Here is a 324736-nt window from a genome sequence, read left to right as displayed (position 1 = left end):
TTCGGCTTTCCGGCGGTTCCGACTCTATCAGATCCTTTCGGGCCTGACTCCCAGTCAGCGGGATTTGTCTTTCCGGCTGTTGGGCCGTTCCGACGAGTGAGACTTTAGCGGAATCCTGGCCCCCGACGCTAATCGGGGTTGCGCCCATTCGAACGCGGATTCCTCATTTCACAAAAGCGCACAGAAAGCCGGGCGACGGAGTGTCGCTCGCTTGTAGTGGGTCTTGCGGAATGGCTGTCCGGGGACCGGCCGAAGTCGGTGCTCACGTCGGACAACTCGGAGAACACTACGGATGCCCGTATGTGCTGTCAACCTCGGGCCCGGCGGCGTACTCTCGAGCGCATGACAACGCGTACGTGCTTCCTTCAGTGGTGGGCCGCCTGACGGCGGCCGGCACTTACGTATGCACTCAACGGCCGCCGCTTCGGCGGCCGTTCTCGTTACTCCCTCCGGGAGTCCGGCCGCTCGACGCGGCGGCTCCCATCAGGAGACGGAGAGCGGGATGACACGGATCTTCAGCGGTATCAAGCCGACAGGGCACCTGACGCTGGGCAACTACCTCGGAGCCCTGCGCAGGTGGGTCGAGGTCGATCAGCATCAGTCGGACGCACTGTTCAGTGTGGTCGATCTCCATGCGCTGACCATGGAGCACGATCCGGCGCGGGTGCGCAGACTCAGTCGGCAGGCCGCGACGCTCATGCTGGCGGCGGGCCTGGATCCGGAGCGGTGCACCGTATTCGTACAGAGTCATGTGGACGAGCACGCGCGGCTCTCCTATCTGCTGGAGTGCACGGCGACGGACGGCGAGCTGCGGCGCATGATCCAGTACAAGGAGAAGGGCGCGCAGGCACGGGCCACCGGACAGAGTGTGCGGATGTCGCTGCTGACGTATCCGGTGCTGATGGCGGCGGACATCCTGGCGTACGGGGCCGATGAGGTGCCGGTGGGTGACGACCAGGCCCAGCATGTGGAGCTGACCCGCGATCTGGCCGTGCGGTTCAACCAGAGGTACGGGCATACGTTCACCGTGCCGAAGGCAACGCATCCGCCGGTGGCGGCGCGCGTCATGGATCTGCAGGACCCCGCCTCGAAGATGGGGAAGTCTCGCGAGTCCGGGGCCGGGATCGTCTATCTGCTCGATGACGCGGACATGGTGCGCAAGAAGATCATGCGAGCGGTCACGGACAGCGGGCGCGAGGTCGAGTACGACCGGGAGAGCAGGCCGGGGATCGCGAATCTGCTCGAAATTCTGGCGTCTTGCGAGGGTGGGAACCCGAACGAGTTTGCCGGTGTATATGAGTCGTACGGAGCGTTGAAGAAGGACACGGCCGAGGCGGTGGTGGAGCTGCTCAGGCCGGTCAGGGAGCGGCATGCCGAGCTGGCGGCGGATCCGGGACACGTCGATGACGTACTGAGGAAGGGGGCCGAGCGGGCCAGGGGGATGGCGCGACCGAGGGTCGATGCCGCCTATCGGGCGATCGGGCTGCTGCCCGCGTAGCCGCAGACGGGAGACAGGGGGTGCGGCTGCTCCCGCCGCCGTGGCGCCACGGCGGCGGGGTAGCGGCGATCGTCAGCCGTTGCCCGAGGCGAGCTCACGGCTGCGGTCGCGAGCCGCTTCGAGGGCGGCGATGAGGGCGGCGCGTACACCGTGGTTCTCGAGTTCACGGATGGCGCTGATCGTGGTTCCTGCGGGGGAGGTGACTGCTTCACGGAGCTTGACGGGGTGCTCGCCGCTGTCGCGGAGCATCACGGCGGCGCCGATGGCGGCCTGGACGATCAGGTCGTGGGCCTGGGCGCGGGGGAGGCCGAGGAGGATGCCGGCATCGGTCATGGCCTCGACGAGGAAGTAGAAGTACGCCGGACCCGAGCCGGACAGGGCGGTGGCCGCGTCCTGCTGGGACTCGGGGACGCGGAGGGTCTTGCCGACGCCGCCGAAGATCTCCTCGGTATGGGCGAGGTGTTCGCTGGTGGCGTGGCTGCCGGCGGAGATCACGGACATGCCCTCGTCGACGAGGACGGGGGTGTTGGGCATGACACGGACTACGGGGGTGCCTGCGGTCAGGCGCTCCTCGATGAAGGAGGTGGTGATGCCGGCCGCGGCGCTGATGACGAGGCGGTCGGCGGTGATGTGTGGGGCGAGCTCGTCGAGGAGCTTGCCCATGTCCTGGGGCTTGACGGCCAGGATGAGGGTGTCGGCGCGCTTGGCGGCTTCGGCGTTGTTGACGGGCTCGACGCCGTAGCGGGTGCGGAGCTCTTCGGCGCGGTCGGCGCGGCGGGTGGTGACCAGTAGATCGGCGGGGCGCCAGCCGGCGCGGATCATGCCGCTGAGCAGGGCTTCGCCGATCTTGCCCGTGCCGAGGACTGCGACTGTCTGGGTCATGGCTCTGTTCACCTCGCCGGTGGGGATACGTGCCGTCATCCTCGCACCGGGGGCGTGGCTGTGCCGGGCTGTCCGAGGGGCGGTACGGGTGAGCACCGGTCCGCGCCCTCGGACGCCAGGGCCCCGACGGGAGCCGTCGGGGCTGACAAGAGCCGCTGGGACTAAAGGGCGCTGCGGGAGCGCCATTCGGACCAGGAGAGGTTCCAGTCGCCGTAGCCATTGCCGGAGGCGACCTGGTCCTTGGAGTTGGTGACGCGGATGACGTCGCCCGGAATGATCTGCTCGTAGAAGCGGCGGGCGGTGCCGTCGGAGGGGAGGCCGATGCAGCCGTGAGTGACGTTGCTGCGGCCGGCGTAGGTGTTGGCCTTCGGGTTCTCGTGGAGGTAGGTGCCCGAAGTGGTGAGGTGGACGGCGTAGCTGTAGTAGCCGGCATAGGCGTCGCCGAGGTTCACAGTTCGGGAGTCCATGAATACGCGGCGCTGCTTGTCCGAGACGACCATCGTGCCGTTCCAGGTATCCAGGCCTGGACGGCCCGCGGTGATGGGGATGGTCTGGGTGGCGCCGTCCTTGACCACGGTCATCCGGTGGGTGCGGACGTCGACCGTGGCCACCAGGGAGCGGGCGATGGTGAGGGAACGGGAGAGGGAGTCGCCGGCCTTGACGGTGACCCGGGTACCCGGCTTCCAGTAGGTCCGGGGGCGGAAGTCGACGCGCTGGCCGTCGTGGAGATTGCGGTCCTTGATCCAGGCCCAGGCGCCGGTGACTCCAGGGTTGGCGGTGACCTTGAGTTGGCGCTCCACGTCGGCGCGCTGGGACTTGGGTATCGGGTGCTTGAAGGTCACCGATATCGGCAGGCCGACGCCGACGTGCTGGCCGTCGGTGATGTTGATGGTGGCGTCGGCCAGGTGGCCGAGGGTGGCGGCGGACGGTGGGGTGGCCGTGGGCCGTGGTGCTTCAGAGCTGGAGTTGGCGGCGGGCCGGCGCGGTGGCGCCGCGACGGCGTCCGGTGTCCCGCCCGCGCCGGAGCAGCCGGTGATCGACAGTGCGCAGATCAGGCCGAGTACGGCGGCCCTGATGTGTCGTGGCATTGAGTTCCCCCCCCCTGGGTCAGCTGATGGTCAGCTGTGTTGGTCCGGCTTCTGTACGCATGGGAAGGGAGGCAGGTTGCACGTGGGGGCGGGGATGGTTTTCCGTGGAACCGGCGAGGCACCGGGGCTGTCCTACCGCTCGTGACGGAGGAGGAATTCGACGCCTTCTACGCGAGCGCCTTCCCCCGGCTTGTGGGGCAGCTGTACGCGTTGACGGGCGATCACGGCGAGGCGCAGGACGTGGTCCAGGAGGCGTTCGTTCGGGCCTGGGACCGGCGTGCCTCATTTCTGGCGGAGTCGGCTCCCGAGGCGTGGATCCGTACGGTCGCGATGCGGCTCGCGGTGAGTCGCTGGCGGCGGGCGCGGCGGTGGCTGGAGCTGGTGCGGCACCATCCGCCGACGGACCGTACGCCGGGGCCCGGGCCCGAACACACGGTGCTTGTGGAGGCGTTGCGGAAGCTGCCCGAGGCGCAGCGGCAGGCGGTGGTGCTGCATCATCTCTGCGATCTGAGCATTGAGCAGATCGCCGCGGAGACGGGTTCACCGGCCGGTACGGTCAAGGCGAGGCTGTCGCGCGGTCGGGCCGCCCTCGCCAGGTTGTTGTCTCCCGGGGAGTCTGCCGACGAGGACGAGAGGGAGGGCAGCCATGTCTGAGACCGGTCGTGAGCGGAACGGACTCGACTCCGCGCTGCGTGTCCTCGCTGCCGGTGCGGAGGCGCAGCCGTCACTGTCGGGTGGTCAGATCCGGCGGCGCGGCGAGGCGCGTGGACGTCGTCGGCGGGTGGTCGGGACGACGGCGACGGCCGTTGCGCTGATCGCCGGTGTCGCGGTCGGGGTGCCGCAGCTGATGAGGGCGGACGAAGCGCGGCAGTCGCCTGCGGCGGTGCCGCCGAGCCCGTCCGTGTCGGTGCGGGCGCCGGCAGCCACCATCGAGCGCGGCACGGGGACGCTGACGGTCACCAAGGACGGCGTGCAGCCCCGTTCGGTGGTCGTGTTCCTGGGCAAGGTCGCCCCTGGCCGGTTGACAGTTGTGTCCAAGTCCCCGAAGCGCAAGGTGCCCGCGGAGATGATCGGCATGGGCGACTACACGCTCAACGCGAGCTGGGTGGTGGAGCTGTCCAGGCCTGATGGCACCACCTTGTTCGTCACCCAGTCCCCTGCGGACAAGAACTTCTCCAAAAGCGTGATCGGAGTGGGTTCCCTGGATGCCAAGTGGCTCTACGACCAGCTCGCGGTCGGGGACGTCATCGCCTTGAACTAGGCGGTACGGCGGCGGAGCGTCGCCGCACCCAGCGCCAGGACCAGGACCGCGCAGGCCGCGACGATCAGGACGTCGCGGGTGAAGTCTGCGGTGGCGTCGGGGTGGCCGAGGACCTGGGTCATGGCGTCGACGGCGTACGACATGGGCAGGACGTTCGAGATGCCTTCCAGGACGGGCTGCATCTTCTCGCGCTGAATGAACAGGCCGCAGAGCAGCAGCTGCGGGAAAATCACGGCCGGCATGAACTGGACGGCCTGGAACTCGGAGGCCGCGAAGGCCGAGACGAAGAGGCCGAGCGCCGTACCGAGCAGGGCGTCGAGAAGTGCGACGAGCAGCAGCAGCCAGGGCGAGCCGATGACGTCCAGGCCCAGCGCCCAGAGCGCGAGGCCGGAGGCGAGGAGGGACTGGACGACGGCGACGAGGCCGAATGCCAGGGCGTAGCCGCCGATCAGGTCGCCTTTGCCGAGCGGCATGGCGAGCAGTCGTTCCAGAGTGCCTGAGGTGCGTTCGCGCAGGGTCGCGATGGATGCCACCAGGAACATCGTGATCAGCGGGAAGATGCCGAGCAGCGAGGCGCCAATGGAGTCGAAGGTCTGCGGGCTGCCGTCGAACACATAGCGCAGCAGGAAGAGCATCACGCACGGCACCAAGATCATCAGTGCGATGGAGCGCGGGTCGTGGCGCAGCTGGCGCAGGACGCGGGTGGCGGTGGCGAGGGTGCGTGCGGTGCTCATCGGGCGTTCTCCTGAAGTGCGTCGGCCTCATCGGTGCCGGCCTGACGGGTCTTGGCCTGACGGGCGTTGGCCTCGTCGACCAGGTGGAGGAAGGCTCCCTCGACCGTTGCGGAGCGGGTGCGGGAGCGCAGGAAGTCCGGGCTGTCCTCGGCGAGGATCTCGCCTTCCCGCATCAGGAGCAGGCGGTGGCAGCGCTCGGCCTCGTCCATGACGTGGGAGGAGACAAGGATCGCCGCGCCGCGTTCGTCGGCGAGGCGGTGGAAGAGGTCCCACAGATCGCGGCGCAGAACGGGATCGAGGCCGACGGTCGGTTCGTCGAGGACGAGGAGTTCGGGTGTGCCGAGCAGGGCGACGGCGAGGGAGACGCGGGTGCGCTGGCCGCCGGAGAGCCGGCCGGCGAGTGCGTCGGCGTGCGACGTGAGGTCGACGTCGGCGATGGCGCGGGCGACGTGTTCGCGCCGGGCGTCGCGGTGGCGACGGCCCGGCTGCAGCACGGCGGCGAAGTAGTCGAGGTTCTGGCGGACCGTCAGGTCGTCATAGACGGACGGGTCCTGGGTGACGTAGCCGATACGGGAGCGGAGTGCGGCATCGCCCGCCGGTTTGCCGAGGATTTCGAGGGTCCCGGTGACCTTGGCCTGGGTGCCGACGATTGCGCGCATGAGGGTCGACTTGCCACAGCCGGACGGTCCGAGCAGGCCGGTGATCCGGCCGGGCGGGACGGTGAAGTCGATGCCGCGCAGGACGGTGCGGTCTCCTCGTACGACAGTGAGGCCGCGGGCCAGGACGGCAACCCCGGAAGAATTCATCATGTGATGAATAATGCTCCTGGAGCTCTGCTGCGTCAAGAGATGGGGGGTGCGTCAGGGGCATCCCCCATGGCGTTCCCGGGGATGGGCGACGGACCGTGGACATATGAGCCACAACAGTGAGATCTCGAAGGCCGAGCGGCGGCGGCTCGCCGTCGCCTCGGCGACGCTCGGGCCGTGGCGCGCCGCCGCGGCAGTCGGTGCGCTGGGCGGCGGCGTCACCCTCGCACTCGGCACGATCGGCGACGGAATCGGACTCGGCGTGCTGGCCGGTGCGTTGTCGGTCGCACTGATGCTGTTCTTCATGGTCGGCGGCGCGGGTGCGGTGCTCGGCGACCGGCCGGGCGCGGGCGCCGGTGACGACCGCCGGATACGGCGGTGGGCCGCGGCCCACCCGTGGCGGGTCGCGGCCGTGCCCGGCGCCCTGATGGTCGCCACCGATGTGGTGGTACAGCAGGCGCTGACCGCGCGGGGGCTGTTCGGCAGCCTGTGGGACGGGCTGTGGCTCGGGGCGCTGGTCGTCGGTGTCGTGGGGCTGGTCGGGCGGTTCTCCCGTAAGCGGGCCTGAGCCGCCGGTGCTCAGCCCGCGCCCGGGATCAGCGGGATCGCACCCGGGCGGCAGGCCGCCGGCCGCAGGAAGCGATGCGGCTCTACAGGGTGGATGTCCCGGGCGCGCGGAATGTGACCGTCAGGTCGACGGCGTACGCCTCCTCGACGACACCGTCCGGGAAGACCGCGAGCAGCTCGGCACGCTCCCGGGCGAGGAAGGCGGCCGTGGCCTCCTTGCCCAGCACCAGGAAGAGGGAGTGGCTGCCGAGGTTGTCGAGATGGGTGTCGAGCGAGACCTGACGGCTCCAGCGCACCCGGCGTGTCACGGAGTCCAGTCCGTCCGGCAGGCGCCGGCCGCGGCCGGCTGCGCCATGGGCCGCGCCGCGTGCCTGGCGACGGATGCGCTCGTCCTGTGCGGCAATCCAGGAGACGTCGGGGTCCGAAACGTTCCACCACAGGGCGAGCGCGCCGCCCGGCCGCAGCACGCGCAGGGCCTCGGGGGCGGAACGGGCCGGGTCGGTCCAGTGCCAGGACTGCGCGTACGTGATGAGGTCGGCGCAGCCGTCGGCCAGCGGCAGCGCGTCACCGAGGCCCCGGACGAGCGGGATGTCAGGGAGGCCGCGGTGCAGCTGGTCGGCCATGCCGGGTCCCGGTTCCACGGCGGTGACGCGGGCGCCGCGGTCACGCAACAGCCGCGTTGCTATACCGGTGCCCGCGCCGACGTCGATCACACGGGAGCCCTTGAGCGGACGGCCGGTCAGCTCCTCGACCGTGTCGAAGAGGGCGGGCGGGTAACCGGGGCGGGCTGCGTCGTACTGAGCGGCGGCCGAGTCGAAGGAGAGTGCGCGCAGCGTGTGATCCGTCATGCGCCCATCCTCACCGGGACGCGCCTACGTACGCTTGGCCTTGGCGCCCTTTCCCTTACGGGCGGCAGGGTTGCCGGTGCGCTTGCCACGGCGCTTCTCGTACTGGCTGCGGGCCGTCTCGTACTCCTCGCGCCGCAGCTTCTCGCCCGGCGCCTCGGCGAGGGAACGAAAGAAGTACGCGAGGAGCGCGCCGACGAAGCCGATCGCCTTGAGGCTGCGCAGCGCGTCCTCGGTGGCGGTGCCGGTGGGGCGGCGCGTGAAGCCCTCCCAGGTCTTGCGGAAGGCGACGGCGCTGCAGATGGCGAACATGACGATGACCAGCATGTTGACGAAGCCGCCGACGGCGGCGATCTCCAGGCCCTGGTAGCCGAGGCGCAGGACCAGACAGCCGGCGCCGGCGGCGGTGAGCGAACCGACGGCGGCGCCGGCGCGGCGCAGCCCGTAGCCCCCGTCGCGGCCGACCCAGGTCGTGCCGAAGAAACGGATGGGCTCGGGCTGCGGGCCGGTGCCAATGACGCCGCTGCCGCTGCCGGTGTGGCTACCGCTGTTCTCGCTCTGGTTGCTCTGCTCGCTCTGCTCGCTCACGGGGTCGATTATCCCCGGGCGAGGCCACCGTCCCGTCAGGAGCAGCGGATGGTGACATAGCCGTCGCTGCCGGTCTGCACATAGGCGTCCGAGACGAACTGCCCGTTGGCGATGTTGTCCCAGATGTTGGTGGTGCCGTACGGACCGCTCACCGACTCGCCCGGCTTCTGGCAGTTGATCGGCACCCGGGCTCCGAGCGGGAGCACCTTGATGAGCCGGTAGTTGGTGCCGGGGCCGCTGCGGACGTTCAGCTGGCACCCCGGTGCGACCGGATAGCGCTTCGCCCCCAGCGACTCGTCCGCAGCGGCCCCGGCCGCCGCCGCGACCTCGACGCCCTCGACGCCCTCGACCCCGTTCTGTACTTCTTCAACAGCCATCCGACTCTCCCCCGTTGAAACGTGCTCTCTGTACGCCGCGCAGGCTAGCAAGCCACCCCTGCATCGCACGCATCATCGACTAGGCTCCGAGCGTCGCGCTTGCGCACGAACAACACGGGGGTGGGAGATGCCACCGCTGCGCAGCACCGGGCAGTTCCCGGAAGCGGAGCATCCGGAATATGCCGGGCAGTACCGGCTCGAGGCATGCCTGGGCACAGGCGGCATGGGGGTCGTCCATCTGGCCACATCCGCCTCGGGGTTGCGCCTGGCAGTCAAGGTCATCCATGCCGACCATGCCTCGGATCCGGAGTTCAGAGCCCGTTTCCAGCAGGAGGTCACGGCTGCCCGTCGGGTCAGCGGGGCCTTCACCGCGCCCGTCGTCGACGCCGACCCCGAGGCCGAACGGCCCTGGATGGCCACGCTGTTCATCGAGGGCCCGACGCTCGCGGAGCGCGTGAAGCGGAACGGGCCGCTGGATGCGGCGGAGCTGCGCAAGGCCGGCGCGGGACTGGCCGAGGCGCTGCGCGACATCCACCGTGCCGGCGTGGTGCACCGCGATCTCAAGCCGAGCAATGTGCTGCTGGCGCCCGACGGGCCCAAGGTCATCGACTTCGGGATCTCCCGTCCGGCGGACAGTGATCTGCGTACGGAGACGGGCAAGCTGATCGGTACGCCGCCGTTCATGGCGCCCGAGCAGTTCCAGCGTCCGCGCGAGGTAGGACCGGCCGCCGATGTGTTCGCGATGGGCGCGGTGCTGGTCCACGCGGCAACCGGACGCGGGCCCTTCGACTCGGACAGCCCGTACATCGTGGCGTACCAAGTGGTCCACAACGAACCGGACTTGGCAGGTGTGCCGGAGGATCTCGTACCGCTGTTCCGGCGCTGCCTCGCGAAGGACCCGGTGGACCGGCCGACACCGTACGAGCTGATGATCGCGCTGCGTGCCTCGTCGCCGTCGGCCTCGTACGACACCCAGGCCTACATACCTGCACAGCGGACGCCGGACCCCCGGGAAAGCGCGCCGCGTGGTCTCGCGGCCGGAATCCGGACCGCCCCCCGGGCCTGGCGCGGCAAGAAGATCCGGTGGGTGGCCGCCGCGCTCGCGGTGCTGGTCACGGCCGGAATTGTGACCGTACGCGCGGTGGCGGACGGCGACAGCGCGGGATCCGCGCCCGCCTCACCGCGCGCGGAGCAGCGCTTCCACCCCTGGAGCGTCCCGCTGCGCGGCGGGCACGCGGAGAACAGGACTCCGGTCTGCGCTTCCGCGGGCCCGGCGCTGTACTGCACGGCGCCCGGGATCAAAGCCGCCCGGCTGAGCCCGAACGACGGCAGGATGCTCTGGGAGGCGAAGGCGGGCGGCAGCGCGACGCAGACCGACGCGGGCATGACACCCTTGCTCTCCGGAGGGCTGCTGCAGGTCGTGACGCCCGGCGGGGACCGCCTTGAGGCGCTCGACCCTAAGTCGGGCGGGGTGCGCTGGGACCTGGACATCTCGCCGTACTCGACCGTCCGGCACGCCGCCGATGCGGTGCTGTTGGTGACGGACGGCGGACTCGTGCGGGCCGTCGACGCCACGACGGGCAAGGAGCGCTGGACCCGCCAGCGCGGCGGACGCGGCACCCAGTGGGTCTCCTCCCCCGGCGGCGACGGACCGGCCCTCGCCGCGACACCCGCCACGAACGGGGCGTCCACGCTGGTCAGTGCGGTCGACCTGACCAGTGGCGACCTGCTCTGGGAGAAGCGCGTCAAGGGGTCGCTGAACCCGGTGCAGCTCGCGGGCGGCGCCCTGTATCTGCTCTCCGCCAACATCGACGGCTTCACGGACGCCGTCGTACGGCTCGACACGGCCGGCAAGTCCCGTACCGTCCGCCGCATTCCGCTGTCCGCACCGGTCGACCAGGCCCAGGCGGCGGTGGCCGGTGACACCGTCTATCTGTCCGGCTCCGGAGGCTCCGTCCTCGCCGTCGACACCCGTGCCACCACCAGCACGAAGGCCGCTCAGCTCTGGCGGCTCGAAACCTCGGTCACCCATCTCTCGCGCCCCGCGGCCGACGGCCGCGCGGTCTATGTGACGGCCGGGGACGGCCGGCTGCTGGCCGTGGACGCCACCCGCGGCATGCTGCTCGGCCAGTCGAAGCCCCGTATGGACGACGGGCGTTACACCTTCGCGTCCGTACTGCCCACCCCTGTCACCACCGACGGCAGGGTCGTCGCCGGCGCCCCGGACGGCTCGGTCTTCGCGCTCGATGCGCGGGACCCGGCGAAATGGTGAGCCAGGTCGAAAAGACAGCTGCCCGCCGCCCCTTCGGGCGACGGGCACCACTGAACAAGCACCACTATTGGTGAGGCCGACAGTTAAGCCGTAGTCAGCCGAGTCGGGACACGTCCCGGACCGCGCCCTTGTCCGCGCTCGTCGCCATCGCCGCGTACGCCCGCAGCGCCGCCGACACCTTGCGCTCACGCGACTTGGGGGCGTACACGCCGCCCAGCGCCTCGCGGCGGGTGGCCAGCTCGGCCTCGGAGACAAGGAGGTCGATCGAACGGTTCGGGATGTCGATACGGATGCGGTCGCCGTCCTCGACGAGCGCGATGGTCCCGCCCGAGGCCGCCTCCGGCGAGGCGTGGCCGATCGACAGGCCCGACGTGCCGCCGGAGAAGCGGCCGTCCGTCACCAGCGCGCAGGCCTTGCCGAGCCCGCGGCCCTTCAGGAAGGACGTCGGGTAGAGCATCTCCTGCATACCGGGGCCGCCCTTGGGGCCCTCGTAGCGGATGACGACGACGTCGCCCTCCTTGATCTCCTTGCGGAGGATCTTGTCGACCGCCTCTTCCTGCGATTCGCAGACGACGGCCGCACCCTCGAAGGTCCAGATCGACTCGTCGACGCCGGCCGTCTTCACGACACAGCCGTCGACCGCCAGATTCCCCTTGAGGACGGCCAGTCCGCCGTCCTTGGAGTATGCGTGCGCCGCGTCGCGGATGCAGCCGCCGGCCGCGTCCGTGTCCAGGCTCTCCCAGCGCTCGGACTGCGAGAAGGCGGTCGCGGACCGCACACAGCCCGGCGCCGCGTGCCACAGCTCGACGGCCGTCTCGGACGGCGAGCCACCCCGGACGTCCCACGTTTCCAGCCAGTCCTTGATGCTGGGCGAGTGGACGCTGTGCACGTCCTCGTCGAGCATCCCGGCGCGGTAGAGCTCGCCGAGGATGGCGGGGATGCCGCCGGCGCGGTGCACATCCTCCATGTAGTACGTGCCGCCGGGGGCGACGTTCGGGGCGACCTTCGCCAGACACGGGACACGGCGCGAGACCGCGTCGATGTCCTTGAGGTCGTAGTCGAGCCCGGCCTCCTGCGCGGCGGCAAGCAGGTGCAGGATCGTGTTGGTCGAGCCGCCCATGGCGATGTCGAGTGCCATGGCGTTGTCGAAGGCGGCGCGGGTGGCGATATTGCGCGGCAGGACGGACTCGTCGTCCTGCTCGTAGTAGCGCTTGGTGATCTCGACGACGGTGCGGCCTGCGTTCTCGTACAGCGCCTTGCGGGCGGTGTGCGTGGCCAGCACCGAGCCGTTGCCCGGCAGCGAGAGGCCCATGGCCTCGGTCAGGCAGTTCATCGAGTTGGCGGTGAACATGCCGGAACAGGAGCCGCAGGTCGGGCAGGCGTTCTCCTCGATACGGAGCACATCCTCGTCCGAGACGTTCTCGTTGACCGCGTCCACGATGGCGTTGATCAGGTCGAGCTTGCGGACCGTGCCGTCGACGAGCGTGGCCTGGCCGGCCTCCATCGGGCCGCCGGAGACGAAGACGACCGGGATGTTGAGGCGCAGCGCGGCCATCAGCATGCCCGGCGTGATCTTGTCGCAGTTGGAGATGCAGATCAGCGCGTCCGCGCAGTGCGCCTCGACCATGTACTCGACGGAGTCGGCGATCAGGTCGCGGGACGGCAGCGAGTACAGCATTCCGGCATGGCCCATCGCGATGCCGTCGTCGACCGCGATCGTGTTGAACTCGCGCGGCACCGCGCCCGCCGCCAGGATCGCGTCGGAGACGATCCGGCCCACCGGTGCGAGGTGGGTGTGTCCGGGCACGAACTCGGTGAAGGAGTTGGCGACCGCGATGATCGGCTTGCCGATGTCCGAGCTCGCTACGCCCGACGCCCGCATAAGGGCGCGGGCGCCCGCCATATTGCGGCCGTGGGTGACAGTGCGGGACCTCAGCTCGGGCATCGTCGCTCGCTCCTCAATAGGGTTAGAACTCATTCGAGCGTACGCCGCCACTCCAAGATCTGGACAGCGCGTCCGTTATACGGGACGCCCGGCTCACGCTTCGGTCAGGTACCGCTGGAGCGTCGGGGCCACCATCGCCACGATCTCCTCCGGGTCCGCCGAGGCCAGCGGCTCCACCTTGATCACATACCGCAGGATCGCGATGCCGATCATGTGCGAGGCCGCCAGCTCCGCCCGGAACTTCGGATCCGGTACGTCCAGGTCCCCCGCCAGCCGTTCGAGCAGCCGCCGCAGTACGAAGCCGCGCAGCACCTTGGCCGCCGCCTCGTGGGTGAGCGCGGAACGGACGATCGCCAGCAGCGGGCCCCGGGTCGCCGGGTTCTCCCACACGCCGATGAAGTAGCGGGCGAGCCGCTCGCCGATGCCGTCGGTGCCCTGCCCCAGGATCGCCGGGATGACCAGCGCCGGCTCGAAGGAAACCTCGATGGCGGCCGCGAAGACCTCGTCCTTCGTACCGAAGTAGTGGTGGACGAGGGCCGGGTCGACGCCCGCCGCCTTGGCGATACCGCGGACGGTCGTCTTGTCGTAGCCACGCTCGGCGAACTCCGTACGGGCCGCCTCGAGGATCCGCTCCCGGGCGCCGGGGCCCTCGTCCGCCTCCGTACGGGCCGGGCGCCCGCGCCGCCGCGGAGCCGCAGCGCCCGTCATGATCGGCTGATCCCCGACGCGGCCGAGGCGAGATGCAGCCGGGTGAAGGCGAGCGCCTCCGCCAGATCGGCTTCGCGTTCGGCGGCGGACATCGCGCGCCTGGTGTTGACCTCGATGACGACATGGCCGTCGAAGCCGGTACCGGCGAGGTGCTCGAGCAGCTCGGCACAGGGCTGGTTGCCGCGGCCCGGGACCAGGTGCTCGTCCTTCGCGGACCCCTTGCCGTCGGCGAGATGGACATGGCCGAGGCGGTCACCCATCCGGTCGACCATGGCCATGGTTTCGGTGCGGGACGTCGCCGTGTGCGAAAGGTCGATCGTGAAGTGGCGGTAGTCCTCCTTCGTGACGTCCCAGTCGGGGGCGTACGCGAGCATCTCGCGGTCCCGGTAGCGCCACGGGTACATGTTCTCGACGGCGAATCGGACGTCCGTCTCGTTCGCCATCCGCCAGATCCCGCTCACGAAGTCACGCGCGTACTGCCGCTGCCAGCGGAACGGCGGGTGCACGACGACCGTCGACGCGCCCAGCTTCTCGGCCGCCGCCTGCGCGCGCTGGAGCTTCACCCAGGGGTCGGTGGACCAGACCCGCTGGGTGATCAGCAGACAGGGCGCGTGGACGGCGTGGATCGGCACCTGGTGGTAGTCGGAGAGCCGGCGCAGGGCCTCGATGTCCTGGCTGACGGGATCGGTCCAGACCATGACCTCGACACCGTCGTAGCCCAGGCGCGCGGCAATCTCGAAGGCCGTCGCCGTGGACTCCGGGTAGACGGAAGCCGTCGACAGGACAACTTTCGCATCCGGGATACGCACCACTGGTTCTGCCACGGGAGACAGGGTACGGGCCCGCGCTAGCGGCTCGGGAGCTGGTCCAGGCGGGGCGGGAGCTGGTCCAGGGGAGGCGGGAGGTGGTCCAGCCGACGCAGAATCACGCCCTCACGCAGCGCCCAGGGGCAGATCTCGAGCGTCTCGATGTCGAACAGATCCATCGCACCCTCCGCGACCAGCGCCCCTGCCAGCAGCTGGCGGGCGCGGCCCTCCGAAACGCCGGGGAGTGCGGCGCGCTGCTCGACCGTCATGGCGGCGAGTTTGGGGACCCACTCCTGCAGTGACTTACGACTCAGTTCCCGCTGCACGTACAGGCCCTCCGTGGAGCGGGCGGCGCCCGCGATACGGGCCAGCTGCCTGAAGGTCTTGGACGTCGCCACGACATGGTCCGGCTTCCCGAACCGGCGGAACTCGCCGACCCAACGGGCGATTTCGGTCCGCACATGGCGGCGCAGCGCCTTCACGTCCTGGGGGTCGGGCGGGTCGCCGGGCAGCATTGCCGCGGTCAGCCGGCCCGCGCCGAGCGGCAGCGACACCGCGGCGTCCGGCTCCTCGTCGATCCCGTACGCGATCTCCAGCGAACCGCCGCCGATGTCCAGGACCTGCAGCCTGCCGGCGGACCAGCCGAACCAGCGGCGGGCGGCGAGGAAGGTGAGCCGGGCCTCCTCCTCGCCGGTCAGCACGGCCAGATCCACGCCGGTCTCGGCCTTGACCCTGGCCAGCACCTCGTCGGCGTTCCCGGCGTCCCGTACCGCCGAGGTCGCGAACGGCAGCACCTGCTCGCAGCCCTGGTCCTCGGCGGCCTGCACCGCGCGCCCGATCGTCTCGATCAGGCGGGCGACGCCCTTGGGTCCGATCGCCCCGTCCCTGTTGAGAAGTTCGGCGAGGCGTAGCTCCGCCTTGTGCGAATGGGCGGGCAGCGGTCGGGCACCAGGGTGCGCATCCACCACCAGCAGGTGCACTGTGTTCGAACCGACGTCGAGGACTCCGAGTCTCATGGACCGAACGCTACTGCCGTCGCACGCATACCCTGGTGCTGTGCCAAAGACGAAAAAGGCGAAACCGGGCAAAGCCAAGCCCCCGCAGAAGCTCAAGCACGACGAGAAGGGTCTGGATTTCGCGCGCGCGTGGGTCGAGTTTCCCGACCCCACCGACGACGAACAGGTCTTCCGCTGCGATCTGACCTGGCTGACCTCGCGCTGGAGCTGCATCTTCGGCAGCGGCTGCCAGGGCATCGAGGCGGGCCGCGCGGACGACGGCTGCTGCACGCTGGGCGCGCACTTCTCGGACGAGGACGACGAGAAGCGGGTCGCCGAGCATGTTGCCCGCCTCACTCCGGAGCTGTGGCAGTTCCACGACGTGGGTACGGAGTCGGGCTGGGTCCAGACCGACGAGAACGACGGCGAACGCCAGACGCGCCGCTGGGAGGGCTCCTGCATCTTCCAGAACCGTCCGGGGTTCGCGGGCGGGGCGGGCTGCTCCCTGCACATCCTGGCGCTGCGCGAGGGCAAGGAGCCGCTGGAGACGAAGCCGGACGTGTGCTGGCAGCTGCCGGTGCGGCGTACGTACGACTGGATCGAGCGCCCCGACGACACGAAGGTGCTGCAGGTCACGATCGGTGAGTACGACCGGCGGGGGTGGGGCGCGGGCGGCCACGACCTGCACTGGTGGTGCACGTCGGCGACGTCGGCGCACGGGGCGGGGGAGCCGGTGTATGTGACATACCGCCCGGAGCTGACGGAGCTGATGGGCAAGGAGGCGTACGGCGTGCTGGTGGAGCTGTGCGAGGCGCGCTTGTCATCGCAGCTCCCACTGGTGGCGCCGCACCCGGCGGACCCGAAGAGGTAGCGAGGTTGCCGCCGACGGGGTGCGGGGTGCTTGTTGCCTGGGCGTGAGGTCGTCCGGTCCTGCCGGGTGCGGGTTGCCTCCGGCGGGGCGCGGGGTCTTGTTGCCCGGGCTTGGGGTCGTCCGGTCTTGTCCGGTGCGGGTTGCCTCCGGCGGGGTGCGGGTGCGGGTTGCCTCCGGCGGGGCGCGGGTTCTTGTCCGGTGCGGGCTCCGGTGCCCCTCCGGGCTCGACTCCTCGGGGTCGGCGGCGTACAGGCTCTTGGTGCGTGACCCCGGTTTTGCCGCCAATCCCCTGCGGGGCCGACCCTGCACGGCCCCTCCCCACCCGGACGAGACAAGACCACTCGCCGCGGGGGTTCAGCGGTTCGCCGGAGGAAACCACCCATGGACAGCAACCATCAACGCCACCGGCCCACCCTCACCACATGACCGAGCAACTGACAGTTTCGGAAAGGGGCGGGGAGGGGGAACGAACAGGCCCCGCGTCCGGCTCGCCGCAGCGGCACAGGGGCTCAGCCCGAGGGCGGAGGCGCGGATGCGGAGTCCGACTCCGTGGGGGACGGGTCCGGCGAGGTGGGAGCCGGCGTCGGGTCCGAAGGGGGCGGGGTCGAAGGCGGCGGGGTCGGGTCCGACGGGGGCGGCGTCGGGTGAGACGGCGGCGACGGCGTCGCGCCCCAGCCGTCGATCTCCACCACCGCTCCAGACGGGTCAACCCCCACCCGCGCGCTCCACGACCCCGCCGGCTCCCGCGCGTGGTCCACGGTGACGTGGATCGTGACCGACTCGCCCGGGCTCAGCGTGCCCGAGGAGTGGCTCATGTACAGCCACGGCGCGTCCGTCCAGGCCGACCACGTCACCGGGGTGCCGCCGGACGCCGTGAGCGTGATCCGCGTGGTGTCGCCGGATGGCTGCGCCTCGACCGTGAGACGGCCCGGGCCCGCCGCGCCGGGGCGGGTCGGTGGCGCGGGCGTGCCCGCGCTGATGACCTCGACCGAGACGTCCGAGCGGCTGCCCGGCGTGAACCTCGTGTCCGCTTCCGCACGCGCGTTGCCCGCGTTCTCGTAGTGGTCGTACGGGCCGCCGTCGAGCCCACTCCGCCGGTCCGCCGCGCTTGCGGTGACCGACGCCCCGTCGTGCCCCTCCCCCGTCAGTGGCGCGCCCCGGTACGCCGCCCACAGGGCGAGCACGGGCGCCGCCACGACCGTCGCCACGACCGTGGTGGTCACCGCCCGCGCCCGCAGCCGGTCCCGTCGGGCCGCGTGGTCCTTCGGGTCCAGCGGGAAGCCGTCTGAGCCGAAGCGCGGCGCACCCGTACGGGCGCGCGGGACGTGCAGCATCGCGACGTACGCGGCGGCCCGCGGCGCCGCGACCAGCGGCAGCACGGCCGGGGTGACGGCCGACCCCGGCCACAGCCCGCCCGCGCCGGCGCGCTCGGCAACGCGGCGGCAGCGCGGGCAGTCGTCGACGTGCCGGACCAGTTCCTGGCGGAGTGCGGCGGAGAGCAGCACCCGGTGGTCGTCGGTGAGCCGGGCGACGGCCGGGCAGTTGCCGGTCTCGACCACGGCGAGCGCGGCACGGGTGCGCTCCACCTCACAGGCCGCGGCGGCCAGCAGCTCGCGCGCCGCCAGAGCGTCCAGGCCGAGAACCGCGGCGACCTGGCGCACGCCGAGGCCGTGCCGTACGGCCAGTTCGAGGGCCTCGCGCTGTTCCGGGGTCGTACCGGCCGCCTCCGGCCAGGCCAGCAGCGCCAGTTCACTGCGGCGGCGCTCCGCGGCCTCCTCGGAGACCCGCGGCCCGGCCTCCTCGGGGACGGCGGGGCGTCCGGTGTGCGTCCCCTGCCGCGTGCGCCGCTGCTCGGTCAGTCGGCGCAGACAGGCCCACCGCGCGAGCGCGTACAGCCATGCCTTCCGCTCGGCCTCGCCGGCCGGGCAGCGCCCGTACTGCCGCTCGGCGATGGCGAGTACGTCGCCGAGGAGCCCCGTCGCCGCGTCGTGGTCGCAGAGCACGGAGAGGCAGTAGGTGAACAGGCCGTCGAGATACGGCTCATAGCGCGCGGGCGGGCGCTGCGCCGACGAACGGGGCGCGCGCCGGTGCGCCCGATGTGCGCCGGTGGTGTGCGTGGGTGGTTCCAGCCTGCTGCTCGTCACGTCGTGACCGTAGGCGCGGGACCGGATCCCGTTCATACCTCTTGAACACTTTTAATCCTTACGGGTGAACAGTTCGCCCGAAGGGGGACAGGAATCGTTAATTCCATCCCTAGTGGACCACCGGCGTTCGCCGGATGGCGACGACCCGTCATGACCAGAGACCGCGGCGACCGCGTTGTCAGTGGTCCCCGCTACGGTTTCCGCATGGCTGCCCGTACGAAATCCGCGAAGGACCGGCCGTCCTACCGCTGCACCGACTGCGGCTGGACGACCGCCAAGTGGCTCGGCCGCTGCCCCGAGTGCCAGGCCTGGGGCACAGTCGAGGAGTACGGCGCGCCCGCTGTCCGTACGACCGCGGCAGGCCGCGTCTCCACCGCCGCCGTCCCCATCGGCCAGGTCGACGGTCGGCAGGCGACCGCCCGCTCCACCGGTGTGGACGAGCTCGACCGGGTCCTCGGCGGTGGTCTGGTGCCCGGCGCGGTCGTGCTGCTCGCGGGCGAGCCGGGCGTCGGCAAGTCCACACTGCTGCTCGACGTCGCCGCCAAGGCCGCGAGCGACGACCACCGGACGCTGTACGTCACGGGCGAGGAGTCCGCGAGCCAGGTCCGCCTCCGCGCGGACCGGATCAACGCCCTGCACGACCATCTCTACCTGGCCGCCGAGACCGATCTTTCCGCGGTCCTCGGCCACTTGGACGCGGTCAAGCCGTCCCTGCTGATCCTCGACTCCGTACAGACCGTCGCATCGCCGGAGATCGACGGTGCGCCCGGCGGCATGGCGCAGGTCCGCGAGGTCGCCGGCGCCCTGATCCGCGTCTCCAAGGAGCGCGGGATGTCCACACTGCTGGTCGGCCATGTCACCAAGGACGGTGCGATCGCCGGACCGCGGCTGCTCGAGCATCTGGTGGACGTCGTGCTGTCCTTCGAGGGCGACCGGCACGCCCGCCTTCGTCTCGTACGGGGTGTCAAGAACCGCTACGGCGCGACGGACGAGGTCGGCTGCTTCGAGCTGCACGACGAAGGCATCACCGGCCTCGCCGACCCGTCGGGCCTCTTCCTCACCCGCCGTGCCGAGGCAGTCCCCGGCACCTGTCTGACGGTCACCCTGGAAGGCCGCCGCCCGCTCGTCGCCGAGGTGCAGGCGCTGACCGTCGACTCGCAGATCCCTTCGCCCCGGCGCACCACCTCCGGCCTGGAGACCTCACGGGTGTCGATGATGCTCGCGGTACTCGAGCAGCGCGGCCGGATCACCGCGCTCGGCAAGCGCGACATCTACAGCGCGACCGTCGGCGGCGTGAAGCTCTCCGAACCCGCCGCGGACCTGGCGATCGCGCTCGCGCTGGCCTCGGCCGCCAGCGACACTCCGCTGCCCAAGAACCTCGTCGCGATCGGCGAGGTGGGCCTTGCGGGCGAGGTCAGACGGGTCACGGGCGTCCAGCGCCGGCTCGCCGAGGCCCACCGGCTCGGCTTCACGCACGCGCTTGTACCGTCCGATCCCGGCAAGGTCCCGACCGGTATGAAGGTCACGGAAGTAGCCGATATGGGGGATGCGCTGAGGGTGCTCCCGCGCGGGCGGCAGAAGGCCTCCGGCGGGGCTCCTGACGTCGCCCCGAGGAGAGAGCGGCCGGAGGCCCCACGGGAGGCCGACACGCGCCGGTAGACTTTGCCCTGGTCTCGCCCATCCGTACGAGCCGGAGGAGTGCAGTGGCAGCCAACGACCGGGCAGCAGCACCCGGAAAGTCCGGCGGAGGCTCCGGCAACGAAGCACTGATCCGCGCCGCCCTGAGCGCGGTCGCGCCCGGCACCGCCCTGCGCGACGGCCTGGAGCGGATCCTCCGCGGCAACACCGGCGGCCTGATCGTCCTCGGCATGGACAAAACGGTCGAGTCGATGTGTACCGGCGGATTTGTGCTGGACGTGGAGTTCACCGCAACGCGGCTGCGCGAGCTGTGCAAGCTCGACGGCGCGCTCATCCTCGACAAGGACATCGGCAAGATCCACCGGGCCGGTGTGCAGCTGGTTCCGGACGCGTCCATCCCCACCGAGGAGACCGGCACCCGCCACCGCACCGCGGACCGGGTATCGCGGCAGTGCGGCTTCCCGGTCGTCTCCGTATCGCAGTCGATGCGGCTGATCGCGCTGTACGTGGACGGGGAGCGCCGCGTGCTGGAGGAGTCGGCCGCGATCCTCTCCCGCGCCAACCAGGCCCTCGCGACCCTGGAGCGGTACAAGCTCCGACTCGACGAGGTGGCGGGCACGCTCTCCGCCCTCGAGATCGAGGACCTGGTGACGGTCCGGGACGTGGGGGCGGTGGCGCAGCGTCTGGAGATGGTGCGCCGGATCGCCACCGAGATCGCCGAGTACGTGGTGGAGTTGGGCACCGACGGCCGACTTCTCTCCCTGCAGCTCGACGAGTTGATCGCGGGCGTGGAGCCGGAGCGTGAGCTGGTCGTCCGTGACTATGTGCCGGAGCCGACCGCGAAGCGGTCCCGTACGGTCGACGAGGCGCTCACCGAGCTGAACGAGCTCACCCATGCCGAGCTGCTCGAACTGCCCATAGTCGCACGGGCGTTGGGATACAGCGGCGCCCCCGAAACGCTCGACTCCGCGGTCTCGCCCCGGGGTTACCGGCTGCTGGCGAAGGTGCCGCGGCTGCCCGGCGCGATCATCGAGCGGCTCGTCGAGCACTTCGGCGGACTGCAGAAGCTTCTCGCGGCCAGCGTCGACGATCTGCAGACGGTCGACGGCGTGGGCGAGGCGCGGGCCCGCAGCGTGCGCGAGGGGCTTTCACGGCTCGCCGAGTCCTCGATCCTCGAGCGGTACGTCTAACGAGCGGTACGTCCAGCGAGCGGTACGTCCAGCGATCGCTACGTCCGGCCCGTCCGGTGATTGAGGACGGGGGACGGGGGACGGGGACCGGCCCCTGCTCAGTCCTTCTCCAGGCGGAACGACGCCGGCAGCACCGTCACGCCCGGGATCTCCGCCTCCAGCAGGTACGTACCGGGCGGGACGGCCCCCGCGGGCGGCGTGGCGCACTCCGGCGCGCTCCGCCTGCGGTCCCACTCCACGGTGTGCGTGATGCTCGCGCCCGCCGGGACCCTCAGCAGCAGACTCCCCGCCGTGCGCGGGCAGTCCTTGGAGGACCACACCTCGTCGTCCTTGTCGTCGGCGACTTTCAGCACCGCCGCCTTGGGCCCGAAGTCCGCCTTGCAGGTCGTCGCCGACGAGTTGGCGGCGACCAGCTGGAACGTGGGCTTCACCCCCGACTCGTACGAGACTTTGAGACTGCGCAGCGTGAACTTCAGCGCGCCGGGAGCGCAGTCGGGGAGGCTCGAGCCTGCAGGGACCTGCTGACCGCCCGTGCCGCCGCTGGAAGCACCGCCCGTTCCGGTGTCGCCGTTCTTGCCCGGGTCGGCGCTCGAGCCCGCGTCCGTACCGCCGGTCGCGCCACTGCCGGTGTCGCCACCGGTGTCGCCCGACTCGTCGCGCCCGCCCGGCTGTTCACTGATCGCGGGCCCGGACTGGGCGGGTCCGGGCGTGATGGAGGGCGCGGGAGTAGAGCCGTTGGCGCTGTCGTCGTGCTCGTTCCCCTTGCCGCCACCGGAACTGAGAGCCCAGGCGATCAGCAGCGCGAGGAGCGCGATCAAAGACGCCGCGACTGCCCTCCGTCGCCAGTAGATGGAGGAGGGGAGCGGCCCGATCGGATTGCGCAGAGATCCCACGGCCCAAACTCTACGAGAGATCCGCGGCAACTCCCGCCCCACCCGCCGCCCGACTTGGCAAGTTCCACGGATCATCATCACGGGCGGAGCGGCCCGCACCCCCAACTTTCGTCAAGGTGTGCTCCGGTCGATCGCTATGGGTGACCGTCCGCGCGCGACAGGTACGGTCCGTGACCATGGAACGCAGGTCCGTACGGGCTTCGTGGTCCGGTTCGCCGGACCGGGCCGCGGCCGACAGGCAACGGCCTCCCGGAGCGTATGCACCGTCCGATCGCCATGACGTGCCAGGATCGGAGTGCCATGACTGACACCACCACAGACCCCGCCATCGCCATGCCTGACGCGGCCTCCCTCCACGCCCCCGTCATCGCCTGGTTCGACAAGCACGCCCGCGATCTCCCCTGGCGCCGCCCCGAGGCCGGCGCCTGGGGTGTGATGGTCAGCGAGTTCATGCTCCAGCAGACCCCGGTCAGCCGGGTGCTCCCGGTGTACGAGCAGTGGCTGGCCCGCTGGCCGCGCCCCGCCGATCTCGCGGCCGAGGCGCCCGGCGAGGCCGTCCGCGCCTGGGGCCGGCTCGGCTATCCGCGGCGCGCGCTGCGGCTGCACGGGGCCGCGCAGGCGATAACGGAGCGGCACGGCGGCGATGTACCCAGCGACCATGGGCAGTTGCTCTCGCTGCCCGGCATCGGTGAGTACACGGCGGCCGCGGTGGCCTCCTTCGCGTACGGGCAGCGGCATGCCGTCCTCGACACCAATGTCCGGCGGGTCTTCGCCCGCGCCGCGACCGGCATCCAGTACCCGCCGACCGCGACGACAGCGGCCGAGCGCAAGCTGGCCCGCGCACTGCTCCCGGAGGAGGAGACGACCGCGGCCCGCTGGGCGGCGGCCTCCATGGAGCTGGGCGCGCTGGTGTGCACCGCGAAGAACGAGGACTGCGCGCGCTGCCCGATCTCCGGACGGTGCGCCTGGCGGCTGGCCGGGAAACCCGCGTACGAAGGTCCGGCGCGCCGCGGCCAGACATACGCGGGCACCGACCGTCAGGTGCGCGGCAAGCTCCTCGCCGTACTGCGTGAGGCGGTGGCGCCGGTCGAACAGGCGGCGCTGGACGCGGTTTGGCACGAGCCGGTGCAGCGGGCGCGGGCGCTGGACGGACTGGTCGCCGACGGCCTCGTCGAGCCCCTGGAGGACGGTGTCTACCGCCTCCCTCTCGGCTGAACCCACGCCGGTCCGCACCCGGTCCGCATCCGGCCCCGATGCCGTTTCCCACCCGAACCACACCTGAAACATTCGCTGTTACACAACCGATGGACGGCCGTGCGCCCGCCGACGGCTGCTCCGCACAGTGCCGTGACAAGTCCTCCGTAGCTTCTTGGGACGTAGGGCAAGGGCAATGCTTGTCACGGGGACGGAGGCGGTTGGAATGGCGCACGGCGAGGTGCTCGAATTCGAAGAGTACGTACGCACTCGGCAGGAGGCGCTGCTGCGCAGCGCCCGGCGTCTCGTCCCCGACCCGATCGACGCGCAGGACCTGCTGCAGACCGCTCTGGTCCGTACGTACGGCCGCTGGGACGGCATCGCGGACAAGTCGCTCGCCGACGCGTACCTGCGCCGCGTGATGATCAATACGCGTACGGAGTGGTGGCGCGCCCGCAAGCTCGAGGAGGTCCCGACCGAGCAACTGCCCGACGCGAGTGTCGAGGACGGAAGTGAGCAGCGCGCGGACCGCGCTCTGCTGATGGACATTCTGAAGGTGCTGGCGCCCAAGCAGCGCAGCGTCGTGGTGCTGCGACACTGGGAGCAGATGAGCACGGAAGAGACTGCTGCCGCACTCGGTATGTCGGCCGGTACGGTGAAGAGCACGCTGCACCGGGCACTCGCCCGGCTCCGCCAGGAGCTGGAGAGCCGGGATCTGGATGCCCGTGCCCTTGAGCGTGCCGAAGGACGGCGTGAGCGTGACGAACGGGGGCAGGAGCGGTGCGCGGCCTGACAGGCAGAGGCGGCATCAGGACACGAGCGGCGGGCGGCGCGGCGGTGGCCGGGCTCGCCGCTGTCGGCCTGTTCAGCGTCGCCTGCTCCACAGGAGGCGCCGGAGTGCAGGACGAGGGCGCGGCCCATGCCGATACCTCGGACAAGGCAACCCCCTCCCAGGTCACGCCCTCCAGCAGCACCGCGCGGAAGTCCCAGAGCGTCAACGCGGTGAAGCTGATCATGAGCGACCCGAAGGTCAGCGAGCGGGTCAAGGCCGATCTCAAACCGTGCGGCCGGGACTCGTATCCTGTGGACACCTCGTACGGGAACCTCACCGGCGGGACCTCGCCCGATGTCGTCGTCAATGTGCTGACGTGCGGCGACGCGGTCGGCATGGGCACGTACGTGTACCGCGAGAACGGCGACAAGTACGAGAATGTCTTTGCCGCCGAGGAACCGGCGGTGTACTCCGCGATCGACCGGGGCGACCTGGTGGTGACCAAGCAGGTGTACACCAAGGGTGACCCCGGAACCGGGCCGTCCGGCGAGGAAGTGACCACCTGGCGCTGGTCGGGCGGCAAGTTCACCCAGCAGTACTGGGTACGCAACGATTTCAGCAAAGCGGTCGGTGCGGGCGAGCCAGCCGCACCGGACGCAGCCCCAACGAGCGAGAACTGAGGCACCAGCAGGATGGCCGAGACCCATGTCCTGTTCGTCGAGGACGACGACGTCATCCGTGAGGCGACCCAGCTCGCGCTGGAGCGTGACGGCTTTGTGGTCACCGCGATGCCCGACGGGCTGCTCGGCCTGGAGGCATTCCGCGCGAACCGGCCGGACATAGCGCTGCTCGATGTGATGGTGCCGGGTCTGGACGGGGTGAGCCTGTGCCGCCGTATCCGGGACGAGTCGACCGTACCCGTGATCATGCTGTCGGCGCGTGCCGACTCGATCGATGTGGTGCTCGGCCTGGAGGCCGGCGCCGACGACTACGTGACGAAGCCCTTCGACGGCGCTGTGCTGGTGGCCCGTATCCGCGCGGTTCTGCGCCGCTTCGGGCACGCGGGCGGACCGGCGGGCGGCGAGTCCGACCCGGCCGGGCAGCAGGAGCAGGGCGCGCTGTCCTTCGGTGACCTGGAGATCGACACGGAGGGCATGGAGGTGCGCAAGGCCGGTGAGCCCGTGGCCCTGACGCCGACCGAGATGCGGCTGCTGCTGGAGTTCTCCTCCACGCCGGGCACCGTGCTCTCGCGCGACAAGCTGCTGGAGCGGGTCTGGGACTACGGCTGGGGCGGCGACACCCGGGTCGTGGACGTCCATGTCCAGCGGCTGCGCACCAAGATCGGGCAGGACCGGATCGAAACGGTCCGCGGCTTCGGCTACAAGCTCAAGGCATGAAGCGGCTCGTACTGCGCACCGGCGTCCGCTGGAAGATCAGCATCGCGATCGCGGCCGTCGGCGCGCTGATCGCCCTGGCGCTGAGCCTTGTCGTGCACAACGCCGCGCGGGTCTCGATGCTGTCCAACGCGCGCGATGTCCAGATGGACCGGGTGCTCCTCGCGCAGCGCTGGTACGAGACGTCCAAGAACAAGGACCCGCGCTCGCGCTTCAACGCCAAGATCAACGATCCCTCGCTGCCCAGGGACCTGCAGAAGCTGATGCGCGAGAAGCGGCGCGGCAGCTATGTGGCAGAGACCCACGGCGGCACGCCCGACATCTGGGCAGCCGTGCCGCTGGCAAACGGCGACGTCCTCTCCCTGCACAGCCAGTTGGCCGGCCGCAGCGCCACCGTCATGAAGGACCTCGACCGGGCGCTGATCATCGGCTCGGTCTCGGTGGTGTTCGGCGGCTGCGCGCTCGGCGTGCTGATCGGCGGACAGCTCTCGCGCAGACTGCGCAAGGCCGCCGCGGCCGCCCGCAATGTCGCGCAGGGCAATACGGACGTACGGGTCAGGCACGCCATCAGTGGTGTCGTACGCGACGAGACCGACGATCTCGCCCGTGCCGTCGACGCACTGACCGACGCACTGAACGAACGCATCGAGGCGGAGCGCCGGGTCACCGCGGACATCGCGCACGAACTGCGCACTCCGGTGACCGGGCTGCTCACGGCGGCCGAACTGCTGCCGCCGGGCCGTCCCAGTGAGCTCGTACGGGACCGGGCGCAGGCCATGCGCACGCTCGTCGAAGACGTACTGGAGGTGGCCAGGCTCGACAGCGCGTCGGAGCGGGCCGAGCTTCAGGAGATCGCGCTCGGAGAGTTCGTCAGCCGCCGGATCGCGCTGCTGAACCCCGATGTGGTGGTCCGAGTTGTGCACGAGTCGTGGGTCAGCACCGATCCGCGGCGGCTCGAGCGGATCCTTTTCAATCTGCTGGCCAACGCCGCCAAGTACGGCGGAGCGCCGATCGAGGTGGCGGTCGAGGGCCGCGTGGTGCGGGTCCGGGACCACGGCCGCGGCTTCCCCGAGGAGCTGCTGCGCGAGGGCCCGAGCCGCTTCCGTACGGGCGCCAGCGACCGCGCGGGCACCGGCCACGGCCTGGGGCTGACGATCGCGGCGGGCCAGGCCCGCGTCCTCGGCGCCCGGCTGACCTTCCGCAACGCCGCACCGGAAGGCACCGAGACGCCGCTGGGCCAGTCCGGCGGTGCGATCGCGGTGCTCTGGCTGCCCGAGCACGCCCCGACCAACACCGGCAGCTTCCCGATGATGCAGCTACCGGACTAGACCGCTACTGGCCCAGGCCACGCCCGGGGACCAAGGCCACTACCGGACTAGCAGGACCAGTCCTTGTCGAGGTCGAGCCCGCCCTCGCGCTGCTGGGTGAAGGAGTACCAGTTGCCCGAGTCGTCACGCAGGATCGCCTCCGTGCCGTACGGACGCTCCTGCGGCGGCTGGAGGAACTCCACGCCGCGCGCCTTGAGCTTCTCGTAGTCCCCGTGGACGTCGTCGGTGGCCAGCACCCCGGCGCCCATGACCCCCTTGCTGATGAGCGTCTTCATCGCCTCGGCCGCCTCCGGGTCCATCGCCGGCGCGCCCGGCACCATCAGCGTCAGCTCCAGCTCCACATCCGGCTGGTCCTTGGCGCCGACAGTCAGCCAGCGCATCCCGCCGTCGCCGAGGGTCATGTCGGTGCGGACCTCGAGGCCGAGCTTCTCGGTGTAGAACTCCTTCGCCCGGTCCTGGTCCAGGACCCAGACGGTGCCGCTTTGAAGGCGCGTACGAAGTGGTAGCGCGAGTAACCGGCATGGGCGGCCACCGCGTCCAGGTCGAGCGGCTCGGCCCAGTCGCGGTCCATGGCGTCCTTGGCGAGGCGCAGCTGCCGCAGACGGGCGAGGCGCGCCGGCGCCGCGGTGGTGCTCTCCACACACCTGATGCCGGCACGCACCACTGACAACGGCCCCCGGTGTGCACAGCGGGTGTGCACACCGGGGGCCGTCGGCCGGGGAAGCGGTACGAATCGCGAGGGTGGACCGAGGGGCAGACCGAGGGTCGAACCGCGAGGGGTCAGTGCGGTGCGGGTCGGACCGTGCGGGTCAGACGGTCTCCGCCACCTTGTCCTTGGCGGCGCCGGAAGCGTCCTCCGCGGGCGCCGGTCCCGCGCCGCGCAGCGGCACCTCCTTGACGAAGAAGGCCGCGAGGAAGCCGATCACCGCGACCGCCGCCCCCAGCAGGAAGGCCGCGTGCGTGCCGGACGCCACCGCCGACTCGTAGGCCTCACGCACCTGGTCCGGCAGCTTCGCCAGGCTCGCGGCGTCCAGCTGCGCGGAGCGCGCAGTGACCTGCGATCCGCCCCGGGCCGCCATCTCGTCCTGGACCCGGCCGGTGAAGAGCGCGCCCATGATGGCGACACCGAAGGAGCTGCCGAGCGTACGGAAGAGGGTGGCTCCGGAGGACGCGACGCCCATGTCCTTCAGCTCGACGCTGTTCTGCGCGACCAGCATGGTGATCTGCATCAGGAAGCCCATGCCGGCGCCGAGCACCGCCATGTAGATCCCGGAGCTCAGCCGCGAGGTCTCGGTGTCCATGGTGGAGAGCAGGAACAGGCCCGACATCATCAGGCCGCCGCCGATGATCGGGAAGATCCGGTACTTGCCGGTGCTGGTGGTGACCCGGCCCGCGATCATCGAGACGACGAGCATCGAGAGGAGCATCGGCAGCAGGAGCAGACCGGAGTTGGTCGCCGAAGCACCCTGTACGGACTGCTGGAACAGCGGCAGGAAGAGCACCGCGCCGAACATCACGAAGCCGGTCAAGAAGCCGATCACCGACATGAGAGTGAAGTTGCGGCTGCGGAAGATGTGCAGCGGAATGATCGGCTCGGCGACCTTGGTCTGGGAGAAGACGAAGCCGGTGAGCGCAGCCACGCCGATCGCGATCAGCTCCATGATCACGGCCGAGTCCCAGTCGTACTCCGTGCCGCCCCAGGTCGTGACCAGCACGATCGAGGTGATGCCCACGGTCAGCAGCCCGGCGCCCAGATAGTCGATCCGCGCGTCGGTCCGCTTCTTCGGCAGGTGGAGCACGGCAGTGACCATCGCGAGCGCGACGGCGCCCAGCGGCAGGTTGATGTAGAAGCTCCAGCGCCAGCCGAGGTGGTCGGTGATGGTTCCGCCGACCAGCGGTCCGCCGATCATGGCGACGGCCATCACGGCGGCCATCATGCCCTGGTACTTGCCGCGCTCCCGCGGCGGTACGAGATCTCCGATGATCGCCATCACGCCGACCATCAGGCCGCCCGCGCCCAGTCCCTGGACGGCGCGGAAGCCGATCAGCTGCCCCATGTCCTGGGCCATGCCGCTCAGTACCGAGCCGATCAGGAAGATCACTATGGAGGTGAGGAAGATGCCCTTCCGCCCGTACATGTCGCCGAGCTTCCCCCAGATCGGGGTGGAGGCGGCGGTGGCCAGGGTGTACGCAGTCACCACCCAGGACAGATGCTCGAGCCCGCCGAGATCGCCGACAATGGTCGGCATCGCGGTTCCGACGATCATGTTGTCGAGCATGGCCAGCAGCATCGCGATCATGAGCGCGAGGATCACGACCCGCACACTGCGCGGCTGGGGCTGTGAATCAGCGCCCTGCTGTTTCTCGACGTTCGCTCTACCGGCCATCGTTCCCACTCCCCGACACTTACTTGCCGCCCGGCTAGTTGACTACACTGGGGAAGGTAGACCCGTAACTAGCCGGGCGTCAAGTAAGTTTTCTCAGGAGTGCCCATGGCCAGAGGCAACACCCGCCAGCGCATCCAGGACGTGGCCCTGGAGCTCTTCGCCGAGCAGGGCTACGAGAAGACGTCGCTGCGCGAGATCGCCGAGACCCTCGAGGTCACCAAGGCGGCCCTGTACTACCACTTCAAGACCAAGGAAGACATCCTGATCAGCCTCTTCCAGGACCTCACCAGGCCGATGGACGAGCTGATCGAGTGGGCGCAGACACAGCCGCACACACTGGAGACGAAGCAGGAGATCCTGCGCCGCTACAGCGAGGCCCTCGTCGGCGCGGCCCCGCTCTTCCGCTTCATGCAGGAGAACCAGGCGACGATGCGCGATCTGAGCATCGGCGAGACCTTCAAGGACCGCATGCTGGTGATGCTGGAGCTCATCAAGGACCCGGAGGCGGCCCTGTCCGACCAGGTCCGCTGCATCAGCGCGCTCTTCACGATGCACGCCGGGATGTTCGTACTCAAGGACGTCGAAGGCGACCCGGAGGACAAGCGCAAGGCCGTCCTCGAGGTCGCCATCGATCTGGTGAGCCAGGCTCACGGCGTCACAGGCTGACGCCGGGTACTGCAGGTGCAGCGCTCCGCGGTACGCCGCGGTGCGGTGCGGTGCGGTGCGGTGCGGTGCGGTGCGTCAGACGGTGACGCCCGCGGCACGCAGGAAGGCCATCGGGTTGACCGCGGAGCCGTAGTTCGGGGTCGTACGGATCTCGAAGTGCAGGTGCGGGCCGGACGAGTTGCCGGTGTTGCCGGACCGGGCGATGTCCTGGCCCGTCTTCACCGTCTGGCCGACGCCGACGTCGATCTTCGACAGGTGGGCGTACTGCGAGTACTGGCCGTTGGCGTGCTCGATCACTATGGCGTTGCCGTACGCGGAACCGTCGCCGCCGCCGTTCGGGCCGGCCTTCACGACGACACCGCCGTGGGCGGCCTTGACCTGGGTGCCGACCGGGACGGCGAAGTCCTGACCGGAGTGCTTGTGCGACCACATGGCGCCGCCCTGGTTGAAGCTCGCGGACAGCGTGTAGCCGGTGACGGGCTTGACCCAGGCGACGGCCTTCTTGGCGGGCTTGGCCTTGGCGGCCTTCGCCGCGGCGGCCTTCACGGCCTTCACCTGCGTGGTGGCCTGGGCGGCCACAGCGGTGGCGGGATTCGCGACTGCCGTCTTGCCCGCATCGGCGGAGGCGACACCCGCACCGGCTCCGACGACCACCACGGCGCCGATTCCGGCAGCCACGACGGCACCACGGGTACGGAGCACGGACGGGCGGAGACGGTGGTTGATGACGCGCTTCGACATACGGGGTGAACCTCCGGGCATGAACGGACCCGGCGCACTCGCACCGGGCTGGCCATCCCTTGGTAGCCGATACGTCCACTTCCGCTCAAACCCCCCATCTACGACATTGCGTCGTAGCCATAGCGTCGCAAATCAGACTCTTGACACCTTCCGGGATGGATCGGAAACCCCGCCGGAGAGCGGTTGAAATATCCCCAGAGGAAGAGGTTTAACCGCATATAGGGGCCTAGCGGGGCCGCCCTCAGGCCGGGATGAGCGCCACTCCCCCACCTGCGCCCCAGAGGCCCCGCCGCACCCCGGACCGAAGGCCCCCGACAAGGGTCGAGCGGTACTCCTATTCCGGCTAGTAGGGCCGGATGGGCATGTGTGCCTTGTCACGAGCCCGGAGCCGACCGGGGCCCGGGGGTGTTGCCCACGACACACCAACACCCAGGTCACATATGCCCTATTCGCCCCGAAATGGACACCTGCAAGCCGGACTCACACGGCCGATCTGCGACCTTCCCGCCCGCACAGCCCTCCGGGATGCTCCTGTGCCATGAGTAGACCCGTGATTCGCACTCACCGGCGCCTGAAGCGCCACGGCTGGATCTGGCCCGCCGTCATCGGGCTCGTCTGCACACTCACCTGGAGCGCGCCCGCCGGGGCGGGCCCCTCCGACACCGGGCTCAAGGGCGCCATCGACAGGATCCTCGCGGACGCCCGTATGGACGGCGGAGCCGCGAGCGTGGTGATCGCCGACGCCGCCACCGGGGAGCGGCTCTACCAACGGGACGGCACCGACCGTCTGATGCCCGCCTCCAACACCAAACTCGCCACCTCCACCGCCGCCATGGCGCTGCTCGGCCCCGACCACCGCTTCCGTACCGACGTCCTGTCCACCGGCAGCCGCCACGGTTCCGTCCTCCGCGGCGACCTCTATCTGCGCGGCGGCGGTGACCCCACCACCCTCGCCAAGGACTACGAGCAGCTCGCCGCCGATCTCGCCGCTTCGGGCATCACACGCGTCACCGGCCGCCTCGTCGCCGACGACACCCGCTTCGACACCCAGCGCCTGGGCCGTTCCTGGGCCGCCGACGACGAGTCCTCGTACTACTCCGCGCAGATCTCGCCGCTCACCGTCGCGCCCGACACCGACTACGACTCCGGCACGGTCGTCGTCGAGGCCACTCCCGGGGCCAAGGCCGGTGACAAGCCGCGTGTGAAGCTCACCCCGCCCACCGACTACATACGCCTCGACATCCGCGGAACCACCGTCCCCTCCGGGCAGAGCGACACCCTCACCGTCGAGCGGGAGCACGGCACCAACACCATCACCGTCAGCGGGAACATCCCCGTCGGCGCGAGCGCCACCAAGGAGTGGGTGACCGTCTGGGAGCCGACCGGCTACGCCGCCGCCGTGTTCTCCGACGCACTCGGCCGGTATGGCGTACGCGTCACCGGCAGCCCCCGCCTGGGTCGCCCCACCCCGCCCGGCGCCAAGCCCCTCGCCTCGCACAACTCCATGCCGCTCAAGGAGCTGATGCTCCCGTTCATGAAGCTCTCCAACAACATGCACGCCGAGACGCTGACCAAGACGATCGGCTACGAGACATCGGGCCGCGGCACCTGGGACGCCGGACTGGCGGCCATCAGCGGCTACTTGCAGAAGCAGGGCGTGAAGACCTCCACCCTCCGCCAGCTCGACGGCTCGGGCCTGACCCGGATGAACCTCTTCCCGGCCGAACAGCTCGCCACGCTGCTGCTGTCCGTACGGGACGCCTCCTGGTACGCCGACTGGTACGCGTCCCTGCCGGTGGCCTGCAACCCGGACCGCGCCATGGGCGGCACCCTCCGCTCCCGGATGTGCGCAACGCCGGCGGCCCTCAACGCCCGTGGCAAGACAGGGTCCTTGACGGGAGCGTCGGCTCTCTCCGGTTACGTCACCGACGCGCGCGGGCGGGAGCTGGTCTACAGCATCGTCCTCAACAACTACCTGGCCTCTTCGGTGAAGAGCATCGAGGACGCGATCGTCGTCACGCTCGCCTCGTCCGACACGGCACACGGCACCATCACCGCCGTACCACCGAAGGCCGCGCGCAGCACCGAGCCGACGGCCGACCTCGAATGCTCCTGGCAGAAGCCGAAGTTCTGCTGAACGGCAGCCGGACGACCGGGAAAAGGGGCTGCCCCGGACCGTACGAGTCGTACGGTCCGGGGCAGCCCCTCTGATCAGCTGCTCAGAACGCTTACGCGTCCTTCGACAGGTTCGGACCGGCTCCACCGGCCGCCTGCTCGATCGGCGGAACGTCCGGCAGTGCCGACTTCTCCTCGCCGCGGAAGGTGAACTTCTTCTCCTCACCCTCGCCCTCGGTGTCCACGACCACGATGTGACCGGGGCGCAGCTCGCCGAAGAGGATCTTCTCCGACAGGATGTCCTCGATCTCGCGCTGGATCGTCCGGCGCAGCGGCCGGGCGCCCAGGACCGGGTCGTAGCCCTTCTTGGCGAGGAGCGACTTGGCCGTGGGGCTGAGCTCGAGGCCCATGTCACGGTCCTTCAGGCGCTCATCCACCTTGGCGATCATGAGGTCGACGATCTGGATGATGTCTTCCTCGGTGAGCTGGTGGAAGACCACCGTGTCGTCGACACGGTTCAGGAACTCAGGCCGGAAGTGCTGCTTCAGCTCTTCGTTGACCTTGACCTTCATCCGCTCGTAGTTCGACTTGACGTCGCCCTGAGCCGCGAAGCCCAGGTTGAAGCCCTTCGAGATGTCCCGGGTCCCGAGGTTGGTCGTCATGATGATGACCGTGTTCTTGAAGTCCACGACGCGGCCCTGGGAGTCGGTCAGACGACCGTCCTCCAGGATCTGCAGCAGGGAATTGAAGATATCGGGGTGGGCCTTCTCGACCTCGTCGAAGAGGACGACGGAGAACGGCTTCCGGCGCACCTTCTCGGTGAGCTGGCCGCCCTCTTCGTAACCCACATATCCGGGCGGGGAACCGAAGAGACGGGAAACCGTGTGCTTCTCGCTGAACTCCGACATGTCGAGGGAGATCAGCGCGTCCTCGTCGCCGAAGAGGAATTCGGCGAGCGTCTTGGACAGCTCGGTCTTACCGACACCGGACGGGCCGGCGAAGATGAACGAGCCACCGGGGCGCTTCGGGTCCTTCAGACCGGCTCGCGTACGGCGGATCGCCTGCGAAAGGGCCTTGATGGCGTCCTTCTGCCCGATGACGCGCTTGTGGAGCTCGTCTTCCATGCGGAGGAGCCGCGAGGACTCTTCCTCGGTGAGCTTGAAGACGGGAATGCCGGTGGCCGTCGCGAGGACCTCGGCGATCAGCTCGCCGTCGACCTCGGCGACGACGTCCATGTCGCCGGCCTTCCACTCCTTCTCCCGCTTGGCCTTCGCCGCCAGCAGCTGCTTCTCCTTGTCGCGGAGCGAAGCTGCCTTCTCGAAGTCCTGGGAGTCGATCGCCGACTCCTTGTCGCGGCGGACGCCCGCGATCTTCTCGTCGAACTCGCGGAGGTCCGGCGGCGCGGTCATCCGGCGGATGCGCATCCGGGATCCGGCCTCGTCGATCAGGTCGATCGCCTTGTCCGGCAGGAAGCGGTCCGAGATGTACCGGTCGGCCAGGGTGGCGGCCTGGACCAGCGCCTCGTCCGTGATGGAGACCCGGTGGTGCGCCTCGTAACGGTCGCGCAGACCCTTGAGGATCTCGATGGTGTGCGGCAGGGACGGCTCCGCGACCTGGATGGGCTGGAAGCGGCGCTCGAGGGCCGCGTCCTTCTCCAGGTGCTTGCGGTACTCGTCGAGCGTCGTCGCACCGATGGTCTGCAGCTCGCCACGGGCCAGCATCGGCTTGAGGATGCTGGCGGCGTCGATCGCGCCCTCGGCGGCGCCCGCACCCACCAGGGTGTGGAGCTCGTCGATGAACAGGATGATGTCGCCGCGGGTGCGGATCTCCTTGAGCACCTTCTTCAGGCGCTCCTCGAAGTCACCGCGGTAGCGGGAGCCTGCGACCAGCGCACCGAGGTCGAGGGTGTAGAGGTGCTTGTCCTTGAGGGTCTCGGGCACCTCGCCCTTGACGATGGCCTGCGCCAGGCCTTCGACGACCGCCGTCTTGCCGACGCCGGGCTCGCCGATGAGGACCGGGTTGTTCTTCGTACGGCGGGACAGCACCTGCATGACCCGCTCGATCTCCTTCTCGCGCCCGATGACCGGGTCGAGCTTGGACTCACGAGCGGCCTGGGTGAGATTCCGGCCGAACTGGTCCAGGACGAGCGAGGTCGAGGGGGTGCCCTCGGCCGGGCCGCCTGCAGTGGCGGCTTCCTTGCCCTGGTAACCGGAGAGCAGCTGGATGACCTGCTGCCGCACCCGGTTGAGATCGGCGCCCAGCTTCACGAGGACCTGGGCGGCGACGCCCTCGCCCTCGCGGATCAGGCCGAGCAGGATGTGCTCGGTGCCGATGTAGTTGTGGCCGAGCTGGAGGGCCTCGCGGAGCGACAGCTCCAGGACCTTCTTGGCACGAGGGGTGAAGGGGATGTGCCCGGACGGAGCCTGCTGGCCCTGCCCGATGATTTCCTCCACCTGCTGGCGGACCGCCTCGAGCGAAATCCCGAGGCTCTCCAGGGCCTTAGCGGCGACACCCTCACCCTCGTGGATAAGGCCCAGGAGGATGTGCTCGGTGCCGATGTAGTTGTGGTTGAGCATCCGGGCTTCTTCCTGAGCCAGGACGACAACCCGCCGCGCGCGGTCGGTGAACCTCTCGAACATCGTTAATCGCTCCTCAGAGCGGTCAGGCAGTAAGGGGTCGGTCCCCTCCCTGTCCTTCCGCAGCTTAGTCCCGCAAGCGGGGACCGCTCATTCCAACTGCCGACACCCGTCTGTGGCCTCCTGACCGCTGAACGCCGACAACTGCTCCAACCCGATGGTGCGAGACGATGTTCCCGCAGGCCAGGCAGTTACCCTCGCCATCGCTACGCCGATGGCGAACGCAAGGCGGCCAAACAGGCGTGTCGCCCCTCCCCACTAGGAATGTCTTACCCGTAAGGACTGACAGTCCATGCAGCGCGCACCGGTTCCCTCAGCTACGGGCGAACAACTTTGCGCCCTCGAATGGGCTGGTACGCCCGCAACTCGGACACCGTGTGCAATCATCCGTCGACTCTGCGTAACTCTCGAGCCGCCTCAGGAGTTCCGGGGGGTATGGCTCTCACCGTCCCGCTCCCCCGTGCGCCCTTCGACGGCGGCACCGCGCAGTGGTACGAGAACGAACTCGGCTGGGCCGTGGCGGACTGCGATCCGGTGCAGCTGCTCACCGGTCTGCGCTTCGACGTACTGGAGCTGCCGGCGGACGCAGGCGCGGCTGTGCTGCGCCGAACGGGGGCTGCCGGGCCAGTGGCCCTCATGGGGCAGCGAATGCGGCTTCTGGTGGCCGTAGGGAGCGCGGACGAGCTGCCTGGGCTGCTCGACTGGCTGGAGTGGGGCGGGATCGCTCTCGATCTGACCGCCATCGGCGCGGGCGGACGGATGACCGCCCCGCCGCCGCCCGGATGGTCCGGCTCGCGGGAGGCCGCCGTATGGCTGCGGCCCCCCGTGCCGGGACGCGAGGTGGAACCGACGTTGCCGGCGCTTGCCCCATTCGGGCGCAGCGCCGGTTCCGGTGGGGGAATCAGCCCCGATCTCGTACGACTCGTGGACACAGCGGCGACCGAGTGCCACCGGGCCCGTTTGCTGCGTACGAATACGCCGCAAACAAATACTCAGCCGTTGGCCTTCTCGTAAGCCTCGCGAACCGTGGCCGGGACGCGGCCGCGGTCGTTGACCTCGAAGCCGTTCGCCTTGGCCCAGGCGCGGATTTCGGCGGTGTCCTTGTTGCCACCGGCCGCGGCGCGGCCCTTGCCCCGACCGGCCGCAGCGCGGCCACCAGTACGCCGGCCACTCTTTGCGTACGGCTCGAGCAGACCACGGAGCTTGTCCGCATTGGCGGTGGTGAGGTCGATCTCGTAGGTCTTGCCGTCCAGAGCGAACGTCACGGTCTCGTCCGCCTCGCCGCCGTCGAGGTCATCGACAAGAAGGACCTGAACCTTCTGTGCCACCGGATTTCCTTTCATCGAAAATGCAGTACGCGGAAAGGAAACCGCTTTTCCCTGGAAAACACAAACCCTTGGCAGAGGTTCAGAACCTCAAGAACGCGGGAAACGTGCGCGATTCGGACATAGGGATCCGCCTCTTGTGGTGATCACAGGTGCAGAAGCATCCGGCTGTTGCCCAAGGTGTTCGGCTTCACTCGTTCGAGCCCGAGGAACTCGGCGACGCCCTCGTCATAGGAACGCAGCAGCTCGCTGTAGACATCTCCGTCGACCGGCGTCTCACCGATCTCCACGAAGCCGTGCTTCCCGAAGAAGTCGACTTCGAAGGTGAGACAGAAAACCTTGAGCACTCCGAGCCGACGGGCGGTCTGCAACAGCTTGTCGAGCACGTGATGACCGATGCCGGTGCCCTTGAACGCGGGATCCACTGCAAGAGTGCGCACTTCGGCGAGGTCTTCCCAGATGACATGGAGTGCACCGCAGCCGACCACCTGGGCATCCTCGTCGCGTTCCGCGACCCAGAACTCCTGGATGGCTTCGTAAAGCGTCACCGTCGCTTTGTCGAGCAGGATGCCTTCACTCACGTACGGGTCGACGAGTCGGCGGACCGACGGCACATCGCTGGTCCTGGCCCGCCGGACGGTGATGGCATTTGCTGCGGCATAAGGCATGGCCCGACGCTATCGCTCCGGCGTGGTCCCACCGTCGGCGGCCTCGTCGCCCTGAACGATGCGGACGGCGGCTAGGAGAGCCTCACGCTGCTCGGGCGACATCATGCCGAAGAAGGCCACAAGTGCGGCCGCGGGGTTGTCGCTCTTGGACCACGCTTCGTTCATGAGTGCGGCCGAGTAGGCGGCGCGGGTGGAGACCGCCGTATATCGATAGGCGCGGCCTTCGACTTCCCTGCGCACCCAGCCCTTCTGATGGAGATTGTCCATTACCGTCATGACGGTGGTGTAGGCGATGGACCGTTCCTGCTGAAGATCTTCGAGGACTTCCCGGACCGTGACCGGCCGGTTCCATTGCCAGACGCGTGTCATGACGGCGTCTTCCAGCTCTCCCAATTGGCGGGGCACAGCGCCACCATAGTCGGAGATGTCGGAATGGCTGGTTATTGACGTAACAAAAAGGACGTACGGGCATAAAACGTCCGTACGTCCTCGATGCTGAGGAACGCGTCAGTCGCCGCGGACGACCTGCTGTGTGGCCTCCGCGCGAGCGACCGCGGCGTCCACGATCGCGTCCTCCTTGGCCTTGTTCGGGCCGCCCTGGCTCTTGACGATCGTCACGACCAAGAAAGTGAAGAAGACAGCCATCACCACGGGGGGCAGGAGCGCGGATACGTAGTCCATGGCTCCCAGAGTAGCTATCCGGCGGCCAGCTGTTCCGGTGGGGGCACGGGCTTGCGGCGCGGCGGGAATGCCTCGGAGGGCTTCGGGACCGGGCGATCGGTGGGCACCGGCGCCTTGGGCTGCGGTTTCTCCTGCGGTTTCTGCTGGGGCTTCTGCTGCGGTTTCTGCTGCGGCTTCGGCTCGTCGGCGGCGGCGCGGCCGCCGGGGAGCGCGAGCAGGCGGGTGCGCGGGCCCGCGGCGGCGGGTGGGGGCACGGCCTCGACCCGGCGGCCCGCCAGCCGGGCCCGTACCGACGCTTCGGCGAGCGTCTGGCAGCGGTGCAGCACAGCGGCACCGGCCGCAGTACCGCGCAGGGTGCGCAGCGCGGCCAGATCCTCCGGGCGGGGGTCGTACCCGGCGGCCAGGGCGTCCTGGAGTAGCTCCAGATAGCCGGCGGCGGAGCCCGGGAGCGCTTCGCGGTAGCGGGCGAGATCGGCATGGAGGAACGCTCGCAGCCGGCCGGCCTCGCGGACCGCCTCGTCCAGGGAATCGGCCAGACGCAGACAGTCCTGGATGTCCTCGTCGGCGAGAGGGGCAGGATGGAGGGCGACGGCGAGGGCACGTCGGAGCACACGCAGCTCGTCTGCGCCGAACGCCATTCCGCCGCGGGATCCGTATGGCGTGGGCATGGGCCGACGATACGCGCCAAAGGGACAAAATCTGGTTAATGCGATGAGTCCCGGCGCGGCGGAATACCGCGCCGGGCTCACATACGGGAGACGTTCCGCTCGTAGACCAGACGCAGGCCGATCAGGGTCAGCCACGGCTCGTGCTCATCGATCGCCGAGGACTCGCCGAGCACCATCGGGGCCAGACCGCCGGTCGCGATCACGGTGACCTCGTCCGGGTCGTCGGCGAGCTCGACCTTCATACGCGCGACAACGCCGTCGACCTGGCCCGCGAACCCGTACACGATGCCGGACTGCATGGCCTCGACAGTGTTCTTGCCGATGACACTGCGCGGACGGGCCAGCTCGATCTTGCGGAGCTGGGCGCCCTTGACGCCGAGCGCCTCGACGGAGATCTCGATGCCGGGCGCGATCACACCGCCCGCGTACTCGCCGCGCGCGCTGACCGCGTCGAAGGTCGTCGCCGTACCGAAGTCGACGACGATCGCCGGGCCGCCGTAGAGATCGACGGCGGCGACCGCGTTGATGATGCGGTCCGCGCCCACCTCCTTGGGGTTGTCCATCAGGATCGGCACGCCGGTCTTGATACCGGGCTCGACGAGGACGGCCGGGACGTCGCCGTAGTAGCGGCGGGTCACCTCGCGCAGCTCGTGCAGGACGGAAGGGACGGTGGAGCAGATCGCGATGCCCTCGATACCGTCGCCCAGCTCGTCGCCGAGCAGCGGGTGCATGCCCATCAGGCCCTGCAGCAGGACGGCGAGTTCGTCGGCGGTGCGGCGGGCGTCGGTGGAGATGCGCCAGTGCTCGACGATCTCCTCACCGTCGAACAGGCCGAGGACGGTGTGGGTGTTGCCGACGTCGATCGTGAGCAGCATCAGAGGCCTGCCTCGCGCAGGTCGAGGCCGATGTCGAGGATCGGGGAGGAGTGCGTCAGCGCGCCCACCGCGAGGTAGTCGACGCCCGTCTCGGCGTAGGCGCGGGCGTTCTCGAGGGTGAGGCGGCCGGAGGACTCGAGGGCTGCGCGGCTCGCGACGAGCGCCACGGCCTCCTCGGTCTCGGCCGGGGTGAAGTTGTCCAGCAGGATCAGGTCCGCGCCCGCGTCGATAACTTCGCGGACCTGGTGCATGGTGTCCACCTCGACCTCGATCGCGAGGTCCGGGAACTGCTCCCGTACGGCCTTGAAGGCCTGCGCGACGCCGCCCGCCGCCACCACGTGGTTGTCCTTGACGAGCGCGGCGTCGGACAGCGACATGCGGTGGTTGACGCCGCCGCCGCAGCGCACCGCGTACTTCTCCAGCGCGCGCAGGCCCGGGGTGGTCTTGCGGGTGTCGCGGACCCTGGCCTTGGTGCCTTCGAGCAGGTCGGCCCAGGCGCGGGTCGCGGTCGCGATACCGGAGAGGCGGCACAGCAGGTTGAGCGCGCTGCGCTCGCCGGTGAGCAGGTCACGGGTGTTGGTGGTGACGGACAGCAGCTTCTGGCCGGCCTCGACGCGGTCACCGTCCTCGACGTGCCGCTCGACCTCGAACTCGTCGGTGCAGACGATGGACAGGATGGCCTCGGCGATCTGCAGACCGGCGACCGTGCCCGCCTCGCGGGCGGTGAAGTCGCCGGTGGCGACGGCGTCCTCGGGGACGGTCGCCACGGTCGTCACGTCCACGCCGCCGTCGAGGTCCTCGCTGATGGCGAGATGGGCGATGTCCTCGACCTGTACGGGGTCGAGGCCCGCGTCGAGCAGAAGCTGGGCGAGGCCGGGGTCGAGGCCGCACTCCAGCTCGTCGTACCCCTCCTCGTCGGCGGAGCAGCCGCAGGCGTCTCCGCAGCCGCCCGTCGAGGCCGCTGCGGGTGCGCCGATCTGGATCAGCGGTACGTCCACGGGACGCGGACGTTCTTCGGGCGTGCTCACGGTTACGGCTCCCTGGGGGCGTCGGGGACTGTGGGGGCGAATGCGGTGTTCTCGGTGCGGCGGACGACCAGGCTGCGGTCCGGCGCGAGGCGTACGACGAGATGGCGGCGCCAGTCGGCGTCGTCGCGCTCGGGGCGGTCCTCGCGCCAGTGGCAGCCGCGGGTCTCCTCGCGCTCCAGCGCGGCGGCGGTCAGCACACGGGCCACGCACAGGAGGTTGGAGGTCTCCCAGGACTCGACTCCGGGCTCGGCCGTCTTGCCCGAACCTTCCTGGTCCTGCACGGCGTTGCGGTGTACGGCGCCGAGCGCGGCCGCCGCCTCGGTCAGGCTCTGCGCGGAGCGGAGCACACCCGCGCCGTCGGACATGATCCGCTGGATCTCGGCCCGCGTCTCGGGCGCGATGAGCGGCAGCACGGAGGGGGTCGCGGGCACGGCAGGCCGGCCGGCCCGGAGCGGGGCGCGGGAGGCGATGTCGGCGGCGATGCGCTCGGCGAAGACCAGGCCCTCCAGGAGGGAGTTGGAGGCGAGGCGGTTCGCGCCGTGGACTCCGGTGCAGGCGACCTCGCCGCAGGCGTACAGGCCCGGGACGGTGGTGCGGCCGTGCAGGTCGGTGCGTACGCCGCCGGAGGCGTAGTGGGCGGCCGGAGCGACCGGGATGGGCTCGGTGACCGGGTCGATGCCGTGGGCCCGGCAGGCCGCGAGGATGGTGGGAAAGCGCTGCTCCCACATCTCGGCGCCGAAATGGCGGGCGTCGAGGTACATGTGTGCGGCGCCCTGCTCCTCCATCCGGCGCATGATGCCCTTGGCGACGATGTCGCGGGGGGCGAGCTCGGCCAGTTCGTGCTGCCCGAGCATGAAGCGGGTGCCGGACGCGTCGACGAGATGGGCGCCCTCTCCTCGTACCGCCTCGGAGACCAGCGGCTGCTGGCCCTCGGAGTCCGCGCCGAGGAAGAGCACCGTCGGGTGGAACTGCACGAATTCGAGGTCGGAGATCTCCGCGCCGGCACGGAGCGCGAGCGCGACGCCGTCGCCGGTGGAGACCGCGGGGTTGGTGGTGGCGGAGAAGACCTGGCCCATGCCACCGGTGGCCAGCACGACGGTGGGGGCGTGGACGGCACCGACGCCGTCGTGCTGGCCCTCACCCATGACATGGAGGGTGATTCCGGCCGTACGGCCGTCGGCGTCCGTCAACAGGTCCAGAACCAGGGCGTTTTCGATGGCGCGCAGCTTGCTGGCGTGTACGGCCTCGACGAGCGCGCGGGAGATCTCGGCGCCCGTCGCATCGCCTCCCGCGTGCGCGATACGGCGCCGGTGGTGGCCGCCCTCGCGGGTGAGCTCGATCTCGCCGGCCTCGGAGGTGTCGAAGTGCGCGCCGGTGGCGATCAGCCGGCGTACGGCGTCGGGGCCCTCGGTGACCAGGGTGCGGACCGCCTCCTCGTCGCACAGGCCCGCGCCCGCGACCAGGGTGTCGTCCAGATGCTGCTCCGGGGTGTCGCCGTCGCCGAGCGCGGCGGCGATGCCGCCCTGCGCCCAGCGCGTGGAGCCGTCGTCCAGGCGGGCCTTGGTGACCACGACCGTGCTCAGCCCGGCGGCCGTGCAGCGCAGCGCGGCGGTCAGACCCGCGACTCCGGAGCCGACCACGACGACGTCGGCCTCGATGGCCCAGCCGGGAGCGGGGGCGTTCAGCCGTATTCCGGTCATGCTGGGGCTCCGAAGGTCAGGGGGATGTTGTCGATCAGGCGCGTCGCACCGATCCGCGCGGCGACGGCGAGGATCGCCTCGCCGGTGTAGTCGTCGGGGACCTCGGTGAAGGTGGCCGGATCGACGAGGGCCAGATAGTCGAGGACGAGAGGCGGTTGGGCGCGCGCGGCCTCGTCGAGGACAGCGCGGGCCGCGGCGCGGACGGCGGCTACGCAGCCCGGTCCCGCCTGGGCCACCGCGTGCGCGTCGGCCGCCGCTCGGGCCTCACCGATCGCGGACAGCGCGGCGGCGCGGGCGACGGTGCCGTGGGTGGCCTCGGCGCGGGCGTGCAGGGCGTGTTCGGCGGCGAGGCGGTCGTGCGCCGCGAAGAGGGACCTGGACAGGGCAAGGGCGGTACGGCGCTCGTCGGCCGACAGGTAGCGGTTGCGGCTGGAGAGCGCGAGGCCGTCGGCCTCACGGACGGTCGGTACGCCGACGATCTCGACCGGGAAGTTCAGATCGAGGGCCATACGGCGGATCAGCGCGAGCTGCTGTGCGTCCTTCTGACCGAAGAAGGCGACATCGGGGCGGGTGAGGTGGAGGAGCTTGGCAACGACGGTGAGCATGCCGTCGAAGTGGCCGGGGCGGGCGGCCCCTTCGAGCCGCTCGCCCATCGGGCCCGCGGTGATGCGGACCTGCGGCCGGCCACCCGGGTAGACCTCGCCGGCCGAGGGCGCGAACACGACGTCCGCGCCTGCCTCTTCGGCCGTCCTGAGGTCGGCGTCGAGCGTACGGGGGTACCGGTCGAGGTCTTCGCCCGCACCGAACTGGAGCGGGTTGACGAAGACCGTGACGACGACGAAGCCCTTGCGGCCGACATGCTCGCGGGCGGCGCCGATCAGGGTGGCGTGGCCCTCGTGGAGGGCGCCCATGGTCATGACGACGGCGGTGCGGCCGGGGACGGCGTGGTGGTCGAGGACGTGGCCCAAGTCGTCCAGAGTCGGCACGAGTTCGAAATCGTGGCTCATCGGACGTCCCCCTCGGCGAGGACGCCCAGCAGGTCCTCGGCGAGCTCCGGTTTGAGCATTCCGTGTGCGAGCGCCCGGTCGGCGGTGGTGCGGGCCATCGCCAGATACCCGGCGACCGTCGCGGGCGCGTGCTTGCGCAGCTCCGCGACATGCGCCGCGACAGTGCCCGCGTCGCCGCGTGCGACGGGTCCGGTGAGCGCGGCGTCGCCGGAGCGCAGGGCATTGTCGAGGGCGGCGCCGAGCAACGGGCCGAGCATCCGGTCCGGGGCGGAGACCCCCGCCGTACGCAGCAGCTCCATCGACTGGGCGACCAGGGTGACGAGGTGGTTCGCGCCGAGGGCGAGGGCCGCGTGGTAGAGCGGGCGGGCCTCCTCCTCGATCCACTCGGGCTCGCCGCCCATCTCGATGACAAGCGCCTCGGCGGCCAGCCGCAGCTCTTCGGGGGCGGTCACTCCGAAGGAACAGCCGGCCAGCCGCTGAACGTCGACGCTGGTCCCGGTGAACGTCATCGCGGGGTGCAGGGCCAGCGGCAGCGCGCCGGCCCTCGTGGCGGGGTCGAGCACCTTGACGCCGTACCGCCCGGAGGTGTGCACAAGCAGCTGTCCGGGTCGTACGGCACCGGTCTCGACCAGCCCGTCGACCAGCGCGGGCAGCGCGTCGTCGGGGACGGTCAGCAGCACCAGCTCGGCGCGTGCGAGGACCTCTGCGGGGGGCACCAGCGGTACGTCGGGGAGCAGTGCGGCAGCCCGTCGTACGGACGCGTCGGAGACGCCGGAGACGGCGACCGGGCGGTGTCCGGCGAGCTGGAGCGATGCGGCGAGGGCCGGGCCGACCCGGCCTGCTCCGACGACGCCGACGGTGAGTCGGGCGGGGCGGTCCCGCGGGTCGAGCGGTTCCTGTGGTGCTGTGGCATTCACGCGGCGGGGCCTTCCGTTCCAGTCCGCGGGGGGTACCGGACGATTTCTCGTCATGCTACGCCAGCGTTTCCCGAGGCCTTCGAGTTGTCCACAGGCTGTGGGCGGCGATCGGCCGTCGGTGCATGATCGGTGCATGGCTGACACGACGGAGCAGGACGAGCGGCACCGCAGGCTCGCCGCATGGCGGGCGTCGGACCGGGTGCTGTGGCGAGCCTCCGCGGACCACCGGCTCGGGGACCGGCTTGCGGCGCTGGCGGCGCACGCGGGCGAGGTGTACGACCTCGACGAATGGACGGATGTATACGGCAACGGGGTCGTCGCGGAGCTGGAGGAGCGGGCGGCGCAGCTGCTCGGGTTCCCGGCCGCGGCGTTCTTCCCGACCGGGACGATGGCGCAGCAGGTGGCACTGCGGTGCTGGGCGGGGCGTACCGGGAATCCGACGGTCGCGCTGCATCCGACGGCGCATCCGGAGGTGCATGAGCGGGGCGCGTTCGGCGTGGTGAGCGGGTTGCGGACGGTGCATCCGACGCACGAGCCGCGGCTGCCGACGGCGGCGGAGATACGTGACTTCGACGAGCCCTTCGGCGCGCTGATGCTGGAACTGCCGCTGCGGGACTCGGGTTTCGTACTGCCGTCGTGGGACGAACTGGTGGAGGTCGTGGAAGCGGCGCGGGAACGCGATGCAGTGGTGCACTTCGACGGCGCGCGCCTGTGGGAGTGCGCCCCGCACTTCGGCCGCCCCCTGGACGAGATCGCGTCCCTCGCGGACAGCGTGTACGTGTCCTTCTACAAGTCCCTGGACGCACTTTCCGGCGCGGTGCTGGCGGGCCCGGAGGACCTGGTGGCCGAGGCCAGGACCTGGCGGCACCGGTACGGCGGCCAGGTCTTCCAGCAGTACCCGGCGGCGCTGTCCGCGCTGCTGGGCCTGGAGCGGGAGCTGCCGCGGCTGCCGTCGTACGTGGCCCACGCGAAGGTGGTGGCCGCGGCGCTGCGCGAGGCCTTCGCGGAGGCTGGCGTCCCGTGGTTCCGGGTCCACCCGGAGGAGCCGCACACGCACCAGTTCCAGGTCTGGCTGGCCCACGAGGCGGAAGCTCTGAACGAGGCGGCGGTGCGCCAGGCGGAGGAGACGGGCGTGACGCTCTTCAGGAGGTGGTTCACGGAGGGCTGCCCGCCGGGGGTGTCGGTGACGGAGCTGACGGTGGCGTCTGAGGGGCTGGAGTGGACGGGTGATGACGTGAGAGCGGCGGTGGCGGAGTTCATGCGGAGGGTGGGGTAAGCGGGGGGCCTGGGGTAGCCGGGGGCCTGGGCTAGCCGGGCGCCTGGGGTAGCCGGGCGCCTGGGGTAGCCGGGCGCCTGGGGGCCGGGGCTAACCGGGCGCCTGGGGCAAGCCCGGCGCCCTCGACCCGGGCTCAGCCGCAGTTCGCCGAGTTCGCCGCGCGCGGGTGCAGCAGGCGGGTCAGCGCCGCACGAATGCGGCCGTGGGAGCGGTGGCCGGCGAGCACCGTCTGGAAGCGGCGGTAGTCGCGGAGCTCTCGGATCACCTGCCAGTCGTTCAGGCCCGGCTGTGGCGGCGCCTGCTCGCCCCGCTGCGCCGCGCGGTAATTGTCGATCATGTACTGATGCATGGCGTTCATGCGTTTACGCTGCGCCCGCCCCGCCCACCCCGTCGCGTCGATTGACGAGCCGCGTCAAATGGCGCGAGACCCGCCCCGCGCACCCGCACCATGGAGGCGTGAGCGTGACCATCGATATCGCGGGGCTGCCCCCCGAGCGCATCGTCTTCGAGATTTCTCCCCTCGCCGAGCTGGGCGTGGCGCTGCATGCGCTTGCCGAACCCGGGCACCATCCAGGGCTGCACGGCTGGGCCACCGCGACCGCCGCCGGGCTCAAGCCGGACCTTGCGGACCGGCTGCACGAGACCGACTTCCTGTGGCGGTCCACCTTCTCGGACGTCTTCATGCCGTTCGCCGGGCTGCCCGCGACCCTGGGCGCGGCCGGCGGTCGGACCGGCGCCAACCTCGCCGAAGAGCTGGACATGCTCGACCGGCTCGACGACGAGCGCTTCGTCTCCGCCGCTCTGGAGTTCACCTGCGCCAGTACGTACGGGACCGCCGGCCCGTCCGCCCTCACCGACCCCGCCAGGCGCGAGCGCGCACTCGAACTCGCCGCCACCCGCGGGCCCAAGCAGCTCGACTTCACCCGCCGGCTGCTGGACGACCCCGCCTCCGTACGCGCCTGGGTGCGGCGCCTCTTCGAGGACTGCGACCAGTCCTTCTTCGCCGACACCTGGCGGCGCGTCTCCACCCAGCTCGCCGCCGACGCCCGCCACAAGACCGAGCTGCTGCGCCGCAAGGGCCTCGCCGAGGCGCTGCACGCCGTCTCCCCCGCACTCTCGGTGGACGAGGGCCGGACCCGTATCAGCGCCGACAAACTCGCGGAAGGGCGGACGACCGCCGTCGACCCCGCCGTCGGCGCCGGGCTCTCCCTCGTCCCGTCGAGCTTCGGCTGGCCGCATCTCATGGTGCTGCACGCACCCGGCTGGCGGCCGGTGATCCACTACCCCGTCGGCTCACCCGAACTGCCGGGCCCCGCCCCCGTGGAGCTGTTGAAGCTGCGGATGGAGGCGCTGGCGCACCCCATGCGCATGCGGCTGTGCCGCAACCTCGCCCGCGCGCCGTACACGACCAGCGAACTGGCGGACGCGTACGGGATCACTGCGCCCGAGGTCTCCCGCCATCTGGCCGTGCTGAAGAAGGCCGGGCTGATCTCCACCCGGCGGCGCGGCCGGTACGTACTGCACCAGCTGGACGTCTCCGCCGTCGCCCGGCTCGGCAGCGACTTCCTGGAGACAGTGCTGCGTTAGCCGCGTGAGACCTGCGTGAGCCGCGTGAGACCTGCGTGAGCCGCGTGAGACCTGCGTGAGCCGCGTGAGACCTGCGTGAGCCGCGTGAGAGCTGCGTGAGCAGGGTGAGAGCTTCGTCAGCTGCGTCAGCCGTGTGGGACCCGTGAGCCCGCGTCAGTCGAAGCGGATGTGCTTGACGCCCGTCCACGCCTTGCGCAGCCGGTGCCGCAGCGGCCCGTCCCGGTTCGGCTCCAGCGTCAGCCCCGCCGACGCCGCGATCCGGTCCGCCACCTGCGGCACGGCCACCAGGTCCGTACGGATGTGCTCCGCGAACCGCGGCTCGTTCAGCCGCTCCAGGCAGTGGTCCAACTGCCGTACCGCGAAGCTCTCCCGCTTGAGTCCGCGCCCCAGCCCCCGCTCCGTCAGCCGGCGCAGCACCGTCTCGCGCTCCGCGAGCAGCGCGAAATGGTGCACCTCGTGGCCGGCTTCGCGCAGCCGCCCCACGGTCTCCTCGAAGTACGCCGGTTCGACCAGCGTCATCGGGGCGATCACCACGCCTTCGTACGTCCGCAGCGTCAGGTCCAGCACCTCGTACACTCCCTGCCGCCAGGCCTGCAGATCCTGGAAGTCCGCGCGCAGTCCGGGCGGCATCATCCGGTGCAGCCCGAAGCCGACATGCTCCGGATCGCAGACGGCGCTGCCGGGCAGCCGCCGATTCAGCTCGTACGCGGTCTGGGTCTTGCCGCCCCCGAAGGGACCGTTGATCCACAGCAGCATGGGGCCACCTTATGAGCGCCATGCCCCACGTCGTCAGGAAGAGCTCGCCTGTCCGCCGCCCGCCCGCACCAGCCCGGACTCATACGCGAGCACCACGACCTGCACCCGGTCGCGCAGGCCCAGCTTGGTGAGGATGCGGCCGACATGGGTCTTGACCGTGGCCTCGGAGAGAACAAGACGCGCGGCGATCTCGCCGTTCGACAGGCCCTGTGCGACCAGCAGCATCACCTCACGCTCGCGCTCGGTGAGCCGCTCCAGCTCCTTGTGCCGCGGCTCGTGGGAGCTGCTCGGCAGCATCGGCGAGAAGCGGTCCAGCAGCCGGCGCGTGGTGGACGGCGCGACAACCGCGTCGCCGCTGTGCACCGAACGGATCGCGCCGAGCAGCTCGGCGGGCGGCACATCCTTGAGCATGAAGCCGCTGGCGCCCGCCTTCAGCCCGGAGAACGCGTACTCGTCCAGGTCGAAGGTGGTCAGGATCAGCACCTTGGGGGCGTCCGGCTCGGCGCAGATCCGCCGCGTCGCCTCTACGCCGTCCAGCCTCGGCATGCGTACATCCATCAGCACCACGTCCACGGCGGTGGAGCGGAGGTTCTCGATCGCCTCCGCGCCGTCGCCCGCCTCCGCGACGACCTCCATGTCCGGCTGGGCGGCGAGCACCATCCGGAACCCGGTGCGGAGCAGCACCTGATCGTCGACGAGCATCACGCGGATGGACATGTCAGTTAGGCCTCGATCTGTCGTGGGATCCGGTGGGATCCCTAGTGGGCGGGCTTGAGGGGAAGCAGTGCGCTGATCCGGAAGCCGCCGCCGGGCCGCGGCCCCGTGTCGAGCGTTCCGCCGACCATACCGACGCGCTCGCGCATACCGATGAGCCCGTGGCCCCGGCCGTCGGCGCCGCCGTCCTCGTACAGCTCGTGCGCCGAACCGCGGCCGTCGTCCTCCACCAGCAGTCCGAGGCCGTCGTCGAAGTAGACGAGCCGCACGCTGGCCCCGGCCTCCGGACCGCCGTGCTTGCGCGTGTTGGTCAGCGCCTCCTGGACGATGCGGTACGCGGTGAGCTCGACGCCGCTCGGCAGCGGCCGCGGCGTTCCTTCGATCTTGAAGTCCACCGTCAGGCCCGAGCCGCGCACCTGCTCGACCAGGTCCTCGATCTGCTCGACATCGGGCTGCGGGACGTACTCACCGCTCTCCGGGGCATCGCCGGTACGCAGTACGCCGAGCAGCCTGCGCATCTCCGCGAGTGCCTGGCGGCCGGTGCTCGAGATGGTCTCCAGCGCCTGCTTGGCCTGGTCGGGGGCGGCATCCAGGACATACGCGGCGCCGTCGGCCTGCACCACCATCACCGAGACGTTGTGCGCGACGACGTCGTGCAGCTCGCGGGCGATCCGCGCCCGTTCCGCCGCGACCGCGACCTTCGCCTGCGCCTCGCGCTCCTTCTCCAGGCGGGTGGCTCGCTCCTCGAGCTGAGCGAAGTACGCCCGCCGGGTGCGTATCGAGTCGCCGAGCACCCAGGCGAGGGCGAACGGCACACTCATGAAGATCGTGAAGAAGATCTTGCCGCCGACGCCGGTGTTCGCCTCCGGCCAGCGCAGCTGCGCCAGCGTGCCCGCGGACAGCCCGCCGACCAGCGCCAGCCGGGAGGCCCAGCGTGCCCCGTCGTGCGCGGCGACGGTGTAGATGATCACCAGCATCGCGAAGTCGCCCGGGTTGACCTCGACGTCCAGCACGAGCTGGGCGACGCCCAGCGCTGCGGCGAGTACCAGCATCTTCTCCGGCATACGGCGGCGCAGCGCCACGACCAGACTCAGCAGCAGAACGATCAGAACCGCGGTGATACGGGGCTCGATACCGACCGGTACCTGGATCACCCACAGCATGGAGAACCCGAAGAGGATGACAGCCCAGAAGCTGTCGACGCCCGTCGGGTGTCTGCGGAGGAAGTCGTAGAGGCGCTGCACGTAACCCAGCGTAGGGAAAGGAGATAGGTGCAAGGGTCAACCGGAGGAGCGATCCGGTCGGCGGAAGCGTACTCCGCAAGGTGGAGACTTGTGCGCGTGATGGATGAGTCGTGTCAGTGGCGAGGATGGCGGGAAGCGACGGAAGCCGCGCTGTACGGGCCCGACGGCTTCTATCTGCGGCCCGAGGGACCGGCCGGGCACTTCCGTACGTCGGTGCACGCGTCGTCGCTGTTCGCTTCGGCGATCGCCCGGCTGCTGATCACCACGGCGGAGCCGCTCGGTCTCGACGAGGTGGCACTGGTCGATGTCGGCGCGGGCCGCGGCGAGCTTCTCGCCGGCGTGCTGGCGGCGCTGCCGTCCGGTTTCCCGGTACGGGCGTACGCCGTCGAGCGGGCGGCCCGTCCCGCCGGCCTGGACCCCCGCATCGAATGGACCGCCGAGCCCCCGGCCGGTGTGAGCGGACTGCTCTTCGCCAACGAATGGCTGGACAACGTCCCGGTGGATGTCGCGGAGGCCGACCCGGACGGCGTCGCACGGTACGTCCTCGTACGCGGGGACGGCACCGAACGGCTCGGCTCCCCGGTCTCCGGAGCGGACGCCGAGTGGCTGGAGCGCTGGTGGCCGCTGCCCGAGCCGGGAATGCGGGCGGAGATCGGCCGCCCGCGGGACGAGGCTTGGGCACGGGTGGTGGGCACGCTCGAGGCGGGCCTCGCGGTCGCCGTCGACTATGCACACGCCCTTCAGGCGCGGCCGCCGTTCGGCACGCTGACGGGTTTCCGGGCGGGCCGCGAGGTACGCCCGTTCCCGGACGGCAGCTGCGACATCACCGCACATGTGGCCCTGGACGCGTGCGCGCTGCCCGGTGCGGAACTGCTCACCCAGCGAGAGGCGCTGCGGAACCTGGGCGTCACGGGCGAACGCCCCCCGCTGTCGCTGGCGACGTCCGACCCCGCGGCGTACGTCCGCGCACTCGCCTCCGCCGGGGAGGCGGCCGAACTGACTGCGCGGGGCGGCCTCGGCGACTTCGGCTGGTTGCTGCAGCGGCAACCCGGCCCGTCCGGCGTCTGAGGACCGGGGTCCGGGTCGGCCCCCAGGTGTTCCACGTACTCGGCGCCCCAGGTGTTGCACGCACAGGGGATACTGTCGCCATGACGGAGACGACGGTCGGCATCGGCGGCGCGGCGGAGAGCACCGACATGGTGCTCAACATCGGCCCCCAGCACCCCTCCACGCACGGCGTGCTCCGCCTCCGTCTCGTACTGGACGGAGAGCGCATCCAGCACGCCGAGCCGGTCATCGGCTATATGCACCGCGGCGCCGAGAAGCTCTTCGAGGCGCGCGACTACCGCCAGATCGTGATGCTGGCCAACCGCCACGACTGGCTCTCCGCGTTCTCCAACGAGCTCGGCGTCGTCATGGCCGTCGAGCGGATGCTCGGTATGGAGGTCCCGGAGCGCGCGGTATGGACCCGTACGCTCCTCGCCGAGCTCAACCGGGTCCTCAACCACCTCATGTTCCTCGGGTCGTACCCGCTCGAACTGGGCGGCATCACGCCGATCTTCCACGCGTTCCGCGAGCGCGAGGATCTCCAGCATGTGATGGAGGAGGTCTCCGGCGGCCGGATGCACTACATGTTCAACCGGGTCGGCGGGCTCAAGGAGGACCTCCCGGCGGGCTGGCTCGGCCGCGCCCGCGAGGCCGTCGCCGCCCTCCGCTCGCGAATGGACATCTACGACAAGCTGGTCCTCGGCAACGAGATCTTCCGCGGTCGTACGCGCGACGTGGGTGTGCTCTCGGCCGAGACGGTCCACGCGTACGGAGTGAGCGGCCCGATCGCCCGCGCCTCGGGTGTCGACTTCGATCTGCGGCGCGACGAGCCATATCTGGCGTACGGAGAGCTGCAGGACACGCTCAAGGTCATCACCCGCACGGAGGGCGACTGCCTGGCCCGCTTCGAGGTCCTCCTCCACCAGACGCACAACGCGCTGGACCTGGCGGACGCGTGTCTGGACAGGATGGCCGAGCTGCCGCCGGGCCCGATCAACCAGCGGCTGCCGAAGGTCCTGAAGGCACCCGAGGGCCATACGTACGCCTGGACCGAGAACCCGCTCGGCATCAACGGCTACTACCTGGTCTCCAAGGGCGAGAAGACCCCGTACCGGCTGAAGCTGCGCTCGGCGTCGTACAACAACATCCAGGCGCTGACAGAGCTGCTGCCGGGGACGCTGGTGGCCGACATGGTGGCGATCCTGGGCTCGCTGTTCTTCGTCGTCGGCGACATCGACAAATAGACAAGTAGTCGACAGGACGACACGACAACGAGCAGTGCCCGCGACGCTCACGACGTCCGCGACATCGGGGACGTAGGCGACGTTCGAGACGTCCGCGGTCAGGAAATCGCGCTGCGCAGCTCGGCGACGTCCAGCTGCTCCGTCTCGTCGTGCGCCGTCAGATCGATCACCTTGCCGACCGCGCGGTCGTCCGTCGCGTCCGTCGCGTCCTGTGCGGCCAGGGCCTCCTCGCCCACCACATCGGCGAGGTCCTCGTTCTGCGCGGCCTCGATCGCCTTCTGCGCACCCGCGTCGGCGGCCGTGCCGAAGAAGTCGAAGCCGCCCTCGGGGCGTGCGCGACGGCGCTGCGGACCGTACGGAACGATCGCTGCCGCGGCCGGGACAGGACGCCTGGCCGGGACGGGGCGAGGGGCGGGGACGGCGGACGACGGGCGGGTGTGCTGCTCTCCCCCGGCGGCCGCCGCGTGCTTCCCCTGCGGCTCGTCCGCCTCCTTGGCCCGCTCGGCGAGATCGCGTAGACGGGCTTCTTCGACGGTGCGCTTCGCCTCCTGCGCGGCGGCGTTGCGCGACAGGTCGTCCAGCGCCTTGGACGCGCGGAGGTACGTGGACGGGGTGGGCGTGGAACCGGCCGGGGGCAGCGCCCTGACCGGCGCCGCCGCTTCGAGCGCGAGCTGCCTGCGGCCCTCGAGTGCGCTGGCCCGCTCGGTCTCGGCCGTCGCGTACCGCCGCAGCAGCGCGGCGTGTTCGTTGCGCAGCGCGGCGAGCTCGACCCGCTTGGCACGCAGCTTCGCGTCGAGCTTGGCGCGCAGCTCACGCGATTCCTCGAGATCCGTCTCGAGCTCGGCCAGGCGTTCCTCGGTCTTCCACTCGTCGCTCGCGCGGGCACGCGTGAGTTCCGCGACGCGGCGGCCGGCGTTCCGGTCCCAACTGCGCATCAGGACCGCGCCGGTGACAGCCGCCACCGCCGCGGCTCCGACCAGGGAACGGAGCACGATTGGCTCCGCCAGAAACCACGCGCCGGCGGCACACAAAACCGACGCTCCGGCTACCGCCGAAGGCGGCAGCAGCCTGTGCAGGGGTGGGGAATGGCGGTGGCGTCCACGTGGCATGGCCTGAAATTTACCGTGCGGAGTCGCCGAATGGGGTGTCGGCCCGGCAAATCTCTGGATGAAGAACGCCGGGCCGACCGTTCTCTACTTCTTGAGGAGGCCCTTGGACTCGAGATAAGCCTTCGCCGCGTCCTGAGGCTTCGCGCGCTCGGCGTCCACCTTGCGGTTCAACTCGGCAAGATCCTCGGTCGTCAGCACCTTGGTGAGCTTGTCGAGCGCGTCGGCTATCTCCTTGGCGCCCGCGTCCTTGGCATTGACCACCGGAAGGACGTTGTCGGCGTTCTGGAGCTTCTTGTCGTCCTCCAGGAAGACCAGGCCGTCCAGCACCGCGTCCGTGGTGGTGGTCAGCACGAGCTGGTCGTCACCGTCCTTGACGGCCTGCTTGGACTGCGGGGTGCCGACTCCCTTGGGGTCGATGCCCGAGACGTCTATGCCGTACGTCTTCTTCAGACCCGGCGCGCAGAACGGCCGCACCTCGCACTCGTCGCCTGCCGCGATCTTCACCTTCAGCTTCGACTTCCCAAGATCGGAAAGCGTCTTGAGCTTGTTCTTCTCCGCGAATTCCTTGCTCACCGCGAAGGCGTTCTGGTCGACGGCGGCACCGGCGGGAAACACCTTGAGTCCGCGCGGCTCGGCGAGCTTCGTGAGCGCCGCCACGGTGGCGGTGACATCGCCGGATGCCACCGGCTTCTCGTCGGGCGCCTTCGGCCCGTTCGCCTTCGCGTTGAGGAATTCGGCGACCGTCGCGGCGTATTCCGGTACGACGTCGATCTCACCCTTCTCCAGCGAGGGTTCGTACAGCTCACGGTTTTTCACCGTGGTGACGGACGTCTTGTAGCCGGCGTCGGCCAGGATCTGCGCATACAGCTCGGCGAGCACCTTGGACTCGGTGAAGGACGCGGCACCGATGACGAGCGCGCCCTTCTTGCCCGCCCCGCCGCCCGATTCGGAGCCGCCCTTCTCCTTCTCCAGGCTGTCGCCACCGCATGCGGCGAGAGAACCCGTCAGGGCCACCACACCGAGAATTGCGCCCGCGATGCGCGAGGTCTTGCTCATCAGGTTCTCCGTCCACAGCAAAGGGTTGGGCGTCGTCACACGGACGACACGGACGACACGGTCTTACGGAGGGGGCTCAGCAGCCGGTCGGCCGCCACCAGAACCCCTTCCACCAGCAGCGCGAGCAGCGCCGCGAGGAGCGCGCCCGCGACGACCTGCGGGGTGTTGTAGGTGTTGAAGCCGGCGGTGATGATCCGGCCCAGGCCGCCCTGGCCCACCATCGAAGCGATGGTGGCCGTGGCCACCACCTGGACTGCGGCCGACCTCAGGCCGGTCATGAGCAGCGGGTAGGCGAGGGGAAGTTCGACGCGCAGGAAGAGCTGGCCGCCGGACATCCCCATCCCGCGTGCTGCCTCCACCACCGCCCGGTCGACTTCCCGCATACCGACGTAGGCGTTGGTCAGCAGCGGGGGCACGGCGAACAGCACCAGGGCGATGATCGTCGGCAGATAACCGGCGCTGCGCAGCGGTGTGAGCATGAAGAGGGCGAGGACCGCGAAGACCGGGATCGCCCGGCCCGCGTTGGAGATGTTGACCGCGAGTGCGCCTCCCTTGCCGAGGTGCCCCAGCCAGAGTGCGACGGGCAGGGCGATCGCGCAGGCCAGTGCGAGGGACACCCCGCTGACGTACACATGCTCGCCCAGGCGGTGCCAGGCACCGCTCTCCCCCGACCAGTTGGAGCCGGTGGTGAGCCAGGTCCACGCGTCGGCCACTACCCCCATCAGCCCGTCCCCTTCGCCGTGCCCACCCGGTTCGCCGGACGTATTCGCCTCGCCGGACGTATTCGCCTCGCCGGGCGTAGGCGGGTCCAGGGCGTCAGCAGCCGCTGTGCGCCGAGCAGCAGCAGATCGGCGACGGCCGCCAGCAGCACACAGAGCACGGATGCGGTCAGCACCTGCGCCTTGAAGGTGGTCTGCACGCCGTCGTCGATGAGATTGCCGAGACCGCCCTTGCCGACCAGCGCGCCGACCGTCGTCAGCGCGATTGTCGAAACGGTCGCGATGCGAAGGCCCGCCATCAACGCGGGCAGCGCGAGGGGAAGTTCGACCTCCCAGAGCAGCCGGCCCGATCCGTACCCCATGCCGCGCGCGGCCTCCCGCGCCTCGTCGGGCACCGCGTCGAGTCCGGCCATGATGTTCCGTACGAGGATGGTGAGCGAGTACAGCACCAGGCCGGTCACCACCAGCGCCGCCGACAGCCCGAAGACCGGCAGCAGCAGAGAGAACATCGCCAGCGACGGGATGGTGTAGAGCAGCGTCGTGAGTCCGAGGACCGGGCCCGCGAACCGCGGTTTGGCGCGGGCGAGCAGCGCCAGCGGAAATGCGACGGCGAGACCGATCAGAACCGACACCACGGTGATCCAGACATGCTGAACCGTGGCATCGGTCAATTCCTGGCTGCGGGTGCGGAGGTACTCCCCGCAGATCCAGTCATTGGCCGCCAGACAGCTCTGCGCAGCCTGCTGCGTACTCATGCCCCCACCTCCCCAGCAGTGCCGAACGTATGTCTGGCGACCATATCCCTGACCACTGACAATCGCCGAGGGCCGCCACATTGCAGCAACATGGCCTTCACACAACACCCGTCACAATGGGGAACCATGATCCGTTTCGAGCACGTCACCAAGCGGTACCCGGACGGGACGACAGCGGTCGACGACCTGTCGTTCGAGGTCGCCGAGGGCGAACTGGTCACGCTCGTCGGACCGTCCGGCTGCGGAAAGACCACGACCATGAAGATGGTCAATCGCCTTATCGAGCCCAGCAACGGCCGGATATTCCTGGACGGGGACGACATATCCGCCATCGATCCGGTTCAACTGCGGCGCCGTATCGGCTATGTGATCCAGCAGGTCGGTCTTTTCCCGCACAAAACGGTCCTGGAGAACACCGCGACCGTTCCCCATCTCCTCGGCTGGAAGCGCGGCAAGGGCCGTGAGCGCGCCGCCGAACTCCTCGACCTGGTCGGCCTCGACCCGTCCGTCTACGGTGACCGCTACCCCGAGCAGCTCTCCGGCGGTCAGCGCCAGCGCGTCGGCGTGGCCCGGGCGCTGGCGGCCGACCCGCCCGTACTGCTGATGGACGAGCCGTTCGGCGCGGTGGACCCGGTGGTGCGCGAGCATCTGCAGAACGAGTTCCTGAGGCTCCAGTCCCAGGTCCGTAAGACCGTGCTCTTCGTCACCCATGACATCGAGGAGGCCGTCCGCCTCGGTGACCGTATCGCCGTCTACGGACAGGGTCGCATCGAGCAGTTCGACGCACCGGCCGCGGTGCTCGGCACCCCCGCCAACCCGTATGTCGCGGACTTCGTCGGCGCCGACCGCGGCCTCAAGCGCCTCTCGGTCACCCCTATCGAGGAGGGCGATCTGGAGCAGCCGCCGGTCGTCCACCTCGACGACCCGCTGCCCCGGAAGCTCGGCTCCCGCTGGGCCGTCGTCCTGGACGCCGAGGACAATCTGCACGGCTGGATCTCGGCCGAGCAGACCGCCGCGTCGGGATCCGTACGCGAACGCGCCCGCCGGATGGAGGCGTGGCTGCCGGTCGGCGCCTCGCTCAAGCAGGCGTTCTCCACCATGCTCCAGCACGACGCGGGCTGGATCGCGGTCATCGACAAGGAGGAGACCGGGCGCTTCCTCGGCGTCCTCACGCCGGCCCGGCTGCACGAGGCGCTGCGCCGCTCCATCGACGCGGACGCGCAGGACATCCCGCGTACCCAAGTCGCGCTGGAAACGATCGAAACGGTGAAGACGCCCTGAGCCCCACGACGGTCTGAGCCCCGCGAGGCAGTCGGCCCTGCGAGTCGCTCGGCCCCGCGAAACGCCGAGGCCTACGAAGCGCTGAGCCTGCCGCTGATCCAGGTCAGCGCCGGCGGAATCTCGCGCCGCCAGGTGTTGAAGTTGTGCCCGCCGCTGTCGAGCGTGATCGACGAGACGCGCGCGGGCGACTTCACCTTCTTTATGAAGGCCAGCGTCGCCTTGAGGTTGGCCTCGCCCGCCTTCGAAGTCGTAACCAGGAAGGACGACTTCCCCTGCGGCAGGTGGTCCAGGCTCCACAGCAGATTGGCCCGGCTCTTCTGCTTCTTGCTGCCGTGGAAGAGGTCACCGGTCGTCGGGTCGTCGGCGGCCTTGTAGTACGCGGAGAGGCCCGCGCTCGCCCCGAACTGCTCCGGGTGGTGCATCGCGATCTTCAGGGCGCAGTATCCACCGGTGGAATTCCCCATGAAGCCCCAGTTCTGCGGTTTGGTCCCGACCCGGTACGTCTCCGAGATCGCCTTCGGCAGATCCTTGGCGAAGAAGGTCTCGGTCTGCGGCCCGCCCGGTATGTCCACGCACTCGGTGTCCCGCGGCGGCGCGACGGTCGGCCGCATCATCACCAGGATCATCGGCTGCATCTTGCCGTCCTTGGCCTGCATGAAGGCCGTCCTCGGGTACTTCAGGCCCTTGAGCAGGTTCTCCGCGGTTCCCGGATATCCGGTCAGCACGATGGATGCCGGAAATGTTCTCTTCTCGTATTTGGCCTGGAAATACTCCGGCGGCAGATAGACATACGCCGGGCTGTCGATCTTCGACTTCTCGCCCACCACGACGATCTTCTGTATCTGACCGCCCGTCGCGGGCCGCGAGCCGCCCGGCACATCCAGCGTCTGCTTGCCGACGACCTTGACGCGCTTGCCGGAGGCCGAGTGGTCCACCACCACTCCCATGTCCTGTTCCTGGCCGAAGAGGTCCGACCAGGAGCCGTAGAAGAGGAAGGAGTTGTTGGCCGCGAGGCCAACGGCGGAGAAGAGCGCGAGCTGAGTCGCCAGCAGCAGCCCGATCCTGCCCGTCACGGCACGCCATCCGCGACGCGAGAGCCGCGGCCAGAGCCAGACGGTGGCGGCGAACAGCAGCACGGCCACCATGATCGCCAAGGCCAGGACTTTGTTACTGGTCAGACCCATGAGTCGCGTGAGCTTTCTTCCTTGAGAATTTCCTGTGAATGAGTGAACCCGCCTCCCGGAAGTCCCGTCCTAGAGAGAGCAAATCGTCCGGAGCCACACACCTGAGGCTCGGGACACAGGATCTCTCGCGGAATCACGGGAAGCGATGTCTGCAACGGTAGATGGGGACAAATCAGGATTGGTTCCGGATCGGGTGCGTCGCATATTGCGCGGCCCCCGCCCGGAGGCGGTCCCTGCGCTGGTCGGCACGGCCTCCACGCTCGTCGGCCTGATCGACGTTGCCGCCGGGGTCTTCCCCCGATTCCGGCACAGTCGGATGCACTCGATCGCCGAGGTGCTGCCGGGATCCACCGGCCCCTTCGCCGCGGCGCTCTCGCTCTGCGCCGGCGTACTGCTGCTGCTGCTCGCCCACGGGCTCAAGCGCCACAAGCGCCGCGCCTGGCGGGCCGCGGTGATCCTGCTGCCCGTCGGGGCGGTGGGGCAGTTCGTCTACCGCCACTCGGTGATCGGCGCGCTGGTCTCGCTGGTGCTGCTGACGCTGCTGCTGCGCCACCGGAGTGAATTCGCCGCGCTGCCCGACCCGCGCAGCCGCTGGAAGGCGCTCGCCAACTTCATCCTCATGGGCGCCGGTTCCCTCGGCCTCGGCCTGGTCATCGTCAGCGTGCACCCCGGCAACGAGGTTGGCAGCCCCAGCCTCACCGACCGCCTGGAGCACGTCCTGTTCGGGCTCTTCGGCTTCGAGGGTCCCGTCGACTACGCCGACGGGGTGTCCTGGACGGTCGGCTACTCCCTCGGTGCGCTCGGTCTGCTGACCGCCGTCACCACCATCTATCTCGCCTTCCGCCCCGAGCACCCGGCCGCGCGCCTCACCGAGGACGACGAGCGCCGGCTGCGCGACCTGCTCACCCGGCACGGCAGGCGGGACTCGCTGGGGCACTTCGCGCTCCGCCGCGACAAGGCCGTTGTCTTCTCGCCGAGCGGCAAGGCCGCGGTCACCTACCGCGTGGTCTCCGGCGTCATGCTCGCCAGCGGCGACCCGATCGGCGATGTCGAGGCCTGGCCCGGCGCCATCGAGCGCTTCATGGACGAGGCCAAGGCGCACTCCTGGACCCCGGCTGTGATGGGCTGCTCGGAGACCGGCGGCGAGGTCTGGACCCGGGAGACCGGTCTGGACGCGCTGGAGCTGGGTGACGAGGCGGTGGTGGACGTCGCGGATTTCTCCCTCACCGGGCGCGCGATGCGCAACGTACGCCAGATGGTGAAGCGCATCGAGCGCAATGGCTACGAAACCCGGGTACGGCGCGCTCGTGACCTCTCCGACGAGGAGCTGGAGGCGATCCGCCTGGCCGCGGCGGCCTGGCGCGGCACCGACACCGAGCGCGGCTTCTCGATGGCACTGGGCCGGATAGGCGACCCGGCCGACGGCGACGCCGTGATCGCCACGGCGCACAAGGAGGACCCCGATTCTCCGTACGGCGACCTCAAGGCGATCATCCACTTCGTCCCGTGGGGTGCGGACGGGATGTCCCTGGAACTGATGCGCCGCGACCGCTCGGCCGACCCGGGCATGAACGAACTGCTGATCGTCGCGGCGCTGCAGGCCTCGCCGGGGCTGAAGATCGAGCGCGTCTCGCTCAACTTCGCGATGTTCCGCTCGGCGCTGGCGCGCGGCGAGAAGATCGGCGCGGGCCCGGTGCTCCGGATGTGGCGCGGCCTGCTGGTCTTCCTGTCCCGCTGGTTCCAGATCGAGTCGCTGTACAAGTTCAACGCAAAGTTCCAGCCGCGCTGGGAGCCGCGCTTCGTGGTCTTCCGCAACACGCGTGACCTGCCGCGTATCGGCTTCGCCGCGATGCAGGCGGAGGGCTTTGTGAACGTCGCGCTCCCCCGCCTCTTCCCGCGCCGCCGCCCGGCCCGCCAGCCGCGCCCCTGCGCACACATGACCGTCAAGGCGGAACACGAGGTCCGCGCGGCGTGACAGCCGAGCCCTTGGCTGTGGGGTATCCCGTACCCCCACAGCCGAGGGCGGGCGGGTGCGGCTGACCCTCCCGGGCCCACCGGCGTGACCTCCGCCCCGCCCGGCGGGCCTAGGCTGGGCGTATGAGTACGTTGCGTGGACGGGGCACGGCCGACGGCCTGCCGGAGTGGGATCGCTGTGCGGTCATGGGAGTCGTCAATGTGACGCCCGACTCCTTCTCCGACGGCGGCCGCTGGTTCAACACCACGGCCGCGGTCAAGCGTGGCCTCGACCTCGTCACCGAGGGCGCCGACCTCGTCGACGTCGGCGGTGAGTCCACCAGGCCCGGCGCCAGCCGGGTCGACGAGGACGAGGAGCTGCGGCGGGTCGTGCCCGTCGTACGCGGCCTGGCGGCCGAAGGCGTCACCGTCTCCGTGGACACCATGCGCGCCACCGTCGCCGAGCAGGCCGTCGCGGCCGGCGCGGTGCTCGTCAACGACGTGAGCGGCGGCCTCGCCGACCCCCGTATGGTCCCGGCGGTCGCCGCGACCGGCGTCCCCTTCGTGGTCATGCACTGGCGCGGCTTCAGCCAGGACATGAACAGCCGTGCCGTATACGGAGACGTCGTCGCCGAGGTCGTCGCCGAGCTGCGCGAGCGTATGGAGGCCGTCGTCGCGGGCGGCATCCCGCCCGAACGCCTCGTCATCGACCCCGGCCTCGGCTTCGCCAAGCAGGCCGAGCACGACCTCGCCCTCGTCGCCCACCTCTCCGAACTGCGCGCGCTGGGCCGCCCCGTGCTGGTCGCCGCCTCCCGCAAGCGGTTCCTCGGCCACGTACTGGCGAAGGAGGGCGCAGCGCCGCCGGCCCGGGAGCGCGACGCCGCCACGGCCGCGGTCTCCGCGATCGCGGCGCACGAGGGCGCGTGGGCGGTACGGGTCCATGAAGTACGAGCGACGGCCGACGCCGTCCGAGTCGCGCGGGCCGTCGAGGCCGCCCGGTGAGCCGTACCGACGTAGAACTGGTCGAAGAGGCCAACACCGCGTTCTACGAGACGATGGAGCGCGGAGACTTCGAGGAGCTCTCCGGGCTGTGGCTCGAGGACGACATCTCGTGCATCCATCCCGGATGGCCGGTGCTCTCGGGCCGCGGCGAGGTGCTCCGCTCGTACGCGCTGATCATGGCGAACACCGAGTACATCCAGTTCTTCCTCACCGATGTGACGGTGAGCCTGGCCGGCGACACCGCGCTGGTGACCTGTACCGAGAACATCCTCAGCGGCGGCCCGGCCGAGGAGAGCGGCGCGCTCGGACCGCTCGTCGGGCAGCTCGTCGTGGCCACCAATGTGTTCCGCCGCACATCGGACGGATGGAAGATGTGGTCACACCACGGTTCACCCGTCCTGACGGAAAGCGACGACGAAGAGGACAACGAGACCCCCTCGTAAGTGGGTAGGCGCACTTTTGGGGGTTGGAAATCCGGGTCCCGGGTAGGGCGGCTACCAGCCTCGCGGCATGCCCGTCCACAACCCGTGGGCGAGCACTGTCGGTGCTCGCAGGTAGATTCGAATCTGGACACCGAGCCGCCCGCACGTGGCTGTGTGCCCGCAAGACCAACGACAGCAGGAGTGATTCGCGTGGATCGTGTCGCGCTGCGCGGCCTCAAGGCCCGCGGGCACCATGGCGTCTTCCCCCGGGAGCGCGAGGAGGGGCAGACCTTCATCGTGGATCTGGTGCTGAGCCTCGACACCCGCCCCGCGGCGGTCAGCGACGACCTGGCGAAGACGGTGCACTACGGCATTGTCGCGGAGGAGGTCGTCGCGGTCGTCGAGGGCGAGCCCGTCGACCTCATCGAGACGCTGGCCGAGCGGATCGCCCAACAGTGCCTCAAGCACGACGGCGTGGAGGAGGTCGAGGTGGTCGTGCACAAGCCGGACGCCCCGATCACCGTGCCCTTCGACGACGTGACCATCACGATCACCCGGAGCCGAGTATGACCGTATCTTCGTCGTTCCCTTCGGACTGGACGCAGAGCGACCCGACCGTGCAGCCGGTGCCCGCCTCCGTGGTGGAACAGGTCGACGCGGCCGATGTCACACTGTCCAATCCGAAACGGGCCGTGATCTCTCTCGGATCCAACCTGGGCAACCGCCTGGAGACGCTTCAGGGCGCGATCGACGCGCTCGAGGACACGCCCGGCCTGCGGGTCAAGGCGGTCTCTCCGGTGTACGAGACGGAGCCGTGGGGCGTCGCGCCCGGCAGCCAGCCCTCGTACTTCAACGCGGTGGTCGTGATCAAGACCACACTGCCCCCGTCCTCCCTGCTGGAGCGCGGCCAGGCCATCGAAGAGGCCTTCGAGCGGGTCCGTGAGGAGCGCTGGGGCCCACGCACGATCGACGTCGACATCGTGGCGTACGCGGATGTCGTCTCGGACGACCCGATTCTCACCCTTCCCCACCCGCGGGCCCATCAGCGCGCCTTTGTGCTCGCCCCGTGGCGCGACGTCGAGCCGGAGGCCCAGCTGCCGGGCCGCGGCCCGGTTGTTGAACTGCTGGCCGGAATCGGCCAGGACGGTGTGCTTGCCCGGGCCGACCTGGAACTCCGTCTGCCCGAGTAGTCGTTAGGCTCTTCGGATCCGTACGGCACACGACAAACAGATGAGGGGCGCTGGGTGAAGCAACTGCGGCTCGGGGTACTGGCCGGTCTCTTCATCGTGGCCGGAGTACTGAGCTGGGGCGGCGCCCGGCTCTGGGAATCGTTCGGCACACTGCCGAGCGTGCCGCTGGCCGCGCCGATCGTGCTGGCGGTGATCGCGGTCGTCCTCACCGCGACCGCGCTCTCGCTCCGCGCCCGCCTGAAGGCTCAGCGCGAGCGGCGCCCCGGCGCGAAGGGCGTGGAGCCGCTGATGGCGGCGCGCGCGGTGGTCTTCGGCCAGGCGAGCGCACTGGTGGCGGCGCTGGTCTGCGGGATGTACGGCGGCACGGGCGTGTTCCTGCTGGGCTCCCTCGACATCCCGGCCCGCCGGGACCAGGCGATCTACGCGGGCTTCTCGGTGGTGGCGGGCATCGGCGTGATCGCGGCGGCGTTCTTCTTGGAGCGGGTCTGCAAACTCCCGGAGGACGACGACGAAAACGCGGCCCCGGTGTAAGCGGCGCGCATAGCCCGTACCCCATCGCGATCCCCCTTGATCACCGATCAACTCCGCTGATCAAGGACCGGATCGGGCACCACCGACAATCCAGCTATCGCGCCAGTATCAGGCTCATCGCCTCGGAGCGCGTGGTGGAGTCACGCAGCTGGCCGCGCACCGCCGACGTGGTCGTCTTGGCGCCGGGCTTGCGGATGCCTCGGACCGACATGCACATGTGCTCCGCCTCGATGACCACGATCGCGCCACGCGCCTCGAGGATGCGCATCAGCGAGTCCGCGATCTGCGTGGTGAGTCGCTCCTGCACCTGCGGCCGACGGGCAAACACGTCGACGAGGCGGGCCAGCTTCGACAGGCCCGTGATCTTGCCCGTGTCGGCCGGGATGTAGCCGACGTGGGCAACTCCATGGAACGGCAGCAGGTGATGTTCGCACAGAGATACGATTTCAATGTCCTTCACCAGGACCATCTCGTCGTGCCCCAGGTCGAACGTCGTCGTCAGGACCTCTTCGGGCTCCTGCCACAGGCCGGCCAGGAGCTCCCTGTACGCGCGCGCCACGCGGCCCGGCGTCTCTCGCAGGCCCTCGCGGTCCGGGTCTTCCCCGACCGCGATGAGGAGCTCGCGTACGGCGTTCTCGGCCCGCTTCTCGTCGAATTCGCCGATCGTGCCTTCGCCGTCCAGCGTCACCGGGTCGGTCATCTGTGCCTCGTTCCTGTGCTTTCGCGTGCGTGCATACAAGAATGCCGCGCCCCCCAGGCTAAAACCTGGGGGGCGCGGCATTCATTCCGGGCCCCGTGTGACCGGAGCGACGGCAGGGTCAGCCTTCCGGACGCTCCTCCGGGACCGCCTCGACGGCCGGAGCGGCATCCGTCGGCTGCGCGCCGTTGGAGCCGTTGGAGCCGACGGCGCCGTTGGTCAGCGCCAGCTCCTTCGGCGAGAGCACCGGTGGCCGCGTGGACGGCGTACGCCGCGAGGAGCCGGTCCACGCAGGGCGGGCCGGGCGCCGCACGATGGGCGCGAAGATCTCGGCGATCTGCTCCTTGCCGAGAGTCTCCTTCTCCAGCAGCTGGAGGACCAGGTTGTCGAGAACGTCGCGGTTCTCGACGAGGATCTCCCAGGCCTCGTTGTGCGCGGTCTCGATGAGCTTCTTGACCTCTTCGTCGACCAGCGCGGCGACCTCTTCCGAGTAGTCGCGCTGGTGACCCATCTCACGGCCCAGGAACGGCTCGGTGTTGTCGCCACCGAACTTGATCGCGCCCAGCCGCTCGGTCATGCCGTACTGCGTGACCATCGCACGGGCGGTGGTCGTGGCCTTCTCGATGTCGTTGGCCGCACCGGTGGTCGGGTCGTGGAAGACGAGCTCCTCGGCCGCGCGCCCGCCCAGCATGTACGCCAGTTGATCGAGCATTTCGTTGCGCGTGGTGGAGTACTTGTCCTCGTCCGGCAGGACCATGGTGTAGCCGAGCGCGCGGCCACGGGAGAGGATCGTGATCTTGTGGACCGGGTCGGAGTTCGGTGAGGCCGCCGCGACCAGGGCGTGACCGCCCTCGTGGTACGCGGTGATCTTCTTTTCCTTGTCCGACATGATCCGGGTCCGCTTCTGCGGGCCCGCCACGACGCGGTCGATCGCCTCGTCCAGGGCGTGGTTGTCGACCAGCTTCTTGTCGCCGCGTGCGGTGAGCAGCGCGGCTTCGTTCAGCACGTTCGACAGGTCCGCGCCGGTGAAGCCGGGCGTACGACGGGCGACAGCGCCCAGGTCGACGTCCGGGGCGACCGGCTTGCCCTTCTGGTGAACCTTGAGGATCTCCAGACGGCCTTGCATATCGGGACGGTCTACGGCGATCTGCCGGTCGAACCGGCCCGGGCGCAGCAGCGCCGGGTCGAGGATGTCCGGCCGGTTGGTGGCGGCGATCAGGATGACGCCGCCCTTCACGTCGAAGCCGTCCATCTCGACGAGCAGCTGGTTCAGCGTCTGCTCGCGCTCGTCGTGGCCACCGCCGAGACCCGCACCGCGGTGCCGGCCGACGGCGTCGATCTCGTCGACGAAGACGATCGCCGGGGCGTTCGCCTTGGCCTGCTCGAAGAGGTCACGCACTCGGGAGGCACCGACGCCGACGAACATCTCGACGAAGTCGGAACCCGAGATCGAGTAGAAGGGGACGCCCGCCTCGCCCGCGACGGCGCGAGCGAGCAGCGTCTTGCCCGTACCGGGCGGGCCGTACAGCAGCACACCCTTCGGGATCTTGGCGCCGACCGCCTGGAACTTGGCCGGCTCCTGCAGGAACTCCTTGATCTCGTGGAGCTCCTCGACGGCCTCGTCGGCCCCCGCCACATCGGCGAAGGTCGTCTTCGGAGTGTCCTTGGTGATCAGCTTGGCCTTGGACTTCCCGAAGTTCATGACTCGGGAGCCGCCGCCCTGCATCTGATTCATCAGGAACAGGAAGACCACGACGATCAGGACGAAGGGCAGCAGCGAGAGCAGCACCGAGACGAACGGGCTCTGCTTCGACGGCGAGACGGTGTAACCCTTCCCGATGTCGCCCGCTTCGTACTTCTTCTGCAGAGTGGTCGCAAGATCAGCACCCTGGGTGCCGATATAGCTGGCCTGGATCTTGTCGCTGCCCTTGACCTTCTGGCCGTCCTTCAGATCCACCTTGATGATCTGTTCGTCGCCGGTGGTCAGCTTGACCTGGTCGACCTGGTTCTTGTCGATCGCCTGGACGACCTCGCCAGTGTCCACCGTCTTGTAGCCGCCGGACGAGCCGACGACCTGCATCAACACGACCACGGCGAGGACGGCCAGCACGATCCACATGACCGGCCCACGGAAGTATCGCTTCACGTCCATCCATACGGAGCGAAATCGCCCCGTCCCTCCTGCCCGTAGGTAAATGCTGCTGTGAGAAAAGACTGTTCTTCGGACGGTACCCCAGCATCGTCACCGCGACCGCACGGTACGGCTGACAAACCCGCCCTCCCATGCTCCAACGGCGAGAAGGGGGCTGAGGTTCCCGGCGGGGTCAGCCGCCGTAGACGTGCGGCGCGAGTGTGCCGACGAATGGCAGATTGCGGTACTTCTCTGCGTAATCCAGCCCATACCCGATAACGAACTCATTCGGGATGTCGAAGCCGATCCACTTCACGTCGATCGCCACCTTTGCGGCATCCGGCTTACGCAGCAGAGTGCAGACCTCGAGCGAGGCCGGCTCGCGCGAACCGAGGTTCGACAACAGCCACGAGAGCGTGAGGCCGGAGTCGATGATGTCCTCGACGATGAGGACGTGCTTGCCCTTGATGTCGGTGTCCAGGTCCTTGAGGATCCGGACCACGCCCGAGGACTGGGTGCCCGCGCCGTAGGACGACACCGCCATCCAGTCCATCGTGACGGGGGTGGACAGCGCACGCGCCAGGTCCGCCATCACCATCACGGCGCCCTTGAGGACACCGACGATGAGCAGGTCCTTGCCCGCGTACTCCGCGTCGATCTTCGCAGCCAGTTCAGCCAGCTTCGCGTCGATCTCTTCCTTGGTGATGAGCACCGACTGGAGGTCGATGCCCATGTCCTTCTCGTTCACCCGGGTCACTTTCGTTGTGCATTCGCTGCAGCTGCGTCAGCCTTGCCGGATGACCAGTCTGCCACCCTGCCGCCGCGCCTCGACGCGCCCCGGCAGATTGATGGCTCCCTGACCGCGCCAGCTCGTGATCAGCCGGTCGACTTCCTCGACGTGCCGGGCGAAGAGCGAACCGGCCGGCGCACCGGCCTCGATGGCGGCCCGGCGCAGCACCCGGCGGCGGACGGCGGGCGGCAGCGCGTAGAGCTTCGCGCACTCGAGCCGCCCGGCGTCGTCGCGTACGGAGGAGTCCACGTCGGCGGCCCAGGTGTCCAGGGCGTCCGCATCGTCGCGGGAGAGCTGAGCGGTACGGGCCAGGGCCTCGACGACGCCCTTGCCGAGCGCCTTCTCCAGGGCGGGCAGGCCCTCGTGGCGCAGCCGCGAGCGGGTGTAGGCCGGGTCGGCGTTGTGCGGGTCGTCCCAGACGGGCAGCGACTGGACCATGCAGGCCTTGCGGGCGGTCTGCCGGTCGAGCTGGAGGAAGGGGCGACGGTAACGGCCCGCCGCCCCCGAGACGGCCGCCATTCCGGAGAGCGAACGGATGCCGGAGCCGCGGGCGAGGCCCAGCAGGACGGTTTCAGCTTGATCATCGCGGGTGTGGCCGAGCAGAACGGCCGCGGCGCCGTGGCACTCTGCGGCGTCGTCGAGGGCGGCGTAGCGGGCATCGCGGGCCGCGGCCTCGGGGCCGCCCTCGCGGCCGACTCGTACGGCGATGGCTTCGACGGGGTCGAGCTGCATCGCGGTGAGCCGTGCGGCGACTTCGGCGGCGCGGAGGTCGGAGCCGTCCTGGAGGCCGTGGTCGACGGTGATGCCGCCGGCCCGGACGGAGAGTTTGCGGGCCTCGAAGGCGAGGGCGGAGGCGAGGGCCATGGAGTCGGCGCCGCCTGAGCACGCCACAAGGACGAGCGGCTGCTCGCCTGAGGGCGCGGTGTGGAGGGGGGAGGTCGCGGAGGAGGAGTGCGCGGGAGCCGCGTGGCCCACGGAGCGCGAGACACGTTCGCAGTGTTCGGTGAGTACGTCGTGGAGTACGCGGCGGACCGCCAGGCGTATCGCCGCGACCGCAGGATGGGGACCCATGTCCGGTGCCCTTCGTGAAAGTTGGGGGGTGCCTCGGTCGGAGTCGGGACGGAAGATTCAGTCACTCAGAGTGCGTTGATGGTGACAGAACCGGGCCGATACCCGAGCATTGCACGCCTACCCATTGCCTACGGTCCCTCGGATGGGTGATTAGGGGGGCGTCCTTCTGCCGTCGGACGCCTCCCGCTCACGACTCTGTTTTACGGTGCACCCTCGCGACCCAGTCCGCCGGTTTGGCGATCTCCGCCTTGGTGGGGAGGGTGTTCGGGGACGTCCAGACCCGGTTGAATCCATCCATACCGACCTCATCGACCACGGAGCGAACAAAGCGCTCGCCGTCGCGGTACTGACGCAGCTTGGCGTCGAGCCCCAGGAGCTTGCGCAACGCCTGGTCGAGACGGCTCGCGCCACGGGCCCTGCGCTGCTGGAACTTCTCCCGGATCTCGGCGACGGACGGCACGACATCAGGTCCGACGCCGTCCATCACGAAGTCCGCATGGCCTTCCAGCAGCGACATCACGGCGGTCAGCCGACTGAGGATCTCGCGCTGGGCGGGGGTCTGCACCAGCTCGACGATGGAGCGGCCGCCCTCGTCCTCCTCGCCCTCGGGGCGGGCGCCGGAGAGCGACTGGGCGGCCTCCCGGAACCGCTCCAGAACGGTCATCGGGTCGACCTCGGTCTCGCCGAGAAATGACTGGATCTCGCCCTCGAGATGGTCCCGAAGCCACGGCACGCCGGTGAACTGCGTGCGGTGGGTCTCCTCGTGCAGGCAGACCCAGAGCCTGAAGTCGTGCGGTTCGACCTCGAGTTCACGCTCGACATGGACGATGTTCGGGGCGACAAGGAGCAGCCGCCCGCCACCGTCCTGACCGGCGGGCAGCTCGCGGGTGGCGGGGGCGAAGGTCTCGTACTGTCCGAGGACCCGCGAGGCCAGGAACGACAGCAGCATGCCCAGCTCGACGCCGGTCACCTTGCCGCCGACCGCGCCGACCAGTGCGCCTCCCGGGCTGCCGGAGCGGCGCTCCTGCATCTTGTCCAGCAGCGGCTTCAGCAGCTCGCGGAAGCCCGCGACGTTCGCCTTGACCCAGCCCGCCCGGTCCACGACGAGGACGGGGGTGTCCTGCGGCTCATGGCCTTCGGGGATCATCCGGGTGAAGGCCCGCACATGCTCTTCAGAGGATTTGGCATGCCTGCGCAGCTCGGCGACGACGGCACGCGCCTCGTCCCGGCTCACGTCGGGGCCCGGCCGCACGAAGCGGGTTGCGGTCGCCACAGCGAGGTTCCAGTCGACCATCTCGACACCACCGATGCTCGTCATGCGTCAACCGTACGTTGTCGGCTCCGGCGGCGGTCAGGTGTTGGAACCGGCCGATTCGCCGGGTACGTCACGAAGCCAGTGCGGCGGCCAGCCGGTCCAGAGCGGGCTGGGCGGCCTCCGCGGACGGGGTGCTCCCTGCCAGGAAAGCGAAGGCGAGGAGGCGTCCGTCCGGGGCGACGACCGTGCCTGCCAGGGCGTTGACGCCCCTCAGGGTGCCGGTCTTGGCGCGCACCAGGCCGGTGCCGGGCGAGGTGGCGCCGTAGCGGGTCTGCAGCGTGCCGCTGAAGCCGGCGACCGGGAGGCCGGTCAGGACCGGGCGCAATTCGGGGTGGGCCGGGTCGGCGGCGCGGGTCAGCAGCGCGGTCAGCAGGCTCGCGGAGAGTTTGTCGTCGCGGCTCAGACCGCTGCCGTCGGCGAAGTGCGCGCCGGTCAACGGGAGCTTCAGTTTGGCGAGTTGCTTGGTGACGGCACGCGCGGCCCCGTCGAAGCTCACCTCCTCGCCCGTCGCGATCGCGGTCTGGCGGGCAAGTGCTTCGGCGATGTCGTTGTCGCTGTTGGTCAGCGCCCGCTCGACCAGCGCCGAGAGCGGTCCGGAGAGGACCTTGGCGAGAGGGACCGAACCGGCGGCGGGCCGGCCGGAAGCGGGCTCCGCGGAGGTGTTGATGCCGCGCTCGGACAGCAGGCGCCCGAAGGCGCGGGCCGCGTCACCCGCCGGGTCCCCGGTGCGCCCGGCGTTGCCGGTGGTCCTGTCGTCGATCCGGCCCTCGCCGACCATCAGCGCGCTGACCTGGGCGATGTTCCCGTTGGGGCCGATGGGGTGCTGCCCGGGGCCCGCGTAGAGCGAAGTGTCGTACGTGAGGCGGACCGTGGTGGTCCCACGGTCGCGCAGGGCACGTGCCGTCCGGTCGGCGAGCCTGCCCAGACCGGCCCTGTCGAGGCTCGCGTCGCCGCCGCCGACCAAGGTGAGCGTCTTGCCGTCCTTGGACGCGACGACCGTGGTGGGGATGCGGTGGTCGGGGCCGAGCGCCGACAGCGCCGCGACCGAGGTGGCGATCTTGATGGTGGAGGCCGGTGTCATCGGATCCGCGGCCCCCTTCCCGTACAGCTGCCTGCCGGTCGCCACATCAACGACCGAGGCCGTATGGACCGCTCCGAGGCCGGGGTCGCCGAGGAGCGGCGCGAGCAGCTTCGCGAGCCCGGCGGGTGCGGTCGCCGGGGCCGTCGCGGGCGCGGTCGCCGGAGCGCCGAGCGCGGCGAGCACTCCGGGGGCGCTGGGCGCGGGCGCCGGCCGCTTCGGCCTGCGGACCTCGTGATGTGCGCCACCCGCGTCGCTCTGGGCAGCCACCCGCTGCCTCTCGGCCTTACGCTGGCCGGAGTCCCAAGGACCGGCCGCGGCCACCGCCCCGGCAGCGAGGGCGAGGCCGACCACGGCGGCGCCCGCAGCGAACTGCCACGTCCTGACCTCTGGCACCTCGCACCAGCCCCTTTCGCGATCACACACCTGCGTGAGGGACACTTAACCACCAGACGTATGTGTTGATCATGGAGGAGCCACCCGTGGAGTTCGACGTCACCATCGAGATCCCGAAGGGTTCGCGGAACAAGTACGAGGTGGACCACGAGACCGGTCGGATCCGCCTGGACCGTCGACTCTTCACCTCGACCAGCTACCCGGCCGACTACGGCTTCGTCGAGAACACTCTCGGCGAGGACGGCGACCCGCTGGACGCGCTGGTCATCCTTGACGAGCCGACCTTCCCCGGCTGCCTCATCAAGTGCCGCGCCATCGGAATGTTCCGGATGACGGACGAGGCAGGCGGCGACGACAAGCTGCTGTGCGTGCCGGCCTCCGACCCGCGAGTGGAGCACCTGCGCGACATCCACCACGTGTCCGAGTTCGACCGCCTGGAGATCCAGCACTTCTTCGAGGTCTACAAGGACCTGGAGCCCGGCAAGTCCGTCGAGGGTGCGAACTGGGTCGGCCGCACCGAGGCCGAGGCGGAGATCGAGGCCTCCTACAAGCGCCTCGAGGCGCAGGGCGGGGCTCACTGAGCTCCCGCTGGACGGGCTCACTGAGCCGGCGCTGAGCGCGTACTGATACGCCGCTGAGCTGCTCGTACGGGCGGTACACCCTCCGGGGTGTACCGCCCGTCGTTCGTGTGGCCAGGTGTCCGTGCCCATACTGAGCTGACACGGCGACACGAGAGGGAGCGAGGACAGCACGTGGTGGCGGAGCCGGAGGGTCCGGAAGACCGGAAGCCTCAGTCCGACGAGGCGCACAGCGCCTTCACCCCACCGGCGGGGGTGGGACAGCCGGAAGCGCCCGAGGAGGACCATCCATCCTCGGAGTTCGCCGTTCCGGCCGGGATCGGCACCGAAGCTCCGGCCGAGCCGGAGGGTTCTGCCTTCGCCCCGCCCCGCACCTACAGCGCCAAGGACTCACCGCCCGCCTTCACCCCCGCGCACGGCGTCCCCGCGGTCCGGCTCACCAAGGACGGGCCCTGGCAGGACCGGATGCGGGCGATGCTGCGGATGCCGGTGGGCGAACGGCCGGTTCCCGAGGCGGTGCAGAAGCACGACGAGGGCGGTCCCGCCGTTCCCCGCGTGCTGGACCTGACGCTCCGTATCGGCGAACTGCTGCTCGCGGGAGGCGAGGGCGCGGAGGACGTCGAGGCCGCCATGTTCGCCATCTCGCGTTCGTACGGCCTGGACCGCTGCGAGCCGACCGTCACCTTCACCCTGCTGTCGATCACGTACCAGCCCTCGCTGGTCGACGATCCGGTGACGGCGAACCGGACGGTGCGGCGGCGTGGCACCGACTACACCCGGCTGGCGGCCGTCTACCGCCTCGTCCACGACATCAGCTCCGAGGAGATGGAGATCTCCCTGGAGGAGGCCTACCGGCGGCTTGCGGAGATCCGGCGTAACCGGCACCCGTATCCGGGCTGGGCGCTCACCGCGTCCGGCGGTCTGCTGGCCGGCGCGGCATCCGTGCTGGTCGGCGGTGATGTGGTGGTGTTCCTGGCGGCGGCGATCGGCGCGGTGCTCGGCGACCGGCTGGCCTGGCTGTGCGCGGGACGCGGGCTGCCGGAGTTCTACCAGTTCGTCGTCGCGGCCATGCCGCCGGCCGCGATGGGTGTTGCCCTGACGCTCTCGCCGCTGGAGGTACGCGCCTCCGCGGTGATCACCGGTGGACTCTTCGCGCTGATCCCGGGAAGGGCTCTCGTCGCCGGTGTGCAGGACGGTCTGACGGGCTTCTACATCACCGCGGCCGCCCGGCTGCTCGAGGTCGGCTATCTCGTCGTCGGCATCGTCGTCGGCGTGCTGATGGTGCTCTATCTGGGCGTCGCGCTGGACGCGGGCCTCAACCCGGAGACCGCCATCCACAGCGTGGAGCGGCCGGAGATCCAGACGCTGGCGGCGATGGCGCTGTCGCTCTGCTTCGCCGTACTGCTGCAGCAGGAGCGCAACACAGTGCTGCTGGCGGCGCTCAACGGTGGAGTGGCCTGGGTGGTGTACGGGGCGCTGGCGGACACCGCGGGTGCACCGCCGGTCGCCGCGACGGCCGTCGCGGCCGGTCTGGTGGGCCTGTTCGGGCAGATGCTCTCGCGCTACCGGTTCGCGTCCGCGCTGCCGTACGTCACCGCTGCGATCGGGCCGCTGCTGCCGGGTAGCGCGACGTACTTCGGGCTGCTGGAGATTGCCAGGAACGACCTCAACGCGGGCCTCGCCTCACTGTCCAAGGCGGCGGCGCTGGCGCTGGCCATCGCGATCGGGGTGAACCTGGGTGGGGAGATCTCCCGGCTGTTCCTGCGGGTACCGGTCACCGAGGGGCCGGCCGGGCGCCGCGCGGCCAAGCGGACACGCGGCTTCTAGACCTCCGGCGGGAACTTCGGGACCCGCCGGCGGAACTGCTGGACCCTCCGGAGGGAACTGCCGGACCTTCCCGGCGGGAAGGGGTCAGCGCTTGGCGTGGCGGCCGCGCTGGGCCGACGGCACCTCGGCGGCCGGTCCGGCAGCGGCGGCTTCCTTCTTGTTCTTGGAGCGGGCCCGCAGGAACTCGATCCCGATCGGGACGACCGAGAGCAGCACGATCAGGATCAGCATCGCTTCGATGTTCTTGTGGACGAACTCGACGTTGCCGAGCGCGGCGCCGAGCAGGGTGACACCCGCGCCCCAGAGCGTGCCGCCGATGATGTTGAAGGTGATGAACGAGCGGTAGTTCATCCGGCTCACACCGGCGATGATCGGCGTGAAGGTCCGCACGATGGGCACGAAGCGGGCCAGCACCAGCGACTTGGGGCCGTACTTCTCGAAGAATTCGTGCGCCTTCTCCACGTTCTCCTGCTTGAAGAGCTTGGAGTCGGGGCGCTTGAAGAGAGAGGGGCCGACCTTTCGGCCGAAGAGATAGCCGACTTGGTCACCGACGACCGCGGCAAGCACCACCAAGGCGCACACCGCCCACAGCGGAAGGCTGTTCAGGCTCCCGGTCGTCACCAGCAGGCCGGTGGTGAACAGCAGCGAGTCACCTGGCAGGAAGAAGCCGATGAGCAGGCCGGACTCGGCGAAGACGATGACCAGGACACCGATGAGGCCGAAAGTCCCGATCAGATAGTCCGGGTCCAGCCAGCTCGGTCCGAGCGCAAGGGTGGTCACGAGGTCCGGGCTCCTGAGTCGATAGTCGGTCGATCGGCGATCGGCGTGGTCGGCCGCCCAAAGGTATCAACGCCTTCGGGCACCTCCACGTTCCATCTGCCTGTTCAGGATGCACTGTGCGCGGACTGGGACAAAGCTGTGCGTCACAAGCCCCGGACGGCAGCGGTACGGAAGGTGGACGCAGATGGGTATCGAGGATTACGGCGGCGGACAGGGCCTGCAGTCCGACGTGCTGGTCGTCACCACGAACGACGTACCCGGATTCCAGGTGCAGAAGGTCATCGGCGAGGTATTCGGTCTGACGGTGCGCTCGCGGCATCTGGGCAGCCAGATCGGCGCGGGCCTCAAGTCGATGATCGGCGGCGAGCTGAAGGGGCTGACCAAGACCTTGGTCGAGACCCGCAACCAGGCGATGGAGCGGCTCGTCGAGCAGGCGCGGTCGCGCGGCGCGAACGCGGTGCTGATGTTCCGCTTCGATGTGACGGAAGCGGCGGATGTGGGCACGGAGGTCTGTGCATACGGTACGGCGGTGATCCTGGCCCGTACCTGAGCCCTGGAGGGACCCGAATCCGGACCGGACGGGCCCGAATCCGGACCAGGAATCACCCACCTACAGGAATCACTCAGCTGTTGCGCACCGCGTTGGCGAGGATCGCGTCACGCAGATGGACGGCGAGACCGGGCCGGGTGGAGTCGTAGAAGGCGCGGAACCGTTCGTCCGACACATACATCTCGCCGAGGCACGTGTGGAACTCGTAGGTGCACTCGTAGAACCACTTGGTGATGTGCTGCCGGTGCTCCTCGGCCAGGTCCATGGCCCGCTCACCGGTCGACGGCTCGCCGTCCGCCATCAGGGCGTCGTAGCGCGCGCCCCAGTCGGCCACCTCGGCCTGCATGCGCTTCCAGTCGTCCTTGGTGTAGCCCGCGGCCCGCCGCTGCGACTCGGCGTAGGCCGCGGTGCCGCCCCAGCGCTGCTCGGCCTCCTCCGCGTACTGCTCGGGGTCCTTGTCCCCGAAGACCTCGAACCTCTCCTCGGGCGTGAGGTTGATGCCCATCTTCTTCGCCTCCATGGCTTGTTCGACGGCGGCGGCCATCTGCTGCAACTTGGTGATCCGGGCGGACAGCAGCTCGTGCTGCCGGCGCAGGTGTTCCTGCGGGTCCGCATCCGGGTCGTCGAGCAGCGCCGCGACCTCCTCGAGCGGGAAGCCGAGCTCCCGGTAGAACAGGATCTGCTGCAGCCGGTCGAGGTCGGCGTCGTCGTAACGCCGGTGGCCCGCAGTGCTGCGGCCGCTCGGGGAGAGCAGTCCGATCTCGTCGTAGTGATGCAGTGTGCGCACCGTCACTCCGGCGAAACCGGCGACCTGTCCCACGGAGTAGCCCATCGCTTTCCGCTCCCTTCGTTTCTCGGTACGCGCCTCAGCCTGAGTCCTCACGTCACGTGAGGTGCAAGCCCAAAAGTGCGACGCAGCCTCATCGCCGCCCGACGAGCTATCAGTCCGCTTTGTCCGTATCCTCGCGCTTGAACTCAGCGCGGCACGTGAACTCATCGCGCGAGAACTCATACGGACCGATGAACTCATACGGACCGAGGAAGGCAGAGCGACGGATGCCACTCCACAAGGGCGCAAGCGACTCCCCCGACGAGCAGGAGCGGCGCCGGCTCGCGCTCAACCCGTTCTTCGGGGAGGCCGACCCGGTCAGTGGAATGACCCTGGCCCCGCCCAGGCACCGGCTTCCCGACGGTCCGATGCCGCCGTCGACCGCGTACCGGCTGGTCCATGACGAGCTGATGCTCGACGGCAACTCCCGGCTCAACCTCGCCACCTTCGTCACCACCTGGATGGAGCCGCAGGCCGGGGTGCTGATGGGAGAGTGCCGGGACAAGAACATGATCGACAAGGACGAGTATCCCCGCACGGCCGAACTGGAGCGGCGCTGTGTGGCCATGCTCGCCGACCTCTGGTGCGCCCCGGACCCCGGTGCCGTGGTCGGCTGCTCGACCACCGGCTCCAGCGAGGCCTGCATGCTCGCCGGGATGGCCCTCAAGCGCCGCTGGACGCAGCGCAACAGCGACCGCTACCCCGCCACCGCCCGGCCGAATCTCGTCATGGGCATCAACGTCCAGGTCTGCTGGGACAAGTTCTGCAACTTCTGGGAGGTCGAGCCGCGGCTCGTGCCCATGGAGGGCGACCGCTTCCACCTCGACCCGCAGGCCGCCGCCGATCTCTGCGACGAGAACACCATCGGCGTCGTGACCGTGCTCGGCTCGACCTTCGACGGGTCGTACGAACCGGTCGCCGAGGTCTGCGCGGCCCTGGACGCCCTCCAGGAGCGCACCGGCCTGGACATCCCCGTCCATGTCGACGGCGCGTCCGGCGCGATGATCGCGCCCTTCATCGACGAGGAGCTGGTCTGGGACTTCCGGCTGCCGCGGGTCTCCTCCATCAACACCTCCGGGCACAAGTACGGCCTGGTCTATCCCGGCGTCGGCTGGGCGCTGTGGCGCTCGTCAGCCGAGCTGCCCGAGGAGCTGGTCTTCCGGGTCAACTATCTGGGCGGCGACATGCCCACCTTCGCCCTCAACTTCTCCCGGCCCGGCGCGCAGGTCGTGGCGCAGTACTACACGTTCCTGCGGCTGGGGCGCGAGGGTTACCGGGCCGTCCAGCAGACGACCCGCGATGTCGCCCTCGGGCTCGCGGACGAGATCGCGGCCCTGGGTGATTTCCAACTCCTCACCCGTGGCGACCAGTTGCCCGTGTTCGCCCTGACCACCGCACCGGACGTGCAGAACTTCGATGTCTTCGACGTCTCGCGACGGCTGCGCGAGCACGGCTGGCTGGTGCCCGCGTACACCTTCCCGGCGAACCGCGAGGATCTCTCGGTGCTGCGGATGGTTTGCCGCAACGGCTTCTCGGCCGACCTCAGCGAGCTGCTGCTCGAAGACCTGCGGACGCTGATGCCGGAACTGCGCCGCCAGCCCCACCCCATGAGCAAGTACACGGCGGCGGCGACAGCCTTCCACCACTGACTTCCGCCGGTTTTGGTGTCAGCGGCCGAGCCGGCCGGGCGACGCGCCCAGGTCCACGACGGGACGAAGGTCCACGACGGGACGAAGGTCCACGACGGGACGAGGGTCCCGATGGAGCAGACCTGATCAGCTCTGATCCTCCTCATGCGGCTCGCCCGTCGCGTACGGGTTCTCCTCGCCCTCGGCGAGCACCCCCACAAACGGCTCGCCCTCCCCCGCGAAGGTGTACGCCCCGCCCTCGATCCGCCGGATCAGGCCCTGCGTCCACTCCGCACCCGAGTCCGCCGAGGAGACCCACATATTCATGATCTCGCCGATGTGCCCGATCGACTCGGGGCCGTCCTCGGGTGTGTAGTAGTCCGTCACGGAGGACCGCCACTCCTGGAGTCCGCGCACGCGCTCCTTGAGCAGCGCCACGGCCTCCTCCCGCTTCAGATCGACGATGAAGCCGATCCCCGCCGAGAGCACGTCCATCTTCTGGTCGTAGGACGTCAGCGACTCGCGCAGCAGCGCGAAGTACTCCTCGGCGCCCTTCTCGGTGATCTCGTACTCGGTACGCGGCGGCCCGCCGGCCGTGGACGGAGCGATCTCATGAGCGTGCAGCAGCCCTTGCTTCGCCATCTGCTTCAGCGCGTGATAGATCGAGCCGGGCTTGGCGTTGGACCACTCATGCGCGCCCCAGTACTCCAGGTCGTTGCGGACCTGGTAACCGTGCGCCCGCCCGTGCTGGCGTACGGCTCCGAGGACGAGCAGCCGGATCGCAGACATCCGCGTACCTTTCTATTCAACTTTGACTAGAGTAGCTGGCATGGCCGAGAAGACGATTCCGATCCTGCCGTGCCAGACCCTCCAGCCGGTGCTCGACTTCTACACCGCGCTCGGCTTCGAGGTGACCTTCCAGCAGAAGAGCCCCAATCCGTACGCCGTCGTCGAGCGCGGCGGCATCCAGCTGCAGTTCTTCGGGATGAAGAAGTACGACCCCGCCGGATCTTTCAGCACCTGCTACGTCGCCACGGACGAGGTGGACGCGCTGTACGAGTCCTTCCGCGCCGGTCTGAAGGCAGCGTACGGAAAGATCCCGACGCGCGGTCTGCCGCGCATCGGGACGCTCAAGGACATGAGCTACGGGGTGCGCCAGTTTCTGATGACCGACCCTGGCGGCAACTGCATCCGCGTCGGGAAGCAGATCACCGAGGACCAGCACCACCGGCCGGCTCCCCGGGAGACCTTCGCGCGTGCTCTGCACATGGCGACACTCTTCGCCGACTCCAAGGACGATCCGGCGGGCGCCGCGAAGATCCTGGACCGAGTGCTGGGCCTGGAGGACGAGCAGCCCACCGCCGTACAGCTCGTCCAACTCCTCGCGCTGCGGGCGGACGTCGCCGAACAGCTCCACGACGACGACACGGCGGCCCGTCTGCGTGCACGGGCCGCCACGGTGGAAGCCGGGGAGTCCTAACCCCAGTCCTGGCCACTCTCCAGGGCCACCAGCTCGAAGGCGGTCTTGCCGTCCAGCGACTCACGGACGATGTCCGCGTGGCCCGCGTGCCGGCCGATCTCCTCCACCAGGTGCAGCAGCAGCCAGCGCATCGACACCGCACCGTCCTTGGGGAACCAGGGCTGCGGGGGCAGCGGGAAGGTGTCGTTCAGACTGGGCACGGAGTGGATGAACTCGGCGGTCTCCTTGGCCACTTCGGCCCAGAAGGCCAGCATCCCGGGAACCGTCTCGTCCTCGACGAGACGGAAGCTGTCGCCCCAGGTCTCCTCGGTGCGCTGCTTCTCGTTCGGCTTCTGCTGCGCCAGCCGCAGCCAGTTCAGCTCCGTCTCCGCGACATGCTTGAGCAGTCCGGAGAGCGAGAGCTCGCCGGCGCTCGGGCGGCTCGCCGCCTGCCCCTCGGTCAGTCCGAGTACGGAGCGGCGGATCGCGCCGCGCTGCGCCTCGACGAAGGAGAGGAGCGCGCCTCGCTCGTCGCCGTGGGCCTCTGCGGGAACGTGAGTGACCATGATGTCCGCCCTTCCGGGTGCTTCACGGAGAGGCTGTCCGCCCTCCTTCTGACACCACTCACGCTACGGACCCTTGCGGTCAGGTTCTGTCCGCAAGGGTCCGTGGGCGCAAAGTCGAAGCAGGGTCGGACAGAGGGGCTGGGCAGAGGGGTTGGACAGAGGGGTTGGACACCAGGGTCAGAACGGGAACTGCGAGCGGCCGTGCTGCACCGAGATCCACTTCTGGGTGGTGAACGCCTCGATCATCGATTCACCGTTCAGCCGCCCACTGCCGGAGTGCTTCTCGCCGCCGAACGGGACGATGGGCTCGTCGTGAACAGTGCTGTCATTGATGTGGATCATGCCGGTGTTGATCCGATGCGCGATCCGTACCCCGCGCTCGACATCACCGGTGTGCACGGCGCCGCTCAAGCCGTACGGAGTGTCGTTGGCGATCCTGACCGCCTCGTCCTCCCCGTCGAACGGCACGATGAGCGCCACCGGGCCGAATATCTCCTGCGACAGGATCGGCGAGTCGTCCGCCAGGTCGGTCAGCACCGAGGGACCCACCAGATTGCCCTCGGCGGTCCCGCGCAGCAGCGCGGTCGCGCCGCCCTCCACCGTCTGCTCGACGAGCGAGGTCACCGCGTCGGCCTGCGTGGAGTTGATGAGCGGGCCGATGTGGGTCTGCGGGTCCGCCGGGTCGCCGACCTTCAGTGTCTTGACCTTGGCGACGAACTTCTCGGTGAACTCCTTCTCCACCGTCCGGTCCACCAGGATGCGGTTGGCCGCCATGCAGACCTGGCCCTGGTGCACGAAGCGGCTGAAGACCGCGGCGTCCACCGCGTAGTCGAGATCGGCGTCGTCGAGCACGATCAGCGCGCTGTTGCCGCCGAGTTCGAGGATGGCTCGCTTGAAGTTCGCCGCGCAGACGGTGGCGACATGCTGCCCCACCTTGTCGGAGCCGGTGAAGGAGATCGCCTTCGGCACCGGGTGCGCGATCAGCGCGTCCCCAATCTCCGCTATATCGGTGATGACGACATTCAGCAGACCGGCCGGCAGGCCCGCCTCCTCGAACACCTTGGCCACCAGGGATCCGCCGCAGATCGGGGTGTTCTGATGCGGCTTGAGCACCACGGCGTTGCCGAGCGCCAGCGCCGGCGCGACCGACTTGATCGACAGCAGGAAGGGGAAGTTGAAGGGGCTGATGACTCCCACGACGCCGACCGGCAGGCGGTAGACGCGGTTCTCCTTGCCATCGGTCGGCGAAGGAAGGATCCGGCCCTCGGGCCGCAGCGCCAGCTGCACCGCCTCGCGCAGGAACTCCTTGGCGAGGTGCAGCTCGAAGGCCGCCTTCAGACGGGTGCCGCCGAGCTCCGCGATGATCGTCTCGGCGATCTCCTGCTCGCGGTCCTCGATGACCCGCAGAGCACGCTCGAAGACCAGTCGGCGGGTGTACGGATTGGTCGCGGCCCAGCCCTCCTGCGCGCGCTCGGCGGCGCGGTAGGCCTGGTCCACCTCCACCGCGGTGGCGACCGGGATCGAGGCCAGCTTCTCGCCGTCGTACGGGTTGAAATCGATGATGTCCCAGGAGCCGCTTCCCGGCCTCCACTCGCCATCGATGTACTGGTGGGCCAGCTCGGTGAAGAAGGACATGTGATCCGATTCCTAACCTCAGAAGACTGCAGAGGCAGATGCCTGATGTGACGTCATCGTACTGACGTTTCAGGTGAGTTGGAGAAGACCACGGAGAAGGTCACGGCTCTCGGCCGGATCCGGACTGTCCTCCTGCAGCCGCCGCATGACCCGTTCGTACTGAGCGACCTCCTCGCGCTTGTCGAGATACAGGGCGCTGGTGAGCTGCTCCAGATAGACGATGTCGGAGAGGTCCGACTCCGGGAAGCGCAGCATGGTGAAGGCTCCGCTCTCGCCCGCGTGCCCGCCGAAGCTGAAGGGCATCACCTGCAGTGTGATGTTCGGCTGTTCGGAGATCTCGATGAGATGCCTCAACTGGCCCTGCATCACGGCCCGGTCGCCGTACGGACGGCGCAGCGCGGCCTCGTCGAGCACGGCATGGAAACGCGGCGCGCGCTCGGAGACGAGAACCTTCTGGCGCTCGAGGCGTAGCGAGACCCGGCGGTCGATCTCGGCCCGGGGCGCGTCGGGGATGCCGCGGGTGACGACGGCATGGGCGTACGCCTCGGTCTGCAACAGGCCGTGCACGAACTGCACTTCATAGATGCGGATGAGTGAGGCGGCGCCTTCCAGCCCCACATATGTCTGAAACCAGCCGGGCAGCACATCGCCGTAGCTGTGCCACCAGCCGGCGACATTGGCCTCCTTCGCAAGGCCGAGCAGGGATCCTCGTTCTGCTTCGTCGGCGACTCCGTAGAGCGTCAGCAGATCCTCGACGTCCCTCGCCTTGAAGCTCACCCGTCCCAACTCCATGCGGCTGATCTTGGATTCGGATGCGCGAATGGAGTACCCAGCCGCCTCACGGGTGATGCCACGCGATTCGCGCAGCCGCCTCAACTGTGAGCCCAACAGGATGCGCCGTACCACGGAACCGCTCGACTCGCCTGCGGTCACGACCCCAACCCTCCCCATCGCCTCATAGGTATGCCTGACGGAGCACCCCCGAACCCCGAGACCCGGGATTCTGCCACCAAAACGCTTCAGCCCGTACTCATTCGATTACGGAGATGAGAAGGCTTCGGGAAGGGGGCGAAAGAGATTGGAGGAAGAAATGAGCAAGAACCGGCACGGGAGCGGACAGGTCCGGCGCGTGCACGTGCATCTGCCCTTGCATCTGCTCTACGCATTCGGAACCATGGTCCTCGCGCACCTGCGTGCTCGTTCGTCTTGTAGCGTCACAGCCGCGATTCCCGGGAGTGCCTCGCATGGGGATGAATGGATCGACCATGCTCGAGCCGTTACGGCAGGGGCTTCCCCCCATCGATCCCGCAGCGGTTTCCAGCTCAGCCTCGTGCGCCCTGCCCGCCCGCTATGAAGCGGTGCGCGGAGCGCGGCAGTTCACCAAGGCGACGCTCGGCCAGTGGGATCTGAGCGACAGATTCGACGATGTCGCGCTGGTCGTCTCCGAACTCGTCACCAACGCCCTGCGGCACGCGCTGCCCGCGGACACTCCGCGGGAGGTTCAGGAACCGCCCGTACGGCTGCACTTGATGCGCTGGACGAGCCGGCTGGTGTGTGCGGTGCGCGACCCCAGCCATGCCAGTCCCGGGACCGGCGAGAGCGACGACATCCCTTTTCCCGACCCCAGTGGTGCGGCCGAGTCGGGCCGCGGTCTGTTCCTGGTGGACTCCTTCAGCGACAGCTGGGGCTGGCACCCGCTCGCCGGGGCGCTGCACGGAAAGGTTGTCTGGGCGCTGTTCCTGCTGGGCTAGCGCCGGGTTGAGCGGGCCCGCCTTCGGGCGGGCTAGCTCCCCACGATCAGGTGATCGAACTCCCCGTCTTTGACTCCCAGAAGCAACGCTTCTATCTCCGCAGGCGTGTATACGAGTGCGGGGCCGTCGGGGTGCCGTGAGTTGCGCATCGCCACGTCTCCGCCCGGCAACTTGGCGAACTCCACGCACGAGCCCTGGGAGTTGCTGTGTCTGCTCTTCTGCCAGACGACCCCGTGGAGCTCCGTGGCCGCGATGCCGTTGTACGCGTGGTGCACGAGTCGCTCCCGGGGACAAGGTGCATAGGTCAACTGTCCCGGATCATAGCTCTGTTCATATGCCAATGCATGAGCAGATGCACGTGCACGCGGGGTGGTCCCTCGGTTACAGCTTCTCCAGCGTCTCCCGCAGCGCCGAATCCTTCGTACACAAGGAAGAGACGTGTGCCGCGCCGTTCCGGCTCCCATGTTCAGGTAATCGATCGACCCGACATCCCCGGAGGCCGGCCGTCCGGCCCCCGGGGATGTCGTCGTCGACCCGTCAGCGGGCGGAGGAGTACGGCAGCAGTGCCATCTCCCGGGCATTCTTGATCGCCAGCGCCAGTTGGCGCTGCTGCTGGGCACTCACCCGCGTCACCCGGCGGCTGCGGATCTTGCCGCGGTCCGAGATGAACTTTCTGAGCAGGTCGGTGTCCTTGTAGTCGATATAGGTGATCCCCGCGTGGTCCAGCGGGTTGGGGCGGGACTTGACGGGCTTGCGCGGCTCGGGGCGGCGCGGGGACATCAGACCTCCAGGAGGGAGTCGAAGGCGGGCGGCAGCCGCTTCCAGGCCTCGCGGCCCGCGGCGTACTCGGCATCGGTCAACAGGCAGGATTCGAGAAGTTGTGCCAGGCCGTCGCGGTCCAGGCCCGGTGAGGTGAAGACCAGGTGCTGGCAGCAGTCACCGTGCTCGGGGTGCCAGTCCAGCGCGGCCGCGGCCCGGCGGACCGGCGGCACCAGCTCCCAGGCGGCGTCCGGCAGCGAGGCGAGCCAGGGGCCCGCGTTCTCCACGCAGAGCGCGCCGCCCGCCGCATCCCAGGCCAGCAGAGTGTCCGGGCGGTCGGCCAGCCAGAACCGGCCTCGGCTGCGGGCCGCCGCGCAGGTCAGGTCCTCCAGCGCCCGGTAGAGCCGCTCCGGGTGGAAGGGGCGGCTGCGGTGCCAGACATACGTACCGACGCCACAGTCGTCCGCGTCCTGCGGCAGCAGCGCACAGGCCGGATGCTGCGCGGCCGCGGCCGCCTCGACGTCGAAGCCGGCCAGCGCGGCGGCGGCCAATTCCGGCCCTTCGACGGCCACTTGGCGGGCGGTCGGATGCAGCTGCGCCAGCAGGGCGCGGTCCTCGTCGGAAGCACCCTCGGGGCCTTCACTGTCGACGACGGCGAGCACCGGCGCGTACTCCAGCTGGCGGGCCCAGGTGTCGGCGACGGTGCGCTGGTCGGTGGTGGCGGCTGCGAGTCCGGCGTCCATCAGGTCGTCGCCGTTGCCGAGGTACGGCAGCAGCAGCGCCGGATCGACGGCGGTGATCACCGCGGTGACGACCAGCCGTTCGCCGCCGTGCGCCGCGACGACCTCGGCCATCGCCTTGGGCTCGACCGAGTCCCAGAGCTCCACAACCGCGAGCCGGGTGGCCCCGTCGTCCGCGAGCCGTTCCAGCTCGGGCACCAGGTCCTCGCGCAGTGCGCAGCAGGCACAGTCGTTGACCAGCGGCGCCTCTCCGGTGTCGCGGACGCCGCGCGCGTCGCGGACGGTTCGGACGACCGTGCCCTGTACGGCGGTCGAGAGGTCGTGGTGGAGCGCGACACTGCCCGGCACGGTGGCCAGCAGCCGCTCCACGGCGGCCTTGCGGGCGTCGGAGTGCAGCCCGCCGACGAGCGCGACGGCCAGCTGCATCATCCCCGGCCTCCGTAACGGCGCTCGAAGCGCTCCACGCGGCCGGCCGTGTCGAGCACGCGCGCGGTCCCCGTATAGAAGGGGTGGCTCGCCGAGGAGATCTCGACATCGATGACGGGATAGGTGTTGCCGTCCGCCCACTCGACCGTCTTCTCGCCGGTGGCGGTCGAGCGGGTGAGGAACGCGAAGTCGGCCGCCTTGTCGCGGAAGACGACGGGGCCGTACGCGGGATGGATTCCGGGCTTCATGGTCGTGGGCCTCCTCGGCGGGTCAGCGCTCTTCGCGGAAATCGACGTGCCGGCCGACGACCGGGTCGTACTTGCGCAGCGTCATGCGGTCGGGGTCGTTACGGCGGTTCTTACGGGTCACATAGGTGAAGCCGGTGCCTGCCGTGGAGCGGAGCTTGATGATCGGGCGGAGTTCGTTGCGGGCCATGAGGGCTAGTATATGGAAATGGTTTCCATTACCAAATGGGGGCCAGTCAACGAGAGGTGAATCACCCGTGTCCGCGCACTGCCAGCTGACCGGCGCCCAGCCGGGCTTCGGCAACAACATCTCCCACTCGCACCGGCGCACGTCCCGCCGCTTCGACCCCAACATCCAGCGCAAGCGCTACTGGCTGCCGAGCGAGGGTCGCCATGTCCGGCTGACGCTGAGCGCCCGTGCGATCAAGACCGTCGACACCATCGGCATCGAGGCGGCCGTGGCCCGGATCCGTGCCCGCGGGGTGAAGGTCTGATGGCGAAGAAGAGCAAGATTGTCCGTAATGAGCGGCGCAAGGTGATCGTGGAGCGATACGCGGCGCGGCGGGCGGAGTTGAAGGAGATCATCCGCCGTCCGGGCACGAGCGAGTCCGAACGGCTTTCCGCGCACGCGGAGTTGCGGCGTCAGCCGCGCGACGCGAGCGCCACGCGGGTGCGGAACCGGGACAGTGTGGACGGCCGACCCCGCGGGCATCTGCGGAAGTTCGGTCTTTCCCGGGTGCGGCTTCGTGAGCAGGCGCACGCCGGATTCCTTCCAGGGGTGCGCAAGTCCTCCTGGTAGCTTGGCGCGGTCTTGCAAACCGACATGGGGGACCGATAAGTGCACAAGCTCGTACGTAGGTCAGTCGCCGCGGCGGGACTTGTCGCCGCTCTCGCGCTGACCGGCTGTGGCAGCAGCGACGACGCGGCCAAGGACAAGCCCTCCACCACGCCGACGCAGGCCGGCGGGGGAGGCGACGCCGCGAGCGGGAACATTGAGGGCGCCTGGGCAGGCGTGACCGAGAGCAAGGCCGTGTCCCTGGCCGTCACCGGTACGAAGGCGGTGCTGCTGGCCGACGGGCACGCCTGCACCGGCGAGGTGTCGGACATGGGCAAGCAGATGCTGTCGCTGAAGTGCGCGGACGGGAACACCGACCGCACGATGGGGACGATCGAGTCCAACGACGGCAAGACGCTGGTCATCTCGTGGGACGCGGGCGCGAAGGACACGCTGTCCAAGTCGGCGGCGGGCAAGCTGCCGACGGGGCTGCCGACAGGCATCCCGACACCCTGACGTACGACGTCGGTTACGGGCCTCGGACCTTCACGGGTCCGAGGTCCGTCGTCGTGCGGCCACTCTCCAGCGCGCGGCCACGACGGCGCAGGGTCGGCCGGCCCGGGACCACCGCGGAGGACGAACTTCTGCCGGCGGCGACCAAACGGTCGGCACTCGATCCAGTGCACTCCCTCACTCGTGCGAGCGAGATCGCGTGACTACCCGGATCGACTGGCGCAATGGTCTCCAGGTGCACGAGTGATCAGTACTCGGGCATCGCGTTCTCAAGAAGGAGACTTCCCATGCGTGTTCGCCGTTCCCTGTTGGCCGCTGTCGGCGCTGCAGCTCTTGTCCTCGGTCTGCCCACTGCGGCATCCGCCGCTCCCGGCCCAGTGGCCGCGATGAACCCCTGCGGGTTCTACAAGACCAGCAGCGACGCCCACTACAACCACTGCACGAGCGACGGCTCACGCGTAGTCATCGAGGTCGAGGTGTTCGGGCCCAACTACGAGCGGTGCGTGGCCCCCGGCGACACCTGGCTGGGATCGGCCGACAAGATCCAAGGTGCGTATTACGTCGGGCGCACCTGCTGACCTCGGCATGACTACGGGCCCGGGGTGCAGCGTCCCGGGCCCGTCCCGATCTTCATGCGCGTGATCACCACCCTAGCCAGGGGGGCAGCCGGCGCCGGGCGGGGCTTCTTCCGCCCGCACTGCGCCGGTTGCTCAGCCCCGGGAGGCGGCATCCGCGGCTCCTGCCGCTGCCGCTGCACAGAATTCCTCACGGGCCAAGCCGACGCAGCCGCCTGTTTTACCGTCAACTACAACTTTGCCTCCTCTTGGTGTGGCTGCGGAGGCTGTTGGGACAGCCTCGCATGCACAGGCGGTGAGCACGGAAGCGCTCCGGGGCCCTCAACTCCCGTACGGAGTCGTCCGGTTCACCGGCCCCCCAATGCACAATGCGAAAGGCACCAAGATGACGATGAACCGCGCCATGCGGCACGGCGGCCGGCTACTGGCCATAGCAGTGGCAGCATGCGGGATAGCGGCGGCGGCCGCGCCGTCCGCGGCCGCCGAGGAGCAGCCGACACGGCAGCAGCTCACGGCGGACTGCGCCTCGGGCGAGGGCAAGTGCACCTTCAACTCCCCCCAGCTCGGCGAGGCGTACCTGGGTGGGTTCCGCCAGGTCTCCGACTCGCTCTTCAACTGCAGTACGTCGGACGCCACTCAGTCCATGACCTGGAGCGACACCGTCGGCTCCACCGACTCGGTCGGCGTCTCGGTCACCGCGGGCGGCAAGATCGCGGGCATCATCGACCTGAGTGTGACGGCGAGCTACAGCCACAGCTGGTCGAGCACGCACTCGGAGAGCAGCTCCCTGGGCATGACGGTCAAACCCGGTGAAGTGGGCTGGATCTCCCGCGCCCAGGTGATGCAGCAGGTCTCCGGCACCTGGCAGACCCACTACGACAGCCCCAAGTGGGATCACTACTACTGGTTCTGGCAGGACACCGTCACCGGCCCGGCCCCGAACGGCACGGACGGCAAGAGCAACGCGGTGGTCGTCAAGAGCCGCAAGATGACCGCAGCGGAGAAGAAGTCCTGCTCCGCCGACGCCCACGACGGCCGGGCGTTCGTCCAGCAGCGCTGATCCACGGCCCCCTGCCCTGTCTCAGGTCGGGGCAGGGGGTGCGCCGTTGGACTACGCGTCGCCCAGCTCGCACCACACCGTCTTGCTGTCCGCGCCCCGGACCACACCCCAGCGCAGGGAGACCGCGTCCAGGAGGGCGAGGCCGCGTCCCGACTCGTCGTAGTCGGCAGCCCGAGCGGGCACGGGTATGGCGCCCGGGTCGGGGTCGGTGACCTCGACCCGGGTGAGCCCGCCATCAGCGCCGCTGACACGGAGGGTGACCGGGGTGCCCTCGCCGAGGTGCAGGATCACATTGCTGAGCAGTTCACTGACGCAGAGCTGTACGTCGACACACTCCTTGCCAAGATGCTGCCGCACTTTCTGTCGCAGAGCGGCCACCGCCTGCGGGACGGCGAGCAGTTCGAGCTCGAGCCGACGCCCCAGCCTCACTGCGCGGCCGCCTTCTGCAGGGCGGCGGCCAGCTCGCGGGCGGTGGCCGTGTTGCAGTTGCCGAGGGACACGAGGCTCGGTGGGCTGCTGCCGGCGAAGGTCAGGGGGTCGACGCCGAGTGAGGGCAGGGTGATGCCGAGGGCCGCCAGTGCGGTACGGAGTTGCTCAACGCAGTCGTGTACGTCGTGCGGGGCGGGATCGTTCATGCCCGTATGCCTTTCCAGTGCACTGTGTGACGAACCGCTTACACAGTGACGCGGTTCGTCGTGCCGTGAAAGGGGTCAGGGCTCGACAGAGCGAGCCGTGGAACGGTGAACCATGGCCGCACGCAAGGACATTGACGGCTCGGCGAGCATCCCCGCGCTGATCCCCGCCCGCATCTGGGCCGCCTTCATCGCGGGCATCAAGTAAGCGGAGGGTGCGCCTTCGGCATCTGCGCGCTGTCCGCCGCCGTTGTGCCGTGCTCCCAGCCCGCCAGGTCCGTCACCCCGCGCACCCGGGTGCTCGTCGTCTGCGGGAACATCCGGTCCGTGTGATCCGTGACCGCCACGTCCCGGGACGCCAGTACGGGCAGCAGGTCCTCCGCGGCGGTCACGCTCTTGGTCGCCGCCGCCAGCCGCTCCCCCAGCCGGCTCGCGTACGCCATCAGGAACGACTGCCGGAAAGTCTTCGTCCGCTTGCGACCACCGGCGCGCTGGCCCGCCTCCGCCCGCGTCATCGCCGCCGTCCCCTGCACCAGCAGCGAGGTGTACAGCAGCTCGACACCCTCCAGATCGGCCTCGAAGCCGACGACCGTCGAGAAGCCGAAGCCGCTGTTCCACACCGCGCGGCAGCGGTTCGCAGAGGCGACCGCGTCGAGCAGGATCGCCTTGGCCGTCTCGTACGGCGCGTCCACGCCGATCCGGCAGGCCGCGGGCGCATCGGCCCGGTGGGTCTGCGCGGCGAGCACCGCCTCGTCGATGCTGTGCCGCGCCATCAGCTCCTGTGCCTTGGCAGTGAGCGCCTCCGCCTCCTCCGGATAACCCGTCGCCTCCGCCTTGGCGAGCAGCGCGCGGATCCGGGTGAGCATGCGCGGTTCCCCGGCCGACGGGACCACGTGCAGGGCGGAAGCACCCGGCACCGGGCCGACGGGCTCGATCGAGGGCAGCCGGGCCAGCAACCGGTACAGCTCCAGCACCGCCGTCGCGTACGAGAAGCGGTCGACGCGCCACTCCCCCGCCTCAAGATCGGCTAGCTGCGCGGACCAGCGGGGCGGGAGCCGCTCCCCGTACCGCTTCGTCTCCGCGGCGATCAGGCCGCAGACGAGCCGGACATGGTGTTCGTCCAGGTCGCGCCGGACGATCCGTACGACATCGGCCGGCTGCCAGCCCCGCTCCCACGCCCGGCGGACAAACTCCTCGCCGCGCAGCCGCAGTTCCGCATCGGCCGCCCGGTCCGCCGCGAGCAGCGAGGCCGCGGTGTCCAGCGCCGAGTCGTCCGCCACGTACAGCGCACCTGCCAGCGCCTTCTCGACCGTACTCACGTACCGATGATCCCAGGTGGTTCGGCCGGCCCCACCCCGAGGCCCGAGTCACCCGACCCCGACAGTCACCCGACCCCGACAGTCACCCGACCCCGACCGGCATCGGTTGCGGCATCGGCGGAGCGGTATGTACGGCCTAGCTGTCCCCGCCCTCGTCGATCAGTCGCCGCACCTCGCGGTCGATCAGCCCGAGGCGCGCCTCCGCCACCAGCGGCACGGCCCTCCGCTGGCGGCGCGCCTCGTGGACGTCGATGTCGACGGTGACCAGGCCTGGCTCCCACTTGGGAGCCTGGGCCACCACGGCTCCGCGCGGGTCCACGACGCGGGACCCGCCCCAGAACGACGCGCCGTTCTCGCTCCCCACCCGGTTCACGAAGACGACCCAGCACTGGAGCATCCGTGCCGTGTAGGACAGCAGCGTGTCCCAGTACAGGCCTGTGTCCATCGCCTCCGGATCGAGGCTGGCCGCGCTGTTCGTGGGCACGATGATGACCTCGGCGCCGTCCTGCACGGCCAGCCACGGCAGCACCGGCTGCCAGGCGTCGTTGCAGACGAGGGTCGCGGCCCGGCCCTGGCCGCGCGGCAGGTCGTACGCGCGCACCGACTGGCCCGGACTGACGTGCTTGCGCTCCTCCCACGCCAGATAGTTGGGGAGGTACAACTTCCGGTGCGCGTGCAGCAGTTCACCACCGCTGTAGTACGCGGAGGTGTTGTACGCCCGCAGCCGGGTGTGCTCGTGGAGTCCGGCCACCACATCCGGGCCGAGCGTCCCCAGCTCCAGCAGCCGCGGATCGCGCGCCTCCACCGAGGTGTCCCGCTTCAGCGCGCCCAGGTGGTAGCCGTGCAGGCTCAGCTCCGGGAAGACGACGAGGTCCGCGCCCTGGGCGGCGGCCTGCTCGATCTGCTCGCGAGCCGTCCGGAGATTCTGGTCCACCTCACCCAGTGCGCAGTCGGTCTGTGCCAGTGCCACTCGCATGGACCAAGCCTCGCAGCGCCGCGACGATCGGGCACTTCGGGCGGGACCGTACGGATACGGGCCCGCCCCGGGAAGAGCGCGGCCCGTCAGGCGCTGCGCACGCTCTGCTTCGCCAGCTCGTAGGCCGGGAGCATCTGCTCGTGCTCCTCCGAGTCCAGTCCGCCGAGGTGCAGGACGACCACACCGCGCGGTGTCGTGAAGGCGAGCGCCCGCTCCTTCTTGGGCGCGTCCAGGAACTCGTTGGTGTTGAGGTAGGTCACCTCGGCGGCGGCGTACTGGCCCGCCTTCGTCGCGCTGTACGCGACCTTGTCACGGCTCTTGGCCTCCGCCGCGACAAACGCTTCGAGCGCCTTGCGCGCATCGTCGCCGCTGCCGCCGCCGGTCCAGACACGGAGAAAGCCGATGTTCCCGGCCGGCTTCGCGTCGATCTCGCAGACGAGAGTGACGAGGCCCTGCTTCGGCAGCCCGAACTCCGGGTCGTCCTTGACGGCCTTCGGCTTCCAGTCCGCCGCGAGGTCGAACGAGACGGGCAGTGCGCACGGCGAACCCGCGGCTCCGACCGCGCCGCCCTTCGCGGCACTCTTCGTCCCGCCCTTCGCGGCTGTCTTCGCCCCGCCCTTCGCGGCTGTCTTCGCCCCGCCCGCCGGCCCGTCCGGCTCGGGCTCCGACGAACAGCCGGTCAGCACCACCATCGCCAGCACCGCCGGGACCAGTCCCGCAGCTGTGCCGCGCATCAGACCTCGTACCACGATTCCCCACCCCTGGGTCAGTTCGAACACGCATGATCGATCCTAGAGAGGCCGACCGCCGTGGAGGGACGTGGGATGGGCGAGAACAAGGACCGCATGCTGGCCGGCGAGTGGTACCTCCCGGACGACCCCGAGCTGGGCGCGGACACCGAGCGGCGCTCCGCGCTCTGCGCCGCGTACAACGCGAACGGCGGCGCGGCCCCCGGCCGGCGCGCGGAGATCCTCGCCGAGCTGCTCGGCTCGGTGGGCGAGGACGTACGCATCCGGCCGCCGTTCCAGTGCGACTACGGCCGCTGCATCTCCATCGGCGACCGTACGTTCATCAACTTCAACGCGGTCTTCCTGGACGCCGCTCCGATCACGGTCGGCGCGGACGTACAGATCGGACCGAACGTCCAACTCCTGACCCCCGCACATGAGTTGGACACCGAACGACGCCGGGCAGGCTGGGAGAGGGCCTCCCCCATCACCATCGGCGACAACGTCTGGCTGGGCGGCGGGGTGATCGTCTGCCCCGGCGTGACCATCGGCGAGAACACCGTGGTCGGCGCCGGCTCCGTGGTCACCAAGGACCTGCCGGCCGGGGTGCTCGCAGTGGGCAACCCGGCCCGCGTCGTCCGTACGCTCACCCCCACAGTCACCCCTCGGACGGAGTGATCACCAGCTTTCCGCGCACATGGCCCGTCTCGCTCAGCGCGTGGGCCTTGGCCGCCTCGGCAAGCGGGAAGACCTCCGCGACCGGAATCCGGATCCTGCCGTCGGCCGCCAGCCGGACGTGCTCCGCCAGAGCGATCTCCGGCGACTCCGTGCCGCCCGCCGAGAAGTGGACTCCGTGCGCGGCCGCGTCCGGGTCCGCGATCGTGATGATCCGGTCCGTGGTGCCGCCACGCAGCTCGACCGAGGCCGGCAGCGCGTCCTTGCCCGCCGCGTCGAAGACGGCGTCCACACCCTGGGGAGCGGCCGCGCGGACGCGCTCGACGAGACCGTCGCCGTACGCGACCGGAGTCGCGCCCAGCTCCCGCAGAGGGTCGTGGTTGGCCGGGGATGCCGTGCCGATGACCGTCACACCGGCTGCCACGGCGAGCTGGACGGCCACCACGCCGACCACCCCCGCGGCCCCGTGCAGCAGCAGCGTCTCGCCGCTGCGCACGCCGAGCAGATCGAGCACCCGCTGGGCGGTCTCGGTCGCGACCGGCAGGGCCGCGGCCTCCGCCCAGCCCAGTCCGGCCGGTTTGGGGACGAAGGACTCGGCCAGGGCGTACTGCGCATACGCACCGGTGGTGGTCCAGCCCAGCACCTCGTCGCCGACCGCGGCGGCCGTCACGCCCTCGCCGACCTCGTCGACGATCCCGGCGAACTCCAGGCCCGGGATCGCGGGAAGGGCCGTCGGGAACTGCTGCTCCATCCAGCCGTAACGGATCTTGTAGTCGAGCGGGTTGACCCCCGCGGCCATGACCTTCACCCGCACCTGGCCGGGACCGGCGTGCGGCTCATCGGCCTGCGCCGGGCTCAGTACCTCGGGTCCACCGAACTCTTCGAAGACGATCGCTTCCATGTCTGGCTCCTTCCGCCGGGATCAACCCTCGGTCTCCGGCGGGCCAGGACCGGCCAGTCTTTCGGATGGTTCGACCTGGCTGAAGGGACAGCCGCCCGCGCCGCTCGCGGCCGTACGCTGGCCGTCATGGAACTCACCGGATCCGTGCCCGCCGCGCCCGCCCTGGCCGCCGCCTACGAGGTGATCCGGCAGCCGCTGGGCCAGATCCTGCCGCGGCTGTCCGCGACCCTGGGCACGATCGTCCCGCATCTGGCCGCCGCCGAGCTGTCGACGAACTGCGCGCACTCGCCGTTCAAGACGTACGGCGACAGCGGTTCGCCGGCCGGACGGATCACCGCCGCCGAACTGCATCCGCTGGTCGCCTCGGTGCCCGCCGGGCAGCCCTGGCAGGGCACGGCCGGCATCGGCGGGGCCGAGCATCCGGTGCTCGCGGTGGCCAGCGACGCGACGCCGCGAGGGGCGCTGCTGGTCCTCGTACGGAGCGAGGACAGCGTCCTCGCCGCGTCCGACACCGCCGTCGTACAGGCCATGTGGGACCTGGTGACCAGCCATCGCGACCGGCTCGCCACCGAGGCCACGCCGGGCACGCTCGCCCAGTCGCGGGCCTCCGCCGGGGAGCGGGCCAGGGTGATCGCCGAGCTGACCGAGACACATGCGACGGCGCTGTCCGGGCTGCTCGGCGTGTTGCGCAGCCGGGGTATGGACGACGCGGCCGCCCGCACCACGGCCGTCGAGCTGGCCGTCACCGCGCTGGTCGAACTGCGCGCCGAGACGGAACGGGACCAGGCGGTCGCCGAGGAACCCGCCGGGCAGGCCTTCGCCCGGCTCGCGGACTCGCTGCGGCCGATGCTGCGCTACAGCCCCGTCCGACTGGAGCTGGGCGCGCCCGACAGCAGCCGGCCGCTGGCCGCCGATGTCGCGCACGCGGCGCGCGCGGTCGTACGGGCGGTGCTGCTGACCGTCCTCGAGCAGGACGATGTGAACCGGATCCATGTCGGCTGGCATCTCACCGAGAACGAGCTGCGCGCGACGGTACGGGACGACGGCCCCGGCGAGCTCTCCACCTGCACGCTCGGCCCGCACCGGGTCGGCGAGCGGCTCGAAGTGCTGGGCGGGCGGCTGGACGTCGACGCGGTGCCGGGCTGGGGCACCACGGTCACGGCGACGATCCCGCTCGGAGCGCCGGAGACCCCGCGCGCCGATCCGCTCGCCTCGCTGGGGGCCCGGGAGCTGGAGGTGCTGACGCATCTGGCCCGCGGGCACCGCAATCGCCGGATCGCGCAGGAGCTGCACATCAGCGAGTCGACGGTGAAGTTCCACGTCGCGAACATCCTGACCAAGCTGGGGGTGGCGTCGCGCGGCGAGGCGTCGGCGGTCTTCCACGCGGTGGCCTGACACTCCGCGCTCTGCGTTGTCGGCTCCGCCGCGTTGTCAGACCCGGCTGCCACACTCGCATCCATGAGCGAACGATGGGCTCTGGCGGCGGCGGAGGGTGACGGGGCGCGGCTCGTCCCCCTCGGCCCCGACGGCCTGCCCGCCGGGCCCGTCCAGGAGGAGCCCGACCTGGTCGAGGCCGTCCGCTCCCGGCCGGAGGTCGGCAGGTGGGTCTGGCGCTCCACCGCCGAGATCTATCCGCGGCTGCTGGCGGCCGGGGTCCGGGTCGAGCGGTGTTACGACATCGAGGACGCGGAGCTGCTGCTGCTCGGCCACGAGGGCCGGCTCGGGGAGCCCCGTTCGGCGGCGGCAGCCTGGGCGCGGCTGCGCAACGCTCCCGTACCGCCCGATCCGCCGCAGCGCGCGGCCGAACCGGGCTCGCAGTCCTCGCTCTTCGAGCCGCAGCCCGTCTCCGTACCGCTGGAGGCTCTCCTCGAGGTCTACGCCGATCAGCAGCGAAGACACGATGCCGCCGAGCATCCGGGGCGGATGCGGCTGCTGACCGCGGCCGAGTCGGCCGGGATGCTGGTGGCCGCCGAGATGAACCGCTCGGGGCTCCCGTGGCGGGCGGACGTGCACCGGGCGCTGCTGCACGAGCTGCTGGGCGAGCGGTACGCGGGCGGCGGCGAGCCGCGCCGGCTTGCGGAACTCGCGGACGAGGTGTCGGCCGCGTTCGGCCGTCGGGTGCGGCCGGATCTGCCGGCGGATGTGGTCAAGGCGTTCGCGCAGGCCGGGATCAGGCTGAAGTCCACGCGGCGCTGGGAGCTGGAGGAGCTCGACCATCCGGCCGTGAAGCCGCTGATCGAGTACAAGAAGCTGTACCGGATCTGGACGGCGCACGGCTGGGGCTGGCTCCAGGACTGGGTCCGTGACGGGCGGTTCCGGCCCGAGTATCTGCCCGGCGGCACGGTCTCGGGCCGCTGGACGACCAATGGCGGCGGGGCACTTCAGATCCCGAAGGTCATCCGGCGGGCGGTGGTCGCCGACGAGGGCTGGCGGCTGGTGGTCGCGGACGCCGATCAGATGGAGCCGCGCGTGCTGGCCGCGATCTCCCGCGACCCCGGCCTGATGGATGTGGCGGGACACGAGGGCGATCTGTACGCGGCCCTGTCCCACCGGGCGTTCTCCGGCGACCGCGACCACGCCAAGGTCGCGCTGCTCGGCGCGATCTACGGCCAGACGTCGGGCGACGGCCTGAAGAACCTGGCCATGCTGCGGCGCAGATTCCCGAAGGCCGTGGCATACGTCGACGAGGCGGCGCGGGCCGGCGAGGAGGGCCGGCTCGTACGGACCTGGCTGGGCCGGACCAGCCCGCGGGCGGCGGGCTCGGGCGACGACGACGAGGCGGGGATCCCGCAGGCGAGTGAGGAACTCCCGTCCCCAGAAAGCGAGTTCACGCCCGGATACGCCTCGTCGAACGCGCGGGCGCGGGGCCGCTTCACCCGTAACTTCGTGGTGCAGGGCAGTGCGGCGGACTGGGCGCTGCTGATGCTGGCGGCGCTGCGGCAGTCCACTGCGGAGATACGGGCCGAGTTGGTGTTCTTCCAGCACGACGAGGTGATCGTGCACTGCCCGGCGGAGGAGGCGGAGGACGTCGCGAAGGCGATCCGGGCGGCCGGGGAGCTGGCCGGGCGGATCGCCTTCGGGGAGACGCCGGTGCGGTTTCCGTTCACGACGGCGGTGGTTCAGTGCTACGCGGATGCGAAGTGAGGGATCTTGTGGCTTGAGGCACCTTGCGGCTTGAGAGATGCCCTGCGGCTTGAGGCACCTTGCTGCTAGCGGGCCGCGAGCCACGCCGGGTCCGTGGCGATGGCCTTCATCTCCGCCATCGTGATCAGGGGCTTTTTGCCGCTCTTGAGCGAGTTGGGGGTGGGGGAGTTGTAGGCGGAGACCTGCATCGTCAGACCGTTCGGCCGGAAGGTGTCGACCTGTCGGTGCAGGACGCCCGGATGCGCGCCCGCCTTCTCCACGGCGGCCAACTTCAGACCGTCCGGGCGGGTCTCCGTCCAGACGGCCTCCCCGCCGGCCGTCCGCACCGCCTCGATGTAGGTGCGGTCCCCGGTGTTCCTGTCGATCACGACGACGTGACCGTCGGCACCGTTGGCTCCCTCGGAGACAACCTCGAGGCGCTTGGGCAGCAGGAACTTGAGGATGGGCAGTATGTCGCCATGTTCATCCCAGGAACCCGGCTTCACATCACCGAACGGGTTCGGCTCACCGGCTGTGGTGAACGAGCCTTCCACGAACAGCGCGAGATGGCGCAACTTGCCGGGGGTCATCCGCGGATTGCGGCCCGCCGGCGACTCCCCCTGCTCCCCCTTCAGATTGTTGGTGGCGAGCTCGATGAGGTACCCGCTGGACGAGACCGTCGTGACCGCCCACTTCTTGACGCCGCCCGCCTTGCCCGCATCGGTGTACCCCTTCACGGCCCTGTTGCCGGGCTGCACCGTGCACTCCTCGTACGGCGATCCCTTCTGGGGCGGGCACGTGATCAGCTTCTTGAGCTTCGGGTCCCCCGGTTCGACACGGCGGACCGACAGCGTCACGGTCGCACCGCCCCAGCCGTCCTCGAAGACGATGGACGAAGTCGCGGCCTTGGCCGCTTCGGAGCTTCCGCTGCCCTGCAGCTTCGGACGGGCCACGATGATCCCCGCCCTTTCCATACCGTTCTGCAGGATGTTCTTCATCTCGTCGGCCGTGACCTTGAAGTGCCCCGAGCCCGCCGGCGGCGCCGGGTCGGTGGCCCGGTCCGCCGTGTCACCGTCGAACGATCCCCCCAGGTACAGCGCAGTCGAGGCCACGACAGCCACGGTCAGCGCGCTTCCGGCCACCGCGGAGACACGGCGGCGGGCGAGCCTGCGGCGGCCGCGGGCCAGGCCGCCGTCCACCAGAGCGCTGCCGCCCGCCGACCGGAAGGCCTCTCCGGTACGGCGCAGCGCATCGCCCAGTTCGTCTTCAAAGGGCATGATGAACCACCACTTCTGGGTCGATAAGGGAACAGAGAGCCTTAGTGGGCGGCGAACTCGGCAAGACTTCCACCCAGTTGCTCCCGGAGCTTCCCGAGCGCGCGCGTCGTTCTGGTGCGTACGGCGGCAGAGCTGACTTTCATGGCAGCGGCGGTCTCCTCGACGCTGCGATCCTCCCAGTACCGCAGCACCACCACCGCCCGGTCCTTGGGCGCGAGCCGCCCGAGCGCACCGAGCAGGGCGAGGCGCAACGCCGGGTCGTCACCGGATTGCAGAGCATTGTCGGGGACTTCGCCGATGGGGCGTTCCGTGGCGGAGCGCCGCCGCTGATGGGTGAGGAAGGTGCGGACAAGAACGGTCTGGGCGTAGCCGGCCGGATTGTCTATCCGCGACACACGGCCCCACAGCGTGTACATCCGGCCCAGCGTCTCCTGCACAAGGTCCTCGGCGAGATGGGTGTCACCACTGGTCAGGAGGCACGCTGAGCGGAAGAGGTGACTGGCGCGCCCGGCCGCGAACTCCCTGAAGTCGTCCGTGCGGGACCGTCTCATGTCTCTCCGTTCTCGTGACCGACCTTCACCCCTTTGACGCAATGACCCCCGCGGAATGTTTCACGCGGGCACGGACCGGTCGCCCAGCAACTCCCGCAGCTCCTCCAGGAGCCGCGCATGCTCCCCGTCCAGCGCCTGAAGCGCGGTGAAGGCCCGGCGCCACCGCTCTCGCGCCTCGCTCTCGCGGCCCTCCGCGTGCAGCAGCAGTCCACGCTGATGGTGGACGAGCGCCTGCATATGCGTGTCCGCCCGTGACTCGGCCCGCTCCAGCAGCAGCCCGCACTCCCGGTGGGCGTCCTCGGCGCGGCCCAGTTCGCGCAGGGCACGGACCCGGCCGATGCGGGACTGGGACTGGCCGTGCCAGTCGCCGTCCTCGCCGAGGATGGCCAGCGACTCGTCGAAGTGCCGTGCGGCTTCGGCCGGTTCGCCGAGGGTGAGATGGGCGAAGCCGATATTGCAGTGGGCGGTCTGCCGCAGGATCTCGCTGTCCAGCCGTACGCCGGCCGCCAGGCTGCGCTCGTGGTAGCCGATCGCTGCGCGGGCGTCGGTGTGCTCGTACAGATTGCCCAGATGGCTGAGGACGACCGCTTCACCGTGATCGTCGCCGAGCCTGCGGGCGTACTCGATCGCGGACTCCAGCGCACCGGCCGCCTCCTCGTACCGGCCGAGGCCCTCGAGCAGCATGCCGCGGTTGCCGAGGCCGCGCTGGATGCGGCGGTCCTCGCCGAGGGCGCGCCAGATCGTGACGGCCTGCTCGTTCAGGGAGAGGGCACGCTCGGGCCTGCCGCTGAGGAAGTTCCTGCCCGCGAGGTCGGTGAGGGCATGCGCCTCGGCCTCGGCGTCGCCTGCCGCGCGGGCGGCGGCCAGGGCCAGTTCGCCGAGGACGGCCAGTTCCTGAAGCCTGCCACGGCGCTGGAGATAGATGAAGCAGGACCGCACGAGCAGCAGCGCTGTCGGGGACACGGCCGCGTACCGCTCGGTCAGCGCCACCAGGTTGGCCAGTTCGAGATCTCCCCAGGCCAGGGCCTGTTCGGCGGTGTCGAACGGCGCGGCGTCGCCGATCGGCGGCGGCAGCCGCAGCTCGGCCTCCCGGCCGGACGGGAGCAGCGCGACACCGGTCTGGCGGGCGGACTCGGCGTACCAGCGCAGCACGCGCTCGGCGATCTGCGGCCGGTCGCCGTCCCGGTCGGCCAGTTCGCGGGCGAAGTCCCGTACCAGGTCGTGCGGGACGAACCTGCCGTACGAGACCTCCTCGAGGAGCGACACATCGACGAGCCGGTCCAGGGCGGCCGCCGCGCGCCGTTCATCGGTCTCCATCAGCCGGGCGACGGCGGGCGCACCGTACTCGGGCAGGTCCACCGCGCCGAGACGGCGCAGCGCGAGCGCCGCGTCCGGGTCGAGGCCGTCGTGCGCGACGGCGAGCGAACCGCGCACGCTCAGGTCGTCGTACTCGAGATGGTCGAGACGACCCGCCTCGGCATCCAGCAGCCCGGCGAGTACATCGGGGGTGAGCGCGCGGCGGGCGGCGAGGCGGGCGGCGACGACGCGCAGTGCGAGCGGCAGCCGCCCGCACCGTTCGACGAGCCGCTCCAGACCCTCGTCGAAGCCGCGTCCTGAGACGGATCGCAGCAGCGTCCCACTGTCCTCGGCCGACAGCGGCGCGAGCGGGAAGCGGGCAGCGCCGTCGAGCGCGGTCAGCGGGGAGCGGCTGGTGACGACGACCGCGCAGCCGCTCCCGGCCGGCAGCAGCGGCCGCACCTGCGCGGCGGACGCCGCGTCGTCGAGCACGAGCAGGGTCCGGGTGGGCGCGAGGGTGGAGCGCAGCAGGGTCGATGCCGCGTCCATGTCGTCGGGGATCTGCCGCGGGTCGACGCCGAGGTCGCGCAGCAGCGCGGCGAGTGCGTGACCGGGGTCGAGCGGGGCGCCGGGGATGGCGCCGTGCAGGTTGAAGTACAGCTGCCCGTCGGGGAATTCGTCGCGCAGCGCGTGGGCGACATGCACGGCGAGGGCGGACTTGCCGACTCCGGCCATCCCGGAGACGACGGCGGGGCTGCCGGCGCGACGCGTGAGGACAGCGCTCAGCTCGGCGACGAGCGTGTCGCGACCGGTGAAGTGGCCGGGCGCGGGCGGCAGCTGGGCGGGCCGCGGCGGCCGTGGCTCGGGCGCCGCCGCGGGTCTACGGAGCACCTCCCGGTGCGCCTCCTGGACGGCCGGGCCCGGTTCGACGCCCAGCTCCTCCACGAGCGTGCGACGCAGCGACCCGTAGGCGGCCAGCGCCTCCGCCTGGCGTCCCGTACGGTGCAGGATCAGCATCAGCTGCCGGTGGAAGGCCTCCCGCAGCGGGAACTCCGCGACCAGTGCGGCCAGTTCGGGTACGAGCACGTCATAGCGGCCCAGCTGCATCTCGGCGTCGTACCGCCACTCCAGCATCAGCAGCCGCGACTCCCGCAGCCGCTGGACAAGTGCCGGGGTGCCCTCGTCAGGGTCGTACAGACCGGCCAGCGGGCTGCCGCGCCACAGCGCGAGCCCCGCGCGGGCGGCCTCGGCCACGGCGGTCCAGTCGCCCTCGGCGTACGCGGCACGGGCGGTGCGCACGCGTGCCTCGAAGACGTCGGTGTCCAGCTCGCCCGGCTCGACCCGCAGCAGATAGCCGGGCGGTACGGCCCGCAGCCGGTCCGCCTCGGCGAGCAGCCGGCGCAGCCGCGTCACATGGTTGTGCAAGGAGGCATGGGCGGAGGCGGGCGGCTCGTCGCCCCACATGGCCGCCTTCAACTCGTCCACCGGGACTACCCGGTTGGGCCGCAGCAGCAGCGTGGCGAGCAGGGCGCGGAGCTTGGCGCTGCCGAGGGGGTGCGGCTCGCCCGCGGCATCGTGCACTGCCGGCGGACCCAGCAGGCCGAACCGCATCAGCATCCTCCACTTTCCAGCCACCGGTATGACTGTTGGCCATATGTTAGCGATCCGTTGGAGAGGACTGTTTGGATCGATACATCGGATCCGGCCCGCCGGTGCTCGGCGTGGACAGCCACACTCGGGGGAGTGTCGCCGCCGTGGCCGGATCCGCTGATTCCCCGGTACTCCACAGACCTGGTACCACCTGGTACTCCTGCGGACGTACCGGTGGTGTCTCCGCCCGGACGATGCGGTCGCACCCCGTCCGGGCGGATGCTTCCCCCATGACCAGCGCAGACCTCAGGCACCGGCTCAGGCACCGGTTCCGGGACCGGCTCAGGCAGCAGCTCGGGGACCAGCTCGACCAGCCCCGGCACCAGCACCGGCTCGAAGAGCGCCGTCGGCCGCGCGTGGTCGAGCGCCTCTGCTACGTCACCGGCGCCGTCCTGATCGCGGCAGGCCTCTTCCACCTGGGCGTCTTCTTCGTCGACGGCGGCCCGTGGACCGGCCCGGTCTCCTGGCGCAAGCCGTTCACCTTCGGGGTCTCCTTCGGCCTGACACTGATCGCCGTCGCGTGGGTGACGTCGTATCTGCGCATCGGCGCCCGCGCCCGCTCCGTACTGCTGGGCCTATTCGCCGCCGACTGCGTGCTCGAGGTCGGCGGCATCACCCTCCAGGCATGGCGGGGCGTACCGTCGCACTTCAACCGTGAGACGCCCTTCGACAGCGCGGTCGCCACGGCGCTCGCGGTCGGCGGCGTGCTGCTGGTCGTGGTCCTCTCCACGTTCGCGATCGCCTCGTTCAGGCACCGCCCCGAGGGCCCGGCGGGTATGTCCCTCGCTCTGCGTACGGGCTTCGCCGTACTGCTCGTTGGTCTTCTCTCGGGCGCGGCGATGATCGCGTACGGCGTCGTGGTCACCCGCACCGACAGCCAGGAGGCGGCATACCATTCCACCGAGGCGCTGAAGCCCCTGCACGGAGTGGCCCTGCACGCGGTCCTGATCCTGCCGGCCCCGCGCCGGAGTGTGCTTCGGCCCCACCTGGGTCTCCACCCTCGACGAGTGCGTCCAGATCGACGGGGAGGGGGTGGTGTTCGCCGCCTCCGACGGGATGCGGCTGGTCTACCCGGTGCCGCAGCCGGGCGAGCCGGTCCTGCCGGTGAAGGGTGCGCGCTGGCCGCTGGAGTGGGACGGCAAGCCCGACGGCGTCATGACCATCACCGACCCCGCCTCCGGAGTCGTCCGCACCTTCAGCACCCCCATGCCGTCCGGCGCCTTCGGCGTCTTCCACCTCCCCCTGGACAGCTGGCACGACCGCAACGGCGCCCGCATCGACATCGAACGCACCGACCAGGGCACCCCCACCGCACTCCGCCACTCCGGCGGCTACTACCTGGCCATCGACACCCAGGGCCCGCGCATCACCGCCCTGCGCCTGCTCGACACGGCCCCGTCACGATACGAGCCGTCCCAGCGCGATGCCGCCGGTACGGTCGTGATGCGGTACGGCTACGACGCGGCCGGCAACCTCACCGAGGTCATCAACTCCAGCGGCGAGCCCCTGCGTTACACCTACGACGCGGAGGGCCGGGTCACCTCCTGGACGGACCGCAACGGCACCTCGTTCGCGTACTTCTACGATGCCCGCGGCCGCGTCGAGCGCACGGAAGGCAGCGACGGCTTCCTGTCCGGGGCCCTCGCCTACGACGACGAGTCGCGCACCACCACGTACACCGACTCACTCGGCCACCGGTCCACGCACCGCTACAACTCCGAGGGCCAGGTCATCGAGGAGACCGACCCGCTCGGCCACACCACCCGCACCGAGTGGGCAGCGCGGGGTGCCAAACCCATCTCTGTCACGGACCCGCTGGGCCGTACGACCCGCTACACGTACGATGACGCAGGCAACCTCACCGCGCTGACCCTGCCGGACGGGAACGATGCCCGGGCCGTGTACAACACGCTCGGCCAACCGATCGAGGTCATCGAGCCCGGCGGCGCCATCTGGCGACACACATACGACGAGCTCGGCAATCTGCTCACCACGACCGATCCTCTCGGCACCGAAACGCACTACTGTTACGACGAGTCGGGCCATCTGGCCACTGTCACCGACGCCCTGGGCCACACGCGCAGGGTCACGTCGGACGCGGCCGGACTGCCCATCGCCGTCACCGACGAACTCGGACACACCACGGTGGCGCGCCGCGACACCTTCGGCCGCGTCGTCGAAGTAGTCGATCCACTGGGCCAGGCCACCCGCATGGGCTGGACGACCGAAGGCAAGCCGACCTGGCGCGAGTACGCGGACGGCGCCCGGGAAACCTGGACCTGGGACGGCGAGGGCAACCTCCTCACGCACACCGACCCGGCAGGCAATCTCACCCTCCACACCGCAACGCACTTCGACGTCCCCGCCACCCGGACGGACCCGGACGGGACGACATACGCCTTTGCGTACGACACCGAACTGCGCCTGACCGAAGTCACCAACCCGCAGGGCTTGACCTGGTCATACGCGTACGACGACGCGGGCCGTCTGATCGCGGAGACCGACTTCAACGGCCGGACGCTGGCATACACGCAAGACGCGGCGGGCGGCCTGGCGTCCCGTACGAACGGCGCGGGCGAGACCATCCGATTCACGCGGGATGCGCTCGGCCGCATCACAGAGCAGCGCACCAACGAAGGTGACATCACCACGTACGCGTACGGCACGACCGGTGGATTGATCCACACGGCCAACGCGGACGCACAGGTCGCTATCGAACGTGACGCGCTCGGCCGCACGCTCACCGAAACCGTCAACGGCCGTACGACCACCTACGCGTACGACGTCCTCGGCCGCGTGAGCCGGCGAACCACCCCATCCGGGCTGTGCTCGGAATGGTCCTACGACCCGACGGGCCGCCCCACCGGGATCGGCACCGAAGCCGGCTCGTTGACCCTCGCATACGACGCCGCGGGTCGCGAGATCGAGCGCCGCCTCGGGGCCTGCGTCTCGCTCACCCAGGCCTGGGACGCGGCTCACCGCCTCACCGAGCAGACTCTTTCGGGCCGTTCGAACGAGGCGGACCGCCTCCTCCAGCACCGCATCTACGCCTACCGCGAGGACGGCTACCTCACCGAGTACCGCGAACTGACCTCGGGCACACGCTGGTTCGACCTCGACAGCATGGGCCGTGTCACGGGCGTACGGGCCCACGGCTGGACCGAGACGTACGCCTACGACGCGGCGGGCAACCTCACCCATGCCACGGCCCCTGCGCATGAGTCTTCCGGCGACCGTGAATTCGTCGGCACCCTCATCCGCCGCGCCGGCCGAACGACGTACGAACACGACGCGCAGGGCCGCCTGATCCGCAAGACCCGCAAGCTCCTCAACGGGCAGCAGCGCATCTGGACGTACACCTGGAACGCGGAAGACCGCCTGACCGAGGCGGTCACGCCCGACGGCGAGTGCTGGCGCTACGCCTACGACCCACTGGGCCGCCGAATATCCAAGCACCGCCTGGCAGACGACGGCTCGGCCGCCGACCGCACGGACTTCACCTGGGACGACACCCGCCTGGCCGAACGAAAGACGTCCGACGGCAGGGTCACCACCTGGGACTACGCCCCGGGCACCCATCGCCCACTCACCCAGACCGACCACAAGCCCCTGGTCCGCGAGCCGGGCGCGTCCCTGCTCTCCCAGCTGGCCGAGGACACGTCGGTCGACTACGGCACCCGCTTCCACGCCATCATCACGGACGCCGTAGGTACCCCGACCGAACTGGTCAGCCCCGACGGCGAATTGATTTGGCAACGCCGCACAACCCTCTGGGGCACAGCCTTCCCCGCCCCGACGGACGCGGCGTCCGTGGACTGCCCACTCCGCTTCCCGGGCCAATACGCAGACCCCGAAACCGGCCTGAACTACAACTACTTCCGCTACTACGACCCCGAAACCGCCCGCAACATCAGCCCGGACCCGCTGGGCCTGGAACCGGCAGACAACCACCACGCCTACGTCTTGAACGCCTTGGGCTGGACAGATCCGCTCGGCCTGGCGCCCAAGTGCGGGATAGACCTTTCGAATGCGACTCCCCACAGCGGGCGTTTCCCCAAGTCGGCCGATCCGGGCGAAGTCCTGGTACGCCGCAAAGAGGACGGGAGCGTGACTGCCTACGCTGTGTACGACGAGGATGGGCTTCCGCTGAAGCGGGTCGATGTGGACCCCGACTCCAAGCCGCACGGAGGGGTACCAGCACCCCACGTACTGGAAACACATAAGAACGTGAACCCCAAAACCGGCCAGGTATTTCTCACTTGGGATAAAATGCCGAGAGCAGCCAGGCCTGACGAATTGCCACAATAAGGGAAACTCGATGGACCCCATGAAGGACCCGCAGATCAAGAGATGGACAGAAAGCGCGGGTGTCGACCTCGATTACCTGGACTTCCTCTCCCAGCACGTAGGGCTGTCCGAATGGATCGCCGTGTCGCGCGTGTTCCTGCCGCAGTTCGTCGAGGTGGAGGGGTGTGTGTTGTGGGATCGTTCGTACGATCCCGACAATTTTCGGATGTGGCACAACGTATTGAAGGGGGATGTTGTCTCGATCGAAGCGACTCTGAATCAATTCAAGCTGTGGCAACACATCGATATCGACGAAGACGCCGAATCCGAGGCCAATGCCTTCGCACTGGCTCAGGAGATCGCGACATCGTGGCGTCTCTCTCTCGGGCAGGCATTTCCGCAACGGAGCTTTGACGTACAGGCGACCGATACGGTGGACGGTCCGATCGTGTCTTTCACAAGCCTGGCGTAGGAGTCGCGTCCCTCCTGCTTGCGTTACTCCCGGCCTCGCGTCCTGCCTGCGCTGCTCCGCCTCGCGCTTATGGACCAGCCGTGCTGGTGCAGGCCGGCACGGCGCGCGGTTTCAGGCGGGCTTGTATGCCAGGTCGGACCTCATAGGCGACACCGTGACGTCCCGCCCCGGCGTCCCCGGGGCGTCAAGAGGTGTCCAGAAGAACGCCGATGCCGACGACGGATCAACGCCCGCGCAGTCGTCGATGCCTCCAGCAACCTGGACCACCTCAGCCCCCTGCAGTCGGCTGGGGCCACGGCTGCTTCGAGCCGTCGCAGGACCCCGCGACTTACGCCGGTCGCCCCACGGCGGCCATCCACGATCATCCGAATGCGGTGCGCCACCCGGAAGCAGAACGGGTAGACCAGCCGCGCGACGGTCGGCGCGACAAGCACGCACCGTGGCCACACTCTGCACGCGCGCTGCGCACATGGCCACCCGAGGGTCACCCCTTGCTCACGCAGCCCATGACACGGTGTTCGGACCCGCCCGGTGGATCCAGACATGGAAAAAGCCCAGGTCACGGCGAGTGAGTCCTGGGCCTTCCGGAGCCGCCTTCGGGATTCGAACCCGAGACCTACGCACTACGAGAAGATCGGTTCTCGTCCACCCTTGTCCACTGAAGGATGATCCGTACACAGCGCAGCAGGTCACGGCACTGGATGGGGTGCAACGGACGCACACGGACCGCCCTGAATTGCGCCACCACTGAGACTAGGTCCGAGCCTGGAGCGCAGACACGACCTACGGGACGGTGCAGACGACCCAGGCCCTCGCAGAAGCGCTAAAGGTGGCGGTGTTCTTCACACCGACCGTCCAGCCCCCGCTGGTTGGGGTGGAGTCCGTGAGGAAGGTGAGCGTGCTGCTGGTCGTGCCGCCTCCCCCGGTGGGCACCCTGCCCGATGGACAGTCCACATGCGCGAAGGCGAAACCTCCAGCCGGGATGGACACGCTGGGGCCTTGGTACTGGGGGTGCGCGCTCAGCGGCGCCACGACACCGGTGTCGACGGGGAAATCGGTCTTGCGCGGATCGTCGCTGGCGTCCAGCGCGCTGGCGGAGGTCACGCCGCCGGCGAGGAGCACGACGGCGGCCATGGCGGCCACGGCGAGGGGGCGGATGGGTTTCATGCTGGCCTTCCTTACGTATTCGGGTTCCGGACAGCCCTGGTTTTCCCGAATCCCGCAAGGTGATCCGCTCGGCCACTCGTTCGGCTCAGGAAGAAACGTATGTGCGCATGCCGAAAGAGTGACCCCTCGGCGACTTTGACGAGGATCTCGTCGGCGGTGCTGAGGCCCTCCTCGGCGACGTCGTCTCCGACAACTTCCATTTCGCCGACCTCGGCGCGGTCACCCGCACCGAGAGCCAGGAGGCGGCGGCATACCACTCCACCGAGTCGCTGAAGCCCCTGCACGGAGTGGCGCGGGCGTGTGGGCGGGCATCCAGCGCCAGGTCCCGCCGCCAACTGCTCGCGGCTTCCGGGGTGTCCGCGTCGACACGCCACTTCGGCAGCACGCACGGGAAAGCTTCTCAGGCTGAGACATTGCCACGAAAAGGCAAAAGCCCCAGGTCACGGCGAGTGAGTCCTGGGGCTTTCACGGAGCCGCCTTCGGGATTCGAACCCGAGACCTACGCATTACGAGCTGTCCGGGCTGGTTCCGCCGTGGTCCAGGGACGTCCAAAAGCGGGCTCACATCGCAGGTCAAACGGCCTGCCGGACGTTCGTGGACGCGTGCAGACCCATGCCGGACTAGGCAGCAATCGAGACTAGAACTGAGACTAGCCCCAGCCATCCGACCGCTGCGAGAACAGTGGAGCATCCGGCTAGGCCAACCCTATACGGGCTCTCTGGTCTTCAGCGCCGCACCCCGGCAGGATTCGAACCTGCAACCTTCTGATCCGTAGGCGCGTTCCCCCTCACGCCAAGTCCCTTGACCTGACGCTCCGCAGCAATCATTCCCCGACGCATCGACGCGCGAGTGCTCGACTGTCCGTCGGCGTGCGTGACTGTTGATGTCAGTCGTTATGGTCGCGGGATGGCGCAGCACCGCCCTGCGGCGAGGTGAGCACCTCGGGCGACGGCGCGAATGTCGGGTTGGCGCCAGCGTTCCTAGAGTCTGACGGGTATTTCACCCCGGCATTCCCTGCTGGAGCAGATCCAGGCGTTGAACGGGCTGCTCTCCAAACTGACGAGGGTGCTGGTGGCGGTCGCGTTCGTCGCACTGGTCTTCACCGCGTCGAACGTGACGATGTTCGCCATCGATCACCACGTCTCGCCGTGGATCGCGTGGATGCTCGACCCGATGGTGGCCGTCGCGCTCGGCGCGGTCCTCATCTTCGACGGCCGCCTGTCCGAGTACCGGCTCACATCCTCCGGTTGGGCTGGCGTACTGCGCTGGTTCGCCGGCACCTGGGTGATGAACTGCTGGAGCTCGCTCTGACGCCAGGACACACCGTTCGGTTTCCCCCGCGCGATGGAACCGGTAGACGTTACGGGTCAGTCCTTACAACGTCTGGCCGAGTAGCTCCCGGCTCCGGAGTGCGTGGCGTTCGCGTTGCGATTGCCCTCTGCCCTGGGACCTTCTCCCGTTCCCCTCGCGAGACGGAGTGCGTCGGAGATGTGTCGGGTGACGACTCAACGTCCAGCAACGCTGGACCCGATCGGCCTCGGAGCCGGAGCGACGTACAGGCCGGCCCTGCGACGTTGCGCTGCTGCCGCAAGGCGAATCGACTGGACGCGATGAGTCGATATCGCGATCCGCTCCTGTGGTCTGCCTTTGACTTGCAGGCCCGTATCTATAACCTGGCAGGCGGTGCATCATCAACCGGAATCCGATTCCTCGCCCAATTCCACGAGGGTGGTTCACCCCGACAGCGTCGATATTCCCTCTACAGCACGCTGCACAGAGTGGCTGAGTACATGGGCTGGGTAGAGATCATGCGCACGCACATCCAGTTCCTGGACCTTGGGACCCATGAAGACAATCGAGTCATCATGAACCATATCTTCACCATCTCATCCGTTTTCACTTCGGGTGACTACGAAGATGAGCACCTGCGAATATTCCGCAGCGATCAACGAGCGCTCGGTGAACTAATGATTCGCCGTGAAGGTGACGCTGTCGATTGCATTGGATATGCCGAGTTCTGCGCCCGAATGGAGCAAGATGAGACGTTCCAAGCCTGGTTTGAAGAACTTTCCCAGAACCTGCAGGAACTCGCGGGCCACGATGGGCCATTGCCGCGACTCCTGGATCTGCGCGATGCCCTGCTGGCATTGATCAACCACTTGGATCCGGAGCACGAGCGCTTCCCCGCGAGATTCAAGAGCTCGCTTCCACCAGATGTCCAGGCCCGAGCCGACTCCCGCAGCGGCACCGGTGACTCGTAGGACACCTTCTTCTCCCAGCCGTTGTCCTGCGCCCTTCGGTTGCTGTGCCGAAGTTGCCCTGGGCCAGGGCCCCGGCAGAGTCGTGCGCACGCGTGCGGGGCGCGCCTGCATCGCTTCGAGCCCTGCCCGCCGGACTGCGCCACGCACAAGGGCTACAAGCGCGGTTGCCCGAAGCCGTGCACCAAGACGGGCGTCAAGCACGCGAGCATCTGCCCGGATCGCAAAGGCGGAGGTCTGACCTTCACCCGTCCCAAGACCAAGAAGAGCACGAACCCGGTGCCGATCCCGCCGGCGTTCATTCCGTACCTGCTCGCCCACAAGGCTCAGCAGGACGAACTGCGGGAGGCGGCCGGCGAACTCTGGCAGGAGCACCAGGCCGTGTTCACCCGGGCCGACGGACGCCCCATCGACCCCCGCGACGACTGGGAGGAGTTCAAAGAGCTACTGGCAGAAGCGGGCATTGCCGACCGTCGCCTCTACGACGGGAGCCGCCACACGGCGGGAACAATCCTGAACGAACACGTTCCACCGTCTACGAGTTGATGGCTTCGGGCGTTCTGAAGTTCATCAAACTGGGCCGCTGTCGCCGCATCCGGCGTGACGACCTCGAAGCGTTCGTATCGAGCCTGACTCCCGAGACTCACTGACCAGAACCCGAACCCCCTGAGGGCGGACCGGATTGCATCCGGTCCGCCCTTTCACATGGAGGAAGACCATGAGCTCGCGCAAGCCCAACATGGAGTCGTCGATCTACTTCGGGAATGACGGTCAGTGGCACGGCCGCATCACGATGGGCATCAAGAGCGACGGCAGCCCTGACCGCCGACACCGGATGGCCGCGACCGAGTCCGAAGTGAAGAAGAAGATCAGGGATCTCGCCAAGCTGCGAGACGCCAACCGCGCCCCAAAGGCTGGGCGCATCCCCACAGTCGAGCAGTGGATGCACACGTACCTGACCACCATCGCCAGTCTGAAGCTCAAGCCAAGGTCCCTCGCGGACTACTGGTCAAAGACGCGCAACGACATCGTCCCGGGCGTCGGCAAGCACCGTCTAGACCGGCTGCGCCCCGAGCACCTCGACCAGATGTACGCCGGCCTCCTCGCTGCTGGCCGCGCTCCCTCGCACGTCCCGAAGGTGCACCGCATCCTGTCGCGTGCCCTCAAGATTGCCCACCGTCGGGAACTGGTAGGGCGGAACGTTGCCACCCTCGTGGACCCACCGACAGTGGACGAGGGCGAGATTGATCCCTTCACGCAGGAGGAGGCTCGAAGGTTCCTCCAGGCTGCGGCTGACCACCCCACCGCGCTTCGATGGGCTATCGGCGTAGGCCTCGGAATCCGCCAGGGTGAAGCCCTCGGGCTGCGTTGGGAGTACGTCGACCTCACGGCAGGGACGCTCAAAACGTGGTGGCAGCTCCAGCGCCTGACATGGCAGCACGGATGCTCTGACGCTCACCTTTGTGGCGAACGGCTGCACCGATTCGAGCCCTGCCCGGATGACTGCCAGACACACAGGAAGTACAAGCGCGGATGCCCGCCCCCGTGCCCCAAAGGGTGCGTCAGGCACGCGAGCGCGTGCCCGGTGCGAAAAGGCGGCGGAATCGTCTTCACTCGGCCCAAGACCAAGAAGAGTCAGCGGGTGATTCCCATCCCTCCCCCGCTCATTCCGCACCTCGAAGCCCACCGCGCCAGGCAGGACGAGGAACGGGCCGCTGCCGACGAACTGTGGGAGGACCACGACGTGGTGTTCTCACGGACTGACGGACAACCCATCGACCCTCGGCAGGACTGGCAGGAGTTCAAAGACCTGCTCGCCGAGGCCGGCATTCGAGACCTGCGGCCGCATGACAGCCGTCACACCGCGGGCACGATCCTGAACGAGCTGGGGGTGGACATCCGAACCATCATGGAAATCCTCGGGCACTCCCAATTGAGCGTGACCCGACGGTACGTGCGCCGGATGGGGAACGCCCTCTGGCCGCAGACTGAGACTAGGACTGAGACTGCGAGCACCAAGGACGCTCACGGACGTCGCCGTAGGCGTATCCGACAAAAGCAAAAGCCCCAGGTCACGGCGAGTGAGTCCTGGGGCTTTCACAGAGCCGCCTTCGGGATTCGAACCCGAGACCTACGCATTACGAGTGCGTTGCTCTGGCCAACTGAGCTAAGGCGGCAAGCTGCGGATATACCCGTCCTCGCGAGAACACGTTCGCATCAGCAGCGGCGCCAAGTCTACAGGGTTGTTTTGGGTGCCCCGAACCAGGTCCGGGGCACCCCGCAGCCCCGCCCTCAGCGGCAGCGCTTGTTGTCCGCCGGGGCCGTGCCTTCCAGCAGGTACGTGTTGATCGCCGTGTCGATGCAGTCGCTGCCGCGCCCGTACGCCGTGTGGCCGTCGCCGTCGTACGTGAGCAGGCGCCCGGAGGAGAGCTGCCCGGCCAGCCCCTGCGCCCACTTGTAGGGCGTGGCCGGGTCCCGGGTGGTGCCGACGACCACGATCGGGGCGGCGCCCTTCGCCTCGATGCGGTGCGGCGCCCCGGTGGCGGGGGTGGGCCAGTACGCGCAGTTCAGGGAGGCCCAGGCGAAGCCCTTGCCGAAGACCGGTGAGGCTTTCTCGAACTCGGGCAGGGCCGACTGCACGTCCTTGGGGGCGGTGAAGGCGGGCGGCAGGTCCAGGCAGTTCACGGCCGCATTGGCGTACATCAGGTTCTCGTACGTGCCGTCGCCCTCGCGCTCGTAGTAGCTGTCGGCCAGCGAGAGCAGCGGCGCGCCGTCACCGTTCATGGCTTGGGCCAGGGCCTTGCGGAGCTGTGGCCAGGCGGCTTCGTCGTACATCGCGGCGATCACTGCGGTGGTGGCCAGGGACTCGCCGAGTTCGCGGCTCTCGCCGGTGGGGACGGGCTTGGCGTCGAGCGCGGCGAAGAAGGCCTTGAGGCGGTTGGAGGCGTCGGCGGCCGACTCCGTGCCGAGCGGGCAGTCCTTCTCCTTGACGCAGTCGGCGGCGAAGGACTGGAACGCGGTTTCGAAGCCCGCGGTCTGGTCACGGTTCATCTGCTGGGACGCCAGCGACGGGTCCATCGCGCCGTCGAGGACGAGGCGGCCGACGCGGTCGGGGAAGAGCTCGGCGTACGTCGCGCCGAGGAAGGTGCCGTACGAAGCTCCGACGTACGTCAGCTTCTCGTCGCCCAGCACGGCGCGCAGGATGTCCATGTCACGGGCCGCCTCGACGGTGGAGACATGGGGCAGGATCGTGCCGGAACGCTTCTCGCAGCCCACCGCGAAGCCCTTGAGGGACGTGGCGAGACGGGTCGTCTCGGCTGCGTCGTCGGGGGTCTGGTCGACCTGGGTGTACGCGTCCATCTCCTTGCCGCTGAGGCATTCGACGGGCTCGCTGCGGGCGACGCCGCGCGGGTCGACGGACACCATGTCGTAGCGGGCACGGACGGGCTCGGGGTAGCCGATGCCCGCGTACCCCTGGAGATAGCTGACGCCCGAGCCTCCGGGGCCACCCGGATTGACGACCAGGGAGCCGAGGCGCTTGCCGGGGCCGGTGGCCTTCTTGCGGGCGACGGCCAGCTTGACCGAATCGCCGTCGGGCTTGGCGTAGTCGAGCGGAGCCTTCATCGTGGCGCAGTCGAAACCGGGGACGCCGCAGGGACGCCACTTCAGCTGCTGTGCGTAGTACGGCTTGAGGGCGGCGGTCGGGGCGGCTCCTCCGCCACCGCCGGAGGAGGCGGACTCGGAGGCGCTGGGTGACGAACTCCCGCCGGTGCAGCCGGAGATGAGCAGGCCGGCTGTGGCCAGCACGAGTGCGGAGGTACGGAGCAGGCGCCTGGTGTCCATCCATGGAGCGTAATCGCAGGTTGACCGCTGCCGCCTTTCCGCGCTCTTACGGGTGAGCCGGTCAACCGATCGGCGGCAGGCCGGACGGCCTGGCGGTGCAAATTCGATGGCCAGGAGATAGCCAGGAGGCAGGCCGGACGTCAGCCGGCGCGGAGAGCGACCGCCATCGCCTCCACGGCCAGCAGCGGCGCGACATTGCGGTCCAGCGCCTGGCGGCAGGCGACCACCGCCTCTATCCGGCGCAGGGTGCCCTCCGGGGTCGAACCATGGGCGATCCGGTCGAGGGAGTCCCGGACGTCGTGATTGGCGAGCGCGACCTCCGAGCCCATCTGGAGGGCCAGCACATCGCGGTAGAAGCCCGTCAGATCGGTGAGCGCCAGGTCGAGGCTGTCGCGCTGGCTACGGGTCTTGCGGCGCTTCTGCTTGTCCTCGAGCTCCTTCATCGCCCCTGCCGTGCCCCGCGGCATCCGGCCGCCGGCGGACGCGCCGAGGGCCGCCTTGAGGTCTTCGGTCTCCTTGACGTCGATCTCCTCGGCAACCTGCTTGGCGTCCTCGGCCGCGGCGTCGACCAGCTCCTGGGCGGCCTTGAGGCAGCCGCCGATGTCCTCCACGCGCAGCGGCAGCTTGAGCACCGTGGCCCGGCGGGCACGGGCACGCTCGTCAGTGGCCAGCCGGCGGGCACGGCCGATGTGGCCCTGGGTGGCACGGGCGGCGTTGACGGCGACCTCGGGTTCGATGCCGTCCCGCCGGATCAGGACGTCGGCGACTGCGGCGACCGGCGGCGTACGGAGGGTGAGGTGGCGGCAGCGGGAGCGGATGGTGGGGAGTACGTCCTCGAGGGAGGGCGCGCAGAGCAGCCATACGGTGCGGGAGGCGGGCTCCTCGACGGCCTTCAGCAGGACATTGCCCGCGCCTTCGGTGAGCCGGTCGGCATCTTCCAGGATGATCACCTGCCAGCGGCCGCCGGCCGGGGAAAGCTGGGCGCGGCGGACGAGCTCGCGGGTCTCCTTGACGCCGATGGAGAGCAGGTCCGTACGGATCACCTCGACGTCGGCGTGCGTACCGACGAGGGTGGTGTGACAGCCGTCGCAGAATCCGCAGCCGGGCTCACCGCCGAGGGCGCGGTCGGGGCTGGTGCACTGCAGCGCGGCGGCGAAGGCCCGGGCGGCGGTGGACCGTCCGGAGCCGGGCGGGCCGGTGAACAGCCAGGCGTGCGTCATCTTGGACGCGTCGGGGGCGGGGGCGCCGTGGGCCTGGGCGGTGACGCGGGTGTCGGCGTCCCGGGCGGCGGCGGAGAGCTGCGCCTGGACGCGCTCCTGGCCGACCACGTCGTCCCATACGGTCATGGGCCGTCACCGCCTTTCGTGCTGGGGGTTCCATTGTGGGGCAGGGGTCTGACAGCACGGACGCGGTGGCAGGGACTCGCCACCCCGAACCGGCACCAGGACAAACCCCTGCACCGCAAACGGGCGCCGAAGCGCCGAACCGTCAGCGCCCGCCCCGCCGCCCGTTCTCGTCCTCGTCGTGCGGGCCGAGCAGTTCGTCCGCCAGCGTCGGGAGGTCGTCCAAGGGGGTCTCCTCCGCCCAGTCCGAGCGGCGGCGGGGACGGCCCGAGTCCGGGTCGACCTGCGGGAGCTCGCGGGTGCGCTCGTTCGTACCCTCACTCCCGGCCTCGTCGCGGAAGATGCCCGGCGGGACCCGGTCAGCCGGATCCGTATCCCGTACCGGCTCGCGTACCGGTTTGCGTGCGGACTCCCGTACCGGCGGAAGCACCGTCGTCTCGTCCACGTCCCCCGACACCGGCGGAAGCACCGTCGTCTCGTCCACGTCCGCCGGCACCTTCGGAAGCACCGTCGTCTCGGCCACATCCTGAACCGCAGGCACCTCCTGCGTCACCTCTTCCGGCGTGACCACCGGCGTCGGCACGGTCACCTCATGAGCCGAGGTCGGAGCTGCAGTCGAGGCCGCGGCTGAGGCCGACGCCGCAGAAGCGGCAGCCGCCGCCTCCGCCACCCGCCGCGCCTCCTCCGCCCGCAGCAGCGCCTCCTCCGCCTTGCGCTGCTTCTCCAGGCGTCGCTCCTCCGCCTCCGCCCGGAGCCGCGCCTCCTCCTCGGCCTGCTTGCGGAGCCGTTCCTGCTCCGCCGCGGCCGCCCTCTCCTCGGCGAGCCGCCGCGCCCGCTCCTCGTCCGCCCGCCGCCGCGCGTCCTCGGCCCGCAGCCGGGCCTCCTCCGCCTGCCGCTCGGCCTCGCGCTGCCGCGCCTCCTCCAGCTCGCGGCGCTTGCGCTCCTCCTCCTCGGCGCGGAGCTTGGCCAGCTGTTCCTGCCGCTCGCGCTCGACCCGCTCCTCCTCCGCCCTGCGCGCGGCTTCCGCCTCCGCGCGCCGACGGGCTTCCTCCTCGGCCGCCTTCCGCGCCTCCTCCTGCGCCTTCACCTCGGCATCGGAGAGCGGAAGCAGCTGGTCGAGCCGGTGCCGTACGACGGTGGTGACCGACCCCGGGTCCTGGCCCGCGTCCACGACCAGATACCGGCCCGGATCCGCCGCGGCCAGCGTGAGGAAACCGGAACGCACCCGCTGGTGGAACTCCGCCGGCTCCGACTCCAGCCGGTCCGGCGCCTCCGTGAAGCGTTCGCGCGCGGCCTCCGGCGACACGTCGAGCAGCACCGTGAGATGCGGTACGAGTCCGTCCGTCGCCCACCGCGAGATACGGGCGATCTCGGTCGGCGACAGATCGCGCCCGGCACCCTGATAGGCAACCGAGGAGTCGATGTAGCGGTCGGAGATGACGATCGCGCCGCGCTCCAGTGCGGGCCGTACGACCGAATCGACGTGCTCGGCCCGGTCCGCGGCGTACAACAGCGCCTCCGCCCGGTTCGAGAGACCGTCCGACGACACATCCAGCAGGATCGAACGCAGCCGCTTGCCGATCGGCGTCGCACCCGGCTCACGCGTCACCACAACCTCGTGGCCCTTCGCCCGGATCCACTCCGCGAGCGCCTCGACCTGCGTGGACTTCCCGGCCCCGTCGCCGCCCTCGATGGCGATGAAGAAACCGTTCGTCGCCGGCGCCTGCGCCGGATCGGCCCCGCGGCGCAGCGCGTCACCAAGATCGCGGCGCAGCGGTACGCCCGAACGGTCGTCCGTCTTGGCGAGGACGATGGCCGCGACGGGCAGCAGCAGCGCGCCGACCAACATCAGCGTGAACGCCGCGCCACCGTGCGCGAAGACGAAGTCGCCGCTCGCGAGCCGGTGCGGCCCGATCGCGGCAGCGAGCAGCGGGGCTGCGATCGCGCCGAGGGCGATCGCGACCCGTACGACCGCCTGCAGGTGCTCGGTGATCCGGGCCCGCCGGAACTCCTCGGCCTCCTGGTCGATGAGCGCGTGCCCGGTGCTCGCGGCGACACCGGCCGCGAGTCCGGCGAGCAGCGCGATGAAAAGCACGGTCGCCGTGTCCGGCACCAACCCCATGGCAAGCAGTGCGACACCGGTGACCGCGAGCGCGAGGGCGAGCAGCCGGCGGCGGGAGAGCGTGGGCAGTACGGCGCCGGCACCGCGGATACCGAGCCCGGCTCCGCCGGTCAGCGCGAGCACCAGCAGCGCGAAGGCCACGGGCCCGCCGCCGAGGTCGAAGGCGTGCAGTACGGAGACGGCAACGGCGGACGAGATCGCGCCCGCGACCGCCGCGCAGCCGACTACGAACAGCGGTATGGCGCCCGTACGCCCCCTGTCCAGGCCATTGCCGGTGGACGGACGGCGCAGGCCCTCCAGCGGCGAGCGCGGCCTCGGGGTCAGCGAGCCGGGCAGCTCCAGGAAGTACAGCGTCGATACGGATGCGGCGAAGAGACCAGCCGCGAGGTACGAACCGAGGGCCGCCTGGTGCAGCGAGAACCACGCGATGCCCGAGCCGAGCAGATTGCCGATCAGCGTGCCGAGGAGCAGCACCGCGGCTCCGGCGGGGATGGCGGCGAAGCTCGTACGCAGCCAGAGCCTGCGCAGTGCGTCGAGGTGGTCCGGCAGCGGACGGACCGCCGCGCCTTCCAGCGGCGGGGCCGGCAGCAGTGCGGGTGCGGCGCCGTCGCGGGCGACCGTCCAGAAGCGCTCGGCGACGCCGGTGACGAAGACGGTGATCAGCAGGAGCGCCGGCGCGTTGCCGGGGGTCCAGTCGATCCACAGCGGCGCCACGATCAGCAGCGCAAGACGCAGCACATCCGCGCCGATCATCGTCCAGCGGCGGTCCAGCGGGCCGTTCGGCGAGGTGAGCGTCGTCAGCGGGCCGAGTAGCACGGCGCCGAAGAGCAGCGTGGCCAGGACACGGGTGCCGAGCACCGTGGCGACGGCGAAGGCCGCCCCGCGGTAGCCGGCCCCGAACGCGCCCTCCAGTACCGCCGCTTGCAGTGTCAGCAGCAGAAGCACAAGAACGGCGACGGCATCCCCGACACCTCCGACGACCTGGGCGCTCCACAGCCGCCTGAGCGGCGGGAAGCGCAGCAGGGCCCGCACCGCGCGCTCGCGTGAGTCCGCGGCAAGCGCTTCGGATGCGTCGGAGTCTGAGGCAGTCTCTGAGGCGGTGCTCACGACCGCCTGCTGCTCGGCTGGCTGCTCGGCTCGCGTCATCCGCCCAGCCTATCCGGAGCGCGCCGCTCCCCGGAGACCTGACCGAACATACGGGCGCTTTGTGCGGAGGGTGGGAAAACTCCCCGAACACACTCTTCGCACAAAGCGCCGGTGATGATCTCGCTACTCGTCCGTCGACGCCTTCGCCGACGCGGCCGTCTTCTTCGCCGCGGCCGCCGTCGTCTTGGCCGCGGCCGTCGTCTTCTTGGCTGCCGTCTTCTTGGCCGTCGTCTTCTTGGCTGCCGTCTTCTTGGCCGCGGTCTTCTTCGCCGGTGCCTTCTTGGCCGCAGCCTTCTTCGCCGTCTTCTTGGCGGGGCCCTTGGCGCGCTTCTCGGCGAGCAGCTCGTAGCCGCGCTCCGGCGTGATGTCCTCGACGCTGTCGCCCGTGCGGAGGGTCGCGTTCGTCTCGCCGTCCGTGACGTACGGGCCGAAGCGGCCGTCCTTGACGACCACCGGACGCTCGCTGACCGGGTCCGTGCCCAGCTCCTTCAGCGGCGGCTTGGCAGCTGCCCGGCCCCGCTGCTTCGGCTGCGCGTAGATCGCCAGGGCCTCGTCGAGCGTGATGCTGAAGAGCTGGTCCTCGGTCTCGAGCGAACGCGAGTCCGTGCCCTTCTTCAAATACGGGCCGTACCGGCCGTTCTGCGCGGTGATCTCGACGCCTTCCGCGTCGACGCCGACCACCCGCGGCAGCGACATCAGCTTCAGCGCGTCCTCGAGCGTGACCGTGTCGAGCGACATCGACTTGAAGAGCGAGGCGGTACGCGGCTTGACCGCGTTCTTGCCGGTCTTCGGCGTGCCCTCGGGCAGCACCTCCGTGACGTACGGGCCGTAACGACCGTCCCGCGCGATGATCTGGTGCCCGGTGGCCGGGTCGGCGCCCAGCTCGAAGTCACCGCTCGGCTTGGCCAGCAGCTCCTCCGCGTACTCCACGGTCAGCTCGTCCGGCGCGAGGTCCTCGGGAACGTCGGCGCGCTGGTGGCCCTCCGCGTCCTTCTCACCGCGCTCGATGTACGGGCCGTAGCGGCCGACGCGCAGCACGATCCCCTCGCCGACCGGGAAGCTGGAGATCTCCCGGGCGTCGATCGCGCCGAGGTCGGTCACCAGCTCCTTCAGACCGCCGAGGTGGTCGCCGTCGCCGTTGCCCGCCGCGGAGGCCACACCGGCGTCCGCGTCGCCCTCGCCGAAGTAGAACCGCTTCAGCCACGGCACGGCCTGCGCCTCGCCCCGCGCGATGCGGTCGAGGTCGTCCTCCATGCGTGCGGTGAAGTCGTAGTCGACCAGCCGGCCGAAGTGCTTCTCGAGCAGGTTGACCACGGCGAAGCTCAAGAACGACGGCACGAGCGCCGTCCCCTTCTTGAACACATACCCGCGATCGAGGATGGTGCCGATGATCGAGGCATACGTCGACGGGCGGCCGATCTCGCGCTCTTCCAGCTCCTTGACCAGCGAGGCCTCGGTGTAGCGGGCCGGCGGCTTGGTCGCGTGGCCGTCGACCGAGATCTCCTCGGAGGAGAGCGCGTCGCCCTCGGCGACCTGCGGCAGACGCCGCTCACGGTCGTCGAGCTCGGCGTTCGGGTCGTCGGCCCCCTCCACGTACGCCTTCATGAAGCCGTGGAAGGTGATCGTCTTGCCGGACGCGGTGAACTCAGCGTCCCGGCCGTCGCTCGCCCGGCCGCCGATCCTGACGGTGACGCTGTTGCCGACCGCGTCCTTCATCTGGGAGGCGACGGTCCGCTTCCAGATCAGCTCGTAGAGCCGGAACTGGTCGCCACTCAGACCCGTCTCGGCCGGAGTGCGGAAACGATCACCCGAAGGACGAATCGCCTCGTGCGCCTCCTGCGCGTTCTTGACCTTGCCGGCGTAGACGCGCGGCTTCTCCGGCAGATAGTTGGCGCCGTACAGCTGCGTGACCTGCGCCCGCGCCGCCGAGACGGCGGTGTCGGAGAGCGTGGTGGAGTCCGTACGCATATAGGTGATGAAGCCGTTCTCGTACAGCTTCTGCGCGACCTGCATGGTGGCCTTGGCCCCGAAGCCCAGCTTGCGGGAGGCCTCCTGCTGCAGCGTCGTCGTACGGAATGGTGCGTACGGAGAACGGCGGTACGGCTTCGACTCGACCGCGCGGACGGCGAACGAGGCGTCCTGGAGCGCAGCGGCGAGCGCGCGAGCGTTCGCCTCGTCCAGGTGGAGAACCTGGTCGGACTTGAGCTGCCCGTCCGAGCCGAAGTCACGACCCTGGGCGACGCGCCGTCCGTCGACAGTGTTCAGGCGGGCCGTGAGGGTCGAGGGGTCGGAGGCGTCCCCGGCGCGGCCGGTGGAGAAGGTGCCGGTCAGGTCCCAGTACTCGGCGGAGCGGAAGGCGATGCGCTCGCGCTCACGCTCGACGACGAGACGGGTGGCGACGGACTGCACACGACCGGCGGACAGCCGCGGCATGACCTTCTTCCACAGGACCGGCGAGACCTCGTAGCCGTAGAGACGGTCGAGGATACGGCGGGTTTCCTGGGCGTCGACCATGCGCGTGTTGAGCTCGCGCGGGTTCTCGACGGCCTCGCGGATCGCGTCCTTGGTGATCTCGTGGAAGACCATCCGGTGGACGGGGACCTTGGGCTTGAGGACCTCGAGCAGGTGCCAGGCAATCGCCTCGCCCTCGCGGTCCTCATCGGTGGCGAGGAAGAGTTCGTCGGACTGGGCGAGCTGTTCCTTGAGCTTCCTGACCTGGGCCTTCTTGTCGGCGTTGACGACGTAGATCGGCTGGAAGTCATTGTCGACGTCGACACCGAGGCGGCGGACCTCGCCGGTGTACTTCTCCGGCACCTCGGCGGCGCCGTTCGGGAGGTCGCGGATGTGCCCGACGCTCGCCTCGACGACGTATCCAGGGCCGAGATAGCCCTTGATCGTCTTAGCCTTGGCAGGAGACTCGACGATCACGAGTCGGCGGCCGCCCTTTGCGGTCTCGCTGGTCGGGGACAACTTCGCTCTTCTCTCCGGTCGACGCTCGATGGGCACAAACGGCAGTAGAACCGCGTGGTCACGGTTCTGCCGCTGCTGTCGCTGCGGAGTGTGACGGTACAACCCGCCCTCGTGTCAAACGGCAAAAGCCCGCAACGGCCACTCGAACGGTAACCCGACTCCGGCCATTCCTGCCGCCCGGACCGGCAGGTCGGCGGCTCCGGCCCCAGATCAGACGCGGCCGAAGCACCACACCCCGAGGGCCAGGGACGCCGCGCCGAAGAGTGTCGAGAGGGCGACGGCCGTGGCGGGGCTCACTCCGTGCGCGACGGGGGCACGGTGCAGCACGCGTGCTCCTGTCCACAGCAGCAGCCCGGCCCCGAACAGCGCGAACGCCGTCCCGGCGAAGATCGCTGGCCCGCTCTCCATACCCGTACCCCGTTCTTCCCCGATGTCCGGACTTCCCGGCGGCCCGAGGCTGACAGCTCGGGGCGTCAGGGGCACGAATTCCTGGTGAACGCCGCGTGGGTTCACCCGCCCGGTCGCGGTGACAGATCGGGAGCCGGGCGGAGCGCGGGGTACGGGGCGGGGCGAAGGGGCGGGCCGGGAAGGTCGAGGAGGCGCAGCGGAGGCGCAGCGGAGGCGGCAGCTCCTCTTCCTCTTGTTTCTCTTGTTCTTCCTGCTCCTGCTGTTCTGCTTGCTGTTCTGCTTGCGGATGTTGGCCGATTTCACCTCATGGACGGACCGGTTCCAGGAAGCCCTCCTCGACCAGGAGCCGTACGGCCTGCGGCGTGCGGTCGCGGAGCACCACTGGGTCCTCGTCGATGAGCTGGGCGATCGCGTCCAGGATCCGCCCGGCGCTCAGCGTGCCGTCGCACACCCCGGCGAAGCCCGCGCCGACCGTGTCCACCTTGGTGGCGCGCCGCATACCGCGGTGCTGACGGAGCACCACATGCTCGGGGTCCTCCGCGCCCGGCAGCCCGACCTGCTCCTGCACGACCTCCGCCGCCAGCCTGAAGTGACCGGCGAGCAGGGCCGCGTCGTCGTGCGTACGCAGGTAGTCCTGCCGCGCGAAATGCGCCAGCACGCTCTCGCCGAGCGGCTGCTCGACGGGGTGCGGCCACTCCTCGGCGACGATCGACGGGCGCTCGGAACCGGACTTCCTCAGCGTGATCCAGCCAAAGCCGACCGCCTTGGTCTTACGCGCCTCGAACTCGTCCAGCCATGCGTCGTACCGCGCCGCGTACTCGGCCGGGTCGCTGCGATGGTCTCCGCTGTCGCGCAGCCACAGCTCGGCGTACTGCGTCACGTCCTGCACCTCGCGCTGCACGATCCACGCGTCGCAGCCGCGTGGCACCCAGGAACGCAGCCGCTCCTGCCACTCCTGCCCCTCCACGTGCTGCCAGTTGGCGAGGAACTGCGCGTATCCCCCGTCGTTCAGCCTGGCTCCCGCCTGCTGAACGAGCGTGCGGCACAGATCGTCCCCGCCCATCCCGCCGTCCCGGTAGGTCAGCCGGGCGCCGGGCGAGATCACGAACGGCGGGTTCGACACGATCAGGTCGTATGTGTCCTGCCCGACCGGCTCGAAGAGCGAGCCCTCGCGCAGATCGGCCTCCGGCGCCCCGGAGAGCGCGAGGGTCAGCCGTGCGAAGTGCAGGGCGCGCGGGTTCAGATCGGTGGCCGTGACCCGCGTCGCGTGCTGTGCGGCATGCAGCGCCTGGATGCCGCAACCGGTACCCAGATCGAGCGCGGAGGAGACCGGTGTACAGACGGTGATCCCCGCGAGCGTGGTGGACGCCCCGCCGACGCCGAGCACCACCTCCTCGCCATGGCCGCTCGCGCCGCCCGCACCGCCGACCGCGCATCCCAGGTCGGAGACGATGAACCAGTCCTGTCCCTCGGGTCCGCCGTACGGCCGCACATCCACCGTGGCCCGGACCTCCCCGCCGTCGCGCAGCAGCCAGCCGTCGGCCAGGCACTCCTCAAGGGGCAGTGCGGCTCGCGCCCGCTCGTACGCGACGGGACGCTGGAGCAGGAACAGCCGTACGAGCGTGTCCAGGACGCCGTCGCCGCGGGTGGCCCGCAGGGCGGGCACCGTCTCGCTGCGGGCGAGCGCGGCATACGCGGGCGCACCGAGCAGGTCGAGCAGCCCGTCGGCGGTGAAAGCGGCGGCGAGGAGGGCTTCACGCAGCCGGGTCGAGTGGTCGGGCGAAGGAAGGCCTGCGGGAAGGCTGGTCGTACTCACCCGCCCATTGTGGCCGCCGCCACTGACAAACGCCGCACGGCCCGGCCCCCGTGGTGCGGGGGACCGGGCCGTGCACGCGTGCCGAGCCGTACAGCGGGGCTGAGCCGGGCGCGCGGGCGGAGGCGGGCAGGGGCGGGTTATGCCTTGCTGGACGCCTTGCTCGAGGGGGTCGCTCCGGCCTTCGCGGGGCTCGAGGGCGTCGCTCCGGTCTTCGCGGGCGCCGAGGAGGATGAGACTGCCGGTTCGGACGGGGCGTCGGGAGCGGGCGCGGGGCTCGAGGTCTTCTTCGCCTGGCAGCCGGGCTGCTTCGCCATCGCCTTGCCCAGTTCGCCGGACTGCAGCTTCTTCAGCGCGTCCTGGTCCATGTTCTCGATCTTCTTCAGCCCGTCGGCGACGCCCTGCAGGCCGTCCGCGAACTTCTGCTGGTCCTTCGCGTTGAGAGCGTCGACCTGCTTCTTCAGGTCGAGATACGCCTTGGCCGTGCCGTTGAGTTCGTTGACCGCGTCCGTCTGAAGCTTCTCGCCGTTGTCGACGGGCGGCGTGCCGGCCGCCTTCACGGCGGCGGCGAGCGCACTGTCCGCGGCGGCGATGTCCTGGAAGGCCTTCGAGTCCGCTGCCTGGATGTCGGCCGGCTTGCCGTCGGCTGCGGTCGAGATGATGGTCTGCTGGGCGTTGGCCCTCTTCTGGATCTGCGGCTGTGCCTGGTCGCAGACCTTCTTGGCCCAGGCATTCACCTTGCTGTCACCGCTGTCGTTGCTGCAGCCCGACAGCGCCAGTACCAGTACCGCACCGCCGGACAGTGCGGCCGCAAGCTTCTTGTTCACCGGATTGGTCCCTTCCAAGGCTCTCGGCCCCGGAACATACACGCCATGTGGGCGACAACCGCGTGTCGTACACCCGATCCATAACCTATTGCAGCCATTTGCACCAAGGGAGACAAGGCTCACCCGCGCATGCAAACGGGCGGACGACGCGTCAAAATGCGCCGTCCGCCCGCCTTTTGAGCTGGTGTTACGAAACCACCGCTGGATCAGGTGACTTCGAGCTCCGCTCCGCGGAGTTGCCTTCGTCACCGACCGCGATGCCTCGCCGCTTGGAGACGTACACCGCGCCGGTGATGACGAGGATGGCGAGTACCGCCACCAGCGCCCGCACTCCGGCGTTGGAGTCGTCCCCGTAGCTGAACTGCACCACCGCGGGCGCGATGAGCAGTGCCACCAGGTTCATCACCTTCAGCAGCGGGTTGATGGCGGGCCCGGCGGTGTCCTTGAACGGGTCGCCGACGGTGTCGCCGATGACGGTCGCGGCGTGGGCCTCACTGCCCTTGCCGCCGTGATGGCCGTCCTCGACGAGCTTCTTGGCGTTGTCCCACGCGCCACCGGAGTTGGCCAGGAAGACGGCCATCAAGGTGCCGGTGCCGATAGCGCCCGCGAGGAAGGAGCCGAGGGCTCCGACGCCGAGCGAGAAGCCGACCGCGATCGGGGTCAGTACGGCGAGCAGACCTGGTGTGGCCAGCTCGCGCAGCGCGTCCTTGGTGCAGATGTCGACGACGCGCCCGTACTCCGGTGTCTCGGTGTAGTCCATGATCCCGGGGTGCTCGCGGAACTGCCGCCGCACCTCGTAGACCACCGCGCCCGCCGACCGGGACACCGCGTTGATCGCAAGCCCCGAGAAGAGGAAGACGACCGCGGCGCCGAGGATGAGACCCACCAGGTTGTTGGGCTGCGAGATGTCCATGACCAGGTTCATCGGGGCGCCGTCGCCGACCTTCTCGCCGACGTCCCGTGCGGCGTTCGCGATGGCTTCGCGGTACGAGCCGAAAAGCGCGGCCGCCGCCAGTACAGCCGTGGCGATGGCGATGCCCTTGGTGATGGCCTTGGTGGTGTTGCCGACGGCGTCGAGGTCGGTGAGGACCTGCGCACCCGCGCCCGTGACGTCCCCGGACATCTCGGCGATGCCCTGGGCGTTGTCGGAGACGGGACCGAAGGTGTCCATGGCGACGATGACGCCGACGGTGGTGAGCAGGCCGGTACCGGCCAGTGCCACCGCGAAGAGCGCGAGCATGATCGACGTACCGCCGAGCAGGAACGCCCCGTATACGGCCAGGCCGATCAACAGCGCGGTGTACACGGCGGATTCCAGACCGATGGAGATACCGGCCAGCACCACCGTCGCGGGTCCGGTCAGCGAGGATTTGCCGATGTCCCTGACGGGACGCCGGGTGGTCTCGGTGAAGTACCCCGTCAGCTGCTGGATCAGGGCCGCCAGCACGATGCCGATGGCCACGGCGACGACCGCCAGAACCCGCGGGTCCCCGCTGTGCGTCTTGATGGCTGCCTCGGTGACGCCGTCCAACTCGGCGTACGAAGAGGGCAGATAGACGAAGACCGCCGCGGCCACCAGGGCCAGCGAGATCAGTGCGGAGATGAAGAATCCGCGGTTGATGGCAGTCATCCCGCTGCGGTCGGCGCGCCGCGGGGCGACCGCGAAGATGCCGATCATCGCGGTGACCACGCCGATCGCCGGGACGATCAGCGGAAAGGCGAGTCCGGCGTCGCCGAATGCCGCCTTGCCGAGGATGAGTGCCGCGACGAGCGTGACGGCGTACGACTCGAAGAGGTCGGCCGCCATACCCGCGCAGTCACCGACGTTGTCGCCCACGTTGTCGGCGATGGTGGCGGCGTTGCGCGGGTCATCCTCCGGGATGCCCTGCTCGACCTTGCCGACGAGGTCGGCGCCGACGTCGGCGGCCTTGGTGAAGATGCCGCCGCCGACACGCATGAACATGGCGATCAGCGCGGCGCCGAGGCCGAAGCCCTCGAGCACCTTGGGGGCGTCGGCCGCGTAGACGAGAACCACGCAGGAGGCACCGAGCAGGCCGAGGCCCACCGTGAACATGCCGACCACGCCTCCCGTGCGGAAAGCGATCTTCATGGCCTTGTGCGAGACGGCCGTCAGATCCTTTTCCGGCTCGCCCTCCGCCGGTGTCGCTTCACGCGCGGCCGCGGCCACGCGCACATTTGCTCGTACGGCAAGACGCATGCCGATGTATCCGGTGGCCGCCGAGAAGATCGCCCCCACCAGGAAGAACACCGAACGTCCGGCTCGCTGTGACCAGTCGTCGGCCGGCAACAGCAGCAGTAGGAAGAACACAACGACGGCGAAGACGCCGAGGGTTCGCAACTGCCGTGTCAGATAGGCATTCGCGCCTTCCTGAACGGCTGCCGCGATCTTCTTCATGGAATCGGTGCCCTCGCCGGCGGCCAGCACCTGGCGCACCAGCAGCTGGGCGACGACCAGTGCCGCCAGGGCGACTGCCGCGATGACGATCACGATCAGCCGGTTGTTGTCGGTGAGTACCGCGGCTGCGAGAGAAGTGGGTTGATCGGACAGTTCTGAGTTGACGAGCCCCGCCATTCGTCCTCCTTGACGCTCAGAGCTCAAGATGTGGACGGATTGTAGGGAGCGGAACCTGATCAAAACAGGGCGCGACAAATGTAATTGACCTTCACTTGCTACTCAGCAAATGATCGCGTTCCCAAAGTGCCCCCGAAAGAGGTAATGGGGCAAAGGCATTGACGCTTGATCGATGATCTACGGAAAAGGAAAAAGGCCCTGCTCAAGCAGGGCCTCTTCACTTCCCGGAACTACAAAACGATCAGCAAACTGTCCGCACGGTCGGGCCGCACGATCAGGGCGCTATGGTGGCCGGCGTCGTGGGCCAGCTCATCCGGATCACGCCACCGTCCTCGGTGGAGGTGACCTCCACGTCGTCGACGAGGCCGCTGATGACCGCGAGGCCCATCATCTCGTCCTCGCCGTCGGAGTCCGGGTCCTCGTCCGCGGCCTCGCGGGCGCCTGGGGCCGCATGGGACCCACCGCCGCCCGCAGCCGGGACCTCGTCCGCCACCTCGATGGAGAAGGCTTTCTCCTCCTCGGACAGCGCCACCCGAACGGGGGCGGTGATGCCATGGCTGCGGTGCAGCCCGACGGCACGACTGCATGCCTCGCCGACCGCGAGCCGGACCTCGTCCAGCACGGCCTCGTCGACCCCGGCCCGGCGAGCCACGGCAGCGGCCACCAGACGGGCGGTCCTGACATGCTCGGGCTGGGCGCTGAAGCGGAGTTCAACGGTCGCCATGCAATCCCCCTCAGACGTACGGGCGTGCATCTCAGGGGCCCGGGCTGGATGCCCGGTGCCCCTTCCTTCTTCCGGCAGTCCTCGCCGACCGTCAGTCGGTCGCCGCGACAGCTTCGTCGACCGTGGTGTGGATGGGGAACACCTTGGTCAGACCTGTGATCCGGAAGATCTTGAGAATGCGTTCCTGGTTGCAGACCAGGCGTAGCGAGCCTTCATGCGCACGCACACGCTTCAGGCCGCCCACGAGTACGCCGAGGCCGGTGGAGTCGAGGAAATCCACGCCCTCCATGTCGACAACCAGGTGGTAGCTGCCGTCGTTCACCAACTCGACCAACTGCTCGCGCAGCTTGGGCGCGGTATACACATCAATCTCGCCACCGACCTCGACGACCGTACGGTCGCCACCAGGGCCGGACACATTGCGAGTCGACAGGGACAGGTCCACGGATCCTCCAGCACCTTGCTATCGAGCGGCCGCCCCATGAGGTCTCCCCGGCGGAGCCGGAGGACGGTCGCCAGCCGCGATGGCATTCAATCACTTACCAGCAGCCATGCACGACGCCTTGGGACCATTGTCCGTCACTCCGGTGACACACTCGGTGCCGATGGCCAAGAATCACCGTCCCAGACGACCTCCCGAGAGCGGGGAAACCCGCCCCTCCCCCGGTACGGTCCTCGACCGGCTCACCGCAGGGGCGAGCCGAGCTGCGCGCATCACTCATACGGAGCACTTGCCCCCCAGGCCCGGCCGCCATGCCGTCTGGCCCGACCGCATCCGCCCGGAAGTGATCAACGCCATTCAGCAGGCCGGCATCGAGCACCCCTGGACCCACCAGGCGGCCGCCGCCGAGCACGCCCTGGACGGCGAATCCGTCGTCATCGCCACCGGTACCGCGTCGGGCAAGTCCCTGGCCTACCTCGCGCCCGTACTCACCGCCCTGCTCGACGGCTCCGAGGCCGCCAACGGTCGCGGTACGACCGCCCTCTACCTGGCCCCCACCAAGGCCCTGGCCGCCGACCAGCGTCGCGCGGTGAAGGAGCTCGGCGCGCCGCTCGGCAACCGCATCCGCCCCGCGGTCTACGACGGCGACACGCCCGTCGAGGAACGCGAATGGGTCCGGCAGTACGCCAATTACGTCCTCACCAACCCCGACATGCTGCACCGCGGGATACTTCCCTCACATCCCCGCTGGTCCTCCTTCCTGCGCTCGCTGCGCTACGTGGTGATCGACGAGTGCCACACCTACCGGGGCGTCTTCGGCTCGCACGTCGCCCAGGTGCTGCGCCGTCTTCGCCGTGTATGCGCCCGCTACGGTGCGAACCCCGTCTTCCTCCTCGCCTCCGCCACCGCCGCGGAACCTGCCCTGGCCGCCGGCCGGCTCACCGGCCTGCCCGTCCAGGAGGTCGCCGACGACGCCTCACCGCGCGGCGAACTTGTGTTCGCCCTCTGGGAGCCCCCGCTCACCGAGCTCCACGGCGAGAAAGGCGCTCCGGTGCGCCGCACCGCCACCGCCGAGACCGCCGACCTCCTCACCGATCTGACCGTCCAGGGAGTCCGTACGGTCGCCTTTGTACGCTCCCGTCGCGGGGCCGAGCTCATCTCCGTCATCGCCAAGGAACGCCTCGCGGAGATCGACCGCTCCCTGCCGCCGCGGGTCGCCGCCTACCGCGGCGGCTACCTCCCCGAGGAGCGCCGCGCCCTGGAGCGGGCCCTGCACTCCGGCGAGCTCCTCGGCCTCGCCGCCACCACCGCCCTGGAACTCGGCGTCGACGTCTCGGGCCTCGATGCCGTCGTCATCGCCGGCTACCCCGGGACACGGGCGTCACTGTGGCAGCAGGCGGGCCGCGCGGGCCGCTCCGGCCAGGGCGCCCTGGCCATCCTCGTCGCCCGCGACGACCCGCTGGACACCTTCCTCGTCCACCACCCCGAGGCGCTGTTCCAGCAGCCGGTGGAGTCCACCGTCCTCGACCCGGACAACCCGTACGTCCTCGCCCCCCATCTGTGCGCTGCCGCCGCCGAGCTCCCGCTCACGGAAGACGATCTTGAGCTCTTCGGCCCGGCGACCGTGGAGCTCATGCCCCAGCTGGAAGCCGCCAAGCTGCTCCGCCGCCGGGCCACCGCCTGGCACTGGACGCGCCGCGAGCGGGCCGCCGACCTCACCGATATCCGGGGCGAGGGCGGCCGCCCCGTCCAGATCGTCGAGGCCGCGACCGGCCGGCTGCTGGGCACGGTCGACGAGTCGGCCGCCCACACCGCCGTCCACGACGGTGCCGTCCATCTTCACCAGGGCCGTACGTACCTGGTGAAGCATCTGGACCTGGAGGACTCCGCAGCCCTCGTCGAGGAGGCCAACCCGCCGTACTCCACCACCGCCCGCGACACCACCTCCATCTCCGTACTCGAAACCGACACCGAGATCCCGTGGGGCGACGGTCGCCTCTGCTACGGCTCCGTCGAGGTCACCAACCAGGTCGTCTCCTTCCTGCGCCGCAAACTCATCACCGGTGAGGTGCTCGGCGAGACCAAACTCGATCTGCCGCCGCGCACCCTGCGCACCCGGGCCGTGTGGTGGACGGTCACCGAGGACCAGCTGGACGCCGCCCGGGTCAACCCGGAGCAGCTGGGCGGGGCCCTGCACGCCGCCGAGCACGCCTCGATCGGGATGCTGCCGCTCTTCGCCACCTGCGACCGCTGGGACATCGGCGGGGTCTCCGTGCCGCTCCACCCGGACACGCTGCTGCCGACGGTCTTCGTGTACGACGGCCATCCGGGTGGCGCGGGCTTCGCCGAGCGGGCCTTCCACACCGCCCGTGAGTGGCTCACCGCGACCCGTGAGGCGATCGCCTCCTGCGAGTGCGAGGCGGGCTGCCCGTCCTGCATCCAGTCCCCCAAATGCGGCAACGGCAACGATCCGCTGCACAAGCGCGGCGCGGTCCGCCTCCTCACGGAACTGCTCCGGGTAGCCCCGTCGGGCCAGGAGGTCCCGGCGGTCCCGCCCGCGACCTGATCGTCGGGGCGTACGGGCCGAAGCGGGCCTGCGCCGTCACATCGGCGATCTCGCCCCGCACGGCGCAGCGCACCACCGTCGCGCCCTGCGCCCGGGCCACGTCGGCCGCCTTCGCACAGGCTGCGGCGGTGCCGCTCAGGGCGTGGTCCGCCGCGGCGAGTGCCGCCAAGTCCGCGGCGGAGCCCGCCCGGTGTCGGGCGACCACGGCCTGGCCCATGGCCAGGACGGCCGCGAAGACCGCACACAGCACGGTCGTGGCCATGGCGAGCCAGACGGTCGCCGACCCGCGCTCGCGGTTCACTGGGCCGCCTCTGCGGTGTCTCCTGGGCCTGCGGCTGCTCGGCCGACGGCTCCCGTGCTCTGGGCGGTGTCCTGGGCCGCGGTGTCCTGGCCCACCGTGTCCTCGGCGAGGGCCGCGGCGTCCGCGCTCAGCGTCAGCGCCAGCCCGCCCGGCCCTGGAGCCTTCGCCTCGACCCGCACCCGCCACAGGGCCCCTGACCGCCCCAGCGTGACCCGGGCACCACCCGGGGCCGCCGAGCGGGCGGCGGCCAGCGCGGCCGCCCGTGGCTCTGACCTGGCCGCGGCCCGGGCGCCGGCCCGGGCCGCGTCGACGCACTGGATCTGCGCTGCGGCAGCCATCAGCGCCCAGACCAGGGCCATGGCGAAGACCACCAGAGCGGGCACCGCGACGGCCGCCTCCGCCGTCACGGACCCCCTGTCGCCCACCTGGCCGCGCATTTCAGAACCGCGCACCTCAAAACCGGGCGCGTCAAAACCGGGCGCGTCAGAACTGCGCATTGAGAGCCTTCCCGATCACCGACTGCAGCGCCGCCGAGACAGCCCCGCTGGTCACGACCTTGTACAGGACGGCCGCGAAGGCACACGCGGCGATCGTCCCCATTGCGTACTCGGACGTGGTCATCCCCTCGTCCCTGCGCATCCTGCGCGTCAACCCGCGCACCCATCCCCGCAACGGATTCCACATACCAACCAACCCCCAAGAGATTTCGTTCAGTTGCCGTTCAACAATCCGTCCGCCAGGCCGATCACCACCGGGGCCACCCCGACCGCCAGGAAGGCGGGCAGGAAGCAGAGCCCCACTGGAGCGGTGATCAGGACCTGCGCCTTCCGGCCCTGCGCCGCGGCGGCCCGCGCCTGGTCCGCCCGGAAGCGCTCGGCCAGTCGGGACACCGGCTCCGCCGCCGGTGCCCCGGTGGAATCGGCCCGCTCCAGACAGCGGGCCAGCGCCGCCGCGCCCGGTATCTGTCCGAACCAACCCCAGGCCTGTGCCGGCTCACCGCCGAGCCGCAGTTCGGCGGCCGCCCGCGCCAGCCGTTCTCCGACCGGCCCACCGAGCGACTCCCCGACCGCCTCCGCCGCCTCGCGCGGACCAGCCCCTGCGGAGATGCAGGCCGCCAGCAGATCGGCGGCGAGCGGTAGTTGACGACCCGACACACGGTCCCCGACGTCCGCAGCAGGCTTACGGCTCCGCTGCCAACGCCACACGCCATACGCCCCGGCGAGCCCGACAACGGCGCCGATCACCCCGCCGACCAGGAGATAGCCGGTGATCACCGCGCCCAGCGGAGCCACCCCGCGCCTCGCCCAGACGCCGCGGTCGGGCCGCCACCGCCGACGTTCGTACTCCACCGCCAGCAGCGCCTCGATCCGCCTGCGCACTCTGCGCTCGCGCCGTCGTCCCGCGACCACCAAGCCCAGGCAGGCCGCTGCGGCCAGAAGCCACACCGCTGCCCCCAGCCTGTGGACGGCGTCCCCGGTCATGTCTCCTCCCTGCCCCGTACGATCCGCATGGCCCAGCAGAACCCGGCCGCCTCCAGCAGCCCGCCGACCACCAGGCACACCAGGCCCGGTGCGGTGTGCAGCAGCACCCCGAGGGGATCGGCGCCCAGTGCCCAGCCCATCGCCAGGCCGACCAGCGGAAGCACCGCCAGCAGGACGACGGTCGACCACGCACCCGCCAACTGGGCCCGCAGCTCCTGCCGCTGGTCCCATTCGGCCCGCAGAGCCGCCTCCAGCCGGTCGAGCCCAGCGGCCAGACCCGCCCCGCTGTCCACGGCCACCCGCCAGCAGGCCGCGACGCCGGCAAGACCGTCCGCTCCCGGCTGCCTGGCCGCCTCCCGAAGCGCCTGAGGCACATCGCCCCCGAACCGCGCCGCCGCCAGCACCGCGGCCTCCGCTCCGCCCAGCACCCCGGTGGATCTGGCGGCGAACAGCAGCGCCTGCCCCGGCTGCAACCCCGCCCGCAGCTCGCCCGCGACCGCACCGCACAACGCGATGACGCCCTCAGCCCGCCGCTCCCGCTCCCGCCTCCGCTCCCGGGCCCGCAACCGCCTCCTCACGAGCGGCACAGCCACCGCTCCCGCGACCAACGGCAGCACCGACTTGCCCAGCACCGCGAGCACCAGCGCCGCCGGCAGGCACAGCCACTCCCGCCGCAGCCGGACCACCGTCAGCAACCGCTGCCACGACCACCTCGGCGGCAACTCCACCGGCCCGCCGCCCGCGAGGAGCAGCCGCGCCCGCCGCAGCCCCTGCTCCCTGCCGACCGTCAGCCACGCCGCCGCACCCGCACACACCGCGGCCGCGTACATCGGATCGCCCGCCATCACAGCGAACCCCCGATCAGGGACCGCAGCCGCTCCCAGCCCCGCTCGTACGCGAACGCCTCCGCGCCCCAGCGCAGCGCGGGCACCGTCAGCACCAGCCCCGCCGGGTCCCGCTCCAGCACATGCACCTCAGCGATCCGCCGCTGCCCGCCCCTGTCCCGTACGAGATGGACCACCACCGAGAGGGCCGCGGCCAACTGGCTGTGCAGCGCCGCCCGGTCGAGCCCCGCGGCCGTCCCCAGCGCCTCCAGCCGCGCCGGCACATCCGCCGCCGCATTGGCGTGCACAGTCCCGCAGCCGCCCTCGTGACCGGTGTTCAAAGCGGCCAGGAGCTCAGTGACCTCGGCTCCTCGCACCTCCCCCACCACCAGCCGGTCGGGCCGCATTCGCAACGCCTGCCGCACCAGATCCCGCAGCGTCACCCGGCCGGCGCCCTCCTGGTTCGGCGTACGCGACTCCAGCCGCACCACATGCGGGTGGTCCGGCCTGAGCTCCGCCGAGTCCTCGGCCAGCACGATCCGCTCGCGCTCCCCCACCAGCCCCAGCAGGCTCGAGAGCAAGGTTGTCTTGCCTGATCCCGTGCCACCGCTGATGAGGAAGGACAGCCGGGCCTCGATCAGCGCCCGCAGCACCCGCTCCCCGCCCGGCGGCACCGTCCCCGCCGTAACCAGCTCGCCCACCGAAAACGCCCTGAGCCGCACCACCCGCAGCGAGAGACACGTCGAGCCGACCGCCACCGGCGGGATCACGGCATGCATCCGTGTGCCGTCCGGCAGCCTGGCGTCCACCCACGGCCTGGCATCATCCAGTCGCCGCTCGGCAACCGCCGCAAGCCGCTGTGCCAGCCTGCGCACCGACGCCGCATCCGCGAAGGTCACCTCGGTGAGCTCGAGCCCGCGGCCCCGGTCCACCCACACCCGGTCGGGCGCGGACACCAGCACGTCCGTCACCGACGGATCGGCCAGCAGCGGCTCCAGCGGCCCCGTCCCCACCAGCTCGCATCGCAACTCCTGGGTGCCGCCCAGCACTTCAGCGTCCCCCAGCAGCCGCCCCTGTGCCCGCAGGGCGGCCGCCACCCTGGCCGGCGTCGGCTCGGCCCCGCTCTCCGCGAGCCGCTGTCGTACCGCGTCCAGCAGCCCGGCGCTCATGAGACCTCACCCCCGGCCAGCGCCCGCTCCCAGAAGGCCGTACAGAACCTCGCCAGCGGCCCGCGCCCACTGCCTCCCGGCGGAGCGCCCCCGTCCTGCGCCACCAACAGTCCGGCCTCCACGGGTAGTTCACCCGCCAGCGGCAGCCCGAGGGCGTCCGCCACCCACTGCTCGTCCAGCCCGGCGGCGTACGGCCCGCGCACGACCGCCCGCAGGTCCTGGAGCACCATGCCCACTGTCGACGCCACCCGATTCGCCGCGGCGACGGCTCGTAGCTCGCCCGGCACCACCAGCAGTCCGAGATCCAGCTGGGCCAGGGCCTCCGCCACGCCTTCGTCGACCCGCCGCGGCAGATCCACGACCACCACCCCACCGCGCCTGCGCGCCGCGGCCAGGACCGACCGCATCGCCTCCGGCGGAATCACCACCGAATCACCGCGGTCCCAGCTGAGCACCCGCAGCGCGTGCAGCTCGGGCAGCGACTCCTCGAGTGCCCCGCCGGCGACCCGTCCCTTGGACGCGGCGAAATCCGGCCATCGTCTGCCGTCCGCTTGCTCTCCGCCGAGCAGCACGTCGAGCCCTCCGCCCAGCGGGTCGCCGTCGACGAGCATGGTGCGACGGCCGTCCCGGGCCGCGGTCACCGCCAGCGCGCAGGCCAGCGTTGATGCACCGGCGCCGCCCCGTCCGCCGATCACTCCGACGGTCAGCGCCTGCCGCCCGACCCCTTCGACCACATCGGCGATCCGGTCGACGAGCCAGCTCTCCGCATCGGGCAGCCGCAGCACGCAGTCCGCCCCGATCTCGACCGCCCGTCGCCAGACGTCCGGGTCGTCCTGGTCGTGCCCGACGAGCAGCACACCGCGTCTGCGGGTTGCTCCACGGCAGCGCGCGGCCGCGTCGTCGCCGACCAGGACCAGTGGCGCGCCCTCCCAGCTTCCCCGTCGCTCCGGCACCGAATGGTGGACGTCAGGCTCGGCCCCGGCCGCGGCGCACAGCCGCAGCAGATCGTCGAGCAGTTCCAGGTCTTCAGTGACGATCAGCGGCCCGTCCCGGCGCCCTTCGGCGACCGGCGGCCGTTGCGATGTGATAGATCCAGCCACGATCTCCACGCCCCTCTTACTTCGATCTCACTTGAAGGCGAGATCTGCGATTCCTTCGGTCCGCGAACTACGCGGGTGGAATCACCGTGCAGCGCACCGGAAAATCGTGTGGATCTTGCTGAAAAACTGTGGACAACTAGCCACTTGTGAATATCCCCGTAGCCCATACCGGTGACTCTCGGAGAGCAGCGCAACCGCTACGCTCAGTGACGAGTCGGGGTATGCGGAACCCAGCAGCGGACACGGCCCGCGGAGGGGAGGAATGATCGGAGTCGATCGCAGAAGGCGGACGAAAGGCGTCCGGACATGCGACGACCCCCGCCGGGGGGGAGAGCGGGGGTCGTCTCTCCGGCCGACTCGGGGGGGAGGAGCCGGACCGGGTTAGCACGGTCGCGAACGATCCGTGACTTCCATGGTGTACCCGAGAGCCTTCTCAGGCAAACCCACACGCCCGAGCGTACGCCGAATGGCGGGCACCTATGCTCAGGCTCGTGGAAAACCACTCCTTGCCTCGCGCAGCTGCCTTCTTTGACCTGGACAAGACGGTCATTGCGAAGTCATCGACTCTGACCTTCAGCAAGTCCTTCTACCAAGGCGGGCTGATCAACCGGCGCGCCGTACTACGCACCGCCTATGCCCAGTTCGTTTTTCTCGCGGGCGGCGCCGATCACGACCAGATGGAGCGGATGCGCCAGTACCTCTCCGCGCTCTGCAAGGGCTGGAACGTCCAGCAGGTCAAGGAGATCGTCGCCGAGACCCTCCATGACCTGATCGACCCGATCATTTACGACGAGGCCGCATCGCTCATCGAGGAGCACCACACGGCCGGCTGCGACGTTGTCATCGTCTCCACCTCCGGCGCGGAGGTCGTCGAGCCGATCGGCGAGCTCCTCGGCGCGGACCGGGTGGTGGCCACCCGCATGGTGGTCGGCGACGACGGCTGCTTCACGGGCGAAGTGGAGTACTACGCGTACGGGCCGACCAAAGCGGAAGCGGTCAAGGAGCTGGCCGCGTCCGAGGGATACGACCTGGCCCGCTGTTATGCATACAGCGACTCGGCCACCGATGTCCCGATGCTGGCGTCTGTCGGCCATCCGTACGCCGTAAATCCGGACCGCGCACTGCGCCGCGAGGCGACCGCGCGCGGCTGGCCGATTCTCGCCTTCAATCGCCCGGTGCAACTGAAGCAGCGGCTGCCCGCGTTCTCCATGCCGGCACGTCCCGCTCTGGTCGCGGCGGCCGCGGTGGGTGCGGCCGCCGCCACGGCCGGACTGGTCTGGTACGCCAGCCGTCGGCGCACCGCAGCCGCGCAGGCCACCGCCGTATAGTAATTCGCCCGTATTTGAACCTAAAAGTAAAGATGCGCAGCCAGGGGTTCCGCTTCACCGCGAGCAGGAGTAGAAAGGACTTAACGGCCCGCGAGACCAAGGACATCCGAAAGGATCACCTTTAACGCATGAAGGCCCACGGACCGAAGCATGAAAACTGAGCACCCACGCGACGTCGACCCGTCGATTACGGGCCAGCCGCACCAGGTGACGGGCAGAAGTTCCCGACCTGATGGGCAAATATTCGAGGACGCATGGTAACTCGGCGGACGTGCCAGCGGCGGTACCACCCATTGGTACCGCCGCAACCCTGTTCAGGGGCTTTTTCAGAGGCAGTTCAGGCAGCGCCGCGCTGCAGCGCCTCGCACACCGCCGTCGACTCCCTGACTCCCAGCTCGACCGCACGCCCGCAGTGCGCGATCCAGGCGGCCATGCCCTCCGGCGTTCCGGAGCGATAGCCCTCGAAGGCCGCGACGTACGCCGCCCGTCCCTGCTCCGCGTGGCCGACCTCCGCCGGGCAGATCGACTTGGGGTCGAGTCCGCTGCCGATCAGCACAATGCGCTCGGCCGCCCGCGCGACCAGGCCGTTGTACGAGCCGAAGGGGCGCAGCGCCAGCAGCTCGCCGTGCACCACGGCCGCCGTCACCAGCGCCGGCGCGGAACTTCCCACGATGATCAGCTCCGCCAGGCCGTCCAGTCGGCCGGCCACCTCGCTCGCGTCCGGCAGCGGCGCCTCGATCAGCGGCTCGTCGACCGTCTCGCCCGCCAGGCGCGGACGGCCCACCGTCTCGTCGTCACCGGCGCCGCCTGCCGCGACCAGGTGCAGCCGGGCCAGCACCCGGAGCGGCGACTGCCGCCAGATCGAGAGCAGTTGACCGGCCTCGGCGGTCAGCCGCAGCGCCGCGCCGACCGTACGTGCCTCGGCCTCGACGCCGAAGTCGGTGCGCCTGCGTACTTCCTCCAGGGCCCAGTCCGCTTCGGACAGCGCGGCGGAACCGCGCGCTCCGCGCAGTGCCGCCTCCGAGGTGACCTCATTACTGCGGCGCCGCATGACCCGGTGCCCGTAGACGCGGTCGACGGCTTTGCGTACGGAGTCCACGGAGTCGGCGACGCCCGGCAGGGAGCCGAGAGTGGCGAGGGGGTCGACCGACGAGGCATTCGTACTCATAGGTAGCGAGGCTACGCGCCCGCGGGGCGCGTCCCACATTGGAGTGGTCTTGTTCACGCACCTCGACCACACCGTGCACACATGCCGCTACCCTAGGTGAACATGAAGATCGCTTTCGTAGGGAAGGGCGGCAGCGGCAAGACCACGCTGTCCTCGCTCTTCATCCGCCACCTGGCCGCCAATGAAGCCCCCGTCGTCGCGGTGGACGCCGACATCAACCAGCACCTGGGGGCCGCGCTCGGTCTCGACGAGGCGGAGACCGCCGCGCTGCCCGCGATGGGAGCGCATCTGCCGCTCATCAAGGACTACCTGCGTGGCTCCAACCCCCGGGTCGCCTCCGCCGAGACGATGATCAAGACCACGCCGCCGGGCGAGGGCTCGCGGCTGCTGCGCGTCAATGAGGACAACCCGGTCTACGAGGCCTGTGCCCGCACCGTCCGCCTCGACGACGGGGACATCCGGCTGATGGCGACGGGCCCCTTCACCGAGTCCGATCTGGGGGTGTCCTGCTACCACTCCAAGGTCGGAGCGGTCGAGCTCTGCCTCAACCATCTGATCGACGGCCCGGACGAGTATGTGGTCGTCGACATGACCGCGGGCTCGGACTCCTTCGCCTCCGGGATGTTCACGCGTTTCGACATGACGTTCCTGGTGGCCGAACCGACTCGCAAGGGCGTCTCCGTCTATCGCCAGTACAAGGAGTACGCACGGGACTTCGGCGTCGCACTGAAGGTCGTCGGCAACAAGGTGCAGGGCCGGGACGACGTGGACTTCCTGCGCGAGGAGGTGGGCGACGACCTGCTCGTCACCGTCGGACACTCCGACTGGGTCAGGGCGATGGAGAAGGGCCGGCCGCCGCGCTTCGAGCTGCTGGAGGCGGAGAACCGCATGTCGCTGCAGGCCCTGCAGAACGCCGCGGAGGACTCGTACGAGAACCGCGACTGGGAGCGCTACATGCGCCAGATGGTGCACTTCCACCTGAAGAACGCGGAGAGCTGGGGGAACGCGAAGACCGGCGCCAACCTGGCGGCGCAGGTCGACCCCGGCTTCGTGCTGGGCGAGCATTCGGCAGTACCCCAGCCCAGCTGAGGAAACCGCCCCCCAGGACCGGCATACTCCCCGGGCGTGTGGCGGATGTCAGTGCTACTCAGCCCACTTCGCCGCGGGCTGGGCGGCGAGGAAGCTCGTCCAGCCGCCCGGCGGGGCCTGGCCGACCTCCAGGCCGTGCATCTTCTGGAGGACCGCCGGGTCCTGCGCGTCCAGCCAGTCGGCGAGCTGCCGGAAGGACACGCACTTCACATCGCGCTTCACACAGACCGTCGCGATCGTCTCCTCGACGGCGCGCATATACGTGCCGCCGTTCCAGGATTCGAAGTGGTTGCCGATGATCAGCGGGGCGCGATTGCCCTTGTACGCGCGGTTGAAGGCCTGCACCAGGCCGTCGCGCATCTGGTTGCCCCAGTACTTGCGCTCCGCCGGGTCGCCGTTGACCGTCCCCGACTGGTTGACCATGAAGTTGTAGTCCATGGAGAGCGTCTCAAAGGCGCGACCCGGTACCGGGACCAACTGCATCGACAGGTCCCACAGGCCCAGTTCCTTCTTGGGCCAGATCTGGTCATTGACGCCGCTGGTGTCATAGCGGAAGCCCAACTCGCTCGCGGCACGGAGAAAGTTCGGGCGGCCCTCGAGGCAGGGCGTGCGGGCGCCGATGAGCTCCTTCTCGTAGTCGAAGGGCAGCGGCTGCTCGGCCTCCAGGCCGGCGTTCGTCCTCCAGTTCTCCACAAAGGACTTGGCCTGACTGATCTCGCTCTTCCACTCGTCGACGGACCAGTTGCCGACCCCTCCGTCCTTGCCGCAGAAGTGGCCGTTGAAGTGGGTACCCACCTCATTGCCCTCCTGCCAGGCGCCGCGCAGCTCACGCACGGTATCCCTGATGCCCTGGATGTCATTGAAGCCGATTTCGGAGCTTCCGGCCGAGTGCTGGGGCGGGTCGTAGAGGTTCGCCTTCGCCTCGGGGAGCAGATAGACGCCGCTGAGGAAGTAGGTCATCGTCGCGTCGTACTTCCTGCCGACATTGCGGAAGTGCGAGAAGAGCTTCTGACTGTCCTCGCTGGCCCCGTCCCAGGAGAACACCACGAACTGCGGTGGCGCCTGACCGGGCTTCAGACGCTGTGGCTTCATCAGGCCGGGCTGAGCTCCGGTGAACGCCGTCGAGCCGTCGCCGATGAGACGTACCGCACTCTGGGGCCCCGCAGCACCGTGCTTTGCTCCGGGGGCGCCGTGCTTCGCCCGGGGGGCGTCCTGCTTGCGGGCGGACGGGGCCTCCGTACCGGAACAGCCGGCGAGCCCCGCGACCAGCGCCGTTGCGACTGCGGCGACAGCGATCCTCTTCGTAGCGGCCTTCATCCGCCCACCCTCTTTCCTGGGCTGTATGCCTATACGTCTGTACGACGACCTACTTACGGCGCCGACAAACTCGCATCGCGGTGGTGAGAGGGAAGCGCGACGAGCCGCGTTCAAATCATTAATCACTGGATCGGGTGAAAGACTGCCCTATTTGCCCTGAAATTAATGCCAGACTCTTTACTCTGCATTACGATCCATTTACCGAGAGTTGAGAATCCCGCCGCTGCACGCCGTGACCCACGGCCGCGTCCCCCATTCCGCGACCGCGCTGCCCCGGAGGAGACGGGAACCATGCCTTCCTGCGTCCCCACTCGCACCGACGACCCCTCACGCAAGACCAAGCACAACAAGTCCCGTACCAAGTCCCGTACGAAGTCCCGCACGTTTCTCGCCTCGCGCTTCCAGCGCCCGCACAGTCCGCCGTCGCCCGACGGCTGCGGCAATGGCGGTGGCCGTCGATTCCGTATCGCGGGCGCCGACTTCTCCGCCTCGATCTCCGTCTTTCTGATCGCGCTGCCGCTCTCCCTCGGCATCGCACTCGCCACCGGCGCACCACTCCAGGCCGGGCTGGTGGCCGCCGCCGTCGGCGGCATCGTCGTCGGCCGGATCGGCGGGTCACCGCTGCAAGTCAGCGGCCCCGCGGCCGGACTGACCGTCGTCACCGCCGATCTGATCCAGCGGTACGGCTGGCGCACCACCTGCGCCATCACCGTTCTCGCCGGACTCGCCCAACTCGGGCTGTCCGCCCTGCGGGTGGCCCGTTCGGCCCTCGCCGTCAGCCCGGCGATCGTGCACGGCATGCTGGCCGGCATCGGCGTCACGATCGCCCTCGCCCAACTCCATATCGTTCTCGGCAGCACCCCGCAGAGCTCGGCGGTCGACAACGTCCGTGCTCTTCCGGCCCAGTTGGCCGGCCTCCACCCGGCCGCACTCTCGGCCAGCGTCCTGACCGTCGCCGTACTGCTGCTGTGGCCACGGATTCCGGGGCGTACGGGCCGGATCGCACGAAAGCTCCCGGCCGCGCTCGCCGCGGTGGCTGGCGCGACCGTCTTCGCCACGCTCGCCGGGCTGAACCTGACGCGCGTCGATCTGCCGTCCTGGAGCAGCCACGCCCTGCCCCAGCTGCCCGAGGGTCCGGTGCTGGGCATACTCGCCGCCGTGCTCACCATCACGTTGGTGGGCAGCGTGGAGTCACTGCTGTCGGCGGTCGCCGTCGACAAGCTGGTGGCCGCCCGCAAGGAGCCGGCCGTTCGCATTCCGCGCGCTCATCTCGACCGCGAGCTGGCCGGGCAGGGGGCGGCGAATGTCGTCTCCGGCGCACTCGGCGGGCTGCCCGTCACCGGGGTCGCCGTACGCAGCGCCGCGAATGTGTCCGCGGGCGCTGTGAGCCGTAACGCCACGATGCTGCACGGCATGTGGATCGCGGTCGCCGCGCTGCTGCTGGTGCCCGTGCTCGATCTGATCCCGCTGGCGGCCCTCGCCGCGCTGGTGATGGTCGTGGGCGTCCAGATGGTCAGCATCACGCATCTGCGCAACGTGAAGCGGAACCGCGAAATGCTGGTGTACACGGTGACGCTGGCCTCGGTCGTCATCACCGGCGTACTGGAAGGCGTGGCGATCGGGATCGCGGTGGCGGTCGCCGTCGCGCTGCACCGGCTGACCAGGACCCGGATCACCTCCGCCGAGCAGGAGGGGGTCCACCGGGTGCGGGCGCGCGGTCAGCTGACCTTCCTCGCCGTGCCTCGGCTGAGCCGGATGCTGAGCCAGATCCCCCAGGAGGCCGACTGCGTCATCGAGCTGGACGGGTCGTTCATGGACCATGCCGCGTACGAAGCGCTGCACGACTGGCAGATCTCGCATGTCGCGCAGGGCGGGACGGTGGAGTTCACCGGCCGGGCAGGGGGCCGGATCAGCGAGCCCGCCTCCGAAACACACGGCTGCTGCCGCCCCTGGACGCCCTGGCGCAACCACCACTGCGACGAGCGCCCACCGCGCGCCAAGCCACATCAACTGGCCAACGGGCTCAGCTCGTTCCAGCGCAATACCGCTCCACTGGTGCGCGACGAGCTGGCGCGGCTGGCCCGCGAGGGGCAGCGGCCCTCGCAGCTCTTCCTCACCTGCGCCGACTCCCGCCTGGTCACCAGCATGATCACGGCCAGCGGTCCGGGCGATCTGTTCACCGTACGGAATGTGGGCAATCTGGTGCCCCTCCCCGGCGCGGAGAGCAGCGACGACTCGGTGGCGGCCGCGATCGAGTACGCCGTCGATGTACTGGAGGTGGACTCGATCACCATCTGCGGGCACTCCGGGTGCGGGGCGATGCAGGCCCTGCTGAACGCTCCGCCCGGGGGCGCCCAGACCCCGCTGCGGCGCTGGCTGCGTCACGGGCTGCCGAGTCTGGAGCGGATGAAGAGCCGGCACCGTTCCTGGGCCAGGATCTCCGGGCGGCTGCCGACCGACGCTGTCGAGCAGCTGTGTCTGACGAATGTGGTCCAGCAGTTGGAGCATCTGCGCGCCCATGAGGCGGTGGCCAGGCGGCTCGCCGAGGGCACACTGGAGCTGCACGGCATGTACTTCCATGTCGGCGAGGCCCAGGCGTATCTGCTCGCGAGCAGCGACGAGCATGAGATCGACGAGGTCTTCGACCGAGTCGCCCCCACCCCATCGGTCCTCCAGAAGTCGCGCGCCTGAACCGCCTCCCGGAAACCATGCGTCCTCAAAACCACGCGCCCTGAACCACGCGCCTGAAACCACACGCCCTGAATCCACGCGCCTGAACCGCTCACCCTTCCTGTCCGTGAGAACGTATGGCCCCTCTTTCCCGCCGCCCGGGGAGGAGGGGCCACCTATAGGTCTAAACCAATTTCCGGCAGGCTCTTGTGTCCCGGCCCGTCGGCTGATGAGCTATGGCCTGGGACACATAGGCACATAGGACGCCCTGGGAAAGGGAGATGTCGTGAGCAACGAAAGCCTGGCCAACCTGCTCAAGGAGGAGCGGCGGTTCGCGCCGCCGGCCGAGCTGGCCGCGAACGCCAACGTGACGGCGGAGGCGTATGAGCAGGCCGAGGCGGACAGGCTTGGCTTCTGGGCCGAGCAGGCACGCCGGCTCACCTGGGCCACCGAACCGACCGAGACCCTCGACTGGACCAACCCGCCGTTCGCGAAGTGGTTTGCCGACGGCAAGCTCAACGTCGCGTACAACTGCGTGGACCGCCATGTCGAAGCGGGCAACGGCGACCGCGTCGCCCTCCACTTCGAGGGTGAGCCCGGCGACAGCCGGGCCATCACCTACGCCGAGCTCAAGGACGAGGTCTCGCGCGCCGCGAACGCCCTCACCGAGCTGGGAGTCGTCAAGGGCGACCGGGTCGCCGTCTACCTCCCGATGATCCCCGAAGCCGTTGTGGCGATGCTGGCCTGCGCCCGTATCGGCGCCGCCCACTCGGTGGTCTTCGGTGGCTTCTCGGCCGAGGCCGTCGCCTCCCGTATCCAGGACGCCGACGCCAAGCTGGTCATCACCGCGGACGGCGGCTACCGCCGCGGCAAGCCGAGCGCGCTCAAGCCCGCGATCGACGAGGCCGTCGCCAAGTGCCCGCAGGTCGAGCATGTCCTGGTAGTACGGCGTACCGGCCAGGACACAGCGATCACCGAGGGCCGTGACGTGTGGTGGCACGACATCGTCGCCCGCCAGTCCACCGAGCACACCCAGGAGGCCTTCGACGCGGAGCACCCGCTCTTCATCCTCTACACCTCCGGCACGACGGGTAAGCCGAAGGGCATCCTGCACACCTCCGGCGGCTATCTCACCCAGGCGGCCTACACCCACCACGCCGTCTTCGACCTCAAGCCGGAGACGGACGTCTTCTGGTGCACCGCCGACATCGGCTGGGTGACCGGCCACTCGTACATCGTGTACGGGCCGCTGGCCAACGGCGCGACCCAGGTGATGTACGAGGGCACGCCCGACACCCCGCACCAGGGCCGCTTCTGGGAGATCATCCAGAAGTACGGCGTCACGATCCTCTACACGGCGCCGACCGCGATCCGTACGTTCATGAAGTGGGGAGACGACATCCCCACCAAGTTCGACCTGAGCAGTCTGCGGATCCTCGGGTCGGTCGGTGAGCCCATCAACCCCGAGGCGTGGATGTGGTACCGGGAGCACATCGGCGCCGGCAAGACCCCGATCGTCGACACCTGGTGGCAGACCGAGACCGGCGCGATGATGATCTCGCCGCTGCCCGGTGTCACCGAGACCAAGCCCGGATCCGCGCAGCGCGCGCTGCCCGGGATCTCGGCGACCGTCGTGGACGACGAGGCGAACGAGGTGCCCAACGGTGGCGGCGGCTATCTCGTCCTCACCGAGCCGTGGCCGGCGATGCTGCGCACCATCTGGGGCGACGACCAGCGCTTCATCGACACGTACTGGTCGCGCTTCGAGGGCAAGTACTTCGCGGGCGACGGCGCCAAGAAGGACGACGACGGCGATATCTGGCTGCTGGGCCGGGTCGACGACGTGATGCTGGTGTCCGGCCACAACATCTCGACCACCGAGGTGGAGTCGGCCCTGGTCTCGCACCCGAAGGTCGCGGAGGCGGCGGTCGTGGGCGCGAAGGACGAGACGACCGGTCAGGCGATTGTTGCCTTTGTGATCCTGCGCGGTACGGCGAGCGAGGACGAGAACCTCGTGAACGACCTGCGCAACCACGTGGGCGCGACGCTCGGTCCGATCGCCAAGCCGAAGCGCGTGCTGCCGGTGGCGGAGCTGCCGAAGACGCGCTCCGGCAAGATCATGCGCCGGCTGCTGCGTGATGTTGCCGAGAATCGTCAGCTGGGCGATGTCACCACGCTCACAGACTCGTCGGTGATGGACCTGATCCAGGCGAAGCTGCCGAGCGCGGCCAGCGAGGACTGAGACCCGGCGTTGGGCGAAGGGGTCCGGCCGCCGCGCGGCGGCCGGACCCCTTCGTCATGGACGGGTTGGCGCCCTATGGGTTGCGGCACGGGTTGGAGCTGGACCCGGCGCCCCGAGGCGGCGGTTCGCGCGGCAGGCATACGCACCCGGCGGCATCGCGCCACGTGCCCCCTATGCACCTAAAGTGAGGATCACCGGATACGCCCTTGCGCTCTTAGGTAAGCTAATGACCGCGTCAATGGCGCGATAAGAAACTAGGTGCGCCGGGAAGTCTGGTCGGCATGTGTTCCGCCCTGCCTACCCGACCGGAGGTCCCACGACGTGGCCGCGCCGCCCACCCCCACCGACCGCAAGTTCCTCGGACGTCTTTCGCTTCCCGAGCGGACATACGTGGCGGACGCGCTGCGCGCCGAGACCGTCGGTGGCGTACTCCTCCTGATAGCCACGATCGCCGCGCTGATCTGGGCGAACACCCCGCTGAGCGACAGCTACGAATCCGTACGCAACTTCCATATGGGCCCGGCCGCCCTCGGCCTCGACCTCTCGGTCCAGCACTGGGCCGCCGACGGGCTGCTCGCCATCTTCTTCTTCGTCGCGGGCATCGAGCTCAAGCGCGAGCTGGTCGCCGGTGAGCTGCGCGACCCCAAGGCGGCCGCCCTCCCCGTGATCGCGGCGATCTGCGGCATGGTGGTGCCCGCACTCGTCTACACCCTCACCGCCGTCATCGGCGGCGGATCCACCGACGGCTGGGCCGTCCCGACCGCCACCGACATCGCCTTCGCGCTCGCCGTCCTGGCGGTCATCGGCACCTCGCTGCCGTCCGCGCTGCGCGCGTTCCTGCTGACCCTCGCCGTCGTCGACGACCTCTTCGCGATCCTGATCATCGCGGTCTTCTTCACCGACGACCTGAACTTCGCCGCGCTCGGCGGGGCCGTGATCGGGCTCGCCGTGTTCTGGCTGCTGCTGCGCAAGGGCGTGCGCGGCTGGTACGTCTACGTGCCGCTGGCCCTGGTCATCTGGGGGCTGATGTACAACAGCGGCGTCCACTCCACCATCGCGGGTGTCGCGATGGGCCTGATGCTGCGCTGCACCAAGCGGGACGGCGAGGAGCACTCCCCCGGCGAGCACATCGAGCACCTCGTGCGGCCCGTTTCCGCGGGTCTCGCCGTACCGCTGTTCGCGCTCTTCGCGGCGGGTGTCACGGTCTCCGGCAGCTCGCTCACCGATGTCTTCACCAAGCCCGAGACCCTTGGCGTCGTCCTCGGTCTGGTGGTGGGCAAGACCGTCGGCGTCTTCGGCGGCACCTGGCTGGCGGCACGCTTCACCAGGGCCGAGCTCAATGACGACCTCGCCTGGCCGGACGTCCTCGCCGTCGCCTCACTCGCCGGCATCGGCTTCACCGTCTCCCTCCTCATCGGCGAACTCGCCTTCGCCGGCGACGCGGCACTGACCGACGAGGTCAAGGCCGCCGTCCTGATGGGCTCGCTGATCGCCGCCGTACTGTCCGGGATTCTGCTCAAACTGCGGGTGCGCAAGTACCGGGCGCTGTGCGAGGACGAAGAGCGCGACGAGGACCAGGACGGCATCCCCGACATCTACGAGCAGGACAATCCCGAGTACCACCTGCGGATGGCGGCGATCTACGAGAAGAAGGCGGCGGAGCACCGTCGCAAGGCAGAGCTGGCGCGGGCGTCGCGCGACGGAGTCGACAGTCCGGCGTGATCTGACTCGCCCGGGCCGCCTCGGAGCCCTGCCCGAGCCTGCCCGAGCCCCGCCCGATTGGCCGCGCGTCCCCGAATGCGTATCAGCGGACGAAGCAACGACCAACGGTTACCTCCCGGCGGCACGTGCCGAGCGGGCAGCCCCACAAGACCCCGGGCGGGGCACAATGCTCGGCAGTCCGGCATGATCTGACATCGGATCCGTAGATGATGGAGAGGGAGTCAGCGATGAGCGACCCCGGCAACAGCACGGCGAACGCCGTCGGCGCCGACCGCAGTCTCGGCCAGTTGGTCGCCTCGGCGACCGCCGAGATGTCCGCGCTTGTGCACGACGAGATCGCCCTGGCCAAGGCGGAACTGCGACAGGACGTCAGGCGCGGCGCGATCGGCGGAGCGGCCATCAGCGTCGCGGGAGTGTTCGCGCTCTTCTCGCTGCCGGTGCTGAGCTTTGCCGCGGCGTACGGGATCCACAATCTGGGTCTTGGCCTCGCCTGGTCGTTCCTGATCGTGGGCGGGGCGTTCCTGGTGCTTGCGGCGCTGGCGGCGCTGCTCGCCGTGACCAAGTTCAAGAAGGTCAAGCCGCCGGAGAAGTCCATCGCTTCGGCCAAGCAGACGGCGGCCGTACTGCAGAGCGTCAAGCCGCACCCCCGGGCGGCGCAGAACAAGGTCTCCGTCTGAGCCAGGGGCCCGTCGGGTCCGAGGCGCCGGTGAGCACCGGCGGCCTCGGCAGCGGGGGCCGGGCTCAGCCCGTATCCGGGCCGCCCTGGCAAACGCCGGGTGTCCAGGTGTGGCACGCTCGTCTGCATGACGGCCCCTGATACCAACCCCGGCGGCTTCGGCAGCGCTGGCAGCCCCGTACGCATCGAAGGTCCCTGGACCCACCGCGACGTGGCGGCCAACGGTGCGCGCTTCCACATCGCCGAGATGGGCGACGGGCCGCTGGTGCTGCTGCTCCACGGCTTTCCGCAGTTCTGGTGGACGTGGCGGCATCAGCTGACCGCGCTCGCCGACGCGGGGTTCCGGGCGGTGGCGATGGATCTGCGGGGCGTGGGCGGCAGCGACCGTACGCCGCGGGGCTACGACCCCGCGAACCTCGCGCTCGACATCACGGGCGTGGTGCGCTCGCTGGGCGAGCCGGACGCGGCGCTGGTCGGGCACGACCTGGGCGGGTATCTGGCGTGGACCGCGGCGGTGATGCGGCCGAAGCTGGTGCGCCGGCTCGCGGTCTCCTCGATGCCGCATCCGCGGCGGTGGCGCTCGGCGATGCTCTCCGACTTCTCGCAGAGCCGCGCGGGTTCGTACATCTGGGGCTTCCAGCGGCCGTGGCTTCCGGAGCGTCAGCTCGTCGCGGACGACTCGGCCTTGGTGGGCAAGCTGATCCAGGACTGGTCGGGGCCGCAGCTGCCGGACGAGGATGCGGTCGGGGTCTACCGGCGGGCGATGAGCATCCCGTCGACGGCGCACTGCTCGATCGAGCCGTACCGCTGGATGGTGCGGTCGATGGCTCGGCCGGACGGTATCCAGTTCAACCGCCGGATGAAGCGCCCGGTGCGGGTGCCGACGCTGCATCTGCACGGCTCCTTGGACCCGGCGATGCGGACGCGCAGCGCGGCGGGGTCGGGCGAGTACGTGGAAGCGCCGTACCGCTGGCGGCTGTTCGACGGCCTGGGCCACTTCCCCCATGAGGAGGATCCGGTGGCGTTCTCGACGGAGCTCATCAACTGGCTGAAGGACCCGGAGCCGGACCGGTAGACCCGAGCCCTGGGCTCGAACGGCGGACCCGAACGCCGGGCCCGGCAGGTGGCCCGAACGCCCGGCTCGAACGCTGGACTCGAACGCTGGACCCGCCGATGGGCCCCGACCGGGACATCCCATAAACCCAATGGAACGCTTGTACTACGCACAGCCAAATGCCTGGCGCATAGGCCAATTGGCCGCCCCTGACGCGGTTACCGACCATGGCGCACGGGCACACGTCGATACATGGGCTGGACGCACGACTACGGTGACGCAGCACGCAACCGCCGCTCGGCCGCTGGGCCGATCACCCACGAGAGGGGTGGCCCTCAAGGTGCGGGCCATGAGCATCCGGGGCAGGGGATCGGCATTCCCCACATCCTGAGGCGCCGGGCCCGCTGGGTCTCGGCGCGATTGCGGCATACCCGCGCCTGACGCCCGGTTCCGCCTCCACACCGCCGCTACAGAACGCCGCTACAGCGCGCATCCCTGGCTGTCGACCTGCTGGTTGGCGGTCAGGCCGCGTGTGATGTCGTCGCGGATCTCGTCGGCCGTCAGGGCGTAACCGGTGTCCGCGTCGTCCAGTGACCTGGCGAAGATGACGCCGTACACCTTGCCGTCCGGCGTGAGCAGCGGGCCGCCGGAGTTGCCCTGACGGACCGTCGTGAAGAGCGAGTAGACATCGCGGCGCACGGTGCCGCGACGGTAGATGTCGGGGCCGTTGGCGTTGATCCGGCCGCGGACACGGGCCGAGCGGACGTCGTACGAGCCGTTCTCCGGGAAGCCCGCGACGATCGCGCTGTTGCCGCTGCGCGCGTCCGTCTCGCTGAACCTGAGCGGCTGCGCCTTGAGGTCGGGGACGTCCAGTACGGCAATGTCGCGCTGCCAGTCGTAGAGGACGACCTTCGCGTCGTACAGCTTGCCCTCGCCGCCGATCTGCACGGTCGGCTCGTTGACACCGCCGACGACATGGGCGTTGGTCATCACTCGGCGGTCGGAGAAGACAAAGCCGCTGCCTTCGAGGACCTTGCCGCAGCTCGGAGCCGTACCGACGACCTTGACGATGGACTGCTGGGCGCGGGCGGCGACCGGGCTGCCCGCGAGCGCCGGGTCCGGGGCCTGGACCTCGGTGATGGGCTCGTTGGCGAACGGGCTGAAGACCTGCGGGAAGCCGTTCTGCGCGAGGACGGAGGAGAAGTCCGTGAACCAGGTGTTGGCCTGACTGGGCATCACCCTGGAGACGCCGAGCAGCACCTTGGAGTTACGGACCTCCTTGCCGAGCGTGGGCAGGGACGTGCCCGCCAGCGCGGAGCCGATCAGCCAGGCGACCAGCAGCATCGCAACCACATTGACCAGCGCGCCACCGGTCGCGTCCAGCGCGCGGGCGGGCGACCACGTGATGAACCGGCGCAGTCTGTTGCCGAGGTGGGTGGTGAAGGCCTGGCCTATCGAGGCACAGACGATCACGATCACCACGGCGACGATCGCGGCCGTCGTCGACACATCGGAATCGTTGGTCAACTGGCCCCAGATGACGGGGAGCAGATAGACCGCGACGAGGCCGCCGCCGAGGAAACCGATCACCGACAGGATGCCGACGACGAAACCCTGGCGATAGCCGACGATCGCGAACCACACGGCGGCGACCAGCAACAGGATGTCCAGCACGTTCACCGTCAATAGCCTCGCAGTCGTTCGTCGCTCCGTCCGGCTGGAGCGGCTGAGGTTCACACTGTCATGAGCGCCAGTCCAAGGGGACCTGCTTGGAGCGGTCCCATGGTCTCTCCCATCCGGCGAAATGCAGGATCCGGTCGATGACACCGGCGGTGAAACCCCAGACCAGAGCCCCTTCGACCATAAACGCCGGCCCGCTGTGACCGCTCGGATGCACGGCGGTCGCGCGGTTGGACGGGTCCGTGAGATCCGCCACGGGCACCGTGAAGACCCTCGCGGTCTCCGCAGGATCGACAGCTCCGACAGGACTCGGGATGCGCCACCAACCCAATACGGGCGTGACAACGAAACTGCTCACCGGGATGTAGAGCCTGGGCAGGACGCCGAAGATCTGGACACCGGCCGGGTCGAGGCCGGTCTCCTCCTCGGCTTCGCGGAGCGCGGCGCGCAGCGGGCCCGTGGTGGCCGGGTCGCCGTCCTCCGGGTCGAGGGCGCCGCCCGGGAAGGAGGGCTGCCCCGGGTGCGAGCGGAGGCTTCCCGCGCGCTCCATGAGGAGCAGCTCGGGGCCGTTGGCGCCCTCGCCCAGGAGGATCAGGACGGCGGACTGCCTGCCCCGGCCGCTCTCGGGCGGCAGAAAGCGGCTGAGCTGCTCCGGCTCGACGGTGCGGGCGGCGCGCACGACCGGGTCGAGCCATTCGGGCAGACCTTCGGTCGTGACGGCGACATCGCCGTCGTATCGCCCGTCGTAGCTCTTCTCGTACGTCTTGCCGGACGTCTCGTCGTAGGTCTTTCCGTACGTCTCGTCCTGTGTCTTGTCCTGCGTCTTGTCGTACGTCTCTTCTCCCGCGCGCGTCATCGGCATCCCCTCGTGCACAACGCCTCGGGGCGCGTGGATCGTTCCGTGAGTCGTCCGGCGTGCGGCTCGGGGCGTGGCGTCACCCGGCTGCCCCCAGGGGCGGCGCGGACTTGCCCGGGTAGTCCGGGGGCGGGCTCAGCCGCTGGCCCGGCTGGCCGCCCAGCTCGTACTTGAGAAGCTTCTTCGCCTTCTCGGGGTCCGTCTCGCCCTCCCCGTACGACGGGCAGAGGTGCGCGATGGGACAGGCGCCGCAGGCCGGCTTGCGGGCGTGGCAGATACGGCGGCCATGGAAGATGATCCGGTGCGAGAGCATCGTCCACTCGGACTTCGGGAAGATCGCGGCGATCTCCGCCTCGACCTTCTCCGGGTCCTCCTGCTCGGTCCACTTCCAGCGGCGCACCAGGCGGCCGAAGTGCGTGTCGACAGTGAGACCCGCTACACCGAATGCATTGCCCAGGACCACATTTGCCGTCTTGCGTCCGACACCGGGCAGGGTCACCAGATCCTTCAGCCGGCCCGGAACCTCGCCGCCGAAGTTGTCCCGGAGGGCGGCGGACAGGCCGATGAGGGCTTTCGCCTTGGCCCGGAAGAAGCCCGTCGGGCGGATGATCTCCTCCAGCTCCTCGGGCACGGCGGCGGCCATGTCCTCGGGCGTGGGGTACTTCGCGAAGAGTGCGGGCGTGGTCTGGTTCACCCTCAGGTCGGTCGTCTGGGCGGACAGGACCGTGGCGACGAGCAGCTGAAAGGGATTGACGAAGTCCAGCTCCGGGTGGGCGTACGGATAGACCTCGGCGAGCTCCCGGTTGATCCGGCGCGCGCGACGGACCATCCCCAATCTTGATTCCGGTTTGGGCGTTTTGTTCGGTTTCTTAGGGCTGGGCGAGGACTGTTCGCCCACAGCGGAATTCTGCTTTCCGGACACTCTTCCAGCCCCCTTGGCCTGCACTCTCACCGGCGAATTGGACACCCGGCCAGCCTAAGGGGCCCCACTGACATCCGCCGCGGTCACGAGCAATCAGGACCCAATCGGGCCCCCGCCGCACGAACAGGCACTCCAGTGCGTCAAACTTGTTGTGATTGATCGCACGAATATTTACTTGCCGGGGGTCCGGGGGTTGCCTCCGGACTAGCACTGCGCGGTCCGGCATCATGGGGCCACGGTCCCTGAGCAGGTCGACAAGGAGAGAACTCGTGGACGACGTTCTGCGGCGCGCCCCGCTCTTCGCGGCGCTCGATGACGAGCAGGCCGCGGAGCTCCGCGCCTCGATGAGTGAAGTGACGCTCGCCCGTAGCGATGCGCTCTTCCACGAGGGCGACCCCGGCGACCGCCTCTACGTGGTCACCGAAGGCAAGGTCAAGCTCCACCGCACGTCCCCCGACGGCCGCGAGAACATGCTCGCCGTCCTCGGCCCGGGCGAGCTGATCGGTGAGCTGTCCCTCTTCGACCCGGGCCCGCGTACCGCGACCGCCACCGCGCTGACCGAGGTCAAGCTCCTCGGCCTCGGCCACGGCGATCTGCAGCCCTGGCTGAACGTCAGGCCCGAGGTGGCCACGGCCCTGCTGCGCGCCGTCGCCCGCCGACTGCGCAAGACCAACGACCAGATGTCCGACCTGGTCTTCTCCGACGTCCCGGGCCGCGTGGCCCGCGCGCTCCTCGACCTGTCGCGCCGCTTCGGTGTGCAGTCGGAGGAGGGCATCCACGTCGTGCACGATCTGACGCAGGAAGAGCTGGCCCAGCTGGTCGGCGCCTCCCGCGAGACCGTGAACAAGGCGCTCGCGGACTTCGCGCAGCGCGGCTGGCTGCGGCTGGAGGCGCGTGCGGTGATCCTGCTGGACGTGGAGCGCCTCGCGAAGCGCTCGCGCTAGTCACCGGACACGCGCCAGTCACCAGGCACGCGCTGGTCACCAGACATACGGCAAGGGCCGCCCCGGTCGACTCCGGGGCGGCCCTTCTCGTACCTGCGCTCGTACGTACGCGAGATGTCAGTTCTTGGTGCCGTCCACGATCAGCGGGTTCCCCGAGCCGCCACCGCACGGCACGGCGTACACCGGGTGCTTCGCGGCCGCCTCCTTGAACGCCTCGATGCACTGGTTCGTCAGCACCTTGTCGCTGAGCGAGTCGTTCAGGATCTTGTTGGCCTTGGCGATGCCCTCGGCCTCGATCCTGCGCCGCTCGGCCTCCGCCTTCGCCGTGCGCGCCGCCTCGGTCGCCCGCTCGGTGGCCTGCTGCTGCTGGATCTTACGGTCGATCTGGTCCTGCAGCCGGTCGGACGGCTTCACATTGCGCAGGTTGACGGTGGTGACGTCGATTCCGCGCGGGGCGAGGCGCTCCTTGATCAGATCACCGATCTCGCTGTTGATCTTCTCGCGGGCGGAGCTGTAGCCCTCCTCGCTGGTGTGGCGGGCGAAGACATTGCGAATGATCTCCCGACTGTCCGGGAAGACCAGCCGCTGCTGGATGGCGCCCTCGCTGCCGGCGAGCTTGTAGAGCTCGATGGCCTTGGTCGGGGTCACCGCCCACTTCACGGTGATCTCCACGTACATCACACCGCCCTGCGAGGAGCGCACCTCGACAACGTCCTTGTCGGAGAGGTTGAGGTCCACCGGTCGGGTGGAGAACGTGGTGACGTCGGTGAACGGCGACGTGAAGTTCATCCCCGGGGTCATGGGCGTGCCGACCCTGCCGAAGGTGACCGGGACGCCGACCTCGTACGCGCTGACGATGTGCACGCAACTGGAGACGCCGGCGAACAGGCCGGCTATCAGCGCGCCGAGGGCACCCAGCTTGAGGCCGCGGATCTCGCCGCCGCGGGCGACGAAATACATCACAGCCGCGGCGATGATGAGCACGATGAACAGGACAAACACGGTGGTCCCCCCAGGGACGGGGCCGGGCAGCGCAGGCCCCGGAAGTAGCGGATGCCAGAAGTAAGCGGAGCGTAAAGCATGGGTCAATTCATCGAGCGTGAGGGGTCGCTCGGGCTGCTCCTAGCCCTGTTCTCCTGGTCCCGTTCTCCTAGCCCTGTTCTCCTAGCCCTGTTCGATCAGGCCGTGCTCGCGCAGATACTCCAGCTGTGCCCGCACCGACAGCTCGGCGGCCGGCCAGAGCGACCTGTCCACGTCCGCGTAGACATGCGCGACCACCTCGGCCGCGGTGAGGTGGCCGTTCTCGACGGCTGTCTCCACCTGGGCAAGGCGGTGCGCGCGGTGCGCCAGATAGAACTCGACCGCGCCCTGGGCGTCGTCGAGTACGGGGCCGTGGCCGGGCAGCACCGTATGCACGCCGTCGTCGACCGTGAGCGAGCGCAGCCGGCGGAGGGAATCGAGGTAGTCGCCGAGCCTCCCGTCCGGGTGCGCGACGAGAGTCGTGCCGCGCCCGAGGACCGTGTCACCGGTCAGCACCGCCCGGTCCGCGGGGAGGTGGAAGCAGAGCGAGTCGGAGGTGTGGCCGGGCGTGGGGACGACCCGCATCTCGAGCCCGCCGGTGGTGATGACGTCCCCGGCGGCGAGCCCTTCGCCACCGAGCCGCAGCGCAGGGTCGAGGGCGCGGACGTGCGTACGCGTCAGCTCGGCGAAGCGCGCGGCGCCCTCGGCGTGGTCGGGATGGCCGTGGGTGAGGAGGGTGAGCGCGACCCGCTTGCCCGCCTTCTCGGCGGTGGCGATGACGGCCTGGAGGTGTATGTCGTCGAGGGGCCCGGGGTCGATGACGACGGCGAGCTCGGAGTCGGGCTCGGAGACGATCCAGGTGTTGGTGCCGTCGAGGGTCATCGCGGAGGCATTGGGTGCGAGGACATTGACGGCACGGACGGTGGCGGGCCCGGAGAGCACACCACCACGGGGCTGCCCGGGCAGCGAAGCGGCGTCGGTCATCGGGCACCTCCGGGATGGCTGGCGGTTACGGTGAGCGGCTCTGCGGCGTGGCGGTGCGAAGCGGGGCGGGGCGGTGCGTGGCGCCGCGAAGGGTGGCGCCGCGACAGGAGCGACTGCGCCGCACATCCGGCGCGGCCCGCAGCCGACGCCCGCAGGCGCTCATCGCCACGCCGCGGCACCAGCAACTCCACACCACACCCGGCGCAAGGCGCCGCGTGCCTCCCGCGCACTGTCAGCCGTGCCGAACCGCCCCGTGTCACTGCGCGCCATCCCTCGTCGGGATGTGCTTCGTGAATTCGTCGTGCCCCGGCCAGCTCAGCACCAGTTCCCCGCCCTCCAGCCGCGCCTGGGCCAGGATCGGGGTCAGGTCCTGCTCCCCCGCCGCTGCCAGCGCCGAGGCCGCCGTGGCGTACGGCTGCAGCGCCCGCAGCGTGGAGACCGTCGGCGGCATCATCAGCAGGTCGCCCTTGTCGTAGCCCGCCGTCGCCTCCTGCGGGCGGATCCAGACCGCGCGGTCCGCCTCCGTGGAGGCGTTGCGTGTCCGCTGGCCCTCCGGGAGAGACGCCACGAAGAACCATGTGTCGTACCGGCGCGGCTCGAACTCCGGAGTGATCCAGCGTGCCCACGCACCCAGCAGGTCCGAGCGCAGCACCAGACCCCGGCGGTCCAGGAAGTCCGCGAAGGACAGGTCCCGGTCGACCAGTGCCTGGCGGTCCGCCTCCCAGTCGTCGCCCGTCGTGTCGCCGACGACCGTGTCGGGCGTCGGGCCCGCGAGCAGGACGCCCGCCTCCTCGTACGTCTCCCGCACCGCCGCGCACACGATGGCCTGGGCCTCGGCAGGACCGGTGCCCAGACGGGACGACCAGGCGGTCAGCGCCGGGCCCGCCCACCGCACCAGGTGATCGTCGTCGCGTTCGTCCACGCCGCCGCCCGGATACACGTACGCGCCTCCGGCGAAAGCCATGGAGGCACGTCGGCGCAGCATGTGCACGGCAGGGCCGTCCACCGTGTCGCGCAGCAGCATCACGGTCGCCGCCCGCTTCGGCGCCACCGCGGTGAGCTCACCGCTCGCGAGCGCGCGAATCCGGTCCGGCCACTCCGGCGGGTACCACTGACCATTGGACATGGGCGGATGCTATGCGCATCCGCCGTGATGTTCGAGGGGCGGCCGGTGAAACGGGCCGCCCCTCGAACACTCAGGTACCGGCGTTTGAGCTACCGCGCAGCTTCACATTCGCGGTGCTCGCGTTCTTGATCGCCGTCTCGATCTGGGCCATCGTCGAGCCCGAGGTCAGCCCGGGCACGGTCGCCGCGTTCACCGCGTACAGCGTGAAGGTGTACGGGTGCGTGGAGCCGCCCGGACACGGGCCGAAGAACTGCTGCGAGTTCGCCCCGCTGCCCATCGCCTTCTGCTTCGCACCGTCCTGGCCCGGGACATTGAAGCCGGACCCCAGCGCCTCCGGAAGCGAGAGCTTCGACGCCGGTACGTCCCAGATCGCCCAGTGCAGTTTGTTGCCGTTGTTGGCGATATCGGCGAAGACGATCGCATAGCTCTTCGCCGCGGAACCTCCCGCGCCCCACGCAAGCGGCGGCGACGGATCCTGGCCCGCAGTGCCGTCCCCTGCGCAGGTGTACTTCGCCGGGATATTGGCGTTGTCGTTGAAGGCAGTGCTGGTCAGCTTGAAATCGCCGGGCTGCGGATTGCCGCCCGAGTAGACGATGTCGATCAGCAGGACCCGGTCGTTGCCGTTGGTGCCGTCCTTGTCCGTCGACGTGGTGAGCCAGATGTCGCCGTCATGGTCGACCTCGACCGTACGAAGCCGGTCGTACGTCCCCTGGAAGTACGTCTTCTGCTCGACCAGGTTGCTGCTGGAGTCGATGCGCAGCCGGTAGACGCGCTGGCCGACGGTGGTGGCGACAAAGACATAGTCGTTGATGATCGTCAGGCCACTGGGTGAGGCCTGACTGGTCGGCCAGGTCTTCTTGGGCGCGATGTAGCCGGAGCAACTGCCGCTCGTGCCCTCACAGTTGGGCCAGCCGTAGTTGCCGCCCTTCTGGATGAGGTTGACCTCGTCCATATTGCTGTTGCCGAACTCCGCCTGCCAGAGCCGGCCCTGGGAGTCGAAGTCGAGACCCTGCGGGTTGCGGTGGCCGATGCTCCAGACGGCGTTGCCGAACGGGTTGTCCGACGGAATGGTGCCGTCCGCGTTGATGCGCAGGATCTTGCCGTTGAGCGAGTTCTTGTCCTGCGCCCGGCTGCCGCTCTGCGCGTCGCCCATGGAGGCGTACAGCTTGCCGTCGGGGCCGAAGCGCAGTCGGCCGCCGTTGTGGAAGCGGCTCTTCTCCATGCCCTGGAGCAGGATCTTGTAGTCGCTCAGCGCGTTGTTCTCGTACTTCATCCGCACGATGCGGTTGCCCTCGGCTGCGGTGTGGGTGAAGTAGACGTAGTGGTCGGTGTTGAAGCTGGGACTGATCTCGATTCCCAGCAGACCGCCCTCGCCGCCCGTGGTCACGGCATTGGGAACCTTGCCGATCAGCGTCTTCTGGCCGGACTTGGTCAGCTTGTAGACGTTGAAGGTGTTCCGCTCGGTGTAGACGCCGGAGCCGTCGGGCAGGAATCCCACGCCCCAAGCGACATCCACGCCGCTCGCGAGGGTGGAGACCGTGCCCGGGTCGGGGACGCCGCCGGGCTGGCTGCCGCCGGTGGTGACGGTGATCTCCGGGCTGAACTCCGACTTGTTGCCCTTCAGGTCGAAGGCCCTGACCTTGAACCTGTACGCGGTGTTGGCCTTCAGGCCCGCGATGGTCGTCGAGGTGGAGTCGGAGGTTCCGGCGGCCGCGCCGTCGCGGTAGATGTCGTACCCGGTGACCTTCACATTGTCCGTGGAGGCGTTCCAGGCGAGGTCGACACTGGTCGCGGTCTTGCCGGGGGAGCGCAGATTGCCCGGAATGCTCGGCGCCTCGTTGTCCGGCGGTGCGGGCAGCGTCGCGATGGTGACGGCGTTGCTCGCGGCCGAGACATTGGCGGCGGCGTCACGAGCGAAGACGGTCCAGTCGTACGACGTCTCGGGGTTGAGGTTCTCCACCGTGGCGGCGAGGGTGCCGCCGTCGACCTGCTTCATCAGCTGGCCGTGCTGGTAGATGTCGTAGCCGACGACCTTGACGTTGTCGGTGGACGCGTCCCAGGCCAGCGAGACGGTGCTCGCCGTCGGCTCCTTGTCCTTGCGCAGGTTCGTGGGCGGGGTCGGCTTCTCCGTATCGGCCGGCCCGCTCGCGGTGACGGTGAGCTTGTCCAGGTTGGGGCCGTCGCCCGCGACCGTGGTGGCGCGGATCTTGTTGCTGCCCGCCTTGAGTGCCGCGTTGGCGGTGGCGGTCTTCCAGGTGGTCCAGGCTCCGGTGCCGGGGAACGCGAGGTCGTCGGCGACGCTGGTGCCGTTCACGGTGATGTCCAGCGGACGGCTTGCGGCGGTGCCGTTGGCGTAGCGGAAGTCCAGTTTGGCGTTGGCCGCCTGCGCGGAGTCGACGGTGAACTCCACGTACGCGCCTGTCACGGCGTTGTAGTTGACGAAACCAGTGCCGGAGTGACCGGCGTGGTTGGACTCGACGACGCCCTGGGAGATCGCCCCGGCTTCTGCCTCGTAGTCCGTGCCGGCCTGTCCGTCAGCGGGGGTGACGTCGATGAAGTCCAGGTTGGGGCCACCCTCGGCGGCTGCGGCGGTGGCACGAACGGTGTTGGCGCCGGCCTTGAGTGCGACCGTGGTGGTCACAGTGGACCAGGTGGTCCAGGCGCCGGTGGGCTGGAAGGCCTGGTGGGGGGCGGCGACGGCTCCGTTCACGGAGATGTCCAGCGGGCGGTTGCCGGTGGTGCCGTTGGCGAAGCCGAGCGCCAGGGTGGCGTTGCCCGCCGCCGGGGCGTCCACGGTGAACTCCACATAGCCACCGGCGACATTGGTGTAGTTGACGAAACCGGTGCCGGAGAAGCCGGTGTGGTTGGACTCGGCCACGCCCTGCGAGATCCTCGCCGTTTCGGCTTCGTACCGGACGGGCGCGGCCTTGACGGCCGCCGCCCCGGGGGCGGTGGGCTGGGCATTGCTCAAGGTCGGCAGGGCCACGGTTAACGCTGCTGTGGCCGCGGCCACGAGAGCTCCGATCGCTCTGCGCGACCGGCGGGGGGTTGGTGCCACGGATCCCTCCCACTTTCGTTGGGGACGACGGGATGGAGGAGGTACACGATGTGCGGTGCGTGTGCGTGACGTTCAGATGGTTAGGAAACGTTCCTAACCGTGGACAGACCACACCCGTCGACGCGTCCACGTCAAGAGAGTTGCAGGGGAATACCAAAGACGAGTGAGGCCCCGCACTCGCCGGAAGCCGGCGGGCACGGGGCCCCACACACCACTTGAACAGGCACTTCAGCCCGGACGAGCTCCACCGAGGCGCGGCCGGGCTCCGTCAAGTCCTGAACGTGCAGTCAGTCCTGGACCAGGAGCCGGTCCTGAACGAGCAGTCAGCCCCGGGCCAGAAGTCAGCCCCGAACGAGCGAGCACTCGGTCCCGGACAAGGAGTCAGTCCTGAACGAGCTCCACCTGGATCTCGACCTCGACCGGAGCGTCCAGCGGCAGCACCGCGACACCCACCGCGCTGCGCGCGTGCACACCCTTGTCGCCGAGCACCTCGCCCAGCAGCTCGCTCGCGCCGTTGAGCACGCCGGGCTGGCCGGTGAAGTCCGCGGCCGACGCGACAAAGCCGACGACCTTCACCACTCGCGCGATCCGGTCCAGATCGCCCACGACCGACTTCACGGCCGCCAGTGCGTTCAGCGCACAGGTCCGCGCCAGCTCCTTGGCCTCCTCGGCGGTGACCTCGCCACCCACCTTGCCGGTGACCGGAAGCTTGCCCTCCACCATCGGGAGCTGGCCGGCGGTGTAGACGTACACACCGGACACCACGGCCGGCTGGTACGCGGCCAGCGGCGGCACGACATCCGGCAGCGTCAGCCCGAGTTCGGCGAGCTTCCTGTCGACAACGCCACTCATGCCTTCTCCCGCTTCAGATAGGCCACCAGCTGCTCGGGGTTGTTCGGCCCGGGAACGACCTGGACGAGCTCCCAGCCGTCCTCGCCCCAGGTGTCCAGAATCTGCTTGGTCGCGTGCACGAGAAGGGGCACGGTCGCGTATTCCCACTTGGTCATGGAGCCGACTGTAGTCGCACCGACGGGCAGCCTCGTGCGTAGCCCGCTGCCCGACTGGTTAGGCTCGAATACGTGAGCAGGCTCCAGGTCGTCAGCGGCAAGGGCGGTACCGGTAAGACAACGGTCGCCGCCGCCCTCGCGCTCGCCCTCGCGACCGAGGGAAAGCGGACTCTCCTCGTCGAGGTCGAGGGGAGACAAGGCATCGCACAGCTCTTCGAGACAGAGGCGCTGCCGTACGAGGAGCGGAAAATCGCCGTCTCCTCCGGCGGTGGCGAGGTGTTCGCGCTGGCCATCGACGCCGAGCGGGCGCTCCTCGACTACCTCCACATGTTCTACAAACTGGGCTCGGCCGGACGCGCGCTGCAGAAGCTCGGCGCGATCGACTTCGCGACCACGGTCGCGCCGGGTGTACGGGACGTACTGCTGACCGGCAAGGCCTGCGAAGCCGTACGCCGCAAGACGAAGCAGGGCAACTACGCGTACGACTACGTGGTGATGGACGCACCGCCCACCGGCCGCATCACCCGCTTCCTGAACGTCAACGACGAGGTGGCGGGGCTGGCCAAGTTCGGCCCGATACACAATCAGGCCCAGGCCGTGATGCGCGTCCTCAAGTCACCGGAGACGGCCGTCCATCTGGTGACGCTGCTGGAGGAGATGCCGGTCCAGGAGACCGCGGACGGTGTCGCCGAACTTCGGGCCGCCAAGCTCCCGGTCGGCAAGGTGATCGTGAACATGGTGCGGCCGCACATCCTCGACGAGGAGGCGGTGCGCAACGCCGCCGGCGACCGGCGCGCGGACATCGCCAAGACGCTCACGACGGCCGGCGTCAGCGGCTCCGCGAAGCTCGTCACGCCGCTCCTGGAGCAGGCCAGGGACCATGCCCAGCGCGTCGAGCTGGAGCGCGAGCAGCGTGCCGCGCTGGATGGCCTGGAGCTGCCGTCGTACGAACTCCCCCTGCTGAGCGAGGGAGTCCACCTGGCCGGGCTCTACCAACTGGCGAAGGAACTGCGGAAGCAAGAGGCTGCCTCATGACCCTGGACGCGTCGGCCCCGCTCGAGATCGACCCGCTCATCGACAATCCGGCCACCCGCATCATCGTGTGCTGCGGCGCCGGCGGCGTCGGCAAGACGACGACCGCGGCGGCTCTCGGCCTACGGGCGGCCGAGCGCGGTCGCAAGGTGGTCGTCCTGACCATCGACCCGGCCCGCAGGCTCGCCCAGTCCATGGGCATCGACTCCCTCGACAACACCCCGCGCAGGGTCAAGGGCGTCGAGGGCGAGGGTGAACTGCACGCCATGATGCTGGACATGAAGCGGACCTTCGACGAGATCGTCGAGGCGCACGCGGACGGCGAGCGGTCCCGCGCGATCCTGGAGAACCCCTTCTACCAGTCCCTGTCGGCCGGTTTCGCGGGCACGCAGGAGTACATGGCGATGGAGAAGCTGGGGCAGCTGCGCGCCCGCGACGAGTGGGATCTGATCGTCGTCGACACCCCGCCGTCGCGCTCGGCGCTGGACTTCCTGGACGCGCCCAAGCGTCTCGGATCGTTCCTGGACGGCAAGTTCATCAAGCTGCTGATGGCTCCGGCGAAGATGGGCGGCCGGGCCGGGATGAAGTTCCTGAATGTCGGCATGTCGATGATGACGGGGACGCTGGGCAAGCTGCTGGGCGGTCAACTCCTGCGCGACGTACAGACCTTCGTGGCCGCGATGGACACCATGTTCGGCGGCTTCCGCACCCGCGCGGACGCGACCTACCGGCTGCTGCAGGCTCCCGGCACGGCGTTCCTGGTGGTCGCGGCACCCGAGCGGGACGCGCTGCGCGAGGCGGCGTACTTCGTGGAGCGGCTGGGGGCGGAGGAGATGCCGCTCGCCGGTCTGGTGCTCAATCGGGTCCACGGAAGCGGCGCCGCCCGGCTGTCTGCCGAGCGGGCACTTGCCGCCGCAGAAAATCTTGACGAGGGCGGCATTGTGGATCAGGAGTCCGGGAAGACTGGTGTTCGTGACGCCACGGGCGCCTCTCCCGAATCCCCGCCCGTGCAGCACACCCCCGTGGAGCCCAGCCCCGTGCAGCACACCCCCGTGGAGCCCAGCCCCGAGGACCATGAAACCCATGAAGCCCATGCCTATGACGGTCAAGGGCAGCACACCACAGAGCAGCTGACCGCAGGACTGCTGCGCCTGCACGCCGAACGGATGCAGGTGCTCGCGCGTGAACAGCGCACGCGCGACCGCTTCACCGCGCTCCACCCCGAAGTGGCGGTGGCCCAAGTGGCCGCTCTGCCCGGCGACGTACATGATCTCGCGGGGCTTCGGGCCATCGGTGACCGACTCGCGACCGGTGGTCGTACCCCGGCCGGAGCTGCGTAACGCTCGTACGAGCTATAGCGGGTGGCTACCCCACCGCCGCATATGTCTCGTATGTCTCGTCGTCGTCGAGACCCACGGGCAGTATGCCCGCGCTGCGCTCGTATTCCGTACGCGCGGTCTCGAGCAGTCTGCGCCAGGAGGTGACCGTGGGACGCCTGCGCAACAATGCGCGCCGCTCCCGCTCGGTCATCCCCCCCCACACGCCGAACTCGACGCGGTTGTCGAGCGCGTCGGCCAGGCATTCGGTCCGCACCGGGCATCCGGTGCACACCGCCTTGGCCCTGTTCTGCGCTGCCCCTTGTACGAACAGTTCATCCGGATCGGTAGTGCGGCAGGCTGCCTGCGCACTCCAGTCGGTTACCCAGCCCATGCCGGCGCCGTCCTCTCCCGAATCGAGGCTCCCCCACGGCGGCAGCGGCATATTCACCGCTACCAGTTGAGGACGTTACGGAAGGTGGGCACAGCGCAACACCCCCTTCGGGCCCAATCTTGAATGGCCCGAACGGGCTATGCGTACGCGGCAGATCACCCAGGGGAGTGAGCCGAGGGCATACGTAACTATTCCGGCAAACCGGGACAGTTCAGTTGAGTCACAACGGACTTCGGATGACGCATGAGGCGGATTCGGACAGGGGCCTGCCTCATATGGATACAGCCGAAGTTCGGGGAGGCCTTGATACGAAACCGCACTGCTGTGACAGTTGTGAGCAGCTTAGGCCAAGGCATATACGCGTGTCCGGCGAATGAGAACGTAGGCTGCCCCCATGCCAAAGAACCGCCCGGGCGGAGGTCTGACCGGGACCCAGCAGGCCGCCAAGTTCCTCGGTGTCAGCGTCCTCTCCGGAGCGGTGCTGGCAGGCATCGCCCTGCCCGCAGCCGGTGCGCTGGGACTCGCGGCCAAGGGAACGGTCCAGGGATTCGACGAGATCCCCGCCAATCTCAAGACTCCGCCGCTGAGTCAGCGCACCACCATCCTCGACTCCAAGGGCGGCCAGATCGCCACGGTCTACTCGCGTGACCGCACGGTCGTCCCGCTCAAGGACATCTCGCCGTACATGCAGAAGGCGATCGTCGCGATCGAGGACTCGCGCTTCTACGAGCACGGGGCGGTCGACCTCAAGGGTGTACTGCGCGCGCTCAACCGCAACGCCCAGTCGGGCGGGGTCTCCCAGGGCGCGTCCACCCTCACTCAGCAGTATGTGAAGAACGTCTTCGTCGAGGAGGCCGGCGACAACGCCGACAAGGTCGCCCAGGCCACTCAGCAGACGCTCGGCCGGAAGATCCAGGAACTCAAGTACGCGATCCAGGTCGAGGAAGAGCTCGGGAAGAAGAAGATCCTCGAGAACTACCTCAACATCACCTTCTTCGGCGAGCAGGCGTACGGCATTGAGGCGGCGTCCCAGCGCTACTTCTCCAAGTCGGCCAAGAACCTGAAGTTGGAGGAGGCGGCGATGCTCGCCGGCGTCGTCCAGTCGCCGAGCCGCTACGACCCGGTCAATGACACACAGGAGGCGACCAAGCGTCGCAACACCGTGCTGCAGCGCATGGCCCAGGTCCGCGACATCTCGCAGGCGGAGGCGGACCGGGCGAAAGCCACCCCGATCACCCTGAAGATCAGCAAGCCGAAGAACGGCTGCATCACGGCCGTCAACGGCGCGGGCTTCTTCTGCGACTACGTACGCGAGGTGTTCCTCTCCGACCCGGTCTTCGGGAAGAACAAGGCGGACCGGGCCAAGCTCTGGAACCGGGGCGGCCTGACGGTCAAGACGACGCTCGACCCGCAGGCACAGAAGTCGGCACAGGAGTCGATCAAGAAGCACGTCTACCAGACGGACAGCGTCGCCACCGCGGTGACGATGGTCCAGCCGGGCAGCGGCAAGATCATGGCCATGGGCCAGTCCCGGCCGTACGGCTTCGGCAAGACCGAGACCCAGATCAACTACTCGGTCAACAAGCAGCTGGGCGGCTCGAACTACGGCTTCCCGACGGGTTCGACGTTCAAGCCCTTCGTGGCCGCGGCCGCCATAGAGCAGGGCAAGCCGCCGACACAGGTCTACCCGGCGCCGTACAAGATGCCGTATCCGGCGGTGCAGACCTGCAGCGGAAAGCCGTGGGTCAACACGGGGAACGACCAAGTGCCGAACGAGAACAAGTCGGAGGTCGGCCCGTACGCGCTCAAGGAGGCGATGGCGAAGTCGGTCAACACGTACTTCGTGCAGATGATCGCCGACATCGGCATGTGCCCGGTCATGGAGATGACGAGCAAGATGGGCGTCGTGCAGGGCAACGGCGAAAAGCTGCCCGAGGTGCCCGCGATCTCCCTGGGATCCAAGGGCTTGTCGCCGCTGACCATGGCCACCGCGTACGCGACATTCGCCAACCGCGGCACGTACTGCACCCCGACCGCCATCGAGTCCATCGCGACGGCCGACGGCAAGAGCCTGCAGGTACCGAAGAGTACCTGCGACAAGATCATGTCCGAGCGCACGGCCGACACGATAAACACGCTGCTGCGCGGAGTGATCGACTCCGGTACGGGTCAGCAGGCCGGTCTGCAGAGCCGCGACAACGCGGGCAAGACCGGAACCACGGACGCGCGGAGGAACGCCTGGTTCGTCGGCTACACCCCGAACCTCTCCGGCGCGGTATGGGTCGGCAGCCCCACGCAGCAGGTGAAGATGGAGAACATCACCATCGGCGGCGTGTGGCAGCAGAAGGTCTTCGGCGGTCAGGTCCCCGGACCGATCTGGCGGGACGCGATGACCGGGGCGCTGGACGGGCAGGCCGCTCCGCCGTTCGTCACCGTGCCGATCCCGGATCCGCCGAAGGAAGACAAGGGCAAGGGCAAGCCGGGCGGCGGCAAGCCCGGTGACAACCGCGGCCAGGGCAACGGCGGGCAGCAGCCGTGGCCCGGGATCTCGCTCCCGCCGGGTGTGATCGGCGGGAACGATCGCGGCCAGGGGAACGGCGGCGTGAACGGCGGCTGGCCGTAGCCGGTGGATGTGAAGAGGGGCCCTGGTCGAATGCGACCGGGGCCCCTCTTTCGCGTTATGTACGCGACCACGTACTCGGATCACTTGCGCGATCGGGTACGCGATACATACGCAATCAGTACGTGCGTAAGCTCGCTCAGCCCGCGAGGAGCTGCTTCACGGCCGCGGCCACCCGACCACCCTCGGCGCGACCCGCCACCTTCGGGTTCACGATCTTCATGACGGCGCCCATGGCACGCGGCCCCTCGGCACCTGCGGCCTTCGCCTCCTCGACGGCCTGCGCGACGATCGTGCGCAGCTCGTCGTCGGTCAGCTGCTTCGGCAGGTACGCGTCCAGCAGCACACCCTCCGCCTGCTCCCGCTCGGCCGACTCGGTCCGTCCGCCCTGGGCAAAGGCCTCGGCGGCCTCACGGCGCTTCTTCGCCTCCTTGGCGATCACCTTCTGCACCTCGTCGTCGGAGAGCTCGCGCGCCGTCTTGCCCGCGACCTCCTCCTTGGTGATCGCGGCGAGGGTCAGCCGGAGCGTGGAGGAGCGCAGTTCGTCGCGCGCCCTGATCGCCTCGGTGAGGTCTTCCTTCAGCTTGGACTTGAGCGTGGTCATGTCGTCCAGTGTGTCAGGTGCGGCGATGTGCACGCCCGCGCATTTCGTGGCGGCGGGCCGCCTGACCCGGCATCCGTAATGCGGCCGACACACGGCCGCCGCTCGACGGCGATGCCGACGTCGCCTCCCGGCCATCGCCCGTTGACAGTCTGCCCACGTGCTGGCCATCCGTGTCCCCGTCGTCGACACCCGCCGCTGCCAACTGCTGGGGCTGGTGGGCTCGGCAGCCCTTGCCGCGGGTGGCGCGACCGCCGGAGCGCTGCCCGTACGGGAGGCTCTCGCGCCGGGGTCCGGCCGGGCGGCGGTCGGCCTGGCCGGCGCGTACTTCGGGCTCGTACTGCTGGTCGCGGCCTGGGTTCTGCTGGGGCGCTCGATACGCGGTCCTGAACCACCGGGCCGCCGCACGCTGCTGCTCACGCTCGGGCTGTGGGCGGCACCGCTGATCGTGGCGCCACCGCTGTTCAGCCGGGACGTGTACAGCTATCTCGCCCAGGGCGCGATGGTCGACGCCCGGATCGATGTGTACGCGTACGGCCCCTCCCGGCTCGGCGGACCGCTGACCGACGAGGTGGCACCGCTGTGGCAGCACACCCCGACCCCGTACGGCCCGGTCTTTCTCGCCTGCGCCAAGGGGATAGCCGACTTCTCCCGTACCGAGGTGTCCACCGGCGTGTTCGGCATGCGGCTGGTCGCGCTGCTCGGGGTCGCCGCGATGGTCGTCTGCCTGCCCGCGCTGGCCCGGCACTGCGGGGCGGAGCCGGCCGCCGCGCTCTGGCTCGGGGCGCTCAACCCGCTGGTGCTGCTGCATCTCGTCGGCGGAGCCCACAACGACGCGATCATGCTCGGCCTGCTGGGCGCCGGTCTGGTCGCCGCGTTGGGCCGCTGGCCGATACTCGCCGCCGTACTGGTCACCCTCGCGGCCCTGGTGAAGGCGCCCGCCGCGCTGGGGCTGCTGGCCGTGGTCCTGCTCTGGGGCCGGCATCTCGGCGGCCGGGCGCGGCGGCTGAAGGCGGCGCTTGCGGTGCTCGGCGTGGCAGCGGCCACCACAGCGGCGGCGACCGCGCTGGCCGGCACGGGCTACGGGTGGATTGCCGCCCTGGACACCCCGGTATCGCCGCAGAACTGGTCGCTCACCTCGTCACTGGGCCGGATGACCAGCGCCCTGCTGGAGAACGCCGGCAGCGGACTGGCTCAATTCGCCGTGCCCGCCTGGCACTTGCTGGGACTTGCCGCCACCGCCACCGCCGTACTGATCGCCTGGCGGCGCCATCTGCCGCGCCCGGTCTACGCACTCGGGCTGAGCCTGACGGCGGTGGCCGTACTCGGACCCGCGATCCGGCCCTGGTACGTGTTGTGGGGGCTGTTCCTGATAGCCGCCGCCGGGCCCGACCGGCCGATGCGCCGGGCGGTCGCCATTGCAAGCGCGGTACTGGCCCTGGCCGTACTGCCCAGTGGATTCGCGCCGGACAGGGCGCAGCTCGCGCTGGCGACCGGCGGCGGGGTGCTGGCGGTGCTGACGATGTTGTGTGCGTACCGGATCACGGGACGTACCGCCGCCGGGGCCGGGCCTGTGGGGAGTACGGCATGACGTGGCCGCCGAGCACACGCGGACGGCTGCTGCTGGTGGTGGGGCTGGCGGCCGCCGTCGGACTCTTCCTCGCGACGGTCCCGCTGCACCGGGACTGGTTCGATCTCGGCGTCTACTACGGAGCCGTCGACAGCTGGCGCCATGGCGGGCGGATCTACGACTATCTGGTGCCGGGGACGCACTACGGCTTCACCTATCCGCCCTTCGCAGCGGTGTGCATGCTGCCGATGACGCTGGTCGACTGGCCGAGCGCGGTGGCGATCAGCGTGCTGCTCAATGTCGCCGCGGCTGCCGCCATCCTGTACTGGTCGGCCGGGGCCGTCGTCCGCCGGCAGGGCTGGAGTCGCTGGTTCGCCTTCGCTGTCGCGGGCTGTCTGTTCGCGCTGCTGGAACCGGTCCGCGACACGTTCAGTTTTGGGCAGGTCAATCTGCTGCTGCTGGCGCTGGTGCTCTCGGATGCCTGGCTGCTGTCGGTGGCCCGAGATCGATTCACGGGCCTCGGCGGACTCGCGGGCCACGGCGAAGGCGGGCGATTCACGGGGCAGGGCGAAGGGGGCCGATTCACGGGCCTCGGCAGGCTGGCGGGCGTCGGTATCGGCCTCGCCGCCGCGATCAAGCTCACTCCGGCCGTCTTCATCGGCTATCTGCTGATCACCCGGCGCTGGCGGGCCGCCGGCACCGCGGCAGCTGTCGCGAGCGGCGCCACACTGCTCGCCGTGTGGGCGGCGCCCGGCGCGTCGCGGGTGTACTGGACCGAGGCCATGTGGGACACGGACCGCGTCGGTTCGCTGGCCTATGTCTCCAACCAGTCCTGGCAGGGAGTCCTGGCGCGGCTCTCGGAACCGGCCGCCCCCAGCCGTGCGGTGTGGGCGCTCGGCGTGATGGTGCTCCTGTGCGTCTGGGCATGGCGGGCGCACCAGGCTGCCGCGGCCGGCGACGAGCAGTCGGGCTTCGCGCTGACCGGTCTCATCGCCTGCCTCATCAGCCCGGTCACCTGGGTGCACCACCTGGTCTGGCTGCTTCCGGCTCTCGCCGTACTGATCAACGCCGGACTCCGCGCGGAGCCGGGCGACCCGAGGCGACGCCGGCTGCTGACTTGGGCCGTCGCGATCTACGTCGTGCTGTGCAGCAGCGTCGTATGGCTGTGGAGCTGGGACGCCACGGGTGTCGACGGCTTCCTGGGCAGCAACACGTACGTCTGGATCTCGCTCGGCCTGCTGCTCGCCCTCCCCGTACGGGAAGTCGCGACGGAAGCGGCCGCCCGCCAATCCCTTCCCCTCGAGGGGTCTGCGACGATGGGCGCATGCGCGCACGCTTCGGAGTACCCCTTGGAATCACGGCAGTCGGCGCGGCCGGCCTCGCCTACGCCGCCGGCTTCGAGGCCCGCTCCTTCCGGCTCCGACGGCTGACGGTGCCGGTGCTGCCGCGGGGAATGCGGCCGCTGCGCGTACTCCAGCTCTCCGACATCCACATGGTGAGCGGCCAGCGCAAGAAGCGCGCCTGGCTGCAGTCCCTCGCAGGCCTGCGCCCGGACTTCATCGTCAACACCGGCGACAACCTCTCCGACCCGGACGGCGTGCCTGAGGTCGTGGACGCGCTCGGCCCGCTGATGGAGTTCCCGGGCGTCTATGTCTTCGGCTCCAACGACTACTACGGCCCCAAGCTCCGTAACCCCGCCCGCTACCTCTTGGAGAAGGCCCAGGGCCGCCACGGCCTGAACGGCAACGCACCGGCCGTCGGCGCGGTCCACAACCCGTGGGAGAACCTGCGCGACGCGTTCGACGCGGCGGGCTGGGTGGGCCTGAGCAACACCCGCGGCCGACTGAAGCTGGACGGCTACGAGCTGGCTTTCACCGGCCTCGACGACCCGCACATCAAGCGGGACCGCTACGAGGAGGTCGCGGGCGGCCCGGAGACGGGCGCCGATCTGTCGCTGGCCGTGGTCCACGCCCCGTATCTGCGCACGCTCGACGCTTTCACGGCCGACGGCTACCCCCTGATCCTGGCGGGCCACACGCACGGCGGGCAGCTGTGCATCCCCTTCTACGGGGCGCTGGTCACCAACTGCGACCTCGACACGGACCGGGTGAAGGGCCTCTCCACGCACCGGGCCGACGGAAAGGTCTCGTACCTGCATGTCTCGGCGGGCTGCGGCACCAACCGCTACACGCCGGTGCGGTTCGCGTGCCCACCGGAGGCGACGCTGCTGACGCTGACGGCGCGGGACTGAGGGGGCGGGTCAGCGGCGCTGGTGGGGGCATCGTCGTCGACGTCCGCGGGGCGTCGACGAGGGCGCGAAAACCGGATTTCGCCTCCAGGCGCGGGTGGGCTAAAGTAATCGATGTCGCCGGGACACCGGCGACATCGGGGTGTAGCGCAGCTTGGCAGCGCGCTTCGTTCGGGACGAAGAGGTCGTGGGTTCAAATCCCGCCACCCCGACAGCTGAAACACCAGGTCAGGGCCGGTGCTGAGAGATCAGCACCGGCCCTGATTTGCGTTGCGGGCCCATTTTGGGAGCCATTTGGGAGCCGACTTCGGGGAGGGGCTCCCCGGCGGCTCCCAGCAAGAGGTGTTCCGCCTCGAGTACACCTTGCGCTCCGCAAGAGTCACCCCACGGCTTGTGCCGAGGAGAGAACAGACGGTACGACGATCGACATGCACCGATGGTCTCCGTTAAATGACCGGCAGCTCGCTCTCCTCACCCGCATCGGAGGCGGAGCCGACCGCGTCACGTCGGACAGCCCCGAGTTCGCTCTCACCGCCCGCGCGCTCAAGGAGCGGCGCCTGATCACCATGCCCAAGCAGGATGGGAAGTGGCAGGCGGAGATCACTGACGCGGGGCGCTTCTACCTGGAACACGGCCATCACCCGGACCGGCCGGAACCAGCTCAGCGCAGGCAGCGGTCAACGGACTCCGGCCAACGGACACGACCGGCCCCTCCCCCGCAGAAGCAAGTCACAGCCCCGTCCCCGACGAGGCCGGCGCCGCAGCGCGCCGCCAAGCCCCCACAGCCGTCGCCGGCGGAAATCGGAGCCGCCTTGATCGCGGAGGTACAGCAGGCTGGGCGGTTCCTCCGGATCCCCAACCCCAGCGACCAGGAGCGAGCCCGCTACCGCAGGGCGTTCGACGCGGCCCGGCAGTGTGCCCCCGAGGGATACAGCCTGAAGTACAGCGGGCGGGCGAAGGGGGACTTCTTCCTCGGCCTGCTCCGGGTGACCGGCGAAGACGAGACCGAGTGGAACCGTATCCGGCTGGCGCGCAGCCGTGTGATCACCGATGTCGAGGACGTGATCGCCGCAGTCGGCGCGGACCACAGCGCCTTCGAGATCTCGGAGGAGGTCCTCCCCCGGGTGCTCTCGCTGCTCCGGCTCCTCGCCGAGGAAGCCCTCGCACGCCACGGCGAGATCGCGGTGTCGAAGAAGCGCAGGCAGCCGAGGCCGCTGCTCACCGTCCACGGCAGGACGTACGAGGTCGGCTTCCGCGAACGGCAGAAGCCGGTCCGGTACGTCCCCAAGCAGCCGGGCCGTCGTACGTACGACTGGCAGCGTGTCACCCCAGCCCAGAAGTTCGAGCCGTCCGGCGAACTGGAGTTGCTGGTCAGCCAGCAATCGGGCTACAGCTACGGCTGGAAGAAGGAATGGGCTGACACAGCCAAGAAGCCGTTGGAGGAGCAGATCGGTTCTGTCTTCCGGGCGTTGAAGGCTCGCGCCGAGGAGCAGGAGCGGGCTCGGCTGGAACGTGAGGCGGAGCAGCAGCGCCTGCGAGAGGAGCGGGAGCGGCAGGAAGCAGAGCGTCGGCGCCTAGAAGCTGAGCGGGAGGAACGCGAGCGGCGCGAGTGGGAGGCCGCCGTCAGCGTGGCTTCGATCAAGGCGGTTCACGCAGTACGGGCCGAGCACTTCGGTACGGCCCTTGAGCGGTGGCAGGCGGCAGGGGAGATCCGGACGTTCTGTGCCGCTCTGGATGAAGCCGCCGCGGCGTCGGAAGACAGCCTCGAAGCCGAGAGGCTGCCAGAGTGGTCGGCTTGGGGGAAGACGGAGGCCGACCGGCTCGACCCCACCCTCAGCGGTAAGGGCTTGGCTTCTCTCAACTTCTATGCGGAGCCGACGGGAGATCAACTGCGGCCGTTCCTCGACGGCTGGCACCCACACCGGCCGGAGAAGGAGGAGAAGCCCGCTACTCAGCCGGCACCGGCCAAGGTGGATCCAGATCCGTGGCGCGGTCTCATCGACGCACGTCAGGATCAAGGCTGGCGATATGGACGCCAAGGTCGCGCTCAATGGTGGAGGCGATGACGCCGTGACCGCGGTCGCGTAGGGCCTTGACCGCCTTCTCGACCAGCTCTCCGAGCCGGATGACCTCGGCGCGTAGGGCAACCAACTCGTCGTAGCGGTCGGCCTTGTCCTGGCCGCACCACGCCCGGACGGTTCGCAGGACGGCCGCCTCCGCGTCCAACTTGCGCTCGTCGCGCCGGCTGTAGGAGTACCAGGAGGGCTGCGCACGCTCCTGCTCGATGTCCTGCTGCTTGCGGTCCACCTCCGGAAGGATCTCGTCGGCGATGCGTCCGGCCACGTGGCGGGCGATGCGCTCGGTGACCGGCCACCCGGCCAGGCACATGCCGTGGCGGTTCTCGAACACCATGGTGTCGCCGCAGAGTTCGGCGGCGTCCATGCCGATGAGCGGTGCAGTCTCGTCGAGGCGGCTCAGCTCCAGAACGCCTGCGTCCGCCACCGTTCGGCGCAGGCGCAGCCTGTTCTTTGGGCGAACGAATCCGAGGATCATGCGGGCGGCCTCAAAATCCGTGCTGCCCCGGACGTGGCGAGAGGACTCCACCAGTGCCAACTCCGCCGCGTCGTCCGCGCGGAACGTATCGACATCCGCCCACGGCGCTACGAGAGAGCCGGAATTGACCCACTCCTGCAGGCCGCCGGCATCGCCTTCGAGGAACCGCACGTGGATCCAGCCAGACCTGCCAGGGCCGCCCACTCGAACGACCTCCACCTGGCGCACCGCGCTACCCAGATCCTTCGGCCTCGCGCGGTACGCCCAGTGCTCGCCAATCTCCATGTGCCTATTGAGCCAGGTCTGTTGGACCCATCACTGGGCGTTTGCCATAACTACAGGCGCAAGCTCCTCATCACCAAGTTGACGCCGCTCTGCGAAGCATCGCGCGAAATAGCTTCCCTGCAGGGACGCAAGGAGGCACAGCAGCACGTCCGGCCATCCGCGCTGTCCCTCGCAGTGTTTCTCACCGGACGACGCTCCCTCCACGTACGAGACTCAGTGGCTCGTCGATGAGTTCGCCGGTCGGGGACTTGGTCGCGTTCCACCTGGAACCCGTGGCCCTCCTCCAGAGAGACCCTCACACATAGTCACAGGATGGTCACGAGATGGAATATGCGGGTGATCAAGTGGCTGATCACCAAGAAAATGTCACTCTACGTTTGCCGGGGATATCCGGCGCCCTGTGTGCTGGGGAGCCTCAGTGGCGAGGGGGTGGGGAATGACTACTTACCGTTTCAATCCCCCGCCGGGTTGGCCTGTGCCACCCGCGGGATGGATGCCGCCGCCGGACTGGCGGCCCGACCCCTCGTGGCCCCCGATGCCGGCGGGATGGCAGCTGTGGGTTCCTGAGGCCGACTTCCGCCAGCGACGCCCTCGCTGTCAGCCCTGCCACGGGAGCCTCTGCGGTGCCGACCACGGCCGCTGCCGGGAGCACGACCGCAGTGCCGACGCCTCGAAAGGGAGGGCTGTTCGGGCGTCGGCGTTCGGATGCCGTGTCCGAGGCCGAAGAACTGCGGGCGTGGGTCGAAAGGACACAGGGGCTGGATGCCGCGCAGGTCGCCGGCCTCGTACGGCAGGTCGAAGCGGAGGCCGCTGCACTGCGTGAGCGGACGTCCGCCGAAGCCGCCGAGGAAGCCGAGGAGATCCTCAAGGACGCCCGTGAGACGGCGAAGGAGATTCTCGGCGATGCGCGCCGGACGGCGAAGGAGACCGAGCGGGTCCGCAAGGAGGCCGACCGGCACCGTAAGGACGTATTCGACGCCGAGCGGCGGCTTGCTGAACTGCAGGGCCGGATCGTCAACGCCGACGAGACCGCCATGCTGCAGGAGGCAGGGATCTATGCCTACCGGCATGCGCTGCACGACGCGATCGCCTACCGCAGCAGGCTCGACACACTGCAGAACGAGATCAAGGCGCTCGCCCGTGCGGGCCACGCCGTCCAGGCAGCCACGGACTGGACGGTCAACGGCTCTAAACGCGAGGGCCAGAAGATGGTCCGCGACTTCTCCAAGCTCATGCTGCGCGCCTACAACGCCGAAGCCGACTACGCCGTGCGGTCCATGCGGCCGCACCGGCTGAGCTCCCTCGTCGACCGGCTCTACAAGAGCCGCGAGACGATCGCAAGGCTCGGCGCCACCATGCACATCCGGATCACCGACGAGTACCACAACGCGCGCGTACAGGAGTTGGAACTCACCGCCGACTTCCTGCAGAAGAAGGAAGAGGAGAAGGAGGCCCAGCGCGAGGTACGCGCCCGGGAGCGTGAGGAGGCGGCGGTCCAGCGAGAACTCGACCGGCAGCGCGAGAAGCTGAACAAGGAACTCGGCCACTATCAGTCAGCACTTGAGCGCCTGCGCGAGCGCGGTGACGAGGCGGGTGTGGCGGAGATGGAGGCCAAACTGGCCGAGATCGAGAACGCTCTGCAGGACGTCGAGTCCCGCGCGGCGAACGTCCGCGCCGGCTATGTGTACGTCATCTCGAACATCGGCGCCTTCGGCGATCGTATGGTGAAGATCGGCATGACGCGTCGACTCGAACCTCTGGAACGTGTCTACGAGTTGAGTGGCGCGGCCGTGCCCTTCCGTTTCGATGTGCACGCGCTGATCTTCAGCAAGGACGCGGTCGGCCTGGAGACGGAACTCCACCGACAGTTCGCGTCACAGCGGGTCAACCAGGTCAACAGTCGAAAGGAGTTTTTCTACGCCACCCCGGCGGAGGTGCGCGATGCGCTGCAACGGTTCGCCGGACAGCATCTGATCGAGTTCACCGAGGAACCCCAGGCGCTGGAATGGCGGGCTGGCAGGCGCATGGGCGAAGCCGGTGCGCCTGCCGCAGGCGCAGGAGGAGTTGCCGCCCGGACAGCATGAGGTGCGACCAAGCATCACTACGATCACGGTCATGGACTGGCTGGAGCGGGCCGCGAAGCTGAGGCAGTGGAGCCGGGACGGGGTGCGGGCGCCGCACAAGCCGTTGCTGCTGCTGTACGCGCTGGGCCGCTTTCAGACGGATGCCGCGGACGAGTTGCCGTACAGCGCGGTGGAGGCGGATCTGAAGCAACTGCTGGTGGAGTACGGTCCACCGCGCGAAACCACACCCGCCTATCCCTTCCACCATCTGGTCAGCGACGGGGTGTGGGAAGTGCGGACCGAGCACGGCGCCGGCAGCCCAGGCACCGGGGTGCGGGCACTACGAGCCAGCCGAGCCACTGGGCGGCTGGCCCCGGACCTTCAGGTGGCGCTCCGGCGGGAACCGTCGCTGCTGGGCCGCATGGCCAGGGTGCTGCTAGATCTGCACTTCCCAGCGTCACTGCACCAGGACCTGTGTGGCGCTGTGGGCCTGGAACTGGAACTGGCGGAGACCGGCGCTCTGGCAGCGCCCGAGAGGCGGCAGCGGGACCGCCGGATGCGGGAGATGGTGCTGACCGCGTACGAGTACCAGTGCGCCTTTTGCGGCTACGACGGCATGATCGGCTCGGCGCCTGTCGGCCTGGAGGCCGCGCACGTGCGCTGGTGGGCGTTCGACGGCCCGGACGACGTCGACAACGGACTGTGCCTGTGCTCGCTGCACCACAAACTCTTCGACAAGGGCGTCCTCGGCATAGGCGACGGGCACCGCATCCTGGTCTCGCAGCAATTCATCGGCCGCAGTCAGGCTGCCCGCGAGCATGTCACCGCACTCGCGGGTCGTCCGCTCATAGGCCCTCAACCCGGCCTGCCGCCCATCTCGGCAGCCCACCGCTCCTGGCACACCAGCCAGGTCTTCCACGGCAGCCCACGCGCGGCCGCCGCCTGACCTGTGTTCAATGTGGGATTCCATGGACGGGGCGCACCAAGCATCCCTGATCGCTCCTCATGCTGCTTTCACCGCTGGCATGCGGCTCCCAGTCCGTCGCCTCAGGCAACGCTCGACCTCTCCGCCCGGTCGAAGTGCGGGAGGCGATCCACGCGTGGCCAGGGCCTCGACCATGTTCTGGTCGAGGCCCTCTCACCGCATCGTATGCACCCTCGTCTTCGGCTACTCCACCGCTTCACGGCGCGCTCGCAACAACGTGTCGAGGACACTCACCGGCGAGCGTGCGCTCATTGTCAAGCGGGCATCGAGCGCTGCCTCCCACTGCTCGGTTAGGCCAGCCATGAGGCGCTTGCGCATGCCAGGGGTGACGTGGGCGTAGCGCGCCGAGACCGAGCCGTCGATGTGGCCCATACGTTCGTCCATGAGCACCTTCTCGGTGCCGAGGTCCTCCATCACGGTCCGGGGGGTGTGGCGAAGGCCGTGGGGCGTGAGGCCCTTGGCGATCGGGAGCCAGCAGGCGTCGGCCCGGTCACTGGCGCCACGTCCTCTGGCCGGGACACCAGGCCACGGCTCGCCGAGCAGCGGGACGGGGCGGGCCTCCTGTGGTGCCTTCTTTGGGTACCAGCCGGAGACCGCCGGAGTGAACAGCCACGTCGCAAACCCGTTTCGACGCCAGTGGGCGGCGTGCTCCGCCACCACGCCGCCCCGCACGAAGCCAAGGTCCTCGATGGCCTGCTCCACCCTCATCCGCCTGGCTTCGGTGACGCGGTCAGGGTGGTTGAGGACGTTGGACACTGTGCCCGTGGAGACTTCGGCACGGCGTGCGACGTCGACGAGCTTCGCGCCCTGGTGGCCGCCGGTGCGGGCCGCGCCCTGTCCCCGGAAGACGTAGGTCTTGCCGTGACACGGGCAGGGTTTCGGCTTCGTACGGGCGACATGGTTGGCGACCAAGGCCGACAGCCAGTCCATCGCGTAGATGGTGCGGTAGCTGTCGTCCTTGGGCGGGCAGCGCACGAGCTCGCCGGTGTCGAGTTCGTACAGCTGCCACTCGACGCGGATGGAGCCGGGGCGCGCGAACTCCGGGAGAACCGACTGTTCTCCGCCAACGTCCGTGGCTTCGTCGGAGTCAAGGGCAAGAAGGGCGCTATCAACAGCGCGATCCGTAAAACCGTGCAGGAGCAGCCGGCAAATCTCTTCGTCCTGAACAACGGCGTTACTGCCCTCACCCAGGGAGTCGAGGTTGGTGAGCCCGGCCCCGACGGTCGGCGTGTCATCACGTTGCAGGGTCTGTCGATCGTCAATGGTGCACAAACGACCGGGGCCGTGAGCGACGAAACCCTCCGCAGACAGACCGAGGCCGGCCAGCTGCTGATCCGGTTCGTGGTGTGCGACGACCCTTCGCTCGTCAGCGAGGTGATCCGCACCACGAACCGTCAGCTCGCCACCCTGCCGGCGGACTTCCGCAGCAACGACCGTACCCAGCTGCGCCTCATCAAGGAGTTCCGGCAACTCGGCGACATCGCCTACGACGGCGGGCGCCGCACCGACCCCAGCGACATCGCGGTGGCGCCACCCGCGAACCGCGTCGTGGCGACGACGGCAGCCAAGGCTCTCGCAGCCTTCCACGGTGATCCCTACATCGCTTACAACGAGCCGGGCAGGATCTGGTCGGACGATGGGCTCTACGCCAGCCTCTTCGGCGACCACACCACGGCACGGCATGTGCTGTTCTGCTACGGGTTGCATCGCGCGGTGGAGCAGGCGAAGACCGAGTACGCCGTCAGATGCAGGAACGATCCAGACCTCAAGGGCAACCCGCGCAAGGTGCACGACTTCCTCCAGCGCCGCGGCGCTGTCCCCGTGGTCGTCGATGCCGTCGCCGCCTGCATGGACACCCTGCTCGGCCGCGGCACGCGCGATCCGTTCACTCTCGGGTTCTCCCGGCAGCCCACGCTCCCCAAAGTGATCAAGCACTGGCATCAGGCACTCAAACCCATAGTTCCGTTCCTCCCACACCTCGCACCCGCTCTCCAGCGTGGGGGCTCGAAAGGTGCCGGCGAGCACGACCGGGCAAAGGCGGTTGAGGACGCCCGCACGAACTTCGCCGGGGTGGTCGAATCCCTGAGCGATCAGGAGCACACGAAGACGGTATTTGACGTCTTCCGGCAGAACCTTGGCGAAAGGGCTGACTAGCCGCCGCTACCGCCCCGTCTCCCTAACCAAGGCTCCGCCACTTAGAGGATCCAGAGACCTTCGCGTGCTCTCCCCCGACAACGCCATGTTCGGCACCCACGAACTCATCACCCGGGTCACAGAAGACACAGGTGACGCCGGTAATTTGGGCGTCGTACTCGCGCTGCTCACTCCCGGGACCTGGGCCACCCGGGACGACGTCGCCGACGTACTGCGAGTCGATCCCTCCACCGTTATGCGCTATGCACGGCAGATCCAGTCCAGTGCCTCCGATCGCATCGTCAGCAACGCGGCTCAGCCCGATTCGCAGGCCCAGGCGCACGCCATGCGCAGGGAAAGCACACTCCTGCCACAGTCGGGGACACCGGATCCAGCCCGGAGAGTTACCGTCGAAGCTATGCGCGAAGCTCTGGGCACCGCTGCACCATCCCCACCGCGCCGCGCCTGGCTGGTCCGGGCCTCCGACACGGGCCCCTCTGACCTGCTACAGGACTGGCTGAACGAGGGGTACTGCGGCGTCGAGGCATCACGCTTGCGGGTGTTGGAGCCGGGTAGTGGCGAAGATGCCGTACGTCTCGCCGTCGAAGCCGATTACGCCCATCTCGCCCAAGTCGCCCTGAGAGACAAAAGCGCGGAGATCCACCTCTTCCTGAACCGGATGCGTGAGGGTGACCTGGTACTGACCCCTGCCAGAGAGGGTGATCAGCTGTATCTGGGGGAGGTCACGTCGGGCCCGCACTTCACATCGGACCGGACGGTGGCCCTGACCCGTAGTGTGCGCTGGCTCAATACCGCGGCCCCTATCGATCCCTTCGAGGACGACATACCGGACGGCCTCAACGGCAAGCTCGGCGTCCAACTCGGTGTCGTCGACCTCACAGACCTCGCCGACGACCTCGCCGCCATGCTGCCGACCGAGGTCGGCGCTCCCCCGCCTCCGCCCCGTCGCAGTCTGCACCTCCCCGGGCCGGACGCCCGGTTGGCCGAAGACCTGCATATCCGTCCGCAGGATCTCGACGACTGGATCGAACTCCTCAAGGAACGGCCTCAGCTCGTCTTCTACGGCCCGCCGGGCACTGGCAAGACGTATCTCGCACGCAAGCTCGCTCTGCACCTCACAGCAGGACGACGTGAGCGCGTCACCCTCGTACAGTTTCATCCCTCGTACGCCTACGAGGACTTCTTCGAAGGGTTCCGCCCACGCCAAGGCAAGGACGGGCAGCCCGGATTCGAACTCGTGCCCGGTCCATTCCGGCGCACCGTCGAGAACGCCCGCAAGGACCCGTCCAGCCCTCATGTCCTGATCATCGACGAAATCAACCGGGCCAATCTGGCTCGGGTTTTCGGAGAGCTGTACTTCCTACTGGAGTACCGCGACGACATAGTTCATCTCCAGTATGGAACCGACGATGGCAACGGCTTCACGCTCCCGAGGAATGTCCTCATCATCGGGACGATGAACACAGTCGTGGCAATCCCCTCGGACTGTGGAGATCTTCTAAGCGGCCAGCTCCAAGGCGGAGTTGGCTCGGTGGTCGTGTTCGTAGTCGATCGGACTGCGGTACCCGCACACGCTGTGTAGTCGGTGCGTGTTGTAGAAGCCGGTGATCCAGGTCGCGATCCTCAGGCGGGCCTCGGTACGGGTGGCGAAGGTGTGCCGGTGGACGTACTCGACCTTGAGCACGCTGTTGCACGCCTCGCTGACGGCGTTGTCGAAACACGACCCGACCCGGCCCATGGACTGCGTCACGCCAAGACGCCGACAGGCCCGGCGGTAGCGCCGGGACAGATATTCGCTGCCCCTGTCGCTGTGGAAGATGACGCCCTTGACGTCGCCGCCACGGGTGGCCGCGGCCATGTTCAAGGACGCAACGACGAGTTCTGCGTCGTGACGTGCACCCATCGCGTAGCCGAGCAGGCGGCGCGAGAACAGGTCGATGACGGTGGCCAGATACAGCTTGCCCTCACCGGTGGCGATCTCTGTCATGTCGCCGCACCACACCTGGTCCGGAGCGTCGGCGGTGAAGTCGCGGCGGACAAAGTCCGCGAACGCGGGCCGTTTGCCGGGGCGGGTCAGCCCGCCCCGTCGGCGGATCTTCCGTCCGGCCAGGCCGAGTTCGGCCATGAGACGCGCGACGGTGTTCACCGAGACGCGCCAGCCGGCGCGGATCAGGAGGAGCCAGACCTTCGGAGAACCGTAGGTGCCGCCGGAGTTCTCGAAGATCTGCCGGATCGCGTCGGACAGCTGTCCTCGCCGCACTTCACGAGCGGTGGTGGGCTTGTCGCGCCACTTGTAGAACCAGGACTCCGACACTCCCAGAACCCGGCAGGCCAGGCGGTGCGGGACGTGGTGCTCGGTCCTCTGGTTACCGATGAACGCGGCCAGGGCGGCCGGGTCCGTTTCGGTCACTTCACCCAGAGGACCATGCATCGCTTGAGGACATCACGCTCCATCTCCAGCTCGCGGATCCGCTTGTTCTTCTCCGCCGCATCCCGCCGCAGTCGCTCCAGCTCGGCCCGCTCGGCTTCGCGCAGCCGCCCGCCCGGTGCGGGCTCGGCAGGCTGGTCGGACGACGCCGACCCATTGCGCCGCCACCGCGACACCCAACTGTGCAGTGTGCCGGAATGCACACCGAGCTCCTCGGCGACCTCCGGGATCGGCCTGCCTGTCTCGATCACAATGCGTACAGCAACTTCACGAAACTCAGGCGTGTACGGCCGTTGCTTGGACCCCATGAACCCCAACTTCCCCTGCAATCACGGACTCCACGCTACGAGGGGAGGGACAGTCGACCGGTCGGTGGCACGCGTCGACGCGGCCATGCGGCGACGCTTTTCCTTCGTTGAGCTGCATCCCACCGGCGAACCCACCTCGTCCATGCTGCGCAGCTGGCTCCGCAGCGAAGGACTTCCGGACACCGCAGTCCTACTCCTGGAAGAGCTCAACAGCCGCATCGCCGAGCGGGACTTCCAGCTCGGGCCGTCCTACTTCATGCGCCGTTCGCTGTATGAGGAGCCGGGCGCGCTCGCCCGCGCCTGGCGTACCTCGATTCTGCCGCTGCTCGCCGACCAGGAACCTGGCGACACCAGCGATCGGTTCGCGCTAGACGAGCTCCTCGATGAGCTCGGCATCGAGGAGGCGTCACTGCTGCGTCAGGCTCCCTCAGCCGATGAAGCTGATGGCGAGGACGTCAGCGGTCCGGCATGACGCGCCTCGACCTGTCCGAGAGCGGCAAAGCCATTCAAGCGGAACTCAGCCCGCGCCAGGCAGCTGCTCTGACCTCGTCTCGCATCGTGCGAGTGGAGCCAGGCCGCCGCCCGGGTCTGTGGCGAATCAGCGGCAACCGGCTCGTCGGGGCCGCGCGAATCGAGGGCATCGACGTCCGTATCGCACCCAAGACACCGGTCGCACGCCTGCTGTTCCTCCTGGCGTACACCGCGGCTCCGGACCGCTGGTACCCCGAGCCCATCGAAGCATCGGAGCGTGACGGACTGCTCCCGGCGGTGGCGTACGCCTTCGTCAGAGCCGCTGAGCGCGGCCTGCGCCACGGCGCCCTACAGGGCGTGAGTGTCAATGCGACGCTGCCCGTCGTGCGCAGTCGTATACGTCATTCTGATCAGCTGCGTCGGCACTTCGGCAGAGCCTTCCCCGTGGAAGCAAGCTACGAGGAATTCACCGAGAACATCGCAGAGAATCGCATCCTACGCTCGGCGGCCCGGCGTCTCTTGGCTCTCCCTGGGGTGCCGACAACCTGCCGTCCCGAGCTCAGGCGGGTGATCGCCGCACTCCCCGATGTGGACGACGTGCCATCGACGCGGGCTTTGCCCGACTGGACTGCCAGCCCTGACAATGCGCGCTTGCGTACCGCAATTCGTCTCGGCGAGCTCGTCCTGCGAGGAGCTTCATACGAACTCGACGACGGCGGAACCGTCCCCGTGGATGGGCTGCTGATCAACATGGAAAAGGTCTTCGAGGACTTTGTCGCTGTATCGCTCCGGGAAGCACTCCGTCCGTACTCCGGATATGTGATCACCGATGGCGGCCGCCACTTCCTCGACGAGGCGCACCGGATCCGCCTCCTTCCCGATGTCATTTGGTGTCGCGGCAACGGCACAACTGCCGGGGTGGCCGACGCCAAGTACAAGGCAGACTCGGTGCGCGGATTCCCGAACGCCGATCTCTACCAGATGGCCTCGTATTGCCTCGGTCTGGGACTCGACCGCGGGCACCTCATCTACGCTGCGGGCGAGAGACCAGCCCTGCGTCACACCGTTCGGCACTCCGGCATTGAGCTCATGCAGCACACCGTGCCGCTGGCTGCTGAGCCACCCGCAGTACTCACCGCCATGTCACGAATCGCAGCCACACTCGCTAATGAATCGTGATGGTTTAACGAGAACACCGTAAGAAGGCTCAATAACATCCCACCACCCGGTGGTATCCCCCCGCCGTCTTCCTGCCGAAGTTCACGGATCAGGCCGATCATTGCCGGTCATACCCCGTGGTGCGGGGCCCTCGGTGGGGCGAGGAGCAGGAGCGCTCTGCTCTTCCGGCTCGGTTATCGGTTCCCGGAGGACGCCGGCCTTCGCTGAGATGTCACGTAGGAGCGCGTCCCGCAGGGTGCGCAGCGTCGCGATCTTGGCGACCAGGAGTCGCGCCATGGCGTGCAGCGGATCGGCCATCGTGTGGAAGTCGTTGCGCGTGAACCGGTCCGGCCAGGTGACCTCCAGGCGCTTCAGGGCGCCAGCGGAGATTTCCCGGCCGTTCTGGCCCTGCGCCAGCCGTGCGATGTCGCTGCGCCTGCTCCTGAGTTCGTGGAGCAGCCACCAACCATCCTCGTCCTCAATAGGTCGTACGGCCACGACGCCTCTGAGAGGTGTTGCTGGTCGACGCGGCACAGCGATGTGTGCGCCGTCGGAACGGGTGCTCAGCATCAAGGTGCCGGGAGGATGTGCCTCGCCGTCGATCGCTGCACTGCTCAGACGGAATCTCTGGACGTGGGGCACGGGGAGGTCGTAGAGATCTTTGGGGGCGATTACGTCGGCTACATCGGTGGTGGGTTCTGTGGGCAACGGGGGAAGCGAGCGTTCGGAACCTTTGCCCGTCTTCGGCTTGGCGACCTTCGCAAGCGGTCGTGTCTTCCAGGGCGGAATCGTCGACGCCCAGTCGTCATGGAGGGCGTCGGCCAGTTCCACCGCCTTGCGGGCGGTCTCCTGGTAGAGGGCGGTCATCTCCTCGATGAGGCCGAAGGCCAGGTGGTATGCGTTGATGACGTCTGGCGGAGGCAGCGGAAACAGCATGCGGTGGAGGGTGTCGAGGCTGATGGTGGGCTCGACATGTGCCGTCACGTCCTCGTCGATGCGGGCCTTCGCCGTGGGTGTCTGTAGCCAGATACGCAGCCACCGCACTATGTGCGGCTCAGCGCGAATGATGCCGATCGACCTGGTCGCTGTACATCCCGCGTGCTCGGCGGTGACCAGTGCGGAATCGCCCACCCGTCGGACGAGTACGACGGCCAGGTCGCCCTCCCTGAGGGTTGCCCGGTTGGGCGGGGATGCGCCCGGCCGACACTCGTTGACCCTGGGCGAGAGGATCCTGCCGTCCTGGACGAACGACGAGCTGACGACTCCTGCAGCCTGATCGGCAGCCGCGTCGTCGAGAAAACCGGAAGTGGTGTAGATGCGCCTGCGGGTCCGCTCGATTTTGATGGAGGTCGTCTGCCAAACCGCTTTACCCGAGGCGACCTGGTCGGCATTGGCTTCCATCAGATCTCCTCCAAGACGTCCAGCAGTCGGAGTTCCAGGTCGCCCATCTGGTCGAACTGATCGGCCAGTTCGAGCTTGAGCTGCTCGACCCGGCTTCGCGTGTCCCGTTCGGGGCTGGGAGGCTCCACGGCGTACGAAGTCGGCATCAGGTTGAACTCGCGGTCGGCGATCTCCTTGGTGGAGGAGCTTCGGGACCAGCCAGCTGCGTCGTTGTACGGCGAGGCCGTGGCACCGTTCTCGGAGAGGCCACGCCAGGCCGCCAGGGTGGCCAGGATCCATGCCGTGTTCTTGTCGCCCAGCCTCCGTGCTCTCGAATCCGGGACCGGTTCGAAGGCTCGCCGCGCGTTGACGAACAGCACCTGCTGGCGACGGTCCCGGACACCCCAGCCGGGGCGCGCGCTCTTGTCCTTGTTGAGCACCCACAGACAGGCGGGGGCCTTGGTCTGACCAAACACGCGAGGCGGCAGAGCGATCACGCATTCGACTAGATCGTCACGCAGGAGGCGTTCGCGGAGCCTTCGGGTGACGGGTTGTCTGCTGTTGGCCACGCTGTCGGCCATCAGGAAGACGGCACGTCCGGCCGGAGCCAGCGCGTGCGCGATGTGCTGGATCCACGCGGAGTTGGCGGACCCTCGGGACGGCGGTTCCTCCGGCCACCGAGGATCGACAGGGAGCGTGAGAGCCGACCGGCGGGTACCCTGCTCCGTCTTGTCCTCCGGTGCCCAGTCGCGCTGGTTGAAGGGAAGGTTGGCCAGGACGATGTCGTGGGGCTCGGGTTCGGGCTCCGCGAGGCTGTCCCCGGGCGGGAAGACGTGAGCCGTGATCCCCCGCACCGCGAAGTTCATGCGGGCCACCTGTGAGGTGTGGGCGTGCTGTTCCTTGCCTTGCAAGGACATGGCCGGGTGCAGCTCAACCTGCTCGCGGACATAGCGGTGACTCTCAACGAGCAGTCCCCCTGAACCGCAGACCGGGTCCAGCACTCTGTGCCCATCGCGGGGGACAGCAGCACCGACCATGAGACGCGCCATGTCACCCGGCGTGAAGTAGTGGCTGCCGTCAGCCTGGGCATGGTCCGCCGAGAGGTCACGGAGGCACTGGTCGAGCAGGGGCCCGACCCGCTGGGTGGAGCCGATGGCCTGGATGAGAGCGTGCAGTGATTCTTCGGAACCGGAGGGCGGAACGGGCATTAGGCTCCTCGTGCCCACGTCGGCGCCCTGTTCGTCGACTGCGGGAAGCCAGTGGCTCAGACACTTGCTCACGGCAGCGCGGATTCCTGAACCGCGCCCTGCCGGCTGACCCAGCAACCACGACCATGTCGGTACGCCGGTGCCGGGAGCGACGTGCGCGGTCCGGCTCAGGTACAGCAGCCCGAGGACGAGGCGAGTCGCGTCGTGCGCGTTCATCAACCGCGAGAGGTACGTGCGGTGTCGGCGCACCTTCACGAGCACCTCGTCGAGCGAGGAGGCACCCTCGGCCTCCACGTGTCCTCCAAGGGCACTCATGTCGCTCACGAGCCCACCACACCCAGGGCGCCCATGACCACGATGAGGAGCGTCAGGGAGCCGGCGAAGGTCAATGCTCCGGTCTTGAAGGCCGCCGTGGGACGCCCTCCCTCGACGACGGTCACGACGCTGCCGGCCAGAGCAGCGACGAGCGCCATGAGGACTGCGATGATCACGTACATCAGCCTCAGCTGCACGACGTGGTTCCTTCCTGAGGTCGGGGGATCTCCCAGTGGACGAGTGAGCCGGAGATCCCTGGCTTCAGGAAGGACAGTAGAAGACGCAGGCCGTACGCCGCTGGGTGCACGCCGTTTGGGATTTCTCTAGGCACGCGCCCGGAGTTCAAGCACTCTAGGCTAGTGCACGTCGTTTGGGATTCAAGACAGCGAGTCGGCGAGGCGGGTATGTCCGGGCCTTCGACTCACTATCCGAATGGGTAGGCGAAAGAGCCTTGCCCGGAGCAGTGGACGCTCTACGCAGGTACTGAGTCCAGGACACCTCGACGACGCCGTCCCATGACCACCAAGGCGGCTTGGTGCAAGCCCGATCTCGCCTGCACCGCCTACGCCGCGTCAGCTGCCTCCGTCGCATCCGCGATCCGAAGCAGCCGGGCCAACTCTTCCCGCCCGCGCCTGATCAAATCGAACGCCACCGCCGGGTCCGTGTCCGGGGGCAGCGGGGTATCGGTGAAGACATCCGTAAGGGTGTACCGGCCGAGCAGCCACCGCTGCAGTGCGCGCCAGTCGGCACCCCGGTCAAGCGGTAGGCCGTCCGCCCACGGCAATGCCTCGTACCGGGTGCCGTCGATGCCGTTGGCGTGGAGTAGCCCGGAGCGGCGCACGAGGCACGGGAAGCAGACGCCGCAGTTGGCGATGGGAGGGCCGCCACTTCGGCGGGTTGGCGGCTTGCCGCAGCTCAAGGTGGACTCCAGGTCGGACGGGGCGAGGCCCGCATCACGTCCGGCCTTGCACACCTCGCCTTTCGTGAGCTGTGCCAAGGGGTTGACCACCTGCACCGCACTCTCCGTGTCACTCACGGCAGTCACCAAGGCGTTGAGACTGGCCAGCGTCCGCGGGTGCACGGAGCGCGTGGAGCAAGCGGCCGAACGTGCTGGTGTCAGCGGCGGATTGAGGGCGAGTTGGCCGTTCTCGGGGATGTGGACGGTACCCACCCCGTGCGCGGTGGCCGCGCGGATCGCGCCCGCCGCGTACAGCAGACCACGAGTGCGGGAGGAGGTCTCCAGCCGCGACCCGGAGCCGTCGCCCGCCGGTGTCTGGCTCATCGGTAACAGCAGCACCGGCCGTGCTCCGTCCAGTTGCTCGACAGCCTTGTACACCCGCTGCTGGAGACGCAGCAGGCCGATCTCACGGAACATCACGAGCAGCAGCGGTCGGGAGTCATCGGCGCGCGAACGGGTAGCGGCCCAGCTGAGGGAATCCAGTCCGCCGGAGAACAACGCGACTTCCGAGGCACGCGGGTCGTCGGGAGAGATCATCGCCTCCTCGACGTAGTGACCGGTGAGGGGACGGAAGTCCACGTTCCAGAGGTCCCCGGTGAGGACTTGGAGAAGCGCAGTGAGGTGGGTACGGACCGCTGCGCTTGCCCACCGCTCGTGTTCCGTGACGGGTACGGCGAGGCTGATGCGGCGGGTCCACCTGTCCCGTACTCCGGTCCGGCGTACGTACTTGTCGGCGATGAAAGCCGCCCTGGCGACGCGGAACAGGTCCTCGGCCCAGTCGGGGACGGAACCGGGCAGATAGTGCCGGCCGGTGATGCGGCGCTCCTTTTCCTGGAAGGACTCCTCGCCGATCTCCGTCCAGCGGTCGCCACGAGGTCGGTCGCTCCGAGGACCGCGCCACCACAGGAAATCGTCAGAATCGGTCACGCCGCAGCTCCCTCGACTCCGGTGATCTCCTCGGTGATCAGGCCAAGCACCTTTCCGACCGCCCGCGGTACCAACAACTCGGCGATCTTGGGCAATTCAGCCGACGGGTCCTGCAGAGCGTCCACCGCTGACTGCGCGGTATCCACACCCTGTGCAAGGTCCGTCGCTTCGGCGGACTCCTCACAAGGATTCGGCACCAGGTCCACTACCTTCTCCGCGACCCAGTCGGCGATCCTGCCTTCCGGATCGGCCGCGATGAGCACCGGGACCGCCAGCTTGACGTGCTCGGCGACAACGGACCTGAGGAACTCCCCCACTATGTCCGCGAAGAACACCTGGTAGAGATCGCACAGGATGTCCCAGGTGAAGCCGGCGCCTCCGCCCATGGCGTCGTCCAGCTCGGGATGTCTGCTCCGGACATCGCGGACCGCCGCGGCCGTCCCCCTGCGCACCGCGGCGTCGGCGAGTGTGCCGCCGTCCCCACCGATCTCCGAGACGAGACGTGCGACGAGCGCGTCCTCCGACTCCGCACCCTCTGCGGCCAGCGACCCAAGGGCTCCGGCGAGCCGTTCACCGGCCGCACAGGCCGTGTCGTACAACCCGAAGGCCGATCGATCGGCACGGAGAGTCTCGTGCAGGGCGCTCAGGTGATCCGCCGCGATCTCCTCTAACCGCTGATCCGCGTTGCGCGAGTCATCCCGCCAGCGCGCCAACCGCCTCCCAGCGGAACTCCACCGATCGCCGTTCGGCCCCTTCCATCGCGTGGATGTCCCCACATCGCCCCCAACGATGGTGTCCCAACCAGCCACTTCGTCCATGGCATCAGACCGGACGATCCCCAGGTAGGGCGGGACTCGGCCAGGGCTCCACGGACCAGCCAGGTGCTGAAACAGCCAGGGGTATCACTTCGCGTGATACCTACACCCAGATACGTGACCAGTCGTAGCGCTGAGTCACAGACGCCCCGCAAGTACCGGTTCGGGGCAGGTCACGGGCTGGCAAGATTGGCCCTTGCGTCGTGTGCCCTGTCGTCCGTGCTCTCTGCAGCGTGGCCCCTGACGGCGTATCAAATCAGCAACCTCCGACTGCCCCGCTCCAGACGACACCAGTCGCCTGAAGGCCGCTTGCGATCCAAGTCCGGTCACAAGTCGTCATCCGGCATACGGGCAGCCGGCGCACGGGGCGGCCACGCCAGCATGGATTCCACGGTCGTGCACGAGAACACGGTGCAGCGAAGGGTGAAGCCCATGGCCAAGCTCACGGAGGAGCAGAAGCGGCAACGAGCCTCCAAACGTGCTCTGCGCTCGACCCTCGATGCCGAAGCGGACGACCGTCGTCGCCGCGAGCGGGATGAACGGTGGAAGCGAGAAGGTACGTGCCTCAGCTGGGCGGAGTACGTGGCCGGTGAGCCCTGTCGCGGTTGCGGTCAGCCCATGCAGGATGGGCTGGGGGACTGGTATCCCCTCATGAGATTGTCCGAGTCGGAGAAGCGCGAGTACGAGGAAGCCAGCCAGAGGTTCCGCGAGCGGCACGCCGACTGCCGGGATGCTCGGTGGTCCGTCAGCGGTTCTCGGGTGACGCACCGCTGCTTTTGTTGCCCGCCACCGCCGATGGGGCCGAAGCAGATAGAGAAGCTCGCCAGCCTGTTCGCGTCCTGGCCTTCACGGGAGGAGAGCAAGAAAGACCTCGATACTTGGGACCTCACTCTCCGTTGCGACCATGTGGTGCCTCACATTCAGCATCGCGAGCACAGCCGCGTTTCCACACGCGTCGTCGACTGCCCGGAATGTGGAGAGCGTCGCGGAGTAGTGGGCAGTGAGCGGGTAGGGCCCGCATACCGCGACGACGGGACCATACGTGAGCGCTCGGCAGCGGATCGAGAGCGGCACGCCCGGGAGCTGGCAGCCGCTGAGGCGAAGTTGACCCGTCAGCAGAAGAGCGCGGCGGCAACCCAACGGCGCATCGCCGAGCTCCAGGGTGAGCTCGGCAGCGAGTCTTGATGAGACGAAGCGCAGTCGGCGGCGCCGCGTCATTTCCCAGCATCGCTTCCCATGGGGTGCCGGCCGGGAGCCCTCGTGTGTCGAGGTGTCAGGACTCAGCGGCCGAATCACGCCCCGGCCAATGCTTCGGCGGAGTGACGGCCGGGTCCGTGATCTGGAGTCGCTTCTGCCGGGTCGGGTCGATCGACGTCAGGGCGACGAGACGCTGGCCGTCGGCTGTTTCGAGTTCGGACAGGGCGTGGGGAAGGGCCGCGCAGACGGTGGCGATCGCCGTGCCCAGGCCCACCAGGCCACCGTGTTTGTTGTTCTGGCGGTACTCGATGCGATGCAGGCCCGACTGTGCGATGGCCGTCACTTCGAGTGGCCGGCTGAGCTGCTTGGTGTCATTGGTGATGACGACCTCGAAGCCGTCGGCCTTGGCTTTGGCGTACAGCTCGATGTCCTTCGTGCCCGTCCAGCCCTTGAGATCGTGGACGTGGACGACTTCATGTGCCTTCAGCAGGATGCGCACGATCTCGGCCATCGGGCGGGGCACATTCTCATCAAGCAGCAGTTTCAAGCGACGGCCTGCCGGGGCTCACTGCTGCCGTAGCTGTCGACGTACTCGCTGAAGTCGGCCGCATCGCGGGCAGCCTCGGCCGTCACGCCTGGGTAGAACTCACCGATCTGGTCCGGCGGGATGCCGTCTCTTACGAGGGCGGCGACATCTGATGCCGGGATCCTTGTGCCTTGGATGACCGGTTCGCCACCTCGGACCGACTCGTCGACCGCGACGTGCTCACGGGGGGTGAGCAAGGCGGGAATGCTGCGGCCGTCCTTGTAGAAGGGAGCGAGAACATCCACCATCTGGTGGATGACCACGTTGCCCCCCTTGATCAGGTCCACGGCGTGGTCAGGCTCGGCCAGGTAGATGGTGTCCGGGCCCGCGACGAGTTTGTACGAGGAGAGGTGCTCCCACTCGCCGAGGTCCTCCCGGAGCGTGTTCAGCGCACGGCGGATCTTCTGCAACGAAGCCTCTTCGCGCAACTGCACACAGATGCGGAGTGCGACAACGTCGCGGAACGAGTAGAGGATCGGCCTCTCGCTGGAGATCTCGGGCACGAGCACGGCGCCGTTGGGCCCGGAGGCTCGGCGCCAGTGGGACAGCTGGCGCAGCGTCGCGCCGGAAAGAGCCGCGGCGAGTTTGGGTTCGTACGACACCGCGCGCGCCTCCTTCCGCCCCCGCCGATACGGGCCTGAACGTACCCCATTCTCCTGGAAGCCACTCGGCGCAGAAGCCGAGGGACCCATGCAGGGGGCCTGGCACACGTCCGTGGCATTTTCGGCCACTCACCGGCGGCACCCGGCTGCGCCGCGTAACCTCACGGACATGGGGGCATCAGCATCCGGTGCAGGTCAGGACGTCGGCGAGGGGGCGCGACGGCGGCTGGACGCGTACACGTACCTCAGCGCGCCCGAGCGACTGGAGCACCTCGCGATCATGCGAGTCTTCTGCGGAACGCTGCTGGCGGACCTTGCCGTCCCGGACATCATGGCGAAGCTACGCCAGAGCGGTGGTTCCGCCGCAGGGCTCGACGCCGACACTCTCACGGTCCGGCTGGAACAGCTGGTGACCTGGGGAAACCTGCTGCGCAGCAGCCACACTGTGAAGGCGTCCAGCATCAGCGAGTACCAGCGTTCTCGCTCGCGCTACCAGCTGTCGAAACTGGGCGAACGCATCCAGCGGGACGCCGATGGGGTCCTGGCCGAGGCCGACGCCGCCCGCGAGGTGAGCAACGAACTGCTGGCCCTGGTCGAACGCGGGCTGCGGGAGCTGGCCGGCCTCGTGACCGCGCCGGGCGGCATCCAGCCGCAGGACGGGCTGGAGCGGATCAGCACGCTGTTCGTGCAGTTCAGCGAGTTCGCGGACTCCATACGCGACTTCTACGCCTACCTCGGCCAGGTGCTGTCCCGCTACGACCTGGACAGTGCCGAGTACCAGGGCTTCAAGGAACTGCTCCTGGACTATGTCGAGGCGATCACGGAGGACGTGGCGTTCCGTGCGCCCCGGATCTCGGCCGCGCTGGACACCCTGTGGCCGCACCTCCCGGCTCTGCTGGATCGGCTGGACGCCCACGCCCAGGGGCTCACCGGGCTCTCAGCACAGGGCGAAGGCCGCCTGGAGGTCCGGGTACAGCGCAGCCGGGGCCGCGAGCTCACGGACTGGGAGGGCCTGCGCGGCTGGTTCAGTGACACCGACGGTCAGGGCAGCCAGGTCGACCAGCTACGGGACGCCACGCTGCGCGCGTTGCAGTCGCTGCTCGCCAACGCCAAGCGGATGCTGCGGTCGGCCACCGGGGAGATGTCCCGGCGTAAGGATCTGCTGCGGCTGGCCCGCTGGTTCGAGGAAGCAGCGCCGCAGGACGCGCACGACATCGCCGTCGCCGCTTTCGGGCTGTACGGCGCCCGCCATCTGGGCATACCCCCGGCCACCGACGAGGTCGTGCCGGCCTACACGAGCTGGTGGACCGGTCCGGTGGTCGAGGTGCCGGTGGCCCTGCGCGAGAGGGGCAGCCGTGCCCAGCGGGGCCGGGCCTCCGCGGTGGAGGACCACTCCGCGCAGAAGGAGCGACTGCGGGAGGCCGCCCGGCAGCAGGCGGCGGCCAGGGCAGCGGCGGCGGACGAACTGCGCAGCGCGTCGGGCCGGTTCGCCGACGTACGGCTCACCTCGGCGGCGCTCGGGTTGCTCTTGGAACTGCTGGCCACGGCACTCGGAAACGCTCAGCTCAGGAGACTCGCCGATACGGACGGGGAGGGGCCTGCGGGCTTCGGCCTCGACTCGGCGCGCAGCGAGGACGCCGAACTGGGCATCCGGCTCACCGTGCTCCGGACGGCGGGCGCGCGGACGGTGCTGTACTCGGCCGACGGTGACCTGCTGCTGGACGACCTGGAGCTGGACATCAGCCGTATCGCCGCCGCGGTCGACGGTGAAGGCGTTGTCGACGGCGAGGCTGAGGTGAGCGTGTCATGACCCTTCCCTCGACTCACGACGTGGCCTTGGCAGCCGAACGCCGTACCGCCGCCCGGCTGCTGCTCGCGCACCCCCTGGTCGCGTCCGACGGCCCGCATGCCGACCTCTTCCCGCTGATCCGCCGGCACGCCGACTGGCTGGGCAAACGGTTCCAGCAGGTGCTCGGCTACCGCCTGCTGGTCGACAGCTCCTTCGCCCGGCTGTTCAAGGCGGGGCTGGGGGCGAGATCGGGTCACCGCCTGGAACGCTCCACCGGCACCCCCTTCACCCCGCACACGTACGCCTGCCTCGCGCTGGCCCTGTCCGTGCTGGTCACCGCGCCCGAGCAGATGCTGCTGTCGCACCTGGTCGCCGACATCAGGGCCGCTGCCGCCGACGCGGGGATCGAGCTGGAGGAGACGGGCCGGGCGGCCGGGAAGCGGACCCTGGTAGCGGCACTGCGCCGGCTCGTCGAGTGGGGCGTCCTCGTCGAGACCGAGGGCCAGGTGGCCGCGATCGCGCAGGAGGCGGGCGGAGAAGCCCTGATCACGGTGGACCGGGAGCTGGCACGCGTGGTCGTCGCCGGCCCGCTCGCACAGGCCCGGGACGGCGCCGACCTGGTCCGACGGGCGGCGGATCCAGGGTTCAGCGGGCCGCGCACGTATGTGCGCCGGATGCTTGTCGAGACACCTGTCGTCCATCTCGACGAGCTGACCGACGCCGAGCGCGACTGGCTGCGCACCCGGCAGCGCCGGGAAGCCCAGGCTATCTCCGAACTCCTGGGCCTGGAGATGGAGATCCGCGCCGAGGGGGTGGCGCTGGTCGACCCCGAGGAGGAGCTGACGGATCTGCACCTGCCGGGCACCGGCACCGTCGCACAGGCCGCGTTGCTGCTGGTGGAACGGCTCGTGGAGCGGCTTCGACCGCAGGAACCGGGGCATCCGGCGACCGGCGGGACGCTCGTCATCGGGGTGGCCGTCCCGGACGGCCTGGTGGACGAGGTGCTCGCCGAGCTCATCGCCGAGTACGGGCAGCGCAGCAACTGGCAGCGCGGCTACCTGGAGGACCTTCCCTCCCTGCGGGAGGCCGTACTGGACCTGCTGGTCCGCATGCGGCTGATGGCCCGAGCCGGGCGGCTGCGCGCCGAGGGCGAAGGGCTGCCGGAGGGGTACGTCGAGGAGGCGCCGGAAGGACGCACGGTGACTGATGTCCATGGCGCACGGCCCGACGGCGAGGGGTGGGGGCTGCTGGCCGCGGCGGCGCGCTACGCCACCCTCGTGACCGTGCGACCGGCTGCCAAAGCTCGCCAAGGAACCGATGTGCAAGAGGAGTTGCCGCTATGACCACCGACGCGCGTGGCCTCGTTCCGCTGCCGCGTTCCGGCCCCGCGACGACCACCGGCACCCGCTTCCGACTGCACCGGGCAGGCATCCAGAACGTCTGGCAGTACGACGCTCAGGAGTTCTCCTTCGGCGACGGACGGCTGCTCCTGCGCGGCAAGAACGGCGCGGGCAAGTCCAAGGCCCTGGAGATGCTGCTCCCGTATCTTCTGGACGGCGACTCCCGGGCGCTGGACGCGACCGGAACCGGCCGCACCACGCTCCCCTGGCTGATGCTGGACGGGTTCGAACAGACCAACCGTCTCGGCTACCTGTGGGTGGAGTTCCAGAGCACGACCGACGACGGCGGCCACCGTCACCTGACGCTCGGTGCCGCCATCCGTGCCTCGAAGTCGACGCAGAAGGCGCTGCCGACTTTCTTCGTCACCCCCCTGCGGATCGGCGAGGATCTGCACCTGGTCGAGGGCGGGAAGCCGCTGCCGGTCGACCGGCTCAAGGAGATCGTCGGCTCCGACAACACGACCGAGCGTGCGGTCATGCACCGCTCCCGGGTGGCCCGGGACCTGTTCGGCATTACCGACGCGACGCGCTACCGCAACCTCACGCAGCTCCTCCACCGGCTGCGTCGCCCCACGGTCGGGGACCGCATCGAGCACGGGGGCCTGGCCTCCCTGCTGAGCGAGACCCTGCCGGGGCTCGACGAGGACGTGGTCGAGAAGGTGGCGCGCAACCTCCACGACCTCGACGCCGTACGCGACGAACTCGGCCGCCTGGAACGCACCGACACGGCACTGCGCACGTTCCTCACCAGTTACCGCGGCTACCTGGCCGGAGTCCTGCGTACCTCCGCGCAGCGAGTCAGCCACGAGCTGGGCGTCCTCGCGCAGCGGCGCCGGGCGACCGGAGACGCCGCACAGCGGACGAGCGACCTGCGGACGCAGGAGGAGGAGTCGGAGGGCCGGCTGGAGACCCTGCGCGAGGAAGAACAGGCAGCCCGGACCGACCTGGCCGCCTTGCACGCCAGTCACGCCTACCGCAGCCTGCGCGAACTGTCGGAACGCCGCGGCACGGTGGAGGCGCTGCGCAGCGCCGCCGTGGCTGCCTTCACCACCCTGCGCAACGCGCACGACGCGGAGGAGAGCACGGCGGAGCGGCTGGCCGAAGGGGTCGAACACCTGGGGAGTCGGCTGGCCGAGCTGGGAACCGAACACCGGGAGCTGCTGACGCAGGCTGAGAAGGCCGGACTCCCCACCGGTCATCTCGGCGAGGCGGTGGCCCTGTCCCGCACCGTCCTGTCCCAGTCCACCGAGACGGAGCTGACGACTCCGGACGGGGGGACGCGCACCGTACGGCACCGGTCGGCGGCCCGCGTGGACACGGTCACCACGCAAGAAGGACTGCGGTCCTGGCAGAACCAGCTGGAGGACGCCGAGACGGTCGCGAAGAACCGGGCCCGGATGGTCCAGGAAGTGACCCGCCTCATCTCGCGGGCGGACGCGGCCCGCGCTGGGGCGGCTCAAGCCGATGCCGAGCGGGAACGGCTGGAGGGCGAGGCGGAAGAGGCCGCCGGCCGTCTAGACGTCAGCCGCCAGAAGGTCGCCGAGGAGAGCGGCACCTATGCCCGCAGCATCGCCGAGTGGGCGGCGCACACGCGGACCGCGTTGGGGCCCGACTGCCCGTCGCTGGATGCCGTCCATTCCACGGTCGGCCACGAGACCTCCGCCGACGCGCCGTTCGCGGACCGCACTCTGTCACCCGACATCGACAGCCAGGCGTGGAGAACCGCTCAGGCCGCACTCGAACCGTACGGCGAGGAACTCATCGGACTCCGGGACGCACTGGCGCTCAGCGTCGGCCGACTCGATGAGGATCTCGACCGCCTGACGGAGCAGAAGCGGGACTGGGAGCAACGTACCGACCCTGAGCCGTCGGCCCCGCACCATCGCATCGCCGAGAGGGCGCCGGGCAGTGGAGCCCCCTTCTACCGGCTCGTGGACTTCGCGGACGACCTGGCACCGGTCGACCGGGCCGGTCTCGAAGGGGCGCTGGAAGCGAGCGGAATCCTGGACGCGTGGGTAAGCGCGGACGGCGTCCTTCTCGACCCCGGTACCCGGGACACCCTCCTCCAGCCCGGTCCCGTGCTGTCCGACGGACCGACTCTCGCTTCGGCCCTGCGCCCGGCCCCTCAACCGGGGTGCGGTGTGACGTCCGAGCGCGTGGAGGGCCTGCTGGCCGCTATCGCGCTCACACCGGCAGCGCAGGCCGCCACACACAACGCGGTGTACTACGACGGCAGTTGGCGTCTGGGCGTGCTCAGCGGCCGTCACGACAAGGGCGACACCGAGTACGTGGGGGCCGCCGTACGCGCCGAGACCCGGCGGCGCATCCTCGCCGAGCTGGAGGAGCGGATCACGCAGACGGAACAGCGGCTGGCCAACGTCCGCGAGGAGCTCGCCGTAACCGATGCCATGCGTCGGGCTCTCACACTCGCGGAACGGGACTTCCCCCGGGCGCAAAGTCTCGCGAACGCATGGAGCAGGGCCGAATCAGCCGACAAGACCCTGCGTGACCTGACCGTCAAGGCGACCCGGGCGGCACGGCAGGCCGAGGAGGCCCGCGCTCTCGCGGTGTCGGCGCGTGCCGAGGCGGACGCCACCGCGACCGCCCACGACCTGCCCGGCGCCCCTGACGCATTGGACCGCGTACGCACCGCACTGGCTGCCCTGCTCAGCGGTGTTGGGCATCTACGCAGGGCAGTCGGCGGCACGGGCGAGCGGCTCGGCGCGAATCAGACGGATGCCGAACGGTACGAGCGTGCCCGTGAGGATCGTCTCGCCGCGGAGGAGAGCTACCGGGTCCATCTCACCGGACTGCGCACCGCGGAGCAGGACCTGCGGACCCGCGAGGAGGCCATCGGATCGTCCGAGGAGGAAATCCTCACCCGCGAGCAAGAGACCAAGCAGCGCATTGCGAACGCCGTCCACGCCCTGCCTGGGGCACAACGAGCCCGCGACGACCTCCACGACCTGCGCGTGCGCGCGGAAGAGGACGAGAAGCGTCTGCGCGGGACCCTGGCGGACCAGGAGACGGAGGTCATCGACACCGGCAGCGCTCTTCGCAGTGCTCTCGGCCGACCGGAGGTGGTGCTCGGCGCTGGCCTTGATCGGTCCTCGCTGCCCGAGTACGTGTCGGATGATCCGAGCGTGGACGTCCGCAGCCGTCTGCGAGCGCTGCGGGCCCTCGCCGACGCCGTGGAGCAGGCCCTCGGCCGCCCGAAGGGCGAGGTGTCGGACAGCGCCCTGCTCATCCGGCACACCGCGCTGCGAGACCAACTGGCCGGCGGATACGACGCACAGCTGGAGGAACGCGACGGGATCAAGGTCTGCCGACTGGTCGACGACCACGGGTCCCATGACGTCGCGGCCGTCGGCGAGCGGATCGCAGTCCAGGCCGCGGAAGCCCGAGGACGGCTCACCGAACGCGAACGCGAGGTGTTCCAGCGGTTCCTGACCGGCGAGCTCGGCGACCATCTCTCAACACAGGTCATCACCGCAGCGAACCTGGTCGCGGCTCTCAACGACACCCTGCGGACCGTGCGCACCTCCCACGGTCTTGGTGTCGAGCTGTTGTGGAAGCTAGACGAAGACGTGGACGCGGACGTCCGGGCAGCCGTGGACCTGCTGCGCAGTCCGTCGAGCCTCCGAACGCGCGAGGAGACCGAGCAGCTCCGCGAAGTCCTGCAACGCCGGATCGAGGACGCCCGGCGCGCCGACCCGTCAGCCGGTTACGCCGCCCATCTGCGAACCGCGCTGGACTACCGAGACTGGTTCCGCTTCCACACCTTCGTGGTCGAGGACGCGGCTCCGGGCCGCCGTAGGAAACTGACCGGCCGGACCGGGCTCAGCCAGGGCGAACAACGGGTGCTCTCCTACCTCGTGCTCTTCGCCGCAGCCGCCGCCCACTTCACCAGCCTCGCCGAGTCGGCACCGCACGCGCCACGGCTGATCCTCCTGGACGACGCCTTCGCCAAGGTCGACGAACCCACCCACGGTCGGCTGGGGCGTATCCTCGTCGACCTCGATCTCGACTTCGTCCTCACCAGCGAGCGGCTCATGGGCAACTGGCCCGAGGTTCCGTCTCTGCACATCTACGAGTGCCTCCGTGATCCCCATGTGCGCGGGGTCGCCACCCTGCACTACACCTGGAACGGTCGGCACCGGCGTCTGGTGTCCGTGTGAGCAGTCTGCCCTCCGCGACGCGCGAATGGCTGACGGGCCCCGGGCTCACCCGGCTCTGGGAGGGGGTGCGAAAACGCCTGGAGAGCAACGGCGTGCAGGCCACGGGTTCGCTCCGGTTGGCTTCGCTGAACGCCCAGGAACGTAACGACCTGTCTCTCCTCCTGGGTAAACCCCTCACCGGTGCCGCCGTGACCATACGGCTCGACGTGCTCGACGCACGGCTACGCGCCTCAGCCGCCGGACTCGGCCTCAGACAGACCCTGGAGGAACTCGGCCCGCCACTCACCGACCGCCGTGCCGCCCGCGCGGACGTGGCGGCCCGGCGGGAGCAGGTGTGGTCGTCCCTCGCTTCGGCACTGGATGCCTCCCCTCTCGCCAGCCAGGAATGGCCCCGGCAGTGGTACGACCTGTTGCGCCGGGCTGGCGTTCCGAGAGGAGTGGCGCCCGAAGCGGCGATATGGACACTCCAGCAGGCGGTCCAGGTCCTCAGCGCTCTCCTCGGCCCCGAGAGGGGCAGCGCACTCGGCCGAGGAGAACTCGCCGCCATGGCGACCGGCTCCGCGCACGGCCTGGACGACGGCACCTGGCTCGCACGCCTCGTACAACGCGGCGTCGCCCTCGCCCATGGCACCGAGTTCCCCGACGACGCGGCTGGTCGACGCGCTCTGTGGCGGCTGGTGTCCGTCACTCCGGACGAGGTCTCCAGCACGGTGCTGACGTACGGGCTGCGACCCGACGGCGAGGGCTGGCGGGAACGCGCCCTGCGCGAGCGGGCCGAGCATCACGCCGAAGCCCACGTCACACCACGCGACCTGCATGACCTTCGGCTGCAACTGCCCGCCGGAACGCTCATCCACATCTGTGAGAATCCGCGCGTGGTGGAAGCCGCGGCAGACGCGGCCTGCGTCCGGCCCCTCGTGTGCACGTCCGGCAGCGCCGCCACGGTGGTCTTCACGCTTCTCGACGCCCTCGCCACCACAGGCTGTCGCTTCACCTACCACGGCGACTTCGACTGGCCAGGGATCGCTCTGGCCAACCGGGTCATCCGCCGCTACGACGCCGTTCCGTGGCGTATGGGCACGGCGGATTACGAGCATCTGGCCGCTCGCAGCCAGGCTGAGGGCATACCTCAACTGGCGCTCGACGGCCGTCCGGTCAGCGCGGACTGGGACCCTGATCTCGCCCCTGCCATGACCGCCCTCGGCGTCGCGCTCCACGAGGAGGCGACCCTCGAGCTCCTGGTGGACGACCTGTCACGCCAGGCGTAGGACTTGGTGTCAGCGCACGGGACGGAGGTAGCGCTGCACGGTTCGTCTGGAGCAACCAAGCACTTGCGCGATGTCGTTGATCCGCCATCCGTCTCGGCCCAGACGGATTGCCGTGAGAGCTCGGTCCGGCAGCGGCGTTGCCCCCTTGGCAAGCTGGAGCATTGCCGCGACGCGGTCGCGATCTGCCGGGCCGAGGCCGCCGTACCAACCGTGGCGGGCTTCCGGGTCCTCCGCCCGCAGCGCCAGGGCTAGGCACTCCAAGCGGCCCCCGCAGCCGACGCATACGGCCAAGGGACCCTCGGCAGGCCGCTCCCCGTCCTCGGGATGGTAGAGACTCACGTCCAAGCCCCTGCAAGCTGCGCGGACTGAGTCCCGGTGCTGAGACGACTGGATCAGATCGCGAAGCTCCTGTTCGCGGCCGACGAGAAAGTGCAGGCTGTCCATCGAGTGCTCCAGCTCGTGGCCACGTCTGGTCCACAGTGAATGGCCAGGGTGAGCTGGGAACTGCCCGGCGCACCCACTTGATGTCTTCCGGGTCACGCCCGGTGTGACGGCAAGCGGCAGCGGATCGCAGTTCGGCCCCGAGGTGTACCGGCTTTCCGAGCACAAGCCCGGGAAGCCGGCGTTGCCGCCCTCGCCCTGGTCGGGTGGGTGGGCCTCACCGTTTATCCGCGTCGCGTTTCCCGGCGCGCGGCCGGGTTTCTATGCCTGTCCGGAGAACCCCGGGAGGCACGAGCGATTCAAACGACCTCGTCCTGAGGCGGGGTGTCTTCGCCAGTCGGCTGACCGTCGAACTCGTCGTCCAGTTCCTCGCCTTCCTCGTCGTCATGGTCCGCGTCGAGGTCGTACGGGTCCTCGGCGATAATCCCGTGTCGCTGGACACTCCGCTGTTGCCAGACGGGCAGCTTGAATAGGACGTCCTGCAGGACGTTCCGCCACGCCTCGCAGTCGGCTCGGTCGGCACCCAGCGAATCGATAGCACGGGTCCCGTCGTCGGCCCTGACCGCCTCCACGACCTTGACCGCACCCTCGATCGCCTGGATCGAAGTGGCCAGGTCATGCAGGGCATTCCCGAGAATCTCAGCTGCGTTCCGGGGAGCCGGTGTGGGTGATGGGCCTTCGCCAGCGGGTGGGAAGGTGCGGCGGAGGTCCGCGTCGGTGACGAGGATGTCGCGGCCGTCGTCGTTCTGAGTGACCCGTCCTGTCTCGTCCACCTTGCGGCTCCTGCGACCCGCCGCAGAGTCGAGGAGCGTCTGCTTCAGCTGGTGCACGCCGTGCTGGGTACTGCGCATGCGGTCGATGACCTCGCCTGGGTGCCGACGATCGGGTTGATCGTTGTTGTTCGTGCCACGGTCACCCGTGAGCTGGCCGTTGATCACCAGCGGATAGGCGCTGCGGGCCGCGAGTTCCCGTGTCGCCACGCCTGGCTCCCCCTTTTTCACCTCCTCAAGCGCAGCTTGGGCCAGCTCCTCCGTCCCACGGAACGTGGCCTCCCAGTCCTTGGCCAGCTCGCCCGGGAACGCCGACTTCAGGTACTTCCGCATCCGTTCCCGCCTACGGGAGTCCTCTTCCGAAACCGAGCGCATAACCAGAGAGGAAGCTACGTCGAGCAGCAGCTTGGTGGTGATGTTCTTGCGGGTGCTCTGTCCGGTGATGGCGACCCGCACAGCGGCATGGATCGGCTGATCGCGCTCGGCGAAGAGCCGGACGATCGCCGCCGCCCGGACGGACGGGTCGTCGTTGAATCCGGCGGCCTTCGCCTGGTCGGGGGTGAGAGCACCGCGTAGCCAGTCGGCCTTGGCGGGAGTGATCAGTTTCCGCCGCTCGATCTCGTCCACCACGGCGTCGGCGAGAGCCTCGTTCTCCGCGGCTTCACCCCACGGCTTGGGGGAGTCGACGTGCCGGAGCGCGACCAACGACTTGACGGCAACGCCGAAGTCAGCGGTAGTGCCGTCATGCGGCTCGAAACCGACGAGCAGCAGCGCTGGAAGTCGTTCGCAACGCACGGTGACCGCCACCTCGGGGTCAACCTGTGCCGGGTCGCCCGCGGTCGTGATCGCCTCGTTGAGCTTGCGGATGTGGGAACGCAGCTTCGCCGTGTCCCGCAGGTAGGGAACATCGGCGGACCTGAGGTCGAGCAGGTCGTGGGCGCACGTCACGCGGCTCGACCCCTCTACCGTGACCGGAACCATTACGCCCGGTGTGCTGTCCTCGTGCTGAAAGGCCGTCGCGGCCAGCCACACCTCTGTCATCACTCCCTGGTGGCGGAGGGACTCGCGCCAGTCGTTGTGGTCGAGCACGTACTCCTTGGACACTTGTGCCGCCCACGCGAGGTGTTCCTGGTTCGCGAGCCTCTGCACGAGTTCTGGGCGACTCCCTGACGCCGCGATCGGCTCGGCCAACGGGCGGAAGCGCGTGCTCTCGCCGGTGCCGATCAGGTTCGAGGCCGGGTGCCGGCGCGACGGGCCGATCCGCGGGTTTCGCGGGTCCGGGATGATGTAGCGCGCCCATACGTCAGCCCGGATGGCCAGGATCACGCCGCCGGGCACCCGCAGCCGCTCCGGGGACTCTGCCGCCCGGCGGGCGGCAGAGGGGTCGACGACAGCCTGCGCGAGCGCCAATGCGGCAGGCTCGCCCATGGTGAAGTGTTCGATGAGTTTGTCGGCGAGCTTCCGTGTCGCGGCCGCCAATGCGGGCAGGGGCAGCGCTTCGACGGGGCGGGGCAGCACGGTCTCGCCCGCGCCGGATGATGGCTCCATCAGGTGTTCTCCGATCTTCGTCCCGGTGTCCATCCAGGCACGCACCTGGACGCCGTGGTCGTCCAAGGAGATCGGTCACGCTGTTTCCCGTTCTCCCCCTCGGATCGCCCGGGCAAGACCCGATGTGTCCGAGACGGCATCAGCACGCTCGACCGCACTTCCGAGACGTACCGGCTTGGGCTGCCGGCGTTGCCGCCCACCGCCAACATGGCGAAGGTGAAGAGCTTGAGTCCGCTGATGTGACTGCCCGAAAGACGCTAGCAGTGGGGGTGACACTCCCTCAGAATCCTTTGGTTCCCGACTGGTTGACCGCGCAGTTGTGCTAGGCGTGTTCCGGGGAAGAGGGCTTCTTTGCCGCGGCTCATGACGACAGCGAGGTCCCGCCGAGTGGTGTGGTCTTCCGGACCCAGCCGGCCCAGATGCCCTGTGGCCGATCGGCGCGGCCGAGCAACCCGGGCAGCTTCGTAAGCCGGTCAGAGCAGCGCCCTCAATGGTGATCTGAGCCCGCTGGTCGAGTACCGCAGTGCCAAGGATTCGTGTGCGCGGATACGGCGGGTCAGACGGACTCGGCGGCCGTTGGCTGATGCCCCGCTTGGGAGCCATCTGGGAGCCGACCCACTCCCCGAGCCTCTTCAAGACCACCCGAGACCACCGCACCCCAACACCCTGACCAGGCAAAACACCAAACCTCCCGGTGTCGATCTTGACCGACCCTCATTCGGGACGAAGAGGTCGTGGGTTCAAATCCCGCCACCCCGACAGCTGAAATACCAGGTCAGGGCCGGTTTCCCTTCACGGGAAACCGGTCCTGACTCGTTCTTCGGGGCTTCTGGGGAGTGAACGGGGAGTGGATCAAGGAAATCCACTCCCCGCGCGTCACCCCTGGCGCGCTCTCAGCAAGGCGTCGAGCGCACGCACCGGGGACCGAGGATGCATGGCCAACCGCGCCTCCAACGACTCCTCCCACTGCTCGGTCAGTTCATCCATGAGCCGATTCCTCATCCGCGCGGTGATGTGCGAGTAGCGCGCCTGCACCGAACCGCCCTCGTGCCCGAGGCGCTCATCCATGAGCTTGGGCGGGACCCTGCTGCCCCCAGCCGGGCGGCGGCGCGCCGAGCGCGGACACCAACCGTCAGAGAAAAGGCCGGCAGGGGCCGAGGCGGTCGGCGGGCCGTACGCTTGCCGACTACTCGGGCAGGCTTGTCCCCTGCCCGCAATGAAAGCGAAGGACCTGAGTGCCCGGCCCTCGTTGGGAGCGTGCGCGCACGACACCCAGGATTGCTAGAAGGGTTCTCGCCGACCGCTGAGAACTAGCTCAACAGCCAGGCAAGAAAATCCCTTGCGTCGAATTCCTTCACTCGATCCGCAAGCTGGAAAGAGTACGTCGTCCCCAGTTGAAGTCCGACACTCCCCGGAGTTGCCATGACCGTAAGTTCGGTTGCGTCATTGAGTGCGACTTCCGCACCGGCCGCAGGGTCCCAACCTAGGATTGGATACCTATTGCGCAATTTCTCCAAAGCCTTCTGAGGCAGATTATGGATGGGTGGATTTATAGTGAATTGATACCCAATTTTGAGAAGCGTAGTCTTCTTCAGCGTGGTCGCTACTAGCCTTTCCAACAGCTCCGGGTCAGGGTTCACCACATCCACATCGAGGATGGCTCTCATGCCGATGGACCCAACGAGTTCCCCTCCGCGATCCACGACAGCTTCGCTCAATTGTCCGTTCGGAAAGGCAAATGCCGGATTATCGAAGCTCATTGCCGAAATGGGTATAAAATTGAGTAGTATCCCATTGGCCTTCTTTCGAAGCTGCGAAAGAAGAGTCGAAGCTTCGGCCTTCACTTCCCTTTTCGAGTCATCGGCCGAAAGCCCACCATATTCCTTGACAGTGTCAGCATAAAGAGAAAATCGTGCACTGGCCAGCCAAACTTCACGGTCCTCCTCCCCTGGTTTCGCAATCTCCTCAACAGGCAACCCTGATGCCGATATGGCGCGCCGGATAGGCTCAATCGCATCTTCGAGCGATCTGGAAGCGTCTATGTAAAGGCGGCTAATCAGCGAGCCTGGCAGGTCCACTTTCTCCAAGAGAATGGGTACTACCTTGGGGCGACCTCCGCGCAACTCCATCGTTAACGCAGTATTTAGTTCATGCTGTACCCATGCTGACGCAAGAGAAGCCCGAGACAGAAATACTAGATAGAGATCGACACGTTCGAGCGCTCTTCCGAGCTGCTCGACTATGCTGTCCCCTGCAATTAACTCCTTGCTATCGAGCCAAACCTTCAAGCCCAGCCTATGAAGGGAGCCCGCCACACGGAGAACAGCGTCCCGATCGGTTTGAGAATAGCTGATAAATGCTTCTGGGAGGCGAGGTGTCTCATCGTTCGGATTCTGACCCCCGAGTTCCCCGCTTGCCATTCCAGTCCCCCTCGAAAATCAGCCCTGTACTGGCCTTCAGCCTTTCAGCCAATGGCGTTCGATGTCAGCTTCTTAGTCGGACTTTTCACTCAACAGTGTTGCTTCTCATGCAGGAGTAGTACTGCCGCGTACGGCATGGTGATGATGTTGAACGTACACAGAGTGCTGTCGGCTGGTGGCTACGGGGATCGGACACATAGGCATACCTGCCTGTTCCGCACCCGATCCAGCACGGGGCAGCGAACCAGCGTGGCCAACCACAGCGTGCGCACCCAGGAAACGCGCACCAGATGCGCACCGGAACAGACAGTCCACCACGGTCAGCAACAGCGAGAGGGCGCACTAGATTGGCTGGCGTCTAGTACCGTTCTCGCAGGTCAGCGTCCACAATCAGCCCCGAGCCACCCGTGATTCCCAAGCTCAGGGTCCAGGAGTTTCCCCGGCCCCTGCCACGTCGCCCTGGCCCAAGGCTTCCACCACATCAGCAACGTCGCTGCGGAGGATGGAGAGCGAGTCACCCTGGATCAATACGCCGGGGAACCGCCGGCCGGGCAGGTGCACTCAGCAGCCGCCCTGGCAAGCAACGTGAGTCGGCCTGCTCGTGGTGCTCGCATCTTGAAATCGAACAGACGTACCATTCTGGTGTGGCTGAAACGTACGCCTTCCCCGACGACCTCCGTGCCGCGCAGGTCGACCTGCACCGGACGCGTGCCGAGTACGCGGCGCCGTGCCAAGCCTTGCCATGGTCGGTGAGCCCGGAGCCCGGCTGGACGAGCGAGAAGCACGTACTCGGCGACCGGGCGGTGTCCTTTCGACGGTCTATAAGAGCTTCATCAACGATGGTGAACAACCGCAGCACTGAACGGCCACCAGCAGCATCGTTGCCCCCGGTGCAAGCAGGTATGAGGACTGTCCGGTCGAACTTCTGAAGCGGTGTCCACCTGTCGTGCGCGATCCGTGCCCGACGAGTCGGTAAGCCGTGGTCAACAGCGGGTGCAGGGAAAATCCCAGCGGCTCGCTGGCACCTGTTGCCACTGGTTGGAGGCAGGACCCTGTTGCCGGGTGCGCAGAGCAGAGTCAGTTGAGCGGCACGGCATGCAAAATGTCCCCCGCTGAAATTCCCGTACTGTAAAGCAACCTGTCATCAGACCCCTTTCCGTTACGGCGGGCCCAGAGTGCCCCCATCTTGCGGTAAGAGAGGCCCTTCTCTTGATCGACCAACACCCACTTATCGCCGTAAGTATAAGGGGGGATCCATTCAGGAGCGAACGACCAAGCCTCATTCAAGAATTCCTGCACGACGGTATCTTCACCTACCGGGATTTGCACAGATGCCACGTCGTGGTCCATTTGGCCATAGGAAATCTCAATGAAGCGATGACGGAAGTCTTCTCTTGCGCTTTCAATCGCCTCCGCCACTATAACGTCCCTGCTGAGGGCGCTTATCTTGGCATCGAGCATCTTCGGAACTACCTCCTCCATCGCCGAGCGAATAGAGGCCTCCATATTCTCCACGCTGCGATTACGTGACGTATTTAGGGCGTTAACGAAGTCTCGTACGCTCGGATTTTTGGAGTAGTCCTTGGGGGCGTAGAGGACGTACGGCCGCTGTACAAGGATTGCAAAGAATGCGGACGCAACTCCCACCGGGAAGGCTACCGAAAAGAGCACAAGAACTGCTTGCAACCAGCCCTGCGTTTGAGTAGCCGCCGTACCTGCGGCAGCTTCTGAGACCGTTAAGAACAGCGAGATAATCCACAGTGGATTGAGTGCTTTGGGCACCCCAGGCGCATTTGCAGGCTGGCTCACATTCACCTCTCTCGAGTGACTAACCGTAAGCATTCCAGTGCGTGGAGCACCTCGGGGGTGTTTTGCGTGAAAGGTAGATTCGTCCGGGTATCGACATCTTCGGTCGCTCGATTCGTGCCACGCCAGCCCCGCTGTGGCCTTGGCCAGGCGTTCAGCGCGACACGGCCCGGGCGACTGTTGTGACGGGCTGGTGCATGTGTTCGAGTGCCCGTCCGAGTTGCTTCGGGGACGAAGCAGTCGCGTACCCGTAGTCGCACTAGCCGTAGATGCCCACCGCAAGTCCGTACAGCAGGCAGGTACAGCAATTCAGCAACCGGGCCCACCCGTCAGGGCCCTGGCTGAGTACCGTGGCAACCGGTGTGACCCTCACTGACCGATCCCGCTAGAGCTCCGGATCAGAAGGTCACCACGCAGCACGCCGCCGATCGCCCCCTGCCAAAGCAGAGGTCAGCCGCTGGAACTCGCCCCTGTCGCTCAGTCTCAACCGCAGTCTCCGTGGAAGTTCGCGCTCGTTCACGGCCATGCCGGCGGAAGGCGACACGCAGGTTCTGAACCGGTCTGAACTACCAGGAACGGGGACCAGCAGCATTGGAAAGCGTGTGGGGGCAACTCCTCACGAGTTGGAGTCTCATGTCCTCCGCCAGCGCCTCGCCGGGCACGATGTCGAAGGGCCTCACAGTTCGCGGTGGCGGCCCTTCTATGCTTCAGCGCCGCTTCCCACTCCGCGGTGAGGTTGGCCATCAGGTCCTCGCGCATCTGCCGAGTGATGTGCGAGTAGCGCGCCTGCACCGAACCGTCGATGTGTCCCATGCGCTCATCCATCCGCTTCGGCGGAGTACAGACCTCCTCCATGCGCGTCTTGGCCGTGCGGCGCAGCCCGTGAGGTGCGAGCCCCTTCGCGGACTTCCCGCCGACCCGCAATCCAAAAGGGGACCGTCAACGTACTGAAAGGAGAGCCGCAACCCGGGGAAACGCCCCGCTCAGCCGGTTCCCGTACGGCGGGGATCTTGGCTGCAGGGCGTGCTCCTCGTATGTGCGAGGCAACGCCTGCGACCACGCCGTTCCTCCCCTTCGGCTGTGGCTATCCATCTCGTGCCGCTGAGAGTTGCGCGAGACGATGGAGGAAAAGGTGCATCCATCATGCGAGCACAACGCGCGAGGCGTCTCGCCGCGGTGTCCGCGGCCAGCATTCTGATGGCCAGCGGCGCTGCGATCGGCGCAGCAGGCACGGCCGCAGCAGCAGCCCCTGCCGTGCACACTCATGTGACCACCAACTGGTGCGGCGACCGCGATGACTGGGGCGGAAACTGCTCCGACCACCGCTTCGACCGCTCCGATCACCGCTTCGACCACCACCGCTTCTTCTTCAACCACGGAGGTGTCGTGATCATCGTGCTCTAGTACGCCCTTGGACATGGCGTCGAGTCAGTCCGCGCTGCAGTGTCGCGATCGGTTCGCCGGGGGTTCGTTTCACAGCTGGCGCGCGCCGGCCCGTTTCACGGCTGGCGCGCGCCGGTCCGCGCGGACAGAGTTTCCTACATCATCAAGGCGGCTCGCTCCGCTCGCCGCGCCCCGGCTCACCGCCGGGGACCGACGCTCCTGTCTCCGCCCCGCTCCGGGCCCGGCTCCGCCGGTCGCGCGGCTAGAGCGATCCACGTGCTGAGGAGAAGGGCCGGCGGGGGTGCCGGTCGGCTCCGCGGCAATCATGCTCGACCCCAGACCGGGCAGGCCACCGACCAAACCCACTCCACCGACCTCACGGCAGTTCTTCATCAGTCGACGGCCTTCAAGTCGCCGAGGGCGTCTCCGAGGCCGAGTTCGGTGGCACCACGGGTCTGGAAGCCCTGCTTGAACAGCTCAGCCGTGCGCTGCTGTACTCCCTCGCCTCGGACGAGTTGCTGGAACAGCGCGGCGTCTGCGCGCACTTCGGCAGGTGCCGGCAGGCTGATGGCGTTGATTGCCGACTTGGCTGCGATCAGCGCATCGCGGGGAAAGCCGCTCATGCGCGCGGCGATGCCTGCTACGAACTCGTCCAGTTCGGCGTCAGGGACCGCACGATTGACCCATCCATAGCGTTCGGCGAGGTCGGCGTCGAAGTCCGCCGACGTCAGCACGGCTTCGAGTGCACGGCCCCGGCCCAGCAGACGGGTGAGGTGCTGGATCGCGCCCGCGCCGGGGGGTGTTCCGATTCCCACTTCGGGCTGGCCCAGGATGGCGTTCTCCCGGGAGGCGAAGCGCATGTCGCAGGCAAGGAGGAACTCACTGCCCGCTCCCCGGGCACGGCCGCGCAGCTTGACGACGGTGACAGCCGGGAGCTGGCTCATCTTGCGAAACAGCATTCCCAGGGAGGCATCGCCGGGGCCTCCGGCCTTCGCGGCCAGGTCACGGAGCCAATCGGCAATCGGTGGCTCATCTGTCAGTGCTGCAGTTGCCGAAGTCGCGCCTGGACCGGTTGATGGCCGAGATGACGGCGTCGAGGCTGGAGATCCGGCTCGCGGGCCGCGGTGTTGTCCTGGCTCATGCGCGGGACGGTACGGCCGAGTTGGGGCGATGCGCCGGGAATACCAGCGGTTGAGCCCGGGGCCCAAAGCCAAGCAGGCGGCCGCCAGGTCCTTGACCTGCTGAAACGCGTGAGACGCATGGGCCCTCCGGAGCCGTGTGGACAGGTGAGTCCTAAGCCGTGCCGCGTCATCCTGCTGGATCGGAGCAGTTACTCACCGACGAGCTTGAGTTGGTACCTGTCGGTCAGTTCAGCGACCCACTCGTCCGAGAACTCGAGACCATACTGTTTGCCCAGATCGGCGCGCCGTTGGACGAACTCTGCAGGGTCGGCCGCAGTCTCGGCGATCGTGTCCATCTCATCGAAGAATCGCTCGAAGCCTGCGGGGGAGAGGATTTCCAGGATCCTCGCCGGTTCCGGTCCGGCGTTCCAGAGGGTGTGCAGGATCCCTCGCGGCTTGAGGATGTACGAGCCCGGACCTGCCGTGGCCTCCTGGTCGCCCACCCGTGCACCGACCCGGCCCTGCAGGACGTATGAGAACTCGTCTTCACGGCTGTGCACATGCGGCGGTACGAGACGGCCCGGCTCGATCGAGTGCTCGACGATCGAGAACTGGTTACCGGTCTCCTCAGCCCAAATCTTGAAGTCGACCCCGATGCCCCCGAGCCGGATCGACTTGCCCTCGTCCGGTTCGACTACAAAGCGGAGAGCCTTCACGACGGCCTCTCAGATGTCGCTCCTACTACCTTTTACGACTTTATTCCGGTCTCATGTCTCAGTCACCAGCACCACTGAGTGGCCCGGCGTGGCAGCCGTTGCGACAGCGTTGTGACCACCACGGGTGGCCGTCACCGGTGAGCGTCACGGAACGGGGCCGACCGCGACTCTCACTGGCACACACCCGACCACGCGGTGCTGGCATCTTGAAATCGAACAGACGTACCATTCTGGTGTGGCTGAAACGTACGACTTCCCCGACGACCTGCGTGCCGCGCAGCTCGACCTGCACCGGACGCGTGCGGAGTACGCGGCGCTGTGCCGGGCCCTGCCGTGGTCGGTGACCCCGGAGCCAGGCTGGGCGAGCGAGAAGCACGTACTCGGCGACCGGGTGGTGTCCTTTCCGGACAGTCCGGGCTACACCGCGGAGCAGGCAGCAGAGGAGGAGCGGCTGCGTCGGCGGCTGCTGGATCTGTCGGTCACGGTGAGCACGCATCCGTACTGGGCGACCCTGACGGCGGACGTGGTCGATGCGCGGATGGCGCTCAAGCACGTCCACGAGCGGGCCGAGGGCAAGGCGGCGTAGACCGTCATGGCCGAGCGCCCACCGTCCCGTCTGGAGCTTCTGCGCTTCCTGGAGCGGGTCCAGCTGCAACAGCTCCAGCAGACCAAACGCTGGCTGGAGCAGGAGGAGGACCGAGCCCTGCGCGCTGCCCACATACCCTCACGACCTCCGGAGTGGAAGATCGAGATGAGCCGTGGCGGGCGACACGCCCTTGCCGTCCATGCCGGGGACTGCACCCATGGCGGGGCACCGCGGGCCAAGCCGATCAGCCGCGAGCAGGCACTCGCCGCCCTCGCCGCGCACGTCGAACCCTGCACGGTCTGCCGCCCCGACCGAGACCTCGGCATGCTGTGACCGGCCACCCGTCGCGACCTGGAGGCATGACAGGCACACCGATCGTCGTCCACCGGATCTCGGCAACCGGCGGCCGGCGGGTCACCGTGCGGGACCAGAACATGGGCCTGGCCCACTCCGACCGGGACCTGCTGGAATTCCTCCGCCAAGCAGGCCTGCCCGACGCCGAGGATCTCCTGGATGACCCGACGTGGGTCGAATGGGTCGGCGGCGGGGCGCACGAGTACCAGCCGGACGGTCCTCCATGAGCCCTCCGCGGTGCAGTGCAACAGACGCCGCGACCGTTCCGCCGGTAGGTCGGCGAGGCTCTGCGCGGCCAACCTGCGGCCAACATTCCGGGATACCAGTCCATGCGCGGGCTTGACTGGCGTCGGCCGTGACGGCGCCGCAGCTCGCGCAGTAGGCCGGAGGCGGGACGCGGTTGGCCGGCCGCCGGCTGACGCAGATGCCCAATATTTGGTGGCGGACAGTGTTGATGCCCGCGACGATGCCCCCCATGGACGAGGGTGAGCACATCAATCAATCAGCAGAGACTCGATGGACGCAGTCAACCATCTATCCCGACATGTGGGTTGATCCGGACGACGACCCGCGCGAGACCGATGTCGAGGCTGTCGATGAACGCAGCATCCTGCTCGACAACCTGCGCCACTACCGCCTCACCCTGGAAATGAAATGCGCGGGCCTGGACGCCGAACAGATGGCCCGGCGCTCCGTACCGCCGTCCACGATGTCCCTGCTCGGACTGGTGCGGCACATGGCCGAGGAGGAACGACACCTTCGCCGGGTGATGGCCGGCGAGGACGCGCCGAAGCTGTACCGCACCGACGAAGACCGCGACGGTGACTTCAACGGCGCGATCGCCGACCCGGCGGTCGCGGAGGACGCCTGGCGACAGTGGCGGGCAGAGGTGGAACTCACCGACCGGTACCTGGCCGGCGTCACCGACCTCGGCACCCGGAACGCCGGCTTCTCCGACCTCGGCCCCGAACCCGGTGGGGACGAGCAGCTTCGCGACGTCCTGGTGGCGCAGATCGCGGAGTACGCGCGACACTGCGGCCACGCCGACCTCCTGCGCGAGCGGATCGACGGCCGAGTAGGCCAATGATCACTGCATCCCGACACACCGATCAAGATCACTCGCAGGGTGGGGAGATCATGTACTACGGCTCTACGAGTACGCGGCCTACCTGGCACCGCTCATCGACCGCAGCCCCCAGCCTTAGCGCTGCTCAGTGCGCTATGGATGGCTGAGGGACGTGAGGCACGTTGTCGTGTGTGCCGGCCTGGACGGGGGTCCTGTTACGCAGGGGGTGTTAGCTCCAGACCTGTCCGGTGGCTGACACGATCAAGTAGAGACAGTGCCCAAGCGTTGCGTTCAGCCACGCAGCCTTTGATGAGTTCGTCAGCGTCGAGGATGACTCGATGCCTCTCATCTCCGGTGAGCGACTCAATCTTCATGATGTGATGCGTTGCGGACCGAAGCATGCCAAAGAGATCCAGGGTTCCTGCACTCGTAACTCCGAGGTGCGCGAGTTCCGTCAGCCGCAGTCGGAGCTCCTCTGAATGACGTGTGGCCTCTGCTTCGAACTGATCAAGATTGAGCCGCCGAAGCACCGCGTCGAGATGGGCGCGCCGGAGAAGATCCAGCCATACATCAGCAACGACGCGGGCACGAACGTACCTGTCGAGGTCCAATGTGGTCTGGTTCTCCGCCCTGATGTTCCGTTCGGCTTGCTGTCGGCGCCGCTCCACTTGAAGCGGTCCGAAGTAGCCGACGGCCGCTCCAACTGCAGTGCCCATGAACCCGCAGACCGCCCCCACCAGTGCCGCGTCCATGCCCACCTCATTCCAGTCGGACGCCCCCCGGCGCCCTCGTCCTGGAATTATTCGGCCGCGGCAGGCCGCAGAAACACGTTCAAGCCCGGGAAATGGCCGGCGATCTCGGCGCGGATCACCACCGCAATCTGGCACGGGCACTGGCAGGTGCTCCTCAGTGATCGCCAACCCCGCCTTGGAGCGGTGACAGCTCTCGCTGAAAAGTGTCATGTCTCGCTGAAATTCTCATCTGGCCCGGCCCGCACGGCGGCTGGGAGTCCAGCGCCATGTGGCTCAGTCATCTCGGCATCACCTATCGGGCCTGCGTACCCTCACCGGCTGTGCCATCCCGCCTCCCCCCACCGATCGGACGTGTCATCACATCCAACCGACGCTCAGAAAGAACTGACGCGAGGCCGGTCAATACCTACCTGGTGACCGATTCTGGTCACAGCCGGGCGCCGACGTCGGCTGGGGACGATGCGCCAGTCATGCGCTGGACAGGGATGGTTGGCAGCGCGACAGGGCCATGACGCAGGTCACCAGGAAACGGTGACAGGACGTTGTCGCGGACAGGTACGACTGTCGACAGCATGACGATCACCGATGAGGACTGCCTCGCCGAGACCCTGGCGTTCAACAAGCAATTCGAGGCCACTGCCGCGAGCCGCCCAACTCGCGGGGAAACGCCGGACGCAACCGTGCTGGCAACCCTGCGGCGTAACCGGCTCGGCGGCAACACGCCACCGGTGAGACTGCCGCAGGGCCAAGACCGCGTCGCTGCGGGCGGGGTGAAAGTCCGGGCGTTCGTGCCAGACCGCGTCGACGGCGTATACCTGCACATACACGGAGGTGGCTGGGCATTCGGCTCGGCGGGCGGCCAGGATGAGAGGCTGTGGCACCTTGCCGAGCAGGCACGGCTGGCCGTGGTGAGCATCGAGTACCGCCTCGCGCCGGAACACCCGTTCCCCGCCGGACCCGACGACTGCGAAGCCGCGGCCCGGTGGCTCGTGGACCACGCCGCAGTCGAGTTCGGTACACAACGGCTGCTGATCGGTGGCGAATCGGCCGGCGCCCACCTGAGCGTCATGACGTTGCTGCGCCTTCGCGACCGGCACGGCATCACTGGCGCGTTCCGGGCGGTCCACCTGCTCTTTGGACCGTACGACCTGTCGATGACACCAAGCCAGCGATCGTTTGGATCCAAGCGGTTGCTGAGCAATACCGACACGGTGCGGGGCAGCTATGAGCTGTTCACACCAGAGATGGGGGCGGAGCAGCGCCGCGACCCTGAGGTCTCGCCCCTGTTCGCCGACCTGGTCGGCTTGCCACCCGCCCGGATCGTCGTCGGCACCGAGGATCCGCTGCTGGACGACTCACTGTTTCTGGCCCAACGGTGGCAGACGGCAGGAGCGCCCGTGCAGCTCGGCGTCGTCGCCGGCGCGATGCACGGCTTCACCCTGTTCCCCCTGACCATCACCGAGCGGGAACTGCGGCGTGAGCGGGACTTCCTGGCCACAGCGTGACGGTAGCGTCGGCATCATGAACCGCACTGCTCGGCTCTATGCACTGGTCGAAGAGTTGCGCGCGGCGGCGCCGCGGCCGCTGACGGTCGCGGCGCTCGCCGCACGATTCGAGGTCAGCACGCGCACGGTGCAGCGCGACCTTCAGGCGCTGATGGAGGCCGGTGTCCCGGTGCGCACCACACCCGGGCGAGGCGGGGGCTGGTCGATCGACCCGGAGATGACCATGCCCCCGATCCGGTTCACCGCCGATGAGGCCTCGGCGTTGGCCACCGCGCTCGCCGCGGCCAACGCCTCCGCCCCGTTTGCCGGTGCGGCCCGCACGGCAGCCCAGAAGATCGTGGTCTCGATGAACGGTCCCGCCTCGGCAGCGGTCCAGGAACTCGCCGCACGAATCGTTGCGCTGCCGTCGCGGACCGACTCCGCGGTCCGCACCGCAGTGGAACAGGCCCTCACCACAAACGCGGTGCTGCGGCTGTCCTACGTCGATGCGGCAGGACGCGAAAGCGACCGCGTAGTGGAACCGGCCGGACTGCTCACCGCCGACGGCCGGTGGTACCTCATCGCCTGGTGCCGCACACGGCGGGCCGGCCGGGGCTTCCGGCTGGACCGGATCGCCGCAGCGGCTCCAACCAGTGAGCAAGCGCAGCCCCATGACCTGACCGAACTGCTGCTCGGCTCGGCCGCCGCCGGTGCAATGCAGCCCATGGCGCTGGCTTCACTCACACCCCCACCATGAGGATCTGAAGGCACCACCAACCCGGCGAACCTCCCTTGAAGCGATCATCAGGGTGTGGCCATGTGATGTCGACCGGTAGATGGCCATCTCGATTCGTAGTTGGCCAGCATCCTGGTTCGGGCAGCCGACGACAGCACCGTTCAGGGGCCTTAGGGAGGGCGGCTGCGGCAGTCGGGGCTCGCCGTAGGGTGGTTCTTGATGTTCAACCGACTTGAGATCAGTGCATTGCCGCCCGGGCCTCGATGGCCCGCCCAGTTGCGAATTCGGGTCGATGGCGAAGACGTGGTAACAGAGGTGGTCGGCGATGGCGGTCGGGGGCCGTTTGTGGATGAGGCGCTCCCTACTGACCGGTCCTCTCCCTTGCGCGCGAGCACCGAGGGGCGACGCGTGTTGTTGGGGGAACCCGAGTGCACGGGTGGCTGTTGCGGCTTCCTGTCCGTGTTCGTGCAGCGGTTCGGGGATATCGTGCAGTGGTCCGACTGGGAGGTCCCGTCTGGCGAGGCAGCGCCTCCAGAGTTCCACTTTGACGCCGATCAGTACTACGCCGAAGTGGACCGTGCTTCGGCGGACCAGGCGGACCAGTGGTGGAAGTACACGTAGCTGTGGCATCCGGTCGATAGTCGGCTGTCCCGACGGAGGCTCCGCTCCGGGTGCGCCGGTGGCCATCTGTCAGTCGACGAACTGGAATTCGCGGCCCACCGCGGTGATCGACTGCCGTTGGCTGCTTGTGAGCGGCGTGCGACCGCTGCCGCCGGACACCGCATACCGGCCTGCACAGCCTCCACACGCCGCGTCGTACGGCACCAGTCCCTCCCCTCGTGGGGACCGGTGCCGAACCATACGGGCGGCATCGATCCGCGCCGGTACGGCGCGGATCGAGGAAAGGCCGGACCCGTGGTCGACGCGATAGCAGTCCGGATGGGACTGACTCCACGGATCTCTCACACTCACGCGACGAGACCGTCGCCACCGTCTCGTAACTCCGATGGAAGATGACCGAGAACATGTGGCGTCATGAGTTGTCTCTCCGAGCGCTGAGCTGGTGGCATCTCCGGGCGACGCCCGACGATGCGCTACTGCGTCGAGATCCTGCCAGCTGCGGCTCCCGCCGAGGAGGTTCCGGCACCGGGCCAACGACTTTTCCGCAGGTCAGCCATATAAAGTGAGTTTTCCGGTCCGGATGCCCAGGTACGGGGGAAGTAAGGGGTGGAGACCTTGAGTTCCGACTCAGGGGCACGCACAGCCTTCGCGGAACGTCTCGCGCTGCTGTACAAGGAGGCTGGCAACCCTCCCCTCAAGCGCGTGGCCGAGGCGGTCGTCCGGCTTCAGCGGGTCGACGAACAAGGGCGGCCAGTGCGGGTGTCCGCTCAGCGGATCAGCGACTGGCGACGGGCCAAGAACGTGCCTGCCCAGTTCGCCGCCCTCGCAGTGGTGCTGCACATCCTGATCCCCGAAGCACGGCGCTCGCGACCCGCGCCGGTGTCCACGGGCCTGTACGACCTGGCCCAGTGGCAGCGCCTATGGGAGCGCGCGGTCGCCGACCCGGTCAGCGACCGCGCCGCCACATCCGCAGAAGCGGAGGAACAACCCCCGGTCGAAACCCCGACCGTCCCCGGTGTGTGCCCATACCGGGGGCTGGCTTCGTACCGTCAGCAAGACGCCCGGTGGTTCTTCGGCCGCGAGCGGAGCACGGATGCCCTCATTGCTCAGCTCCGCGCAGCGGAGAAGGCGGGTGGCCTGGTCATGCTCGTGGGCGCCTCAGGTGCGGGAAAATCCTCCCTGCTGAACGCCGGCTTGGTGCCCGCATTGCAGAACGGCGCACTGGGGGACGAGAACAGCCGGGCAAGGGGGGTTCTGCAGCTCGCGCCGGGAGGCGATCCTCTCGCGGAGCTGACCCGCCGGATCCCTGAGCTCGCGCACGTCGTCTCTGCCGCGGAGGAACCGGCGGCGAAGGAGCCCGGTACTCCGCAATTCGCGCACGTGGTGAGGAAGGCCGTTACGGCATGGGCGCAACGCGAGACATCCTCCGCCGCCCGTCCGGTCGTCATCGTCGATCAGTTCGAGGAGGCATTCACCCTCTGCTCCGACGAGGCGCGCAGGCGCACTTTCATCCAGCTCCTCCACGCTGCGTGCTCGCCCCCCGGCCCCGGTGACCCAGCCCCCGTGCTCGTAGTCCTCGGCATACGCGCCGACTTCTACGAGCAATGCCTCGGGTATCCCGAACTGGCCGACGCGCTGCAACACCGGCACATGGTGCTCGGGCCGCTGACCACCACGGAGCTGCGCGAAGCGGTGACCGGCCCGGCCAAGGCCGTGGGCCTGGAACTCGAACCGGGGCTGGCGGAACTGATCGTCCGGGAATTGAGCGCTGACGGCCCGCGCGGGGCGCACAACGCGGGGGTTCTGCCGCTCCTCTCCCACGCCCTGCTCGCCACCTGGCAGCGACGAAAGGCGGGAAGGCTGACGCTGGCCGGCTACCGCGCGGCGGGCGGAATCCAGGGAGCGGTGGCGGCGACCGCCGAGCGGGCCTGGTCCGGCCTCGACCCGGCAGCACGCACGGCCGCGAGACTGCTCCTCCTCAGGCTGGTCCGACTGGGCGAAGACACGCAGGCGACCCGTAGGCGGGGGACGCGGCGCCAGCTGGCGGCGGAGTCAACGGACCCCAACAAGACGGAGGAATCACTCGAAGCACTGGTGAGCGCCCGATTGGTGACACTCGACGCGGAGACCGTGGAGATCACCCATGAAGCGCTGCTCCACGCCTGGCCACGCCTGCGTGACTGGATCGACGAGGACAGGAACGGCAATCTGCTGCGCCAGCGGCTGGAAGAGGACGGCAGAGCCTGGGATGGGTCGAACCGCGATACGTCACTGCTCTACCGGGGTTCCCGTCTGGAGCAGGCCCACAACTGGGCGAAATCCGCCGGTGACACGTTCCTGACCCGGATCGCGGTGGAATTCCTGGCTGCTTCGGTCAGGCTGCGCAAGCGCACAGTCTGGATCAGCCGTGGTGCGGTGTCGGCTCTGGTCGTCCTGGCGATCCTGGCCGTCGGTTCGGCGGTGGTCGCGTGGCAGCAGCGGAACGATGCGGTGTTCGAGCAGGTGGTCGCCGAAGCCGATCGCGTCCAGTACACGGACCCGTCGTTGTCCGCTCAACTCGACCTGGTGGCTCACCGCTTGCGGCCGAACGACGAGGGCGCGAACAATCGGCTGATCTCGATCGTGAACGCGCCGCTGGCCACACCGCTTCTCGGCCACGCCGGCGCCGTGTACCTCACCTCGTTCAGTCCGAACGGGCGGTTCCTGGCCACCGCCAACTACGACCGGACCGTTCGACTGTGGGACGTGTCGGACCCGACTCGGCCCAAACAGCTGGGCAAGCCCCTCACCGGCCACACGAGTTGGGTGAGCAGCGCGGTCTTCAGCCCCGACGGCCGCACCCTCGCCAGCGGTTCGGACGACGGCACGGTCCGGCTGTGGAACGTGCAGGATCCCCACCACCCGCGCCCGCTCGGCGCGCCCTTGACCCGCAATGGCGGCACGGTCTACCTGCTCGCCTTCAGCCCGGACGGACACACTCTGGCCTCCGCCAATGAAGATCACACCGTTCGCCTGTGGGACATGAGCGACCCGCGCCGGCCGAAGGCGCTCGGTGCGTTGACCGGCCACACCGCCGCCGTGCGCTCCATGGCGTTCAGCCCTGACGGACGGACGCTGGCAGCCGGTGGCGACGATGACACGACCAGGCTGTGGGACATGGCCGATCCGCGTCATCCGACGCGGATCGACACAGTGCTGACCGGCCACACGGACACGGTGCACTCCGTGGCCTTCAGCCCCGATGGCCAAACCCTCGCCAGCGGCAGCGCGGACGACACCATCCGGCTCTGGAACGTGGCCGATCCACGTCACGCGACGCCGCTCGGCGCGCCTCTCACCGGCCATACCGGTCCCGTATGGTCAGTCGCCTTCAACCCCGACGGAACCATGCTCGCCGCCGGCAGCGCAGACAGTACGGCGAGCCTGTGGAACGTCAGCGATCCGGCATATCCGTCGCAGGTCGGCGAGCCTCTCGCGGGGAGCAGTGGCGAGATGTACGCCGTGGGCTTCAGCCCCGACGGCCGAACGCTCGCCACCGGGAGCGGTGACAGCAAGGTCCGCCTGTGGTCGATACCGACGTCGGACATGATCGGCCGCATCGGAGCGTTCCGCCCGGATGGGCAGGTGCTGGCCACGGCCGCGCGCGACGGAAGGGTTCGGATGTGGAATGTGGCGACTCCCGAACGGCCCGCGTCGCTGGGCAAACCGTTCATGCCCGGGAAGGGTGACGTGCGTTCACTGGCGTTCTCCCCCGACGGCCACACACTCGCGGTGCTGACGGGAAGCCGCGCGGTGCAGCTGTGGAACGTCAACGACCCGACTCGGCCTGTCTCCTACGGGCCGCCCGTCGAACTGCGGACACGGTTCGCGGGCCCCGACGCGCTGGCATTCAGCCCGGACGGGCGCACGCTGGCAACCGCCCATGAGGACCGCACCATTCAGTTGTGGAACAGCAGCGACCCGTCCCACCTTCGTCCGCTCGGCAAGCCGCTCAACGGCCACAAGGGCTACGTCAATTCTCTCGTCTTCAGCCCGGACGGCCGCACTCTCGCCAGCGGCAGCGCGGACGACACCATCCGGCTCTGGAAGGTGGCCGACCCACGTCATGCCGCCCAACTCGGCGCACCTCTCACCGGGCATCTCGGACCCATCAACGCGCTCTCCTACGGCCCCGACGGCCATACATTGGCCAGCGGCAGCGACGACGGCACGGTCCGGCTCTGGAACATCACCGACCCCCTCAAGGCAACCCGGCTGAGCTCCCCCCTCACAGGCCACACCGAAGCGGTCGTGTCGCTGACGTTCAGCCAGGACGGCCGCACCATGGCGAGCGGCGGCAACGACAACACGGTCCGGCTCTGGAACGTGGCCGATCCGTCCAAGGCCGCTCCCATTGGTCAATCGATGAGCCCCAACGCCAAGACGGGCAATTTCTTGTCGTTCAGTCCCAAAAGCCACATGCTCGGAGTATCGAGCGGCGCCGATACCGTCCGGCTGTGGAACCTCGACGTCGACGAGGCCATTCGTCGCATTTGCTCGACCACTCGGGGCGTTCTGACGCCGGCGAAATGGCACGAGTATCTGCCCCGCCTCTCGTACGAGCCTCCGTGCGACCAGTAGCGGAGCACGCATTGCGTGATCCCGATCACAACGCCTCTTGCGGCTGAGCAGTCGGTTCCCGCCGTACAAGCAGCCTTGTTACTCTTGGCTACAGCCCGATCGCTGGTGCATCCCCCGTCGCCAGCGGTCGGGCGCTTCCATGTCCTGCGGAGAACATCAACAGCGGGATAGGGGTGTGCAAAGCCCGCGGTCCTCTATGAGGTCCTGGGAGGTGGGCAAGGAATCCCATCCTCCTGCTGGAGCCTGTTATTCATTCGGCGCAGGTGGAGAGGCGAGAGCTTTCCTGACTTCAGCGATGAATCGCGCGCGGCTGTGCTCTTCTTGCTTCCGCCTCGGAGTCTCGATACGCCCACGAGGCGATGTTCGGTGCCCAGAGCCGCACGCGCGATACCTTCCAGGTTTTCAGGTGTGACAACCGTGAAAAGGCTTGGAAAGCTTGCGCTGCTGTTCGAAGCGGCCGGCCTCAGTCCCGCAGGAACGCCAGTACCGCGCTGGCGCCGGTGGCACTGGCCCTCCGCCGCGGCGCGACGGTCCGCTCTCCCCACTCGTCAAGACCTCTTTAGGAGTCATAGGCTGAGCCCCGTCAGGCGACAGAGAACGGTGAGGATCAGTGGCAAAGGTGTACGAGCGGATCGCGGATGACCTCCGCCAAGCCATCCGCGCTGGTCAGCTGGAGCCCGGCGACCGACTTCCCGCGGAGACCAAACTCGCGGAGCAGTACGGGAAGAGCGTCCCGACGATCCAGAACGCACTTCGACTGCTGCAGAACGAAGGGCTGATCGAGAAGCAGCACGGCCGCGGCAACTTCGTGCGTCGGCCCCGCACGACGGTGCTGCGCGACAACGTCCGGCACCAGTGGGAGAAGGGCCGCGCGCGCGAGCCGGAGGCCAAGAGGCTGGAGACGGGCGCGACCGAGCATGACACCGGCCTGCAGATGGACGACCTCGTCTTTTACGCGGCGTATCGCGAGACCAAGGCGAACAAGGAACTTGCGGAGACCTTCGGGGTCCCCGAGGGCACGCCCCTCCTGGAGCGCACCTACCGGACGAGGTACGCCGCCGAAACCGCCCCCCTCAACCTGGTGACCTCTTACATCGTCCGCGCCCTGGTCGAGGAGAACCCGGACCTCCTGGACGACACCAAAGAACCGTGGCCCGGCGGCACACAGAACCAGCTCTACACCGTGGGAATCGAAGTGGACCGCGTCGAGGAACGCGTCACCGCCCGCCCACCCACACCGGAAGAGGCGGATGAGCTGGAGCTGCCGCCAGGGACGTCGGTCCTGGTTCTCCGGAAGACCTCGTTCGACATCAATGACCGCGTCGTGGACGTATCCGACATCACGCTGCCTGGTGACCGCACGGAAATGCTCTTCACCACTCATCTGGAAAGGTGGTGAGTGCCGTGCTTCGGCGCGTCGTCATCATCACTGCTGTCCACCCGCCATCCGCTCCGTTCCTGCCGGACGCGTACAAGTCTCTCTGCGAGCAGGAGCTCCCCGACGGATGGGAGTGGCATTGGTTGATCCAGGAGGACGGCGAGAGCGACGAGGTCGCTCCCCACGTCCCCGACGACGACCGCGTGACCTTCAAGCAGGGGCGCCCCGGCGGCCCCGGCGTCGCCCGGACCATGGCTCTCGCCCACGCAGACGGCGAGTACGTCAAGGTCCTGGACGCCGACGACCAACTGACCCCGGGTGCGCTGGCCCGCGATCTGGCCGCGCTCGAAGGTGACCCCGCGATCGGCTGGTCGACATCGCGCGTACTGGATCTGTTGCCCGACGGCTCCACGGCGGGCTTTCCCGGGGACCCCGAAGCTGGACCGATCGAGCGGGGGGCCGTGCTCGACTTCTGGAAGGCGAATGGTTTCCGCGCACAGGTTCACCCGGCGACGCTGTTCGTTCGCCGCGAACTGCTTCTCGCGCTCGGCGGCTGGATGGCTCTTCCCGCCTCAGAGGACACGGGGCTTCTGCTCGCCCTGAACTCCACCAGCCGCGGTTGGTTCTCGCCCGAGGTGGGACTGCTGTACCGCAAGTGGCCTGGGCAGGCGACCGGCCAGGCCACGCACACCGATGCCGCCGAGCGTGACGCCCGCATGGCAGTCGTCGAAGCGAGGGCTCGGGCGCTGTCGCACTTCCGGTGGCGCCACCCCGTCACGGACGCCCGATGAGCTTCGCGGCCCGGCTCTCTCGGTCGAGAGAGCCGGGCCGTGTCATGTCAGGGAAGCGTTTCGGCGTCAGCCCGGGAGAAGATCAGGTCACTCTCGTCGGAAACCGGCCCTCGCCGGCGAACCGGTACTCGGGGGGAACGCAGGGCAGCCGGGTAGCTCTCCGGGGCGCAGTCGTTGACCAGGCAGGCGTAGAAGCCGAGAGTGCATCTTGAAGTTGCTGGTCACAGGCATGGTGTGAGAGGTGGGCGAGCGGCTCGCGCTGGTCCATGGCCTGTGTCCACGGTGAAGATCGTCCGACCGGTCGGCCGGGGCGGTTCTCGGGTTCTGCTGTGCCTGTCAGCTGTCCTGCCCGACGGGTCGGCGCTGCTTGGCGCGGTGGGCGAGCGCATCGACGATGCGTTGCCATGCCGGTGATGCCTCGGAGATCCGGGAGGAGACCAGCTTCAGGTACCCTGCCCGGTTGCTGTCCCGTTCGTGTTTGATCTCCCATGCGTCCAGGTCGTCGATGAGCCGGTCCAGGCGTGGATCGTGCGGATCCCAGTCGACTGATTGATCACAGGCGAGATACAGGCGCGTCGTCTCGGGGTCGTCGAAACCGGCGTTCTTGTCCCGTATCCGCTGCGGCATGACGTGCGGGTCCAGTGCCTGCATCAGGATCCACGAGTCGCGCTCGAGTCGTACCCTCCGTTCGCTGACCCCGAGACTGCGCATCCGGTTCAGGATGGCGACCACCTCGGGGGGCAGGACAAGGCTTTCGCCGCCGGCCAGTTCGGCGATCCTGCGGCGGTATTCGGTGAGCTGGTCGATCTTGCGCTGCAACGCGGCGTCGATGTCGGTGACGGCCGCGGCGAATTCGGCTGGTTGCGCATGCAACAGCGCGTCGATACGGGCCAGTGGCACCCCGGCATCGGCGAGGGTCCTGATCCGGATGAGATCCACCGCCGCTTGCGCGCTGTACCGGCGGTAGCCGGAGGCATCGCGCTCGGGCTCGGGCAACAGGCCGACGTGGTGGTAGTGGCGAACGGTGCGCACGGTCACTCCGGCGGTTGCCGCGAGCTGGCTGATCGTGAGCACCGTCCTCCTCGGGTCTTCGTGCAACGTGGTCGTGCCGAGTCTAGGGGCGAGCTCGGTCGACGACGTCGCGGATCGCCTGGACCACGGCATCGGGACGGTCGAAGCAGAGCCGGTGGTGGCTGGTGTCGGAGATGATGCGTTGTTCCCCGTGCGAGACCGCGCTCACCAGGGCCGCGTCCATTCTCGTCTTGGCGTCATTCATCTCTTGCAAAGTCCGCTCCGACGTCAGCGCCAGCTGGGCGGGGTCGATGCCCACCACGGAGAGAGCAACCACCGGGACGTCGGGAATGTGTGGCCCGGCCCGCAGTTCGGTGGCGAGTTCGGCCAACTTGGTGCGCTCGGCGATGCCGACGCGGGTCCATTCATCACTCACCTTGGCATCGATCAGCGCCTGCCGTACGTGCTCCGGGTAGTCCGCGTGCAACTCGGCGTGCATCTCGCGCAGGGCCGGGCGCATCCGTTCCAGCTGCTCCCGATCAGGTGCCATCCGCTCGACCGCGGCCAGACCTGCCGCGGAAGGCATGAAGTCGTCCCAGTCGCGGTGGAGGGCGTCCAACCAGACCAACCCGGCCACGTCCTGCGGGTAGAGCTGCGCGAACCGATGCGCGTAGAAGCCGCCGAGGGAGTGCGCCACCAAAACGTATGGGGCGGCGATGTGCTGGGCGCGCAGCAGCTCGCGCAGTTCCGTGGCGACCGCGGCGGCGGTGCGCGGCAGCGGGAGGGGATCGCTGTAGCCCGTGCCGCCGCGGTCGTACACCACAGCGGTGGTGAACTGCGAAACCCCCTGCTGGACGCCGAAATAGTCCAGCCCGACCGCGCTGGCGCCCGGCAGGAACACCACGGCCGGGCCGCCGCTGCCCGACCGATGCACGAAAATGCGGCGGCCGTCGATCTCCTGGAACCCTCCGATCGGCGGCGCGAGCCGAACCGAGGAAGTGCTGTTGTTCGTCATGCGGCCAGGCTCCAACCCTGACGCAGGGGCAGGGTCAACCCCTTCCGCCACCGCACCCGAAAGGTGCGCAATTGTTCAACGCGCCGCCCGGATCGCCCTCGTAGGTGGGCGGGGCCGCTGCGGCTTCAACGTCCCCGCTGCCAATGCAGCGAGACTGATGCCGGTCCACGCCGAGGGCCGAAGGCCGCACCGGGGCCTGCAGCCGGCCGAATACCGGTCCGGCGTGTGCGTCCTCGCTGGTACACCCATGTCACTCCGAGTCCGAAGCCACCCGCGGAAAGGCCGAGTCACATCAGTATCTCGGCGTCGACTCGGGAAAAGATCAGATCACTTTCGGCTGTGACCGGCCCGCGCCATCGCACTGGAGGCTTGGGCCGGCGTAGGGCACTCGGGTAGCTCTCCGGCGCGTAGTCGTTGGCCAAGCGGTAGGTGTAGAAGCCGTGCTTGCGCATCGTCTCCAGCAACTCATCCACGGAGTCGCCCAGTTGCTCCATGCGCTCCGGAGTCACCTCCACAGTGATCTCCGCGTCGGGACGCAGCTCGTCGAGCATCGGGGCAAGCCCGCGGACGACACCGCCTTCCGCGCCCTCCACATCGATCTTGATCACACGAGCTCGTGCAATCTCGTCCGGCTGGAGGAGCTCGGGCAGCGGACGCGCTTCCATCTCGAAGGTGGACTCCGCCGGTCCGTCCCACGGCACGATGCTGTTCGCGCCCATGTTTCGTGAGCTCGCGAGGACGAAGGTGAGCGTCTTGAGGCTGTCCGAGACCGCGGCGTTGACCGCACGGATGTTGTCGCACCCGTTGAGCTCGGCGTGCTGGAGCACCCGCCGATGGAAGACAGGGGACGCTTCGATCGACACCACCCGGCCCGTTCCCCCAACCAGCCGGGAGCCGTAGACGCTCAGAAAGCCAAGGTTCGCACCAACATCAACAAAGACATCTCCGGCCCGAAGTCGACTCGCGAGCCATCGCATCATGTGCGGCTCCCAGGCGCCGTACATGTAGATGTACCGCTGAATCAGGTCCCGGGTGTCGACGGCGAACTTGGCCTCGAACCCAGCGTCGACCACCCGTTGACGAGGGTGATCGCGCAGGCGGGGATTCAGGTAATGCGCGGCGATCGCTCCCTTGAACAGCGAGCCGGGAGCCTGCCTTACGTACCCGCGGGCGAGCGTGACGAGCAGTTCCGAAGCGCGGTCCGTCATGCGATCGCCTCTCGTTCCGACGCGATGAGGCGCGGCTGCACCTCCGTCTGGCGACCGCAGCCGGACCGCTTCGAGGCGTCACCCGCCTGCGTATCGACGCCGAACCTGGCACCGAACCGGGTCCGGGTAACGCGCCGACGAGGATGGTCCCGCAGCCGGGCGTTGAGGTGCTCCGCAGCCGGCGAGGCTTTGTAGATCGAGCCGGGAGCGTGACGGACATACCAGCGACCGAGGCTGACCAAGGCCGCTGAACCGGGGTTCCGCATCCGTTCGCCTCTCCGCTGGTGCCCTCGGACCATGACGCCGAGGGCGGCTCACCGTGCTGGCAGACAGATTCTAGGACTCCAGCCGAGTGCAGCTCTCAGGCAGTGGCCGACCGGTCCCTGTCGAACGGCAGCTCCAGCATACGAATCGCGTTGCCTCGAAGGATCTTGTAGGTCACGTCCTCGGGGAGACTGGCCACATGATCAGCCGCCACCTGCTTCGTGTGCGGCCACGTGGAGTCGACGTGCGGATAGTCGGTCTCAAAGGTGGCGTTGTTGACGCCTACGGTCTCGATCGAATCGATGCCGTGCTTGTCGCGGAAGAAGCAGCAGAACATCTGCCGGTAGTAGTACGTCGACGGGGGCTCGGGGATCAGGTCGCGCACCCCGCCCCAGGCACGGTGCTCCTCCCACACGTCGTCGGCGCGCTCCAGGGCGTAGGGGATCCAGCCCATCTGGCCCTCGCTGTACGCCAGCTTGAGCCGCGGGAACTTCACCAGCACCCCGCTGAAGAGGAAGTCCATCATCGAGGCCATGGCGTTGTTGAAGGAGAGCGAGGCCTGCACGGCGGGCGGCGCGTCGGGCGACGCGGCCGGCATCTGCGAGCTGGACCCGATGTGCATGTTCACGACCGTGCCGGTCTCCTCGCACGCGGCGAAGAACGGGTCCCAATAGCCGGAGTGGATCGACGGCAGCCCCAGATAGGTGGGGATCTCGCTGAAGGTCACCGCCCGCACGCCGCGCGCCGCGTTCCGTTTGATCTCGGCGACCGCCAGGTCGATGTCCCACAGCGGAATGAGGCACAGCGGAATCAGCCGGCCGCCGCTGTCACCGCACCACTCCTCCACCATCCAGTCGTTGTACGCCCGCACACACGCGAGCCCGACCTCCTTGTCCTTGGCCTCCGCGAAGGTCTGCCCGCAGAAGCGCGGGAACGTCGGGAAGCACAGCGAGGCCTCGACGTGGTTGAGGTCCATGTCCTCCAACCGGGCCTTCGGGTCCCAGCACCCGCGCCGCATCTGCTCCCGCGTGATGCCGTCAAGCGTCATCTCATCGCGGGAGAAGCCGACGGCCGCGATGATGCGCTTGTACGGGAAGATCAGGCCCTCGTACTCCCACCAGTCGGTGATCTGACCCTCCGGGTCGGTGGTGAACCGGTACTTCCCGCCGATGTACTCCAGATCGCCGATTCCGGCGGTGAAGGGCTTCGGCCCCCTGTCGCGATACTTCGCCGGAAGCCAGGTCTCGAAGAGATGCGCGGGCTCAATCACGTGATCGTCCACGCTGATGACCTTGGGGAGTTCCCTGGTACCGCTCGCAATGCCAACCACGCTGTACCCCCAACTGCCTGCCGGTTCACCCGGCTCATATCTGACGGACCATCAGGTTGAGGTTATGGGCTCACCCCCTCGACGACAAGGAGGGGCCGAGAACTCCACCCCTTGCGAGATTGAGCAACGTCCGCTGAACTGACGATCCGTCAGTTCAATGTGGGTGAGAGGGAGCAGAATGCAAACGATCTGGCTCAGCGGGGCCGAGTGGTTCGCGGTCCTCCGTATCGGTCTCGGCCTGTGGTGGCTGGAGAGCTGGCGCCACAAGGACAAGAAGGACTGGTTCGCCGGCGGCGGCATCACATGGGCGGCGGGCGTCGCGGCCAGGCATCGTTGGCCTGTCGTCCGGCAAGGCTTCAACCACATCGTGAAGCCCCACCCCCGGCTGATGGCGTACCTCGTCGCGTACGCGGAGATGGCTCTCGGTCTCGGTCTGATCGTGGGCTTCCTGAGCCCGATCGCCCTCGTCGGCGGGATGGTGCTCAACCTGATCTACCTCGTGCTGATGATCCACGACTGGGCGGAGCAGGGGCAGAACCTGATGATGGCTCTGATCTCGGCAGTAGCGCTTCTCGCCATGAGCTGGCAGCGCTGGTCACTCGACAACGCCTTCGGGCTGTTCCTCTAGCGGTGGCGTGCGCCGGTTCGCTCGCCGGCTCCGACGGCTCAGCGTCTCCCTCGCCCTCGGACCACCCGCACCCGTAAGATCGCCCAGTCATTTTTGGGAGTGAGTTACACCGGGGGGATGGGTTGGGGACCGGCGAGCAACTCGTGACGATAGGCGCTGTATTGCTGGGCGCGATGTCCACGCATCTGACGAACTACGCGATGGAGCGGCAGCGCAAGAAGCACGAGCTGGTGACGCGCTGGGACAGCAAGAAGCTCGAAGCATACGAGGGGTACGTCGACAGTGTGCGGTCGTGCATCTTCCTGGCGGTGCAGCTCTACGAGCACAAGGAAGGCCTTCGAGAGAGCGACAAGAGCGAGCGGGAAATGCTCGCCGAGATGTCAGATGCAGGTCGGCTACGCGGACGGGCCTTCGAACGGATCATGCTGCTTGGCGGCGATGACGTCGTGGAGGCGGCGCACGAACTCAACGCCATAGCGCTCAAAGTCGACTGGCAGGCGAACGGCAGGATCGACGGCACTTTGGACGAGTGGCGCGACCGGAACCGCGCCGCGTTCCGGGGGATCAACGACTTCCATGAAGCGGCTCGATCGGACCTTGGAGTCGACGGCAGCGTGACGGGAGAGCAGCATCCGGAGCGTGACCTCCTCCTGCCGTCCGCCCGCCGTGACGAGGGCACATCTACCTGAGCCGGTTCAGCTGTTGAGCGGCCTGGCCTAATAGCTGAGTGCGGGGAGCCAGTTGTCTCGGCCTTGGCGGGTGAGGTCGAGGATGTGCCATACCGGGCTGAGCAGGTCGATGCCTCGCTGGTCGATGTCGTCGGACATCCGGGGGTGCACCGAGTAGACGTGGCGTACCGACCCGTTGTCGTCGCGGGTGAACACCGACACCGTCGAGTCCTGGTTGCCCTCGGCGTCCTCGCTGCCCAGGTCGTATTTGAAGGTACTGGACCCGGCGCTGAGCAGACGCAGATTCGTCCACTTCCGGTTTCGGGCGTGCGCGCGGAGCGAGGGCAGGTCGGCCGCGGCGACGATCGCGAAGTCGACGTTCTGCGCGACGTGGTGGGCCACTCCGTTGAACCCATCGAGCCACATCGTGCACATGGGGCACGGCTCGGTCTGCTTCTTGCCATACATGAGGTGGTAGACGACCAGGTCACGCCCGCGCCGAGTGAACAGTTCACCCAGGCGCACGGTCTGCGCCGGCGCGTCACCAGCCTGCAGATCAGCAGGGCCCTCCTCGAACACGTAGTCATCGACGACAGGGCCCAGCGGCAACCGGCGACGCAGGTCGGCGACGCGTTCACGATGGCGCATCAGCTCGATCTCGGCTTGCCGCAGCTCCTCACGGGCGCTGACGTATGGGGCCGACTCCCCAGTGAGATTGGTTTGACGCATCGCTACCCCCGGCGGCCTAGCGGCTGTCTGGTGCCCACCATCTGCTCTGGCCCACCACCGTATGCCTGCGCACAGGACTCGCCAGGCAGCGAAACGACAAGGACCTGGCCAGTGCACTCCTATGGATCAACCAAGATCCACCGGAAACGCCCCCTAATTCCAGCGGGATAGCTCTGGTCTGTTGGCGCCCTACGTGTCACCCTGCCGGACGCCCGTTGCTTGTCGCTCCCGGCCCGCGGCGCAATGTCCGAGGCCATCGACGGGTACTCGATCAGGCCGCACCATCGCCCTGGCAGGCAAGGAGATGGCAATGAGCGCACGCAACGACGATGAGCATGTGAACCCCTCAGAAGCCCGCGCCACCCATGCCCAGGAGGCGACAGCGGCCACCCCTGAGGAGGCCCTCAGGAAGAGTCACGCTGCACGCACCCGGAGTGCCGCAGCTCGCGCCGCGGCCATCAGCCACTACATCGAACAACGCAGCCCCGACGAGAAGCACGAAGACGAAGCGGCGGGCAGGGAGGTCGCCTGGAAGGCCGCCCATGCCGCCCGCCTGTCCGCTCAAGCCGTCGCCACGCTCTCAGAGAGTGCCCCTGACCCTGCGGCAGACGCCCGCTGTGCAAGGAACGCCGCTGCCGCCGGCGCTCTTGCCGCCCAGATGGGTCAGCTCCACGACGGCGCCGGCGATCTCTCTGTTGCTGCCAATCGCGCTGCCCTCAAGGCATCCCAGGCCGCCGCAGACGCCGCGGGGAAGGAAGGCATGGGAACGAACGCGGCATTGAACGCCACGGCGGATGCAGCTGAGGCAGACGCCGTCGCCGCCGCAGAAGCGGCGGGATGGATGAAGCCGGGCCACCACCACCAACCTCAGGTGTCGTCCGGTATGAGGAGCCCTGAGCTGTTGTCGATGATGCACCTGTGACGCTGCCATCCTCTTCACGGACGAATGACGTGCCCAGTACCACCACCCGGTAGTTCCCATCACCCCTGTCGACTGCATGTGCTTCGATCCGTGAATCGGGGTGCGCCCGCGACGACGTCGCAGTCGGCCTTCATCGCAGCAGCGGTTCCATGTGGAGCGCGGCGACGCCGGCCGCCTCGTCGGGACTCCGGCCGTTCTCACGGGCGACCATGTATGCGGCGTACCAGTCCCACCAGTTGTGCTCCGGGGCCGTCGCCTCGTACGCACCGTGGTGCTCCTCGGTCTCATGCAAGAGTTCTGTCAACGCGGTGACGTCCATGGCGAAACCTCCTCCGTCGTGCCGGAGTCACCGTCCGGGCAGTCGCACCTGGACCTCTTGCAGCAACCACCCATTGCCGTCCGGGTCACTGAACGAGGCGTACGAGGCGTAGCTGCGACGCTCTGGATCGGGGCCGCCCACCGACTCCTGGACGCCGTTGTCGTAGACATTGTGGAAGACCTCGCTCACATCAACGCCCCTGCCGACCAGGTCAGCGCGGGCTCGGTCGATGTCGAAGACGACGAGGTAGAGACCCTGGGCGGAGCCCGGTGCCACGGGGGTGACCCCGCGGCCGAAGATAACCGAGCCCACGGACCCCGGTGGCGTCACCTGCACGATCCGGAACTCCGGGCCGGCTTCGTAGTCCGCGTCGAGCCGCCACCCCAGGCTCCCGTAGAAGCGCAGGGCACGGTCGACGTCAGCCACCGGGATGACGATGACCTCGAGGCTCATATTGATGGTCGGATCTTTGACGACGTCCGTTGCGCCGTCCTGATGCGCTTGCAGGGTGCTCACATCGACCTCCCGTGACGGATGCCCGGTTCGGTCATGACCCCTTGATAAGCCGCCAGCGGCGGGAACCCGAGCGCCGACTCTGGGTCATCCGTGGACCGGCTAATACCACAATCGTCGCTTACTGGACACAGTCTTGCGCGACGAGCTCATCCACCTCCCCGGCGGGAAAGGCTGGACGCCATCGCACGGCATCCGTTCCGCGCGAAGTCCTATCTGTGCGGTCGCGAGCGGGGGCGGAACTGAGCCGCGCGCAGCGATTCGTTTCCTGGAGCGCCTGGCGAGTCACCGGGGAATGGATCATGGAAACCCACTCCCCGATGGTGCTACTACTCGCCGTCCGCCACCAAGGCGCTAGTCGATGGCAACCGGACCGTCGGTCGGCTTGCGCGGGCCGTCCTTTTTGTCCATGCCCTTCTCAGGGCCGGTCAGGTGTCCCGGAAGACCGAGCGGACCGTTGTCCTTCTCGGGTCGGTGATCGGAACCGCTCAGGTTCTGCCTGACCGACTCCAGGATCGTCAGCCCCTGGCCGACCAGGCCCGCCGCGATCTCGCCGAGGCCGTCGGCGCCGTTGAGCACATTGACATTGGCTCCGGCGAGGCCGCCCGCGGCCTCCTTCACGATCTGCGGGAGCTGGTCGATCAGCATCCGGTCCAGCGCCACCCGGTCGTGCGAGGCGGCGGCCGCGGCCTGGATCTTCATCCGCTCCGCCTCGGCCACGGCCAGCACCCTGATCCGTTCGGCCTCGGCCTCCGCCGGCTTTACGATCTCGGCCACCAGCTGCTGCTGGCGGAGCTGGGCCGCGCGCTGGGCCAGCTCGGTCTGCGCGGCGAGCACCTCCTGCTGCGCGTGCGCCTGCGCCAGCGGCCCGGCCTGCGCCGCCTGGGCCTGTGCGCGGTCCACCTCCGCCGAGTACTCCGCCTTCACCACCGCGGTCTGTCGCGCGTATTCGGCCTGGTTCCGCGCGGCCACCTGCTCCGCCTCGACCGACGCCTGGGTGGCCTGAGCCTGTGCGATCTGGGCCTGCCGCTGGATGGCCGCCTTGTGCGGGGCCGACATCGCGTCGATGTAGCCGACATCGCCGTCGTCGATCGACTGGATCTGCAGCGAGTCCACGATCAGCCCGATCTTGGCCATCTCGGTCTTCGAGGTGTCCAAGACCTCGGCGGCGAGCTTCTGCCGCTCGGTGACGATCTCCTCGACGGTCATCGAGCCGATGATGGAGCGCAGGTGACCTGCGAAGATCCGGCCGGTCAGCACCGACATCTGGTCCTGGTCGGAGAGGAATCGCTGGCCGGCGTTGATGATGCTCTCGGTGTCATTGCCGACCTTGAAAGCGATGACGGCGCGGACGTGAAGTGCGATGCCCTGCCTGGTGACACAGGTCTCGGTGACCTCGGCCTCGCACATCGACAGCGTGAGGAAGCGGGTCTTGCGGAAGATCGGGAGCACGAACTTGCCATGGCCTGTCACCACACGGAACGGCGCACCACCCAGCCCGCGCCTGCCGCCCGAGATCAACATCGCCTCGTCGGGAGCGGGAACCCGGTAACCGAACATGCTTCGTCTCCTTAACCAGCGCCGACGGCGCTGCCGCCCAACGCATCCAACGGATCGGCCCACTCGATGACGTCCACTTGGCGAGTGCCGCGGGATCCGATCACGAGCACGGTCGCGCCCCTCGGCAGGGGCTCTTCGGACCAGGCGAGGAAGGTCTCGGATCCGCCTCTGACCCGCACCAGGATCTCGCCGGGACCGGCGGATCCACGGGTGCCGATGATCAGCTCTCCGGAGCAGCCGATCACGGCCTCGTCCTGTGGCACTACCGACCGCCCTCCATCGTTCTGGTTCTCGATTTCGACCTTAGACCCGCCGGAATCAGCGGCCTATCCTCGGGACCCTTTGTTGAACCGGCGCAGATGAACATCCAGGCCGCGCTGCAGCCTGTACATCAGCGGAGCAGGACGGTTTGCCCCCGCAGGATCCACACTCCCCCGGCTCGCTGCCGAGCTCCCGCACGCCTGCACCCTGATCGACCCGCACCACGGCACCGAGGTCATCACCTGCCAACTCAAGCACCTCGCCGAGTACTTGGCCCCCGATTCCGGACAACAGGACAAGGTCCGTGCTGGGGCCGCTGCCGCGTCGAGACAAGTGGATGGTCGGCAGCACGATCTCCTCGCTCGCGCTGGTCCTGCGCGTCGAGCAGCACGGGCGGCGGAAGCGATGCATGCAAGGACGGGTCGCAACGCGGCGGCAAGGACAACCGCAAGAGGGGAGCGACCGGCCTGAAGGGCGCGATCGGCGCGACTGGCCTGACGGGCGCGCGGGGTGTGCCGGGGGGCGGGGCGGGTGCGACGGGTCCGGCCGACTTACCGGTCTGACGGGCGCGCAGGGTGTACGAGGTACGCCGGGCGCACGGCATCGACCGGCCCGACAGGTGTAACCGCCGAGACGGGACCTGCCGGGCCCACGGTCAATGTCGGGTCAGCGGGGCGTACGGGTGTTCCTCGACCTCAATCCGGCCGGCGAAGAGACCGGACCGTCGGCCGTGTGCACGGTCGGGTCAGGCGTTGGGACGCTTGCCGTGGTTGGCCTTCTTCTTCTTACGGGCGCGTCGCTTGTTCCCTCGCTTGGCCATGGTGCATATCTCCCTAATTCAGGACTTCACATGCCTTCGCCAGTCTAGATTCGGCCCACGGTGTCCGCATCAGCGGTGACACGGCCACAGCGCACATACCGGCTCCGCCCGCCGCTCACCGGGCCCTGCCGAGCGGGTGGGTCGGCTAGCGCGTGCCCGCGTATACGCGGGTCGCGAACTCCGCGATCTGTTCGTCGTTCAGATTCTTGGCGAGGTTGGACTCCGTGATCATTCCGACCAGGCTGTGGCCCTTCCCGACATCGATCACCGGCAGACGCTTGATCTGGTGCGTCTCCATGATTTCCAGCGCCTCGGTGGCGCCCGCCCCGGCATCGATCCAGTGCAGGGTCCCGGCCAGGGATCCCGCCTGCACCTCAGCGGGGTCGACTCCTTCGGCACAGCACTTCACGACGATGTCCCGGTCGGTGATCACGCCCGTGAGTCTGTTGTCATCACCGCAGATGGGAAGGCATCCGACGTTCAAGTCGCGCATCATCTTCGCCGCCTCGAACAGCGACTGGTGTGCACCGACGCATTGCACCCCGCTGGACATGATGTCGCGGGCCGTGAGCTGCTTGTTGCTGGCCATATTTCCCTCTGCCTTCAGCGCGTTGGTCCTCCTTCCACGATCACACGGTCGGCCCCATACCGCCCGCTCTGCGTGACCGCCGGGCAGCACTCCTCCACCGGCCCGGCACCGCTCTCGGCGTGCTGTGGGCCGCTGTCCGTCGCAGCCTGTATGTATGTCCCGACATCCGCCGATCGTCGTGCACCGGATCGCCGCGTCGGGCGGGCGGCGGGTCACGGTGCGACAGCAGATCATGGGCCTCGCAGACTCCGACCGGGACGTACTGGAGTTCCTGCGCCTGGCAGGGCTGCCCGATACGGAGGAGCTCCTCGACGATCCGACGTGGGTGGAGTGGATCGGTGACCGGCCGCACGAGTATCACCCGCTGGAGATCATGCCGTGACGTTCGTCCTGTCCGATGGCTTTCTGCCTGTCCGATGACGTTCGTCCTGTCCGGTCACCCTCAGGCGGACACCTTCGGCGTGAGCAGATCCAGGGCCTCCTCCCAACGGAAGCAGCCGGAGCCGCCCGCCTGGGGCTCGTCAGGTTCGTACGCACTGATCACCACGCCCATCTCACGCAACCGAAGCAGGCTCTGCCGGTACGCGGGATGAGCGGCCAGGTCCGCGTTCACGCTCGGCAGTACGGCGGTGGGGATGCCGGCACCGTAGGCCTCGCACAGCGTGGCCAGGGCGAGGGTGTCGGCAATGCCGGCGGCCCACTTGTTGATGGTGTTGAAGGTGGCCGGGGCCACCGCGATGGCGTCCGCCGCGGGGAACGGGCGAGGGTCGCCGGGGCCGCGCCAGGCAGAGCGGATCGGGTTGCCGGTCTGTTCCGCCACGGCCTCGGCGTCGATGAAACCGAGGCCCTGCGGGGTTGCGATGACGCCGACGTCCCAGTGCTGCTCCTGCGCGGCGGTGATCAGCTTGCCGACATCGCCGGCTGTCCCGGCCGCGCAGACGATGACGTACAGGAACGGCTTCTTCGGCTGCTCGCTCACTCAAGGACTCCCGTAGGCAACTGAGTTGGTGGAGTCCCGGCAGCCTACGGCCGGGGGCCGGCTCGTGGCTGCCTACGGTCGAGCCGTGGTGCGGAAGCAGCGCTGAGTTCGGCTTCCCTCCGACTCTTTTCGTTTCCTCTCGTTTCCTTCAGGCGGAAGCCGGCCTTGGTTCGGTGCTGTGGTACACCGCCAGCGTCCAGATGATGAACAGGTCGATCGCGATCATGATCACCGACCAGACCGGCGCGTACGGCAGGAACAGAAACTGGGCGACAAGGCTGATCGCGGCCAGGAAGATACCGGTGAACCGTGCCCATGTGGCGGCCTTGAACAGCCCTGCGCCGGTGATGGCGACACAGATGCCGAGGATCAGGTGGATCCAGCCCCAACCGGTGAGGCTGATGCGGTACACGTAGTTGCCGAGCCGACCGTACACATCGTCCTCGGCGATCGCGGCTATGCCCTGGAGCGCGGCGAGCACACCGCCGCACAGCATCAGTACGGCGGCGAATACGATGCCGCCGGTCACCCAGCCGCTGTTCGGTTCCCCGGGCGGCGGCCCCTTGTACATCGGTGTTCCCCTGTCCGTCGGGGGTTCCATGTTCATCGGTGATCCCACCGGCTGGTCCTGGCTCATGGGGTGCTCCTTTTCTCGTCCCGCACGCCGGTCGCGTACCGGCTTCGAGCGTCGACCGGTACACACACCACCGCCATACGGGTACACCCGTTCGAGTGGCGAGGACGCGCACGTGTGGAGGCGGTGTCCGTCGGGCCGTGACGTTCGTCCGCACTGCCACGCACTGCCCTGCGCCATGACTGCACCGTTCGGCCGCTGCCGGGTGGCGACGGATCGCCGGGGCGGACGATCGTGGGGGCGACAGGCTTCGACGGGACGCGGCACCGGACGCGGCCTTGGGCGGGAGGCTCACGTGGTGCACCGCACAACAAATGTTGCGCCGCTACGGCTCTGGATTACATCCCTCTGTCTTGTAGTCGCCATGACCGTGGCGTACTTCGTGCTTCCCCTCAACGGCCTCGGACCACACCGGCCGGAGCTCAGCTGGACGGTCTTCATCGTGGTGCTCGCCGCCATCGCGTGCCTGCTGCTGCTTCAGATCAGGGAGGTACTCCTCGACAAGCCGGACACCCACCCCGTTGTCGTCATTCTGCTGCTGATGTTCCTGTCGGTACTGGTCTTCTCGGCCACGTACTACGCCCTCGCCCGGCATACGGGCGCGTTCGTCGGGCTGCAGACGAGGCTCGACGCGCTGTACTTCACCGTGGTCACGCTGGCGACCGTCGGTTACGGGGACGTAGTGCCGCAGAGCCAGACCGCCCGCCTGGTGACCATGCTCCAGATCCTCTACAGCTTCGTCTTCCTGACCGCCGCCGCGACCGCGGTGACGCGTCGGCTGCGCAGCCGGGTCGGCGATCGGCTGGGGCACAGCGAGCCCCCGTGACGAGCCGCCGCGACCCCGGGGTCGGTGGAGGACGCGAGAGCAGCGAAGCATGGTGACGGCCATTTGGGTGTCAGGGGAACCAGGGGCGGTGACCGCTCGTTGCCCTCGTGGGCAAAGGAATCGTCAAGAGGCGCGGCCCGCGCCGGATTGCGCAGGGGATTTCCATGGGTGTCAGCCTTTCCAAGGGCGGCAACGTCTCGCTCAGCAAGGAGGCCCCGGGCCTGACCGCGGTCGTCGTGGGCCTGGGCTGGGATGTACGCAGCACCACCGGGACCGACTTCGACCTCGACGCCAGCGCCCTGCTGGTGGATGCGAACGGCAAGGTCGTGTCCGACCAGCACTTCGTGTTCTTCAACAACCTCAAGAGCCCGGAAGGCTCCGTCGAGCACACCGGTGACAACCTCACGGGTGAGGGCGAGGGCGACGACGAGCAGATCAAGGTGAACCTGGCGGGCGTGCCTGCCGAGGTCGACAAGATCGTGTTCCCGGTCTCGATCCACGAGGGCGAGAGCCGTCAGCAGTCCTTCGGGCAGGTGCGCAACGCGTTCATCCGCGTCGTCAACCAGGCCGGCGGCGCCGAGCTCGCGCGTTACGACCTGAGCGAGGACGCCTCGACCGAGACCGCGATGGTCTTCGGCGAGCTGTACCGCAATGCCGCGGAGTGGAAGTTCCGCGCTGTCGGCCAGGGTTACGCCTCAGGGCTGCGCGGCATCGCGCAGGACTTCGGCGTCAACATCTGAGCCGCGTAAGCCTGTTCAAGGGCCTGACCTCGCCGAGGGTCAGGCCCTTGCCGCCCTTGCCACCTTCGTCGCCGTCGTCGAAGTCGTCGAAGTCGTCGAAGTCGTCGAAGTCGTCGAAGTCGTCGCCTCGTCGCCGTCAGCCGATGTGCGCGCCCGCCCGCGCCGCGGACTCGGCAGCCGCGGCCGCACGGTCTGCGGCCGCCTCGTCGAGCGGGTCGCCGCCGGCCAGGACGCGGTAGTAGAGCGGGGCGGAGACAGCCCGGATGACTTCCCGGGCGTCGGTGCCCGCGGGCAGCTCACCGCGGGCGATGGCACCCTCGACACACGGCGCCCATTCCTTGATCCGGGTCTCACAGAAGCGGTGCAGCGCCCGTGCGGTGCGTTCGTCGCAGGTGGCGGCGGCGATCACGGCCTTGAAGAGAGGGCCCTGGCGGGGGTCGGTCAGGGTGGCTGCGACGAGGCGGGCGTTGGACCTGAGGTCCTCGGTGAGGGAGCCGGAGTCCGTACGCGGCACGGATTGTTCGGCCATGTCGGCCAGCAGATCGGCGATCAGACCGGTGGTCGTGCCCCAGCGGCGGTAGACGGTCGTCTTGCCCACCTCCGCGCGGCGGGCCACATCGGCGAGGTCGAGGCTGTGGAAACCGTGCTCGACCAGGGCGTCGCCCGCTGCCCGCAGTACGGATGCCCGGACGCGGGCGGTCCGTCCGCCGGGCCGGACGGTGCCCGGGTCTGCCGCATCCGCGGATGCGCCCTTGGTTGGCACAACGGACTCCAGACTCTTTCCATGGCCGCTTCCATGCCCGCCGCCTGCTCACGCACAAGTTAAAGGAACCATGGATCCGTTAGAGAATGTCCGGGCAGGGCAGGTAAAACTGGAGGCAGACGTGGCGAGGGAGATGCAGTTCAACATGCCGATCGACGTATCCGCCGGTCCCGGCCGCCCGGCGCCGACGCTGCCGGGCGTGGAGCTGGTGTGGTCCGGCCGGGTCTCGGCCCATGCCGACGACACCGCCGCGCACCTGCACCTCCTCGACGCCGACGAGTCCGCGCGTCGCGCTGCCTTCCGGCGAGCCGTGGACCGTGACGCGTTCACGGTCGCGCATGTGACCCTGCGCCGGCTGCTCGGCGAACGGCTCGGCCAGGCCCCGGAAGCGATCACGTTCTCGCGCGAACCGTGCACCCACTGCGGCGGACCGCACGGCCGGCCCGTCGTCCCCGGCAACGCGGTGCACTTCTCGCTCTCACACACCGACGGCCTGGTGATGATCGCCCTGGCCACAGTGCCCGTCGGGGTCGACGTCGAGGGCGTCCCCGCCCCGGACACGGTCACCGAAGTCGCGGCCCAGCTGCACCCGAGGGAGCGTACGGAACTGGCAGCGCTGCCCCCCGAGCACCGCCCCGCCGCCTTCGCCGGCTGCTGGACCCGGAAGGAAGCCCTGCTGAAGGCAACCGGAGTCGGTCTGAACGAGGATCTCTCCCTCACCTATGTGGGAGCCGGCGCCCAACCGGCCGGTAGCGCCGACTGGTTGCTCGCCGACCTGCCCACGGATCCCGGGTTCGCCGCCGCGATCGCCGTACACCTCACCGCGCCCGGCGCTCCGCCGCCGCATGCCACCAACGAGGCGGAGACGGCCCGCTGACCTTCGCCGTGGGCTGGTCGGGATGCAGCCCCAGCGGGCGCAGGGCGTCGGCCCGGATGCGAACGTCGTACCATCCGCGCCATCGGCCGTCGGGACCTGGACCGCAGGCGTGGTTCCAGTAGATGTCGCTCTCCACGAAGGGCATCCAGTCGATGCCGCGATCACGTAGTCAAGCGCGTACTGCGGCGGGCGGGTTCGGGCGGCCGGGCAGGTTTTCGTAGGCCGCAACGGTGACCCAGTCGGAGCTCTGCAGGTTCATGCCGTCCATTGTCCCGGTCCTGGACACTGGCGGCGGCATCGCCGTCGTCCGGCTGCCGAACGCCCAGCGGCCTCAGTGGCGTTCGACCACGTGCTCACCCATGCCCTCGAAGTTATCCACAGGCTGCGGACGACGCGAACGGATTGTCGGGGGTCCGGCGCAGAATGGGGTCATGACTGAGATCACCGACTCGACGCCGGACCTGCCCGGCACGCCAGAGCTGCCCGGCACACCGGACCTGCCGTCGATGCCCGACTGGGAGAAGCGCTTCCGGGCCCCGCGCGTCTCGCTGCCCGACTGGGCGGAGGACGCGCCGGACCGCTCGCTCTTCGTGTCGAACGCCACGGGGACGTATGAGCTGTACGCCTGGGACCGGTCGACCGGCGAGCAGCGACAGGCGACGGACCGGCCGAACGGCACGACAGACGGTGTGCTGTCGCCCGACGGCCAGTCGATCTGGTGGTTCTCGGACACCGACGGGGACGAGTTCGGGGTCTGGATGCGGCAGCCCTTCGGCGGCGGCGACGACGAGCCCGCGGCACCCGGACTCGAGCCTTCGTACCCGGCGGGGCTGGCGATCGGCCGGGACGGCACCTCGGTGGTCGGCCGGTCGACCGACGAGGACGGCACCACGATCCATGTCGTACGGCCGGGTGCGGAGCCGGTCGAGATCTACCGGCACCGGGAGTCGGCCGGGGTCGGCGATCTTTCGCACGACGGGACGCTGATCGCGATCGAGCACACCGAGCACGGGGACGCGATGCACTCGGCGCTGCGGGTGGTGCGCATCGGGGGCACCTCCCACGCCGAAGGCTGTGGGGGAGGCACCTCGGTCGCCGAGCTGGACGACACGAAGGGGGGCACGGAAGAACTGGGTCTCGAGGTGCTCGGTTTCGCTCCGGTGGACGGGGACACCCGGCTGCTCATCGGGCATCAGCGGCGCGGCCGCTGGGAGCCGATGATCTGGGACGTCGCGTCGGGCACCGAGACCGATCTCGCGATCGACCTGCCGGGCGATGTGAACGCCGAGTGGTATCCGGACGGCTCCGGGCTGCTGGTCGCGCACAGCTTCGAGGCGCGCGGGGAGCTGTTCCGGTACGACCTGGCGGCGCGCAAGCTGGCGCGCATCGAGACGCCGACCGGTTCGGTCTCGGGTGCGACGGCCCGGCCGGACGGACAGGTGGAGTATCTGTGGTCGTCCGCCGCACTGCCGCCGCAGGTGCGCTCGACGGCGGGCGGGGTCGTGCTCGATCCGCCGGGGATGAAGGCGCCGGAGTCGGTGCCGGTGGAGGACGCCTGGGTGGAGGGACCCGGGGGCCGTATCCATGCGCTGGTGCAGAGGCCGGCGGGGGCGACAGGACCGCTGCCGACCGTCTTCGAGATCCACGGCGGCCCGACCTGGCACGACAGCGACGCCTTCGCGGCGGGCCCGGCAGCCTGGATCGACCATGGGTACGCGGTCGTGCGGATCAACTACCGGGGTTCGACGGGGTACGGCAGGGAGTGGACGGACGCCCTCAAGCACCGGGTCGGGCTGATCGAGCTGGAGGACATCGCGGCGGTACGGGAGTGGGCGGTGAAGTCGGGGCTCGCGGACCCGGCGAAGCTGGTCCTGGCGGGCGGCTCGTGGGGCGGGTATCTGACTCTGCTCGGCCTCGGCACCCAGCCTGAGGCGTGGACGCTGGGGCTGGCGGCGGTGCCGGTCGCGGACTACGTCACGGCGTACCACGACGAGATGGAGGCCCTGAAGGCGATGGACCGCACGCTGCTCGGCGGGACGCCGGAGGAGGTCCCGGAGCGGTTCGAGGCCTCGTCCCCGCTGACGTACGTAGACGCCGTCAAGGCTCCCGTCTACATCTCGGCGGGCGTCAACGACCCGCGCTGCCCGATCCGCCAGGTCGAGAACTATGTGGACCGGCTGGCGGCGCGCGGCGCGGTGCACGAGGTCTACCGGTACGACGCGGGGCACGGCTCGCTGGTGGTGGAGGAGCGGATCAAGCAGGTGCGGCTGGAGATCGCCTTCGCCGGCGGGCACCTGGGGCAGGCGGCGAGCCTGGGATAGGGATCCGTCATCGGGAAAGGGCCGTAGCCGGGAATGGGTACAGGGAGCCGTACCTGCCGCAAGGGGCAGGGCGGCGCAGCCGGGAGCGGGAGCCGGGACAGGGGGGTGGGCCGAGAGATCGCGGGCCCGTTCCGTACCGTGGAGGGGTGTACCGGTTCCTGCTGACGCCCCGCTGGTGGGGGATCAATCTCTTCGTCGTGCTGGCGATCCCCTTCTGCGTCTTCATGGGCTCCTGGCAGCTCGGCAAGTTCGAGGACCGCGTCCACACGCACCGGGAGGCCCAGCAGAAGCCCGGCCCCGGTGAGCAGAAGGCCGCGCCCGTCGACGAGCTGCTGCCCGTCGACAAGGAAACGTCGGGGCGGCAGGCGACGGCCAGGGGGCGGTACGGGAAGCAGTTCCTCGTGCCGGAGCGGGAGTTGGACGGCAAGCGCGGCTCGTATGTGCTGACGATGCTGAAGACCGACGGCGGCCGGATGCTGCCCGTGGTCCGCGGCTGGTTGGCCGAGGGCGGGCGGATCCCCGCGGCACCGGCCGGCCAGGTCACCGTGACCGGCGCGCTGCAGGCCTCCGAGACCTCGGGCTCCGACGGGGTGCACGCGACGGGCGGGCTGCCGAGCGGTCAGCTCGGCATGATCAGCGCGGCCTCGCTGGTGAACCTGGTGCCGGACGATGTGTACGACGCATGGGTCACGCTCGCCGAGGCGGACGCCGGGCTGAAGGCCGTGCCCGCGGCAGCGCCGGAGGGCAGTGGGCTCGACCTCAAGTCGTTCCAGAACCTCGGCTACACCGGCGAGTGGTTCGTCTTCGCCGGCTTTGTGGTCTTCATGTGGTTCCGGCTGCTGCGGCGCGAGGCGGAGGCCGCACGTGACAGCGCGCTGGGCCTGGCCCCGGGCCCGGAGCCGGTGTAGACCGAGTTGGACGATGCGGCTGCGGCCGGCCACCGCGGCAGAGCCCCCGTACGCCCTTCCGGGGGCCCCTACGCCCTCAGGGCCCTCAGGGCGTAGGGGAGTGTCCTCAATCGCCGGACGGGCCTAAATAACAGCCCCTCCGGCGTTTGAGGAGCGGGGCTTGGGGCGGAGCCCCAACAGGAGCCTCGCCGGCGATTGAGGCGCGGGGTCCGGGGCGGAGCGCCGGTTACGCGGCGGTCGCTGCTACTGCGCGTTCAGGACACCCGTGCGGTAGATCGTGCCCGCGCATGCGTTGGAGATCGTCGTCTCCGCGCTCGGCGCGCCCGGCTCCGGGATGTGGGTCACCGCGACGCTGCCGTCCGAGGTCCCGCCGTCCTCAGTGACGAGCTGGGGCTGGGTGTTCTCCGACGTCGTGCCCGTGCCGCTGCTGCTCGCGCCCGAAGAGCCCGTCGAGGGCGTGGGGTCGGGCGAGGCGCCGGAGGTCGGGCAGCTGTCCTTCGGCACCCAGGCGAACTTCACCTCGTACGCCGTGTCCGGCTTCAGCAGCAGCGCTCCGGCCTCCTGCGAGGGGTCGGGCAGTCCGCTCGCCGGGTCGCCCGTCGTGTGCCCGACCACCGTGATCTTGGCGGGGTCTGCGGCACCCATCGCCTGGAAGCCGACCGTGCCGGCGCCGCTGACCGCACAGTCGGTCTTGGAGACGTTGGCAATGTGGAAGGTGCCGTACACCTTGCCATCGGAGTCGGGCTTGGCCGCCTGCGTCGCACTGACGCCGAGCTGGCTCGCGTCACAGGGTGGCGAGGTCGCGGCCACGGTGCCCGACGGGTTGGCGCTACCGCCGACCATGCCGTTCGAGGTGCCGTTGCCGGGCTTCGCCCCCGGCGTCCGGCTGGCACCGCCTTCGTTCTGCTCGGTGCCCTGGCCGCCGGCGGAAGGATTGTCCGTTCCGTTCTCGCCGCCCTCGTCACCGGCGTCGGACCCGGTGCCGCCCTGCGCCTGTTCGCCGTGTCCGGCGTTGACGGAGCGGGCGCCGTCGCTGTCGCTCGAGTTCGCCACATGGACGAAGGCGGGGACGGCGGTGCCGATCAGCAGCGCCGCGGCCGCCATGCCGACGAGCGCCTGCCTTTTGCGGGCGCGCCGCGCGGGAACCGCCCTTCGCAGATGGTCGAGGGCGCCGTCGGAGGGCTCAAGGTCCTGTACCGCGCCCTGCAGCATCCGGCGCAGGGCCATTTCGTCCCCGCCAAAACCCTCAGCGGGTCCTTGACCGAGGCCGCCCTGCTCATTTTCCGGCCCGTTGTTCACAATTCCGTTTCCAGTCCGGTCGTCAAACGGCCCGTCCGGCCCGTACTGCTCAAACCTGTGCTTGTGCCCGCTCATGCCGTGGCCTCCATGGCGACGCGCAGCGCCGCGATGCCCCGCGAGCCGTACGCCTTCACCGAGCCGAGCGATATGCCCAGCGTTTCGGCAACCTGAGCCTCGGTCATATCGCCGAAGTATCGCAGCACCAGCACTTCGCGCTGGCGCCGTTGCAGTTTGCGCATCGCCTTGATCAGCGCGTCCCGCTCCAGCTGGTCGTAGGCCCCCTCCTCGGCGCTCGCCATGTCCGGCATCGGCTTGGAGAGCAGCTTCAGCCCAAGGATCCGGCGGCGCAGCGCGGAGCGGGAGAGATTGACCACGGTCTGGCGCAGATACGCCAGAGTCTTCTCCGGGTCCCGCACCCGGTTGCGCGCCGAGTGGACGCGTATGAAGGCCTCCTGGACGACGTCCTCGCAGGAGGCCGTGTCGTCCAGCAGGAGTGCCGCGAGACCGAGCAGCGACCGGTAGTGGGCGCGGTAGGTCTCGGTGAGGTGATCGACAGTGGTGCCCGCAGCCATGGTGTCTTCAGCCATGGTTCCTTCAGCGCCCTCGCGCTGGGAAGGTACGCGGTTGGTGCGGGGTGCGGGCATGGGAGCAATCACCGGCATGCCGCCGGACGGGCGGCGTCTGCGGAGCGGACGCACTGCAGCGCCGCGGACCGGGACCACCCTGGTGATGTCGAGAACCTCTGCCACGCCTGTTGGACACGCTTCCCCCCGTCAGGGTTGTACGCGTACGCCACCGTTTTTGACGGTGATCCAAATGCGCTCATGCGTACCCGCTCTTCCCCAATGCCCCATTTTTTGCGGCACCGTGAAGGGGCAACCGCAAAGACGCTTCCCGCCCAACTGCCGGTTGCAGAAAGGGGGGAAGCGAATCGTCGAACATCCTTGCACCCCAGTTCAAGTGGTACAGACCTTCGACTTGCTCACAGGATGTACACAGATCTTACAAAGGCCTCCGGTTCCACCGCCCCCGATTAGGAAGAGCCGGAACCGGAGTGGGATCAAGCTCCGAGCCGCGGCCCGATTTCGGCGGCGACCGCCTCCGCGATCTGCGCGGAGTTCAGCGCCGCCCCCTTACGGAGGTTGTCGCCGCAGACGAACAGCTCCAGCGCACAGACGTCGTCCGGCGCCCGCCGCACCCGACCCACCCAGGTCGGATCCGTTCCCACCACATCCGCCGGCGTGGGAAAGTCGCCCGCCGCCGGATCGTCGTAGAGCACCACACCGGGCGAGGTCGCCAGAATCTCGTGCGCCCGCTCCACCGTGACCTCGCTCTCGAAGCGCGCGTGCACCGCGAGGGAGTGCGTGGTGATGACCGGTACGCGTACGAACGTCGCCGCCACCCGCAGCCCCGGCAGACCCAGGATCTTGCGCGTCTCAGCACGCAGCCCCAGCTCCTCCGAGGACCAGCCACCGTCCTCGAGCGTGCCGGACCAGGGCACCACATTGAGCGCGAGCGGCGCCGCGAAGGGGCCGAGATCGTCGCCCACGGCACGGCGTACATCTCCGGGGCCGACGCCCAGCTCCGTACCGGCGACCATCGACAGCTGCGACCGCAGCGCACCGACAGCGTCCCGTCCCGCGCCGCTGACGGCCTGGTACGAGGAGACGACAAGTTCGCGCAGCCCGAACTCCGCGTGCAGCGCGCCCACCGCAGGAAGCATGGCGAGCGTGGTGTCGTGCGGGCTCGCGACAATGCCGCGCGGCCGGACCCGTACGGCATGCGGATTGACCTCGGGGACCACCAGCGGCACATCCGGGTCCATCCGGAAGGCGACCGAATTGTCCACGACCACCGCGCCCTTGGCAGCGGCGACCGGCGCCCACCGCTCGGACACTTCGGCCGGTACGAGGAAGAGCGCGACGTCGACGCCGTCGAGGGCTTCTTCGCTCAGCGCCACGACCTCGGTCTCCTCGCCGCGCACGGCCAGCTTGCGGCCGGCCGAGCGCGGCGAGGCGAGGAGTCGTATGTCGCCCCAGATGTCGGCGTGCTGCGACAGGATCTGGAGCATCACCACGCCGACGGCTCCGGTCGCTCCAAGGACCGCGAGCGTCGGCTTACGGGTCATCGCCCGGTGCCTCCGTAGACGACCGCCTCGTCGGAGTCACTGTCGAGACCGAAGGCGGTGTGCACGGCGCGCACGGCCTCGTTGACGTCGTCGGCGCGGGTGACCACCGAGATGCGGATCTCCGAGGTGGAGATCAGCTCGATGTTCACGCCCGCGTCGGACAGCGCCTCGAAGAAGGAGGCGGTGACGCCGGGGTTGGTCTTCATACCGGCGCCGACGAGCGAGATCTTGCCGATCTGGTCGTCGTAACGCAGCGATTCGAAGCCGATCCCGGCCTTCGCCTTCTCCAGGGCGTCGATGGCCTTGCGGCCCTCGGTCTTGGGGAGGGTGAAGGAGATGTCGGTCAGCGCGGTGGCGGCCGCCGAGACGTTCTGTACGACCATGTCGATGTTGATCTCGGCGTCCGCGATCGTGCGGAAGATGGCCGCGGCCTCGCCCGGCTTGTCCGGCACTCCGACGACCGTGATCTTGGCCTCGGAGACGTCGTGGGCGACTCCGGAGATGATGGCGTGCTCCACCTGCTGGTCCCCTTGCGGCTCGTTGCTGACCCAGGTGCCGCGCAGCCCGGAGAAGGACGAGCGGACGTGGATCGGGATGTTGTATCGGCGTGCGTACTCGACGCAGCGGTGCAGCAGCACCTTGGAGCCGGAGGCGGCGAGCTCCAGCATGTCCTCGAAGGCGATCCAGTCGATCTTCCGCGCCTTCTTCACGACCCGCGGGTCGGCGGTGAAGACGCCGTCGACGTCGGTGTAGATCTCACAGACCTCCGCGTCCAGCGCGGCGGCGAGGGCGACGGCGGTGGTGTCGGAGCCGCCCCGGCCGAGGGTGGTGATGTCCTTCTTGTCCTGGGACACACCCTGGAAGCCGGCGACGATGGCGATATTGCCCTCGTCGAGCGCCGTACGGATCCGGCCCGGCGTCACATCGATGATGCGCGCTTTGTTGTGGACCGAGTCGGTGATGACGCCTGCCTGGCTGCCGGTGAACGACTGGGCCTCGTGGCCCAGGTTTTTGATCGCCATGGCCAGCAGGGCCATGGAGATCCGCTCTCCTGCGGTCAGCAGCATGTCGAATTCGCGCCCGGCAGGGATCGGGGATACCTGCTCGGCGAGATCGATCAGCTCGTCCGTCGTGTCGCCCATCGCGGATACCACGACGACCACCTGGTGGCCGTTCTTCTTGGCATCGACGATTCGCTTGGCGACGCGCTTGATGCCTTCGGCATCGGCAACGGAGGAACCTCCGTACTTCTGCACGACAAGGCCCACGTGCGCTCCTCGCTCGGTTCATTACTGCAGTCGTTCTGCAGTCACTACTGCGGTCGGCTCAGTCTAACGAGCGGCCGCTCTCCGCCCCGCTGATGTCACATCGTGAGATGTCCCGCTCACTTAGTGATCACGGGGAAGAGGTCACGGCCGCTCGAACGACTCCTGCCCGGGGTCAGGCGCAGTACGCGGAGTGTGGGGCGGGTCACATGTCGACTACGGATCCGACTGCGGTGCTGTCACACCGGCGGCGACGCCAACTCCGTTCCTTTGCAAGCGTTTTGGCATCTGGGCGGCCCTCAGGTGACCGTGCGCATGCCCAGCGGGCCCGCGAGCTCCTCCGCCATGACCTTGCCGGCCTCCTCGGCCAGCACCTCCTCGGCCAGGTCCTCGTCCGTGTCCAGGCCGTCCAGCTCATCCAGCGGCTGGTCGAGGCGGACATGGGCGACCAGCGACTGCAGGGCGCGCAGCGTCGCGGATGCGGTCGGGCCCCAGTTGGAGAAGTACGAGAACTGCCACCACCACAGTGCCTCGCTGACGCGGCCCGCCTTGTAGTGGGCCAGGCCGTGGCGCAGGTCGGTGACGATGTCCGCGAGGTTGTCGGAGATCCGGCAGGCGACCGGGGCCTTGCGCGGCTCGTACGGGTCGAAGACCTCGGAGAAGATGTCCACCGGGTCCAGCAGCACCGCAAACCGCTCGCGCAGGTCGTCGACGTCCAGGTCCGGGCCGGTGTCCGGTTCGTACCGCTCGTCCGGGACGATGTCCTCGTGCGCACCCAGCCGACCGCCCGTCAGCAGCAGTTGCGAGATCTCCAGCAGCATGAACGGCACCGCGCTGTCGGGCTCGTCGCCCTTCGCGACTTCCGTGGTCGCGACGATGAAGGATTCGATCGAGTCGGCGATCTGGACCGCGAAAGAGTCCGGGTCCTGACTAGTGGCGTGCAGCATGACGTCAGACATCGAGTAGTCGTCTCCCCTCGAAGGCACGCCCGAGCGTGACCTCGTCGGCGTATTCCAAGTCTCCCCCCACAGGGAGACCGCTGGCCAGCCTCGTGACCCTCAGTCCCATCGGCTTGACCATGCGTGCCAGGTAGGTGGCGGTGGCCTCGCCCTCCAGGTTGGGGTCCGTGGCCAGGATCAGCTCGGTGATCGTTCCGTCGGCGAGACGGGCGAGCAGCTCGCGGATCCGCAGGTCGTCGGGGCCAACGCCCTCGATGGGGCTGATGGCCCCGCCGAGCACGTGGTAGCGGCCCCGGAACTCGCGCGTCCGCTCGATCGCGACGACATCCTTCGGCTCCTCCACGACGCAGATGACCGACTGGTCGCGGCGCGGGTCCCGGCAGATGTTGCACTGCTCCTGCTGCGCGACATTGCCGCACACCGCGCAGAAGCGGACCTTGTCCTTCACCTCGAGGAGTGCGTGCGCGAGGCGGCGGACATCGGTCGGCTCGGCCTGCAGGATGTGGAAGGCGATCCGCTGCGCGCTCTTGGGACCGACGCCGGGCAGCCTGCCCAGTTCGTCGATGAGGTCCTGAACCACGCCTTCGTACAACGGAACGCCTCTCCTGGAATGCTTTGACGCTTACGGTAGTTGGTGGGCCGCGCCCTTAGAAGGGCAGGCCCGGCATGCCGCCCAGACCCTGGGCGAGCGGGCCGAGCTTCTGCTGCTGCAACTGCTGCGCGTTCTCGTTCGCGGCCTGGACGGCGGCGACAACGAGGTCCGCGAGGGTCTCGGTGTCCTCGGGGTCGACGGCCTTGGGGTCGATGACGAGGTTGCGCAACTCGCCGGAGCCGGTGACGGTGGCCTTCACCAGGCCGCCGCCCGCCTGACCCTCGACCTCGGTCTGCGCCAGCTCTTCCTGGGCCTTTGCGAGATCCTGCTGCATCTTCTGGGCCTGCTGGAGGAGCTGCTGCATATTCGGCTGGCCACCACCGGGAATCACGGTCACTCCTGGCATTTCGACGACGATTGTTCGGTACGCCGAGCCTACGTGGTCACCGGGCGGCCTGCCCCACCCTGCGATGACCAACTCTTTCGAGTGATTTTCGAGCGAGTGGGGTGGAGCGCCCTTACGGATCAAGACCCTCTTGCGGGCGGAAATACCGGGCTTTTCGGAGCACAGCCCACCATTCGGCGGTAGGAAGGTCATGCACATCAGGATGCACGCGCGCACCGTTACGTCACGCAGTGTTACGTCAGTCGTCGCGTCTGTTGTCGCGTCCGTTGTCGGTCGTAGAGGAGTGCAAGGGTGAGCCAGCCGGAGATGCAGCCCGGGGGGCCGGCCCGGGAGGAGCGCGGGGAGGCGCCGCGCGGTGATCTGACTGGAATGCCGTTTCCGCTCGGCGACTGGGGAGAGCCGGCGGAGCGCCTCGACGAGCTCTACAGATGGGTCGAGGCGGCGGGGCTGCGTACGGCGGAGTGGTACCTGGCGGAGCGCGTGTGGAAGCGGCGCACGGCGCGTGTGCTGCGGATCGGTACGGCTCTGGGCGTGATCGGCGGGGCGGCGCTCGTCCTCCTCGACCTGACGGCCGCGTTGGCCGACGCCGCGGGCTGGGGGTATCTGTCGCTGCTGCTGGGGGCGGCGTGCCTGGCCTGCGACCGGCATTTCGGGCTGACCTCGGGCTGGATAAGGAATGTCGCGACGGCACAGGCGGTGCAGCGCAGGCTTCAGGCGCTGCAGTTCGACTGGGCGTCGGAGTCCGTACGAGAGGTGCTGGGCCCTACGGAGGGCACGGCGAGCGAGGCGGCGGAGCGGTGCCTCGGGGTGCTGCGCAGGTTCTCGGAGGACATCACGGAGCTGGTGCGGTCGGAGACGGCGAACTGGATGGTGGAGTTCCGCCCGGGCGTCCCGGCGCCGCCGGCGATGCAGTCGATGAGCCCGGGCGCGGGACGGCCGGACACGGGGCCGACGCCGGGACCTGGGCGGGTGCCGTTGCCGCCGGGTACGCGGCCGAACATGCCGCGGCAGCGGCCGCCGGAGACGCCGCGGTGAGGTGAGGTGCGGTGCGGGGTCCCTGCGGGTGCGGGGTCCGCCTGCGGTGCGGGGCCCTGCGGGTGCGGGGCCCTGCGGGTGCGGGCGTTGTCCTCAATCGCCGGACGGGCTGAAATTCAGCCCGGCCCCAGCGGTGCAGGCCGTGTCCTCAAACGCCGGACGGGCTGAAAATCAGCCGGGCCCCTGCCGTGCGGGCCATGTCCCCAAACGCCGGACCGGCCGACATGCAGCCGCGCCCCAGCGGTGCAGGCCATGCCCTCAAACGCCGGGCGGGCTGACTTTCACTTCCGTCGGCCCGCGATCGCCCGGGTCAGGATCGGCGGGAGCAGGTCCCTGACCAGGCGCCGGGTGCGGGAGCGGGCGCGGGGCGGGCGCGAAGGCGTGGTCGCCGCGGGCACCCGCGGCGCAGCGGCCACGCCCGGCTCAAGGCCCGGCTCGGGCGTCGAATCCGGCTCCGGCTCCGGCTCATGGCGGGACCGCGGCTGCGTCGGCACCTGCGCCTTCGTGCCCTTGATCCGGATCAGCGGGCGGCCCGCCACCCCCTCCACCCCGTGCCAGAGGTCCTCGCGCGTCTCCAGCCACGCCAGCAGCGCCTCCCGCACCGGCGCGGGGTCGCCCCATGTGCCGTACAGCTTTGTGCCCGTGATGCAGATCGGCTTCAGGCCCGTCGTGGGCACGGCGCCCCACACCGCCGCCGAGACGCCCGGACAGTGCTCGGCACGGAAGTCGTCGAAGGCCACGATGCCCTCGGGCTGCAGCAGCTCCCGCGCCGCCTCGATGTCGCCGTGGACATGCTCGTACAGATGCGAGGCGTCGACGTGCACGAAGCGGCAGCTGCCCGGACTGACCCGGGAGGTGATCACCGAGGTCGGGGCCTGCACCAGCGTCGGCAGCGCGTCGTGGAACGACAGGTAGTTCGCCTCGAAGGCGCGGCGCGTGAGCGTCGAGTACGACCGGCCCATCTCCGCGCTGTTGGGATCGTCCGGCGCCGGGGAGTCCCAGAGGTCGCAGACCGTGAATTCCTCCCCGTCCCGCAGATACCCGCCCACGAAGATCGCGCTCTTGCCCAGATACGCGCCGAGCTCGAGCAGGTCTCCGCGGCCGTCCGGATCCGTGTCCCGCTGATGGGTCAGGAACCAGTCGAAGAGCAGTTGGTCGGCGGGCCAGAACCAGCCCTTGACGTCCGCGAAACGTGTCGGCCTGGGAAGTTCTTCCACAGTCTCCTTCGCGGTCTGGTCCGCGGTCTGGTCCGCGGTCTCGTCCACGTGCTCCCCCGCGGTCGCCACCGCGGGGGACTGTGCCGGAGTACTCGTCTGTGACATGCCCCGGTCCTACCGGGCCGAGATGTCCCGGAGCTTAAGGCCGCGCATTCAACGGATGTGCGTCAGCTGAAAATGATCATTGAGCCCTGGCCGAGGCTCCGCGTCGCCGCCGCATGCAGCCCCAGCCACACATGCCGCTCCCGCGCGAACGGGCTCTCGTCGTACGGAATCGGGCCCGCCGGCTCCTCCAGCGAGGTGGGACGGTCCGGCGGCTGCGGCGCGTCCGGTGGGTTCGCCGGGTCGATGCCGATCGACGGCGCGACATACTCCAGTTCCCGCAGCAGACCCTGCGTGGAGCCCAACGGGCCGCCGCCCGCCAGTAGTTCGTCGTTGGACAGCGGCGAGCCGAAGTCCACGGGGACGTACGCGCCCGCGTGGTCGTAGTGCCAGACCAGATGCGACTGCTGGGCCGTCGACTCGAACATCTCCAGCAACTGCTCGTAGTCACCGCCCAGTTCGTCCACCGGCGTCACCGCGAGACCGCACAGCTGCAGCAGATACGCGCGGCGCAGGAAGTGCAACGCGTCGTAGTCGAAGCCCGCGACCGGCGCCACATCGCCCGACAGTCCCGGCATATAGGCGAAGACGGGGACCGTGGGCAGGCCGGCATCGGTGAGGGCCTTGTCGTAGGACGCGATCTCTTCGGCGAAGGGATTGTCGGGGCTGTGACACAGCACATCGACGAGGGGCACCAGCCACAGGTCACAGGCCAAGGGAAGGCTCTCTCTCCAACGGGATCGGGCACGGCATAGGGCGCGGTCGTGCGATGGTCGGGACAGCGTAATGCCACGGATACATTCAGCGAAGGGTGCCGCTCAACTGCCCGTCCGAACGGAATTCTTCGGGTCCTGCACATCCCATACCCACACTCCGCCCACCCGCTTCCCCGGCTGCCCGAGGAGTTTCTCCACGGTCGCATACAGCGCCCCGTCGTTGTACTGCGGCTCCAGCACCACCACGCCCGCCTTCCACGCCGCGAGATCGGCGCGCGCCTGCGCCTGCCAGTTGGGGCCGAGCACCGGGACGCGCCCGCTGTTGCGGACATCGTTGAGGAGGTTGGAGGTGTGGCGGGGCGTCGCGCCGTAGATACCGATACGGTCCGGTCCCCACGGCCCGTTGAAGTAGCCGCCGGCGACCGAGAAGCCGAGCCCGGTGGCCGACTGCCAGTGCAGCGCCTCCGCGCTGCCGGGATAGGGCAGCGGCACGGTGACCACCGATTCGCCCTCGGAGACGTACGCGCGGTACATCCCCTCCGCGATGAACGCCGGGACCTCGGACCGCTCCCGCACCGGATACGGCGTCGGCAGCACCGGCAGCAGGGCTGCCGCCACCGCCGCGAGACCCACCACCTGGTGCACGCGCTCCCGCGTGGCCAGCAGCCGGTCCGCGGCCAGCGCGATCAGCACGCCGAGCACCGGCGCGCAGATCATCGCGACCCGCGACTCGATGACCGACTCGAAGAGCGGCTGATGCGCCAGCGCCCGCCACGGGCCCGTCAGCACGGTGTCCGTGTACGGGATACGGAACTTGGGTCCGAGCGACAGGAACGCCGCGGCGAGGCCGGTGAACGCCAGTGCCTTGACCGCCGCGTGCCGCCACAGCCGCACCACGATCGCCGCCGCCAGCGCGATCAGCGGCCAGCCGAAGAAGGCGTTCTGCTCGGTGCGGTTCATCGCGAGCGGGTCCGCGCCCGCGTCGGAACCCAGCAGCGAACGGCCCGCGAACTCCAGGAAGGCGAGCGGGCTGTTGCCCGCGTTGTCGCCGTGCAGCACGCTCTTGTAGCTCTGCGGGCCGAAGAACTGCCAGCCCAGCGGAAAGGCGATCAGCGGCAGACAGACCACGGCCGCGACACCGAGCCCGCGCAGCAGCGGCCGCAGGGCCGCCCGTGCCACATCGCGGCGCAGGAGCGCGTACGAGAGCGCGAAGAGCAGCATGCCGATCGACGCGAGCAGCAGCGGCTCCTCGCCGAGGAAGATCTGGTACGTCGCGAACAGCCCGAGCAGGACTCCGTCGCGTACGACATTGCGGCCTTCACACAGCCGCAGCGCCCGGTCGATGATCAGCGGGATCATGAAGAGCACAAGGAAGTTGGGGTGCGCGTTGCCGTGCGAGATCATCGGCGGCGCGAAGGCCGCGAAGCCTCCGCCGACGGCGGCCGCCCACCGGTTCTTCACCAGCCGCCGGGCAATCAGCCAGTACCAGGCGGTGGCGGTCGCGGCGAGCCCGAGCGTGAGCACCAGCGCCCAGGTGACCGTCGGCCCGAGGAGCAGAGTCACCGGCGTGAGCGGGACGGAGAGCCCGAGCATGACGGTGTTCGCCATCAGGTTCACACCGTCGGGATAGCCCTGCAGGGTCGTGTACAGCGGATTCCGCAGATGCGCGACATTGTCGGCGGTGACCGCGAAGAACCACTCCCACTGGTTCTGGTCCTGCCCGGCGTCGGCGAGGTAGCCGCGGTCGAGGTCGGTCCACAGCCCCTTGTAGAGCAGTACGGAGGCGAGGAGGAAGAGCCCGGTGACGGCGAGGTCCACCCGCCGTACGGCACGCGCGCGCAGCCGCAGCAGCTCCAGCAGCACCTTCCCGTAGTCCAGCGGTCTGACCTTGGAGCCCGCCTGGTGCGACCAGCGCACCGGGACCTCCGTGACCGGCCAGCCCTGGCGCCGGAAGAACCGCAGAATCTCGACGTCGATGCCCCATCCGTCAAGCCGCGAATCGGCGAAGGCCGCACGCGCCTTGTCTCCGTCGAAGAGCTTGAAGCCGCACTGGGTGTCGTGGATGCCGGAGACGGCGACGGCACGTATGAGCCGGTTGCCCATCCGGCCGAGCCATTCACGCATCCGCCGCTGGTGCACCTCGATACGGGAGTCGGGGTGTGCGCGCGAGCCGATCGCCGCCGCGCTGTCCTCGGCCGCGAGCTGCTTGTCGAGCCGGTCCAGCTCCTCGATGGGCGTCGCGAGGTCCGCGTCGGTGATCAGGACGCGCCGGCCGTACGAGGCGAGCACCCCGAGGCGCAGGGCGCTGCCCTTGCCGCGGTTGCCGTCACTGGAGACCAGGTGGATGCGCTGCTCCTCGGCGGCGGCCTCCTGGGCGATCTTCGCGGTGGCGTCGCACGAGCCGTCGTCGACGACGATCAGCTCCCAGTTGCCCCAGCGGCCGGGTTCCGCGCGCAGATGCGCGCAGATCGCGTCCAGGGTGGGCCGCAGCCGGCCCTCCTCGTTGTACGCCGGAACGACGACGCTCAGGTCCACGCCGTCACCGGCGCTCGCCTCCGCGCTCATGCCCACGCCCCCGTCCGAGCTCACCGCTCCAGCCGATCCGCCCACGCGAGCGCATGGTCGTTGTACGCGCCGATGACCGCGCGCACGGAGTCGGCGTCGCCGCAGGTGACGGCGTTCACCAGGTCCTCGTGCCCGTTCCACAGCCAGTCCCGCACCTGCGCGTCGCCCCGCAGATACGGGACGGCGAACACCCAGGCCTGGACCCGCAGCCGGTGCAGGAAGTCGGAGATGTAGCGGTTGGCGACGATCGAGCTGAGCTCGCGCCAGAAGCGCAGGTCGTATCCGATGAGGATGTCCAGGTCCCCGACGCGCGCCGCGCGGGCGGCCTCCTCGGCCCGGCGGCGTACCGACACCAGCGACTGGCCGTGCACTCCGCCCGAGCCGCGCACGGCGACATGGCGGAAGATGCCGTCCACGATCAGCGAACGTGCCTCGACCATGCCCCGGTAGTCGTCGACCGAGAACTGGTGCACTTTGAAGCCCCGGTGCTGGTCGGAGTCGAGCAGCCCCTGGGCGGACAGGTCGACGAGGGCTTCCCTGACGGGGGTCGCGGAGACGCCGTACTGCTCGGCGATCTGCTTGACGGTGAATTCCTGTCCGGGCTGCAAACGCCCCGCAAGCACCTCGTCACGCAGCGCGTCCGCGATCTGTTGCCGCAGGGTGTTGCGGGTGACAGCGGTACTGCTGCTGGTACCGCGCATCGTGGCCTTCTCCTTCACCAGGGGTCCCGGACACGATAGGCCAGGGGTGCTGCACCGGGCGCGGGGCGTACGGTCCTGACGGTGCCGGGAAGGGGAGGTATGTGTGGCTGACGTCTTCGAGGCGGCGACCGGCGACGGCCTGCTGTCCGCCCTGACCGAGCGGGAAAGGACAGCTGAGGTACGGGTCGCCTTCGAGGGCCTGCTGCAGATCCGCCGCGTGACGAACACCGCACCGGCGGCCTGGGAGCTCAACCAGATGGTGCGCGCGGTCGCCCTGGCGCTGGAGGCGGCGGGCGTCCCGGCCTCCGCAGTGGACACCGCGGGCGCGCGGACGGCGACGGGCTACCGCGTGCGCGCCTCCGAGCGCCCGCGCATGGTCTGCGTGGACTGGCTGGGCCCGCCGGGCAGCGGGGCGCCCCAGGAGGAGGAGAGCAGGCTGACCGAGTGCGCGGCGACATTGGGCCGTCTGGGTTGGGAGGCGCTGCTGTACCGGGGACCGCGGCGCCGCCGGTTCCTGGAGGTGGAGCCGGTTTTCAGCCCCGCCGGCGATTGAGGCGCGGGGTCCGGGGCGGAGCCCCGCCCCGAGGCCGGACGGGCCGGCCTACGACACCACGTGCTCGTCGGCAACCGCCGGCGACGCGTCCAGCGGCTCGCCCCCAGGTCCTGCACCACCACGATCCGGCGGCTCGCCGGCATCCGGGCACGGATCTCCGCGGGCGCGTCCACACACGTACCTGCCGACCGTGCCGTACCGCTCTACCTACTGAGCAGCTCGGCAGAGTGCTCCTGCGTGCGGAACGTCTGCCGGTACGCCATCGGTGACACCCGATCGCCGCCGCCATGTGGTGGCACCGCGCCACCGGCGGCCTGCTGAACGACGGCCCGGTCCCACTCGGCCGGGACGTCTCCGGCGTGGTCGAGAAGACCGGTCCTGGCGTCACCATGTACCGGCCCGGCGACGAGGTGTTCGGCATGCCGCTGCTGCCCCAACCGGCGGGCGCACACGCGGAGTTCACGACGACGCCCGCTCCGGCCACCGGGCCCTCGTCCACGCGGCGACGGTCGGTGTCGGCCACCTCGCCGTACGGATCGCCAAGGCCCGTGGCGCGTACGTCATCGGCACGGCGAGCGCGCCCAAGCACGACTTCGTACGCAGCCTGGGTGCGGACGAGGTCATCGACTGCCTGCAGACCGACTTCGCTGCGGCCGCGCGGGACATGGACGTCGTGCTGGACACCATCGGCGGCGAGTACGGGCCGCGTTCGCTCGCGACGCTGCGGCCCGGGGGCATCCTGGTCTCCATCGCCTCACCGGCGGAGGTGTATCTGGCCGGGGAGGCTGAACAGCGGGGCCTGCGCGCCGGGTTCACCATCGTCGAGCCGGACAACGCCAGCCGGAAGGAGATCGCGGCGCTGATCGAGGCGCGCCGTCTGCGGGTGCACGTCGAGACTGTGTGCTGCCGATGGAGGAAGCGGGGGAAGGCCCACGAGCTCGGCGATCCGCGCGTGTATGCGCGCGCGCCAGTAGGCCACGTTTCGCCGGTACCGATGTGACGCGCCGGTACGTAGCCCCATCGGACCGACTGCGCTCAGCCAATGTGTTGATCACCGAGCGCGCCTCCCGCTCCGGTTGCGGACGCGACCGAATCATGCCGTTAGGAGGGCCGCAGGTGCTTCGACTGGGTCCACCGAGCTTCGAGTGATCGGTTCGAACACATAGAGAGAGTGGGACGCTTCATGAGCCCCAAGAGCAGGAGCGGGTCCGGCCTCGGCCCGTTTCCCCAGCGGACCAAGCTGCTCACCGGCGGCGCCATGGCATCGCTGGCCCTCGTGATGGTGGGCCTCAGCAACCCGGCGATGGCGACGGCGTCGAGCCCCCGGGCGAACCTGGCACCCGTGTCCGCGAACGACAGGTGCGAAAGGATCACCTACGACACCGCCTCCGGCCTCCTGGTGGAGCGCGGCGGCGGAGACAAGTGCAAGGGCAAGAACGGCGCCACCGGACCGACCGGCCCGACCGGCCCCGCAGGCGAGGACGGCGCCACCGGACCGACCGGAGCAGACGGAGCAGACGGAGCAGACGGAGTGACGGGCCCGACCGGCCCCGCAGGCGAGGACGGCGCCACCGGACCGACCGGAGCAGACGGGGCAGACGGAGCAGACGGAGCAGACGGAGTGACGGGCCCGACCGGCCCCGCAGGCGAGGACGGCGCCACCGGACCGACCGGACCGAACGGAGTTGACGGAGCTGACGGAGCGACAGGGCCGACAGGGCCGGAAGGTTCGACAGGGCCGGAAGGTCCGACAAATACGGCGTCGTGCTCAGAAGTGGATGCCGTGACGACTCCGACCAACCAGTTCATCGCCCAACTCACCCCCGACAAGCAGATCTTCGTAGGCCAGCGGCCCGCGGCCGGCGGTACATACGCCTTCGTCGAGCTCACTGATGTCCCGGCGAACGCCTGTGGCATCGCCGTCCACGCGGGGCCCGCCGACACGGATTCCGTCACTCCAGACTTCTACGTCACGATCGCACAGGTCGACAGCGACATCCTCCAGGAAGCCGAGTGCAACGCGGCGCTCATCGCAGGTAATCCTCCCACCTGCGGCGCGTTCGGCCCCCCGTTCGCGCTGGCCTCTGTGAACAGAGCCAAGGGCCTGAAGTAGTCCCACACTCTGAAGCCGCCTGGCTTCTTGATGTGTGCCGTGTCCGGTCCCCTGGACACGGCACACGTGCGTCAGCGCCGCCGCCTCCGCGCTTCCCTCACCCAGGCATGGGCGCAGAACCCCTTGGGGGCTACGCCGTGTGCTCGTCGGCCACCGCGAGCGCCGCGTCCAGCGCCGCCAGGCCCTCCTTCGCCTCCGCCTCGGTGACGTTGCACGGCGGCACCGCGTGCGTCCGGTTCATGTTGACGAACGGCCACAGGCCGTTCTTCTTGCACGCGGCGGCGAAGGCGGCCATCGGCGCGTTCGCCTCGCCCGCGGGGTTGTACGGCACCAACGGCTCGCGCGTCTCCCTGTCCTTGACCAGGTCCAGCGCCCAGAACACGCCCGTACCGCGCACCTCGCCGACCGACGGGTGACGCTCAGCGAGCTCCCGCAGCCCCGGCCCGAGGACTCTCTCACCGATGTGGGCCGCGTTCTCGACGACCTTCTCGTCCTCCATGACCTGGATGGTGGCGACGGCTGCGGCGCAGGCCAGCGGGTGGCCGGAGTAGGTGAGTCCGCCCGGGTAGGGGCGCTTGTCGAAGGTCGCGGCGATCTCGGCGGAGATCGCGACGCCGCCGAGCGGTACATAACCGGAGTTGACTCCCTTGGCGAAGGTCAGCAGGTCGGGCGTGACGCCGAAGTGCTCGGCGGCGAACCACTTGCCCGTACGGCCGAAGCCCGCCATGACCTCGTCGAGCACGAACACGATGCCGTACCGGTCGCAGATCTCGCGGACGCCCGCGAGATACCCGGGCGGCGGCGTCATGATGCCGGCCGTGCCCGGGATGGTCTCCAGGATGATCGCTGCGATGGTCTGCGGCCCCTCGAAGGTGATGGTGTCCTCGAGGTGCTGGAGCGCGCGGGCGGACTCCTGCTCCGCTGTCTCGGAGTAGAACCGCGAGCGGTAGAGGAACGGCGCCCAGAAGCGCACGACACCGGCGGTGCCGTTGTCGTTGGCCCAGCGGCGCGGGTCGCCCGTGATGTTGATCGCGGTCGCGGTGCCGCCGTGGTACGAGCGGTAGGCGGAGAGCACCTTGGGGCGGCCCGTGTGCAGCCGGGCCATGCGGACGGCGTTCTCGACGGCCTCGGCGCCGCCGTTGGTGAAGAAGATCTTGTCGAGGTCGCCCGGGGTCCGCTCGGCGATGAGGCGTGCGGCCTCGGAGCGGGCCTCGACGGCGAAGGCGGGAGCGAAGGTGGCGAGCTTGCCGGCCTGCTCCTGGATCGCGGCGACGACCTTGGGGTGCTGGTAGCCGATGTTGGTGAAGACGAGGCCGCTGGTGAAGTCGAGGTAGCGGTTTCCGTCGTAGTCCCAGAAGTACGAGCCCTCGGCACCGGCGACGGCGAGCGGGTCGATCAGGCCCTGGGCGGACCAGGAGTGGAACACATGCGCACGGTCTGCGGCCTTCACGGCCGCGCCGGCCTGGGGGTCGGGATGAGGGGTCATGCGGGCAAGGGTAGAGACGTGCGGGTGGGGGCGGACATGGCCACGGTGTATGGCCTGGGCCGGGTTCCTGGGCAGTGTGTCGGGTCGCGCGGGTGCGGGTGCGCCTGCGGCGGGTCAGTTCCCCTACCCGCCCCTTCCCGAACTGGGGGCAAGCCCCCAGGCCCCGTATGCGACCTTCGGCCGCATGTCCTCAATCGCCGGACGGGCTTGAATTTCTGCCGGTCGGCCCGAATGTTCGGGCCGACCGGCAGAAAACCAGCCTCGCCGGCGATTGAGGCGCGGGGTCCGGGGCGGAGCCCCGAAATCAAGCCCCGCCGGCGTTTGAGGCGCGGGGTTCGGGGCGGAGCCCCGACCTGAGGCCGACGGACCGGGTTCCATTGACAGCATGCTGTCGACATGACAGGCTGCTGTCACCAGGCCAAGGAGGACGCCATGACCACCCGCACCGTTCATCTCGCCGTGTACGACACCTACGCCGACTGGGAGACGGGCCACACCACCGCCCACCTCACCCAGAACGGCTTCACCGTGCGGACCGTCGGGCCCACCACCGACCCCGTCACCACCATGGGCGGCGTCCGGATCCAGCCCGATCTCGCGCTCGGCGACCTGCGGCCCGAGGACAGCGCCCTGCTCATCCTCACCGGCGCGCAGCTCTGGGACACCGGCGACGATCTCGCCCCCTTCGCCGCCAAGGCGCGTGAGTTCCTCGACGCCGGAGTGCCCGTCGCCGCCATCTGCGGTGCCACCGCCGGGCTCGCCCGCGAAGGGCTGCTCGACGATCGCGAGCACACCAGCGCCGTCTCCTTCTACCTCGACGCCACCGGCTACAAGGGCGGCGAGCACTACCGCGACACGGACGCCGTCACCGACGGCGATCTGATCACCGCAGGGCCGACCGAGCCCGTCGCCTTCGCCCGCGAGGTCTTCGCACGGCTCGGCGTGTACGAGGGCGAGAAACTGGACGCCTGGTACCGGCTGTTCCACGACTCGGACGCCTCCGCCTTCGAGGTCCTGAACTCATGAGCCGCGAACAGCAGGACCTGCTCAGCCGGACGGCGCTCGGCGTCTTCCGGCTGAACGGCCAATTCCTCGTCGTGTCCGAGGAGTTGGCGAAGCCGGCCGGGCTGACCGCCGCCTGGTGGCAGGTCCTCGGAGCCGTACTGCGCGATCCGCTGCCCGTCGCCGGGATCGCCCGCGACATGGGCATCACCCGTCAGAGCGTGCAGCGGATCGCCGATCTGCTCGTCGAGCGTGGCCTCGCCGCGTACGAACCCAACCCCGCCCACCGCCGCGCCAAACTGCTCCGGCCCACCGACGAAGGCCGCGCCGCGATCGCGAAGATCGACCCCGGTCACGCGGAACTGGCGGCCCGCCTTGCCGACGCCCTCGGCCCCGAGCAGTTCGCCGAGACGGCGCGGGTGCTCGACCAGCTCTCCAAAGCTCTCGACAGCATCAGTTCGGAGTCCCAGGAAAGAAGTTCGCGCTCGTGACGTAGTCCATCGCCTCGGTGAACACCGGATCACCGAGGCGACGCACCATCTCCGCCTCGCTCACATCCTCGATGTGCGTCTGGATCCACCACAGGTTCCCGAACGGGTCCCGCACCCGTCCGACCCGGTCCCCGAAGAAGAGGTGCGTCACCTCGGTCACCGATTCGCCGCCGCACTCCACCGCCCGCTGATGCACAGCGTCCGCGTCCTCGACGTACAGCCGCAGGAACGCCGGCGTCGGCGGCCAGTCGGCGCGCGGCGCGTCGAACAGCATGACCACCGCGTCCCCGATCCGTATCTCCGCGTGCCCGATGCGCCCGTCCTCGCCGGTCATCCGGCTCAGCTCCACCGCCCCGAAGGCGGCCTTCAGATAGTCGATGACACCGGCCGTGTTCTGCGAAATGATCCACGGTGTGACGCTGGAATAGCCCTCGGGAACCGGCTTGACGGCCATGACAGTCTCCTCGCGTACGGGGTTGCGTTCGTGAGTCCGACGGTAGGGGTCAATGAGGTCAGATCCTGACCTATAAGGGCCGCCCCGGCGCGCACTATTCTCGATCCGTCGGAACGGAAGCACGTCCGGCACGAAGCAGGTCCGGCACGGGGGAGGGCGCGCGGCGATGGAGCCACTGGCACCGGGAGATCCACGGCACATCGGCGAGTACCGTCTGCTGGCCCGGCTCGGCGCGGGCGGCATGGGCCAGGTCTACCTCGCGCGCAACGACCGCGGCCGCACCGTCGCCGTCAAGCTCGTACGCCAGGAGCTCGCCGTACAGGAGGAGTTCCGCAGTCGCTTCCGCCAGGAAGTACGCGCGGCCCTGCGCGTCGGCGGCGAGTGGACCGCACCCGTGCTCGACGCCGACACCGAGGCCCCCGTCCCCTGGGTCGCCACCGGCTATATCGCGGGACCCGCGCTCCACAGCGTCGTCTCCGGCGACCACGGCCCGCTCCCGGAGCGCTCCGTCCGCATCCTCGCCACCGGCCTCGCGCACGCGCTCGAGAACATCCACGGCGCCGACCTCATCCACCGCGACCTCAAGCCGTCCAACATCCTGATCACGATCGACGGCCCCCGCGTCATCGACTTCGGCATAGCCCGCGCCCTGGAAACGGTCACCGACGGCGGTCTCACCCGCACCGGCGCGCTCGTCGGCTCGCCCGGCTTCATGGCTCCCGAGCAGGTACGCGGCGACCGTGTCACCACCGCCTGCGACATCTTCTGCCTCGGCTCCGTCCTCGCGTACGCGGCGACGGGCCGCCTCCCGTTCGGCTCGGCCGACAGCGGTGTGCATGCGCTGATGTTCCGTATCGCTCAGGAGGAACCGGACCTGGCCGGACTTCCGGAGGGCCTGCTCGAGCTCGTACGCGACTGCCTCAACAAGGACCCCGAGGCCCGCCCGACGCTCGCGCGGATCCTGGAGCGTACGACCTCCGACGCGGACGGCGAGCCCTGGCTGCCCGGCGCGCTGATCGCCCAACTCGGCCGCCATGCGGTGCAGTTGCTGGAAGTGGAGCAGCCGGCGGCCCCGGCCGCTCCCGCACCGGCCACGCCTCCGGCCCCGGCCCCGACCCCGGAACAGCCGCCGACGATGACCGCGGCCGCCCCGAAGCCCCCGATGCCGCGGCCCACGCCTCCGCCGACCCCACCCCCGGCGTACGGGTACGGCTACCCGTACAACGTCCCCGCCCAAGGTCCGTACGCCCCCGCCCCCGCCCCGTACGCACCCTCGCCCGCGCCCAGCAGGAAGGGCGGCACCATAGCCCTCGTCGCGGTGGCCCTCCTCGTCGCGGTCCTGGCGGGCGGCTCGGTGTACGCGTTCATGGGCGGCGACGGCAAGCACACCGGTGCCAGCCACTCCACGCCGCCGGCCTCGAAGTCCCCCTCGCCGCAGACCTCGCCGCCGACGGCCCCCGCCACCACACCCCCGACCAATCCCGGCACCGGGACCGGCGGCGTCCCACAGGAGTACGTCGGCACCTGGCAGGCCTCGTTCGACACCGCCGACGGCACCAACGTCCGCACCATGACGATCACCCAGGGCACGGCCGGCACCCAGGTCATGACCCTGACGGGCACCGGCCCGAACTACGACTGCCGCTGGTCGGCCACCCTCCGCGCCCCGGGCCCGCCCCTCGAACTCGGGCCGACCCAGGTCACGTTCGGCGACCCGAAGCAGTGCTCACCGGGCCAGTGGAGCCGCCTGAACATGCCCACCGACACGACGATCGTGCGCGAGCTGGTGGGCTCGGGCGGCGCGCCGCTCACGTACACGAAGACGAGCTGAGGCTCACACGCCGAGCCTGATCCGGTAGACACGCCGCCGCGACGGGTGCTCGCCGAGACACCAGAGGCTGGGCCGCGGACTCTCGTCGTAACTGAGGTCCTCGGGGCCTATGGCGAGTGTTCCGTACACAACCGACTTGCCGTCCCGGCCCGCATGGCGCCACAGTCTGCCCGGCTCGGCGGGTTTGCCGGCCGGGGTGTTGACGTTGGCGGCGTAGTACGCGTCCCCGCCCACACTGACCGCACCCTGCACCCTTGCGGTGTTGAGCGGCCAGTCGCCGTCGGACTGCCCGTCGGCTATATATCCGTTGTTGTCCAGCCCCCAGCGAACGGCGCGCCCCCTGCGGTCGTCCCTGAACTCGCTGACGACGAGGGAGTGCACGGAGCCCTGTGTCCGGTCCAGGGACACCTGCGAATGCCACGGCCTGCCATTCGTGTTCTCGTACAGGTGGTGCAGCGGAAGGATGTAGTCGTAGTCGTACGCCTTGGCCTTGTCCGCTCCCGTCACCTTGGCCATCTTGCTGATGTCGAAGACGCTCAGTCCGCCCCGCTTGAACTTGGTGTCGTCCCCGGGCCTGTTGGCGACATAGAGGAAGTTCCCGACCCAGGCGATTCCCCCGGCGTGGATCTTCACCGGTTCGAAGGTGGCCCGGCGCTTCGGCCTCTGGACGGGTTCCACCAGCAGCACATGCTGGTATTTCGGATTCTTGGGATCTCCCGTCACATCGACAAAGGTGACCCGGGCGCCTCTCGGCTCATAGGCGCCGTTGCCGTACCAGGTCACCGCCACGACCTTCCTGCCGCTGCTGGGCTCGACGCCGCCGTAGCCGTCGTAGCTGGTGGTGACTCCCTGCGGGTACCACTGCCTGGTTTTGCCGTCCAGTTTCCCGTGCGGGTCCTTGGTCTTGTCGTCCCAGGCGAAGCCGTACGCGAATCCGTCCGGCTTCCGGCCCACTTCATCCTCCTCCTCCCCGTCGTGCCAGTCCCCCGGATCGATCCCGCGGGGAGTGGCGGTGGCGAGCACCGTCGCCACATCGGCGGGGGACAGACGTCCCTGCAGTCCGTCGCAGGCGGCGGACCAGTTGAGATGCCCGGCGTACCTGCGAAGTCGCATCTTCAGTGCGAACCCGGCGGCCGCCGCCTGCGCCGTGGAGGGGACGAGAAGCCCGCCGGCCGTCGCCACGAGGGGGGCCGCGGCCATGCCGCGCAGAATGGTTCTCCGTGTGGTGTCCATGCGGCTGGACGCTAGACAGGGTGGCGACGGCCTGTCGCCGGCTGTCGCGTCCGGGACGTGTCCCGGACACGCCGGGGGTCAACTGAGCAGCGCGGACGCGGCGTTGGACAGCAGGAGAGGGTGTACGAACCGCCCTTCCCCGGTGGGCGGGAACCGCCATGAGAGCGGCCAGGTGCGGCCGCGGAGGGCGGGCACGGGAACATAACTCACGTGCGCCGGACCTGAGTTGAACCGGGTGACACCACGCGGCCAGGGCCGGTGGGATGTCGTCCCGGGCGGTACGAGGAAGTAGACCGACCGTCGCCCGTACGCCTCTATGACGACGGGGCCCGGGTCGCCCCCGGTCATCCTCTCCAGGAGGTCGGCGAGGCGGCGGCCGTCCTCGTCGTCGACGCGGACTGCGTCGAATTGCACGCCTGCCTTACGGAGCTGGAATCCGGAAGCCGGAATCCAATCGAGGTTTACTTGGCGACTTTGCGTATCCACAACGACAGTCTGAGTGACTTTGGCTAGCGTTTTCCAGGACCGCGAGGAGGGGGTCCGGCATACGTTGACCTGCGCGAACTTCCTTTGAGGCGGGTCGAATTCGGCGGGGACTGGTTGAGACCGGTTGAGTCCGGTTGAGTCGAAGCGGTGATCGCAAATGGCACGTTCGGAAAACAAGGAAACGGCGGGTCCGGCGACGCGTCTGGTGGCGAATGTCGCGCGCAATATGCGCGTCCAGAAAGGACTGACACAGGAGCAGCTGGGAGACGAGATGGGCTTCACGGGCGCGGCGGTGAGCGCGATGGAGACCTGCGCGCAGCCCGCGAGCGACCAGATGCTGGTGGAGCTGGAGAGGGTGCTCGGGGGCGGTACGGGGATCTTCGAGGAGGCGAGGACGTACGTACGGCTGGACAAGTACCCGGCGCAGTTCAAGAACTATGCGCTGCTGGAGCAGAAGGCGGTGGGGTTGTGTCTGTACGCGACGCTGGTCGTGCACGGGCTGTTCCAGACGGAGGAGTACGCGCGGGCGCTGATCGGCGGGGGTTATCCGCCGCTTTCCGGGGAGCGGGTGGAGGAGCTGGTCGAGGCGCGGATGGCTCGCAGGGCGCTGTTCGAGCGGGAGCCGGTGGCACTGATCGAGCTGATCCTTGAGGAGTCCGTACTGCGCAGGACGATTGGCGGCGAGCAGGTCATGCGGGGGCAGATGCGGCACCTGGCGGAGTACGCGAGGAGGCGCAATGTGACGCTCCAGGTGCTGCCGCTGGACTGTGGCTTAAGTGGCGAGCACGCAGGCGCACGCGGCGGAATGAACCTCGTGGAGACCCCGGAACACGACCACCTGGTGTACCTGGAGCCTCAGGACGAAAGCCTGCTGATCACCGACCCCGCAAAGGTGAGTACATACGCCCAGCGCTATGCGAAGATCCGAGCACAGGCCCTGGGTCCTCGTGAATCGCTGGGCCTCATCGAGCGGTTGGCAGGAGACCAGCAATGAGCAACACCCTGCGGTGGTTCAAGTCCAGCTACAGCAGCGACAGCGGCGGCGACTGCATCGAAGTGGCCTTCGACTGGCGCAAGTCCTCGTACAGCGACAGCGGCGGCGGCGAATGCGTCGAGGTCGCCGCCTGCCCCCACACCATCCACATCCGCGACTCCAAGGTCACCGACGGCCCCACCTTCGCCGTCGCCCCCACCACCTGGACGAACTTCCTCGACTGGGCGAGCTGAACCCGTACGGAGGAGAAGCCATGACGATGACGGGCACAGCGGTACCGGGTCCGGCGGGTCTGCCGCTACTGGGCTCGATGTTCGAGCTCAAGCGGGACTCGCTCGGCACCTTCCTCAACGCACAGCGCGAGTACGGAGACGTCGTCAGGATCACCGCGGGCCCGCCCGGGCTGCGGGCCGAGCTGTACGCAGTGTTCTCCGCGGAGGGCGCCCAGCAGGTGCTGGCGACGGAATCGGCCAACTTCCGCAAGGACAACGCCTTTTACCAGGAGGTCCGGGAGTCCTTCGGCAACGGCCTGCTGACCAGCCAGGACGACGACTACCTCCGGCAGCGGCGGCTTGTGCAGCCGCTGTTCACCCGCCGCCGGGTCGACGGCTACGCCGACGCCGTCACCGCCGAAACCTCTGCTCTGCTCTCCGCCTGGCGCACCGCCCCGGACGCCACGGTGGACGTCGTCGACGAGACGACCCGGCTCACCCTGCGGGCGGTCGCCCGCATCCTGTTCGGCACGGACGTCGAGGCGGCGGTCGACGTCGTGCAGCGCTGTTTCCCGATCATCGGGGAGTACACGCTCACCCGCGGCTACTCCCCCGCCAACTTCCCGCGCAGCTGGCCGACTCCCGCCAACCGGCGGGCCGCCACCGCGATGGAAGAACTGTTCGCGGTGTGCGACGGGATCATCGAGAAGCGGCGGGCGGAGGGGGATGCGGCCCAGGGTGAGGATCTGCTGACCCTGCTCTCCCAGGCCGAGAGCGCGGAGGACGGATCCCTCGACCCGTCCGAAATCCGCGACCAGGTGCTGGTGTTCCTGCTCGCGGGGCACGAGACGACGGCCACGTCGCTGGCGTTCGCGCTGCATCTGCTGGCCCGCCACCCCGAGCAGCAGGCACGGGCGCGGGACGAGGTCGTACGCGTACTGAACGGACGGACCCCAGGGGCCGCGGATCTCGACGCACTCCCGTATCTGACACAGGTGCTGAAGGAAGCGATGCGCCTCTATCCGGCGGGCCCGGTCATCGGCCGTCAGGCGGTCGCGGCGGCGGAGGTCGGCGGGCACACGATCCCGGCCGGCGCGGACGTGATCGTCGCGCCGTGGGTGACGCACCGGCATCCGGGGTACTGGGACGATCCGGAGCGCTTCGACCCGGAACGGTTCACGCCGGAGCGGGAGAAGGAGCGGCCGCGGTACGCGTGGTTCCCGTTCGGCGGCGGGCCGCGGGCGTGCATCGGTCAGCACTTCTCGATGCTGGAGTCGGTGCTGGCGCTGGCGATGATCCTGCGGGAGTACGAGCTGGAGGCGGTCGACGTCGAGGTTCCGGTGGACACCGGGATCACTCTGCGGGCCGCGGGCCCGGCGCGGTGCGCGCTGCGGCGGGTGGACGGGGCGCAGTGACCTGACGCGAAGGCGCGGGGCCCGGACGGTTCCGGGCCCCGCGCCGCGTACTACTCGACGATCCGGATCGTCCGGATGCCCGTGCCGCGGTACCGCGACGGCGCGCGAGTCAGCACCGGGCGACCGCGCGGCCACTCGACAGACGGCCGGGCCAGATGCAGCGCGTGCGCACCGCTCCAGTCGCTCTCCGCCTTCTCCGGGTCGTCGTCGTCCACGTCGGAGCGCAGTTGCTTGCCGACCGCCATGACTCCCGCGAAGTCGAGCGCCGTGATGTCCACGGACGGCAGCGCGCCGATGTGCTCGGCCACGCCCGCGCGTTCCGCCTCTGCGGCAGTCAGGCACAGGGCCGGGATGTAGACGCGCTGCGCCGGGTTCTTCTCGGCCTCGGTGACGAGGCGCGAGGCCATGCTGTTGCCTGCGCCGAGCGCCAGGGCAGCGGTGTCGTCGAAGACGACGGCACGCGGCAGGGGGTACTCCTTGCGGGCCGTCACTGGACCTCCCCGATCCGTCCGGCCTCGAGGTCTGCCCAGAGCTGCTCGCCGGCCCGCTCGTCCTCCTCGGTGTACGGCCTGCCGAGGAAGTGCTCCTCGACGTACGCCTTGGTCTCCTCGTACTGCTTCTGGAGCTCTTCCTTGGTGGGCGTGGCACCCGCGAGCTGCGCGACGAGGTCGCGCATGGTCATCCCGCGCTCGCGAGCCAGCTCCAACAGGCGGTCCCTGACCGCGGGGTCGACCTTGATGGTGGTGTCAGCCATGATCACAGTATACCGCCGGTATACCGTTTCAGGGCGCTCTAATGCGATGGTCACGGCGCTCCACTTCGCTTGAAGTCGTATTGACTGCCGGGTGACCGTACCGCCACGCACAGCGATCGACGCAAGTGCCAACTGACTATGCCAAACCCGTAGTTCGAATTACTCAAAGCCCGAAATCAGGTCGACATTTGCCAAAAATGGGGTCGAATCGACGGACGGCAGACAGCCGCCACCTCCCTGAAGAGTTCACCCCCCAGGGTGACTCGGGGGCGAACATCCGGCATCGGGGACCGTAAGCCGCCCACCCGCTCCCCCGCACGCCTCTTACGTTTACCGCCCGCCAGGCAGCGCAGGGAGTCCGAGGAGAACCCGTGGAGTGGCTCACCCCCGAGAACGTCATCGCCGTCCTCACCGCCCTCCTCGGTGTGCTGGTCTCAGGCGCCGTGCTCTGGTACGAGCGGCGGGTGCCGCGGCGCAAGCGCATCGGATATCGCGTGCAGTTGGACACCCCGATCGGCAGCGACGCACCGGGCGGCGGCCGTGGGAACGTACGCCTGGGGCTGTTCAATGAGACGCCCGACATGTCCGACGCGACGCTCGTGCTGCTCCGTATCGAGAACGACGGTGCGCAGTCCATCGCGGGCGACGACTACACCGGGCGCGGAGTCCACGGCCTCACCGCGGAGTTCACCGGCCGGACCGTGCGCGCCATCGCGGTCACCCAGCCCGCGGACGCCGACCATCTGATGGAGCACTTCACCGCCGCGGCCGGGCTGCGGCACAGCGACGGCATCATCCATCTGCCGCGCGTACCGCTCAACCGGGGTGTGCACTTCAAGCTGCTCGTTCTGCTGACGGGCGGGGGCGTCGGGAGCCCGGTCACGGTCACGGGCGGCATCCGGGACGGCGAGGTGCGGCCCAACCGCAGTACGACACCGGACGACACGCCCCCGGTCTTCAGCCGGGCCGCCCGCACGATCACCGTCGTTCTCACCGCGTGCGTCATCGCGCTCGCCTCGATCATCGTCGTACGGGAGGACGCGCCGCCGCCCATGGGCTGTCAGCGGGGCACTCTGACCCTCACCGGATCGACGGCTTTCGCGCCCGTCGTGCGGGAGCTGGCGGCGAAGTACGAGAAGGACTGCGAGGGCTCGACCGTCGTCGTCGACGCGCACGGAAGCACCGCCGGGATACGGGAGTTGGCGGACAAGGGTGCGAAGGAGGAGAAGGCGCCGGCGCTCGTCGCGCTCTCCGACGGGCCCAAGCCCGGCGGCTATCCGCAGCTGCGCGAGGTCCGCGTCGCCATCTCCCTGTTCACCCTCGTCGTCAACGACAAGGTGCCCGTGCGCAATCTCTCGCTGGCCGACGTCCGCCGGATCTACCAGGGCCAGGTCACCAACTGGAAGCAGCTGAACGGCCCCGATCTGCCCGTCCTCCTGGTCAGCAGGGACGCCAACTCCGGTACCCGTGAGGTCTTCCAGCGCCAGGTGCTGCACCGCAACGAGCCCGCGAACTCCTCGCGCGACTGTGCCAACCGGGACGACTCCCAGGCCCCCGTCGTACGCTGCGAACTCGACAGCACGGAGCAGGTGCTGGCCACGGTGGCGCGGCTGCCCGGAGCCATCGGGTACAGCGAGCTGCGTGGCGGGAGCGGGCTGAAGGGCGCGCACCGGCTGAGCATCGACCGGCAGGCACCGAACGTCGACGAGATCGGCAAGAGCAACTACACGTATCCGTATCTGGAGATCGAGTACGCGTACACCTATGGGCAGCCGCCCGCCGACTCGCTGGCCTCCAGCTTCCTCGGCTATCTGACCCGCGGCAGCGGGCAGGACGTCATCCGCACGCATGGCCATCTGCCGTGCGGGACGCCGAAGGGACTGCGGATCTGCGGCGAGAACTGAGCGGACACCGCCCGGCCCTCGCCGCCTCAGGTCCCCCCTTGCTGCGGATCTAGCCGATGAGGACGTACTTGTCGACGATGGTGGTGCCGCTCGGGCACTTGGCGTACGAGCCCCGCCTGTCACCGAGCCACGGCGAGTTGCCGGCCGCCGCCTTGCCCCTGGTGCACGCAAGGACCAACTGATACCGGGTGGGCCCGTTCCCGTCGCAGAACACCCGCGCCGACGTACTGCTGTTGGACATCCAGTAGCCGCCCGGGCACGGAGCCGCCGCGCTCGACGCCGTCCGTACACCCTCGGGGGCCGCCTGTGCCGTCGCCGGCACCGCCACCATCGCACTGCCCACCACGCCGATCACCGCGGCTGCCCGGACCATACCCTTGATCATTTTCTGTCCCTCCGTTGTGGTGACTGAACACCTTCATCGTGCTGACGGGGCATTGCGCAGTTCGGGAGCGATCCTTGAACGATGTCTTGGATATTCCTTGAATCCACGCCTTGCGCTGCGAAGACTGGATCCCCCGACAGCTGAGGGGGAGCGCGATGACGGCTGCGGAATTCTGCGTACTCGGCGAGGTCCGGGCCCGGGTGCGGGGCCAGGACGTGGACCTCGGTCATGCCCGGCAGCGCCATGTGCTGGCTGTGCTGCTCGTGGAGGCCAACCGGCCGGTTCCCGTGGACCAGTTGGTCGACCGCGTCTGGGGCGAGAGAGCTCCGCGCAGCGCCGTGAACACGCTCTACAGCTATCTGTCCCGGCTGCGACGGGCGCTGCCGACTCCCGAGTTACGGGTGGTGCGCCGCCCCGGGGGATACATCGCGGAGACGGACGCCGACGCCGTCGATCTGCACCGGTTCCGCGGCCTCGTCGACCGGGCCCGCGGGGCGGCGGACGGGGAGGCGGCCGAACTGCTGCAGGAGGCACTGCGGCTGTGGTCCGGCGAGGCGTTTCCCGCGGCGGACACACCGTGGTTCACCCATGTCCGGGAAGTCCTGGCCTCCGAGCGCCAGGCCGCCGAGCTGGACCTCAACGACGTACTCCTGCGGCAGGGGCGGGAGGCGGAGGTACTGCCGCGGCTGATCGCCGGAGCGTCCGCGCAGCCCTTCGACGAGCGGCTGGCCGGGCAGCTGATGCTGGCGCTGCACCGGCAGGGCCGAACAGTTCAGGCCCTTGAGCACTACCAGGTGCTGCGGCGGAACCTCGACGAGGAACTCGGACTCACCCCCGGCGCCGCGCTCCAGCGGCTGCACAAGCAGGTCCTCGCGGCCGGACCGGCCGGGCCGCCGACCGCCTCCCCGGCCGCTTCTTCGACCTCCTCCCCGGCCGCCGATCCCGCCGAGCCGCAGCCCACCGAGCCGCCCTCCGCCGCACGATCCGTAGCAGCCGCCGGCCCACGTCAACTGCCTCTGGCTCCTATCGGCTTCATCGGCCGGCACCGGGAAATGGAGGAGCTGGCCGGCATCCTCGTCCCACATCAGCCGGAGCCCGAGTCGGAGCGGGAGTCGCAGTCGCAGTCGGGCAGCATCGTGGTCATATCGGCGGCCGGCGGCGTCGGTAAGAGCTGGCTGGCCCTCCGCTGGGCCCACGAGCACACGGACCGCTTCCCCGACGGACAGCTCTATGTGGATCTCCGGGGCTTCGACCCCACCGGGGAGCCGCTGTCACCGGTCATGGCGCTGCGCGGATTCCTCGACGCGCTCGGGGTGTCCCCCGACGCCGTACCCGAGGACCTCCAGGCGCAGGGCGGCCTCTATCGCAGCCTGCTCGCCGACAAGCAGGTCCTGATCGTGCTGGACGACGCCCATGACGCCCGGCAAGTCATCCCTCTCCTGCCCGGCAGTCGCACCTGCACCGTGCTGATCACCAGCCGCAATCGGCTCACTTCCCTGGTCGTCACCCATGGCGCCCTGACCGTCTCGCCCAGCGTCTTCCACGCATCGCCGGCGCGGGAGCTGCTCGCCCAGCGCCTCGGCTCCCCTCGGCTCGACGCCGAGCCCCGGGCCGTAGCGGCCGTCGTGGAGTACTGCGCGGGCCTTCCGCTCGCGCTGAGTCTGGTGGCCGCCCGTGCCGCGTCGCACCCGGAGTTCCCGCTCGCCGCCCTGGCCGAGGAGCTCACAGACGCATCGAGCCGCCTCGACGCGCTGGACACCGGCGGTCTGACAGTGAGTCTGCGGGCGGTGTTCGCCATGTCCCACAAAGCCCTCAGCAGCCCGGCAGGCCGGCTCTTCGATCTGCTGGGTCTTGTGACGAGCGCGGACATCGGTCTGGACGCGGCCGCGAGTCTCGGCGGCATCACCCGCAGCCGCGCCAGGATGCTGCTGGCGGAGCTGGAGGCGGCGAATCTCATCCAGCAGCACCGGCCCGGCCGTTACCGGATGCACGACCTCGCCCAGCTGTACGCCGGCGAACTGGCCGCCCAGGACCGCGCGCAGGACAACACCGAGGCCCGGTCGAGGTTGGTCGACTTCTATCTCCACACCGCGTTCGCGGCCAATCTGCTTCTCGACGGCGCCCACACGCCCTTCCGGCCCGATCCGGAGCCGCCGGCCCAGGGGTGCGGCCCCCGTACGCCCTCGGACACCTCCGACGCACTGCGGTGGTTCACCGAGGAGCACGACTGCCTGCTCGCGGCTCAGGAAGCAGCCCTCGCCGCGGGCCGGCCCGCCCAGGCCGTGCAGCTCGCCTGGACCCTGATCTCGTACCAGCTGGGCTCACACCATCTGCAGGAGTACTCCCGCGTCTGGCGCACAGCTCTGGCTGCGGCCGAGCAGCAGCAAGAGACCGTCGTCCCGCGCGTGCTCGCGCACTGGCGGCTGGGGCACTTCCATGGGCTGAGCGGGCGGCACTCCGAAGCCCTCGACCATCTGCACCGTGCCCTGCAGCTGTCGGAGGAGTCCGGGCACACGGCGGCTCAGGCGCATATCTGCCGCACTCTCGGCAGGCTCTGGGAGATGCACGGCGATGACCGGCAGGCCCTCTCGTACGCCACCCGGGCGCTGCGCCTGTACCAGGCGCTGGACAACCCGATCTGGCAGGCCAACCAGTTCAACGCGGTCGGCTGGATGCACGCCCAGCTCGGTTCGTACGAGGAGGCGCGGACCCTCTGTGAGCGGGCGTGCGACCTCTTCCTGAAGCACGGGCGGCCCGGCGACGAGGCGTCGACCCTCGACAGCCTCGGATACATCGCCCACCACACCGGCGACCACGCCGCGGCCCTGGACTTCTACCGGCAGGCGCTGGCGCAGTTCCGGGCGCTCGGCGATGGCTACGACGAGGCCGACACTCTGGCCAGGATCGCCGAGACGCACAGCGCCCTCAACCGGCCGGACGAGGCCCGCACGGCCTGGGCGCAGGCCCTCGGCCTCTATCGCGAACAGGGGCGGGAGTCCGAGAGCGGCCGGGCCACGGAGGCGCTCGGAACACCGACGCCTCCGCGGCCCGCAGGTCCTGCGAGTCCCACGAGTCCTACAGGAACGAGTTGATCTCGATCGTCTCGGTGCGGCCGGGGCCGACACCGATCGCCGAGATCGGCGCGCCCGACATCTCCTCCAGCGCCTTCACATACGCCTGCGCGTTCTTCGGCAGGTCGGCGAAGGTCTTCGCCTTGGTGATGTCCTCGGACCAGCCCGGCAGCATCTCGTAGATCGGCTTCGCGTGGTGGAAGTCGGTCTGGGAGTACGGGAGTTCCTCGACGCGCCTGCCGTCGATCTCGTACGCCACACACACCGGGATCTGCTCCCAGCCGGTCAGCACGTCCAGCTTGGTGAGGAAGAAGTCGGTCAGGCCGTTGACCCGGGTCGCGTACCGCGCGATGACCGCGTCGAACCAGCCGCAGCGGCGGTCGCGGCCGGTGGTCACGCCACGCTCGCCGCCGATGCGGCGCAGCGCCTCACCGTCCTCGTCGAGGAGCTCCGTCGGGAACGGGCCCGCGCCGACGCGGGTCGTGTACGCCTTGAGGATGCCGATGACCCGGCTGATCTTCGTCGGGCCCACGCCCGCGCCCGTGCAGGCGCCGCCCGCGGTCGGGTTCGAGGAGGTGACGAAGGGGTACGTGCCGTGGTCGACGTCGAGGAGCGTGCCCTGGCCGCCCTCGAAGAGGACGACCTTGCCCTCGTCGATGGCGTTGTTCAGGATCAGCGTGGTGTCGGCGACGTACGGCTTGAGCTGCTCAGCGAACTGGAGCATCTCCTCGACGATCTTGTCGGCCTCGATCGCGCGCCGGTTGTACACCTTGGCGAGGAGCTGGTTCTTGGACTCCAGCGCCGCCTCGACCTTCTGCTCCAGGATCGACTCGTCGTAGAGGTCCTGGACGCGGATACCGACGCGGTTGATCTTGTCCGCGTACGTCGGGCCGATGCCGCGGCCGGTCGTGCCGATCTTCCGCTTCCCGAGGAACCGTTCCGTCACCTTGTCGACGGTGACGTTGTACGGAGTGATCAGGTGGGCGTTTCCGCTGATCAGCAGCTTGGACGTGTCGACGCCGCGGTCGTTCAGCCCGCTCAGCTCGGAGAGCAGTACCGCCGGGTCCACAACGACGCCGTTGCCGATTACCGGAGTACATCCGGGCGAGAGGATTCCGGAAGGGAGGAGATGCAGCGCATACTTCTGGTCACCCACGACAACCGTGTGGCCGGCGTTGTTGCCGCCCTGGTAACGCACTACATAATCCACGGATCCACCGAGCAGGTCGGTGGCCTTTCCCTTGCCCTCGTCACCCCACTGAGCACCGAGCAGCACAAGTGCGGGCACAGGCGTACACCCCTTCCGGGCGGGGCAAGACCAAGGTCAGGGGGCCTGAGCCGTGCCTGAGTCTTCGGACCGGTTGCCCCGGAATAGACGAAGCCCCTGGCGCAATAGCGCAAGGGGCTCTTGCACAAAGATGCTACCCGAGGAAGGACCGAGGTGTCGGCTCACGACCAGCTGCTGGTGGTCATCGACCCGGTCGCCCGCCGAAGTGACGGCGAGTCCGTGCGGATCGCGAAAGATGTGCTGTGTGGCGGCGCGGAGGCGAAGATCTGCCTTCCCGAGAGCCCGGAGGAGTTTGCGCGGGCACTGGCACGCAGGGGCCCGCGGCGGCCGGTGGTGGTCGGTGACGACCGTGCGCTGCTGCGGGCGGTGGCCCTGCTGCACCGGGACCGCTGGCTGGGCGACGGGGCGCTGGCGCTGGTCCCGGTGGGCACATCCGTAGAGCTCGCGCACGCGCTGGGCGTGCCGAGGGGTGCGGTGGCGGCGGCTCGGGCGGTGCTGGACGGGACCGTACAGCGTCTTGATCTGCTGGTGGACGAGAGCGACGGCGTGGTGCTGGGGGATCTGTCGATCCCGGCGGCGCGGGCGGCGACGGGCGCGGCGGCGAACGGGGCGTCGGTGTGGGGCACCTGCCGCTCGCTGGTCCGCACCCTGGTCCGCCCGGCGCCGCCGGTGCCCGCGATGCGTACGCACCGGCTGCGGGTGGAGGCGGACGGAGTGCTGCTGACGGATCTCGACCGGCTGGTGGAGGACGTGACGGTGCGTGCGGGCGGCGGGCGGGCGGAGGTGGTCGTCCGGCACGGCGCGGACGCGGAGCCGGTCACGGCGCGGGCGCTGACGGTGACCGTGTCCGGGGCGGACTTCCGCTACCGGGCGGACGCGCTGATCACTGGCCCGGTCCGGACGCGGACGTGGACGCTGCGGCCGGGGGCGTGGGGGTTGACGCTGCCGTCGGCGGCGGTGGCGACGGGCGGGTAGTGGCCGGGAGGGCCCGGAGCAGCCGGTTCGTCCGAAAGCGCCGGACAGGCTCGGCTCCAAGCCCGTCCGGCAGTGTCGAGCCCGTCCGGCAGTGTGAGGGCAGCCCTCAGGCCATGCCCCGCGCCTCGCGATAGGCGCGCCAGCGGTCCATCAGGCCCGTCATCTCACCCTGCAGGAACTCGAAGAACTCCGCCGTCTCCGCCACCCGCCTGCCCGCCGCCGTCTCCGGGCCCAGCGTCTCCGCGCCGTCGCGCAGTGCCTTCTCCCAGCGGGACAGCAGCTGGTCGCGACGGGTGAAGGTCTCGTACCAGAGCTCGTTGTGCAGGACGTACCGGTCCCGGCGCGAGCCCGGGTCCCGCTCGCGGCTGACCATGTTGACCTGGTTGAGGTACCTGATCGCGCCCGAGACCGCGGCCGGGCTGATCCGGAGCTGCTCCGCCAGCTCCGCGGAGGTCATGCTGCCCTTCTCCGAGGACAGCAGCGCCGCGAAGACCCGCGAGGCCATCCGCTGCATACCGGCTTCGGTCAGCTCCGCCGCGAAACGCTCCACAAAACGCGAGACACCCTCGTCCCCGGCTCGCCCCGTCACGCTGTTCTCGCCGCTCATGGCCTCATCGTCTTCCCTCGTCCCCTCACCCATCCTGCGCCCCAACTTTATACGCTTCCTTAACTTCACAAGTTCGTGAAACTACCGTACGTTCAGAACCATGACGAAGGCACTCACCGTCGCCGGACTGCACAAGTCGTTCGGCCGGACGCACGCACTGGACGGCCTCGACCTCGCCGTCGAGACCGGTGAGGTCCACGGCTTCCTCGGCCCCAACGGCGCCGGGAAGTCCACCACCATCCGGGTCCTCCTCGGGCTGCTGCGCGCCGACTCCGGCGCGGCCCAGCTGCTGGGCAGGGATCCATGGCACGACGCGGTCGAGCTGCACCGCCACGTCGCCTACGTACCGGGTGATGTGACCCTGTGGCGGATACGTACCGGGTGATGTGACCCTGTGGCGGAACCTCTCCGGCGGCGAGGTCATCGACCTCTACGGCCGGCTGCGCGGGGGCCTCGACAAGGCGCGACGCGCGGACCTCATCGAGCGGTTCGAGCTCGACCCCACCAAGAAGGGGCGTACGTACTCCAAGGGCAACCGCCAGAAGGTCGCCCTGGTCGCCGCCTTCGCGTCCGACGTGGATCTGCTGATCCTCGACGAGCCGACCTCCGGGCTCGACCCGCTGATGGAAGAGGTCTTCCAGAGCTGCGTCGAGGACGAGCGGGACCGCGGCCGGACCATCCTGCTCTCCTCGCACATCCTCAGCGAGGTGGAGACCCTCTGCGACCGGGTCAGCATCATCCGCAAGGGCCGGACCGTCGAGACCGGTTCGCTCGCGGAGCTTCGGCATCTGACGCGTACGAGCGTGACGGCGGAGCTCGCCGGGGCGCCGAACGGTCTTGCCAAGCTGCCCGGCGTGCACGATCTCGACGTACAGGGCAGCCGCGTCAAGCTCCAGGTCGACACCGACAAACTGGACGCGGTGCTGCGCTCGCTCACCGAGTCCGGGATCCGCTCGCTGATCAGCACCCCGCCCACGCTCGAAGAGCTCTTCCTCCGCCACTACGCACCCGAAGCGGCGATGTCGCGATGACCGCCGTGACCCATGCGAGCGGGTTCGCCCCGCGCACCGGCGGAACGCGTCAACTCGCTGGTACGGGAGTGCTGTTGAGGCTGGCCCTGCGCCGGGACCGGCTGATGATGCCGGTCTGGGTCCTGGTGCTCGGGGCCGTCGTCACCAGTGGCTCCGGCTCGCTGGAGAAGCTGTACGACACCGCCGCCAAGCGCGCCGACCTGGCCGAGTCCCTGTCCACCAACGGCTCGTTGCGCGCGATGTACGGACCGGTCTTCAGCGACTCCCTCGGCGGCCTGGTCGCCTGGCGCTTCGCCGGCTTCGTGGCCGTACTGGCGGCCGTGATGAGCCTGATCATCGTCGTCCGGCACACCAGGGAAGAGGAGGAGACGGGCCGTCAGGAACTTCTGTCCTCCGCGATGGTGGGCCGCCGGGCTCCGCTGACCTCGGCGCTGCTGACGGCGTTCGTCGCCAATGCGGTGCTGGCCCTGATCATCGCCGCCGGACTCACGGGACCGACCGGCTCCGGCGCCGGCGCGCTCGGGGTCGGGCTCACGATCGGCGCGATCGGCATGCTCTTCGCGGGCATGGCGGCGATCATGGCGCAGCTCACCGAGAGCGCGCGGCTCGCCAAGGGCCTCGCGGCCGCGGTGCTCGGCATCGCGTTCGTACTGCGGGCGGCGGGCGACGCCTCGACGGACGACGGCTCCTCCGTACTGACCTGGATCTCGCCGCTCGGCTGGGCGGAGAACGTACGGCCGTACGCGAACGAGCGCTGGTGGGTCCTGCTGCTCCTCACGGTCGCGGTCGTCGCACAGGGTGCGGTCGCCTATGTGCTGGCCGGACGGCGCGATGTCGGCATGAGCTTCCTGCCGACCCGCCCCGGGCCCGCGGAAGGCAGGATCGCCACCGCGGCCGGGCTCGCCTGGCGGCTTCAGCGCGGCAGCGTTCTCGGCTGGGTCGTCGGCTTCTTCCTCGCCGGGATCGTCTTCGGCGGGATGGCGAAGGGCGCGACGGACCTGGTCGGCGACAACGAGGCTGCCCGGGAGATCTTCGAGCGGATGGGCGGGCAGGCCGGGATGACCGAGGCCTTCCTGGCGGCGATGATCGGCATGTTCGGCATGGTCGCCGCGCTGTACACGGTCGCGTCCGTGCTGCGGCTGCACGGCGAGGAGACCTCACAGCGCGCCGAACCGATCCTGGCGAACGCGGTCGGCCGGCTCGCCTGGGCGGCGGGCCACCTCGTCATCGCCTTCGGCGGCGCGGTCGTGATCATGGCTATGGCCGGCCTGGGGCTGGCGATCGGCCACGGCGAGGAGTTCGGCCCGATCATGGGCGCGGTCCTGGTCGAACTGCCGGCGGTCTGGCTGCTGGGCGGGCTCGCGGTGGGGCTGTACGGGCTCTTCCCGAAGGCGGCCGTGGCGTCCTGGGCGGTGGTCGGGATCTGCCTGACCCTGGGCTGGATCGGCCCGGCGCTGAACCTGCCCGAGTCGGTGATGAACCTGTCGCCGTTCAGCCACCTGCCGAAGCTGCCGGGCCCGGAGATGACCTGGACGCCGGCGCTGCTGCTGACCGCGGTGGCGGCGGCACTGGTGGCGGCGGGACTCGGCGGTCTGCGCAGAAGGGACATGCAGACCTGACCCTGCATCAGAGTTCGACGAGGAGCTCCTTGACGCCGCGGATGACATAGCCCGGCTTCCACTCCGGCTCGGCGGCGAGCCGCATCGTCGGAGCCTTGCGGAGCAACTCACCGAAGGACGCGGCCAGTTCGATACGGGCGAGCGGCGCGCCGAGGCAGTAGTGGATGCCGCCGCCGAAGCTGACATGAGGGTTGTCGGCGCGGGCGAGGTCGAGGGTGTCCGGGTGGCCGAACCTCTCCGGATCGCGGTTGGCCGAGCCGAAGAGCAGGGCGAGTTCGGAGCCGCGCGGGACGACCGTCCCGTCGATCTCGATGTCGTCGAGGACCCACCGCTCGAACAGCTGGAGCGGAGTGTCGTAGCGCATCAGCTCCTCCACAGCTGTGGACAGGAGTGCGTGGTCGGCACGGAGAGCGGCGAGCTGCCCGGGGTGGCGGAAGAGCGTCCACCAGCCGTTGGCGGTGGTGTTGACCGTCGCCTCGTGACCCGCGTTCAGCAGCAGCACACAGGTGGAGATCATCTCCTGCTCGCTGAGCCGGTCGCCCTCCTCGTACGCGGCGATGAGCGCGGAGATCAGGTCGGCGCCGGGCGAGCTGCGCCGCTCGTTGATCAACTCCCGTAGATACGCGCTGAATTCGAGCGAGGCCGCCACGGCGCGGCGGGCGGTCTCCCCGGCCGGATTCAGCTCGTACATCCCGCAGATGGCGGCCGACCAGGGCCGCAGCAGCGCGCGGTCGGCGGCCGGAATGCCGAGCATCTCCGCGATGACGGCGACGGGCAGCGGCTCGGCGACCTCGGCCAGCAGATCACCTCCTCCGGCGTTGGTGATCCCCGCGACGAGCTCGGCCGCGAGCCTGCGCACGGTGGGCACGAGCGCCTCGACGGTGCGCGGTGTGAAGGCCTTGGAGACCAGCCGCCGGATCCGGGTGTGGTCGGGCGCCTCGAGATCGAGCATCCCGCTGTCGTTGAGCGTGTGGAACGGCTCATGCGCGGCCGGAGGTGCCGTACGGCCGAACTCCTCGTGCGTGAAGCGGTGCAGATAGGTCCGCCCGAGCCGCCGGTCGCGCAGCAACGCGGAGACGTCGGCATGGTGCGGGACGAGCCACTGGCGGGTGGGCTCGTAGTAGTGCACCCGGCCGCGGGAGCGGAGCTCGGCGTAGGCGGGGTAGGGGTCGGCGACGAATGCGGGTGACCAGGGGTCGAAGGCGGCCATGCACCGACGCTACCGGTCGCCTCCCGTACCCGGGGCTCCGCCCAGGACCCCGCGCCTCAATCGCCGGCGAGGCTCCTGTTGGGGCTCCGCCCCAAGCCCCGCTCCTCAAACGCCGGAGGGGCTCGGATACCCGGGAAACCCGGCCCGTCCGGCGATGCTTGATCAGCTCGGGGTCACCAGGCGTGCCTCGTAGGCGAACACCGCCGCCTGCGTACGGTCCCGCAGCCCCAGCTTCACCAGCACCCGGCTCACATGCGTTTTGATCGTGGACTCCGCCACCACCAGATGCGAGGCGATCTCCGCGTTCGACAGACCCTGCGCGATCAGCACCAGGACCTCCGTCTCGCGCTCCGTCAGATCGCCGACCTGCGCCAGCGCCGGCGGCCGCGGGTTCTGCGAGAGCTTCGAGAACTCCGTGATCAGGCGGCGCGTCACCGTCGGGGCCAGCAGGGCCTCGCCGGCCGCCACCACCCGTACGCCGTCGGCCAGTTGGCGGGCCGACGCGTCCTTCAGCAGGAAGCCGGAAGCCCCCGCGCGCAGCGCCTGGTACACGTACTCGTCAAGGTCGAAGGTCGTCAGCACCAGCACCTTGGACTCGCTGTGCGCCGCGACGATCTCGCGGGTCGCCTCGATACCGTTCAGCTCCGGCATACGGATGTCCATCAGCACGACGTCGGGCGCGAGCTCGGCGACCTTGGTGACCGCCTCGCGGCCGTTCACCGCCTCGCCGATGACCTCGATGTCGGACATCGCGTTCAGCAGGACCGAGAAACCCTCACGGACCATCATCTGGTCGTCGACGATAAGGACGCGGATCGTCATGAGGTCTCCTCGGATGCGGACTCGGTCACGGCGACGGGAATGAAGGCGGTCACCTCGTAGCCGCCCTCCTCCGTGGGCTCCGCGGTCATCTCGCCGTTCAGCATCGTCACACGCTCCCGCATGCCCGTGATGCCGTGGCCGGCCCCCGGCGAGGGCTTGACCAGGCTCTGCGCGGCGGTGTTGACGATCCGCAGGCCCAGGCCACCGAGTACGTAGGAGATCTCGACCTTTGCCGTCGACCCGGGCGCATGGCGCAGCGCGTTGCTGAGCGCCTCCTGGATGATCCGGTAGGCCGACAACTCGACGCCCTGCGGCAGATCGCGGACCGCGCCCGTAACCGTCTTCTCCACGTCCAGGCCCGCCTCGCGGACATTGGAGAGCAGGTTCTCGATATCGGCGAGCACCGGCTGCGGCGCGTCGGGGGCCTGGTAGTCCTCCGCCCGTACGACACCGAGGACGCGACGCAGTTCGGTCAGCGCGGCCACCGCGTTCTCGCGGATCGTGGCGAAGGCCTTCTCCAGCTCGGGCGGCGGGTTCTCCACCCGGTACGGCGCGGCCTCCGCCTGGATCGCGACCACCGACATATGGTGCGCGACGACATCGTGCAGCTCGCGGGCGATGGTGGTGCGTTCCTCCAGCAGCGTGCGCTTGTCGCGCTCGACGGCCGTCACCGTCTGCTGCGCCGCGACCTCCTGCTTCGCCTCGCGGCGGACGTGCAGCACGGTCACCACCAGCAGTACGAGCGCGGCGACGAAGAGCAACTGGGGAGTGTCGGAGACGCCGTACCCGCGGTTGGGAGCGACCTCGGCGAAGATGCCGTATACGGCCGTCAGCGCCCACATCCAGCCGGCGGTCCGCGGGCGCGTCCGCATCGCGACCACCGTCATCACCGTCAGATACGAGAGGAAGGCGCTGGGCGGCCACGGATAGCCGTCCCAGTCGTTGGCGAAGACGGCGACCAAGGGGGTGCTGAGCAGCGACATCCACCAGGCGCCGACCGGCCTGAGCAGCGTCATCACCACCGCGGCGGCCGGGATGCACCCGGTCAGTACGAATTCCAGCCCGGCACCCCGGCTGTCGCCGGAGACGCCCGCCATGAGCACCACGAAGAACGCGAAGCACAGCACCGTGGCGTGTGGGGTCCACCTCGCGCCGTCGCGTATCCGGCCCGGGAGCCGGCGGGTGAGCGGGCCGTCCGTGCGCATCGGCGGCAGCGGTCGGTAGGCGAAGGCGTCATGGAACAGGTCCTGGCGGAGGCCGCTCAGCGCGCCCATGGCCAGGCGGTACTCGGGGCTGCGGGTCTTCTCGGTCACGTACAGAACGGTAAGCGGAAGGACGGACGCGGTCGTCAGCATCGCTACGGATCCTGCCGCGTCCGTCCTGAGTACTACCTGCTCACCGCGTGTGACGAGGACCGGAAGATGTCCGCGTGATCGGCCGCCCACTCGGCGAAGCTCCGCGCCGGGCGGCCCGTGACCTTCTGCACGGTGTCGACGACGGTACGGCCCACGGCCGGGGTGTTCCCGAACGCCTCCAGCAGGAAGCCGATCACCTCCTGCGAGTGGCCCGCCGCCCGCCACTGCGCGACCGCCTCCTCCTCGGTCAGCTCCACGAGCGCGATCCCACGGCCCCGGGCCGCCGCCAGCGCGTCCACCTTGTCCTTGAGGGTGAGCACCTCCGGGCCTGTGACCACATACGCCCGGCCGCGGTGGCCGGTCTCGGTGAGAGCGACCGCCGCGACGGCGCCGATGTCGCCCTCGTGGACCATGGCGCTGAGCCGGCCGGCGAACGGCTCGCGCACTTCGTCGCCTGTCCTGATCCCGTCCGCCCACTCCAGGACGTTGGACATGAACTCGACCGGCATGATCACGGCCCAGTCCAGGTCACTGGCGCGTACCGCGTCCTCAAGCAGCGAGGGTCCACCGCCGTGCAGCACGGTGACCCGGCGCACGCCGGCCTCGCGGGCCAGCTCGAGAATCCGAGGGCCGGTCTCCAGCGGCGCGAAGTACGCCCCGCCGAAGGTGATCAGATGCAGACCCGTGACGCCCTCGAGGGCGGCGGCGAGCGAGTCGGGGTCGGTGAGATCGCCCTGGACGACCTCGACGCCCGCCGGGAAATCCGCCTTCGCGGGGTCGCGGGTGAGGGCGCGCACCGTGTGGCCGCGGTCAAGAAGTTCGGCGACGACCTGGCGGCCGACGGTTCCGGTGGCACCGGTCACGAGGATGTTCTCGGGATTCGTCATGAGAACAACGTAGAAAGGCTTGCGGTCAGCTTCTGTCCGCAACAGCTCCCGACCTCACCAGAGCCTGACCTCCCCAACCCCGTCCTCAACTGGAGCCGTCCTCAAGGGGACTCAGTAACCGGTGGGGCGTACCAGACCCGTCTCGTACGCGAAGACCGCCGCCTGCGTACGGTCCCGCAGCCCCAGCTTCAGCAGGATCCGGCTCACATGCGTCTTCGTCGTCTGCTCCGCCACCACCAGCCGCTGGGCGATCTCCGCGTTCGACAGACCCTGAGCGATCAGCGCGAGCACCTCGGTCTCACGCTCTGTCAGATCGCCGACGCGCTCCTTGAGCGGGGCCCGCGGTGCGCCGAGGGTCCGGGAGAACTCCAGGATCAGCCGTTTGGTGATGTTCGGCGAGAGCAGCGCGTCGCCCGCCGCCACCACCCTGACGGCTTCGGCCAGTTGAGCGGCCGAGGCGTCCTTCAGCAGAAAGCCGGACGCACCCGCGCGCAGCGCCTCGTAGACGTACTCGTCGAGGTCGAAGGTGGTGAGTACGAGGACCTTGACTGTTGCGTCCGGGGCCTGGGTGATCCGGCGGGTGGCCTCGATGCCGCCGAGTTCGGGCATCCGTATGTCCATCAGAACGACATCGGGGCCGAGTTCGGCGACCTTGGCGACGGCGTCGAGGCCGTCCACGGCCTGGCCGACCACCTCGATACCGGGCTCGGCGTTGAGCAGCACCGTGAAGCCCTGCCGGACCATCGCCTGGTCGTCGGCGATCATCACGCGGATCGTCATGCTCTGTCCTTCATAGGGCTCCCGTTCAACGGGAGCGTCGCGGTCACTTCGTACCCACCGTCGGCCGTAGCGCCGGTCGTCACTTCGCCGCCCAGCATCACGGCGCGCTCGCGCATGCCGAGCAGACCGTGGCCGGCGCCCGGGGATGCCGGGACCGGCCCGGCCGGCGCGGTGTTGGTGACCCGGACCGTCAGCCCGGCCGGGTCGTACGCGATCCGCACCCGCACCATCGAGCCCGGCGCGTGCCGCATCGCATTGCTGAGCGCTTCCTGGACTATGCGGAAGGCCGACAGTTCGATGCCGGGTGACAGCGGGCGCGTGCCGTCGTCGACCTCGGTGGTGACGGTCAGGCCCGCGCTGCGGACGTTGTCGACGAGGGCGCCGAGCCGCGCCAGCGTGGGCTGCGGGGTCTGAGACTCGTCGTTCGGCTCGGGGTTCTCGGACCGCAGTACGCCGAGCACCCGGCGCAGTTCGGTCAGCGCGTCGACGGCGTTCTCTCGGATGCCCGCGAGATTCTCCTTCAGCTCCTCGGACGGATCCTCGACCAGGTGCGGCGCGACCTGCGCCTGGATGGAGATCACCGACATATGGTGGGCGACCACGTCGTGCAGCTCGCGTGCGATACGGCTCCGCTCCTCCAGCAGCGTGCGCCTGGCGCGTTCCTCCGCGGTCAGCACCTCCTGCTCAACCAGCCTGGTGCGGGCCTCGCGGCGGCCGCGCAGCGATCCGCCCACGATCACGACGACGGTGAAAACGAGCGCCGCCACCGGGGCCGTCGTGTCGTGGGGGCGGTCGCCGATCGCCTCGAGGACCAGGCCCGCCAGACAGCTGAGCAGCAGCGCCTCGACCGCAACCCGGGGGCGTACGCGCAGTGACAGCAGGAGCAGTACGCCGGCGTGCGCGAGGATCCCGGTCACGGGCCACGGCCACGGATCGTCCGGCCTTGGCTCGCCGACCGCGACGACGAGAGTGGGGACCAGGGACAGCCACCAGGCGGGCACCGGACGGAACATCGCGAGGATGACCGCGCCCGACTGGAGCGCCGCGAGCAGCAACCCGTACTGCCCAACGAGGCCGATGCGGTTTTCCAGCTCATCGCTGTTGGCCAGGAAAAGCGGAATCGACAGCCACACCACAATGACGTGCGGCAACCGGGCCAGCCATCGCACCTTGGTGATGCGCGGCAGCGGGTCGGCGGCGAGGGTGCACAGGTCCTCACGGAGGGTGCGCGGAAACGACCGCAGGGTCTGGGCCGCCGGGGCCAGGCGCGCCTTGTCGTCGTTGTCCACGGCGTCAACCCTAAACACGGCCCATCTCCCGTTCCCGGGCGGGCTCGTGGGCCCGTACGACCCGGCTGCCTTTCCGGGGCCGCCGCTGTTCGTACGTACGGAACGCGGCCCAGCACACCAGCAGCGCCGCCGCGAACACCGGCAGCCAGGCGATCCTGGCGAGCACCCAGCCGGGGCCGTCGGGCTCGGTGTGCAGTCCGGGCAGCGCCGTGCCCGCGAGCAGGCCGGTCGCGGTGACCGCCATCATCGCGGTCTGGTGCCACAGGAAGACCGTCATCGCGGAGAGGTTGACCAGCGCCACCGCCGCCCATGCCGCGGGCCTTTGAAGCACCCGACGCAGCGGGCCGAGCAGCAGCATCGCCGCCCCGCACTGGGCGAGACCGAAGGTCACGGCAGCGAGAGTGGGCGGGTTGAGGTTGGAGATCTCGGCGCCGGGCACCCCGACCATGGACGCCGGGTACCCGGCGAACACGACCAGCCCGGCGGTGGCGGCAACGCCGACGGTGAGCAGTACCCAGCCGCTGGTACGGGAGCGGAACTCACCGCGTGCCCACGCCGCGCCCAGGCAGTACGGGACCAGCCAACCGGCCGCCACATTGATCCAGCCCAGCCAGGCGGGCCCGCCCAGGCCGAACCGGAACAGGTCGATGTGCAGAACGACGGCGAGCGGCCACAGCAGATGCAGCCGGGCGACGAGCGGCGTCGCCGCCGTCAGAGCCGCGAAGGCCAGCAGGAACCAGAGAGGTGAGAGGACGAGGTTGAGAAGGGTGGTCACGGTGTCCAGGCCGGTACCGGAGGCAAGCATGCACACGGCCGCCACGGTCCACAGCGTCAGTACGGCGGCGACCGGCCGGAAGAGACGGGACAGTCGGACACCGAGCCACTGCCCGTAGGTCGTGCCGTTGGCGCGGGCCGAGGCATAGCTCGACGTGCCCACCTGCCCGCCGACCAGGAAGAACACGGCGAGGGTCTGGAACATCCAGGAGATCGGGGCGAGTTGGGGCAGATGCTCCAGCGGACTCGCGCCGCGCAGCGCGCCGCCGTCGATGACGAGTGCGGTGACGAGCCAGTGCCCGAGGACGACGCCGAGGATGGCGAGGGCGCGCAGGGCGTCGACGGCGCGATCGCGGTCGGGCGGGGTGGCCGCGTCGATACAGCGTGCCAGGTCACGCAGCCGTGAGTCAGGCATGAGTGACCTCCGTTGCGCGGCCGAGGGCGATCCGGGCGAGGTTCTTCAGGGATACGGAGCCGGGCTTCAGGTAGTCGCTGTGCCCGCCGTCACCGGCGGCGAAGGTGCGGGCGCCGAAGCCGTCCGACACGGGGTCGGCGCCGAGGCCGAGGGTGGTGCCGAGGATGTCGAGCCGGACGTGCGGGACATGGGCGATCCAGTCGTCGGAGCCGCGTCCGGCCCAGACCGTGGCGGGGGTGTGGAGGTCGGCGACGTTGTCGGCACCGGCGCCGGGGCTGCCGTAGAGGGCGATGTCGGCGACGTCGAGGGAGGGGGCGGCGCGTCCACAGACGACGGAACCGTACGAATGGCAGAGCAGCGACACTCGTGAGCCGGGCTTGGCTCCCTTCAACTCACGCACAAAATTTTGTAGTTGTGCGCCGGCATCGTCCGCCCTCCCTTCGGTCAGGACCTCGGGGCTTATGGTTCCCGGCGTCGCGTAGCCGAGCCAGGCGACGACTGCGGCGCGGCCGCCGAGCTCGTCGTGAAGGGCGACAGCGCCGGCCCGGAAACGCTCGTAGGTATCGAGGTTGGTGTCCGAGCCCGGCACCAGCACGGCGATCCGCTCGGCACGCGCCAGATCGCCGAAGACCTCGGCAGTGCGGCCGCCGTCCCGCCCGTCGAAGGAGAGGAAGTGCCGCGCCGGGTCCGCCATGACGCGCAGCCGGGCGGCCCGCCCCTGATCGCCATGGGCGGTGGCCGTCTCCGCGGCCGCGCGGATATCGGCGCGGCCGGCCGCGAACCTGTCCCCGAGGAGAGGGAGTTCGGCGGCGGTGAGCGGCGCGAGGGTGACCGGTGCGGGCGCGGGGACGGCGGCGGGCCGCGCCGCCGCCGACACCGGCACGGTCACCGCGGCGGTGACGAGCGCGGCGAGCAAGGTACGACGCAGGCGGGACGCCATGGCTTTCCTTCCGTTCCGAGTGCTGAATGCTTTCTCTCGGAACAGAAGTTATGAATCGCGGCGTGTGGTCGGCGTCCCGCTGGGGAACGCACCTGTGACGTAGCTCTGAGGTATGACGAGTACGGGCAGGGCCCGGTGGCTACCAGGCCAGCTGGGCAATCTCCTCCGCGACGACGGCGCACGCATCCGCTGCCGGGTCGATCAGCGGGAAGTGCCCGACGTCCTCGAGGAGCGTCAGCCCGACGGTCTCACCGGCCTTCGCGGCGGCGTCGACATACGCCTCCGAGACGGCGTACGGCACGACGATGTCGGTACGGCCCTGTACGACGGTGGTGGCGATGCCGGTGGGCAGGAGTGCGGCCGGGTCCGCGTACGCACTGCGCCCATCGAACTCCGCCTCGCTGCCCAGGAGTTGTGTCACCGCCCCGCCGCACACATCGAGCTCGACGGCTTTCGCGAAGTCCGCGATCGGCGCGAGCGCGACGACGCCGCGCAGCGTGGGCGGCGCGGCCAGCCGCCACGGCGAGCCGGCCGGCAGCACATGTCGGGCGGCGGCCCACAGCGCGAGCTGCCCGCCGGCGGAGTGCCCGGTGACGACAGTGCGCCGGGCGTCGGCCTGCGGCAGGACGTCCTTCACCAGGCCGGGCAGCGCGTCCATCGCGGCGGCGACATCGTCAAAGGTCTCCGGCCACCGCCCGGCGACGGGCTCGCTCCCCCGCTGCTGCGGAATCTCGCTCCCGCGCCGGTACTCGACATTGGCGACGGCGAGCCCGCGCCGGGCCAGAAACTCCGCGAAGGGAGTGACGTGCTGCCGGTCGTACCGCGCCCGCCAGGCACCACCGTGCAGCATGACGACGAGCGGCACGTCGACAAGCCCGCCACGGGGTGCGTAGAAGTCCACGACCTGGTCGGGGTGCTCGCCGTACGCGGCGGAGGCATCCGGCGCGACGACGGGATGCGAGAACAAGGAGTCGCTCTCGGCGGCGTCACGGGCGGCGGGGTCCGGCATTGCTGCTCCAACCTTCCGACAGAGGAGCGGAATTGACCTGACCAGCGGGGACGGTACCAGCCCCCGCTGATCAGATCGTCACAGCGTCAGGCGGCCGGTATCTCGGCCAGTACCTCCGCCAGTACCGACGCCGCCCGTTCCGCGTCTGCGAAGCCCACGTACAGCGGTGTGAACCCGAAGCGCAGCACATCCGGGCGGCGCAGATCGCCCACCACGCCCCGTGCGATCAGCTTCTCCATCACCGCGGGCGCCTGCTCGCAGCGCAGCGCGATCTGGCTGCCGCGCGACGCGTGCTCCAGCGGGGTCAGGGAAGTGACGCGGCCCTGCGGGACGTACGACTCGACGCACTCCAGGAAGAAGTCCGTCAGCGCCAGGCTCTTCGCCCGTACGGAGTCGACCGAGACTCCGTCCCACACATCCAGCGCCGCCTCCAGCGCCAGCATGGACAGGATGTCGGGCGTCCCGACCCGGCCCCGTACCGCGCCCGGTGCCGCCTCGTAGGCGGACGTCATCGCGAACGGGTCCGTGTGCGAGTTCCAGCCCGGCAGCGGGGAGTCGAAGGCTGCCTGATGGCGTTCGGCGACGTACAGATACGCCGGTGACCCCGGGCCGCCGTTCAGATACTTGTAGGTGCAGCCGACCGCCAGGTCCACGCCGTGCGCGTCCAGACCGACCGGCAGCGCGCCCGCGCTGTGGCACAGGTCCCAGACCGCCAGCGCGCCCGCCTCGTGGATCGCCGCCGTCAGGGACGGCAGGTCGTGGAGGCGGCCCGTGCGGAAGTCGACGTGGTTGAACAGCGCCACCGCCGTGTTCGGGCCGAGCGCCGTCGGGAGGTCCGCAGGCGCCACCGGGACCAGCCGCTTGCCCGTCATCCGGGCCGCCGACTCGGCGATATAGCCGTCCGTCGGGAACGTCGTCGCGTCGACCAGGACGTCCGTACGGGAGGGATCGCCGGTGCGCTCGCAGAGCCGTATCGCGCCCACGACCGCCTTGAAGACGTTGACACTTGTGGAGTCTCCGACCACCACCTGCCCCGGCCCCGCACCCACCAGCGGCGCGATTCGGTCGCCGATCCGTTCCGGCGCCGTCCACCAGCCGCTCTCGTCCCACGAGCGGATCCGCAGTTCGCCCCACTGCCGGGTCACCACATCGGCGACCCGCGCCGGCACATGGGCAGGCAGCGCGCCCAGTGAGTTGCCGTCCAGGTACACGGCCTCGTCGAGCGCGAACAGCTTGCGCGCACCGGCCAGTTCATCTGCGGCGTCCAGCGCCGCGGCCTTCCCTGCCCGTGACTCAGACATGGCTGCGCGCCGTCCACAGCTCGGGGAAGACGTTCTTGCGGGCGCGCTTCTCCAGCCAGGCCACGCCCGCCGAACCACCCGTGCCCGACTTCGAGCCCATGGCCCGCCGGGTCGCCACCAGATGGTCGTTGCGCCAGCGCCACACCAGCTCGCCGACATCGGTCAGCGCCTCGCCGAGCCGTACCAGCTCGGTGTCCTGGTCCGCACCGCCGTACACCGCGGCCCAGACCTCCTCGATCTCCGCCGACGGCTCATACTTCTGCGAGAGGTCCCGGTCGAGGACAGCGGACGGAACCGCCATCCCGCGCCGCGCGAGCAGCCGCAGCACCTCGTCGTACAGGCTCGGCTCCTGCAGCGCCTTCTCCAGCTCCGCGTGCACCCGCGGCGCGCCCCGGTGCGGCACCAGCATCGACGCCGACTTCTCGCCGAGGAGGAATTCGAGCCGCCGGTACATCGCCGACTGGAAGCCGGAGCCTTCGCCCAGAGCGCTGCGGTACGAGTTGAACTGAGCGGGGGTGAGGTGCGCGAGCGGCTCCCAGGAGGCGTTGAGCGACTCGAGCTCGTACGTGCTGCGCTTCAGCGCGGCGAGAGCGACGGGCAAATTGTCCTCCCGCAGCGCGCCGGCCGCCGTCTCCCACTCATGGACGATGACGGTGAACCACAGCTCCATCACCTGGGTGGTGACCAGGAAGACCATCTCTCCCGGATCGTCCGAGAGCGGATGCTGCAGGTGGGTGAGAACGTCCGCCTGGACATAGTCCTCGTACGGAGTGGTGCCCGCGAAATCCAGATTCGGGGCCGCGTCATGTGACATCGCTGTCTCCTCGACGTGTCCGGGTAGCGGTCCGCCCCTTCCTGTTGGCTCGGGAGCCCCGGTCCCCACCGGCATCATAAGCCGGTGGTCATTTTGCGGGTCAGAGCGTCGGGCCTGTGATGTACGTCCCGTTCTCGTCGTACGGCCAGGCATTGGAACGGCACCCGTCCAGCCCCTTGATCTGCTGCATCATCACCGGCGCGGGCTTTCCCGGGCCCGCGCAGCCCAGGTGCTTGCGGATGCCGATCTCGTGCCCGATCTCATGGTTGATGATCAGATGCCGGTACTCGGCGGGCGACCCGGCGAACGTCGGCGAGCCCAGCATCCAGCGGCGCAGATTCACCACGACACCATCGGCGGTCTCGCAGTTCAGCTCGCCCTGGGTGTCGAGGCCCTGCTCGAGACAGAGCCGGTCCGCGGTGGCCGGGGTGGCGATCCTGATCACGAAGTCGGCGTCCGAGGTGACCAGCTGGAAGGAGCCCTTGCCGTGGGCTGCCCAGCCGCGCGGATGGGCAAGGATCTGCTGGATCTCGGCGGCGGCGTCCTTCGCGGGGATGTCGACGCCGTCCTCGACCTGTACGCGGTAGCGGCGCAGCGGGCCCGAGCCGGCCGCGCTGCCGGAGGCCTGCGCGGTGGTGAAGGTGCCCTTGCCGGAGGCGGGGACCTTGGCGGGCGGCTTCTTCTTCCGCGTCGGAGGCTCGGCGTCCGGCGGACGGTGTCGCGAGGGCGTCGAGGGGGTGGTGCGCGGCTCGAGGTCGACGGCCTCCGGGGCCTCGGACGGCGTTACGTGCGGCTGGACGGTGTCATCGGCCGCCTGGGTTGTGGGCTGCGCGGTGCCGCGCCAGTGCGCGAGGGCCGCGCCGCCGCCGAGCGCGAGGGCGACGAGGGCCGCGCCGAGCAGGAGTAAGCGCGCGAGCGGGGGGCGGGCCGCCTGTTTTCGGCGGCTACGGCTACTGCTGCGGATTCGGCTCTGGCTCTCACTCTGGCTGCGGCTCTTGCTTCGGCTGCGGCTCTGGCTCTGGCTCTGGCTCTGGCTCTGGCTCTGGCTGCCCAACAGAACGTCCCCCACCTCAGTCGCCGGTGCATGCGAATTGTCAGTGCGGACGATCATTAGCGGCCGAAGGCCCGCGCCCCCTCTGTACAGACGGGGTATACGGGCCTTCGGTTCGTTTTCACTCAGCTCAGCGTGTCGGCCGCCGTCTGCGAGGAGTCCCGCAGGAACGTCGAGCAGCGCTCGTACTCCGCCTGCTCGCCGATCGACTCCGCGGCGCGGGCCAGCGCGTGCAGCGCGCGCAGGAAGCCGCGGTTCGGCTCGTGCTCCCACGGCACCGGGCCGTGGCCCTTCCAGCCACTGCGCCGCAGCGAGTCGAGGCCGCGGTGGTAGCCGGTGCGCGCGTAGGCGTACGACTCGACGACGCGGCCGTTCTCGAACGCGTCGTCGGCGAGCTGTGCCCAGGCCAGCGACGAGGTCGGGTACTTGGCGGCGACGTCGGCGGGAGCCGCCCCGGTCGCGAGGAGCTCGCGCGGCTCGGGGTCGTCGGGCAGGTGGGTCGGGGCGGGTCCCCCGAGCAGGTTTTCATGGATGGACATGGGCTCCAGTGTCACAGGTCGGTGGGGAATCCGTGGAAGCGGTGCGGGTGCTGTGCGACGGGGGCGACCATCGTTGTCATGGGCAGGGTCACGGGCGGGTGGAAGGCCATGGCACTGGGGGCGGTCGTCGTCCTGGGCCTGGTGACGGGGTGCGGTGAACCGGGCGGCAAAGGCGGGCACGACGAGGCGTGGCGCCCGCCGTCGGCCCCACCCTCGCTGTCTCCGTCCACGACGTCCTCGACGTCCTCGACGTCCTCTGCGCCCGCGACGCCCTCGCCCTCGGTGCCCGCGAAGCCCTCCGGCAGCGCTTCAGCGGGCTCACCGGCACCGGGTCCGACCACGACCGCCGGTGCGGGCACGGGCGGCCCAGCCACGGGTGATTCCGGCGGCTCGGGCGGTTCAGGAGGTTCCAACGACGGCGGCGGTGGCGGTGGCGGTACGAGCGGGAACGGTGGCGGCAGCGGCGGGGCCGGCGAACCCGAGCCGCCCACCGCGCCCCCGCCCCCGTCCCAGCAGGCCCCGGCCGGCGGGACGGACGGTTTCCCGTACGACGGCGATCTCTGCGGTGGCGACCACGGCCCGTACATCCAGGTCCACAGCGGCTCCGGCGCGGGGCGGACCGGCCGGCTCGTCATCCGCGAGGGGCACTTCACCTGCCACGGCAAGGACAGGGCGACCTGGACCGCCACCGGCGGGACGGCACGCCCGTTCCCGCTGAACGAGAACGCGCACATCACCGTCACCACGCCGTTCGCCCCCGCCGGGCAGCGCAAGGCGATCACCGCGAGCGAGTTCCTCACCAGGATCAATGCGTACGGGGAGAAGCAGACCCTGGTCTTCCACTACCAGACCGACCCCGAGCTCATCTGGATCCTCAACCAGATCGACCCGGCTCAGTACTGACCACGGCGGTCGGCTCCAGCGGCGGCGACGACAGCCCGCAGTTCATCCTGCACTCGGGCCGGGCCCGCGCCGCCTCCGGCACCGGCTTCCGCACCGTCCACCAGGCGATCAGCGAGCCCACGACCAGCACGCCGGCACACATCGGCATCGCCCGCCGGAACGTCGCGCCGAACTCCGCCGCCGAGCGGTACGCCTCCGGGCCCATCCCGGCCAGCAGCGGCAGCGCGGCCACCGCGAGCAGACCGGCAGCGCGGGCCGCCGCATTGTTGATACCGCTCGCGAGCCCCGCCCGCGCGGTCTCCACGGAGGCCAGGACGGTCGCGGTCAGCGGCGCGACCAGGGTCACCATGCCCATGCCCATGACCACCATCGCGGGCAGCACATCACGTACGTACGAAGCGTTCTCACCGACGCGCAGCATCAGCATCATGCCCGTCGCGCAGAGCAGCGGGCCGACGGTGAGCGGGATACGCGGGCCGATCCGCTCCCCCAGCTCCCCGGATTTCGCCGAAAGCAGCAGCATCAGCACGGTGATGGGCAGCAGTGCCGTACCGGCGCCGAGTGCTGAATAGCCCGCCACCACCTGGAGTTGCAGGGCGGTCAGGAAGAAGAAGCCGCTGAAGGCGGCGTACACACACAACGTGACCAGATTGGCCGCGGTGAACTGCCGGTTCGCGAAGATCGACAGTGGCAGCATCGGAAGGGGCCGCCGCCTCTCGACGAGGACGAAAGCCACCCCGACCACCACACCCGCGACGCCCACCCACACCGACGGCCCGATGAGCGCGTACGTCACCAGCGCCAGCGCCGCGGCTCCGAGCACCGCACCCAGCACATCGAAGCGGCCGTGGGCCTGCGGGTCGCGCGACTCCGGCACGTGCTTCAGCGCCACCGGCACACACAGCGCGGCCAGCGGCACATTGATCAGGAACACCCAGCGCCAGCCGGGCCCGTCGACCAGCCAGCCGCCGAGGAACGGACCGACCGCCGCGCCGACACCGCCGAGCCCCGACCACAGCCCCACCGCGCGGGCCCGGTCGTCCGGGTGGAAGCTCGCCTGGATCAGGGACAGCGACCCCGGTGTGAGCAGCGCCGCGCCGACGCCCTGCAGAGCGCGTGCGCCCACCAGCACAAGGTCATTGGGCGCGAGCCCGCAGAGCAGCGAGCCAAGCGCAAACCACACCACGCCGAGCACAAAGACCTTCCGCCGCCCGAAGCGGTCGCCGAGCGCCCCGCCGAGCAGGATCAGCCCGGCCAGGGTGAGCATGTAGGCGTTGATGGTCCACTGGAGGATCGCCATATCGGCGTTGAGATCTTCCCCGATGCGGGGCAGTGCGACATTGACGACGGTCGAGTCCAGCAGGGCCATGCTGGAGCCGAGCACCGTCGTCAGAATCACCCAGCGGCCGGTGGCCGTGGACAGCCTGATGCCGCCCGGAATCTTCTCGCCCGGGCTCATCCCTGCCGGACTCATCTCTGTCGGGCTCTTCCGTCCCGGGCTCTTCCGTCCCGGGCTCTTCCGCCCCGAGTTCCTCTCCTCCGGACTTGTCTCCCCCGGCCTGTTGTCCATACCCGGATCATCCTCGGGCCGGGCGGCTCAGGCCAGCCGGTGGAGGGCACGGATCAGAGCGTCCACACCCTGCTCCGCCTTGGCACGGGGGCATCCGACGTTGAACCGTACAAAGCCGTCGGAGCCGTACGTCGTGCCCGGCATGATCGCGACCTTCTCGTGCTCGATCAGCTCCCGCTGCAGCGCCGCGTCGTCGACGCCGAGCGGCCGCAGATCGATCCAGGCCAGATAGCCCGCCTGCGGCGGCTGCCAGCGAAGTTCCGGGAAGGCGGAGTTGAGCCGCTCGGCGACGAGGCGCAGATTCCCCGCCACATAGGCGTTGAGCCGGTCCAGCCACGGCCCGCCGTCCCGGTACGCGGCGATGTGCGCGGTCAGCGACAGTACGGCGGGCGAGGCGAGCCCCTCGCCCGTCTGCATCCGGCGCAGAAACGCCGCATGGTCGTCCGCGTCGCCGATGATCCCGTACGCACCACTGAGTGCCGGGAAGTTGAAGGCCTTGGTCGCGGAGGTGATCAGCGCCCAGCGACCTGCCCCGAACCGCGTCCACGGCAGATGGCGCCGCCCGTCGGGCACAAAGTCGGTGTGTACGAAGTCGGCATGGATCTCGTCGCTGATGACCGCGACGTCGTACGCCGCCGCAAGCCGCGCGAACTCCGTCAGCTCGGCCTCCGTCCACACCCTGCCGGTCGGATTGTGGGGCGAGCAGAGCACCAGCACCTTGCTGTCCGGGCGCGCGAGCTGTCGCTCCAGGGCCGCCGTGTCGCCGGCCGGTGCCCCGCGCAGCTCCCGCCCGAGGCCCGATATCGCCTTCAGGAAGCCGTCGTACGTCGGGGTGTGGACGACCACGCCGTCGCCCGGCCCGGTCCACATCTGCAGCAGCTGCGAGAGCTGGTTGAGCACGGACGGCCCGTACACGATCCGGTCGGTGTCGATGTCCGTGCCGTAGCGGCGGGCGAACCAGTCACGTATCGCGGACAGGAAGTCCTCGTGGCGCCAGTCGGTGTAGCCGAAGACCCCGTGCGCGATACGCCGCTGAAGCGCGTCGAGCACCTCGGGCGGGGACGCGAAGTCCATGTCGGAGATGGTGAAGGGCAGCAGCCCGTCCACGCCGAACCGGTCCGCGACGCCGTCCCACTGCACGGACCAGGTGCCGCGCCGGTCGACGGGAGTGTCGAAGTCATAGCTCACGGTGAGTCCTCCCACATGCCGCGGGCCCGGCACCCCGGGAAGGGGTGCCGGGCCCGGCGTACGGATGACGCTTGTTCGGGCTGCCGGCCTGGGCCGCCTGCCCCAGCCGCTTACTTGAGCTTGGTGCCCGCGGAGCGCAGGGCGGCACAGGCCTCGCCGACACGCTTGGCCATACCGGCCTCGGCCGCCTTGCCCCAGGTGCGCGGGTCGTAGGTCTTCTTGGAGCCGACCTCGCCGTCGACCTTCAGCACACCGTCGTAGTTCTTGAACATGTGGTCCGCGACGGGGCGGGTGAAGGCGTACTGGGTGTCGGTGTCGAGGTTCATCTTCACGACGCCGTTCTCCAGCGCGGTGGCGATCTCCTCGACCGTCGAGCCGGAGCCACCGTGGAAGACGAAGTCGAACGGCTGGCTTCCGGCCTTCAGGCCGTGCTTCTCGCTGACACCCTGCTGCAGGTCCTTCAGCAGCTCGGGGCGCAGGACGACGTTGCCCGGCTTGTAGACGCCGTGGACGTTGCCGAAGGAGGCGGCCAGCAGGTAGCGGCCCTTCTCGCCCAGGCCGAGCGCCTCGGCGGTGCGCAGCGCGTCGTCGACCGTGGTGTACAGCTCGTCGTTGATCTCGTGGGTGACGCCGTCCTCCTCGCCGCCGGTCGGGGTGATCTCGACCTCAAGGATGATCTTGGCGGCGGCGGCCTGCGCGAGCAGCTCCTGGGCGATGGCCAGGTTGTCGGCGAGGGTCTCGGCCGAGCCGTCCCACATGTGGGACTGGAACAGCGGGTTCTGGCCGGCCTTGACGCGCTCGGCGGAGATCTCGAGCAGCGGACGGACATAGCCGTCCAGCTTGTCCTTCGGGCAGTGGTCGGTGTGCAGCGCGACGTTGATGTCGTACTTGGCGGCGACGATGTGCGCGAACTCGGCGAGCGCGACCGCGCCGGTGACCATGTCCTTCTTGTACTGGCCGCCCAGGAACTCGGCACCACCGGTGGAGATCTGGACGATGCCGTCGCTCTCGGCCTCCGCGAAGCCGCGCAGCGCAGCGTGCAGGGTCTGGGACGAGGTCACATTGATAGCCGGGTAGGCGAACTTGCCTGCCTTCGCCCGGTCGAGCATCTCGTTGTAGACCTCGGGAGTCGCGATGGGCATGTGTCCGCTCCTTGTGATGTGCGGGTGTGTGGTGCTTGGCCCTGACCTGGGGGCGACGTCATCGTCGGCGCCCATCTTTCCAGACTCTGCGCGCGGCTCCACCCCGCGTGGGTCGCCGACCTGCACGAGGGGCGTGCTGTTTCACGTGAAACGGCACGCCCCTCGACGTCATCGCAGGTCAGAGCCTGTCTCGGGACCTAGGTCACGAGTCGGCGAAGGAGGGTCAGGCGAGCCCGAGCTCGTCGAGCGAGTACGCGTTGACATACGGCAGCCCCGCCTCGGCGATGGCCGGAGCCGCGCCCCGCTCCACGATCACGGCGACCGCGACAACCTCGCCGCCGGCCTCCCGTACCGCCTCGACGGCGGTCAGCGGGGAGCCGCCGGTGGTCGAGACGTCCTCGACGACCAGACAGCGGCGGCCCTTGACGTCGGTGCCCTCGATCCGGCGCTGCATACCGTGCGCCTTGCCCGTCTTGCGTACGACATAGGCGTCGAGCCGCTGCCCGCGCGCCGCCGAGGCGTGCAGCATCGACGTCGCCACCGGGTCGGCGCCCAGCGTCAGACCGCCCACGCAGTCGTAGTCCAGCTCGGCGGTCGCATCGAGCATTACCTGGCCGACCAGCGGCGCGGCCTCGCCGTCCAGCGTGATCCGGCGCAGGTCGATGTACCAGTCGGCCTCAAGACCCGAGGAGAGGGTCACCTTGCCGTGCACCACGGCCTTGTCCTTGATCTGCTGGAGCAGCTCAGCACGTACGTCAGTCATGCCCATGAGCTTAAAGGCGGCGCCAGGCCCAGGTGGTCGCGATCTCCAGCGGCTCGATCGGGGTGACCAGCTGCGGGTGGGTGTTGAGACCATTCGGCGGGCCCGACTGCGGCTCCACACAGATGGCTTCGCCCTCGTTGTCGTAGACGACGACCCACTCGGCGCGGCTGGTGACCGTGAGTTCCAGCTGCTCCGGCCAGGTGAGCGTGACCGAGACACCGTCGGGCATCCCGAAGCAGTCGTCCCACGGGCCGGGCAGCGGGGCGACGCGCCGGCCGGTTGGCAGATGGTCGGGGCCACGCTCCTCCTGCCACTCGGGCGTGAAGTCGATCCGTGCGTCCTCACCGGTGCCGAGGTTGCGCAGGAACCACGGGTGCCAGCCGGCCTGGGCCGGGAAGGAGTTCTCGTACGTCTCGACGCCCATGGTGAGGATCAGCGAGTCCTCGGCCAGCTCGAAGGCCTGAGTGACGCGTCCGCTGTACGGCCAGGGGTCGGCGAGGTCATAGGTGAAGGCCGCCTCGCTCTTGCTCGCGCGGGCGGTGTGCCAGGCGGTGTCGCGGCCCGTGCCGTGGATGGCGTGCGGCGGTGAGTTGAGCGGCAGTTGATGCCGTACGTCTCCGTTGCTGAACCGGCCGTTCCCGACGCGGCCGCACCAGGGGACCATCGGGAAGGAGCCGTACCGCTCGCCCTGGCGCAGCACCTCGGTGCCGCCGATGCGCAGGCTCGCGATGCGGCAGCCGTTCTGCGGATGCACGGTCAACTCGACGTCTCCGGCGGCCAGCCGGATGTTTTCTTCGCTGCTACTCACACGACGACAGTACTGGCGACCGGCCACTACTTGCGGCGGCGCAGCACCCGTCCGACGACGACCGCGGAGGCGAGCGCGAGGGCCGCGGCGGGCGCGAGCCAGCGCAGGGTCGCGCCGGCGGTGCCCGCGTCGGGCGCGGGCGTGGGGGCGTAGCGGCCGCGCGGCGGGGCATGGTCGACCTCTTCGGCGCTGCGCCCGATCATGGTGCGGCGGGCGTGCGCGGCCTCGGCGGGCGGCTCGTCGGGGACGGCGGGGAGCTCCTGCAGCTCCGGTGGTTCGGATGCGTCGGACACCTCCGGCACATCGGGCACGTCCGGTACGGCAGGCACGTCCGGTACGGCAGGCACGTCCGGTACGGCAGGCACGTCCGGTACGGCAGGCACGTCCGGTACGGCAGGCACGTCCGGTACGCCGGGCACCTCCGGCACGTCCGGCACGTCCGTTGCGTCGAACTGCTCCTCGGCGACCGGGTCGAGCGACGGCGGCGGCACGGGCGCATCGAACACGGACGGCTTCACGGCGTCCGCAGGGGCCTCGCCGCCGTCGACCGGCTGTTCCAGCTCTTCCGGTGTCGGCTCCGCCGTCAGGGCAAGCCGGTCGGCGAACCGGTCCAGCAGCCGGTGCGCGGCCGATGCCGTCGTAGAGTCGGCCAGCTCCGCCAGCCGGCCCTCCGCGCCGGCCGTCCCGGTGAAGCAGAGCCTCGTACCGCCGTCGGTGGGTTCCGGACGGATCGTCAGGGTCACCTTGACCGAGCCCGTGCCGCGCGCCTCCACACCCTCGCCCTCGACAGCAAAGGTGTCGTCCTGCTCGACAATGCGCAGGGTGCCGCGGTAGGTGATCGTGTGTCCGCCGATCCGGATCTTCAGCCGCCCGGAGAGCGGGCCGGCCGACTCCTCCGCGGCCTGTTGGAGCCCGGGGACGCAGCGGGCGACCCGCGCGGGGTCCCGCAGCGCCTGTCGGAGGGTCTCTGCCGGAAGCGGAACGAACACCTCATGCTCCATGGGAGCCGAGCCTACCCAGGCAGGACCGCTACGTCAGCGTTTCGGTCCGTGTACTGCGCAGTCCGTACTCAGTCTGTGTACCGCGGGTGCACCAACGTCGACGGCGGCAGGTCCGGCAGCCGGGTCCGCTCGGCGGCGCGCACCCCCGCCGCGAGCGCGGACGGGCCCAGTGCCCGCAGCCGCGGTACGTCGGCGTCGAGTCCGAGCCGCGGGACCCGGCCCACGGCGGCGAGCAGGAACCCCCAGTCGCGCGATGCGGCGGCAGTGCCCGTCACACGGTCCGGTCCTGCGGCGAATCCCGGGAGCCGGCCGGTCGCGCTGTACGGCCGGGTGCCGAACCCGGCCGCGCGCAGCGTCGCGTCGACCGTCCAGAAAGTGTGCGGACGGGAGGCCGGCGGCCCCGCATGCACGACCAGCCGCCCGCCGTCCGCGAGGACCCGTGCGGCGAGCCCGTAGAACTCCTGGGAGTACAGCTTGGTGCTGGGAGTGATGCCGGGGTCGGGGAGGTCCGAGATCACCACGTCGTACGTCCCCTGGGGCGCACGCAGCCAGGAGAAGGCGTCCGCGGGGACGAACCGCACCCGCGGATCCTGGTAGGCGTGGGCGTTCAGCGTGGCGAGCGCCGGGTCCGTGCGCGCCAGCCGGACGACGCCCGGGTCCAGTTCGACGACGGTCACGGACCGGACATCCGGATAGCGCAGCGCCTCGCGCGCCGCCAGCCCGTCGCCGCCGCCCAGGATCAGTACGCGTGCGTGCGGCCCACGCATCGCCGGGTGGACCAGCGCCTCGTGGTACCGGTACTCGTCGCGCCCACTGACACGCAGCCGACCGTCCAGGAAGAGATCCGGCGGCCCCGACCGGCCGCCCGTGAGCACGACTTCCTGTACGCCGGTGTGGACGGCGACCCGCACCTGGTGCCCGTAGACCGCGCTGCGCGCAGCCCGCTCGAAGTCGTCGACCAGGACCGCCGCAGCCGCCAGCACCGCCAGCACCGCCACATTGGCGGCGAGCAGCCACCAGCGCGAACGGGTCGTCAGATCACGGCGGAAGAGCCACAGCACAAGCAGCCCGCCCGCCACCGCGTTGACGGCTCCCGTCAGCAGCGCGCCCGTGAGCTGACCCAGCCACGGCAGCAGCAGAAACGGGAAGGCGAGTCCGCCGACGAGGGCGCCCACATAGTCGGCGGCGAACAGATCGGCCACCGTGCCCTCCGCGTCGCGCCGGGAGATGCGCTGGATCAGGGACATCAGCAGCGGGATCTCGGCGCCGATCAGCACGCCGATGGCCAGGGAGAACACGACCAGCACGAACCGGGACTCGCCGATCCAGGCGAAGGAGGCGTACAGCACCATGGCCGAGCAGCCGCCGATCAGGGCCAGCGCGGCCTCCAGCAGACCGAAGCCGACTGCGGCCCGGCAGCGCAGCCGCTTGGCGAGCAGCGAGCCGACGCCCATCGCGAAGACCATCACCGAGAGGACGACGGATGCCTGGGTGACGGAGTCGCCGATCAAGTACGAGGCGAGGGCGACCAGTTCGAGCTCGTACACCAGTCCGCAGGCGGCGCAGACGAAGACCGCGACCAGCACCAGATACCGGCCGGCGTTCGGGCGGACGGGCAGCCGCAGCACGCTCTCGGGCGGTGAGGTCGGCCGCTGGTCGATCATGTTTGTAACGCTACGTCACTGCACACCTTCACTCTGTCACCCACAAGGGTGCGACTACAGCAGGGCCGGCATACGGGCACCGACACGCGTTCGGGTGACAACGAGGCGCCCCTCCTGCGGATAGGCGTGCCAGGTGCGCCACCGCACCTGGTCATCGAACCGCTGTGCCAGCATCGCGGTGAACGCGTGCGGCGAGCCGGGAAAGGTGCCGGCCAGTCCGTTCGGGTGGTCGGCGACCAGCGCGAGCAGCTCCTGCGCGCGCCCCGCGAACGACCCCTTCGTGAGCGTTTCGACATGGGCCGCGAACTCGTACTCCCAGTCGCCGAGCCGCTTGGCCACGCCGAGCGGCAGCGGGGTACTGCTGCCGCGCATACAGGCGACGGTCTCGGAGCAGTTGCCCCGCTCCTCCTCCAGCAGCACTTGATGGGAGGCGCCCAGCAGTCTCAACTGCAGTTTCGCACCCGACAGTTCGAGATCGAGTACGGCCAGGGCAGGGAGCGGCTCCCGGCCCAACGCCCAGGCGAGGTCGTCGGCACTGGTGTCGGAATAGGCGGTCTTGAGGGTCGTGAGCATGGGTCGGCTCCGCAAACACGCTTCGGCAGGTGGACACGTGGACCGGGGGCGCCCCGGAGGGGGGAAGGTCAAAAAAGCGGGGAACGCCTGCTCGGGTCCACATGAGGAACGAGGGGCTGGATGGTTCCTACAGGTTCCAACAGCGAGGGAATCATGAACTACGCGGCACCCACAGCGCTTTTACCCAACTTGGTTGGGTTTCCATCCCCTCGGGGGCCTTACAGTTCAACTGTTCAACAAAAAAGGGTCGACAGGGTCCGACAACGGTGAGCCGTGGAGCGTGCCGCGCGGCGGCCGACGGAGCAGCCAACAAGGAGGCACCCGGCGGGAGTTCACCCGCCGGGTGCCATCAGTGGTCGCGGACCGGCTGCCCCGTGTCAGCTGCCTCCGCCACCGCATCCGCCCCCGCCACCGCCACCGCAGGACGAGGAGCCACCCCCGCAGGACGAAGAGCCCCCGCAGGACGAGGAGCCGCCGCAGGACGCGCCGCCGCCGCCCGCCCACCAGCTGCCACTGCTGCCACCGGCCCCGCCGCGCCGACGGCTCTTGACCGTCCTGACCCTGCTGTTCTTCTTCGCGTGTGCCTTGCCGGCCATGATCACAGCGAAGACGAAGACGACCAGCAGAATCCCGAAGAAAGCTGCCATTGCTCTCACCGTCCTTCCGTTCCCCCGAAGCGAGCCCCCCGCGTCTTTGCGTGACCGCTTCTTGTGTGAGAGGGGGATGCCCCTGGCTCCGAAGACCCAAAGCAGACTTGAGCAACTCCAGAGCTTGGGCACAGGATGTCGGCCATGACTGGACGCGAACCCGGACCACGACCGCTGCTCAACCGCCGACTGGCGGAATTCGGCACGACGATCTTCGCGGAGATGTCGGCGCTGGCCGTACGGACGGGGTCGATCAACCTCGGTCAGGGCTTCCCCGACACGGACGGCCCCGAGGAGATCAGGGAAGCGGCGGTACGGGCGCTGCGCGACGGCCGCGGCAACCAGTACCCGCCGGGTCCCGGGATCCCCGAGCTGCGCACCGCGATCACCGACCATCAGCAGCGGCGGTACGGCCTGTCGTACGACCCCGACACGGAGGTCCTGGTCACGGCGGGGGCGACGGAGGCGATCGCGGCGGCGCTGCTCGCGCTGGTGGAGCCGGGCGACGAGGTCATCGCGCTGGAGCCGTACTACGACTCGTACGCCGCGTGCATCGCGCTGGCGGGCGGGACGCGGGTACCGGTGACACTGCGGCCGCGGGACGGCTCGTACCACCTCGACCTGGACGAACTGCGGGACGCGATCACCGACCGGACCCGGCTGATCCTGCTCAACACGCCGCACAATCCGACCGGCACGGTGCTCACGCGCGAGGAGCTGGCGGCGATCGCCGCACTCGCCGTCGAGCGTGATCTGCTCGTCGTCACCGACGAGGTGTACGAGCATCTCGCCTTCGACGGCGAGCACGTCCCGATCGTGTCCTTCCCCGGGATGCGCGAGCGCACGGTGACCATCTCCTCGGCCGGCAAGACGTTCTCGTTCACCGGCTGGAAGGTCGGCTGGCTGACGGCGTCGCCCGAGCTGGTCACGGCGGTCCGGTCGGCGAAGCAGTTCCTGACGTACGTGTCGGCGGGGCCGTTCCAGTACGCGGTGGCCGAGGCGCTACGGCTGCCGGACACGTACTTCGAAGACCTGCGGGACGGTCTGCGGGCCAAGCGGGATCTGCTGAGCGCGGGTCTGGTGGATGCCGGCTTCGAGGTCTACCGCCCGGCGGGCACGTACTTCGTCACCACCGACATCCGGTCCCTGGGCGAGGACGACGGCTTCGCCTTCTGCCGGGCGCTGCCGGAACGGTGCGGGGTCGTCGCCATCCCGAACGCGGTCTTCTACGACCACCGTGACCAGGGCGCGCCGTTCGTCCGATTCGCATTCTGCAAGCGTGAGTCCGTGCTCCAGGAGGCCGTGACCCGCCTGAAGGGGCTCATTAACGGCTGAACCGCCCGCTGTCACGAGTGACACGCACACCTTCAGCCGACCGGGTAAGAACCAGCACCATCTGCTGCGCAGCGCTCGCGCGCGCGCCTTGGGCGGCACAAGGTCGGGTTGACCGACCCCCTGTGCGCGCCCGGAGGTGCACCCTGTCCGCCGACACTTTCGACAGCACAGCGGCGGCGGCTGCCAGGCCCGCTCCCCGCTGGCGCGCCGCGCTGCTGAGGGCAGCCCCCGCGCTGGGGCTGTTCGCGGCGGCGCGGCTGGCCGGGCTGCTGGTGATGGCGGGCTGGGCCTGGCACATCGGGCGCTCGCCCCGGATGCTCGTGGCCCGCGCCTGGGACTCCGACTGGTACATGCTGATCGCCGAGCACGGCTACGGCCGCGTCCTGAGCTGGCCGGACGGCTCGGTCCAGAGCGATCTGGCGTTCTTCCCGCTCTACCCGGGGCTGCTGCGCGTGGTGACAACCCTGCTGCCGGTGACCAGCGGCACGGCCGGGCTGCTGCTCTCCTGGTCCGCGGCCGCGGCGGCCGCCTGGGGCATCTACGCGGTCGTCGAGCGGCTGAGCGGGCGGCGCATCGCGACCGCGGTGGTCCTGCTCTGGGGCCTGCTGCCGCACTCGATCGTGCTCTCCATGGCGTACACGGAGCCGGTGCTCACCGCGTTCGCCGCCTGGTCGCTGTACGCGCTGCTCACCCGCCGCTGGGTGTGGGCGGGCACGCTGGCGACGCTCGCCGGGCTCTCCCGGCCCAACGGGATCGCGGTGGCCGCGGCGGTGCTCGCGGTGGCGGCGTACGAGGTGTCCAAGGCGTACCGGCAAGGCGAGCGCCCGGGGTGGCGGATCTGGACGGGCGCGGCCGTGGCCCCGCTCGGCTGGTGCGGCTATGTGCTCTTCGTCGGCTTCCGCAAGGGCGACCCACTGGACGGGTACTTCGCCGTGCAGCGCGGCTGGAACTCGCGCTTCGACTTCGGGATCGGAGCTCTGAAGGTGGTGCGTGACATCGTGCTGCGCCCGGCGATGTTCCCACCCGTGGTGGCGCTGCTGATCGTCGCGGCGGCGGTGGTGCTGTTCGTGCTGTTCGCGCTGGAGCGGCCGCCGTTGGCGGTGTTCGTCTACACCATCGTGCTGGTGCTGATCACGGTCGGCGGCTCCGGCTTCTTCGAGTCCAAGCCGCGCTTTCTGCTGCCGGCCTTTCCGCTGCTGCTGCCGGTGGCCCGCGTCATGACGAAAGCCCGGCCGAGTGCGGCGGTCGTGGTGACCGTCGCGCTGGCCGGGCTGTCGTTCGCCTACGGGACGTATCTGGTGACACTGTCCCCGCTGGCGCCGTAGCCGGTGCTGCCGGGAGGCCGCTCAGGCCTCGTCGTCGGCGGGCTTCTCGTCGGCGGACTGCTCGTCCGCCGGCTCCAGGCCGAGCTGCTCCACGAGCCACTTGTCGAACTCGATCGAGGCCCGGACCCAGCTGACCGTCGACGACACGAAGTGCTCCAGGCTGACGCCCATGCCGATCAGCATCTGCGTCTCGCCGATGAGGCGGACCGTGCTGGGTGCGTCCTCGTCCTCGTCGTGGATGTGCGTGTAGACCTTCGGCCACAGGGTGCGGCGGTTCCAGTCGTCGATCGCGTCGAGGAGCTTGGGCTTGTCCTCCAGGGCGTGCGGACGGTCGTAGAAGGTCCGCACCGAGAAGACCTGCTGGTCCTCCTCGCCGCGGAACATGAAGTACGTGCGGAATTCCTCCCACGGCGCGGCGAGGTCGCCCTCGTCGTCGACGACGTACTTGAGCTCCATCTGATCGAGGAGCTGCTTGACCAGGTCCTGATCGGGAACGACGGGGCCCGCCGGTCCTGCGGCCTGCGGCTGGGGCTGGCCCCCGAAATTAGGAATCGAGGACGGATCGATGGTCACCGTGTATTTCCCTTCGTACGGTTCCCGCCATCCTCTCCCATGCCCGGCGGGGCATGGCAACCCCCGACTCACCCGATCCGCTGCAGGCTGACATTTCCGGCCGGAGCCTTTCGCCTCGGCAAGACGGACCCCGCACCGCGTCAGCCGGCCTTGCCCACGATCAGGCCGTCCTCGAAACGGTCCACCCGTACCGTGTCGCCGTCCGCGACCTCGCCCGCGAGGATCTCCTTCGCGAGGCGGTCGCCGATCGCCGTCTGCACGAGACGGCGCAGCGGGCGCGCCCCGTACGCCGGGTCGTTGCCCTCGTCGGCCAGCCACTCCAGCGCCGCCGGGGTGACCTCCAGCGAGAGCCTGCGCTCGGCGAGGCGCTGCGCGAGGCGGTCGATCTGGAGCTTCGCGATGTGCGCGAGCTCGTCGCGGGACAGTGCCGAGAAGACCACCAGATCGTCCAGCCGGTTCAGGAACTCCGGCTTGAAGGTCGCCCGGACCACCTCCAGGACCTGCTCCCGCTTCTCCTCCTCCGAGGTGAGCGGCTCGACCAGATACTGGCTGCCGAGGTTCGACGTCAGGACCAGGATCGTGTTGCGGAAATCCACCGTCCGGCCCTGCCCGTCCGTCAGCCGGCCGTCGTCGAGGACCTGGAGCAGGATGTCGAAGACCTCGGGATGCGCCTTCTCCACCTCGTCGAGCAGCACGACGGAGTACGGACGCCGCCGCACGGCCTCGGTGAGCTGGCCGCCTTCCTCGTAGCCGACGTACCCGGGAGGCGCGCCGACCAGCCGGGCCACGGAGTGCTTCTCCCCGTACTCGCTCATGTCGATGCGGACCATCGCCCGCTCGTCGTCGAAGAGGAAGTCGGCGAGGGCCTTCGCCAGCTCGGTCTTGCCGACACCGGTCGGGCCGAGGAAGAGGAACGAGCCGGTCGGCCGGTCGGGGTCGGCGATCCCGGCCCGGGTGCGCCGGACCGCGTCGGACACCGCCCGTACCGCCTCGGTCTGGCCGATCAGCCGCCTGCCCAGCTCCTGCTCCATGCGCAGCAGCTTCTGCGTCTCGCCCTCGAGCAGCCGCCCGGCCGGGATCCCGGTCCAGGAGCCGACCACGTCCGCGATGTCGTCCGGGCCGACCTCCTCCTTGACCATGGTGTCCTTGGCCGCTTCCTTCTCGGCCTCCGCCGCCTCCTCCAACTCCCGTTCCAGGCCCGGGATCTCCCCGTACAGCAGCTTGGACGCGGTGTCGAAGTCGCCGTCGCGCTGGGCCCGCTCGGCCTGGCCGCGCAGCTCGTCGAGCTTCTCCTTCAGCGCACCGACGCGGTTGAGGCCCTCCTTCTCCTTCTCCCAGCGCGCGGTAAGGCCGCGCAGCTCCTCCTCCTTGTCGGCGAGGTCGCGGCGCAGCTTCTCCAGGCGCTGCATGGAGCCCGGGTCGGTCTCGTTCTTGAGGGCGAGCTCCTCCATCTTCAACCGGTCGACGGAGCGCTGGAGTTCATCGATCTCGACCGGCGACGAGTCGATCTCCATACGGAGCCGGGAGGCGGCTTCGTCGACAAGGTCGATGGCCTTGTCGGGCAGGAAGCGCGAGGTGATGTACCGGTCCGAGAGCGTCGCGGCGGCGACCAGCGCCGAGTCCGCGATCTGCACCTTGTGGTGTGCCTCGTACCGGCCCTTGAGCCCGCGCAGGATCGCGATCGTGTCCTCCACGGACGGCTCGGCGACCATCACCTGCTGGAACCGCCGCTCCAGCGCGGGGTCCTTCTCGATCCGCTCGCGGTACTCGTCGAGCGTCGTCGCGCCGACCATGCGCAGCTCGCCGCGCGCCAGCATCGGCTTCAGCATGTTGCCCGCGTCCATGGACGAGTCGCCGCCCGCGCCGGCGCCCACGACAGTGTGCAGCTCGTCGATGAAGGTGATGATCTGGCCGTCGCTCCCCTTGATCTCGGAGAGGACGGTCTTCAGCCGCTCCTCGAACTCACCGCGGTACTTCGCGCCCGCGACCATCGCGCTGAGGTCGAGCGAGACCAGCCGCTTGTTCCTGAGCGACTCGGGCACGTCGCCCTTCACGATCCGCTGGGCGAGGCCCTCGACGACCGCGGTCTTCCCGACGCCGGGCTCACCGATGAGGACGGGGTTGTTCTTCGTACGCCGCGACAGCACCTGCACCACGCGGCGGATCTCCTGGTCCCGGCCGATGACCGGGTCGAGCTTGCCCTCGCGGGCCGCGGCGGTGAAGTCCGTACCGAACTTCTCCAGCGCCTTGTACTGCCCCTCAGGGTCGGGTGTGGTCACCCGGCGCCCTCCCCTTACCGTCTCGAACGCGGCCAGCAGCTTCTTCGCCGTGGCCCCCTGCTGGTCCAGCACCTCCCCGGTCTGCCCGCCCTTGGCGGCGATTCCGATGAGGAGATGCTCGGTGGAGATGTAGTCGTCCCCGAGCTCCTTGGCCCGCTGCGCGGCGTCGGCGATGACGGCGAGCAGCTCGCGGTTGGGCTGCGGCGGCGCGACGGTGGACCCGGTGACGCTGGGCTGCGCGGCCAGCAGACGCTCCGCCCCGGACCGTACGGCGGCCTGGTCGGCCTCGACCGCGGCCAGCAGATCGGTGATGTTCTCGTTGTCCTGGCCCGCGAGCAGCGCGAGCAGCAGATGCGTGGGGGTCAGATCGGGATGCCCCTCGGACACGGCCCGGGTGGTGGCGGCGTTGATCGCATCCCGGCTCTTGTTGGTCAGCTCGGCGTCCACTGCGGCCTCTCCTCCTCGCTGTAGGGACTCTTCCCTCAACACTGACTCATTCAACCTGCACTAAGTTGAGTCTACTTCACTCAAGTATGGAGCAGGCCAGGACATGCCGACGCGAACCCTTGCCCCCACTACCCTGCAGGGCATGGCCATCGACGTACGCAACCCCGCTCCCGAGTACCTCGCGTTCTGGCGTGAATACCATCTGTGCACGCTCACGACACAGCGTCCGGACGGCAGCCCACACGTCGTGCCGGTGGGCGTGACGTACGACCCCGAGGCCGGGCTCGCCCGCATCATCACCAACAAGAGCAGCAGGAAGGTGGCCAACATCCTGGCCGCGGACCGGCAGGGCGGGGCGCGCGTGGCCGTCTGTCAGGTCCACAGGGGGCGCTGGGCGACGCTGGAGGGGCGAGCGACCGTACGCACGGAGCCGGAGCTCATCGAGGACGCGGTACGGCGCTACGCGGAGCGTTACGAGCGGATGCCGGCGCCCAACCCGGACCGGGTGCTCATCGAAATCGCCCTGGACCGGGCGCTGGGGCGCGGCTGACGGACGCGACTGAGGGACGCGGCTGCCGCCGGCCGTCCCGCTTCCCTACGGGAGAAGCTCCGTACGGGAAAAGCACAGCGGCGCCATCGTGTTTCAGGTCCACGATGGCGCCGCTGTGTGGGGGAAGCACCTGAGCGATTTACAACGACGGGGGAACCGCTCAGGCACTGCGGGGGGTGGCGGTGGTGGTGTCGGGCTCGACCAGCTGGTGGTCCCGCTGGTCAAGATTGACGAAAATCATGCCGTACCGGATGGCACAGCGGACGGGCTGCGGAGCTCCACGGGGTCTGCGAAGGCACCGATACGCGCGGACGTCCTCATCCTCCTCGCGCGCCACGACGATCGGCTCTCCGAAGAGGGTGACCATCAACGAGTCGCCACGGTGGGGGATTGCCGTGACGAGGTCGATGAAATGCCACCCCGATCGATAGGCCGTAGCCATTTCACGCCGGAAGACCCGGTCGTCCGGTGGAACGGTCATGCGTCCGTGCGGGCCGGAGCGACACCCCAGGAGGGCTCACCAGGGGTAAGCGCCGCGTCCGCCGGTGCTACACCCCAGGAAGGCTCACCAGGGGTAAGCGCCGCGTCTGCTGCGACGAAACCCCAGGAGGGCTCACCGGGCGTTGCTGCCACAGCGTCCGCGGGAACGAAGCCCCACGAAGGTTCGCCAGGGGTTGCCGTCACAGCGCCGGCGGGAGAGCTACCCCAGGAGGGCTCGCCGGAAGCCACCGCACCGAGCGCGGCCGCCGCTATGGCAAGAGCACAAAGAGCACGAAGCGTCCTAGACATGGGTGATCTCCACCTCTTTTGATCATTCCTCCTCCCCCGCGCATAAGACGATGTCTCACTCCGAACGCTTGCACCAGCGACGGCAGGCATCATGTTCCTGTAATGCAGGAGCCTGAGGGGGTGCACATGTCATCGAAGGGGGGCGAAACGGGACACCCTCACGCAGACGGCGAGTTGTGCGAGGCGGGGAAGAATCTATACATCACCGCTCTGCGGACCGGGCGAATAGCCCGGTCAGAGGCGGAGCCCACGCCCTGTCTCTTCGATCTCGCCCTACTGCATCCGGATCCCGACGACGCTCAATGGCTCCGTCCGGTTCCGCCGACCACTGCGCTGACACAGCTGATACACCCCATCGAGCGGGAGATCCAAGAGCGCCGACGACGAACTGTCGCTCTGACCGATGCTCTTGAGCCATTCATGGCGTTCAGTGCTCAGAACTCCACCGTCCCACAAGGGATCACCGTCCTCGAGGGTCTCAACCGCATCAACACAACCCTTGACCAGGTCACCGCAGACTGTTCGGAGGAACTTCTCACGGTGCAGCCCGGCAGCGGGCGACAGCCGCACATCCTGGAGAAGGCGCTGCGCCGCGTGGAGCCGCTGATCGACCGCGGCGTACGGATGCGGACGCTCTACCAGCACACGGCCCGCCACCACCCGGCCACCCTGGCCTACATGGAGCAGGTCGGCCCGTCCGGCGTGGAGGTGCGCACGCTCGAGGAGATCATCGACCGGCTGATCATTGTCGACCGGAAAGTGGCGTTCATACCGGCAAGTAGCGACAGGCTCTCGGCACTTGAGCTACGGCACAAGGGAATCGTCGAGTATCTCGTCGGCGTCTTCGAGCAGTTCTGGCTGCACGGCATCCCGTGGGAGGAGCAGGTCTCCTACGGCCCCCCGCTGGACGGCATCACAGGCGTCCAGCGCTCGATCGCCAAGCTGCTGGTCGAGGGCCATGTGGACGAGGCCATCGCCCGGCGGCTCGGTATGAACGTCCGTACCTGCCGTGCCCATATCGCCAAGCTGGGCTCTTCGCTGGGCAGCGGCAGCCGGACCCAACTCGGTTATCTCATCGCGCAGTCGGGGATCCTGGAGCACGAAGGCTGAGGCCCACGGCGGGGCCGGCGAGAACGGCGGGATCCGGATGCCGCGGGGGCGTAGGAGGACATGAGAAGAGGGACGTAAGAAGCTGGCGTCCCGTCCCATGTTTCACACGGCTGAGGGGCCGGAGAGCGACTCGCTCCCCGGCCCCTCGGCCGTACAACTCCGGTCCTACTCGGGACGCTTGGGCCGCCAGACCACCAGCGCGCTCGCCTGCTGCACATCCTGGTACGGCACCAGATCGCGCCGGTAGGAGGCATGCACCTGCGCCTCGCGCTGCTGCATCGCCGCCGCCGCGCCGTCCACGGCCGCCGACAGCTCGACAACCCGCTGCTGGAGCGCCGCGACCTGGTTCTCCAGTTCGATGATGCGCTTGATTCCGGCCAGGTTGATGCCCTCGTCCTGCGACAACTGCTGGACGGTGCGAAGCAGTTCGATATCGCGGGCGGAGTAACGCCGACCCCGGCCCGGCGTACGGTCCGGTGAGACCAGACCCAGCCGGTCGTACTGTCGCAGGGTCTGCGGATGCAGGCCCGAGAGCTGCGCGGCCACCGAGATCACGTACACCGGCGACTCGTCGGTCAGTTCGTAAGCCCTGCTGACAGCTGAATACTGTCGGCGACGTCCGTCCATTGCGTCATGCTCCCTTCGCGGCCTGGAACAGCTCGGCCCGCGGGTCCTCCTCCGCGGTGGCTTCGCGGTAGGCCTCCAGCGCTTCCTTCGCCTTGTCGCTCAGCTCCTTGGGTACCGCGACCTCGACGGTGACCAACAGGTCGCCGCGGGTGCCGTCCTTGCGGACCGCACCCTTGCCGCGGGCCCGCATCGTACGGCCGTTGGGCGTCCCGGCGGGCAGTTTCAGCGTGACCGGGGGACCGCCGAGGGTCGGTACCTTCACCTCGCCGCCGAGCGCCGCCTCCGTGTAGGTGACGGGCACGGTGATCGTGAGGTTGTCGCCCTTGCGGCCGAAGACGGAGTGGGCGCCGACATGCACGACGACGTACAGATCGCCGCCCGGGCCGCCTCGTTCGCCCGGCGCGCCCTTGCCGCGCAGCCGGATCCGCTGGCCGTCGGAGACGCCCGCGGGGATACGGACCTGCATGGTGCGCGAGGAGCGGGCGCGCCCGCTGCCCTTGCAGACCTCGCAGGGGTCCTGTGCGATCAGGCCGCGGCCCTTGCAGTCCACGCACGGGTCGGTGAGCGAGAAGGAGCCGCTGCCGCCGCGCGAGACCTGGCCGGTGCCGACACAGGTCGGGCACACCCGAGGCGTACCGTTTCTGTCGCCGGTGCCCGAACACGCCTTGCACGCCGCCGAACTGGACATCCGCAGCGGGACCGTGGCCCCGTCGACCGCCTCGGTGAAGCTGAGCGTCACCTCGGACTCGATGTCCTGGCCACGGCGCGGCTGGGTACGCGTACCCGCGGCGCCGCCGGCGCCGCGGTTGAACAGGCCGCCGAACACATCGCCGAGGCCGCCGCCGAAGCCTCCGGCGCCACCCTGCGTCCCGCCCTGGGTGCCTCCGAAGAGGTCGCCCAGGTCGAAGTTGAAGGTGCCGCCGGGGCCGCCGGGACCTGGCCTGAAGCCACCGTTGCCGAAGAGGGCGCGCGCCTCGTCGTACTCCTTGCGCCGCTTGGGGTCGCCGAGGATGTCGTTGGCCTCGGAGATCTCCTTGAAGCGCTCCTCGGCCTTGGCGTCGCCCTTGTTGGCGTCCGGGTGGAACTCGCGGGCGAGCTTCCGGTACGCCTTCTTGATCTCAGCCTCGGTGGCGTCCTTCGGGACGCCGAGAACCTTGTAGTAGTCCTTCTCGACGAAGTCCTTCGTGCTCATCGACGTCCCTCCTCTCGGCCGGTCATTGCGTCAGCCCTCTTCCGGGCCACCGCTCTCCTCGTCGGTTGCCGTCTCGTCCTTCGGAGCCGCGCCCGGCTGGGGCTCGGCCACCGCAACCCGCGCGGGGCGGATGGTCCGCTCGCCGATGCGATACCCCGGCTGCAGGACCGCGACGCACGTGGTCTCTGTGACATCCGGTGCGTACGAGTGCATCAGGGCTTCGTGGATCGTCGGGTCGAAGGGCTCACCCTCCTTGCCGAACTGCTGCAGGCCCATCTTGGCGGCGGCCGTCTCAAGAGATTCGGCAACCGACTTGAACCCGCCCACCAGCTCCCCGTGATCACGGGCGCGGCCGATGTCGTCGAGTACGGGCAGGAGCTCGGTCAGGAGGGTCGCCGTGGCGATCTCCTTGACCGTGATCCTGTCGCGCTCCACGCGACGGCGGTAGTTCTGGTACTCGGCCTGGAGCCGCTGGAGGTCTGCCGTGCGCTCGTTGAGCGCCGTGCGGACCTGGTCCAGCTGTGCTGTCAGGCCGACGATCATTGCTGCGTCCCCTGCCGGGGCCGCCGGGCCCTCCTTCTCGGAGGACTCGGCGGATTCGGCGGCGTCGTCAGGTGTGGCGCCGGAGGGGACGTCGGGCTTCTCGTCGAAGCCCGGAGTCTCCTCGGTCACGCGGCACCACCCTTCGCGTCCTTCTCGTCGTCCACGATCTCGGCGTCGACGACGTCGTCCTCAGCCTTGGCCTGCTCCCCGGCGGGGGCGTCGGCACCGGCAGCGGCACCGCCCTCGGGCGTGGCGTTGGCGTACATCGCCTGGCCGAGCTTCTGGCTGACCGCGGCGACCTTCTCGGTGGCGGTACGGATCTCGGCCGTGTCCTCGCCCTTGAGCTTCTCCTTCAGCTCGGTGAGCGCGGTCTCGACCTCGGTCTTCACCTCGCCGGGAACCTTGTCCTCGTTGTCCTTGAGGAACTTCTCGGTCTGGTAGACGAGCTGCTCGCCCTGGTTACGGCTCTCGGCGGCCTCGCGGCGACGGTGGTCCTCGTCCGCGTACTGCTCGGCCTCCTGGCGCATCCGGTCGACCTCGTCCTTCGGCAGCGAGGAGCCGCCGGTGACGGTCATCTTCTGCTCCTTGCCCGTGCCCAGGTCCTTCGCGGTCACGTGCATGATGCCGTTGGCGTCGATGTCGAAGGCGACCTCGATCTGCGGGACCCCGCGCGGGGCCGGCGGCAGACCGGTCAGCTCGAACATCCCGAGCTTCTTGTTGTACGCCGCGATCTCGCGCTCGCCCTGGTAGACCTGGATCTGCACGGACGGCTGGTTGTCCTCGGCCGTCGTGAAGATCTCGGACCGCTTGGTCGGGATCGTGGTGTTGCGCTCGATGAGCTTGGTCATGATGCCGCCCTTGGTCTCGATACCGAGGGACAGCGGGGTCACGTCGAGGAGCAGGACGTCCTTGACCTCACCCTTGAGGACACCGGCCTGGAGCGCGGCGCCGATGGCGACGACCTCGTCCGGGTTCACGCCCTTGTTGGCGTCCTGGCCGCCGGTGAGCTCCTTGACGAGCTCGGCGACGGCGGGCATCCGGGTCGAGCCGCCGACCAGGACCACGTGGTCGATCTCGGACAGCTGGATGCCGGCGTCCTTGATGACGTTGTGGAACGGGGTCTTGCAGCGCTCGAGCAGGTCCGCGGTGAGCTGCTGGAACTGAGCCCGGGTGAGCTTCTCGTCCAGGTGCAGCGGGCCCTCGGCGGAGGCCGTGATGTAGGGCAGGTTGATGTTCGTCTCGGTCGAGGACGACAGCTCGATCTTCGCCTTCTCCGCGGCCTCGCGGAGACGCTGGAGAGCCATCTTGTCCTTGGACAGGTCGACGCCGTGACCGTTGGCGAACTGCTTCACCAGGTAGTCGACGACGCGCTGGTCCCAGTCGTCACCACCGAGGTGGTTGTCACCGTTGGTCGCCTTCACCTCGACGACGCCGTCGCCGATCTCCAGCAGCGAGACGTCGAAGGTGCCGCCACCGAGGTCGAAGACCAGAATCGTCTGGTCGTCCTTGTCGAGGCCGTAGGCCAGGGCTGCCGCGGTCGGCTCGTTGACGATACGCAGGACGTTCAGGCCCGCGATCTCACCGGCCTCCTTGGTCGCCTGACGCTCGGAGTCGTTGAAGTACGCCGGTACGGTGATGACCGCGTCGGTGACCTTCTCGCCGAGGTAGGACTCCGCGTCGCGCTTCAGCTTCTGCAGGATGAAGGCGCTCATCTGCTGCGGGTTGAAGTGCTTCCCGTCGAGCTCGATCTTCCAGTCGGTGCCCATGTGGCGCTTGACCGACCGGATGGTCCTGTCGACGTTGGTGACCGCCTGACGCTTCGCAACCTCGCCGACCAGCACCTCACCGTTCTTCGCGAAGGCGACGACGGACGGCGTGGTCCTGGCACCCTCGGCGTTGGTGATGACGGTGGGCTCTCCGCCCTCCAGAACGCTGACGACGGAGTTAGTCGTGCCCAGGTCGATGCCGACCGCACGTGCCATTTCGATTCCTCCAGCTGACTTGAGTGGATCTGGCTCAAGGATGCATGACCGGGTCGATCGAGTCAACAGACCTGAGTCGGCCCCACTCAACTTTTATCCGGCCCTTACGAGCACCCTTGCCGGTCCTTGCGGCCAAGTCCTGCGCCCAGCCTGCACCCAGGGGTCCGTGCGGGGGTCCGCGCGCGTGGCGGACCGGTTCACAAAGCGTCCATCTGCGAAAGTCATAGCCGCAAAAACGGTCAATAACTGTCAATCGTGATGAAGGGCGTGTATCCATGCCTGCAAAGCGAGCCGTCGACCTGACGGGCAGTCTGATCCTGCTGCTGCTCCTGTCCCCGCTACTGCTCGCGGTCGCCGCGGCGGTCGCGCTCACCTCTCCGGGGCCCGTCCTGGCCCGCCAGAACCGGACCGGCCTCGGCGGTCACACCTTTGCGATGCTGACGTTCCGCACACGGCGGGCCGGCACCCGCTGCAGCACACCCGTCGGACGGCCGCTGCGCGACCATTTCCTCGACGAACTGCCCCAGCTGATCAATGTGGTGCGCGGCGAGATGTCCCTCGTCGGCCCACGGCCGCTGCCGCCGGAGAGGTCCGAGCCCGCCACCGGTGCGGGCCGCGCCCGTCTCGGCGTACGCCCCGGCATCACCGGCCTCTGGCAGATCAGCGGGCGCTCCGAACTCCCCTGGGAGGAGATGGCCGTGCTCGATCTGCACTACATGGAGGAGTATTGGCTGGGACTGGACCTACTGATCCTGGCCCGGACCCTCCCGGCCGCCTTCGCCGGGCGCCCCCCGGTCCGTCCCCGCCAGGCCCGCCCGGTCAGGCTTGCCTGAGCGACACAGATCACCGCGTGCGCGGCTACAGTGCGGCGGAATAAGTGGGTAGTCTCAGCACGGACTGATTAAGTTACCGCTTAGTAGTAGTCGCTGAATCCACCCTCGCAGGCCCGAGGAGCCCCCAAATGCAACTCGCCGCGATCATCGTGTCGCTGGTCCTGACCGTGGTCGGCGTTGCGCTCATCGCCCGAGCCGTCGCGCAGATCTACCGGTTCGTCAGGCTCGGCCAGGCCGTGCCCGCGGGCAGCCGTACCGACAACCCCAAGCAGCGCACGATCACCCTGGTCAAGGAGTTCCTCGGCCACACCCGGATGAACCGGTGGGGGATCGTGGGCTTCGCCCACTGGTTCGTCGCGATCGGCTTCCTCACCCTGCCGCCGACGCTGGCGCAGGCATACGGACAGCTCTTCCAGGCGGACTGGACGCTGCCGGTCATCGGCGGCTTCCTGCCGTTCGAGATGTACATCGAGTTCATCGGCCTGATGACGGTCGTCGGCATTGTCGTGCTGATGGCCATCCGGCTGCTGAACCTGCCGTCCAGGGCCGGCCGCAAGTCACGCTTCGCGGGCTCCAAGGCCTGGCAGGCGTACTTCGTCGAGTACGTCATCCTCACCATCGGTCTCGCGATCCTCGCCCTGCGCGGGCTCGAGGGCGCGATCCACCATGTCGAGGGCTACGAGGCCGCGTACTTCGTCTCGTATCCGCTGGTCCTCGCCTTCAAGGGGCTCAGCCTCGCGACGCTCCAGAACCTCATCTACTTCACCGCGATGATCAAGATCGGCACCTCGCTGATCTGGATGATCACGGTCTCGCTCAACACCAACATGGGTGTCGCCTGGCACCGCTTCCTCGGCTTCCCGAACATCTGGTTCAAGCGGAACGCCGACGGCTCGACCGCCCTCGGCGCGCTCCTGCCGATGACGAGCGGCGGCAAGGAGATCGACTTCGAGGACCCGGGCGAGGACGACGTCTTCGGCGTCTCCCAGGTCGAGCAGTTCTCCTGGAAGGGCATCCTCGACTTCTCCACGTGTACCGAGTGCGGCCGCTGCCAGTCGCAGTGCCCCGCCTGGAACACCGGAAAGCCGCTCTCGCCGAAGCTCCTGATCATGTCGCTGCGCGACCACGCGCACGCCAAGGCCCCGTATCTGCTGGCCGGCGGCGGCAAGACGATGGAGGGCGAGGAGAAGGCTTCGGCCGAGCAGCTCAAGGATGTGCCGGCGGCGGCCCTCGCCGAGGCCGAGCGCCCGCTGATCGGGACGCTCGAGGAGAACGGCGTCATCGACCCGGACGTGCTGTGGTCCTGCACCACCTGCGGTGCGTGTGTCGAGCAGTGCCCGGTCGACATCGAGCACATCGACCACATCGTCGACATGCGCCGCTACCAGGTGATGATCGAGTCCGCGTTCCCGTCCGAGGCGGGCACGATGCTCAAGAACCTGGAGAAGAAGGGCAACCCCTGGGGTCTTGCCAAGAAGCAGCGTGTCGAGTGGACCAAGGAGGTCGACTTCGAGGTCCCGATCGTCGGCAAGGACGTCGAGGACCTGTCCGAGGTCGACTACCTGTACTGGGTCGGCTGCGCGGGCGCCCTCGAGGACCGGGCGAAGAAGACCACCAAGGCCTTCGCCGAGCTGCTGCACATCGCGGGCGTGAAGTTCGCGATCATGGGCGGCGACGAGAAGTGCACGGGTGACTCGGCCCGGCGCCTGGGCAACGAGCCGCTGTTCCAGCAGCTCGGCCAGGAGAACGTGGCCATGCTGAACATGGCGTACGGCGAAGACGACGAGGACCCCTCGACGAAGAAGCCCAAGTCGTCGAAGAAGATCGTCGCGACCTGCCCGCACTGCTTCAACACGATCGCGAACGAGTACCCGCAGCTGGGCGGCGAGTTCGAGGTCATCCACCACACGCAGCTGCTCCAGCACCTCATCGACGAGGGCAAGCTGATTCCGGTGACGCCGGTCGAGGGTCTGATCACGTACCACGACCCCTGCTACCTGGGCCGTCACAACAAGGTCTACACGCCGCCGCGCGAGATCATGTCCGCCGTCCCCGGCCTGCGCCAGCAGGAGATGCACCGCCACAAGGAGCGCGGCTTCTGCTGCGGCGCCGGTGGTGCCCGGATGTGGATGGAGGAGCGGATCGGCAAGCGCATCAACACCGAGCGCGTGGACGAGGCCCTTTCGCTGAACCCGGACATAGTCTCCACCGCCTGCCCGTTCTGCCTGGTCATGCTCACGGACTCGGTGAACGGCAAGAAGAACGACGGCAAGGCCAAGGAATCGCTCCAGGTCGTGGACGTGGCGCAGCTGCTCCTCGACTCGGTGCGTACGCCTCCGGCCGACCCGGCTGCCGCCGAGGAGTCGGAGGACGCGCCGGAGCCCGAGCCGGTGAAGTAGTCCCTGCGTAACGCGGGAGCGGCCGGATCTGCCTCGGGGGCAGAACCGGCCGCTCTCTTGTGTGCGTACTCGCGTGTCCGCGGGCCACTCGAATGGCCCCCAGGGTGGTTCGGTGTCTGGTTTATCGTGTCTGTTGCCCTTTGCGCTGCATTCCGCGACCACCCCACTACCCACCGCATAACCATTGGCCTGCGATCACGACGGATCCATTGCCCTGCCGCGACGGCCGAACGAGCATCGTGGGGCGACTGAGCACAGAACAGACGGACGGGGTGGGTCGTGCGGATACGAACGGCGGCAGCAGCGGCGATGGGCGCCGCCTGCGCCTGCGCAGTGCTGCTGGCGGGCTGCACGAGCAGCCCCGAGGCCGACCGGCCCGCAGCCGCCAAGAACGGCGACACCGCCCCGCTCGCCGGCCGGGCCGCCACCCCGCGCCTCCCCGTCCCCCACGGCACCGGCAGCCGCGTCCCCGAGGACTTCAATGGCGACGGCCACCGCGATCTCGTACTGAACGACCTGGTGAAGGCCCCCGACGACAGCCACGGCGACGACGCGGGCATCGGAATCGTCTACGGCACCGCCGCCCTGCGCCGGCTCGACCCCGCCCGACGCCAGATCCTCACCCCGCGCGCCAACGCCGCACCGGTCGACGGCACCCTCCCCGCCGCCTTCGACGCCGAGGCCTCCTGCGACCTCGACAAGGACGGCTTCGCGGACCTGATCGTCGCCACGGACCCGCCGTACAACGGCATCGGCCGCCCACCCGTACCGCTCCAGCTCCTCTTCGGCTCCCCCACCGGCCTCGGCGGCAAGGCGGTCGTCCTCCGCATCCCCGACCAGGCGAGATACGGCAACGACTGGCCCGACCACCCCGTCTGCGGCGACTTCGACGGCGACGGCAGCACCGACCTGGCGGTGACCGCCTCCGCGGGCCATGTCAGCTTCCTGCGCGGCCCCTTCACCCGCGCCGGCGCCCCGCGCGCCGCCGCAGCGCCTGTCCCGGGCGGCGGCCCGGCGCTCTCCGCACCGGCACCCGAGCCGGACACCAATGACGACGGCTACGACGACCTGGTGGTGTCGGCCCGCGCCCCCAGGCCGGGCGCGGCGGCCAAAGGGGAGCTGCTGCTCGGCGGCCCCGACGGCCCCGGCCGCGAGGGCGGCACGTACCGCGCCAAGCCGGTACAGCTGCCGCCGGCCCCCGCGCTCCCGTCCGGCGAGACAAGCCCGGCGACCGACGTCCTCGAGTACGCGGACTTCGACGGCGACAAGCGCCCGGACCTGGTGACACGTACGCACCGTGGCGAACACGCGGACGTCGTGGCGCTGTACCCCGCGGCGGAGCGGACGCGCGCGCTGCTCACCTTCAGTACGTCGGTCTTCCTGCCCTGACCTGACCTGACCGCCTGCCGTACGGCTGCCCCTGCGCCCGCCGAATGCCCAGCTGAGCGCAGTACGGCAGACCCCCCGGGGTTCCCCTAGGGGATGTCACAGCTCAGCAGCAAAGGACCGCTTGTTCCCCTGGGTCGAGCACCTCACTCTGCGGGACCAGGTACGTTCGAATACGTGGCTGGATTCAGGATCGGACGCGGCCGGGACAACCGCACCTCGCAGCAGCAGCAACCGCAGCAGGCACCGCCGCCGCCCTACCGGGGCGGGGGCGGCCGTGCGGCGCCGCCGTATGCGCAGCAGCAACAACCGCCGCAGTGGCCCCAGGCCGGCGGCGGTCATCATCAGCAGCAGCCTCAGGGCCCGTACGGCGAACCGGAGTACTTCGGCGACCCGTACCAGCAGCCCCCGCACGGTGACCCGTACGCCAACAACCCTGGCCACACCCAGGCGTTCAGCGTCAACGAGGACCCGTACGGCGACGGCGCGACCTACCGCGCGGGCGCGGCCGCTGCCGCCCCGTCCGGCCCGCGTCTGCACTGGAAGCAGCTGCTGAGCGGCATTGTGCTGCGCCCCGGACCGACGTTCTGGCAGATGCGCGACTACCCGGTGTGGGGCCCGGCGCTGATCGTGACGTTCCTCTATGGACTGCTCGCGCTCTTCGGCTTCGACAAGGCCCGCGAGGAGACGATCAACGCGACGATCTCCGCGGCCATCCCGTACGTACTGACGACGGCGGTCGCATTCGTCATCGGCGGCCTGATCCTGGGCGCGGTGACCCACACCATGGCCCGCCAGCTCGGCGGCGACGGCGCCTGGCAGCCGACGGTCGGCCTCTCCATGCTGATCATGTCGATCACGGACGCCCCGCGCCTGATCTTCGCCCTCTTCCTGGGCGGCGAGAACTCCCTGGTCCAGATCCTGGGCTGGGCGACATGGGTGGCGGCGGGAGCGCTGTTCACGTCGATGGTGAGCAAGTCGCACGATCTGCCGTGGCCGAAGGCGCTGGGCGCGTCGGCGATCCAGCTGATCGCACTGCTGTCGATCATCAAGCTGGGCACGATCTAGGACTTTCTACGGACGCGCAGAGGCCCCCGGAGCCATCCGGGGGCCTTTCTCCATGTCCGTACTCGCAGACGCCTGACCAGCCCAGCAGACCGCAGCGACCGCCCCGCCGGAAGGTCGGGACGAAGAGGTCACGTGCCCGGTGCGTGCCCATAGAGCCGGTAAACAGCGGTCAATGCCGGCCTGTTGGGCACCCCCCTGCACGCACAGAACACCGTTCCCCCAGGCCAGCGCCCCAACTGCTCGCGCAAGCAAGGCGATTCCCAAGCTCAGAGCTCCTGCTCGACTCCTTCAGCTCCGCGGCGACTCCGGGGCCGGCGGCTCAACCGGCGCCTGTGTAGTCCTGGTTGGACTGGTCCTTCGGCTGGTCCTTCGGCTCGTCTTTGGGCTGGTCGTTCGGCTCCTCCTTCGGCTGCTCCTTGGGCTCGTCCTTCGGCGCGTCCTTGGGCTGCTCCTTGGGCTCGTCTTTGGGCGCGTCCTTGGGCTGGTCCTTGGGCTCGTCTTTGGGCGCGTCCTTGGGCTGGTCCTTGGGCGTGTCCTTGGGCGCGTCCTTCGGCGCGTCGTTGGGCGTGTCCTTGGGCTCGTCCTTCGGCTCGTCCTTGGGCGCGTCCTTGGGCGCGTCCTTCGGCTGGTCCTTCGGCTCGTCCTTCGGCGCGTCCTTGGGCTGGTCCTTGGGCTGGTCCTTCGGCGCGTCCTTCGGCGCGTCCTTGGGCGCGTCCTTCGGCTCGTCCTTCGGGTGGTCCTTGGGCTCGTCCTTCTTGGTGTCCTTGTCCTTCTTGCTGTCCTTGTCCTTCTTGCTGTCCTCGTCCTTCTTGCTGTCCTCGTCCTTCTGCTTGCCCTTCTCCGGGTACTCCTTGTCCTGGTGCTCCTCTGTCGATTCAGGAGGGGGCAGGACAGGGAACGGCGTTCCGGCAGGCTGGCCCTTCGGGGCGGGAACCCTTGCGTCGCTCTTGCCCAGGAGGTCGCCGCTCGGACGCTGGAACCAGCCCTTGCGCTCCTGGTCGAACATCGTCACGGCCTTCATGGGCTTTTCGGCGGGTGCGACCGCAACGAGGTGGGAAGGCTGGAACGACGACCACTGCCTGCCGGTGTATTTCTGCTTGTTCTCGCCGGCGACGGGCGGAGTCAGGGGGTTGCCGCAGGCGCAGCGGACGCGCGGAACACCGCGGTCGTCGACGAGGACGGCCGTGCCGGCCTGCAGGATGGCCTGATAGCTGGTCGCCGCGCCGCTCTTGTACCCGTGGTTCGTGACGCGTGTGTCCCAGACCAGCCGAGTCGGCGTCAGGGACCTCATGTACTGGGGGATTTCGGGCTGCCGGATGTTGAGGGCTCCGGCGAAGGCCTGCCCTTTGTCGCCGTTCTGCATGAGGAACTTGACCTGCTTCTCGACGTCACAGCTCGCGACGTTCTGCGCACCGCCGTACAGTCCCGGGTGGGAACCGTTGACGACGAGGGTGCCCGTGCCGCCGGCCGATGACGTACCAGGGCTTGTGGACGAGGCTGCGGCATCCTTGTCCTGGGTGACGGTCGACGGGGTGAACGGATCAGAGCCGGCCGCGGCGGCGGTCTGGAGGAAGACCTCCCCACCGCCCTTTTTCCCGCCGGGGAGGGCGACCGTGAGGATCACCGCCATCGCGGCACCCACCACCACAGTGCCGGCACCCAGCAAAGTTCTCCGCGTCCGCCACCGGGGCAGTCCTCCGCGATGAGGCTCATCCGGTTCGCCGGGCGGACCCATGGACTCCGGTGGGGGCGGTGGCTCGGGTGGGGGCGGAGGCCCGGGTGGGGGCGGAGGTACCGGCGCCTGCTCACCTGAGGGCTGGCCGGACAGCGGACCGGAGGGAGGGCCGGTGGGGCGCTCGGACGAAGGAGGTAGGGAACTCACGGCAATCTCCTCAACCGCATAGATATCGCGGAATGGGAATTATTCTCATTCGCCTCCCTAAGGCCATTATCGCTCCATGTCCGGGAGGCACTGATCATGCACCGGCTTTGTCAAAGCCCGCCTCTCGAGTAGGCCCCGAGCTTTGCCATCGCGACACGTCACTGCTTTTCGGGACTTGACAGAGAACGGCGTTCCCATATGGGAAAGCGCCCGCTGGTCCCGGGCCTCTTGACGTCGCCGTGGAGCAACGCGCCACCTGATGGTGTCCATTTCCGCGTGCCATGGCTCCCAGGTGGCGACTCGAGCACAGCCGGATGACCCGGCGCCTGCTCGGGGCCGGGTGAATCGTCGAGGCGACCCTCGACCAGTCGGGCACGGAACAGTGCGGAGGCCCTGTTGAGCCACCAGGAACTGTGGCAGCAGCGAACGTCGATCCTTGTGGAACTACAACGAACGAGAAGGAATGCTTCTCAGCCGCAGGTCAGAGGGCTTCCTTCGACGGAGTGACCGGCTCCCCGGACCTACGTACTACAGGCAGGACACTCCAGGGGAAGTTGATCCACTCGTCGGTGCGCTTCCAGACGTACTCGCACTTCACCAGCGACTGCGACTTCTCGTAGATGACGGCGCTGCGCACCTCGGCGACCTGGTCGACGCAGAAGTCGTACACGAGCTTCAGCGTCTTGCCGGTGTCGGCGACGTCGTCGGCGATAAGGACCTTCTTGTTCGAGAAATCAATGGCGTTCGGGACGGGCGCGAGCATGACCGGCATCTCGAGAGTGGTCCCGACCCCCGTGTAGAACTCCACATTCACCAGGTGGATGTTCTTGCAGTCGAGCGCGTACGCCAGTCCCCCGGCGACGAACACGCCACCCCTGGCGATGCTGAGCACGATGTCGGGCTCGTACCCGTCGTCGGCGATGGCCTGCGCAAGCTCACGGATCGCCCCGCCGAACGTCTCGTACGTCAGGTTCTCCCGTGCCTCACTCATCGCTCACACCTGCGTCCGGTGGAAGTTCATGTACGACCGCGACGCCGTGGGCCCACGCTGCCCCTGGTAGCGGGACCCGTACCGCTCGCTCCCGTACGGGAATTCGGCCGGCGAGCTCAGCCGGAACATGCACAGCTGACCGATCTTCATGCCCGGCCAGAGCTTGATGGGCAGCGTCGCGAGATTCGACAGCTCAAGCGTGACGTGCCCGGAGAAGCCGGGGTCGATGAACCCAGCGGTCGAGTGCGTGACCAGCCCCAGCCGCCCGAGGCTGGACTTCCCCTCCAGCCGCGAGGCGAGGTCGTCCGGCAGCGAGATGACCTCGTAGGTCGAGGCAAGGACGAACTCACCGGGGTGCAGGATGAACGCCTCGTCCCCCTCCGGCTCGACCTTCCTGGTCAGATCCGTCTGCTCGACAGCAGGATCAATATGCGGATAGCGGTGGTTCTCGAACACCCGGAAGTAGCGGTCGAGCCGCACATCGATGCTCGAGGGCTGCACCATGAATTCGTCGTACGGGTCGATACGCACCCGTCCGGCGTCGATCTCGGCCCGGATGTCCTTGTCTGAGAGAAGCACGCACCGAGGATACGCAGAGCGCGCGGGCCCACCCCAATCGGGACAGCCCGCGCGCCCACTCCGACCGCCGCTTCCCTACGGCTACCGGCTACCGCTTGGCCGACCGCTCCGACTCCACAGGCACGACGCTGCGAAGCCGCGCGCAACGCGGACACCGGATGAGCCGCCCGGGCCCGATCCGATCGGCGCCGAGCTGCTGCATCGGGAACGAAGCGGTACTGAAGACGTGCCCCTCGGCACAGCGGACGACGGTGCGCTCCATCAAGTCCATCGGGTCCCTTCCCCAACAAAATGTGGACGAACGACCACATTAGGGGATGAACGGGACGCGCCCGCATGCGGCACTCCGCACGCAACGGTACGCCTCAACTCCCGTACGCCGCAGCCGCATCCGGGTCGGCGACAGCGACTGCATCCGCCCTCTGGACAGCACAAAGGCCCCGCGCCTAAATACACCGGGGGCCAGCGATGGGGTACAGTGTGCGACGATGCGGTCGCCGGTCGACGGCCCGCCGCGCGGGTGTAGTTTAATGGTAGAACATGAGCTTCCCAAGCTCAGAGCGCGGGTTCGATTCCCGTCACCCGCTCCAAAAGATAAGGCCCAGGTCAGGGACATGATCCCCAACCCGGGCCTTTGTGTTGTCTAGACCGATTCAGGCGTCGCGCACCACTTGGACCCTGTTCAGGCTGGTCAGAGCCCTTCTTCCGGGCGGCCCGGACCATCTTGTCCAACCCCCTCGCCACCTCCTTCTGACGCTCGCGGTCTGAGTGCTGGTAGATCAGCGCCGCTTTCTCCGACGACTGTCCGGCGCGCACCATCGTGTCTTTGAGCGTGGCTCCGGACCGTGTGGACAGCGTGTGACCGGTGTGGCGAAGGTCGTAGAAGCGGAAGCCATCCGGCATCCCGACGTTGGCTCGCGCCTTCCGCCACTTCCGTCCGAAGGAGGAACGCCGGAAGGGAGCGCCCTTCTCCCCCACGAACAGCAGACCGTCCGGCTCCTTCTCCGCGTACCAGTCGAGATGTCTCCTCAGGTCCGTGTGCAAAAAGGCCGGCAGAACGACATAGCGCCTGCCCGCCGCGGACTTGGTGTCGCCCACGGCTCGCTGACCAGTGCTCAGCTCCGGCGCGGCCTGGCGGACTCGGATCGTCATGCTGTCCAGGTCCAGGTCCACATCCCTACGGCGAAGCTCGGCCTGCTCCTCCGGCCGCATCGGGCCGTACGCACCGAGGTAAACCATGAGCCGCCACCTGCGCCCGACCGCGTCCGCGAGCGCATCCACCTGCTCCACTGTGGCGATCTCGCGTTCAATCGCGGACTCCTTGCCTGCCCCTCTGATCCGACACGGGTTCCGGCGGATCAACTCGTCATCAGCGGCGGTCTCAAGTACGGCCTTCAGGAGCCGGTACGACTTGGCCACCGTCGTGGCACCGGTCGATGTGAGCCGTTCGGCCCTCCATTCGCGGACCCGCGGTGGGGTTATCTGATCCAGGTCATATCGCCCGAACGCCGGGAGGATGTGCAGCCGCAGGAGTCGCCGGTAAAGCTCATTCGTGGTGGGCGCGATTCCGCGCTCCACGACCCACTTCAAGGCGTACTCCTCGAAGTTGACCGCCCCCGCGTCTGGGTCTCGCCAGTCTCCGCGTGTGAGGTCTGCTTCAACCTGACTCAGCCAGACCTCAGCATCGGTCTTGGTTGCGAAGGTGTCCGGTGCTCGTCGACGCTCCCCGAGCAGATCAAGATAGGTAGCCGTCCAGCGGCCGGAGCGGTACTGGCGTACCGCTCCGAAGCGCCGGAAGTTCTTACCCTTCTTCGGTCCTGTCTTCGCCACTTAGACGTCATCTCATTTGGCTGGGTAAGCTCGTGCCGTGGCGAGGATCGTTGAGCGGCTGGTGCCGGATGAGTTGTGGGAGCTGTTCCAGCGG

The 324736-nt window shown here is 69.2% G+C and carries 298 protein-coding genes, 3 tRNA genes and 9 pseudogenes; 124 read left to right on the top strand and 186 right to left on the bottom strand.

The window, feature by feature from the left end:
- The first annotated feature begins 502 nt into the window (after positions 1-502).
- Positions 503-1498: a tryptophan--tRNA ligase gene (trpS, locus tag ACFYXH_RS31450; RefSeq protein ID WP_389570012.1), complete on the top strand. Its 996-nt coding sequence runs from the start codon at positions 503-505 to the stop codon at positions 1496-1498.
- 72 nt (positions 1499-1570) lie between these two features.
- Here trpS and proC read toward each other — a convergent pair whose 3' ends face one another.
- Entirely contained in the window at positions 1571-2380 is an 810-nt protein-coding gene (proC, locus tag ACFYXH_RS31445) for a pyrroline-5-carboxylate reductase (RefSeq protein WP_389570010.1), read from the bottom strand.
- Positions 2381-2541: 161 nt separating this feature from the next.
- Positions 2542-3468: a L,D-transpeptidase gene (locus ACFYXH_RS31440; RefSeq protein ID WP_389570007.1), complete on the bottom strand. Its 927-nt coding sequence runs from the start codon at positions 3466-3468 to the stop codon at positions 2542-2544.
- A 141-nt stretch (positions 3469-3609) separates the two neighbouring features.
- Here ACFYXH_RS31440 and ACFYXH_RS31435 point away from each other — a divergent pair, with 141 nt between their 5' ends.
- Positions 3610-4122 carry a SigE family RNA polymerase sigma factor gene (locus ACFYXH_RS31435; protein ID WP_389570005.1) on the top strand — a complete coding sequence of 171 codons (513 nt, stop codon included), beginning with the start codon at positions 3610-3612 and terminating at the stop codon, positions 4120-4122.
- Complete coding sequence (locus tag ACFYXH_RS31430; RefSeq protein ID WP_389570003.1) at positions 4115-4729, top strand: hypothetical protein; 615 nt, start codon at positions 4115-4117, stop codon at positions 4727-4729. Before ACFYXH_RS31435 ends, ACFYXH_RS31430 begins: the two co-directional genes overlap by 8 nt.
- Here the strand turns inward: ACFYXH_RS31430 and ACFYXH_RS31425 are convergent.
- Both ACFYXH_RS31425 and ACFYXH_RS31420 read right to left on the bottom strand, forming a co-directional pair.
- Positions 4726-5463, bottom strand: coding sequence for an ABC transporter permease (locus tag ACFYXH_RS31425; RefSeq protein ID WP_389570000.1), 738 nt, complete (start codon positions 5461-5463; stop codon positions 4726-4728). The genes ACFYXH_RS31430 and ACFYXH_RS31425 overlap by 4 nt on opposite strands.
- On the bottom strand, positions 5460-6272 hold the full coding sequence (locus ACFYXH_RS31420; RefSeq protein WP_389569998.1) for an ABC transporter ATP-binding protein: 813 nt from the start codon (positions 6270-6272) through the stop codon (positions 5460-5462). The genes ACFYXH_RS31425 and ACFYXH_RS31420 overlap by 4 nt, the downstream gene beginning before the upstream one ends.
- 103 nt (positions 6273-6375) lie before the next feature.
- On the opposite strand from ACFYXH_RS31420, the gene ACFYXH_RS31415 reads away from it, so the two are divergent.
- Positions 6376-6837 (top strand): hypothetical protein, encoded by a 462-nt coding sequence (locus tag ACFYXH_RS31415; RefSeq protein ID WP_389569995.1) that lies wholly within the window; start codon positions 6376-6378, stop codon positions 6835-6837.
- An 82-nt stretch (positions 6838-6919) separates the two neighbouring features.
- Here the strand turns inward: ACFYXH_RS31415 and ACFYXH_RS31410 are convergent, their stop codons facing one another.
- From ACFYXH_RS31410 to ACFYXH_RS31400, 3 genes are read right to left on the bottom strand one after another with little or no spacing between them, the layout of a single operon-like run.
- Positions 6920-7684 carry a class I SAM-dependent methyltransferase gene (locus ACFYXH_RS31410; protein ID WP_389569992.1) on the bottom strand — a complete coding sequence of 255 codons (765 nt, stop codon included), beginning with the start codon at positions 7682-7684 and terminating at the stop codon, positions 6920-6922.
- 24 nt (positions 7685-7708) lie between these two features.
- A complete protein-coding gene (locus tag ACFYXH_RS31405) occupies positions 7709-8269 on the bottom strand; it encodes a hypothetical protein (protein WP_389569990.1) in 561 nt (186 codons plus the stop codon).
- A 35-nt stretch (positions 8270-8304) separates the two neighbouring features.
- Positions 8305-8646 carry a peptidase gene (locus tag ACFYXH_RS31400; protein WP_389569987.1) on the bottom strand — a complete coding sequence of 114 codons (342 nt, stop codon included), beginning with the start codon at positions 8644-8646 and terminating at the stop codon, positions 8305-8307.
- 127 nt (positions 8647-8773) lie between these two features.
- Here ACFYXH_RS31400 and ACFYXH_RS31395 point away from each other — a divergent pair, with 127 nt between their 5' ends.
- Complete coding sequence (locus tag ACFYXH_RS31395; protein WP_389569984.1) at positions 8774-10918, top strand: PQQ-binding-like beta-propeller repeat protein; 2145 nt, start codon at positions 8774-8776, stop codon at positions 10916-10918.
- A gap of 94 nt (positions 10919-11012) precedes the next feature.
- Here ACFYXH_RS31395 and ilvD read toward each other — a convergent pair whose 3' ends face one another.
- The 4 genes from ilvD to ACFYXH_RS31375 form a co-directional block, all read right to left on the bottom strand.
- The gene (ilvD, locus tag ACFYXH_RS31390) at positions 11013-12863 is read right to left on the bottom strand and encodes a dihydroxy-acid dehydratase (RefSeq protein WP_389569982.1); all 1851 of its coding nucleotides are present in this window, start codon (positions 12861-12863) and stop codon (positions 11013-11015) included.
- A 93-nt stretch (positions 12864-12956) separates the two neighbouring features.
- Positions 12957-13571: a TetR family transcriptional regulator gene (locus ACFYXH_RS31385; RefSeq protein WP_362689082.1), complete on the bottom strand. Its 615-nt coding sequence runs from the start codon at positions 13569-13571 to the stop codon at positions 12957-12959.
- Positions 13568-14395, bottom strand: coding sequence for a sugar phosphate isomerase/epimerase (locus tag ACFYXH_RS31380; RefSeq protein WP_327325312.1), 828 nt, complete (start codon positions 14393-14395; stop codon positions 13568-13570). Before ACFYXH_RS31380 ends, ACFYXH_RS31385 begins: the two co-directional genes overlap by 4 nt.
- Positions 14396-14418: 23 nt before the next feature.
- Positions 14419-15393, bottom strand: a complete 975-nt coding sequence (locus ACFYXH_RS31375) for a Ppx/GppA family phosphatase (RefSeq protein WP_389569978.1) — start codon at positions 15391-15393, stop codon at positions 14419-14421.
- A gap of 40 nt (positions 15394-15433) precedes the next feature.
- On the opposite strand from ACFYXH_RS31375, the gene ACFYXH_RS31370 reads away from it, so the two are divergent.
- A complete protein-coding gene (locus tag ACFYXH_RS31370) occupies positions 15434-16243 on the top strand; it encodes a hypothetical protein (RefSeq protein ID WP_389569975.1) in 810 nt (269 codons plus the stop codon).
- Positions 16244-16752: 509 nt separating this feature from the next.
- On the opposite strand, the gene ACFYXH_RS31365 is transcribed toward ACFYXH_RS31370, so the two are convergent.
- Complete coding sequence (locus ACFYXH_RS31365) at positions 16753-18423, bottom strand: hypothetical protein (protein WP_389569973.1); 1671 nt, start codon at positions 18421-18423, stop codon at positions 16753-16755.
- A gap of 168 nt (positions 18424-18591) precedes the next feature.
- Between ACFYXH_RS31365 and radA the strand changes: the two genes are divergently transcribed.
- Entirely contained in the window at positions 18592-20046 is a 1455-nt protein-coding gene (gene radA / locus ACFYXH_RS31360) for a DNA repair protein RadA (RefSeq protein WP_389569970.1), read from the top strand.
- A gap of 44 nt (positions 20047-20090) precedes the next feature.
- Positions 20091-21215 (top strand): DNA integrity scanning diadenylate cyclase DisA, encoded by a 1125-nt coding sequence (gene disA / locus ACFYXH_RS31355; protein ID WP_327325307.1) that lies wholly within the window; start codon positions 20091-20093, stop codon positions 21213-21215.
- 98 nt (positions 21216-21313) lie between these two features.
- Here disA and ACFYXH_RS31350 read toward each other — a convergent pair whose 3' ends face one another.
- Entirely contained in the window at positions 21314-22108 is a 795-nt protein-coding gene (locus ACFYXH_RS31350) for a hypothetical protein (protein WP_389569968.1), read from the bottom strand.
- 300 nt (positions 22109-22408) lie between these two features.
- On the opposite strand from ACFYXH_RS31350, the gene ACFYXH_RS31345 reads away from it, so the two are divergent.
- The 5 genes from ACFYXH_RS31345 to cseC all read left to right on the top strand — a co-directional run bounded on the left by ACFYXH_RS31345 (position 22409) and on the right by cseC (position 26796).
- On the top strand, positions 22409-23323 hold the full coding sequence (locus ACFYXH_RS31345; RefSeq protein ID WP_389569966.1) for an A/G-specific adenine glycosylase: 915 nt from the start codon (positions 22409-22411) through the stop codon (positions 23321-23323).
- Between the two features lie 205 nt (positions 23324-23528).
- The gene (locus tag ACFYXH_RS31340) at positions 23529-24095 is read left to right on the top strand and encodes a SigE family RNA polymerase sigma factor (protein WP_327325304.1); all 567 of its coding nucleotides are present in this window, start codon (positions 23529-23531) and stop codon (positions 24093-24095) included.
- A complete protein-coding gene (locus ACFYXH_RS31335; protein ID WP_389569962.1) occupies positions 24083-24754 on the top strand; it encodes a hypothetical protein in 672 nt (223 codons plus the stop codon). Before ACFYXH_RS31340 ends, ACFYXH_RS31335 begins: the two co-directional genes overlap by 13 nt.
- A gap of 12 nt (positions 24755-24766) precedes the next feature.
- On the top strand, positions 24767-25471 hold the full coding sequence (gene cseB / locus ACFYXH_RS31330) for a two-component system response regulator CseB (protein ID WP_389569959.1): 705 nt from the start codon (positions 24767-24769) through the stop codon (positions 25469-25471).
- Positions 25468-26796 (top strand): two-component system sensor histidine kinase CseC, encoded by a 1329-nt coding sequence (gene cseC, locus ACFYXH_RS31325; RefSeq protein ID WP_389569956.1) that lies wholly within the window; start codon positions 25468-25470, stop codon positions 26794-26796. The genes cseB and cseC overlap by 4 nt, the downstream gene beginning before the upstream one ends.
- A 47-nt stretch (positions 26797-26843) precedes the next feature.
- On the opposite strand, the gene ACFYXH_RS31320 is transcribed toward cseC, so the two are convergent.
- From ACFYXH_RS31320 to ACFYXH_RS31310, 3 genes and pseudogenes are all read right to left on the bottom strand, one after another.
- Complete coding sequence (locus ACFYXH_RS31320) at positions 26844-27260, bottom strand: VOC family protein (RefSeq protein WP_389570062.1); 417 nt, start codon at positions 27258-27260, stop codon at positions 26844-26846.
- 11 nt (positions 27261-27271) lie between these two features.
- Positions 27272-27367: pseudogene (locus ACFYXH_RS31315) on the bottom strand (helix-turn-helix transcriptional regulator); the annotation flags it as partial.
- 238 nt (positions 27368-27605) lie between these two features.
- Positions 27606-29183 carry an MDR family MFS transporter gene (locus ACFYXH_RS31310; protein ID WP_389569953.1) on the bottom strand — a complete coding sequence of 526 codons (1578 nt, stop codon included), beginning with the start codon at positions 29181-29183 and terminating at the stop codon, positions 27606-27608.
- Positions 29184-29288: 105 nt separating this feature from the next.
- On the opposite strand from ACFYXH_RS31310, the gene ACFYXH_RS31305 reads away from it, so the two are divergent.
- Positions 29289-29849 (top strand): TetR/AcrR family transcriptional regulator, encoded by a 561-nt coding sequence (locus tag ACFYXH_RS31305; protein WP_389569950.1) that lies wholly within the window; start codon positions 29289-29291, stop codon positions 29847-29849.
- 75 nt (positions 29850-29924) lie between these two features.
- Here ACFYXH_RS31305 and ACFYXH_RS31300 read toward each other — a convergent pair whose 3' ends face one another.
- Positions 29925-30590: a M23 family metallopeptidase gene (locus ACFYXH_RS31300; RefSeq protein WP_389569947.1), complete on the bottom strand. Its 666-nt coding sequence runs from the start codon at positions 30588-30590 to the stop codon at positions 29925-29927.
- Between the two features lie 538 nt (positions 30591-31128).
- On the opposite strand from ACFYXH_RS31300, the gene dacB (ACFYXH_RS31295) reads away from it, so the two are divergent.
- On the top strand, positions 31129-32727 hold the full coding sequence (gene dacB / locus ACFYXH_RS31295; RefSeq protein WP_389569945.1) for a D-alanyl-D-alanine carboxypeptidase/D-alanyl-D-alanine-endopeptidase: 1599 nt from the start codon (positions 31129-31131) through the stop codon (positions 32725-32727).
- A 91-nt stretch (positions 32728-32818) separates the two neighbouring features.
- Here dacB (ACFYXH_RS31295) and ACFYXH_RS31290 read toward each other — a convergent pair whose 3' ends face one another.
- Complete coding sequence (locus tag ACFYXH_RS31290) at positions 32819-35344, bottom strand: ATP-dependent Clp protease ATP-binding subunit (RefSeq protein WP_362689129.1); 2526 nt, start codon at positions 35342-35344, stop codon at positions 32819-32821.
- A 432-nt stretch (positions 35345-35776) separates the two neighbouring features.
- On the opposite strand from ACFYXH_RS31290, the gene ACFYXH_RS31285 reads away from it, so the two are divergent.
- Positions 35777-36355, top strand: coding sequence for an SCO3374 family protein (locus ACFYXH_RS31285; RefSeq protein WP_389569942.1), 579 nt, complete (start codon positions 35777-35779; stop codon positions 36353-36355).
- On the opposite strand, the gene ACFYXH_RS31280 is transcribed toward ACFYXH_RS31285, so the two are convergent.
- The 10 genes from ACFYXH_RS31280 to ACFYXH_RS31235 form a co-directional block, all read right to left on the bottom strand.
- A complete protein-coding gene (locus tag ACFYXH_RS31280; RefSeq protein WP_362689135.1) occupies positions 36334-36669 on the bottom strand; it encodes an Lsr2 family protein in 336 nt (111 codons plus the stop codon). The two genes, ACFYXH_RS31285 and ACFYXH_RS31280, sit on opposite strands and share 22 nt — an antisense overlap.
- A 143-nt stretch (positions 36670-36812) precedes the next feature.
- Positions 36813-37334: an amino-acid N-acetyltransferase gene (locus ACFYXH_RS31275; protein ID WP_389569938.1), complete on the bottom strand. Its 522-nt coding sequence runs from the start codon at positions 37332-37334 to the stop codon at positions 36813-36815.
- Between the two features lie 9 nt (positions 37335-37343).
- A complete protein-coding gene (locus ACFYXH_RS31270; protein ID WP_389569935.1) occupies positions 37344-37739 on the bottom strand; it encodes a BlaI/MecI/CopY family transcriptional regulator in 396 nt (131 codons plus the stop codon).
- A gap of 102 nt (positions 37740-37841) precedes the next feature.
- The gene (locus ACFYXH_RS31265) at positions 37842-38015 is read right to left on the bottom strand and encodes a hypothetical protein (RefSeq protein ID WP_389569933.1); all 174 of its coding nucleotides are present in this window, start codon (positions 38013-38015) and stop codon (positions 37842-37844) included.
- A 14-nt stretch (positions 38016-38029) separates the two neighbouring features.
- Positions 38030-38653 carry a hypothetical protein gene (locus tag ACFYXH_RS31260; protein ID WP_389570059.1) on the bottom strand — a complete coding sequence of 208 codons (624 nt, stop codon included), beginning with the start codon at positions 38651-38653 and terminating at the stop codon, positions 38030-38032.
- 107 nt (positions 38654-38760) lie between these two features.
- Positions 38761-39558: a type III pantothenate kinase gene (locus ACFYXH_RS31255; protein WP_108151068.1), complete on the bottom strand. Its 798-nt coding sequence runs from the start codon at positions 39556-39558 to the stop codon at positions 38761-38763.
- Positions 39558-40586, bottom strand: coding sequence for a carboxylating nicotinate-nucleotide diphosphorylase (gene nadC, locus ACFYXH_RS31250; protein ID WP_389569929.1), 1029 nt, complete (start codon positions 40584-40586; stop codon positions 39558-39560). The genes ACFYXH_RS31255 and nadC overlap by 1 nt, the downstream gene beginning before the upstream one ends.
- Before the next feature lie 2 nt (positions 40587-40588).
- Positions 40589-42286 carry an L-aspartate oxidase gene (locus tag ACFYXH_RS31245; RefSeq protein WP_389569927.1) on the bottom strand — a complete coding sequence of 566 codons (1698 nt, stop codon included), beginning with the start codon at positions 42284-42286 and terminating at the stop codon, positions 40589-40591.
- On the bottom strand, positions 42283-43293 hold the full coding sequence (panC, locus tag ACFYXH_RS31240; RefSeq protein ID WP_389569924.1) for a pantoate--beta-alanine ligase: 1011 nt from the start codon (positions 43291-43293) through the stop codon (positions 42283-42285). The genes ACFYXH_RS31245 and panC overlap by 4 nt, the downstream gene beginning before the upstream one ends.
- Positions 43290-44210, bottom strand: coding sequence for a Rossmann-like and DUF2520 domain-containing protein (locus ACFYXH_RS31235; RefSeq protein ID WP_389569922.1), 921 nt, complete (start codon positions 44208-44210; stop codon positions 43290-43292). The genes panC and ACFYXH_RS31235 overlap by 4 nt, the downstream gene beginning before the upstream one ends.
- Before the next feature lie 133 nt (positions 44211-44343).
- Between ACFYXH_RS31235 and ACFYXH_RS31230 the strand changes: the two genes are divergently transcribed.
- Positions 44344-45486, top strand: a complete 1143-nt coding sequence (locus tag ACFYXH_RS31230) for a threonine aldolase family protein (RefSeq protein WP_389569919.1) — start codon at positions 44344-44346, stop codon at positions 45484-45486.
- Positions 45487-45619: 133 nt separating this feature from the next.
- Here ACFYXH_RS31230 and ACFYXH_RS31225 read toward each other — a convergent pair whose 3' ends face one another.
- The gene (locus tag ACFYXH_RS31225) at positions 45620-45844 is read right to left on the bottom strand and encodes a hypothetical protein (RefSeq protein ID WP_389569916.1); all 225 of its coding nucleotides are present in this window, start codon (positions 45842-45844) and stop codon (positions 45620-45622) included.
- 104 nt (positions 45845-45948) lie between these two features.
- Here ACFYXH_RS31225 and ACFYXH_RS31220 point away from each other — a divergent pair, with 104 nt between their 5' ends.
- Entirely contained in the window at positions 45949-47073 is a 1125-nt protein-coding gene (locus ACFYXH_RS31220; protein WP_389570057.1) for a DUF5937 family protein, read from the top strand.
- Between the two features lie 153 nt (positions 47074-47226).
- Here ACFYXH_RS31220 and ACFYXH_RS31215 read toward each other — a convergent pair whose 3' ends face one another.
- The 3 genes from ACFYXH_RS31215 to ACFYXH_RS31205 are packed head-to-tail and all read right to left on the bottom strand — an operon-like array spanning position 47227 to position 49787.
- Entirely contained in the window at positions 47227-47829 is a 603-nt protein-coding gene (locus ACFYXH_RS31215) for an AAA family ATPase (protein WP_389569913.1), read from the bottom strand.
- A gap of 33 nt (positions 47830-47862) precedes the next feature.
- Positions 47863-48546: a response regulator transcription factor gene (locus ACFYXH_RS31210; protein ID WP_327325280.1), complete on the bottom strand. Its 684-nt coding sequence runs from the start codon at positions 48544-48546 to the stop codon at positions 47863-47865.
- Positions 48547-48587: 41 nt separating this feature from the next.
- Positions 48588-49787 (bottom strand): sensor histidine kinase, encoded by a 1200-nt coding sequence (locus ACFYXH_RS31205; RefSeq protein ID WP_389569909.1) that lies wholly within the window; start codon positions 49785-49787, stop codon positions 48588-48590.
- Between the two features lie 99 nt (positions 49788-49886).
- Here ACFYXH_RS31205 and ACFYXH_RS31200 point away from each other — a divergent pair, with 99 nt between their 5' ends.
- Together ACFYXH_RS31200 and ACFYXH_RS31195 are read left to right on the top strand one after the other, a co-directional pair.
- Positions 49887-50855, top strand: coding sequence for an SAM-dependent methyltransferase (locus ACFYXH_RS31200; protein WP_389570054.1), 969 nt, complete (start codon positions 49887-49889; stop codon positions 50853-50855).
- Positions 50856-50935: 80 nt separating this feature from the next.
- The gene (locus ACFYXH_RS31195; protein ID WP_389569905.1) at positions 50936-52078 is read left to right on the top strand and encodes an NADH-quinone oxidoreductase subunit D; all 1143 of its coding nucleotides are present in this window, start codon (positions 50936-50938) and stop codon (positions 52076-52078) included.
- A gap of 98 nt (positions 52079-52176) precedes the next feature.
- Here the strand turns inward: ACFYXH_RS31195 and ACFYXH_RS31190 are convergent, their stop codons facing one another.
- The 4 genes from ACFYXH_RS31190 to ACFYXH_RS31175 form a co-directional block, all read right to left on the bottom strand.
- Positions 52177-53187, bottom strand: coding sequence for a hypothetical protein (locus ACFYXH_RS31190; RefSeq protein WP_389569903.1), 1011 nt, complete (start codon positions 53185-53187; stop codon positions 52177-52179).
- Positions 53188-53271: 84 nt separating this feature from the next.
- Positions 53272-54243: an ABC transporter substrate-binding protein gene (locus ACFYXH_RS31185; protein ID WP_389569901.1), complete on the bottom strand. Its 972-nt coding sequence runs from the start codon at positions 54241-54243 to the stop codon at positions 53272-53274.
- A gap of 35 nt (positions 54244-54278) precedes the next feature.
- Complete coding sequence (locus tag ACFYXH_RS31180; RefSeq protein ID WP_389569898.1) at positions 54279-54965, bottom strand: ABC transporter permease; 687 nt, start codon at positions 54963-54965, stop codon at positions 54279-54281.
- Positions 54965-55717, bottom strand: coding sequence for an ABC transporter permease (locus ACFYXH_RS31175; protein WP_389569895.1), 753 nt, complete (start codon positions 55715-55717; stop codon positions 54965-54967). Before ACFYXH_RS31175 ends, ACFYXH_RS31180 begins: the two co-directional genes overlap by 1 nt.
- Positions 55718-55843: 126 nt before the next feature.
- Between ACFYXH_RS31175 and ACFYXH_RS31170 the strand changes: the two genes are divergently transcribed.
- Positions 55844-56998: an ABC transporter ATP-binding protein gene (locus ACFYXH_RS31170; protein ID WP_389569892.1), complete on the top strand. Its 1155-nt coding sequence runs from the start codon at positions 55844-55846 to the stop codon at positions 56996-56998.
- Between the two features lie 71 nt (positions 56999-57069).
- Here ACFYXH_RS31170 and ACFYXH_RS31165 read toward each other — a convergent pair whose 3' ends face one another.
- The gene (locus tag ACFYXH_RS31165) at positions 57070-58182 is read right to left on the bottom strand and encodes an alpha/beta hydrolase (RefSeq protein ID WP_389569889.1); all 1113 of its coding nucleotides are present in this window, start codon (positions 58180-58182) and stop codon (positions 57070-57072) included.
- 145 nt (positions 58183-58327) lie between these two features.
- Here ACFYXH_RS31165 and ACFYXH_RS31160 point away from each other — a divergent pair, with 145 nt between their 5' ends.
- The 6 genes from ACFYXH_RS31160 (at position 58328) to ACFYXH_RS31135 (ending at position 63280) form a co-directional block, all read left to right on the top strand.
- On the top strand, positions 58328-60157 hold the full coding sequence (locus ACFYXH_RS31160; RefSeq protein ID WP_389569886.1) for a phosphatidylglycerol lysyltransferase domain-containing protein: 1830 nt from the start codon (positions 58328-58330) through the stop codon (positions 60155-60157).
- A gap of 122 nt (positions 60158-60279) precedes the next feature.
- The gene (gene folP / locus ACFYXH_RS31155; protein ID WP_389569884.1) at positions 60280-61137 is read left to right on the top strand and encodes a dihydropteroate synthase; all 858 of its coding nucleotides are present in this window, start codon (positions 60280-60282) and stop codon (positions 61135-61137) included.
- Complete coding sequence (locus tag ACFYXH_RS31150; RefSeq protein WP_327325269.1) at positions 61134-61580, top strand: nuclear transport factor 2 family protein; 447 nt, start codon at positions 61134-61136, stop codon at positions 61578-61580. Before folP ends, ACFYXH_RS31150 begins: the two co-directional genes overlap by 4 nt.
- A gap of 189 nt (positions 61581-61769) precedes the next feature.
- Complete coding sequence (gene folB, locus ACFYXH_RS31145) at positions 61770-62129, top strand: dihydroneopterin aldolase (protein ID WP_327325268.1); 360 nt, start codon at positions 61770-61772, stop codon at positions 62127-62129.
- Positions 62126-62749 (top strand): 2-amino-4-hydroxy-6-hydroxymethyldihydropteridine diphosphokinase, encoded by a 624-nt coding sequence (gene folK / locus ACFYXH_RS31140; protein ID WP_389569880.1) that lies wholly within the window; start codon positions 62126-62128, stop codon positions 62747-62749. Before folB ends, folK begins: the two co-directional genes overlap by 4 nt.
- Positions 62750-62803: 54 nt before the next feature.
- Positions 62804-63280 (top strand): DUF3180 domain-containing protein, encoded by a 477-nt coding sequence (locus ACFYXH_RS31135; RefSeq protein ID WP_389569877.1) that lies wholly within the window; start codon positions 62804-62806, stop codon positions 63278-63280.
- A 94-nt stretch (positions 63281-63374) separates the two neighbouring features.
- Here ACFYXH_RS31135 and folE read toward each other — a convergent pair whose 3' ends face one another.
- From folE to dacB (ACFYXH_RS31105), 6 genes are all read right to left on the bottom strand, one after another.
- Positions 63375-63980, bottom strand: a complete 606-nt coding sequence (gene folE, locus ACFYXH_RS31130) for a GTP cyclohydrolase I FolE (RefSeq protein ID WP_327325265.1) — start codon at positions 63978-63980, stop codon at positions 63375-63377.
- Between the two features lie 118 nt (positions 63981-64098).
- A complete protein-coding gene (ftsH, locus tag ACFYXH_RS31125; protein WP_389569874.1) occupies positions 64099-66129 on the bottom strand; it encodes an ATP-dependent zinc metalloprotease FtsH in 2031 nt (676 codons plus the stop codon).
- Between the two features lie 172 nt (positions 66130-66301).
- Positions 66302-66841: a hypoxanthine phosphoribosyltransferase gene (gene hpt, locus ACFYXH_RS31120; protein WP_389570051.1), complete on the bottom strand. Its 540-nt coding sequence runs from the start codon at positions 66839-66841 to the stop codon at positions 66302-66304.
- Positions 66842-66892: 51 nt separating this feature from the next.
- Positions 66893-67969 (bottom strand): tRNA lysidine(34) synthetase TilS, encoded by a 1077-nt coding sequence (gene tilS, locus ACFYXH_RS31115; protein WP_389569872.1) that lies wholly within the window; start codon positions 67967-67969, stop codon positions 66893-66895.
- A 187-nt stretch (positions 67970-68156) separates the two neighbouring features.
- Complete coding sequence (locus ACFYXH_RS31110) at positions 68157-69287, bottom strand: zinc-dependent metalloprotease (protein ID WP_389569870.1); 1131 nt, start codon at positions 69285-69287, stop codon at positions 68157-68159.
- A 67-nt stretch (positions 69288-69354) separates the two neighbouring features.
- Positions 69355-70758: a D-alanyl-D-alanine carboxypeptidase/D-alanyl-D-alanine-endopeptidase gene (gene dacB / locus ACFYXH_RS31105; RefSeq protein WP_389569867.1), complete on the bottom strand. Its 1404-nt coding sequence runs from the start codon at positions 70756-70758 to the stop codon at positions 69355-69357.
- A gap of 86 nt (positions 70759-70844) precedes the next feature.
- On the opposite strand from dacB (ACFYXH_RS31105), the gene ACFYXH_RS31100 reads away from it, so the two are divergent.
- Entirely contained in the window at positions 70845-71339 is a 495-nt protein-coding gene (locus ACFYXH_RS31100) for an inorganic diphosphatase (RefSeq protein WP_108151010.1), read from the top strand.
- A 171-nt stretch (positions 71340-71510) separates the two neighbouring features.
- Positions 71511-73163 carry a threonine/serine exporter ThrE family protein gene (locus tag ACFYXH_RS31095; RefSeq protein ID WP_389569864.1) on the top strand — a complete coding sequence of 551 codons (1653 nt, stop codon included), beginning with the start codon at positions 71511-71513 and terminating at the stop codon, positions 73161-73163.
- 84 nt (positions 73164-73247) lie between these two features.
- Here the strand turns inward: ACFYXH_RS31095 and ACFYXH_RS31090 are convergent, their stop codons facing one another.
- The gene (locus ACFYXH_RS31090; RefSeq protein ID WP_389569860.1) at positions 73248-73943 is read right to left on the bottom strand and encodes a DedA family protein; all 696 of its coding nucleotides are present in this window, start codon (positions 73941-73943) and stop codon (positions 73248-73250) included.
- A 184-nt stretch (positions 73944-74127) separates the two neighbouring features.
- On the opposite strand from ACFYXH_RS31090, the gene ACFYXH_RS31085 reads away from it, so the two are divergent.
- A complete protein-coding gene (locus tag ACFYXH_RS31085; RefSeq protein ID WP_389569857.1) occupies positions 74128-74493 on the top strand; it encodes a YbjQ family protein in 366 nt (121 codons plus the stop codon).
- A 73-nt stretch (positions 74494-74566) separates the two neighbouring features.
- Here the strand turns inward: ACFYXH_RS31085 and ACFYXH_RS31080 are convergent, their stop codons facing one another.
- Positions 74567-75325 carry a MerR family transcriptional regulator gene (locus ACFYXH_RS31080; RefSeq protein WP_389569855.1) on the bottom strand — a complete coding sequence of 253 codons (759 nt, stop codon included), beginning with the start codon at positions 75323-75325 and terminating at the stop codon, positions 74567-74569.
- 224 nt (positions 75326-75549) lie between these two features.
- On the opposite strand from ACFYXH_RS31080, the gene ACFYXH_RS31075 reads away from it, so the two are divergent.
- Entirely contained in the window at positions 75550-76971 is a 1422-nt protein-coding gene (locus tag ACFYXH_RS31075) for a glutamate decarboxylase (protein WP_389569852.1), read from the top strand.
- A gap of 126 nt (positions 76972-77097) precedes the next feature.
- On the opposite strand, the gene ACFYXH_RS31070 is transcribed toward ACFYXH_RS31075, so the two are convergent.
- Positions 77098-77739 carry a PadR family transcriptional regulator gene (locus ACFYXH_RS31070; RefSeq protein WP_389569850.1) on the bottom strand — a complete coding sequence of 214 codons (642 nt, stop codon included), beginning with the start codon at positions 77737-77739 and terminating at the stop codon, positions 77098-77100.
- Between the two features lie 40 nt (positions 77740-77779).
- Here ACFYXH_RS31070 and ACFYXH_RS31065 point away from each other — a divergent pair, with 40 nt between their 5' ends.
- The gene (locus ACFYXH_RS31065) at positions 77780-78430 is read left to right on the top strand and encodes a bleomycin resistance protein (RefSeq protein ID WP_389569847.1); all 651 of its coding nucleotides are present in this window, start codon (positions 77780-77782) and stop codon (positions 78428-78430) included.
- On the opposite strand, the gene ACFYXH_RS31060 is transcribed toward ACFYXH_RS31065, so the two are convergent.
- From ACFYXH_RS31060 to ACFYXH_RS31050, 3 genes are all read right to left on the bottom strand, one after another.
- Positions 78427-78975 (bottom strand): DinB family protein, encoded by a 549-nt coding sequence (locus ACFYXH_RS31060; protein WP_389569844.1) that lies wholly within the window; start codon positions 78973-78975, stop codon positions 78427-78429. The genes ACFYXH_RS31065 and ACFYXH_RS31060 overlap by 4 nt on opposite strands.
- Before the next feature lie 177 nt (positions 78976-79152).
- Positions 79153-80610, bottom strand: coding sequence for an aldehyde dehydrogenase family protein (locus ACFYXH_RS31055; protein ID WP_389569841.1), 1458 nt, complete (start codon positions 80608-80610; stop codon positions 79153-79155).
- 69 nt (positions 80611-80679) lie between these two features.
- Positions 80680-81543: a helix-turn-helix transcriptional regulator gene (locus ACFYXH_RS31050; protein ID WP_362689250.1), complete on the bottom strand. Its 864-nt coding sequence runs from the start codon at positions 81541-81543 to the stop codon at positions 80680-80682.
- A gap of 311 nt (positions 81544-81854) precedes the next feature.
- On the opposite strand from ACFYXH_RS31050, the gene ACFYXH_RS31045 reads away from it, so the two are divergent.
- Complete coding sequence (locus ACFYXH_RS31045) at positions 81855-82361, top strand: ATP-binding protein (RefSeq protein WP_389569837.1); 507 nt, start codon at positions 81855-81857, stop codon at positions 82359-82361.
- Positions 82362-82393: 32 nt separating this feature from the next.
- On the opposite strand, the gene ACFYXH_RS31040 is transcribed toward ACFYXH_RS31045, so the two are convergent.
- The 5 genes from ACFYXH_RS31040 to rpmG form a co-directional block, all read right to left on the bottom strand.
- Complete coding sequence (locus ACFYXH_RS31040; protein ID WP_327325248.1) at positions 82394-82636, bottom strand: DUF397 domain-containing protein; 243 nt, start codon at positions 82634-82636, stop codon at positions 82394-82396.
- A 262-nt stretch (positions 82637-82898) separates the two neighbouring features.
- The gene (gene rpsR / locus ACFYXH_RS31035) at positions 82899-83141 is read right to left on the bottom strand and encodes a 30S ribosomal protein S18 (RefSeq protein WP_389569834.1); all 243 of its coding nucleotides are present in this window, start codon (positions 83139-83141) and stop codon (positions 82899-82901) included.
- Positions 83141-84286 (bottom strand): CobW family GTP-binding protein, encoded by a 1146-nt coding sequence (locus ACFYXH_RS31030; protein ID WP_389570048.1) that lies wholly within the window; start codon positions 84284-84286, stop codon positions 83141-83143. Before ACFYXH_RS31030 ends, rpsR begins: the two co-directional genes overlap by 1 nt.
- A complete protein-coding gene (locus ACFYXH_RS31025) occupies positions 84286-84534 on the bottom strand; it encodes a type B 50S ribosomal protein L31 (RefSeq protein ID WP_389569831.1) in 249 nt (82 codons plus the stop codon). The genes ACFYXH_RS31030 and ACFYXH_RS31025 overlap by 1 nt, the downstream gene beginning before the upstream one ends.
- 22 nt (positions 84535-84556) lie before the next feature.
- Positions 84557-84721, bottom strand: coding sequence for a 50S ribosomal protein L33 (gene rpmG, locus ACFYXH_RS31020; RefSeq protein ID WP_327325245.1), 165 nt, complete (start codon positions 84719-84721; stop codon positions 84557-84559).
- Between the two features lie 67 nt (positions 84722-84788).
- Here rpmG and rpmB point away from each other — a divergent pair, with 67 nt between their 5' ends.
- The 5 genes from rpmB to ACFYXH_RS30995 all read left to right on the top strand — a co-directional run bounded on the left by rpmB (position 84789) and on the right by ACFYXH_RS30995 (position 87454).
- On the top strand, positions 84789-85025 hold the full coding sequence (rpmB, locus tag ACFYXH_RS31015; protein WP_324987944.1) for a 50S ribosomal protein L28: 237 nt from the start codon (positions 84789-84791) through the stop codon (positions 85023-85025).
- Positions 85025-85330 carry a 30S ribosomal protein S14 gene (rpsN, locus tag ACFYXH_RS31010; protein WP_389569827.1) on the top strand — a complete coding sequence of 102 codons (306 nt, stop codon included), beginning with the start codon at positions 85025-85027 and terminating at the stop codon, positions 85328-85330. The genes rpmB and rpsN overlap by 1 nt, the downstream gene beginning before the upstream one ends.
- A gap of 39 nt (positions 85331-85369) precedes the next feature.
- Positions 85370-85822: a hypothetical protein gene (locus ACFYXH_RS31005; protein WP_389569824.1), complete on the top strand. Its 453-nt coding sequence runs from the start codon at positions 85370-85372 to the stop codon at positions 85820-85822.
- 284 nt (positions 85823-86106) lie between these two features.
- Complete coding sequence (locus ACFYXH_RS31000; protein WP_389569821.1) at positions 86107-86397, top strand: DUF6355 family natural product biosynthesis protein; 291 nt, start codon at positions 86107-86109, stop codon at positions 86395-86397.
- Positions 86398-86755: 358 nt separating this feature from the next.
- Positions 86756-87454, top strand: a complete 699-nt coding sequence (locus ACFYXH_RS30995) for a hypothetical protein (RefSeq protein ID WP_389569818.1) — start codon at positions 86756-86758, stop codon at positions 87452-87454.
- A gap of 51 nt (positions 87455-87505) precedes the next feature.
- Here ACFYXH_RS30995 and ACFYXH_RS30990 read toward each other — a convergent pair whose 3' ends face one another.
- The 5 genes from ACFYXH_RS30990 to ACFYXH_RS30970 form a co-directional block, all read right to left on the bottom strand.
- On the bottom strand, positions 87506-87883 hold the full coding sequence (locus ACFYXH_RS30990) for an ATP-binding protein (RefSeq protein ID WP_389569815.1): 378 nt from the start codon (positions 87881-87883) through the stop codon (positions 87506-87508).
- Positions 87880-88089 (bottom strand): hypothetical protein, encoded by a 210-nt coding sequence (locus ACFYXH_RS30985; RefSeq protein ID WP_389569812.1) that lies wholly within the window; start codon positions 88087-88089, stop codon positions 87880-87882. Before ACFYXH_RS30985 ends, ACFYXH_RS30990 begins: the two co-directional genes overlap by 4 nt.
- Positions 88090-88286: 197 nt before the next feature.
- A complete protein-coding gene (locus ACFYXH_RS30980) occupies positions 88287-89405 on the bottom strand; it encodes a DUF2786 domain-containing protein (RefSeq protein ID WP_389569809.1) in 1119 nt (372 codons plus the stop codon).
- Between the two features lie 136 nt (positions 89406-89541).
- The gene (locus ACFYXH_RS30975) at positions 89542-90381 is read right to left on the bottom strand and encodes a nitrilase-related carbon-nitrogen hydrolase (RefSeq protein WP_389569806.1); all 840 of its coding nucleotides are present in this window, start codon (positions 90379-90381) and stop codon (positions 89542-89544) included.
- 86 nt (positions 90382-90467) lie between these two features.
- Positions 90468-91160, bottom strand: a complete 693-nt coding sequence (locus ACFYXH_RS30970) for a lipoprotein (RefSeq protein WP_389569801.1) — start codon at positions 91158-91160, stop codon at positions 90468-90470.
- Positions 91161-91205: 45 nt separating this feature from the next.
- Here ACFYXH_RS30970 and ACFYXH_RS30965 point away from each other — a divergent pair, with 45 nt between their 5' ends.
- A complete protein-coding gene (locus ACFYXH_RS30965) occupies positions 91206-91787 on the top strand; it encodes a sugar O-acetyltransferase (protein ID WP_389569797.1) in 582 nt (193 codons plus the stop codon).
- On the opposite strand, the gene ACFYXH_RS30960 is transcribed toward ACFYXH_RS30965, so the two are convergent.
- Positions 91768-92685: an NADP-dependent oxidoreductase gene (locus ACFYXH_RS30960; protein ID WP_389569794.1), complete on the bottom strand. Its 918-nt coding sequence runs from the start codon at positions 92683-92685 to the stop codon at positions 91768-91770. The two genes, ACFYXH_RS30965 and ACFYXH_RS30960, sit on opposite strands and share 20 nt — an antisense overlap.
- Before the next feature lie 126 nt (positions 92686-92811).
- Here ACFYXH_RS30960 and ACFYXH_RS30955 point away from each other — a divergent pair, with 126 nt between their 5' ends.
- Together ACFYXH_RS30955 and ACFYXH_RS30950 are read left to right on the top strand one after the other, a co-directional pair.
- Complete coding sequence (locus tag ACFYXH_RS30955; protein ID WP_389569791.1) at positions 92812-94080, top strand: LuxR C-terminal-related transcriptional regulator; 1269 nt, start codon at positions 92812-92814, stop codon at positions 94078-94080.
- Positions 94081-94143: 63 nt separating this feature from the next.
- The gene (locus ACFYXH_RS30950; RefSeq protein WP_389569788.1) at positions 94144-95829 is read left to right on the top strand and encodes a bifunctional 3'-5' exonuclease/DNA polymerase; all 1686 of its coding nucleotides are present in this window, start codon (positions 94144-94146) and stop codon (positions 95827-95829) included.
- 65 nt (positions 95830-95894) lie between these two features.
- On the opposite strand, the gene ACFYXH_RS30945 is transcribed toward ACFYXH_RS30950, so the two are convergent.
- The 4 genes from ACFYXH_RS30945 to ACFYXH_RS30930 all read right to left on the bottom strand — a co-directional run bounded on the left by ACFYXH_RS30945 (position 95895) and on the right by ACFYXH_RS30930 (position 101483).
- Positions 95895-97085: a hypothetical protein gene (locus ACFYXH_RS30945; protein WP_389569785.1), complete on the bottom strand. Its 1191-nt coding sequence runs from the start codon at positions 97083-97085 to the stop codon at positions 95895-95897.
- A gap of 41 nt (positions 97086-97126) precedes the next feature.
- Positions 97127-97636, bottom strand: coding sequence for a SigE family RNA polymerase sigma factor (locus tag ACFYXH_RS30940; RefSeq protein ID WP_389569782.1), 510 nt, complete (start codon positions 97634-97636; stop codon positions 97127-97129).
- A 60-nt stretch (positions 97637-97696) separates the two neighbouring features.
- Entirely contained in the window at positions 97697-100543 is a 2847-nt protein-coding gene (locus ACFYXH_RS30935) for a BTAD domain-containing putative transcriptional regulator (protein WP_389570045.1), read from the bottom strand.
- Between the two features lie 412 nt (positions 100544-100955).
- On the bottom strand, positions 100956-101483 hold the full coding sequence (locus ACFYXH_RS30930; protein WP_389569779.1) for a hypothetical protein: 528 nt from the start codon (positions 101481-101483) through the stop codon (positions 100956-100958).
- Between the two features lie 59 nt (positions 101484-101542).
- On the opposite strand from ACFYXH_RS30930, the pseudogene ACFYXH_RS30925 reads away from it, so the two are divergent.
- The 3 genes and pseudogenes from ACFYXH_RS30925 to ACFYXH_RS30915 all read left to right on the top strand — a co-directional run.
- Positions 101543-104581: pseudogene (locus ACFYXH_RS30925) on the top strand (RHS repeat-associated core domain-containing protein); the annotation flags it as partial.
- The gene (locus ACFYXH_RS30920) at positions 104555-104890 is read left to right on the top strand and encodes a polymorphic toxin type 24 domain-containing protein (RefSeq protein ID WP_389570042.1); all 336 of its coding nucleotides are present in this window, start codon (positions 104555-104557) and stop codon (positions 104888-104890) included. The pseudogene ACFYXH_RS30925 and the gene ACFYXH_RS30920, both read left to right, overlap by 27 nt.
- 10 nt (positions 104891-104900) lie before the next feature.
- Positions 104901-105341, top strand: coding sequence for a hypothetical protein (locus ACFYXH_RS30915; RefSeq protein ID WP_385301883.1), 441 nt, complete (start codon positions 104901-104903; stop codon positions 105339-105341).
- 783 nt (positions 105342-106124) lie between these two features.
- On the opposite strand, the gene ACFYXH_RS30910 is transcribed toward ACFYXH_RS30915, so the two are convergent.
- The gene (locus ACFYXH_RS30910) at positions 106125-106508 is read right to left on the bottom strand and encodes a hypothetical protein (RefSeq protein ID WP_389569775.1); all 384 of its coding nucleotides are present in this window, start codon (positions 106506-106508) and stop codon (positions 106125-106127) included.
- 1035 nt (positions 106509-107543) lie between these two features.
- Here ACFYXH_RS30910 and ACFYXH_RS30905 point away from each other — a divergent pair.
- The 5 genes and pseudogenes from ACFYXH_RS30905 to ACFYXH_RS30885 all read left to right on the top strand — a co-directional run.
- On the top strand, positions 107544-107819 hold the full coding sequence (locus ACFYXH_RS30905) for a hypothetical protein (protein ID WP_389569773.1): 276 nt from the start codon (positions 107544-107546) through the stop codon (positions 107817-107819).
- A gap of 467 nt (positions 107820-108286) precedes the next feature.
- The gene (locus ACFYXH_RS30900; RefSeq protein WP_389569770.1) at positions 108287-108769 is read left to right on the top strand and encodes a hypothetical protein; all 483 of its coding nucleotides are present in this window, start codon (positions 108287-108289) and stop codon (positions 108767-108769) included.
- 87 nt (positions 108770-108856) lie between these two features.
- Positions 108857-109288 (top strand): annotated as a pseudogene (locus ACFYXH_RS30895) (integrase); the annotation flags it as partial.
- 2 nt (positions 109289-109290) lie between these two features.
- Positions 109291-109416, top strand: a pseudogene (locus tag ACFYXH_RS30890) (helix-turn-helix domain-containing protein); the annotation flags it as partial.
- Between the two features lie 68 nt (positions 109417-109484).
- Positions 109485-110819, top strand: a pseudogene (locus ACFYXH_RS30885) (tyrosine-type recombinase/integrase); the annotation flags it as partial.
- 50 nt (positions 110820-110869) lie between these two features.
- On the opposite strand, the gene ACFYXH_RS30880 reads toward ACFYXH_RS30885, so the two are convergent.
- The 11 genes from ACFYXH_RS30880 to ACFYXH_RS30830 all read right to left on the bottom strand — a co-directional run bounded on the left by ACFYXH_RS30880 (position 110870) and on the right by ACFYXH_RS30830 (position 127000).
- Positions 110870-110943: transfer RNA gene (locus ACFYXH_RS30880), tRNA-Thr, on the bottom strand.
- 115 nt (positions 110944-111058) lie between these two features.
- A complete protein-coding gene (locus tag ACFYXH_RS30875; RefSeq protein ID WP_389569768.1) occupies positions 111059-112609 on the bottom strand; it encodes an alpha/beta hydrolase in 1551 nt (516 codons plus the stop codon).
- 140 nt (positions 112610-112749) lie between these two features.
- Positions 112750-113955 (bottom strand): DNA polymerase III subunit delta', encoded by a 1206-nt coding sequence (locus ACFYXH_RS30870; RefSeq protein WP_389569766.1) that lies wholly within the window; start codon positions 113953-113955, stop codon positions 112750-112752.
- Between the two features lie 142 nt (positions 113956-114097).
- Positions 114098-117220, bottom strand: a complete 3123-nt coding sequence (tmk, locus tag ACFYXH_RS30865; RefSeq protein ID WP_389569763.1) for a dTMP kinase — start codon at positions 117218-117220, stop codon at positions 114098-114100.
- Positions 117221-117343: 123 nt separating this feature from the next.
- A complete protein-coding gene (topA, locus tag ACFYXH_RS30860; RefSeq protein WP_389569760.1) occupies positions 117344-120190 on the bottom strand; it encodes a type I DNA topoisomerase in 2847 nt (948 codons plus the stop codon).
- Between the two features lie 210 nt (positions 120191-120400).
- On the bottom strand, positions 120401-120598 hold the full coding sequence (locus ACFYXH_RS30855; protein WP_327325194.1) for a hypothetical protein: 198 nt from the start codon (positions 120596-120598) through the stop codon (positions 120401-120403).
- A gap of 304 nt (positions 120599-120902) precedes the next feature.
- Entirely contained in the window at positions 120903-122414 is a 1512-nt protein-coding gene (locus ACFYXH_RS30850; protein ID WP_389569756.1) for a methyltransferase, read from the bottom strand.
- Positions 122415-122551: 137 nt separating this feature from the next.
- The gene (locus tag ACFYXH_RS30845) at positions 122552-123238 is read right to left on the bottom strand and encodes a small secreted protein (RefSeq protein WP_389569753.1); all 687 of its coding nucleotides are present in this window, start codon (positions 123236-123238) and stop codon (positions 122552-122554) included.
- Between the two features lie 187 nt (positions 123239-123425).
- Positions 123426-125831: a sodium-translocating pyrophosphatase gene (locus ACFYXH_RS30840; protein ID WP_389569751.1), complete on the bottom strand. Its 2406-nt coding sequence runs from the start codon at positions 125829-125831 to the stop codon at positions 123426-123428.
- 274 nt (positions 125832-126105) lie between these two features.
- On the bottom strand, positions 126106-126555 hold the full coding sequence (locus ACFYXH_RS30835) for an ATP-binding protein (protein ID WP_362677982.1): 450 nt from the start codon (positions 126553-126555) through the stop codon (positions 126106-126108).
- A gap of 91 nt (positions 126556-126646) precedes the next feature.
- On the bottom strand, positions 126647-127000 hold the full coding sequence (locus ACFYXH_RS30830) for an STAS domain-containing protein (protein WP_003967428.1): 354 nt from the start codon (positions 126998-127000) through the stop codon (positions 126647-126649).
- Positions 127001-127079: 79 nt separating this feature from the next.
- On the opposite strand from ACFYXH_RS30830, the gene ACFYXH_RS30825 reads away from it, so the two are divergent.
- Positions 127080-129563 (top strand): DEAD/DEAH box helicase, encoded by a 2484-nt coding sequence (locus ACFYXH_RS30825; RefSeq protein ID WP_389569749.1) that lies wholly within the window; start codon positions 127080-127082, stop codon positions 129561-129563.
- Here ACFYXH_RS30825 and ACFYXH_RS30820 read toward each other — a convergent pair.
- From ACFYXH_RS30820 to ssd, 7 genes are all read right to left on the bottom strand, one after another.
- On the bottom strand, positions 129499-129864 hold the full coding sequence (locus ACFYXH_RS30820; protein ID WP_389569747.1) for an Rv3654c family TadE-like protein: 366 nt from the start codon (positions 129862-129864) through the stop codon (positions 129499-129501). The two genes, ACFYXH_RS30825 and ACFYXH_RS30820, sit on opposite strands and share 65 nt — an antisense overlap.
- Positions 129861-130301 (bottom strand): TadE family type IV pilus minor pilin, encoded by a 441-nt coding sequence (locus ACFYXH_RS30815; RefSeq protein WP_389570040.1) that lies wholly within the window; start codon positions 130299-130301, stop codon positions 129861-129863. Before ACFYXH_RS30815 ends, ACFYXH_RS30820 begins: the two co-directional genes overlap by 4 nt.
- 46 nt (positions 130302-130347) lie before the next feature.
- A complete protein-coding gene (locus ACFYXH_RS30810; protein WP_385301865.1) occupies positions 130348-130503 on the bottom strand; it encodes a DUF4244 domain-containing protein in 156 nt (51 codons plus the stop codon).
- A gap of 71 nt (positions 130504-130574) precedes the next feature.
- The gene (locus ACFYXH_RS30805) at positions 130575-131345 is read right to left on the bottom strand and encodes a type II secretion system F family protein (protein WP_389569744.1); all 771 of its coding nucleotides are present in this window, start codon (positions 131343-131345) and stop codon (positions 130575-130577) included.
- The gene (locus tag ACFYXH_RS30800) at positions 131342-132190 is read right to left on the bottom strand and encodes a type II secretion system F family protein (RefSeq protein WP_389569742.1); all 849 of its coding nucleotides are present in this window, start codon (positions 132188-132190) and stop codon (positions 131342-131344) included. The genes ACFYXH_RS30805 and ACFYXH_RS30800 overlap by 4 nt, the downstream gene beginning before the upstream one ends.
- Positions 132190-133338, bottom strand: coding sequence for a TadA family conjugal transfer-associated ATPase (locus ACFYXH_RS30795; protein ID WP_389569739.1), 1149 nt, complete (start codon positions 133336-133338; stop codon positions 132190-132192). The genes ACFYXH_RS30800 and ACFYXH_RS30795 overlap by 1 nt, the downstream gene beginning before the upstream one ends.
- Positions 133335-134438 (bottom strand): septum site-determining protein Ssd, encoded by a 1104-nt coding sequence (gene ssd, locus ACFYXH_RS30790; protein WP_389569736.1) that lies wholly within the window; start codon positions 134436-134438, stop codon positions 133335-133337. Before ssd ends, ACFYXH_RS30795 begins: the two co-directional genes overlap by 4 nt.
- A 479-nt stretch (positions 134439-134917) precedes the next feature.
- Between ssd and ACFYXH_RS30785 the strand changes: the two genes are divergently transcribed.
- Complete coding sequence (locus ACFYXH_RS30785; protein ID WP_389569734.1) at positions 134918-135766, top strand: HAD family hydrolase; 849 nt, start codon at positions 134918-134920, stop codon at positions 135764-135766.
- Positions 135767-136103: 337 nt separating this feature from the next.
- Here ACFYXH_RS30785 and ACFYXH_RS30780 read toward each other — a convergent pair whose 3' ends face one another.
- Positions 136104-136934, bottom strand: a complete 831-nt coding sequence (locus ACFYXH_RS30780; RefSeq protein ID WP_389569732.1) for an oxidoreductase — start codon at positions 136932-136934, stop codon at positions 136104-136106.
- Positions 136935-137036: 102 nt separating this feature from the next.
- Here ACFYXH_RS30780 and ACFYXH_RS30775 point away from each other — a divergent pair, with 102 nt between their 5' ends.
- Positions 137037-138023 carry an ATP-binding protein gene (locus ACFYXH_RS30775; protein WP_389569730.1) on the top strand — a complete coding sequence of 329 codons (987 nt, stop codon included), beginning with the start codon at positions 137037-137039 and terminating at the stop codon, positions 138021-138023.
- A gap of 54 nt (positions 138024-138077) precedes the next feature.
- On the opposite strand, the gene ACFYXH_RS30770 is transcribed toward ACFYXH_RS30775, so the two are convergent.
- Positions 138078-139340: a hypothetical protein gene (locus tag ACFYXH_RS30770; RefSeq protein ID WP_389569728.1), complete on the bottom strand. Its 1263-nt coding sequence runs from the start codon at positions 139338-139340 to the stop codon at positions 138078-138080.
- Positions 139341-139631: 291 nt separating this feature from the next.
- On the opposite strand from ACFYXH_RS30770, the gene ACFYXH_RS30765 reads away from it, so the two are divergent.
- The 6 genes from ACFYXH_RS30765 to ACFYXH_RS30740 all read left to right on the top strand — a co-directional run bounded on the left by ACFYXH_RS30765 (position 139632) and on the right by ACFYXH_RS30740 (position 148145).
- The gene (locus tag ACFYXH_RS30765; protein ID WP_389569725.1) at positions 139632-142031 is read left to right on the top strand and encodes a SulP family inorganic anion transporter; all 2400 of its coding nucleotides are present in this window, start codon (positions 139632-139634) and stop codon (positions 142029-142031) included.
- A gap of 265 nt (positions 142032-142296) precedes the next feature.
- The gene (gene acs, locus ACFYXH_RS30760) at positions 142297-144252 is read left to right on the top strand and encodes an acetate--CoA ligase (RefSeq protein WP_389569723.1); all 1956 of its coding nucleotides are present in this window, start codon (positions 142297-142299) and stop codon (positions 144250-144252) included.
- 321 nt (positions 144253-144573) lie between these two features.
- Positions 144574-145974, top strand: a complete 1401-nt coding sequence (gene nhaA / locus ACFYXH_RS30755) for a Na+/H+ antiporter NhaA (RefSeq protein ID WP_389569720.1) — start codon at positions 144574-144576, stop codon at positions 145972-145974.
- 227 nt (positions 145975-146201) lie between these two features.
- Entirely contained in the window at positions 146202-146651 is a 450-nt protein-coding gene (locus ACFYXH_RS30750) for a phage holin family protein (RefSeq protein WP_385301852.1), read from the top strand.
- A gap of 126 nt (positions 146652-146777) precedes the next feature.
- Positions 146778-147725: an alpha/beta fold hydrolase gene (locus tag ACFYXH_RS30745; RefSeq protein ID WP_389569717.1), complete on the top strand. Its 948-nt coding sequence runs from the start codon at positions 146778-146780 to the stop codon at positions 147723-147725.
- A 231-nt stretch (positions 147726-147956) separates the two neighbouring features.
- The gene (locus tag ACFYXH_RS30740) at positions 147957-148145 is read left to right on the top strand and encodes a hypothetical protein (RefSeq protein ID WP_389569714.1); all 189 of its coding nucleotides are present in this window, start codon (positions 147957-147959) and stop codon (positions 148143-148145) included.
- A 39-nt stretch (positions 148146-148184) separates the two neighbouring features.
- Here ACFYXH_RS30740 and ACFYXH_RS30735 read toward each other — a convergent pair whose 3' ends face one another.
- The 3 genes from ACFYXH_RS30735 to nth form a co-directional block, all read right to left on the bottom strand.
- Entirely contained in the window at positions 148185-149384 is a 1200-nt protein-coding gene (locus ACFYXH_RS30735) for a MarP family serine protease (RefSeq protein ID WP_389569711.1), read from the bottom strand.
- Positions 149385-149445: 61 nt separating this feature from the next.
- On the bottom strand, positions 149446-150240 hold the full coding sequence (locus tag ACFYXH_RS30730; protein WP_389569710.1) for an NUDIX hydrolase: 795 nt from the start codon (positions 150238-150240) through the stop codon (positions 149446-149448).
- 79 nt (positions 150241-150319) lie between these two features.
- Complete coding sequence (gene nth, locus ACFYXH_RS30725) at positions 150320-151162, bottom strand: endonuclease III (RefSeq protein WP_389569707.1); 843 nt, start codon at positions 151160-151162, stop codon at positions 150320-150322.
- A gap of 269 nt (positions 151163-151431) precedes the next feature.
- Between nth and ACFYXH_RS30720 the strand changes: the two genes are divergently transcribed.
- Positions 151432-152106, top strand: coding sequence for a Crp/Fnr family transcriptional regulator (locus ACFYXH_RS30720; RefSeq protein WP_326651593.1), 675 nt, complete (start codon positions 151432-151434; stop codon positions 152104-152106).
- A 117-nt stretch (positions 152107-152223) separates the two neighbouring features.
- Here ACFYXH_RS30720 and ACFYXH_RS30715 read toward each other — a convergent pair whose 3' ends face one another.
- The 6 genes from ACFYXH_RS30715 to ACFYXH_RS30690 all read right to left on the bottom strand — a co-directional run bounded on the left by ACFYXH_RS30715 (position 152224) and on the right by ACFYXH_RS30690 (position 159301).
- Positions 152224-153108 (bottom strand): prohibitin family protein, encoded by an 885-nt coding sequence (locus tag ACFYXH_RS30715; protein ID WP_389569704.1) that lies wholly within the window; start codon positions 153106-153108, stop codon positions 152224-152226.
- Positions 153109-153270: 162 nt separating this feature from the next.
- The gene (locus ACFYXH_RS30710) at positions 153271-154110 is read right to left on the bottom strand and encodes an MBL fold metallo-hydrolase (protein ID WP_362677945.1); all 840 of its coding nucleotides are present in this window, start codon (positions 154108-154110) and stop codon (positions 153271-153273) included.
- Positions 154111-154366: 256 nt separating this feature from the next.
- Positions 154367-155236, bottom strand: a complete 870-nt coding sequence (locus ACFYXH_RS30705) for an NUDIX hydrolase (RefSeq protein WP_389569700.1) — start codon at positions 155234-155236, stop codon at positions 154367-154369.
- Between the two features lie 70 nt (positions 155237-155306).
- Positions 155307-158249 carry a PQQ-dependent sugar dehydrogenase gene (locus ACFYXH_RS30700; RefSeq protein WP_389569698.1) on the bottom strand — a complete coding sequence of 981 codons (2943 nt, stop codon included), beginning with the start codon at positions 158247-158249 and terminating at the stop codon, positions 155307-155309.
- Between the two features lie 426 nt (positions 158250-158675).
- Positions 158676-159146, bottom strand: coding sequence for a RidA family protein (locus ACFYXH_RS30695; RefSeq protein WP_327325152.1), 471 nt, complete (start codon positions 159144-159146; stop codon positions 158676-158678).
- Positions 159143-159301 carry a DUF4177 domain-containing protein gene (locus ACFYXH_RS30690; RefSeq protein WP_003967454.1) on the bottom strand — a complete coding sequence of 53 codons (159 nt, stop codon included), beginning with the start codon at positions 159299-159301 and terminating at the stop codon, positions 159143-159145. Before ACFYXH_RS30690 ends, ACFYXH_RS30695 begins: the two co-directional genes overlap by 4 nt.
- A 72-nt stretch (positions 159302-159373) precedes the next feature.
- On the opposite strand from ACFYXH_RS30690, the gene ACFYXH_RS30685 reads away from it, so the two are divergent.
- The gene (locus tag ACFYXH_RS30685) at positions 159374-160336 is read left to right on the top strand and encodes an ArsA family ATPase (protein ID WP_389569694.1); all 963 of its coding nucleotides are present in this window, start codon (positions 159374-159376) and stop codon (positions 160334-160336) included.
- Complete coding sequence (locus tag ACFYXH_RS30680) at positions 160333-161673, top strand: ArsA family ATPase (RefSeq protein ID WP_389569691.1); 1341 nt, start codon at positions 160333-160335, stop codon at positions 161671-161673. Before ACFYXH_RS30685 ends, ACFYXH_RS30680 begins: the two co-directional genes overlap by 4 nt.
- 25 nt (positions 161674-161698) lie before the next feature.
- Here ACFYXH_RS30680 and ACFYXH_RS30675 read toward each other — a convergent pair whose 3' ends face one another.
- Positions 161699-162043 (bottom strand): WhiB family transcriptional regulator, encoded by a 345-nt coding sequence (locus tag ACFYXH_RS30675; protein ID WP_177149633.1) that lies wholly within the window; start codon positions 162041-162043, stop codon positions 161699-161701.
- Between the two features lie 394 nt (positions 162044-162437).
- On the opposite strand from ACFYXH_RS30675, the gene ACFYXH_RS30670 reads away from it, so the two are divergent.
- Positions 162438-164666 carry a transglycosylase domain-containing protein gene (locus tag ACFYXH_RS30670; protein ID WP_389569689.1) on the top strand — a complete coding sequence of 743 codons (2229 nt, stop codon included), beginning with the start codon at positions 162438-162440 and terminating at the stop codon, positions 164664-164666.
- A gap of 136 nt (positions 164667-164802) precedes the next feature.
- Here the strand turns inward: ACFYXH_RS30670 and ACFYXH_RS30665 are convergent, their stop codons facing one another.
- A complete protein-coding gene (locus tag ACFYXH_RS30665; protein WP_389569686.1) occupies positions 164803-165267 on the bottom strand; it encodes a GatB/YqeY domain-containing protein in 465 nt (154 codons plus the stop codon).
- Between the two features lie 157 nt (positions 165268-165424).
- Between ACFYXH_RS30665 and mptB the strand changes: the two genes are divergently transcribed.
- The 5 genes from mptB (at position 165425) to ACFYXH_RS30640 (ending at position 171148) form a co-directional block, all read left to right on the top strand.
- Positions 165425-166855: a polyprenol phosphomannose-dependent alpha 1,6 mannosyltransferase MptB gene (gene mptB, locus ACFYXH_RS30660; protein ID WP_389569683.1), complete on the top strand. Its 1431-nt coding sequence runs from the start codon at positions 165425-165427 to the stop codon at positions 166853-166855.
- On the top strand, positions 166852-168264 hold the full coding sequence (locus ACFYXH_RS30655; RefSeq protein WP_389569680.1) for a glycosyltransferase 87 family protein: 1413 nt from the start codon (positions 166852-166854) through the stop codon (positions 168262-168264). Before mptB ends, ACFYXH_RS30655 begins: the two co-directional genes overlap by 4 nt.
- Positions 168159-169085 carry a metallophosphoesterase gene (locus ACFYXH_RS30650; RefSeq protein WP_389569677.1) on the top strand — a complete coding sequence of 309 codons (927 nt, stop codon included), beginning with the start codon at positions 168159-168161 and terminating at the stop codon, positions 169083-169085. The genes ACFYXH_RS30655 and ACFYXH_RS30650 overlap by 106 nt, the downstream gene beginning before the upstream one ends.
- A gap of 135 nt (positions 169086-169220) precedes the next feature.
- A tRNA-Pro gene (locus ACFYXH_RS30645) sits at positions 169221-169294 on the top strand.
- A 600-nt stretch (positions 169295-169894) separates the two neighbouring features.
- Positions 169895-171148, top strand: coding sequence for a hypothetical protein (locus tag ACFYXH_RS30640; RefSeq protein ID WP_389569674.1), 1254 nt, complete (start codon positions 169895-169897; stop codon positions 171146-171148).
- Here ACFYXH_RS30640 and ACFYXH_RS30635 read toward each other — a convergent pair.
- Positions 171078-171920, bottom strand: coding sequence for a PE-PGRS family protein (locus tag ACFYXH_RS30635; RefSeq protein WP_389569671.1), 843 nt, complete (start codon positions 171918-171920; stop codon positions 171078-171080). The genes ACFYXH_RS30640 and ACFYXH_RS30635 overlap by 71 nt on opposite strands.
- A gap of 710 nt (positions 171921-172630) precedes the next feature.
- Here ACFYXH_RS30635 and ACFYXH_RS30630 point away from each other — a divergent pair.
- Complete coding sequence (locus ACFYXH_RS30630) at positions 172631-174004, top strand: DUF4041 domain-containing protein (RefSeq protein ID WP_389569668.1); 1374 nt, start codon at positions 172631-172633, stop codon at positions 174002-174004.
- A 31-nt stretch (positions 174005-174035) separates the two neighbouring features.
- Positions 174036-174929: a phosphorothioated DNA-binding restriction endonuclease gene (locus tag ACFYXH_RS30625; protein ID WP_389569664.1), complete on the top strand. Its 894-nt coding sequence runs from the start codon at positions 174036-174038 to the stop codon at positions 174927-174929.
- Positions 174930-175151: 222 nt separating this feature from the next.
- On the opposite strand, the pseudogene ACFYXH_RS30620 reads toward ACFYXH_RS30625, so the two are convergent.
- A pseudogene (locus tag ACFYXH_RS30620) lies at positions 175152-176006 on the bottom strand (LacI family DNA-binding transcriptional regulator); the annotation flags it as partial.
- On the opposite strand from ACFYXH_RS30620, the gene ACFYXH_RS30615 reads away from it, so the two are divergent.
- Both ACFYXH_RS30615 and ACFYXH_RS30610 read left to right on the top strand, forming a co-directional pair.
- On the top strand, positions 175971-177122 hold the full coding sequence (locus ACFYXH_RS30615) for an AIPR family protein (RefSeq protein ID WP_389570035.1): 1152 nt from the start codon (positions 175971-175973) through the stop codon (positions 177120-177122). The pseudogene ACFYXH_RS30620 and the gene ACFYXH_RS30615 overlap by 36 nt on opposite strands.
- Positions 177123-177186: 64 nt before the next feature.
- Positions 177187-178704 (top strand): McrB family protein, encoded by a 1518-nt coding sequence (locus tag ACFYXH_RS30610; protein ID WP_389569661.1) that lies wholly within the window; start codon positions 177187-177189, stop codon positions 178702-178704.
- Here ACFYXH_RS30610 and ACFYXH_RS30605 read toward each other — a convergent pair.
- Positions 178621-179532, bottom strand: a complete 912-nt coding sequence (locus ACFYXH_RS30605) for an IS3 family transposase (protein ID WP_389569659.1) — start codon at positions 179530-179532, stop codon at positions 178621-178623. The genes ACFYXH_RS30610 and ACFYXH_RS30605 overlap by 84 nt on opposite strands.
- Positions 179529-179858 carry a transposase gene (locus tag ACFYXH_RS30600; RefSeq protein ID WP_389569655.1) on the bottom strand — a complete coding sequence of 110 codons (330 nt, stop codon included), beginning with the start codon at positions 179856-179858 and terminating at the stop codon, positions 179529-179531. The genes ACFYXH_RS30605 and ACFYXH_RS30600 overlap by 4 nt, the downstream gene beginning before the upstream one ends.
- 85 nt (positions 179859-179943) lie before the next feature.
- Between ACFYXH_RS30600 and ACFYXH_RS30595 the strand changes: the two genes are divergently transcribed.
- Complete coding sequence (locus ACFYXH_RS30595; protein WP_389569652.1) at positions 179944-180330, top strand: hypothetical protein; 387 nt, start codon at positions 179944-179946, stop codon at positions 180328-180330.
- Positions 180327-181508, top strand: coding sequence for an McrC family protein (locus ACFYXH_RS30590; protein WP_389569649.1), 1182 nt, complete (start codon positions 180327-180329; stop codon positions 181506-181508). The genes ACFYXH_RS30595 and ACFYXH_RS30590 overlap by 4 nt, the downstream gene beginning before the upstream one ends.
- A gap of 81 nt (positions 181509-181589) precedes the next feature.
- Here the strand turns inward: ACFYXH_RS30590 and ACFYXH_RS30585 are convergent, their stop codons facing one another.
- The 5 genes from ACFYXH_RS30585 to ACFYXH_RS30565 form a co-directional block, all read right to left on the bottom strand.
- On the bottom strand, positions 181590-182888 hold the full coding sequence (locus ACFYXH_RS30585) for a hypothetical protein (RefSeq protein ID WP_389569646.1): 1299 nt from the start codon (positions 182886-182888) through the stop codon (positions 181590-181592).
- Complete coding sequence (locus tag ACFYXH_RS30580; protein WP_389570032.1) at positions 182888-184390, bottom strand: N-6 DNA methylase; 1503 nt, start codon at positions 184388-184390, stop codon at positions 182888-182890. The genes ACFYXH_RS30585 and ACFYXH_RS30580 overlap by 1 nt, the downstream gene beginning before the upstream one ends.
- Positions 184391-184395: 5 nt before the next feature.
- A complete protein-coding gene (locus ACFYXH_RS30575; RefSeq protein ID WP_389569643.1) occupies positions 184396-184587 on the bottom strand; it encodes a hypothetical protein in 192 nt (63 codons plus the stop codon).
- A 365-nt stretch (positions 184588-184952) separates the two neighbouring features.
- Positions 184953-186275, bottom strand: a complete 1323-nt coding sequence (locus tag ACFYXH_RS30570) for a 7-cyano-7-deazaguanine synthase (protein WP_389569641.1) — start codon at positions 186273-186275, stop codon at positions 184953-184955.
- Entirely contained in the window at positions 186272-186988 is a 717-nt protein-coding gene (locus tag ACFYXH_RS30565; protein ID WP_389569639.1) for a hypothetical protein, read from the bottom strand. Before ACFYXH_RS30565 ends, ACFYXH_RS30570 begins: the two co-directional genes overlap by 4 nt.
- Positions 186989-187522: 534 nt before the next feature.
- Here ACFYXH_RS30565 and ACFYXH_RS30560 point away from each other — a divergent pair.
- The gene (locus ACFYXH_RS30560) at positions 187523-188275 is read left to right on the top strand and encodes a hypothetical protein (protein ID WP_389569636.1); all 753 of its coding nucleotides are present in this window, start codon (positions 187523-187525) and stop codon (positions 188273-188275) included.
- Positions 188276-188363: 88 nt separating this feature from the next.
- Here ACFYXH_RS30560 and ACFYXH_RS30555 read toward each other — a convergent pair whose 3' ends face one another.
- Both ACFYXH_RS30555 and ACFYXH_RS30550 read right to left on the bottom strand, forming a co-directional pair.
- The gene (locus ACFYXH_RS30555; protein WP_389569633.1) at positions 188364-188834 is read right to left on the bottom strand and encodes a DUF5615 family PIN-like protein; all 471 of its coding nucleotides are present in this window, start codon (positions 188832-188834) and stop codon (positions 188364-188366) included.
- Positions 188831-189475: a DUF433 domain-containing protein gene (locus ACFYXH_RS30550; protein ID WP_389569630.1), complete on the bottom strand. Its 645-nt coding sequence runs from the start codon at positions 189473-189475 to the stop codon at positions 188831-188833. Before ACFYXH_RS30550 ends, ACFYXH_RS30555 begins: the two co-directional genes overlap by 4 nt.
- Before the next feature lie 169 nt (positions 189476-189644).
- On the opposite strand from ACFYXH_RS30550, the gene ACFYXH_RS30545 reads away from it, so the two are divergent.
- From ACFYXH_RS30545 to ACFYXH_RS30530, 4 genes are read left to right on the top strand one after another with little or no spacing between them, the layout of a single operon-like run.
- A complete protein-coding gene (locus tag ACFYXH_RS30545; RefSeq protein ID WP_389569627.1) occupies positions 189645-191285 on the top strand; it encodes a TIGR02677 family protein in 1641 nt (546 codons plus the stop codon).
- Complete coding sequence (locus ACFYXH_RS30540; protein ID WP_389569624.1) at positions 191282-192607, top strand: TIGR02678 family protein; 1326 nt, start codon at positions 191282-191284, stop codon at positions 192605-192607. Before ACFYXH_RS30545 ends, ACFYXH_RS30540 begins: the two co-directional genes overlap by 4 nt.
- Complete coding sequence (locus ACFYXH_RS30535; protein WP_389569621.1) at positions 192604-196842, top strand: TIGR02680 family protein; 4239 nt, start codon at positions 192604-192606, stop codon at positions 196840-196842. The genes ACFYXH_RS30540 and ACFYXH_RS30535 overlap by 4 nt, the downstream gene beginning before the upstream one ends.
- Positions 196839-198110 carry a TIGR02679 family protein gene (locus ACFYXH_RS30530; protein ID WP_389569619.1) on the top strand — a complete coding sequence of 424 codons (1272 nt, stop codon included), beginning with the start codon at positions 196839-196841 and terminating at the stop codon, positions 198108-198110. Before ACFYXH_RS30535 ends, ACFYXH_RS30530 begins: the two co-directional genes overlap by 4 nt.
- Before the next feature lie 9 nt (positions 198111-198119).
- Here the strand turns inward: ACFYXH_RS30530 and ACFYXH_RS30525 are convergent, their stop codons facing one another.
- The 7 genes and pseudogenes from ACFYXH_RS30525 to ACFYXH_RS30495 all read right to left on the bottom strand — a co-directional run.
- Entirely contained in the window at positions 198120-198554 is a 435-nt protein-coding gene (locus tag ACFYXH_RS30525; protein ID WP_389569616.1) for a WhiB family transcriptional regulator, read from the bottom strand.
- A 296-nt stretch (positions 198555-198850) separates the two neighbouring features.
- Positions 198851-200869 (bottom strand): hypothetical protein, encoded by a 2019-nt coding sequence (locus tag ACFYXH_RS30520; protein WP_389569613.1) that lies wholly within the window; start codon positions 200867-200869, stop codon positions 198851-198853.
- A gap of 876 nt (positions 200870-201745) precedes the next feature.
- Positions 201746-201937, bottom strand: a complete 192-nt coding sequence (locus ACFYXH_RS30515) for a hypothetical protein (protein ID WP_389569611.1) — start codon at positions 201935-201937, stop codon at positions 201746-201748.
- A 242-nt stretch (positions 201938-202179) separates the two neighbouring features.
- Positions 202180-203289: a toll/interleukin-1 receptor domain-containing protein gene (locus ACFYXH_RS30510; protein ID WP_389569610.1), complete on the bottom strand. Its 1110-nt coding sequence runs from the start codon at positions 203287-203289 to the stop codon at positions 202180-202182.
- A gap of 420 nt (positions 203290-203709) precedes the next feature.
- Positions 203710-203850, bottom strand: coding sequence for a DUF6959 family protein (locus tag ACFYXH_RS30505; protein ID WP_389569607.1), 141 nt, complete (start codon positions 203848-203850; stop codon positions 203710-203712).
- A 516-nt stretch (positions 203851-204366) separates the two neighbouring features.
- Entirely contained in the window at positions 204367-205098 is a 732-nt protein-coding gene (locus ACFYXH_RS30500) for a hypothetical protein (protein WP_389569605.1), read from the bottom strand.
- A gap of 690 nt (positions 205099-205788) precedes the next feature.
- A pseudogene (locus tag ACFYXH_RS30495) lies at positions 205789-205998 on the bottom strand (LacI family transcriptional regulator); the annotation flags it as partial.
- Between the two features lie 240 nt (positions 205999-206238).
- Between ACFYXH_RS30495 and ACFYXH_RS30490 the strand changes: the two are divergent.
- Positions 206239-206499 (top strand): hypothetical protein, encoded by a 261-nt coding sequence (locus ACFYXH_RS30490; protein WP_389569602.1) that lies wholly within the window; start codon positions 206239-206241, stop codon positions 206497-206499.
- Between the two features lie 371 nt (positions 206500-206870).
- On the opposite strand, the gene ACFYXH_RS30485 is transcribed toward ACFYXH_RS30490, so the two are convergent.
- Entirely contained in the window at positions 206871-207422 is a 552-nt protein-coding gene (locus ACFYXH_RS30485) for an enoyl-CoA hydratase/isomerase family protein (RefSeq protein ID WP_389569599.1), read from the bottom strand.
- A 386-nt stretch (positions 207423-207808) separates the two neighbouring features.
- Positions 207809-208315 (bottom strand): cupin domain-containing protein, encoded by a 507-nt coding sequence (locus ACFYXH_RS30480; RefSeq protein ID WP_389569596.1) that lies wholly within the window; start codon positions 208313-208315, stop codon positions 207809-207811.
- A 235-nt stretch (positions 208316-208550) separates the two neighbouring features.
- Here ACFYXH_RS30480 and ACFYXH_RS30475 point away from each other — a divergent pair, with 235 nt between their 5' ends.
- The 4 genes from ACFYXH_RS30475 (at position 208551) to ACFYXH_RS30460 (ending at position 210342) form a co-directional block, all read left to right on the top strand.
- Positions 208551-208901, top strand: coding sequence for a hypothetical protein (locus ACFYXH_RS30475; protein ID WP_389569593.1), 351 nt, complete (start codon positions 208551-208553; stop codon positions 208899-208901).
- Positions 208902-208907: 6 nt separating this feature from the next.
- A complete protein-coding gene (locus ACFYXH_RS30470) occupies positions 208908-209234 on the top strand; it encodes a DUF6233 domain-containing protein (RefSeq protein WP_389569590.1) in 327 nt (108 codons plus the stop codon).
- 26 nt (positions 209235-209260) lie between these two features.
- Positions 209261-209482, top strand: a complete 222-nt coding sequence (locus ACFYXH_RS30465; RefSeq protein ID WP_389569588.1) for a hypothetical protein — start codon at positions 209261-209263, stop codon at positions 209480-209482.
- Positions 209483-209799: 317 nt separating this feature from the next.
- Positions 209800-210342, top strand: coding sequence for a DinB family protein (locus tag ACFYXH_RS30460; protein ID WP_389569585.1), 543 nt, complete (start codon positions 209800-209802; stop codon positions 210340-210342).
- Between the two features lie 194 nt (positions 210343-210536).
- On the opposite strand, the gene ACFYXH_RS30455 is transcribed toward ACFYXH_RS30460, so the two are convergent.
- A complete protein-coding gene (locus ACFYXH_RS30455) occupies positions 210537-211073 on the bottom strand; it encodes a hypothetical protein (RefSeq protein ID WP_389569583.1) in 537 nt (178 codons plus the stop codon).
- 572 nt (positions 211074-211645) lie between these two features.
- On the opposite strand from ACFYXH_RS30455, the gene ACFYXH_RS30450 reads away from it, so the two are divergent.
- The 6 genes from ACFYXH_RS30450 to ACFYXH_RS30425 all read left to right on the top strand — a co-directional run bounded on the left by ACFYXH_RS30450 (position 211646) and on the right by ACFYXH_RS30425 (position 220703).
- On the top strand, positions 211646-212578 hold the full coding sequence (locus ACFYXH_RS30450; protein ID WP_389569580.1) for an alpha/beta hydrolase: 933 nt from the start codon (positions 211646-211648) through the stop codon (positions 212576-212578).
- A 16-nt stretch (positions 212579-212594) separates the two neighbouring features.
- Positions 212595-213314, top strand: coding sequence for a helix-turn-helix transcriptional regulator (locus ACFYXH_RS30445; protein WP_389569578.1), 720 nt, complete (start codon positions 212595-212597; stop codon positions 213312-213314).
- Positions 213315-213701: 387 nt separating this feature from the next.
- Positions 213702-213914 carry a hypothetical protein gene (locus ACFYXH_RS30440; protein ID WP_389569575.1) on the top strand — a complete coding sequence of 71 codons (213 nt, stop codon included), beginning with the start codon at positions 213702-213704 and terminating at the stop codon, positions 213912-213914.
- Between the two features lie 606 nt (positions 213915-214520).
- Complete coding sequence (locus ACFYXH_RS30435; protein WP_389569572.1) at positions 214521-218534, top strand: hypothetical protein; 4014 nt, start codon at positions 214521-214523, stop codon at positions 218532-218534.
- Between the two features lie 610 nt (positions 218535-219144).
- Positions 219145-219933: a GntR family transcriptional regulator gene (locus ACFYXH_RS30430; RefSeq protein WP_389569569.1), complete on the top strand. Its 789-nt coding sequence runs from the start codon at positions 219145-219147 to the stop codon at positions 219931-219933.
- Positions 219934-219938: 5 nt separating this feature from the next.
- A complete protein-coding gene (locus tag ACFYXH_RS30425) occupies positions 219939-220703 on the top strand; it encodes a glycosyltransferase family 2 protein (protein ID WP_389569566.1) in 765 nt (254 codons plus the stop codon).
- Positions 220704-221039: 336 nt separating this feature from the next.
- Here the strand turns inward: ACFYXH_RS30425 and ACFYXH_RS30420 are convergent, their stop codons facing one another.
- The 4 genes from ACFYXH_RS30420 to ACFYXH_RS30405 all read right to left on the bottom strand — a co-directional run bounded on the left by ACFYXH_RS30420 (position 221040) and on the right by ACFYXH_RS30405 (position 225531).
- The gene (locus ACFYXH_RS30420) at positions 221040-221777 is read right to left on the bottom strand and encodes a MerR family transcriptional regulator (protein WP_389569563.1); all 738 of its coding nucleotides are present in this window, start codon (positions 221775-221777) and stop codon (positions 221040-221042) included.
- Between the two features lie 40 nt (positions 221778-221817).
- Positions 221818-222729, bottom strand: a complete 912-nt coding sequence (locus ACFYXH_RS30415; protein WP_389569560.1) for an alpha/beta fold hydrolase — start codon at positions 222727-222729, stop codon at positions 221818-221820.
- Positions 222730-223016: 287 nt separating this feature from the next.
- A complete protein-coding gene (locus ACFYXH_RS30410; RefSeq protein ID WP_389569556.1) occupies positions 223017-223937 on the bottom strand; it encodes an FkbM family methyltransferase in 921 nt (306 codons plus the stop codon).
- A gap of 361 nt (positions 223938-224298) precedes the next feature.
- Positions 224299-225531: an amidohydrolase family protein gene (locus tag ACFYXH_RS30405; RefSeq protein WP_389569554.1), complete on the bottom strand. Its 1233-nt coding sequence runs from the start codon at positions 225529-225531 to the stop codon at positions 224299-224301.
- A gap of 178 nt (positions 225532-225709) precedes the next feature.
- On the opposite strand from ACFYXH_RS30405, the gene ACFYXH_RS30400 reads away from it, so the two are divergent.
- Together ACFYXH_RS30400 and ACFYXH_RS30395 are read left to right on the top strand one after the other, a co-directional pair.
- The gene (locus tag ACFYXH_RS30400; RefSeq protein ID WP_389569551.1) at positions 225710-226159 is read left to right on the top strand and encodes a DoxX family membrane protein; all 450 of its coding nucleotides are present in this window, start codon (positions 225710-225712) and stop codon (positions 226157-226159) included.
- Positions 226160-226281: 122 nt separating this feature from the next.
- Positions 226282-226848 (top strand): hypothetical protein, encoded by a 567-nt coding sequence (locus tag ACFYXH_RS30395; protein WP_389569548.1) that lies wholly within the window; start codon positions 226282-226284, stop codon positions 226846-226848.
- A 27-nt stretch (positions 226849-226875) separates the two neighbouring features.
- Here the strand turns inward: ACFYXH_RS30395 and ACFYXH_RS30390 are convergent, their stop codons facing one another.
- Complete coding sequence (locus tag ACFYXH_RS30390; RefSeq protein ID WP_389569545.1) at positions 226876-227556, bottom strand: DUF899 family protein; 681 nt, start codon at positions 227554-227556, stop codon at positions 226876-226878.
- A 310-nt stretch (positions 227557-227866) separates the two neighbouring features.
- Between ACFYXH_RS30390 and ACFYXH_RS30385 the strand changes: the two genes are divergently transcribed.
- Positions 227867-228478 carry a hypothetical protein gene (locus ACFYXH_RS30385; protein WP_389569542.1) on the top strand — a complete coding sequence of 204 codons (612 nt, stop codon included), beginning with the start codon at positions 227867-227869 and terminating at the stop codon, positions 228476-228478.
- Positions 228479-228608: 130 nt separating this feature from the next.
- Here the strand turns inward: ACFYXH_RS30385 and ACFYXH_RS30380 are convergent, their stop codons facing one another.
- The 6 genes from ACFYXH_RS30380 to ACFYXH_RS30355 form a co-directional block, all read right to left on the bottom strand.
- Complete coding sequence (locus tag ACFYXH_RS30380; RefSeq protein ID WP_389569539.1) at positions 228609-228797, bottom strand: bleomycin resistance protein; 189 nt, start codon at positions 228795-228797, stop codon at positions 228609-228611.
- A gap of 27 nt (positions 228798-228824) precedes the next feature.
- The gene (locus ACFYXH_RS30375; protein ID WP_389569537.1) at positions 228825-229313 is read right to left on the bottom strand and encodes a VOC family protein; all 489 of its coding nucleotides are present in this window, start codon (positions 229311-229313) and stop codon (positions 228825-228827) included.
- A 351-nt stretch (positions 229314-229664) separates the two neighbouring features.
- Positions 229665-230870 carry an SPFH domain-containing protein gene (locus tag ACFYXH_RS30370; protein ID WP_389569535.1) on the bottom strand — a complete coding sequence of 402 codons (1206 nt, stop codon included), beginning with the start codon at positions 230868-230870 and terminating at the stop codon, positions 229665-229667.
- An 11-nt stretch (positions 230871-230881) separates the two neighbouring features.
- A complete protein-coding gene (locus tag ACFYXH_RS30365; protein ID WP_327325094.1) occupies positions 230882-231133 on the bottom strand; it encodes a hypothetical protein in 252 nt (83 codons plus the stop codon).
- A 743-nt stretch (positions 231134-231876) separates the two neighbouring features.
- Positions 231877-231951, bottom strand: a complete 75-nt coding sequence (locus tag ACFYXH_RS30360; RefSeq protein WP_100661309.1) for a 50S ribosomal protein bL37 — start codon at positions 231949-231951, stop codon at positions 231877-231879.
- A 145-nt stretch (positions 231952-232096) separates the two neighbouring features.
- On the bottom strand, positions 232097-232540 hold the full coding sequence (locus ACFYXH_RS30355; protein ID WP_389569531.1) for a CBS domain-containing protein: 444 nt from the start codon (positions 232538-232540) through the stop codon (positions 232097-232099).
- 154 nt (positions 232541-232694) lie between these two features.
- On the opposite strand from ACFYXH_RS30355, the gene ACFYXH_RS30350 reads away from it, so the two are divergent.
- Positions 232695-232922, top strand: a complete 228-nt coding sequence (locus ACFYXH_RS30350; protein WP_389569528.1) for a hypothetical protein — start codon at positions 232695-232697, stop codon at positions 232920-232922.
- Between the two features lie 60 nt (positions 232923-232982).
- On the opposite strand, the gene ACFYXH_RS30345 is transcribed toward ACFYXH_RS30350, so the two are convergent.
- Both ACFYXH_RS30345 and ACFYXH_RS30340 read right to left on the bottom strand, forming a co-directional pair.
- Complete coding sequence (locus ACFYXH_RS30345) at positions 232983-233519, bottom strand: flavoprotein (protein ID WP_389569526.1); 537 nt, start codon at positions 233517-233519, stop codon at positions 232983-232985.
- Positions 233520-233667: 148 nt separating this feature from the next.
- Positions 233668-234156 carry a hypothetical protein gene (locus tag ACFYXH_RS30340; protein WP_389569523.1) on the bottom strand — a complete coding sequence of 163 codons (489 nt, stop codon included), beginning with the start codon at positions 234154-234156 and terminating at the stop codon, positions 233668-233670.
- Between the two features lie 361 nt (positions 234157-234517).
- Here ACFYXH_RS30340 and ACFYXH_RS30335 point away from each other — a divergent pair, with 361 nt between their 5' ends.
- Both ACFYXH_RS30335 and ACFYXH_RS30330 read left to right on the top strand, forming a co-directional pair.
- The gene (locus ACFYXH_RS30335; RefSeq protein WP_389569521.1) at positions 234518-234979 is read left to right on the top strand and encodes a potassium channel family protein; all 462 of its coding nucleotides are present in this window, start codon (positions 234518-234520) and stop codon (positions 234977-234979) included.
- A gap of 164 nt (positions 234980-235143) precedes the next feature.
- Positions 235144-235719, top strand: coding sequence for a TerD family protein (locus ACFYXH_RS30330; RefSeq protein WP_266548966.1), 576 nt, complete (start codon positions 235144-235146; stop codon positions 235717-235719).
- 136 nt (positions 235720-235855) lie between these two features.
- Here ACFYXH_RS30330 and ACFYXH_RS30325 read toward each other — a convergent pair whose 3' ends face one another.
- Positions 235856-236482: a TetR/AcrR family transcriptional regulator gene (locus ACFYXH_RS30325; protein WP_389569518.1), complete on the bottom strand. Its 627-nt coding sequence runs from the start codon at positions 236480-236482 to the stop codon at positions 235856-235858.
- Positions 236483-236627: 145 nt separating this feature from the next.
- Here ACFYXH_RS30325 and ACFYXH_RS30320 point away from each other — a divergent pair, with 145 nt between their 5' ends.
- On the top strand, positions 236628-237359 hold the full coding sequence (locus ACFYXH_RS30320; protein WP_389569515.1) for a 4'-phosphopantetheinyl transferase family protein: 732 nt from the start codon (positions 236628-236630) through the stop codon (positions 237357-237359).
- Here the strand turns inward: ACFYXH_RS30320 and ACFYXH_RS30315 are convergent.
- Positions 237301-237504, bottom strand: coding sequence for a hypothetical protein (locus tag ACFYXH_RS30315; RefSeq protein ID WP_389569512.1), 204 nt, complete (start codon positions 237502-237504; stop codon positions 237301-237303). The two genes, ACFYXH_RS30320 and ACFYXH_RS30315, sit on opposite strands and share 59 nt — an antisense overlap.
- A 361-nt stretch (positions 237505-237865) precedes the next feature.
- Here ACFYXH_RS30315 and ACFYXH_RS30310 point away from each other — a divergent pair, with 361 nt between their 5' ends.
- The gene (locus ACFYXH_RS30310) at positions 237866-239680 is read left to right on the top strand and encodes a S9 family peptidase (RefSeq protein ID WP_389570029.1); all 1815 of its coding nucleotides are present in this window, start codon (positions 237866-237868) and stop codon (positions 239678-239680) included.
- Positions 239681-239826: 146 nt separating this feature from the next.
- A complete protein-coding gene (locus tag ACFYXH_RS30305; RefSeq protein ID WP_389569509.1) occupies positions 239827-240588 on the top strand; it encodes an SURF1 family protein in 762 nt (253 codons plus the stop codon).
- Between the two features lie 243 nt (positions 240589-240831).
- Here ACFYXH_RS30305 and ACFYXH_RS30300 read toward each other — a convergent pair whose 3' ends face one another.
- The 7 genes from ACFYXH_RS30300 to ACFYXH_RS30270 all read right to left on the bottom strand — a co-directional run bounded on the left by ACFYXH_RS30300 (position 240832) and on the right by ACFYXH_RS30270 (position 247222).
- Positions 240832-241962: a hypothetical protein gene (locus ACFYXH_RS30300; protein ID WP_389569506.1), complete on the bottom strand. Its 1131-nt coding sequence runs from the start codon at positions 241960-241962 to the stop codon at positions 240832-240834.
- Entirely contained in the window at positions 241959-242549 is a 591-nt protein-coding gene (locus ACFYXH_RS30295; protein ID WP_389570027.1) for a SigE family RNA polymerase sigma factor, read from the bottom strand. Before ACFYXH_RS30295 ends, ACFYXH_RS30300 begins: the two co-directional genes overlap by 4 nt.
- Before the next feature lie 398 nt (positions 242550-242947).
- Entirely contained in the window at positions 242948-244015 is a 1068-nt protein-coding gene (locus ACFYXH_RS30290; protein WP_389569503.1) for an aspartate-semialdehyde dehydrogenase, read from the bottom strand.
- On the bottom strand, positions 244012-245283 hold the full coding sequence (locus ACFYXH_RS30285) for an aspartate kinase (protein ID WP_327325084.1): 1272 nt from the start codon (positions 245281-245283) through the stop codon (positions 244012-244014). Before ACFYXH_RS30285 ends, ACFYXH_RS30290 begins: the two co-directional genes overlap by 4 nt.
- Before the next feature lie 296 nt (positions 245284-245579).
- Positions 245580-246239, bottom strand: coding sequence for a DUF5063 domain-containing protein (locus ACFYXH_RS30280; protein ID WP_389569499.1), 660 nt, complete (start codon positions 246237-246239; stop codon positions 245580-245582).
- Positions 246232-246831, bottom strand: a complete 600-nt coding sequence (recR, locus tag ACFYXH_RS30275) for a recombination mediator RecR (RefSeq protein WP_327325075.1) — start codon at positions 246829-246831, stop codon at positions 246232-246234. Before recR ends, ACFYXH_RS30280 begins: the two co-directional genes overlap by 8 nt.
- 55 nt (positions 246832-246886) lie before the next feature.
- A complete protein-coding gene (locus ACFYXH_RS30270) occupies positions 246887-247222 on the bottom strand; it encodes a YbaB/EbfC family nucleoid-associated protein (RefSeq protein WP_327328422.1) in 336 nt (111 codons plus the stop codon).
- 306 nt (positions 247223-247528) lie between these two features.
- Here ACFYXH_RS30270 and ACFYXH_RS30265 point away from each other — a divergent pair, with 306 nt between their 5' ends.
- Complete coding sequence (locus tag ACFYXH_RS30265) at positions 247529-248272, top strand: SLATT domain-containing protein (protein ID WP_389569496.1); 744 nt, start codon at positions 247529-247531, stop codon at positions 248270-248272.
- Positions 248273-248553: 281 nt separating this feature from the next.
- On the opposite strand, the gene ACFYXH_RS30260 is transcribed toward ACFYXH_RS30265, so the two are convergent.
- From ACFYXH_RS30260 to ACFYXH_RS30245, 4 genes are all read right to left on the bottom strand, one after another.
- Positions 248554-249594 carry a class I SAM-dependent methyltransferase gene (locus ACFYXH_RS30260; protein ID WP_389569493.1) on the bottom strand — a complete coding sequence of 347 codons (1041 nt, stop codon included), beginning with the start codon at positions 249592-249594 and terminating at the stop codon, positions 248554-248556.
- A 62-nt stretch (positions 249595-249656) separates the two neighbouring features.
- Positions 249657-250307, bottom strand: coding sequence for a hypothetical protein (locus ACFYXH_RS30255; protein ID WP_326651519.1), 651 nt, complete (start codon positions 250305-250307; stop codon positions 249657-249659).
- A 102-nt stretch (positions 250308-250409) separates the two neighbouring features.
- Positions 250410-252872: a dolichyl-phosphate beta-glucosyltransferase gene (locus tag ACFYXH_RS30250; RefSeq protein ID WP_389570023.1), complete on the bottom strand. Its 2463-nt coding sequence runs from the start codon at positions 252870-252872 to the stop codon at positions 250410-250412.
- 20 nt (positions 252873-252892) lie between these two features.
- On the bottom strand, positions 252893-253573 hold the full coding sequence (locus tag ACFYXH_RS30245) for a GntR family transcriptional regulator (protein ID WP_389569490.1): 681 nt from the start codon (positions 253571-253573) through the stop codon (positions 252893-252895).
- A 103-nt stretch (positions 253574-253676) separates the two neighbouring features.
- Here ACFYXH_RS30245 and ACFYXH_RS30240 point away from each other — a divergent pair, with 103 nt between their 5' ends.
- From ACFYXH_RS30240 to ACFYXH_RS30225, 4 genes and pseudogenes are all read left to right on the top strand, one after another.
- The gene (locus ACFYXH_RS30240; protein WP_389569487.1) at positions 253677-254126 is read left to right on the top strand and encodes a hypothetical protein; all 450 of its coding nucleotides are present in this window, start codon (positions 253677-253679) and stop codon (positions 254124-254126) included.
- Between the two features lie 287 nt (positions 254127-254413).
- Positions 254414-254497: pseudogene (locus ACFYXH_RS30235) on the top strand (hypothetical protein); the annotation flags it as partial.
- A 164-nt stretch (positions 254498-254661) separates the two neighbouring features.
- On the top strand, positions 254662-255126 hold the full coding sequence (locus tag ACFYXH_RS30230; RefSeq protein WP_389570020.1) for a zinc-binding dehydrogenase: 465 nt from the start codon (positions 254662-254664) through the stop codon (positions 255124-255126).
- 183 nt (positions 255127-255309) lie between these two features.
- Positions 255310-256239 carry a hypothetical protein gene (locus ACFYXH_RS30225; RefSeq protein WP_389569484.1) on the top strand — a complete coding sequence of 310 codons (930 nt, stop codon included), beginning with the start codon at positions 255310-255312 and terminating at the stop codon, positions 256237-256239.
- Positions 256240-256369: 130 nt separating this feature from the next.
- Here ACFYXH_RS30225 and ACFYXH_RS30220 read toward each other — a convergent pair whose 3' ends face one another.
- Positions 256370-257725 (bottom strand): aspartate aminotransferase family protein, encoded by a 1356-nt coding sequence (locus tag ACFYXH_RS30220; protein WP_389569481.1) that lies wholly within the window; start codon positions 257723-257725, stop codon positions 256370-256372.
- Between the two features lie 432 nt (positions 257726-258157).
- Here ACFYXH_RS30220 and ACFYXH_RS30215 point away from each other — a divergent pair, with 432 nt between their 5' ends.
- Both ACFYXH_RS30215 and ACFYXH_RS30210 read left to right on the top strand, forming a co-directional pair.
- The gene (locus tag ACFYXH_RS30215; RefSeq protein ID WP_389569478.1) at positions 258158-258751 is read left to right on the top strand and encodes a type 1 glutamine amidotransferase family protein; all 594 of its coding nucleotides are present in this window, start codon (positions 258158-258160) and stop codon (positions 258749-258751) included.
- On the top strand, positions 258748-259218 hold the full coding sequence (locus ACFYXH_RS30210; RefSeq protein ID WP_389569475.1) for a MarR family winged helix-turn-helix transcriptional regulator: 471 nt from the start codon (positions 258748-258750) through the stop codon (positions 259216-259218). Before ACFYXH_RS30215 ends, ACFYXH_RS30210 begins: the two co-directional genes overlap by 4 nt.
- Here the strand turns inward: ACFYXH_RS30210 and ACFYXH_RS30205 are convergent.
- The gene (locus ACFYXH_RS30205) at positions 259181-259672 is read right to left on the bottom strand and encodes a VOC family protein (protein WP_389569472.1); all 492 of its coding nucleotides are present in this window, start codon (positions 259670-259672) and stop codon (positions 259181-259183) included. The two genes, ACFYXH_RS30210 and ACFYXH_RS30205, sit on opposite strands and share 38 nt — an antisense overlap.
- A gap of 166 nt (positions 259673-259838) precedes the next feature.
- Here ACFYXH_RS30205 and ACFYXH_RS30200 point away from each other — a divergent pair, with 166 nt between their 5' ends.
- Positions 259839-261503 (top strand): serine/threonine-protein kinase, encoded by a 1665-nt coding sequence (locus tag ACFYXH_RS30200; RefSeq protein ID WP_389569469.1) that lies wholly within the window; start codon positions 259839-259841, stop codon positions 261501-261503.
- 3 nt (positions 261504-261506) lie between these two features.
- On the opposite strand, the gene ACFYXH_RS30195 is transcribed toward ACFYXH_RS30200, so the two are convergent.
- Together ACFYXH_RS30195 and ACFYXH_RS30190 are read right to left on the bottom strand one after the other, a co-directional pair.
- Entirely contained in the window at positions 261507-262736 is a 1230-nt protein-coding gene (locus ACFYXH_RS30195; protein WP_389569466.1) for a hypothetical protein, read from the bottom strand.
- 78 nt (positions 262737-262814) lie between these two features.
- Entirely contained in the window at positions 262815-263222 is a 408-nt protein-coding gene (locus tag ACFYXH_RS30190) for a hypothetical protein (RefSeq protein ID WP_385301785.1), read from the bottom strand.
- Positions 263223-263379: 157 nt separating this feature from the next.
- Between ACFYXH_RS30190 and ACFYXH_RS30185 the strand changes: the two genes are divergently transcribed.
- From ACFYXH_RS30185 to ACFYXH_RS30175, 3 genes are read left to right on the top strand one after another with little or no spacing between them, the layout of a single operon-like run.
- Positions 263380-264216 (top strand): Scr1 family TA system antitoxin-like transcriptional regulator, encoded by an 837-nt coding sequence (locus ACFYXH_RS30185; protein ID WP_389569463.1) that lies wholly within the window; start codon positions 263380-263382, stop codon positions 264214-264216.
- The gene (locus tag ACFYXH_RS30180; RefSeq protein ID WP_389569461.1) at positions 264213-264449 is read left to right on the top strand and encodes a DUF397 domain-containing protein; all 237 of its coding nucleotides are present in this window, start codon (positions 264213-264215) and stop codon (positions 264447-264449) included. Before ACFYXH_RS30185 ends, ACFYXH_RS30180 begins: the two co-directional genes overlap by 4 nt.
- 26 nt (positions 264450-264475) lie before the next feature.
- Entirely contained in the window at positions 264476-265843 is a 1368-nt protein-coding gene (locus tag ACFYXH_RS30175) for a cytochrome P450 (RefSeq protein ID WP_389570017.1), read from the top strand.
- Between the two features lie 50 nt (positions 265844-265893).
- On the opposite strand, the gene ACFYXH_RS30170 is transcribed toward ACFYXH_RS30175, so the two are convergent.
- Entirely contained in the window at positions 265894-266334 is a 441-nt protein-coding gene (locus ACFYXH_RS30170; RefSeq protein WP_389569458.1) for a hypothetical protein, read from the bottom strand.
- Positions 266331-266597, bottom strand: a complete 267-nt coding sequence (locus tag ACFYXH_RS30165; protein ID WP_360884392.1) for a hypothetical protein — start codon at positions 266595-266597, stop codon at positions 266331-266333. The genes ACFYXH_RS30170 and ACFYXH_RS30165 overlap by 4 nt, the downstream gene beginning before the upstream one ends.
- Before the next feature lie 371 nt (positions 266598-266968).
- Between ACFYXH_RS30165 and ACFYXH_RS30160 the strand changes: the two genes are divergently transcribed.
- Positions 266969-268501 (top strand): substrate-binding domain-containing protein, encoded by a 1533-nt coding sequence (locus ACFYXH_RS30160; RefSeq protein WP_389569454.1) that lies wholly within the window; start codon positions 266969-266971, stop codon positions 268499-268501.
- Positions 268502-268550: 49 nt separating this feature from the next.
- On the opposite strand, the gene ACFYXH_RS30155 is transcribed toward ACFYXH_RS30160, so the two are convergent.
- On the bottom strand, positions 268551-268886 hold the full coding sequence (locus ACFYXH_RS30155; protein WP_389569451.1) for a hypothetical protein: 336 nt from the start codon (positions 268884-268886) through the stop codon (positions 268551-268553).
- Between the two features lie 155 nt (positions 268887-269041).
- On the opposite strand from ACFYXH_RS30155, the gene ACFYXH_RS30150 reads away from it, so the two are divergent.
- Positions 269042-271978 (top strand): BTAD domain-containing putative transcriptional regulator, encoded by a 2937-nt coding sequence (locus ACFYXH_RS30150; RefSeq protein ID WP_389569448.1) that lies wholly within the window; start codon positions 269042-269044, stop codon positions 271976-271978.
- Here the strand turns inward: ACFYXH_RS30150 and ACFYXH_RS30145 are convergent.
- Positions 271962-273245: an adenylosuccinate synthase gene (locus ACFYXH_RS30145; protein ID WP_327325054.1), complete on the bottom strand. Its 1284-nt coding sequence runs from the start codon at positions 273243-273245 to the stop codon at positions 271962-271964. The genes ACFYXH_RS30150 and ACFYXH_RS30145 overlap by 17 nt on opposite strands.
- Before the next feature lie 153 nt (positions 273246-273398).
- Here ACFYXH_RS30145 and ACFYXH_RS30140 point away from each other — a divergent pair, with 153 nt between their 5' ends.
- The gene (locus tag ACFYXH_RS30140) at positions 273399-274220 is read left to right on the top strand and encodes a diacylglycerol kinase (RefSeq protein ID WP_389569445.1); all 822 of its coding nucleotides are present in this window, start codon (positions 273399-273401) and stop codon (positions 274218-274220) included.
- A gap of 106 nt (positions 274221-274326) precedes the next feature.
- Here ACFYXH_RS30140 and ACFYXH_RS30135 read toward each other — a convergent pair whose 3' ends face one another.
- Entirely contained in the window at positions 274327-274827 is a 501-nt protein-coding gene (locus ACFYXH_RS30135) for a GbsR/MarR family transcriptional regulator (protein ID WP_389569442.1), read from the bottom strand.
- Between the two features lie 100 nt (positions 274828-274927).
- Between ACFYXH_RS30135 and ACFYXH_RS30130 the strand changes: the two are divergent.
- Together ACFYXH_RS30130 and ACFYXH_RS30125 are read left to right on the top strand one after the other, a co-directional pair.
- Positions 274928-275858, top strand: a pseudogene (locus tag ACFYXH_RS30130) (ATP-binding cassette domain-containing protein).
- Positions 275855-277477: an ABC transporter permease gene (locus ACFYXH_RS30125; RefSeq protein ID WP_389569439.1), complete on the top strand. Its 1623-nt coding sequence runs from the start codon at positions 275855-275857 to the stop codon at positions 277475-277477. The pseudogene ACFYXH_RS30130 and the gene ACFYXH_RS30125 overlap by 4 nt, the downstream one beginning before the upstream one ends.
- A 7-nt stretch (positions 277478-277484) precedes the next feature.
- Here ACFYXH_RS30125 and ACFYXH_RS30120 read toward each other — a convergent pair whose 3' ends face one another.
- The 13 genes from ACFYXH_RS30120 to ACFYXH_RS30060 all read right to left on the bottom strand — a co-directional run bounded on the left by ACFYXH_RS30120 (position 277485) and on the right by ACFYXH_RS30060 (position 290663).
- Positions 277485-278687, bottom strand: a complete 1203-nt coding sequence (locus ACFYXH_RS30120) for a cytochrome P450 (RefSeq protein WP_389569437.1) — start codon at positions 278685-278687, stop codon at positions 277485-277487.
- Between the two features lie 162 nt (positions 278688-278849).
- Entirely contained in the window at positions 278850-279509 is a 660-nt protein-coding gene (locus tag ACFYXH_RS30115; protein ID WP_389569434.1) for a response regulator, read from the bottom strand.
- On the bottom strand, positions 279506-280864 hold the full coding sequence (locus ACFYXH_RS30110; protein ID WP_389569431.1) for a sensor histidine kinase: 1359 nt from the start codon (positions 280862-280864) through the stop codon (positions 279506-279508). Before ACFYXH_RS30110 ends, ACFYXH_RS30115 begins: the two co-directional genes overlap by 4 nt.
- Before the next feature lie 32 nt (positions 280865-280896).
- Positions 280897-281751, bottom strand: a complete 855-nt coding sequence (locus ACFYXH_RS30105) for an NAD(P)H-binding protein (protein WP_389569428.1) — start codon at positions 281749-281751, stop codon at positions 280897-280899.
- A gap of 111 nt (positions 281752-281862) precedes the next feature.
- Complete coding sequence (locus ACFYXH_RS30100) at positions 281863-282531, bottom strand: response regulator (protein ID WP_385301776.1); 669 nt, start codon at positions 282529-282531, stop codon at positions 281863-281865.
- Positions 282528-283820: a sensor histidine kinase gene (locus ACFYXH_RS30095; RefSeq protein ID WP_389569423.1), complete on the bottom strand. Its 1293-nt coding sequence runs from the start codon at positions 283818-283820 to the stop codon at positions 282528-282530. The genes ACFYXH_RS30100 and ACFYXH_RS30095 overlap by 4 nt, the downstream gene beginning before the upstream one ends.
- Before the next feature lie 10 nt (positions 283821-283830).
- Positions 283831-285009 (bottom strand): acyltransferase, encoded by a 1179-nt coding sequence (locus tag ACFYXH_RS30090; protein WP_389569419.1) that lies wholly within the window; start codon positions 285007-285009, stop codon positions 283831-283833.
- On the bottom strand, positions 285002-285949 hold the full coding sequence (locus ACFYXH_RS30085; RefSeq protein ID WP_389569416.1) for an alpha/beta hydrolase: 948 nt from the start codon (positions 285947-285949) through the stop codon (positions 285002-285004). Before ACFYXH_RS30085 ends, ACFYXH_RS30090 begins: the two co-directional genes overlap by 8 nt.
- A 139-nt stretch (positions 285950-286088) precedes the next feature.
- The gene (locus tag ACFYXH_RS30080) at positions 286089-286958 is read right to left on the bottom strand and encodes an alpha/beta hydrolase (RefSeq protein WP_389569413.1); all 870 of its coding nucleotides are present in this window, start codon (positions 286956-286958) and stop codon (positions 286089-286091) included.
- Positions 286959-287044: 86 nt separating this feature from the next.
- Positions 287045-288259 carry a kynureninase gene (gene kynU, locus ACFYXH_RS30075; RefSeq protein ID WP_389569411.1) on the bottom strand — a complete coding sequence of 405 codons (1215 nt, stop codon included), beginning with the start codon at positions 288257-288259 and terminating at the stop codon, positions 287045-287047.
- The gene (locus ACFYXH_RS30070; protein WP_389569408.1) at positions 288252-289073 is read right to left on the bottom strand and encodes a tryptophan 2,3-dioxygenase family protein; all 822 of its coding nucleotides are present in this window, start codon (positions 289071-289073) and stop codon (positions 288252-288254) included. Before ACFYXH_RS30070 ends, kynU begins: the two co-directional genes overlap by 8 nt.
- 100 nt (positions 289074-289173) lie before the next feature.
- Positions 289174-290127, bottom strand: a complete 954-nt coding sequence (locus ACFYXH_RS30065) for a DUF3152 domain-containing protein (protein ID WP_389569406.1) — start codon at positions 290125-290127, stop codon at positions 289174-289176.
- A gap of 122 nt (positions 290128-290249) precedes the next feature.
- Complete coding sequence (locus tag ACFYXH_RS30060) at positions 290250-290663, bottom strand: DUF3151 domain-containing protein (protein ID WP_389569403.1); 414 nt, start codon at positions 290661-290663, stop codon at positions 290250-290252.
- A 78-nt stretch (positions 290664-290741) separates the two neighbouring features.
- On the opposite strand from ACFYXH_RS30060, the gene ACFYXH_RS30055 reads away from it, so the two are divergent.
- The gene (locus tag ACFYXH_RS30055; RefSeq protein WP_389569400.1) at positions 290742-291566 is read left to right on the top strand and encodes a hypothetical protein; all 825 of its coding nucleotides are present in this window, start codon (positions 290742-290744) and stop codon (positions 291564-291566) included.
- Here the strand turns inward: ACFYXH_RS30055 and ACFYXH_RS30050 are convergent.
- The 9 genes from ACFYXH_RS30050 to ACFYXH_RS30010 all read right to left on the bottom strand — a co-directional run bounded on the left by ACFYXH_RS30050 (position 291538) and on the right by ACFYXH_RS30010 (position 300922).
- Entirely contained in the window at positions 291538-293040 is a 1503-nt protein-coding gene (locus ACFYXH_RS30050) for an MFS transporter (protein ID WP_389569397.1), read from the bottom strand. The genes ACFYXH_RS30055 and ACFYXH_RS30050 overlap by 29 nt on opposite strands.
- A gap of 123 nt (positions 293041-293163) precedes the next feature.
- Positions 293164-294324 (bottom strand): MalY/PatB family protein, encoded by a 1161-nt coding sequence (locus ACFYXH_RS30045; protein ID WP_389569394.1) that lies wholly within the window; start codon positions 294322-294324, stop codon positions 293164-293166.
- A 110-nt stretch (positions 294325-294434) separates the two neighbouring features.
- Positions 294435-295466 (bottom strand): class II fructose-bisphosphate aldolase, encoded by a 1032-nt coding sequence (fbaA, locus tag ACFYXH_RS30040; protein ID WP_389569391.1) that lies wholly within the window; start codon positions 295464-295466, stop codon positions 294435-294437.
- Positions 295467-295689: 223 nt separating this feature from the next.
- A complete protein-coding gene (gene pyrE, locus ACFYXH_RS30035) occupies positions 295690-296229 on the bottom strand; it encodes an orotate phosphoribosyltransferase (protein WP_327325033.1) in 540 nt (179 codons plus the stop codon).
- Between the two features lie 10 nt (positions 296230-296239).
- Positions 296240-297037, bottom strand: coding sequence for an aldose 1-epimerase (locus ACFYXH_RS30030; protein WP_389569388.1), 798 nt, complete (start codon positions 297035-297037; stop codon positions 296240-296242).
- 26 nt (positions 297038-297063) lie between these two features.
- Positions 297064-298038, bottom strand: coding sequence for an SRPBCC domain-containing protein (locus ACFYXH_RS30025; RefSeq protein ID WP_389569385.1), 975 nt, complete (start codon positions 298036-298038; stop codon positions 297064-297066).
- Positions 298039-298106: 68 nt separating this feature from the next.
- Positions 298107-299702 carry a polyamine aminopropyltransferase gene (locus ACFYXH_RS30020; protein WP_389569382.1) on the bottom strand — a complete coding sequence of 532 codons (1596 nt, stop codon included), beginning with the start codon at positions 299700-299702 and terminating at the stop codon, positions 298107-298109.
- Positions 299703-299756: 54 nt separating this feature from the next.
- On the bottom strand, positions 299757-300275 hold the full coding sequence (locus ACFYXH_RS30015; protein ID WP_327325029.1) for a DUF2617 family protein: 519 nt from the start codon (positions 300273-300275) through the stop codon (positions 299757-299759).
- Positions 300276-300652: 377 nt separating this feature from the next.
- Positions 300653-300922, bottom strand: coding sequence for a hypothetical protein (locus tag ACFYXH_RS30010; RefSeq protein WP_389569379.1), 270 nt, complete (start codon positions 300920-300922; stop codon positions 300653-300655).
- Positions 300923-301057: 135 nt separating this feature from the next.
- Between ACFYXH_RS30010 and ACFYXH_RS30005 the strand changes: the two genes are divergently transcribed.
- Together ACFYXH_RS30005 and ACFYXH_RS30000 are read left to right on the top strand one after the other, a co-directional pair.
- On the top strand, positions 301058-302257 hold the full coding sequence (locus ACFYXH_RS30005; protein WP_389569377.1) for a pyridoxal phosphate-dependent aminotransferase: 1200 nt from the start codon (positions 301058-301060) through the stop codon (positions 302255-302257).
- Between the two features lie 122 nt (positions 302258-302379).
- On the top strand, positions 302380-303582 hold the full coding sequence (locus ACFYXH_RS30000) for a hypothetical protein (protein WP_389569374.1): 1203 nt from the start codon (positions 302380-302382) through the stop codon (positions 303580-303582).
- 21 nt (positions 303583-303603) lie between these two features.
- Here ACFYXH_RS30000 and ACFYXH_RS29995 read toward each other — a convergent pair whose 3' ends face one another.
- On the bottom strand, positions 303604-304155 hold the full coding sequence (locus ACFYXH_RS29995) for a YbjN domain-containing protein (RefSeq protein WP_389569371.1): 552 nt from the start codon (positions 304153-304155) through the stop codon (positions 303604-303606).
- Between the two features lie 140 nt (positions 304156-304295).
- The gene (gene clpB / locus ACFYXH_RS29990; protein ID WP_389569368.1) at positions 304296-306881 is read right to left on the bottom strand and encodes an ATP-dependent chaperone ClpB; all 2586 of its coding nucleotides are present in this window, start codon (positions 306879-306881) and stop codon (positions 304296-304298) included.
- A 142-nt stretch (positions 306882-307023) separates the two neighbouring features.
- On the opposite strand from clpB, the gene ACFYXH_RS29985 reads away from it, so the two are divergent.
- Positions 307024-307431 (top strand): pyridoxamine 5'-phosphate oxidase family protein, encoded by a 408-nt coding sequence (locus ACFYXH_RS29985; protein ID WP_389569365.1) that lies wholly within the window; start codon positions 307024-307026, stop codon positions 307429-307431.
- A 160-nt stretch (positions 307432-307591) separates the two neighbouring features.
- Here ACFYXH_RS29985 and ACFYXH_RS29980 read toward each other — a convergent pair whose 3' ends face one another.
- Positions 307592-307912, bottom strand: coding sequence for a (2Fe-2S)-binding protein (locus ACFYXH_RS29980; protein ID WP_142214562.1), 321 nt, complete (start codon positions 307910-307912; stop codon positions 307592-307594).
- A gap of 434 nt (positions 307913-308346) precedes the next feature.
- On the opposite strand from ACFYXH_RS29980, the gene ACFYXH_RS29975 reads away from it, so the two are divergent.
- Positions 308347-309330 (top strand): helix-turn-helix transcriptional regulator, encoded by a 984-nt coding sequence (locus ACFYXH_RS29975; protein WP_362677775.1) that lies wholly within the window; start codon positions 308347-308349, stop codon positions 309328-309330.
- A gap of 165 nt (positions 309331-309495) precedes the next feature.
- Here ACFYXH_RS29975 and ACFYXH_RS29970 read toward each other — a convergent pair whose 3' ends face one another.
- From ACFYXH_RS29970 to dnaK, 4 genes are read right to left on the bottom strand one after another with little or no spacing between them, the layout of a single operon-like run.
- The gene (locus tag ACFYXH_RS29970; RefSeq protein WP_389569361.1) at positions 309496-309957 is read right to left on the bottom strand and encodes a heat shock protein transcriptional repressor HspR; all 462 of its coding nucleotides are present in this window, start codon (positions 309955-309957) and stop codon (positions 309496-309498) included.
- A gap of 4 nt (positions 309958-309961) precedes the next feature.
- Positions 309962-311149, bottom strand: a complete 1188-nt coding sequence (gene dnaJ / locus ACFYXH_RS29965; protein ID WP_389569358.1) for a molecular chaperone DnaJ — start codon at positions 311147-311149, stop codon at positions 309962-309964.
- A 30-nt stretch (positions 311150-311179) separates the two neighbouring features.
- Positions 311180-311821: a nucleotide exchange factor GrpE gene (grpE, locus tag ACFYXH_RS29960; RefSeq protein ID WP_327325018.1), complete on the bottom strand. Its 642-nt coding sequence runs from the start codon at positions 311819-311821 to the stop codon at positions 311180-311182.
- Positions 311818-313674 (bottom strand): molecular chaperone DnaK, encoded by a 1857-nt coding sequence (gene dnaK, locus ACFYXH_RS29955; RefSeq protein WP_389569354.1) that lies wholly within the window; start codon positions 313672-313674, stop codon positions 311818-311820. The genes grpE and dnaK overlap by 4 nt, the downstream gene beginning before the upstream one ends.
- A 275-nt stretch (positions 313675-313949) precedes the next feature.
- On the opposite strand from dnaK, the gene ACFYXH_RS29950 reads away from it, so the two are divergent.
- From ACFYXH_RS29950 to ACFYXH_RS29935, 4 genes are all read left to right on the top strand, one after another.
- On the top strand, positions 313950-314507 hold the full coding sequence (locus ACFYXH_RS29950; RefSeq protein WP_389569351.1) for a sugar transferase: 558 nt from the start codon (positions 313950-313952) through the stop codon (positions 314505-314507).
- Between the two features lie 128 nt (positions 314508-314635).
- A complete protein-coding gene (locus ACFYXH_RS29945) occupies positions 314636-316906 on the top strand; it encodes a heterodisulfide reductase-related iron-sulfur binding cluster (RefSeq protein WP_385301750.1) in 2271 nt (756 codons plus the stop codon).
- Positions 316907-317215: 309 nt separating this feature from the next.
- Positions 317216-318295 carry an FG-GAP repeat domain-containing protein gene (locus tag ACFYXH_RS29940; RefSeq protein WP_389570014.1) on the top strand — a complete coding sequence of 360 codons (1080 nt, stop codon included), beginning with the start codon at positions 317216-317218 and terminating at the stop codon, positions 318293-318295.
- A gap of 174 nt (positions 318296-318469) precedes the next feature.
- Positions 318470-319360: a Yip1 family protein gene (locus tag ACFYXH_RS29935; protein WP_389569347.1), complete on the top strand. Its 891-nt coding sequence runs from the start codon at positions 318470-318472 to the stop codon at positions 319358-319360.
- 319 nt (positions 319361-319679) lie between these two features.
- Here ACFYXH_RS29935 and ACFYXH_RS29930 read toward each other — a convergent pair whose 3' ends face one another.
- From ACFYXH_RS29930 to ACFYXH_RS29915, 4 genes are all read right to left on the bottom strand, one after another.
- The gene (locus ACFYXH_RS29930; RefSeq protein WP_389569345.1) at positions 319680-320990 is read right to left on the bottom strand and encodes a DUF6777 domain-containing protein; all 1311 of its coding nucleotides are present in this window, start codon (positions 320988-320990) and stop codon (positions 319680-319682) included.
- A 733-nt stretch (positions 320991-321723) separates the two neighbouring features.
- A complete protein-coding gene (locus ACFYXH_RS29925; RefSeq protein WP_389569343.1) occupies positions 321724-322233 on the bottom strand; it encodes a phosphoribosyltransferase in 510 nt (169 codons plus the stop codon).
- A gap of 3 nt (positions 322234-322236) precedes the next feature.
- Positions 322237-322812 carry a dCTP deaminase gene (gene dcd / locus ACFYXH_RS29920; RefSeq protein WP_327325006.1) on the bottom strand — a complete coding sequence of 192 codons (576 nt, stop codon included), beginning with the start codon at positions 322810-322812 and terminating at the stop codon, positions 322237-322239.
- A gap of 88 nt (positions 322813-322900) precedes the next feature.
- A complete protein-coding gene (locus ACFYXH_RS29915; RefSeq protein WP_326651449.1) occupies positions 322901-323083 on the bottom strand; it encodes a hypothetical protein in 183 nt (60 codons plus the stop codon).
- A 245-nt stretch (positions 323084-323328) separates the two neighbouring features.
- Between ACFYXH_RS29915 and ACFYXH_RS29910 the strand changes: the two genes are divergently transcribed.
- Positions 323329-323402: transfer RNA gene (locus ACFYXH_RS29910), tRNA-Gly, on the top strand.
- 16 nt (positions 323403-323418) lie between these two features.
- Here the strand turns inward: ACFYXH_RS29910 and ACFYXH_RS29905 are convergent.
- Positions 323419-324642, bottom strand: coding sequence for a tyrosine-type recombinase/integrase (locus ACFYXH_RS29905; protein WP_389569339.1), 1224 nt, complete (start codon positions 324640-324642; stop codon positions 323419-323421).
- Positions 324643-324736: the final 94 nt, after the last annotated feature.

The sequence above is a fragment of the Streptomyces sp. NPDC002730 genome, from assembly GCF_042888805.1.
Lineage (GTDB): Bacteria > Actinomycetota > Actinomycetes > Streptomycetales > Streptomycetaceae > Streptomyces.
The sequence above is the reverse complement of the archived record's forward strand: the minus strand, read 5'-3'. Positions and strand labels throughout refer to the sequence as shown.

Excerpts from the sequence above, each read along its gene's own strand:
- ACFYXH_RS30995 (WP_389569818.1), top strand. The coding sequence starts at position 86,756 with ATGCACAATGCGAAAGGCACCAAGATGACGATGAACCGCGCCATGCGG.
- ACFYXH_RS30370 (WP_389569535.1), bottom strand. The coding sequence starts at position 230,870 with ATGTTCGGTTACCGGGTTCCCGCTCCCGACGAGGCGATGTTGATCTCG.
- ACFYXH_RS30195 (WP_389569466.1), bottom strand. The coding sequence starts at position 262,736 with ATGGACACCACACGGAGAACCATTCTGCGCGGCATGGCCGCGGCCCCC.
- ACFYXH_RS30795 (WP_389569739.1), bottom strand. The coding sequence starts at position 133,338 with ATGAGCGCCGGGCTGCTGGACGCGGTACGACAGCGGCTCGCGGAGAGC.
- ACFYXH_RS30330 (WP_266548966.1), top strand. The coding sequence starts at position 235,144 with ATGGGTGTCAGCCTTTCCAAGGGCGGCAACGTCTCGCTCAGCAAGGAG.
- ACFYXH_RS30300 (WP_389569506.1), bottom strand. The coding sequence starts at position 241,962 with ATGAGCGGGCACAAGCACAGGTTTGAGCAGTACGGGCCGGACGGGCCG.
- ACFYXH_RS30785 (WP_389569734.1), top strand. The coding sequence starts at position 134,918 with ATGCTCAGGCTCGTGGAAAACCACTCCTTGCCTCGCGCAGCTGCCTTC.
- ACFYXH_RS30675 (WP_177149633.1), bottom strand. The coding sequence starts at position 162,043 with ATGGGCTGGGTAACCGACTGGAGTGCGCAGGCAGCCTGCCGCACTACC.
- ACFYXH_RS30260 (WP_389569493.1), bottom strand. The coding sequence starts at position 249,594 with ATGTCACAGACGAGTACTCCGGCACAGTCCCCCGCGGTGGCGACCGCG.
- ACFYXH_RS30380 (WP_389569539.1), bottom strand. The coding sequence starts at position 228,797 with ATGGACGTCACCGCGTTGACAGAACTCTTGCATGAGACCGAGGAGCAC.
- ACFYXH_RS30445 (WP_389569578.1), top strand. The coding sequence starts at position 212,595 with ATGAACCGCACTGCTCGGCTCTATGCACTGGTCGAAGAGTTGCGCGCG.
- ACFYXH_RS31300 (WP_389569947.1), bottom strand. The coding sequence starts at position 30,590 with ATGTCGAAGCGCGTCATCAACCACCGTCTCCGCCCGTCCGTGCTCCGT.
- ACFYXH_RS30180 (WP_389569461.1), top strand. The coding sequence starts at position 264,213 with ATGAGCAACACCCTGCGGTGGTTCAAGTCCAGCTACAGCAGCGACAGC.
- ACFYXH_RS30485 (WP_389569599.1), bottom strand. The coding sequence starts at position 207,422 with ATGAGCCAGCTCCCGGCTGTCACCGTCGTCAAGCTGCGCGGCCGTGCC.
- ACFYXH_RS30910 (WP_389569775.1), bottom strand. The coding sequence starts at position 106,508 with ATGAAACCCATCCGCCCCCTCGCCGTGGCCGCCATGGCCGCCGTCGTG.
- hpt (WP_389570051.1), bottom strand. The coding sequence starts at position 66,841 with ATGGGCATCGACCTCCAGTCGGTGCTCATCACCAAGGAAGAGATCGAC.
- ACFYXH_RS30515 (WP_389569611.1), bottom strand. The coding sequence starts at position 201,937 with ATGGATGAGCGCCTCGGGCACGAGGGCGGTTCGGTGCAGGCGCGCTAC.
- ACFYXH_RS30710 (WP_362677945.1), bottom strand. The coding sequence starts at position 154,110 with ATGACCGACGCCGCTTCGCTGCCCGGGCAGCCCCGTGGTGGTGTGCTC.
- ACFYXH_RS30415 (WP_389569560.1), bottom strand. The coding sequence starts at position 222,729 with ATGACGAACAACAGCACTTCCTCGGTTCGGCTCGCGCCGCCGATCGGA.
- ACFYXH_RS30280 (WP_389569499.1), bottom strand. The coding sequence starts at position 246,239 with ATGTCTGACGTCATGCTGCACGCCACTAGTCAGGACCCGGACTCTTTC.
- ACFYXH_RS30520 (WP_389569613.1), bottom strand. The coding sequence starts at position 200,869 with ATGGAGCCATCATCCGGCGCGGGCGAGACCGTGCTGCCCCGCCCCGTC.
- rpsR (WP_389569834.1), bottom strand. The coding sequence starts at position 83,141 with ATGTCCCCGCGCCGCCCCGAGCCGCGCAAGCCCGTCAAGTCCCGCCCC.
- ACFYXH_RS30465 (WP_389569588.1), top strand. The coding sequence starts at position 209,261 with ATGACAGGCACACCGATCGTCGTCCACCGGATCTCGGCAACCGGCGGC.
- ACFYXH_RS30770 (WP_389569728.1), bottom strand. The coding sequence starts at position 139,340 with ATGAAGGCCGCTACGAAGAGGATCGCTGTCGCCGCAGTCGCAACGGCG.
- folP (WP_389569884.1), top strand. The coding sequence starts at position 60,280 with ATGAGTACGTTGCGTGGACGGGGCACGGCCGACGGCCTGCCGGAGTGG.
- ACFYXH_RS30740 (WP_389569714.1), top strand. The coding sequence starts at position 147,957 with ATGGGCTGGACGCACGACTACGGTGACGCAGCACGCAACCGCCGCTCG.
- ACFYXH_RS29950 (WP_389569351.1), top strand. The coding sequence starts at position 313,950 with ATGCCTGCAAAGCGAGCCGTCGACCTGACGGGCAGTCTGATCCTGCTG.
- ACFYXH_RS31045 (WP_389569837.1), top strand. The coding sequence starts at position 81,855 with ATGGGGATGAATGGATCGACCATGCTCGAGCCGTTACGGCAGGGGCTT.
- ACFYXH_RS30110 (WP_389569431.1), bottom strand. The coding sequence starts at position 280,864 with ATGCTGACGACCGCGTCCGTCCTTCCGCTTACCGTTCTGTACGTGACC.
- dnaJ (WP_389569358.1), bottom strand. The coding sequence starts at position 311,149 with ATGAGCACGAAGGACTTCGTCGAGAAGGACTACTACAAGGTTCTCGGC.
- ACFYXH_RS30115 (WP_389569434.1), bottom strand. The coding sequence starts at position 279,509 with ATGACGATCCGCGTCCTTATCGTCGACGACCAGATGATGGTCCGTGAG.
- ACFYXH_RS30200 (WP_389569469.1), top strand. The coding sequence starts at position 259,839 with ATGGAGCCACTGGCACCGGGAGATCCACGGCACATCGGCGAGTACCGT.
- proC (WP_389570010.1), bottom strand. The coding sequence starts at position 2,380 with ATGACCCAGACAGTCGCAGTCCTCGGCACGGGCAAGATCGGCGAAGCC.
- ACFYXH_RS30120 (WP_389569437.1), bottom strand. The coding sequence starts at position 278,687 with ATGGCCGCCTTCGACCCCTGGTCACCCGCATTCGTCGCCGACCCCTAC.
- ACFYXH_RS29940 (WP_389570014.1), top strand. The coding sequence starts at position 317,216 with ATGGGCGCCGCCTGCGCCTGCGCAGTGCTGCTGGCGGGCTGCACGAGC.
- ACFYXH_RS30315 (WP_389569512.1), bottom strand. The coding sequence starts at position 237,504 with ATGCCCTTCGTGGAGAGCGACATCTACTGGAACCACGCCTGCGGTCCA.
- ACFYXH_RS30390 (WP_389569545.1), bottom strand. The coding sequence starts at position 227,556 with ATGCGTCAAACCAATCTCACTGGGGAGTCGGCCCCATACGTCAGCGCC.
- ACFYXH_RS31265 (WP_389569933.1), bottom strand. The coding sequence starts at position 38,015 with ATGGACTACGTATCCGCGCTCCTGCCCCCCGTGGTGATGGCTGTCTTC.
- ACFYXH_RS30055 (WP_389569400.1), top strand. The coding sequence starts at position 290,742 with ATGGGCAGGGTCACGGGCGGGTGGAAGGCCATGGCACTGGGGGCGGTC.
- ACFYXH_RS30025 (WP_389569385.1), bottom strand. The coding sequence starts at position 298,038 with ATGGAGCATGAGGTGTTCGTTCCGCTTCCGGCAGAGACCCTCCGACAG.
- ACFYXH_RS31375 (WP_389569978.1), bottom strand. The coding sequence starts at position 15,393 with ATGAGACTCGGAGTCCTCGACGTCGGTTCGAACACAGTGCACCTGCTG.
- ACFYXH_RS30020 (WP_389569382.1), bottom strand. The coding sequence starts at position 299,702 with ATGATCGACCAGCGGCCGACCTCACCGCCCGAGAGCGTGCTGCGGCTG.
- ACFYXH_RS31030 (WP_389570048.1), bottom strand. The coding sequence starts at position 84,286 with ATGCAGCTGGCCGTCGCGCTCGTCGGCGGGCTGCACTCCGACGCCCGC.
- ACFYXH_RS31420 (WP_389569998.1), bottom strand. The coding sequence starts at position 6,272 with ATGATGAATTCTTCCGGGGTTGCCGTCCTGGCCCGCGGCCTCACTGTC.
- ACFYXH_RS30250 (WP_389570023.1), bottom strand. The coding sequence starts at position 252,872 with ATGAGCGCGGAGGCGAGCGCCGGTGACGGCGTGGACCTGAGCGTCGTC.
- ACFYXH_RS31310 (WP_389569953.1), bottom strand. The coding sequence starts at position 29,183 with ATGGCCGGTAGAGCGAACGTCGAGAAACAGCAGGGCGCTGATTCACAG.
- ACFYXH_RS30825 (WP_389569749.1), top strand. The coding sequence starts at position 127,080 with ATGGCATTCAATCACTTACCAGCAGCCATGCACGACGCCTTGGGACCA.
- ACFYXH_RS30945 (WP_389569785.1), bottom strand. The coding sequence starts at position 97,085 with ATGCCCTTTGAAGACGAACTGGGCGATGCGCTGCGCCGTACCGGAGAG.
- ACFYXH_RS31070 (WP_389569850.1), bottom strand. The coding sequence starts at position 77,739 with ATGTCTGCGATCCGGCTGCTCGTCCTCGGAGCCGTACGCCAGCACGGG.
- tilS (WP_389569872.1), bottom strand. The coding sequence starts at position 67,969 with ATGGGTCCCCATCCTGCGGTCGCGGCGATACGCCTGGCGGTCCGCCGC.
- ACFYXH_RS30810 (WP_385301865.1), bottom strand. The coding sequence starts at position 130,503 with ATGCGCAGGGACGAGGGGATGACCACGTCCGAGTACGCAATGGGGACG.
- ACFYXH_RS31290 (WP_362689129.1), bottom strand. The coding sequence starts at position 35,344 with ATGTTCGAGAGGTTCACCGACCGCGCGCGGCGGGTTGTCGTCCTGGCT.
- ACFYXH_RS30335 (WP_389569521.1), top strand. The coding sequence starts at position 234,518 with ATGACCGTGGCGTACTTCGTGCTTCCCCTCAACGGCCTCGGACCACAC.
- ACFYXH_RS30540 (WP_389569624.1), top strand. The coding sequence starts at position 191,282 with ATGACCCTTCCCTCGACTCACGACGTGGCCTTGGCAGCCGAACGCCGT.
- ACFYXH_RS30625 (WP_389569664.1), top strand. The coding sequence starts at position 174,036 with ATGGACTGGCTGGAGCGGGCCGCGAAGCTGAGGCAGTGGAGCCGGGAC.
- ACFYXH_RS30175 (WP_389570017.1), top strand. The coding sequence starts at position 264,476 with ATGACGGGCACAGCGGTACCGGGTCCGGCGGGTCTGCCGCTACTGGGC.
- ACFYXH_RS30950 (WP_389569788.1), top strand. The coding sequence starts at position 94,144 with ATGAGCGAACGATGGGCTCTGGCGGCGGCGGAGGGTGACGGGGCGCGG.
- ACFYXH_RS30010 (WP_389569379.1), bottom strand. The coding sequence starts at position 300,922 with ATGGCAGCTTTCTTCGGGATTCTGCTGGTCGTCTTCGTCTTCGCTGTG.
- ACFYXH_RS30955 (WP_389569791.1), top strand. The coding sequence starts at position 92,812 with ATGGAACTCACCGGATCCGTGCCCGCCGCGCCCGCCCTGGCCGCCGCC.
- ACFYXH_RS31285 (WP_389569942.1), top strand. The coding sequence starts at position 35,777 with ATGGCTCTCACCGTCCCGCTCCCCCGTGCGCCCTTCGACGGCGGCACC.
- ACFYXH_RS30165 (WP_360884392.1), bottom strand. The coding sequence starts at position 266,597 with ATGGCTGACACCACCATCAAGGTCGACCCCGCGGTCAGGGACCGCCTG.
- ACFYXH_RS30800 (WP_389569742.1), bottom strand. The coding sequence starts at position 132,190 with ATGGCGGGCGATCCGATGTACGCGGCCGCGGTGTGTGCGGGTGCGGCG.
- ACFYXH_RS31000 (WP_389569821.1), top strand. The coding sequence starts at position 86,107 with ATGCGTGTTCGCCGTTCCCTGTTGGCCGCTGTCGGCGCTGCAGCTCTT.
- ACFYXH_RS30385 (WP_389569542.1), top strand. The coding sequence starts at position 227,867 with ATGAGCGCACGCAACGACGATGAGCATGTGAACCCCTCAGAAGCCCGC.
- ACFYXH_RS30595 (WP_389569652.1), top strand. The coding sequence starts at position 179,944 with ATGCGGCGACGCTTTTCCTTCGTTGAGCTGCATCCCACCGGCGAACCC.
- tmk (WP_389569763.1), bottom strand. The coding sequence starts at position 117,220 with ATGACGCGAGCCGAGCAGCCAGCCGAGCAGCAGGCGGTCGTGAGCACC.
- ACFYXH_RS30695 (WP_327325152.1), bottom strand. The coding sequence starts at position 159,146 with ATGAGTGGCGTTGTCGACAGGAAGCTCGCCGAACTCGGGCTGACGCTG.
- ACFYXH_RS31425 (WP_389570000.1), bottom strand. The coding sequence starts at position 5,463 with ATGAGCACCGCACGCACCCTCGCCACCGCCACCCGCGTCCTGCGCCAG.
- kynU (WP_389569411.1), bottom strand. The coding sequence starts at position 288,259 with ATGTCTGAGTCACGGGCAGGGAAGGCCGCGGCGCTGGACGCCGCAGAT.
- ACFYXH_RS30855 (WP_327325194.1), bottom strand. The coding sequence starts at position 120,598 with ATGGAGAGCGGGCCAGCGATCTTCGCCGGGACGGCGTTCGCGCTGTTC.
- ACFYXH_RS30985 (WP_389569812.1), bottom strand. The coding sequence starts at position 88,089 with ATGAACGATCCCGCCCCGCACGACGTACACGACTGCGTTGAGCAACTC.
- folK (WP_389569880.1), top strand. The coding sequence starts at position 62,126 with ATGACCGTATCTTCGTCGTTCCCTTCGGACTGGACGCAGAGCGACCCG.
- ACFYXH_RS30670 (WP_389569689.1), top strand. The coding sequence starts at position 162,438 with ATGCCAAAGAACCGCCCGGGCGGAGGTCTGACCGGGACCCAGCAGGCC.
- ACFYXH_RS31075 (WP_389569852.1), top strand. The coding sequence starts at position 75,550 with ATGCCACTCCACAAGGGCGCAAGCGACTCCCCCGACGAGCAGGAGCGG.
- ACFYXH_RS30730 (WP_389569710.1), bottom strand. The coding sequence starts at position 150,240 with ATGACGCGCGCGGGAGAAGAGACGTACGACAAGACGCAGGACAAGACA.
- ACFYXH_RS30085 (WP_389569416.1), bottom strand. The coding sequence starts at position 285,949 with ATGGCGTCCCGCCTGCGTCGTACCTTGCTCGCCGCGCTCGTCACCGCC.
- ACFYXH_RS30320 (WP_389569515.1), top strand. The coding sequence starts at position 236,628 with ATGCCGATCGACGTATCCGCCGGTCCCGGCCGCCCGGCGCCGACGCTG.
- ACFYXH_RS31230 (WP_389569919.1), top strand. The coding sequence starts at position 44,344 with ATGGCTGACACGACGGAGCAGGACGAGCGGCACCGCAGGCTCGCCGCA.
- ACFYXH_RS31365 (WP_389569973.1), bottom strand. The coding sequence starts at position 18,423 with ATGAACGGGATCCGGTCCCGCGCCTACGGTCACGACGTGACGAGCAGC.
- ACFYXH_RS30690 (WP_003967454.1), bottom strand. The coding sequence starts at position 159,301 with ATGACCAAGTGGGAATACGCGACCGTGCCCCTTCTCGTGCACGCGACC.
- ACFYXH_RS30125 (WP_389569439.1), top strand. The coding sequence starts at position 275,855 with ATGACCGCCGTGACCCATGCGAGCGGGTTCGCCCCGCGCACCGGCGGA.
- ACFYXH_RS30870 (WP_389569766.1), bottom strand. The coding sequence starts at position 113,955 with ATGACCGTATGGGACGACGTGGTCGGCCAGGAGCGCGTCCAGGCGCAG.
- ACFYXH_RS31345 (WP_389569966.1), top strand. The coding sequence starts at position 22,409 with ATGACTGACACCACCACAGACCCCGCCATCGCCATGCCTGACGCGGCC.
- ACFYXH_RS30490 (WP_389569602.1), top strand. The coding sequence starts at position 206,239 with ATGCGAGCACAACGCGCGAGGCGTCTCGCCGCGGTGTCCGCGGCCAGC.
- ACFYXH_RS30090 (WP_389569419.1), bottom strand. The coding sequence starts at position 285,009 with ATGCCTGACTCACGGCTGCGTGACCTGGCACGCTGTATCGACGCGGCC.
- ACFYXH_RS31440 (WP_389570007.1), bottom strand. The coding sequence starts at position 3,468 with ATGCCACGACACATCAGGGCCGCCGTACTCGGCCTGATCTGCGCACTG.
- ACFYXH_RS30815 (WP_389570040.1), bottom strand. The coding sequence starts at position 130,301 with ATGCGCGGCCAGGTGGGCGACAGGGGGTCCGTGACGGCGGAGGCGGCC.
- ACFYXH_RS31060 (WP_389569844.1), bottom strand. The coding sequence starts at position 78,975 with ATGGTCACTCACGTTCCCGCAGAGGCCCACGGCGACGAGCGAGGCGCG.
- ACFYXH_RS30100 (WP_385301776.1), bottom strand. The coding sequence starts at position 282,531 with ATGACGATCCGCGTGATGATCGCCGACGACCAGGCGATGGTCCGGCAG.
- ACFYXH_RS30400 (WP_389569551.1), top strand. The coding sequence starts at position 225,710 with ATGCAAACGATCTGGCTCAGCGGGGCCGAGTGGTTCGCGGTCCTCCGT.
- ACFYXH_RS30585 (WP_389569646.1), bottom strand. The coding sequence starts at position 182,888 with ATGGAAGCCAATGCCGACCAGGTCGCCTCGGGTAAAGCGGTTTGGCAG.
- ACFYXH_RS30635 (WP_389569671.1), bottom strand. The coding sequence starts at position 171,920 with ATGGAGATTGGCGAGCACTGGGCGTACCGCGCGAGGCCGAAGGATCTG.
- ftsH (WP_389569874.1), bottom strand. The coding sequence starts at position 66,129 with ATGGACGTGAAGCGATACTTCCGTGGGCCGGTCATGTGGATCGTGCTG.
- ACFYXH_RS31210 (WP_327325280.1), bottom strand. The coding sequence starts at position 48,546 with ATGTCCATCCGCGTGATGCTCGTCGACGATCAGGTGCTGCTCCGCACC.
- ACFYXH_RS31065 (WP_389569847.1), top strand. The coding sequence starts at position 77,780 with ATGGCCGAGAAGACGATTCCGATCCTGCCGTGCCAGACCCTCCAGCCG.
- ACFYXH_RS30535 (WP_389569621.1), top strand. The coding sequence starts at position 192,604 with ATGACCACCGACGCGCGTGGCCTCGTTCCGCTGCCGCGTTCCGGCCCC.
- ACFYXH_RS30225 (WP_389569484.1), top strand. The coding sequence starts at position 255,310 with ATGAGCCCCAAGAGCAGGAGCGGGTCCGGCCTCGGCCCGTTTCCCCAG.
- ACFYXH_RS31165 (WP_389569889.1), bottom strand. The coding sequence starts at position 58,182 with ATGGGTCTGACCAGTAACAAAGTCCTGGCCTTGGCGATCATGGTGGCC.
- ACFYXH_RS30060 (WP_389569403.1), bottom strand. The coding sequence starts at position 290,663 with ATGTCCATCCATGAAAACCTGCTCGGGGGACCCGCCCCGACCCACCTG.
- ACFYXH_RS29945 (WP_385301750.1), top strand. The coding sequence starts at position 314,636 with ATGCAACTCGCCGCGATCATCGTGTCGCTGGTCCTGACCGTGGTCGGC.
- ACFYXH_RS30350 (WP_389569528.1), top strand. The coding sequence starts at position 232,695 with ATGTCCCGACATCCGCCGATCGTCGTGCACCGGATCGCCGCGTCGGGC.
- ACFYXH_RS30295 (WP_389570027.1), bottom strand. The coding sequence starts at position 242,549 with ATGCCGGTGATTGCTCCCATGCCCGCACCCCGCACCAACCGCGTACCT.
- ACFYXH_RS31400 (WP_389569987.1), bottom strand. The coding sequence starts at position 8,646 with ATGGCTGTTGAAGAAGTACAGAACGGGGTCGAGGGCGTCGAGGGCGTC.
- ACFYXH_RS29970 (WP_389569361.1), bottom strand. The coding sequence starts at position 309,957 with ATGGACGGACGTCGCCGACAGTATTCAGCTGTCAGCAGGGCTTACGAA.
- ACFYXH_RS31080 (WP_389569855.1), bottom strand. The coding sequence starts at position 75,325 with ATGGGCTACTCCGTGGGACAGGTCGCCGGTTTCGCCGGAGTGACGGTG.
- ACFYXH_RS30765 (WP_389569725.1), top strand. The coding sequence starts at position 139,632 with ATGCCTTCCTGCGTCCCCACTCGCACCGACGACCCCTCACGCAAGACC.
- ACFYXH_RS31275 (WP_389569938.1), bottom strand. The coding sequence starts at position 37,334 with ATGCCTTATGCCGCAGCAAATGCCATCACCGTCCGGCGGGCCAGGACC.
- folE (WP_327325265.1), bottom strand. The coding sequence starts at position 63,980 with ATGACCGACCCGGTGACGCTGGACGGCGAAGGCACGATCGGCGAATTC.
- ACFYXH_RS30070 (WP_389569408.1), bottom strand. The coding sequence starts at position 289,073 with ATGTCACATGACGCGGCCCCGAATCTGGATTTCGCGGGCACCACTCCG.
- ACFYXH_RS31385 (WP_362689082.1), bottom strand. The coding sequence starts at position 13,571 with ATGACGGGCGCTGCGGCTCCGCGGCGGCGCGGGCGCCCGGCCCGTACG.
- ACFYXH_RS29930 (WP_389569345.1), bottom strand. The coding sequence starts at position 320,990 with ATGGCGGTGATCCTCACGGTCGCCCTCCCCGGCGGGAAAAAGGGCGGT.
- panC (WP_389569924.1), bottom strand. The coding sequence starts at position 43,293 with ATGAGCCACGATTTCGAACTCGTGCCGACTCTGGACGACTTGGGCCAC.
- rpmG (WP_327325245.1), bottom strand. The coding sequence starts at position 84,721 with ATGGCCCGCAACGAACTCCGCCCGATCATCAAGCTCCGCTCCACGGCA.
- ACFYXH_RS30875 (WP_389569768.1), bottom strand. The coding sequence starts at position 112,609 with ATGGACACCAGGCGCCTGCTCCGTACCTCCGCACTCGTGCTGGCCACA.
- ACFYXH_RS30135 (WP_389569442.1), bottom strand. The coding sequence starts at position 274,827 with ATGAGCGGCGAGAACAGCGTGACGGGGCGAGCCGGGGACGAGGGTGTC.
- ACFYXH_RS30005 (WP_389569377.1), top strand. The coding sequence starts at position 301,058 with ATGTCGGCCATGACTGGACGCGAACCCGGACCACGACCGCTGCTCAAC.
- ACFYXH_RS31185 (WP_389569901.1), bottom strand. The coding sequence starts at position 54,243 with ATGAGCAAGACCTCGCGCATCGCGGGCGCAATTCTCGGTGTGGTGGCC.
- ACFYXH_RS31245 (WP_389569927.1), bottom strand. The coding sequence starts at position 42,286 with ATGACCGGAATACGGCTGAACGCCCCCGCTCCCGGCTGGGCCATCGAG.
- ACFYXH_RS29915 (WP_326651449.1), bottom strand. The coding sequence starts at position 323,083 with ATGGACTTGATGGAGCGCACCGTCGTCCGCTGTGCCGAGGGGCACGTC.
- ACFYXH_RS30460 (WP_389569585.1), top strand. The coding sequence starts at position 209,800 with ATGTGGGTTGATCCGGACGACGACCCGCGCGAGACCGATGTCGAGGCT.
- ACFYXH_RS30410 (WP_389569556.1), bottom strand. The coding sequence starts at position 223,937 with ATGACGGACCGCGCTTCGGAACTGCTCGTCACGCTCGCCCGCGGGTAC.
- ACFYXH_RS31200 (WP_389570054.1), top strand. The coding sequence starts at position 49,887 with ATGGATGAGTCGTGTCAGTGGCGAGGATGGCGGGAAGCGACGGAAGCC.
- ACFYXH_RS30080 (WP_389569413.1), bottom strand. The coding sequence starts at position 286,958 with ATGCCGGACCCCGCCGCCCGTGACGCCGCCGAGAGCGACTCCTTGTTC.
- ACFYXH_RS31410 (WP_389569992.1), bottom strand. The coding sequence starts at position 7,684 with ATGACGGATCACACGCTGCGCGCACTCTCCTTCGACTCGGCCGCCGCT.
- ACFYXH_RS30965 (WP_389569797.1), top strand. The coding sequence starts at position 91,206 with ATGGGCGAGAACAAGGACCGCATGCTGGCCGGCGAGTGGTACCTCCCG.
- ACFYXH_RS31025 (WP_389569831.1), bottom strand. The coding sequence starts at position 84,534 with ATGAAGCCCGGAATCCATCCCGCGTACGGCCCCGTCGTCTTCCGCGAC.
- ACFYXH_RS31110 (WP_389569870.1), bottom strand. The coding sequence starts at position 69,287 with ATGACGAGCATCGGTGGTGTCGAGATGGTCGACTGGAACCTCGCTGTG.
- dnaK (WP_389569354.1), bottom strand. The coding sequence starts at position 313,674 with ATGGCACGTGCGGTCGGCATCGACCTGGGCACGACTAACTCCGTCGTC.
- ACFYXH_RS29980 (WP_142214562.1), bottom strand. The coding sequence starts at position 307,912 with ATGACCGTTCCACCGGACGACCGGGTCTTCCGGCGTGAAATGGCTACG.
- ACFYXH_RS30050 (WP_389569397.1), bottom strand. The coding sequence starts at position 293,040 with ATGAGTCCGGCAGGGATGAGCCCGGGCGAGAAGATTCCGGGCGGCATC.
- ACFYXH_RS30455 (WP_389569583.1), bottom strand. The coding sequence starts at position 211,073 with ATGGACGCGGCACTGGTGGGGGCGGTCTGCGGGTTCATGGGCACTGCA.
- ACFYXH_RS30290 (WP_389569503.1), bottom strand. The coding sequence starts at position 244,015 with ATGACCCGTAAGCCGACGCTCGCGGTCCTTGGAGCGACCGGAGCCGTC.
- ACFYXH_RS31160 (WP_389569886.1), top strand. The coding sequence starts at position 58,328 with ATGTCTGCAACGGTAGATGGGGACAAATCAGGATTGGTTCCGGATCGG.
- ACFYXH_RS31180 (WP_389569898.1), bottom strand. The coding sequence starts at position 54,965 with ATGGGGGTAGTGGCCGACGCGTGGACCTGGCTCACCACCGGCTCCAAC.
- ACFYXH_RS30310 (WP_389570029.1), top strand. The coding sequence starts at position 237,866 with ATGCCCGACTGGGAGAAGCGCTTCCGGGCCCCGCGCGTCTCGCTGCCC.
- ACFYXH_RS29925 (WP_389569343.1), bottom strand. The coding sequence starts at position 322,233 with ATGAGTGAGGCACGGGAGAACCTGACGTACGAGACGTTCGGCGGGGCG.
- ACFYXH_RS30525 (WP_389569616.1), bottom strand. The coding sequence starts at position 198,554 with ATGGACAGCCTGCACTTTCTCGTCGGCCGCGAACAGGAGCTTCGCGAT.
- ACFYXH_RS30835 (WP_362677982.1), bottom strand. The coding sequence starts at position 126,555 with ATGGCGACCGTTGAACTCCGCTTCAGCGCCCAGCCCGAGCATGTCAGG.
- ACFYXH_RS31260 (WP_389570059.1), bottom strand. The coding sequence starts at position 38,653 with ATGGCGTTCGGCGCAGACGAGCTGCGTGTGCTCCGACGTGCCCTCGCC.
- ACFYXH_RS30975 (WP_389569806.1), bottom strand. The coding sequence starts at position 90,381 with ATGCGAGTGGCACTGGCACAGACCGACTGCGCACTGGGTGAGGTGGAC.
- ACFYXH_RS30745 (WP_389569717.1), top strand. The coding sequence starts at position 146,778 with ATGACGGCCCCTGATACCAACCCCGGCGGCTTCGGCAGCGCTGGCAGC.
- ACFYXH_RS30805 (WP_389569744.1), bottom strand. The coding sequence starts at position 131,345 with ATGACCGGGGACGCCGTCCACAGGCTGGGGGCAGCGGTGTGGCTTCTG.
- ACFYXH_RS31255 (WP_108151068.1), bottom strand. The coding sequence starts at position 39,558 with ATGCTGCTCACGATCGACGTCGGCAACACCCACACCGTCCTCGGCCTG.
- ACFYXH_RS30510 (WP_389569610.1), bottom strand. The coding sequence starts at position 203,289 with ATGGCAAGCGGGGAACTCGGGGGTCAGAATCCGAACGATGAGACACCT.
- ACFYXH_RS30340 (WP_389569523.1), bottom strand. The coding sequence starts at position 234,156 with ATGAGCCAGGACCAGCCGGTGGGATCACCGATGAACATGGAACCCCCG.
- ACFYXH_RS29975 (WP_362677775.1), top strand. The coding sequence starts at position 308,347 with ATGTCATCGAAGGGGGGCGAAACGGGACACCCTCACGCAGACGGCGAG.
- ACFYXH_RS30780 (WP_389569732.1), bottom strand. The coding sequence starts at position 136,934 with ATGAGTACGAATGCCTCGTCGGTCGACCCCCTCGCCACTCTCGGCTCC.
- ACFYXH_RS30580 (WP_389570032.1), bottom strand. The coding sequence starts at position 184,390 with ATGAGTGCCCTTGGAGGACACGTGGAGGCCGAGGGTGCCTCCTCGCTC.
- ACFYXH_RS30590 (WP_389569649.1), top strand. The coding sequence starts at position 180,327 with ATGACGCGCCTCGACCTGTCCGAGAGCGGCAAAGCCATTCAAGCGGAA.
- rpsN (WP_389569827.1), top strand. The coding sequence starts at position 85,025 with ATGGCGAAGAAGAGCAAGATTGTCCGTAATGAGCGGCGCAAGGTGATC.
- ACFYXH_RS30935 (WP_389570045.1), bottom strand. The coding sequence starts at position 100,543 with ATGCGGTTCGGCCTGCTGGGTCCGCCGGCAGTGCACGATGCCGCGGGC.
- trpS (WP_389570012.1), top strand. The coding sequence starts at position 503 with ATGACACGGATCTTCAGCGGTATCAAGCCGACAGGGCACCTGACGCTG.
- ACFYXH_RS31215 (WP_389569913.1), bottom strand. The coding sequence starts at position 47,829 with ATGCTGCTGTGGATCAACGGTCCCTTCGGGGGCGGCAAGACCCAGACC.
- ACFYXH_RS31170 (WP_389569892.1), top strand. The coding sequence starts at position 55,844 with ATGATCCGTTTCGAGCACGTCACCAAGCGGTACCCGGACGGGACGACA.
- ACFYXH_RS29985 (WP_389569365.1), top strand. The coding sequence starts at position 307,024 with ATGGCCATCGACGTACGCAACCCCGCTCCCGAGTACCTCGCGTTCTGG.
- dacB (WP_389569945.1), top strand. The coding sequence starts at position 31,129 with ATGAGTAGACCCGTGATTCGCACTCACCGGCGCCTGAAGCGCCACGGC.
- ACFYXH_RS30775 (WP_389569730.1), top strand. The coding sequence starts at position 137,037 with ATGAAGATCGCTTTCGTAGGGAAGGGCGGCAGCGGCAAGACCACGCTG.
- ACFYXH_RS30205 (WP_389569472.1), bottom strand. The coding sequence starts at position 259,672 with ATGGCCGTCAAGCCGGTTCCCGAGGGCTATTCCAGCGTCACACCGTGG.
- ACFYXH_RS30655 (WP_389569680.1), top strand. The coding sequence starts at position 166,852 with ATGACGTGGCCGCCGAGCACACGCGGACGGCTGCTGCTGGTGGTGGGG.
- ACFYXH_RS31305 (WP_389569950.1), top strand. The coding sequence starts at position 29,289 with ATGGCCAGAGGCAACACCCGCCAGCGCATCCAGGACGTGGCCCTGGAG.
- pyrE (WP_327325033.1), bottom strand. The coding sequence starts at position 296,229 with ATGACTGACGTACGTGCTGAGCTGCTCCAGCAGATCAAGGACAAGGCC.
- ACFYXH_RS30245 (WP_389569490.1), bottom strand. The coding sequence starts at position 253,573 with ATGCGCGGTACCAGCAGCAGTACCGCTGTCACCCGCAACACCCTGCGG.
- cseB (WP_389569959.1), top strand. The coding sequence starts at position 24,767 with ATGGCCGAGACCCATGTCCTGTTCGTCGAGGACGACGACGTCATCCGT.
- ACFYXH_RS30840 (WP_389569751.1), bottom strand. The coding sequence starts at position 125,831 with ATGGCGGGGCTCGTCAACTCAGAACTGTCCGATCAACCCACTTCTCTC.
- ACFYXH_RS31395 (WP_389569984.1), top strand. The coding sequence starts at position 8,774 with ATGCCACCGCTGCGCAGCACCGGGCAGTTCCCGGAAGCGGAGCATCCG.
- ACFYXH_RS30915 (WP_385301883.1), top strand. The coding sequence starts at position 104,901 with ATGGACCCCATGAAGGACCCGCAGATCAAGAGATGGACAGAAAGCGCG.
- ACFYXH_RS30210 (WP_389569475.1), top strand. The coding sequence starts at position 258,748 with ATGAGCCGCGAACAGCAGGACCTGCTCAGCCGGACGGCGCTCGGCGTC.
- ACFYXH_RS30705 (WP_389569700.1), bottom strand. The coding sequence starts at position 155,236 with ATGTCCAATGGTCAGTGGTACCCGCCGGAGTGGCCGGACCGGATTCGC.
- fbaA (WP_389569391.1), bottom strand. The coding sequence starts at position 295,466 with ATGCCCATCGCGACTCCCGAGGTCTACAACGAGATGCTCGACCGGGCG.
- ACFYXH_RS31085 (WP_389569857.1), top strand. The coding sequence starts at position 74,128 with ATGGGTATCGAGGATTACGGCGGCGGACAGGGCCTGCAGTCCGACGTG.
- ACFYXH_RS31175 (WP_389569895.1), bottom strand. The coding sequence starts at position 55,717 with ATGAGTACGCAGCAGGCTGCGCAGAGCTGTCTGGCGGCCAATGACTGG.
- ACFYXH_RS30215 (WP_389569478.1), top strand. The coding sequence starts at position 258,158 with ATGACCACCCGCACCGTTCATCTCGCCGTGTACGACACCTACGCCGAC.
- ACFYXH_RS30450 (WP_389569580.1), top strand. The coding sequence starts at position 211,646 with ATGACGATCACCGATGAGGACTGCCTCGCCGAGACCCTGGCGTTCAAC.
- ACFYXH_RS30545 (WP_389569627.1), top strand. The coding sequence starts at position 189,645 with ATGGGGGCATCAGCATCCGGTGCAGGTCAGGACGTCGGCGAGGGGGCG.
- ACFYXH_RS30600 (WP_389569655.1), bottom strand. The coding sequence starts at position 179,858 with ATGGGGTCCAAGCAACGGCCGTACACGCCTGAGTTTCGTGAAGTTGCT.
- ACFYXH_RS30355 (WP_389569531.1), bottom strand. The coding sequence starts at position 232,540 with ATGGCCAGCAACAAGCAGCTCACGGCCCGCGACATCATGTCCAGCGGG.
- ACFYXH_RS30940 (WP_389569782.1), bottom strand. The coding sequence starts at position 97,636 with ATGAGACGGTCCCGCACGGACGACTTCAGGGAGTTCGCGGCCGGGCGC.
- ACFYXH_RS31190 (WP_389569903.1), bottom strand. The coding sequence starts at position 53,187 with ATGCCACGTGGACGCCACCGCCATTCCCCACCCCTGCACAGGCTGCTG.
- ACFYXH_RS31055 (WP_389569841.1), bottom strand. The coding sequence starts at position 80,610 with ATGTCCTTCTTCACCGAGCTGGCCCACCAGTACATCGATGGCGAGTGG.
- ACFYXH_RS30680 (WP_389569691.1), top strand. The coding sequence starts at position 160,333 with ATGACCCTGGACGCGTCGGCCCCGCTCGAGATCGACCCGCTCATCGAC.
- ilvD (WP_389569982.1), bottom strand. The coding sequence starts at position 12,863 with ATGCCCGAGCTGAGGTCCCGCACTGTCACCCACGGCCGCAATATGGCG.
- ACFYXH_RS31340 (WP_327325304.1), top strand. The coding sequence starts at position 23,529 with ATGGCGCACGGCGAGGTGCTCGAATTCGAAGAGTACGTACGCACTCGG.
- ACFYXH_RS30650 (WP_389569677.1), top strand. The coding sequence starts at position 168,159 with ATGCGCGCACGCTTCGGAGTACCCCTTGGAATCACGGCAGTCGGCGCG.
- cseC (WP_389569956.1), top strand. The coding sequence starts at position 25,468 with ATGAAGCGGCTCGTACTGCGCACCGGCGTCCGCTGGAAGATCAGCATC.
- ACFYXH_RS30960 (WP_389569794.1), bottom strand. The coding sequence starts at position 92,685 with ATGGAAGCGATCGTCTTCGAAGAGTTCGGTGGACCCGAGGTACTGAGC.
- ACFYXH_RS30665 (WP_389569686.1), bottom strand. The coding sequence starts at position 165,267 with ATGACCACGCTCAAGTCCAAGCTGAAGGAAGACCTCACCGAGGCGATC.
- ACFYXH_RS31195 (WP_389569905.1), top strand. The coding sequence starts at position 50,936 with ATGACGGAGACGACGGTCGGCATCGGCGGCGCGGCGGAGAGCACCGAC.
- ACFYXH_RS31225 (WP_389569916.1), bottom strand. The coding sequence starts at position 45,844 with ATGAACGCCATGCATCAGTACATGATCGACAATTACCGCGCGGCGCAG.
- ACFYXH_RS30560 (WP_389569636.1), top strand. The coding sequence starts at position 187,523 with ATGGCCAAGCTCACGGAGGAGCAGAAGCGGCAACGAGCCTCCAAACGT.
- ACFYXH_RS30150 (WP_389569448.1), top strand. The coding sequence starts at position 269,042 with ATGACGGCTGCGGAATTCTGCGTACTCGGCGAGGTCCGGGCCCGGGTG.
- ACFYXH_RS30155 (WP_389569451.1), bottom strand. The coding sequence starts at position 268,886 with ATGATCAAGGGTATGGTCCGGGCAGCCGCGGTGATCGGCGTGGTGGGC.
- ACFYXH_RS30105 (WP_389569428.1), bottom strand. The coding sequence starts at position 281,751 with ATGACGAATCCCGAGAACATCCTCGTGACCGGTGCCACCGGAACCGTC.
- ACFYXH_RS31415 (WP_389569995.1), top strand. The coding sequence starts at position 6,376 with ATGAGCCACAACAGTGAGATCTCGAAGGCCGAGCGGCGGCGGCTCGCC.
- ACFYXH_RS30015 (WP_327325029.1), bottom strand. The coding sequence starts at position 300,275 with ATGCTCACGACCCTCAAGACCGCCTATTCCGACACCAGTGCCGACGAC.
- ACFYXH_RS30750 (WP_385301852.1), top strand. The coding sequence starts at position 146,202 with ATGAGCGACCCCGGCAACAGCACGGCGAACGCCGTCGGCGCCGACCGC.
- ACFYXH_RS30220 (WP_389569481.1), bottom strand. The coding sequence starts at position 257,725 with ATGACCCCTCATCCCGACCCCCAGGCCGGCGCGGCCGTGAAGGCCGCA.
- ACFYXH_RS31430 (WP_389570003.1), top strand. The coding sequence starts at position 4,115 with ATGTCTGAGACCGGTCGTGAGCGGAACGGACTCGACTCCGCGCTGCGT.
- ACFYXH_RS30470 (WP_389569590.1), top strand. The coding sequence starts at position 208,908 with ATGGCCGAGCGCCCACCGTCCCGTCTGGAGCTTCTGCGCTTCCTGGAG.
- ACFYXH_RS30185 (WP_389569463.1), top strand. The coding sequence starts at position 263,380 with ATGGCACGTTCGGAAAACAAGGAAACGGCGGGTCCGGCGACGCGTCTG.
- radA (WP_389569970.1), top strand. The coding sequence starts at position 18,592 with ATGGCTGCCCGTACGAAATCCGCGAAGGACCGGCCGTCCTACCGCTGC.